This window comes from Fibrobacter sp. UWB7, from assembly GCF_900142945.1.
In the GTDB taxonomy this organism is placed as follows: domain Bacteria; phylum Fibrobacterota; class Fibrobacteria; order Fibrobacterales; family Fibrobacteraceae; genus Fibrobacter.
This window is the reverse complement of sequence record NZ_FRCO01000001.1, coordinates 346,030-807,402: the sequence shown is the minus strand read 5'-3', so window position 1 is coordinate 807,402 and position 461,373 is coordinate 346,030. Positions and strand designations below refer to the sequence as shown.

The 461,373-nt window shown below is 48.2% G+C and carries 394 protein-coding genes and 8 tRNA genes (2 of these 402 cut by a window edge); 222 read left to right on the top strand and 180 right to left on the bottom strand.

All coding sequences use genetic code 11. The annotated features are described in order from the left end of the window. Positions 1-909, bottom strand: the start of a protein-coding gene (locus tag BUC30_RS03390; protein ID WP_073423522.1) for a LamG-like jellyroll fold domain-containing protein. 1,125 nt of this gene lie to the left of the window's left edge; 909 of the gene's 2,034 nt are visible here — the first part of the coding sequence; it begins with the start codon at positions 907-909; the stop codon falls past the left edge of the window. A gap of 14 nt (positions 910-923) precedes the next feature. Next, positions 924-1,781, bottom strand: coding sequence for a TIGR02147 family protein (locus BUC30_RS03385; protein ID WP_073423521.1), 858 nt, complete (start codon positions 1,779-1,781; stop codon positions 924-926). A gap of 216 nt (positions 1,782-1,997) precedes the next feature. Here BUC30_RS03385 and BUC30_RS03380 point away from each other — a divergent pair, with 216 nt between their 5' ends. Continuing rightward, positions 1,998-4,163 carry a rhamnogalacturonan lyase family protein gene (locus BUC30_RS03380; protein WP_073423520.1) on the top strand — a complete coding sequence of 722 codons (2,166 nt, stop codon included), beginning with the start codon at positions 1,998-2,000 and terminating at the stop codon, positions 4,161-4,163. Positions 4,164-4,317: 154 nt separating this feature from the next. Here BUC30_RS03380 and BUC30_RS03375 read toward each other — a convergent pair whose 3' ends face one another. Then, entirely contained in the window at positions 4,318-6,732 is a 2,415-nt protein-coding gene (locus tag BUC30_RS03375; RefSeq protein WP_073423519.1) for a DUF4859 domain-containing protein, read from the bottom strand. A gap of 193 nt (positions 6,733-6,925) precedes the next feature. Between BUC30_RS03375 and BUC30_RS03370 the strand changes: the two genes are divergently transcribed. The 5 genes from BUC30_RS03370 to BUC30_RS03350 all read left to right on the top strand — a co-directional run bounded on the left by BUC30_RS03370 (position 6,926) and on the right by BUC30_RS03350 (position 13,303). Beyond that, on the top strand, positions 6,926-7,777 hold the full coding sequence (locus tag BUC30_RS03370) for a TIGR02147 family protein (RefSeq protein WP_073423518.1): 852 nt from the start codon (positions 6,926-6,928) through the stop codon (positions 7,775-7,777). Further along, positions 7,767-9,227 (top strand): LamG domain-containing protein, encoded by a 1,461-nt coding sequence (locus BUC30_RS03365; protein WP_073423517.1) that lies wholly within the window; start codon positions 7,767-7,769, stop codon positions 9,225-9,227. The genes BUC30_RS03370 and BUC30_RS03365 overlap by 11 nt, the downstream gene beginning before the upstream one ends. A 117-nt stretch (positions 9,228-9,344) precedes the next feature. Next, complete coding sequence (locus BUC30_RS03360) at positions 9,345-10,154, top strand: TIGR02147 family protein (protein ID WP_244536463.1); 810 nt, start codon at positions 9,345-9,347, stop codon at positions 10,152-10,154. Next, entirely contained in the window at positions 10,154-11,380 is a 1,227-nt protein-coding gene (locus BUC30_RS03355; RefSeq protein WP_073423515.1) for a carboxypeptidase-like regulatory domain-containing protein, read from the top strand. The genes BUC30_RS03360 and BUC30_RS03355 overlap by 1 nt, the downstream gene beginning before the upstream one ends. Before the next feature lie 27 nt (positions 11,381-11,407). Continuing rightward, positions 11,408-13,303 (top strand): glycoside hydrolase family 5 protein, encoded by a 1,896-nt coding sequence (locus BUC30_RS03350; protein WP_073423514.1) that lies wholly within the window; start codon positions 11,408-11,410, stop codon positions 13,301-13,303. Between the two features lie 108 nt (positions 13,304-13,411). Here BUC30_RS03350 and BUC30_RS03345 read toward each other — a convergent pair whose 3' ends face one another. Beyond that, on the bottom strand, positions 13,412-15,169 hold the full coding sequence (locus BUC30_RS03345; protein WP_073423513.1) for an Ig-like domain-containing protein: 1,758 nt from the start codon (positions 15,167-15,169) through the stop codon (positions 13,412-13,414). A 189-nt stretch (positions 15,170-15,358) separates the two neighbouring features. On the opposite strand from BUC30_RS03345, the gene BUC30_RS03340 reads away from it, so the two are divergent. The 7 genes from BUC30_RS03340 to BUC30_RS03310 all read left to right on the top strand — a co-directional run bounded on the left by BUC30_RS03340 (position 15,359) and on the right by BUC30_RS03310 (position 21,371). Continuing rightward, on the top strand, positions 15,359-15,886 hold the full coding sequence (locus BUC30_RS03340; protein ID WP_014546668.1) for a YceD family protein: 528 nt from the start codon (positions 15,359-15,361) through the stop codon (positions 15,884-15,886). 2 nt (positions 15,887-15,888) lie between these two features. Further along, complete coding sequence (rpmF, locus tag BUC30_RS03335; protein ID WP_014546669.1) at positions 15,889-16,077, top strand: 50S ribosomal protein L32; 189 nt, start codon at positions 15,889-15,891, stop codon at positions 16,075-16,077. A 14-nt stretch (positions 16,078-16,091) separates the two neighbouring features. Then, positions 16,092-17,075, top strand: a complete 984-nt coding sequence (gene plsX / locus BUC30_RS03330) for a phosphate acyltransferase PlsX (protein ID WP_073423512.1) — start codon at positions 16,092-16,094, stop codon at positions 17,073-17,075. A gap of 328 nt (positions 17,076-17,403) precedes the next feature. Next, positions 17,404-18,132, top strand: a complete 729-nt coding sequence (gene fabG, locus BUC30_RS03325; RefSeq protein ID WP_073423511.1) for a 3-oxoacyl-[acyl-carrier-protein] reductase — start codon at positions 17,404-17,406, stop codon at positions 18,130-18,132. Positions 18,133-18,179: 47 nt separating this feature from the next. After that, positions 18,180-18,419: an acyl carrier protein gene (gene acpP, locus BUC30_RS03320; protein WP_014546672.1), complete on the top strand. Its 240-nt coding sequence runs from the start codon at positions 18,180-18,182 to the stop codon at positions 18,417-18,419. 211 nt (positions 18,420-18,630) lie between these two features. Next, complete coding sequence (rnc, locus tag BUC30_RS03315) at positions 18,631-19,443, top strand: ribonuclease III (protein ID WP_014546673.1); 813 nt, start codon at positions 18,631-18,633, stop codon at positions 19,441-19,443. Between the two features lie 107 nt (positions 19,444-19,550). Further along, positions 19,551-21,371: an extracellular solute-binding protein gene (locus BUC30_RS03310; protein ID WP_073423510.1), complete on the top strand. Its 1,821-nt coding sequence runs from the start codon at positions 19,551-19,553 to the stop codon at positions 21,369-21,371. A gap of 132 nt (positions 21,372-21,503) precedes the next feature. Here BUC30_RS03310 and BUC30_RS03305 read toward each other — a convergent pair whose 3' ends face one another. Together BUC30_RS03305 and BUC30_RS03300 are read right to left on the bottom strand one after the other, a co-directional pair. Continuing rightward, positions 21,504-22,274 (bottom strand): hypothetical protein, encoded by a 771-nt coding sequence (locus BUC30_RS03305; protein WP_073423509.1) that lies wholly within the window; start codon positions 22,272-22,274, stop codon positions 21,504-21,506. A 156-nt stretch (positions 22,275-22,430) separates the two neighbouring features. Beyond that, positions 22,431-23,288: a hypothetical protein gene (locus BUC30_RS03300; protein ID WP_073423508.1), complete on the bottom strand. Its 858-nt coding sequence runs from the start codon at positions 23,286-23,288 to the stop codon at positions 22,431-22,433. A gap of 211 nt (positions 23,289-23,499) precedes the next feature. On the opposite strand from BUC30_RS03300, the gene BUC30_RS15740 reads away from it, so the two are divergent. The 3 genes from BUC30_RS15740 (at position 23,500) to BUC30_RS03285 (ending at position 31,247) form a co-directional block, all read left to right on the top strand. Then, positions 23,500-28,284: a T9SS type A sorting domain-containing protein gene (locus BUC30_RS15740; protein WP_139260773.1), complete on the top strand. Its 4,785-nt coding sequence runs from the start codon at positions 23,500-23,502 to the stop codon at positions 28,282-28,284. A 46-nt stretch (positions 28,285-28,330) separates the two neighbouring features. Then, complete coding sequence (locus BUC30_RS03290) at positions 28,331-29,959, top strand: SLC13 family permease (RefSeq protein WP_073423507.1); 1,629 nt, start codon at positions 28,331-28,333, stop codon at positions 29,957-29,959. A gap of 250 nt (positions 29,960-30,209) precedes the next feature. Continuing rightward, positions 30,210-31,247, top strand: coding sequence for a hypothetical protein (locus BUC30_RS03285; RefSeq protein WP_073423506.1), 1,038 nt, complete (start codon positions 30,210-30,212; stop codon positions 31,245-31,247). A gap of 87 nt (positions 31,248-31,334) precedes the next feature. Here BUC30_RS03285 and BUC30_RS03280 read toward each other — a convergent pair. The 3 genes from BUC30_RS03280 to BUC30_RS03270 form a co-directional block, all read right to left on the bottom strand. Further along, a tRNA-Val gene (locus BUC30_RS03280) sits at positions 31,335-31,408 on the bottom strand. Positions 31,409-31,507: 99 nt separating this feature from the next. Further along, positions 31,508-32,068, bottom strand: a complete 561-nt coding sequence (locus BUC30_RS03275; RefSeq protein WP_073423505.1) for a hypothetical protein — start codon at positions 32,066-32,068, stop codon at positions 31,508-31,510. A 92-nt stretch (positions 32,069-32,160) separates the two neighbouring features. Continuing rightward, the gene (locus BUC30_RS03270; RefSeq protein WP_073423504.1) at positions 32,161-32,619 is read right to left on the bottom strand and encodes a DUF6941 family protein; all 459 of its coding nucleotides are present in this window, start codon (positions 32,617-32,619) and stop codon (positions 32,161-32,163) included. Between the two features lie 71 nt (positions 32,620-32,690). Between BUC30_RS03270 and BUC30_RS03265 the strand changes: the two genes are divergently transcribed. After that, positions 32,691-33,542: a prepilin peptidase gene (locus BUC30_RS03265; RefSeq protein WP_073423503.1), complete on the top strand. Its 852-nt coding sequence runs from the start codon at positions 32,691-32,693 to the stop codon at positions 33,540-33,542. Positions 33,543-33,545: 3 nt separating this feature from the next. On the opposite strand, the gene BUC30_RS03260 is transcribed toward BUC30_RS03265, so the two are convergent. Beyond that, positions 33,546-34,838 (bottom strand): efflux RND transporter periplasmic adaptor subunit, encoded by a 1,293-nt coding sequence (locus BUC30_RS03260; protein ID WP_073423918.1) that lies wholly within the window; start codon positions 34,836-34,838, stop codon positions 33,546-33,548. A gap of 93 nt (positions 34,839-34,931) precedes the next feature. Here BUC30_RS03260 and BUC30_RS03255 point away from each other — a divergent pair, with 93 nt between their 5' ends. Both BUC30_RS03255 and BUC30_RS03250 read left to right on the top strand, forming a co-directional pair. Next, positions 34,932-35,861 carry a cation diffusion facilitator family transporter gene (locus BUC30_RS03255; protein WP_014546683.1) on the top strand — a complete coding sequence of 310 codons (930 nt, stop codon included), beginning with the start codon at positions 34,932-34,934 and terminating at the stop codon, positions 35,859-35,861. A 113-nt stretch (positions 35,862-35,974) separates the two neighbouring features. Further along, a complete protein-coding gene (locus BUC30_RS03250) occupies positions 35,975-36,808 on the top strand; it encodes an aldo/keto reductase (RefSeq protein ID WP_073423502.1) in 834 nt (277 codons plus the stop codon). A gap of 99 nt (positions 36,809-36,907) precedes the next feature. Here the strand turns inward: BUC30_RS03250 and BUC30_RS03245 are convergent, their stop codons facing one another. Continuing rightward, entirely contained in the window at positions 36,908-37,849 is a 942-nt protein-coding gene (locus tag BUC30_RS03245; RefSeq protein WP_014546686.1) for an aldolase catalytic domain-containing protein, read from the bottom strand. A 435-nt stretch (positions 37,850-38,284) separates the two neighbouring features. On the opposite strand from BUC30_RS03245, the gene BUC30_RS03240 reads away from it, so the two are divergent. Next, a complete protein-coding gene (locus BUC30_RS03240) occupies positions 38,285-40,432 on the top strand; it encodes a glycoside hydrolase family 9 protein (RefSeq protein WP_073423501.1) in 2,148 nt (715 codons plus the stop codon). Between the two features lie 4 nt (positions 40,433-40,436). On the opposite strand, the gene BUC30_RS03235 is transcribed toward BUC30_RS03240, so the two are convergent. The 3 genes from BUC30_RS03235 to BUC30_RS03225 all read right to left on the bottom strand — a co-directional run bounded on the left by BUC30_RS03235 (position 40,437) and on the right by BUC30_RS03225 (position 44,060). After that, positions 40,437-41,921, bottom strand: a complete 1,485-nt coding sequence (locus tag BUC30_RS03235) for a hypothetical protein (protein ID WP_073423500.1) — start codon at positions 41,919-41,921, stop codon at positions 40,437-40,439. 71 nt (positions 41,922-41,992) lie between these two features. Then, positions 41,993-43,099 carry a protein kinase domain-containing protein gene (locus BUC30_RS03230; RefSeq protein ID WP_073423499.1) on the bottom strand — a complete coding sequence of 369 codons (1,107 nt, stop codon included), beginning with the start codon at positions 43,097-43,099 and terminating at the stop codon, positions 41,993-41,995. Between the two features lie 118 nt (positions 43,100-43,217). Next, the gene (locus BUC30_RS03225) at positions 43,218-44,060 is read right to left on the bottom strand and encodes an LOG family protein (protein WP_073423498.1); all 843 of its coding nucleotides are present in this window, start codon (positions 44,058-44,060) and stop codon (positions 43,218-43,220) included. A gap of 111 nt (positions 44,061-44,171) precedes the next feature. Between BUC30_RS03225 and BUC30_RS03220 the strand changes: the two genes are divergently transcribed. Then, complete coding sequence (locus BUC30_RS03220) at positions 44,172-44,384, top strand: DUF6812 domain-containing protein (RefSeq protein WP_015732184.1); 213 nt, start codon at positions 44,172-44,174, stop codon at positions 44,382-44,384. A gap of 35 nt (positions 44,385-44,419) precedes the next feature. On the opposite strand, the gene BUC30_RS03215 is transcribed toward BUC30_RS03220, so the two are convergent. Beyond that, complete coding sequence (locus tag BUC30_RS03215) at positions 44,420-46,993, bottom strand: TIGR03960 family B12-binding radical SAM protein (RefSeq protein ID WP_073423497.1); 2,574 nt, start codon at positions 46,991-46,993, stop codon at positions 44,420-44,422. 59 nt (positions 46,994-47,052) lie between these two features. On the opposite strand from BUC30_RS03215, the gene BUC30_RS03210 reads away from it, so the two are divergent. The 4 genes from BUC30_RS03210 to BUC30_RS16420 all read left to right on the top strand — a co-directional run bounded on the left by BUC30_RS03210 (position 47,053) and on the right by BUC30_RS16420 (position 50,946). After that, on the top strand, positions 47,053-48,408 hold the full coding sequence (locus BUC30_RS03210) for a GGDEF domain-containing protein (RefSeq protein WP_073423496.1): 1,356 nt from the start codon (positions 47,053-47,055) through the stop codon (positions 48,406-48,408). A gap of 109 nt (positions 48,409-48,517) precedes the next feature. Beyond that, complete coding sequence (locus BUC30_RS16425; protein ID WP_280168646.1) at positions 48,518-48,643, top strand: hypothetical protein; 126 nt, start codon at positions 48,518-48,520, stop codon at positions 48,641-48,643. Positions 48,644-48,736: 93 nt separating this feature from the next. Next, entirely contained in the window at positions 48,737-50,071 is a 1,335-nt protein-coding gene (locus BUC30_RS03205) for an ATP-binding protein (RefSeq protein ID WP_073423495.1), read from the top strand. A gap of 356 nt (positions 50,072-50,427) precedes the next feature. Beyond that, a complete protein-coding gene (locus tag BUC30_RS16420) occupies positions 50,428-50,946 on the top strand; it encodes a type IV pilin protein (RefSeq protein ID WP_073423494.1) in 519 nt (172 codons plus the stop codon). 269 nt (positions 50,947-51,215) lie between these two features. On the opposite strand, the gene BUC30_RS03195 is transcribed toward BUC30_RS16420, so the two are convergent. From BUC30_RS03195 to BUC30_RS03180, 4 genes are all read right to left on the bottom strand, one after another. After that, a complete protein-coding gene (locus BUC30_RS03195) occupies positions 51,216-52,430 on the bottom strand; it encodes a HipA domain-containing protein (protein ID WP_139260772.1) in 1,215 nt (404 codons plus the stop codon). 429 nt (positions 52,431-52,859) lie between these two features. Beyond that, positions 52,860-53,228, bottom strand: coding sequence for a hypothetical protein (locus BUC30_RS03190; protein ID WP_073423492.1), 369 nt, complete (start codon positions 53,226-53,228; stop codon positions 52,860-52,862). A 28-nt stretch (positions 53,229-53,256) separates the two neighbouring features. After that, complete coding sequence (locus BUC30_RS03185; protein WP_073423491.1) at positions 53,257-54,456, bottom strand: alkaline phosphatase family protein; 1,200 nt, start codon at positions 54,454-54,456, stop codon at positions 53,257-53,259. Further along, positions 54,456-56,153, bottom strand: a complete 1,698-nt coding sequence (locus BUC30_RS03180; RefSeq protein ID WP_073423490.1) for a hypothetical protein — start codon at positions 56,151-56,153, stop codon at positions 54,456-54,458. Before BUC30_RS03180 ends, BUC30_RS03185 begins: the two co-directional genes overlap by 1 nt. 25 nt (positions 56,154-56,178) lie before the next feature. Between BUC30_RS03180 and BUC30_RS03175 the strand changes: the two genes are divergently transcribed. Continuing rightward, entirely contained in the window at positions 56,179-57,324 is a 1,146-nt protein-coding gene (locus BUC30_RS03175; RefSeq protein ID WP_073423489.1) for a glycosyltransferase, read from the top strand. Here the strand turns inward: BUC30_RS03175 and BUC30_RS03170 are convergent. Genes BUC30_RS03170 through BUC30_RS03130 form a run of 9 tightly spaced genes read right to left on the bottom strand, consistent with a single transcriptional unit; the run spans position 57,304 to position 65,360 of the window. After that, a complete protein-coding gene (locus BUC30_RS03170; protein WP_073423488.1) occupies positions 57,304-58,017 on the bottom strand; it encodes a glycosyltransferase family 32 protein in 714 nt (237 codons plus the stop codon). The genes BUC30_RS03175 and BUC30_RS03170 overlap by 21 nt on opposite strands. A gap of 8 nt (positions 58,018-58,025) precedes the next feature. After that, complete coding sequence (locus tag BUC30_RS03165) at positions 58,026-58,901, bottom strand: glycosyltransferase family 2 protein (protein WP_073423487.1); 876 nt, start codon at positions 58,899-58,901, stop codon at positions 58,026-58,028. Then, the gene (locus tag BUC30_RS03160; protein WP_073423486.1) at positions 58,901-59,866 is read right to left on the bottom strand and encodes a hypothetical protein; all 966 of its coding nucleotides are present in this window, start codon (positions 59,864-59,866) and stop codon (positions 58,901-58,903) included. The genes BUC30_RS03165 and BUC30_RS03160 overlap by 1 nt, the downstream gene beginning before the upstream one ends. Next, entirely contained in the window at positions 59,857-60,783 is a 927-nt protein-coding gene (locus BUC30_RS03155; protein ID WP_073423485.1) for a glycosyltransferase family 2 protein, read from the bottom strand. Before BUC30_RS03155 ends, BUC30_RS03160 begins: the two co-directional genes overlap by 10 nt. Then, positions 60,771-61,688: a glycosyltransferase family 2 protein gene (locus BUC30_RS03150; protein ID WP_073423484.1), complete on the bottom strand. Its 918-nt coding sequence runs from the start codon at positions 61,686-61,688 to the stop codon at positions 60,771-60,773. The genes BUC30_RS03155 and BUC30_RS03150 overlap by 13 nt, the downstream gene beginning before the upstream one ends. A 3-nt stretch (positions 61,689-61,691) precedes the next feature. Continuing rightward, on the bottom strand, positions 61,692-62,657 hold the full coding sequence (locus BUC30_RS03145) for a glycosyltransferase family 2 protein (protein WP_073423483.1): 966 nt from the start codon (positions 62,655-62,657) through the stop codon (positions 61,692-61,694). After that, positions 62,657-63,055: a helix-turn-helix domain-containing protein gene (locus BUC30_RS03140; RefSeq protein ID WP_073423482.1), complete on the bottom strand. Its 399-nt coding sequence runs from the start codon at positions 63,053-63,055 to the stop codon at positions 62,657-62,659. The genes BUC30_RS03145 and BUC30_RS03140 overlap by 1 nt, the downstream gene beginning before the upstream one ends. 32 nt (positions 63,056-63,087) lie before the next feature. Next, positions 63,088-64,053, bottom strand: a complete 966-nt coding sequence (locus tag BUC30_RS03135) for a polysaccharide pyruvyl transferase family protein (protein WP_073423481.1) — start codon at positions 64,051-64,053, stop codon at positions 63,088-63,090. Next, complete coding sequence (locus tag BUC30_RS03130) at positions 64,050-65,360, bottom strand: ABC transporter ATP-binding protein (RefSeq protein WP_073423480.1); 1,311 nt, start codon at positions 65,358-65,360, stop codon at positions 64,050-64,052. Before BUC30_RS03130 ends, BUC30_RS03135 begins: the two co-directional genes overlap by 4 nt. Before the next feature lie 199 nt (positions 65,361-65,559). On the opposite strand from BUC30_RS03130, the gene BUC30_RS03125 reads away from it, so the two are divergent. Together BUC30_RS03125 and BUC30_RS03120 are read left to right on the top strand one after the other, a co-directional pair. Further along, the gene (locus BUC30_RS03125) at positions 65,560-66,459 is read left to right on the top strand and encodes a type IV toxin-antitoxin system AbiEi family antitoxin domain-containing protein (RefSeq protein WP_083555472.1); all 900 of its coding nucleotides are present in this window, start codon (positions 65,560-65,562) and stop codon (positions 66,457-66,459) included. Continuing rightward, the gene (locus BUC30_RS03120; protein WP_073423479.1) at positions 66,456-67,262 is read left to right on the top strand and encodes a nucleotidyl transferase AbiEii/AbiGii toxin family protein; all 807 of its coding nucleotides are present in this window, start codon (positions 66,456-66,458) and stop codon (positions 67,260-67,262) included. The genes BUC30_RS03125 and BUC30_RS03120 overlap by 4 nt, the downstream gene beginning before the upstream one ends. 35 nt (positions 67,263-67,297) lie before the next feature. Here BUC30_RS03120 and BUC30_RS03115 read toward each other — a convergent pair whose 3' ends face one another. Continuing rightward, positions 67,298-68,167 carry an ABC transporter permease gene (locus tag BUC30_RS03115; protein ID WP_073423478.1) on the bottom strand — a complete coding sequence of 290 codons (870 nt, stop codon included), beginning with the start codon at positions 68,165-68,167 and terminating at the stop codon, positions 67,298-67,300. A gap of 413 nt (positions 68,168-68,580) precedes the next feature. On the opposite strand from BUC30_RS03115, the gene BUC30_RS03110 reads away from it, so the two are divergent. Continuing rightward, complete coding sequence (locus tag BUC30_RS03110) at positions 68,581-69,240, top strand: type IV toxin-antitoxin system AbiEi family antitoxin domain-containing protein (RefSeq protein ID WP_083555470.1); 660 nt, start codon at positions 68,581-68,583, stop codon at positions 69,238-69,240. Beyond that, positions 69,237-70,097: a nucleotidyl transferase AbiEii/AbiGii toxin family protein gene (locus tag BUC30_RS03105; RefSeq protein ID WP_083555468.1), complete on the top strand. Its 861-nt coding sequence runs from the start codon at positions 69,237-69,239 to the stop codon at positions 70,095-70,097. The genes BUC30_RS03110 and BUC30_RS03105 overlap by 4 nt, the downstream gene beginning before the upstream one ends. Before the next feature lie 114 nt (positions 70,098-70,211). Here BUC30_RS03105 and BUC30_RS03100 read toward each other — a convergent pair whose 3' ends face one another. The 5 genes from BUC30_RS03100 to BUC30_RS03080 all read right to left on the bottom strand — a co-directional run bounded on the left by BUC30_RS03100 (position 70,212) and on the right by BUC30_RS03080 (position 76,288). Then, on the bottom strand, positions 70,212-71,132 hold the full coding sequence (locus tag BUC30_RS03100) for a glycosyltransferase family 2 protein (RefSeq protein ID WP_073423477.1): 921 nt from the start codon (positions 71,130-71,132) through the stop codon (positions 70,212-70,214). Next, on the bottom strand, positions 71,133-72,272 hold the full coding sequence (locus BUC30_RS03095) for a Gfo/Idh/MocA family protein (protein ID WP_073423476.1): 1,140 nt from the start codon (positions 72,270-72,272) through the stop codon (positions 71,133-71,135). 58 nt (positions 72,273-72,330) lie between these two features. Further along, complete coding sequence (locus tag BUC30_RS03090) at positions 72,331-73,554, bottom strand: ATP-grasp domain-containing protein (RefSeq protein ID WP_073423475.1); 1,224 nt, start codon at positions 73,552-73,554, stop codon at positions 72,331-72,333. 6 nt (positions 73,555-73,560) lie between these two features. After that, positions 73,561-74,706 carry a dTDP-4-amino-4,6-dideoxygalactose transaminase gene (gene rffA, locus BUC30_RS03085; protein WP_073423474.1) on the bottom strand — a complete coding sequence of 382 codons (1,146 nt, stop codon included), beginning with the start codon at positions 74,704-74,706 and terminating at the stop codon, positions 73,561-73,563. A 118-nt stretch (positions 74,707-74,824) separates the two neighbouring features. Next, positions 74,825-76,288 carry an ATP-binding protein gene (locus tag BUC30_RS03080; RefSeq protein ID WP_073423473.1) on the bottom strand — a complete coding sequence of 488 codons (1,464 nt, stop codon included), beginning with the start codon at positions 76,286-76,288 and terminating at the stop codon, positions 74,825-74,827. A gap of 181 nt (positions 76,289-76,469) precedes the next feature. Between BUC30_RS03080 and BUC30_RS03075 the strand changes: the two genes are divergently transcribed. Then, positions 76,470-77,468 carry a HigA family addiction module antitoxin gene (locus tag BUC30_RS03075; RefSeq protein ID WP_073423472.1) on the top strand — a complete coding sequence of 333 codons (999 nt, stop codon included), beginning with the start codon at positions 76,470-76,472 and terminating at the stop codon, positions 77,466-77,468. Here the strand turns inward: BUC30_RS03075 and BUC30_RS03070 are convergent. From BUC30_RS03070 to BUC30_RS03055, 4 genes are all read right to left on the bottom strand, one after another. Next, positions 77,465-79,501 (bottom strand): glycoside hydrolase family 3 N-terminal domain-containing protein, encoded by a 2,037-nt coding sequence (locus tag BUC30_RS03070; RefSeq protein WP_073423471.1) that lies wholly within the window; start codon positions 79,499-79,501, stop codon positions 77,465-77,467. The genes BUC30_RS03075 and BUC30_RS03070 overlap by 4 nt on opposite strands. Positions 79,502-79,593: 92 nt before the next feature. Beyond that, a complete protein-coding gene (locus BUC30_RS03065; RefSeq protein WP_073423470.1) occupies positions 79,594-80,097 on the bottom strand; it encodes a type IV pilin protein in 504 nt (167 codons plus the stop codon). Between the two features lie 100 nt (positions 80,098-80,197). Further along, a tRNA-Ile gene (locus tag BUC30_RS03060) sits at positions 80,198-80,271 on the bottom strand. Beyond that, positions 80,262-81,695, bottom strand: coding sequence for a glycogen synthase (locus BUC30_RS03055; protein ID WP_073423469.1), 1,434 nt, complete (start codon positions 81,693-81,695; stop codon positions 80,262-80,264). The genes BUC30_RS03060 and BUC30_RS03055 overlap by 10 nt, the downstream gene beginning before the upstream one ends. A 157-nt stretch (positions 81,696-81,852) precedes the next feature. Between BUC30_RS03055 and BUC30_RS03050 the strand changes: the two genes are divergently transcribed. Further along, positions 81,853-82,908: a hypothetical protein gene (locus tag BUC30_RS03050; RefSeq protein ID WP_073423468.1), complete on the top strand. Its 1,056-nt coding sequence runs from the start codon at positions 81,853-81,855 to the stop codon at positions 82,906-82,908. A gap of 286 nt (positions 82,909-83,194) precedes the next feature. Here BUC30_RS03050 and BUC30_RS03045 read toward each other — a convergent pair whose 3' ends face one another. After that, positions 83,195-84,328 (bottom strand): hypothetical protein, encoded by a 1,134-nt coding sequence (locus BUC30_RS03045; protein ID WP_073423467.1) that lies wholly within the window; start codon positions 84,326-84,328, stop codon positions 83,195-83,197. Positions 84,329-84,491: 163 nt separating this feature from the next. Between BUC30_RS03045 and BUC30_RS03040 the strand changes: the two genes are divergently transcribed. From BUC30_RS03040 to recF, 4 genes are read left to right on the top strand one after another with little or no spacing between them, the layout of a single operon-like run. Then, positions 84,492-85,124, top strand: a complete 633-nt coding sequence (locus BUC30_RS03040) for a LolA family protein (protein ID WP_073423466.1) — start codon at positions 84,492-84,494, stop codon at positions 85,122-85,124. 18 nt (positions 85,125-85,142) lie between these two features. Further along, entirely contained in the window at positions 85,143-86,756 is a 1,614-nt protein-coding gene (locus tag BUC30_RS03035) for a hypothetical protein (protein WP_244536460.1), read from the top strand. Then, the gene (locus tag BUC30_RS03030; RefSeq protein ID WP_073423464.1) at positions 86,753-87,802 is read left to right on the top strand and encodes a PorV/PorQ family protein; all 1,050 of its coding nucleotides are present in this window, start codon (positions 86,753-86,755) and stop codon (positions 87,800-87,802) included. The genes BUC30_RS03035 and BUC30_RS03030 overlap by 4 nt, the downstream gene beginning before the upstream one ends. 8 nt (positions 87,803-87,810) lie before the next feature. Beyond that, positions 87,811-89,034, top strand: a complete 1,224-nt coding sequence (gene recF / locus BUC30_RS03025) for a DNA replication/repair protein RecF (protein ID WP_244536459.1) — start codon at positions 87,811-87,813, stop codon at positions 89,032-89,034. A gap of 275 nt (positions 89,035-89,309) precedes the next feature. Here recF and mscL read toward each other — a convergent pair whose 3' ends face one another. After that, a complete protein-coding gene (gene mscL / locus BUC30_RS03020; protein WP_073423462.1) occupies positions 89,310-89,759 on the bottom strand; it encodes a large-conductance mechanosensitive channel protein MscL in 450 nt (149 codons plus the stop codon). A gap of 86 nt (positions 89,760-89,845) precedes the next feature. Between mscL and BUC30_RS03015 the strand changes: the two genes are divergently transcribed. Genes BUC30_RS03015 through BUC30_RS03005 form a run of 3 tightly spaced genes read left to right on the top strand, consistent with a single transcriptional unit; the run spans position 89,846 to position 91,712 of the window. Beyond that, entirely contained in the window at positions 89,846-90,715 is an 870-nt protein-coding gene (locus tag BUC30_RS03015) for a DMT family transporter (RefSeq protein WP_073423461.1), read from the top strand. Between the two features lie 28 nt (positions 90,716-90,743). Continuing rightward, the gene (gene coaE, locus BUC30_RS03010; RefSeq protein ID WP_073423460.1) at positions 90,744-91,376 is read left to right on the top strand and encodes a dephospho-CoA kinase; all 633 of its coding nucleotides are present in this window, start codon (positions 90,744-90,746) and stop codon (positions 91,374-91,376) included. 12 nt (positions 91,377-91,388) lie between these two features. Further along, on the top strand, positions 91,389-91,712 hold the full coding sequence (locus tag BUC30_RS03005; protein WP_073423459.1) for a DUF3392 family protein: 324 nt from the start codon (positions 91,389-91,391) through the stop codon (positions 91,710-91,712). A gap of 76 nt (positions 91,713-91,788) precedes the next feature. Here the strand turns inward: BUC30_RS03005 and BUC30_RS03000 are convergent, their stop codons facing one another. After that, entirely contained in the window at positions 91,789-93,357 is a 1,569-nt protein-coding gene (locus BUC30_RS03000) for a carboxypeptidase-like regulatory domain-containing protein (protein WP_073423458.1), read from the bottom strand. Further along, complete coding sequence (locus BUC30_RS02995) at positions 93,354-94,205, bottom strand: DUF4423 domain-containing protein (RefSeq protein ID WP_244536458.1); 852 nt, start codon at positions 94,203-94,205, stop codon at positions 93,354-93,356. The genes BUC30_RS03000 and BUC30_RS02995 overlap by 4 nt, the downstream gene beginning before the upstream one ends. Positions 94,206-94,603: 398 nt before the next feature. Between BUC30_RS02995 and BUC30_RS02990 the strand changes: the two genes are divergently transcribed. Further along, complete coding sequence (locus BUC30_RS02990) at positions 94,604-95,614, top strand: hypothetical protein (RefSeq protein ID WP_244536457.1); 1,011 nt, start codon at positions 94,604-94,606, stop codon at positions 95,612-95,614. A 138-nt stretch (positions 95,615-95,752) separates the two neighbouring features. Here BUC30_RS02990 and BUC30_RS02985 read toward each other — a convergent pair whose 3' ends face one another. Genes BUC30_RS02985 through BUC30_RS02975 form a run of 3 tightly spaced genes read right to left on the bottom strand, consistent with a single transcriptional unit; the run spans position 95,753 to position 100,353 of the window. Further along, positions 95,753-98,674 carry a glycoside hydrolase family 44 protein gene (locus BUC30_RS02985; protein ID WP_073423455.1) on the bottom strand — a complete coding sequence of 974 codons (2,922 nt, stop codon included), beginning with the start codon at positions 98,672-98,674 and terminating at the stop codon, positions 95,753-95,755. Between the two features lie 41 nt (positions 98,675-98,715). Further along, positions 98,716-99,312, bottom strand: a complete 597-nt coding sequence (locus tag BUC30_RS02980) for a ribonuclease domain-containing protein (protein ID WP_073423454.1) — start codon at positions 99,310-99,312, stop codon at positions 98,716-98,718. A gap of 57 nt (positions 99,313-99,369) precedes the next feature. Continuing rightward, the gene (locus tag BUC30_RS02975; RefSeq protein ID WP_073423453.1) at positions 99,370-100,353 is read right to left on the bottom strand and encodes an acyltransferase family protein; all 984 of its coding nucleotides are present in this window, start codon (positions 100,351-100,353) and stop codon (positions 99,370-99,372) included. A gap of 168 nt (positions 100,354-100,521) precedes the next feature. Here BUC30_RS02975 and BUC30_RS02970 point away from each other — a divergent pair, with 168 nt between their 5' ends. Next, positions 100,522-101,457 carry a bile acid:sodium symporter family protein gene (locus BUC30_RS02970; protein ID WP_073423914.1) on the top strand — a complete coding sequence of 312 codons (936 nt, stop codon included), beginning with the start codon at positions 100,522-100,524 and terminating at the stop codon, positions 101,455-101,457. 55 nt (positions 101,458-101,512) lie between these two features. Here the strand turns inward: BUC30_RS02970 and BUC30_RS02965 are convergent, their stop codons facing one another. Together BUC30_RS02965 and BUC30_RS02960 are read right to left on the bottom strand one after the other, a co-directional pair. After that, positions 101,513-102,247, bottom strand: coding sequence for an acid phosphatase (locus tag BUC30_RS02965; RefSeq protein WP_073423452.1), 735 nt, complete (start codon positions 102,245-102,247; stop codon positions 101,513-101,515). A 59-nt stretch (positions 102,248-102,306) separates the two neighbouring features. After that, positions 102,307-102,798, bottom strand: a complete 492-nt coding sequence (locus tag BUC30_RS02960) for a hypothetical protein (protein ID WP_073423451.1) — start codon at positions 102,796-102,798, stop codon at positions 102,307-102,309. 194 nt (positions 102,799-102,992) lie between these two features. On the opposite strand from BUC30_RS02960, the gene BUC30_RS02955 reads away from it, so the two are divergent. The 3 genes from BUC30_RS02955 to BUC30_RS02945 all read left to right on the top strand — a co-directional run bounded on the left by BUC30_RS02955 (position 102,993) and on the right by BUC30_RS02945 (position 107,267). Beyond that, positions 102,993-103,937, top strand: a complete 945-nt coding sequence (locus BUC30_RS02955) for a hypothetical protein (RefSeq protein ID WP_139260771.1) — start codon at positions 102,993-102,995, stop codon at positions 103,935-103,937. Between the two features lie 125 nt (positions 103,938-104,062). Continuing rightward, the gene (gene thrS / locus BUC30_RS02950) at positions 104,063-106,000 is read left to right on the top strand and encodes a threonine--tRNA ligase (protein ID WP_073423449.1); all 1,938 of its coding nucleotides are present in this window, start codon (positions 104,063-104,065) and stop codon (positions 105,998-106,000) included. A 121-nt stretch (positions 106,001-106,121) separates the two neighbouring features. Then, positions 106,122-107,267 carry a GGDEF domain-containing protein gene (locus BUC30_RS02945; RefSeq protein WP_073423448.1) on the top strand — a complete coding sequence of 382 codons (1,146 nt, stop codon included), beginning with the start codon at positions 106,122-106,124 and terminating at the stop codon, positions 107,265-107,267. Between the two features lie 53 nt (positions 107,268-107,320). On the opposite strand, the gene rd is transcribed toward BUC30_RS02945, so the two are convergent. Next, entirely contained in the window at positions 107,321-107,482 is a 162-nt protein-coding gene (gene rd / locus BUC30_RS02940) for a rubredoxin (protein WP_073423447.1), read from the bottom strand. A gap of 188 nt (positions 107,483-107,670) precedes the next feature. Between rd and BUC30_RS02935 the strand changes: the two genes are divergently transcribed. Beyond that, complete coding sequence (locus tag BUC30_RS02935; RefSeq protein WP_073423913.1) at positions 107,671-108,249, top strand: 4'-phosphopantetheinyl transferase family protein; 579 nt, start codon at positions 107,671-107,673, stop codon at positions 108,247-108,249. Here BUC30_RS02935 and BUC30_RS02930 read toward each other — a convergent pair. Continuing rightward, entirely contained in the window at positions 108,239-109,327 is a 1,089-nt protein-coding gene (locus BUC30_RS02930; protein ID WP_073423446.1) for a glycoside hydrolase family 16 protein, read from the bottom strand. The two genes, BUC30_RS02935 and BUC30_RS02930, sit on opposite strands and share 11 nt — an antisense overlap. Before the next feature lie 24 nt (positions 109,328-109,351). Beyond that, positions 109,352-109,855, bottom strand: a complete 504-nt coding sequence (gene ybaK / locus BUC30_RS02925; protein ID WP_014546744.1) for a Cys-tRNA(Pro) deacylase — start codon at positions 109,853-109,855, stop codon at positions 109,352-109,354. 144 nt (positions 109,856-109,999) lie between these two features. Here ybaK and BUC30_RS02920 point away from each other — a divergent pair, with 144 nt between their 5' ends. Both BUC30_RS02920 and BUC30_RS02915 read left to right on the top strand, forming a co-directional pair. Next, complete coding sequence (locus BUC30_RS02920; protein WP_073423445.1) at positions 110,000-110,869, top strand: sensor domain-containing diguanylate cyclase; 870 nt, start codon at positions 110,000-110,002, stop codon at positions 110,867-110,869. A 25-nt stretch (positions 110,870-110,894) separates the two neighbouring features. Further along, a complete protein-coding gene (locus tag BUC30_RS02915; protein WP_073423444.1) occupies positions 110,895-111,824 on the top strand; it encodes a Gfo/Idh/MocA family protein in 930 nt (309 codons plus the stop codon). A gap of 51 nt (positions 111,825-111,875) precedes the next feature. Here BUC30_RS02915 and BUC30_RS02910 read toward each other — a convergent pair whose 3' ends face one another. The 5 genes from BUC30_RS02910 to BUC30_RS02890 form a co-directional block, all read right to left on the bottom strand. Continuing rightward, positions 111,876-112,814, bottom strand: a complete 939-nt coding sequence (locus BUC30_RS02910) for an N-acetylmuramoyl-L-alanine amidase (RefSeq protein ID WP_073423443.1) — start codon at positions 112,812-112,814, stop codon at positions 111,876-111,878. 116 nt (positions 112,815-112,930) lie between these two features. Then, entirely contained in the window at positions 112,931-115,405 is a 2,475-nt protein-coding gene (locus BUC30_RS02905; protein ID WP_073423442.1) for a glycogen/starch/alpha-glucan phosphorylase, read from the bottom strand. A gap of 127 nt (positions 115,406-115,532) precedes the next feature. Beyond that, positions 115,533-116,552 (bottom strand): helix-turn-helix transcriptional regulator, encoded by a 1,020-nt coding sequence (locus tag BUC30_RS02900; protein WP_073423441.1) that lies wholly within the window; start codon positions 116,550-116,552, stop codon positions 115,533-115,535. A 57-nt stretch (positions 116,553-116,609) separates the two neighbouring features. After that, positions 116,610-117,209, bottom strand: a complete 600-nt coding sequence (locus BUC30_RS02895; protein ID WP_073423440.1) for a GNAT family N-acetyltransferase — start codon at positions 117,207-117,209, stop codon at positions 116,610-116,612. Next, on the bottom strand, positions 117,184-117,378 hold the full coding sequence (locus BUC30_RS02890) for a hypothetical protein (RefSeq protein WP_073423439.1): 195 nt from the start codon (positions 117,376-117,378) through the stop codon (positions 117,184-117,186). The genes BUC30_RS02895 and BUC30_RS02890 overlap by 26 nt, the downstream gene beginning before the upstream one ends. A 262-nt stretch (positions 117,379-117,640) precedes the next feature. Between BUC30_RS02890 and BUC30_RS02885 the strand changes: the two genes are divergently transcribed. The 6 genes from BUC30_RS02885 (at position 117,641) to BUC30_RS02860 (ending at position 123,988) form a co-directional block, all read left to right on the top strand. Beyond that, positions 117,641-118,300, top strand: a complete 660-nt coding sequence (locus BUC30_RS02885; protein WP_073423438.1) for a hypothetical protein — start codon at positions 117,641-117,643, stop codon at positions 118,298-118,300. Then, positions 118,297-118,971 (top strand): hypothetical protein, encoded by a 675-nt coding sequence (locus tag BUC30_RS02880; protein ID WP_073423437.1) that lies wholly within the window; start codon positions 118,297-118,299, stop codon positions 118,969-118,971. Before BUC30_RS02885 ends, BUC30_RS02880 begins: the two co-directional genes overlap by 4 nt. Positions 118,972-118,995: 24 nt before the next feature. Next, entirely contained in the window at positions 118,996-120,051 is a 1,056-nt protein-coding gene (locus BUC30_RS02875; RefSeq protein WP_073423436.1) for an HNH endonuclease, read from the top strand. A gap of 89 nt (positions 120,052-120,140) precedes the next feature. Beyond that, a complete protein-coding gene (locus BUC30_RS02870; protein WP_073423435.1) occupies positions 120,141-122,114 on the top strand; it encodes a phospholipase D-like domain-containing protein in 1,974 nt (657 codons plus the stop codon). A 49-nt stretch (positions 122,115-122,163) separates the two neighbouring features. Further along, positions 122,164-122,895, top strand: a complete 732-nt coding sequence (locus BUC30_RS02865) for a hypothetical protein (RefSeq protein WP_073423434.1) — start codon at positions 122,164-122,166, stop codon at positions 122,893-122,895. A gap of 64 nt (positions 122,896-122,959) precedes the next feature. Further along, on the top strand, positions 122,960-123,988 hold the full coding sequence (locus BUC30_RS02860) for an ORF6N domain-containing protein (RefSeq protein ID WP_073423433.1): 1,029 nt from the start codon (positions 122,960-122,962) through the stop codon (positions 123,986-123,988). A 2-nt stretch (positions 123,989-123,990) separates the two neighbouring features. On the opposite strand, the gene BUC30_RS02855 is transcribed toward BUC30_RS02860, so the two are convergent. The 4 genes from BUC30_RS02855 to BUC30_RS02840 all read right to left on the bottom strand — a co-directional run bounded on the left by BUC30_RS02855 (position 123,991) and on the right by BUC30_RS02840 (position 126,965). Next, positions 123,991-124,398 (bottom strand): hypothetical protein, encoded by a 408-nt coding sequence (locus BUC30_RS02855; protein ID WP_073423432.1) that lies wholly within the window; start codon positions 124,396-124,398, stop codon positions 123,991-123,993. 29 nt (positions 124,399-124,427) lie between these two features. Then, positions 124,428-125,498: a hypothetical protein gene (locus BUC30_RS02850; protein ID WP_073423431.1), complete on the bottom strand. Its 1,071-nt coding sequence runs from the start codon at positions 125,496-125,498 to the stop codon at positions 124,428-124,430. 29 nt (positions 125,499-125,527) lie between these two features. Then, positions 125,528-126,136, bottom strand: a complete 609-nt coding sequence (locus tag BUC30_RS02845) for a hypothetical protein (protein ID WP_073423430.1) — start codon at positions 126,134-126,136, stop codon at positions 125,528-125,530. A 205-nt stretch (positions 126,137-126,341) separates the two neighbouring features. Next, positions 126,342-126,965, bottom strand: coding sequence for a GNAT family N-acetyltransferase (locus BUC30_RS02840; protein ID WP_073423429.1), 624 nt, complete (start codon positions 126,963-126,965; stop codon positions 126,342-126,344). 234 nt (positions 126,966-127,199) lie between these two features. Here BUC30_RS02840 and BUC30_RS02835 point away from each other — a divergent pair, with 234 nt between their 5' ends. The 4 genes from BUC30_RS02835 to BUC30_RS02820 all read left to right on the top strand — a co-directional run bounded on the left by BUC30_RS02835 (position 127,200) and on the right by BUC30_RS02820 (position 131,658). Further along, positions 127,200-128,267, top strand: a complete 1,068-nt coding sequence (locus BUC30_RS02835) for a histidine phosphatase family protein (RefSeq protein ID WP_073423912.1) — start codon at positions 127,200-127,202, stop codon at positions 128,265-128,267. Further along, positions 128,264-128,983, top strand: coding sequence for an NAD(P)H-binding protein (locus tag BUC30_RS02830; protein ID WP_073423428.1), 720 nt, complete (start codon positions 128,264-128,266; stop codon positions 128,981-128,983). The genes BUC30_RS02835 and BUC30_RS02830 overlap by 4 nt, the downstream gene beginning before the upstream one ends. A 42-nt stretch (positions 128,984-129,025) precedes the next feature. Next, a complete protein-coding gene (gene putP, locus BUC30_RS02825) occupies positions 129,026-130,567 on the top strand; it encodes a sodium/proline symporter PutP (RefSeq protein ID WP_073423427.1) in 1,542 nt (513 codons plus the stop codon). Between the two features lie 302 nt (positions 130,568-130,869). Then, on the top strand, positions 130,870-131,658 hold the full coding sequence (locus tag BUC30_RS02820; protein WP_073423426.1) for a hypothetical protein: 789 nt from the start codon (positions 130,870-130,872) through the stop codon (positions 131,656-131,658). 150 nt (positions 131,659-131,808) lie between these two features. On the opposite strand, the gene BUC30_RS02815 is transcribed toward BUC30_RS02820, so the two are convergent. The 3 genes from BUC30_RS02815 to BUC30_RS02805 all read right to left on the bottom strand — a co-directional run bounded on the left by BUC30_RS02815 (position 131,809) and on the right by BUC30_RS02805 (position 132,761). Further along, a tRNA-Gly gene (locus tag BUC30_RS02815) sits at positions 131,809-131,881 on the bottom strand. A 400-nt stretch (positions 131,882-132,281) separates the two neighbouring features. Then, positions 132,282-132,354: transfer RNA gene (locus tag BUC30_RS02810), tRNA-Gly, on the bottom strand. Positions 132,355-132,688: 334 nt separating this feature from the next. After that, positions 132,689-132,761 (bottom strand) — tRNA-Gly (locus BUC30_RS02805). 98 nt (positions 132,762-132,859) lie between these two features. Between BUC30_RS02805 and BUC30_RS02800 the strand changes: the two genes are divergently transcribed. Beyond that, positions 132,860-134,020, top strand: a complete 1,161-nt coding sequence (locus BUC30_RS02800) for a coproporphyrinogen-III oxidase family protein (protein ID WP_073423425.1) — start codon at positions 132,860-132,862, stop codon at positions 134,018-134,020. Positions 134,021-134,100: 80 nt separating this feature from the next. Here BUC30_RS02800 and BUC30_RS02795 read toward each other — a convergent pair whose 3' ends face one another. Next, the gene (locus BUC30_RS02795) at positions 134,101-134,913 is read right to left on the bottom strand and encodes a sigma-70 family RNA polymerase sigma factor (protein ID WP_014545470.1); all 813 of its coding nucleotides are present in this window, start codon (positions 134,911-134,913) and stop codon (positions 134,101-134,103) included. Between the two features lie 351 nt (positions 134,914-135,264). Here BUC30_RS02795 and BUC30_RS02790 point away from each other — a divergent pair, with 351 nt between their 5' ends. The 6 genes from BUC30_RS02790 to BUC30_RS02765 all read left to right on the top strand — a co-directional run bounded on the left by BUC30_RS02790 (position 135,265) and on the right by BUC30_RS02765 (position 142,059). Continuing rightward, positions 135,265-136,041 carry a class I SAM-dependent methyltransferase gene (locus tag BUC30_RS02790; RefSeq protein ID WP_073423424.1) on the top strand — a complete coding sequence of 259 codons (777 nt, stop codon included), beginning with the start codon at positions 135,265-135,267 and terminating at the stop codon, positions 136,039-136,041. A gap of 8 nt (positions 136,042-136,049) precedes the next feature. Next, positions 136,050-137,216, top strand: a complete 1,167-nt coding sequence (locus BUC30_RS02785) for a glycosyltransferase family 4 protein (protein ID WP_073423423.1) — start codon at positions 136,050-136,052, stop codon at positions 137,214-137,216. Continuing rightward, on the top strand, positions 137,213-138,229 hold the full coding sequence (locus BUC30_RS02780) for a lysylphosphatidylglycerol synthase transmembrane domain-containing protein (RefSeq protein ID WP_073423422.1): 1,017 nt from the start codon (positions 137,213-137,215) through the stop codon (positions 138,227-138,229). Before BUC30_RS02785 ends, BUC30_RS02780 begins: the two co-directional genes overlap by 4 nt. A gap of 82 nt (positions 138,230-138,311) precedes the next feature. Next, positions 138,312-140,525, top strand: coding sequence for a UvrD-helicase domain-containing protein (locus BUC30_RS02775; RefSeq protein ID WP_073423421.1), 2,214 nt, complete (start codon positions 138,312-138,314; stop codon positions 140,523-140,525). Then, positions 140,509-141,318, top strand: a complete 810-nt coding sequence (gene murI, locus BUC30_RS02770; RefSeq protein WP_073423420.1) for a glutamate racemase — start codon at positions 140,509-140,511, stop codon at positions 141,316-141,318. The genes BUC30_RS02775 and murI overlap by 17 nt, the downstream gene beginning before the upstream one ends. 102 nt (positions 141,319-141,420) lie before the next feature. Beyond that, positions 141,421-142,059 (top strand): hypothetical protein, encoded by a 639-nt coding sequence (locus BUC30_RS02765; RefSeq protein WP_073423419.1) that lies wholly within the window; start codon positions 141,421-141,423, stop codon positions 142,057-142,059. Positions 142,060-142,105: 46 nt separating this feature from the next. Here the strand turns inward: BUC30_RS02765 and BUC30_RS02760 are convergent, their stop codons facing one another. After that, entirely contained in the window at positions 142,106-143,047 is a 942-nt protein-coding gene (locus BUC30_RS02760) for a lysylphosphatidylglycerol synthase transmembrane domain-containing protein (protein WP_073423418.1), read from the bottom strand. Between the two features lie 59 nt (positions 143,048-143,106). Between BUC30_RS02760 and BUC30_RS02755 the strand changes: the two genes are divergently transcribed. Next, entirely contained in the window at positions 143,107-143,730 is a 624-nt protein-coding gene (locus BUC30_RS02755) for a class I SAM-dependent methyltransferase (protein ID WP_073423417.1), read from the top strand. Between the two features lie 19 nt (positions 143,731-143,749). Here the strand turns inward: BUC30_RS02755 and BUC30_RS02750 are convergent, their stop codons facing one another. Next, entirely contained in the window at positions 143,750-144,859 is a 1,110-nt protein-coding gene (locus BUC30_RS02750) for a glycosyltransferase family 4 protein (protein ID WP_073423416.1), read from the bottom strand. 215 nt (positions 144,860-145,074) lie between these two features. Here BUC30_RS02750 and BUC30_RS02745 point away from each other — a divergent pair, with 215 nt between their 5' ends. The 3 genes from BUC30_RS02745 (at position 145,075) to BUC30_RS02735 (ending at position 151,774) form a co-directional block, all read left to right on the top strand. Beyond that, entirely contained in the window at positions 145,075-146,691 is a 1,617-nt protein-coding gene (locus tag BUC30_RS02745; RefSeq protein ID WP_073423415.1) for a LamG-like jellyroll fold domain-containing protein, read from the top strand. Positions 146,692-146,763: 72 nt separating this feature from the next. After that, positions 146,764-150,621 carry a DNA polymerase III subunit alpha gene (gene dnaE / locus BUC30_RS02740; RefSeq protein ID WP_073423414.1) on the top strand — a complete coding sequence of 1,286 codons (3,858 nt, stop codon included), beginning with the start codon at positions 146,764-146,766 and terminating at the stop codon, positions 150,619-150,621. Next, positions 150,608-151,774, top strand: a complete 1,167-nt coding sequence (locus tag BUC30_RS02735) for a glycosyltransferase family protein (protein WP_073423413.1) — start codon at positions 150,608-150,610, stop codon at positions 151,772-151,774. The genes dnaE and BUC30_RS02735 overlap by 14 nt, the downstream gene beginning before the upstream one ends. Here BUC30_RS02735 and mutL read toward each other — a convergent pair. After that, positions 151,736-153,670 carry a DNA mismatch repair endonuclease MutL gene (gene mutL / locus BUC30_RS02730; protein WP_073423412.1) on the bottom strand — a complete coding sequence of 645 codons (1,935 nt, stop codon included), beginning with the start codon at positions 153,668-153,670 and terminating at the stop codon, positions 151,736-151,738. The genes BUC30_RS02735 and mutL overlap by 39 nt on opposite strands. 101 nt (positions 153,671-153,771) lie before the next feature. Between mutL and BUC30_RS02725 the strand changes: the two genes are divergently transcribed. Further along, positions 153,772-155,070 carry a hypothetical protein gene (locus BUC30_RS02725; protein ID WP_073423411.1) on the top strand — a complete coding sequence of 433 codons (1,299 nt, stop codon included), beginning with the start codon at positions 153,772-153,774 and terminating at the stop codon, positions 155,068-155,070. Between the two features lie 552 nt (positions 155,071-155,622). On the opposite strand, the gene thrC is transcribed toward BUC30_RS02725, so the two are convergent. Next, complete coding sequence (gene thrC, locus BUC30_RS02720) at positions 155,623-156,963, bottom strand: threonine synthase (protein ID WP_073423410.1); 1,341 nt, start codon at positions 156,961-156,963, stop codon at positions 155,623-155,625. A gap of 210 nt (positions 156,964-157,173) precedes the next feature. On the opposite strand from thrC, the gene BUC30_RS02715 reads away from it, so the two are divergent. From BUC30_RS02715 to BUC30_RS02700, 4 genes are read left to right on the top strand one after another with little or no spacing between them, the layout of a single operon-like run. Then, positions 157,174-158,580 carry a hypothetical protein gene (locus BUC30_RS02715; RefSeq protein ID WP_073423409.1) on the top strand — a complete coding sequence of 469 codons (1,407 nt, stop codon included), beginning with the start codon at positions 157,174-157,176 and terminating at the stop codon, positions 158,578-158,580. Next, a complete protein-coding gene (locus BUC30_RS02710) occupies positions 158,580-159,824 on the top strand; it encodes a hypothetical protein (protein WP_073423408.1) in 1,245 nt (414 codons plus the stop codon). Before BUC30_RS02715 ends, BUC30_RS02710 begins: the two co-directional genes overlap by 1 nt. Before the next feature lie 22 nt (positions 159,825-159,846). After that, positions 159,847-161,040, top strand: a complete 1,194-nt coding sequence (locus BUC30_RS02705; RefSeq protein ID WP_073423407.1) for a DUF4912 domain-containing protein — start codon at positions 159,847-159,849, stop codon at positions 161,038-161,040. Continuing rightward, entirely contained in the window at positions 161,040-162,647 is a 1,608-nt protein-coding gene (locus tag BUC30_RS02700; protein ID WP_073423406.1) for a glycoside hydrolase family 57 protein, read from the top strand. Before BUC30_RS02705 ends, BUC30_RS02700 begins: the two co-directional genes overlap by 1 nt. Before the next feature lie 87 nt (positions 162,648-162,734). Here BUC30_RS02700 and BUC30_RS02695 read toward each other — a convergent pair whose 3' ends face one another. Genes BUC30_RS02695 through BUC30_RS02685 form a run of 3 tightly spaced genes read right to left on the bottom strand, consistent with a single transcriptional unit; the run spans position 162,735 to position 166,842 of the window. Then, complete coding sequence (locus BUC30_RS02695; protein ID WP_073423405.1) at positions 162,735-164,399, bottom strand: hypothetical protein; 1,665 nt, start codon at positions 164,397-164,399, stop codon at positions 162,735-162,737. A gap of 3 nt (positions 164,400-164,402) precedes the next feature. Further along, the gene (locus tag BUC30_RS02690) at positions 164,403-166,325 is read right to left on the bottom strand and encodes a UbiD family decarboxylase (protein ID WP_073423404.1); all 1,923 of its coding nucleotides are present in this window, start codon (positions 166,323-166,325) and stop codon (positions 164,403-164,405) included. A 4-nt stretch (positions 166,326-166,329) separates the two neighbouring features. Continuing rightward, complete coding sequence (locus BUC30_RS02685; protein WP_139260770.1) at positions 166,330-166,842, bottom strand: hypothetical protein; 513 nt, start codon at positions 166,840-166,842, stop codon at positions 166,330-166,332. 106 nt (positions 166,843-166,948) lie between these two features. Here BUC30_RS02685 and BUC30_RS02680 point away from each other — a divergent pair, with 106 nt between their 5' ends. Genes BUC30_RS02680 through BUC30_RS02660 form a run of 5 tightly spaced genes read left to right on the top strand, consistent with a single transcriptional unit; the run spans position 166,949 to position 172,121 of the window. Further along, on the top strand, positions 166,949-167,824 hold the full coding sequence (locus tag BUC30_RS02680; RefSeq protein ID WP_073423402.1) for a glycosyltransferase: 876 nt from the start codon (positions 166,949-166,951) through the stop codon (positions 167,822-167,824). Next, positions 167,824-169,281 (top strand): oligosaccharide flippase family protein, encoded by a 1,458-nt coding sequence (locus BUC30_RS02675; RefSeq protein ID WP_073423401.1) that lies wholly within the window; start codon positions 167,824-167,826, stop codon positions 169,279-169,281. The genes BUC30_RS02680 and BUC30_RS02675 overlap by 1 nt, the downstream gene beginning before the upstream one ends. A gap of 33 nt (positions 169,282-169,314) precedes the next feature. Continuing rightward, a complete protein-coding gene (locus BUC30_RS02670; protein WP_244536455.1) occupies positions 169,315-170,136 on the top strand; it encodes a glycosyltransferase family 32 protein in 822 nt (273 codons plus the stop codon). A 2-nt stretch (positions 170,137-170,138) separates the two neighbouring features. Then, on the top strand, positions 170,139-171,155 hold the full coding sequence (locus BUC30_RS02665; protein ID WP_073423400.1) for a glycosyltransferase family protein: 1,017 nt from the start codon (positions 170,139-170,141) through the stop codon (positions 171,153-171,155). 21 nt (positions 171,156-171,176) lie between these two features. Then, positions 171,177-172,121, top strand: coding sequence for a glycosyltransferase family 8 protein (locus BUC30_RS02660; protein ID WP_073423399.1), 945 nt, complete (start codon positions 171,177-171,179; stop codon positions 172,119-172,121). A 4-nt stretch (positions 172,122-172,125) separates the two neighbouring features. Here BUC30_RS02660 and BUC30_RS02655 read toward each other — a convergent pair whose 3' ends face one another. Further along, positions 172,126-172,875, bottom strand: a complete 750-nt coding sequence (locus BUC30_RS02655; RefSeq protein ID WP_073423398.1) for an MBL fold metallo-hydrolase — start codon at positions 172,873-172,875, stop codon at positions 172,126-172,128. A gap of 28 nt (positions 172,876-172,903) precedes the next feature. After that, positions 172,904-173,260, bottom strand: a complete 357-nt coding sequence (locus tag BUC30_RS16265) for a hypothetical protein (RefSeq protein WP_244536454.1) — start codon at positions 173,258-173,260, stop codon at positions 172,904-172,906. Here BUC30_RS16265 and BUC30_RS02650 point away from each other — a divergent pair. The 9 genes from BUC30_RS02650 to BUC30_RS02610 all read left to right on the top strand — a co-directional run bounded on the left by BUC30_RS02650 (position 173,228) and on the right by BUC30_RS02610 (position 181,298). After that, positions 173,228-174,604, top strand: coding sequence for an amidophosphoribosyltransferase (locus BUC30_RS02650; protein ID WP_244536453.1), 1,377 nt, complete (start codon positions 173,228-173,230; stop codon positions 174,602-174,604). The two genes, BUC30_RS16265 and BUC30_RS02650, sit on opposite strands and share 33 nt — an antisense overlap. 116 nt (positions 174,605-174,720) lie before the next feature. Beyond that, the gene (locus tag BUC30_RS02645) at positions 174,721-175,017 is read left to right on the top strand and encodes a helix-turn-helix domain-containing protein (protein WP_073423396.1); all 297 of its coding nucleotides are present in this window, start codon (positions 174,721-174,723) and stop codon (positions 175,015-175,017) included. Between the two features lie 20 nt (positions 175,018-175,037). After that, a complete protein-coding gene (locus BUC30_RS02640) occupies positions 175,038-175,355 on the top strand; it encodes a DUF7724 family protein (protein WP_073423910.1) in 318 nt (105 codons plus the stop codon). Then, complete coding sequence (locus BUC30_RS02635) at positions 175,310-175,543, top strand: DUF7723 family protein (protein ID WP_139260769.1); 234 nt, start codon at positions 175,310-175,312, stop codon at positions 175,541-175,543. Before BUC30_RS02640 ends, BUC30_RS02635 begins: the two co-directional genes overlap by 46 nt. Next, positions 175,543-175,827 (top strand): DUF4160 domain-containing protein, encoded by a 285-nt coding sequence (locus tag BUC30_RS02630; RefSeq protein WP_073423394.1) that lies wholly within the window; start codon positions 175,543-175,545, stop codon positions 175,825-175,827. Before BUC30_RS02635 ends, BUC30_RS02630 begins: the two co-directional genes overlap by 1 nt. 430 nt (positions 175,828-176,257) lie before the next feature. Continuing rightward, on the top strand, positions 176,258-176,869 hold the full coding sequence (locus tag BUC30_RS02625; RefSeq protein WP_073423393.1) for a hypothetical protein: 612 nt from the start codon (positions 176,258-176,260) through the stop codon (positions 176,867-176,869). 14 nt (positions 176,870-176,883) lie between these two features. Further along, positions 176,884-177,696: a hypothetical protein gene (locus BUC30_RS02620; RefSeq protein WP_073423392.1), complete on the top strand. Its 813-nt coding sequence runs from the start codon at positions 176,884-176,886 to the stop codon at positions 177,694-177,696. Continuing rightward, the gene (locus BUC30_RS02615) at positions 177,693-179,687 is read left to right on the top strand and encodes a hypothetical protein (RefSeq protein ID WP_073423391.1); all 1,995 of its coding nucleotides are present in this window, start codon (positions 177,693-177,695) and stop codon (positions 179,685-179,687) included. The genes BUC30_RS02620 and BUC30_RS02615 overlap by 4 nt, the downstream gene beginning before the upstream one ends. A gap of 12 nt (positions 179,688-179,699) precedes the next feature. Further along, positions 179,700-181,298 carry an FISUMP domain-containing protein gene (locus BUC30_RS02610; protein ID WP_073423390.1) on the top strand — a complete coding sequence of 533 codons (1,599 nt, stop codon included), beginning with the start codon at positions 179,700-179,702 and terminating at the stop codon, positions 181,296-181,298. Positions 181,299-181,564: 266 nt separating this feature from the next. On the opposite strand, the gene BUC30_RS02605 is transcribed toward BUC30_RS02610, so the two are convergent. Continuing rightward, positions 181,565-183,037 carry a carboxypeptidase-like regulatory domain-containing protein gene (locus BUC30_RS02605; protein WP_073423389.1) on the bottom strand — a complete coding sequence of 491 codons (1,473 nt, stop codon included), beginning with the start codon at positions 183,035-183,037 and terminating at the stop codon, positions 181,565-181,567. Further along, positions 183,034-183,873: a TIGR02147 family protein gene (locus BUC30_RS02600; protein ID WP_073423909.1), complete on the bottom strand. Its 840-nt coding sequence runs from the start codon at positions 183,871-183,873 to the stop codon at positions 183,034-183,036. The genes BUC30_RS02605 and BUC30_RS02600 overlap by 4 nt, the downstream gene beginning before the upstream one ends. A 228-nt stretch (positions 183,874-184,101) precedes the next feature. Here BUC30_RS02600 and nuoB point away from each other — a divergent pair, with 228 nt between their 5' ends. The 21 genes from nuoB to BUC30_RS02495 all read left to right on the top strand — a co-directional run bounded on the left by nuoB (position 184,102) and on the right by BUC30_RS02495 (position 211,592). Beyond that, positions 184,102-184,737 (top strand): NADH-quinone oxidoreductase subunit B, encoded by a 636-nt coding sequence (gene nuoB / locus BUC30_RS02595; protein ID WP_073423908.1) that lies wholly within the window; start codon positions 184,102-184,104, stop codon positions 184,735-184,737. Between the two features lie 4 nt (positions 184,738-184,741). Continuing rightward, positions 184,742-185,344: an NADH-quinone oxidoreductase subunit C gene (locus tag BUC30_RS02590; protein WP_073423388.1), complete on the top strand. Its 603-nt coding sequence runs from the start codon at positions 184,742-184,744 to the stop codon at positions 185,342-185,344. After that, positions 185,341-186,534 carry an NADH-quinone oxidoreductase subunit D gene (locus BUC30_RS02585; RefSeq protein WP_073423387.1) on the top strand — a complete coding sequence of 398 codons (1,194 nt, stop codon included), beginning with the start codon at positions 185,341-185,343 and terminating at the stop codon, positions 186,532-186,534. The genes BUC30_RS02590 and BUC30_RS02585 overlap by 4 nt, the downstream gene beginning before the upstream one ends. Then, positions 186,531-187,592: an NADH-quinone oxidoreductase subunit NuoE family protein gene (locus BUC30_RS02580; protein ID WP_014546777.1), complete on the top strand. Its 1,062-nt coding sequence runs from the start codon at positions 186,531-186,533 to the stop codon at positions 187,590-187,592. The genes BUC30_RS02585 and BUC30_RS02580 overlap by 4 nt, the downstream gene beginning before the upstream one ends. A gap of 2 nt (positions 187,593-187,594) precedes the next feature. Further along, positions 187,595-188,902 carry an NADH-quinone oxidoreductase subunit NuoF gene (gene nuoF, locus BUC30_RS02575; RefSeq protein ID WP_073423386.1) on the top strand — a complete coding sequence of 436 codons (1,308 nt, stop codon included), beginning with the start codon at positions 187,595-187,597 and terminating at the stop codon, positions 188,900-188,902. After that, the gene (locus BUC30_RS02570) at positions 188,826-190,496 is read left to right on the top strand and encodes an NADH-quinone oxidoreductase subunit G (RefSeq protein WP_244536452.1); all 1,671 of its coding nucleotides are present in this window, start codon (positions 188,826-188,828) and stop codon (positions 190,494-190,496) included. Before nuoF ends, BUC30_RS02570 begins: the two co-directional genes overlap by 77 nt. Then, on the top strand, positions 190,496-191,851 hold the full coding sequence (locus BUC30_RS02565; protein WP_073423384.1) for a complex I subunit 1/NuoH family protein: 1,356 nt from the start codon (positions 190,496-190,498) through the stop codon (positions 191,849-191,851). The genes BUC30_RS02570 and BUC30_RS02565 overlap by 1 nt, the downstream gene beginning before the upstream one ends. Then, entirely contained in the window at positions 191,851-192,417 is a 567-nt protein-coding gene (locus BUC30_RS02560) for a NuoI/complex I 23 kDa subunit family protein (protein WP_015732213.1), read from the top strand. Before BUC30_RS02565 ends, BUC30_RS02560 begins: the two co-directional genes overlap by 1 nt. Further along, a complete protein-coding gene (locus BUC30_RS02555) occupies positions 192,417-192,959 on the top strand; it encodes an NADH-quinone oxidoreductase subunit J family protein (protein WP_014546782.1) in 543 nt (180 codons plus the stop codon). The genes BUC30_RS02560 and BUC30_RS02555 overlap by 1 nt, the downstream gene beginning before the upstream one ends. Continuing rightward, positions 192,959-193,273: an NADH-quinone oxidoreductase subunit NuoK gene (gene nuoK / locus BUC30_RS02550; protein WP_073423383.1), complete on the top strand. Its 315-nt coding sequence runs from the start codon at positions 192,959-192,961 to the stop codon at positions 193,271-193,273. The genes BUC30_RS02555 and nuoK overlap by 1 nt, the downstream gene beginning before the upstream one ends. A gap of 6 nt (positions 193,274-193,279) precedes the next feature. Further along, positions 193,280-195,223, top strand: a complete 1,944-nt coding sequence (nuoL, locus tag BUC30_RS02545; protein WP_073423382.1) for an NADH-quinone oxidoreductase subunit L — start codon at positions 193,280-193,282, stop codon at positions 195,221-195,223. Next, the gene (locus BUC30_RS02540) at positions 195,223-196,863 is read left to right on the top strand and encodes a complex I subunit 4 family protein (protein ID WP_073423381.1); all 1,641 of its coding nucleotides are present in this window, start codon (positions 195,223-195,225) and stop codon (positions 196,861-196,863) included. Before nuoL ends, BUC30_RS02540 begins: the two co-directional genes overlap by 1 nt. Then, positions 196,853-198,337: an NADH-quinone oxidoreductase subunit N gene (locus tag BUC30_RS02535; protein ID WP_073423380.1), complete on the top strand. Its 1,485-nt coding sequence runs from the start codon at positions 196,853-196,855 to the stop codon at positions 198,335-198,337. The genes BUC30_RS02540 and BUC30_RS02535 overlap by 11 nt, the downstream gene beginning before the upstream one ends. Before the next feature lie 28 nt (positions 198,338-198,365). Continuing rightward, the gene (locus BUC30_RS02530) at positions 198,366-199,037 is read left to right on the top strand and encodes a hypothetical protein (RefSeq protein ID WP_073423379.1); all 672 of its coding nucleotides are present in this window, start codon (positions 198,366-198,368) and stop codon (positions 199,035-199,037) included. Positions 199,038-199,089: 52 nt separating this feature from the next. Continuing rightward, positions 199,090-199,575 carry a 2-C-methyl-D-erythritol 2,4-cyclodiphosphate synthase gene (gene ispF / locus BUC30_RS02525; RefSeq protein WP_073423378.1) on the top strand — a complete coding sequence of 162 codons (486 nt, stop codon included), beginning with the start codon at positions 199,090-199,092 and terminating at the stop codon, positions 199,573-199,575. Between the two features lie 134 nt (positions 199,576-199,709). After that, entirely contained in the window at positions 199,710-203,423 is a 3,714-nt protein-coding gene (locus BUC30_RS02520) for a peptidase A26 (RefSeq protein ID WP_073423377.1), read from the top strand. A gap of 297 nt (positions 203,424-203,720) precedes the next feature. After that, on the top strand, positions 203,721-205,427 hold the full coding sequence (locus BUC30_RS02515) for a Na/Pi cotransporter family protein (protein ID WP_073423376.1): 1,707 nt from the start codon (positions 203,721-203,723) through the stop codon (positions 205,425-205,427). Between the two features lie 220 nt (positions 205,428-205,647). Beyond that, positions 205,648-206,322 carry a winged helix-turn-helix domain-containing protein gene (locus BUC30_RS02510; RefSeq protein WP_072827532.1) on the top strand — a complete coding sequence of 225 codons (675 nt, stop codon included), beginning with the start codon at positions 205,648-205,650 and terminating at the stop codon, positions 206,320-206,322. Continuing rightward, positions 206,319-207,707: a sensor histidine kinase gene (locus BUC30_RS02505; protein ID WP_073423375.1), complete on the top strand. Its 1,389-nt coding sequence runs from the start codon at positions 206,319-206,321 to the stop codon at positions 207,705-207,707. Before BUC30_RS02510 ends, BUC30_RS02505 begins: the two co-directional genes overlap by 4 nt. Further along, a complete protein-coding gene (locus BUC30_RS02500) occupies positions 207,704-209,413 on the top strand; it encodes a Na/Pi cotransporter family protein (RefSeq protein WP_073423374.1) in 1,710 nt (569 codons plus the stop codon). Before BUC30_RS02505 ends, BUC30_RS02500 begins: the two co-directional genes overlap by 4 nt. A 100-nt stretch (positions 209,414-209,513) precedes the next feature. Beyond that, on the top strand, positions 209,514-211,592 hold the full coding sequence (locus tag BUC30_RS02495) for a T9SS type A sorting domain-containing protein (protein WP_244536451.1): 2,079 nt from the start codon (positions 209,514-209,516) through the stop codon (positions 211,590-211,592). 192 nt (positions 211,593-211,784) lie between these two features. On the opposite strand, the gene BUC30_RS02490 is transcribed toward BUC30_RS02495, so the two are convergent. Continuing rightward, positions 211,785-213,560: a DNA repair helicase XPB gene (locus tag BUC30_RS02490; RefSeq protein WP_073423373.1), complete on the bottom strand. Its 1,776-nt coding sequence runs from the start codon at positions 213,558-213,560 to the stop codon at positions 211,785-211,787. Between the two features lie 210 nt (positions 213,561-213,770). Continuing rightward, positions 213,771-213,843 (bottom strand) — tRNA-Thr (locus BUC30_RS02485). Between the two features lie 113 nt (positions 213,844-213,956). On the opposite strand from BUC30_RS02485, the gene BUC30_RS02480 reads away from it, so the two are divergent. Both BUC30_RS02480 and BUC30_RS02475 read left to right on the top strand, forming a co-directional pair. Beyond that, on the top strand, positions 213,957-214,643 hold the full coding sequence (locus BUC30_RS02480; RefSeq protein WP_073423372.1) for a tetratricopeptide repeat protein: 687 nt from the start codon (positions 213,957-213,959) through the stop codon (positions 214,641-214,643). Positions 214,644-214,792: 149 nt separating this feature from the next. After that, a complete protein-coding gene (locus BUC30_RS02475; protein WP_073423371.1) occupies positions 214,793-215,077 on the top strand; it encodes a hypothetical protein in 285 nt (94 codons plus the stop codon). An 8-nt stretch (positions 215,078-215,085) separates the two neighbouring features. On the opposite strand, the gene BUC30_RS02470 is transcribed toward BUC30_RS02475, so the two are convergent. The 4 genes from BUC30_RS02470 to bamD form a co-directional block, all read right to left on the bottom strand. Beyond that, positions 215,086-216,129 (bottom strand): rhomboid family intramembrane serine protease, encoded by a 1,044-nt coding sequence (locus BUC30_RS02470; protein ID WP_073423370.1) that lies wholly within the window; start codon positions 216,127-216,129, stop codon positions 215,086-215,088. A gap of 178 nt (positions 216,130-216,307) precedes the next feature. Then, the gene (locus BUC30_RS02465) at positions 216,308-217,936 is read right to left on the bottom strand and encodes a CehA/McbA family metallohydrolase domain-containing protein (RefSeq protein ID WP_073423369.1); all 1,629 of its coding nucleotides are present in this window, start codon (positions 217,934-217,936) and stop codon (positions 216,308-216,310) included. Continuing rightward, a complete protein-coding gene (locus BUC30_RS02460; RefSeq protein ID WP_073423368.1) occupies positions 217,936-219,114 on the bottom strand; it encodes a hypothetical protein in 1,179 nt (392 codons plus the stop codon). The genes BUC30_RS02465 and BUC30_RS02460 overlap by 1 nt, the downstream gene beginning before the upstream one ends. Before the next feature lie 9 nt (positions 219,115-219,123). Continuing rightward, positions 219,124-219,975: an outer membrane protein assembly factor BamD gene (bamD, locus tag BUC30_RS02455; RefSeq protein ID WP_073423367.1), complete on the bottom strand. Its 852-nt coding sequence runs from the start codon at positions 219,973-219,975 to the stop codon at positions 219,124-219,126. Positions 219,976-220,039: 64 nt separating this feature from the next. On the opposite strand from bamD, the gene BUC30_RS02450 reads away from it, so the two are divergent. The 6 genes from BUC30_RS02450 (at position 220,040) to BUC30_RS02425 (ending at position 227,823) form a co-directional block, all read left to right on the top strand. Continuing rightward, positions 220,040-221,440, top strand: a complete 1,401-nt coding sequence (locus BUC30_RS02450; RefSeq protein ID WP_073423366.1) for an LptF/LptG family permease — start codon at positions 220,040-220,042, stop codon at positions 221,438-221,440. Then, complete coding sequence (locus tag BUC30_RS02445) at positions 221,437-222,537, top strand: LptF/LptG family permease (RefSeq protein ID WP_073423365.1); 1,101 nt, start codon at positions 221,437-221,439, stop codon at positions 222,535-222,537. Before BUC30_RS02450 ends, BUC30_RS02445 begins: the two co-directional genes overlap by 4 nt. An 8-nt stretch (positions 222,538-222,545) precedes the next feature. Next, a complete protein-coding gene (locus tag BUC30_RS02440; protein WP_073423364.1) occupies positions 222,546-224,357 on the top strand; it encodes a sensor domain-containing diguanylate cyclase in 1,812 nt (603 codons plus the stop codon). Between the two features lie 3 nt (positions 224,358-224,360). Continuing rightward, positions 224,361-225,860, top strand: a complete 1,500-nt coding sequence (locus BUC30_RS02435) for a sodium:solute symporter (RefSeq protein WP_073423363.1) — start codon at positions 224,361-224,363, stop codon at positions 225,858-225,860. 181 nt (positions 225,861-226,041) lie between these two features. After that, complete coding sequence (locus BUC30_RS02430; RefSeq protein WP_073423362.1) at positions 226,042-226,884, top strand: FISUMP domain-containing protein; 843 nt, start codon at positions 226,042-226,044, stop codon at positions 226,882-226,884. A gap of 153 nt (positions 226,885-227,037) precedes the next feature. Next, positions 227,038-227,823, top strand: coding sequence for an SIMPL domain-containing protein (locus BUC30_RS02425; protein WP_073423907.1), 786 nt, complete (start codon positions 227,038-227,040; stop codon positions 227,821-227,823). On the opposite strand, the gene BUC30_RS02420 is transcribed toward BUC30_RS02425, so the two are convergent. Next, a complete protein-coding gene (locus tag BUC30_RS02420; protein WP_073423361.1) occupies positions 227,815-228,342 on the bottom strand; it encodes an NAD(P)H-dependent oxidoreductase in 528 nt (175 codons plus the stop codon). The genes BUC30_RS02425 and BUC30_RS02420 overlap by 9 nt on opposite strands. Positions 228,343-228,551: 209 nt before the next feature. Between BUC30_RS02420 and BUC30_RS02415 the strand changes: the two genes are divergently transcribed. From BUC30_RS02415 to nrdG, 3 genes are read left to right on the top strand one after another with little or no spacing between them, the layout of a single operon-like run. Beyond that, complete coding sequence (locus BUC30_RS02415) at positions 228,552-230,882, top strand: anaerobic ribonucleoside triphosphate reductase (protein WP_073423360.1); 2,331 nt, start codon at positions 228,552-228,554, stop codon at positions 230,880-230,882. A 20-nt stretch (positions 230,883-230,902) separates the two neighbouring features. Further along, positions 230,903-231,049, top strand: coding sequence for an anaerobic ribonucleoside-triphosphate reductase (gene nrdD / locus BUC30_RS16415; RefSeq protein ID WP_109573654.1), 147 nt, complete (start codon positions 230,903-230,905; stop codon positions 231,047-231,049). Position 231,050: 1 nt separating this feature from the next. Beyond that, entirely contained in the window at positions 231,051-231,611 is a 561-nt protein-coding gene (gene nrdG / locus BUC30_RS02405) for an anaerobic ribonucleoside-triphosphate reductase activating protein (RefSeq protein ID WP_073423358.1), read from the top strand. A 197-nt stretch (positions 231,612-231,808) separates the two neighbouring features. Here the strand turns inward: nrdG and BUC30_RS16025 are convergent, their stop codons facing one another. After that, positions 231,809-232,006, bottom strand: coding sequence for a hypothetical protein (locus tag BUC30_RS16025; protein WP_170861490.1), 198 nt, complete (start codon positions 232,004-232,006; stop codon positions 231,809-231,811). A 55-nt stretch (positions 232,007-232,061) separates the two neighbouring features. Here BUC30_RS16025 and BUC30_RS02400 point away from each other — a divergent pair, with 55 nt between their 5' ends. The 6 genes from BUC30_RS02400 to BUC30_RS02375 all read left to right on the top strand — a co-directional run bounded on the left by BUC30_RS02400 (position 232,062) and on the right by BUC30_RS02375 (position 240,428). Continuing rightward, positions 232,062-235,301 (top strand): fibrobacter succinogenes major paralogous domain-containing protein, encoded by a 3,240-nt coding sequence (locus BUC30_RS02400; protein ID WP_073423357.1) that lies wholly within the window; start codon positions 232,062-232,064, stop codon positions 235,299-235,301. 370 nt (positions 235,302-235,671) lie between these two features. Next, positions 235,672-236,229: a hypothetical protein gene (locus BUC30_RS02395; RefSeq protein WP_073423356.1), complete on the top strand. Its 558-nt coding sequence runs from the start codon at positions 235,672-235,674 to the stop codon at positions 236,227-236,229. Positions 236,230-236,254: 25 nt separating this feature from the next. Continuing rightward, positions 236,255-236,401, top strand: coding sequence for a hypothetical protein (locus tag BUC30_RS02390; RefSeq protein WP_244536449.1), 147 nt, complete (start codon positions 236,255-236,257; stop codon positions 236,399-236,401). Positions 236,402-236,446: 45 nt separating this feature from the next. Next, complete coding sequence (locus BUC30_RS02385) at positions 236,447-237,490, top strand: GDSL-type esterase/lipase family protein (RefSeq protein ID WP_244536448.1); 1,044 nt, start codon at positions 236,447-236,449, stop codon at positions 237,488-237,490. A gap of 273 nt (positions 237,491-237,763) precedes the next feature. Then, complete coding sequence (locus BUC30_RS02380) at positions 237,764-238,651, top strand: TIGR02147 family protein (RefSeq protein WP_083555464.1); 888 nt, start codon at positions 237,764-237,766, stop codon at positions 238,649-238,651. A gap of 7 nt (positions 238,652-238,658) precedes the next feature. Next, a complete protein-coding gene (locus tag BUC30_RS02375) occupies positions 238,659-240,428 on the top strand; it encodes a LamG-like jellyroll fold domain-containing protein (protein ID WP_073423354.1) in 1,770 nt (589 codons plus the stop codon). Between the two features lie 99 nt (positions 240,429-240,527). On the opposite strand, the gene BUC30_RS02370 is transcribed toward BUC30_RS02375, so the two are convergent. The 12 genes from BUC30_RS02370 to BUC30_RS02315 form a co-directional block, all read right to left on the bottom strand. Continuing rightward, complete coding sequence (locus BUC30_RS02370) at positions 240,528-242,666, bottom strand: SF1B family DNA helicase RecD2 (RefSeq protein WP_073423353.1); 2,139 nt, start codon at positions 242,664-242,666, stop codon at positions 240,528-240,530. 38 nt (positions 242,667-242,704) lie between these two features. Beyond that, positions 242,705-244,240, bottom strand: a complete 1,536-nt coding sequence (locus tag BUC30_RS02365; RefSeq protein WP_073423352.1) for a carbon starvation CstA family protein — start codon at positions 244,238-244,240, stop codon at positions 242,705-242,707. A 25-nt stretch (positions 244,241-244,265) separates the two neighbouring features. Then, on the bottom strand, positions 244,266-244,952 hold the full coding sequence (locus tag BUC30_RS02360) for a TonB-dependent receptor (protein ID WP_073423351.1): 687 nt from the start codon (positions 244,950-244,952) through the stop codon (positions 244,266-244,268). Positions 244,953-245,050: 98 nt separating this feature from the next. After that, positions 245,051-246,064 carry a quinolinate synthase NadA gene (gene nadA, locus BUC30_RS02355; RefSeq protein WP_015732223.1) on the bottom strand — a complete coding sequence of 338 codons (1,014 nt, stop codon included), beginning with the start codon at positions 246,062-246,064 and terminating at the stop codon, positions 245,051-245,053. 39 nt (positions 246,065-246,103) lie between these two features. Beyond that, positions 246,104-246,931, bottom strand: coding sequence for a metallophosphoesterase (locus BUC30_RS02350; protein ID WP_073423350.1), 828 nt, complete (start codon positions 246,929-246,931; stop codon positions 246,104-246,106). Between the two features lie 33 nt (positions 246,932-246,964). Continuing rightward, positions 246,965-247,696 carry a pseudouridine synthase gene (locus tag BUC30_RS02345; RefSeq protein WP_073423349.1) on the bottom strand — a complete coding sequence of 244 codons (732 nt, stop codon included), beginning with the start codon at positions 247,694-247,696 and terminating at the stop codon, positions 246,965-246,967. 159 nt (positions 247,697-247,855) lie between these two features. After that, positions 247,856-248,854: a Ppx/GppA phosphatase family protein gene (locus BUC30_RS02340; RefSeq protein ID WP_073423348.1), complete on the bottom strand. Its 999-nt coding sequence runs from the start codon at positions 248,852-248,854 to the stop codon at positions 247,856-247,858. Continuing rightward, the gene (locus tag BUC30_RS02335; protein ID WP_015732225.1) at positions 248,844-249,200 is read right to left on the bottom strand and encodes a hypothetical protein; all 357 of its coding nucleotides are present in this window, start codon (positions 249,198-249,200) and stop codon (positions 248,844-248,846) included. Before BUC30_RS02335 ends, BUC30_RS02340 begins: the two co-directional genes overlap by 11 nt. A gap of 91 nt (positions 249,201-249,291) precedes the next feature. Beyond that, on the bottom strand, positions 249,292-249,645 hold the full coding sequence (locus tag BUC30_RS02330) for a histone H1 (RefSeq protein ID WP_073423347.1): 354 nt from the start codon (positions 249,643-249,645) through the stop codon (positions 249,292-249,294). A gap of 234 nt (positions 249,646-249,879) precedes the next feature. Continuing rightward, entirely contained in the window at positions 249,880-250,623 is a 744-nt protein-coding gene (gene panB / locus BUC30_RS02325; protein ID WP_014546826.1) for a 3-methyl-2-oxobutanoate hydroxymethyltransferase, read from the bottom strand. A gap of 126 nt (positions 250,624-250,749) precedes the next feature. Then, complete coding sequence (recO, locus tag BUC30_RS02320; protein ID WP_073423346.1) at positions 250,750-251,538, bottom strand: DNA repair protein RecO; 789 nt, start codon at positions 251,536-251,538, stop codon at positions 250,750-250,752. A 24-nt stretch (positions 251,539-251,562) separates the two neighbouring features. After that, positions 251,563-251,922 (bottom strand): HIT domain-containing protein, encoded by a 360-nt coding sequence (locus tag BUC30_RS02315; RefSeq protein WP_170861505.1) that lies wholly within the window; start codon positions 251,920-251,922, stop codon positions 251,563-251,565. Positions 251,923-252,098: 176 nt separating this feature from the next. Here BUC30_RS02315 and BUC30_RS02310 point away from each other — a divergent pair, with 176 nt between their 5' ends. The 3 genes from BUC30_RS02310 (at position 252,099) to BUC30_RS02300 (ending at position 255,304) form a co-directional block, all read left to right on the top strand. Then, the gene (locus BUC30_RS02310; protein WP_244536447.1) at positions 252,099-252,935 is read left to right on the top strand and encodes a lysophospholipid acyltransferase family protein; all 837 of its coding nucleotides are present in this window, start codon (positions 252,099-252,101) and stop codon (positions 252,933-252,935) included. Positions 252,936-252,980: 45 nt separating this feature from the next. Further along, positions 252,981-253,658 (top strand): hypothetical protein, encoded by a 678-nt coding sequence (locus tag BUC30_RS02305; protein WP_073423344.1) that lies wholly within the window; start codon positions 252,981-252,983, stop codon positions 253,656-253,658. 149 nt (positions 253,659-253,807) lie between these two features. Beyond that, the gene (locus tag BUC30_RS02300) at positions 253,808-255,304 is read left to right on the top strand and encodes a PP2C family protein-serine/threonine phosphatase (protein WP_073423343.1); all 1,497 of its coding nucleotides are present in this window, start codon (positions 253,808-253,810) and stop codon (positions 255,302-255,304) included. A 77-nt stretch (positions 255,305-255,381) separates the two neighbouring features. Here the strand turns inward: BUC30_RS02300 and BUC30_RS02295 are convergent, their stop codons facing one another. From BUC30_RS02295 to BUC30_RS02270, 7 genes are all read right to left on the bottom strand, one after another. Beyond that, positions 255,382-256,326, bottom strand: coding sequence for a viperin family antiviral radical SAM protein (locus tag BUC30_RS02295; RefSeq protein ID WP_073423342.1), 945 nt, complete (start codon positions 256,324-256,326; stop codon positions 255,382-255,384). A 10-nt stretch (positions 256,327-256,336) separates the two neighbouring features. Next, positions 256,337-256,639 (bottom strand): hypothetical protein, encoded by a 303-nt coding sequence (locus BUC30_RS02290; RefSeq protein ID WP_244536446.1) that lies wholly within the window; start codon positions 256,637-256,639, stop codon positions 256,337-256,339. Between the two features lie 165 nt (positions 256,640-256,804). Then, positions 256,805-256,951, bottom strand: a complete 147-nt coding sequence (locus BUC30_RS16020) for a hypothetical protein (RefSeq protein WP_170861489.1) — start codon at positions 256,949-256,951, stop codon at positions 256,805-256,807. A gap of 123 nt (positions 256,952-257,074) precedes the next feature. Continuing rightward, a complete protein-coding gene (locus BUC30_RS02285) occupies positions 257,075-259,444 on the bottom strand; it encodes a hypothetical protein (protein ID WP_073423340.1) in 2,370 nt (789 codons plus the stop codon). Between the two features lie 206 nt (positions 259,445-259,650). Continuing rightward, positions 259,651-260,946: an ATP-binding protein gene (locus tag BUC30_RS02280; protein ID WP_073423339.1), complete on the bottom strand. Its 1,296-nt coding sequence runs from the start codon at positions 260,944-260,946 to the stop codon at positions 259,651-259,653. Positions 260,947-261,028: 82 nt separating this feature from the next. Next, positions 261,029-262,714: a hypothetical protein gene (locus tag BUC30_RS02275; protein WP_073423338.1), complete on the bottom strand. Its 1,686-nt coding sequence runs from the start codon at positions 262,712-262,714 to the stop codon at positions 261,029-261,031. 163 nt (positions 262,715-262,877) lie between these two features. After that, positions 262,878-264,545 carry a vWA domain-containing protein gene (locus BUC30_RS02270; protein WP_073423337.1) on the bottom strand — a complete coding sequence of 556 codons (1,668 nt, stop codon included), beginning with the start codon at positions 264,543-264,545 and terminating at the stop codon, positions 262,878-262,880. Between the two features lie 178 nt (positions 264,546-264,723). Between BUC30_RS02270 and BUC30_RS02265 the strand changes: the two genes are divergently transcribed. Next, positions 264,724-265,755, top strand: a complete 1,032-nt coding sequence (locus BUC30_RS02265) for a DUF4434 domain-containing protein (protein WP_170861488.1) — start codon at positions 264,724-264,726, stop codon at positions 265,753-265,755. A gap of 31 nt (positions 265,756-265,786) precedes the next feature. Continuing rightward, on the top strand, positions 265,787-266,344 hold the full coding sequence (locus tag BUC30_RS02260) for a flavin reductase family protein (RefSeq protein ID WP_073423335.1): 558 nt from the start codon (positions 265,787-265,789) through the stop codon (positions 266,342-266,344). Between the two features lie 81 nt (positions 266,345-266,425). Here the strand turns inward: BUC30_RS02260 and BUC30_RS02255 are convergent, their stop codons facing one another. From BUC30_RS02255 to BUC30_RS02230, 6 genes are all read right to left on the bottom strand, one after another. After that, positions 266,426-267,802 carry a transglutaminase-like domain-containing protein gene (locus tag BUC30_RS02255; protein ID WP_073423334.1) on the bottom strand — a complete coding sequence of 459 codons (1,377 nt, stop codon included), beginning with the start codon at positions 267,800-267,802 and terminating at the stop codon, positions 266,426-266,428. Positions 267,803-267,830: 28 nt separating this feature from the next. Continuing rightward, positions 267,831-268,589, bottom strand: coding sequence for a hypothetical protein (locus tag BUC30_RS02250; RefSeq protein WP_073423333.1), 759 nt, complete (start codon positions 268,587-268,589; stop codon positions 267,831-267,833). A 12-nt stretch (positions 268,590-268,601) separates the two neighbouring features. Beyond that, the gene (locus BUC30_RS02245) at positions 268,602-269,564 is read right to left on the bottom strand and encodes a hypothetical protein (protein WP_073423332.1); all 963 of its coding nucleotides are present in this window, start codon (positions 269,562-269,564) and stop codon (positions 268,602-268,604) included. Between the two features lie 112 nt (positions 269,565-269,676). Beyond that, complete coding sequence (locus BUC30_RS02240) at positions 269,677-270,327, bottom strand: HAD family hydrolase (protein ID WP_073423331.1); 651 nt, start codon at positions 270,325-270,327, stop codon at positions 269,677-269,679. A gap of 17 nt (positions 270,328-270,344) precedes the next feature. Then, positions 270,345-271,121, bottom strand: coding sequence for an EI24 domain-containing protein (locus tag BUC30_RS02235; RefSeq protein WP_073423330.1), 777 nt, complete (start codon positions 271,119-271,121; stop codon positions 270,345-270,347). A 78-nt stretch (positions 271,122-271,199) separates the two neighbouring features. Continuing rightward, positions 271,200-272,183, bottom strand: coding sequence for a glycoside hydrolase family 11 protein (locus tag BUC30_RS02230; protein ID WP_073423329.1), 984 nt, complete (start codon positions 272,181-272,183; stop codon positions 271,200-271,202). Positions 272,184-272,517: 334 nt separating this feature from the next. Here BUC30_RS02230 and BUC30_RS02225 point away from each other — a divergent pair, with 334 nt between their 5' ends. Beyond that, entirely contained in the window at positions 272,518-274,908 is a 2,391-nt protein-coding gene (locus BUC30_RS02225; protein WP_073423328.1) for a Tex family protein, read from the top strand. Between the two features lie 157 nt (positions 274,909-275,065). Here BUC30_RS02225 and BUC30_RS02220 read toward each other — a convergent pair whose 3' ends face one another. Beyond that, positions 275,066-275,263, bottom strand: a complete 198-nt coding sequence (locus BUC30_RS02220; RefSeq protein ID WP_014546849.1) for a ferredoxin — start codon at positions 275,261-275,263, stop codon at positions 275,066-275,068. A gap of 243 nt (positions 275,264-275,506) precedes the next feature. Between BUC30_RS02220 and argB the strand changes: the two genes are divergently transcribed. The 3 genes from argB to BUC30_RS02205 all read left to right on the top strand — a co-directional run bounded on the left by argB (position 275,507) and on the right by BUC30_RS02205 (position 278,693). After that, the gene (gene argB, locus BUC30_RS02215; RefSeq protein WP_014546850.1) at positions 275,507-276,298 is read left to right on the top strand and encodes an acetylglutamate kinase; all 792 of its coding nucleotides are present in this window, start codon (positions 275,507-275,509) and stop codon (positions 276,296-276,298) included. Continuing rightward, positions 276,279-277,490, top strand: coding sequence for an aspartate aminotransferase family protein (locus BUC30_RS02210; protein WP_073423327.1), 1,212 nt, complete (start codon positions 276,279-276,281; stop codon positions 277,488-277,490). The genes argB and BUC30_RS02210 overlap by 20 nt, the downstream gene beginning before the upstream one ends. A 210-nt stretch (positions 277,491-277,700) precedes the next feature. Then, on the top strand, positions 277,701-278,693 hold the full coding sequence (locus BUC30_RS02205; RefSeq protein WP_073423326.1) for an Rpn family recombination-promoting nuclease/putative transposase: 993 nt from the start codon (positions 277,701-277,703) through the stop codon (positions 278,691-278,693). A gap of 144 nt (positions 278,694-278,837) precedes the next feature. Here BUC30_RS02205 and BUC30_RS02200 read toward each other — a convergent pair whose 3' ends face one another. Continuing rightward, positions 278,838-279,968 (bottom strand): GGDEF domain-containing protein, encoded by a 1,131-nt coding sequence (locus BUC30_RS02200; protein ID WP_073423325.1) that lies wholly within the window; start codon positions 279,966-279,968, stop codon positions 278,838-278,840. Between the two features lie 136 nt (positions 279,969-280,104). On the opposite strand from BUC30_RS02200, the gene BUC30_RS02195 reads away from it, so the two are divergent. Then, positions 280,105-280,941 (top strand): site-specific integrase, encoded by an 837-nt coding sequence (locus BUC30_RS02195; RefSeq protein WP_073423324.1) that lies wholly within the window; start codon positions 280,105-280,107, stop codon positions 280,939-280,941. 203 nt (positions 280,942-281,144) lie between these two features. On the opposite strand, the gene BUC30_RS02190 is transcribed toward BUC30_RS02195, so the two are convergent. Next, complete coding sequence (locus BUC30_RS02190; RefSeq protein ID WP_280168709.1) at positions 281,145-282,614, bottom strand: B12-binding domain-containing radical SAM protein; 1,470 nt, start codon at positions 282,612-282,614, stop codon at positions 281,145-281,147. 173 nt (positions 282,615-282,787) lie between these two features. Here BUC30_RS02190 and BUC30_RS02185 point away from each other — a divergent pair, with 173 nt between their 5' ends. After that, entirely contained in the window at positions 282,788-283,321 is a 534-nt protein-coding gene (locus BUC30_RS02185) for a toxin-antitoxin system YwqK family antitoxin (RefSeq protein WP_244536444.1), read from the top strand. A gap of 138 nt (positions 283,322-283,459) precedes the next feature. Here BUC30_RS02185 and BUC30_RS02180 read toward each other — a convergent pair whose 3' ends face one another. The 6 genes from BUC30_RS02180 to BUC30_RS02155 form a co-directional block, all read right to left on the bottom strand. Continuing rightward, the gene (locus BUC30_RS02180; RefSeq protein ID WP_073423322.1) at positions 283,460-284,212 is read right to left on the bottom strand and encodes a DedA family protein; all 753 of its coding nucleotides are present in this window, start codon (positions 284,210-284,212) and stop codon (positions 283,460-283,462) included. Between the two features lie 190 nt (positions 284,213-284,402). Further along, the gene (locus BUC30_RS02175; protein ID WP_073423321.1) at positions 284,403-285,989 is read right to left on the bottom strand and encodes a hypothetical protein; all 1,587 of its coding nucleotides are present in this window, start codon (positions 285,987-285,989) and stop codon (positions 284,403-284,405) included. A gap of 7 nt (positions 285,990-285,996) precedes the next feature. Then, positions 285,997-286,647, bottom strand: coding sequence for a hypothetical protein (locus BUC30_RS02170; protein WP_244536443.1), 651 nt, complete (start codon positions 286,645-286,647; stop codon positions 285,997-285,999). Further along, positions 286,647-288,035 (bottom strand): hypothetical protein, encoded by a 1,389-nt coding sequence (locus BUC30_RS02165; RefSeq protein WP_073423320.1) that lies wholly within the window; start codon positions 288,033-288,035, stop codon positions 286,647-286,649. Before BUC30_RS02165 ends, BUC30_RS02170 begins: the two co-directional genes overlap by 1 nt. Next, a complete protein-coding gene (locus BUC30_RS02160) occupies positions 288,035-289,606 on the bottom strand; it encodes a hypothetical protein (protein WP_073423319.1) in 1,572 nt (523 codons plus the stop codon). Before BUC30_RS02160 ends, BUC30_RS02165 begins: the two co-directional genes overlap by 1 nt. Continuing rightward, on the bottom strand, positions 289,603-290,310 hold the full coding sequence (locus BUC30_RS02155) for a hypothetical protein (RefSeq protein ID WP_073423318.1): 708 nt from the start codon (positions 290,308-290,310) through the stop codon (positions 289,603-289,605). Before BUC30_RS02155 ends, BUC30_RS02160 begins: the two co-directional genes overlap by 4 nt. Before the next feature lie 62 nt (positions 290,311-290,372). Between BUC30_RS02155 and xseB the strand changes: the two genes are divergently transcribed. Together xseB and BUC30_RS02145 are read left to right on the top strand one after the other, a co-directional pair. Beyond that, the gene (gene xseB, locus BUC30_RS02150; protein ID WP_244263647.1) at positions 290,373-290,540 is read left to right on the top strand and encodes an exodeoxyribonuclease VII small subunit; all 168 of its coding nucleotides are present in this window, start codon (positions 290,373-290,375) and stop codon (positions 290,538-290,540) included. Next, entirely contained in the window at positions 290,540-291,364 is an 825-nt protein-coding gene (locus tag BUC30_RS02145) for an ABC transporter ATP-binding protein (protein WP_073423317.1), read from the top strand. Before xseB ends, BUC30_RS02145 begins: the two co-directional genes overlap by 1 nt. Positions 291,365-291,666: 302 nt before the next feature. Here BUC30_RS02145 and BUC30_RS02140 read toward each other — a convergent pair whose 3' ends face one another. From BUC30_RS02140 to BUC30_RS02125, 4 genes are read right to left on the bottom strand one after another with little or no spacing between them, the layout of a single operon-like run. Next, on the bottom strand, positions 291,667-292,263 hold the full coding sequence (locus tag BUC30_RS02140; RefSeq protein ID WP_073423316.1) for an ABC-type transport auxiliary lipoprotein family protein: 597 nt from the start codon (positions 292,261-292,263) through the stop codon (positions 291,667-291,669). Positions 292,264-292,278: 15 nt separating this feature from the next. Continuing rightward, the gene (locus tag BUC30_RS02135) at positions 292,279-293,202 is read right to left on the bottom strand and encodes an MlaD family protein (protein ID WP_073423315.1); all 924 of its coding nucleotides are present in this window, start codon (positions 293,200-293,202) and stop codon (positions 292,279-292,281) included. 12 nt (positions 293,203-293,214) lie between these two features. After that, positions 293,215-293,997 (bottom strand): ABC transporter ATP-binding protein, encoded by a 783-nt coding sequence (locus BUC30_RS02130; protein ID WP_073423314.1) that lies wholly within the window; start codon positions 293,995-293,997, stop codon positions 293,215-293,217. 8 nt (positions 293,998-294,005) lie between these two features. Continuing rightward, on the bottom strand, positions 294,006-295,070 hold the full coding sequence (locus BUC30_RS02125; RefSeq protein WP_073423313.1) for an ABC transporter permease: 1,065 nt from the start codon (positions 295,068-295,070) through the stop codon (positions 294,006-294,008). Between the two features lie 180 nt (positions 295,071-295,250). Here BUC30_RS02125 and BUC30_RS02120 point away from each other — a divergent pair, with 180 nt between their 5' ends. From BUC30_RS02120 to BUC30_RS02105, 4 genes are read left to right on the top strand one after another with little or no spacing between them, the layout of a single operon-like run. After that, entirely contained in the window at positions 295,251-296,684 is a 1,434-nt protein-coding gene (locus BUC30_RS02120) for a class I SAM-dependent RNA methyltransferase (protein ID WP_073423312.1), read from the top strand. A gap of 49 nt (positions 296,685-296,733) precedes the next feature. Beyond that, a complete protein-coding gene (locus BUC30_RS02115) occupies positions 296,734-297,177 on the top strand; it encodes a hypothetical protein (protein WP_073423311.1) in 444 nt (147 codons plus the stop codon). A 12-nt stretch (positions 297,178-297,189) separates the two neighbouring features. Further along, positions 297,190-298,116 (top strand): hypothetical protein, encoded by a 927-nt coding sequence (locus BUC30_RS02110; protein ID WP_073423310.1) that lies wholly within the window; start codon positions 297,190-297,192, stop codon positions 298,114-298,116. A gap of 20 nt (positions 298,117-298,136) precedes the next feature. After that, positions 298,137-298,577 carry a hypothetical protein gene (locus BUC30_RS02105; protein ID WP_139260767.1) on the top strand — a complete coding sequence of 147 codons (441 nt, stop codon included), beginning with the start codon at positions 298,137-298,139 and terminating at the stop codon, positions 298,575-298,577. 210 nt (positions 298,578-298,787) lie between these two features. Here BUC30_RS02105 and BUC30_RS02100 read toward each other — a convergent pair whose 3' ends face one another. Then, entirely contained in the window at positions 298,788-302,309 is a 3,522-nt protein-coding gene (locus tag BUC30_RS02100) for a PD40 domain-containing protein (RefSeq protein WP_073423308.1), read from the bottom strand. 285 nt (positions 302,310-302,594) lie between these two features. Next, the gene (locus BUC30_RS02095; protein WP_073423307.1) at positions 302,595-304,568 is read right to left on the bottom strand and encodes a cellulase family glycosylhydrolase; all 1,974 of its coding nucleotides are present in this window, start codon (positions 304,566-304,568) and stop codon (positions 302,595-302,597) included. A 279-nt stretch (positions 304,569-304,847) separates the two neighbouring features. Between BUC30_RS02095 and BUC30_RS02090 the strand changes: the two genes are divergently transcribed. Beyond that, a complete protein-coding gene (locus tag BUC30_RS02090) occupies positions 304,848-306,158 on the top strand; it encodes a nitroreductase family protein (RefSeq protein WP_244536442.1) in 1,311 nt (436 codons plus the stop codon). 55 nt (positions 306,159-306,213) lie between these two features. Here the strand turns inward: BUC30_RS02090 and BUC30_RS02085 are convergent, their stop codons facing one another. Both BUC30_RS02085 and BUC30_RS02080 read right to left on the bottom strand, forming a co-directional pair. After that, a complete protein-coding gene (locus BUC30_RS02085) occupies positions 306,214-306,882 on the bottom strand; it encodes an LrgB family protein (RefSeq protein ID WP_073423305.1) in 669 nt (222 codons plus the stop codon). A 12-nt stretch (positions 306,883-306,894) separates the two neighbouring features. Next, the gene (locus BUC30_RS02080; protein WP_073423304.1) at positions 306,895-307,251 is read right to left on the bottom strand and encodes a CidA/LrgA family protein; all 357 of its coding nucleotides are present in this window, start codon (positions 307,249-307,251) and stop codon (positions 306,895-306,897) included. Positions 307,252-307,303: 52 nt separating this feature from the next. Between BUC30_RS02080 and fmt the strand changes: the two genes are divergently transcribed. From fmt to BUC30_RS02060, 4 genes are read left to right on the top strand one after another with little or no spacing between them, the layout of a single operon-like run. Beyond that, positions 307,304-308,227, top strand: coding sequence for a methionyl-tRNA formyltransferase (gene fmt, locus BUC30_RS02075; protein ID WP_073423904.1), 924 nt, complete (start codon positions 307,304-307,306; stop codon positions 308,225-308,227). Then, positions 308,221-309,498 (top strand): transcription antitermination factor NusB, encoded by a 1,278-nt coding sequence (locus tag BUC30_RS02070; protein WP_073423303.1) that lies wholly within the window; start codon positions 308,221-308,223, stop codon positions 309,496-309,498. The genes fmt and BUC30_RS02070 overlap by 7 nt, the downstream gene beginning before the upstream one ends. Then, entirely contained in the window at positions 309,495-310,097 is a 603-nt protein-coding gene (locus BUC30_RS02065) for a hypothetical protein (protein ID WP_073423302.1), read from the top strand. The genes BUC30_RS02070 and BUC30_RS02065 overlap by 4 nt, the downstream gene beginning before the upstream one ends. Continuing rightward, positions 310,097-311,806 (top strand): hypothetical protein, encoded by a 1,710-nt coding sequence (locus BUC30_RS02060; protein ID WP_073423301.1) that lies wholly within the window; start codon positions 310,097-310,099, stop codon positions 311,804-311,806. The genes BUC30_RS02065 and BUC30_RS02060 overlap by 1 nt, the downstream gene beginning before the upstream one ends. 74 nt (positions 311,807-311,880) lie before the next feature. Here BUC30_RS02060 and BUC30_RS02055 read toward each other — a convergent pair whose 3' ends face one another. From BUC30_RS02055 to aroE, 7 genes are all read right to left on the bottom strand, one after another. After that, positions 311,881-313,050 (bottom strand): A/G-specific adenine glycosylase, encoded by a 1,170-nt coding sequence (locus tag BUC30_RS02055; RefSeq protein WP_073423300.1) that lies wholly within the window; start codon positions 313,048-313,050, stop codon positions 311,881-311,883. Positions 313,051-313,192: 142 nt separating this feature from the next. Beyond that, the gene (locus BUC30_RS02050) at positions 313,193-314,623 is read right to left on the bottom strand and encodes a glycosyltransferase (RefSeq protein WP_073423299.1); all 1,431 of its coding nucleotides are present in this window, start codon (positions 314,621-314,623) and stop codon (positions 313,193-313,195) included. Continuing rightward, positions 314,586-315,368: a phosphoribosylformimino-5-aminoimidazole carboxamide ribotide isomerase gene (hisA, locus tag BUC30_RS02045; RefSeq protein WP_073423298.1), complete on the bottom strand. Its 783-nt coding sequence runs from the start codon at positions 315,366-315,368 to the stop codon at positions 314,586-314,588. The genes BUC30_RS02050 and hisA overlap by 38 nt, the downstream gene beginning before the upstream one ends. Beyond that, positions 315,368-316,417: a hypothetical protein gene (locus BUC30_RS02040; RefSeq protein WP_073423297.1), complete on the bottom strand. Its 1,050-nt coding sequence runs from the start codon at positions 316,415-316,417 to the stop codon at positions 315,368-315,370. The genes hisA and BUC30_RS02040 overlap by 1 nt, the downstream gene beginning before the upstream one ends. 102 nt (positions 316,418-316,519) lie before the next feature. Further along, positions 316,520-317,503 (bottom strand): GDP-mannose 4,6-dehydratase, encoded by a 984-nt coding sequence (locus tag BUC30_RS02035; protein ID WP_014546883.1) that lies wholly within the window; start codon positions 317,501-317,503, stop codon positions 316,520-316,522. Next, a complete protein-coding gene (gene aroB, locus BUC30_RS02030; protein ID WP_073423296.1) occupies positions 317,504-319,126 on the bottom strand; it encodes a 3-dehydroquinate synthase in 1,623 nt (540 codons plus the stop codon). Position 319,127: 1 nt separating this feature from the next. Further along, a complete protein-coding gene (gene aroE / locus BUC30_RS02025; RefSeq protein WP_073423295.1) occupies positions 319,128-320,045 on the bottom strand; it encodes a shikimate dehydrogenase in 918 nt (305 codons plus the stop codon). Between the two features lie 181 nt (positions 320,046-320,226). On the opposite strand from aroE, the gene der reads away from it, so the two are divergent. From der to BUC30_RS16410, 4 genes are all read left to right on the top strand, one after another. Beyond that, positions 320,227-321,654, top strand: coding sequence for a ribosome biogenesis GTPase Der (gene der, locus BUC30_RS02020; protein ID WP_014546886.1), 1,428 nt, complete (start codon positions 320,227-320,229; stop codon positions 321,652-321,654). Continuing rightward, positions 321,602-322,228 (top strand): glycerol-3-phosphate 1-O-acyltransferase PlsY, encoded by a 627-nt coding sequence (gene plsY / locus BUC30_RS02015; RefSeq protein ID WP_049858427.1) that lies wholly within the window; start codon positions 321,602-321,604, stop codon positions 322,226-322,228. The genes der and plsY overlap by 53 nt, the downstream gene beginning before the upstream one ends. A gap of 236 nt (positions 322,229-322,464) precedes the next feature. After that, positions 322,465-323,496, top strand: coding sequence for an NAD(P)H-dependent glycerol-3-phosphate dehydrogenase (locus tag BUC30_RS02010; RefSeq protein WP_073423294.1), 1,032 nt, complete (start codon positions 322,465-322,467; stop codon positions 323,494-323,496). A gap of 421 nt (positions 323,497-323,917) precedes the next feature. Next, positions 323,918-325,951: an FISUMP domain-containing protein gene (locus tag BUC30_RS16410; RefSeq protein WP_073423293.1), complete on the top strand. Its 2,034-nt coding sequence runs from the start codon at positions 323,918-323,920 to the stop codon at positions 325,949-325,951. A gap of 195 nt (positions 325,952-326,146) precedes the next feature. On the opposite strand, the gene BUC30_RS02000 is transcribed toward BUC30_RS16410, so the two are convergent. Further along, on the bottom strand, positions 326,147-328,291 hold the full coding sequence (locus BUC30_RS02000; protein ID WP_073423292.1) for a glycoside hydrolase: 2,145 nt from the start codon (positions 328,289-328,291) through the stop codon (positions 326,147-326,149). Positions 328,292-328,510: 219 nt separating this feature from the next. Further along, positions 328,511-329,683 carry a sugar transferase gene (locus tag BUC30_RS01995; RefSeq protein ID WP_073423291.1) on the bottom strand — a complete coding sequence of 391 codons (1,173 nt, stop codon included), beginning with the start codon at positions 329,681-329,683 and terminating at the stop codon, positions 328,511-328,513. Between the two features lie 18 nt (positions 329,684-329,701). Here BUC30_RS01995 and BUC30_RS01990 point away from each other — a divergent pair, with 18 nt between their 5' ends. The 7 genes from BUC30_RS01990 to BUC30_RS01960 all read left to right on the top strand — a co-directional run bounded on the left by BUC30_RS01990 (position 329,702) and on the right by BUC30_RS01960 (position 339,950). Then, complete coding sequence (locus tag BUC30_RS01990) at positions 329,702-332,617, top strand: TIGR02171 family lipoprotein (RefSeq protein ID WP_348536601.1); 2,916 nt, start codon at positions 329,702-329,704, stop codon at positions 332,615-332,617. 46 nt (positions 332,618-332,663) lie between these two features. Beyond that, on the top strand, positions 332,664-333,953 hold the full coding sequence (locus tag BUC30_RS01985) for a homoserine dehydrogenase (RefSeq protein WP_073423289.1): 1,290 nt from the start codon (positions 332,664-332,666) through the stop codon (positions 333,951-333,953). A gap of 13 nt (positions 333,954-333,966) precedes the next feature. After that, positions 333,967-335,418, top strand: a complete 1,452-nt coding sequence (locus BUC30_RS01980; protein ID WP_073423288.1) for a sugar transferase — start codon at positions 333,967-333,969, stop codon at positions 335,416-335,418. Beyond that, on the top strand, positions 335,418-336,281 hold the full coding sequence (gene nadC / locus BUC30_RS01975) for a carboxylating nicotinate-nucleotide diphosphorylase (protein ID WP_073423287.1): 864 nt from the start codon (positions 335,418-335,420) through the stop codon (positions 336,279-336,281). The genes BUC30_RS01980 and nadC overlap by 1 nt, the downstream gene beginning before the upstream one ends. Before the next feature lie 109 nt (positions 336,282-336,390). After that, on the top strand, positions 336,391-337,326 hold the full coding sequence (locus BUC30_RS01970; RefSeq protein ID WP_073423286.1) for a UDP-glucuronic acid decarboxylase family protein: 936 nt from the start codon (positions 336,391-336,393) through the stop codon (positions 337,324-337,326). 110 nt (positions 337,327-337,436) lie between these two features. Beyond that, complete coding sequence (locus BUC30_RS01965; protein ID WP_073423285.1) at positions 337,437-338,945, top strand: DUF3943 domain-containing protein; 1,509 nt, start codon at positions 337,437-337,439, stop codon at positions 338,943-338,945. Positions 338,946-339,104: 159 nt separating this feature from the next. Continuing rightward, positions 339,105-339,950: a helix-turn-helix domain-containing protein gene (locus BUC30_RS01960; RefSeq protein ID WP_244536441.1), complete on the top strand. Its 846-nt coding sequence runs from the start codon at positions 339,105-339,107 to the stop codon at positions 339,948-339,950. On the opposite strand, the gene BUC30_RS01955 is transcribed toward BUC30_RS01960, so the two are convergent. Genes BUC30_RS01955 through BUC30_RS01940 form a run of 4 tightly spaced genes read right to left on the bottom strand, consistent with a single transcriptional unit; the run spans position 339,947 to position 343,800 of the window. After that, the gene (locus tag BUC30_RS01955; RefSeq protein ID WP_073423283.1) at positions 339,947-340,633 is read right to left on the bottom strand and encodes a hypothetical protein; all 687 of its coding nucleotides are present in this window, start codon (positions 340,631-340,633) and stop codon (positions 339,947-339,949) included. The two genes, BUC30_RS01960 and BUC30_RS01955, sit on opposite strands and share 4 nt — an antisense overlap. Before the next feature lie 15 nt (positions 340,634-340,648). After that, positions 340,649-341,449 carry a TPM domain-containing protein gene (locus BUC30_RS01950; RefSeq protein ID WP_073423282.1) on the bottom strand — a complete coding sequence of 267 codons (801 nt, stop codon included), beginning with the start codon at positions 341,447-341,449 and terminating at the stop codon, positions 340,649-340,651. A 60-nt stretch (positions 341,450-341,509) separates the two neighbouring features. Beyond that, on the bottom strand, positions 341,510-342,727 hold the full coding sequence (locus BUC30_RS01945) for a hypothetical protein (RefSeq protein ID WP_073423281.1): 1,218 nt from the start codon (positions 342,725-342,727) through the stop codon (positions 341,510-341,512). Positions 342,728-342,729: 2 nt separating this feature from the next. Beyond that, entirely contained in the window at positions 342,730-343,800 is a 1,071-nt protein-coding gene (locus BUC30_RS01940; protein ID WP_073423280.1) for a hypothetical protein, read from the bottom strand. 211 nt (positions 343,801-344,011) lie between these two features. On the opposite strand from BUC30_RS01940, the gene BUC30_RS01935 reads away from it, so the two are divergent. Continuing rightward, positions 344,012-344,650, top strand: coding sequence for an alpha/beta fold hydrolase (locus BUC30_RS01935; protein WP_073423279.1), 639 nt, complete (start codon positions 344,012-344,014; stop codon positions 344,648-344,650). A gap of 59 nt (positions 344,651-344,709) precedes the next feature. Here BUC30_RS01935 and lnt read toward each other — a convergent pair whose 3' ends face one another. From lnt to BUC30_RS01920, 3 genes are all read right to left on the bottom strand, one after another. Continuing rightward, the gene (gene lnt, locus BUC30_RS01930; protein WP_244536440.1) at positions 344,710-346,641 is read right to left on the bottom strand and encodes an apolipoprotein N-acyltransferase; all 1,932 of its coding nucleotides are present in this window, start codon (positions 346,639-346,641) and stop codon (positions 344,710-344,712) included. Between the two features lie 20 nt (positions 346,642-346,661). After that, positions 346,662-347,348 carry a 16S rRNA (cytidine(1402)-2'-O)-methyltransferase gene (gene rsmI / locus BUC30_RS01925; protein ID WP_073423278.1) on the bottom strand — a complete coding sequence of 229 codons (687 nt, stop codon included), beginning with the start codon at positions 347,346-347,348 and terminating at the stop codon, positions 346,662-346,664. 171 nt (positions 347,349-347,519) lie between these two features. Then, complete coding sequence (locus BUC30_RS01920) at positions 347,520-348,020, bottom strand: hypothetical protein (RefSeq protein WP_244536439.1); 501 nt, start codon at positions 348,018-348,020, stop codon at positions 347,520-347,522. 118 nt (positions 348,021-348,138) lie between these two features. Between BUC30_RS01920 and BUC30_RS01915 the strand changes: the two genes are divergently transcribed. Further along, the gene (locus tag BUC30_RS01915; RefSeq protein ID WP_073423902.1) at positions 348,139-348,858 is read left to right on the top strand and encodes a UDP-2,3-diacylglucosamine diphosphatase; all 720 of its coding nucleotides are present in this window, start codon (positions 348,139-348,141) and stop codon (positions 348,856-348,858) included. 20 nt (positions 348,859-348,878) lie between these two features. Here BUC30_RS01915 and BUC30_RS01910 read toward each other — a convergent pair whose 3' ends face one another. The 3 genes from BUC30_RS01910 to BUC30_RS01900 form a co-directional block, all read right to left on the bottom strand. Beyond that, positions 348,879-349,310: a hypothetical protein gene (locus tag BUC30_RS01910; protein ID WP_073423276.1), complete on the bottom strand. Its 432-nt coding sequence runs from the start codon at positions 349,308-349,310 to the stop codon at positions 348,879-348,881. A gap of 25 nt (positions 349,311-349,335) precedes the next feature. Then, on the bottom strand, positions 349,336-350,073 hold the full coding sequence (locus BUC30_RS01905; protein WP_073423275.1) for a hypothetical protein: 738 nt from the start codon (positions 350,071-350,073) through the stop codon (positions 349,336-349,338). A gap of 185 nt (positions 350,074-350,258) precedes the next feature. Then, positions 350,259-351,035 carry an alpha/beta hydrolase gene (locus BUC30_RS01900; RefSeq protein ID WP_073423274.1) on the bottom strand — a complete coding sequence of 259 codons (777 nt, stop codon included), beginning with the start codon at positions 351,033-351,035 and terminating at the stop codon, positions 350,259-350,261. 667 nt (positions 351,036-351,702) lie between these two features. On the opposite strand from BUC30_RS01900, the gene BUC30_RS01895 reads away from it, so the two are divergent. The 15 genes from BUC30_RS01895 (at position 351,703) to BUC30_RS01825 (ending at position 367,222) form a co-directional block, all read left to right on the top strand. Beyond that, positions 351,703-352,572, top strand: a complete 870-nt coding sequence (locus BUC30_RS01895) for a TIGR02147 family protein (RefSeq protein ID WP_073423273.1) — start codon at positions 351,703-351,705, stop codon at positions 352,570-352,572. Next, on the top strand, positions 352,559-353,962 hold the full coding sequence (locus tag BUC30_RS01890) for a hypothetical protein (RefSeq protein WP_073423272.1): 1,404 nt from the start codon (positions 352,559-352,561) through the stop codon (positions 353,960-353,962). Before BUC30_RS01895 ends, BUC30_RS01890 begins: the two co-directional genes overlap by 14 nt. 56 nt (positions 353,963-354,018) lie before the next feature. Next, a tRNA-Gln gene (locus BUC30_RS01885) sits at positions 354,019-354,089 on the top strand. 470 nt (positions 354,090-354,559) lie between these two features. Next, complete coding sequence (locus BUC30_RS01880; RefSeq protein ID WP_073423271.1) at positions 354,560-355,321, top strand: RsmB/NOP family class I SAM-dependent RNA methyltransferase; 762 nt, start codon at positions 354,560-354,562, stop codon at positions 355,319-355,321. 40 nt (positions 355,322-355,361) lie between these two features. Beyond that, positions 355,362-355,685, top strand: coding sequence for a thioredoxin (gene trxA, locus BUC30_RS01875; protein WP_073423270.1), 324 nt, complete (start codon positions 355,362-355,364; stop codon positions 355,683-355,685). 92 nt (positions 355,686-355,777) lie between these two features. Continuing rightward, positions 355,778-356,569 (top strand): imidazole glycerol phosphate synthase subunit HisF, encoded by a 792-nt coding sequence (hisF, locus tag BUC30_RS01870; protein WP_073423269.1) that lies wholly within the window; start codon positions 355,778-355,780, stop codon positions 356,567-356,569. A gap of 1 nt (position 356,570) precedes the next feature. Beyond that, entirely contained in the window at positions 356,571-357,971 is a 1,401-nt protein-coding gene (locus BUC30_RS01865) for a TldD/PmbA family protein (RefSeq protein WP_073423268.1), read from the top strand. 391 nt (positions 357,972-358,362) lie between these two features. Beyond that, a complete protein-coding gene (locus BUC30_RS01860; protein WP_073423267.1) occupies positions 358,363-359,463 on the top strand; it encodes a nucleotidyltransferase domain-containing protein in 1,101 nt (366 codons plus the stop codon). A 51-nt stretch (positions 359,464-359,514) separates the two neighbouring features. Next, the gene (locus BUC30_RS01855; protein WP_170861487.1) at positions 359,515-360,618 is read left to right on the top strand and encodes a nucleotidyltransferase domain-containing protein; all 1,104 of its coding nucleotides are present in this window, start codon (positions 359,515-359,517) and stop codon (positions 360,616-360,618) included. Positions 360,619-360,632: 14 nt separating this feature from the next. Further along, positions 360,633-361,529, top strand: a complete 897-nt coding sequence (locus BUC30_RS01850; RefSeq protein ID WP_073423265.1) for a hypothetical protein — start codon at positions 360,633-360,635, stop codon at positions 361,527-361,529. Beyond that, positions 361,526-362,005, top strand: coding sequence for a hypothetical protein (locus BUC30_RS01845; RefSeq protein ID WP_073423264.1), 480 nt, complete (start codon positions 361,526-361,528; stop codon positions 362,003-362,005). Before BUC30_RS01850 ends, BUC30_RS01845 begins: the two co-directional genes overlap by 4 nt. Next, positions 362,002-362,271, top strand: coding sequence for a PqqD family protein (locus BUC30_RS01840; RefSeq protein WP_073423263.1), 270 nt, complete (start codon positions 362,002-362,004; stop codon positions 362,269-362,271). Before BUC30_RS01845 ends, BUC30_RS01840 begins: the two co-directional genes overlap by 4 nt. Beyond that, positions 362,244-363,977, top strand: a complete 1,734-nt coding sequence (locus tag BUC30_RS01835; protein ID WP_083555460.1) for an ABC transporter ATP-binding protein — start codon at positions 362,244-362,246, stop codon at positions 363,975-363,977. Before BUC30_RS01840 ends, BUC30_RS01835 begins: the two co-directional genes overlap by 28 nt. Before the next feature lie 113 nt (positions 363,978-364,090). After that, positions 364,091-364,504: a hypothetical protein gene (locus BUC30_RS01830; protein ID WP_073423261.1), complete on the top strand. Its 414-nt coding sequence runs from the start codon at positions 364,091-364,093 to the stop codon at positions 364,502-364,504. Between the two features lie 150 nt (positions 364,505-364,654). Then, positions 364,655-367,222: an ATP-dependent Clp protease ATP-binding subunit gene (locus tag BUC30_RS01825; RefSeq protein WP_073423260.1), complete on the top strand. Its 2,568-nt coding sequence runs from the start codon at positions 364,655-364,657 to the stop codon at positions 367,220-367,222. Positions 367,223-367,229: 7 nt separating this feature from the next. Here BUC30_RS01825 and BUC30_RS01820 read toward each other — a convergent pair whose 3' ends face one another. After that, positions 367,230-367,928: a hypothetical protein gene (locus BUC30_RS01820; RefSeq protein ID WP_139260766.1), complete on the bottom strand. Its 699-nt coding sequence runs from the start codon at positions 367,926-367,928 to the stop codon at positions 367,230-367,232. Positions 367,929-367,994: 66 nt separating this feature from the next. On the opposite strand from BUC30_RS01820, the gene hisC reads away from it, so the two are divergent. The 3 genes from hisC to BUC30_RS01805 are packed head-to-tail and all read left to right on the top strand — an operon-like array spanning position 367,995 to position 370,605. Further along, positions 367,995-369,080, top strand: a complete 1,086-nt coding sequence (gene hisC / locus BUC30_RS01815) for a histidinol-phosphate transaminase (RefSeq protein WP_073423258.1) — start codon at positions 367,995-367,997, stop codon at positions 369,078-369,080. 9 nt (positions 369,081-369,089) lie between these two features. Beyond that, on the top strand, positions 369,090-369,926 hold the full coding sequence (hisN, locus tag BUC30_RS01810) for a histidinol-phosphatase (RefSeq protein WP_073423257.1): 837 nt from the start codon (positions 369,090-369,092) through the stop codon (positions 369,924-369,926). Between the two features lie 34 nt (positions 369,927-369,960). Further along, positions 369,961-370,605, top strand: coding sequence for a hypothetical protein (locus BUC30_RS01805; protein WP_073423256.1), 645 nt, complete (start codon positions 369,961-369,963; stop codon positions 370,603-370,605). Positions 370,606-370,612: 7 nt separating this feature from the next. Here the strand turns inward: BUC30_RS01805 and BUC30_RS01800 are convergent, their stop codons facing one another. Next, entirely contained in the window at positions 370,613-372,793 is a 2,181-nt protein-coding gene (locus BUC30_RS01800; protein ID WP_244536438.1) for a DNA internalization-related competence protein ComEC/Rec2, read from the bottom strand. A gap of 441 nt (positions 372,794-373,234) precedes the next feature. On the opposite strand from BUC30_RS01800, the gene BUC30_RS01795 reads away from it, so the two are divergent. The 4 genes from BUC30_RS01795 to BUC30_RS01780 all read left to right on the top strand — a co-directional run bounded on the left by BUC30_RS01795 (position 373,235) and on the right by BUC30_RS01780 (position 377,419). Next, positions 373,235-374,407 (top strand): M12 family metallo-peptidase, encoded by a 1,173-nt coding sequence (locus BUC30_RS01795; RefSeq protein ID WP_244536437.1) that lies wholly within the window; start codon positions 373,235-373,237, stop codon positions 374,405-374,407. 3 nt (positions 374,408-374,410) lie between these two features. Next, positions 374,411-374,947, top strand: a complete 537-nt coding sequence (locus BUC30_RS01790) for a DUF4416 family protein (protein ID WP_073423253.1) — start codon at positions 374,411-374,413, stop codon at positions 374,945-374,947. 151 nt (positions 374,948-375,098) lie between these two features. After that, a complete protein-coding gene (locus tag BUC30_RS01785; protein ID WP_244536436.1) occupies positions 375,099-376,289 on the top strand; it encodes a hypothetical protein in 1,191 nt (396 codons plus the stop codon). Positions 376,290-376,297: 8 nt separating this feature from the next. Further along, the gene (locus BUC30_RS01780; RefSeq protein ID WP_073423252.1) at positions 376,298-377,419 is read left to right on the top strand and encodes a hypothetical protein; all 1,122 of its coding nucleotides are present in this window, start codon (positions 376,298-376,300) and stop codon (positions 377,417-377,419) included. Between the two features lie 8 nt (positions 377,420-377,427). Here the strand turns inward: BUC30_RS01780 and BUC30_RS01775 are convergent, their stop codons facing one another. Further along, complete coding sequence (locus tag BUC30_RS01775; protein ID WP_073423251.1) at positions 377,428-378,372, bottom strand: tyrosine-type recombinase/integrase; 945 nt, start codon at positions 378,370-378,372, stop codon at positions 377,428-377,430. Between the two features lie 50 nt (positions 378,373-378,422). Between BUC30_RS01775 and BUC30_RS01770 the strand changes: the two genes are divergently transcribed. From BUC30_RS01770 to BUC30_RS01750, 5 genes are all read left to right on the top strand, one after another. Further along, positions 378,423-379,742, top strand: coding sequence for a PorV/PorQ family protein (locus BUC30_RS01770; protein WP_139260765.1), 1,320 nt, complete (start codon positions 378,423-378,425; stop codon positions 379,740-379,742). A gap of 8 nt (positions 379,743-379,750) precedes the next feature. Then, positions 379,751-380,341: an STAS domain-containing protein gene (locus BUC30_RS01765; RefSeq protein WP_244536435.1), complete on the top strand. Its 591-nt coding sequence runs from the start codon at positions 379,751-379,753 to the stop codon at positions 380,339-380,341. A 132-nt stretch (positions 380,342-380,473) separates the two neighbouring features. Continuing rightward, on the top strand, positions 380,474-381,259 hold the full coding sequence (locus BUC30_RS01760) for a M23 family metallopeptidase (protein WP_244536434.1): 786 nt from the start codon (positions 380,474-380,476) through the stop codon (positions 381,257-381,259). Positions 381,260-381,269: 10 nt separating this feature from the next. Further along, positions 381,270-382,388, top strand: a complete 1,119-nt coding sequence (locus tag BUC30_RS01755; protein WP_073423248.1) for a hypothetical protein — start codon at positions 381,270-381,272, stop codon at positions 382,386-382,388. Continuing rightward, positions 382,385-383,107 carry an NUDIX domain-containing protein gene (locus tag BUC30_RS01750; RefSeq protein WP_014546929.1) on the top strand — a complete coding sequence of 241 codons (723 nt, stop codon included), beginning with the start codon at positions 382,385-382,387 and terminating at the stop codon, positions 383,105-383,107. Before BUC30_RS01755 ends, BUC30_RS01750 begins: the two co-directional genes overlap by 4 nt. A gap of 97 nt (positions 383,108-383,204) precedes the next feature. Here the strand turns inward: BUC30_RS01750 and BUC30_RS01745 are convergent, their stop codons facing one another. Continuing rightward, positions 383,205-383,414, bottom strand: a complete 210-nt coding sequence (locus BUC30_RS01745) for a hypothetical protein (RefSeq protein WP_073423247.1) — start codon at positions 383,412-383,414, stop codon at positions 383,205-383,207. A gap of 186 nt (positions 383,415-383,600) precedes the next feature. Between BUC30_RS01745 and BUC30_RS01740 the strand changes: the two genes are divergently transcribed. The 8 genes from BUC30_RS01740 to BUC30_RS01705 all read left to right on the top strand — a co-directional run bounded on the left by BUC30_RS01740 (position 383,601) and on the right by BUC30_RS01705 (position 393,293). Next, positions 383,601-385,208 carry a fibro-slime domain-containing protein gene (locus tag BUC30_RS01740; protein WP_244536433.1) on the top strand — a complete coding sequence of 536 codons (1,608 nt, stop codon included), beginning with the start codon at positions 383,601-383,603 and terminating at the stop codon, positions 385,206-385,208. 141 nt (positions 385,209-385,349) lie between these two features. Next, the gene (gene rimP, locus BUC30_RS01735; protein WP_014546932.1) at positions 385,350-385,802 is read left to right on the top strand and encodes a ribosome maturation factor RimP; all 453 of its coding nucleotides are present in this window, start codon (positions 385,350-385,352) and stop codon (positions 385,800-385,802) included. A 13-nt stretch (positions 385,803-385,815) separates the two neighbouring features. After that, positions 385,816-387,039: a transcription termination factor NusA gene (gene nusA, locus BUC30_RS01730; protein WP_073423246.1), complete on the top strand. Its 1,224-nt coding sequence runs from the start codon at positions 385,816-385,818 to the stop codon at positions 387,037-387,039. An 81-nt stretch (positions 387,040-387,120) separates the two neighbouring features. Beyond that, the gene (infB, locus tag BUC30_RS01725) at positions 387,121-390,216 is read left to right on the top strand and encodes a translation initiation factor IF-2 (protein WP_244536432.1); all 3,096 of its coding nucleotides are present in this window, start codon (positions 387,121-387,123) and stop codon (positions 390,214-390,216) included. Next, positions 390,216-390,569, top strand: coding sequence for a 30S ribosome-binding factor RbfA (gene rbfA, locus BUC30_RS01720; RefSeq protein WP_014546935.1), 354 nt, complete (start codon positions 390,216-390,218; stop codon positions 390,567-390,569). Before infB ends, rbfA begins: the two co-directional genes overlap by 1 nt. After that, on the top strand, positions 390,570-391,514 hold the full coding sequence (gene truB, locus BUC30_RS01715) for a tRNA pseudouridine(55) synthase TruB (RefSeq protein ID WP_073423244.1): 945 nt from the start codon (positions 390,570-390,572) through the stop codon (positions 391,512-391,514). Then, positions 391,515-392,408: a riboflavin biosynthesis protein RibF gene (ribF, locus tag BUC30_RS01710; RefSeq protein WP_073423243.1), complete on the top strand. Its 894-nt coding sequence runs from the start codon at positions 391,515-391,517 to the stop codon at positions 392,406-392,408. A gap of 168 nt (positions 392,409-392,576) precedes the next feature. Continuing rightward, positions 392,577-393,293 carry a fibrobacter succinogenes major paralogous domain-containing protein gene (locus tag BUC30_RS01705; protein ID WP_015732252.1) on the top strand — a complete coding sequence of 239 codons (717 nt, stop codon included), beginning with the start codon at positions 392,577-392,579 and terminating at the stop codon, positions 393,291-393,293. A gap of 23 nt (positions 393,294-393,316) precedes the next feature. On the opposite strand, the gene BUC30_RS01700 is transcribed toward BUC30_RS01705, so the two are convergent. Both BUC30_RS01700 and BUC30_RS01695 read right to left on the bottom strand, forming a co-directional pair. Next, positions 393,317-393,865 carry a pyridoxamine 5'-phosphate oxidase family protein gene (locus BUC30_RS01700; RefSeq protein WP_073423242.1) on the bottom strand — a complete coding sequence of 183 codons (549 nt, stop codon included), beginning with the start codon at positions 393,863-393,865 and terminating at the stop codon, positions 393,317-393,319. 58 nt (positions 393,866-393,923) lie between these two features. Further along, complete coding sequence (locus BUC30_RS01695) at positions 393,924-397,886, bottom strand: SNF2-related protein (RefSeq protein ID WP_073423241.1); 3,963 nt, start codon at positions 397,884-397,886, stop codon at positions 393,924-393,926. 87 nt (positions 397,887-397,973) lie between these two features. On the opposite strand from BUC30_RS01695, the gene BUC30_RS01690 reads away from it, so the two are divergent. The 5 genes from BUC30_RS01690 to BUC30_RS01670 all read left to right on the top strand — a co-directional run bounded on the left by BUC30_RS01690 (position 397,974) and on the right by BUC30_RS01670 (position 405,437). Further along, positions 397,974-399,908: an LTA synthase family protein gene (locus tag BUC30_RS01690; RefSeq protein ID WP_244536431.1), complete on the top strand. Its 1,935-nt coding sequence runs from the start codon at positions 397,974-397,976 to the stop codon at positions 399,906-399,908. A 78-nt stretch (positions 399,909-399,986) separates the two neighbouring features. After that, on the top strand, positions 399,987-402,620 hold the full coding sequence (locus BUC30_RS01685) for an efflux RND transporter permease subunit (protein WP_073423240.1): 2,634 nt from the start codon (positions 399,987-399,989) through the stop codon (positions 402,618-402,620). Between the two features lie 9 nt (positions 402,621-402,629). Beyond that, entirely contained in the window at positions 402,630-403,538 is a 909-nt protein-coding gene (locus BUC30_RS01680; protein ID WP_073423239.1) for an aspartoacylase, read from the top strand. Between the two features lie 160 nt (positions 403,539-403,698). Continuing rightward, on the top strand, positions 403,699-404,343 hold the full coding sequence (locus BUC30_RS01675; RefSeq protein ID WP_073423238.1) for a hypothetical protein: 645 nt from the start codon (positions 403,699-403,701) through the stop codon (positions 404,341-404,343). Positions 404,344-404,348: 5 nt separating this feature from the next. Next, entirely contained in the window at positions 404,349-405,437 is a 1,089-nt protein-coding gene (locus BUC30_RS01670; RefSeq protein WP_073423237.1) for an HAD-IIA family hydrolase, read from the top strand. A 25-nt stretch (positions 405,438-405,462) separates the two neighbouring features. Here the strand turns inward: BUC30_RS01670 and BUC30_RS01665 are convergent, their stop codons facing one another. The 5 genes from BUC30_RS01665 to BUC30_RS01645 form a co-directional block, all read right to left on the bottom strand. Beyond that, positions 405,463-407,610 (bottom strand): C13 family peptidase, encoded by a 2,148-nt coding sequence (locus tag BUC30_RS01665; RefSeq protein WP_073423236.1) that lies wholly within the window; start codon positions 407,608-407,610, stop codon positions 405,463-405,465. Further along, the gene (locus BUC30_RS16015) at positions 407,597-408,643 is read right to left on the bottom strand and encodes a type 1 periplasmic-binding domain-containing protein (protein ID WP_073423235.1); all 1,047 of its coding nucleotides are present in this window, start codon (positions 408,641-408,643) and stop codon (positions 407,597-407,599) included. The genes BUC30_RS01665 and BUC30_RS16015 overlap by 14 nt, the downstream gene beginning before the upstream one ends. Positions 408,644-408,701: 58 nt before the next feature. Continuing rightward, positions 408,702-409,739 (bottom strand): FISUMP domain-containing protein, encoded by a 1,038-nt coding sequence (locus BUC30_RS15735; protein ID WP_083555456.1) that lies wholly within the window; start codon positions 409,737-409,739, stop codon positions 408,702-408,704. Between the two features lie 167 nt (positions 409,740-409,906). After that, on the bottom strand, positions 409,907-412,207 hold the full coding sequence (locus BUC30_RS01650; protein ID WP_073423234.1) for an MAC/perforin domain-containing protein: 2,301 nt from the start codon (positions 412,205-412,207) through the stop codon (positions 409,907-409,909). A 293-nt stretch (positions 412,208-412,500) separates the two neighbouring features. After that, positions 412,501-412,573 (bottom strand) — tRNA-Gly (locus BUC30_RS01645). Between the two features lie 71 nt (positions 412,574-412,644). Between BUC30_RS01645 and BUC30_RS01640 the strand changes: the two genes are divergently transcribed. Next, positions 412,645-413,271, top strand: coding sequence for a hypothetical protein (locus BUC30_RS01640; protein WP_073423233.1), 627 nt, complete (start codon positions 412,645-412,647; stop codon positions 413,269-413,271). 44 nt (positions 413,272-413,315) lie between these two features. Here BUC30_RS01640 and nudC read toward each other — a convergent pair whose 3' ends face one another. The 6 genes from nudC to BUC30_RS01610 all read right to left on the bottom strand — a co-directional run bounded on the left by nudC (position 413,316) and on the right by BUC30_RS01610 (position 419,980). Further along, complete coding sequence (nudC, locus tag BUC30_RS01635; protein WP_073423232.1) at positions 413,316-414,146, bottom strand: NAD(+) diphosphatase; 831 nt, start codon at positions 414,144-414,146, stop codon at positions 413,316-413,318. A gap of 7 nt (positions 414,147-414,153) precedes the next feature. Continuing rightward, complete coding sequence (locus tag BUC30_RS01630) at positions 414,154-415,095, bottom strand: glycosyltransferase (protein ID WP_073423231.1); 942 nt, start codon at positions 415,093-415,095, stop codon at positions 414,154-414,156. A 9-nt stretch (positions 415,096-415,104) separates the two neighbouring features. After that, entirely contained in the window at positions 415,105-415,806 is a 702-nt protein-coding gene (locus tag BUC30_RS01625; RefSeq protein ID WP_073423230.1) for a glycosyltransferase family 2 protein, read from the bottom strand. A gap of 2 nt (positions 415,807-415,808) precedes the next feature. Then, positions 415,809-416,627, bottom strand: coding sequence for a glycosyltransferase family 2 protein (locus tag BUC30_RS01620; RefSeq protein ID WP_073423229.1), 819 nt, complete (start codon positions 416,625-416,627; stop codon positions 415,809-415,811). A 47-nt stretch (positions 416,628-416,674) separates the two neighbouring features. Then, positions 416,675-418,573, bottom strand: a complete 1,899-nt coding sequence (gene speA, locus BUC30_RS01615) for a biosynthetic arginine decarboxylase (RefSeq protein ID WP_073423228.1) — start codon at positions 418,571-418,573, stop codon at positions 416,675-416,677. 132 nt (positions 418,574-418,705) lie between these two features. Beyond that, the gene (locus tag BUC30_RS01610; protein ID WP_073423227.1) at positions 418,706-419,980 is read right to left on the bottom strand and encodes a saccharopine dehydrogenase family protein; all 1,275 of its coding nucleotides are present in this window, start codon (positions 419,978-419,980) and stop codon (positions 418,706-418,708) included. Positions 419,981-420,474: 494 nt separating this feature from the next. Between BUC30_RS01610 and BUC30_RS01605 the strand changes: the two genes are divergently transcribed. From BUC30_RS01605 to BUC30_RS16010, 3 genes are all read left to right on the top strand, one after another. Further along, positions 420,475-421,638: a hypothetical protein gene (locus BUC30_RS01605; RefSeq protein WP_170861486.1), complete on the top strand. Its 1,164-nt coding sequence runs from the start codon at positions 420,475-420,477 to the stop codon at positions 421,636-421,638. A 206-nt stretch (positions 421,639-421,844) separates the two neighbouring features. Beyond that, positions 421,845-422,687, top strand: coding sequence for a metallophosphoesterase (locus BUC30_RS01600; RefSeq protein ID WP_073423225.1), 843 nt, complete (start codon positions 421,845-421,847; stop codon positions 422,685-422,687). Between the two features lie 3 nt (positions 422,688-422,690). Beyond that, a complete protein-coding gene (locus tag BUC30_RS16010) occupies positions 422,691-422,861 on the top strand; it encodes a hypothetical protein (protein ID WP_170861485.1) in 171 nt (56 codons plus the stop codon). Between the two features lie 226 nt (positions 422,862-423,087). Here the strand turns inward: BUC30_RS16010 and BUC30_RS01595 are convergent, their stop codons facing one another. Continuing rightward, positions 423,088-423,990 carry an Rpn family recombination-promoting nuclease/putative transposase gene (locus tag BUC30_RS01595; RefSeq protein ID WP_073423224.1) on the bottom strand — a complete coding sequence of 301 codons (903 nt, stop codon included), beginning with the start codon at positions 423,988-423,990 and terminating at the stop codon, positions 423,088-423,090. Between the two features lie 227 nt (positions 423,991-424,217). Between BUC30_RS01595 and BUC30_RS01590 the strand changes: the two genes are divergently transcribed. From BUC30_RS01590 to BUC30_RS01580, 3 genes are all read left to right on the top strand, one after another. Beyond that, positions 424,218-424,406 carry a hypothetical protein gene (locus BUC30_RS01590; RefSeq protein WP_073423223.1) on the top strand — a complete coding sequence of 63 codons (189 nt, stop codon included), beginning with the start codon at positions 424,218-424,220 and terminating at the stop codon, positions 424,404-424,406. Positions 424,407-424,422: 16 nt separating this feature from the next. Continuing rightward, positions 424,423-425,475 carry a polysaccharide lyase gene (locus BUC30_RS01585; protein WP_073423222.1) on the top strand — a complete coding sequence of 351 codons (1,053 nt, stop codon included), beginning with the start codon at positions 424,423-424,425 and terminating at the stop codon, positions 425,473-425,475. 153 nt (positions 425,476-425,628) lie between these two features. Next, entirely contained in the window at positions 425,629-426,039 is a 411-nt protein-coding gene (locus BUC30_RS01580; RefSeq protein WP_139260763.1) for a hypothetical protein, read from the top strand. Here BUC30_RS01580 and BUC30_RS16005 read toward each other — a convergent pair. Together BUC30_RS16005 and rbr are read right to left on the bottom strand one after the other, a co-directional pair. Continuing rightward, a complete protein-coding gene (locus BUC30_RS16005) occupies positions 426,036-426,179 on the bottom strand; it encodes a hypothetical protein (RefSeq protein ID WP_170861484.1) in 144 nt (47 codons plus the stop codon). The two genes, BUC30_RS01580 and BUC30_RS16005, sit on opposite strands and share 4 nt — an antisense overlap. Before the next feature lie 36 nt (positions 426,180-426,215). Next, a complete protein-coding gene (gene rbr / locus BUC30_RS01575) occupies positions 426,216-426,755 on the bottom strand; it encodes a rubrerythrin (RefSeq protein ID WP_073423220.1) in 540 nt (179 codons plus the stop codon). Between the two features lie 368 nt (positions 426,756-427,123). Between rbr and BUC30_RS01570 the strand changes: the two genes are divergently transcribed. The 3 genes from BUC30_RS01570 (at position 427,124) to cysK (ending at position 430,230) form a co-directional block, all read left to right on the top strand. Next, positions 427,124-427,957 carry a TIGR02147 family protein gene (locus BUC30_RS01570; protein ID WP_073423219.1) on the top strand — a complete coding sequence of 278 codons (834 nt, stop codon included), beginning with the start codon at positions 427,124-427,126 and terminating at the stop codon, positions 427,955-427,957. After that, positions 427,950-429,239 (top strand): hypothetical protein, encoded by a 1,290-nt coding sequence (locus tag BUC30_RS01565; RefSeq protein WP_073423218.1) that lies wholly within the window; start codon positions 427,950-427,952, stop codon positions 429,237-429,239. The genes BUC30_RS01570 and BUC30_RS01565 overlap by 8 nt, the downstream gene beginning before the upstream one ends. A 70-nt stretch (positions 429,240-429,309) precedes the next feature. Further along, the gene (gene cysK, locus BUC30_RS01560) at positions 429,310-430,230 is read left to right on the top strand and encodes a cysteine synthase A (RefSeq protein ID WP_073423217.1); all 921 of its coding nucleotides are present in this window, start codon (positions 429,310-429,312) and stop codon (positions 430,228-430,230) included. 84 nt (positions 430,231-430,314) lie between these two features. On the opposite strand, the gene BUC30_RS01555 is transcribed toward cysK, so the two are convergent. The 4 genes from BUC30_RS01555 to BUC30_RS01540 form a co-directional block, all read right to left on the bottom strand. Beyond that, entirely contained in the window at positions 430,315-432,111 is a 1,797-nt protein-coding gene (locus BUC30_RS01555; protein ID WP_073423216.1) for a CotH kinase family protein, read from the bottom strand. Between the two features lie 174 nt (positions 432,112-432,285). Beyond that, positions 432,286-433,386 (bottom strand): TrmH family RNA methyltransferase, encoded by a 1,101-nt coding sequence (locus tag BUC30_RS01550; RefSeq protein WP_073423215.1) that lies wholly within the window; start codon positions 433,384-433,386, stop codon positions 432,286-432,288. An 85-nt stretch (positions 433,387-433,471) separates the two neighbouring features. Next, entirely contained in the window at positions 433,472-434,056 is a 585-nt protein-coding gene (locus BUC30_RS01545; protein ID WP_073423214.1) for a 5-formyltetrahydrofolate cyclo-ligase, read from the bottom strand. Positions 434,057-434,079: 23 nt separating this feature from the next. Then, positions 434,080-435,240 carry a ribonuclease D gene (locus BUC30_RS01540; RefSeq protein ID WP_073423213.1) on the bottom strand — a complete coding sequence of 387 codons (1,161 nt, stop codon included), beginning with the start codon at positions 435,238-435,240 and terminating at the stop codon, positions 434,080-434,082. 126 nt (positions 435,241-435,366) lie between these two features. On the opposite strand from BUC30_RS01540, the gene BUC30_RS01535 reads away from it, so the two are divergent. The 10 genes from BUC30_RS01535 to BUC30_RS01490 all read left to right on the top strand — a co-directional run bounded on the left by BUC30_RS01535 (position 435,367) and on the right by BUC30_RS01490 (position 448,473). Next, a complete protein-coding gene (locus tag BUC30_RS01535; RefSeq protein WP_073423212.1) occupies positions 435,367-436,362 on the top strand; it encodes a tryptophan--tRNA ligase in 996 nt (331 codons plus the stop codon). A gap of 110 nt (positions 436,363-436,472) precedes the next feature. Continuing rightward, on the top strand, positions 436,473-437,573 hold the full coding sequence (locus tag BUC30_RS01530; protein ID WP_244536430.1) for a hypothetical protein: 1,101 nt from the start codon (positions 436,473-436,475) through the stop codon (positions 437,571-437,573). A 123-nt stretch (positions 437,574-437,696) separates the two neighbouring features. Next, the gene (gene rpsF, locus BUC30_RS01525) at positions 437,697-438,068 is read left to right on the top strand and encodes a 30S ribosomal protein S6 (protein ID WP_073423210.1); all 372 of its coding nucleotides are present in this window, start codon (positions 437,697-437,699) and stop codon (positions 438,066-438,068) included. Continuing rightward, positions 438,068-438,319, top strand: a complete 252-nt coding sequence (gene rpsR, locus BUC30_RS01520; RefSeq protein WP_012820327.1) for a 30S ribosomal protein S18 — start codon at positions 438,068-438,070, stop codon at positions 438,317-438,319. Before rpsF ends, rpsR begins: the two co-directional genes overlap by 1 nt. A 16-nt stretch (positions 438,320-438,335) precedes the next feature. Further along, positions 438,336-438,782, top strand: a complete 447-nt coding sequence (rplI, locus tag BUC30_RS01515) for a 50S ribosomal protein L9 (protein ID WP_012820326.1) — start codon at positions 438,336-438,338, stop codon at positions 438,780-438,782. 193 nt (positions 438,783-438,975) lie between these two features. Further along, on the top strand, positions 438,976-441,828 hold the full coding sequence (locus tag BUC30_RS01510) for an MBG domain-containing protein (RefSeq protein WP_073423209.1): 2,853 nt from the start codon (positions 438,976-438,978) through the stop codon (positions 441,826-441,828). 89 nt (positions 441,829-441,917) lie between these two features. Continuing rightward, a complete protein-coding gene (locus tag BUC30_RS01505) occupies positions 441,918-443,444 on the top strand; it encodes a hypothetical protein (RefSeq protein ID WP_073423208.1) in 1,527 nt (508 codons plus the stop codon). After that, positions 443,444-444,151, top strand: coding sequence for a hypothetical protein (locus BUC30_RS01500; RefSeq protein ID WP_073423207.1), 708 nt, complete (start codon positions 443,444-443,446; stop codon positions 444,149-444,151). The genes BUC30_RS01505 and BUC30_RS01500 overlap by 1 nt, the downstream gene beginning before the upstream one ends. Positions 444,152-444,325: 174 nt before the next feature. Continuing rightward, positions 444,326-445,417: an efflux RND transporter periplasmic adaptor subunit gene (locus BUC30_RS01495; protein ID WP_073423206.1), complete on the top strand. Its 1,092-nt coding sequence runs from the start codon at positions 444,326-444,328 to the stop codon at positions 445,415-445,417. Next, positions 445,417-448,473 (top strand): efflux RND transporter permease subunit, encoded by a 3,057-nt coding sequence (locus tag BUC30_RS01490; protein WP_073423205.1) that lies wholly within the window; start codon positions 445,417-445,419, stop codon positions 448,471-448,473. Before BUC30_RS01495 ends, BUC30_RS01490 begins: the two co-directional genes overlap by 1 nt. A gap of 11 nt (positions 448,474-448,484) precedes the next feature. Here BUC30_RS01490 and BUC30_RS01485 read toward each other — a convergent pair whose 3' ends face one another. Together BUC30_RS01485 and BUC30_RS01480 are read right to left on the bottom strand one after the other, a co-directional pair. Then, positions 448,485-448,730 (bottom strand): FtsB family cell division protein, encoded by a 246-nt coding sequence (locus tag BUC30_RS01485; protein WP_244536429.1) that lies wholly within the window; start codon positions 448,728-448,730, stop codon positions 448,485-448,487. A 36-nt stretch (positions 448,731-448,766) separates the two neighbouring features. Continuing rightward, positions 448,767-449,639 carry a DNA-processing protein DprA gene (locus BUC30_RS01480; protein ID WP_073423203.1) on the bottom strand — a complete coding sequence of 291 codons (873 nt, stop codon included), beginning with the start codon at positions 449,637-449,639 and terminating at the stop codon, positions 448,767-448,769. Between the two features lie 172 nt (positions 449,640-449,811). Here BUC30_RS01480 and mazG point away from each other — a divergent pair, with 172 nt between their 5' ends. Next, positions 449,812-450,609 (top strand): nucleoside triphosphate pyrophosphohydrolase, encoded by a 798-nt coding sequence (gene mazG, locus BUC30_RS01475; protein WP_073423202.1) that lies wholly within the window; start codon positions 449,812-449,814, stop codon positions 450,607-450,609. Positions 450,610-450,930: 321 nt separating this feature from the next. Here the strand turns inward: mazG and fusA are convergent, their stop codons facing one another. From fusA to purU, 11 genes are all read right to left on the bottom strand, one after another. Then, positions 450,931-453,060, bottom strand: a complete 2,130-nt coding sequence (gene fusA, locus BUC30_RS01470; RefSeq protein WP_073423201.1) for an elongation factor G — start codon at positions 453,058-453,060, stop codon at positions 450,931-450,933. Between the two features lie 192 nt (positions 453,061-453,252). Further along, on the bottom strand, positions 453,253-453,969 hold the full coding sequence (locus BUC30_RS01465; RefSeq protein ID WP_073423200.1) for an EcsC family protein: 717 nt from the start codon (positions 453,967-453,969) through the stop codon (positions 453,253-453,255). 17 nt (positions 453,970-453,986) lie between these two features. Next, a complete protein-coding gene (locus BUC30_RS01460) occupies positions 453,987-454,274 on the bottom strand; it encodes a hypothetical protein (protein WP_073423199.1) in 288 nt (95 codons plus the stop codon). A 20-nt stretch (positions 454,275-454,294) separates the two neighbouring features. Next, entirely contained in the window at positions 454,295-454,630 is a 336-nt protein-coding gene (locus BUC30_RS01455) for a hypothetical protein (RefSeq protein ID WP_073423198.1), read from the bottom strand. A gap of 128 nt (positions 454,631-454,758) precedes the next feature. Then, the gene (map, locus tag BUC30_RS01450) at positions 454,759-455,520 is read right to left on the bottom strand and encodes a type I methionyl aminopeptidase (protein WP_012820312.1); all 762 of its coding nucleotides are present in this window, start codon (positions 455,518-455,520) and stop codon (positions 454,759-454,761) included. A gap of 40 nt (positions 455,521-455,560) precedes the next feature. After that, positions 455,561-456,952, bottom strand: a complete 1,392-nt coding sequence (locus BUC30_RS01445) for a DEAD/DEAH box helicase (RefSeq protein ID WP_073423197.1) — start codon at positions 456,950-456,952, stop codon at positions 455,561-455,563. A 147-nt stretch (positions 456,953-457,099) separates the two neighbouring features. Then, positions 457,100-458,356 carry a hypothetical protein gene (locus tag BUC30_RS01440; RefSeq protein WP_073423196.1) on the bottom strand — a complete coding sequence of 419 codons (1,257 nt, stop codon included), beginning with the start codon at positions 458,354-458,356 and terminating at the stop codon, positions 457,100-457,102. Continuing rightward, positions 458,353-459,048, bottom strand: a complete 696-nt coding sequence (locus BUC30_RS01435; RefSeq protein WP_073423195.1) for a hypothetical protein — start codon at positions 459,046-459,048, stop codon at positions 458,353-458,355. Before BUC30_RS01435 ends, BUC30_RS01440 begins: the two co-directional genes overlap by 4 nt. Positions 459,049-459,075: 27 nt before the next feature. Then, positions 459,076-459,747, bottom strand: a complete 672-nt coding sequence (gene pyrE, locus BUC30_RS01430) for an orotate phosphoribosyltransferase (protein WP_073423194.1) — start codon at positions 459,745-459,747, stop codon at positions 459,076-459,078. 9 nt (positions 459,748-459,756) lie between these two features. Beyond that, positions 459,757-460,380, bottom strand: a complete 624-nt coding sequence (locus tag BUC30_RS01425) for a hypothetical protein (RefSeq protein WP_073423193.1) — start codon at positions 460,378-460,380, stop codon at positions 459,757-459,759. 9 nt (positions 460,381-460,389) lie between these two features. Further along, positions 460,390-461,229, bottom strand: a complete 840-nt coding sequence (gene purU / locus BUC30_RS01420) for a formyltetrahydrofolate deformylase (protein ID WP_233138457.1) — start codon at positions 461,227-461,229, stop codon at positions 460,390-460,392. A gap of 106 nt (positions 461,230-461,335) precedes the next feature. Between purU and BUC30_RS01415 the strand changes: the two genes are divergently transcribed. Next, on the top strand, positions 461,336-461,373 hold the beginning of the coding sequence (locus BUC30_RS01415; protein ID WP_073423192.1) for a fibrobacter succinogenes major paralogous domain-containing protein. The gene runs 1,084 nt beyond the window's last position; only the first 38 of its 1,122 coding nucleotides appear in the window; the start codon lies at positions 461,336-461,338; its stop codon lies beyond the right edge, outside the window.

The window sequence follows — 461,373 nt, the reverse complement described above, 5'->3', positions numbered from 1 at the left end:
CCTTTCGGAACGCATCATCGAAAGGGTATCACCTTCGGCCATTTCGAAAGATTCTATAAAGAAGTAAAATTGGGCATCGCCTTCACGCACAGGAGTAATGTCAATGGCAATGGGCCTCGCACCGTCAGAATCGATATAGTAGGATTTTCCCTCTTCGATATAGAACGAAAGTTTATGTTTCTTGGTTTCGCCGTTCGGCGACGTAACCAGCAAGGAATCATAGTGGCCGTAAGGTATAAACGCAAGCAAGGCGCTCCCGGAAGCCACGGTTACCGAATCCATCACCAAATTGGTCCAGTCATAATACTCAAAATGCGACACCACCAGCGTATCTTCAAACACGCCCCAATTTTCCGTCCCATACAGTTTCAGGGAATCACCCGTCTTTATATTGAAATCAGAAATAGACATATATACAAAGTCGGACAAGCCCGTCCAAGCCGACATTTTAACTACCGAAATTTCTTTCACGCCATCCACGTCGACCATATACGTTTCGCCGTCCTCGACATCAACGTCCACAACATACGAGCGCTCACCATCCAGTCCGTAAATAGTCACGGAATCGTATTTCCCTACGGGAACGCTATCCATGTCAAACATTCCCGAAAGTACCGCAGAAGAATCCACCACCTTACGGTAGTCACTTTCGTACACAAAGACCGTATCGCCCACGGTATCGCGATTAGCAAAGGCAAGCGAAACGGTATCTCCAGCAGAGAGATCCCACAGTTCCGGAGCAACACATATGCGCGCAACGCCCTTGTTGCCCGTATTCGTCTCAATCAAAATTCCCGCGGAATCCGTAGAAGACGTATTGCTGCAGCCCGCAAAGAAGGCAAGCGCACACACCGCGGCAAAAGCGAACGCGAGTCGCCCCGAACCAAAGATATTCTTAAAGCATCCCATAAACACCTTCCTCCCTACGCCTCGCCCGTTCCGGACGGTTTATTGTTTTCGCGGATGTTACTGAACACGTGCAGGTTCACATGCTCCACGACGGTTGGCGTCTCGTTGTCGGCCATCACGATCTGGCGCACCTGCGCCTTGAATTTTTCGGCGGCCTTCTCGACCTTCGCCTGCGCGGATTTCGACACCGCGAACGTGAACGTGGTCATGTCGCGGGACTCGCTCCCTTCGGATTCCAGCGCCTGCTTCGAGAGTTCTAGGCACTGCTTCTGGAACTGGAGCACCATCTGGCTCTTGCTCTGCTGCACCGTGGCAAGGCTATCCTTCGTCGGCTTCCAGAACCCGCGTTCGTCCTTGCGCACGAGCGACATCTTTTTCATAAGCTCAAGGCTTGCCTTCAGGCGCTTCTCGGATACGGGCGGAAAAATCTTCGCCGCGAGTTCCGACACGTCGTCGCCAACATCCATCACCTCGAGAATCGCGTAGACCGTACTGTTGTACCAGTTGCCAAAGAACTCGTAGCTGTCCGGGTCCACAATCGCCTGCGGGTTCTTGTTCAGGCGCATCATGACATCAAACGCCGCTTCGCGCACCTGGGCAGTCTTCCCCTGATCGAAATCGACCATCGCCTCGAAATACCTCGCCTCGTTCCCCTTGAGCCCGATAACGTTTATAAAGCGCTCGCGCATGTTGTCGGTCACGCGCTTGCCCTGCACCACGTCGTTGAAATAGCTGCGGGTATTGGGGAGCCCCAGCAAGTTGCAGAACTCAGTACGCGAAAACGAAGGCTCCGCCGCCTGACGGCGCTCCTGGTATTCTGCCAGGAACTTGCGGAACTTGGTAAACTCGAAAATGTTTACAAAGGCATTCATGATATTAAATATACATAAAAATATAGTACATAGTATAGTAAAAGCAAAGATATATGCTATTTACCCATTTTTTGCTAAAATTTAAGAATTATTCAATTTCTTTTCTTGCGTTTTATAAATTTTTATAGTACATTTTGTAGTACATTAACGATAAAAATGTAGTACACTACGTAGTTTCGTCATCAGGGATGTTAAAAAATCAAAAAGGAGTAACCCATGTTACGCAAGACCCTTCTCGCCACATGCATTGCCGGGGCAGGCATTGCAAGCGAATCTCTCGCCGCAGGCGAGGCTCTCGTCAAAAGGCAATTTGAATACCTGGACAGGGGCGTTGTCGCCGTACGGCAGAACAATTCCAGCGCACTTGTCAGCTGGCGAAGCCTCGCCACCGACGAAAGCGGCCTCGGATTCAACGTTTACCGAACAACCGATGGAAAAACCGTCAAGTTGAACCAGACCGTACTTACCAAGGGTACAAACTTCACCGACGGTACCGCCGACTTTTCGAAGGCCAACACCTACTCCGTCAAGAAGGTACTGAACGGCGTAGAAGTCGGAACAAACGGCAGCTACACCATGCCCGCGAACAAGGGAATCGGAGCGTATGTCACCGTTCCCGTCCCAAATATCACATCCACCGTCCATTTCGTGTGGGTGGGCGACTTTGATGGGGATGGCGCATACGACTACCTGCTCGACCAGCCCGCACTCGACCACCAGCAACTGCAGGCATACTCGAGCCAGGGAAAGCACCTGTGGACTCTTGATCTTGGCCCGAACAGCGAGAACAAGAACAACATTACACCGGGCGCATCAACGCTCGACGTGGGCATGTGGGACGGGGCAACCGTCTATGATATCGATTCCGACGGCTTTGCCGACGTTATCGTGCGAATAGCCGACGGTGTCACCTTCGGTGATGGCAAAAAATTCACGCTCAGTGGAACGAACGCCCAGGCCATAGCCGTCCTGGACGGGCGTACCGGCGCATTGAAAACATACGCTCCTGTCCCCGATGACTACATCTCGATCGGTCCGATGGCCTGCATGATGGAAATCGCCTATCTCGACGGAAAAACCCCGAGCGTCGTCACGTGGATAAAGAACAGGAATGCGGACAAGAGCTTCAACAGCATGACCGTCGCTTACCGCGTCGAGAAGGGAAAGCTCACGCAGCAGTGGAAGCACGATGCGCGCAAAAGCGGCGGCGGAGCCGAAGCGCACCAGATTAGAATCGCCGATGTGGATTACGACGGCAAGGACGAAGTGTTGCACATGGGCTACGCACTGAACGGCGACGGAAGCCTGCGTTACCAGATTCCCGAAGTCGTTCACGGTGACCGCTGGTACGTAGGGGCATTCAACAAGGGCGACAAGGTGATGATGGGCTACGGAATACAGCAGGACCATCCGAAAAACCTGCTCGAATACTACTACAACGCCTCCACCGGCAAGGTCATCTGGACCCACTACGGCGACGAGTCCTGCGCAGGCCAGTGCGACGTCGCACGCGGGAACATCGGTGACATCGACCCCGATTACGACGGATTCGAAGTCTGGAGTTTCCAAGGAACCTACAACGGCGCCACCAACAAACTTATCGCCAGCAACTACCTGTACCCCGTACTCCGCTACTGGTGGGACGGGGATCTCGCGGCAGAAAGCTACAATGACGGAAAAATCGAAAAGTGGGATTACAAGAACAAGTCGGTTGGCCGCGTGGCAACCACATGGAAAATCTACGGCAGCAGCGGGAGCGAGAGGGGCGTGGGAATGTTCCACGGGGATATCTTCGGTGACTGGCGCGAAGAATCAATTCTCGTGAACTATGACACGAAGGAACTCGTGATATTCACGACAGACATCGCAAGCGAACACCGCTTCTACTCGCTGATGCAGAACCCCTGCTACCGCATGGGGACTACTGCGAAGGGCTATGTGCAGGCAAGCATGCTCGACTACTTCCTCGGCTACGGCATGGACATGCCCCCGAAACCGGATATCGAGATTGTCGGAGGACTACGCGAAGAATCCTTCGCCGACGTCAACTCCTCAAGCGCAGAAATCGTCGGGCCACAGTCTTCCAGCGCAGCAGAAGGCATATCTTCCAGTGCGGAAGGAACCGAGGGCACCACCGCCGTCGAATCCTTGACACCGCGCAACGCAATTAGCGGCCATATCGACGGTAACACGCTCCTTCTTGAGGGCATCGACGGCGGCGCGCACAACATCAGCTTCTTCGACATGCAAGGCCACCGCATCGCGGAATTCCGCGCAGTGCAGGGGAGCGAACTCCACGTAACCCTACGGCAAGGCGCCTATCTTGTCAAGGTCGCGCAAGGCAACAGAACCCTCGGGATATTCAAGGCCGTAAGGCGATAACTCTCTCGAAGCAACACACCTCCAAAAAAAGCTACCAAGCCGAGAGTCACGGGCAAATAAATTTGCCCGTGACTGAGGCGCAGAACTTTGCATTGACCTCGTCAATGTAAAAGCACCCCGGCGCTTTCGCCGAGGTGCTGTGCTTTTTGCTCGTTTATTTTGTGATGTTAATCGGTCTTGCTTCGCGGTAGCTGCCCGTCGTGATTTTTACGATGTAGGTGCCGCGCGGCATTTGACTCATGTTGAGCGAGCGCGTGTGCGTGCCTGCGTTTTGCATTCCCGTGATTTCTTGTGCAAGTAATGCTCCGAATCCATTGAATAGGCTTATCTTCACATTGTCGCGCTGAGGGAGCGTGTAACGGATTTCGAGATTTCCATTACGGAGGACGAGGTTCATGTGTGTCGAAACTTTATCAAGTCCGTACATCAGAGCTGTGGTCTTTCCACCTTCGTCGCTTCCAGATTCGTTGGTGATGTTGGTCGTGATATTGAAGAGGACTGTTTTCCCGTTGTAAGCAAGTCCCTGCGTAAAGCTGTATTTTTCTCCGTTGCTGACGCGGTTGGGGTAGTGGCCTATCGCGAGAGTCCCGTTTGCCAAATCAGCTTCGCTGAATACATAGGCGGTTTCGCCCCATTCAACGACTTTGCCATCTTTGCTGAACCAATGGCCCGGTGTGTTTGCCGTGCTGTTGGTGACGATGTTCCCGTCGTTTTCAAGTGCAAAGAATTGTGCCTGTGTGAGCGTTGTTGCGGTAAGACCGAGCTTCTTCGCGACTTCGCTAGCGTTGAATTTTGCAGAAACCGTCGCATAATTGTCGTCAATCGGGAGTGTCGCTGTGATGTTGTATGTGGTTGCGCCGTCCGTGATGATTTTTGCGGAACTGCTAGAGCTCGTGGGCATCTCGCTGCTGCTCGAAGATCCCGGCGATACGGAACTGCTCGAATTTTGCGTAATGCTGCTGCTCGAACTAATTGGCGCGTCTCCGATTTCAGGCCACTTGTAATCTAGCTTGAAGTCGTTGTAATACTTGACGTTTGCCGCCCCTGCGCCGCTTACGCCAGCTTCGGGCTTCAACTTATAATCGTAATGCAGCTTGCGAATTCCCGTGTTGCCAGTGTACTGGTAATCGGTATTCACGATGACCGCAAAAACCACCGGCGTGCCGTTCGTCGAAGAAGGCGTCTTGTCCAGGTGAAGCGTCGCGGAACCTTCGCCTGTAATGGGTTCGCTGTACACAGGTGTACCGTCGGTCGCGCGGTAGCACAGCAAAAAATTCATGTTCTTGTTATTGGAGTTGGCACCGTTCGGGTAGAAGCTCACGGTTACTTCCTTTGCTCCGTTTTGCACCTTCAGCGGAACCACGTTCGAGCCAGACCAACCCGGAGTCGTTTCCTGATCCGGAACCAGGTAACCACCGTTTTCAGAAACCGTCTGGTACGGAGTCATTTTCCAGGTGTAGCTTTTCCTGTTGTTGTCCCACATGTCCTGTTCCCAGTAGGTGTCGCTTCCGAAATGCTGATTCAGCAGGTTCCTGATTTCGCCGGACCATTTTTTCATGTCAAGCATCGCAAGCCTTGCGCGGAATTCGGTAATGAGCCTGCGCACGCCCGCATCGCCAAGGCCCTTGTCGAGGCCGTAGGTTTCGAGCAGGTATTTGGTCTTGCCGTAAGCATTTCCGTAAATCCAGCGCACCGCGCCCGTACCGATCCACGTTCCGATAAACGTCGGGAAAATGTTGCTGTACTGCGAACCACCCAGCAGGTAACGCTGATTTTTACCGGTCACGCCACCGCCATCGGCGCCGCCACCAGGGCCACCGAAGGTACCGTCAATCAGCCAGCCCGAATAAGTTTCAATTGGCATAAACGGCGCAATGACCGTCGCCGCGTTCAAGAATCCCATACCGCTGTAAACACCGTCGCGGTGGCTGAACATATCCTGCTGAATCCAGGTGTTGCCCGCTTCCTGGAACCAGTGCGCATCCTTTGCGCCGGGGTAACCGTTCGTCATCGAGTGTATTCCCTCGTGAATCATCGCATCCATCTGCGCCACGCGATCACGGTAAGGGCAACTCGTATTAAAACTGTACAGCGGATAAAACGAGGCCGCCACGGCCGTGTAGCCTGCTACCCATGTCTGCCAACCGCCCGTAGTATCCGTCTTTGCGCCACCGGCACATGTCCCTGAACCGTAGTAATAAATGGCGCTGTACTGGCCTTCTTGCGCTTGGGCGTCCGGCGCCCATCCCATCTCATTGTACAAATACTCAAAATCGGTATCGTACTTCTTAAGAATCGAATCAATCGTCACATCGGTAATGCGGCTGTCGCGATCCTTGCCCCAATAAAACGCCCACCACTTACCGGCCTTCTTTCCGGTAACGCCCGAACAATTGTTATTGAACTTGGTCGGCGGCTGGATATCGCCTAGATTCGATTTCGTATCGTAATCCAGGTCGCTGCGGTAGCCGGGCCATGTGTAAGCATCACCCGACGCCGCATATACGTGAACACCTAGGGCAGCCGACAAAACGGCGCCCGGAATCCATCCCAAACAACTTTTTTGCATAACACACTCCATTTTTATGCTATTTAGAGAAATAATTTTTGGTGTGCCCTAGTGCAAGTTTTTAAGAAAAATGGAATGATTTTCTGTGTTAGAAGTGTGTAAGTGTGTAAGAATAATTAATGAAATATATTGATTTAATTGTAATTTTGTGTATTTTATTGATTTTTGTGTAAAAATATTCTAGTTTAAAACCATGTGCATTGCGCTTGAACACCTGTTTGACTATGATGACTTCCGCAAGTTCCTGCAAGACTATTTTGAGGAACAGAAGAAAATGCGGTCGGTGTTTTCTCATCGATTTTTTGCAGCAAAGGCTGGCTTCAGTAGTTCTTCTTATTGCCTGAATGTTATCCGTGGGCGCTTCAATTTGACCCCGAAATCTATCGAAAAAATTTCAAAAGCGATGGAATTCGAACCGTTGCAAAAGACGTATTTTGAGGCGCTGGTGCAGTACAACCAGGCTCAACAAGTTGCTGAACGCGAACACGCTTGGAATCAGATTGTCCAAATTCGCAAGCAGATAGAATTTACGCATGTCACGACGCGTGAACAGGGGTATTTTGAAAAGTGGTATTACCCGATTGTGCGCGAATTGGCGGTATCGTCGGATTGGGATGGGGACTACCGTGTGTTGGCGCGTTCGGTTGTGCCGCAGATAACGACGGATGAGGCTCGCGATGCGGTGAAAATGCTGCTGGAATGGGGACTCTTGAAAAAAGAGGGTGAACGCTATGTTGAAACATCGCAAATGCTCGATGCTTCGGAAATTCCGCCAATGGCGTTGCGACGCATCCGTCATGAATATATGCAGCATGCGATGGGCGCCGTGGAATCTATGCCCAAAAACGAGCGCTTTGCGGCGTTCACGACTCTTGCGATGAGCGAAAAATCCTACAATTATGCGGTAGAGGTGCTGGAAGAAGCCCGCAAAAAAATTATTGCCCGTGCGGCAAATGATTCGGAAGTGGAACGCGTTTACGAAATGATGCTTGTGGCGTTCCCGATGAGCAAGAAAATAGGGAAGGAGGCGGAAAATGAAAAATAGACAAGTTTATCTAAAGTTGTCGCGTAATTGCGTTGCGTGCGTGATGTCGCTTGCGTTTTCTTTGACGTTCTTAGCGTGCTCAAGTAGCGAGGATGTCGCCGGTGGAGTGACCGATATCGGGAATTCCGTTGTAAAACCGCCTGAATACGAATTGATTGCTGGCGAAGTTATTGACGTGCAGGGCAATGGTGTCGCCCATGCCCGTGTGGTGCTTTATACAGATGGCTTTTATTCGAATAATAAGGAGGACTTCCGAGATTCTGTCGAAACGGTTTCCGATTCTGTAGGTCATTTCAGTTTTGAGTTGGAACGCGAATGTGTGATAATGCATGATTCCGCTTACATAAACCGCAGGAAGACGTATAGCGGCTTCGAGAATGCTGGCTCGAACATGTTCCTTTATGCAGAACACGAAGGCCTTTCCTTGCTTGTCGGTGGCATGGGGCTAGAAGGGTACTACATGATGCAAATTGAGAAGCCTAGAACGCTGAAGGGTAGCCTTGACGGAAAGTCTTCGGGCTATGTGCGGTTGGCTGCTACGGATATTGTTTCAGAACTTGACGAAAATGGTCACTTTACGCTTGAAAAAGTGCCTTCCGGTAGGCGTATGGAATTGTTTTATGTGGAAGGCGATACGGCGAAGGGACGCCTTCACTTTGCTACGACTGATTCCCGTGATACGATATCGCTCCCGCCGCTCGAAATTTTGGAAGGTAATGACGGTTACATGACTAGCCGGGATTTGGGCTATGACTATGGAATTGTGACTTATGCGCCGAATTTTGTTTCAGAAGATAAGCGAAGGGAAATCCCGTTACAGTTGCATTACGTGGAACAAAACGCTGTTGTTTACGACAACGATTCTACGCTTGCTGATAGTGTGGTGCGTGTGGAAGGAATTCGCGGGTACGAAAAGGCTATTTTACTTTTACCTGGCCAATTTATCGACCTCGATACGCTTGACCCTACAGATGGCGACTTTACGCTGTCGTTATGGACGAAGTGGAATGGTCCCAATGGCGAACACCAAGTGCTGTTTAGCCAGCGTGATTATTGGAGCGATTCAACTTCGCGATTCCAGTGGCATTACGAGGTGAATAGCGGAACGTTTGCCGTGATGAAAAGTATGCCGGGCAGCCCCGAGGCGGTGTATTTCGGGGATTCAACATCCGTGCCTGTCGGGGAGTGGGCTTTCCTTGTGCTCGTTTCCAAGAATCACAAGGTGAGCATGTATGTGAATGGCGAACCTATAGCAATTGCGGGTTCCGATGGAACTGAATTTGCAGGGGAATTTGTGCCGAACGAGCTGAATCGTAACGTCCCCTTCCGCATCGGTGGCGATGAAATCGAGACTGAAACCTGGAACGGCGCACTCGATGAAATTTGGGTGGAATCAATCGCCCGCAGTCCCGAGTGGATTGAGGTCATGTACGAGCAACTGAAGCCTTAAAATGTGTTTCCAAAAATTATGTATTTTGTAAATTATATATAAAAATTTACATTGAAAAATTGATGATAATTACTTATATTTGGAAATATGATAGATGTTTCCAAAATTAGTGTATTTATGTATTTTGATTACCGCGATTTTATTCGCGCTGTTTTGGAAACAATGCAGTCAAAGGGCCTTTCGCTCCGAGCGATTCAAGAAAATGCGGGTGTTTCCGGTTCTGCGTTTTTCAGCCGAATCCTAGATGGCTCGCGCCCGCTGTCCGTTGCGAATGCGAAAAATATCGCCAAGTCGTGGGGACTTCCCGATGATGAATCGGATTACTTTCTCGATTTGGTGCGCTTCGGTAACGAAAAGAATGTAGATGTACGCGAAGAATTGTTGCGAAAGCTCCTTGCGGTCCGTGCGAACAATCAGGAATTTGCTCTGCAGGATTCTTCGCTCAAGTTTTTCTCGAAATGGTACTATCCCGTGTTGCGCGACTTGCTCCCTCTGCTTCCGCCCAATATGCCGGCGGAAAAAATTGGACGCATGTTTACGCCAGTGCTTCGCGCTCCTCAGGTGGAAAGTGGTATTCGCTATTTGATGGAATCGGGATTCGTTACGTTAGATGAAAATGGTGTATATCGTGTGGAACAGCCTATTGTTTCAACTCCGCCTCGCGTGCGTTCTACGATTTTACGCAAATACCATCTGAAAAATCTTGAAGTGAATAGTGAAGTTTATGATCTGTTCACAAGTGATGACCGCAGCGTTACGAGTGTTACGTGCAGTTTGTCTAAAGAAAGCTTTGAAAAAGTCCGCGAAGAAATTGCAAAACTTCGCGAAAAAATTCTTGCGTTATCTCGTGAAGAAAAAAATCCAGACCGTGTTTGCCATGTAGGGTTTCAGTTGGTGAACCGCGCCAAAGTCAAGGAGGTAAAGTAATGTACCTCCGTAATGTTTTACGAAAACTGGCTTGGGTATTCCCTTTGGGTGTTGTGGCTTTTGTCGCAATCCTTTGTATTTCGCTTGTTGGCTGTAGCGGAAATTCTGACATCGCAAACGGCACGGGTAGTAATGCTGGTGAAACTGAAATTGCAGGGATTATCACGGCGACAAATCATGGGAAACCTTTGGTGAATGCGCTTGCCCGTGTGTGGATTTTGGACGAAGACTCCATGCATGTGGCGTATGAAGATTCTTTGGATAACAATGGTGTTCTTGAAATTAGGTCCGCTGTTCTTGGTGAAAAAGCGCCTGTCCAGCTTTTGGAAACGCGTTCGGGCGACTCGTTATCTACAATGCGCTGGGTCAATCTCGAACGTAGTCCCGAACAAACCCTTTCTATTGCGGCAAGTGAGACTCTTAAGGGTTCGATAACGAATAACGGTGTTGCTGTAGAAGGTGCAACTGTTTCCATTTTGGACAAGTCCGTCGTTACAGATGTAAACGGAAACTTTGAATTTAATGATTTGCCTGCGGGCGTGCATTATGCTTTTGTCGAAGGCTATTTTGGAAAGTTCTCGTACCAGATGGAAACCGGATTGAATGAAGGTGCGACAACGAACAACATTAATCTCGCAGATAGCATTTTTACGGTTGTCGAAGATTTTGAAAACTGGAAAAAACAGACATTTATCGGAAAAAGTTTTGGACAGGGCTGGTGGTTTATTTGCACAGACTCGTTGCAGGGTGGCGGAAGCCGTGCAAGCGCGGGTGTCGATAGTGAAAATCTTTTTGTTTCTGGTGATAGCGCTAAAAGCGGAAAAAGCTTGCACGTCTCATTTGATATAGATGAGGAAACTCCGGGGCATTATGGAGTTATCGGTTTTACGATTGGTGACGATTTTGATAAGGCTGAAATGTTTGCGTTCTATGATTTGCGTAAGGCGACTGCAATTTCGTTTGATGCCAGAGGTTCTGGAAAAATCTCGTTGCAGATAGCCAAACGCAGTGATAAAGGCGAACGTGAATATCACGAATCGTACTTTGTGACGCTTACGGAAAAATGGGAACATTTCACGTTTACGGCAGATGATTTCGATACAGAACTTATTGCAGTCAATGCAATCAACATTCTCGTTATTGACGATACCGAAATTTACCTTGACAATATCCGCTTTGACGGTATTTCGCCCAGTATGTGGCCGAGTCTTGGGATGCGTTTTTAAAATTCTTTTTCACGTATAGGAGAGAGTATGAAAAAGTCAAAAATGGCGATTGTCGCCTTGTGTGCGTTTGCCTTTGTGGGTAGCGCATTTGCAACAATTCAGCCCACGCGCGTAGGTCCCGTAAGTCAATACGGTGCTTTGCAAGCCGGCAAGAATTCCGCTGGTGAAGGCCGCATTTATGGAAGCGTGCAAGGCGTCAAAGATGGAGCCGAAGTTCAGGTGCGCGGAATGAGCCTTACCTGGAGTATCTTTTGGCCAAACGGAATGTCGTTCTACGGCAATTCCTTTATTGATTCGCTTGTAGGCGAGTGGAATGTTGAACTTGTTCGCTCTGCAATGGGTTCCGTTGGAAATTGGGGACAAGGGAATTACAAGACTCGTCCTGAATATTATTCCGCACAAATGGACACGGTCGTACAGGCGGCTATCAGAAACGATGTTTATGTTTTGGTGGACTGGCACAGTGAAGGTGGCTATTATAATTGCATTCACAAGGGTGTAAAACCGAAGTACGAATTTAACGATAATAAGGCTTGCTTTACGGCAAGTGATGCCGCGAAATTCTTTGGGACCATGGCTCAGCGTTATGGCAAATACCCGCATGTGATTTTTGAAATTTACAATGAACCGGTAAGTGAAAGTTGGAATGACCTCAAGGCTTATGCTGATACAGTCGTTCAGGAAATTCGTAAATATTCGGATAACTTAATTGTTGTAGGGACACCGATGTGGTCTTCTGCGGCTGGCGATGCTGTTGCAAATCCCGTCGTTGACAAGAATGTTGCTTACACGCATCATTTTTATGCCAATATGCATAACATCAATGAAACGTCGACTAGCCAGAATGCAAGCCCGAACAAGGCTATTGCTGCGGGTCTCAGTGTTTTCGTGACCGAATGGGGTTGGGTCGAAAAAGATATCAACGATGCCAAGACCAAGGCGAATGCCGATGCGTTCCTGAAATGGGTTGACGAAAAGAAACTTTCTACCGCCAAATGGGATGTCGAAAAACCGTATCTTGAAGATAATGATGACGACAACTATATCAAGGCGAACGTTCTTCCGCAAAAGACGACTTACACAAAGAACCTTGATTGGGCTTCGCAAATTAACGATGATCTCCCGTTTGCTCTCAAGACGACATCGACAGATGCTACTGGAGAATGGAGCTTTATTACGGATGTGAGCGGTAGCGATGAACAGGGTGACCACGGTAATTCTAGTTTCGAAGATAACTCCGAAAACGGAATGGTCAAGATGGATAAAATCAAGCTTGATACGGTCGGCACGGCTTTTGACTATGCACCTTATGTGAATGCCGATTTTACTTTCAATTTTGATATTTCCAAGTGCAAAATGTTCAGCTACCGCTATAAAGGTACGAACCATCAATTTGTAGCCTATAGCGATTGGAATACGTCTACCGAAATTCTCGGTCAGGGACTTTGGGATTATCCGTTTGTCGGCATGCCTTATTCTCCGGAATGGACAACCGCTTATGTGGATTTTGGCTGGATGGTCAATAATGGCTGGCAGGCTGATGTACCGACAATTTTCTCTACAAAGTTGACGACGGCGCTCCGCTTTAGCGTTACCAACGTTGCGTTTGGCGATTATCTCTGGATTGATAGTCTCAAGTGCGTCGAAGATGTGTCCAATTACACGGTTATGGAAATCCCGGACGTTTTAAGTATCCCGACGGCGAGAATGGCTGCTCGCAATTTTGTTCGCGTGAATACTGACGGCTTGAGTATCGTTGCGACGGGCGTTAAGAATGGAAGCCATTATTCGCTCTCCAATGTTCTTGGACAAACTTTGCGTGTGGGCGTGGCGAAAGCGGGCAATTTCTCGATGACTGCGCCGCGTGCTGGTCGCTACATTCTCCGCATTGGAAATTCTGTCTATCCGGTAACGGTAAAGTAATATTCATCTTTCTATTAAATCTTAGAATTGACTTTGTCAATAAAAAGCACCCCGGTATTTCCCGAGGTGCTTTGTGTTTTAGGTCGAAGAGAATGATTAGAATATGAATTAGAACATTACTCTGTATGGAATTTGCTTTTCAAAGCGGCGGCCTTTGAGGTCGTGGAACGTGTTCTTGCGCATTTGAGGCGCGTTGCGGATTGTGCGAGCTTCTCGGAAAGCATCTCGAATTGCCGTTGTGGAATCTTGCGCAGTCCCACTAGAGTCTTGTGCCGTTTCGCTGGAGTCTCGCGGCTGTTCCGGTGGCTCGCTTGCGTTTGCGGACTTTTCGACGAGCACTTCTATGCGGCCTGTGTATTCGGTGTTGTCGTTCCCTTTGACCGTGTACTTGAACGAGGCAAGTCCCTTGAAATCTTTGTCGGGGGTGAATCTTGCGGTGTAGCCGTCTTTCTGTAATTCAACCGAGCCGTTTTCTGCAGCCGATACGGTGTAAGACGGTTTTACTTCCTGGAACCCACGCGTGATTGTATGCAAGTCAAAATCGAGCGTCCCGTTGCCTGCGACTTGTGCATGCATGGCGCCGAGCCAGTTGATGTATTTTTCAATGCGCACGTAGCCGTCGTCTTCCTTGGTCATGGCGTCGTCTTTGGCGGTGTCGTAGCCCATCGCATTTTCGAAGTAGTCGGGCATTCCGTCCTTGTCGCTATCTGTGGCTGCTTTCCCGGCGATGACTTCACCCCAGCCGTTGTTTGTTTTGAGGCCCATAGCGCCTACGGATTTTACGAGCGCGCCTTCCTTGCCGAGCGTGCCGACCTGGTGCCAGATAAGCGAATCAATGTCGTCGTAGGGGAAAACGCCACTTTGCGAGGTCACGTAGCGCCAGGCGCTTGCCGCACTCAGCATCGGTCCTTTTGTCGTAAGCTCGTTCCACGGATTTTTCAGCTCTTCGCCAGGTCCCTGGTAGTAATAAATGCTTGTTGGCCCGCCATTGAGCACTCCGTCGCGGTTCTTGTCGATTAGGTTTCCGTTTGCGTAAATGCTCTGGTTTTTATCGACCTGAAACCACTCGTTTTTGCCTTCTGGGCCATAGACAAAGTAGTTGTTCACGATATCGTGCTTGAATTTTGCGCTAGTGTGTGTCGTGTAGCCCGCTTCGAAGTTGTAAAGGATGTTGTTGACGAAAATGTCGTTAATCTTGTCGAGCGGGTTTCTGTTGTGCGTATTCACGAAGGCGTTGTAGTACCACGCCCAAGTACCGTCAATGGATTCGATGTGGGCGCCGAACTGCTGGCCAATCGGGTTTGCAATGAGCGAATTCTGCACAGTGATGCCGGTGACACGGTAATCTGCGTTGTCCGAAGAGCCTCCGAAGTTATTCCACGGAGCAAGTTCTACCGAGCAATGGTCCACAATGACGTTTTTGGCATCGTAGAGGTTGAGCGCGTCGTCTTTGGTGCTTGCCGTATTTTCTCCAGGTCGGATGCGCAAGTAACGGATGATGATATTGCTCTGCTTGCCTGTCGAAAGTTTTCCGCCGTGAATGGCGATCCCCTCGCCTGGGGCTGTCTGCCCGGCAATAGTGATGTTCGACTTGATCGAAACGGCAGTTTTGATGTTGATGATTCCACCCACGTCAAAAACGACAATGCGGTTCCCTTGGCTAACCGCATCGCGGAATGAGCCTGCGCCGTCATCGTTCAAGTTTGTCACGTGGTAAACGGTACCCGCGCGGCCACCCGTAACGTTTGCGCCAAATCCCAGCGCTTCAGGAAACGCGAGCGGCTCGGCGCTTGCTTCTATACACCAAAACGAAAAACAGAGCGCCGAAACCGCGAATTTTCGCTCAAAACCAAAATAATATCCCATAAACAACCCCTATATCAATATACTGCAAAAATAGTTTTGTTTTGGTGAAATCAGCCTGCCATTATTATAAATAGTTGTCTATAGACAACGGCTAATGTTTTTCAGTTTTCTTCTTCCTACTGTCTACCGCCTACTAACTACTAATCCCCACTTGACCCCTTTTATGCGTTTTACTACATTTGTGCCACTTTGAGAATAAATATCGCACAAAAACTTACTGATTCCGAAGACCAACGAGTGGTCTGGTCCCATGCCGACGCTCCTGAAATCTTCGACGAACTGCACCTCAAGGGCGATCTGGTAGCCGAGGTGCTGGTTAGCCCCGAAGGCAACGGCAAGTGCCTTGTGACCGGTACTATCTCTGGAGTGCAAACACTCACTTGTGTCCGCAGCCTGGATCTTTTTGACCGTCCGTTCGAAACCGAGATTGTTGTCGAGGTGGAGCGCGGAGCATGCGCTGCACAGGAACTTCATGACGACGACGATGATGTTTTCGCCTACACGATTCCGCAGACACAGGACTTCGTTGATGTTTCCGAGTGCGTCCGACAGCTGGTGACCCTACAGGAACCCATTGCGCCCGTGAAAAATCCTGACGAAGATTTTATCTTTGTAACAAACAATCAAGCTGGCGATGGTGCCGATGCTGAAAAGCCGCTCGACCCCCGCTGGGAAAAACTCAAAGCTCTTAAGAGCAAAATGGAAAACAGGAGTTAAAAATGGCAGTACCTAAGAGAAAAACTTCGACCGCTCGTCGTGACAAGCGCCGCACCCACTGGAAGATGGAAGTGCCGGCTATGGCTACCTGCGATCATTGCGGTTCCGTGAAGCGTCCGCATCGCGTGTGCCCGGTTTGCGGCTTCTACAACGGTGTGGAAGTTGTTGACATGAAGGGTGCCGAAGCTTAATCTAGGAGGAATCCGTGATCAAAGTTGCACTGGATGCCATGGGTGGCGATTACGCCCCGAGTGTTTGCATTGAAGGCGCCGTTAGCGCAGTCAAGAAAAACCCCAATATTCATGTGGTTCTCTGCGGACCGGAGGCCGAGGTCAAGGCTTCTCTCGAGAAGCTTGGTTACACCGGCAATCAGATTTCCGTAGTTGATGCTCCGGATCCTGTGGCTATGGATGAACATCCTGTCATGGTGGTCAAGAAGAAGCAACATTCTGGCTTGGTGACTTGCGTTGCTTTGCAGAAGAAAGGTCTTGTGGACGCTTCCGTCAGTGCCGGTAACTCTGGCGCTATGATGGCTAGCTGCCTCATGATCCTCGGTAAGACTTGCGACGAGTTCTCTCGTCCGCCTATCGGGGTTGCACTTCCGACAAAGGATCGCCGCATTGTGTTGGTCGATGGCGGTGCAAACGTTGATGAACGTGCTTCCACTCTCGTTGACTTTGCCATTGCAGGTTCTGCATTCGCCGAAGCTTTCCTCGGAATCGAAAATCCGAAGGTTGGCCTCTTGAACATGGGCGAAGAAGAACACAAGGGCCCGGCTGTTCTTCAGGAAACATACCAGCTCCTCAAGTCCGCTCCGGTTAACTTTATGGGTAACATCGAAGGCCGCGACCTCATCGCAGGTAAGGCCGACGTTGTCGCGACTTCTGGCTATACGGGTAACGTTGTGCTCAAGCTCCTGGAAGGCTTCTTCGAAATGCACCAGGAAATGTTCGGCACAATCGACACTCCGGCTGGCAAGCGCTTTGCCGAAATGTGGGACTACCGCGCTACGGGTGGCGCCTTGTTGCTTGGCCTCAATGGCATTGGCATCATCGCTCACGGCCGTTCCGATGCTCTCGCTATCGAAAAGGCTGTTGAAGTGGCTGCCAAGTATGCCGAAGCCGACGTTGCCAATAAGGTCAACGCTCGCCTCGCTGCAATCAAGTCCGAGGAAGCTCCTAAAGCATAGCTTTTGTCTGCATTAAGACTTTAGTTGCAATTAGACGGATCTAGTGAACGCTAGGTCCGTTTTTTTTATTTGGTTCTTGGTCAATGGTCAATAGTTGTTAGTTTGAAACGCAGGTTTGTTTTTTTGCATTCTATTCAAAGAGCATAGACTAATGACCAATGACTATTGATTGTACTCTAAACATCCTTCTGAAACTTTTTTTATCTTGAATAACAAATAAATATGCTTTGGACGAACCGTCTGGCACCGGTGGTGTGACGGGTATTCTAAGCTTAAATCATTTGTATTCATCCATGACACTTAATGTCATACAGGAGGTCAATTTATAATGCCTACGAAGTCTATTGTGACTGGCGCATCTCGCGGTATCGGTCTTGCCATTGCAAGAGAACTTGCTGCTCGCGGCTCTGACGTTGTTCTTATTTCCCGTAGTGGCTGCCCGGAACAGGCCGAAGCTATCGCCAAGGAGTTCGGCGTCAAGACGTTCACGTTCGCATGCGACGTGAGCAACTCCGAATCCGTGAAGGACGCTTTCAAACAAGCTATCGACGCACTGGGTGGCGTGGACTGCCTCGTGAACAACGCTGGCATCACCCGTGACGGTCTCGTACTTCGCATGAAGGACGAAGATTTCGATAACGTTATCGCAACGGACCTCCGCTCGACGTTCCTTTGCACCAGAGCCGTCCTCAGGACGATGATGGGCGCCCGCAAAGGCAGCATCGTGAATATCGCAAGCTTGAACGGTATCAGAACTCAGGCAGGTCAGGCTAACTACGCCGCTGCTAAGGCTGGCGTGATCGGCATGACCAAGTCCAACTCCATGGAATTCGGTTCCCGCGGCATTACGGTGAACGCTGTCGCTCCGGGATTCATCGATACGGACATGACCGCCGCCATGAGTGAAGAAACTCGTGCAAAATATGCCGCCCAGATTCCGCTTGGCCGCCTCGGTCAGCCGGAAGATGTAGCCAAGGCAGTCGCATTTTTGGCCTCCGACGATGCCAAATACATTACCGGACAGGTAATTGGTGTCGATGGGGGCTTGAACGCTTAAAAACATTTTATTAAATTTGGACAAAACTTTTTCCCATGGAGAAAAAAATGAACGAAGAAATTTTCAAGAAGGTCACGGACGTGATCGTTGCTAAGTTGGAAGTCAAGGCTGAAGATGTCAAGCCCGAATCTGAATTCGGTAATGACCTCGGTGCAGACTCCCTTGACCGTGTTGAACTCGTTATGGCTCTCGAAGACGAATTCGATGTCGAAATCCTCGATTCTGACGCTGAAAAGTTCCAGAAGGTTTCTGACGTTGTTGCTTTCCTCGAAGCACACAAGAAGTAATCTAGTTTTACTTTAGCCCGCATCCGTTGGGCAAAGAAAGAGCTTTGGGTCCCCGGTTCCGCCGGGGATTCTTTTTTTAGTCATTAGTAGTTAGTCAGTAGTTGTTGCTAATAACCAATGACCATTGACTAATGACCAATAACCATTGACTAATGACCAATAACCAAATACTACATTTCATCTTGCATTTTAAACTATTAAGGAGATTCTGTTGGAAGAACAAAACTTGCTCCACAAGATTCTTAAACTCTGGTTTCGCCAGAAGTCCGGTGACGGGCTTGAGGCTAAGCTTGGGTACAGATTCCGCGATCCAGAACTGCTGGCTCATGCACTCGTCCACCGCTCGTTCCTCGTCGGGAAAGATGTCCCGTACGCAAGCAACAACGAGCGCCTAGAGTTCCTCGGCGATTCCGTCCTCAACATGCTCACGACGGAATTCCTGTACAGGACTTATCCGAGCGATCCGGAGGGCGAACTCTCCAAGCGCAAGAGCGCGATTGTCTCGGGACACGCCTGCGCCCAGTCGTCCAAGGAATGGGACCTGAGCGAATATGTGAAAATCGGAAAGTCCGAAGCCAAGATGGGCGGTCGCGGCAAGGAAAGCATTCTCGCTGATGCCTATGAAGCTGTGCTTGGCGCCGTCTATCTCGATGGCGGTCTCGAAGAAGTCCGTGCCATTTTGAATAAGTTCCACTTCCCGCGTGTGCAAGAAATCATCAGTGCGACCGACTTCGTGAACTACAAAAGCGAACTCTTGGAATTCTGTCAGGGCAAATTGCGCTGCTCTCCGGAATACGTGATTGTCGGCGAAGAAGGTCCGGAACACCAGAAAGTGTTTACGGTCGAAGTGGTTGTGAACGGCAAATCGTATGCCCGCGGTCAAGGCCCGAACAAGAAGAAGGCGGAACAGGAAGCCTCCCGCCTGTCGCTTGAAACGCTCAAAGCTGAAGCTGCCGAAGCCGATGCTAAAAAAGCCGCCGCACCCAAAGTCAAACAACCCGCACACCATATCGGATTGCCGTAATTTTAGTAGACGGTAGGAAGTAGACTGTAGGAAGTGGCTCGTATGTAGAGCCTGCGCTGTCACCCCGGCCACCGTGCCGGGGTCGCCTTTTTATTATCTTGTCTCTCATGAAAACTTTCTCCCTCCGCTCTTTACTTGCCGTCCCGATGGCGGCAGCTCTCGCTTTTGCTCTTGTCGCCTGCAATGAATCCGGCGATTCCAAATCCGGCCAATCTTCGAAAAAAAGCACCGCCGTTTCCGAAGCCGATTGCCCGATTCTCCCGCTTGATTCTACGGCGACCGGCGAATTCGACCCGATTGCCTCCAAGGACGCCCGCGCTTGCGGCTCCATCACGCTTTGGGGCTCCGCCATGCCGAAGTCTTTCAACATGTGGGAAGACTACAACAGCTTCTCCGCCGAACTCATGAACATGATGTTCGAACCGCTCGTGAGCCTGCATACCACCGAAGACCGTGAAGTCGGCATCCTCGCGGACAAGTGGGAAGTCTCCGAAGACGGCAGAACGTTCACATTCCATGTGGACCCGCGCGCGAAGTGGAGCGATGGCAAGTCCATCACCGCTGAAGATGTGCAGTTCTACTATGACGTCATCATGGACGAAAAGAACCTCACGCCGATTTTCAAGGTGGGGCTCAGCCGCTTTGAACGCCCGGAAGTCGTCGATAGCTTGACTGTCCGCATGACTGCCAAGGAATCTCATTGGGGCAACTTCTGGGAAGCCGCCGGCATGCTCGCATTCCCGAAGCACGTGTGGGGAGGCAAGGACTTCAACAAGATTCGTTACGAATTCCCGGTCGTCTCTGGTCCGTACATTATCAAGACGTTCCGCGAAGACCGCTTTGTCGAACTTCAGCGACGCGCTGACTGGTGGGGCTTCAAAAAGAACTGGAACCATGGCAAGTACAACTTCCAGAAAATCCGTTACCGCTTCATGAACGATCAGACCAAGGCGCTCGAAGCTTTCAAGAAGCAGGACTTCAACGCCTACGCCATTTACACGAGCAGCATCTGGATGAAACAGACCGACTTTGATGCTGTCAAGAAGGGCTGGGCTGTCAAGCAGCGCATCTACAACAAGGAACCGATTGGCTTCCAGGGCATGGCGATCAACCTCCGCAAGCCGCAGTTCCAGGATGTCCGCGTCCGTCGCGCACTTTCGTACCTCTTGAACCGCGAGGCGATGAACGAGAAGTACATGTACGGCCAGTACTTCCTCCTCAACAGCTACTATCCGGATCTTTGGGCGAATAATCAGAACCCAACGGCGCCTGTTTACAGCTACAATCCCGAAAAGGCCCGTGCGCTTTTTGCCGAAGCGGGCTACAAGGTGAATGGGGAAGGCGTTCTTGAAAAGGACGGCAAGCCGTTTGCGATTAACTTCATCACGAGCCAGGAAGACTTGCGCCACCTCACGCTTTTCCAGGAAGACCTTAAGAAGGTGGGCGTGGTGGCGACCATCGAACAGATGAGCCAGAGCACGCTCCGCAAGCGCTTGGACGATGCTGACTTTGACCTTTACTGGGTGAACTGGGGCGCAGGCCGCCTCCGCGACCCGGAAGCTAGCTGGATTTCTACGACTGCCATGCAGAAGGGCACGAACAACCTCGCTGGTGTTCAAGACCCCGTTGTCGATAGTCTCATCAACTTGCAGAAGACGGAATTCGACCTTGCGAAGCGCAATGAAATCTTGAAGGCGCTCGACAACCGCCTTGCTGAAATCGTCCCGTACGTGCTCATGTGGCAATGCGACCACCACCGCATCCTCTACTGGAACCGCTACGGCACGCCGGAAAAGATTCTCGACCAGTTCAACCGCGAAGACGCCATCCCGGTCTATTGGTGGGTCGATCCGGTCAAGTCTGCTGCGCTCGACAAGGCGATGAAATCCGGCGAAAGCCTGCCCATCCCGCCGTTCGATATCCGCTAACCCGCGCGCATCTCGTCGTCCTGAGCAACGCGAAGGACCCAGTCAAGTCTTGTAATTGCGCGAAACATTTCTCGAAACGCAAAAAGTCCCGGCATTGCCGGGACTTTTCATAGATGGATAAAAAATCTTTGATTAGAAGGAGAAGTTGACAGAGCCTTCCCACGTAACGGTCATTTTCTTGTTGCCGCTCGTGTAGATGAGGTAGTCGTCATCGCCGAGACCGAATGTTACGCAAGCATCAAAGGAAAGCAACTGGTTGACCTTGAAATTTGCACCTACGTACGGGGCAACGCCGACATCGCCACTCGTTTCGGCAGATTTTTTGCCTCTTGTCTTTTCGTCATTAAGCAAAATGTCAAAGGTGATGCCGAAGTACGGGGAAACGACCTGGGAAACGTTCGGATCCAATTCTGCATTGAGAATCAAGCTCATCGGTCCTTTCTTACGGTCATCGCCTTCCGTTGTAATGGAGAGACCTGCTTCAGTGCCGAGGCCCACAGCGCCAAAGTCCTTAGAGAACTGTCCACCGAAATAGAAGTTGAATCCGTCGTCAGAGACCTTTTCCTTGCCGGTCGGGAATGTCACATCGAGGAATGCGGCGAACATCGGAGCCACCTGGTAACGTACGCCGGTGGTCAAGTTTTCCATACCGGTCTTATGGTCGTTCTTGCCATCGTAGCGGCTAATCGGTCTGAACGGGAGCTTCAAGTAAAGTTCCAGGTTCTGGACCGGAACGAAACGAGCCTTTGCGCTCAGGTCGAGACCTTTCCATTTGTCATGAACGATGAAGTCTGCAACAATCTTGGCGTCGCCACTCATGGCGGCCGGAACCGGGAAGTTGCTGAAGGTTGCGAAGCTGGCGGATGCGAGAAGTGCAGCGCCTACGATTACTTTTTTTAACATAGTTACTCCATAGAAAGAAAATTTCTTCGAAATATAGGTAAAAACTATGGAATTTAAACGGATTCTGTAAATAAAAATAAACCAGTCGGAATAATCGACTGGTTTTTAAGAAATTTAGACGTTTATTTTTTTATGTCTTTTGCCTAGATTTGATGACTAGAACTTGAATTCCATTTCCAAGGTCACGCCGAGGGCATCGCCTTCCATCACGATTTCCGGTTCGTAGCTCTTGTTTTTCAAATCCTGACTGCGGGCCATAATTGTACCCTTGATGGATATGTCGTCACTTAGCGGGACGCTTGCACCGACCCAGAATTTCCACTGGTGAGACCAGTCGTCATGCATTTCCTTGTCTTTCTTGGTACCGTTGTTGTATTCCGATGCAAAAAGACGGAACCAGAACTGACCGCCAACCAAGAGAGTTACAGGTGCTGAAGGAAGTGTAAAGTCGAATTCACCGCCCAAGCGGAGTTCGAGACCTCTTTCTCTATCGTGATGCTTGAATCCCCAGAAAAGACCGGCTTCTGCACCGTAAGATGCGCCCTTGATGGATGCGATGTCTCTGTGGTGCTGTGCACCGGCGTAGATGTACATTTCATGGTGGCTTGGAGGAGTCCTGCCCTTGTCCGTCGGTTTGTCCTTGCCGATGGGAAGGTTAAAGTCGAGGAAGAGGTAAAGTTCCGGATCCAAGGCGTAACGTGCGCCGATGACCAGGTCGCGGAGACCTTTGCCGCCTTCTTCATAGGTTTTGCATTCAGGCTTTTCATCATCGTCATCGCATTCCTTTTCGCCCCAGAACTGGTAGCCAAAACTCTGGAAAGAAAGTTCAAATTGCGGAACGATATTCACGCGTGCACCGACTTTCAGACCCATTTGGGACCAGTCTCCGTCCCAGTCGTAGTAAAGTCCCGTTTTGACAGAACCAGAATTGTTCTGAAGCAGGCCGAAATAATCCCATGTTGCAAAGCTGGAGGTAACAATCGCAGCCGTGAGAAGAAGAATCTTTTTGAACATTTTAACTCCTATGAAACACCATAATGGTGACTTCAATTTAGTAAACCTATGGCACTAAAGCAATTAAATATTTGTAAGCAAATTTTCATCTCCGTGCTGACTGTCACAATTGGCGCTTTTACTTTTATTGACGGTTGCCAAAGTAGCCTTAAAAATTATTTTTACAAGAGATGTGGCGTGCTATAGACGCACGAAAAAATAGAGGGCTTGAATGGATTACTTAACTCGTCTGCTGCTTGGTCTAGGTTTGGCCATCCCGATGTCTACTTGGGCTGGGGATAATACCCAAGATCCTGTCGCCTTAGTGACTCAATATATAAATCTTGGCTATAATGCAACAGCAAAATCGCTTTACTTGGAGCAGGCGGGCGAGGGGTGTACGGTTAATGAATCCACGGAGATGGCGGGTGCCTCTGTTATATGCCTTGCTTCTAAAAATTTGAGTGAGAGCGGCAACTCTTACGCCAAAATCCTTAATCAGATGCTGTCTAGCGTTTGGGCTACTACTCAGAACGAGTCTAAAAATAAGTATACCAACTTGACCCTAGCCTCTGATTTGAATTTTGGGGAAACGTATAGTCATAATGAAGACGATGATACGGAGTCCTGCTCGACGGAACATACTCCTATCAAGTTCGGCGGAAAAGTTTTCGATGGAAACGGTCATACCATAAAGAACCTTTGCTATATCCAAAGGAAAGATGGTGATCGTTATATAGGCCTTTTTGGAAAAATTGGATACGATATCCCTCCGATTGGAGCCAATGGACTTGATATTTCGGTCAAGAACCTGACGATATCGGGTGTGAATTTTGTAGTCGGGAAAAAGTGGTATAGCGCAACTGATGAAACTTTAGAGGCTGACCCTTCAACTAACGGAGTCGACTATTATCCGATGGGGGCCCTTGCGGGGCAGATTTCTTATACGAACGTCGATAATATCACTCTTGATAAAGTTGTTATCCGTTCTCCGTTTGCTGGTGGGCTTGCAGGGCTTATCCGGAATTCCAAAGTTTCCCAGATTTATTCGGACAAAACTACTGCAGCAACTTCTCTCATCGCTTTGTCTAACAGCGTCCAGCTTGTTGAAACTCCTAATGTTGTGGACCTTACGAATTTTATCGGCGCAAGTATCGGTGAAACCTCCACAGATGGGTATATGGCGGTCATGGGCGGTATTGCCGCTATTTCCAAGTTTACCACTTACGAAAATATCGAGATCAATGTTGATATAAATAACTCCGCTAGCGTTGATAAGTCCGTTTTAGGCGGTGTTGCGGGCATGTATGTCTATGCGCAGTCTGGCAGTGATAATAACAAGCCGTATTTAAATCAGGACATCAAGGTGTCTGTGCCGAGTGGTAAAAAAGTGACAGGCGGAACCTCTATTGGTGGTGTGTTTGGTGAAACAAAGAAAGATGGCTCAAATAATCAGACAAAATCTGATTTGTTAATCAGCAATGTAAATGTGAAAAGATTAGAAGCTGCTGGGACTGGAGCTGCAGGCAACGAAACCGTAAATATCTATTGGGGTGGGGTCATCGGAAAGAGTAATCTTTGTAACGGCAGTGTCTTGAAAATTGTAAATGCAACCGCAAGTGTTGTGTTGGTTGATCTTAATGCAAAGGCAGGAACCTACAATTATTTTGTTGGAGGTATTGCTGGGTATGCCGGTTGCGATAATACCACTAATGTGGGCAATGGGGATGATTTGTTCTTGACTCTCAAAAATTCCAATACAAGTGGAAACATAAAAATCTGGGGTAAATCATTTTCAGAGCAGTTGATTTCGGCCTCTATTGGTGGTCTTGTTGGAACGGCCATGCTTGCTACCAAAGAAAACGCAATTGCGGGTAATACATCGTCGATTAGAATAAACTATGATATTGATAGCCAGAATTCTACGGCAACTAAAGTGACGGGTACGGTTTCTATAGGAGGTGCTTTTGGCGCCGCTAGTATGTACAATACTTCTGGTGTTGTCTTGAAATTGTCAGGGTTAAATTACAATGGCTCTTTAGCTGTAAAGGATTATGGGATTAACACTTATGTTGGTGGCATTGTTGGTAGGTTCCCTCTGATTGATAATTCTGGGAATTCTCAAATAGCATTCAATGATGTTCGTGTGAAGCCGAGTGGAAACATAACGACTCTTTTGCAATATACTTATATGAATGCGGGATTCGCTTCCACAGCTTATATTGGTGGCGTTTGCGGCAACTGTAAGTCTGTTACCGAGTTGAGTGTTGTATCTGTTGAAGGCGATATTAAAGAAAAGCAGGTTGCTGCCGCAAATAAGGCTTTCTATGTTGGTGGTCTTGTCGGTCGTTCTTCTATTGGAGCCCCGATTATCGTTAAAAATACCTACTCGAATGGCTCTTTGACCAAAGAATTTCCCTCGAATTCTGATATAGGTTACTTGTTTGGTGTTCTTTATGGCAATACCGGTAGGGCTTCTCAATTTATCTCTAACTATCACTATAGCGAAGAACCTGAAAAAATACCTGCCATTTCTATTGGGGATGGTAAAAAATATACGGTGCCGACTTATCAAGGAAGTACCGCAAAAAATAATGTCCGAAACTGCACGGCTAATGAAACTCAGTCTGTGGATCAAACAGGAAACGGCTGCATGCTTTCTGCAAATATGAAATCGGCTGAATTTGCGGATGCATTGAACCAAGTGTTGGATGACGAATCGGATCAAGTTTGGATGTATGATGAAAATGCTGCTGATGCGGCTCCGTTGCCGACGTTAAAACCGGCTCTTGCTCCAAATCTTACGACTCATAGCGTTAAATTCGTAGATGGCGATGATGTCATCAAGGAATACGAAGTCGTTCATGGCTGGCCTTCTCCAGTCCCGAATCCTCCAAGCGTAAATTCTGTGGGTTGTCCTTTTGACAAGTGGAATTCTACGGATTACCTCAGTGTGGATAGGGATCTGACGATTAAAGCACTTTACGAGGAGTGCGCTGAAAGCAGCTCTAGTGTGGAAATGAGTTCTAGCAGCGGTGTGGAAGAGTCTTCTTCTTCGATTTTTGTGGAATCTAGTAGTTCTGAGGAAGAGTCTTCGTCAAGCGAAATGTATTTGTCTTCTAGCAATGTTACTGAATCTAGCAGTTCTTTTGCAGAGTCTAGTTCTAGCGGTACATCGTCTAGCTCTTCTGTGAATTCTAGTTCGAGTGTCGACATTTCTTCGAGTTCTTCAAGTGCTGGCAACGATAACTATTCTTCAAGCTCCAGCGCATGGAATATCGAGGTTTCGTCTAGTTCTTCGAGCGTGGGTAACGGCTATGAATACAGCAGCTCTAGCCGCGCCCAGTCGAGCAGTTCTTCTGTAAAGTCCAGTTCTAGCAGAGCCTCTCACAAGACGTATCTGCTCGAAATTGCCGAGCCGACTGCAACGCAGGACGGCAATGCGCTCCGCATGGAATTCGACAACAAGCTTGCAAGTACGTCCGAAAAGGTGGATTACCATATCAAGGTTGTTTCCGATGTGGGAGTCTACCTCGATACCGTTGTCGATGCAAAATCTGTTGAAAGTGTCAAGAATGGATTGTGGCGCCTTGACCCGGCGCCTGTCGGGGAATACACGGTAACCTTTACGCTTACGGACGGCGATGATTCTATCAGCTATGATAAAAAGTTCATCATGGAAAAACAAAAGACGTATACGCCGCGTGCTTGGCAGACCCTTTCTCTGAATGCGTTCTGCTACAACAAGGGCGATGGATGCTTGTCTGATCTCGAAACTCGTTTTGGCCTTACGCAAAGCGACTGGGCAAAAGAAGAATGCAAATACATGCAGGATGAAGTCAAGCGTGGCATGAATGACGCTCAGTTCTACCAAAGAATGAAGAATGTTTGTGCTCAGGCGAGTGGCTCAGGTGCTGTGACTTCTGTTTACTGGTGGGACGAATCGAATCCGGTGGGCGAATTCTGGCAGTATCGCAAGTTTAGCGTGAAGGACAAGTTCGATTCTACTCGCGGTTACTGGTATGGTCCTGTTAATCATGAACCATTTGCGATGAGCTTGCAGACTCCCAATATGAATGATGCAATCGAATGGCATCTCGAGAATAAGTATTCCGGTTGGAATCTCGTGGCAAATCCCTATGGCTGGTATGTGAAACTCCCTAAGGATGAAAATATCAACTTCTGCCAGTGGGATCCGGATTCAAGCGGATATGTGGAACCTGATGTACTTGGACCGTATGAAGCCCTTTGGGTGCATACGGAAAAATCTATGACGTATCGCATTCCGCTGAAGGCGGCGATCGTTCTCGAAGACGAGAAAAAGTCCTTGAACAAGAGTGCAGAGTCTGAAAACTGGAATCTCCGCGTTGTGCTGTCTGATAATAACGGTAAGCGGGATTCCTGGAACGAAATTGCGGTAGGTCGTACGGCAAAAACCTTGGGTGAACCGCCGGCAGGCATGGGTGACCGTGTGAACCTCTCCATTGTCGAGGGCAAAAAGCGCCTTGCCAAGAGCGTGAAAAAGAACGCAGACGACCTCGAATGGGATCTTGAAGTGAGTGCGACGACTTCCCGTGATGGCAAGTTGAGCTTTGAAGGGCTCGAAAGCGTCTGGGAGAAGGGTATGCGAGTCTATGCGACGGTCGATAATGAAACGGTCGAAGTCGTAAAGGATAGCCCGGTGGATGTCAAACTCTCGTCGAATGCAAAAAATGTCTCTGTTCGAGTGACTAAGAGTGCAGTAGTTGCTAACGTCGCGAAGAATCTCCTCAAGGGGCTCCGCGTGAACCAAGCTCCGAACGTCTTGAATGTCGGTTTCGATGCTGCCTCTAGACTTGCTGGAACTAATGTAAAGGTGAGAGTAGTGGGTATTGATGGTCGAATCGTTGCGACGGGCAAGTCTATTGCTAATGCAGGCACTAACGCCATTTCCATGAAAAAGCCTAAGCAGGGTGTTTACTTTGTGAAGGTCAAAGTCGGAAGCCTTAGTGCTGTCACCCGCGTTATGGTCCGATAAATCAGTCTAGCCGAACGCAAGTTTAATTACTAAATTTGCGCTCGTTATGACAAAAGCAAAACTCATCAAACTCATTATTGCATCGGTGCTCGCCATCGCTGCCCTCTTCGTCCCGTACGAAGCCCTCGGCTTCGTTGGTGACCACGCGTTGAACACTCTCGAAATTCGCGTCATCGCAATCTTTGTGATGGCTGCCCTTTTCTGGATCCTCCAACCGTTCCCAATCTGGTCTACGTCCATGTTCGTCATCGTGTTGATGATCCTTACGCTTTCGAACTCGGCTCTTATCCCGTTCCGCGTGGAAGGTGTTGAACCGCTCAAATTCAAGGACATCATGGCAACGTTTGCCAACCCGATCATCATGCTCTTCTTGGGTGGCTTCTTCCTTGCTTCTGCCGCTTGCAAGTACAACATGGACAAGAACCTTGCCCGCGTGCTCCTCAAGCCGTTTGGTAAGGATCCGAAGTGGGTGCTCCTTGGCCTCATGATTATTACTGCAGTGTTCTCCATGTTCATGAGCAACACCGCTACTGCTGCTATGATGCTCGCCATCCTCGGCCCGGTGCTCAAGCTCTTTGATGCCAACGACCGCGGTAAAGCTGCTTTTGCCCTTGCCATCCCGCTCGGTGCTAACATCGGTGGTATGGGTACTCCGATCGGTACGCCTCCTAACGCCATCGCTCTTGGTGCTCTCCAGTCCAGCGGCTTCAACATTTCCTTTGGCCAGTGGATGGAATTCGGTGTTCCGTATGTGATTGTTATGATGATTCTTGCTTGGTTCTTGCTCCTCAAGCTCTATCCGATCAAGATGAAGGAAATGAACCTCGATATCGAAGGTGCCGAAGGTTTTGACAAGAGCCCGCGCGCTATCATCGTTTACATTACCTTTGCTGTGTGCGTACTTTTGTGGGTGACCGGTAAGAATGTTCATGGCCTCAACGACAACGTGATTGCTATGATCCCGATGGCTGTGTTTGCTTTGACGGGCGTGATTAATAAGAAGGACCTCAACGAAATGAGCTGGGACGTTCTCTGGCTTGTGGCTGGTGGTTTTGCTCTTGGTCTCGGTTTGCAGCAGACAGGTCTTGCCAAGGACCTCATCAACGCTATTCCGTTCAATACCTGGTCTCCGGTCGTTCTCATGGTCGGTTGCGGCTTCATCTGCCTCTTCATGGCAAACTTCATGAGCCACACCTCTACGGCTAGCTTGCTCGTCCCGATCTTCATCGTCGTGGCTGTGAGCTGCAAGGACAACCTCGCTCCGCTCGGTGGCGTGACCTCCTTGATGGTTGCTGTTGCATTCGCAAGCTCCCTCGGTATGTGCCTCCCGATTTCTACGCCTCCTAACGCACTTGCCCACGCTACGGGTTACACGGATACGCGTGGCATGGCTATCACGGGTATCGTGATGGGTATCGGCGGTCTCGTGCTCTCCTGGATCATGATGTTCGGTCTTTCTAAGGTGAACTTCTTCGAAGATCCGGCTGAAGCTGCCGCTGCTCCGGCTGCTGCTGTTGCCGCTCCGGCACCTGCCGCACCTGTTTATGCAAAGCCTGCCGAAGTTGCTGCTCCGGCTGAAACGATCGCTGAACCGGCTGCTGATAGCGCTGCCGTCGCCATTCCGGCTGACTCTGCTGCTAAGGTTGTTGTTACGGACTCCGCTGCTGCTAAGTAATTTTTACGATAAGCGGCGCATGACTGCGTTCTCGGACTCTCGCTGTACGACTTGTACAGCTTCGGTCCTGCGGCCTTGTCCTGCTTGCTTCTCCTAAAAATTGAAGTTAATATGCTCGGGTAACCCCCGGGCTTTTTTTGTACCCACTTTATAATCCTGAGGGTGGGGGCAATATAGCCCAAATGGGTTATTGCAATGTAATGCGGTTGTGTGTAAATTATTGTACAACCTAAACAAAAGGAAATGTAAAATGGCAACAAAATTGAAAAAAGCTGGAAAAATTTCTGTGAACGACCTGCTCCCGGGCGATATTTTGGCGTTTAAGGGCGACATCAATGATGATATTAGTAAACTTATCATGAAATTTACGGGTTCTGATGTGTCGCATGGCGCAATCTTTGTTCAGAATAAGGATAATGTCCTTGCTGAAGCCGGTAGCGAGGGTATTCATGCACGCCGAATGAAAGACAATGCGGATGCTCGTGAAGCTTATGTAATGCGCCATAACAAGGCGGGTAAAAATGGCGTTGAACCTGTTGTGCCGATTGCCAAGGATTATGTGCTTCAGGATCTTCCGTATCCGTATTCTGATTTGATTCTTTTGGGCTTGATTCTTATTTTCAAGCATAAGGTGACTAGACCGCTTATGTCTCGAGTTGTTGTTGAATTCCTGTGCTTGGTTGCCGCAGAACTCAAAAAGATCATCGAAGACAAGAATACCCCGGGCAAGCATACGATGGTGTGCTCTTCTTATGTTTACCAATGCTATCTGGATGCTTCCAAGAAGAATCCGGCTCTCAAGCTGAAAATCAAGGACGGTGACGTTGGCTTTAAGGAACATGCCCTTTTAGGCCGCAAGTCAAAATCCTTCACTCTCTTCGATATGTATGCCGATTACGTGGCATCGCATGAAGAAGAATGCAAGAAGAATTTCAAGGCTAAAAAGCTCCAGACTGCGACAAAGCTTCGCTCCCAAAAGGAAATCCTGGCTGATTTGGAAAAGCTTCTTTCGAAGAAGAGTGCCGATAAGGTTCCTGCAATGAATGCAGATGAGTTTTCCGTTGTCTTGGACATCGTCAATGCCATTAAGGATGTTATCCAAGCCTTGGTGACGTTCTTGAAGGGCGACCGAGTTTCGTTCTCGGAAATGATGAAAATTGCAAGAGAACAACAGTCCATGTTTATAACGCCGAATGATTTGGTCAATAACGTAACGAACGCTAAATGTGTTGGTATGTTGAAAGCAGAACGTTACGGCGATAAGTACGACGATAACTGGAAAGAATAAGATTTGGCCCGCATCCGACGGGCTTTTTCTTTGCAACAAAATTCTATGCAATAAAAAAATCCTCGCTTTTCAGCGAGGATTTTTCAGTGGTCGATACAGAACTCGAATCTGTGACCTCTACCATGTCAAGGTAGCGCTCTAACCAACTGAGCTAATCGACCATTAAGGTAGCCCAATATTAGAAAATGATTGAGCGCTTGTCAAGGGTGGTTGGCGATAAAATTCAAAAAAATTTTATTTATCACCCAAAAAGTTCTTTTTTAACGATCGTCCTCGGCAATCCAGTAGTGCAGACGACCTTTAAATAGTATTGGAGGGAGTGTGTCATTGCATTTTCCCGACCTGCAGTCCTCAAAATGTAGGTTGATGAACGCCGTCCATTTTGTATCGTCTTTTTGGTCGATGGTAACGTAGTTGCTGTCGCCTTTGATGAGCGCTTTGGGGGAACCTTCGACTTGAATCCAGGTATAGCCTGCAACGATGTTATTTTTGCTAAGCTTGGGCTCATTGACCATGACGCTTAATCGATCGTTGCGTTCACTGCGACCTGTCGGGATTTGAACCAGTAGGTAGTGGTGGCGGTTGCGTATGAATGGGATTTCGACATCGTTTCGGTCGAGTTCCTGCGTGATTTCTTCGCCGTCATTGATGCTATACTTGATGAATCCGCCGCCTTTGACTTCCCAACTGTCGTTGATGCCGCTACAGGCGGTAAGGCTTGCGGCAATTCCTGCAATCCCGACGAATCTTGCTGCGAGTTGTGCCGACCTTGCATGGCTTGTAATCTTTGCGCAATAACGTGTCAAAAAGGCGAACTTCATGTTTTTAAAATAGAAAAAACGCCGGGCTTAGATACCCGGCGCTCTCTAGTCTTTGGGCTAGTAGCCCGCTGTAGCGGGCGTTCTCTCGTCAACTATGCTCGACCGTCAACGCCGTTTTCTTCGGCCTGAGGCGGCTGCTTCTGCTGGGCGAGACGCGGGTCTTCGAGCACGTACAGCGGGAGTGCGGCAAGTTCTTCGTTGTCGGCGACGAGGCGCACAATGTACTTGTCCGGGCGCACGAACTGCAAACGCTGCATGTTCAAAATCATGTTGACGGCGGCTGTATCAAAGCCCTGTGCAACCGGCTGGAGTTCAATTTCAGACTGCATCGGCGGAACAATCGGGTGTCCAACAACGTCTTCGATAGAAAGGCTCAACTGGTGCGTGCCTGCTTCGGCGCGCTGGTAGCGCAAGCGGAAAGCGGCGGAGCACTGCGGAATCACAAGCGGAAACTTTGCGAAAATGCGGTCAAAGGCACCAAGAATGTTCATGCGGCCGCCCACATCGTTAGCGGTAGCGGCGTCACAAATAGCAGCAATTTCAATATTCATTTAGGGGTCTCCCAGTATTTGATAAATGTTTAACTAAATTATAATTATATTCCGAAAAAGACGAGGATTTTATGCAAGAAATTCCACTTTGGTACTGGTTAATCGTATTTTTTGGCCTCGGCGCTTGCGTCGGGAGCTTCTATAACGTCATTGTTTACCGTATGCCGCGTGGAATTTCCTTGATTAATCCGCCTTCGCACTGCCCGCTTTGCAAAAAGAGGATCCCTATCCGCTACAATTTGCCTATTGTGGGCTGGCTTTGGCTGCGAGGCAAGAGCGCTTGCTGCAAACAGCCGATTAGCGTGATTTACCCGATTGGCGAGAGCCTTTGCGGATTGCTCGGGGCGCTTGCTCTTTATGCGGCGGCAGGCTTCGGGACTGATTTTTCTCGACCGGTCTTGTCGCCTGAAGTTTGGGCGGATGCTGCTGCGATGTTCTGGCTTTTGCTTGGCGCTTACCCTGTTTGTGCGGTCGATTGCAAGTACAAGCTGATTCCCGATTCCATCTCGGTCGGCGGGATTGTCGCTGGTCTTTTGATTTCACTCGTGCCGGGTGGCGTGACGCCTCTCCAGAGCTTGATTGGGGCTGTTGTTGCGGGCGGCGGGCTTTATCTGCTCGGCTGGATTGCCACTAAGGTGCTCAAGAAAGACGCAATGGGTTTTGGCGATGTCAAACTTTTGGCTGGCTATGGGGCGCTTATGGGGCTCACTGGCGCTGTCGAAACGCTCTTGGTTGCGGCTTTGCTTGGCATTGTGATTATGGTCCCGTATGGGATGCTCGCCGCGAAAAAGGCTGCACAAAACAAAAATAGCGAGGAAGCCGGGCAAATTCCTTTCGGACCGTTCCTCGCCATTGCTGCCCCGATTATTTATCTCTGGGGCTCAGCGCTTTTGGACGCTTATTTTAAGTACGTTTTAAATTAATCGTTATTTCTTTTTCTTTCCGGGTCTCTGCGGCATGAAGGGGCTTTTGGCGTTTGGTTCGCTTGAACCCTTTGCCGAAACCGTTTCTTGACTCGTAACCACGGAATCTCCGACGCTCAGTCCCTTGAGAATCTGGACGTTCACGCCATCGCTAAGACCAATCTTCACGCGACGCGGAGCTGCCTTGCCGTTGATGTTAATCCATACGTGGTCGCCTTCAAGCTTGGGCTTCTTGTGTTTTTTCTTGGCGCCTGTGCTTGGAGCACCACCCGGTCCCATGCCAGGAGGCGGGGGTGGGAAGTTGTCGCCAGCTTCGGCGGTCTTCGGACGTTCCGGGCGCGGCATGTCTTTCGGATCCATCATCGGTGTTCCTGCGGCAGGCGTAAACTTGAGCGCCTTGACCGGAATCGTAATAGCGTCCGTAATTTCTTGAGTGACAATTGTGCAGGTGGCGGTCATGCCCGGCAATAGCTTCTGTTCTGGATTCTCGGCGGTAATCACGACGGTGTAAGTCACCACATTGCTCGTGGTCGTCGGGTTTAGGCGGACTTCTTGCACGGTGCCATGGAACGTGTCGTTCTGGAAGGCGTCAACCGTAAACGTCACGCGTTGGCCTTGTTTAACTTGTCCGATGTCCGCTTCGTCTACTGCCGCCATGACTTTCATCTGGCTCAAATCCTTTGCGATGACGAACAATGTCGGCGTGCTCATGGAGGCTGCAACGGTTTGGCCGACATCCACCGCTCGTTTCAGCACAACGCCGTCAATCGGGCTCTTGATGGTGGCGTAGCTCAAATTCAGTTTTGCCTGGGCGACTTCGTTCTTGCGCTGTTCCACGGCGAGCTTTGCTGCGTTTAGGTTGTACTCAGCCTGTTCCAGTTCGACCGCACTTGCGCTCTTGCTTTCGGCGAGCTTCTTGACGCGGTCGTATGTGCTTTGTTTGTAATTCAAGTCGTTTTCGGCGCTCTTGTAAGAGATTGTCGTCTGCTTTAAAGTCGACTGCAACTTGGATTTGTCAAGTTCGGCAATGACTTGGCCTTTCTTGACCTTGGAATTGAAATCAACGTTAATCTTGGCGATATCGCCAGAAACCTGCGTACCGACTTCCACCTGGTCCACCGGCTCTAACGAACCCGTTGCCGAAATTGTAGTCTTGATGGTGTCTGTCACCACCTTGGTACTGATGAGGGCTCCAGCCTGGCTTGTGGCATCTCCGTTAAAGAAGAATGACTTGACGCCGAGGGCAACCCCTGCCAAAACGGCGATAGCGATGATGATTTTCAAGATTTTTTTCATAAGCATTAGAAAAATAGTAACATTGTTTTTTTATTACAGCAATTTTGATGATTTGAGAGCACGTAAGGTTGCAAATTTTCTAGCTTAAAGGTCATGACTCGCGTACGCAAAAAAGACGATAGTTCAGAAGTCCGCAAAGTGACTTGGGTGGGGCTTGGCTGGAACGCCGCACTCTCCGTGGCCAAGTTTGTTGTTGGCGTGGTGGGGAACTCCCAGGCGCTCGTTGCCGATGCTATCCACAGTGCGTCTGATTTTGTGACCGATGTCGCCGTGATTGTCGGCAGCCACTTTTGGAATTCGCCACCGGATGCGGAACACCCTTACGGGCATAGGCGATTCGAAACTCTCATTACGATTGGCATTGGCCTTGCCGTTGCCGCCGTGGGTATTGGCATTGGATATAAGGCCGTCCTTGCGCTGTTGGCGGGTGAAGCTTCGCACCCGGAAACGTCCGTTGCCGTGATGGCGCTTGCCTCCATTATCGTAAAAGAGATCCTTTTCCGCTACACGCGAAATGCGGGGCGTAAAATCCGCAGTCAGGTGCTCGAGGCGAACGCTTGGCACCACCGTAGCGACTCTTTTAGCTCGATTCCCGTGCTTGTGGCGGTCGTTTTTGCCATTTTGCTCCCACAGCTTTGGTTCGCGGATTCCGTCGGTGCACTTGTCGTTGCTTTTTTCGTGATTCATTCTGCGATTGAAATTGCGGCTCCGGGGCTTAGGCAGCTTGTGGACCGTGGCGCAAATCCCGATGTCCTGGGCAAGTTGCGGAGTGTGGCGCTTTCGCACCCGAAAGTCATCAGTTTGCATGGGCTCCGTTCCCGCTACGTTGGGAGTGACCTGCATGTGGACGTGCATATTGTGGTCGATGACCAGATGACGCTGAAAGATGCTCATGATGTTGCCGAAGAGGTGGAACAGTTGCTCATCGATTCGAACGAAAACGTTGTCGATGCGCTCGTGCACATTGACCCCTACAACGCCAATCGCGCCGCCCAGGGCGAAATCAAGACGATTGAGAAGTAGCCTCTTTTCACACCAGTAAATATTCCAATGTGGTATTAGGACTTTGGCGATTCTGCCTCGCTGGAATCGCGTTTCTAGTTATATTAATTTGGTGCAAGTAGCGAGGTTTGATTATGGTACTCGACGAATTTTACAAGTTGAATAATGGGCAGCGAATCCCGAAAATTGCTTTGGGTACATGGCAAACCCCAAATGACGTGGCGGCAACCGCTGTTGCGACCGCTATTGATGCGGGCTATCGCCATATTGATACCGCAATCGCCTACGAAAATGAGGCGGGAGTCGGTGCTGGGCTCAAGGCGGCGCTAAAATCGACTGGAATTCACCGTGAAAGCATTTTTATCACGACGAAAATCCCTGCCGAAGTCAAGAATTATGCTGATACGGTACGCTGTATCCAGGAATCGATGGATCGCTTGGATGCATGCCATATCGACATGATGCTCATTCATGCTCCGCGTCCGTGGGCCGAAATGGGCGTCCCTAACGGAAACCATTATTACCGTGAAAATGTGGATGTCTGGAATGCGCTAGAAGAAGCTTACGAAGCGGGTAAAATCCGTGCAATTGGCGTTTCGAATTTTGAAATTGACGACCTGAATAATTTGCTGGCGGAAGCTCGCGTGGTGCCTGCAGTAAACCAGATTCGCGTTCACATCGGTCATGTGCCGACGGAACTGATTGACTTCTGCGAACAGGTCGGAATTCTGGTGGAAGCGTATTCGCCGAATGCGACAGGGCGCCTTTTGAAGGTGCCAGAAGTCTGTGTGATGGCGGAAAAATACCATGTCTCGGTACCGCAACTTGCAAGCCGTTTTGTGTTGCAGCTCGGGCTTTTACCGCTCCCGAAATCCGTACACGAAGAGCGCATCCGGCAGAACGCTAAGCTCGATTTCGAAATCAATTCGAACGATATGGCCGCGCTGCTTGAACTCGACGGACTGTAACCCCACCCAGTTAAATCCTGAAATGCAAAAAAATCCCGTTCGTTTGAACGGGATTTTTGACTCTTGTCACCGAATTAAGTTTGGTAAACTTGTCGAACTTTAGTCGTTGATCATGTGTTCGTAGAACTTACGGTACATGTCCTTTTCTTCGGTCTTGCGGACGGCAATAGCGTCTTGCGGATGGCGGTTGAGCATACCCGTGATCATCTGCGGGATGATGTAACCCCATTCGTACTTGCTCTGCAACGGCAAGAAGAGTTCCTGGATGGCGTCGAGAACCGGACGGAGATCATACTTCGGATTCTTGAGGAAACCGAGGAGGAGTTCCGTGGTGCAGTTGCCTGCGCCGCGGCCCATGCCGGACACGGAGCCGTCGAGGTAGTCGACGTGGTTGATGATGGCTTGGATCGTGTTGGAGAAGGCGAGCTGCTGGTTGTTGTGACCGTGGAAGCCGAACTTCTTGTTTTTCACGATGCCTTTGTAGCGGGCAAGTTCCTTGTCGATGTCTTCCTGGTAGAAAGCGCCGAAGCTGTCGACGAGGTAAAGCACGTCGGCCTTGCATTCTTCGTTGACCTGGTGGAGGGCTTCGTCGAGTTCCGGACCGCGGTCGCGGCTCACGGCCATGATGTTGAGCGTTGTTTCGTAGCCCATGTCATGGAAGGCGTTCACCATGCTGATACCCTTGTCGATGTTCTTGACGTAGCTTGCCACGCGGAACATCTGGTACGGGCTTTCGGAAGCGGGCTTCACGGCATCCATGTTGACGCGGCCCACGTCGGCCATCACAGCCATCTTCATCTTGGAATCGATACCGTCCTTGACCTTCCAAAGCAAATCGTCGTCGCAGAACTTCCACGGACCGTATTCCTTCGGATCGAAGAGTTCTGGGGAGTTCTTGTAACCCATTTCCATGTAGTCTACGCCGGCTGCAGTGAGAAGGGTGTACAATCTACGCACGAATTCAAGAGAAAAATCGTGCTTGTTGACGAGGCCGCCATCGCGGATCGTGCAGTCGAGAACTTTAATGGTTTCGTAGTACATGGTTAGATCTTTGGTTTTAGGTTTAAAGTTACTTGTGACGTCATTCAGAGCGATGAAATCGCGAAGAATCCAGTCGTTTTTTATTACGTTGCAAACATAGGTTTTGAAATTTGAATGGTCAATAAATTTTTTGATGCTTCTGAAAAATATTTAATATTTAACGTAAAATTTGCGTTGAAATGACTGGATGAGGCTTGTTTGCTTTAGTTCTGAGGTCTTTAAACCTTCGAAAGATGTCTCCGTTTGGACTCGGTTGCCGTAAAGCCCTTATAATAAATTGCTGTTTCGAGTTGCTCTGAATGGCTTACCGTTTAAGCTTTAACTGGTTGACTTTATAATTTACGCTAAATATGCGTTGAAAATAACGGTGTTTCCCTATCTCGTATGAGGTTTATTTTACTTTTTTCCAAAGCCTCGTGTATCTATATTTAGCGCATGCATATATATAAGCTTTCCCCGATTTTCTCTGCCGCGTTTTTTTTGAGCGCGGGCGCAGCCTCTGCTGAGACCAAGTTTTTCTACAACCAGGTCGGTTATGATGTCGGTCAGCCGATTTCCGTGATTGTCAAGAGCGACAATCTTTCGGATGGCGCTGAATTTAGCGTGATGTCCGGTGGCTCGGCGGTCAAGACGGGGAAGCTTTCGGCGGGTACGAATCCGGATAACTGGCTTTCCAATGGCAAGTTTTATGTTGCAGATTTGAGTGGACTAACGGCCGGCAAGTATACGTTGCAGGTTTCTGAAAATGGGCAACCGCAGAAATCGGGCGAATTTACGGTGGGCGAAAACGCTTTGGCGTCAAACACGCTTGCATCAGTGCTCAATTACTTCTATGATGATCGTGCAGATGACCCTACTGTTGAAGGCTGGGACAAAAGCATGGGTGTTTATAATTCCAGCAAAAAGGTGGATGTTCATGGCGGCTGGTACGATGCCAGTGGCGATGTGAGTAAATACTTGAGCCATCTTTCTTATGCCAATTATTTGAACCCGCAGCAGATTCCGCTAACAGTCTGGTCGCTTGCTTTTGCTTCGGAACGCATCCCGAAGTTGCTTAGTTCGACTGCGACAAAGGCGAAAACGGCTGATGAAGCGGCGTACGGTGCTGACTTTTTGGTGCGCATGCTTGCCGAAGAAGGCTTCTTTTATATGACCGTGTTTGATAACTGGGGCTCGCCTCTGGGCAAACGTGAAATTTGCGCGTTCTCCGGTTCCGATGGCATCAAGAGTGCTGATTACCAGACGGCGTTCCGTGAAGGCGGTGGTATGGCAATTGCGGGTCTCGCAAGCGCTGCAAGGCTCAAGCTGAAGGGCGATTTTACGAGCGAACAGTATTTGGCTGCTGCGGAGAAGGCTTATAAGCATTTGTCCGAAAAGCAGAGTATTGGTGGCAATTGCACTTATTGCGATGACCACAAGGAAAACATCATTGACGATTATACGGCGCTTTTGGCAGCAACGGAACTTTATGCGGCTACAAAAGATAGTGTGTATCTGAAGGATGCTCGCAAACGTGCAATTCATCTTGAAGGTCGTTTGAGTGAAGATGGCTATTTCTGGAGTGATGATGCAAAGACGCGTCCGTTCTGGCATGCAAGTGATGCTGGCCTCCCGCTGATTGCGCTTATCCGCTATGCCGAAATTGAAGCTACTACTGAGGAATCTGTTGATGAGGTTGTTGACGGAAGTCCAGTTTGGGTTTGTCCGCTTTGTATGGGGTGTAGCTGCAACAATCAGCTCTTGGTTGGCGCCCGCCAGACCATTGAAAAGCATTCCAAATGGCTAATTTCTGTTACGAATAAGGTAGACAATCCGTTCGGTTATGCCCGCCAGACCTACAAGACTCAGGACAAAATAAAGGATGGCTTCTTTATCCCGCACGATAATGAAAGTAATTATTGGTGGCAGGGTGAAGATGCCCGCATTGCAAGCCTTGCAGCTGCATCAATGTTTGCGGCTCGTGCTTTGAACGAAAGTGTTGCCGATAGTGTACAGAAATATGCAACTGATCAGCTCGACTGGATTTTAGGCAAGAACCCGTATGCAACTTGCATGATGTACGGCAAGGGTACGAAGAATCCGAAAAAGTATGATGGTCAGTCCGATTATGATGCGACACTTGAAGGTGGTATTGCTAATGGCATTACCGGCAAGAATCAGGATGGTTCGGGCATTGCTTGGACTGATGACGGTGTTGCTGCCGTGGGCTTTGATTCTATGAAGGAATCTTGGCAGGTGTGGCGCTGGGATGAACAGTGGCTTCCGCATAGCACATGGTATTTGATGGCTATCGTGGAACGTTACGATGAAGTTTCGAAGAAGGTGGAACCGCCGCGTTCCGCATTGCCGAAGTCTGTAGCTGCGGCGAAGTTTGGCATGTCGCTAGTGGGCAACACGCTTTCGCTCAATTTGCCGCGTTCTGTGGTGGGCAAGTCCATCAATATTCTTGATGTGCAAGGCAATGTACAAATGCAAAAGACCGCCCAGAGCATGAACGAATCCCTCAACGTAAACACGCTCAAGAGCGGACTTTACCTCGTACAAGTTCAAGGCTTCTCCGCCAAGAAATTTGTTGTAAAGTAATCTGCTAATTCGACACTTTAAACTGCTTGGGAGCGGCGTAGGCCATCTGCACTAGGATGTCCTTGCCGGTTTCCATGAGCTTTTTGGCTTGCTCGGCGAGCGTGTCGCTATCGTTTTCCTTGATGACTTTGCTCAAGTGTTCCATGGCGGCGTTCACATCGGACTTTGTCTGGATGCGGAGCTCGCCAATGTCAAAGTGAGCACGGCGGATAATGGCGGCATCCGTTTCTTTTGCAAGTCCCTTCTCGAGCAACGTAATCGCCGCTTCCGGGATTTTCTTCTGCTTGGCGGTGGCTCCCCACTCAATCCATTGTGTGCTTGGAATTTCAACAAAGCTCGTGGCAATCTTATTTACGGCATCCTTGACTTCCATAAACTTGACTGGTTCTTCTTGCAGTAGCGCTGTCAGCCCATATTGCAGTAAGCGAGAGGCGTTTTCCGTTTCACCATTGTTTGCCGCTTCAAGCCCATTGCTAATCATCTTGCGAGTGCGTTCGCCAGGCGTGACCGCATCTTCGTTCTTTTGTTCGGTAACGGCTTGTTTTGTGCCTCCATCGGCTCGGTGCGGCATCGCATAGCCCGCAAGCCCGCCTAAAGCAAAGAAGAACGGCGATTCCACTGCGACCGCATTGAATATTCCTGGGTTCAGGAACCAGTCAATCGCCATGCTCCCGACAAGGGCTAATTGCGAAATCTTGCTGACGTAAGACGGAATGGCGTCTTTCTCTTTGTCGAATACATTTGCACCAAGCAAAAAGCAAATCATCAGGCTTACGCCCATGTAGCGCTGCGTGGCGAACTGCCCAAAGAACGATGTGTCTACTAGCAAATCCACAAAGAAACCGCTAATAATAGCGATTACCACTGCGTAAACGTAAACAAAGAACGCGTGCCAACGCTTTTCGAGCTGCATCAGCGCGAACATGAAAAATACGGCGAAGAAAATAAACGACCATGCGCTCGGGAACAGTAAACTACAGGTAAGCCAACTTTCAGAGTTGCCTCGGCTAGGCTGGTATGCCCAACGGTAACGGATGAATTTGTCCGTGTAATTGTAAATCCACTTCTTGAGCTCCGCCTCGTATTGTTTGTCTGTAGGGTAGCTGCCGTGCTCCGCGGCGTATTGCTCCTTGCCCCCCTGATTTTCCCACCATTCGAGGAATTCCACTTTTATTTGCTCGACGCGTTCTTCGATAATCGGCGTCGGATGCTCGACTTGGTAACGTTCCTTGTAGAGCTCAAATTCCTGCATCTTGATGGTGTCATTTGGCGTGAGACCCACGTTCCTAAATTCTTGAGCGCGCTCCTCTTCCCACCATTTGTCAAAGGATTCGTGAATATCCTTTTCTTGGCGTATTTGTTGGATTGTCGGGTTTAGGGTCGTCTGGAAGTTGAAAACCCCGAGGGCCGCGATCGCTATAAGCGTCACGTAATGATGGAATTTGAAAAACCGGAACGGTTTTAGGAGGATGCTCAATATTTTCTTCATACTAATGAATATAAACAAATCATTAGTGATGTGTAATTGGGCTAGGGGGCGAAATGTAGTCTAAAAGCGTGTTAGAACGTGCGTTTGCCGTATTCGTTCAGCTGATTCCACAGAAAATCGGTATTTACGTCCCGGAATCCCTGGGCATTTACCTCTTCGCGGAGCTTGTGGGCGAGGGCGAACAGGTTCGGGCTCTTTTTCATGCGTTCGTTGGCGTCAAACGTGGTCAGGGCGTCAATCCATTCGTGAATTTCCGGGAAACGGTCGTCGTTGAACACGTTTTCGCGACCGTTCTCGATGTATTCCATGTAGCGCTTGGTGATCAGGCGGCCTTCTTCAGTGTAGATTTCCTTCGCCTTGGGGTAGAGCTTTACGCCGGTCAGGTATTCGTGCATCACGGCACCGAAACTAAAGTAGTCCACGGCGTACGTGATGTTTTCGCTAGACTGGGCAAGTTCGGGGGCGCTGTAGCTTGGCGATGAAAGCCCGCCGCCTTCGGTGACGGTTTCGCGCATCTTGGCCTGTGCGTAGCCAAAGTCGCAGAGCAAAATCTTATGGTTGTTCTTGTGCGCCGGATTCTGGCACAGGAGCAAGTTCTTGGGCTTGATGTCCTTATGCACAATTTGGTAGTAATGGAGCTGGCTGATGGTGTTTGCAAGGTAGGCGATTTGTGCCACGCGCTGCAAAAGTTCTTCGTCAGTGAGCTTTGGCTTGATGACTCTATCGAGCGAGCAACCTTTGATAAACTCTAGCTTGAGGTAGGGGTGGCGACCCGCGATGCCTCCGCCAAAAGTCTGCACCACGCCTTCGATGTTTGTGGCGCGGATGAGGTTGTTGATGCGGATTTCGTCTTGGAACGCGCTCAGGAGCATGTTCAAACGGTGCAAACGGTTTTTGCCTGGGGGTGCCCAGTACTTGCAGATTTTCACGACGATTTCTTTTTCGTCGTAGCGCTTTTCATCGCGCGGGTGTTCAATCCAGAGCTTGGCGCGGTAAAGCTGGTTTGTGCCTACGAGCGAAAGCGGCTCGATAAGCTCGATGCGTTCTGCATTGCCGTTGTGCTTAAAGTCAGGGTTGTGGTCGAACCACCGCTGGTATTCTTCCATGGTGTAGTTCGGACGGAGCGCCAAATTGCGCGAGACCCTGTCCATCGTTTCTGCCAAATTGTTCCAGAACATGAAAAAAAATTAGCAAAAAAGGTGACCCCGGCACGGAGGCCGGGGTGACAGGGGCGACAAAAAAGATGCCCGCTTACTTCGACTGCGCTCAGCACAGGCTCCGGCGGGCATGACTTTGTTACTTCTTCTTTTCTTCGTCTTCGGCGTGGGAGCGCGCGAACGTGACCTTTTCTTCGCTCTGTTCTTCGAGCTTGGATGTGATGAAGTCGTAAGCCTCATCGACGGTGTCGCAGAACTTGAAGAGCTTGAGGTCTTCGGGATTGATCATGCCCGTTTCGGCGAAAAATTCCCAGTTCAGAGCCTTCTTCCAGAAGTTCGAATCAAAAATCACGACCGGCATCTGCTGCGCATACTTATCGGTCTGGATAAGCGTGAGCATTTCGAAGGCTTCGTCGAGCGTGCCGAAGCCTCCAGGGAAAATCACGAGCGCACGAGCCATGCGCAGGAACCAGTACTTACGGACAAAGAAATAACGGAACTGCAAGTTCAGTTCGTCATCAATGTACGGGTTGCAGTGTTGTTCGAAAGGCAGCTTGATGTTCAAACCGACAGAAGGCGTACCCACGTCAGATGCACCGCGGTTGCCGGCTTCCATAATGCCCGGACCACCGCCTGTCATGATGGCGTAGCCGTGGTGGCGCTTGTTTATCCACTTGCCGAGCTTGGCAGCGAGTTCACGAGCTGCATTGTAAGAATCAGCGACTTTGGAGAGTCGGTCAAGCCTTGCAAGTTCCTTTTTATCCTTGCAGCCCTTGCGGCGTTTTTTGATTTCGTCGGGCGGAAGTGTGCGTGCCGAACCAAAGAACACGATAGAATTCTTGATGTCTTCTTGTGCAAAAACTTGTGCAGGCTGGAAAAATTCAGAAAGGAATCGAATGGGGCGTGCGGCATCGCTTTCCATAAATTCGGCGTTGTTGTATGCCATCTGCCCTGGAATCGTGCGTACTTTTTTCGGTGCCATAATAAACCTCTTTTTCGTTATATATGGAATAATATACGTTAAAATGGCTTTAGGGGCGAAAAAATAAGGTTTTTATCTTCTTACTTGGACTAACATTTATATATTAGTGGTATGCTAGTAAAAATGTGGACAGATAATTTTGTCATTACGGGCGAAATCGACACTTTGCGTGACGAACGCCTCACGGACTATATCCGTGAAAACAAGGACTTTATTGCGGTGACGCAGGTGCGCGTTTGCGATAGGAATGAAAAGGACCTGTTCCGTACGCACTTCCTCAACGTCAGCACCAGTCACATCGAGATTATTCTCCCAGCGGAATAGAACTTGTCATGCCCGCCCCCGAGCGGGCACCTCCGTTACCACTCGATTGCAATCTTTGCGACGAGGAAGCGGCGGGAGACTTCATCGAGCTTGGCCGGGTCAATCTCAATGCCAAGCAGTCCTGCAAAAATGACAAACGGACTAGGGGTTGTCCCCTGGTTGTTGCACTTGACGCGCACGACCATTGTGCCGTTCTGAATATCAATCCCTAAAATCTGCTCGTTTAAGTCCATCTGCTGACCGCGGTGGTTCGTGACAATAGGCAATTGCTTTTGTTCGAACTTTTGCATAAGGTCGGCGGGGATGCTTTCGGGCGTGTGGCGGTAGACCATCGCCTTCGGGAAATGCTTCGAGAGCTTTTCCTTTAATGGTTCGATGTCCACGATTTCCATGCCGCGCGGGAACGGAGCGCTGAGCTTTGCGATAATGGCGGGTTTACCTTCGGCGGAGAGGTCGAGCTTTTGCAATAAATCAACGCTGATGACTTCGCAGTAAGTCTCAAGTCCGAGCGGCAAGGCACCCATGTTTACAATGCGGGGCTTCGGGCTGAAGCCTTCGCTGAACTTGATCGGGATGCCTGCGCAAATGAACGTGCGTTCGAAGAAACTGAGCATGTTGTGGTGCGGCAGGAATCGGCTGATGCCGGACTTCTTGAATGTAATCTTGTAGCTGTAGCTCACCTTCTGGCTCGGGCGGCGTTCTGCCACGAGCTTCTTGATTTCTTCAGGGGTACGGCTCGGCGCCTTGTGGCGCACAGGATCGTCGGCGAGGACAATTTCTTTGCCGAATCCCGGAATGCCGCATGCTTGGCAGTCGCCCCATTTGCAGTTCGGCACGGGTGCGGAATTCGGGTCGAATGCCTTTTCCCATTCGCGGCGCAAGTATTGCTTTGTCGTGCCCGCATGGATAAAGTCCCACGGGAAGACTTCGTCTTTATCGCGTTCGCGGTAGACCCAGTTCGTGTCGTAGCCGCATTCTTGCCAGACTTCGAGCCACTTGTTAAAGTCAAAACGGTAGCTGTCGCTTTCAAAGATGATGCCCTTCTTGTAGGCGGCGTAAATGACTGGACCGAGGCTGCGGTCGCCACGGCTGTAGACTGCTTCCAAGAAACTTGTTTCCCAGGCCGCCCAGTTGATTTTCACGTTCGGGTGCTTGAAGAACTTTTCGCGCACGTAGCGGATGTGCCCGAGTGCCGTTTCTTTGTCCATAAACGGAGCCCATTGCAGGCCCGTAAATGATTTCGGAATGAGAATGCCGATGCTCACCGCAATTTGAATGCCGCGGTTATACTTGCGCCCGATTTTCACGAGATTGAAGATGAGCTCGCAGAATGCCTGCATATCATCCAAGTTCTCGGTCGGGAAACCGATCATCGTGTAAAGCTTGATCTTGTTGAACCCGCTGGAGAATGCGTGTTCGGCGGCGTCGTACATGTCTTGGTCGCTGATGGTCTTGTTGATCATCTTGCGGATGCGTTCGGAACCAGTTTCTGGCGCAAACGTAGCGCTGCGACCACCTTTAAGTGCTGCAACTTTTTCAGCGAGACTTTGTCCAAAACTGTTGACGCGGATACTCGGGAGGCTTACGTCTACGTTATCGTAAAACGGGTCATCGATAATGGAATCCGTGAGCGCTTCGACCGGCTTGTAGTCAGCGGTCGAAAGTGACAAAAGTCCGAGTTCGCGTTCGCCTGTCGCCTGAATGCCTGCCTTTGCAATGTCCAGAACATCGTCCGGATTGAGCTCGCGGCACGGCCTGTACCAAATACCCGCCTGGCAGAAACGGCAACCCTGCGCGCAACCACGCATCACTTCCACACTAAAACGGTTGTGGACAAGTTGCATATTGGCAATCAAGTTCTTGATGGGGTAGTCTTTCGGGTCCAAAACCGGGATGAACTGGCGGCGTACACCGTTCGTTTTTTCGTAAGAGCCCTTTGCGGGTTCTGCCGGGACGATTACGCCGTATTCGTTCTTGACAACCTTCGTCAAGCTCGGCACGTAAACGCCATCAATTTTAGACAAGTTTTCCAGAATCTGGGCGCGCTTGAGTCCCGCCTTGCGTCCTTCGCCAACGCAACGCACAAATTTGACAATCAGCTTTTCGCCATCGCCAATCATGAACGCGTCAAAGAAATCGGCGACCGGTTCCGGGTTGCCCATCGAAGGTCCACCCGAAACGACAATCGGGTCGCTCTCGGCACGGTCTTTTTGCCATGCCGGAATCCCTGCAAGTTCAAGCACGTACGGCACGTTTGTAAAGTTGAGCTCGGTCTGGAGCGTGAGCCCCACGACTTCGTAATCCTTGACCGCCGTATAGCTCGCGTGCGTATAAAGCGGAATATCGTACTTCTTCATCTCGGCGGCCATGTCGTCCCACGGCGCAAAAGCCACTTCGCAAAGCAAATCCGGTTCGCGGTTCAGCACATGGTACAAAATTCTGAGCCCGTTGTTGCTCATGCCGATTTCGTAAGTGTCCGGGAACACAAACGCCATGCGTGCAAGCATTTTGCTGTGGTCTTTGATGACGCTGTTCGCTTCGCCACCCATGTAACGGGCGGGGGATTCTACTGCGGGGAGTGCAAGTGCGATTTTCTCAAGGATTGTCATATCCCCAAAAATAGATAATCTTGTTGCCTGCCCTGTAATATTTTAATATTATTTATGGTATGAATATCGTTAAATATATCTTTTGGTTGGTCGCCTTTTTGATGGGCGTTATTGCTGCATATGTAGTCCCCGAAGAAACCATGTCCATCGGGGCGAAGTTCATATTTGTCGGAGCTTGGGGCGCAGTGCTCGGCTTCGTTTTTTATACCGTCTGCAGCAGGCAGATTGAAGCCATCGAAAACGATTTTAACGAGGTGCTGAACAAGCCGCAGCCCAAGGACACACAGTTCGTGTCGGTCCGCCTCCAAGAAGAAAAGAAGAACCCGCTTCCGCCGGGTGCAATCCCCGCCGCCGAGGCGCTCAAACAGCAGCCCGTGCCCGCCTCGATCAAGAAACTCGATGCCGCAGCCCTCAAGGTCGGGTTCCCGCTCGAAGCCTGGAACGGCTTTAAGATCGGTATTCTGCGCAACCGTCCGTTCACCGAAGTCATCGATGCCATGCAAAAGCTCTTGCCGGAACTCTTCCCCGAAGCTTCTGGCGTACTTTATATGTACGGCGGCGTGCAGACTGAACTCTCTCAGATTTTCCGCTTTGGTCCAAACGTCATCAGCGACGAAACCGTGCTCCCGGCTGAATGCGCAAGCTTCAATACCGGCGACATCGTCGTGACTGACTATAGCTCTCCTGAAGTCTCTAGCGGTTGTACACATTTGCACCACCGCCCGAAGGGCATTGCCATTTGCGCCCCGATCGAAGGCCTCGAAGAACACTTCGGCATTCTGACACTCCAGGTCGATAAGCTCCCGGAAACCGAAACCAAGGAATACTGGCAGGCCAAGGTGAGCATTGTCGCCGCCGCATTTGGACTTTACGTGGCGAACCAGGACCTCAGCATGCGCTTTGAACAGCATAGCATCCGCGACGTGCTGACCGGTCTTTTTAACAAACGTTATATGGAAGAATCGCTCAGCCGCGAAATCACTGCTGCTGTGCGCCACAAGTCGCCTATTGGCATCGTGATGCTTTACCCCGATGCCATCCCTGCTGTGCAGAACGCTCAAGGCCGCCACGCCGTGGAACAGCTCTTCTGGGAACTTGGACAGCGCTTGCCGAGCTACATCCGTGGCGAAGACATCCCGTGCCGCTATTCCGATGACGTGTTCTGCGTGATTATGCCGGGCGCTGACCTCAACATCACGAGAAACCGTGCCGAACGCATCCGCAACGAAATCTCGCAGCTCCAGATTGCATACGGCGAAGGAATCCTCGCGACCACGCTTAGCATGGGCGTTGCCGTGATGCCGACCCACGCAAACGATGCCGGCTCGCTCATCTACACCGCAGAAGCCTCCCTCCAGATGGCTATGCAGGCCGGTGGCAATCGCGTCGTCGTCGCAAATTCCGTGATGAAGTAAGCGTCATTCTGACGCCGACTATTACGTCATCCTGAGCGCAGCGAAGGATCTAGTAAAGTCTTGTAAAGCCTCCTTCGGGAGGCTTTTTTATATGTATGGCCGTGCTAAAATGGAAGTCGACTTCCTGTTTTGCACGAATTTGCTTGATTTTAGCCCGGAAAAAGTGTGTGATTTGGGCGATTTTAGCCCGGAAAAAGTGCTGAAAAGTGTGGAAAATGCCTTTATGTTGAAATAATGGAATTTTCAGCTATTTTCTATATTGAAATTTTGTAACTTTTGGTGTATTTTTATATTGAATTTTTGGAATATTTCTTAAAGAGGCGAATAAGTGTTGTTCAAACGTAAGGTTTACGATAAGTTGCTGGAATGGAAAAAGTCTTATTCGGGACGGTACGCTTGCTTGTTGGAAGGAGCCCGTCGTGTGGGAAAAAGTACCATTGCTGAGGAATTTGCGAAAAATGAGTATGACTCCTATATTGTAGTGAATTTTGCAAATATAACGGAGGAAATGCTTGATGTTTTCAAAGATATAGCGAAGTTGGATGTTTTTTTCTTGCGACTTCAGGCTGAATCGGGAATATCCCTCAAGGAACGAAAATCTGTCATTATTTTTGATGAAATCCAGCTGCAACCCAAAGTTCGGCAGGCTATCAAGTTCTTGGTAAAGGATGGTCGTTACGATTATATTGAAACTGGATCACTCATTTCTATAAAGAAAAATGTTCAGGGGATTGTAATCCCCTCAGAAGAACATCGGATAAGTGTGTATCCCATGGATTATGAGGAATTCATGTGGGCTATAGGGAAGGACCCGAATACCATCCGAGAGATTTATAAGGCGAATACGGCTATTGGAAACTCGACAAACAGAAGTTTAATGCGAGATTTTAGGCTTTATATGGCTGTAGGCGGTATGCCCCAGGCCGTAGAAGCGTATATTCAAAAAGAAAATTTTGAATATATCGATAATGTAAAAAGAAAAATATTAAATCTGTATTTTGAGGATTTGAAAAAAATTGATCCGACAGGTCGATTGTCTAATATTTATAAGGCAATTCCTAGCCAATTAGCCTTAAAAAAGAAACATTTTGTCCTATCTTCTGCGATTGGAAAACGGCAAACCACAAAAGATGAAAGTCGTTTCTTTGAATTGTTGGATTCAAAGACTGTTCTTTGTTGTTATCATGTTGCTAATCCCGATTCGGCCCTTGCTCAAACAAAAGATTTGGACCGATTTAAACTGTACGCGTCTGATACCGGGTTGTTTATTTCTTTGATGTTCGACGATTCGAAACAAGCTAATGAAATATATGCAAAACTTTTAAGCGACAAATTGGATGCTGATCTTGGTTATCTGTATGAAAATGTTGCAGCCCAAATTATTACCGCTAGTGGCAAAGAACTTTATTACCATACCTGGTTGAAAGAAAACAGTTCCCATTATTTTGAAATAGATTTTTTGCTTTCTAAAGGAAACAAAATTATTCCTCTGGAAATTAAGTCTTCTGCTACACGAAACCACGAATCTATTGAAAACTTTGTAAACAAATATTCTAAAAAAATATACAAGGAATATCTGTTTTCTCAAAAGGATGTTGCTCATGAGGGACAATTGCTGTTAAAACCGCTGTATTTGCTGCCTTTTATGTTGGAAGAATTTTAGTTTTTAGTGATAATCATCTTTGAAAGTAAAGAATCTTAAACAAACGGGACCGAAATCGGTGTGACGGGCGTCACATTTCCGGTATTTATATTCCAAATTGGAATATAAAAAACAGATGAAAATCCCTTTTTCGTAAAAAATTATCTATATATAGTTCATCGGAAAGTTTGGTTAATATTTGCGAAATTTTGCGAAAAACGGCACTTTTAAGTTGGAATATACTGAGTCATGACAAAAACGTGACAAAAGTTTGACAAAAGTATTGCTTTTCGGAAAAAAAGTGGATATATTACTGAATGTAAACGAGCAATAACGCTCAAAACAAGAATGTGTCACAAAAACAAGGAGAACACACTATGAAGAAGCAAGGTTTTACCCTTATTGAATTGATGGTCGTTATCGTGATCATGGGCATTCTCGCCGCCGTCGCAGTGCCGAAACTGTTCGGTATGATCGCTAAGTCCAAGGCCTCTGAAGTCGGTCCGGCTGCCGGAACCTACGTGAAGTTGCAGGATGCATTCGCTGCTGAAGCAGGCGCTCTTGGTAACTGGGAAAAGATTGGCTACATTGGACCGGGAACTAAGGTTGGCACAACAAAGTCCAACACTACTGTTTTTGATTACGAAGACCTGTTTAATAGTGCATCTGGTATTAATGCCGGTTCTATCATGATTGGCAAAGTCACTGCAGCAACGGATGGCTGGAGTGCAAAGGCTAAAACGGCTTTGAATGACTGTGCTATTCAGAGTGAATGGAAAATTACAGTCAAGGGTGGTAGTGCATCAAACGGTTCTACCGTTGAATATGCCGCAAGCAATCCTTCTGGAACTGGTTGCTCTGCTTTGACTCCTAATTTCGAAAACATCGGTAAGTAGTCAACTTTTAGTACAAAACTTTGAGACCATCCCAAAATTGGGATGGTCTTTTTTCATTACTTGACACTTGAAATAAATATTTTAGAAAAAAATCAAAAATAAGCGAACCAAAATCTCTCGAAAAGCGTGCTATCTATACGGGCGAAAAACATATATCGAGATGAAGTAGATCTTTGCAATCGGTCTAGCATAGGCAAGGATAATTGCGTTTCAATTCCTATAAAATTATATTATTGAAGACCTTAAAAGCACTCCCAACAGGAGGGCGTTTAGAATTTCCACTTCGTGTCAAAACCGAGAATTCGTTCGCATTGGACGTTTTTTATCATGTTCATCTGCGAAAGGCGTTTTTCAGTGAATTTGTCGTCACATGTCACTGTTAGCGTGGTTTCGCGTATTTCCTCTACGCATTTTTTGATTTCAGGCGTGAGAATAGCTCGTGCCGGAGCGACGTAATCGCTACCGATTACAGGGCCTCGCTTTGACAGGTATTCGTCAAAGTTTGGTTTTGATCCATCCAAGCGTACGCCAAAATCAAAGCCATCTTCGGCAAGAGGGACAAAAGCCATATTAAAGTCAAAACACGGATTCATTGCAGTGCGTTCAAAGGTTTCATTGTTCACTAAGAAACCGAAATTTCCAAAATGCCTATCAGAATTCAACGTAATGCAATCCGCCACGACCATACGGCGGAATTCGTCTTCGCAATTAAATTCGCGATAAATTTCAAGAGTTTCGGGAAGTCCGTATTTCACACCATTCTTCAAGAAAAGGCTGACAGGTTTATAACCATATTCCTGACTTGTGAAAATTTTGCAATCAGACACAATTCGACCATCGTATTTTTTCAAATCATATTTTACCGAACTGCAAATCTTTTCAAAAACCTGGCTCGCAAGAACTTCACCATAGGGCTCTAATCCAGCATTCCTTGCTCCTGCACTCCCTGTTTTTATAAGATGGATTCCGTCTTTTTCGTTCAACCAACATTTGTCGTAGGCGCCGTCGGTAGTGAGTTCAGGAGACGTTGTGGACATCTGAATTCCAAACAACCCATTTCCATCAAAAGATAGCTTCGAAATTACTTCATCAAAGCGATTTTCATACAGATTTACATCTTTCCAAGAAATATTTTCACGTTCGCTTTTTACCCAAAGCGTGTCGGTTAAAGAGAGGCAATGCGTAAGAGCAATAAAACCGCTTTTTGTTTTACCACCGCATAATTCCAGTATTTTATTCACGTGGCTACGGTGTTTTGCCGCACTTCTGTTCGCAACCCATGTAGAAAGCGGATCACACCAGAATGGTAAGGCTGCATATGTTTTAACGATTTTGCAAAATTCAAGTTCTCCTTCACCTTCGATGATGAAGTCACAAAGGGGAGTTTCCTTATTTATAAGAGTGTAGGTTAAATTTTGCATAGCCATATATGATATAGAATATTTCGGAAAAGAAGTCAATAGAGTTAATTTTTCTAGACTCATCCATTTCAATAGTACGCAAAGTATTTTTCTAAAGATGAATCAAAAATGTTCGAGGTGACACATTTTTTTTGCCACATCTATGTGAAGTTGCAGGATGCTTATGTTGCAGAATGCTTTACCATTGTTGCTTGCAGGAAGAATATTACAATAAGAAAGGGGGCTGGCAGCAAATAATGCAAAATTGAACGACAAGCCAGCTTATTGCGTTTGAACGATTTCTCTTAGCAAAGCAATTTCTACCTTGCCGCACAAGGTTACCCGGTGGCTTATACAGTCGCTGTTCCTGCTGCAGCATCTGGATCATCCGCTGATTGCGGCGCTTTGACTCCGAATTTCACAAGCGTTGGTAGATAATACTTTTTAGATTCAGTTTTAAACACAAAAATCCCTCTCAAAGAGAGGGATTTTTGTGTTAAGTTATATTTCGAATTACTTGATGTTGCTGAAGCTCGGGGTAAGAGCAGTGCAGCCAGCCGTTTTTGCAGAAGATGCAAATGAAACATCAGCAGTCGTTCCGGTATTCACAGAAACCTTAACAATCCAGTTTGCAGCATTGCTTACACCAGTTGCTTTAGACTGTGTAATCGTAGTACCTGCAACACAATCGTTCAATGTGATTTTGTTGTCTGCTGCCCAACCAATCACGTCTGTTGCATTTTGGGAAGCACTTCCAGAGTGAGCAATACCTTCACCATAGTAGAAGTTAGTTGTTTCACCACCATTCGGAGCGATGTAACCAACCATGTCCCAACCACCAATCTGGTTGTTTTCAGCGAAGTAAGTCTGCTGCAACTTCACGTAGGTTGTGGTTGTTTTTGGTAAAAAATTAGTTTAATATCACGAACGGGACCCATCGTTTATAGAATCGCTCCTGAAATTTTATAGGAGATAGGATGGGGTTATGGTCGCCTTGAATGATGAATCTTGTTTTAATGTGCTTGCGGGCTAGATTCGCGATTTGCATGAGTGTGTTGTTAAGTCGTTCTGAGTAGACAGAGTCAACATTATCTGCATTGCTGTTATAGATATTTGTGAATCCTGACAATGGAAATTTTGTATCAGCGGTTGTCCATGCGATAAGATGCTTTTGTGCTGTATCGGCAAGCATACTATCGATTTTGCTGATTATTTGTGCGTCGTTTAAAATGCTACTGTTTGTGTCTATGCCGTAAATGGCTTCGTTAAATCCTATGTTTTTGATGTACTTGTTTCGTTGATGTTCTAGAGAGTCTCCACCGAAAAGGAATGTTGTTTTATAGCCAATGTTGTTAAATATTTTGGGTAAAAATGTTGTGTCGCGTTTTCCGGTAATAGAATCTCGTGTAATGGATTGAATTAAATCTTCGCGTTCTGCGGTGCGGGTTCGACTATACATGCGGTTATGTATGCCGACAACAGTTGGTGTGTTGAAAGTTTTTAGTTGCTCTTCGAAACGTTGGATGTCTAGTGGAACACCCCAGCTTTCGGCAAGGATAATGACGTTGTTGCGGGTTGTGTCTATGTAATTCCGAGTAATAGTCACTGAATCTGTAACAGTGAATTTATCATAAAATTTGTTACCGATTTTGGTGCGTTGGACGGGCTTGGGTGCGGATCTCTCTAAATAGTCGATTGTCGGAAATTGTGCGAGAGGTTGTGCCGCATATTGGTTGTATGCTTCTAGATGCAGAATGAGTGCTACGAAGAGGATGAAACAGATTGTGTTGAATTTGAATGGCTTGATTTGCCAAACCATTGCGATTGCGATTCCACAAGTGGCGAAGGGGATTAATCCGTACCAATCGGTATTCCAACCTTTTATAGTAAGGATATTTTTCAAATCAATCCAGGCAATCATGAAAAGTAGAACGACCAATGGTATTAGGATCCATCGCGTTTTTTTAAAAAAAACAATAAACAGCAGGATTGCAAAATATTCGAAGCCGAATAATCCGCGAACGATATCTTGCCCTTTTTCAAATGTAAGCAAAAATGGAACAATTGTGATGAGAGCGCTAGCGATTAGTGGGTATAGTAATTTTTTCATTATTTACCCTCCGCTTGCTGAACGTCTGGATTGACAAGTCTGTATTTAAAGAATGTCATTTCGCCGATAGACTTGAGTGTATCAACAGCTACGCTATCATAATAGTGACGTTGCAAAAAATCTACAAGATTTGGCTCGTTTAGAATAATGACATTATCTTTAATGACATCTTTGATTGGATTGGTGATTCCGAATAAATTGAGGGCTTCAGTTATTTCGGGGAGATAAGGTGTCCAATAGCCGAAAGATACAGTGCGCTTAAATGAACCTGTTGGTGTTGCTAAGTAGGGCGGATTTCTATGGTGACTGAATCGCATGAATGCGTTCATTGAAAGTAAGAATATCTTATCGGGCTGATTGTCGATGTAATTGAAAACTTGTGTATAATCGGTTGAATCTTTGACAACAAGGGTGCGCATGCTGCCATGACTAGGATCGCGAACCTTTTCACCAGATGTTGCGTAGGTAAATGTGTTTGCTATTGCGATGATTCCAAGTGTTGTAAAAAGTATTTTTTTAGGAATTGTAGATGAAAATCTGCCGATTAGCGGAATTGCTAAGACTGATGCGTAAAGCCAAAATCCGCTTTCAACGCGGTACACAAGGCGTCCCATAGCGAGTAAATATGCCATCAGTATTAATACTAGAGCTAGTGATGCCCAGAGATATAAAAATTTCTTAGGGCTGGTTGTGTAGATTACTATGCAGAGGATAAACCACGTCCAAAATAGGGGCGCATGCAAAGAATTTGATAGTGCGTTTAGGATGAGTTGCGGTGTTCTTTCGGTTGAAATTGAATCTCGATATGGTGGAATTAAGTCAGTGTATCGTTTGATACTGTCTACTGAAAATACATCTGTATCGTATAGCACCCATTCTGTGAGCATGTGATAATCTTTTCCTGAAAGTCCTAATTCTTCGGCGTCTTCGTAAACGGCGTTTTGATTGTAATTACTATTGTCTCCCAAGGCGACTCGTGGCCCTTGAAATTTATTGAAGGCTTCGTAAACGGGGGACTGGTAAATCTTTTGATCAAATACGTGCATGCCGAATGCACCTGCGAAAAGAATTATAAGTCCGGCAATGACGTGCCACTTGGCTGACCAACATCCGCGTAGAATAAATAACAACCCAAGACAAAAGAATGGCAAACCCATCAAGAATGCTTGCCACCGCATTACAGAACCCCAGAGCATGAGGAATATGGCGATAATGAATGGAATTGTGGCTTGCAATTTTGATTCGTTATTGCGAGAACGAACAATGCCATATGCAAATAACAACATTCCTGCAGCACTCAAAATAGAGGCGCATTGCGTAAATTGAACCACCAAATAAAAATCGCTTGCGAAAAGGGCTGTAAATAGAGCTGCTAAAATTGTGCCCCAACGTTCTCCGCATTTCTGTAATAATACGTACCCAATGACAGTGAAGGAGAGAAAAACCGAGAACATTTCGCCTATGTAATACCAGCCAATTGCGGGAAACAAATGGTATAGCGGCAAAAGAGCGTATCCGTAAATAGCGTTGACGAAAATCAAGTGAGGGTTGTAATCTGTGCCGAGCGCGCCTGTGAGACGTGCCGCCATAAAGTAGTCATCGATGGCACCAAATTTGAGATCACCGAAGATGAGACATAGTGCTAAAAAGAAAAGATTAATAACTAAAGAGATTGTGAGAGCACGTTTAAAAGGCATGTGAAAAATATATATTTTTTTTGATATGATTCGCGTTTGTCAGGTGTTGCATGGAATTGTTGGTGGCGGTTCGGAACAAGTCGTTTTGAACTACTGTTCGCGTATGCAGAACATTCATTTTGATTTGCTATATCAGTACGAGCCGAATACGCAAATTTTGGAACGGTTCCGCGAAACTGGAATAAATTGCATCCAAATACCAGACAAGGTGCATCATCCGTTGAAACATTTATGGACGATGTTTAAGATCTTTCGTAATGGTAATTATGATGTGGTCCACTGCCACTTGGATTGGTTTATGAATAGCTATGTGTGCTTCTTGGCAATGCTTGCTGGCATTAAGAGACGCTTTGCACATCACCATCAAGCTTATACAGTTTCGCAACCTTCTCGTTCTGGCTGTAATGTCACCCCGGAATTGTTTCGGGGCGGAATCGCCTATTTCATAAAAATGACATTATGTTCTATAATGCGCATCCCTTGCAAACTTTTCGCCACTCACTGGCTTGCCTGTGGGGAGGCGGCCGCCATTAATGGCTGGGGTAAACGGGCGGTAAAGAAAGGCAAGGTGACGATTTTACCCAACGCAATTGATCCGGAACGATTTACGTTTAGCGAATCCGCTCGGCGAAACGTCCGTGCAAAATATGGAATTACTGATGATGATTTTGTAATCGGGCATGTGGGGCGATTTTTTCCTGAAAAGAATCACAAGTTTATTATTGAACTTTTTTCAGAGTATTTGCAAAAATATAGTAATTGCAAATTGTTACTGGTAGGGAATGGCCCGCTACAAGTTGCAATTCAGGACTTGGTAAAACAAAAAGGTATTGAAGATAAAGTTGTTTTTGCGGGATTAAAAAAAAATGTCGTTGGATTCTATAGTGCAATGGATGTACTTTTGTTGCCTTCAACACGTGAAGCGTTCCCAATGACATTGGTGGAAGCTCAATATAATGGATTGCCCTGCATAGTAAGTTCTGCTGTGCCAAAGGAAACTGCAATAACGGATTATGTGTACCCATTGCCGATTGATGAAGTTAAGCCTTGGTGTGAAAAGCTAAGCTCACTGAACGTGGCTATTGACCGCGAGAATCCACAGATAAAAAGCGAACGATTTGATATTAGAAAATGCTATGGAATGCTGGAATCAGTTTATCAGGTTGTATAATCTCATTACCAGCTTTTTCCCGAAAATTCGAATCATAAGATTTGCAAATCGTTGTTTAGGGCCAATCCATGATGCCGCGTAGTGGTGGATTGTGCGTGTATTTTCTGTAATTTGAATTTTTCCAAATTCTGAAGGCTTGGGACAGAAATATTCGGCTGGATAAAAGTTTGCTCCTTCGAAATCAATAATATCGGACGTTGGTTGTATGCCTTTTGAAATCAGCATTTCAGAAAAGTGCTCAACAATCGTTTTTTTATTGAGCTTGCCAGATGCCGTTTCGAACTGCATGTTGGCATATTTGTCTAGCATTTCTTTTAATAAATGAAATTTTTGTTCGCATGCAAAACCAAGGCCAGGATTACATGCGAAAAAGTTTTCGTTTTCGAGACCGAAAAATGATCCTTTTGCGAGAATGTATTCTAGAGATTTAATGACCTCAACGTCTGTGTCAAAATAAATTCCGCCGTGTTCATAGAGAATTTTGAAACGTGCGTAGTCGCTGACGAATGCGTATTTCTTATGTTTATAGGCTTGCGCTGTATAGGGAATGCTGTTGACATCGAAGTTGCTTTCGTTCCATTCCTTTATCTCGTAATCGGGGAAAAACTTGTGCCAAGATGCAATGCATTTCTTTGCAAGAGGTGGCAACTCATTATGGCCGAACCAACAGTAATGTATGACTTTGGGAATCATAGAAATTTTCACTTAGAAAAAAAATTATATAAAGATAAAAGGAGTGTGGCTATAAGAACGGATATCTTTGATGTTCCTAGTTTTGTCGCTGTTTCGCTAATAGATTCAGTATCGTTGACTGCATGACGATATATTCCTATGGCTAGGAATCGTTCTCGCCATGAATTAGGGAATGTTTCTAGTTGCCCTTTCGCCCAAAGCAACCGGCCTTGCGGATTATTCCGATCTTTGGAGTTATCTTTTGTTAATCCGCCATCTAGGTAATCGCAAATGTAGATGATTTCGTTAAACCATCTTAAATAGTAACCATCACGGGCGATGGCGTTCCACACAATTTCTTCTGATATGAAATTTTCACCAGGAATTTCTGGAAATGGATGATTTTTTAAAACCTCGGTGAAATAAACTTCGGCTTTATCACCTAATAAATTGTATTTGCGTCGTTCGCTGTTTTTTGCATCAATGTAAGTGGCTTCGCTACGCTGACCAACGACAGAATCTTTTGAATAGCCCTTCAATCCCGAAATGCCTGCCCATTCGCGAGAGTCGTCGAGCGTTGCTACCCATTGATTGGTTTTATCAATAGCATTTTCGGTTAAATAATCGTCAGAATCAACAATGAAAAATAATTCACCTGTAGCTTTCTTAACTCCGTTATTTATTGCTCGATGTTTGCCACCATTTTTCTGCTTAATATAACGAATATGAAATGGCTGATGCTTGGATAAAAGTTGCGTGAAATATTTTTCAGTGTCATCGGTGCTGCCGTCATCAACTACCAACCATTCAAAATTTTTTTCAGTTTGTGACAAAAGCGATTGATAGAGTTTTTCTATCAATTTTCTTCGATTGTAGGTGGGTGTGAAGATGGTAATTAATGCCATTAGGATTGATTCGCTCTTAAAACTATTTGTCCGAAATCAATATAAGAAAAATATTTAGTTATTTTTTGTTGTTGAATGTCATTTTGGTTCTGTAGACTGTTAATTTTGTAAAGAGCGTTCTCTTGAGCCTTTGAAATAACAATAGGATCCTTATATTTTGCTGCGCACACAACTGGTATACCCCCTATAAATTCCATATATTTCAACCAAAGATCGTCTGCAAGAGGGGCGCATTTTTTTATCATATCAATGTTAAAAGCTTCTTTTGGCAATATGGCGGGTGGATATAAAGCACCTGCAAAACCTTCTGCCGATAAATCGTGTCTTGGAGAAAGAATTTTAGTGTCATAACAAGGTATGCATTGGCTGTAAGGAAGAATTTTGTTGTTTTTTACGATGAGTCTGCATGTGCATAATGCAGAAATTGCATTTGGAAATTTTTTATAGCTCTCAATTAGTTTCTTTGTTGTTTTTCTTGGGTATAAGATGTCATCGTCGATAGTAATTATCGCTGCCTTAGGATATTTTTGCATTACATAGAAATACTTGTTGTGTGGTTTTAGGTTCCTGTCAACCCAAAGAATTTCAAGTCCCTTTTCTTTTAATGCAAGAACCTTTTTGGGAAGGGTTCTTTCTAAGTTTGGAAATTCTTCTTGCGTTAAAGTCAATATAATTTTATTGACCGGTATTTTTTGTGCTAGAATAGAACATATTGCAAAATATGAATCATTTATTCTTGCTGGGTAAGATGTTAATGAAACGTATATCGGCGTAAAGGAGTCTGTTCCTATAGCAACTCTTTTCTTTTTTGCGAGAAAGGCGTAGTAAGGACAAAGAATTCTAGATAGGAGCCTGTTTCGCCATTCTAGTTTTTTTCGATATAAATTTGCTAATAGGGAAATGAGAAAAAAATGTCTGCATTTCTTCCAAAAAGATGATTGCCAAAATTCTTGCTTTATAAGCATAAAATTCTTCCGATAAATGCTGATATTTTTGCTCTATACCAGCAATAGAAAAAAATGAATTTAGAATTACAAATATTGTTTAAAAAGAAATCTTTTAGGAGTCCAATCCCTTTGGAGGATGTGCCTGAATTGATGTAAGCAACCATTCCCATGCGGGTAAGAATGCGGTCAAGATGATGAATATCTTTTGCTGAAAATTCAGGCGATTTAGCTAATATGTTATGGAGAAGTTTCGCAGCCTTGAGTTGCTGAATTGCGTGTTCATGCGTGTGTTTTGATTTGCAAACACTTGAATTATGCTGACGGTAGAAATAAATGATTTCATTTGAATAAGCGATTTGTTTGCAGTATAAATAATATTCAAAGAAAAAAACTCGGTCTTCTGAGAGCTTTAGACCTTCTTGAAAGCGAATTTGATTTTTTTGTATGATTTCGTTTTTTAAAACGAATCCACAAACACCGACATTTGGAATGCGCTTTAGTAAAGCGTCTTCTATGTGGTTGTGAAATTTGAATAGAGTTTGTTTTTTCCCGTTATCCCATATTTTTTGGGTGTTTGCAATTCCGATTTCAGTTTGGTTTTGTTCCATTAAATCGGAGAGAGCTTGGAGTGCGTTGTCAGAAAACCAATCATCGCAGTCAAGAAATGTTATGTATTTCCCTTGTGCGTGTTCTAAGCCAATGTTTCTTGCTGTGGAGACATCAGCAACATTCGTTTGGAATAACTTGAATCTTGAATTTTCTGTGCAAAACTTCTCTGAAAGTTCTTTCTCTCCATTTGTCGAATCGTTTAATATAAGAATAGCTTCAAATTCTTTGAGAGTCTGTTTGCGTAAAGAACTTAAACATTGGTTTAAGTACGATGCTTCAACTCGGTGAATGGGAATGATGACGGATATTTTAATCATTTTTCCCATAGATTTCCGATTTTTTGAACAAGTATAAATAGAAACCATTTTCTTGGAAATCCGCCTTTAAGTAAAATGCGGAAAATGTCTAGGAATGAAGAAAAAGTGCAGAGCCCGATAATTTCGCAGTACATACAATAGTAAAGAGAATTGTTTAGCATATTTATCTGGTTTTTATCTGGGATTTTTTTTATGTAATCCTTTATTTCTTTTTGAAAAATGATAAGTGCATCTCTTTTTTTTAACGAGTCTGAATGAATAGATGAAATATTTCTTTTGGATTCTTTGAAGTTTACTAAAAATTTTGGTGTTGATGCAATCCCGTTTTCCCAAGCAAATTTATATATGGATAGTGAGTCTGCAGTCCATGCTCGGGGTGTGTTTACATAACCATTATGAGCTTTGATGTATTTTGTAACATAAAGAAATTCAGAAATTGTTTGTCTTCTAAAACCTGACATTTTTTGGTACATATAGTCAATGCATGTTTCATATGTTGGCGAAGTTGGATACCAATTGATTAAATTGTTGTTTTCGTCAATGGTTCTAGCTCTTGCTCGGAATACTTTTACATCTGGAAATTCTTGTGATAGTTCAAGCATTTCTTCCACAAAAGTAGGCTCGTAAGTGTCATCGTCACATAGTAGAGCGAAGAAATCACCATTGGCGTATTCGAGACATTTGTTCCAATTTTTTGATGGATCCTCTTTCCCGAGATTAACTGTGTTTCGGTAGTAATGAATTCTGGAGTCGTTGAATTCGTTTATGATTTTTTCGATATTTTCAGGAGAACAATCATCAACGATGATTAGTTCTATATTGGAATATGTTTGATTTAGTACGGAAAAAATGGCGTCTTTTAGGAACGCAGCTTTATAGGCTGGAATTGCTATGGAGACAAGAGTGTTGATCATATCTTACCTTCGAATTTTAATCGGAGAGAAACGCTTGTATGAAAGATAGATGAAAGGCATTTTACTGCATGCCCAAAAGAACATTTTAAGTGCTTTGGAAATACCGCTTTCTTTAATAGCTAGATTTGTAAAGTGTTGGAATTGTTTAAGATTATTTTGTGCTGTAGAATCCTTTTTTAATGCGGAATTACCGTATTCCCATAGATATTCCCAACAAAGAGATGGAAGTATCCATTGGAACGGCAAATGTATTCCTTTTGCTGCAAAAAAGGTATATTGTTGATTTAATATGTCTATTTTGTTATATTTTGACATTTTCCCGGTGATTGAATTTGGATGAAGAAAATAGAAATATACTGAACTGGGTTCATAAACTATTTTTTTTGCCTTATAGAACCACTTGTAATTAAGGTATTCGTCCTCATGTATTACGCCTTTGGGGAATCTAAATTGGGATATTAGTCTGTTTTTAAATATTTTTCCCCATGCAGCAACAAAAGAAGGATTTTGTTTGCCGAATATTTCTATTAAAATGTCCTTATAATCAATTTCTCCAGAAGGCGTTGGAAATATTTTTTCTGTATATTGTGGGCTATTGGATTTATACTTGCATGAGGCTACCGCAATATCTGCGTCGTTTTTTTTGATTGAAGAATAAAGATTTTGTATGAATGTTTCGCTTATCCAGTCATCGCTATCCACAAAAGAGATATACTCTCCTTTGCATATATCCAGTCCGGCATTCCTTGCGTCCGATAATCCGCCATTTTCTTTGTGAATTACCACGATGCTGTTGTCTTTGGCTGCGTATTCATCACAAATTTGCGGACAGCCGTCAGGCGAACCATCATCCACCAAGATGATTTCCAAATTGGTATAGGTCTGATTAACAATGCTGTCTAAGCAACGTCGAAGGTATGGCTCGACTTTGTAGATGGGAACTATGATGGAAACGAGAGGGGTATGCATTAGTTTTGTTCTCTAGAAAAATATCCGCCAGTTTTTTTACTGCCTCTATGTTCTATTAATTCTTTTTGAGATAGTGCTGTTAAAACCTTTCTTACATAGCTGTTGGAAAAGTTAGTCTTTTGCATAATGTCTCTAACGCTACAGCCTGATTTGGTTTTTACAAATTTTAATATTTGGTTTTCTGCATTGGTTAGAAATTCTTTATCCGCTACTTTATCCGCTACTTTAATCGCTACTTTATCCGCTGCTTTATCCGCTACTTTTGGAGTGGCGAATATTGTAATCAGAAAACTGCCTGAAATTTCTTCATTTTGGGGTGTGGGTTGCTTTGCTTCGTGTAGCAAATTTATGAAGTGGGTTATGCCTGATCCGTATTCGATTGCTTTTATAAAATACATGATTTTAATATAAACAATGTGTGTTCGTCATGTCAATATGTCTTAGTTTCCGTATTGTCCAAATCCTTTAGCCATGTATCGTAAAAGCTAAAGTTTTTGCCGTAGGAATTGTCCATGAAATATACTTTTTTGCCCATCATTGCCGATGCGATGGCTATATGTAGGCGGGTGGAGTAAATGGTGTCGTATTGGTTTATGAATTTGACGCAGTCTTTAATGTATTGTGGTCGATAAAAATGAGCTCGCATCAGGTCGATAAGACGATTTATTGGCTTGATGCCTTTTATGTTTGCGAAAAAGTTTAGCCATTCGACAATGTAATCTGCTCTTGCGTATTTGGGTGCTTTGCTTTCGAATGTTGGCCAGTCGTGAATTTCGGCATTTTGGGGGATAAAGCTAGGCCAAATGTCGTTCTTAAGCTCTTTATCGATTCTTTTGGCGTATAACGTTCGTTTTGTCTTGTTCGTGTTGATTTTCCCAAATTTATTAAATTCAATGAAAAACGCCATGTCGGGGACGAGTAACGTTTTATTCTTTGGAAAATGTTCCTGCATAAATTTGAATGAAACTTTATCGCGAGCGCACATTGTCACATTTGGGTGATTTGCGAAAAAGATTTCGTCAGCTTTAATGTTTTCTTGGTTCTCGTACCAGACTGTTTGTGGGAAAATAATGATTTTGTTGTTAGGGTATAGCTCAATAATCTTTTTGCGGAACGGATGGGGACCATCCCAGAGGTCTCCGAAATTGCCTCCGCCTTGCAAAAGTATAGTGGTGCTTTCAGGTATTTTATGGCTGTAAAAAGTAGAGCTGCTTGCGCTATACAAACATTTGTATTTAGTCTGTTTTAGGAATATCCGAGTTCCTTCCCAAATCAGTGTGTCGCCAATGTTTTCGTAATAAGGCAATTCAAGGTATGCGTAATCGGAATCAATCAACGGTTGCAGTTGTTGATTGATAATGTTACGAAGTTGCTGAATTTTATTGATGTGATTCATTCAATATTTATTAGTTGTGTTCTTATAAATGGTTCTTGTCGATATATTGTTTTAAACCATTCTGTGTTGACACTATATTCGTTTTTTATTTTTTTATTGAGGTATCTAACTTCAAAACTGAGGACATCACTGGTTGCATCAAAATTTGTAACAGCAGTAGAAAAATCCCTAAGTCCCGTAATGAATCTTAATTTGTAAAATCCCTTGTATAAATCATGGTTACTTAAAGATAAATGTATTTTGAATTCTTTTTTTGATTTTGGAATTTCTTGAGGGCTTGTATAAAACGCTTCAACACGGTTGTCGAGATCGTCATAAATGTAGACTGTATATTGACAATATTTGTGGTTGCAGCTGTTATTTTTTAGCCAAAGATCTAATTCCAATGGCTCGTCGGATGCTATTATTGATGAGTCGTTGCTCAAAGAAACTTTTGTAATTTCAATTTCTCTAGAAAAATTATCTCTAAGTAAATGATGCTTGGGTAATAGGATACATTCCTTATTTTGATTATTAGTGTTGGATTTTAGGTAATAATTTACAGCCTCTTCCACATTTCCATCAAATGCCACTTGCCCTTGATTCAGCACGATTCCACGCTTACACAGATTCTTCACTGCGCCCATGTTGTGGCTCACGAACAGCACGGTCCTGCCTTCGCCGCGGCTTACATCCTGCATTTTGCCGATGGCCTTCTTCTGGAATTCGGCGTCGCCCACGGCGAGCACTTCGTCCACCACCAATATTTCGGGTTCCAGGTGTGCCGCGATGGCGAACCCGAGACGTACGGTCATGCCACTGCTGTAGCGCTTCACGGGTGTGTCTAGGTAGCGTTCGCAGCCGCTGAAGTCCACGATTTCGTCGAGTTTGCGGGTAATCTCGGCGCGGCTCATGCCCATGATGGCGCCGTTCATGTAGATGTTCTCGCGACCGGTCATTTCGGGGTGGAATCCGGTGCCTACTTCGAGGAGGCTCGCGATGCGGCCCCGTGCGCGGATGGTGCCGGTGGTGGGGGCGGTCACTCGGCTGAGGAGTTTGAGGAGCGTACTTTTGCCAGCTCCGTTCCTGCCGATGATGCCTACGACGTCACCTTGTTCCACCTTGAAGTTGATGTCCTTGAGAGCCCACACGTATTCGCTGTCGCCCTTGTGCGCGCGATCGTTGACTTCGCCTACTTTGAGATAGGGGTCTTCGCGGCGCAACACTTTTGTCTGCCAAAATCTGTTCAAATCGTGGCTGAGCGTCCCGGTGCTCACTAGCCCCAGTCGATATTGCTTGCTGATGTTCTCAAATTCAATCGCGGTCATGATATGGTTGTAATATAGATTAAAAGTCCTGTGATGGCGATTTTATATGGGGAATATGGCCAAATTTGGGCTTTTTTCGCTAGTTTCTGCCTAGAATCTTGACAATGATATTTTTCGGTGTTATATTTAATAGTGAACAAATGTTCTAGTGTTCAAAATTTTAGATCGCTGCGGTTTTACGCTTGTTCGCAGGGAGGGTATGATGAAAAATAGTTACGTGGAAGGATGCGTTATTCCCCAAAAGAATATATTTTTGTTTAAAAAGTTGTTAAACTTAACAAAAAGTGATGACTTTGACGATAAAATGAATATATCAGAATGGATACATGGTAGGGAAATCCGTGGCAAGGTAACGTTCTCAATTGCCGATGTAAAGGATGCGTTCGCCGAGCGTCCTGTTAAAAGCATAAATACGGAACTATCGCGCCAAGTGTCCCGAGGGCGAGTTCAGTCTGTTTATCGGGGGTTTTATGTCGTTGTTCCGGTTCAGTATCAGCTGAAGGGGGAAATTCCGCCCGTCTATTATGTTGATAGTCTTATGGATTATGTCGGCAAGCCTTATTATGTGGGGTTGCTGTCTGCGGCTACTATACACGGTGCCTCACATCAACGAGCTATGAAGACGCAGGTAGTGACCATTGAACCGCGAATTAAGGCTTCTGGTAAGAATCCTTTTATTGATTGGAATTATCGAAAAGAAATCCCAAATGCGTTTGTTTTGAAGAAAAATGCCGAGATTGGAACGCTACGTTATTCGGGACCGGAGTTGACTGCGATAGATCTTGTACAATTCTCGGCGCATGTTGGCGGTTACCAGCGTGCGGCCACAGTGTTGGCGGAGCTGATGGATTCTGTGAATTTGGAGAAGGTGGTGGACCTATTGCCGTTTACAACTGTTGCTACTCTTCAGCGCTTTGGCTATCTACTTGAGTTTGTACTTTTGAGGCAGAAACAGGCCGATATGCTTTTCCAAATCTTGAAAAAGCAAGGTTCTTGGAACAGCGTTTTATTGTGCAACGAACATGATAGACGGGAAGGTGTTCCGGCAAATCGCTGGCATGTAAATGGCAATATCGACATCGAGGTGGATGACTTATGATCGATCGCACTTCGATTATGGCTTGGGCTGAACATGCACCGTGGACAGATTTTACGATGGTTGAGCAGGATCTAATTATCTGTCGTGCTCTTGTGGATATTTTCAGCGATGATTTTTTGAAGAATGAGTTAGCGTTTCGTGGGGGAACGGCTTTGCATAAACTTTATTTGCACCCCCAGCCTCGCTATAGTGAGGATATTGATTTGGTGCAGATAAATCCGGGACCGATAAAGCCGATCCTATTCCGCTTAGGTGAAGTTCTTGACTGGATGCCGGATCGAGTTACGAAACCTAAACGCTATAACAATACAGTGCTTTTCCGGATGGAATCCGAGTTTCCTCCGGTTCAGCCGATTCGTTTGAAGATAGAGATCAACTGCTTTGAACATTTTAATGTGTTAGGCTTATGCAAAATTCCGTTTAGTGTTGATAGTATTTGGTTTAGGGGTGATTGCGAAATAACGACTTATGCGCTAGATGAACTGCTCGGTACAAAGCTTCGTGCTCTGTATCAGCGCAAGAAAGGGCGTGATTTGTTTGATTTGCAAGTTGCGTTAGATAAAGGTCCTGTAGATGCTGGGAAAGTCATTGAATGCTATAGTCGATATATGGATTTTTCGGTTGAAAAACCGCCAAGCTACAAGCAATTTATGCAGAATATGGAATTGAAAATGCGTGATTCCGAATTTCTAGGCGATACCGAACTACTGTTACGACCCGATGCCGACAAATTTGATCCGGAACGGGCTTTCCAAATGGTTCGTGAATCTTTTATAGAAAGGCTTTCTGGCCGAAGAAAGTGATGTTTTTTAGAAAAGGGATCGAATTCGACCCCTTTTTACACCGTATCCATAAACGTTCTTTGGATCTTGTTGAACACGATAATTCCGAGCGCAAGGATGAATGCGGCAAAGCCTGCTGTGTAGCCGAGCGCAGCCCAGCTGAATTCTCCGACACCGAGCATGCCGAACTTGAATGTTTCCATGATGCTGGTGAGCGGGTTTGCCTGCATGAGCATTTTGAGGCGAGGGTCTTCGATGGTGCTGAGCGGGTAAATCACTGGGGTGGCGTACATCCAAAGCTGAACGATAAACGTGAGCAAAAATGTGAGGTCGCGGTATTTGGTGGTGAGACTGCTGAATAGTACGCCGAAGCCGAGCGAGAGGGCGGCAATAAGGAGGATGAGCACGGGCGTGAGCAACAGATAGATGTTCGGGTGTACGGGAGCGCTGGTAAAGATAAGGTAATATGCAAAGACAATCAGGAATAGCCCCATTTGAATGCTGAGGCGTACGAGGTTGCTTGTGACGGTTGCAAGAGGTACGACAAGTCGCGGAAAGTACACTTTGCCGAACATGTTCGCATTTTCGATGAATGTTTTGCTCGTCTGGTTCAAACATTCCGAAAAGTAGGTCCAGAGGCAAATTCCCGCGAGATAGAATAACGGTTGCGGGAGTCCGTCTGTGCTGATTTTGGCGATGCCGCCGAACACGACCATGAACATGATTGTGGTCATGATGGGCTGGATAAAGAACCACAGCGGTCCGAGAATGGTCTGTTTGTACCAGGTAACGATATCGCGTTTCACGAACATGCGGTAAAGGTCACGATACTGCCAAAGTTCCTTGAAGTCTACTTCGAGAAGGCTTGCCTTAGGCTTGATGACTGTAGTCCATTCGCTAGATTGTGTTGCTTGTTCTTGGGGCATTCTGCTATTTTGGTTTCTCGGTAGGTATGCGTGCAATATAGATTATTCTGCCATATGCTTAAGGCTAAAGATGGCGAATTCGCCATAATTAAAAATCAGCTAAGTCCTTTTTCCTGATTTAAACCCCTCGAAATCGAGGGGTTTGGTTGAATCCTTCTGTTAGGGGGCGCTTTAGACATCGTATTCAAAACCGACTCGGTCGCCATTTTTGTTGCCCCATCCTGACTGCATTGCCTGAGCCATCAACTCGAGTGCGACCGCTATTGATGGAATTCTTGCTTGTCCACGAGCGGGTTGTTTCTGCTGAGAGTATTGACAATGGCCTTTCTCGGTATTATATTTTATAGTGAACAGATGTTCTAGTGCTCAAAATTTTAGATTGCTGTGGTTTTACGCTTGTCCGCAGGGAGGGGATGATGATTGAATTGATTGTATTGACTAATATACTAACATCTTGTATATTTATTAGTATGATTGTCAATGGTAATGAGAAAAGACTGATGGCCCTTCTTTCAGAAAAGGGTGGGCGGATTACAGCGAAAGAGGCTTCTCTTGCTGGTATTCACAGAATGTTCCTGAAACAGCTAGCTGATACCGGGCAAATTGTAAGAGTTGCGCGAGGGGTGTATCAGTTGGTAACGGCCCAGGAAGATGAACTCCTAAATTTACAACATCGCTGCCCAACGGGCGTTTTTTCGTGCGAAACGGCGTTGTTCCTACATTCTTTGATGGAACGAGCCCCGTTTGAGTGGACAATGACATTTAAAGGGTTCTATCATTCGCCTTCTCTAGCGAAAAATGGAATTGTGGTAAAGCATTCTTCGAAGAATCTTTATCCTCTTGAAATAGTAGAGGTCAAGACGCCTTTGGGCAATATTGTTCGAGCCTATTCTGCCGAAAGAACCTTGTGCGAAATCATGACGGCCAAAGTTGCGGCCGATATCCAGACAATAACTTATGCAATTAAAACGTACGTCGGCCGTAAAGAAAAGAATATTCCGAAACTGATGCAGCTTGCAAAGACTTTTCATGTAGAAAAAAAACTCAGAGCGTATTTAGAGGTGTTGTTGTGATTACTAATAACGAAATGCAACTAAAGGCGTTACTGAAGGATTTATCTACAAAGTATGGAATTACGCCTCAGGCTACTTTGCAAATGTATTGTCTTGAACGTTTGCTGGATAGAATTGCTGTTTCTCAATTCCGCGATTATTTTATCGTTAAAGGTGGATTTTTGATTGCGTCTATTCTTGGAATTGGAATTCGCTCTACGATGGATATTGATGCAACGGTCAAGGGATTTGGCGTCAGTCATGGAAATATTGAATCTGCTTTTAAGGAAATTTGTGACATTGCTATTGCCGATCAGTTGGTGTTTTCTTTTGAACGAATCGAAGAAATAAGAGAAAAAGATGATTATTTAGGGCTTAGGGTGTTTATTGAATGCCGTTATGGGAAAATGAATGTTCTATTGACTGTTGATCTTACAACAGGAGATACAATTATTCCACGTGAAATAGAATATAAGTATAAATGCGTATTTGACGACAAGATGATTCCAATTTTGGCTTATCCTCTAGAAAATGTTTTTGCTGAAAAACTTGATACGATTATTTCGAGGGGTGTGGCTAATACGCGAACTAGAGATTTCTACGATGTATATATGCTTTATGCGTTGAAGAAGAAGGATGTGAATTTTGAAACGCTAAGGATTGCTCTTGAAGCGACTTCTCGCCGACGGAATACTTTTAAGATTTTAGAAGATTATCCGCAGATTCTAGAATCGATTAAAGTGGATTTGGGACAATATGACTTTTGGAGAAGATTTGTTGCCAAAAATCCGTATGCTAGAGGGATAACTTTGTCGCAGGCTGTTGATTGTGTTCAGGAAATGTTGGATTTGGCGGGTATTTCTCGGCTTTTTCGCTAGTTTCAGTCATGGGTATAACCTGTTTTTAATCTTACGAAATTCAATAACATTAGGTTCAATGTCGGCAGCAATGGCAATTGTTCACAGAAAAGGGGTCGAATTCAACCCCTTTCCCTAAAACGTCCGTTCGCGCACAACGTATTGCGGTGACTGATTGATGCTGATGTAGATGCGGCCGATGTATTCGCCGATGAGCCCTAGCAAAAGCATGATCATGCCGCCGGTAAAGAGTATGGTGGCGAGCATGCTGGTGTAGCCAACGGGGACTTCGGGGAACATGAGTTTTTTGTAAATGACAAAGAGGCCTGCTCCGAAGCCTACGAGGGCGCAGAGAATGCCGATGAAGGTGGCGGCGCGGAGGGGCTTCACGGAAAATGCGGTAAAGCCGTTAATCCAGAGTCGAATGAGGCCTGTGAGGGTGTAGCCGGATTCACCTTCTATGCGGTGGCGGTGTTCAACTTCTACGTTGCCGAGGCTCTTGGTGGCGCGGAAAACGAGGCCACTGATGTAGGCGAAGGGGTGGGGATAGCGCACGATTTCATCGGCGATGAACTTGCGCATGATAAAGAAACTCGTGGTGTGGAGCGTCTTGGGTTGGCCTATGATGGCTTCTGCCATTTTCTTGTTGACCCAGCTGCCAAAGCGGCGGAACAGGTGCTGCGCGGAGTGTCTGTAGTAGCCGTAAACGACGTCGTAGCCTTCTTCGATTTTGTCGACGAGCTTAAAACTTTCGCTGGCGGGCGTTTGTCCGTCGTCATCGAGGCTAATGATGTAGTCACCGGTAGCTTGTCCGTAACCGGCCATGAGCGCGCTGTGCTGCCCGAAATTTTTGGCGAGGCAGATTCCCTTGATATGCGTGTCTTCGGCGGCAAGCTTCTTGATGACTTGCCATACGTTGTCTGGGCTGCAGTCGTTGACGAGTACGATTTCGTATTCGGTGCTCGGGCGGGTGGCGATTGTTTCGCGGATTTCTTGGACGACTGCCGAGATTGTGTTTTCGCTACGATAACAGGGAATTACAAAAGAGAGTTTCATCTAGAACCTTTGCTGAACGGATTCCCACTTGTTGCTTTGGGCGGACTTGGCGGCGGCTTGCATCATGGCGAGGCCTTCGAGCGATGTGCGGATGCCACATACGTACTGGCTTTTGAAACTGCCTGTGGCAAAATACTGGTTGAGGCAATCGGCGATGTCTTTATAGTAGTTCGCGAATGCTTCGATGAATCCGGCGGGGTGGCCTGCCTTGAAGCGATTGTAACGCTGCTGGTTGGCGATTTTGACGTCGCCGGTGCGGTCGCGGAGGCTAACGTTGCCGCGCAGGTCGCACGTCTTGAGCGTTTCGGGTTCTAGCTGGAACCATTCAGCGCTGCCTTCGCTGCCGTAAACGCGGATGCGCAGCCCATTGCGGTTGCCGAGTGCAGTCTTGCTGAACCAGATTTGTGCGCGGACGTTGTTCGTGTATTGCACGAGTGCGCCCACGTTATCGACGATTTGCGGGAAGAGTCCGAAGGTTGTCTGGTCGGCGACGATGTGTTCCGGGCGTTCGCCGGTCAAAAAGTAAATCATGTTGTGCAGGTGACTGCCGAGGTCGAGTGAAATCTTCGGAATCACGGTGTCCTTGAGTCGCCAACTTTGCGGCTTGGGCGGTTCGCCACCTGCGCCTAGGCGCATAAAGCCTTCTTGCGGCATTTCGACTTGCACTTGCTGGATTTTTCCGAGCTTGCCATCGGCGATGAACTGCTTGAGTTCGCGGATCATCGGGTAACCGGTGTAGTTGTATGTGGTGCAGAAAAATCCTTTTGTCTCGGCAACAACTTTTGCTATGGCTTCGCCTTCGGCAACGCTTGTGGCGAGCGACTTTTCACAAATGACGGGGTAACCTGCTCTGAGGGCTTCGATGACGATGTCTTTGTGGTAGTCCGTCGGTGCGAGCACTACGACGGCGTCGAGTTTGCCTTTTTCGGCTTGCAATAAATCTTGATATTTTGCGTACGTGCGTTCTTCGGAAACGCCCCAGGTGCGGGCGGTTTCGCGGTTTGTTTCTTCGTGCGTGCTGAATGCGCCGGCCACGAGTTCAAAATGGCCGTCCATTTGGCTTGCTGCCTTATGGACTTCGCCTATGGCTGAATTGATTCCGCCTCCGATAAACGCAATTTGGTAAGGTTCTTTTTTCATCGTTTTTGAATATAGGATAATTAATCCTTGTCATTCCGGACTTGATCCGGAATCTCCTTTATTCTACTATGATTTTGGCTAGTTCCGTCATTCTTGCGGTTTTGTCTTGTATTTCGGCGAGGGTGTCGAACTTGAAAAATACGATGCCTGCTTTGTATAAAAGCTTATCTGTAATTTGTTCGCCCGGCTTGTACCACAGAAATTTTTCGACAATGTTCTTTTGAATTTCTGGAGCAAAGGTGACATCGCGGACAATTCCTTCTCGATCCGCCATAATGCAGTGCCTGAGCCAGAATCCTTGCGTGGGAATATCGGCGATACCTGAAATATCCATTCCTGTTTCAGCCATCACGATGAATTTTGGGTAGTCGATTCCGGTGGCGTATTTGACGAATTTGATGTATAAATCTCCTGGCGGGCGGCGGCAAATTTCAATGATGACTGGTGTGCCGTCTGCACGCTCGATGTACTGGATGTGCAAAATACCATCGACAAGGTGCAAGTCGCGGGCGATGCGTTCGCTGTAGTCGCGGAGCTTGGCGAGGCCCGCTGCACTTGTGGTGCTTGGCGTGTTTGCTCCCGAGACCATGTACTTGTTGAGGTAATACTGTTCGTTGTCGGAAAATGCAAATGCGACTTTGCCTTTCACGAGCATGGCGGAGAATCCGTGGTTTGTGCCTTGTACGAATTCTTCGACCACAATGTGGTCTTGGCGGGTTCGGCTGCAGGCGTCTTTGTAGGCCGCGCGAGCTTCTTCGATGTTGGCTGCACGGTGGATGCCTTTGCCTCCGGTCAAATCAACGGGTTTGACGATGATGGGGAAGGTAAGTTGCGCAATCGCTGTATCAAAATCTGTGGAGTTTTCCCTTGCGGAATCAGTGCCAGCAACTTTGACGGTAATCGCGCGCGGTGTCGGGATGCCGAGTCGGGCGGCGAGTGCGCGGTACTTGTCCTTATGATGTAACTCAAGGCTTGTCGCGTAGGAATCATGCCCTGGCAATCCCAATTTTTCGCAAACGTAAACTGTCGAAAGCAAGGCGAAATCGTTGCATCCAGAACAAACGGCTTGCACGCCTTCATTGCGGGCTAGTTCTAGCATGGCGTCTTTGTCGCTAAAGTCTGCAAAAACGGTCTTGTCGGCGTAAGGGTGGCCGAGTCCATCGCGGTTGTTACCCGTGGTGATTACGTACCAGCCGAGTTCATGTGCCGCTTGAATGAGCGGAATTTCAGCATGGCTGCCGCCTAATAGCAAGAGTTTCTTTTGAGGATTGCTTTGCTCCATTTCTTTTTACTTCCCGAAAAATTCCTTTACTTTATCACACACGAATTCCAAATCGTCTTGTTTTAATCCGTAGAACATGGGGAGTCGTAACAGACGGTCGCTTTCGTGGGTGGTGTAACGGTCTTCGCCATTGAAACGTCCGAAACGTTTGCCGGCAGGGGCGTTGTGGAGCGGTACGTAGTGGAATACCGCGAGAATTCCGTTCTTGACGAGGTGAGCGATGAGGGCTGTTCGTGTTTTGAGATTGGCGACCTTCAAGTAGAACATGTGCGCGTTGTGGCTGCATTCTGCCGGAATGTATGGGAGCTGCAAATCGCCTGCATCGGCGAGAGGTTGTAAACGTTCTCGGTAGGCCTTCCAGCTTGCCATGCGATTGTCGAATATCTTTTGAGCGTTTTCGAGTTCTGCGTAGAGGTAGGCTGCGTTGAGTTCGCTCGGCAAGTAGCTCGAGCCGAGTTCAACCCATGTGTACTTATCGACTTCACCGCGGTGGAATTGCACGCGGTTTGTTCCTTTTTCGCGGATGATTTCGGCGTGGTCGGAATACTTTTTGTCGGCGATGAGAATGGCTCCGCCTTCGCCCATGCTGTAGTTCTTTGTCTCGTGAAAACTATAGCAACCGAAATCTCCGAGCGCCCCAAGCGAACGACCTTTGTAGGTGGCCATCATGCCTTGCGCGGCGTCTTCGATGACGAATAAATTGTGCTTTTTAGCGATGGCGTTGATGGTGTCCATTTCGCAGCCGACGCCTGCATAATGCACGGGAACGATAGCCTTCGTCTTTTCTGTGATGGCATCTTCAATCAGTTTCTCGTCAATGTTCATCGTGTCCGGACGAATGTCAACAAACACGCATTTTGCGCCTCGCATGGCGAATGCATCGGCTGTCGAGACGAATGTGAACGACGGCATGATGACTTCGTCACCGGGCTGGATGTTGCACAAGAGAGCGGACATTTCAAGAGCGTGGGTACAACTTGTGGTGAGTAACGCGCGGGCAACGCCCGTTTTTTGTTCCAGCCATGCGTGGCATTTCTGGTTGAATTGCCCATCGCCGCAGATTCGGCCGCTTTCAACGGCCTTCCGTACATAATCAATTTCAGGTCCCACGAAGGGAGGCTGGTTAAAAGGAATTTTCATTGCTCTACACATCCCTAATTGTTTACAAAGCGTAATATATAATTTCTTTGGGAGTGTTGTGCAATTCTATTGTGGTTTATTACAATACCAATATGTTTTTTATTGGAAGCTCTGATTTTGGATGTAGTGCTCATTTTACCTCCCAATGGCCGCCTTTGTCGGGGCCTATACGTTTAATGATTCCTTTTTGTTCCATTTTTTTCATATTCTTATTTACATGAATGCGGCTGATTCCTACGATAGTTGCAATTTCGTCTTGAGACACTGACGGATCTTGCTTAATTATCAATAAAATTTTTCTTTGGTTTTCTGTAACCTTTTCTGTAACCTTTTCTGTAACCTTTGGTGAGTTTTCGGATTCGTTTCTGGAAATTTCTTGTGTCTCTTTTCTCCAGATGATGGTTTTAAAGTCGTCGTCATCTTGGAATAGAGGCTTTTTTAAACCGTATTGTAGGCATTGCTTTACAATGTCTCCTGTCCCGGTTCCCGTCTTTTCTATGTATCCACAACGTTGCATGGCTTCTGCGATAAGAGGATTATGAGGAAGAGATTTGTGAGGCTTGTAGAGCTTATCTATTGTTAGTCCATGTGGTAATTGTCCTGGATTCCAAATTTCTAGACGATTTCTGAAAAGCATTACTTGAACGCTTGCTTTACTTGTGTAGTCGCGATGACAGACTGCGTTGACAATGGCTTCTTTTACGGCCTCCATAGGAAGTTCTGGATGTGTGGGGACTGCTGCGGTTAGGCCTTGTGCTCTTGTTCCTATCCAATTGTCAACGCGGCTCAGTACGAAACTCGTTGCTTGGTCAATTAGTTGAAAAACATCGCCTTTGTAGATTTGTAATGAAGGAATTGGTTTTTCAACTTTGTTTCCATAAAATTGGGCGCATTTTACTTCTGAGGTGATAAAGAATTTTTGAGGCTTTTTGCCGAAAAGGAGAATGGATGCGTTGGCTAATTTGCCTTTTTCATCAATCATATCTAAATGTCGTAAGAAGTTCTCAACGGGGGTGTCGGAACTTAGTTTAAAATTACGTCTTTGTTTTGAAAGCTGGATGAAATTTCGAACTTTCTCTTCGTCAATATCGTCTATGGTAGCCTCGTTATTTTTGGCTTGATCAAAAGGACCTGTTCGAATGAGTTCTTTCTCTTCCATGTAAAGAACAAGGGCTTTATATACAGCATTTTTCAATTCATCATAGTCGGTAAATGATCGCCTCACGTTGTTCTTTTCAACTTTTTGAATGAATTTTATCTCTTTGGGGTGTCTTTGTGAATTGTCTTTTTTGATGAATATAAGGCATGTTTTATGTAGCTTGTTTGCAAGATTGTATTCCTGTTCTGTGGGGGATATGCTGTTTTTCGATGCCGTGCCATATTCGTTACCCAAAAGTCCTAGATATATATCGCTTTTCTCGACTTCTTTAAGATAAATGTCATAGGTTTTGCTGTTGCTTGCTGGATGATTTTCAAAGATGAATGGCTTGAAAAATAACGACAATATTGGGTCGTTCGTTAAGTATGAGAATAGCTGTTTGCGTTCTTCGGCAAATTCCCTTTGTACGCTTGAAATAAATATTTGAAATTTCATAAATCCTTCCGTTGTTACTCCTTTAACTTTTTAAAATGTTGGTGCCCCTAAATTTATACTCCTCGCAATTTCGCTGTCAAGGGGGCGGACTTTTGTTGGTGTGTTTATTGAAATGATGCACCTATTGCTTCTATTAAAATTTTGAATTATATTATAGGTGTATTAAAATTATGAGGATTAAATGCAGGTTTATAGATGTGATGAATTAGCTGTAGTGACGCCACCTGGGCGGCATCTTGCTGAAAAAATCGAAGAAATGGGCCTTGATGCCAATGATTTGGCTGCACGCATGGGCTACACGCCCAAGGCTGTGAATGACATTTTGCAGGGAAATTGCCGAATCACGCCCGAATCGGCCATTTCTCTTGAAATGGTTACGGAAATACCTGCTGGGTTTTGGCTGCGTAGTCAGATGGCTTACGACGAATTTTTGTCGCGTGAGAAAATTAAGGCTTCGCTTATGGATCAGTCCCTTTGGAAAAAGTCTTTCCCCGTGGAACTTGATGTCCGCGAATGGGTTCGACAAAAAAAGGATGAAAGCAAATCTTTAATGCCTCTGCTGAAATTCTTTGCAGTGGCGTCCCCACAGGCGTGGGATGGTTATTACAAAAAGGCTCAGCTGAAGGTGGCGTTCCGTATTTCGCTTGCGGAGGTCAAGGATCCGTATGCGACTTCGGCGTGGATTCGTCGTGGCGAGATTTTGTCGGATCAGGATCCGATGGAAAAGCTAGGGCAGCCTGCGGTTCGTAAAAAGCTTAAGGCGGCGCTTCCTGAAATTATTGCGTTTGCTGCAGCAAACAAGAAGTTGCCGAAGCGCGAAAAGCGAATCACTTATTGGACGCCTGAGGCGGAAGTGGTGGATGATTGCATGACGGGCTTGCAGGCGCTATGCCGCAAGATTGGAATTCGCGTGCTTTTTGTACAGAATTTCAAGAGCTCGCCGATTCACGGCATGTATCGCTGGTACAAGGATGTTCCGCTAATTCAGTTGCATGACCGCTTTAAAAAGCGTGAAACGATGTGGTTCACATTCTTTCATGAGCTTGCGCATGTGCTTTATCATGGCAAGAAGGGAATCTGCTTGCAGAACATCGAAATCACGCACAACTATCCCGAAAAAGAGGACGAGGCCAACTGCTTTGCGCAGAAGTGCATGCTGGAGGCGGGTTTCGACGCTTAGTACCTCAATCCGAATCCGTACGGGAAGAGTCCCTTTTTCCCGTCGCCAACGTTAATCGGGATTTGCTTGGCGTCCTTGGGCCAGGTGTGGGGGAGTTTGCCTGTGGGCTTGACTTTGCCAAAGAGTACGTCTGCAACACCTGCACCTTCGCTACCGGGGAGCCATGCGACTACAAATGCATCGGCGGCGTTGATGAGCGAGGTAATGGGGAGCGGGCGACCGGTGATGAGCACGACGACCACTTTGTGGCCTGTTTTTTGCCATTCCTTAATTTGTGCGATGTCGCTATCGGTGCTGTTGAATGACATATCGGTTTTGGCTTTTTTGGTGATGATCTTGTTGTTGAAATCGTCACCGCGGTAGTCGCCGAACCATTCGGCATACGGAACTTCACCGATAACATAGACGATTGTCTTTGCTTCTTCGGCGGTGGAGACGCGTGCGCCATTTGCAACTTCGTCAAAGCCAGCCTGAATAGATGTTGCGCCGGGGACGTTTTCCATGGTGCCTTGCCAGCCTTGCGTCCATGCGCCGCATTGTAAGCCGGTGTTGTTGGCGTGGCTACCGGTGACGAAAATCTTGTCTGTAGTCTTGAGCGGGAGAACCTTTTTATTCTTGAGAATGACGAGGCTTTTTTGCACAGCTTCGCGGGCAAGTTGGCGGTGCTCTGCACTGCCGATGTTTTTTGTGACGCCAACGTAAGCTGCGGGGCCGCTAGGATTGTCTATTCTGCCCGCGCGGATTTTTGCACGCAAGATTCTACGGCAAGCGTCCTTGACGCGATCTTCGCTAATCGCGCCCGATGCGACGAGCTCCTTCATGCTCTTGACAAAGCTTTCGGCAGATTGCGGAACCATTGCCATGTCGAGGCCTGCGTTGATGGCGTTCTTGATGGCGTCCTTCGAAGAAATTCCGGTGACGAGTCCGGGCGAGTAATCGCCTGCGGCGCCCGGTGTTGTGGAACTTTCGATGCCTTCCCAGTCGGCGATGACGTAGCCGTCGAATGCAAGTTCGGTTTTGAGAATGCCTGTAATTTTTGCGGAGTCTACGTGCTGGTGGATTCCGTTCACCTGGTTGAAACTTGCCATGACGCTGAGTGCGCCTTGTTCAACGCCTGCTTCGTAAGGCGGCAAATACTTTTGGCGGAGAACTTTGTCTGTCATGGTGGCGTTGCCGCGGTCGTAACCGTTGTCGGTAGCGCCGTCGCCAATGAAGTGCTTGAGCGTGGTGATGACGCGCCATTCGGCATCATTGTTGTCGCCTTGCTGACCGCGTACAAATGCGGCTCCGAGGTCAACGGCAAGTTCCGTTGTTTCACCAAAGCCTTCGTACACGCGGCCCCAACGTTCGTCCTGCGGAACGGTGATGGCGGGGGCGAAGTTCAAGTCGATGTGTGCTGCCCACATTTCTTCGGCGACGGCTTGCCCGATTTTACGGACGAGTGCGGAATCTCGCGTGGCGCCGAGCCCGATGTTATGCGGGAAAATTGTCGCGTTGTTCACGTCGGCGACGCCGTGGACGTTGTCTTTGCCGTAGGTGACTGGAATTTTCTGTTTCCAAGCATTGGTGTAGAAGTCTGCTGTGTAAGCGCCGCCGCCTTCGAGTGCGGAACCGCAGATGCTGTTGCCGCATTTTACGGTCGGAGCTTTGGCTTGCGTCATTTGTGCAATCATGTCGTCGAGTGTCATCTTCGCCATGATGCTGTCGATGCGAGTTTCAATCGGGTTGCGCTTTAGCGTGATGCTGCCGTAATTCTTTTTGCCGGGAATGACGCTGAGTGTTTCGGGTAAAAATTCCGTTTTGCGTACGACGATGCTTTGACCTTTCTTGGCATTATTCAAGCTGAATGCGCCTTTGTCGTTCGAGAGCGTTCGCGCGTTGGCGATGAGCTTCGGGAGTGTCCTGATGGTAACTGCTGCGTTCTGGACGGGAGAGCCAGATTCATCAACGATTGAACCGCTGATTCCTGCCTGTGCTGCGGAGATAGCGGCGAGAGTTGCAAATGCAAAAATGCCAATTTTAGGAAATGCCATATTTATACCTTCTTCTGTAAGGTAAATCTATATTCAAAAAAGCGGGCGTGAAAACACGAACCCGCTTTTTACTGTGACGTCTGGAAACAATTTTATTCTTTCCCGCTGGACTTTGTGGGCGTTGTAATTGGGGTTGTCGTGTTGCTCAATCGTTTGAAGCTTGGAGTTAATTCGTCGATGCAACCAACGATGTTGTCGCTGGATGTCCAAAACTTGACGTTGTGCGCCCCTTCGCTAAGGGAATAATTGAGAAACCATTTGCTGCCTTTCGGACAATTGTTTAGGCTGACGGTTGATTCTGCTAACCAGTTGTAATAGGCTTCTGTGGCGTCGTATTTAAAGTTTGTGGAGCTTGCTATTCCTAGACTGTTGCCTGCTGGAGACCTATAGCCGATGTTGTGCCAACTGCCGCCATTCCCATGTTCGAATGCGTATGTCTCTTGCAATTTCATGTAGGTGCCTGCGGCGACGCTAATTTCGGAAGCTTTGGATTTGTCAATAAAGCCGAACAGCTTAGGAACGGCTACGGCGGCCAGGACGCCCATGATGACGATCGTGACCATTAATTCTATAAGGGAAAACCCTTTTTTCTCCATATTGCTCCCTTGGACTTGTTTTTATAAAAATAAGTTATTTACCGATGAAATGGATTGGAAAAGAAAAAAAAAGCACTACCTTGTTAGGTAATGCTTTTCGTGGGGCCTCCCGGACTTGAACCGGGAACCAACGGGTTATGAGTCCGTGGCTCTAACCGATTGAGCTAAAGCCCCAGTTCACCCAAAGTTAGTAAATATTTTGAAATTGTCTTTGCCCACTCGTAGTGGAATCCGCTGTAAGCATTTACGACGCATTTGTCCCAATCGGCGACTTCCGTGTTGTACACACTGATGGCATCCTTAATGCGACGAAGCATCTGGTGCGGAGCGTTTGCGTCATCGACGAGGAATGCGTTGGCTTCGCCTGCGGTCTCGAGGGTGTAGTCGGTGAGCATGCTTGCGATGCCGACGTTGCGACCCGTGAGCGGGAGCGTGCCTGCAGCCATTGCCTTGAGGATAATCGAGGCGGACGGCTCTTGCAGGTTTGCCGCAAATAGAAGGTCCGAGGCGGCAAGCGTGTTGCGTAATTTTTCTCTGTTGTTCGCTTCTTCGGAATCGAACTGGAGGATGCGGATGAAGTTGCCGTACTGGTGAGAAACTTCCTGGTAGTAGTTCCATTCGGGGTGTTCTGGCGAAATGCCCACGATGATAAGGACGTTCTCTTTGGCGATGTCCGAAAGGATGGTCGCAAGCGTTTCGGAAGCGTTGCCCGACTCCATGTCCATGTGGCTGTAAATGATAAGCTTGTTCGAAAGATCCATGTCGAACTGGCGGCCGAGGCTCGCCTTGGCGATACGCTTCGCTTCTTTGATGGGACGCTTCGCTTCGTCGTTGAAGTCCCAGAACTTGTAGTTCACGCCGAACTGGATGCCGAGGAGCTTGCTGCTGTTGCGGTTCAAGAATCCGCTGAGACCGCCGGGGAGGTTCGTGTTGAGCATGGCGTCGCGGTAGCCCGACGACGGGAACAGCACCTTGTTGGCGTACAAAATGCCCGCCTTGAGGAGACTGACCTTGCCCCAGAACTCGTAGCCGTCCATGTTGAAGTCCTTGCGCGGGAGACCAATTTTTTCGATTTCGCTTGGCTGCACGTGGAAGTCGTAAGTGATGTTATGGACGTTGAAGAAAAACGGGATGTTGTGGAAAGCTTCTTGGTAGACGGTGTGGCAGAGTGCGCCGACGAGGGCTCCGCCCCATTCATGACCGAGGATCGCTTGGAACTGGATGCCGCTTTGAGCGCTGTAGGAGAGCACTGCCGAGGCGAACATGGCGAATCTCAGGTGGTTGTCGCTGTAAGGGAGGGCGTGCGGTGGTCCGTAAACATAGGGCCTACCGAAATATTCTTCATTATATATATAAGTGTGGAGGGGGTCGTCTTCAGAACGCCAGACCTCGAACGGCTTGTTCTGCAGCGCTTCGACGCCTTGATAAACGCAATGATACTTGTCGGGATCGATAATATGGTCTTTATAGAATGGCGAACAAGTAATAACCTGAGAACCGGCGTTGGCAAATGCCTGCGTCATGCAGTTTACTGCGGTCGCGAGGGGGCTCGGTACCTTCCAGTTCCCCGCTTCTGGAGTTACGACGAGTATATTCATTGGTTTTTATACACTCCAAATAAAAATTTACCTACAAAAGTAAGTATGTATAAATTTATTTATTTAAATTTCAACTGAAAGGGTGTATTTTACTTTTTAACCTGATAAATAGTCCTTTTCAATATTTTTTATTAAAACTTCATCTGAAGGATACAAAATGAAGAAGATTTTCATTGCTGCTTTGGCTACTGCCGTCGCCTTGACGATGACTGGCTGTAAGGGTACTAACGAAAAGCGCGGCGACGAACACCTTAAGGAAGGCCGTTTCCGCAATGCTATCAACTCTTATCTTGAGGCAAAGAAGAAGGGCAAAATGTCCGATGAATTCTTTGACAACTTCACACTCGCTCTCGTGCGTGCAGGTGATATGGAATCCAAGAAGGACTTGAGCAGCGATCTTATCAGCAACTACTTTGAAAAGGCTGCATCCAACATCGGTAAGGTCAAGGAAGACGCAACCGTTGAAGAATATGTCAAGACGCTCGGTGAAATCGGTAAGCGCCAGGCTGCACAGGAAGGTGTTGACTACGCTACGATTATCAACGCTTTTGCAAAGATTGACTCTGCTGAATCTGTCGCAAAGACCCGCCACGTTGCAGAATCTGCTATCAAGAGCATCCGTGAAGAAACCGAAAAGCTCTATGTCGCTCGCAACTTGCAGGAAGCTTTGGGCGAAGACGATCCGGTCGTGAAGGAATACTTGCTCCTCCGCATGGCTGAAATGGCTCCGACGAATCAGGAAATCCAGAATGCTTTGAACAAGAGCCGCAAGGTCACTCGCGGTTACTTCCTCATCTTCGGCGAAAACGTTCCGGACTTGAGTGGCAAGCAGCGCGTGGACAAGTGGGGCTACGTGATGGCTCTCCCGACTATGAAGCAGTCCAAGAATGGTTTCTCTTGCGAACTCCAGTTCTGGGCTTCTACGGGTAACAACACTGAACTCGACCCGTCTCAGATCAAGCTTGTTTCTACCGAAGGCAAGGAAGTCTATGCCAAGGGTAACACGGGTTGGTGCGAAGCCGAAGTTCTCGTAGGCAAGAAGGGTGACGAAAAGATTGAAAAGAAGCAGAAGAAGTTCAAGGGCAAGGGCAAGTTGATGAACGAATTCCAGTGCTCTGTGAACGTCAGCTTCTCTTACCCGAGTGGCTTTGTTCCGGACTACATCGAATACAAGGACCAGTACGGCATTGGTCGTAAGTACCTCGGTCACTAATTCGTAACGGAATTTAAAGACTATTTTGGGGCTCGCCGCGGATGCGCGGCGGGTCTTTTTTTGTTGTCACCTTTTACGACGTGGTGATGCCGGCACCCCGGAACATGTCCGGGGCTGGCTCCGGCCGGCATGACAGTTGCAAAAAGCTGTTATGTCTTTCTTTCATCCTCGACCGAAGGGAGGGAATCCATACAATAAAAAAATCCCCGGCCGCATTGCCGGGGGACTAATTACAATCGTCTAATAGCTATTGACCAATAACCAATGACTATTGACTAACCACTGATTAGAAATCTGCGTGGGCGCTCATGCCGAGGGAGAACTTGGTAGCTTCGCCGACGACCGGGTTCTTGTCCTTGCTGAAGTTGTAGCCGAACCAGAACGTGACATTCGTGTTGAGCGTCGGGTAGAGGTAGAAGTTCATGCCGAGGAACTTGAATTCGTCCTTGCTGACTTCGGCATCCGGATCATGGTATTCGAAGCTAACGCCGAGAGCGAACTTCTTTGTGATGTTGAAGCTCGGTTCAATAGCGAAGAGCATCTGGTCATCCGTGAAGATCTGGTCTGCTGCCTTGTAGCCGTCATCCTTGTTGACGATTGCATAGAAGTAGCTGAAGCCCAAGTTGAAGATGTTGTAGTTCAAGCTCGGTTCAACGAGGAAGGAGTGGACGGCGTCGCCTTTGTACGGGTGGAGACCGTAGACGGCATAGATGCTGTAGTTGAGGATGTCGAGACTCTTGGAGTAGTCGAGTTCAGTACCGAAGAAGTAGGTGTAACCACGACCGACTTCAGAACCGAAGACCCAGTCCACGCTCGGGGTAATGGTCAGGTGTTCGTCCGGGCGGTTCAAGAGCTTGAGGGCGTAAGTACCGAACACAGCGATTGCTGCCTTGCTGTCGTCGGTTGCGCCGATGTAGAACTTACCGTCGCCAAACTTGTTGTTGCCAACTTCGACACCGAAACCACGAACGGTCTGGTCGCGAGAAATCACGGCATAGCGGCTCGGGTCACGCCAGAAGTAATAGTTAAATGTACCTGCGTTGTAGGTCAAGTCACCGAATACGAAGCTTACGTCCTGGAACGGCTTCCAGCGGAGTTCCACGCCGTCGAAGTTGAAGGCGGTGTAGCGGTCTTTGTCGCTAGTAATGGAGGTCGAACGCGGGAGACCATGGCGGATTTCTGATGCCTGGTCGGAGTTCGTGATGTTGCTCTTGGTGTTTGTGAAAACGGTTACAGAAACGTTTTCGTCGAGGTTTGCCGTCACGGACAAGTCGATGTCCTGGTTTGCGGCGTTTGTCGGGTCAAAATCTCTGTCGAAGTAGCTACCGAAGTCAAAATCGACATTTCCATGAATTTCGATGTCTGCAGCCATGGCAAAACCGGTAGCGGCAAGGGCAATCGGCAAAATGAGTTTACGCATACAATCCTTCCAAAAAAGAAAATTTGGTTTTTACGTGCAAAAGATAGAAATATCTTTATCGCAAGACCAATGTTTGGCTCCATCTTCCCTTAAAAATACGAATTTGTTACGCCTTGATGGATTGAGTTTTGTAAATTTGATAGAGTCTTTAATATAGGTGGATATGAAATTCTCCTCCCGTTTTTTTGTTTTTTTATCGCTTGCCTTGGTGCAAGGTGTTTTTGCGTTGACGGCGGATCAGGTTTTGGACAAGTCCAAGGCTTGGTTCAAGTCGGGGCGTGCCTGGAGCCTCAGTTTTAGGGCTCAACTTTATCAGGCGGATTCTCCGGATATCAGAACCCAGTCGGGTAGTCTCGTTGTTGCCGAGGGCGACAAGTTCAAGTTGGATCTTTCGGGAATAAAGTTTTATAGTGATGGCGAGAGCCTTTGGCAGTGGAATGTGGACCAGAAGCAGGTGCTCATCAAGGCGGTGGAAGACCTGTCGAGTTCACTCCATCCATCGGAACTTTTGTTCAAATATTTGAACTGCAAGGCGCTCGAAATGGGCGAGGGCGAATTTGCTGGTAAAAAGCTTTGGATTTTGAAGCTCGACCCGTCGAAATATGCGGGGCAGTTTACCAAGATGGAAGTTTGGCTTTCCAAGAGTGATTATTCCCCGGTGCGCCTCTTTACGGAAGACCCCGCAGGGAATGCGACTTGGTACGGCATTATCGACATGAAAGTGGTCAAGAATGTTTCTAACGATGATTTCAAGTACAAGCCTGTTGCGGGCGTTGACGAAATCGATATGAGGTAGCTTGTGAAAAAGGGCTTGATGAAAAAATTTATGGCGGGCCTCCTTATGGGAGGTGCGTTGTGTACAAATGCTCTTGCGGGCGAAACGCTATTTAGCAACTATGTGCACGCGGTGGCGCCTTCGGGTGAAACCGGAGCTTTGTGGGCTTTTTCGTGGGACTATTCTTATAGCGGCTTGACATTGCTGAAGTTTAAGGTGACGAGCAATGGGACTGTGATGACCGAATCTACGGATAAGGCTCAAGTCGAATCGGATACGTTGACGGCTGTGTCGGATGCCATCCTTGAAGACGACCTTGCTGAACGTAGGCGCTTACCCGCTGTTTATGCGGATTCAAAGCTTGGGCTTGTGCTCCCGATGTTTGGAATGGACAAGAATAACCGCTACTTGATACCGGCGGGCTTTTATTCTGTTCGTGACTTGAAGAACATTGTTGAAACTCCGGTTGATGTCCCGTCTGCGGCAGATGACTTGGATAAGCCGATGCAGTATGCTATCAGCGGTTTTGCTTATGATGCTTCGGCAAAACGCCTTTGGGCTGCCCGTGGCGCTTTGGGCTTGATGGTGTACGATGTGTCTGGCAAGACTGGCGCCAAGGATACGACGTTTGTTCTGAACCTAAAGACGAATAAGCTTGAAAGGCTCAAGGATAATGCCGAACTGGATTTGAAGAATAATCCTGAAATTTTCGATGTGCGTGTGCACCCGGAAACTGGTGACCTTTGGCTTGCAACGGCTAAGGGCATTTGGGTCAAGTCTTCGGACGGACTCAAGAATGTTTCGAAGAACCTCAAGGATTCCCGTGTGACGGGGCTTTGGATGGGTGGTGAACCGCTCCAGATTATTGCAGAAACGGCTTACAAAAAAGACGATAATGTGGTGGGCGGACTTTGGCGCATGTATGGTGAAAAGGCTACTGACTTTTCCAAGGTAAATTTCCTCGATACGGCAGGCAAGGTGCAAAAGAAGGATATCTATGACGAAGCCGATTATACGGTTGGCGATGTCGCTTTCTTGGGCAAGAATGCTTTTGTACTGGTACGTGCCGTAGGTGGTTCGATTAGCGGTTACCTCAAGCTGGATTCGCTTGGTGTGCATGCTTGGGAACAGGACGACGATGGAAAGCTCCAGTGGCTTTATGGCTATGAAACGGGAGCTACGGACCGCAAGGCGATTATCATGTCGATGTGTACTTTCCCGCTTACGAAGGATCGTATGGGACTTGCCATTGCGACTCGCGGAAACGGTGTGTCTGTGTCGGCGGACTCCGGTGCAACATGGAGTGTGGTGCTGAACCGTGCAAAGCTGAACAATAATCTCGGAAGCATCCGTATGGTGCCTTCTGTGATTACGCCGGGCAGCGAAGCGCTTGTTTCGTACAAAGTGGGTCGTGAATCAAAAATTACGATTGAAGTGTTCAGCTACGATATGCGCAAGGTGCGTACGATTGTGAAGGATGCGGTGCGCAATGCCGATGCTTCGCGCAGCACGAATCCGAAAGAAGACGTTTGGGATGGTCGAGATGACCATGGCAAGGATTGCACGATGGGCGTTTACTACATCAGGGTGAAGGATAATCACGGTCACATTGGCTGGGGCAAGGCTATGACGCTCGGAGGTAACTTCAGATGATTAAGTTTAAGAATCTTGTAGTTACAGCTTTGGCTGTGGGTGCGTTTGCCTCTTCGGCGATGGCGCTTGGCTTTACGAAAAAGTCTGAGCTTGGCGGTTTTGATGGCTTTGTCGAACGTATGGGTGGCGGTGTCCGTGAACTGGGCCGTGGCAATACGGGTTCTGCGGATACGGCTTCTATGCCGGGCGCTTTCTGGAACCCTGCTTTGCTTGGTTTCCGCGAGGATATTGGATACACGTTGAACGTTGAAAAGCGTGACTTGGACCGTCTGGGTGGCGCCTTTGGCGTTGAAGGTAAGGTCGGTAAGCGCATGGGTGTCGGTTTTGCCATGCTTTACCGCGGTGACCGCGATTTTAAAGTGATTGACGATGACGACGAAACGATGGGTACGGCGAAACCGTTCTTCTCGATGTTCTACTTAGGCTTTGCCTACCGTGCCACACGACAGGATGCTTTCGGTCTTTCGCTTTCGATGAGCTATGATAATTTGGATGTGGCTCAATATTTCGAAGGCATCGAGATGGAAGATTCCTTCCGCAGCCCGGTGACGATTAACTTGGCTTGGTTCCGCCAGTGGAACGAAAAGTGGTCTTCTTCTGTGGTTATTCGCAACTTGAGCTTTAGTAAGAACTTGTCTGCAAAATGGACGAAAAACCCGAGCCGTGATAATACATTGAGCTCGACGGAAGGCGTGCGCCCGAAGGTGTTGCAGATAGGTCTTGGCTACCGTTCTAAGATTATGGGCAAGCCTGTTTATGCTTGGATGGAAGCGATTGACTACCAGGTTGCCGATACGCTTTTGGCTTTTGACCCGCAGCTTCATGTTTGGACTGGTCGCGTCGGTTTTGAATGCGAGGCTATTCCTAATGCGACGTTCCGCGTGGGTATGGACGATTTGAACTGGATGCTCGGTGCTGGCTACAAGTTTGAAATTCGCGTGGGTAGGAGAAGGTTCCCGATTGAAGTGAACTATGCGTTCCTTTACGAAACGAGTGCGGGAATTTGGTCTCCGTTCAGTCTTGGCTTGCGGGGATACATTCCTTGATCTCTAAAGTGTTCATTTCGAAGGTGCGCAGTCTAGAATCGATGGACTGCAACTTCGATGCTCACATCAATGTGATTTGCGGACCGAATGGCTGCGGCAAGACGACGATTTTGGAGTCGATTTATTTGCTTGCGCAGGGATTCTCGTTTCGGTCGCGTGATTTGCGTGAACTGATTACATGGAAGCAGAACGAACTGATTCTGCGCGGTGAATTTGAAGATGAGGGGCGCGAGCGGAAGCGAGCGCTTCGCGTGTTTTCTCGCGGGAGCGAGGTTCGTGAAAACGGTGAAACGCTTAAGTCACCGACAGCGTTTTTCGGGACGTGCCCGGCGGTGATTATGCAGCCTTCGGATATTGAGCTTTTGCGTGGCGGGCCTGATGTGCGCAGGCGTTGGCTCGATGAAATTCTCTGTTTCCGTTCGTCAGCAAATTCTTTGGTGTTGCGCAATTACAAGCGCGTGCTGCAACAGCGTAACAAGTGGCTCAAGGAATTTAAGCAGAAGGGCTCTGCGGTCGGTGGCGAAGACTTGTTCCGGGTACTGACGCAACAGCTTATAGATCTTGGTGCCAAACTTTGGGCGGCGCGAATGGCGCTCTCGAAAGAAGTCTCGGAAATTATTACGCGGTACTATCGCAAGCTTTCGGGCGGGGTGGATGAAATCACTTGCGCTTACAAGAGCTCGATTCTCAAGACGCTGGATGCGCTCGATGCGGCGGACCCGCTATCCGATGAGATGATGGACGAATTTCCGGCGGGTGCGATGAATGCTAGCGGGGAGTGCGCGGAATGTTTTGCGGATGGTTCTGGGAATGTCGCCGGGAGTGCGGCGGACGGCTCGGATCTCGTGAGCGAGGAAATGCTGCGGAATGCGTTTGCGCGAAAACTAGCGGATTTGGAATTTGTGGAACGCTTGCAGGGAATGACAATGGCGGGGCCGCACCGTGACGACTTGGCTCTGTGTGCGTCAGGTTACGAGATGCGTTCTGTCGGGTCGCAGGGGCAATGCCGTTCGGCTGCTGTTGCGATGCGATTTGCGGCGGTTGATGTGGCGTCGCGCTACTTGACAAAGCCGATTTTGCTTTTGGACGATATTTTCGCCGAGCTTGATGTGAACCGCCGTGATGCAGTCGCTTCGCTCATTCGCGAGAAAGAATGTCAGGTGGTGATTGCGACGCCGCAGGCGGAAGATTTGCCGTTTAAAGCGGACTCAATGATTGAATTGAAGATTTAGTTAATGGTTGGTAGTCATTAGAATTTTTTTCGTATTACGAGATGGCGACCCCGCAACAAGTGCGGGGTGACAATAAAAAAAACGCGCAACTGGGTTGCGCGTCTTTTGCATCGGGGCGTTGCGGGGTGGGGACAAAGTCCCAACTGCTAGGCTCAAAAGTAGGTCTGCAAGCAGCCCTGTTTTGTTCGCCTTACGCAGTTGTCCCCGCTAGAGAGGGTGATGGAAGACTCGGATTCAGCCGAGGCTGCAATCAGGGGGAGGCTTCCCCCTTTATATTATTTATTCTTGAGCAAGTCCCGAATTTCGGTGAGGAGCTTTTCTTCGGCGCTCGGTGCCGGAGGTGCTGCCGGAGCTGCGGCTGCTTCAGCTTCTTTCTTCTTGCGCATGTTCTGCATGAAACCGAGGAATTTCTTCATCATGAGGAAGACGGCGAATGCGACGATGAGGAAGTTCAGGATTTCGCCAACGAAGTTGCCGTACGGAATGGTCACGCCTTCAGCGGTCTTGTAGGCGAGAGTCTTGAGGCCTTCACCTGCATCCTGGCCACCGCACTTGGTGATGATGGCGGTGACGAGCGGCATCACGATGTCGTTCACGAAGGAGTTAACGATTTTACCGAAGGCGGCACCGATGATGATACCGATGGCCATGTCGACGATGTTACCCTTGAAGGCAAATGCCTTGAATTCTTCAATGAGTGAAGCTGCTTTATTTTTAATGCTCATTTTTGAGTCCCCTTTATGATTGGTTTCTTATTAAATAATAGCAAAGTCTTTAAAGATTGGGCGGTATTTTTTAAATTTGGCGCGTTATGTCATGGTTAATATTGGCTTTTGCTTCGGCGGTTTTTCTTGGCTTTTACGACTTGGCTAAGAAGAAATCGGTTCAGGATAACGCTGTCCGTCCGGTACTTTTGCTCTGCAGCGTTTTTTATGCGCTTTTGATGTTGCCGGTACTTTTGTCCGGGCATTGCGAGCCGCTGACTTTGCATGACCACCTGTTTTTGATGGTCAAGTCGGTGATTGTCGGCGGGAGCTGGCTTTTCACGTACAGCGCGATTGCGCATATGCCGCTCAGCATCTCGACGACGATTCGTGCACTTGCTCCTTTGTTTACAATCATGATTGCAGTCGGATTCCTGGGTGAGCGTCCGCAGGTGATGCAGTGGATCGGTATTGCGGTTTGCGTTTGTTCGTACATCGGGCTCTCGCTTGCGGGTCGCAAGGAAATGGGGCATTTCTTTAGCAACGGCTGGGTCGTGGCGATGCTCCTCGGGACGATTTTGGCGGCTTGCAGCGGCATTTACGATAAGCTGATTTTGCAGCGCATGAATTTTGAACCGTTGACGGTTCAGGTCTGGTTCAGCATTTACATGTGCGTGGTGCAGTTCTTGACGACGATGTTCACGTGGTACCCGACGCGTAAAAAGACGACTCCGTTTCAGTTCCGTTGGTCGTTCTTGGCGGTGGCGGCGCTGTTGATTGTTGCAGACCGTTGCTATTTTTTGGCGGTGAGCGATTCGGATGCGTTGATTTCGATCATTACGGTGCTGCGTCGTTCGAGTGTGTTCATCAGCTTCTTGGCGGGAATTCTTATATTCAAGGAACGCAAGAGCAAGACGAAGTTTTTTGCGATGTTGGGCGTGGTCATTGGCTTGTGCCTGATTTCGCTCGGACGTTGATTTTTAATGGTCGCGGAGTAGTGGCGTTATGCTGAAGATTGGAATTACGGGTTCGATAGGTGCAGGCAAGTCCTTTGTCGGGGCCTTGCTGCGTGCACGTAATTTCCAGGTGCTTGATGCTGACCGCAAAGTGCATGAACTTTACCGCGATTCGGCGGGGCTGCGCGCTGAAATGGCGGCGTACTTTGGCGAAGAATGCTTGACGCCGACGGGCGTGAATAGCGCGCTGATTGCAGACCGAGTTTTTGCGGATGCTAATGCACGCGTGAAGTTGGAGCAGATTGTTTACCCGTACTTGAACCGTGCCGTGGCGGAATTTTTTACAGGGGAGGCCGCGGACTCTTCTAGTGAAAGTGCCACGCAGTTGACGAGAGTCGCGGACAAGTGCCGGTTCGTGGAGGCTGCGCTTTTCTCGCGTGCGCCAGAGCTCGTGAAAATGCTTGACGAAATCTGGATTGTCGATGCGCCTGAATGCGTTCGCTTGGAACGCCTGGTGCTGCGTGGACTCAGCGAAAGCGATGCTAAACGCCGTATTGAAAATCAGCGTGGCGCCTGCGCACCAGAACTTTTCCCGGGCAAGCGGATTCGCACGGTTATGAACGATGGCGATAAATTGCACGTGGAACAGCAGCTTGATGAACTGCTAAGAGACTTACACTAATTTATTGGAATTATGCAACCTTATATTCACCAGTTCGCGAATTTTTTGAGAGCCCATTTGAATTCAATTTCGGTCGGGCTGATTGCAACGCTTTTGATGCTCTATGGCGCCTGCATCAATAACTATTTCAAGCGCATCACGAAAAGCATCCCGTTCATTGGGCGCTTTGTGCTGTTCGTGGTGCTGTGCAGTGTCGGGTATGCGTTTGCAAGCTCACAGATGGTGCGCCTTTTGCGCATGGTATTGCGCGAACTTTCGGACTTGCCTTTGATTGGGGTGGTCGCAGGCTGTTTTATTTTGCTTGCGTTCCTCGCCAAAAGCGGGAAAGATATCTGATACTTAGTCAATAGTCAATGGTCAATAGTCGTTAGATTCAATCAATAACTATTAACTAATGACTGATGACTAATAGCTAATTAAAATTATCGCGGTTTACTCCGTATAAAATAACGTCGTCAATCCACATTTCGCTTTCGTCTACAATCCAGATGGTGAATGTCGTGACGCGCGGCTTGACGAAATCCCATCCCATATTCCCGAACTCGCCATCGCCTTCGACAAAATCGCTTGGCGTAAAGCTGAAGCGTTTCCAGGTGGAATCGAGATAGTCCACATACTTTGTTTTTCCGGTCGGCTCGTTGAGAACTTCTACCGCAAAACCGAGCTCGCCCTTGCCTTTGGCGTAGAATGCGATGGAATCGATGCCCTCGAGACTTGATGGATTGCGGTTGATGCGTGAGCCGATCATCGACCATTTGCCTCTTGTCTTGGAGGTGCTCTTCCAATGGAAAACGTAGCCGCCACGTTCCTTGCTGGATTCAAAGGCGTCCTGGATGTTTTCGCTTGAGGGCGTTGTCGTGACGTTTGTGTCTTGTGGATGGAAGTACCATTCGCGCGGACCGTCGCCGTAGTCAAATGCGGATTCGAGTTTTTGATTTTCGAAGTCAATCAGCGTGATGGAATGGATGGCTTTTACGAGCGAGTCGGGGAGGCTTGCCCAGATATCGTTGTTTGCACTTGCGTCGAGTGCGGCGGTCTTGCCCCAGTACATTTCGAGGTTTTCAACGCTTGATGAGCCGTCGATGCGGATTTGGAATTCTGCGGACTGCGGAGTGTCTGGAGTGGTGCTGTTCCAGAAAGCTCGCTTGAATGCGAGTCGGTTCCCGCTTTGGTCGGTGAATCGGATGTCGTTTCCGTTGTCCATGGCTTCGCTAAAGTCGAAGTTTGTTTCGTTTAATCGCACAAAGACAACGGTAGTTTCTGCGATGGGTTTCATCCAATCTGAGATTGTTTCATCAAGCGGAATAGTGCGGACATGCGCCCATTGTTCCAATTGCTCATTTTCGAGAGTTGGCTTTGCGAGTGTTTGGACATCGCTTTTTTCTCCGGCTGAAATTGTAATGGAGGCTTCGCCAATTGTCGCTTGTTCATCGGGCAGAATAGCGCGAATCTGGTAGCTTGCGGGCGGGAGTGAATCGAGTGTAAATTCGCCGTCTTTGTTGGTCTTTACGATTTTATCGGTGCCGTAAATTTGGACCCAGGCGTAGTCGGTTCCTTCGGGGAGTTCTGCCTTGCCGGTGACGGAACCGAGTTCTTCCATTTGCATGGTTGTTAATTTATTCTTCTTTAAGTCGCTAGAGGCAATAGCTTGGAAAACGCCGGAATTGCCATCAATGATTTCGATGTAGCCTTTATCGAAGTTGATGGAATCCATGACGATGTTGCCGAGTGAATCTGCGGCGATTTCTAATGTAGCGTCTTGTATATTATTTTGTGTGACGGCGGAATCCGAGGAAACTCCTTCCACGTACCAAAGCGGACGGATCCTTGCGACGACGTTGGCAGCCGGTTTAGAATCGATGTTTACAACGTTGATGATGCAAGCGTTTTCTGTTTCAACGGTGCTTGCGCCTGCAAGATTTTTATCCGAGGAGCAGGCGAATAGCAAAATGCAGGATAGAGATGCTAATAATCTTTTCATGCTATCCTCGCTTTTTCTTTAGATGTTTCTTTGTCAGAAATGTCGGCGACGGGGTACAGCGAGAAAATGAACTGCATGACTTTCTTTGGCTCTGCAACTTCGGCAACGCGTTTTTGAACTTGTCTGCGAAATTCACAAGTCATCTCGACGAGGTCTTCAAGACATTCGTCATCGACGCAGGCGAGAACTGATGAAATGTTGCGCTCGCTCGGAGGAATGTTGACGAGCGCATTTTGCGCAAGCGTAAGCAGTTGATTCTGGTAACTGCGAATAGCGGTAACCTTGGTTGCCCCTGCCGATGTAAAATTGACGGTCGAAACGGCGTAACGCTCGGAAGCAAGCTGCGTAATCATCTTGAGCTCTTTCAAGACGCGTATTGCTTCTTTGACTTGGTCTTCGGAAACGGCGGGGGTAATCTGCTTAACCAAGGTGTGGACATCGGCCTTGCCGCCATTGATTTCGATAATCGAACGGACAACGGGTATCCACCAGCGGCTGAGGAATAAAATTTCGTTGGAATTCAGTTTGCGGAGGCTCACGTCTTGCAATGCGAGTGCCATCTTGTAAAGCTTATCTTTTTTTGCTTTGGATTTTGTGCGCGATGCCGCTACCAAAATTTCAAAAAGTTCTCCATCGCGGCCTTTGAGCCCGAGCAATTTTTTGGAGAGCGGGATACTCTGCGCGGGGAGGTGGGATTCCTTATTCAATACACGGAAAACCTGGCTCGTTTCGAGTCCAAGTTTTTGTCCCATCATCTTATAGGAAAATAGCGGAAATTCCAATTTCTTCTGCACGAAGAAATTTTTCAGTAGATCTCTGTAATCGCCAATTTCGTCTATGTTTAGCATGGTGAACCCTCTATTAAGAAATAGATTTTTTACAAAGGACATGGATAGTCTTTTTTTAAGTTTTATTGACGAATTGACAATATGATTATTGTCACGTTGTAATTCTATAAAAATGATGTTTTTCTTACATCGGTACGGTTCGCTCTCTAAAAATTTAATTTAGGGAACAGAAAAACAGAGAGGTAGCTATGCAGAAAGAAGACATCGTTGTTTTAAGGCAAGTTGTGATTTTTTCACTGGTTGCTATTGTTCTTGGCTTTGTTTACGGCTAAGCTTTAAGTAAAATTTGGTGTATAGGCGTAAAAGCTGGTGCGGTTAAGAGCTGCACTGGCTTTTTTTGTTTATAAAAGATGTTATATTGTTCTAGCCTTAAAAAGATTAAAAAGGGATTGTTAAAAATGCCAGCAGAAATTAAGATTCTTGAACGTGCTGAAATGTATTTGCGAAAGCTTTCGGAAGGTGTGAACCCTCTGACCGAGGAAGCTTTGCCGGAAACGGATGTTTGTAAACAGGAACGTATTAGCAAATGCCTTACCTATGTGGCTGATTATTTAAAGCAAAAGGTTATGCCGGTGATGGAACGCCGCGAAAAGGTGGTGGCTCCGAAGCCGCAAAAGGTTGTAAAGCCGCGCCCTGTCCGCGAAGTAGCGACGCAAGAACTTGTCTTTACTCCTGAAATGTTGTCCAAGTTCGAAATTTCTGTTGAACCTGTTTCTGTATCGGGTGTTGTACGCCGCTTGAATTACTTGATCCCGCAAGAAAGTGGAATGATGCCGCTTGTGTATGCAGACGTGGCTGAAGTGCTTTCGAGAGAAGGCGTCCTTTTGAAGGAAGAAGGCGATAAGGGCAAGGACTTGAATTTGCCGACTCCGCGTGGTGAAGAACTTGGTTTTGCAAAGGTCGAAGCCGATATTCGTGGTCACCATTCGATTTACACGAAGTGCAATGCCGATGCCCAGAAGTTTATCTTGGATAATATTGATAAATGTGTTGCCCAGGCGAATGAACGCTTGGCTAGGCGCAAATCGCGTGCAGAATTGGGCGAGACAGGCCGCATTGGTAAAGAAAAATTCCATGTGACCGAAGAACAGCTCAAGAATTATCCGACAGATGAATCTCCGGTGCCGGTCAGCGAAATCGCAAGACGTTTGAACGACTTGCTCCCGCAGGATTCGAATGTCGAAAAGATTTATTTCAAGGCAATTCGCGACTGGTTTGTGGCTCAGAACATGCTTGAAGAAAAGAAGACTGCTCTTGGCAAGATTTTCTTTGAACCGACGGAATCGGGTGCTCAGAACGGTATTGTGACGGAATCGCGCGTGGGCAAGAATGGCGAAAACTATGATGCTGTCTTGTACAATGGTGCTGCTCAAAAGCTCGTGCTTCAGCACGTGAACGAACTCGCGTAATTAGTCATCCTGGAGCCGAAGGCGATAGGATCCATAATATGAAAATCGCCGTCCCTGCTTATTGCAAGGACGGCGTTTTTTTTCATGTCATGCCGGCCTTTGTGCCGGCATCACCATACACGTCTCGAATCGCTGATGCTATCGGAGTCTGCGCAGGCCTCTTGGCATCGGGACTTCCTTGCCGTTTTCTCCAAGCAAGTAGATGTTGTCGAGGTTGATGAATCCCTTGCCGCTGTAGCGAGCGCGGAAGGCAAAGTTCTTGATTTTGGTCGGGTCGAGTTGCGGAATCGTCTTGCCCCAGCCTTCCTGCTTCATGTTTTCCCAGATGAGCGTATCGCGAACCCAGTTGCCGCGCGTATTCTTGAGGCGAACCATGAATTCGTCGTAGTCTTCGACCTGGCTCGACATGATTTGCAGTTCGATGTAGCCCTGCGGATTGTTGTGCGATGTGGCGTAATCGAAAACGATACCGACGGAATTCTTGATTTCTTCCGGCACGTTGTAGTAGGCGCCAGAGTAGTTCGGCCAACCGAGATTAGGCGGTTGTTCAACGATGAAATCGTGGCGGATGTAGCCGCCGAGAGGCGGATTGCCGTTAAAGACCTTGGCGTCCATCGAGGTGGCGTTGTCGCCATTCACGACCGGGAACCACGATACGTTGTCTAAACCGTTGTCGAAGTTCTGCATCACGCTTGTGGTGCGGTAAGCGCCACGGACGCGGAATGGAATGTTGAACGATGTCTGTTTTTTGTTCTTGCCTGTGATGGTGACTTTAATTTCCTTATTACCGATCGAGACTTTTTCGGTGAGCGGAATTTGCAAGTGGAAACTTTCGATGGAAGAATTCCATTTGCCGTCATCCGGTTTTGCCTGAACTGTGAGCGGACCGTTCTTGTCCCATTTCTTGATTTGAATTTCTGCGCCGGCGAGTTCACCGCCTTCTTGCACAGCGGTCACGAAGAGGTCAAGCGTATCGCCTACGACAAGGACTTTCTTTTCGAGCGCAGCGGCGAGAATTTCTGGAGCGTTGGATTGCTGTGCCGGATTCATGCGGACAACGACTGTGCCAAATGGCGGTACTTCGATATCGCGGTTCTTGCCTTCGATGCGACGACCGCTCGGCCCCATTTTCGGGTACGGGTAAGCGTCGCGCTGGTCGCCAATCCACTTGAATTGTTCTGCACCAAACACGTCAACTTCTACGCGTGCGTTGTTCGGCTTTTTCTTTTCGCTCTTGCGGTCAACCTGCACAATTTGCTTAGTATCGGTGAGGTTCACGAGAAGCACGTTGCAGCTGTTGCCTTTGCAAATGGCGTATGGCACGATGGCTTCTGTAGTGCTCTTGACGGGAACGACGGCGTAACCGCTTTCGAGGAATCGCTTGAACGTCATGTAGACACCGTAATATTCGGCGGTGGGTTCAAGGCTTGCCCAGCGGTTCCAGGAACCTTCCTTGACGAGAGCGGTCATGCTGATAGTACCCCAAGTGTGGTCTGGACCTTCAAACACGTTGCCAAAGGCATCCCACGGGAGAGCCTGGAAACGGTCGCCAAAGCGGACGGCGTACTGTGCAAAAATGTTCGCCATGCCGGCCGCCTGCGGGTAGTCCATCCAGATTTGGCTTCCTTGTACGGACGTGCTGAATTCCGAGAGGAATACGCGACGCTTGCCTTCGAGATACTTGTTCATCCAGGCGTTGAGCGTGTCGGCGTTGTGAGCGACATCGAGGCTTGCCTTGAGCATGTCTGCGGCATTCAAGTTGTTCGGAGCCCAGTACGGATACGTGTGCAGGTCAACGACATCGAGATAGCGCTTGCCATCGGCCTTTTCGGCTTCGCCGATGATGCGCAGGAATTCTGCCATCCAGTATTTGCCATCCATGAGACCTGCGCCTTTTTGCTGCATCTTGTGCGTGCTGAGAAGCGGGCCGTGCAAGATGATGCTCGGGTCAACAGCTTTCATGGCGCGGGCGTATTCGATAAAGCGTGCGGCATATTGCCTTGCCGAGAGCGGACCGGATTCTTCCCATTCGCCATCGAGTTCGTTGCCGATTTGCCATTGCTTGATGTTGTACTTTTTGACTTTGTTTGCGTAGCGCACCCAGGCCGCGGCTTCCTTAGAGGTTCCAGTGCCTGCGTTGACGCAAATGACGGCTTGAGCTTTTTGACCATTGACAAGTTTTGGGAGCTTGTTGATGTAGGTCATGAATTCTTCGAAATGCCATTTGATGTTGGTCCAGTCGGTGCGCGGCTTGTCGCCGTTGCGCGTGGACATCGCGAAGAACTTGTAATCGTTCCCGGCGAGTAAATCGTCAGAACCGCTATAGAGCTTCATTTCTCGAATTTGCACGCCTTTAGACGGCAAGTCGGTCGTCTTGAAGCGGAGCGCTACATAGCGAGCGCGCGTTGTGGCGAACTTGTACTTTGTTTCGCCGCTAGTGACCTTGACGGTACCCCATCTCTTTAACTTATTTTCGAGATTCTGGTGAACGCCCGGGTATTCGGCGTATTCGTCCGTCCAATATGAAAGTTCAAAAGACTTCGGGCGGAGATTGCCCCATTCGACGATGATGGAATCGAGGTCTTTCTTTTCAGGGAATTCAATAACGATCCAAGGCGGGTCTTTTGGATCGAGAATTTCGCCCCACCACATAGTGCTCTTGTCGCCATCGGCAAGGTGGCTGCGACGGATGAAACCGTAGTTGTCTTTTGTCGTGCCGCGGTAAATTGTTTCGCCGAGGAATCCCGGAGCCCAGCTTTCTTCGCTTGGTGTCCAGAGGCCGGTGCTATCGTATTTGCCTGCGCCGTTCCAGTGGTAGTCATTGCTCAAGCTCCCGTTCGGGAAACGGAAAATCGTGTAGCCGCCATCGACGAGGGCGGGCGTCATGTCGTAATAGCGCGTAGGCGGATTCCAGATGGCGAGATCTGCGCCCATCATGTTTTGCTTGTTGATGACAACGCCCGGGTGTGCATCGTCAATCTCGATGATGTTCTGTGCGGCAAGCGCAGATGTCGCTGAAATCGCGAATGCCGTGCTGCACAAAAACTGTTTGAATTTCATTTATCCTCCTCAAGAATGGGGTAGGGCTTGTTTTGTATAATTTAATGAATTTTAATTTCGCTATAAGATTCGTAATGGTTTGCGGTGTAGTAAATTGTACAGCCGCCTTGATACATAAGTCGCTTTGTTCCACGATTGTTTGCGGAGTAATCGACATCGGCTTCGTGATAGGAACCTTGGGGTAACATGGATTTGTCGTTGCTGAACGAGTCTCCGCCAATCATCACACCGATTGTTGTCCACGGGTTGAAATTCCACTTTTCGAAGGTCTTGCCGGTCTTGGATTCGTAAAGCTTTTGGCCTTCGGCTTTACTGACGTAATTAGAGGGCAACTTGTCGAACTTGCACAAGTAGGCGGCTACGGAATCTTTAGTGGTGTATTTGCCGGATTCTTGGATTGCTTCGTAGATGCTTGCGTAATAGATGCTGTCTTGAACGCGGAAAATGCTATCTTCGACATCTTGTGGAGCACATGTTGGGTTGCCGCATTCATCATTGGGACCGTATGCATAGCACATAACGGAAATGCGATAATCAGGGCATTTATCGTTATCATCGGTGCTGGATACCGTGCAGGCGACTGCGAAAATAGAGATCGCTGCTGTGAGGTATAGCTTAAAAATTTTCTTTAGATTCATACTTTAAATTTAATAAAACGATTTCACAACATGAACTTTGTTTGTCAGCGGACTATGCTAAGGCCTGATTCTAATGTTTGTTCTTCTTGACAGGATTTTTTTATTGACGATGTACAAGAGGTATGCCGCAAAAAATGAAATGAGCATGGTGAGAATGTTCGAAGAATCTTTATCCAAAAAGTCTATGAAATCAAAAAATAATTTGTAAATAAATATGTGGCACAAATACAACTCTAATGACATTAATCCAAAGACGGTAAATATTTTATCGATTGTTTTGAATTTTTCAAAAAATTTTGCAAGAAGTAAGCACAAAACGGGAGTTATGATAATGTAGGGGAGATAGGCTAGAGAACAAGTTTGCAAGGCGTAGAAAAAATAGGTCTGGAATATGAATAAAATAATCGTTGCGATAAACGCGGCTGCCAATCCGATTGCTTTTAGCTTTTTGGTGAGTCTGATATTGCATCCGTCTTTTGCCCAATGGCCAAAAATTGCACCTATGAAAAATATCGGGAGCCTTGCGTAAGTTAATATGATGAATCCCCCGTAGTTCTTGTTGTTGTAGCAAAGAATACAAGTTAATGCGTAGATTAACATTAAAGAAAATCCAGCTCCGATAAAATAGAAGGATGCTTTATATCCGTATTTTTTGAATAGCTTAAAGTAAACAGGGAATATTGCGTATAAAAATACAATGCAAGAAATAAACCACGATTCGTCACGGTATCCGATCCAGTAGCCCAGTGTTGTCGCCTTGCATATCAATTGGTAAAAAGCCTTAGTGCTAAAATCCATTTGCGCCAAAAAGGCAAAGCCTATTACAACCCAAAATTCAGGAAGAATGCGGAAAAAACGGCTCTTATAATATTTCTTTAAATCAAAATTTTTTCTGGATAGAGAATAGTAAAGGCCGAAACCGGACAAGAATAAGAAAATGTCTACGCCGCCATAACCGACGGACCTGAAGAAATCTATGAAGTCTATATCTGTAGGGACTCGCAAATGAAACAGCATAATCCATAATATGGCAAAGCCCATTATGGCACTTCTGTGTTTTGACAATAATTGAAGTACGCTGTTCACATTATTAATATACTTGATTTTTTAAAATAGCGATATCAATTTTTCCAGTGAAAACTGTAAATATTCTATATTCATTGGAGTTCTTGGATGGCTCGGACTTTTGCTTTGACAAGGTGTTTTACAATGCGAATTTTTGAAAAAATCAGTGAATTTATTGGCAAGTGGATGGCGGTGGTGGTGCTTGCTGTTGCGGCACTCTCTTTATTTGCTCCAAGCACGACTCTTTGGGTTCAACTTTCGTGGGTGAATTACCTTTTGATGGTCGTGATGTTTGGCATGGGGCTTACGCTCAAGTTGAGCGATTTTGCGCTGGTGTTCATGCGACCGAAAGAAATTACGATTGGATGCGCGGCGCAATTTATCGTGATGCCCGGACTCGCATTTTTGCTTTCGAAAGCGTTTGGACTCGATGCTGCTTTAATGGCGGGCGTGGTTCTCGTGGGCACTTGCCCGGGAGGCACTGCGAGTAACGTCATCACTTACCTCTCGAAGGGCGATGTCGCGCTTTCGGTCGGCATGACGAGCGTGAATACGCTTCTTGCGCCTGTGCTGACTCCGGCGATTACGTACTTGCTGCTCCGAACGACGGTGAATGTCGATGTGATGGCGATGTTCCTCTCCATCGTGAAGGTGGTGCTTGTGCCGATTGCGTTAGGATTTGTTATCAACAAATTCTTTGGCAAATGGACTGCGCGGGCGATTAAAGTTCTGCCGCTCGTTTCTGTGGTTGCTATTGCGATGATTGTTGCGGCTGTCGTTTCGCACAATGCAGCGAAGATTCTCTCTACGGGCACTATCGTGTTTGCCGTGGTGATTCTCCACAACTTGCTCGGTTACGGCTGCGGCTTTGGTCTTGGCAAAATGCTCAAGTTCTCTACGCCCAAAACTAAAGCGCTTTCCATCGAAATTGGCATGCAGAATTCTGGGCTTGCCACAAGCCTTGCGGCTACGGCGTTCTCGGGCCTTGCCATGGCGACAGTCCCCGGTGCCATATTCTCTGTATGGCATAACATTTCCGGTGCGATTCTCGCGAATGTTTATCGCCGCTGGGATAAATAGCGCTGTCTAGTACTGCAGCTAGTTCCATGTAATGCCTGTGGATAATTTCCGCAGGCTATTTCTTCTTTGCAGATAACTTCTTGAACTCGGCGCGAGCCTTTTTCATGTCGGCAAGGAAAGTCTCGTCATTGTGCAAGCTTGCAAATGCGGCTGACACAAGAACCTTGGAGGCATCAACATCGCTTTGCCAATGGAACCCTGCAATCACGCGACTTTGTCCCCATTCATAGGCGTACTTCAACAATGCGTCTTGCGCAGCGGGGTTCACCTCGACCAAGAGCAATGCCATTGACCAGGCGCGAACGGTATGTCCCGACGGGTAGGAGCCATTCGTTCTCAGCCGCTCTTCTTCGGCAGGGACAAGAGTCGATTCGTTGAAGCGGTCATAGGGGCGGCGCCTCATGTAATGCCTCTTGGGCAGGCTCCCCACCTGCTTAAGCGTCCGGATTCCGCGTTCGAGCATGTTCATGATGGCGGGCGTCTTCTTTGCCGAAATTTCCATGCCAAAAGGTTCGCTGAACATCTTGGCCATGTCCTCGATCGTTTCTACCGCCTGCGCCACGGCCAGGGCGGCACGGGCAGAATCCGCTCGCATCGCTTTGCCCCACATGTACTGCGAAATATCGTACATGAACTGCACCGAAGTGGTTTCCGGCGGCGCAGGGTAGAAGTTGAGCGCATTCGGGAGAGCGTCTGCGTTCATGTAAGGTTTGGCATTTGCTGCGAAACTGCAGAGAGTCGCTCCGCAAATGGCAAGAGCGAAAACAGATTTTTGGAGAAGTGTAATCATATTTTAAAGATATATTTTTAGAAAACGCGTGAACGTTTATTACAGTAATGAAATGCGCACTAATCGTGTCCGTAAAAAAGCTGCGTGTTGCGATGCCATGCTACTTTACGATAAGCAGGCTCCAACAGCGAATCGTTTTCGTTCATAAAGAACGTGTGCTTTTTCGTGCACATGGACACCAATTGTACGCAATAACGCGCAGTCGCTTCTGTGTGGTGCTTTCTGTGGAAGCACGAAAGCGTAAGCAAGTGGTCGTTTTCCATCGCTTTTTCCACGGCTCCACGATAAATGTGGGGGAGGCTGCACCCGCGAATCCAGACCGCAAACGCACCGTTCGCAAGCGCTATGTCTAAAATACGACGTTCCGCATCCGAATGGAACGTGCCCACGAGACATTGGTGGAACCGTCCCGCTTCTGCGGCCCATTGCTCCAGTCGATAATCATCTGCGTCAAAGTCTCTCGACGCGAAAACACCGATTTTCGTTTCTGGCCCAAACCACAATCGCATGGATCCCTCTGTGTTGATTCCGATAAGTTTGATTTTGTTCATATTTTTGCTCCCTTAAAAAATAAAGACCGCCCCGCTTGCGCGGATTGCGATCTAATAACATCACCCTTTCTGGTGTTGAACGTAATATACAATTAAAATTTGAGAAAAACAAGGTCCGCAAATTTTGGGTAAAACGGCGAGCGTATTTGCGAAGCCTCTTACTATAGCCTTGTAACTTTTATATGTTATGCAATATGAAGTTTAAGTTTTTTATTTGTCTATTCGTTTTACTTTTGCCGTTCTATGCGGCTGCAAAAGAACTTACCGCAATTGGGTTTGTGGAAGTAGATTCCTATCAAAAACTAATTAAGGATGAAATCAGATTGGCGTTTGTACGGAAGGATTCCGGCTGGACAAGGTCCTGTTTCTTTGAAAAATTCCATTCGCTAGTGAAGGGGCGTCGTTTTAGTGATGTCTTATCTGAATCAAGCTCCTGTTCTCATCAAATTATGAAAAATCCGTGGCAAATCATTAATGCTGATGGAAAGTATATCAATGTAGGAACTCTAAAACCTTCAAAAGCTACATACGGTGGCGAATTTGGTTTCGTTTCGATAGCAAAGCCCCTAAAAACCAAACTTAAATTTGATTCCACACTTCAATCTCGATATACTTGGGATGGTCCTACCTATCCTCCGCTGTTGGCAGTTCCTAAAGGGACGCGTGTCGAAATAATTCTCCCGAAATTGACAGCCGATTCAGTTTCAAAAGAAATTAAGGATGAAATTATCCAACGGTATCTTAAGAAAAAGAGAATGATGGATTTAGATAGTGGAATGCGAGCAGCTACGCCTAAAGATGTTGTTGTAAAACCTGTATACACATTTCAGGATGGCATGACATTTTGCGAAGTCTCAACGACTCTGCTCATTGATTCGGCATATTGTGATATGACGAGTACGGCTAATGAATTGTTTGTTGTAAAGAATGGGCTTGTCAAAAATGTATCGGAAGAAACGGGTGTTCGGGGTTATATGTGTATTCCGTCGCTAGCTTTGTTTCATCGTTATGAGGTTTCAACAAAGAATACTAAGGATTCCGTTTTTGTCCTGTTTGCACAAGGATATAACAATGATGGTTATGTCTTGCTGGATTCTGAATTGAACGTTCGAGCCATAAGCACATGGATTTATCATTGATTTATTGGTTCCTTGCGGACTAGCTCCACTAGCCACACTTATAGTCTTTTTCTATCTTACGCCTCACCGCCAGATGTCGTATTTCTGGGGAACCGGGCGAGAACCGCCCACAAAAAGGATTATTTATGTCTCAAATCGAACTTACCTTCCCCGATGGCTCCGTACGTTCCGTAGCATCGGGCACCACCGGCCTCGAAATTGCAAAGAGCATTTCTGAAGGCCTCGCACGCAAGGCTCTTGGCGTTAAACTCGGCGAAAAGGTTTTGGACCTTACCCGTCCGCTCACCGAAAGCGGTTCCATCCGCATCATCACCCCGAGCAACGACGATCCGGATGCATTGATGCTCCTCCGTCACAGCTGCAGCCACGTGCTCGCCGAAGCCATCTGCGACTTGTTCCCGGGCACAAAGCTCGCTTACGGTCCGGCAATCGACAAGGGTTTCTACTACGATTTGATGACACCGACTCCGCTCAAGGAAGAAGACTTCCCGAAGATTGAAAAGCGGATGAAGGAAATCATCAAGGAAGACCGTCCGTTCACTCGTTGCGAAGTTAGCGCCGAAGAAGGCCTCGCTCGCACGGAAGGCGACAAGTACAAGCACGATAACGCTGAACGTGCCCTCGCTCGCGAAGGTTCGGATGGCAAGTTGAGTTTTTATGTAACGGGCGAACCGGGCAAGAACTGGGAAGACCTCTGTGCCGGTCCTCACGTGCCTTCTACGGGCAAGCTTAAGGCTTTCAAGGTGCTTTCGATTTCCGGTGCTTACTGGCACGGCGACCAGAAGAGCGACCAGCTCACTCGTGTTTACGGTACCTGCTTTGCTGACAAGGAAGGTCTCGAAACTTACGTGAAGTTGCTCGAAGAAGCCGCCAAGCGCGACCACCGCAAGATCGGCAAGGAAATGGACCTCTACCACATCGAAGACCATTCTCCTGGCATGGTGTTCTGGCACCCGAAGGGCACCAAGATGGTGAACGCCCTCAAGGATTACATCCGTGGCAAGATCGACCATCGCGGCTACCTCGAAGTGATCACTCCGGAAATTGTGAACAAGGTTCTTTGGCTCAAGTCCGGACACGCTGACAAGTACAACGAAAACATGTTCAAGACGATGGCTGGCGATGTCGAAATGGCTGTGAAGCCGATGAACTGCCCGTGCCACATTTTGATTTTCAATTCTCAGCTCCGTAGCTGGCGTGACCTCCCGATGCGCCTTGCCGAATTCGGTAAGTGCCATCGTTACGAACCTGCCGGTACGATGCACGGCCTTATGCGCGTGCGTGGCTTTGTGCAGGACGATGCTCATATTTTCTGCACCGAAGACCAGATTGCAAGCGAAGTGGCTGACTTCTGCCACTTGGTCAAGGAAATCTACCACGACTTCGGATTTGACGATGTGAAGGTGAAGTTCTCTACCCGCCCGGCAAAGCGTGTGGGTTCTGACGAAATCTGGGACAAGGCTGAAGCCGCTCTCGCCGAAGCTACGAAGCTCGCTGGTCTTGACTACGTGCTGAACCCGGGCGAAGGTGCCTTCTACGGCCCGAAGCTCGAATTCACGCTGAAGGACTCCCTCGGTCGTGATTGGCAGTGTGGTACGATTCAGGTGGACTTCAACTTGCCGCAGCGCCTCGGTGCTGAATATGTCGGCAAGGACAACCAGAAGCACATTCCGGTGATGTTGCACCGTGCTGCTGTCGGTTCCATCGAACGCTTCCTCGGCATTTTGATTGAAGAATTCATGGGCGATTTCCCGCTGTGGCTCGCTCCGGTGCAGGCTCGCGTGCTCCCGATTTCTGAAAAGTTCGTGGACTACGCCAAGAAGGTGCAGGACGAACTCGTGGCTGCCGGCGTGCGTACTGAAATCGACGAATCCAACGAAAAGCTGGGTTACAAGATCCGCCAGTGCGAACTCCAGAAGGTTCCGTATCTCCTCATTGTAGGCGAAAAGGAAGCTGCAGAAGGGCTTGTTTCTGTCCGTAAGCGTAAGGATGGCGACAAGGGCCAGATGAGTGTCCAGGCATTCATCGACATGACTGCCGATGACCGCAAGGTTGTGCGCTAGTCGATTACCGAATACTATTCGCTAACGCAGGTTCCTCGTGAGCCTGCGTTTTTTTGTTTATTGCAATACTATCACGCCAAAAATATTGTAAGTTTTTTATAGCTGTCTGGTGGGGTGTCCAATGCACGAAGTTTGTCTCTCTCAAGTCTACATTTCGGATATGCTGGGGATCTTCCTGATTCTCGGCATTGTGCTGAGCAGTTCCTGGAAGTTGCAAAACAAAAACAATGAAAATAGGATTTTGTTTGCAATTATGGTTCTCATCGTGACTGCTTGTATTGTGGATGCGCTTACTTTTACAGTGGATGGCCATACTGGTGATGGTTTAAGGATCGTAAGTTACATTTCCAATTTTGTTCTGTTTCTTGCGGATTTATTTATCGGGCCGCTTTGGGTGATGATTGTCTCGCTGCATTTAAACGGGAGACTCTCGAAACCACAAAGGGTGTTCCTGACAACTGTTGTCTCAATTATTTTAGTGTTGCTGATTTACAATTTCTATGACCCGCTTGTATTTGATATCAGTGAAAACAATCAATACTCGCGAGGTCCGTTGTTTGCTCTTGTGAATTTTTGGGAGGCGGTGTTCATCGCGGATGGTGTTCTTGTTTACTTGATTGCAAAAGCGCGCAGTGGCGGTTCCCGCTTTTTCCCCGTGATCCACTTTATGTGGCCAATATTTGTTTGTGTTTGTCTGCAATATTATTTCTATGGTATTTCAACCATCTGGGTAGGGATTGCGGTCGGCTTTACGAGTATGGTTCTTGCCTTGCAAAATGAAAATATTTTTCTGGATAAACTTACAGGCCTGTTCAATCGTTACTATTTGGATCGAATTTCGCGCGAACTGATGGTGCGCCCGAAACTTGCAATAATGATGATTGATATGAATGGATTCAAGGGGATTAATGATAGCTTTGGTCATTCAGAAGGTGATGATGCCTTGGTCTCGATGGCCGATGTCTTGAACGAAACGATTGGCGCACGGGGAACTGTTATCCGTTATGCGGGCGATGAATTTGTGGTTGTCTTGAATACGGATCGCGAAAATGAATGTGATGAATGCCGGATTCAGATTAAGGAAAACTTGAATAAATTTAATAGCAAAAATAAAAAGAAGTATAAGTTGTCTGCATCAATTGGGCTCGGTATTTTCAACATGCGGAAAAATAGCGTTGATGAAATTATGGAAATTATTGACGCCCGCATGTACGAAGACAAAAAATCGTATTACGAATCCACGGGACACGACCGACGTAGACGTTGACGATAAAATTGCTTAGAAAAATGCCAGGATGCGTATTGCTCCTGGCGATAATTTTATTCTTCCTTGACGAACATGTCCTTGCCGACACCGCAAATGGGGCAGGTCCAATCATCCGGAAGGTCTTCAAAAGCTGTACCCGGCGCAATGCCGTTGTCCGGATCGCCTACAGCGGGGTCGTAGATATAGCCACAGGCTTCGCATTTGTATTTTGCCATAAAATTTCTCCTTGCTTAATAGTGCTTTTTTTAAACTATATAAATAAATGGTAGAAAGTCAGATTTTTATATTTTTTTTTGTGATTGTGACGACCCGAGTATATATTGCCGATATTTCTGCGTTGAAAGAAACGTCCGTTTTTGAGCGTTTTTTGGGGCAAGTTCCCGAATATCGTCAAAAAAAGGCAATGTCGTTTAAGTTCCCTAAGGGCAAAATGCAATCGCTTGGCGTTGGGCTTTTGCTCCAGATGGCATGTCGCGATGCTGGGTTTGATGGGGCGGACTATCATATTGCGTATGGCGAAAATGGCAAGCCATATTTGGTGGATTTCCCGGAAGTGCATTTTAACTTGTCACATTCGGGCGAACGCGTGATGTGCGTGATTTCGCCATTCGAGGTTGGCTGCGATGTGGAAATCATCAAGGGCGACCGTGGCAGACTTGCTGAGCGATTTTTCAAGCCCGAAGAATCCGCATGGATCAAACATTTCGAAACGCTCGAAGCGCAGTCCGAGGCGTTTTACAGACTGTGGACGCTCAAGGAATGTTATATGAAAGTGACAGGCCGAGGCCTGTCGCTTATGCCGGACATGTTTGCACTGCACATGGACGAACTCGAGAATGTGACTCTATTTCACGACGGCAAGCGCCCGGAATATTCATTCCGAGAAATCAACTTGCACGACGGATACCGCTATGCTTATTGCATCAAAAACGATGGCTTTATTGCACCGTCCGAAATAAAGCAAGTGCAATTTACTTGCTAACTCTAATGTAATCGACGAGCATTTCGTTCGGGAACTGTGAATCGTCTACTTCAAAGCCGGGCCAGTTACCTGCCACAGCGACGTTCAGCAAGAAGAAGAACGGCTTGTGGAATTCCTCGGTATCGCCTTCGTTGCCTTCGATTAGAATTTCGTGGTACATGAAGTCATCGACGAACATGCGGATGTATTTCTCGTCCCACGTGAATTTGTACGTGTGGAACTTCGTGATGTCAAGTTCAAATTTCTGATTGCGGTAATCGCCGGTGTTATTGCCGTAGGTCGCGTATTCGGCGCCGTTTGCCCAGTGGTTTGTGCCGTAGATTTTGTTTTCGCTATTGACTGCTTCGATGATGTCTATTTCGCCGCAGGCGGGCCATCCGACTGTGTCGAAGTTTTCGCCGAGCATCCAGAATGCAGGCCAGATTCCCTTGCCGGTCGGGAGTGCAATGCGCGCTTCTACCGTGCCGTACTTGAACGCAAATTTGCCCTTGGTAAGCATGCGCGCGGACGTGTACTTTTGGCCTTCGTAGTCCTCTTTTTGGGCGCGGATGTGCAAGACGCCGTCCTTGACATAGGCGTTTTCCTTGCGGTCTGTGTAGTATTCCCATTCGTTATTGCCCCAGCCGCCTGCGCCCGTTCCGATTTCGAAAGTCCATTTGTTTAAGTCTATGGATTCCCCGTCGAATTCGTCGTTCCAGAAGTATTCTGCGGCGGGTTCTTCGCTGCTTGAAGATGCTGTTTCCGAGCTGCTTGAGGAAACCGTTTCGGAACTGCTCGAAGATTGACCTGCCGCGCTGCTTGAGGAATTCCTAGAGTCACTGGATTTGGTTGATGAGCCAGCCGAATCATCGCGGCTGTCGCCACTCAGAATGACGGATGAGGAGGATGCCGCGGAGCTTTCAATGACGCTTTCGCTAGAGCTCGAAAGGAGATTCCCGCTCGAGGCGGGAATGACAGAAGAGGAGGACTCCGCGGAACTTTCGGCGGGTCCCGCGAAACTGGGTGACGCATCATCGGAACATGCTGCTAAACAAGCGATTAAGGCGGCACATCCCATTGCAACAAACTTATAAACCATAAAACCAACCCCTTACTTTTCTAATTACTTTGCGTCCGGATCTTCCGGGTGGACACGTGCAATTACGCCAACCGTTGCTCGCGTAGCCTTAACCAAGTCCGCCGGCGCCACTTTCAACTGCAAACCACGTTCGCCTGCGCTCACGTAAATGTATGGGAACTGCATTGCTGTCTCGTGAATGAAAATGGGGTAGTTCTTTTTGAGTCCGAGTGGGCTGCAACCGCCACGAATGTAACCCGTCAGCGGAGTCAAATCCTTGAGCGGGACGGTGTCGATTTTCTTGTTGCCGCTTACTTTGGCGGCGCCCTTCAAGTCCACTTCGAGATTGCCTGGAACAACGCAAATAAGGTAACCAATCTTGTCTCCATGCACGAGAATCGTCTTGAAAACCTGGTTGATATCTTCGCCCAGGCTGTCGGCCACGTGCTGTGCGCCAAGGTCGTTTTCATCAACCTTGTATGGGATTAGTTCGTATTGAATCTTCTGCCTGTCCAAAATGCGGGCGGCATTAGTCTTTTTGATGTCCATAAATTCCTCAAAAGCGGGTTTAAACCCCTTGAATATTCCAATTTCAAATATAAATCTTTGAGGGTACCGGTTGCAATAGTTGTAAGTGAAAGCTAAATTAAAAAAGTGTAGTTGTATGGTGCTTTGGTGGAGAAGGAGTATTCTATGGACGTAATGAAGATTGACTATGACTTGTTCAAGAAAATCTTGAAAGAGATTCCATCGAATATTTTCTTCAAGGACACCGAATGCCGCTACGTTTTTTCGACGCATTACTGGCGCCACCTTCAAGGTGCCGAGGACCCGACGTGGGATATTGCTGGCAAGACCGACCTGGATATCCGCAAGGATAAGGAAAATGCAAAACTCGCGATGGAACAGGATCGCGAAATTCTCCGTACAGGCAAGGGAACGCAGTACGTCATTGAAATCAATCAGGATGGCGTGACTGAATTTTTGGAACTCATCAAGAATCCGGTTCGCGATGACGATGGCAATATTATTGGTATTGTCGGTCTTATCAACAATGTGACCGAAAAAGTCTTGCTCGAAAAGAAACTCGAAAAGTATGCCCACACCGACATGCTCACGGGCTTGTACAACCGTAATTATTTCGAAGAGTGGGTTTCGAGTCCTGTAAAGCCAGAGATGTGCCCGATGTGCGTGATTTCTGCGGACTGCGACGGTTTAAAGAAAATGAACGATACGTACGGACATGCCATCGGTGATGAACTGATTCGCCTGACGGCATCGCTGTTCCGCGTGGTGCTCCCGGAAAAAGCAATGATGTTTCGCGTGGGTGGTGACGAGTTCTTCCTTGTGCTCCCGAATACGACGCAAGATGAATGCAAAAAATATATCGATAACATGAATGAAGTTTCGCGTGCGTTGCTTTTGAAGGGCAAGCCGATTTGCGTTTCTTTGGGTTCTTGCGAAATTCCGTCGCCATCGCTCAGCTTTATGCAGGCTATGGAAATTGCGGATAAGCGAATGTACATGGAAAAGAGTACAAAGTACTCTGAACCGAAAGAGTAATTGAAGTTTGAATGATAGATTTCCCATGAAGCGAAATTATAAGGCGGTGCTGTTTGGCAATGGCACTATGGGCGAACGTCATCGCAAGTTTTTTGAGTATTCCGACGTACAGTTTTTAAAAATTTTTGATTTAGAAGATTTAGATAGCGTAGGGAATGTGTGTGCTTCGCTTGTTGATGAATTTGTATCGAACGAGAAGATTGATTTTGCCGTGATTGCGTCTCCGGCGACAACACATTACGAGTATGCAAAGCTTTGCTTGGAACGTGGAATCTCCGTATTTGTAGAAAAACCGCTTGCAACGCTTGGTGCGCAAGCGCAAGAATTGGTGGATTTGGCTATCCGCAATAATGTGATTTTATTTGTGGCGCAGTCGGAATGTTTTAATTCGGTGTTCTTGAATTTCCGCAAACATTTTATGAATGAAATCGGAGCCGCTGGAAAAACCGCGCGCATGAGTGAATGTGCGAATTCGTCGTTCCGTCTGGAATTCCGTCGCGAACACAAGTATTCTGCGCGTTGCCGCGATGTGAACGTGGCGCTCGATTTGCTGGTGCATGACTTGAGCCTTTGCCTTTCGATGTTCCGCTATGGCGACTTGAAAGTGGAAAAATTCACGATTTCGAAAAACGAAGACCGTGCGCAAATGCAAATAAGCATTGTAAAAGGTGCGCTTGCTGGGGCTGAACTCGACTTTATTGTAGACCGCAATAGCGATATCGATGTGCGGACAATTTCTGTGGAGTTCGGGGGCGATGGTGGCCCGGCTTGCGATTACTCGGTGAGTCTTGCACCGCATAATGAGAATGGCGAAGTTATCCACATCTCGGATTCGCTTGAGAATGAACACAAATTCTTTCTGAAGCTGATGGTGGGCGCCTGTTCTGAATGGGGTAGGCGAGCAGCGCAAAGCGCCGCAAACGCCGTTAAACTTGCAACAATCAAGACTGTATAAAAAATCTGCGACGATTGCCGCAGATTTTTCAAACTGTAAAAAGGCAGTAGGCTATTTCTTTTTACGGAACAGACCTGAGATGCTGTCTATAATCGATTGGAAGACGGGCTTAGCTTCTGGTTGCGGCGCCGGCTGCACTTCGGGTTGTGGCGCCGTTTGTTCTTGAGGTGGAATTTCAATTTTCGTTTCGGGCTTGGAGTCTGCATTGACGGAAGCCGTCTTGGTTGCATCGGGCTTGCTTTCGACTTTGTTCGGCAATTCGTTGTTGCATGCTGCAATAACAGCCTTCAATGCCGGGCCGAACGGCCAGTCGAATTTGTCTTTTCTCACGTTGGTGTGGTAGAAGACTCCGTTGAAAGAAACTGCTTCTGTGGCGCTTGCAAAAGGCTCGTCATTGCTCTTGAAGTTCATCGGAATGTTGTGCTTTCGTCCGAGGTACTTGACTAGGGCAGCGACCGCTTCGGTCTGGATGTCCGTCATAGTGGCATAGTAGTCGTATCCCCTGTAATTGTGCTTGTAATAGTATTCGGTTTCGGACAACTTGCAATAGACTTTGTTGTAAGCGTCCATCAGATTTTCGCCAGATAACTTCAAAGGACCGTAGTTACTGATTTCGATGCCGATGGATTGCTTTGACATGACCTCGTTTTTGCCAACGGCATTGGCGCCAAGGTGATAACTCCAGTATGTGTCGGGGAAAAGTTCGTAGATTCTGCCGGAACGATCGACTACGTAAGAAACGGAAACGTGGTTGTCCTTTGCCGAAAGTGAACTGACGTCAGATTTGATATGCCCAACCGTAAAGTGCAGACAGATGCTTTTCTTCGTTGTCTTGGTTTTGTAATAGTAAGTGTCGTAACTCGGACGGATGGAATAGATTTTTATGTTGTTTCCGATATCAAGTGTTTCTTTTAATGTATACTTGACTCCGTTCGCTGTCAGTTTTGATATAAAATCGTCTTCTGTTTTTTTGATCTCGGTGGGTGTCATATTTTTTCCTGGTTTTTTAACATAAAATATATACTTTTTTAGAATAAAATTTTTAAGAACAAAAAAAGTCCGCGACTTTCATCGCGGACTCTCTTATATCCTGATTTGGATGCTTATTACAGCTTAATGCTGCACGGCTTGGCGTTCCAGATTTCTTCGGCGTACTGCTTGATGGTACGGTCGGAGCTGAACTTGCCCATGCGAGCGACGTTGAGGATTGCCATTTCTGCCCAGTGCTTCTTGTCCTGGTAAGCATCGGCAACCTTCTTCTGCATATCCACATAGCTGCGGAAGTCTGCGCAGAGCATGTACGGGTCATGCGACAAGAGCTTTTCTGCAATGTGTTTGAAGGTTTCCGGATGATCCGGGCTGAAGAAGCCAGAAGCGATGAGGTCAATCACGCGGCGGAGATCGTCGTCATGCTCGTAGAAGTCGCGTGGACGGTAACCCTTAGCGAGGAGGTCCGTCACTTCTTCAACGGTGAGACCGAAGATGAAGATGTTGTCGTCACCGACTTCTTCCTTCATTTCCACGTTAGCGCCGTCGAGCGTACCAATCGTGAGTGCGCCGTTCAAGGCAAACTTCATGTTACCCGTACCCGAAGCTTCGGTACCGGCGGTAGAAATCTGTTCGGAAAGGTCTGCAGCCGGAATGATCTTTTCGGCGAAGGACACGCGGTAGTTTTCGAGGAACACCATCTTGAGCTTGCCCTTGCAATCCGGATCAGCGTCGATGATAGAAGCCACAGCGTTAGCAAGACGGATAATCTGCTTAGCCATCCAGTAACCCGGAGCGGACTTACCACCGATCATGATGGTGCGCGGCATAATTTCCTTGCCGTCCTTCACCTGGATGTAAAGGTGGATGGCATGGAGAATGTTCAAGAGCTGGCGCTTGTATTCGTGAATACGCTTGACTTGCACGTCGAAGAACGTGTTCGTGTCGACATCGACATTCTGCGTTGCCTTGAGGTACTTGGCGAGGCGTTCCTTGTTCTGCTTCTTGACTTCCATGAATTTCTTCTGGAAATCGGCGTCCTTGGCGAACTTTTCGAGCTTCTTCAAATCGTCCAAATCCTTGACCCAGGATTCGCCAATCTTAGAAGTGATGAGTTCGGACATAGCCGGGTTAGCCTTGCGGACCCAGCGACGCGGCGTCACGCCGTTTGTCTTGTTGTTGAACTTTTCAGGCCACAGTTCGTAGAAGTCCTTGAAGAGCGTCGTCTTGAGGAGGTCGGAGTGGAGAGCTGCCACGCCGTTCACAGCAAATGAACCCACGATGGAGAGGTATGCCATGCGGACCATCTTGCAACCGCCTTCTTCGATGAGGCTCATGCGGGCGAGACGAGCGTTGTCGCCAGGCCACTTCATGGAAACCATGCGGAGGAAGCGAGCGTTGATTTCGTAAATGATCTGGAGGTGACGCGGCAAGAGCTTTTCGAACAAGCTGACCGGCCACTTTTCAAGAGCTTCCGGCATGAGCGTGTGGTTCGTATAAGCGAACGTGTGTGTCACGATGTCCCAAGCTTCGTCCCATTCGAGGTTTTCAATGTCGAGGAGGATGCGCATCATTTCGGCGATAGAGATTGCCGGGTGCGTATCGTTCAACTGGATGGCGACCTTTTCCGGGAAGAGCTTCCAGTCGTTGTTGTGGAGCTTCTTGAAGCGCTTGATGATGTCCTGCAGGGAGGCCGAGCAGAGGAAGTACTGCTGCTTGAGGCGGAGTTCCTTACCGTTCATGGAAGCGTCGTTCGGGTACAAGACCTTGGAAATCGTTTCGGAAAGTTCCATGTCCTGCACAGCGGCGATGTAGTCACCGTTGTTGAAGTAGCTAAGACCGAAGTCGTCAGCAGACTTGGCGCTCCAGAGGCGGAGGTTGTTCACAGTGTTGTTCTTGTAACCCGGGATCGGCGTATCGTACGGGAGGGCCATCACGTAGTCCTTCGTTTCCCAGCGGTTGCGGAGGCGACCGTTTTCGTCCATCCAGCTTACCACGTAGCCGTAGAACGGCACCTTGATAGCGTTAGCCGGGCGTGCGATTTCCCACGGGTTCGGGAGGCGCAGCCAGTTATCCGGCTGTTCTTCCTGTTCGCCATTCACAATCTTCTGGCTGAACATACCGTATTCGTAACGGATGCCCATACCCGTTGCCGGAAGTTCGAGCGTTGCCATGGAGTCGAGGAAGCAAGCTGCCAAACGGCCAAGACCGCCGTTGCCAAGCCCTGCGTCCACTTCCTGTTCGCGGAGTTCTTCGAGCGTCATGCCGATTTCGTCAAGAGCTTCTGTGACGGCGCTTTCGACGTCGAGGTTCAACACGGAGTTGCCGAGCGTACGGCCAATCAAAAATTCGAGAGAGAGGTAGTAGACGCGCTTGACGTCTTTTTCGTAATAGGTGTTCTGCGTCTTGATCCAACGGTCAACAAGACGGTCACGCACGGCGTAAGCCACAGCGAGGAACTTTTCGTGGTCCGTCACCGTGTATTTGCTGCGGGCGAGCGTGTGGTGGATGTGGTCGGTAAATGCCTTGCGGAAAGCTTCCGCATCGGTACCGAGCACTGTAATGTCACTTGCATTCTTGGTAGTTTTAGCCATAAATCTAACCTGCCTGGTATTGTTTATTCAATCCAAGGAAAAGTTTAGAAATTTTTACGAGATTTGCAATACGTTAATTCTGTAAACTACAGTTGTAAGCCTTTTCATGATATGTAAAGGAATAGGGCTATCTATGGTAATATGTGCTGTGGAGGAAGTATGAAAATTCGTTTAGACGATTGCGGAGCGAAATTGGCTTGATGACTGTAGCGCTGTCTGCGTACGAAAGTACCCAGCGGTATAGTAGTTCGTTCGCTTCGACCTTCATCGTGACGCGTAATTGACCGTTCTTCAGCTCCTCGACTTTCATGGAGCGGTGGAACGGCTTTTCATCAAGGTAGAATTTGGCGCTTGGGTCGAAAATGATTTCGACATCTTCGGCTTTCGGGTCTTGCGTGCCTAAAATGGCGGAACCGAGCATGACTCGCTTGCGTAGTGTTTCAATAACTTTTGGATTTTCCTGGAATGTTTCTTTGGTGAGTTCGATGCTCTTGATGCGACGGAACTTGAGAACGTACGTCTTACCCGGATTGCTTTGCGATTCGCAGCCGATGTAAATCTCGTTTTGGTAAATGATGACCATCAGCGGAATGCGCACTTTCTTTTCCACTTTTTCAGGGGTGGCATATTCCACTAGAATTTTACGGTGGTCGTGGATGCCTCGCAAAATAGTCTTGAGTTTATCGCTTGCGTCTTCCTCGAAATTTGGTGGTGTTCCCATAAAGAGAATTTTTGTATTCAAGGCGTCGGATACTTGCTTGAGAGCCTTTCGCTCGCTATCTGGCAAAGTATCGTTGATTTTTTTGAGCAACGTAGAAATCAGTTCGCTTGTCGCGGGGTAGATGTTTGCGATGCGCTGCAAGAATACAAAGTGCAACATCGTGTTTTCAAATTCTGGAAACAGCAGGCGGTCTGCCGTCTTGATGGCGGACTGATAGACAAATGAACGCCCCTTGCCATGCGTCTGTATGTACGCCCCGTTGTTCATGGACACGAGAAAGCTCATATCGCGCTGCACGTTGCGGCGTTCGCTATTTGGAATCTGCAAAACCTCCATCAAGTCGCTGATGGAATAGCTCTTGTCCGGATTCGAAATCAGGTGTGCAAAAAGTTGAACGGTACGTTCCCCGCGAGTTTTCTCTGCCATAATAAACCTCTACGGATTAATATAAATATTTATCGTGACAAATGGTGACACGATATGCTATGCTACAAAATCAATTAAATCTAAATACATCATTCTAGTCTTAAGTAATTGACTTTTATCAATGTGGAAAGCTTCTTTTTCGAACATTTCATCTGAGTATAAAAAGCGAAAGCCATTTTTTTGATAGAAACTTAATGTATCGGGTTTGTTGTATGCGTCGACCACAATAAAACGACAACCAGTTTTATTGTCTGGATGAATGAACCATGATATTAGGTAATCAATAACTTGACTGCCTAGATGTAAACCGCTTCTTTGAAATTCTCCGTTGACGCCAAGTCGCCCAATTAGCAGTGCTGGATATGTTCGTGTATGCTTTGCGTTGGGAAATTTTCGTTCTAGGCGATTCCTTGATGATTTGGAAATCATCGTTGACTTGATACTATCATTCGCTAGTGTGAATGCGCATACGATTTTTGGTGATCCTGAATTCGTTACTGCGATGTAGCTTTTTCCCAAAAGTTGCTTGGAATAGAGATAGGCGTCATTCTTGAAAAATTCGTCTAAATCGCTATCGCCACATTGGAACGAAGAAAGGTCTGTTTTACTATCGATGGGGTAGATTGTGCAATCAGATGCTAAAAGGATTCTTTCCATTATGAGCCTCTTGATAAGAATGGGTACGAGCGACCATTTCGTCGATTTGGGCGAAAGAAACTTTAAGTTTCAAATGGCGCGGATTCTTTTCGCGTTCTTCGGCAGCACGAATGAACGACTCTGCCGTAGAGCCTGTAAGAACCGGAATATTTCTTATTTCAAGAGCCATAACTCCTCCACAATTTAGATTTATTTAGAGTTATAGTCAACATCGGTTATTTCTCCTTCCCCCGCGGACAAGCAAAAACAGCGAGGCTTTAAAAAACTACAAAATGCTCGTATGAGCACTAAAAATATAAATCCGTAAATAGCGATTGTCAAGAAAAGCCTTGAGAAAATTTTCATCATACTTAAATTACGACATTATTTGTCGCAGTAAAATAATATTTTTAGTGAATAACAATTTTACGAGAAAACATAAAAGAGGCTTTATGAGAGGACGTTATATCTATCAATTGGCGGCGACTATCCTGCCGATCGGCTTGGGGCACGATACCGTCGTGCACGACTTGGGTGTTTTCACATCGCTTCGCGCCGCCGAAAAAATCATGCGCATGTATGTCAATGATGGCAAATTCTATTGTCCCGTCTATAGTTATTCCATCATGTTCCTACCGGTGAACGATGATTTGGAATATCAGTCTGAACGCCAAATCAATATCTATTCGCCTGCGGGTGAATTGCAAATTTCGGAATTCAACATGAATTCTTGCAATGGTGCTTGGAATAAACATTTGAATATTGACATTCGAGCCATCATTGATACGGGTCCATTTAAAAAGCCGTATTTCGTCTTGTACAATCATTGGCGACGAGGGCTTGCGACCAAGTGCGCACGCATCTCTTTTTTGGAGCCTAAATACGAACTGGGCGCGTCGTACAACAAATCGGTTTGGTTCCTGGATGAAAACGAAAAAAAGATGCTCGTCAAGTTTTTGAAAGCGGGGAAACATTCTCCGCATGAAGCAGAACCCTCAAATAATTGGCGGTGCGCCATTGGAGCTTTCAACAACGAAGTCCGAAACGATGACGATAGTCGCATTTTGCCTTATGACCTCCCGATTCCCGACTACACAAAACTGGAGCCATGATGACTAGAATTTTATCACGTGCACCGCGGTGGGATATCCTCGAAAATTTCTATCGCGTTTTTGATAAAGGTCGCAAACGCGGCTGCGTTGAACAGTGGCAAAAAGAAATGCCCAAAAGTCTGTTGGAACGGGAAATGTTCGAAACTAAAATTCACATCGAGTTCTTAAACGACCGTCGTGAAAAACTGAACAAGGAATTCCGCTGGACATTTGCAAACATGAAAAAGCTAATCACGATTGATCAGCGCATCCGTGAACTCAACAACGAAATCAGTCGCACATTCAACGCCACGAAAAAGGACATCGCCGGGCTCGTCGCGCAAAAACACGAGTGGTATAAAGAATACGAACTCGAAGCCGAAATTTGTCTCGCAAACGATTGGAGCATTGCCGGCGAACACGAATACATCAGTGATTTGCTCTTATGGTATGCCAATTGGGATTCCATCAACATCTTAGCAAATACAAACGAAGATCATCACGAACGCCACAAGACCTACAATGTTCCTGCCTGGAAGCAAATGATGCTTATAGACAAATTTGTTGAAGGCGGCGTCACTTGGGAACTCGATGCGTTGCTTTACGATACCGATGCAAGTCTATACAGTTTTAAGGATATCGTTCGATTCCGCCCGGAACAATTTGAAGTGCGATATAAGTTGAGTTTTTAACATTAAAATGGAGGCTACTTCGTTATGAAAAAGGCTAGAAGATTGCTTGATGAATTCTTGGAGAATAACAAGAATTTATTTAAACAGCATGATTTGGAAATTGATGCTGATGAAATACACGATGGTCAGCCTCAAAATGCTTATGCATTTGTTGATGTCTATGAAAGGCACGATGAGGATAAAAATGGGTGGAAGGTGCGCCCTTTCTCAGAACCTATAGGTTTAAGATTAGGCTGTTATGCGGCTGCAAATAATGGCGAAGGTTGCTTTTTCCTTTCGTTCTTTATCCCGATGGCGCTTGTTGGGCGGATTTCTGAGAAAATGGTTGATTTGATAATCCCGCACAATCCAAACAAATGGACTGAGAAAAAATGGAATGGAACTGATTCTATTTTGATTAAACCTGAGCATTTTCGACAATTGACTCTTGAAACGATTGGAGTTCGTTTTGAAGGATTGAACTATGATGAAAGTCAAGAAATTGAATCAGATGATGTTCAAAAAATGATAGTTGAAAAGACGGCTCAGTTGGAAAATGGAGCATCGTGGCTTTATTCCTATTTCTTTGACAAGAACGATGCAGAATGTGTTTTCGAAGAGTTCTTTGATGACATTATGCCGATATTAGAAAGTAAAAATTCAGATTGGTATGAATGCGTTGCTGAAATCCAAGCTCGTCGCGGTCAAGGGCGTTTTCGGCGTCAGATGATGAAATATTGGGAAAATAAATGTGCGTTTACAGGATGCGATAATCCTGAATTGTTGGTAGCTTGTCACGCAAAGCCTTGTGCTGCGTGTGAGAATGTCGAGCAACGAATGAGTCCATATAACGGATTTTTGTTAAGGACTGATATTGCTTATTTGTTTAATAAAGGGCTCATTACTTTTCTTGATTGCGGTCTTATAGTTATTTCTAAAAAGCTAAGCGATGAAGACCAGAAAGCCTTTGGACTTTATGGCGATATGTCTATTCGGAAACTCGACGAAAAACATCGTGAGTTTTTGCATTACCATCAAAAGTATGTTTGGCAAGATCGCGATAGGGGCGAGCTGATTTTGAAGATGAAAGGGTATCTGTGATTCTATGTTGGAATAAGAATTGCTGAATTTTGGATGAAAATGAGTATAGATTTAGAAGAGGTGTATAATTTAAAGAAGGGGAACTTTGTATGACTAAAGAAGAACTAAAAGATAATTTGAAAAAAATGGTAAAAACCTTAAATAAATGTAGTTCTTTGTTTGAAAGTTTTGATTTTGAACAATCAAGTCAAGGTGATAAATGGGCTTGTTGTGTAAAAAGCAGGTCAAAGCCTATTATATCATTTTGGATAGATATTGTGGATGAAGAAAATTCACGAAAGCGCTTTGGCATTACATATGAGATTCCTGAATCATTATGTAATGATGATATCGTTGATTGTCTTCCTTCAATATGGTGGATTGGAAATTCAGGAAACCTTGACAAGAGTTTTTACAATCAGATGATTTTTGAATATGATGGCATTGATTTAGATGAATTTAAAGATTTTAAGGAATATGAATTTGGTAAAGACAAGAAAAATGACACGCTTGTAAAACAATATTTAGTAAATAAAATTGACCATCCTAAGGAATATGGATCTCGCTACATTGCGTATTATTTGGAAAGAGGTAAAGAAAAAGATAGCATAAAGGCATTTGAAAAAATATATAAGCAGTTTAAAAATTGCATTGAATCCATCGAACAGAAACATAAACAATATATTGACAAGGTCTTTTTTAAACAGCATGAAAAAGAATTGTTTCTTGTACCACCTCAAAAATGCATATGTGAAGAGATTGTTATTGTGGGACCATATCCAACATTGGGTTTTGTTGAAAGAGTTGTTTCTGAATTAAATGTATCTCCATCAAATATTACGATAGTTGTTGATTCGTCTTGGCGGCAGGATGTAATAGAATCAATTAGAAAAATAAGCGAAAAAGGACAAGGACCCAAAATTGTATACGCTCAAACAGAAAATGGTAATGGAATAGTTCATGCCAAAATGTATTATGTCAAATATGCCCAAGAAACACAGTTGTTTTTGGGTTCTGTTAATGCATCGGAAAATTCAGTCAATAACAATGCAGAATTTATTTCTAGTTATAACTTAGATTTTTTTGATGACGATTCTCGAAATGAAATCCATAATTATTTTCAAAATTTAAAGGAAGGAAAAGGTGTTCCAGAGACACGGATAAATCTTAAAAAGGAAAATAATATTTTATCTTATTTGCAATTCCCGAAAATAAAAATTGTAGAAAAGGATCTTTGGGGAAGTTTTAAAAATTGGATACGAAAGGGTTTTTTCTTTATAAAATATGATCCTGATCCAAATTTGGGATTCTTAAGTGTAGAATTAAAAGGAAAAGGCGAAAAAACTGAGTTGGATAAAACTTTAGAAAAATCACATTCAATATTCGAAAGGTCTAAAAAGAAAAACTCTCTTAGGTACCAATATGCCACCAACGCAAAAGATAAAGAAGATAAAAAAGGTCAAGACAAATGGAAATCGAAATATGGTGTTGAAACGGAAATGGGATGTTGGGTAAGTCGAGAATGTTTGGAAGAATTAAAAAATAATAACATAGCAATTCCTCCCAAAAACAAATATCGTTATAATATTGTTAATTCCATAAAAAATATGCAAAATTTCGAAATAGAAAAGAAAAAGTATGTTGTACTAAATGAAGTGAGAAAATTGAAAAAGGCTAAGAAGGGTCTTTTTAAAAATTTAATTGATGATCCCAGTAAAGATAAAATTGAGGAAAAAATAAAATCAGATAAATTGCTTGTTGCCGATGAAGTATATCAAAAGAGATATGAAGATGGCTATGCAGTAATTCCTGCATCGGAATTAAATCTTGATTTCATTGATTGCATTATGACGGATTTTATTGATTCTTGTATAATAAATAGCAACAAAACAAAGAAAAGTTCTCTAACAAAACGAATTGATGAAATTAAAAAGAAGTATGAAAATCAACAACCACAAATAATAAAGAACATAATAAAAAAAGAATTAGAAATTAAATGGTCTGATTATAAAGAGGATATTTGCAATTACTATGAAGATGCGTTAAAAAAAGAACTACAGAATAGAAACAAGCCGAAGAAATAACAATCTTTTCACTTTCAAGGTCTATCCTTAGACTTCGTTAATCGGTTTTATGCAAGAAAATTTCGTCACGTCCAAATCCGATGCTTGCTGTAACTTCTGGCAGCCGCTTGTCAAAAAGATTTATGCCCAAAATGCTGATGTGATTTTTCTGCGTAAAAGGGATGTTCTTGCTGCTTTTAAACGCTTGCAAAATGCGAAGCCAAATTACGGGTTTGAAATTTCTTATAAGCAAGAATCAAAGGGGTATCGAGATTGTGATAAGTCGCAAGTTATTTGCTTGCGCAAGTCTTTGGGTGGTGCAGCTTTAATTGAGTTTTTGGTAGATTGTGATGCTAAATATTTGAGCATCCGATTTTCTCATATTGACGTAGGGAATTTTAATGTTCCGTGTGAACGCTGCTGGTGTAATCTTGATGCGACTCTTGAAAACCTCGTAAAATTCGTTGATGAATTTCCGAACTATAACGAGCAATCGTCAAGAATCATAATGGAAATCGAAAAAGAGCAGAAGCTGAAAGAAATCGTCCAGAACACAATCCGGGCAACAGTTTCGCACATTATGAATTCAACAAAACATCAATGGAAATTATTCGAATCAGAAAACTCTTTTTTGTTGGAAGTCGCTTTCGATAAGGGTTATACCATTCAAATGTCTTTTGATATTCAAAACTATCTTGAGCGAATCTCGGCATTGCAAAATGTTCTGAAGCAAACGGAAAACTTCTTAAAAGAAATTCCGTTCCCAATATCTATTAAGGCTCTTGACAATCGTCGTTTATGAATTTATATTGTTAGTGAACGAATGTGTAATCCTGTCTTTTTTGCTTGTAGATGGGAAGGAGTAAATGATGAAAAATGATGTCCCGGCAGTTGCCAAATCCGATTTTTCCCTAATTGATGAAAATATGCTTAAATCGCGAATCTACACGATTCGTGGGCTCAAAGTCATGCTTGACGCTGATTTGGCGGAGATTTATGGGTATAGTACCAAAAGATTCAATGAACAAGTCAAAAACAACATCGAGAAATTCGATGAGGATTTTCGATTTCAGTTGAATTCTGAGGAAATTGAAGGACTTTCAAGGCGCAAAATTTGCACATTGAACATCGAGCCTGAAAATGACGGACCATCAAGGTCGAAATTTTCGACCATGAACAAGGGCTCTCGTGGTTCTAACATTAAGTATGCGCCTTACGCTTTTACCGAGCAAGGCATTTATATGCTTATGACTGTTCTCAAGGGCGAACGGGCTACGGCACAAAGCAAGGCTCTTATCCGCCTTTTCAAGCAGATGAAAGACTATATCATTGCTGAAAATCGGAATTTGTTGAGTAACGAAGGCTTTGTTCAAATAGCCGTACAAACGGAGCGGAATACTAAGGATATTGCAATCATTCAGTCTGACCTTCAGAAGGTCATGGAAAATTTCGTTGATCCTTCTACCTACAAGCATTTCTTGATTTTGAATGGAAAAAAGTTGGAAGCGGATGTTGCTTATACGCAAATTTATGGCATGGCAAAGAAATCCATCGCCATTATTGACGATTATGTTGGTGTGAAAACGCTCGATCTTTTGCGAGGAATTACCAAGGGTGTTTCTGTGGCAATTTATAGCGATGAACAAGGATTTGAATCGCTGACAGATCAAATTAAGAATGATTTCTCGGCGGCTCGCCCTGATGTGAAACTCTTCACGGATCGGACAAGAGGTAAAATCCATGACCGTTATATTTTTCTGGATTACGGTTTAAAAGGTGAAAAGCTTTTTCACTGCGGAGCATCTTCTAAGGATGCTGGTAACAAAATTACTACCATCATGCAGATTGAGAATACCGAAATATACCACATATTGATGGATAAATTAAAAAGATAACATCACCCTCTTATCACTACAAAAGGTTTACCCATTTCCTTTATACGCTTGAGGTTTTCGGCAGTGCCTTTGCTTTTCCCGTCCCAAATCATAAGAGCTTGGTCACAATCTTTTGCCATTTGAACGTCTTTCACATAGTGAAAGGCGCGGCCGGTAAGGCCTTTGGCCGCTTCGGCGCATGAGTGGATTTTTGCGGATGATGTAAAATTGTTTCTCGGGTTGACTCCGCTACAATAAACGGTTATATTGCTGAAACCCTTGGATTCAAGGTGCTTTTGTACGACGGCATCAACCCCGTAGCAATCACCGATAAGAATTTCATCGTTGTTTTCGATGAATTGGTCGATGAATATTTTTGCCAATTCAGGCAACTTTGAAATGGATTTTGATCCGGATATAAATATTTTCATAGCGCCTCTTTATAGAATTGTTGATTTTGCTATTTTACTTTGATAAATGATTTGTGTAAAACAGATTCTTTGAATTCCTTTTCAACTTTCATTTTCGTATTCAGTTTTTTTTCAAGTTTTTTTAACTTACGGTGACTGCAATTGACTTTGGACAACATGAACATTTTTCGTGCAGCCATTTCTGGGGAGGGCAAATCAAAATGAAAATCCCGAGTAGGATATATTTTATAATCTTTGTCAAGGTAGTTCGACTTAATCATGGCGAATTCTCCTTTTTTGGCTTCGACGTGTTTCCATAAAAAGTCATCAAAATCAAGCGGACTTGACGCATCTACTGCATATATTCGTTTGATGCTTATTACTTCTATTTCGTCGTATTCGTATAATTCGCAGTGAATGATGTATTTGGTCTCTTTAGGTATATCTAATCCCATAATGTACGGAAATGAGACTGTTTTATCTTCTTGAAGAAAAGAAAAATTGCCTTTTATTTGAGAACAAAAAACACCATGAAAACTGCTAATCTCTTCTTTACTTGAAAGAAGTAAATATGTTCCTGCGGGAATGCTGTCTTCTATTAATGAAAAATATGGTGCTTTTCGAACAAGATTCATAAACATCTCTAATTTCTGCACTGTAATGGTTTCTGACCAATCCCATAGTTCCTCGAACATGTGAAACAATCGGTAGCGATTTATGCTATCAAATGCATCGCTCTCAAACAGGACGATTTCATCTTCGTCGTAACCAATTGAAAAATTTTCATTATACTCTTTTACGAGTGTTATGCTGTAGTCTTTCTGCGGAAGAAGAAATAAAGTCATATCTATGTATTTGCAATGACGAATCTCGGCATTTTTGGTGGAAACTAGTTTTTGTAACAATTCCCACTCAACTTTATTAGTGATGTCCGTCAATATCCGCAATTTCCCATCACCTACAGTAAGCGACATTTCTTCTGTATCAAATGAGTAATCGTTAGTTGGCAAAGAGAGTGAACGTCGATTTAGGCTTGGGAAACAAATCCATCGATCCATGGCATCATTTTTGAAGAATTTAGCCAATCGATTAGTTGCTTCGCTATTTATACAAATATTCATACGAATTCCTTGAAAAATGTTTATAACAATTATGGGGTAAAAAATTTCACCAAATCAAGTAGTTCAAACCCGTCTTTTGAAAATTGGTGGTCTTGTCCGGGGATGATGGCCACGCGGACATTTTCGCGTTCGTGCAATTTGAGGAGGTCCGTTAAGTGTGCCGATGGATCGAGGCTTCCGAAAACGAATGTCATCATTTCGCCTGTAAATTTTTGTGCGCATCGGCATAATTTTATTGTGTTGATTATGAGTGGGGGATTGATTAGTAAAAAACGGCTGATTTGCGGAAAAGAAGCATGCTCTAAGCATCCGATTGACGCCCCTTTCGACATTCCCATGAAATAAATTTTGGTTGTATCGGTAATCTCAAATTCAGATTGGACGATTTCTGTGAATTGAGCCATTTGGTCAATGTCAGCCGAGGGCGTGGATGCGCAAACGACAGAGAATCCGTACAAGTCTCGTAATTCGTAGGCGAGTTTCAAGTACTTGTTTTGGTAACCATAAATAGAGCCGTTTTGCCCTGCTTTAATCAGGAATATTTTTTGATGGTCGCGACCAAAAACGAAACCGTAATCGATCTCGCAACCGCATTGGTATGTTTTGATTAAGTCGAAAGTTAATGTAGTGCCATCCATAAAGAATCCTTTTTATATCTCTAAAAATAGACTTTAACTGCGACAAATAATGTCGTAATTTAAAGATGGTAAAAAAAGGCAGCCCGCCTCTTGCGAGCTGCCTTTGCTGTTTTCCGTGCATTCCCGGGAACATCGCGACGCATTCCAATTGTGTTGCCGCACATCTCGTCGCCGCGCATCTCGTTATTGCGGGAAAAGCGTTTGATTATAACTGTCCGGGGAGTACTAGCTTTTCCTTAGGTGGGAAGTTTGCTTCGTACTTCTCGAATTCTTCGGGCTTTCGCTCGGTTACGAAATAGCCTTCGGGGTCTTTGTACGAGCCAGTCACTCCGTTCAAGAATCCCTCATCGAGTTCCTTGCACAAGAAGTATGGCGTGTCGCTGTTCGGGTCGTCGGCGTAGCGGATGCCTTTGGTGTAAGCTGGGACGAATCCGCTCTTGCCATAGAATTCGATGTTTCCGACGATGAGCAGGCAACCTGCGCCCATTTGGTGGGCGAGTTCCATGGAATAGTCGAGGAGTGCCTTGCCGTAGCCCTGCCGTTTGTAGTCGGGGTGGATGCTGATGGGCCCGAAGGTCATCATGCGGATTTTGCGTCCGTCGTCGGCGTCGATTTTCGACCACGCGTACATTACGTGTCCGATAATTTGTCCGTCAACTTCCATGACGAGCGAGAGTTCCGGGATAAAGCTTGGATCGTTCCTGTAATGGTGGAGGACAAAATGCTCCACGCAGCCGGGACGGTAAACGTTCCAGAATGCTTCTCGGGTGAGATTTTCGACGATTTTAAAGTCGCGCGGTTGTTCCGTGCGGATATTGTATTTTTTCATTGTTTATCTCCAAAATTTTTGTGTGAATCGGCACAATCACCTTGGAAGACCGCCTTGAAAACATTTGTCTTCCAAGGCACTAAACAATGAACCAATATTTACTAGATAACATCCAGCCTCTGATAAAAGTGATACCCTAAATATACATAGTTTTGCCGTGTTTAGGAATTTTTTACGAGGAAATTTTTCGGAAAAATCTAAATTTCAATGTTAGTATATAAGGATTTTTTGAAAATGAAAAATATTTCCGCAAAGTATCTTGTGAGTGCCCTTTTTGTCGGGCTTTGCATGTTTGCCGGTTGTGGCGACGATTCGTCTAGCGCGCTTCCTGTAGCGCCGAATACGGGGGCTGTTTCTTCGTCTAGTGCAGATCTGCCGCAAAGTGAGCCTGTCGAATCTTCTTCTAGCGAAAATATTGCTTCTAGTCCGGCATCGAGTTCCTCGGTTGTGAATTCTGGTGTTCCGGCAAGTTCGTCTGATGTTGCTGTCCAGTCTAGTTCCGGCGCGACCCCTGTTGTAAATGGTCCGTTTACCTTTGCAACGACTCCGGGTGCACTCGCTGTTGCTGCCGATGCTGATGGCTTCTATGACATGGGCGATATCTACAAGGCTGCCCCCAAGACGAGCAAGATTGCTTTTGTGATTCGCCATTCTAAGCGCCAAAAGAGCACGGGCACGGAATCGCAGTTGACTCCGATTGGCATCCAGATGGCGCAGACGCTTGGTACAAAGCTTGTGGGTGATGATGCTTTCTACTATGCTTCAACGGACTTTATCCGCACGCGTGAAACTTGCAAGAACATTGCAGCTGGTCGTGGCGAAACTGATGTCGAAGTTGTGACGTGGGATGGCATTAACGGTGGTTATTTCTTGACGGTTCCGTCCGATACGTTGGATGCGGTTGTCTCTAAATATGGTGGAAACCCGAAGTATATTGCACAGTATTCTTATGGTGTTCCTTTCTCTAACGCTGTCGTTGCTGCAACCATTCCGTCTTATTTCTACGATTTATTCGAACGCGGAAACCAGTTCGTGAACGAAGTTATTGTGGCGAACATGCCGAGCTGGAAGCGCGTGAGCGTGCTTGTAAGCCATGACATGCTTGTTGAACCGCTTATTGCATTTGTCTCTAACAGAACCATCAACTTGAAGGTGTTTGAAAATCCGTTCCGCTGGGTCAATTACCTGTCGGGTATCGCTGTGATTGTTGACGAAGCTGGTGCTGTAACGGCTCTCCCGGTTCGTGGCGATGAAGTCGGTTGGATGGTGCCGAGAGACGAAGTGGACGAATCTGCTCAATGAGAATAGCGCTCCTCGGTTCTACAGGTCTTGTTGGAAAAAATGTCGCTCAGCTGTTAGCCCGGTTGGACGAGGTTGATAGTGTTTATTGCCCGGTGCGTTCGGTCCCAGACTTGAATGCGCTGGGCATTTTTAATGGCGTATCGAAGTTCAATTTTGAGACGGTGGATTTTGATGCCCTTTTGAGTGCAAAGCCCGAAGAGCAATGGGTATCTAACGTTTGCAAAAACTTTGCCGGTTGCGATGCCGTGATTTGCTGCCTGGGAACGACGCTAAAGCAGGCGGGGAGTAAACCTGCCCAAGAAAAGGTCGATTTGCGTTTGCCGCTCACGCTTGCGGCTCTTGCAAGGCGTCAGGGCGTCAAGCATTTCCTGTGTGTGAGTGCTATGGGGGCAAATTCGCATTCGCCGTTCTTCTATAATCGCCTGAAGGGGCAACTCGAAGAAGGTCTCACGATGATGGGTTTTGAATCGCTCACGCTCGTGCGTCCGTCGTTGCTTTTGGGCAAACACAAGGATAAACGTTTTGGCGAAGGGCTGTTGCAAAAACTTTTTGGGGCGCATCCGGAATGGGTGCCGGCGCATTTCCGTCCGGTGCGTGCGGAGACTGTTGCCGCGCATCTCGTGGCAAACATGCTCAAGCCTCCCGTGGACCACATTTGCGCAACCGATGGTGTAAAAGGCAAACGCATCGTCTATAACCGCCAACTCCGCGTATAGAAGAAAATTTTTAATTTTTATAAAAATTCTAACGGAGGTCTTATGACGATTGTCGTCTTTATCCTTTATTTGCTGATGATGCTTGGCATCGGAGCATATTTCTCTCGCAAGGCGAACAGCCTGAACGCCTATTACCTCGGTAACCGCGGCATGAACAAGTGGGTGGTCGCCATGTCCGCCCAGGCGTCCGACATGAGCGGCTGGATGCTGATGGGCCTTCCGGGCGCCGTGTTCGTGAGCGGTTTTTCCGAAGCTTGGATCGGTATCGGCCTTGTGGTCGGTACGTACTTCAACTGGAAAATCGTCGGTCGCAGACTCCGCAAGTACAGCCATTTCTGCGGCGACTCGATTACTCTCCCGGACTTTTTCTCGAACCGTTTCCGCGATAACAAGGGCATCATCCGCGTCATCGCCTCGATTTTCATTTTGGCCTTCTTCCTTTTCTATACGGTCTCGGGCTTTGTCGCTAGCGCAAAACTCTTCAGCACCATCTTTGGTATGGATTACACCACGGGCCTCATTCTCGGTGCTATCGTGGTCGTGAGCTACACATTCATGGGTGGCTTTTTTGCCGTTTGCTGGACTGACTTTATCCAGGCTTCGATGATGCTTATCGCCGTCCTCGTGATTCCGCTGATGATCATGAGCGGCTCGGGCGGTTTTGCCTCGACGATGGATGCGGTGAATGCCCAGAATCCGTACTTGATGAGCCTTTTCACGAACGCAACGACGGGCAAGTCCATTGGCCTTATCGCGTTGATTTCTAGCCTCTCGTGGGGCCTTGGCTATTTTGGCATGCCGCACATTCTCGTGCGCTTTATGTCCATCAAGAACGCTGAAGAAATCAAGGATTCTCGCCGTATCGCTATGACTTGGGTGATTATCTGCCTTGCTGCAGTCGTGATGATTGCACTCCTCGGCCGCTATTACGTGACGGCTCACGGCATCACCGTTGATGACCCGGAACGCATTTTCATGGTCCTCTGCCAGGCTCTTTGCCATCCGGCGATTGCCGCCATCCTCATGGCAGCCATCCTCGCTGCCATTATGAGTACTGCCGACTCCCAGCTTCTCGTGTCTGCTTCTGCTTTCAGTAACGACCTTTACAAGCACTTGTTCCGCAAGAACGCAAGCAACAAGGAAGTGATGTGGGTGAGCCGTGGCGTGGTCGTAGTGATTACGCTTATTGCTGTGCTTGTCGCTATGCAGGGCGCTCCGAGTGCCGATGGAGTGAAGCACGGTAAGAGCTTCCTTGACGTGGTGATGAGCCTCGTGAGCTTTGCTTGGGGAGGTTTTGGTGCGACGTTTGGACCGATTATGTTGCTCGCCCTCTTCTGGAAGCGCACGACTCTCGCTGGCGCTGTCAGCGGTATGCTCGTGGGCGGACTTACGACGTTTATCTGGAAATTCTACCTCTCCGGATTCTCCGCTGAAATCTTCCAGATTTACGAACTCGTACCGGGCTTTATCCTCTCCTTCGTGACAATCGTCGTCGTGAGCCTCTTGACCAAGGAACCCTCTGCCGAAATCCAGCTGGAATTTGACCGCGTGGAAAGCACGAGACTTTCTGACATTAAACTATAAGTTGACAAATGCGTCAGGCGAGCGAAGCGTCAATGCTTGCATTGACATTTCCGAGCCTAGCATTTGGTACTTGAGCGTAGCGAAAGTACAAAGCACTCGCTTGAGCGATATGAAGCTGTAATAAGTCAATTGTCATTGTTTTGTACAGAGCCAGTCACAAATGTGACTGGTTTTTGTGTTTTGTTAGATTGTTTGTGATTTTGAACAAAAAAACTTTTCCGCAGGTTGTCTGCTTTTGTAATTTCGCCATCAAATGATGATCAATCGATTTTCATTGCGAACAATTTCTACGGAGGTATTGTATGTTCAAAAAATTAGTTCTCGCGGCTGCGTTTTGTGCAACTGCAAGTTTTGCGACTTGGGATAAATTCCCTGTCCTTGAAGATCACAAGGGCGAAACTGTGGTTGGAATAGGCTTTGACTATGAGGGCTCTAGTGAACTCATGCTGCTCAAGCCTTATTTAGGCTCCCGTTTTACGGTTGCACCGAATTTGGAATTGGCAGTGTTGCTCCCGTACTATGTGAATTTGAGCGAAATTTTGTGCACGCGCTATGTGAATTTGGATAAGAATAACGGACTTGGAAATCCAGAACTTATGGCGCGATACCAGATTACGCCTTTTTTGAACGTGTTCTTGGATGTCCTGGTTCCTGTAAACCAAAGCTACGAATATTACGATGTGTGGGTTTTGAGTTTTGGTGCTCAATTTTCTAAAAATTTTGGAATTGTTGATTTCGGCTCGGAATTGGGCCTCTCTGTAAACGTGGAGACCGATGATGATTTTTCTGTTCCGTTGAGATTGAATTTTGGTGCTGAGGCTGATTTTAAGTTGAACATTCCTTTGACTCCGTTTGTCGGCGCTGATGCTCTGGTGCTAATGGGGCATGTTACTGGGAAAAACGAGGCTGGAGAAAAATACGACGACAATCTTACGGGTGAATTTGCTGTTTACCCCTATGTCGGTTTAAAGTATGCGATTACCCCGAATGTCGTTTTGCAGGCATCCGCAAAGACAGCGGTGGGCAAAAGCGTTGTAATCGGAGAAGATACTCCGTTTATGGCTGATCTAAAACTTAAAATGGCGATTTAATAAATTGGATGGGGGAGGTTTCCCCCTGATTGCAGCCCCGGCTCGCCGGGTCTTCCATCACCCCTTCTAACGGGCTTCAGACGCCAGCCCGTAACGCCTGGCTCCTGATAACAAAACAAAAGAAGACGCTTTGCAGCGTCTTTTTTTTAGAGCGGGAAAAGGGACTCGGACCCTCGACCCCGACCTTGGCAAGGTCGTGCTCTACCAACTGAGCTATTCCCGCGAGGACAGCCCATATATAGAAATAAAATTTGTAATTATAAAGGGGTGAGAGCCGAAAAAAGTGAAATTTTTTTGTTAAAGAGAGGGGCGTGCATCTTGTTGATTCGTCGCACCCCTCTTCTCGGGTCCTCGTCCAAATTACGATATAAAAAAAGAAAACCACCTTTGTAGGTGGTTTATCTTTTTTAGAGCGGGAAAAGGGAATGATTCGTCGTCAGTCACCCGTGCTAAGGCACGGGCTGACTCCTCACCCTTACGGGCTTATCGCTACGCGATAATTCCTAAACAACTCGTACGCACTTCGTGCATCTCGTTGTTTAGTCGGCCCCTCTTCTCGGGTCCTCGTCCAGATTACGATACAAAAAAGAAAACCACCTTTGTAGGTGGTTTTTCTTTTTTAGAGCGGGAAAAGGGACTCGGACCCTCGACCCCGACCTTGGCAAGGTCGTGCTCTACCAACTGAGCTATTCCCGCGAGGACAGCCCATATATAGAAATAAAATTTGTAATTATAAAGGGGTGAGAGCCGAAAAAAGTGAAATTTTTTTTGTTACGATAAAAAAAAGAAAACCACCTTTGCAGGTGGTTTTTCTAGAGCGGGAAAGGGAATGATTCGTCGTCAGTCACCCGTGCTAAGGCACGGGCTGACTCCTCACCCTTACGGGCTTATCGCTACGCGATAATTCCTAAACAACTCGTACGCACTTCGTGCATCTCGTTGTTTAGTCGGCCCCTCTTCTCGGGTCCTCGTCCAAATTACGATATAAAAAAAGAGAAACCACCTTTGTAGGTGGTTTTTTCTTTTTTAGAGCGGGAAAAGGGACTCGGACCCTCGACCCCGACCTTGGCAAGGTCGTGCTCTACCAACTGAGCTATTCCCGCGAGGGTGACCCAATTATAAAAATAAAAATTCCGATTGTAAAGGGGGTAGGACGAAAAAAGTTATATTTTTGCGGAAAAATTTCGTTTATTGTAGTTCTATGTTCGGTATTTATATTCACGTTCCGTTTTGCGCGAAGATTTGCGATTATTGCGACTTCCGCGTGATGCCTGCGAATGCTCGACTGTTCGAGGAGTATGTTGGCTTGTTGGAGCGTGAAATCCGTGCTTTTGCGGCGGCACATCCTGTATTACATTCGGGATCTCCTCAAAACGTTCTTTCGCAAGCACGAACGCTTTATCTTGGCGGCGGGACGCCGTCGATTTTGCCGAGCGCGTGTCTGGAGCGAATTTTCGCTGTACTTGGTGAATGTGGCGTTCGCGTAGATGCTCTCGATGAAGTCTCGATGGAATTCAATCCAGAATCGTGTACCGAAGAATCTGTGCGGACGGCGCTCTTGTGCGGTGTGCGGCGCTTTAGTCTTGGACTCCAGACGTTTTCGCAGTCGCTGCTGGACCGCATTGGCCGCAGGCACACTGTAGAACGCGGCTTTGAAGCGCTTCGCTTGTTGACATCGCTTCCTCAGGCAAAAGTCTCGGCAGACTTGATGTTTGATTTGCCTGGGCAATCGCTAGATTCTTTCTTGAAAGATGTGGACCGCTTGTCGAATTTTCCGCTTGGGCATTTGAGCTTTTACGGATTGAATGTGGGCGAGAGGACGCTTTTGGGCAGTCGTGTATCGCGTGGCGAAGAAAAAATTGACGAGAGTTTGTACGAGCCGATGTATCTTGGTGGTGTCGAGATTCTTGAGGAAAAAGGCTTCTCGCGTTACGAGGTCTCGAATTTTGCAAAGCCTGGCGATGAAAGCTTGCACAACATGAACTACTGGAATCGTGGCGAGTACATTGGCTTTGGTCCGGGTGCGCACAGCTACTTTGACGGTCGCCGTTTCTGCGCTCCAGAGATGTATCCGCGTTGGCGCGATTACGTGAATGCGGGTTCGCCTGATGCATCCCTGACTTACGACGATCTAGATGAAGATGACATCCTGACGGAGCGCGTATGGCTCTCGCTGCGCCAACGCTCTGGTCTCGACCTGAACGCGCTTGCTGCTGATGGAATTTCTGTTTCGCCGGAAGGCTATGAGCAATGGGTCAAGAAAGGTTTTGCGACGCTCGATGGCGGAATCCTCAAACTTGTTGGCCGTGGCTGGATTTTCATGGACGGCGTCGTGACTGACGTGCTGAACGCCTGCCGATAGCTCTTTCCCCTAAAAAGAGAAGCCCGCTTGCGCAAGCGGGCTTGAAAAAGTTTTGTGTTTTGAGCGAGGCTCTTGGCTTGTTACTTATTAATCGCAGCCAAGAATGCGTCCTTCTTTTCTTGCAAGAAGTCCTTGCTGTTGTACTTGCGGATACGGCGGAGAGCCTGGTCGCGCAACTGACGCACACGTTCGTGGGAGATGTTCATGGATTCGCCCACTTCGCGGAGAGTCTGCGGAGCTTCCTGGTTGATGCCGAAAATGCCGGTGATGACTCGGGCTTCGCGTTCCGGGAGCTGTTCCATGAGGTCACGAGCCAAAGCTTCGACGCTCTGGATTTCGGAATCGGCTTCCGGGTTCGATGCTCCACTGTCCGGGAGGACTTCGGCGTAAGTAGCCTTGGAGTCAGCCTTGAGCGGGCTATCGAACGAAACACCGCGCTGACCGATCTGGATCAATTCACGGATTTCTTCGTTGATTTCTTTACCGCGGGATTGTTCGTGCAAAGCCTTACGCACGCGGAGGTGCTGGTTTGCCGGCAAGCGGATGAGGTTGCCCTGTTCGTTAATGGCACGGGTAATATATGCCTTGATCCACCAAACGCCGTAACTGATGAATTTAAGACCACGGGTGTGTTCGAAGGATTCGATTGCGCGGACGAGACCCATAGCGCCTTCGCTGACCAAGTCCGGAAGCGGAATCGGGCAGCCACGGTACTGGATGGCGACTTTGAGCACAAAACGCATGTTTGCAGAAATCAGTTTTTTACGGGCGATTTTGTCGCCTTCTTTAGCTTTCTGGAAAAGAATCTGTTCTTCTTCGCGTGATAGGGGTGCGGTACGACGGATGTCTTCTAGGTATCTTTTGAGAGTGGTATCGGTAGAATCAATATGCATTTTAAAAACCTTGCCCTTATAATATCGCTTTTTTAAAGCAAGTTGCGTGCCAATTGTGTAAAATTTTCCAAATTTTTTACAAAAAGTCCTTTAAATGTCGGTTTCGCGGTTTTCGGAGCCGTGGATGTCCAATATTTTTGTCGTAATTTTGTAAAATTGTCGTAAAAATATAACAAATTTTTCAAAACGTGACAATTTGAACGTGGCAATCTGCTCTAGCCGAATAGAAAATGTAAAGTCGTGTGTTTCATTTTGGAATACACCATTGACCAATGACTACTGACTAATAACCCACTTCTAACTTCCTATTTCCTACTTCCTACTCTCATTTTTTCATATATTATCCCCGTTATGTCAATAAAAGAGCCCGATCAATCCGTATGGAACCGTTTTTGGCAGCGCAAGAACGACATGGACAAAGTCTATCCGTCTTCGCCGTCTATTATAGAAGCTATTAAGAAGAATTTTAAGCTCGAGGGCCTGAAGGTGCTTGAGGTCGGTGCAGGTACCGGTCGCGACAGTGCCGAACTCGCTCGTTTGGGCGCCGATGTCTATGTTCTCGATTTTGCCGACAATAGCTTGAAAATTGTCAATTCGCTCCGCGAGAGTGAAGGTCTCAAGAATTTGCACTTGGTTCGTGGCGACGCTTTCAAGTCCCCGTTCCCGGATAATACTTTTGACCTGGTGTTTCATCAGGGCTTGGCCGAACATTTCAAGGATTCGCTCCCGCTCTTGCAAGAGAACTTCCGCATCGTCAAGCACGGTGGTTGCTGCCTTTGCGATGTCCCGCAGACGGTCCACCCGTACACGATTATCAAGCATATCCTGATTGCGCTCGACAAGTGGTTTGCCGGTTGGGAAAAGCAGTTCACGATGGGTCAGCTCAAGACGCTTATGCGTGACGCTGGTTTTGAATGTGTCTATGCCTATGGCGACTGGATGCGCCCGAATCTTTACTATCGCATTCTGCGCGAACTCTGCTTCAAGTTCGGTATTGAACTCCCGAAGTATCCGCTCGATGGAACGGCCTACCAGAAGATTAAGGACAAGATTTTGGATAGCCTCCAGTCCGTGCCGGTGATGCACTACACGCAGCTTTGCATTGGCGTGATCGGTCGTAAGCCTTAGGTGATTGCTTGAAAATTCTCGTCGTAAATTACCGGGATCGCATGCATCCGGCTGCCGGCGGCGCCGAAAAGCATTTGCATCGCATTTTCGGAAAGATTGTAGAAATGGGCCACACGGTGGTCCTGTTTACGACGTCGTTTCCGGGCGCGAAGGAACGCGAAGTTGTCGATGGAATTCAGGTCATCCGCAAGGGTGGCGATTTGATGTTCCTGCTCACGGTGGCATTGAATCTGAAAAAGCTTGACCGCGAATTCAACTTTGACGTTGTTGTTGAAGATTTGAACAAGTTACCGGTCTTTGCCCACTGGTTCGTCCGCAAACCGCTCCTGGTGCAGATGCATCACTTGTGGCGCAAGTCGATTTTTGCCGAAGCGATTTTCCCGATTGCGTTTATGGTTTGGTTCTTTGAGCGGATTATCCCGTTCTTTTACCGTACACAGCCGTTTGTCGTGGTGAGCCCGAGTACAAAAAAAGAACTCGCTGAAATTGGCGTGGATGAAAGCAGAATTTCCGTGATATATAACGGTTCTGAAAAGCCGAATTTCCCGGGATGCGCGGACCTCGCGACAGGTACTGCAGAATCTAGTGAGATTGCGGCGAATCCCGCAACGAGTGCGGTGAATCCGTATTTCATTTGGCTTTCGCGTGTGCACCGTTATAAGGGGATTTGGACGGCGCTTGAAGCGTTTGAGAAATTCTCGAAGTCACACCCTGAAGTCAAGCTGTATGTCGTGGGCGGTGGTCCGCTTTTGAAAAAGCTTCCGGCCTGGATTAAATCGCACGGCCTGGATGGCAAGGTGGAACTGACTGGTTTTGTTCTTGCCGCTCGCAAGTACGAATTGCTTTCGTCTTCGCTTGCACTGTTGCAGACGAGCTACAAGGAAGGCTGGGGCCTTACTGTGATGGAAGCGGCGCAGCTCTGCAAGACGACGATTGCGTCGGATGTGCCGGGACTCTGCGATAGCGTCCGTGACGGCGAGACGGGAATCCTGTTCCCGTCGGGAGATGCTGCCGCGTGCGCTTCTGCCATGGAAAAAATTTATAGCGATGCTGAACTGCGCGCAAGTCTTGGCAAGAATGCCAAGCGTTATGCCGAATCGTTCAGCTGGGAAAATTCTGCCCGCGAAACGTTGGAATTGTTGGAACGTACGGTTGATTGGAGCGTACGAAAATGATGTTGAATCCGAAGCTCAAATCGGTAATTGTTTTTTGCTTAAAGCTGGTGGTAACGCTCGTTCCTGCTTACTTTGTCTATCGTAACATTGTGAGCGACCCGGAATGGGATGTTGGCGACCTCTATAACTTGTTCAAGAAAAACAGCGTTTTCCCGCTTGTGCTTGCGCTCCTTTGCCTCGCGGTTTCGAATTTTACTGCTTGCCTCCAGTGGAAGCTCTTGCTCGAAAAGCAGGGCGTTCGCCTCAAGTACGCTAGGCTCCTCAAGCTTTATCACGTGGGACTGTTCTTCAACAATTTTATGCCGGGGAACGTCGGCGGTGACGTCAAGAAGGTTTACGACATCCGCGTGCAGGGCGGGCAAGATACGGTTGGCGCGGGCTTTACGGCGACGGTGTTTGACCGCTTGTTTGGACTTTTCTTTATCACGTTGTTTGCTCTTGGCGTGGGCGCCTTGTTCTTTATACACGATCCGGAACAGCGTGCGTTCATGTGGCCGTCCGTCTGGATTTTCCTTGGCTTCTGTGTGATGTTTGCAGGACTTTTGAGCCGTCGCATAGGCAAGTTCTTCTGCCGCATGGCAGGGAAGGTGCTGCCCGAGAAATTTGAGACGCGACTCCTCCGCATGTTTGACCGTTTCCAAAAGTTCCGTTCAAAAAAACTCTGGATTAACATCATTTGCCTTTCGATGGTCACGCAGTCGCTCCGCATCTTTGTGCACTTTTTCTGCGGAATTGCGGTGGGCGTGAACCTCTCGATGTCTTGGTACTTCTATTACATTCCGCTTGTCGCTATTGTGAGTGCGCTCCCGATTTCGATTGGCGGTTTTGGTCCACGTGAATTTTTGGCACAGTCGCTTTTTGCGCGTGCAGGCGTGCCTGGACTTGAATCGGTTGTGATACAGTTGCTCGCTTATTTTGTAAGTTTGATTTTGAGCTTGTTCGGGGCGGTTGCGTTTTTGGTGGGGCAGAAGCCTATGCCGGTAGACTCCGCGAAAGGTCATCCTGGAGCGTAGCGACGGGATCAATAGTTTGCTATATCCGTTACTTATATCCTTTGCTATATGAACTTCGCGCTTAAGGGGCGCAAAATAAAAAATGGATGTAGAAAGTCTTTTGGTCGGGCTGAACTCCGACCAACGTGTAGCGGTACTCCACGATCATGAAAAGAACGGACAACTTTTAATTCTAGCAGGGGCAGGCTCGGGAAAGACTTCGGTCTTGACCAAGCGAATCCAGTACCGGATTATGTCGGGCATTGAGCCGGAGAAAATCTTGGCGCTCACGTTCACGGCGAAGGCGGCTGCTGAAATGCGGGACCGTGTGCAAAAGCTCTTCCCGAATGCGGGGGTGCGGCTCTGCACGTTCCACTCGCTCGCACTGTTTATCCTCAAGTCGAAAGTGCCGGCAGCGGACTCTTGTGGTTTTTGCCCAGCGTACGAACTTGTCGGATTCAAGAAAATGCCGGTCCCGACGGAATCGGCGGACAAGACTTTTATGCAGGAACTCGCGAAAGTCGGCGGTCGAAAATTCCGCTTTTCTCGCGAAGAGCTTTTCTCGGATGCACATCCCGCGAAGCTCCTCAAAAAACTTGAGCCATTGCGCAATCGCATTTTGGAATCGGGGCAAGTTGTCTTCGAAGACCTCATCTACCAGGCAATTAATCTGCTCGAAAATCATGAGTCGGCGCGCGCATATTTCCAAAATCAATGGACGGAAATCCTTGTCGATGAATACCAGGACATCAACCCGTCGCAGTATCGGCTTGTCAAGGCTCTGCTGGGTGAGCGCAAGTCGCTGTTTGTTGTGGGCGATGATGACCAGGCTATTTATGGATTCCGTGGGGCCGATATCGGGAATATCAACCGTTTCCGCGATGACTTCAAGGAGAGCTCTCTGATTCGCTTGGAATGGAATTATCGTTCGGTCGCGAACATTTTACATTTTTCGAATAGGATTTTTGAAAACAAGCCTATCCACTTGCGGAAGGTCTTGCGTGCGGGTAATATGAATGGTTCGGGTGGCTCGCCGATTTTTAAGGAAAACCGTGAACCCGAAATCTGGGTGAGTGAAGACCCTGTCGAAGAAATGCAAAAAATCATCACGAGCATCAAGTTGCTCCGTGAAAGTTATGACCTCCAATGGAAAAACTTTGCAATCCTCGTGCGCTATAATAGGCAACGCCTATATTACGAAGAAGCGCTCCGCGATGCGCATCTCCCGATCGCAGGGACGGTCGTGTCGGAGTCGGGTAACGTAGAGGGGGAGGGCGAAGTCCTTGAAAATGGAATCCATGTGGAAACGGTCCATGCGTCCAAGGGGCTCCAGTATGCGGTGGTCTATTATGCGGGGATGTCCGAGGGGCTTACGCCGGGTTCGTGCTTGGGCACGCGTAAGGAACGTCAAAAACAGCTCGATGAGGAACGCCGATTGTTTTACGTCGGGGTCACGCGGGCTGAATCTTTTTTGGTTTTGCTATATTGCAAACGTAGATATTGGAAAGGGCGCCTGACGAAACTCAAACGGTCTCGTTTTTTGCCCAGGGAAAATTCAAAAACAGAGTGTAATATGCCAGTTATGTTATTTAGGATATATGGAGCGGCAAGAATTTTTGCGTTTATGCTCGAATATATTTTCAAGATTGCATTCATGTACATTTTCCGTCGTAAAGACTTGGATCCTTGGCTTGAAGAAAAGGTGCAGGTCTTCTCCCGCTTCTGCATGAAGGTCTTGCGTGTGGATTTGACGATTGAAGACCAGGCGCAACTTGCGAAAGTGGACTGGACTCGCCCGGTGTTCGTGATGGGCAACCACCGTTCGTACCTGGATATCCCGCTCGCGTTCCTTGCCTTGCAGCGTACTGTGGGCTTTATCGCGAAGACTCAGTTGCGGCGCATCCCGATTCTGAACTTCTGGATGCACAAGCTCGGTTGCGTCTTTATCGACCGTGAAAAGGGCGGCGGCGCCGCGATTATCCAAAAGGCTATCCAGTCGGGCAAGATGCCGAGACTCTTCATTTTCCCGGAAGGCACCCGCAGCAAGCGCGATGGCATGGTCGCTTTCAAGAGCGGTTGCTTTAGACTTGCCGTCGAGGCAAACGCAATTATATTGCCGATGGTCACTCGTGGTTCCGACTTGCTTTGGGAACACCGCAAGGATTCCAAGCATCATCCGGTCAACATCAAGATTCTCGAACCGATAGATACGGTCGAATTCAAGAAAACTCACGGCGGCGATGCGATGGACCCGCGCCATGAACTGCTCCCGTACGTCCGTGGCAAGATGGAAGAAGCTTATGATCGGCGTCTTTGATTCTGGTTTTGGCGGACTTACCATTCTGCAGAAGCTTCGCCACACGCTCCCGCAGTACGATTACCTGTATTTGGGGGATAACGCTCGTGCACCGTATGGCTCCCGCAGTTTCGAGACGATTTACCGCTACACGCTCCAGTCCGTGCGTGAACTTTTCCACCGCGGATGCCCGCTGGTGATTCTCGCTTGCAACACGGCATCGGCAAAAGCGCTCCGCAGCATCCAGCAGCAGGTGCTTCCGGTAGAATTCCCGGACCGTCGCGTCTTGGGCATTGTCCGCCCGACCGCCGAAGAGATTGGGAACTTCTCGAAGACGGGGCATATTGGCATTTTTGCCACCGCAGGGACGGTCTCTTCGAACAGCTACGTCCTTGAAATCAGCCACTTTTTCCCGAACTTGAAGGTGACGCAGCACGCCTGCCCGATGTGGGTGCCGCTTGTGGAATACGGCGAACGCGGGACCGAGGGCGCCCGATTCTTCGTGAAAAAAGACGTGGACCAGCTGCTTGCGGCTGACCCTGAAATCGATACCGTTTTACTGGCATGCACGCATTACCCGCTCCTCGAAGAAGAAATTCGGGCCGCACTTCCACCGCACGTCCGCTTGGTGGTCCAGGGCGATATCGTCGCCGACAAGACTTTGGACTACCTCAAACGCCATGTGGACATGGAAAATCGGCTTTCGAAGGGCGGTTCCGTGCATTATTTGACGACCGATACCGCAGAATTCTTCAAAAAAGGCGCTTTTCGCTTTGGAATGGAAAATATTTCGGCGGAGTCGTTGACTTTTTAAGTTGTAAATTGTATTTTGATAATTGTTACTGACGAACCGTACTCGGTCCGCTTGTACTCGTTTTAATTTTCGAACTTTAAACTATTTGAGTGGATTTATAAAATGCCGAAAACACAGATCAATCTCGAAGGTTGGCAAGACTACCGTGGCAACATGGCGGGTAGCCTGCTTTATGTCGAAACTAGCCATCAGTCCGAAATGCCTGTCCGTGACCAGCTGAATGAAAATGAAAAGGGTTTTCTTTACGAACCGAACTATGAAACCAGCACCTATGGTCTGATGAGCTGCTACAATGTGAAGGCTATCAACACGATTGTGAAGAGCAAGAGCCGTTACATTCTTTTCGGTACCCGCTACGAAGGCTTGAGCGATTCCGAAATGCGCAACAAGTACCTCATCATGGGTTACATGCGTATCGATAAGATCAAGGATGTGCGTACCCGTCACGTGCAGCGCTACATGGCAAACCCGGAAATGGAAGAACCGGAATGCATGCAGATGGAACACAACTGGGCTGTCTACGGTCCGATGCGTTTTGTCTCCCTCGATGATTCCTTCGTTGTGACCGACGAAATTCTCAAGGAATGGGGCTACAAGGGCCATGCTTCCCGCCAGCTCAAGACCGTGTTCTCCAAGGAACACCTCGAAAAGATTCTCGCTCACTTGGATTCCAAGCAGGATATGATTGACGAGTATATCGCTACCGTCGATGAATACAAGGAAGCCCTCGCCGAAGAATAATTCTTCGAAAAGCGAAGTCTAAAGGTCCCGCCTCGGCGGGGCTTTTTTATTTCTTTTTAGCGAGGAGCACGACCGCGCCTTGGGCGGCCTGGAACAGTAGCGGGATGTAGCCTAGCAACCCGGCGGACAGCACGACCGATGCCGGAATTCCAAGAATGCCCGTGAACAGGGCCACTTGAGTCCCTTCGCGGACACCGATGCCGTTGAGTGAAATCGGAACCATCGAAATAACGGTAGTGATGCTAGTGAATACGACTAGAATGCTGATGTCGATATCGACTCCGACCGCCCGGAAATAGGCATAGGCTATAAACAACGTCAATAACTGTAACCACAGCGAATCGAGTGACGAGAGCAAAATTTGCTTTTTATGCTTCCTATATATAGAGAGGCTGTTTTGCAATTTGGGAATAAAGGCGAGTCGGTCGGTTAAAAAATGGGGAATCGGGATTTTGTCCGAAAACAGGCAGAGCACGACAATGACCATGCAGGCGAGCAACGCAACTGTCATCGTGATGGTGTAGGCGATGGGAATTTCGGCTTGGTTCAGTGCAAAGGGGAGCGCTATGAAAAAGCAGAGGAACATAGCAAGTAGCCCTTGGATGCGGGCGAGCAATACAGCCGAAACGGATTGACTGGTCTGGTTAAATTTTTTTCCAAAAGCAAGGGACTTCACGGCGTCGCCACCAAAACCGGTCGGGAGCAGGTTGTTGAAAAAGTATCCCATGGCGGTGTAGGCGTAGTATGTCTTGAACGGAATTTTTGGACCTTGTACCGAAAGCCCTTTCCAGCGGTTTGCCTGGATTGCCATGACGAGCGTTGCCGCCACAAGCATTGCCAAAATCCACGGTGTCATACCGATATTCCAGTTGTCAATGACTTCGCTGAGCGGGATTTTGTAGAATATGTAGGCAAAACCACCAATGCTTACGAGAAGCTGGATAATTCGCTTGACAAAGAGCTTTGTGCCTGTCTTATCGGTTGCCATTGACTGCAAAAATAGCATTTTTGATTTTGAAAAATTTATATTTAAGAAAAAAGGTTTTTATGTATCGCAATAAGATTCGTTATGATGTTGCTACGCTTGTCCCGAAGGATGCCAAAAGTGTTCTTGAAATTGGGGCTGGCGCCGGAATGAATTACGTTATTTACCCCAAGGATTCATACAAGGTCGCTATCGAACCCGAAGAACGTACCGATGCGCAGACGATTGACAAGGTTCCGGGGGGCTTCAACGAATACCATCATGGATTTTATGAGCAATATACCGAAGACCGCAAGTTTGACTTGGTGGTCATGTGCGATGTCTTGGAACATGTGAACGATCCGGTGGATTTAATCAATTTCTGTAAGAAACATTTGAATCCCGATGGTCATATTCTCGTTTCTTTGCCGAACTTTATTTGCATCGAGAACCTTCTCAAGATTATCATCACGAGAGATTTCCGCTATTTTAAGCCGGATGAAGGTGAACATGCGCTTGGCGTTTTGGATATTAACCACAAGACGTTCTGGACAAAGAAGAGCTTTGTGCGCTTTGCGAAGGAAAACGGTCTCGAAGTGGAACGCATCGTGGGCATCCGCAAACAGCTCAAGTTCATGCCGAACTTGTTGAGCCATTCGTACTTTATCCCGTTCCAGTACGGATTCTTGACGAAACTCAAAAAGTAAAATCTTTAATCTTTAATCTTTATTCTTTATATAAGGCGCCTAGTTGCGCCTTTATTTTTTGCGCACAAGTTTCCCAAGTGAAATGGCTGACCCATTCCGCAATTTCATCATCGTGCTTGCCCTTGTCATCAATGGAATTCTCGAGAGCGCGGGCGATATTGGAGGCGTCTTGCGGGTCGAAATACTTGGCGACTTTGCCGCCCACTTCTGGGAGTGATGAGGTGTTGGAACAGACCACGGGCGTACCGCAAGCGAGCGATTCGAGCACGGGTAGCCCAAAGCCCTCGTACAGCGAAGGCAATACAAAGAGGTCGGCGAGGTTGTAAAAATTCACGAGGTCTTCTTGCGAGACCATTCCCGCATGGATTGTGAATTCTTCAATGCCGAGTTCTTTTTCGCAAGTCTCTTTGGAGCGACCGTCAAAGGCTTTTCCGACAAGCACGAGACGGCAGTTTTCACGCCCCTGCATTTGGGCAAAGCCCTCTAAAAGCATGTTCAAGTTCTTGTGAGGGAGCAAGTTACCGACATAGAGCAAAATCTTCTTGTCGCGCGGAATGTTGAATTTGTCGTATAGATAATCGATTTCGGCGGGTGATTTCTTGACAAATTCCTTGCCTACGCCGAGCGGGATGACCGTAATTTTGGATTCGTCCATCTTGTAGAATCGCAAAAGGTCGCGCTTGGTGCTTTCGGAAACGGTAATAATCTTGTCGGCGCGCTTGCTGACAAACCAGAAAATGAACTTGAAATAATAGTGGACGAGCTTGAACGGCAAAAATTCGGGATAGACGAGGTGGGTGAGGTCGTGAATGGTCACGAGCATCTTGCCACGGTAGAATAGCGGTACATTGCAGTGCGGAACATGCAAAATATCGGGCTTTTCACGATAAAGTGCCCGGTACGGGAATTTGAGCTGTTCCTTGTAGCCGTAAATGCTACTGATAAAGCGGATGTGCTTGGGAATGTTATCGTAAGGTTTCAGTTCCTTGGGGTCGCCGAGGGCGATGGAATAGCCGACATCCTTGAGCCAGTGCTGGATACAGGTGCCAATACCGGACTTGTTCACCATGCGTGCATCGATGGCAATTTTTGGTGCTTTTTCAAGGTCTTTTTTGTCGGTATTGCTCATCTTTTGAGGGTCCTTTTCATGATACAAATAATTTGTACGATGTCAAAATACATTATTTTTAGCGTGTTTTACTAGGTAAGTGTATCATGATGATTAAAAAACGCCTTTGTAAACTGAAATATACAAAAATAGGTTGGATGAAAAATTGCCAAGAAAGGAATTAATAGATAATTTACAAATAGTCAAATCGTTAAACCGCCTTGTAGGAGAAAATAATGAGTGGTAAGATGACAAAATGGCTGGCTGGATCCCTAGTGGCAATGGGAGCGTTCGTTGCAGGATGCTCCGATACCAACTCTTCAGATCCGTTTGCCTCTACAGTAAACGATGGCGTCTATTTGAAAAATGACGCTAAGGGCATGTGGGCTCGAATTGATGCAAGCGGCAGTATTGCAAGCTACTTCGATTCCCTTTCAAAGGAGGAAGGTGCTCCTGTTATTGGAACTTCGACTCGTTCCAATATCCGTTGCGCAGCTCCGGCTCTTAAAATGGATGAGAACACCCGCTATCTCGACGAACTGGAATCCCTCTTTGACGAAGGTGAACAGGTCGAAGGTGTCTGCGGAAAGGCTATCAAGCTGAGCGACGGTCAGGTGGCTCCGCTTGGCGTGAATTTGATTGATTCTATGAGTGTTGGAACAGTCGAATTCTGGTTCCGCCCGAACGATGACTTCTTTGACAAGCAAGCAAGAACGCTTCTTGGCAATGACGGTGCTCGAATCCATTTCTTCTACAAGAAGGGCGAACTCTTCTTCCAGAAGAATCATCATAACCAACATTACTACGTGCAGGGCAAAGCCGTGCTTAAGGAAGATGACTGGAACTTGATCGCTGGCCAATGGGGAAATGGCTACATGAGCTTGTGGCTCAATGGCGAACTTGTCGGTTATTGGGAGCATGACAAGGGCTATGTGCCTGCTCAGCGTGATATTCCGTTCGAAAATCTCGTCGTGATTGGTTATAAGTCTAGTTGCTGCATGGAGGGGCCAGGGCAGTACGAGGCTATGACCACGTCGGGTTCTTTCGACCAGTTCCGTATCTCGAACATCAATCGTTATACCTTGCCGGATTCTGTGACGGCTAAGGATATTCCGGTTGATGAAAAGGATACAGTCGTCAAGGAAGATGTCACTAAGGATGAAGAAGTCAAGGAAGATACCGTTGCAACGGATACCGTAAAGAAGGACGATATCACTTGCAAGACTTCTTCTCTTATTATGGACGAGAAGACCCTTTATTTCGACGAACTGGAAGCGGAATATGACGAAGGTACGCTGGTGGATGGCGTCTGCGGTAAGGCTATTTCCCTCAAGGATGGCGAAAGCATCCAGACTGGGATTAACCTGATTGACGAAATGCCTGCCGGCACAGTGGAATTCTGGTTCCGTCCGGGTGAAGATTTCGATGAAAAGTTTTCACACACTCTTCTTGGTAATGACGGTGCCAGAATTCACTTCTTCGTAAGATTTGATACCCTTTTCTTCCAGAAAAATCATTCCGATACGCATTACTTTACTTATGGCAAGATGACTCTCAAGAAGGATTGGAACCTGATTGCCGGTCAGTGGGGCGATGGCTTCATGAGCCTTTGGGTCAATGGCGAAATGATTGCAAGCGAGGCTCATGAGAAAGGTTATGAACCTGCTGCACGTGGTCGTGAAAGTGAAAACCTCATTGTGATTGGCCGTAAGTCCGGTTGCTGCATGGAACGTCTTGCTCAGAGTGATCCTTTGACGACTTCTGGTGATTTCGACCAGCTCAGAATATCTTCTGTGGCGCGCTACGAAGTCAAGGTTGATGTCGCTCCGGCTGATACGACACAGGCTGAGTAAGCTATCATCAAATCTCTAAAAGGTCCCGGACTCGTCCGGGATTTTTTGTTTTCAAAATGCTAAATTGCAAGCATGGCGTTCGTTCATTTACAGACTCATTCTGAATTTTCGATTTTGCAGGCTTCGGCCCGACTTGATGATATTTTGGCGGCTGCCGCAGCAGAAAATGCACCTGCTGTTGCTTTGACGGACCATGGTGCCATGTTTGGTATTCTTGAAATCCAGACGCGTGGCAAGGAACTGAACAAAAAGCGCAAGGAGCAGGGGCTCCCGCCAGTCAAGACGGTTTATGGCTGTCACATTTACGTGGACACACCGAGTGCTAGCCAGAAAGATCCGACTACATTTGAACGATTGACGCTCCTCGTCGAGAACGAAAAGGGCTATTACAACCTGCTCCGCATTGTGAGTTACCGCTACGAAGACGGGGAGCGCTGGGCAGAAATTCCGTCCGTTCCGCTCGAGACGATTAATGAATTTAAGGAAGGCATTATCGCCATTGCAGGCGATTATTTTAGCCGTTACGGCCAGAATGTAGCTTCGGGCAGGGATTCTCTTGCGCTCGAATACATGGACCGCCTGAACGAGATTTTTGACCACGACCACCTCTACATCTCGGTTTGCGATAACGGGATTCCGCAGCAAAAGCGCGTGAACGATTTTAACGTGGAACTTGCGAAAAAGTACGGTCGTGAAGTCGTTGCCGTGGGCGATGTCCATTACATCAAGCCCGAAGACGCTACATCGCACAAGATTCTGCGCTGCATCTCGCTCAAGGTCACGCTGAACGGTTTTGAAGACAAGCGCTTCCCGACGGAAAAGTTCTATTTCCGTACCGAAAAGGAAATGGTGGAGCTGTTTGGGCATATCCCGGGCGCCATCGAGAATACGGTCAAGATTGCCGAACGCTGTAACTTTACCGTGAAAACCGGTATCGGTGATGAGTTCTGGCCGCGTTTCAAGATTCCTGATGAATTCCTCGCTTCTGAGGAATACCAGAACATCAAGGCCATCATGAAGGCGGAATACGATGCGGAATATCCGGTCGTCCGTGAACGTGAACTCAAGGGCGTCATCAAGGACCGCAAAAAGAAGGTCAAGGCAAATTACTGTGCCGAAAAAGGCATTACCGAAGATGCGTTGACCGATGCGGACAATGCAGAAATCGATCGCCTCTCGCAGCCGGAATTCTTTGACGAAGACGACAACAAGGCTTGGAAAAAGAACATCCACCGTTGGTGTAAAGAGGGTGGCGATGCCGATATCTATATCATCCACCTTTGCAATGAACGCTTAAAGTGGCGATTCCCGGACGAAGATTTTAAGTTCCCGGCTCACGAAACAGACGTGGGCAAGCGCATGTACAAGGAGCTTAACTGTATCCGTAACATGAACGTTGCGGGCTACTTGCTCATTGTGTGGGACTTCATCAACTGGTCTCGTGAACACGGCATTCCCGTGGGCCCGGGGCGTGGATCTGCTGCTGGTTCCCTGGTCACTTACATCATCGGTATTACCGACATTGACCCCTTGACGTTCGACCTCCTTTTTGAACGATTCCTGAACCCGGAACGTGTGTCCATGCCGGATATCGATACGGACTTTGCGGACCGTGACCGCGGCCGCGTGATCCAGTACGTGACGGATAAGTACGGCAAGGAGTGCGTGGGCCAGATTATTACCTACGGCATGCTCAAGTCGAAGGCGGTGATTACGGACGTGGCCCGCGTGCTCGGAATTCCGCCTGCCGAAGCGAAGGCCATTACGAAGCTCTTCCCGCAGCGCACGTTGAACTTTAGCTTAAAGCAGGCCTGGACGGGTAAAGACAAGAAGGGCAACAACCTCGAAGATGGTTACAGCCCGGAACCGTTGCAGGCGATGATTGGCAGCCGCGCGAGCTACCAGAACCTTTGGGATGTCGCAAAGCGACTTGAAGATTTGCCGCGCCAGACGGGCGTGCATGCTTGCGGCGTGGTGATTACGCCGACTCCGATTTACAACCTTGCTCCTCTGTACCGTGCCGCTCCGGAAGATACGCCGGTGGTGATGTACGATAAGCACTATGCTGAAGACATCGGACTTTTGAAGATGGACTTCCTTGGACTTATCAACTTGTCCATCATTCAGGATACGGTGCGAATGGTCGAACAGAACCGTAACATCAAGCTTGTGATGAACAAGATTCCGATTGATGATAAGGCAACGTTCGAACTTTTGGGCAAGGGCCTTACGACGACAGTGTTCCAGTTCGAATCTCCGGGTATGCAGAAGTACCTGCGCGAACTGAAGCCGACCCGAATCTTTGACCTTATCGCTATGAACGCCCTGTACCGACCGGGGCCGATTGACCAGATTCCGCACTTCATTGCCCGTAAAAACGGCAAGGAAGAGATTGACTGCTACCATCCGGACTTGGAACAGGTGCTAGGCGAAACGTACGGCGTTATCGTGTACCAGGAACAGGTGATGAAGCTTGCCCAGATTTTGGGTGGCTACACGCTGGGCGGCGCTGACAACATTCGCCGTATCATGGCGAAGAAGATGCCCGATAAGATGGCAAAACTCGAGCCGGAGTTCTTTGAAAAGTGCGAAGCGAGAGGTTACGATCATGCGGTCATAGACAAGATTTGGAAGGCCGTGCTCCCGTTCTGCGGATACGCATTTAACAAGAGCCATGCCGCTGCTTACGCTTACGTGGCTTACCAGACGGCGTACCTCAAGACGCATTACGGTCCGGAATACATGGCGGCCTCCATGACCTCCAAGATGGGTAAGACCGAAGATACGGTGACCATCATTTTGGAATGTAAGCGTCTCGGCATTGAAGTTTTGTCTCCGAATATCAACTCGTCGTTGGGTGTTTTCTCTGCAAATAAAAAGGGTCAGATTCTTTATGGTCTTGCAGGTATCCGCAACGTGGGTATCGCGGTTGTCGAAGACGTGGTCGCGGAACGTGAACGCCGTGGCATCTACAAGGACATCTTTGATTTCTGCAAGCGCGTGACGGAATACCAGGCGGCACAGCCTGAAAAACGCCCGCCGCTCAATAAGAAAGTCTTGGAATGCTTGATCATGGCGGGCGCCTTGGACGATTTGCCGGGTAGCCGTGCTGTGCAGTGTGCAACGGTGGACCGTGCTTTGGAAGTCGCCATGCGCAGCCAGGAAGACAAGGCCAAGGGCCAGGTCTCGTTGTTTGACCTGGGTGGCCCTGCCGCCATTCCGAATACAGCCGAAGTTCTGGAAGAAGCCGAAGAATGGACGGCGATGGAAATGCTCAACAAGGAACGCAGCGTGCTTGGCTTGTTCCTTTCCGGGCATCCACTTGATGAATTCCGTCCGGAACTCACGGGCTTTACGAGCTGCTCGCTTTCGGAAGACGAAATCACCCGTTATGTGGGCGATACGGTCGTCGTGGGCGGTGTCGTTATCCGCATGCGCTCCATCGAAACAAAGCGTGGCGATACGATTGGCTCTGGCGCAATCCAGGATTTCCAGGGCGAAGTTGAAATGTTCTTCAAGAAGGACGTCTGGGAACGCTTGCGCGATACGGTTTCTATTGATGACCGCGTGCTTGTGAAGGGCGTCCTAGAACAGCAGCGCGACCGCGATGGCTACCAGATTATCGTTGAAGAAGTCATCCAGCTTGACCGCGTGCGTTGCGACATGGTGGATTACATACATGCGAACTTCACTGTCGGCATGCTTACAGACGAGTTCTTGGACAAGCTTGAAGTTGAAATGAAGTCGAATTTGGCAGATGAATACTGCCATGGTTGCCAAATGGTGTTCCATTTGGAGGCAGATTCCGGATTTGAGCATGTCGTTGTCCTGAAAAAATATAAAGTTGTATATACTCAGGAATTGTTGCAGTGGCTTAAAACAGATTTGGGCGCTCTGAAGGTTTGGGTATCGAATCGTGCAAAACGTTAACGAAGAAAATTCTCCTTATATCCTCTTCTGTGCAGGGGAGGATTCCGGCGATATGATTGGCGCCGAGATGGTGTCGACTGCCGTGCAGCAGGGCTTCAAGGTCATTGGCTTGGGCGGTCCGTTGATGCAGGAGAAAGGGCTCCAGCCCTTGTGGGACTACAATGATCTCCCGGTTTCGGGGGTGGGCGATGTAGTGCCGAAGTATTTCTCGTTAAAGAACGTTTTTGAAGTCTTGAGCGATGCCGCAGAATCCAAGAAATGCCTTGGCATTGTGGCGATTGACTATCCCGGATTTAACATGAAGCTGGCACGCCTTGCCAAAAAGTGGGGAAAGCCCATGCTTTATGTGGCGCCTCCGCAAGTCTGGGCATGGAAATCCAAGCGGGCGAGCCTCTTTAAGCAAGCTAATAATATCCGTTTGGCGGTATTCTTTGATATTGAAGCAAAGGCTTACCAGCAGATGGGCGTTGAAACGGTTCGTATCAAACATCCGATTGCGGGCTGGGTTTACGACCAGGTTGAACCGCGGTCTGACATGTTGCTTTTGCCGGGAAGCCGCCGTGATAGCGCCTTGCGCAATTTGCCGTCTTTTGTAAAGGTCGCCGAAAGGTATCGCAACACGTGGGCAGAACGCAATTCGGGACCGCTCCCGGACGTGATTGTCGTTGCATCGCGTGAGCATTTGGAAGTGCCGCTTCTGGTGGCGCTCGAAAAACTTTATGACGGGCGATTGCCGAGCTGGCTAAAAGTTGTTGTGGCGCCTAAGCTTATTAGCGAACGTTTGAATTTCTACTCGGCGTATTCGGCGGCGCTGACCTCGTTTGGAACGAGTACGCTTGAAATGGCTTGTGTCGGGATTCCGTTTGCCGCTTGTACGATGCCGGATTTCCTCACGTACGCCATGGGCAAGTTTATGGTCAAGTCCGAATTCCTGTCGCTTCCGAATGCAATTTTTGGCTGTGGCGTGACTCCGGAATTCATCATTCGCCATAAGCTGAACGACCGCATGGCCGATGCGATTGTTGAAGCGCTTTTCCAACAAGATATTGGATCCGCAGACGAAATAGCCTTGCGTCTCCGCAAGGCTCTGGATGTCGGTAAGACTTCTAGCGAACTAGTGTCTGAATTTCTTGCTCAGTTCCTCAAGCGTTAAGCGCATGAGCGTTGGGCTCCCGAACGGGGACTTGAGCGGATCCTGCGTGATCATCAACTGGCCGACGAGTGCCGTGATTTCTTCGGGCTTGAGCTTGTCGCCTGCCTGGTAAGCATTCGTCTTTGCCCAGGATTTCGCAATCGCTTCCTGGAACTTGACCATGTCATTCTTGGTGTCGTTTTCGTCGACATCGTTCAAGAAGTCGTGAACCGCTTTGGCGGCACGCGAAAGCGGGAGTGCGCTTGGAATCGAGCGAATTTGGTAGGTATCTCCGCCAAACGGCTCGACAAAGAATCCGAGCTTGCGCAGTTGCTCATCGACGTTTCGGAAGATTTCTTTTTCTTGCTTGGAAAGATCGATGAGTTCCGGGAACAGGAGTTCCTGGCTATCTTGCATGATGTTATTCTGGAGCGATTCCATTGCCTGTTCAAAGAGCACTCGCGTGTGGGCGGCGTGCTGGTCGATGATCAAAAGACCGTTGGAATCTTCGCCGGCGATGTATGTGTTTGCAATCTGGAAGAACGAGGGCGGCGCCCACGGCGTCTCGGGAGGCGGTGCTGGCTTGCTGTGGTCGGGTTCCAGCGAAATAATCTTGCCGTATTCAGGGAGCGAAAAGAGGTCCTGAACGTCGTCGCTTACGTCGTATTTAGACTTTTTGTCCGAAAGCGAGTTTGCTGGTTTTGCCGGTTGAGCGTAAGGCTTGCTTGCGAAACTCGGCTGAGCTTGCTGTTGTATTGGCTGTTGGGATGCTGCGGCGTATGGCTTTGCCTGCTGGAACGGGTTTTCCCACGGCAAGTCGTTTTGCGGCTGTGCGGGCGTTTCAGGCATCGCGGGTTGCGCTGGCGTCGTCTGAGAAACCTGTGTCGGACCTCCCATAAACTCATCGCTCAAGTCGATGATGGGGGAGTGCGCTTCCAAATCCTTTGTAAACGTATCACGGATGGCATGTGTGACGACTAGGAACACCAAGTTCCCATTGGCGAAACGGACTTCGCGCTTTGCCGGGTGCACGTTGATGTCGAATTCCATGTCCGGCATGTCCAAAAACAGTACCGTGACAGGCTTGCACTGCGCTCCATACGGCTCGTACGCTTGCGAAACAGCCTTGCTTACCATCTTGTTTTCAATGGGGCGGTTCCTCATGAAAAGGAACTGGTGGTTGCGCTTGCCGTTTGTCTCGGTCGTGGGCGAAATGTAGCCTGTCACATGGACGCCTGCTTCGGTGTAATCGACGGGGAGCAAACCCTTCGCGACCTTGGAGCCAATGGCTTCGGCGATGCGGCTGCGGAGTTCTCCGGGAACGCCTGTAAAGACGGTTCTATCGCCAACTTTATAGTCAAAGCGGATTTCCGGGTGCGAAATGGCTGTCTTCAATACAATGTCTAAAATGCGAGAACATTCGGACGTTTCGCTGCCGAGGAATGTGCGGCGCACGGGCGTGTTGTAGAACAGGTCTTCGACGAGGAATGTGGTGCCACGGCTTGCTTGGATGTCCTCTTTTTCGATAACTTCGCCACCCTTCACGACGATCCGGCCACTTTCGCCTTCTTGCGTGGCGCTAGTGATGGTCAACTTCGAAACGGCGGCGATAGAGGCGACTGCTTCACCACGGAAACCATTTGTATGGAGGTGAAATAAGTCGTCTGCATTTGTTAGTTTAGATGTAGTATGACGGAGGTAGCACAGGTCCAAATCGGCGGCACCCATGCCTTTACCGTTGTCTGTGACCTGGATTTTTTTCTTTCCTCCTTGTTCAATCTGGACTTGAATTCGGGTTGCTCCGGCGTCGATTGCGTTCTCTATAAGTTCCTTGACAGCCGATGCAGGGCGTTCAATGACCTCGCCAGCAGCAATTTTATTGATGATTTCATCGGATAAAAGGTGAATTTCAGCCATTTTCGCTTTTATATGTAGCTCTTTGTATATACTTTTTAATATTTGATTGCTATATTATAAATATAGCTAATGAATTTTTATGAACAAGTGAGGTGAGTGAAATGGTTTCAAATCTATTCCTTCAGCTAGCACACATTGAATTACTGATGTCTTACCCGGTCAAGGACATTTTGACCTTGGTCAAACGAGATTCGCGATTCAACGTGAAACTCCTAAATGATTTGTACTTCGAAGATTCATACGTAGATGAAAGCGCTTACCGTTTCATAATGGACAACATCGTCGCGTGGTTGTACGAACGCGGTGAAAATCCTGATGAATTCATCGAACGCATCGTGAAGCGTTGCGCTGCATTTGAAGCAGTTCCCGCTCGTAGCGTTCTCCGCTCCTACTTGCCGTTCGTCTCTTCGTTCTACTCTGCTGAAGATGCTCGCGAACTCTGCTTGGAAATCATCCCGAAACGTTACCCGTTCCTTACGAAGGCAAACATCCTCCGTAACGACGTTATTGATGGCAATCGCAGGGTGGACTTCACGTTCCAGTTCGAGACTCCGGGTGTCCTCGCTGCGAACCCGATGCGTTGGATCCGCAGCATGATCAACATCGGACCTCTCCTCTTGAACACGCCTGCATACGAACACATTAGCTACCTCGCCACGCAGACCTCGTTTATAGAAGCTCTTGAAAATCGTGTCCCCGCCGAAATGAAGGAAGACGGTGGTGTCTATATCAAGGGTGAACTTGTTGGCCGCCATGCAACATTTGAAGATTGCATCAAGGAACACAACCTCGAATGGAAGAACGATGTTGAAAAGAGCATTGGTTGCGTCCGCTCTTTGACCGACATCCGCGACCCGAAGACCGGCGCTCTCCTCATCGAAAAGGATTGCTACTACGGCGCTCCGGCTTACGTTCTCGAGTTCAACTTCAAGGCAAACGTGAATGCTTCCGAACCGTTCCTCAAGCTCATGAGCTCTGTTGTGAAACAGGAATTTGCTGCCTGGGCTCCGATCCAGAAGGCTCACGAACAGCTCCTCGATGCCATGAACGATTCCGTCACAATCGTGTACTACAAGAGCGATGACTCCATCTCCGTGAACAGCAAACACCTCATGCGTAACGTTCCGGCTCGAATCCTCCGCAACTTGCTCCGCGAATACACTGTGACTGGTCGTGAAGAATATGAAAACCGCGAATTCAAACGCGATCCGGCTATCTGCATGGACCCGCTCCGTCCGAACTTCGAGAGCAGGTTGAACCGCGTCATTGCCCATATCAATGGCTCTGACGATCCGGAACATCCGAGTGAAGGTGTCAAGAAGTACTTCGAAATCGAACGTCATCGTCGCGGTGGTTTCCGTTTCGTTCCGAAGTGCAAAATCATCTTCAGAGAAGAGTAGAATTACTTTGTTCTTATCGTTTTGTTGGTGATTGTAAAGTGAAATTTATGATTGGTAGTAAAAGGTAAGAACGGTAAATTTTATTAAGTGAAGAAATAAGAAAAACGAAAGAATCGGACCCCTATCAATTTGGTATATTTAGAGTGTTGAGAATGGTTGGAAAGGTAAATCCTGAAACGACTTTATCATTGCTCCCCTCCTGATAGGTTCAAGGTTCTGGAAACCGCTCAATATTTTCTCCTTCTTAGGAAAGGGCTCTTCTAGAGCCCTTTCTCTTTTTTTAAGCACTTTCATCCTGGCGCAAGCGCCAACCTTACGGCTCAGCCATGACCATACAAGTATGGTCGCGGCACTCGCCTTTTAAGGTTGTGGCCGACGCTCTATTCTCACAACGTACTGCTTTTAAATTATTGATTGTATATCAGTCACGCTATTTATGAAATAAAAAAGCCCGCATCATGTGATGCGGACCTCTCTAATAACTAATGACTATTGACTAGTGACTAACCAGTAATTAGCGGCGGCTTAGGGCCATTGACTAATGCTTGCGCATTAGCGGCGGCGGGCAGCCATTTCCTTCGTGAGGATGTCCATGACAGCACCGATTTCGGCAGGAGCCTTGAACACCGGGTTTGCGTACTTGCTGGCGATGTTTTCGAGCTTCTGTTCGTGGTAGCCGACCTTGAATTCCGTGAACTTGAGGCCGTGTGCCGTGCTGATGACGACGACGTTTTCATCCTTAGCAATCTTGCCTGCTGCAACGAGCTTTTCGAGAGCGCCGAGAGCGACACCCGTGTGCGGGCAGCAGTAGAGACCGATGCGGTCGCCGCGGTGGGCTGCGTTGGCGAGTTCTTCTTCAGAGACGCTTACGACCATGCCGTTTGTCTTCTGGATAGCGCGGACTGCCTTCGGGTAGCTGACCGGGTTACCGATCTGGATAGCAGATGCAAGAGTCTTCTTGGCCTGAACCGGAACGAGCTTGTCGAAGCCGCGTTCGTATGCTTGGTAGAACGGGTTTGCGTTTTCGGCCTGAGCGACGATGATGCGCGGGATGCGGTCGATGAGGCCCATAGCCTTGCAGTCTTCGAAGCCCTTGGCAAGAGCACTCACGTTACCGAGGTTACCGCCCGGGATAATCACGGTGTCAGGCACCGTCCAGCCGAGTTCCTGGCAGATTTCCGGAGAAATCGTCTTCTGGCCTTCGACGCGGAGGCTGTTCATGGAGTTGGCGAGGTAAATGCGGTTGTCCTTCGTGACTTCCTGAACGATTTTCATGCAACCGTCAAAGTCGGTGTCGAGAGCGAGCACGATGCTGCCGTTAGAAATCGGCTGGATGAGCTGTGCGGTGCTGGTCTTGCCAGCCGGGAGGAACACGATGGAAGGAATGCCAGCCTTGGCGCAGTAGGCGCTGAGGGCTGCAGAAGTATCACCGGTAGAAGCGCAAGCGACGGCGTCAATCGGGTGGATGCCCTTCTTGATGATGTGATTCACTTGGCTCACGAGAACTGTCATGCCGAGGTCCTTGAAAGAGCCCGTGTGGGAGTTGCCGCAGAGTTTTACCTTGAGGCTTCCGATGCCGAGTTCCTTGGCGAGCGGGGCTGCGTCAAAGAGCGGGCTCCAGCCTTCGCGCATGGTGACGATGTCTTCGACCGGAATATCCGGGAGCACCATTTCGCGCTTGCTCCAAATACCACTCATGTCTTCGGGCTTAAAGCTCATGCGGCGTTCGGCAAAGAGCTTCTTCCATTCTTCCGGGCTGCGGCTGGCGAGTGCTGCGCGGTCGTGTTCGACTTCGAGCAGGCTACCGTCCACCTTGCTGCGGTAAATGACGTCGGTCAGCGGGTAGGTATCGTCGCCGTTGATGTTTCTAAAATGAGCGTTAAACTGAGACATAATTTCCTCTTTGTTTTTCGACCGCAAATATAGCATTTTGGATTAGAGTTCCAAGTTTTGAGTTGTTAGTTACTAGAATATCTTAATATGAAATTCTCTATTACGATTAACTAGTATCTAGTAACTACTAACTAGTAACTTTAATTTCTCAATTGCGTTTTTGCTATATTATGGGCGAATTTTATTTATAAGCAATACTCGGAGTTCTGAGTGAAAAAGAAAACATTTATTCTATTCCCGCTTTTAGCGATGTTCTTGTCATCCTGCCTGTTTGATACGGATGACGATGGCTTGTCCAGCTGGCTTTCTGACCAGGGAATGCCTAGCAGTTATAAAGTCCAGATGGTGACCGTAAATGACTTGAAACCGACGTCCGCTGAATTGTACAAAGATTCGCTCCCTCGTTCTGCCGGTGTTTTCGGAACGTTCGGTGCTTCTGCGGGCATGGTGCACGATGCTGTTTTTGACTTTGCTGTGGACAGTGCCTTCTTGGCAGATTTGAAGGCGGCTGATTCTGCAAAATCTTATTTGTCGCTTTACCTTTTTGATGCTGTTTATTGGTCTAAGGTTTTGCCATCGACGGTATTGCCTATTGAAGATGAAGTCAATGTCAACATCAGCTGGACCCTTTCTGAAAAGCTGACGGATGCCGAACTAAATGCCTTGGAAACGGTTGTTGATTCGGAATGGATTGATGGTCTTAAGTCTTGGAAGACGAAGAAAACTGCAGACACGACGGTTTCTGTTTCCATTACCAAGAAAGATTCTGTCCTGGTTTTGGATTTGCCGAGCGCATTTATTGACGACGTTCGCAAGAACTCAGGCAATCGCCGTTTGCAGTTGCGTGTATCTGCTCCTGAAGCTCCGCATGCCTATCGTTTCTACGGTCCGTCTGTAGGCCTCTTGGTTTCTCCGATTTTGTACATGGTGGAAATGGAAAAGGATTCCTATAGGGGTTATCGTTCTTTGCGTGCTGCAACGCTCATTTCGAATCGTGAAGAATGTTCAGATTGCCTTGTCTTGCATGGTGGCGTCAAAGACTCTCTCTTGGTGGAATTCCCGTCTAAGCCGATCATGAAGGCGCTGTCTGATTTTTACGGTGATGAATTCCCTTATGATGCAGAAGATGTTCGCCAGTCCGTTGTCATGGCTCAGGTGACGTTCTACAGGGATGATTCTAAAGGTAGTAATGAGCTTGACATGCCTATAGCTGTTGAAGCTTACACTTATACTGGCGATAAAGATAGTCTTGTTTGCAGTAGGGATAACTATTCCAAGTACAACGATTCTTTAATCGCAGAAAAAGGACATCCGAATCTTGTGTTCCATGACGGGGACTCGCTTACTCTGCAGGTCACTACGGGTATGCGCGACTTTATCAATAGGGCTAGCGACGGACGTTCCTTCAAGATGAAGATGGTTTTGGATCGCTCGCTTGTTTTGGACAAGGACGAGTATTTCTACGGCTCCAACTCCTACTACGTGAATAGTAAGGGAGACTCCGTTCGCGTATTCTTCCCTTATCCGGATTACGCTCGCTATGATTTTTCGTCGATCAAAAATACATCGACAACGCTTAAGCTGTGGCTTGCCTCGAAGCGCGGGGAGGAAGAATAATGAAAAAGTTTATTAGTGCTTTACTTTGTGTTTCGAGTTTTTCCTTTGCGTCGATGATTGGCCTTGAAGCTATGGGTCAGGAACAGATTGCGGGTGGCTCTGCCGCCATGGCAGGTCGTGGCTTTGCGGGTAATGCAAAGACCGGTGATGCCGAAGGCGTTTCTGTGGTGAACCCGGCTCGCCAGGCTTTTGATACCAAGGTCGTGTTGAACTTGAACTTCTTGCTTGATGTCTCGACCGCAGATCGTTCGAATTCCCATTTTACGAAGACGAATCTTTCGATGCCGTCCATGAACCTTTCGTTCCCGATGGGTGATTTTGGTGCGTTCGGTGTTTCGCTGTGGCAGCATTATGCCGCTTCGATGCGTGAAGATTTTGAAAATCAGGAAGAAAACCAAAAAGCGAAAATTGAATACCAGAGCAGTATTTATGAACTGGTGCCGACTTATGCAATTCGACTCCCATTCTACCGCGCGATTTCGTTGGGCGCCTCGGCTCATTTTGTGATGGGCAGCTATACTCGTGAACTTACGCTTGGTCCGGACAACTCTGAAATTGATGAGGCGGATGCCTGGGCTACGAACAACACCGATGTTTCGGATTACGTGAATGGGGACTGGGAAATCAAGAACCATCCGGCGTACTACACTTTTGCTGCCCAGTACCGCGGTCGTATGGCTTCGTATTTCTTCTCGTTTACGACGCCTTACACGCTCCAAAATGAATTGGAATACAACTTCAGGTACAGTGAAACCGATACGCTTGTTCCGGCTAAGCATACTCGTGAAATCCGCGTTCCGGCGATGCTTGCAACGGGTGTCAACTACCGCTTCAACAAGCGCCACAACGTGATGGCTGATATTGCATGGCGTGCCTGGGATAAGGATATCGAAAATGCTGCTGGTAGCTGGAATTTGTCCAAGGTGACCAAGACGCAGAATGATTTCAATATCTCTCTTGGTTACCAGCGCGATGGTAGCGATATTTTCTATGAATCATACTGGAATCGCATTACGTATAGAGCCGGTGTCTGGTTCAAGAACTGGTATGTTCAAGATGTTTCTGAAATTGGTGGATCCATTGGTGCTGGTTTCCCGCTCGGTCGAAAGGGAACGATGCTGGATTTGTCCATTCAGGGGGGCGTTCGCCTGACTGACGATGACCGCAACTGGAGTGAATCCTATATTGGTATACGTCTCGGTTTGCTCGGTGTCGGAAGTTGGGGTAAAACCCGTGGTCAATAAGATTCAACAGAAGGAGATCGAAATGGCTACTAAGAAGAATGAAGAGGAAGTAAAGAAGACCGTTACTAAGAAGACGGCTTCTACAAAAGTTTCTGAAACGAAGACTGTAGCGAAGAAGGCTACAGCTGAAAAGAAGCAGGCTGCTACGAAGAAAGCTCCTGCCGAAAAGAAGGTTGTCGCCAAAAAGCCGAGCGCAACCGTTGAAAAGGTTGCTGCTAAGACGGCTCCGGCAAAGAAGTCCACTAAGGCTAAGGCAGAAAAGGCTGAAAAGCCGGCTACAAAGACTGCAACGAAGACTGCCAAGGTTTCTACAAAGACGGAAAAGTCTGTTGCTGCTGCAAAGAAGGTCGTGAAGGCTGCTACGAAGGCAAAGAAGGTCGACGTTGAAGTTGTTGAAACTCCGAAGGCTAAGGTCGCTAAGTCCGCTGCTCCGGAAGCATTGCCGCAATCCTTCGATGCAGAATACCTCGTGCTTATGCAGAAGGATCCGAACTGGATGCAGGCCTTCTGGGAAGTTTCTGAAGAACGCATCAAGGCTGCCAAGAAGGGCAAGGGCAAGCTCGTGCTTCGCTTGTTCGACATCTCGAACGACTTGACCGTGAAGCGCAACAAGAAGCTCAAGTTCCACGATATCGAAGTTCCGGCAGACGCCCGTAGTTGGTACGTGGAAAACAAGGCAACGCAGAACTGCGCTGCAGCGCTTGGCGTTGTTGCCGCTGGCAAATTCGAACCGCTGGTCGAAGCTGGTCCGATGCAGACGTTCACGCTCGAAGGTTCCGAAGTGAATACAGATAACGTATTTGTTCGCGCTTCCCTCGGCGGTGCTACTCTCGGTGGTTTTGGCAGCTCGGGACTTTCTTCGATGTCTGCAAAGACTTGGCTTGAATCGCTTTCGAGCTCTTCGGGCTCCATGTTCTCTGGCGCACTTTCCAGTGCCGCTCTCAAGAGCAACAAGCTTGAACTCCCGAAGGATTCCGTGAACTACGGCAAGGACTTCTTCTTGTGGGTGAAGACCCGCTTGATCGTCTACGGTGGTACGCGTCCGGATGCACACTTGCAGGTGCGTGGCGAACCGTTCCCGCTCAACCCGGATGGCACCTTCAGCTTTGAAGAAGACCTCCCGGACGTGACGAAGATTATCCCTGTCTTTGCAACCGATAAGGATGGTGATTTCCCGACGACAATCGTCCCGATCGTGGTGAAGCGCACGGAATAATGGCAAAGCCTGGTCGCTTACATCTTTTGCTTCACGCACATTTGCCTTTTGTGCGTGAACCCTCTTTTGACCGGTTCTTGGAAGAGAACTGGTTTTTTGAGGCTATGGCGGAGACTTATTTGCCCGTCATACAGATGCTCAACCGTCTGGAAGAAAAGGGCGTGCCGGGCACTCTCAATTTGAGCGTTTCTTCGGCGCTGCTCTCGATGCTTACGGATAAGCTATTGCTTACCCGTTTTTCGGTGCATTTGCACAAACAGCTTGAACTGATTGAACGCGAAAAAGTCCGCTTCCAGGGCAATTCCGAGCTTATGGAAGTGGTGGATTTTTATTACCGCAGGCAGCTTGCGCTCATCAATACGTGGGAGCGCGATTGCGGTTGCGAAATTGTCCCTGCATTAAAGCGATTGGAGCAGATTGGAAAAATCAACTTGCTCACTTGCGTGGGGACGCATCCGTTTTTGCCCGCGTACCAGAACGATGTCGAAGCGATCCGCTTGCAGCTGAAGATTACAGTCCGCGCATTCGAAGACGCTTTTGGCAAAAAGCCTCGCGGGCTGTGGCTCCCGGAATGTGGCTATTTTGAAGGTCTGGACGCGATCCTTGCAGAATTCGGATTCAAGTATTTCTTCTTGGAAACGCATGGCGTGCTCTTGGCAAAGCCTGCACCGAAGTATGGCGTGTTCTCGCCAATCAAGACTCCGGCAGGGCTTTATTGCATGGGGCGTGAACAGAGCAGTTCCATGGAAGTATGGAGCCGCAAAACGGGCTACCCGGGGCATCCTGAATATCGCGAGTTCTTTAGGGATATTGCGCACGAACGTGAAAGCGAATATCTAGGCGATTATTTCTTGTCGGCGGGCACGCCTATTGAAACGGGTCTCAAGTACTACCGCATCACGGGAAGCGAAAATAAGGAGATTTATCGCCCGTGGAATGCGCTCCGCTTGGTGGAAGACCATGCGCGACTTTTTGTCGCCAATCGCGAAGCGACTGTGTCGAATTTGCTTCCGAACATGGATGGCAATAAGGTTTCGATCCTTTGTCCGTACGATGCGGAACTTTTTGGACACTGGTGGTTTGAAGGTCCGCTGTTCATCGAGAAAATGTTTGAACGCGCGGCAAGCTCGAGCGTGGTCGAGATGGCATCTTTTGAAGAATCGATGCGCGAACCTGCGGATACAGATGTTCACAATCCGATTTTCTCGTCTTGGGGCGAGGGCGGCTTTGGTGACGTTTGGATGAACGATGAAGTTGCTTTCCAGTACCCGATGTTTTTTAGAATGCGTAAGATGATGGACGATTTGAAGTCGCGCATTTCTAATGCAGGGAATGCTGTTGGGACTGCGCGCGGTTCAAAGGCTACGATGGTGAAGCGTTTCTTGGCGCAGATGGCGCGCGAACTCGTGCTGTTCCAGGCTTCGGACTGGGCTTTCATGATTCATAACAATTCGGCGGCGGATTACGCACGTGCCCGATTGAATGGTCATTACGAAAATCTCAGTGCACTTTATAAAGAAGCGGTCAAGGCAAATCCCGATACCAAGTTGCTCAAGAAGCTGGAGCAGAAGAACAATTTGTTCCCATTCATAGGCGAGTGCCTGTAGTTTTTAAAAAGGAGATGCCCGCTGGAGTTTATCCCGGCCTCTGAGCCGGGACGGGCATGACATCTTCTAATAACTAATGACTATTGACTAGTAAATCACAATAAAACTTTCCGTTTTGCTTTTGTTCCCGACGCGGAAGCGGTAAATGCCTGGAGCCATAATCGCTTTGACTTGGTCTTCTTGCAGGCAGAATGTTGTTCCTTCATACTTTTGCTGAGTGACTAAATCACCGCGCCTGTTACGGATTTCAAAGAATTTCTTGTCGCTGGGGAGTGGACCGAAGCAGAGTGCGCCATGTTTCCAGGGAACGGGGAATGCATGCGGATCTGAAGTGCTAGTGGTGATGGGGATGCTTTCGGATTTTCCGAAACGACTGAAAACCCAAGTGGTTGAATCGCATGTAGAAAAGAATGATGCTAAGCTATCCAGTGTTTTGTTGCTACTGATTCTATGGATCGTTGCCTCTGAATCGTGGTAAGCAATGACTGTGGCTTTACCGACAAAATTAGAAAGTTCTACATCTTGGGTGTTTTGCTGTTTGCTGAAAAAATCAAAAGCGAGACTTTCTAGTTCAGGCTTTATTAAGTCGTCTAAACGGTATCTGGCGGAAGCCCATTGCGATTGATCTTCGTTAATCCATTCCTTCTTTTGCAGTTTCTTGCTGCGTGCTCCAGAAAACGAAAGTCGAACTGCATAGTCATGGAAAACGCTGTCGGCGTCAAGCTCGTGTGCTTTTAAAGAAGCTTCGAGCTGCGATTCAAAATTTTTATTGGGGTTCTTGGAGAAGTTTTCCCAGATGGACTTGTCAAGATTTTTTGAAACTTTGTAGTATAGATAAAGGAACAAAGTAGATGCTCCGTAATTCCGGAATGTTGCGGAGAGCGGGTTCCCTGTTTTGTCGAAAAAGGATGGCAAATATCTGAGATAATCGTCTACTTCGGGGTTGGTAATTTCTTCAAAGCCCGTGGCTGAAGCTTCGAACCAGAATGTAGAATTGGAATACATGTTGAGGTAGGTTAGCTGTACAGCATGGTAAAATTCGTGGAATGCTGTAAGACGGATCCCTTTTGCCCATTCATTTGTGTAGTAATAATCGTGGGTGCTGTTATACAGAGGAATATCAGCCTTGGAATAATAACAAGTGTCTTTATCGACGATTATAGACTCTTTTGAAATGTTGTAAGTCGCGCCGTAATTGAAATCGTTGTCTAAGAAAATTTGTGAGGTTGCACCGTTGTTCATGGGAACAGTCACTGCAAAGCAGGCACCGCATGAGCTTGAACCTCCAAAGAAAATTTGTCCGTCTCGGACTTGGTCGACATCGATGATTTCGACGGGGTATAGACCGGCTTTAACATCTTGCTGAAAATGGTGGCTCTTGCTTGGACCTTTGGGCGCTTGCATCTTGATGTTGTTGACGTAAAGCTCCCATGCATCTTCAAAACTTGCTGCGGTAGAATCGGCAAACGCTTTGGTGGTGGCATGTGGACCCGTCAAGACGTACATCACCTGAAAATGTGGCGTTTCGATTGTGTAGATGGAATCGTAATAACTTTCGGGACTACATTTTTCGCTGCTGTAAAGCGAGGCGGCATAATGCGGGTCTTTTTGATATTTTATCAGATTCTCGATGACTTTTGCGGTTCCGCAGCCATTTTCATAAGCATAGGCGATGCCTGACACACAAATTAATGTGATGGCGAGAGAAAAAAGAGGTGCCTGTAAGATGTTGTGAAATGGAATTAAACGCATTGCTTATACAACTCCTGCGTTTTTGAGAATTTGCTTTGCCTTGGCGGTGATTTCGGCGGGAACCGTCAGCTGTTTTTGATGGTGTGGCTTGATGCGGGCGTCGATAATCAAGGGCGCCTTGCATTTCCAATGCTTGTTTTCGACAACTTCGTCGAGACCGTAAATGTCTTGTGCGGGGTCGGAGCGCGTGAACGTGAGCCAGAGAAAATCGCTCAAAATGTTGTTTGCACCATTGCATGCGTTACGGGCGTCTTCGTCGATGATGGAAATCCAGGGATAGTTCTCGCGGAATTCCCAGTGGGCGAGGGCGTTTTTGAGCTCGCAGAAAGTCTCGGCTTTGTTGAGAGTCGCGGGCGTCTCGTTGAACGCCGGACCTTCGATCATGAGCACGCCGGGCATCACGATGGTCGCTTTCTTGAAACCTTGCGGGAGTGCAAGAGTTTTTAAATCGCTCGGATTGTTGCGGAGCTCGCGAATTTTGGCGCCTGCTGCTGCAATCACGACTTTGGAACCGTGGTTGAGGCTTGTGCCGGTGTAGTCGAGCGTGTCGATGGTCGTCGCCGTCTGGAAATGTAAATCGCGGTCGAAGTGGACACGTTCAAGAACGTGTCCGAAGAACGCTGGAATGTTGTTTACATCGAGGCTCGCGGCGGTTTCTTTTGCTATGGCATTCGCGTCAGTAGAAATGCCCGCGGCATTCCCGTCAGCAGAGTCTTCTTTTGCCGCGATAAGCAAATATTTGGTAAGGCTCGCCTGGTTGAATCCGAGCAGCGCGTTCGCCGTCTTTAAAAGTTCCATCGGCTCGCGTTCTTCGGGGCTGGCGTAGGGTCGGAACGCCTCTGAACCGAGCGCTAAGCAAAGCGGGTGTACGCCAGCATCATCGACCGCGTGAATCCCGTAAACGCCCGGGAGCGAAGCGGGAACCATTGGCTTTGTGATCGCGTGAATGTATTTCCCGAACAGCGTATCTTCTTGAGGCGGGCGTCCAACGACCGTGAATGGGAAAATGGCGTTCTTTTTGCAAAGCACTTTTGTGACTTTCATACAAGGGAAATCGTGTTTGCCGGAATAATAGCCGATGTGGTCCCCAAATGGACCTTCGGGTTTTAAACCGGGTTCGAGTTCTCCTAAAATACAAAAATCGGCATCGCTAGAGACAAGGTAACCGTCATGTTCAAAGTAACGGAAACGGCGGTTGCCGAGCATGCCTGCAAACAAGAGCTCCGAGAGGTTCTCGGGCATGGGCATCACGGCTGCAAATGTGTGCGATGGAGGTCCGCCAATGAAAACGCTTACCTTGAGCGGGCGACCTTCTTCGAGAGCCTTTTGGTGGTGCCTTGCAATGTCTCGTTTGATTTGGTAATGCAATCCGCATTCTTCGTTCGGGACGTACTCATTGCCTGAAATCTGGATACGGTACATGCCCACGTTCGTTTGCATGATGCTTGCATTTTCACTCGGGCGTGTGGCGACTTGCGGGAGCGTGATAAACGCTCCGCCGTCTAGCGGCCAGCTGACCAGCTGTGGCAAGTCGCTAAGGCTGCATTCTTCGAAGTCCTTGATGCTGCCGGAGCGTCTCGGCAAAGAATTTATTCCGGCGAATCCCGCCTTGAACAGTTGTAGCGGGTGCTTGAAAGCGTTTTTGAAAAATTCGACCGGATTTGATTTGAATTGGACTGCGATTTTTGTCTGCTCAAAGCCATCTCGGAACAGAAAATTGAATCGTTCGTCGCTTCCGAAAATGTTGCAGGCGGCGCGAAACTTGCTCCCTTTGACATGTTCAAAAAGAAGTGCTGGGCCACCTTGCCTAAAATTTTCCCTCGCGATTTCGGCCATTTCCAAGTGTGGATCGACTTCGGCGTGAATACGTTTGAGCATTCCTGCTTTTTCCAAATCCAGCAGGGCCTGTTCGAGGGACTTGTACATGATGTTATCCGGCGGTTGCGGACTGGTCTAACGCTTCAAAAGCCTGCGTTTTCTTCTTTGCTTCAATAAATGCGATTTGTTCGCGAGCCATTTCTCTAGCCTTCATGGCGTAAACCAAGCTTGCGCTGTTCATGACAATTGCGAACGTATCTTCAGCAAAATCCTTGCATCCCTGGAACGAGAGGTCGTCAAAGCAGGTCGTCATTCCCTTGACGGAATCAAACTTGTGCGTGGCGGTAAAACCACGGAATGGGCCTTCACCAAGGCGTACTGCGATTTCGATGACGTTGTTCGTCTTGCCCGGTGTGACCGCTCCAATGATGCCAGTCCAACTTAATTTTCTGAAACCCGCCATAATGGTGTAGCGGATAAACTCGCCAGATTCAATGTTCTTGGGCAACGTGTAGTATAAAACGGCGTTCGTTCCGACGGACAAGGACATTGGCGCATAACGCAAAATATCAAGCGTGTCCGAAAGAGTGCCGTATTGCCAAGAAGTTTGACTGAATTTTACCATGCCGTATAATGTAGTAAAAGATGAAACGGAAAAACGGGAATATTATGTTTTTATACCGAAATTTTTTTAATTTTGCATAAAATTATGTTTTCTAAAAAGGACAGAGATGCGTCTAGGCTTTGTTGTACTTCACTATAATGTTGTCGCTGAAACAGAAAAGTGCGTCGCATCGATCCTGGAACGGATTGATACCGATGATTTTGAGATTGTCGTTGTCGATAATTGCTCTCCGAATAAGTCTGGGCCTCAAGTAAAGGCGTTGTTTGAAGGCAAAGCTCATGTGTCCGTCATTTTGAACGAAGAAAATCTAGGCTTTGCACGCGGAAACAATGTGGGTTTCCGCTTTTTGAAGAACGAAAAGAAGTGCGATTTTATCGTGATGTTGAATAACGATACGTACTTGATTCAGGATGATTTTTACAAGGTCATTCTGGATGAATATGAGCGAAGCCATTTTGCCGTTTTAGGTCCTGAAATCCACTGCCCGAACGGGATTAACGCAAACCCTGTCAAAGACAAGCTGATGACGGTTGCAGAACTCGAGCGCAAAAGGGCGCGCTGGCGTAGAATCCGCGTGAGAAACATTTTGCATTTGGGCTTTTTAGACACTTGGTACTCGTTCATTGCTGATCGCCTGGGACCTGGGCCGAACAGCTACCAACCCGCTAATGACCGCCGCCAAGTCAATGTGGAATTGCACGGCTGTTGCCTTGTGTTTTCGCCCGACTATGTTGCCCGTTACGACGGCTTGAATTCGGGAACGTTCATGTACCAGGAAGAAGATATCCTTTACGCAGAAATGCTCCGTGACAAGATGCTCATGGTTTACAATCCGGCGTTGAAGATTTACCACATGGAAAACGCATCGACGAATTCGGTCTGCAAGGGATCCCGTAAAAAGAAAATATTTGTCTATACAAATTATCTAGCTTCGTCTGAAGTCTTGCTGAACGTTCTGAAAGATATTGAAAAGGTGCATTAATGTCTTCTGCTGAGAATGATCAGAAATTTTTGCTGAAAAGTTCCATCCTCAACATTATCGGCGCTGTGCTTAAGGTTTCTGGCCCGGCGTTGAATTTTGTGGTGGCGCGTTATTTTGGGAAAGAGGCTTTTGGTATTTATATATCCACCCAGCTTTGGGTGTCGATGATGAGCCGTGCAGCTGTGCTTGGCTTGGACAAGGGCTTGACTTGGTACGTTCCGCAGAACAAGCTTTATAACCGAGTGGCTCATGAAGGGATTGCTCAGTCGCTTCGCCTTGGTTTTTATTATGCGCTCCTTGTGTTTGCGGTGATTGTCGTGATGGCTTTGACGGGCTCTTACACGATATTCTCGGGGCTTGAATCGCTTTCTTCGACGGAAATAATCCTGTACATCATGTCCATTGTCCCGTGGGTGTTTAACTTGATTTTTGCGGGGGCGTCGGAAGGAAATCGTAAACCGCAGTATCGCATATTCATTAACGATTTTGCCGTTTTTACCTTTGCTCCGCTTTTTGCCTTGATTATTTACTTTATTACGGGTGACAAGGTCTATTCGCTTCCGATCGGCTTGCTGTGCGCCAATTGCATTGCGGTCTTGATTTATATGCGCTTGATGCCGCGCCAGTTCCCTGGAATGAAGTGGCTCTCGTCCGAAAAAATTCCCAAGGCGCTGCTCTCGTTTTCTCTGCCGATTGGCTTTTCTGAATTTGTCGTCGCGTTCTTGTTGAGAGCTGACCTTTGGATGGTCCTCGTGTTGCTTGGTCCTGAATACGCTGGTGTCTATGCCATCATGGTGACGATTTCCAATGCGATTAAGACGGTGCGCCAGAATTTCAATTCCATCCTCTTCCCGGTTGTGGCGGGAATGGAACCGGAACGAATGAAGCAGGGACTTCCGCATGTGTATTCTTATTGCGTGTCGTTGATTTCGACGATTCAGATTGGCATTGGATTCTTTATTGTGCTTTTCCCGGAAGAGACCTTGATGCTCGCCGGTAAATCTTTTGTTCAAAACCCGGAAGTTCTTGGAATTCTCCTTTTTGCAGGACTCTTTGATGGGTCGTTCTGCTTTACAGGTATGGTGCTCAATGGAATGGGCAAGAGCAAGTTCTTGCTGAAGTTGAATGTCTATTCGCTTATTTTGGCGGTGTCCATGAACTTGTTGCTAATCCCGAAATTTGGCTTGGTTGGTGCTGCGATTTCGACACTCAGTTTCCAAATTTTCCAAGGCATTTGGATGAACGCCGAGCTTTTGAAAAACGGAATTTGGCCTTATCGCCGTGGATTGTGGGTGCAGTTTGCGTGGGCGATTGCTCTGCTTATCCTGTTTGTGCTCCTGAATACTGGATTTGAACCTGAAATGTGGCAGAAAATCGCCATTTTTGTGGTGACTACCGCATCTCTCGTTTATCTGGTCATCAAGCGAGCTGCCGAAAAACCGCCAAAAAATGTATAGCCTTGCACATTGCGGAGCGTAATTTCGTAAATTATGGCAATGATTCCTAAAAAATTACATCTGATTTGGTTTTCTAAGAATAACGCCCCGCTTTCCCCGCTTTCGGAACTTTGCGTTTCTAGCTGGAAAAGGCATTGCCCCGACTACGAAATCGTAAAGTGGGATATTGATAAGTGCAAGGATATTATTGAAAGTATTCCGTACCTCCGTGAAGCGGAAAGCGTTTCCAAATGGGCTTTTATTAGCGATTACATCCGTCTTTATGCGGTTTACCACGAGGGTGGAATTTACTGCGATACAGACGTTTTCATGTACCAGAGTTTTGATCCGTTCCTGAACAACCGCTATTTTTCGAGCATTGAATTTACTTCGCACTATAAGAAAAACAGGTCCTGGAGATTCTTGAACGAAGACGGAACCAAGAAAGACCCGAACCAGATGGTAATTCCGGGGATTGCTTTGCAGGCAGCAATTTTCGGTGGCGAGGCGGGGCACCCGTTCCTTAAAAAGTGCATGGAATATTACGAGACGGAAAAGTTCATTTTGCCGAATGGCGAATTGAATATCAAGAATATTTCGCCGTGCGTTTATGCCCATGCCGCCCAGCAGTTTGGCTTTGTGTACAAGAACGAAATGCAGAAACTTTCCGAAGGGATTACGATTTACCCAGGCGATGTGTTCTTGCCGAGCATTAATGAATCCAAGGTCAAGCCTTTTGCAATTCACGTGACGAACGGCAGCTGGCGCCCGCTGTGGCAGCGTATCAAGGGCTTTCTCAGGAACGCCCCGCGAGGCTCTGTCGAAAGTCGACTCGCTGCTTACGAAAACAAGGAACCTCTTAAGCTTCAAGGGTAATTATGCCTTCTGTGAAATATCTTTTTGTGTTGACGAGTTCCCCGAAGGACTTTTTCTGCGAGCAGACGCTTGTGGCGATTGCTTCGCTGCGCGTCCATAACCCGAATGCGTTCGTGACGCTTTTGACCGATGACAAGACGGCTGAAACTCTGACGGGACCGCGTGCGGTCTTGAAGGACGCTGTCGATGAACTCAAGGTCTTGACGCTTGATGAAAAGTTCACGCCGATGCTTCGTTCTCGTTACCTCAAGACGGTGATGCGCAATGTGGTCGATGGCGACTTCTTGTACATGGATTCGGACATCGCGATTGTTGATGACCTCTCGATTCCGGACGAATGGCGCGGTGGCATTTATGCGGTGCTTGACTTCCACACGAATCTCTCGAAGGCGATTAACCGTAAGAAGGTCTTGAACAACGCGAAGATGATGGGCTTCTCGCCGATTTTGAACGACGAAATTTTCAACGGGGGCGTGATGTTTGCCGCCGATACGCCGGAAGCCCGCGAGTTCTTCAAGACTTGGCACGAACTTTGGCTTTACTGCGTTTCCAAGAACTTCCCGTACGATATGGCTTCGCTTGCTGAAACTAATTTCAAGTTCGGCTACGTGACAAAGAAGATGGATGGCGGCTGGAACTGCCAGCTTGCTTATGGCAATCGCTTCTTGCCGACGGCGAAGGTGTTGCACTTCTTCGGTTCGCGCATTATCGATACGCGTGGCCGCAAGGTGCCGGAATCGATGAACATCTTTTTGCCGAAGATTTTGCGCAAGGATTTTTACACGAACTTGAAGACCCTCCCCGTGACGGTAAACGCGGACAAGTCCATTCACATCAACGAGTATTACGATGACGTGATTGCGCACGCAAAGGATGCGTTCATGTACCAGACGAACAAGGTCGGTGCTGCTGGCGCTTACATCATCCGCTCTTACGCGTTTGCAAAATCGCTCGCCTGGCTGTACAAGAAAATGCCTTTCCTCGTGAAGCCTTTGGAAATCCTGGGCAAGCTTTTCTAAAGATTCTTGGAGTAAAACGACATGGAAAACGTTCACATTCCGATTATCCTTTCGAGCGATAACAATCAGATCAATGCCATGGCTGTTGTTATGACGTCTGCTATTGAGACGGCGGGCGAGGGGACGTACTACGATTTTTACTGTTTCCTTTCGGATAATGTGACCGAAGAAAATCGAAATCGTTTATCGCAATGTGCGGATACCCCGCGAAAGAATTGTTCCGTGACGCTTGTGGACATGTCGCCTTATTTCAAGGATAATGCAATCCAGTACAGTGGAAAGGTCGGGATGGTGCATTCCGTGACGACGCCTGCACTTTACCGCTTAAAAGCGCCGTCGGTATTGCCGCTTTTGGATAAGGTTCTGTACCTCGATACCGATACGATGGTGCGCACGGATTTGCGAGAACTTTTTGAAACGCCGATGGACGGAATTTACATGGCGGGCGTGCCTGTCGTTTGGGCGCAAATTAAAAAGAGCGATCGCAATCGCTGGCTCAAACAGAGTGGAATTCCGGGCATGGACTTTTACGTGAACAGCGGTGTGCTTTTAATGAACCTTAAGGCCATGCGCGAAGATGGTATTGAAAGCAAGTGCTTGGCGCTTGTGGGCAAAAAGGAATTTGCGCCGCTTGATCCTGCCGACCAGCTGATTTTGAATTACGTGTGCTATGGCAAAATCGGCTTTATCCCGTGCCGCTACAACGTGACGATGAGCAACATCAAACATGCAAAGCGAATGACGGCGCTCTATTCAGCCAAAGAAGTTCGCGAAGCGTTTGACGACCCGTCCGTGATCCATTGGACGGGTGCTGGCAAGCCCTGGAAATACTACGATGTGCTCTTGGCTCACGAATGGTGGCGCCGCTATATGCAGTCGCCGTTCAAGGATGTCCCGCTGAATCGCGGGACAAAACCGGGAACGCTTGGCAACTGGTGGCGCCTCCTGAAGAAAGTTTTTAAGTAACTCTCTACAGTTTCATCACGCGCTTCATCTCGAGATTTTCGTAGCCTTCGGGGCAATGTGTCGAAAGGTAGACGGTCGGGTTGTTGGCAACAAATTCGCGGACACGGTCGAGCGTTTCGCGGGCGGCTGCAATGTCTTCAAAGACGATGCTTAATTTGTTTGCCTTAAGGGCGGCATCGCAGTAGGTTACGTCGCCATGCATCATGTAGAAGAGTCCGTCGTTTTCGGCGACGATGATGCTGTTGCCTTTGGTGTGTCCCTTCGCTTCAATGAAATAGATTCCGTCTGCGATTTTTTCGCATTTCGGGAAGTTGTGGTAAGGTCCGTCCTTGTAAGTGCAACGCACGATGTTTGCGCCTTCGAGTTTCATGGCGTCGGCATCTTCGGGCGAGACAAAAACCTTTGCATTCGGGAAATACTGGATGGCTGCGGAATGGTCCGGATGCTTGTGCGTGATGAGAATTTTAGTGACCTGCTCGGGCTTGTAACCGAGTTCCGCAAAAGCCTGGGTGTAGTCCTTTAGCTTTTCGCCCATGTAAAGCGGAGCGCCGAGCTTCTTTTCGGGTGCTGCGAAGTCGTTGACAAATCCCGTATCGACAAGGATGACTTCGCTCCCGGTGTCGATGAGAAAGTTTTGCAGACTGCTGCGGTAGATGATCTGTTCGTCGAACTTGTCCTTGCCTTCTTCACCGCCAAAGGCAAACGCCTGGTTCATGAAACCATGGTCAAACATGCGTACGGCTTTAATTTCCATATGCTTCCCCTTCTGAAAATGTATGCTTTTATACCAATATATACTCAAAAGGTCCCAAATCAAAATAAGGCAATATTCCAAATCGGATTTTTTGCGGAATGTGGCGGACTTGAGGGCTGGTAAGCAAAAAATATGGGCGTTTACGGGGGTTGCCCGGCGGTTGAAAGAAAAATTTTTCAGGTTTAGTCTTTGCAGATGGCGCAAGATTTCTATTTTTGTACGTGGAAAATCCTTTTCTATCCAGGAGTCTTATATGGGCGGCTTTTGTGGTGTTATTTCCAAAGAAGATTGCGTTTGCGATCTCTTTTACGGAACCGACTACCATTCTCACCTTGGCACTCACCGCGGCGGTATGGCTGTTTTGAAATCGGATGGTGTTTTCCATCGCTCGATTCACAACATCCAGAACACTCCGTTCCGCAGTAAGTTTGAACACGATTTAACCCATTTTTCCGGCAAGGTTGGCTTAGGCGTCATCTCTGACACGGACCCGCAGCCGCTCGTCATGACCTCCAAGCTGGGAACGTTCGCGATTGTGACTGTTGGCCTCATCACGAACATCGAAGATATTAAGAACGAACTTTTCCGCAACAACTGCATGCAGCTCCAGTTCTCTACAACGAGTGGCATGGTCGGTCCGACCGAAGTTGTTTCAGCGCTTATCGCTACGCAGGATTCAATTATTGACGGTCTCAAGTACGTTCAGGACAAGGTGAAGGGAAGTTGCTCCGTGCTGATTATGGATAGCGCGGGGCGTTTTTATGCCTGCCGCGACAAGTGGGGCCGTACGGCTGTAATCCTCGGTAAGAAGGATGGCGCTATGATTGCCTTGCAAGAAAGCTGTGCACTCCCGAACCTCGGTTACGAATACGTCCGTGATCTTGGTCCGGGTGAAGTGGTAGAGCTCACGCCGGATGGCGAAACAACGCTCGTTCCGCCACGCAAGAAGATGGCAATTTGTTCGTTCCTCTGGGTGTATTACGGTTACCCGGCATCGAGCTACGAAGGACGTAATGTTGAAATGACTCGCTATCGTTGCGGTTCCGCTCTTGCGAAGCGCACCCCGACCGAAGCCGATGCCGCTTGCGGTATTCCGGACTCCGGTACGTCTCACGCTTTGGGCTACGCTCACGAAGCAGGCATCAAGTTTGCCCGCCCGTTCGTGAAGTACACGCCGACTTGGGCACGTTCGTTTATGCCGCAGGACCAGCGCCAGCGCGAACACGTCGCCTCGATGAAGCTCATCCCGATTCCGGGACTCATCAAGGACCGTCGCCTCGTCTTCTGCGACGACTCCATCGTTCGCGGAACTCAGCTCGGTAAGCAGGCTGCAAAGCTTTATTCGATGGGCTGCAAGGAAACGCACATGCGTATCGCTTGCCCGCCGCTCGTTTATCCGTGCAAGTTCATCAACTTCTCCCGCTCCAAGAATGAATACGACCTCATCACGCGCCGTTACATTCGCGACCAGGAAGGTGAAAACGCCGATCTCGACAAGTACACCGATCCGAATGGCCAGCCGTACAAGGACATGGTCGAATACATCCGCAAGAAGCTGAACCTCACGTCGCTTGCGTTCCAGCGCATTGACGACTTGATCCAGGCTATCGGCCTCCCGGAAGAAGACCTTTGCACTTACTGCTGGACTGGCAAGGACTACGCCGAAACGGGTGACTGCTATCATTGCCCGTGCCATTGCCACGACAAGGAAAAGGAAGAAGACAAGTAGTGTCATTCCCGCCTCCGAGCGTGAATCTCCTATTAGAGTCTCTTGTAATTAAAAAATCCGACCTCATGCGAGGTCGGATTTTTTTGTTGCTAGTTTTTAGAAAAAGCGTATTATTCATGCCGAAAACAGGCAAAATTCTTGAAGAGATGGGTGTGCAAATCCGTCTTGCTCGTATGCGTCGTAAAATCCCGGCTGCGCTAGTTGCGGAACGTGCGGGAGTCAGCCGTGCATCTGTTTGGGCTGTAGAAAAAGGCTCTGCGGCGGTCGCTATCGGCATTTACGCTGCTGTTCTCCATGCCATTAACGGCTTGGATAAAGACTTGCTTAAGATTGCTGCTGACGACGAACTCGGTCAAAAGCTTCGTGACATCGAACTCCTGAATAAATACCGCAAGGCGAAAGCTTTGGGTTGAAAATAATGTATATTACGAGTATGGTCAATTCAAAGGCGCTCCTGTCGAACGATGGAGAATACATATCGTTTTCGTTTAATGGGCGGACAATCCGTTTCAAGGGGCCATATAGTCTCGTCAAAATTGCGAAAGTCAAGGAATGGGACAATGGCTACTTGGTGATTGATGCCATCTATAAGCATAGCCAGAACGAACTTGTCGAGGACTACATTGACTTGGTCCCGATACTAGAGGACCTTTACATTGACCCGAAAATTTTCTTGCAACCGATAAAATCAGTCGAGGTAGGGGAATGTCCGAGCTGCAGCTTAAAGAAATCGCCGACAAAGCTGACATGATTATCGCTAATTATTCGTTCACTGTTACGGAAAATGGTGACGTGAAGATTCTTTACCTGAGCAATCCCGATCAAGCTTGTGTGCTTAACAAGGATGGCGATATGATTAAATCCTCGATGGATGATGCGCGCCTTGCTCTTGTTCAGGCGTATTATTTGAAAAACAAGGATTTAATTGGTAACGATTAATGCCAAAGTATTTTCCATTCAAGATTGCGGGCTATTACCTCTATTTCACGATGGCATGTGTCGTCGAATGTATCCACGCCCACGCAAGCGATACTAAATTGACTGAAGCGGGATCCGCAAAGTTGTTCATAAAGTCGGATGGTGATACGATTGTTCAAAAGCGCGGGACACTTTCCGACAAGGAACTTGCGACTATCCAGAAATACATCAAGAACAACTATTTGACGATGTTCGAAATGTGGTCGCAATATTCGGAACATGGTTTTTATGGCGAAAATAAGTAAATGTCAAAAATTAAGTTGATATAAAAAGAGGAGCTCCGTTAGGAATTCCTCTTTTAAAATGGATTTGTACGGTTCCATTAAAGCTTCGCACTACCCATTCAAGTCGGGTTGTGTTTGTTGCCTACTTCGAAGGAACATTTTTAACGAAAATTTGCTTTGCTGCTCGCTTTGTAAATTTTTTGATATATATTTGTATTATATGAATATTATGGGTAACAAAAAGATATGTGGAGCGAATCTGAAAAATGATTCGTTAAATGTCGTTACCCCCCCCCAGGTAACTGTAGTTTACAAAATTCGTGCGTTAGAGGACAAGGCGATTTCCGAGAAGGGAACCGCCCTTTGGACGTTTGTTCAGTTTTGAAATGGATAAATAAAAAAACATCAAGCTGTATAGCGAAGGCAATGAGGTAATATTATGAGCATATCAATGGAAAAATACCAACTTTTGAAAGAGAAATTTGGGAGTCTTGCTAGTTGGGCTCTTTGGGATAAAGCAAGCGGAAATCCAAAATCAAGAGAAAATGTTGGCTCTATGGAATGGGCTAGTGATGAAGCAGCCTTGATAAAGAAAATAAAAACGAAATTTGTTTTTGTTGCATTTAATGGGTCTTCACAACATAATGGAAAAAATGGTCATGAACAGAAAATTTCTTGGTCAAATTTTCATAGTGGTTATAAATATGGCAGGGATCATAAACTCCGCTATGCAGTTCTAGGAAGTGCTGCAGAAGGTGCTTACATTACGGATTTAATTAAGAATGACAAATCGAAGACGGCAAAGGAAAGGGTTAATAAATACAAGGAAAATAGAGCCTTGCTTGAAAAACATATTGATACACTAAAAAGGGAGATAGAACTTCTTTGTGGTAAGAAAAAGCCGTGCTTGATAGCTCTTGGTCGTGATACGGAAAATTTCTTAAGACAGTCTCTTGAAAAAGAGGGCTACAAAATTTTTTTCTTGTCCCATTACTCGGCGACAACTCCCAAATTTGACGAATATAGAGAACAACTAAAAGAAATATTGGATAGCGTAGGATAAAAAGGCTAGAAAAAATGGTTAGAAAAATTATTCCGTTATTAGTGTTTCTAGGAATGACTGCACCTTCTATGTCGCAACTGGTTGAATGCATATGGACTCAATACTGTGATCATGAAGATGGATGCTTCTATATATGCAGTGATGGTTATTATCGAAATGGCTCAACGAGGTTTTTCAAATATTCGTGCGAAAATGTGAATGACTTGTATAACGAAATGCCAAATTGTAACGCTATATATGAAAAAATAAGACGAGAGAATAATGAAAGAAAAAAAAGGCAATCGGAAAATTATGAAACGTACGCTCGAGAAGAGGGAAAAAGGTGTGATTTAGGTCAAGCTTATCAAATGTCTGTATGCTTGAAACTGATAGGTCAATTTTACATAGACAAAGTAAATGAATTTCTTGTGAATGGTCAAAATACACCTTTGATTGATAAGATTGATTTTTATAGCGGACGGGATTCTATTAATGCATATAAGTATTCGTCCGGCAATTGCTTTGATTTTTTTTCTTATAAGGATATTGGTAAAGGGAAAGGATTAGAAATTTCTTTGACAGATGCAGGAACTAGAAGTTGCTTTGTATTTGAAAAAAATCGATCTTCTTGCAAAAAGGGAATGAAAATTTTATTGAAAACATCATTTAAAAACGGCAAACAGGACAAAGTTGCTGACGAGTGTGATTTTTGGAATGATTGTGAGAAGGTTGATGGAATGGTCCTAGATGGAGTTTCATGGAATATTCCTGGCAAGACCAATTGCGATGCTGCGTTGAAAGAAAGAATGAAGGACAAAACTCTTGATATAAGGAAGAAATTCAAATGAGAATGTTGTTTGTTTCATTTTTGTTGACTTCGCTGGCTGTATCGCTTGCATTTGGAGAGGTAAATCCGAATTCGGTTCATCCTGGTTATAAAAAGGCTATTGACAATGGTGATATTACCACAGCAGTGAATTTAAGACGTAATGGAGTCAGTGACATCTACTGTCCCGCATCACTTTCTTCAGGAGACGCGGTAAAGCTTTATCGCAATGAACTAAGAAATGCTCCTGAGACGATAATGGAAAATTGCAGTCCAGAATTTATTGAAAAAATTGCTGTGAAATCATGTGCAAATCCAAAAAATATCAAGCTGTGTAAAGCCATATTGGGTAAAACGAACATCTGGCAATGGAACCCAATGCTGGAGAAAATTATTGAAAACGAAGTGTATAATGAAAGTCCGTATTTTAACGAGGAAATGGAGAAAGCGTTTTCTTTTCTTATAGACGGTTATGAATTTTATAATCCTTTTTCATGGCCCTCCTCAATTCTGTCTTTGATGGAAAAGGCAAAAACTATTTCTTCAAGCGAACATGGAAAAGGAGTATCGTCTTGTTTTGCCAACATGCCTTGTTATGCGCAACTGATTACGAATCTTTATGTAGAAAAAGGCTTTATTTATGATGAAACAGCTCGGTTTGCTTGTCGCGTCCATCCTGGGATAGACAAGAAAATTAGCGAAGAAAAAGGATTGAATATTTTAAATTGTGATGACATATTCGCTTTATATTCTGATAAATGTGGTACGACACCGCAGATTGTTGCGAAAAACCGCCTTGACGGTCAAGGTGGCGTATCGTATTATAAATGTGATGGAGATGCAAATGGGTGGCATAAGATCGATTCCGTTGAAGCGGGGAAGGGAGCTGACCCCTGTACTGATGATAGGATTGGAGAGCTAAAGCGAAGCGAACTAGATTCTAGTAGAATATTTAGATGTGGAGAAAACCATCAGTGGGATACCTATGCATTCAGGATAGGAAATGTTGAAGTCGCTCCTCATAATTTAGATGTGGGTGGAAAAACGTTTACATATGAAAATATGTATTTTGAAGAAGAAAATCAAATAGAAGCTTGGAATAGATATTCTCAAAATTGGGGACATATATATGGAAAGTCAGATCTTCATAATGTTTGCCCTGATGGTTGGAGACTTCCGAATGAATCTGATTTAAAAGAAATTAAGCGACAGATCGATTCCAAGCAAGCGGTATTTCCTTATGTTAATTATTCATATGAAGACCCTACTGGTAATGATGAGCGTGGATGCATAGATATGTATGGGAATAGCGTTCAGAGGGATACTTCTTTGTGCGTAATTACAACATCCATAACATCCTTTAGTGATATTACATATATTCTTTCAGATGATGGTAAACGGGTGAAATATTATGATGTTCATCCTAATCGTTATTGGGGTATGGGGACAAATGGAGAAGCCTTCGTTTATGGAGCTGATAGCTTTACAAAAATAAAAGAGGTTCATATTGAAGGTTTGAATTTTAACCGTTGCCATTGCCGTGATGATTTGAATTTTGTTCGTTGTGTCAAGTCTGTCAGCAATCTTGGAAAGGTTTCTGTTCCTGCAAAGAAAAATCCATCTGTTGTTGCAACGGCTTCCACTGCTGATGATGAAAAAGACCAACGTTCGACTAGCCTAAAAAGTCAAGATCAGGGACAGATTGATGCAGAAGATAATCAAAAGCAGGAATCTGCAAATGCTGCCGTTGAATCCGCAAAGCAAGATGAATCTACAATAAATACGACAAAACTACTCCGTATTATTGTTTCTTCTGCGGCTGTTCTTGGAGGTGGTGTAGCTGCATTGGTGTTCGATAAAAAGGCGAAAGACGCAACGGCGACTCCGCCGACCAACGAACAGGAATTCAAAAAAGGGCATGACGAAGGCAAGCAAAATCAGAATGTTCGAAACTTTTCACTGGGTCTTTTCGCCGCAGGGGTTGTGGCGCTAGGCTTCTCTATCTTGTTCTAGGAGAATTGCTGTATGAAAAAGATTCTTTTGTTGCTGTCTGCCGCCGCTTTGTGGAACTGCACTGACTACGTCGCCGATTGGGATAGTAAGTATGAAAACTCCTTTGCTGCAAATGGTGAAATCCGAATTTGTAATGAAGGTGAAGCGACTATCATCAATCAGAATGGCTGCTCTACCAGTTTTGTTTGTGCCAATAATAGTTGGGTTATTAAAGGAACTCCACAATGTCAAAGTGAAACTAAAAAAATTTGCGTTGAGGGGTCTACGACGGCTATTATCGCTAATAATTGTGCAATAAACTATATCTGCTCTGGAAATGCTTGGATTCAGTATGGCAAAATGCAATGCTTGGAGGTGGCTCCGCGAGTATGTGAAGAAGGTGTGACAATTCCCGTAACGGAAAATGGTTGTGTTGCAAACTATATTTGTTCAGGGAATGCTTGGGTTTTGAATGGTGAAATTCAATGCGAGAATGTTTTACCTTCAGATGTCTTTGTTGATGCGCGCGATGGACAGACTTATCGATTTGTGACTATTGGATCGCAGGTGTGGATGGCTGAGAATTTGAAGTATAATTCTAATGGAAGTTCCTGCTATAATGACAATGTTTCGAATTGTGCAAATTATGGTCGTCTTTACACGCAAAGTGCTGCAAAATCGGCGTGCCCGAGTGGTTGGCATTTGCCAAGCGAATCGGAATGGAATAAGATGCTTTCTTTTACCGGGGATTGCAGAGCGTTGATGATAAACGGAATTGATGAAGGAACTGATGAATATGGTTTTTCCGCGAATCTTTCTGGTTCCAGCCTGAATGCTCCGGGAACTTATCCTATATTCTGGACTTCGACTTCTAATAAAGATGTCAATTTAAAAAAAGATATGTGTGGGGTTTCTGAATCGCAAAAAAATGAAAAAGTTCCTGTTCGTTGTCTAAAGGATGTTGTGTCAGGACAAAATGAAACATCTTCTAGCAGTGCTCCAAAGTCATCGTCATCATCAGTCAAGGTTGTTAAACCTGCTGATGTAGTTGTAGGCTCTATAACGGACTCTCGTGATGGTCAAAAATACAAGACTGTCAAAATTGGCTCACAGATATGGATGGCTAAAAACTTAAACTACAAAACAGAAAATAGCTATTGCTACAACGACAATTCGGCAAATTGCACTAAGTATGGACGGCTTTATACTTGGGCTGCTGCTGTTGGTAAGTCAGAGAAGAAATGTGGTTATGGCAATTTATGTTCTCTTCCATCAGGAAATATACAGGGGGTATGCCCCAGTGGATGGCACTTGCCGACTGAAACAGAATGGAACACCCTGTTCGCTGCTGTTGGCGGAGAATCAATTGCGGGCAAGGTTCTCAAGTCTACATCTGGTTGGACTGGTGGTGGCAATGGCACGGATGCTTTCGGGTTCTCGGCTCTCCCTGCTGGCTTCAAGGACTACAAAGGAAAATACAACGACGAGGAGAATGATGCGTATTTCTGGAGTTCTACGGAGACCTATAGCGACTTCGCGTACTACATTGACTTGTTTTACAACGACAACAATGTGATACTGGTCGACTATGACAAAAACGACTGCTTTTCTGTTCGTTGTCTCAAGGACTAACGGGGAGACGAAAGTAGATTGTCCTTGAAATCAGCTTCGCTGATTTAACACACCACCTCAGATTTTTTGGGGGTGGTGTTTTTTTTATATCCTTCGACAAGTGACTTTCCAGAAATAATGGTTTCCCTCCCTTCGGTCGAGAATGACTGTTTTGAGGATGACTGCTCGGGATGACAATAAAAAGGAGATGCCCGCGCGGAGGCGGGCATGACATAATGAATATTGTAACTGGATCCTTCACTTCGTTCAGGATGACGAAGTTTTGATTACTTCTGCATTGTGTAGTATGCGTTGAGCCAGGCTTGGAGGCGTTCCCAGCCGTTGTCGTTGCTTTGGGCAATCGCGGATTGCTTGAGCGAGAATACGGTCAGGTTCTTGAGCTTGTGGTTTCCTGTGACGAAGCCCGGGAATATGATGAAGGCGTTTTTCATCTTGGTGTCTTCGACGGTCTTTCCGTCAATGGCGATAACGACATGGTTTGCCTTGATGTACAAGGCGTAGTGATGGCGTTCCCCGTCCAAGACATCGTGGCAGTAAGAGTTACCGAGTTCAGGAAACGAATCCGTATACGTCGTGTCTTTTGAGACTCTTCTGTAGAAGTTGGCGCAGAGCTGTTCCGGCTTTTCACCTGTTCTCAGTCGGTACGTGACGTCGTTTTCCTTGGAATCGAGGAACAAGGAATCGCTTTCTGCGATTTTGCTGCCGTCTTCTTCAATCCAGAAGCTGATGCCGAGGCTGTTGCTTGACGTGTCCGTGATGAACGCATTCATGAAATCACCTTCGGTGACGGACAAGCCTGATTTGGATTCGGCAAACACTCTGGAAATTTCCGAAGTCTTGTAAACGGATTCGCTTGATGTGACTGTGAATTTGTATGTACCTGCGTCAATGCTTGGAATTGCCGTGAAGTAAAGCGACGAGTCCGCATCGTTTTCGGCTTTAAAGACTGCGAGCGAGTCTCCGTTGTTGTCAATGAGAACTGGGTTCTTGACCTTCGTGGGGATCGTTACCGGAACAATCATGGATTCGAGCGTCTTGTTGCCGTTCAACTTCTTTGCGGCATTCAATGCTTCTTCAGCAACGTTGACTGTTACGAATTCTGAAGAGACTTCGAGTTTTTCGCCAGGGACAAAGTCCCACTTGACGTGCTTTGACGTGGTGTCGCGACCGGAGCCTCTGATGAGAATGATGTTCGTGAATTCAGCGGGCGGAATCTCGTCGATGGTAAGGGTTCCAGACTTGATGTCGCTTTCGCTCACGCCTGTGCAGCTGAGTGTACCCGTGATGCAGAGCGTGTCACCTTTGACGAGGTCATACGTGCTGAGGTCGAGTTCAAGGCTTGCGTTCTCTTCGAGCTTTGCTTCGGGGACGTTTATGGTCTGCAAGTCGGTCTTGTTTTCTTCGACTGTGATCGTCTGGTAGGCGGACTGCGTGTTTTCGGTGTTGCTAATCTGCAAGGCGTATTCGCCAGCAGAGACGCTGTCGATGGTGTATTTGCCATCTTTGTCCGTCGTGGCTGTCTTGATGGGGGCCATGCGCGTGGCGACGTGGTTTGCCGAGAGGAGGCTAACTCTTGCGCTTACGACAGGGGAGCCATTTCCGTCGATGACGATACTTGCGATGGTCGTGCCGGATTCAGTTTCCGTGAGCACGCCGGCGTGGTTTTCGTCGGTACAGGCGGAGAAAATCGATGCGAGGGCAAAAATCCCTGCTGTATTTATAATCTTAAAATTCATCATGCCTTAACCTCCGGATCGAGGTTAGAGAACAAGTGCAGGTTCATCTGGTAAACGCCATTTGCCTTTTCGTTATCTTCGCTGATGATGCGTCTTGCCTTTGCCTTGAATTCCTGGAGTTCGGATTCAAGCTTCTTGTAGGCGTTGTTCGAGATGCTGAACGTGAGCGTGCTCATGACGGTCGGCATCTTGGGGCGCGTGATGAGCGCCTGCTTTGAAAGTTCAAAACATTGCAGCTGGTACTGCTTGATGAGTTCCGCATTGTTGTACGGACCGCTGGAGATGGATTCCTTGGTCGGCTTCCAAAAACCGGATTCGTTCTTGCGGGCGAGTCCAAGCTTTTCGAGAAGGGCGAGCGAGTCCTTGAGCTTCCCTAGTGGAATTTTCGGGAAGATTCTCTTTTGTACGGGGTTTAAGTCATCTGTAACGTCCATAGCATCAAGAATAGCAAACATTGCGCTATGGTACCAATGGTTATAGTATTCGTAGGTGTTCGAATCAAGGATATGCTGCGGATTCGGGTGCAGGTGCAGGAGTTCTTCCATGGCAGCGCTACGAGCTGTCTCGGTTTTTGCCTGGTCGAGCTTCACCATCGTTTCGAAGTACTTTGCGGCTTTCTTGTTGAGGCCGAGGACTTCGATAAACTTGGCTGTCATGCGGGGGCTGACCTTTTTCCCTCTGAGAACATCGGCAAAGTAGCTACGTGTCTTGGGGAGGCCGAGCATATTGCAGATTCCGGTACGGGTAAATTCCGGGTCGGACTGGACTCTAGCCGCCTGGTATTCTTCCAAGTACTTGCGGAAGTGCGTAAATTGGTAAATGTCGATATAGTTTTCCACGTGCTTAATATAATATTTATGAGAACTAAGATGAGAACATTTTTTGAGAAATAACATTAAAATGTGATTTTCCTCCTTTCTCTTGCCTTCCGTCCGTTTCTTACATTTTTGTTGCATTTGAAGATTGGGCGGGGAATGGTGCTTTTCCTGTGTGTTGGCTTTACGTTTTTTGTGCGCTCGGTCACGAAAGTTTCTATCTTTAGGCGCGAATTTTATGAGGTAACTCCTATGGGTAATGAGGCAGAAAAGCCGAATATCATTACGTCCTCGCTTGACTTTTTGGTCAACTGGGGGCGCTCCAATTCCTTGTGGCCGTTCCCTTACGGTACGGCTTGTTGTGCAATCGAATTCATGAGTACGGAAGTGGGTCGTTACGACCTTTCACGTATCGGTTCTGAATACGTGCGTTTTACGCCGCGTCAGTCCGATGTGCTGCTTGTTTCCGGTACGATCACTTACAAACAGGCTCCGATCTTGAAGCGCATCTACGAACAGATGGCTGAACCCCGTTGGGTGATTGCCATGGGCGCTTGCGCTTGCTCTGGCGGTTTCTACGACTGCTATTGCACGGTTCCTGGTATCGACCACATTATCCCGGTGGATGTGTATATCGGTGGTTGCCCTCCGCGTCCGGAAGCCTTCTTCGATGCCATGTTTGACTTGCAGAAGAAGGTCAAAGACGAATCCTTCATGAAGCAGCGTGCCGAAAGCGTCAAGGAACAGCTTGAATTGATCAAGGTGAAGACTGCCGAAGCAAAGCGTGAAGCGGCCGCCTGCGCCCGCGAAAAGGTCGTGGACATCAAGGACTTCATGAAAGAAAAACAAGAAAATCTTGTAAAGAAAGCCCAGTTCTGGAAGGAGTAGAAGAATGACTGTTGAAGAAATCTTCGCCGCCCTTGAAGGAAAGTTTGACGTCAAGCGTGAACCGCTCGACAAGTGGGGCATCACGGCTGTCGTTGCTGCTCCCTATCTGCATAACGCAGTCCAGTTCCTCAAGGAAGAATCCGGCATCAAGTTCGATATGCTCGTGGACATTGCCGGTATCGACTACTTGACTTACCCGAATCACGAAGGCCCGCGCTTTGCTGTTTCTTATGCTTTCAAGAGCATGAAGAATCCGGGTGCCCGCATCCGTCTTAAGGTGCTGGTGTCCGAAGAAAGCCTCAAGGTCCCGACGATTAGCGACCTCTACGCCAATGCGAACTGGTACGAACGCGAAGTCTATGACCAGTTCGGTGTGATTTTTGAAGGTCATCCGGACCTCCGCCGCTTGTTGAACCACGTTGAATTTGTTGGCCATCCGCTCCGCAAGGATTACCCTGCCCAGAAGCGCCAGTGGCTCTCGACAAACGACTACCTGCTTCCGGAACTCGAAAAGCGTCTCGAAGAACTTGGCTACAAGGTCATCCAGCGCTCTAAGGAAGTGGAAACGAACGACAATGAATTTTTGGAAGGGAGTATCAAGGCATGATCGTATTAGATCCGAATGGCGAAAAGCTGAATTTGATGCCCTTGAACGTTGGGCCTAGCCACCCGGCAACTCATGGTTGCTTGCGATTCTTGACCGCTATGGATGGTGAAACCATCGTGGCATCAGTCGAAGAAATCGGCTACCTGCACCGCGGGTTCGAAAAGATGGTCGAACGCGGCACTTGGCAGCAAGTTGTCCCGTACACGGACCGCTTGAACTACTGCTCTGCTATCATGAACAACATTGCGTTCTGCCGTGCAGTCGAAAACATGTTCGGTGTTGAAATCCCGGAACGCTGCAAGGTGCTCCGCGTGATTGTGAACGAACTTTCCCGTATCAACGACCACTTTGTGTGCGTTGCTGCTGCGTTCCAGGACTTGGGCGGTACGACTCCGTTCATGTACGCCTTCAACCCGCGTGAAGAAATCATGTGCATCTGGGAAAAGCTCACAGGTGCACGCCTTACGAACAGCTTTGCTCGCATTGGCGGTCTCTACCGCGATAGCTACGAAGGTTTTGAACAGGACGTTCTCGCAGCCCTCAATTCTACCGAAAAGGCATTGAAGGACTTGCACGCCTGCTTGGATAGAAACCGCATCTTCCTCGACCGTACGGTGGGCATCGGCAAGATCTCTGCTGAAAAGGCTATCAGCTATGGCTGGACGGGCCCCTGCCTCCGTGCATCCGGTGTCGCTTCTGACCTCCGCAAGGACGAACCGTATTACGATTACGAAACCTACGACTGGGAAGTCGTGGTCGGCACTCAGGGCGACTGCAATGACCGTCTGCAGGTTCGTTTGGCTGAAATTGAAGAATCCGTGAAGATTGTGCGCCAGGCTTTGAAGCGCCTCGCTCCGGGCCCGGTCGATATCGTCGATCCGCGTATCCGCGTGCCGGCTCACAAGCTTGCTTACCAGGATATGGAAGGCCTTATCGGTCGCTTCAAGAGCGTTTACGAAGGCATCCGCGTTCCGGAAGGCGAATACTACTGCGGTTCCGAATGCGCTAACGGTGAACTTGGCTTCACGATTATTTCTGACGGCTCTGGCCATCCGTACCGCATCAAGGTGCGTCCGCCTTGCCTCACGCAGTTTGCTGCATTCCATGAACTCGTCGAAGGCGGTCTCTTGGCTGACTCCATGGCCGTGCTTTCGGGTCTCAACATTATTGCTGGAGAACTTGACCGATGAGAGAACATATTACTGGCGCTGTCCAATTTGTCTCGAACAATCATTTGAAGTTCGACCGTCCGGCGCAGCCGATTGATGCTTTGCCGGATCCGGGCCAGAAGTTTGGCTATGTGAACAAGCCTGTGCCGCAGCCGCCTACGGCTGAAGTGCTCGCTAAGCTCAATACGCCTGAAATCAAGGAACGCTGCGCTGATTTGCTCAGCCGCTATCCGGTCGGTCAGGCAGCACTTCTCGAAGTGCTCTGGCTTGTGCAGGGCGTGTTTGGCTGGGTGCCGCGTGAAGGTATCCGCTGGGCTGCAAACGTCTGCGGTTGCGCTCCGGCTCATGCTCTTGGCGTTGCTACGTTCTACACAATGTACAACCACGCTCCGAAGGGCAAGTTCCTCTTGCAGTTCTGCCGTAACATCAGCTGCACGATCAAGGGCGCTCCGAGCCTTATCGCTTATGTGGAACATGCTTTGAACATCAAGACGGGCGAAACGACTCCGGATGGTCTCTTTACGATCCTCCAGGTGGAATGCCTCGGTTCTTGCGGTAACGGCCCGATGATGCTCGTGAACGACGACTTCGCTACAGACGCTGATGGCGACGTGCTCACGATGAAGCCGGGTACAAAGCTTACGACCGACAGCATCGACCGCATCCTCAAGTGGTGCTATGCTCATGAAGACAACATCCCGAAGCACGATGTGCTCGGCGGTACGGTGAAGGGTCACTGCGGTCATCCGGGCGCTCCGGGTGCTATTGCAAAGCCGCAGGTTGCTGACTACGCTCCTCCTTCTCCGGTTTTGAATGTCAAGTCCGAAGCTGACGAAACGGGCGCTACCCTCACTTGGAAGGGCGCTCCGGAATTCACGAAGATTGTCGTTGAAAAGAAGAACGGCAATGACTGGGTTGCCGTGGGCGAGCCGGGTGTGAAGGACAAGGCTTTTGTGGACCCGAACGGAAAGGTCGGCGACGAATACCGTATGATTGCGACCTCCGGTGAACGTGTTGCTAAACCCTCGGCTGTTGCTGTGACTAAGCAGAAGCCCGCACCGGAACAAAAGGCGGTTTAATTATGGCTGAATGTGTAAAAGTTTGTACGCAGAACTTTGGCAAGGGCGCCCAGGACATCGAAGTCTATAAGAAGCTGGGTGGCTACTCCAACATTTCTGAACGCTTGTTCAACATGAGCCAGTTTGAGCTCATCGATTACGTGCAACGTTCTAACCTCCGCGGACGCGGTGGTGCAGGCTTCCCGACTGGCATGAAGTGGAGCTTTGTGCCGCGTGGTACGGGCAAGCCGGTTTACATTGTCGTAAACGCTGACGAAGGCGAAGGCGGTACCTTTAAGGACCACTTCCTCATGCTCGAAGATCCGCACCGCTTGATTGAAGGCCTTATCATTGCCGCTTGGGCTCTTGGCTCTCGCGCAGCCTACATCTACTGCCGTGGCGAATTCCTCCCGTGCATCGAAGCCTTGAACAAGGCTTTGAACCAGGCTTATGCTGCTGGCTACCTCGGCGAGAACATTTGCGGCACGAAGTTCAGCTTTGATATCTTTGTGCATCGCGGTGCTGGCGCCTACATTTGCGGTGAAGAAACTGCTCTTATTAACTCTCTTGAAGGCCAGAAGGGTCAACCGCGCTTGAAGCCGCCGTTCCCGGCAGTTTGCGGTGCCTGGAAGTCCCCGACTTGCGTGAACAACGTCGAAACCATCATGTCGCTTCCGTGGATTTTGAGCCACGACCCGAGCGACTACGCCAAGATGGGTACGCCGCGCGCCGGTGGTACGAAGGTGTTCTGCATTTCCGGTGACGTGAAGAACCCGGGCGTGTACGAAGCTCCTCTCGGCACTCCGATGATGACTATGATTAACGATTACGCCGGTGGCGTTGTGGGTGGCAAGCTCAAGGCTGTGCTCCCGGGCGGTTCCTCGTGCGCTCCGCTCACTGCAGAAGAAGCAGCTGTCGCCACGATGGACTACGAATGCCTCGCCTCGATGAAGACGATGTTTGGTTCTGGCGCTATGATTGTGATTAACGATACGCACAACATGGCAGACCTCTTGAATTGCCTCGGCAACTTCTACAGCCATGAATCTTGCGGCCAGTGCACACCGTGCCGTGAAGGTACAGGCCTCTTGCACCGCATCTTGAACCAGATGGTGGCCGGCAACGGTCACGATGGCGATGTGGAACTGATGCAGAGCCTTTCTAGCGGATTTGGTGGCGTGACGATTTGCCCGCTCTCCATTTCTTTGGGTGGCCCGGTTTCGAGCTACACTGCAAAGTTCCGTGCGGACTTTGATGAATATATCGCTAAGAACCCCGAACACGCAAAACCGCGTATTCAAGAAACAAGTCGTCCTGGAATTTTCTGGTAATAATATGAGTAACTACTACAATATGCCGAAACTCCCGACCGAAGCAAGCCCGAAGGTGGAAATCTTCGTGGATGACAAGGCCGTGATGGTTCCTGGCGATACCAACCTCCTCGAAGCCTTGAAGGCTGTCGGGATTGAAACTCCTCACGTATGTTATCATCCGTATTTGCCGGTGTCGGGTAACTGCCGTCAGTGCCTGGTAGAGCAGGAAGGCCCGCGTGGTCGCATGCTCGTGATTTCGTGCTATACTCCTGTGACTCCGGGTATGAAGATTTATACGCCGGCATCTAGCGCCCGCGTGAAGAACGCCCGCAAGGCCACACAGGAATTCATGCTGGTGAACCACCCGCTCGATTGCCCGATTTGCGACAAGGCCGGTGAATGCACCTTGCAGGAAAACTACATGGAAGCAGGCCAGAACGAAGGCCGCCTCCGTCCGGAATACGGCAAGAATTACCACGGCAATCCGGAACATCAGTTCATTGATGCGAAGGGTCAGCTCCGTGGCGGTAAGCATGTGGACATCGGTCCGCGCATTTTGCTCGACGAAGAACGTTGCGTGCAGTGCGACCGTTGCGTACGCTTTATGCGTAGCATCGCGAAGGACGAACAGCTCCAGCTTGCTGGCCGTGCCGACCATACTTACATTACTACCTTCCCGGGCGAAAAGCTCGACCATGAATACGACCTCTGCGTTACGGATGTATGCCCGACGGGCGCCATGACGGCAAAGTACTTCCGCTTCCAGAAGCGCGTTTGGCTCCTTGCCCACACGCCGACGATTTCGATGGACGATTCCCTCGGTGCAAACATCTGGCTTGACCACGCCGATGGCCGCATCTACCGCGTGATGCCGCGTTGCAACCCGGAAGTGAACCGCAGCTGGCTCTCTAACACGAGCCGTCTTGCGTTCCAGCAGTTCGACAAGAACCGCTTGCCGGCAATCGACGCTTCTGCACTCCAGCTGGTTGGCGGTAAGGTCGCTCTCGTTGCTGGTGGCGCTTGCACGAACGAAGACCTCGCCGCTCTCAAGATGCTCAAGGAAGCTCTCGGTGACCGTGCCGAACTCTTCGGTGGTTCCCTCCTCAAGGTGAACGCTCCGGACGGTATCGCAAAAAGCGGTGACCCGGTGGCAAACCGTGCCGGCATGCAGCTCATGGGTTTTGCAGATGTTGCAGAACTCCTCAAGCGCGCAGGCGAATTCAGCAACCTCATCACGGTGAACGCTGACCTCTACGGCGAAGACGCTGCTGCAGCGAAGGCTCTCGACAAGATTTCGAACCGCATCGCTCTTTCCGCTTTCGATGACGCTACCGCCAAGAAGGCGAAGGTCGCTTTCGGTATCTGCCACTGGAGCGAAGTCCAGGGTACGATGGTCAACAGCCTCAACATCTTGCAGAAGCTCTCTGCTGCTCCGACTTGCCCGGACGAAAAGCTTGCCCCGGCTTACGAAGTGATTTCCGCTTTGGCTGGCAACAAGTTCAATTCGGCTTGCGAAGCTTTCAAGAAGGCTCGTGAATACGTGCCGGCTTTCGCCGACATTACCTATGATGCCATCAAGAGCACAGGAAAGCTCCTGGGAGGTAACGCATAATGGATATTATTGAATCCAAAACCTGGATTGAATGGGCAATTACGATTGCGAAGTTCGCTTTCTGCTTCGTACCTGTCCTTTACATCCTCCTTTTAATCCCGATGGAACGTCGTGGCGCTGGCTTCATGCAAGACCGTCAGGGCCCGAACCGCTCCTACATCAAGATCCCGTACTTCGGCAAGATCCGCTTGCTCGGTTACGTGCAGAACATGTGCGACGGTACGAAGCTCTTCTTCAAGGAAATGTTTGCACCTGCTGGCGTGAACAAGCTCCTTTACTATGTAGCTCCGGCAATCCCGTTCGCTATAGTGTTCCTCTCTCCGTGCGTGATCCCGTGGTTTGGACCGATGATCTTTGACTGGGGTGGCGAAACGGTTCGCATTGCAGGTTCCATCATCGATTCCGATGTGGGCGTGCTCTTGCTCTTCGGTTTCTCCTCGATCTCGGCTTACGGTGCCATGCTCGCTGGTTGGGCTTCCAAGTCCAAGTACAGCTTCTTGGGCGCTCTCCGTACGAGCTCCATGACCATCAGCTACGAAGTCTGCCTCGGACTTTCGCTCATGGGCATTTTGCTCCTCGCCGGTTCTTTCAACCTCACGGACATTGTGCAGTGGCAGGAAAATCACGTGTGGGGCATTGTCGCCCAGCCGGTCGCATTCTTCTGCTTCCTCATTGCAAGCATTGCTGAAACGGGCCGTGCTCCGTTCGACGTTGCCGAAGGTGAACCTGAACTCGTCGCCGGTTACCATACGGAATATGGCGCTATGCAGTTTGGTCTCTTCTACATGGGCGAATACTCGCATATCTGCATCAACAGCTTCCTCATTGCAACGCTGTTCCTTGGCGGTTATGCAGTTCCGTTCGTGACGACCGAAACGATGCAGGAACACATGGGCGGCTCCCTTGCCATTCTCTGTGGCGTGCTCGCTTTCATCGCTCTCGCTTTCCTCCACATGATTTACCGCTATTCCAGAAAGCTCAAGGCAACGAATCTTACAAACCGCTTTGAAATTCTCAAGGAATACAAGCTTTACAAGATTGTGGCTTGGGTTGCAACCGCAGCATTCATAGCTCTCGGTGTTGCCGCCTGGTTCTTCTACAATCCTGAAAACTTCGTGGTGAACGGCCTCGCTGTCGGTAGCTTTGCAACCGCAGTCGGTACGGCACTCATCCACTTGCTCGTTCTTGTGGCAAAGAGCCTCATCTTCTGCTGGGTCTGGATTTGGGTCCGCTGGACGCTCCCGCGCTTCCGCTATGACCACGTGATGCACCTCGGCTGGAAGATTATCTTGAATATCGCCCTCATCAACCTCGTGGTGACTGCGGTCATTGCAAAACTTTTAGGGGGTAACTAATGCGCGTTATTAAGCAAAAACCGATGACCGTCATCGAACGCCTTTACATTTTCGAGGCGATTCGCGGTCTGTGGACAACCCTTAAGCATGCGGCTCGTGGCTTGTTCCGCTATGAAGAACTTCCGACGATTTCTTATCCGGAAGGTCAGCCCGAAATCCGCAATACCTACCGTGCCAAGCACCGCTTGATGCTTCGCCCGGATGGTACGCCTCGCTGCGTGGCCTGCGGCATGTGCGCTGCGGCTTGCCCTGCCCACTGCATCTTCATCGAGGCAACGCAGAGCGATGACCCGCGTATCGAAAAGCGCGTGATGCGCTTTGACATCGATCACTTGACTTGCGTGTTCTGCGGCCTTTGCGCCGAAGCCTGCCCGGTCGATGCCCTCCGCATGGATACGAAGCAAATCATTTTCGAACACCGTTCCCGCGAAGACTTCGTGGCACACCTTTACGATCTCACCAACTGGGATCCGAAGGATTACCCGAATGACGAACAGAGCCAGATGGCTCCGGGCGGTACAAAGAATGCCGAGGCCCGCAAGGTCTGGGGCATGGAGGTCAAATAATGCTTGCATTGATTTATTTCATTGTCCTCGCAGTAATCGCAGTCGGCAGTGCCGTTTGCGTGCTCCTCTCTAGACACCCGCTTTATGGCGCCCTCTCGCTGGTCGCCTCGATGGTGTCCCTTGCCGGTATCTACGGCCTTCTCGGAAGCCCGTTCCTCGGCGTCGTGCAGATCATGGTCTACGCAGGAGCAATCATGATGCTCCTCACGTTCGTGATCATGGTCTTGAATGGCGCCCGTGACTCCCACACGCCGATGTTTGACAAGGTTTCGCTCTTTGTGATTCCTGCCGTCATCGTGCTTGCCGGTCTCGTGGGCTTTGCCCTCGTCCGCGCCCCGATCGCCTTTGATGCTGCAACGGTTCGCGGTTCTGTGGCAATCACTTCCAAGACTCTCTTTGATGTAGCTCAGAGCGGCCCTGGTTACTTCGTGCTTTTCGAAGTCCTCGGTGTGCTTCTGCTTTCTGCCATGGGTGCCGCAGTGCTTCTCGCCAAGAAGCGCCTTGGTTCTGTGGAATCCGAAAAAACGGAGGATAAACACTAATGGAACTCCAAGCTATATATGTTCAGATTTTGGCCCTGGTCATTTTCGCCATCGGCCTCATGGTCGCGGTCTCTCGCCGCAATGTGTTCTTTGTGCTGATGGGCGTTGAACTTGCCCTGAACGCCGTGAACCTCTCCTTCGTGGGCTTTGCAAAGACTCTGCCTGCGGATGCAAGCATTGTGGGCCAGGTGGTTCCGCTGTTCTCCATCGCAGTCGCTGCAGCTGAAGCTTGCGTCGGTCTTGCCATGGTCATCCTCATTTTCCGCAACCGTGAAAGCGTTGACGCCGACACGTATTCTAACATGAAGGGGTAATAAGCAATGATTTCTCTTGGTTTGATACCTCTCTTCCCGTTGTTGGGATGCATTATCCTCGGTGCTATCGCCGTCATTTCTTCGGGTAGCAAGAAGGGACCTGCTGAAGGTTTCGTTGGAACGCTCGCAGTCCTCTTCCCGGCACTCTCCTTTGCGGGTGTTGCTCTCCTTTCGCTCAACATGCCGGAAGGCGGCGTCCGTGAAATGCTCTGCAACTGGATCGACATCCCGATGTTCCGCGTGGATATCGGATTCCTGTTCGATGGTCTTTCCCGCATCATGCTCCTGTTCGTGACAGGCATCGGCTCCCTCATCGCTCTCTACTCGATCGGTTACATGCACGGCGACCGCGGCTTTGCCCGTTACTTCGCCTACATCAACCTCTTCTTGTTCAGTATGATCGTGCTCGTGCTCTCGGACAACTTGCTCCTCACGTTCCTCGGTTGGGAAGGCGTGGGCCTCTGCTCCTACCTCCTCATCGGTTTCTGGAACAAGGATATCAAGAACTGCCATGCCGCTAACAAGGCTTTCATCGTGAACCGCGTGGGCGATATCGGCTTCTTGCTCGGTATGCTCTGCCTCGTGACAATCGGTGGCTCTGCTATCCTCAACTACGATGTGCTTACGAACTTCATCAGCATGGTCATCAGCGGTAACCACGTTGACCTGGTTATCCCGGTTCTCTCTATCGCTGGTATCCTCTTCTTCATCGGTTGCACGGGTAAGTCTGCTCAGATTCCGCTCCTTACCTGGCTTCCGGATGCTATGGCGGGTCCGACTCCGGTTTCTGCCTTGATCCATGCCGCAACGATGGTGACTTCTGGTGTCTACTTGCTCGCCCGTCTCGGCAGCATGTTTGCCCTCCTCCCGGTGGTGCTCGACATTATCGTGGTGGTCGGTATGCTCACTGCTTTCTGGGCTGCTGTTGCAGGTCTTTTCCAGAACGACATCAAGAAGGTGCTTGCTTACTCTACCATTAGCCAGCTCGGTTACATGTTCATGGCTTCTGGTGTTTGCGCCTTTGACGCTTCTATCTTCCACGTGTTTACGCACGCCTTCTTCAAGGCTGCACTCTTCCTAGGCGCTGGTGCCGTGATTCACGCTCTCTCGGGCGAACAGGACATGCGCAAGATGGGTGGCCTTTTGAAGAAGACTCCGGTGACTGCCTGCGTGATGATCTTTGCGTTCCTCGCGATTGTCGGCTTCCCGGGCTTCTCCGGTTTCTGGTCTAAGGACCTGATTCTCGAAAAGATTTTCATGAGTGGCACGATGGGCCAGGCTGTTTACGTCGTGGGCCTCATTACGGCTGTGATTACCGCTGTCTACATGGGTCGCCTCATTATCCTTACGTTCTTCGGTAGCTACCGCGGTTCCAAGGAAAGTGAAGAACACATCCACGAAGCTCCGGCTGTCATGCTCATCCCGATGGTGATTCTCGCTTTCGGTGCCGTGTTTGCCGGTTACCTTTGGGCTGATTCCATCGGCATCAAGTTCTTTGCTGAAACGCTCGCTCCGGTCGTTGGCGCCGCCCAGGCTTACAACACTCCGGCTGTGGTTACTCACGTGAATCCGGTGGTCTTTGCCGCTCTCGGTACGGTGGCAGCACTTCTCGGTATGTTCATCGCTTACAAGATTTACGCTAACGCCCGTATCCCGGCTGCTAAGGGTAGCTCCGCTCCTGAAGGTGGCAAGGCTACATGGACGTTCCTGTTCGATTCCATCCACAAGTACGTAGGCATCATCCCGGTCAACGTGCTTGCATGGATCTGCGATGTCGTTGTCGACAAGATTCTCGCGGCAGCCCAGTGGACGATTGGTGCAATCGCAACGATTCTCGGTGACGGCGCCGCCTCGTTCCAGGTGCGCAAGGTTCGCCTCCAGATTGCCCTTAGCATTCTTGGGCTGGTGGCGTTGTTGGCTATTGTTATTTTGACTGGAGGTACTCTCTAATGCTGTTACATCTCCTTGTCCTCGCTCCGTTCGTTGCCGCCATCCTCATGGTGATGACGTCCAAGGAAGACTCCAAGTCTTCTTCCCGCCTTGCCATTTTGATGGGCATCGGCTTTACCGCCATGTCTGTCGCCTTGATCGCAGGCGGTAGCGTTTCGACGGATGCTATTGAATGGTTCCAGATTCCTGGTTGCAAGGGACCTGTCTACTACTACCTCACGAGTCACGGACTTGCCTCCTGGATGGTGTTCCTCTCCAGCGGTCTTTCTCTCGTGTCCTTGATTTCTGCTCGTGGAATTACTAGCAGAAGCTATCGCAACTTCGCTATCGGCATCTTCTCCTTGATGGGCGCCATGAACGGCACCTTCCTTGCGGCTGATGCAGTGCTCTTCTTCTTCTTCTTCGAAGCTATGGTGATTCCGGCTGCGGTTCTCATCGCTGGTTTCGGTGGCAAGGACAGAATGAAGGCTGCGATGACGTTTGCGATTTACACGTTGATCGGTTCTGCTCCGATGATGGTCGCTCTCTGGTACATCTTGACGATTGCCGATAACTCGACGCTCATCTCGCTCGCTGTTGCTGTCCAGGGCCTCCCGGAAGGAACCCAGAACGTGCTTCTCGTGTGCTTCCTCTTGGCATTCCTCGTGAAGACTCCGATTTTCCCGTTCCACGGCTGGCAGGCGATCACTTACGCCGAAGCTCCGGCTCCGCTCTCTGCAATCCTCACGGGTGCAATGAGTAAGGCTGGCGTGTTTGGCTTTATCGTCTGGATCCTCCCGATTTTCCCGCTTTCGATGAACGCTGTCTCTGGCTTGATGTGGCTTGGCCTCTTCACTGCTGTTTATGGCGCTCTCATGGCTCTCCGCGCAACGGATGGCAAGAAGCTCCTCGCATTCAGCTCCATGGGCCATTTGGGTCTCGCTGTGGCTGGCGTGTTCAGCCTCTCCGAAGCTATGCTTCCGGCTGTGCTCGTGTTGCTCGTCGCTCACGGCATTTCGGCTGGCGCTCAGTTCTACCTCATGGGTATTGCAGAACGCATGGCGGGTACGCGCGAACTTGATCAGCTTGGCGGTCTTTCTTCCAAGAATCCGGTGTTCTCGACGCTCTTTGGCTTTGCCGGCGTGATGGCTCTCGCTGTTCCTGGTACGGCAGGCTTTGTCGGTGAATTCTCCGTGCTCCTCGCTTTGTGGGACATGGGCCCGCTCCCGGCTCTCGTGGCAGGTTTCACCTTGATTCTCTCCGCTGCATATATGCTCCGCTTCATCCAGAAGGTTATTTTCGGTAAGCAGGCTCGTGATTACGAAGAAGGCCGTCGCACGATGCCGCTCGAAGGCGTTAGCATCGCCGTGATGCTCTTGCTCCTCCTCGTGTTCGGTTTCCACCCGGCATACGTGACGGATACCCTCAACGAAGCTGACGTGAACGAAGATCCGGCTGCAGTCCAGGTGCTGAACAGCGCTGCTCTCAATAACGGCGAAGCTCCGATGACAGCCGAAGAAATCCACCAGCTGGATTCGACGCTTGCCGCAGCCGGCTTCAAGGATGACGAACGCGCTTCGATCATCGCTCAGATGAAGGGCGACGCTTCCGCTGATGCAAAATCTGAAAAATCTGTGAAGGAGGCTTCCGATGCTAAGTAATCTTGTTTATCTCTTGCCGGTGATCTTCGTGGTCTTGGGCGGCATGGTGGCTCTCGCTGCTGAACCGTTCTTGCGCGACGAAAACAAGCACAAGGTTCTTCCTTGGGTGGCTGCTTTCTTCATTGCTCTTAGCGTTGCCGCTTTGTACTACGCAAAGACAGAAGCTCTCTTGAACCTTTACGCGATGGACCCAGTTCGCCGCGTGCTTTGCGCTGCAATCCTCCTTTGCGGTTTCCTCGGTATTTCGGGCCTCCAGTGGACTCTTGGTCGTGAACAGTTCAAGGGCGGTGAAGCTTATGGCCTCATGATGCTTGCTACTAGCGGTGCCATGCTCATGACTCAGGCTATCGACTTTGTGGCCTTGTTCATTGCTATGGAACTCACGAGCTTCCCGATTTACGCTCTCGTGGGCATCCGTCGTAAGGATGTGAATGCAAACGAAGGTGTGTTCAAGTACTTCGTTTCGGGTGCTGTTTTCAGTGCCATCTTCCTCTACGGTGTTTCGCTGATTTACGGTGCAACGGGCTCGACGCATTTCTGCGGTCACGTGCTCGAAGGCCGTATGGCAATCTACAGCGTTGGTATGCTCTTTGTGATAGCAGGCCTCCTCTTCAAGGCTGGCGCTGCTCCGCTCCACTTCTGGGTGGCTGATGTCTATACGGGCGCCTCTGTCGCCGTGACGGGCTTTATGGCCGCTGTCGTGAAGGTCGGTGCTCTTGCCGCTCTCGGTACGGTCTGGGTAAGCGTTCTCGTGACGCGCTCCGGTGCCGAAGCGGTATGGAACCTCGCCGAAAAGGTGACTATCGCAAATCCGTCCAAGCCGCTCTTCTACGTGGTCTTGGTTGTTGCAATCCTCTCCATGGTGATTGGTGCATTTAGCGGCCTTGCTCAGAAGTCTGTGCGTCGCATCTTGGCATTCTCTGCCGTGATGAACGCTGGCTTTATCGTGATTGGTCTCTTGGTCCCGAATTACCTCGGCAAGGGCGAAATCCAGATGGGCCCGATGTTCTACTTCCTCATCACTTATGCGATTGCCTCTGCGGGAGCCTTGACGGGCATTGCCTACATGTCGGGCAAGGATGATTGCAAGGAAAATCTCGAAGACCTCCAGGGTGCAGGCCGTCGCCGTCCGTTTGTGGCTCTTGGCGTTGCCGTGTGCCTTGCTTCGCTTGCTGGCCTCCCGCCGGTTGCAGGTTTCCTTGCCAAGTTCACGCTGTTCACCGAAGCTTTCAATGCTGACCTCGGCTGGCTTGCCGCTATCGGCTTTGGCCTCTCCTTGGTGGCTGCAGTTTACTACCTCCGCATTGCCTACGTGCTCTTTGCCCCGGCAAAGGACGACAAGTGCTGCGGTGGTGATCATATCTGCTGCAAGGCAAACTACGCATACGTTTACTTGCTCCGCTTTGCTGTTGCCGTGTCCGCAATCGCACTCCTCGTGATTAGCGCTCGCCCGGCACTTGCTTTGATTGGCTAGTAAAACTTGTCATCCTGAGCGAAGCGCAATGCGCGGAGTCGAAGGATCTAACGAATTAAAAAACGTCCCGGCTGAAAAAGTCGGGATGTTTTTTTTGTATTTTGTTCTTGAAGAGGAACTAAATATGATTTGTCCGAAATGTGGTGAAAAGTACGAAGATGATATGCCTCGTTGCCTTTGGTGCGATGCTCCGAATCCGGATCATGCTGCTGTTATGGAACGTTTGAGGGCTGAAGAAAAAGCGGAACAGTTTACTTTACATGATAATTGGGAGGAACTAAAAGAAACTTCGGTAACGGCTTTTCATGAAATAAAAAATGCTTTGAATGAGAAGCCGTCAATAGTCCTTACAGAAGATTTTAAAGAAAAGTCAATGGAAGCAATGCCGAAAAAAAGAATTTCATTGACATTAGTGCTTAAGGAAATTCCGAAAATTTTGGTGTATGTCCTTATTGTTTTGCCTAATGTTGTCTTTTTGAATTTTTGGCTTGCAAAATTTTTTCAAACAGCATTCCCGTCCAATCCAATGCTTGGCTTTTTTGGAGCGGCATTACTATCTATTGCTCTTTGGTTAATTATAGTATTGCTATTTGTGAAAAAAAGATCTGATTTATATATCCGCATTTTAGTGTGGGTTAGCGAGTTTATGGTTGGTTTTACTGCTTTTGAAATAGTTAGGAAAATTTCAAATATGGTTTAAATGGTTTTGCTTGTATTTTTTTATTTTTCCAAGCGCAAAAAAAGGAATTATTATGGATAAGATTTATCGTTCTGGTATTGGTTTTGACGTTCACAAGCTGGTGGAAGGTCGTAAGTGCATTATCGGTGGTGTTGATATCCCGTACGAAAAGGGCTTGCTCGGCCACAGCGATGCGGATGTGCTTTTGCATGCGATTAGCGATGCTTTGCTCGGGGCTGCGGGTCTTGGCGACATCGGCACGTACTTCCCGGATACGGATCCGGCGTTCAAGGGCGCTGACAGCCTGGAACTTTTGCGCAAGGTCGGCGAAGAAGTCAAGAAGGCGGGCTACGAAATCATCAACATCGATAGCATCGTGATGTGCGAACGCCCGAAGGTAAACCCGCACAAGGAACAGATGAAGGCAAATATCGCTCGCGTGCTCGGTCTGGATGTGAAGCAGATTGGCATCAAGGGGACGACGACGGAAAAACTCGGCTTTACGGGTCGCGGCGAAGGCATTGCCAGCCAAGCTGTTGCGATGGTGCGCAGTCTGTAATTTTACTCAAGCCCTCGATTCCGCTCAGGATGACACGAGTGTATTCCCGACTAGGTTTTATTCCTGGTCGGGCTTTTTTTGTCCGTAATATATTTTGTATATTATAGCTTATAGGTAATTTGGCAGGAGTGTTTATGCACCAAAAGTTTTATACTGCGGTAGCCATGGGGGTTGCTGTTCTGGCTCAAGTTTCGTTCGCGGCGTGGAATGGCTCGGCGAAGGTGCCGAAAGTTGTGACCGAGAATGGTCAAAAATTTTATGAAATCACATCCCCTGAAGAATTGATTGGCTTCCTGGATTCTGTGACTACTGCGAATACGGGCAAAGAGAATATCAAGGCTTATTTGAAAAATGATATTGTTTTTGGTGCCGATACATCCAAGCTTAGTGATAAAAGATGGAAAAATCGCGATCGAGAAGAATATTTTGTAGGCGATTTCGATGGCCGTGGGCATACGGTCTATGGCGTAAATGCAGAACATGCTTTGTTTGGCTTGGTCGGCACGAGTGCGGGTTCTGTTCACGATTTTAATGTGGCGAATAGCTCGTTCGGTAGTGATTCGGCGGTGTCTGCAGCTGCGATTGCGGAACATTTGCATGCCCGCATCTGGAACGTGAATGTTTATAATACGGATGTCCGGGCGCTTTATTATGCGGGTGGCATTGCGGCCTACATGTCGAGCGTTTCTGAAGATGACGGACGTTATGCCATGATTCTCAATAGCAATGTTGTTGGCGGTTCTGTTAGTGCAAATGGTTACGTGGGCGGTATTGCAGGTTTTGCTGCAGGGCGAATCTTGGGCAGTACTAATTCAGCTCGTGTTTACTTTGCGAATGATTCGCTGAAAGAGAATGACCCTAATAGCGATGTCTACATTGGCGGTATTGCAGGTTACTCTAAAACGGGTCGTGGTACGGCTATCGCAAGTTGCGTCAACCATGGCGATGTTGAAATTGAATCTCCGTATATGCAGACATATGCGGGTGGCATTGCGGGCTCTGTTCTTGGAAACATGGAAAATCTCCAGAACTATGGAAAAGTTACGGCTAAGGTGCTCTTTGCATCAGATACTGCAAAATCTTTTTGGTCTTCGATTGCTGTTGTCGGTGGCATTGCGGGGGCGCACTTGCTGCATGTGGATCAGTCTAGCGACAATCGCGATTTCTTGAATGCAGGGAATGTGCTTGGTGTTCTTGACAACAGGATTGAAAAGGGCAAACTCATGGTCGGCGGTATTGTGGGCGAGTCCGATAAGGCGAGCCTGACGAATGCGCTTAATCGTGGCTCTGTTACGGCTTATGGCTTTGGCAAGTTGACCGAAACGTATGTTGGCGGTAATATCGGTTGGACCGAATTGCATGTTTACTCGAATGGCTTGACTAAACTCAGAAATCGCGGTGACGTCTATGGTAGTGGAACGTTCCGTACGCATGTGGGCGGTGTCGTCGGTTCGATGGAAGGCCCCTTCTTGAAAGAACCGGGATTGCGTCAGTCGTTTAACTATGGTGATGTAACGGGTGTTGTTGCCGATACGTCGAGTGAATCCGAAGCTTTGAACGTGGGCGGTATTACCGGATACTGCAATGCTGTCGTGATTAGCGATGTCTACAACCGTGGAAAACTTTTGGCGGAGGGCAAGCTTTCTTATGGCGATAGCTATGTTGGCGGAATCTTAGGACTCAGCCGTTATCCGTCTGCTTATGTGGCAAATGCGTATAGCGCATCTCCGAGTCTTAAGGGCGATTCTGTGGGCGGTGTCGTTGGTTATGCTCTTGATATCGATGCTCCGCGTAATACTTATTTCGACAAGACTCTTGTTGGCGTTAAGGCGGCGGGCAAAAATTACAATGAAAAACTAGATTATCCGGAGAGCGAAAAGAAAACTTCTGAATTGCAAAGCGATGAGATGCTTGTGCTTTTGAATACGGAAGCGGGCGCCGTTGCGGACCGCAAATTGTGGGTGCGCCGTGGCGGGTATCCGGTGCTTTCGTTTGATAGCTTGTACAAAAATGATTCGATTTACTTTGATGTACAACAATATGCGTTCCCGACATCGAAGGTTGTAGATGATACTGTCGTTTACACGATTTCAACGGCGGAAGAACTCACGACATTGCTTGAGGCGGGTACGTCTTTTGGCTACAAGAAGTTCAAGGTCCAGTTATCAAACGATATTGTGATGGGGGCGGATTCTGTGCACCTTTCGATGCGCAAGACCTCTATCGATACGAGCGGTCGTTGCTTTAAGATGAATTTTGATGGTCAGAATCACACGATTTATGGACTCAACATGACGCGTGCGATGTTCTTCTGCGTGGATACGAATTCGATTGTTGAAAACTTGACGATTGCGAATAGCCGTTTTGAAAACGATTATGGAACATCTGCGGCTGCGGTTGCAATTAAGAATGGCGGTTGCATTAGGAACGTGACGGTCCGCAATAGCCTTGTGCGTGGCGGAGAATCTGTCGGTGGAATCGTGGCTTACAATCAGGGCATGTCGTATGGAGTTCTGATGAATTCCAAGAACGAGAACACGACAGTCATGTCTACGAATATTGCAGGTGGTATCGCAGGCGAATCTTATGGCGTGCTACAGAATTTGAACAATTCGGGTAGAGTTTACGGACGCGTTGCTGGCGGTATTGTGGGCTATGCTTATAAGGTCTTAAATAGCGATCCGGCGTATGTTGGTAAAAATACCAATACGGGCATGGTTCTTGTTTCCGGGGAAAGTTCTGTTTCGGGTGGCGGCATTGCAGGTTACTCGCATAAGGCGACGGTAAGCAGCGTGTTCAATACGGGCTTGGTGGAAGGAGCTTCTGTGGCGGGGATCCTCTCTGTGGGTGGTATTATCGGTAGCCATGATTCGACGAGGGTTACGGATAGCGGTAACTGGGGACGCGTGCATGCGCTTTCTGGAAAGACGGTTTACGCCGGTGGTATAGAAGGTCGTGCTTACGGGTATATCTATTACGTTCCGGCTCAGAAGATATATTCTGTGACGACTTCAGTGTCCAATTTGTTTAACTACGGTCCGGTAACGGTGAAGGCGGCTGCTGAGGAGGCTTATGCTGGCGGTATTGTCGGTAAGAGCAAGGGTGTTGTCTTGCAGACCGTTTATAATAGGGGCGGAGTTAAGAACGAGTCTCCGAAATCGGTAACGGGCGGGTTTATTGCTACAATGGATACTTCGATTATTTCGAATGCGTATTCGTATGTGGATGTTTTGTCGGGGGATAAAGTTGCCAATGTGGCTTATGAAGTGACGGGCTCCAACGACTTGTCTGATATTTTCTATGGCGCAAATTTTGCGGATTATCAGGCTTTGGGGGCTGTGGCAGAAAATGCAATTCGTCGTGACACTTTGATTAAGGCGCTGAACTTTGAAAAGATGAAGTTTGCGTCAATTTCGCAGGAATCCTCGAGATACTTGTCGGCCCCGTGGGTGGATAACGGATGTTTGCCGGTATTTGCTTACGATACGACTTCGGCTTGTGCAGAATCGGTGGTGAAGGATTCTTTTGGCGATTCGGATGTGCCGTATGTTGTGGGCTATAAGGAAACGGTTGTGCTTGCTGAGGCGGGCTCGGGTAGTGGCGAAGGTCCCGTGGCGATTCCGACTCCGGTGATGGCGAAGGTTGCTCCGTTGAATGTCCAGGTGGTTGCCCGTGACATTGCGGTTTCTGGTCTTTCTGAAAATCGACCGGTGCTCGTGATGGATATGCAGGGGCGCTTGGTGAAGTCCGTCCGTGCGCATGGTCCGTCGGTGAATGTTGCAGTCCCGAGGGCAGGCCGATACATCGTCCGCTGCGGCTCGCTTGTGCATGTTGTGAGCGTGCATTAGTAGAGGAAAAAGACTTTGTCGCTCTGGAGGGTGTTTTACACCTTCTATGCTCTAAGTTCTACCAACTAACAACTAATAACTGCGGTTCCGCCGCTCATTGCTCGTTGTCCCCGGTTCAACACGACCGGGGCTCTCTTGTTTTTTGACCGCGAATTTTACATTGCTTTTTCTATATTTTACATCGTCTTTATATACTTTACATTTGTTTTACAAATAACAATTCACCGCCATGAGTCCGAACTAGCTGAACGGCAGCGACGATGATCCGGTAGTGGCGCAACATAGGAATAAAACTATATGGCCTGGATGGCTCTTAAAATGTTGGGTTGCTTGGCTCTCCTCATGTTCGGCATGAAGTCGATGAGCGAAGCCTTGCAGAAAATGGCTGGTCCGCAGCTGAGACATGTTCTCGGCACGATGACCACGAACCGTTTTACGGGTATGCTCACCGGTATGTTTGTGACTGCCTCTGTGCAGAGTTCGACCGCCACCACGTTGATGACGGTCTCTTTTGTAAATGCGGGGCTTTTAACGCTCATGCAGGCGATTTCGATTATTCTCGGTGCCCACATCGGTACGACCGTGACTGCATGGATCATGAGCCTTGGATTCTCGTTCAACATCGCAAACTTTGTCTACCCGGCGTTTTTCATCGGCATTATCCTTGTGTACATGAACAAGAAACGCGTTGTGGGCGATTTCCTGTTCGGTGTTGGATTCCTCTTTTTGGGCCTTACGACACTTAAGGAAACTGGCTTTGCTGTGGTGCAGGACCCGGCGGCAAGCGCTTCGATCAGTGCTTTCTTTGCCCGCTTTAGCGATCCGAACTTCTTCAATTCGTTGTTCTTCCTTGTGATGGGTACGGTGCTTACGCTTTGCGTGCAGTCTTCCGCTGCTATCATGGCCATTACGATGATTCTTTGCTCAACCGGCGTTTTGCATATTGACCAGGGCATTATGCTTGTGCTTGGCGAAAACATCGGTACGACGATTACGGCAAACATTGTGGCACTCTCGGCCAATACGCAGGCCCGCCGTGCCGCTCTCGCTCACTTCACGATTAACGTTATCGGTGTGATTTGGGTGGTGATTGTGCTCAAGTGGTTCCTCGGCGCCGTTTGCCATGTGGTCGGCTTTGATCTTGGCATCCGTCCGGGCGACGAAGGCTATGCCGCTAACCTCGCGAAGATTTCCGTGGTGCTCGCCACGTTCCACTCCGCATTCAACGTCTCTAACACGTTCCTCCAGATTTGGTTCATCAAGTACATCGAAAAGTTCGTGTGCCGCGTGATCAAACCGAAGAATTCCGATGAAGAAGAAGACTCCCGCTTGCACTTCATTAGCTCTGGCTTGATGGGTACGCCTGAACTTTCGCTCCTCGAAGCCCGCAAGGAAATCAGCTTGTTTGCCGTGCGTACGCAGAAGATGTTCCACTTTGTGCCGGACCTTTTGGCCATGAAGAACGAGAACGATTTTGTGAAGCTCTTCGCCCGCATCGAAAAGTACGAAGGCATCAGCGACAACATGGAAATCGAAATTGGCGATTACCTGAACAAGGTGGGCGAGGGCCGCTTGAGCCCGGAAAGTAAGACCGCTTTGCAGTGCATGCTTAAGGAAATTTCTGAAATCGAGAGCATGGGCGACGCTTGCTACAACATGGCTCGTGCTATCAATCGCAAGTTCAGGTGCAAGGGCGAATTTACGCAAGACCAGCTCGAACACATCAAGCATTTGATGCAACTCTGCGACAACGCTATGACGCACATGATCGGCGTTTTGAACGATGTCCCGCAAATCGATGTGAACCGCACGCTGAATTTCGAGAACGAAATCAACGATTACCGCAAGCTCCTCAAGGAAAAGAACGTGGCGGATATTGAATCGCAGAAGTACAGCTACCAGATTGGAGTTCATTACATGGATATCGTGAACGACTGCGAAAAGCTGGGCGACTACATTGTGAACGTGGTCGAAGCCCACGCCAACAGAAGACTCTCTGTGTAATTGCGCTAGGTCCTCACCTTCGTGAGGATGACGAAGATGATTATCATGCCGGCCTTAGTGCCGGCTTTTTCGTTGTCATGTCCGGCCTCGACTGGGCGTCTTCCGTTTGTAAAATCTGTGTAAAGTGTAAATAAAACCTTTGCGAAGTCTTTGCTTTTGCCATTGCATTCCTTCGATGGACTTTTTATCTTGATATTTGCTAAAATCGTATATTTTAGGTATGATATACATTGTAGAAGACGATCTTGAAATCCGCGAAATGGAAGCCTATGCACTTAGGAGCAGTGGCTTTGAAGTTAGTGCATTCGATTGTGCTAAAAAGCTGGATGAAGAGGTCAAAGTCTGCGTTCCGGATTTGTTCATTTTGGACATTATGCTCCCCGGCGAAGACGGTCTTAGCATTTTAAAGCGTCTCCGTGCTCAGGAAAGCACTAGGAACGTCCCGGTCATCATGCTGACGGCCAAGGGCTCCGAGCTGGACAAGGTCAAGGGCCTTGATTTGGGGGCCGATGACTATATTGCAAAACCCTTTGGCATTTTGGAGTTTGTTTCGCGTGTCAAGGCGTTGCTCCGTCGATCGAGTATAAATCTTGAAGCCGAAGAATCGAAAGTTATTTCGCTGGATGGCGTTACGCTCGATGAGGCAAAACACACCGTGGTGGCTGGCGGCGACAATGTGGAATTGACGTACAAGGAATACGAACTTCTGAAATTGCTCTTGTCGCACCCGGGGGTTGTCTATTCAAGGCAACAGATTTTGGAAAAAATCTGGGGTATCGATTTCAAGATGGACACGCGGACCGTCGATATGCACATTAAGACGCTCCGACAAAAACTGGGCGAGCAAGGGTCAATCATTCAAACTATACGTAACGTCGGGTATAAAGCGCAATGAAAGACCGTATACGATACAGCTTGATTTATATGGGTGTCATTGCCGCCCTCTTGGCTGTATTTTTTACGGTGCGAGTCTTCGAAGACGAAATGGCGGACCAGCTCAAGGTCCACTTGCGTGAAAACCTGCGGTTGATCGAAACTGCCTACATTGACGAATCGCTCGAAAGCAAACCGCAAAATTTGGCACGGTTTGCTAGTGCCGACTTGCGAATCACGTTGATCGATTCGACCGGTAAAATCATTTACGATAGCGATGCGAAAGCCGCCGAAATGGAAAACCATTACAATCGCGAAGAAGTATTCGATGCGATGGAAAAGGGCTTTGGCGAAGACCTCCGCTATTCTTCTACCTTGCAGGCCAAGGCGTTTTATTTTGCAAAGCGACTGAAAGACGGCAATGTCTTGCGCTTGGGGATGCGTCAGGCGAATTTGCAGCAAGCCTATTCAAAGACGATGCCTTACCTGATTGCCTTGTTTGCGGCGGTTGTCGCGGCGGCGATTCTGATTGCGATTGGGCTTAGCCGTGCGTTTATCAGCCCGCTTCGGAAGCTCGTGGACCAGTTAGGCACTCCCGAATGGATGAATATCGAGAACGTGTACAAGGAAATTGAGCCGCTCGTCAATACTATCCGCAAGCAGGATCTCGAATTGCAATTGACGATTGAGCAGCTTTCGAACGAAAAGCAGAAAATCTCGCACTTGAAGGATGAGTTTACTGCGAACGCTTCGCACGAACTGAAGACTCCGCTGACCTCCATTTCGGGCTATGCGGAACTGATTGAAAGCGGCATGGCGAAACCCGAAGACGTCAAGATTTTTGCAGGCAAGATTCACAAGGAAGCGAAACGCCTCCAGTCGATTGCCAACGATATCATTACACTTTCCAAGCTCAATGACCGTGAAAGCGAACCTTTGGACCTCAACGAAGAAATCAACCTTTGGAATCTGGCTCAGAGCTGTATCGAAGGCTTGATGCTGAATGCGAACAAGAAAAATATCCAGCTTTCGCTTGACGGCAACCGCAATTCCGAAATTACAGGAAATTCGAAATTGCTTTTCGAAATGATTTTCAACTTGGTGGACAACTCCATCCGCTACACGGAACAAGGCGGAAAGGTCGTTGTCGTCGTTGAAGAAAACGCCATTGTCGTGAAAGATACGGGCATTGGAATTCCTGAAGAATGCCAGTCCCGCATATTCGAACGGTTCTACCGCGTGGACAAGAGCCGTTCCAAGGAAACTGGCGGCACGGGCCTTGGACTCTCCATTGTCAAGCACATTGCCGAAGTCCATCATGCTGCAATACATCTGAAATCGACTGTCGGATTCGGCACCGAAGTCAGAATTGATTTTAAATCTTCTAAAACAACTAAGGTCGTATGATACTCGCTATTTTAAAAATGATAGGTTGCCTTGCTCTCCTCATGTTCGGCATGAAGACGATGAGTGAAGGCTTGCAGAAACTTACCGGTGGACACCTCCGTACTGTTCTTGGGACTATGACAAAGCATCGCGTGGGCGGACTTTTGACCGGTACGTTCGTGACCGCCGCCGTGCAGTCTTCGACGGCAACGACTGTGATGACCGTGAGCTTTGTGAACGCGGGACTCTTGACGCTGAAACAGGCTATCCCCGTGATTATGGGCGCAAACATCGGTACGACAGCGACCGCGTGGATCATGTCGATTTTCGGATTCCAGTTCAACATGAGCAGCGTTGTTTGGCCGTTCTTTGGGCTTGGAATCGTGCTCACGTATGTCCGCAAAAATAGCGTGAAGAGCTTTGGTGAATTTGTTTTCGGTTTTGCCTTTATGTTCCTCGGCCTTACGACGCTCCGCGAAAACGCCGTGGCGATGGATTTGTCGCACAACCAGGCGATTATCGACTTCTTTGCCTCGACGGGTGGCTGGGGCATTTTCAGTACGCTTTTGTTCCTCTTGCTCGGCGGCATCCTCACGATGTGCGTGCAGTCTTCGGCAGCCATCATGGCCATTACGCTTATCCTTTGCAGTAGCGGCGTGCTCCCGATTTACCAGGGCATTGCACTTGTGATGGGTGAAAACATCGGTACGACGGTGACTTCGAACTTGGCGGCTCTTTCGGCAAGTACGCAGGCTAGGCGCGCGGCTTTGGCTCACATGCTCTTTAACGTGTTCGGCGTGGTGTGGATTCTCATTGTATTTAACCCGTTCGTGAATATGGTTTGCCATGTGGTTGGCTTCGATCCGACATTTGTGCCGCAAACTCAAGAAGAAATCGCCCAGGCGAGCGTTCGTGTGACGTATGCGCTTTCCGGATTCCATACGGCATTCAACCTTTGCAACGTGCTCCTTTTGATTTGGTTCATCAAGCCGATGGAAAAGCTCATCTGCAAGATTATCAAGGACAAGGAAGACGGCGAAGATTTCCGCATCAAGTTTATCAGCGGTGGCCTCATGAGTACGGCCGAACTTTCGCTCTTTGAAGCTCGCAAGGAAATTAATGTTTTTGCAGAACGCACCCTTGAAATGTTCCGATTCTTGCCGGACCTCCTCAAGATGAAAAATGAAGAGGACTTTGTAAAGCTGTTTGCCCGCATCGAAAAGTACGAAGGTATCAGCGACAGATTTGAAATTGAAATTGGTGAATACTTGAACAAGGTCAGCGGCGGTCGCTTGAGTATCGAAAGTAAGACGATGTTGCAGTGCATGCAGAAGGAAATATCTGAAATCGAAAGTATCGGCGATGCTTGCTACAACATGGCTCGCGCCATCAACCGCAAGTTCCATCTTGAGGAAGATTTTACCGAGGAACAGTACAGCCGCATAGAAAACATGATGAAACTTTGCGACCAGGCGCTGGTGCAGATGGTGGATGTTATCGAGGACAAGCCGCATACGAAGGCTTCGAATACGATGACGCTTGAATTTGAAATCAACGATTACCGCAAGATGCTCAAGGACTTGAATATCGAAGATATCAATGCGCAGCGCTACAGCTACCAGATTGGCGTGCATTACATGGATGTGGTGAACGACTGCGAAAAGCTGGGGGACTACGTGGTGAATGTCGTCGAAGCGCACGTGAACCACAGATTGCTCGGAAAGTAATCGGAATGGAGCCGCAGGGAATGCGGCTCTTTCAATATTTTTATATTTGCAATTTAGTAGGTGACCTTGGCCCTTTTAGGGGCGAAAAATGGAGGGCTATATGAAAAAAATCATGGCGTTGGCTTTTGCCTTGTTCTTTGCGGTAGCAAATGCCGCTGAAACTTACGTAGCTTCGGAAAAGATCACGCAACAGGTTCTGTCAGGGGAACTTACCCAGACCGTGTATGCTGGCGATGAAATTAAGCCGATTACGATTCTATATGAAAATACTGGCCTTGCCGAAGATGCTGTACCAGAATATTCATCGACGAACTTTTTGGAAAATTTTGGCTTGTCGAAAAGGTGGATTAAGGGGCCCGCTTGTGAAATTGCGGGAGAGATGAGGGATGATATTTCCGCTGGTACGTACACTGCTTTTATCGTCGTCAAAGACGCTGATGGCAAGTTCGCCAAGACTGAGTTCAAGTTCACTGTGCTGGAAAAAGAAGAAACGTTATCTTTAAAATGGAATAAAAGTAGCGGTGACGTGAATCAGGAAGTCACTGCGGGTAAGTCTATTACACCTATCGTTTTCGATTACGAGGGATTAACAAGTTATAGCGTGAGTGGACTCCCGTCTGGACTTGTAAAGAATATTGATGAAAAAAAACATAAAATCATGATTGTCGGCTCTGTAAATAGCGATGTAATGTCTGGTGATTATGAATACAAAGTCACTGTTAAGAACGACCAAGGCGATGAAAAGAGCTTGTCGGGAACGATTGTTGTGAAAAGTGGCAAGGCTCGCACATCAATAAAACTTGTTAGTGAAAAAGCAAGACAGGAAGTCCTGGCGGGCAATGAGATTGAGCCTGTCGTGTTCGAGTTTGCAAATGTTCATGTCGATGAAAGTTTATCTTCATTTAAGTTCGAAGGATCGTTAAAAGGATCGTTTGCGCGTAGTGTAGAAGAAAATAAGCTCACGTACAGTGGAACTGTCGATGAGAATTTGAAGGGTGGATTATACACGATAAGAGTTATTGCAATTGGTGAAAATAACAATGATACCGCTTTTGCAAACGTTGATGTGATTCATAAGTCTGTCGTGACGAGTGTATCTGTTGTTGAAAATGAAACGCAGACGGTGACCGCCGGCGATTCGATCGAGCCGATTGTTTTCAAGGTAGAACATGGCTCTAATCTTGAGCTTACGAATTTCCCGGGTGGTTACGGGCTTAAAAAAGATGGTAATACGGTGACTATTACAGGGCTGGTTGAAGAAAATGCTAAGGGTCCGTATGAAGTTGTGCTTACAGTCACTGGTGCCGACAACAATGCGAGTGCAAAGGCGACAATTAATGTCACTCCTGTGGAACTGAAGTTTGAACTTGTCGAAGGTAGTGATGACCAAACGGTTGTTGCCGGTGAAGCGATTACCCCGATTGTTTATCAATATGACCACATGCTTTCTGCGAAAGGGAGCGGCATTCCCGAAGATTTGAAAGTGGAACAAGATAAAGAAAAAAAGCAAGTTAAGATTTATGGAACTGTGAAATCTGGAATGGCTGCCAAAGAATATGTTTATACGTTTGAAATAACGGATGTCCATTCAGAAAAAACGACTGTAAGCGGTAAAATTAACGTTTTGGCATCGACCGATAATTCCTCGAGCTCTGTGGTTTCCTCTTCAAGTTCTGCAAAGTCTAGCAGCTCTGTCGAAGAATCTAGTTCCAGTGTGAAGTCTTCAAGCTCTAGCAAAAAGGATGATAAATCGTCCTCCAGCTCGGTTAAGTCTAGCGATTCGATGTCTTCGTCTAGTTCAGCAAAGACTCAGTCTTCTAGCTCCGGCAAGAATGACAAGTCCTCTTCGAGTTCCGCGAAGTCTTCGTCTAGCTCTGCAAAGTCCAGCTCTAGCGAAAAGGCCGAATCCTCTTCGAGCGAAAAGACTACTAAGATTGTGACTGTGGCGATGAACAGCGTGAAGTTTGGCTATGCAAACAATGCGCTGACGATTGCGGTGCCCACATCTTCGATGGTGCGTGTGCAAGTGTTCGACTTGACCGGTCATCTGGTCGAAACGTTTGCAGAATCTGTGAATGGCGCAAAGAGCATTAGTCTCGCTCATTTGAACAAGGGTAATTACCTTGTACGAGTCGAAAGCAACAGCATGGTTCGTATCGCAAGAATCGCTGTGAAGTAAAGACTTGGCAATGCAAAAAAGGCTCCGCAGTGGCGGAGCCTTTTTACATGCGAGACTTGGACTGGATTCTTCGCGGCTATTCGCTGCTCAGAATGACGTAGAAGCCGAGAGTAGCGAGAATGCTTGCATTCTCATTACCGAGGCGCCCCAGTCAAGCCTTGAAAAGGAATGACGCCGAAGCTTCAAACGAGACTACGGGCGTGCGGCGAGCTCTTCGGGAGATCTCATAAGAATATCCCAGTCGCCACGCTTGATGATTTTATAGGCATAGCCCTGTTCCGTGAGGAACAGCTGGCGGTTCATGGCGAATTCCTGTTCCTTGGAATCCTGCGTCACGATGCTGTAGAAGTGGGCGGCGCCGCCGTCGCTCTTCGGGCGCAATACACGGCCGAGGCGCTGGGCTTCTTCCTGACGGCTACCGAACGTACCCGAAATTTGGATAAGTACGTTGGCGTCCGGCAAGTCGATAGCGAAGTTACCGACCTTCGAGACCATGAGGTTCTTCTGCGCGCCCGAACGGAAGGCTCCGTAAAGCTTTTCGCGTTCCTTGTTCGGCGTCTTGCCGGTAATCAGCGGAATCTGCAAGTCTTCGGAGAGCGCTTCGAGCTGGTCGATGTACTGGCCGATGATGAGTACGCGGTCATCCGGCTTGCTGAAGTACTTGAGCAAGCGTTCGACAATGTCCGTCTTTTCGGGGTTCGTGCTCGCGAGCGTGATCTTGTCGCGCACCGGAGCAAGAGCGTACTTCATCTTGAGTTCCGGATCCATCGGGATGCGGATTTCGTTACAGTCAGCGGTGGCAATCCAGCCTTGGGCTTCCAAAATGCGCCAAGGAATGTCGAACTTTTTCGGTCCGATTAAGCTAAACACTTCAGTTTCCTTGTGGTCTTCACGGACGAGCGTTGCCGTAAGGCCCAAGCGGCGAGTGGCCTGCATTTCGGTACTCAAGCGGAACACCGGAGCCGGGAGCAAGTGGACTTCGTCGTAAATCATGAGGCCCCACTTTTCCTGGCTAAAGAGCGGGAAGTTGGCGAGTTCCTTCTTGACCTCTTCTTCGGTCATTTCCGGTTCCTTGCCTTCCTTGTTTTCGTCGCCCTTCTTGGCGCGCTTGCGTTGCGTCAAAATCTGGTAAGTGGCAACCGTCACTGGACCGATTTCCTTGACTTCACCGGAGTATTCCTTGACCTGGTCGAGCGTGAGGTTTGTCTTGTCGCAGATTTCGCGGATCCACTGGCGGGAAGACGAAATGTTCGGAGTCAAAATCAAAGTTTTAGTTTGTACCAAAGCCATCGTGGCAAGGCCAATCACAGTCTTACCGGAACCGCAGGGGAGAACGATCACACCGGAACCGCCCTTTTCGCTACCGCTTGCGTAGAACACCTGTGCGGCGTCCTTCTGGTAATCGCGGAGCTTGAACGGCTTGCCGGAAACGGTTGTTTCGCGGAGCTGGATGGGGAGCGGGTCGCCAACGGTATAACCAGCCAAGTCTTCGACCGGGAAACCTGCGTTGGTAAGGACCATCTTCAAGTGACCACGGCGTTCCGGGTCAACAACGACGTGCGTGTCGTCAATGTGCTCGATAATAAAAGGTTCAACGTCCTTGAGCTTGCAAATTTCAAGGAACATTAATTTATCATCAGATTCCATCAACAAGCGGTCGTCTTCTTTTTTCAAACGAAGTAAACCGTAACGAGCCATGTAGTCTTCGATTTCGGTCACGACGGTCGGCGGCACGGGGTAACGGCTCTGGCTGTCCAAGCGTTCGAGGACTTCGGGAGCGCGCAGGCCTGTTGCGGCGGCGTTCCACAAGCTCAAATGAGAAATCTTATAAGTGTGCAGATGCTCCGGGCTTTTGACAAGCTCCGTAAAAGGGGCGATTGCATCACGTGCGGTGGTGTAGTTAGGATTATCGACCTCGACCATAATTTCGAGGTTACTTTGTACAATGATTGCGCCATTCGGATTCATAGAGCGACAAATTTAGTTATTTAGGGCGCATTTCGCAAGACTCGCATTTTTGCTGAAAATCTTACAAAAAGGCTCTGGTATATAAAAGGAGATTCCCTCCCCATACGCGGATCATGACTACTAAGCAGCAGAGCTGCAAGTAGTCAAAGAGCTCGGAGGAGGGAATGACATGAAAAAAACTCCCCGGACTTGTGTCCGAGGAGTCTTTCGAGCCGCCCAGCAGATTTGAACTGCCGACCTGCTGATTACGAATCAGCTGCTCTACCAGCTGAGCTAGAGCGGCGAGCGAAGACAAAGATAGTAAAACAATGATTTCTTGTCAAGATTTACTGACAACCTTTATTTTTTTTTCTATGATTGGTCTACGAGAAAATTTTAAACATGGAAGCTTAACATATGGCTAACGAATCTAATAACAATAATTCTGAACTTAAAGCGTTCTTTGTCAACCATGGCACCAAGATCGCTGTAGCGTTTGTCGTCCTCTTCGCAATTATTGCTGGCATTGTCCAGTATAAGGAAGCTCGCAAGGTCGCTGCTGCCGAACAGAGCGAACTTATCGGCGTGGGTCTTACCTATCTCTATGCGAACGAAAAGGATAGCGCTCTCGTGGAATTCGAAGGCAAGATTGCTTCTGGCAAGCTTGAAGGTCTTGCTCTCGCTAAGGCATCCCTCCTCGCTGGTAACATCAAGTTTGAAAAGAAGGACTTTGATGGTGCTGCTCTCCTCTTCCAGAATGCTCTTGACAACGCTGGTTCCGTGGCTCTCGTCCGTTCGGCTGCCATGCACGGTCTTGCCGCTGTGAAGATGGAAAAGGGTGACTTCTCCGCTGCTGCAAACTTCCTCGAAAAGTACATTGCTGAATACGGCAAGCGCACCGGCGACAAGGAAGACCGCTATCAGAAGGACGAACCGGCTGACGAGGTCCCGATGGTTGCAGATGCCATGTGGAAGCTCACTCTCGTGTACCAGCAGCTTGGTGCAAGCGACAAGGCTAAGGCTACTGCCGAACGTCTCCTCCAGATTTATGGCGACAACCGCGCTTTTGCTGACAAGGCTCGCAAGTTCCTCGCCGCTCTCTAATCGCTGATTTTTGAAAAATTTAAGTCCGTCTCCTTATTGGGGACGGATTTTTTTTATGGTTTTAGATTCCTTAAAAATCAATTTACAAACGGGCGCGCTTTTAAAGAGTATATTGATATTATACACAACCTAAAAAGGGAGGGTGCGCCATGAAATTCTTTTTATGGGCTTTAACCGTTGCTGCTGTGTCATTCACTGCATGTGGAGATTCCCCGGAAAAGTTTGTGAACGATGTGGTTGATAGCGGAATCAAGTGCGAAACGCACGAGTACGACGAGGCGAAGTGCGATCAGCTCGCTGTAGAATTTCGTACGCGCAATCACAATTTTACTGAAGAAGAACAGAAACGCATCCAGAAACAGGTCGTTGAAAAGTTCTTTATTGAATTGAAAAAGCTAAACGACAAGAATGCAAAAGCTGTGCCTACACTGTAGGTCTGTTGTTAAATGGCGAGTGCCCAGCCTACGGCGAACAATGCGTAGTAGGCGAGGACTCCAAAGATGTCGGCGGCTGTAGTAGGCGCTCCCCAGCGGAGCGTCTTTTTTGTGGGGATGAATCCGCAAAGCAGGCCCGCTATAAAACCGTAAAAGTGACCGAGGATGTCTGCGTTTTCGCCAAGACCGAGGAATACGGCAAGCGAGGCGGCGCCGCAGAGCGGCGCAAAGCGACGGAGCATGCCGTGCGTTTCGCGCGGCATGAGACGGAACTCGATGACGGCGAGGCAACCGATGGTTGCAAAAACGAAGCCGGAAAAGCCGAGCGAACGGAAGCTTGTTTGCACGGTAAGCGCTACGAAGAAGTTGGCAACGGCACTGGCGACCGCTAGGAAAGGCACGAGCTTTGCAAGTGGGATGCGGTAGTGCAATAGGCTCAAAGCGAGAAATCCCGATACGAGGTTACTCCCGAGATGGCGGCTGTCGGCATGGAGCGTCATGGCAGTAATCGTGCGCCACCATTCTCCGCGTAGAATTTTGGAGGCATCGGCAATGCCTGAATTGTGCATTTGAACGGAGATGTCAGAAAAATCTAAGAGCGTGCAAATGATGGGAATGGCAAGCACCCAAAGCGGGTGTAGCGTAAGCTTTAGCGGGAGGGGCGGATTCTCGTCGCGCGGTGGATTTTCGTGGTGGTAAAGACGAATTTGGAATTGTGCCATGCGGCGTTTTTCGGGCTCCACAAAAATCTGGAACGGACCTTCTTCGGAGCGTTCGATGCGGTGCGTAATGCCTTGCGACAAAAGCACGAGACTCTCGTCGCGGATTTGCCTGAAACCGCCTTCGCTCACGCGGACATCGGGCGGAATCTGTTGCTGTTCTTTGGACGGCGCGGATTGCTCGGCGCTTTGTTCAGTCGAAGGCTGTGTTGGCTGTGAAAAATCGATGCTTTGTACAATTGAAGGTTGCGCGGACTCTTGATTTGCAGAGGCTGAGCGCGATTCTTCGGCGGATGGCCTGCGGCGAATCATGGGCGACATAAAGTGTGGCATGGCAACCTTCCTGATTTTTGGAAACTTTTCCTTAAATGCAAACTCCGTGCCAAAAAAGGAAATTTACCTCAAACAAACCCAGAGAGCTAAAATTAGCTCAAATAGATTCGCTATCTATTCAAAAGATAACATACAAACGTTTCAAAAACAAATACTTAAGGAATTTTTTGAAACGCTGTTAGAGCAACTTTGCTGCCGAGGTGAGCGCAAATTTGCCGGTTGCCGTTTCACATTCGGCGCGGACGTAGGCAAAGCCGAGTGTCGCGACCGTAATGTCGGCGTGGTCGGGAGTTGCGACTTGGCTCCCGATCATGACTTCTTCTTCGGGGGCGAGCTTGCCGTTTGGCTGTATGCGGCGACCGTAAATGCGGACGTAGCGGAAGCCACCGCCGGTCTCTTTGTTGCTGCGGGCGTGGAACGTGATTCCGTTGTTGTCGCGTTCCCACCAGAGGGCAGGACCGTCCGTGATGTAGCAGTTGTCTGCGGCGAACGCTGCGTTAATGTCTGCAAGCGAGAGCACGTCTCTCGTCTGTAGGGCTTCGCCCGTTCTCTCGTCTAACTTTATAACAGTGCGGACATTTCCGAAGGTATGCGCACGGGTGTGCTTGAGCGAAATGAGCGGTAAGTCAACGGCGGTCATGCTGTTCAAGTCGCCGTGGGCATCGTTTCCGCCGATGGGGAGCAGATAATTGCCTTTGCCTAACTCATTTATCCAAAATTCTCGACCGAGCTTGAAACCTTCATCGCGGATGCCGTTCCAGAATTGCAGTCCGCGAATAGAGTGCTTGTTTTTCAACTGCAAATCTTCGGGCTTCCAGTAACCGCGACGGAACACGAACTTTTCCAACATTCCCATTTGCTGGAACGGGTGCGCTGCGAAGCAGTGCGCTTCGGTCATGTTCAGGATTTGCTTGATGCTACGCGTTGGTCTGTTTTCAAGCCAATAGCGGCCGCAGTCGCCGAGCCCCGGGAGGTAACCTTCGGGGGCGAGGACAGTCATGTGTACATTCTCTCCTTTGCTGTTCCCGGCAGATACTTCTTCGCCTGCGAGCATGAGCGGCATGTCGTTGCCGTTTTCATCTTTCACTGGGAGCGCTGCAATCTCTTCGCGCAATTTCTGGAATCTAGGCACTGGCGAGTCCGCTTCCTTGGTGTAATCTTCTTGCGTGAAGGCGAAATCGTAGGCGTGGTCGGTGCAGCTTACAAAATCGAGTCCGACTGCTTTGGCGGCGAGCTGCAAGACTTCGGGCGTGGCGCCGTATTCCACATGGTCTGCGGAGTAATGCGTGTGGCAGTGCATTTCGCCCGCGGCGTAGCCGGGGGCGATGGGTGGCATCTCGTTCAAGACTTTAAAGCGGAGCGGAACATGCTTGAGTCTTGGCAAGTTCCAACGTTCAAACGTTTGCGATTTGCCTTCGCGTTCGACGGTCAATTTGCAATGGGCTTCGTACAAGCCTGCTGGGATTTTTCCGAGCGCAAGCGGAATGAATTTCATCTGCTCGCGGACTTCGATATTCAATTCTTTGCAAATGATGATGTCCGGCTGTGGCACGTCTTGTAATTGCAACGCATCTTGTTGCGCATCTTGTGCTCGCGTTTTTAAAACGATTTCCGCACTTTTAATGGTTGTCGGGAAATGGTCTGCATCGCGCACGACAATCCAGAGGTAAGGTTCGATGCCTGGCACAAACTGGAACGGCGCATCGAAAATAATTTCGGGCCACGGCTTGTAAAGGAGCGACCAGGGTAGCTTGAACTTAAAATGCGTTTCTGCATAACGCAATTTTTCCCCCGGCCAAAAACTCATCAGTCACCTTTTGATTTTACGTTTGCAGGATCCGCGCTCTTTTTAGGCGCGTCTTGAGGTGCGGGCGTATTTTTCGGCGCATTTCCCAGCGCAGTTCCAACAGAATCCTGCACAACGCTTGTGTCGATTTTTGCGGAATCTTGAGCAGCAGATGAAGAATCTTGTGCAGCAGTTGAATCTTGCACTGCAGTTTTCCGTGAATCTGCAATTCCAATGGAATCTTTCGTTGCGGATGTATCACGAACTACGCTCGTATCAATCTTTGCGCTATCCTGTGCGGCGACATTCACTGAATCGACCTTCACAGAATCTTTTTTCGTATCGTCGATAAATTTGATTTTGGGTTTCTTGTCTCCATCGTCATCGTCGTCATCATCTTCATCGTCTTTGGGTTCCGGCTTGTTCCAGAAACCAAAGGAACCTCTGATTTGCAACTGAATCCCACCCAAGTTCCACTTAGCTTTTTCTTCCGGACCGTTCGGGACGATGTCCGAGAACTTCTTGTCTGACTTCACCGAAATGGAATTGAACCCAATATCGCCATAAAGCTTGAAGTTTTTCCAGCTTGCAAAAAGGTAACCCACGCTTACGCCAAAGCCTGCTCCAAGGAGTGGAGTTTCTGCACCGAGGTAGCCCCAGGTCGTGTAGATTTCTGTACCCGGCAGCACCCAGTACCAACGGACGGCTATGCTAAAGAGCCCGCCCGTGCTGAGCGTGATGAAGTTCTTTGGGAGTGCCAAGCGGTATTCGAGGAACAGCGGAATGCCCTGCAGCGTGTATTCGTAACTGTGGGTGCCGCTCCGGCGGTCGGTCAAGACGACTGATTCATTGTCGTAGATAAATCCGATGCCCGCGCTTAAAAACTGGTCTTCCATGAATTGCCACTGGATACCTGCCGTAATCGGGAAGCAGAAGTTCACTTTTTGGAAATCCTGCTTAGCGACGTTTAGAGTTTCGGCGCTGGTAACGGCTTCTGCCCTAAATCCGTAATAAATGGTATCGATGGCTTCCTGGAAGTATTTTCGTTCTTCAAAGCTGATGAACGAAATCGACGGCTGTACAAATACAGAAAGGATGGAATTGTCGTGATCCAGTTTTTCTTCACTTGCAGCAAAGGCATTTGCAGAGAACAGCAAAGATGCCAAAAGTGAAAATATCTTTCCGGATTTCGATTTCATCCTGTTGCCTTATTCAGCCAGTTTCTTTTCTTCTTTCTGGAGGCGCTTCTTTTCAGATTCTTTCTTCAGGCGCTTTTCGTAGGATTCTTCGGCGCTAGCGATTTTGGCTTCAGCCTTTTTCACGCGCTTTTGAATGTCCTGATCATCGCTGGCTTCGTTCTGGGCGATGGCGAGGTACTGCCTTGCCGGTTCAAACTGGTCGAGGTCCGTGTAAGCGTCGGAGATGAGGAAGAGTACTTCCTGGCGGCGTTTTGCCTTGGGGTACGTTTCCAAAAATTCCTTGAAGTAGATGACGGCTGCCTGCGGCTTTTCCATGCGCAAGTAGAGGCGGCCCGTCTGGAATTCCTTTTCGGCAACGCGGTCGACGAGGAGGTTGTAATAGTAGTTGACGGAGTCGCGGAGCGGGGTTTCCGGGTGGTTTGCCAAGTAGCGTTCGAAATCCTTCATGGCGGTTGTCGTGTTGGATTCGTCGCGGTCAATCTTGTATTCCATGTTGAACGAAGAGACTGCCTTGCGGAATTCGGCGGTTTCAGCAAACGGGGAACCCGGGAAGTTTACGATAAAGCTTCCGTATTCGCCACGGGCTTCAATCCACTGCTCCAGGTTGAAACGGCTTTCGGCAAGCAAGAACTGGGCTTGTTCCATGTATCCGGAACCGGCGCAGGTAGAAAGGATTTCTTCGAGTTTTTCGGTGGCTCTGCCGTATTTTTTTGCCTTGTAGAGTTCTTCGGCGGCTTCGTAGCGCGTTTTGCACCATTCCGTGTGGGTCATTTTTTTGTTGGAGGTCGAAGAACAACCCATCACAGTTGCCATATAAAGGAAAAAAGGAACGAACAGGGTATACTTGAAAACTTTTTTCATTTTTTTTCTTTGGTTAATTCTAACTTTCACGCTGTAAAGTAGAAAAAAACGACTCTAGAGAAAAATGATTTTAGTCCGCTATGTCTTGAAAGAGCTAATTGCCCCTTTTTTGGCGTCGCTCTTTGGCATTACTTTTTTGTTTGTAGTTGACTTTTTGGTCAAAATCTTGGACAATGTGTTGTCCAAGGGATTGCCTACATCTACAGTTCTTGAAATTTTTGTGCTCAACTTGGCGTGGATGCTTTCGCTGTCGATCCCGATGGCGGTGCTTGTCGCAAGCCTCATGACGTTTGGCAGAATGTCTGGCGACCAGGAAATTACGGCGGTCAAGGCAGCAGGCATATCGCCTTTGTCGCTGATGCGCCCGGTGTTGCTTGTGGCGCTGCTTCTCTCTGTCTTGATGGTCGTGTTCAATAACTGGGTGCTCCCGGAGGCAAACCATAGGTCTGTGGAACTCATGAATGCGGTGTCGCGCAAGAAACCGCACGTGTTTATTGATGCCGGGCGCCTGATTACGCAGTTCCCCGGCGTGCAACTTTGGGTAAACCGAATTGACCCCGTGTCGGGAACCTTGTACGGGATCCAGATTTTCGAAATGGAAAAGAAGGGCGCTCCGCGTATTGTCTATGCCGATAGCGCCTCGATGGACTATGTGGACAACGGTGCGACTCTCATGCTCCGCCTCCGCAGTGGCGAAACGCATCTCGTCGATCCGGATGATGCCGATAACTACTTCCGCATCCGATTCTTCTCGCAGGATCTTGCGATGCAGAATGTGGATGACCGCTTGGAACGCCGCAGCCGCAGTTACCGCAGTGACCGCGAAATGCCTGTCGAAATGATGTGGGACGTGGTGACGGAAGCCCGTAAGAACTACGATACGGCAGCAGTGCAAGCCAAGACCCGCCGCTTGCCGACTCTCCTTCGCATCCGTGATTTTGTCGATGGCGATAGCGTTCTCTCGGCTGACGTCAAGGGACTTCCTTTGGGCGATTCGATGCAGATTGTGCAGAGCCTCCGTAAAGTTCGCGTGCAGGAAACGGCTTCGCTCCGTGCCACAGAACGTGCCTGGGGGCGCATGGAAGGCGAACTCAAGCGTGCCGCCCAGTACATGGTTGAAATCCACAAAAAGTTCAGCACCGCTTTTGCATGCTTTGTGTTCGTGCTGATCGGCGCTCCGCTTGGAATCATGGCGCGCAAGGGTGGCATTGGCACAGGCATTCTCTATAGCCTTGCGTTCTTTGTCATCTACTGGATTTGCCTTATCGGTGGCGAAAACCTTGCCGACCGCCTGGTGGTCTCTCCGGAACTTGCCATGTGGATTTCGAATATCATTATCGGCATATTCGGCATATTCCTGACGCGTGCGATGATTCGCGACCGCTTCTCGGGCGATTCCAAAATTTCCCGCTTCTTTAGGAAGATTGGTCGATTCTTTGGTAAAATCACGAAGAGGTTCGGATGAAATTTTCAAGATACCTTATCTGGAATTTTTTGAAGATGTTCCTCATCGTGGTCTGCGGTGCAGTCCTTATCTTTGTGGTAATTGACTTTGTCGGTAATATCAAGACCTGGTCTGCCCGAGAGATGAAGGCGGTGACCGATTACTACTTGAGCTACCTTCCGTATATTTTGTACTTGATCACCCCGGTCGCTCTGTTTATTGCGGTCCTAGCATCGGTGGGCAATATGGCGCGCCACCTCGAAATGTGTGCGATGCAGAGCTCGGGCCAAAGTCCGTTCAAGACGCTAATGCCGATATTCTTCTTGGGCATCCTCATGTCGATTGGCTCGTACGAAATGAGTGAACATTGGCTCCCGGATGCAAACCACAAGCGCTTTGAAATCATGGAAACCAACGCGCAAAAGCGTAAGAACCCGCGCATCAAGGAAAAACAGGACTTTACGTTTATTGATAGTGAAAAGAATAGCTGGTTCTTCAAGCATTACTCGGGCAAAAGTAAAGTCGGGCGAGATGTGGTTCTCCTGATCCGCGAGCAAGGGCGTCTGGTCGAACGTTACGATGTTCGTGCCATCCGCTGGATCGTAAAAGATTCTGTGACTGGTGATGGATTCTGGAGGTTCGAAAACGGGTTCCACCGCAAGTTCAAAAAGGATGGTTCCGTTCAGGTTTTCCCGGTCCGTTTTGCAAACATGAAGGGCAAGGTCAGTACGCACCCGAATGACTTGATTAACGAAAGGCAGCTTGCCGACGAAATGGACTCCAAGATGGTCATTGCCCGTATCAATGTGCTTCGCCGTTCAGGTGAAGATACCCGTGCGATGGAGACGGCGCTCCAGTTTAAGTATTCTGCACACTGGATGAACCTGATTGTCCTTTTGATAGGGGCTGCGCTTTGCCACCGGTATAGCCGTTCTGGGGGCCTCTCCCAGAAATTTGGTGTTGGCTTGTTGCTTGTTTTTAGCTATTATATTCTAGAGAGGATTGGACTTAAAATGGGTGAAAACGGGGCTCTGTCGCCGTTCTGGGCGGCGTGGAACAGTCACTTTATTTATGCCAGTCTCGCATTTGTCATGTTATATAGATCATTCCGCTTGTAGAGGGTTGTATGTCCGTATCTGAGATATTGTTTGTCGTCGCTGGTGCGTTAATAGGTCTTGCTTTTCAGGGGGGCATGTTCCTTTTCCTTACCCCCTTTGCTGTCGTTGCGTTTTCACTTGCCATCATGAACCGTCCAAGTCTCCCGAATGGCACGACTGTTATTCCTGTGATCAAGAACAAGCGTTCGACGGCGCTTACTCCGGTTGTGTCTCCGGATATTCGTAACGAGTTTACGAACGATGTCAAGATGGATACCAATGAACCGAATTCCTCGCTCCGTGTGAACCAGATCTGGTCCCGTGCTAATGCGGATGTCGACAAGGCGTTTGGCGATATGTTGCGTTGCCTCAAGGTGTTGATGCCGCAGGCTAACACGATTACGATTTTTACGAATGGCGGTAGTGCAACCGAGTTCCGTTTGAGAACGTTCCAGAGCGATATCCCGAACTGCATCGATACGGGAGCTAAGATTACCGAGAACATGGGCATCTTGAGCCAGCTTTTGCGCCCGGAAGTCTCTCGCATTTTGGAAGGCGATTTGCTTGTCGGCAAGCGCCTCCCGTACTACATTGAAAATCGAATGATCCGCTCCTTGGTCGGTGTGCCGCTCTTGGATCGCGAAGAACGCCGCCTGGGAATCATCTTGGTGGACTCCTTGCACCCGAATGCGTTTACTGCTGCAGAAGCCCAAGCTCTTACGTTCATTTCGCATGCGATGTACATGGTCAGTTTCAAGAGCTATGCCTCGGCGCAGAACTACATCGAACAGCAACAGTTCAGTACGCTTTACCGCTACCAGCGTAAGTTCTTCCAGACGATGACGGTCAAGGACATTTACAAGCAGATGTTCGAATACGTCAAGGAAAACATTCCGTTTGACCGCTTGACGATTCTCGCTATGGATAGGCTGGATGAAGGTGTCGGTCGTGTGGTCTACTGCGTGGGTGTGGATTCCGAGCAGTTTGCCAATAAGAAATTTACGTTGTCCGATAAGGGCATCTTTGTTCTTGCTCTCATGAGGAACCGTCCGGTGTTCCGTTCGTTTACGTCGGGATATACCGATTACGTGCCTCGTTTGAACGATTCTGAAAAGCGCAATATGGAATTGCGTCAGTTGTTTGTAATGCCGGTGGCTTCGGAACCCGAAGCGAAAACGGCTGAACTTGCCATTTGCCTTGAAAGCCGTTACACGAACCGCTATCAGGATCACGAAAAGAAACTCCTCAAGGCATTTGCGGGTGTCGCAGGCTTTGCTTACGCCCGTGCCCGTCAGGTTGAAAAGGACAAGGACCTTGCCACGCGCGACGGCCTTACCGGGCTCATGAACCATCGCTCTCTGCAAGAAACGCTCCGCACCGAAAAGATTCGCGCTGACCGCAAGAAGTATAATATTGGCGTCTTGATGATGGACATTGACCACTTCAAGAACGTGAACGATACGTATGGACACCCGGTTGGTGACGAAGTCATCAAGGGAATAGCTACGGCGATTAGCGGTGAAATCCGCAAGGAAATTGATGTCGTGGCTCGCTATGGCGGCGAAGAATTTGTGGTGGCGCTTATCGATACGACTCCGGAAGGCATGATTGAAACGGCAGAACGCATCCGCAAGGCGGTGGGCAAGCTCGAATTCAACGTGCACTTGACGGACCCGCTCCGCGTGACGGTTAGCATTGGCGCCTTCCTTGTGGAACCGGAATTTACGGACATGAAGAAGGCTGTGAACAATGCTGACCAGGCGCTCTACAAGGCGAAGGATGGCGGTCGCAATCAGGTCGTGCGTTTTGAAACCGTAGAATCTGAAGCCGTAACGGCGTAGCTTATGTTTACTGCTCTCGATTGGATCGTTTTAGTCGCTTACTTGCTCTTGTCCTTGGCGATTGGGCTCTGGGTTTCTCGTGGCAACAAGAACCTCAAAGAATATATGTTCGGCGGCGGCTCGATGCCGTGGGTGGCTGTGGGTATTAGCCTCATTGCGACTTCCGTGAGTGCAACGACGTTTCTTGGCGCACCTGCCGATGTCTTCGGCGATGACATGACTTTTTTGATGTTCCAGATCGGTGCGCTCCTTAGCATTTTTGTGGTGGGCTTTGTGTTTATCCCGAGGCTCCGCTCGTCGGGCATTTCGAGCGCTTATGAACTTTTCGAAGTGCGTTTTGGGAGTCGTTCGGTGCGCCGTTTGGCGGCTATCTTTTACTGCTTGCATCTGCTCCTCCGCACGGGCATCTTGCTTTATGCGCCCTCGCTTGTGCTTGCTCAGATTTTGCACATCGACTTGAAACTCGCGATTATCGTCTCGGCGGCGATTGCCATTTTCTACACGTGGTTTGGCGGTATCAAGGCGGTCATCTGGACGGACGTGATGCAGTTCTGCGTGTTCTTTGGCGGTGGCGTGCTTGTGCTCTTGATTATCGCAAGTCAGGTGGGTGGCTTTGGCGAAATGGCGACACTCGCTAGCGAAGCGGGCAAAACGCGCTGGTGGAATCCGTCGATGGACATTTCTGATGCACGCACGCTCATCTCGGCGGGCTTTGCGTATGCGATTCTTGAAATTGCCATTCGTGGTTGCGACCAGCAGTTTGTTCAGCGCTACCTCAGCTGCAAGGATGTGAAGGCGGCGAACCGTTCAAGTGTACTTTCTATGGTGCTCGGTTGCGCTGTTTCGATTCTCTTTTACTGGGTCGGAGCCGCGCTCTTTGTCTTTTACAAAAAGGCTCAGGTCGCTACGCTTCCGGAAAACCTTGGTCAAAATGACGTGTTCCCGTATTTCATCGTGAACGGCCTTCCGTCTGGTGTGACGGGCTTGATTGTCGCCGCCATTTGCGCGGCTGCGATGAGTAGCCTTTCTAGTGCCATCAATTCTCTCAGCAATACGTCCGAGCGCGACTTCCTTGGTTGGGGCGAATCGACGGGAATGGGCGGGCTCAAGCGCGCGAAAATCTGGACGGTTGTCTGGGGTGTGCTCGGCGTGTTCTTTGCGCTCTTTGCAGCAACGCAGCAGGGAAGCCTTCTCAAGAACGCCATCTTCTTTACGGGACTTTTCACGGGACCGCTTCTTGGCATGTTCCTCCTTGCGTTCTTTGCCGACAAAATTTTTGGAACTGCTGAAAAAGCGTTACGCGCGTGGGTTGTGATTGTCGCCGTGCTTTGCGGCATGGCTAGCCTCGTTTTGTTCCAGGGAATCCCTGCGTTTGGCGTGAACGCCGTATTCGACGGCGTCTTTAGCTGGCCGTGGTTGCCCTTTATCAGCATGACCACCACCATTGTCGTAGCGCTTGTCGTGAACTTCGTGGCGAATGCTGTTTGCGCAAAACGCAAATAAGAATGGATTAGTCGCGTCATCCTGAGCTGAGTCGATATATGAAACTTGGCACTTTAGTGCCTTAGTTGAATTAGGTTCGTAGGAGCAGGATCCAGTAATTTTATTGGTTTTCTGCGGCGAAGAATTATTTTGCCTTTAGTTTTTGTTATATTCGAAGTGTAACAAAATAAAAGGATTTTATATGAAGTGCAAATACTTGCTTTTGGGGGCTGCTGTTCTTTTTGCGGCTTGTGGTGATGATAGTTCTTCGGGACCTGCTACCGAAAATACTCCGAATTCTTCTGCGGTTGCCCCGCTTTCAAGTTCTGATAATGGCTCTGCTTCTGTAGCTTCTAGTTCGTCCATTGCTGATAATGGACAGTCAAGCTCTGCCGAAAATAATGTTGCCAGCAGCTCTTCGGTTGCGTCCAGCCACTCGAAAACAATGGCATCCAACTACGATCCTGCAACGGGATTGCTGACCGATGAACGCGATGGCAATGTCTATAAGACCGCCAAGGTTGGAAACCAGATTTGGATGGCTCAGAATCTGCGTTTGGAAAATCCCAATACTTTAGATGATTGCTCTAGCAACTATTACGATTACACTATAAAAGATGAAGCTGTTTTGCAAAAGTACGGTCATCACTATGGCTGGATGACCGCGATGCAGATCTCATGCAAGTACGAAGAACAGTTGGCTAAATCGGAAATTCAACAGCCCCATCAAGGACTTTGCCCAACAGGGTGGCATATTCCTTCAATTGATGAATGGCAAGAACTTTTTAATGCCGCTCCGTTAACAGAGCTCCTTTCGACTGACTGGAAAATGCGTTATTTTGTTGGCACGGATGATTATGGCTTATCGTTGAACGCCGCTAATGAAGATGAAGAAAATATCCCAGAGTTCCTGGCGCTTGATGAAGCTAATTCAACAAAAAATTATGCGGTTGTGCTTTATTGTGAAGAACCGTCTAAACCGATAAAGGTCGAAGCGGAGAGCAAAACATCAATATTTACATATCTCCGTTGTGTAATGGACTAACTATCATACTTTCTGAATTATTGTTATCGTCAAGATAGGGCAATTCCAAATGGATTTGCCTTTTGTTGTTTTGGTGTAAAACTTTTTTCTGTGTTGGTCTCTCGCTGCAAAAAATTTTAATTTAAAAGCAGATTTTTTATGGAGGGTCATTTGATGATCTCAAAATTGCTCAATATCATCTATCTCGTACTGCTAATCGTCTGCGTGTGCGTTCTCATTCGCGTCGTTAAAAGTGAACCGGCTGCTGTTCCTGTGGCTACGTCCAATGGCTCGGTTGCGCTCGAGGTCCCGCGCATCGAAGTTTCAGCTTCTGAAACCAAGAAATTTGCCGCCGACAAGTTTGAAATGGGCTTTAGCCTCGAAATCCGCGGCAAGGACAAGGAGACTGTTTCAAAGCGCCTGGCAGAACGCCGTTCCGTGATTTTCGAAAACGTGAAATCGCTTGAGATTCCGCAGTCCAACGTGGAACAGAACAGCGTCGAAATGCACAAGGAGTGGTCTTATCGCAATAGCAAGCGCGAACTCGTCGGTTATGTGGCGACACAGAGCTTTGTGATTACGGTAAATCGTAAGATTGATGCCGCCGCTCTCGTGCAGGCGCTTTCTTCGGAACCGGATGTTGAAATCCAGCGCACATCCGCCCAGCTTAAGGATGTCGATGCCGTGCAGTCTACGGTCATCAAGGCTGCGGGCAAAAAGGCAACCGCCAAGGCTAACGATTATGCCGAAGGCGTTGGAGCCAAGCTTGGCCGCGTTCTTCAAATCAATGGCGAAGGTGGCGGAATCATCTACAACCAGTACAATCGCGTCTATCGAGCCAAGGGTGTTATGCTTGCGGCAAATGCCATGATGGACGGTGCCGCCGCTCCCGACGAAACGGCGATTGCCGACTCCGTCGAGGTAAGCGCTTCGGTCCGCGTCGTTTATGAACTAAAGTAGTTCTAACAGGCTTTTTTCGTATTCCTGAGCCGCCTTTTCGAGGGCGGCTTTTGTCATATCCGGGCTGCAACCGTAGAATCCGAGAGGCTTAAACCACTTCATCCCGGCGGCGTTTGCCGTCATTTCGAATGGAATGAGCATTTCGTCTGCGGTGTAGCGGTTCAGTCCTTCGTGGGTGTAATGTTCTGCGGCGGCGCCTGCTGTAAATACAACGCGCACGGGCATGCCCTTCAAGAAGTTGTCGGCGCTGTACACAATCGGACTCATGACCTGATCTTGCCAGTCACGCAAACTTGCGGGGGAGTTATACCAATATATAGGGAACTGCCACACAATCGCCTTGGATTCCCTCAACAAATTTTTTTCGGCTTCGAGATCGAAATAACCATTAACCCTGATTTTGTCAAGGTGGTGGAACACAAAATTGGGATTTTTTCTGTTGATATCCACTAAGTGTTTGTTAAACATTGAGTTAGAAATGTTCGGATGCGATAGAAGAATTGTGATTTGATTGTTCATTATTTTTTCTTGTTGATAAGTTGATGATATATTATAAAAAAATTACATCTAACATGCAAAAAGTCTTTCAAAAAAGGCTAAGATTTATTATACTTGTATTGATGTCGACCTACATCTTGTGGGTGTGGTTCGACCTCGGACACAAGATATAGTAAAATCGGAGAAATTTGACTATATTTGAGGAAACGGGAATTGAAGGTTTTTTTTAGATGATTTTTACTGTGAAAAAGCGCGACGGCCGCGAGATGCCGTTCAACATTGAGAAGATTGCTGATGCCGTAATCAAGGCTTTTAGAGCCTCTGGCGAGTTGGATGAACAGATTAAGGCCGCCCAAGCTCAAATGAATTTGCTTGGAAACGACGACCTTCTGACAAACGTTGCTCTTAAGGTTGCTGCCGAAGCTGTGGGTCATCTCGAAGCCGAGAATAAGACCAAGCCGGACATCGAAGAAATCCAGGATGCTGTTGAAAAAGCTTTGACCGAAGGCGGTTACGCTGATACCGCCAAGAGCTATATCTTGTATCGTGCCGAACGTACCCGCGTACGTGAAGTTAACACCCGCCTCATGCAGACGCTTCACGACATTACGTTCAGCTCTGCCAAGGAATCCGACCTCAAGCGCGAAAACGCCAATATCGATGGCGATACCGCTATGGGCACCATGCTCAAGTACGGGAGCGAATCCGCTAAGCACTTCTACACGATGATGATGCTCAAGCCGGAACACAGCCGCGCCCACATGGATGGCGACATTCACATCCATGACCTTGACTTCTATTCTCTTACGATGACCTGCTGCCAGATTGACCTCATTAAGTTGTTCAAGAACGGCTTCAACACAGGTCACGGTCATTTGCGCGAACCGAAGGATATCCGCAGCTACGCCGCTTTGGCCGCTATTGCTATTCAGAGTAACCAGAACGACCAGCACGGTGGACAGTCCGTGCCGAACTTCGATTACGCCATGGCTAACGGCGTGCGCATCACGTATCGTAAGGCTTACCTTTCGAACATGGTCAAGGCTCTCATGCTCTTGACGGGCAAGACCGAAGAAGAAGTCCTGCCGGTGGTGAAAAAGCTCCACGGCGAAATGGCTGAAATGGGCATGGTCGCAACGCTCGTGCCGAATGAAAAGTTCCAGACAACTGAAGTCCACGAACTTTCCAAAACTTATGACGCCGAAACGGTAAAGAACGCCCAAAAGTTTGCCGAAAAGATGGCTTATGAAGAAACCGACAAGGCAACGTTCCAGGCCATGGAAGCTTTTGTCCACAACTTGAACTCCATGCACAGCCGCGCTGGTGCCCAGACTCCGTTCTCTAGCATCAACTATGGTATGTGCACGGAACCGGAAGCCCGCATGGTCATGAAGAACTTGCTCCTCACGACCGAAGAAGGCCTCGGCGGTGGCGAAACGGCTATCTTCCCGATCCAGATTTTCCGCGTCAAGGACGGTATCAACCTCAATCCGGGCGAACCGAACTACGACTTGTTCAAGCTCGCCTGCCGCGTGAGTGCCAAGCGCCTGTTCCCGAACTTCAGCTTCCAGGACGCTCCGTACAACTTGCAGTACTACAAGCCGGGCCATCCGGAAACCGAAATTTCGTACATGGGCTGCCGTACCCGCGTGATTGGCAACCATTACGACCCGAGCCGCGAAATCTCTTATGGCCGTGGCAACTTGAGCTTTACCTCGATTAACCTCCCGCGTATCGCTATCAAGATGAAGTCCGTGGACCTGTTCTTCAAGGAACTCGACCGCATGATGCAACTCGTGAGCGATCAGCTCATGGAACGTTTTGCCGTGCAGAGCCGCCGCAAGGTCAAGAACTTCCCGTTCCTCATGGGACAGGGCGTGTGGATTGATTCCGACAAGCTCGGCTGGGAAGATACCGTGGGCGAAGTCATCAAGCATGGTACGCTCTCGATTGGCTTTATCGGCCTTGCCGAAACGTTGGTGATGCTTACGGGCAAGCACCACGGTGAATCCGAAGCTTCTCAGGAACTCGGCCTCAAGATTATCGGCCACATGCGCGAATTCTGCGACAAGGAATCCGAACGCCTTGGCCTCAATTTCAGCTTGCTTGCAACGCCGGCTGAAGGCCTCTCGGGCCGTTTTGTGCGCATGGACAAGAAGAAGTTTGGCATAATCCCGGGCGTTACCGACCGCGATTACTACACCAACTCTTTCCACGTGCCGGTCTACTACAAGATTTCTGCTTTCAAGAAGCTCTCGCTCGAAGCTCCGTACCACGCGCTCACGAACGCAGGTCACATCAGCTACATCGAACTCGATGGCGACCCGACGCAGAACCTGGACGCTTTCGAAAAGATCGTGAAGTACATGGCAAAGGTCGGTATCGGTTACGGCTCCATCAACCATCCGGTGGACCGCGACCCGGTTTGCGGATTTGTGGGTGTGATTGGCGATGTTTGCCCGCGCTGCGGACGTAGCGAAGGCCATGCCATCTCTTGCGAAAAGATCGAAGAACTTAGAAAGAAATTCCCTGGAATGCCCGCATTCAGAGGGATCAGATGATTTTACAAGGAGTGCAAAAAATGTCTGAAAAAGAAATGTCTCAGTATGGTGAAGGTGTCGGATTCGAACGCATCCGCCGCATTACGGGTTACCTCGTCGGTACAGTCGACCGCTTCAACAACGCCAAGCGCGCTGAAGTCAACGATCGCGTGAAGCACGGCGTATAAGATGGATGAATATCCTCCACTGCGGATTGCAGGGATTGAGCCCGAATCATTCGTGGACGGTCCCGGAATCCGCTTGACTGTGTTTACCCAGGGCTGTCACCACAACTGCCCGGGTTGCCAGAATCCGCAGACTCATGATTTTGAGGGCGGACACTTTATCGAGCGCGAAGCGATTATCACGATGATCAAGGATAATCCGCTGCTCGATGGCGTGACGTTTAGCGGAGGCGATCCGATGGACCAGGCGGCGGCACTTATTCCGCTTGCCCGCGGAATTAAGGAACGCGGTCTCAATCTCGTGATTTTCACGGGATACACGTACGAACAGCTGATGAAGCTCACGCCCGAAAAGCCGGAGCTCTTTGAACTGCTTTCGTTCGCGGACATCCTCATCGACGGCCCGTTTGTCATGGCGAAAAAGTCCCTGGATATCAAGTTCAGAGGTTCTTGGAACCAGCGCATTATCGATGTGCAAAAAAGCCTTGTCGAAGGCCATGTGGTCATCCACCAGATTCAACTGGACGAGATGGCGGAACACCCCGACAGGGAATACAATACGTAAGTGTTGAATTGTCATGCCCGCCTCCGAGCGGGCATCGCCATTTTTAGGGGGGTAAATTCCCTCAATTAAGCAAATTTTTAGCTTGAAATAGAGCAATTTCATCAATTATAAGTTATCTTTTTAGTATAGAAGAGTTTAGCTCTTGTTCTCAAAGCGAAATCTCGAAAATTTCATTTACACGAGGACAAGGTGAACGCTCACGCAGGCATGCCGTATTTATGGTATGTTTCAGTTTGCTGTACCGGCTTTGGAGTCGGTCTTTGGTCGTATGGCCAATGGGCAACAGCCCTTTTGGGGCGTGGGTCGTTTGCGTTTATCGTGTAAAGGCATTCGAGAGCCTCGCTTTGGTAAATGCAACGATCTACGCCTTTCTTGTATCCATACAAAATTGGCAAAATTATTGCTAGGCAGGGGAGAAACTCCATAAGTGTATAAACAATTGAGGTCACTATGGTATTGTTCAAAAATAAGCTTTCGTTTACAGGTTTCGCAGGACTCTTTGCAAACCTTTTAAAGACTGGTGCTGCAATTTCGGTCAGTACGCTTTTATCGTGTTCTGGCGACAGTTCGTCAGGAAATCCGATTGATGAACAAAATGCAGACGATGTATCTGTTGCGGAAACTGAGATTACTGGTGTCACTCAGAAGGGACCTTTCCTAATGGGTTCCAAAGTTCAAATGTTTGAAATTTCCAATGGACATTCCCTCAATCAAACAGGTAAATCTTTTAATGGAAAGATTTCGAATGACAAGGGTGAATTTAAAATAAATGGTAGTAAGCTTGTTAGCCAGTATGTTGTTCTTGAGGCAAGCGGGTACTATCGCAATGAAATTACCGGGAAAAATTCTAATTCAGAATTGACTTTGCTTGCAATTTCAGATGTAAAAGACCGTAATACGATAAACATTAATTTGCTTACTCATTTGGAATATGAACGCGTTAATTATTTGGTGACTGAAGAAAATGCTAAAGTCGATGAGGCTAAAAAACAGGCACAAAAAGAGATTCTTAAGATTTTTGATATTGACAACAAAAATTTCAGTAACTCCGAAGATTTGAACATTGCCGGATCAAGTGATGAAGATGGTGCTTTGCTTGCGATCTCTATTATGTTGCAAGGTGATAGAAGCGAAAGTCAGCTCAGCGAACTCCTGACAAAGATTGCTATTGATATGGAAAAAGACGGCGAATGGAATGATGATTCTAAGCGGAATGAAATTGCTGATTGGGCTGCTGAAATTGTTCAAAGTGGACGTATCGAATCTATTCGAGAAAATATTGAAAAATGGAAACTGTCGAATGTCGTGCCGAATTTTGAAAAATACATCAATAATTTTTGGTGGAATAATTATGGATTCGCTGCTTGTGACAAAGACCATAATGGCAAAATTTTGCAAAATGCAAATAAACAGAGCGAAAAGTACCAAACATATTATATCTGTAAAGATGGTTTGTGGAAAGAGGCTTCTGCCTTGGAGTTTGATACCTATCAATGGGCTTCTGGTAAGGATGGAGATGATAAATACGGTTCTGTAAATTCAAAGAACTGTTACGTATTTGAAGATAAAGTGTGGCGTAGCGGAAATGCTTCGGATTGCTCGCTTGGACTGCGCGGTTGTACTGCTTTGCGTCAAGATACAGTGGGCAAGGGGAACGATAAGATTTACCATATTTGTGACAAAAAGAGTTGGCGAAATGCGACCACCTACGAAAAGGATACCTTCGGCTGGAAAGATTCTACCGGTGGCGCAATTAAGAAAGGTAATGTTACTGATACGGTTTATGTATTTGACAAGAACATTTGGCGTGCGTCAAGCAACGTTGAATCGAAACTCGGTGGCTGCGTAAGTGCAATTGCGGATTCTGTTGGGAAGGTTGGTTCGGCTTACTACATCTGTAAGTCAAATAAGTGGGTTGAAGCATCGGCGATTGAATATGACACCTATCGATGGAATGCTGGTAAGGATGGAGATAGTAAGTGGGGTAGTGTAAATACGAAGAACTGCTATGTGTATGAAAATAAAGTTTGGCGCAGAGGAAATACAAGTGATTGTTCGCTGAAATTACGCGGCTGTACTGCGTTAAGGCAAGATACTGTTGGTAAAGGTAGCGATAATGTTTGGCATAAATGTGATACAAAATCTTGGCGAAACGCGACGACTTACGAAAAGGATACCTTCGGTTGGAAGGATTCAACCGATGGTGCGATTAAGAAAGGCTATGTGACCGATAGCATCTATGTATTTGATAAAACCGTTTGGCGAGCAACGAGCATTGTAGAGGCAAAACTTGGTGGCTGCGTAAGTGCAATTGCGGATTCTGTTGGAAAGGTTGGTTCGACTTACTACATCTGCAAATCGAACAAGTGGGTTGAAGCTTCTGCGATTGAATACGATACTTATCGCTGGAATGCTGGTAAGAATGGTGAAGTTCGTTCTGGGCAAATTAACAAGGCTATCTACTACATTTATGAAACTAACAAGAACGCATGGCGAAATGCAACCACATTAGAAAAAGATACCTATGACCATAAGAACAATAAAGGTTGGGCTGATGGTGTTGATGGCGAAATAAAGAAGGGCTCATTAACAGACTCTATTTACGTATTTGATGCGACTGCGTGGCGTACTGCTGATGATATTGAAAAAGTGCTAGGCGGATGCGTGAGTGCAATACAGGATTCCGTTGGTAAGGTTGGTGATGTGTATTATATCTGCAATCCACGCAAGTGGAATGTTGCGACAACTTTGCAGTATGATACTTATAAAAGAGAGTGTTTTCAAGATGGAAAAATGTTTAATGGCAACGTGAACGCGACAACAAAATACGTATGTGATAATAGCGTGTTTAGGGCCGCGACCGAAATTGAAGTTGAGGCGGATTCTACTTGTACGAGCTATAACAGAAATGAATATTACATTTTGTCAAAATATGATGGTAAGAACAATTACTCCTATTACAAATGTACTGAAAATGGTTGGATTTTTACAACTGATAAACTAAATCAAGGCTCTATGATAGACGAACGTGATGGACACGAATACAAAACTATTGGAATTAAATCGCAAATGTGGATGGCTGAAAATCTGAATTATGCTTATTTGCAACCTACAAAAAGCTTAGATTCTAGTAGTTTTTGTTATAATAATTCTATTGATTTTTGTGAGACGTATGGACGATTGTATTTATGGAGTGCTGCTATAGATTCTGTATATTGGGCTAATCAAGGGCTAGTATGTGGGTATGCAAAGCTTTGTTCTTTCACAAATAGAGTGAAGGGGGTGTGCCCTGATGGATGGCATTTGCCAACTCAGAATGAATGGATTGAATTAGCAAATAATGTAGATCCGAATCAAAGCTCTATATGGAATACTCAGAGAGATTTTGAAAATTCCGCCAGTGAGGAACTTAGGTCTACTTCAGGTTGGTTCAATAATGGGTATACACCTGAGCCAAATGGTAAGGATACCTATGGTTTTTCGGCTATGCCTGCGGGAGGACGGGTTGAGAATTGTGGTGGTAATGGATTTTGTTATGAAAAAGAGTTAGCTTATTTTTGGAGTGTAGACAATGAAGATTATTTTGCTTATGATATGAGACTGAGTTCTGGTTTTAAATATGCTAGTATTTTGGGTGGTCAGTACAAAAAAGACGCTTACTCTGTTCGTTGCGTCAAAGATGACGAATAAGGCGAAAGAAGATTAGTTGTTGAGCGAATTTTCGTTGGACGAAGGGAGCATTGCTTGACAAAAGTTAATTAGCTATATTTGTTAATAACAATTCCCACCGCGCCTCTTAACAATGCGTACCACGGTGGGACTTCGCATTTTTAGGCGTTGTCTTTGGTTTTGCGGTCGAAATTTTCGATTGCAAATTCTCTACCATGCTGGTGGAGTTTTTCGGTATGGTGCGAATGTAAAATTGCTCGGCAAAAATGTACAACCCTCTTGACGATAGTTTTCCGATAGTCTATATTTAGTGTACGGATGAGCAAGTGTGTTGCTCTATAAACAATAAAAGCCCCGCTGTTTTCAGCATGTCTGCGGGGAGGAGTTAAAAATGAAGAATGATGTGAAGAATGGTGGCGTCAGCATTTGGCTTGATGAAATTGTTCCTTGTCTCAGGGATACCGAAACTGGCGAAATCAAGGAAACGGTTGTATTTAAAATCGAAAGTCGTTCATTCCTGAAAAAATTCAACGAAAAGAACGGTTGGGGAATCAATTGGATTGAAATTCCCGATAATGTTGAGGTCTTTGCTTTAGCGCTAAAGGAAAATAACGAAATTCAGGGTCTTATCGGAGTAAAAAATGACAAGAATTCCGTGGCTGCATTTATCCATTGGGCTTGTACTGCTCCTCGTAATAATAAGCGATTGTGTGGATCGCAAAAATACATTGGGGTAGGAGGACATCTATTTGCTATTGCTGCTGATAAATCAATTCAGTGGGGATATCAAGGCGCAATTCACGGCTTTGCCCTTAACAGAGAGCTACTTAATCACTATATTGAAGTATTAGGAGCCATATTTTTAGGGGCTTTGCACGAATACCAATTTTTCGTGAACGAAAACGCGGCTAAACATCTTTTGGAGACTTACACCTATGAATGGAACTAAAGGGCCTGTCATTCTGGCGGAATCCATGGAGGCGTATAGGGCCACTCCTGATCCGTACAAAGATGCTCCTTCAATGCATGTGAACTTGTTGGAGTTGTCTCGTTATGCAGAAAAAATCGGAAAGCCGATGTTCGAACTGACTAAGGAAGAAATAGACCAATTCCGGTTGTAATTGATCTCGTCTGCCCTCTTTCTTGATTATATTTATCACATGGTTATGAATATGTTTGGGAAGATTGTTTTGGCTGCGGCTGCTGTGTCGTCAGCAATGGTGGCGTCGGCGTTTGCGGCGGGCAAGGTCGCTTGCGTTGGCAATAGCATCACGTATGGTTACGGGATTGAGTCCTGGCCGGACCAAACGAGCTACCCGCATCATTTGCAGGGGATGCTTCGCGAAAATGCGCCGAGCGATACGGTCGAAAATTTTGGTGTGAGCGGGCTTACGGTCCGCAAGGACGATCAGGCTTCTTACTGGAAAGGTTACCGCTTTGCGCCGGCGATAGAATTCGCTGCAGATACGGTTATCATTGAGCTGGGAACGAACGATTCGAAATCGTACACGACTTGGAATACTCCGGAGCAGGATGCTGCGGTGGATTCTGCAATCACGGCAGATTTTGAAGCGTTGATTGATACGTTCCAGGTGAAGTCGAAACCGCATGTCTTTATTTGCTTGGCGCCTTATGTGAACAACGTTGAATGGAATATCCTTGATACGGCTGTCGTAAAGCGCGTGAATCCGGCTATTTTGCGGGCTGGGCTTGAAAAGGGTGTGAACGTGATTGACTTGCATTCACGTTTTAGCGCCCTTGAAAATCCGAGCTGGTATTTGGAAGATATGGTGCATCCGTCTGTCGAGGGCGCAAAGCACTTGGCAGAAATTGTGTATGCGCATTTGCAGATGGATACGTTGCTTGTAACGCAGGATGGCTCGACGCTCAGAGCTCCGAAGGGCTTTGGTTACCAGTGGTACAAAGACGGGAAACTGCTTGATGGCGAAACGCTTGAAACACTTGAGGTTTCGGAAGTAGGCGAGTACAAGGTTTCTGTGAAGGTGGACGAAAAGACGCTTTCGCGGATTGTGACGGCTCCGTTGAAAGTCGAAAAGACGACTGCCTTGAAGCCAGGTGCTCGTGAAATCGCTCGCGAAAATTCGGCGGGTGTTGCGAATATGGCTAAATCGGTGCAACGCTTTGACGCTCAAGGTCGTGTTTTGAATGCTCGCGGACCATCGCACCAGAAGGTCTATAGAAAACGCTAAAACTGAAAAGGGAACGACCGGAGTCGTTCCCTATGTGTTTGAGAGATGGACCTGTTCTCGTAGCACCGCTAGAGCTTGTTTTGGTGTGGGGCTTTTATAGCTCAATCCGATGCCAGAGCAAAATTCCTTTTTCTATAAAGATAGATGTGTGTGCCCTAAATGTCGAGGGAAAACTGGTGTCGTGGGAACAAAGCGTCCTCGGCAGACAACGATTTAGGGGATGTTTTTAGGGCTTTTTTACCGAATATCGGCTTTACAATATATTTTTAGAGTATGAAATCCAGTGCAGAAAAATTGCAGCCTGAAGAGCGTCTCGGTTCTATCCCTCCGAAGCGCATGTCGGTTTTTGAATTTGATGATTACCGCGCTTATTTGCGGCACTATTTTGAGTGTGCGCAAGCCTTGAACCGCCGTTATTCGCTGCGGAGTTTTTCGGACAAGCTTGGATTTTCGTCCAAGGATTTTATTTCGCGTGTGATGAAGGGCGAAAAGAGCCTCACACCGGCGAGCATTGCAAAAATTGTCGGTGGATTGCAATTCGATGAAAGCGAGGCTGCGTATTTTGAGGCGATGGTGCTGTTCTGCCAGGCGTCCAACGACGACGAGCGTGAAAATTACAAGAAGCGCATGGAAGAAATTACGGCGACTTACCGTTTCACGCAGCAGATGCTTTTGACTCGCGCATACCAGTATGAAGTTTATTCGCATTGGTACTATTCCGCGATCCGCTCGATTATCGGGATGATTGGTTTTGATGGCGATTACGATGCTCTCGGGGCGCGCTTGATGCCGCCGATTTCTGGAGAGCAGGCGCGGCAGGCGGTGGATTTGCTGGAACGCGTTGGGCTGATCAAGAAGGACGCCAAGGGCAACTGGATTTTGAACAATCCGGCGATTAGCACAGGCGACAAGGTCATCCAGCAGGCGTTTATCAATTACCACAAGGAATTTATTGATTTGGCGAAGGAGTCCATTACCAATGTCCCTTCGACAGAAAGGAACGTGAGCAGTGTGACTCTCGGCATTTCGGAGGCTTCTTACAAGAAAATTGTCAAGTGCATCAATGAGTTCCGCAAAAAAATTTCTATGATTGCTAATGAGGACGAGGACGGTGGCCGCGTTTTCCAGATGAATATCCAGATTTTCCCGTTGTCCAAGTGAGGATGCAATGAAACGAAATACTCGATTGGCTAAATCGGCGGTTTCTGCATTGTTCGCGTTGCAGGCGTTGCTTGCAATGGTTTTCCTCGTATCTTGCTCCGACAATAAGGTGGCGGGCGGGAACAGTTCCGAAGTTGGTTCCCCGGAATTGATGGGTACGCTTGCGTTTATGGACGGTTCGCAAGTTTCTGCGAAAGTTGCGTCTTACGCCCGAGTTTACTGCGTCCCGGCGGATTTCGATCCTGCAAAAGAAGATAGCACGTCGTACTACACAACGACTGCGGATTCGATGGGACATTTTGCATTTGATAACTTGCCTGAGGGCGTTTACAACTTGGAAGCGTTTTATGAAGTGCCGGATGGAAAGTCTTTTGCACTTCGTGAGTCGGGGCTGAAAATTGCGACAGATTCTGTGCAATCTGTTGATTTGGAAATGAATCAAAGCCGCGATATTAAGGTTTATTTGCCTGAATCCAAGGACTCGCTGGCGAGTGTTTCTATCGTGGGTTCAACGTACAAGGCGACTGCAAAAATTGCTGAGGATGACGTTGGGGCGTATGCGATTTTTACCAATGTGCCGGCATCGTACTATGATTCGGTACAAGTGAGTACTTCGGAGGGCTCTAATAGCATCAAGGCTGTTTATGTTGGTGGTCCGGATGCTGTTCCGACGCTTTTCTATGATGAGTCGGTTCGCACTTTGGAAATCCCGCTCAACACGGCGGCGATGGGCATTGACTTACACGATACCATCGAAGGATTCCCGCTGTATGTCCGCTTGAGTGACTTGAATGCAGATGACCGCAAGTCGCTTGTCAAGAATCTTTATTCGCTAAAAGTTTATTTGGAGCCTGCTTCGGACTGGACAACATTCAAGGTCGTTTATGACAAGGATTCTGTCCCGACGGGGCTGTGGGTTCGCTTGTCGACGCTTTACCCGCAACGCGAAACGCAGAAGCTCGTTTTCGCGTGGAATGCTGGGGCGGCGGAACTCTCGGATAATGTCGCCGGTTCAAGTGATGCTGGTACTGCCGGAAATGCGCAGGCCTTGATTCGCGCCGCAGATCCGTTCTCTTTCACAGATGGCTTTGTGGCGGCGTGGAACTTTGATGAATCTGAATTCCCGGATTCATCAGTCTTGACTTCTGGCGATAATCCGTTCAAGGGACGCGTCACTGATGTTGTTACTGGCGATGGAATTGTTGGCGGAGCATTTGTATTTAACGGAAAATCTTCCATTATTGAAATTCAGGAATCCGCAGATTATTGGGGCTTTGCGTTGAAGGATACGTCTAGCTTTACATCGTCATTCTGGGTGAATGTTGAGGATACTTCGACATCTCGATTCATTTGGGGCAAGTTCGAAGCGGAATACCACTTCAAGTATCAGGCTGGTGATAGCGATAGGTCGAGTTGGATGTTCAAGGAACTCGATGAATCGGATTTGGATCATTGGTATGAGGCTAGCATCGCGACTGCGCCGGAAGTGGATTACAAGCAGTGGGTTCATTTTACGGTCGTCAAGTCGGGCGATTCAACGGCGATATACAGGAACGGTGAACTTGAAGAAACTATGGTTAGCCGCAACCATACGGATGATAAGCGTACATCGGATGGCTCGTTTATCATTGGCGCCCGTAAGCAGTCCAGTGGGAAGGTGGACCGTGTTTTCAAGGGTTCGCTTGATGAACTTTACTTTATGAATAAGGCGAAAGGTTCTGAATGGGCGAGGCTCGTGTACCTGAACCAAAAGCCAACCGGCTACTGGCCGAAATAGATTTGGTCGTTAGTCATTAGTTATTAGTCAATAATGATGAAAATCGTCGCATGCCTGTGCTGAAATGCTCGCGCATTTTGCGACTCGTCATCCTCGGAGCTAACCCAGCTTTTCAGTAAGTCTTGTATATCGTCTTGTGCTGCGGTTGTTGCGCACGGCTTGGTAAAACGCTCCCGGTGCAGATAAAATCCACACATGGCCTTTAGCACGTGTGATGGCTGTGTAGATGAGGTTACGCTGTAGCATGATGCTGTGGCTCGAATCAAGCACCACGATGACGGCGGGGTATTCGCTGCCCTGGCTTTTGTGGATGGTGCAGGCATAGGCGAGTATGAGTTCATCGACTTCGTCGGGTTCGTAATCGACGGTCTTGTCGTCGTAAAAGACGGTAATTTTTTTCGTGTCTTTCCCGATTTTGTAGATGATACCGACGTCTCCGTTAAACACGTTCTTGTCGTAGTTGTTGCGGATTTGCATCACGCGGTCGCCGGTACTCCAGTTGCCGCTTGCAATCTTGATGCGTTCCTTGCCGGGGTTCAGGAGGTCTTGCAAGAAGTTGTTCAGCTCGTAAATGCCGAGCGGTCCTTTGCGCATCGGCGTGAGGAGCTGCATCTCTTGCGTATCGATGTCAATTTTTTCCTTGATGCCGCGCGTGACGAGGCGGGCGATGATGTCTTTAGCTTCATCGGCCGACTCGTAGGGCAAAAAGTGGAAGTTCGTTCCTTCGATGGGCGAGGGGCTAATGCCCTGATTTATTTTAGATGCTTTGTCGGCGATATCGTTTCCGCCGGCCTGGCGGAAAATGTGCTGAAGGCGGGTGCTCGGAATCTTGGGGCAACGCAACAAGTCGTTCAGCACATTGCCAGCTCCCACGCTGGGGAGCTGGTCGGCATCGCCTACGAGAACGATTCTCGCATTGAGTGGCGTCGCTTCGAGGAGCGAGGCGGCAAGCCACGTATCGACCATACTGAATTCATCGACGATGAGCAAATTGCATTGGAGCTTGTTGTCTCCATCGCGGTGGAACTTGCCCGAAATCGGGTCCACTTCAAGCAGACGGTGGATCGTGCGGGCTTTCTCGCCACAGCATTCGCCCATGCGTTTGGCGGCGCGCCCTGTCGGGGCGGTGAGGCTTACGCATTCTTCCATTTGGCGGGCGAGGTACAAAATTCCCTTGAGGATTGTTGTCTTACCGGTGCCGGGGCCACCTGTGATGATGGAAATCTTTCGCGAGAGCGCCATCTGGATAGCGCGTTTCTGGATGGGGTCAAAGCTGAACTTATGTTCGCGTTCCCACTGCGCCAGGGCGTCTTCGAAGCCTTCCGTTGAAAGCTCGTTGTATCGCAAACGGAGCTTGATGTTGTCTGCGATGCGCTGCTCGGCTTTGTAGAGAGGCGGAAAATAGCAGTCGTCACCTTCGCGCGTGATACGCCCGCTTTCGCTTGCCTTTTCGAATTCGTCGAGGAGCGTGTTGATGGCGCCTTCGTCGTCCTGCATTAAACGCAAGTTGCGGAACGTGCGTTCCAGGAGCACGTTCTTCGGCAAAAACACATGTCCATCGCTAACCGACGCTTCTTGCAATGTGTAAAGCAATGCTGCTTGGAATCGCTCGGGACTGTCTTTCGGGAATCCGACTTTCTGCGCGATTTCGTCAGCTTTCAAGAATCCGATACCCCAAACTTCTTCGCAGAGCATGTATGGGTTCTGCGTGATCCGTTCAATTGTCGCTTGCCCGAACTTGTTCCAAAGACGCTTAGCTACACTGCCGACAATTTCGTGCTTGTACAAGAACAGCATCGTTTCGCGGCTGTGACGCGCTTCTTGCCAACGTGCCAAAAAAGCTTCCACCTTGCGGGCGGGGAAACCTTTGATTTTTACTTCGCGGAATTTGTCCGGATCGTTGTCGAGAATGTCAGCGGTTGCATCGCCAAAAGCTTCCACAATGCGTTCGGCAATCTTTTGCCCCACACCCGGGAATTGACCGCTTGCCAAGTATTCAAGGATATCGTTGTCTTCGGTGGCGAGGTATTCAAAAGAAGTCGCCTGGAACTGCTTACCGTATTTCGGATGCGAACCCCAGTCGCCTTCTACAGAGATGGTTTCGCCAGGCTGCAAAGCGGGGAAAGTACCCGTGACGACAACGACTTTCTTGCTTTCGATATCGTTCAGGCGCATCACGGTAAAGCCATTTTGCTGGCTATGGAACGTGATGCTTTTGATTGAACCTTTAACTTGCACGAATTTTGCGGCGCTTGTAAAGCTTACGAATCTCTAGTTTACTGAGCCTTCGGAATTTTACCTTCGTCCAGTTCCGGTCTCCAAACATCGGCATCGAAACCAGGCATCTTGGTAAGCTCCTTGCCGCGAACGCAGAGGAAGAATCCGAGAATAGCGGCATCGTGGAGTGCAATCACGAGTGCAGTCTTGTAGTCGAGACCAAAGCCGAGCGGAGCGCCCTTGAGGTTTTCCGGGCTCACCCAGAGGATGTAATCAGCCGTAATGAACGTCATGAACATGCACGGGATAAGCGCAATCCAGAAGTTCTTCTTTTTACTGCGGAGATAAACGGTTGCCACGCAGAGGCTGCAAACGGCCATGAGCTGGTTGCTCCAGCTGAAGTAGTTCCACAAGATATTGAAACCTTCGGGGTTCAAGTTGCTCCAGAAGATAATCACAGCGCAGAGAGCGAACATCGGAATCGTGAGAATCAAACGGTTACGCACGGAGGTCTGTTCAAGGCCCGTAAGTTCAGCAATCGTAAGGCGGAGGCTGCGGAGGCTTGTGTCGCCACTTGTAATAGCAAGGATAATTACGCCCACGACCACGAGGATCGAAATCGGAGCCCAAGGAATCACGGTCGAAACGAGAACGCTCAAAACCTTCACGCCCGAAGCGCCTGTCAAAAGTTCCGGCATCTGGTGATAAATGAACATGCCACCTGCGGCCCAAATCATACCAATCAAACCTTCAATAATCATCATGCCGTAGAACGTCTGGCGACCGGTCTTTTCGGTCACTTCCGTACGGGCAACGAGCGGGCTTTGTGTGCTGTGGAATCCGCTGATGATGCCGCAAGCAATCGTCACGAAGAGCATCGGGATGATCGGCTGGCCAGCCGGATGCTTGTGGAAGTTGCTCATGATGTCTGCAAAGCAGAATTCATCGAGGACGTTCAAGTTCGGGATGATGCCCACGAAAATAGCGAGGGAGGCGAGAATCAGGAGGGCGCCAAAAACCGGGTAGATGCGGCCGATAATCTTGTCAATCGGGAAGAAGGTGCTGATGAAGTAGTAGGCAAAAATGACGGCGACGGCAATCCAGAAAAGAGTCGGCGAAACGTGGCTGCCTGCGAGAATCGGCGTATTCACGAGTGCTGCCGGAGTGTTGGTGAACACGGCGCCAACGAGAATGAGCGCGACCGAGATAAGTGTCATCACAAGCTTTGCCGGACCCTTGCCTAAGAACTTACGGGAGAGTGCCGGGACGTTGTAACCGTTGTTGCGCATGCTGATCATGCCGCTGAAGTAGTCGTGCACTGCGCCGCCGAGGACGTTTCCGAGCGGGAGCAAGATGAACACGATGGCGCCAAACTTGATGCCGAGAATCACGCCAATCACAGGGCCAATGCCTGCAATGTTCAAAAGCTGAATGAGAACGTTTTTCCAGTGCGGCATCGGGACGCGGTCAACGCCATCCGGGTTTGCGAGCGCGGGAGTCTTGCGGTCATCAGGTCCGAACACGCGTTCGACGAACTTGCCGTAGGTGAAATATCCAAGGATGAGGATTGCAACACCAATTAGGAATGTTATCATTTTTTGTGCCTTCTTTAGTTTTTAATTAAAACTGAACCATGGCTCCGATGGAAACGGCTATGTAGGTTTGCCAATAGTAGCTGATATCGAGTTCGTGGAAATCGACAGTTCCACTATTCTTTGTATGGACTGATTTATACCAGTTTTCGTAAATGCGTAAAGCAGAAGTGAGCCCAAAGTTATCTGTGATGAAATAACGTATTTGAGTCACAAATGCAATTGCAGAACCGTTCAGCTCGGAATCGAAAAATCCTTTGGCATTGGAAACGTTATCTTTTATAGTCAATTTTGAGAAAGAATACCCGAGACCGACACCTACCTGGAAAAAGTCAGGATAGAAAAAGTTGTATGTCCCTTCAAGTCCGAATCTCCAAAAGCGCATGTCCTGTTCGTTTTGGGGGGCGGGCAAAGTCGGGATGGAGCCTTGCATGGTCCAGTATTGGAAAGAGGCGGCAAGGGTGAATTCGCGAATGTTTACACCGATATTGTAGTCCGGAGAAACGATAACTTTGGTATTGGGCAAATGGACGGTTTCATCGATACCGTCGTCTTTCAAGACCATGGCGCGGTCAAAAAGGTCACCGCGATTGGCTATAACATTAAAACCGATGCTGGCGAAATAAGTGCGTGGCCAGTAGGTAAAATCACTGTCTTCGGGTTGTGCAAAAATAGCGGAACACAACAAGGTTAAAGCTAATAAAAATTTCTTCATCTTTTATCCTCCAAGAGTTTTTGACATCCCACAATCCGAGTGTCGCAAAGATAGAAATTTTGAAGTCGCTTGTTGTGAACCGCTGTGGCTTATGCGAATTATTCAGCGTATTTGAACATGGCGTCGATGCACTTCTTTGCCTTCACGCGCACGCCTTCGTCGAGCGAGATGTGTTCTGCCTTTTCGGGGTGGCGGAGAGCTTCCAAGATGTTTTCGAGCGAGTTCGACTTCATGTACTTGCACATGCAGCAACTACCGATAAAGTTCATATCGGGGTGTTCGTAGTGCATACGGGCGTTGAGACCGCATTCCGTGAGGAGCAAGATGCAGCTGTCTTTGGGCTGTTGATTGATGTAGCTCACCATCTGACCTGTGCTTCCGACGTAGTCACTGAGCATGGCGACGGACGGGTTGCATTCCGGGTGGCTAATCACCTTGAGATTCGGGTTTTGGCTACGGAAGAATTGGATCAAATCCGGGTCGTAGTTTTCGTGAACGTAGCAGCAGCCGTTATAGAGCTTGATATCCTTCTTGACACCGCGACGCTTCATTTCGTCGATGATGTTCTGACCCATGAGGGCATCCGGTACAAAGAAAATCTTGTCGGACGGAATCGTTTCGACGATGTGCATCACGTTACCGCTAGTCACGCAGACGTCGCAGGCTGCCTTCACGTCGGCAGTCGTGTTGATGTAGCAGACAAACGTGTAGTCCGGATTCTGCTTGCGGAGTTCTTCGACGTCCTTGCCGGTAATGGAATCGGCGAGGCTGCAACCCGTGAGCGGGCCCGGGATAATCACGTCCTTCTGCGGGTTCAAAATCTTGGCGGTTTCGCCCATGAAACGCACGGCAGAGAAGAGGATCGTCTTTTGCTGGACGGTGGTAGCGTCCTTGCTGAGCTTAAAGCTATCGCCAGTGAAGTCGGCAACGCCCAAAAGAATTTCAGGAGCGCAGTAGCTGTGGGCGAGGATAACGGTATCCTGCTGCTTTTTGAGCTCGTTGATTTCGTTGATGAGCGGGAGCATCTTTTCCACCTTTTCCATGGTGTAAGTGCAAAGGGCTGCGCCCGGCTTGACGGACTTGAGACGATTGTAAAGTTCTTCTGCTGTCATTGTGTTACCTAGATTATTGCCTAGTTAAAAGATAGTAAATTAATACCCGGCCCATTCAGCGCTGATGGAGGGGCTTGCCTTGCGGATGTTCGATTCTTCGGGTGTCTCTTCCTTGCAGGCGATGTCGCCACTTGCAATCCGTTCCTTGATTTCGTCGAACGTCTTGGGTGGCACGGAATCGGGGGAGTTGTCGCCGAGCACTTTGCAGGGGGCGGCTTCGGATTCTTTTGCCTTGTCCTTGACGGGCGTGTATTCGCGGAGTGCGGGGACGCTGTAGAACTTGTCTTCTTCGGGACACCAGGCGGTGAGAGCCTTGCCGTAGACGCATCCGGAATCGAGACCGATAAATCCGGGAATGTTCACGAAGCCCATCTTGGCCCAATGTCCAAAGATGACGAGCTTGTTCCACTGGACCTGTTCAAACCAGGGCTTGTCATTCCAGTAGCGGATGGAAAGGAGCACTTCGGGGCTCATGTCTTCGAGACGCGTCTTGCCCGGTTCTAGGCCTGCGTGCACGAGGAGGGCGTGCGGCGTGTCGCGCCAGAGCGGCCAGTTCTTCACGGTATCGCGGATGTAAACCCATTCGTCAAGCGAGAGTGCCTTGAAGCGTTTCTTCTGCTTCTCGGTCCAGTTGCTCTTGGGCGTTTCCATCATGCGGATGAGATGTTCTTCGTGATTCCCGCGGACGGTCAGAATGCCAAGTTCCTCGACAATGCGCATGGCGCGCATCATATCGGGACCTTTGTTGATGATATCGCCGGTCTGGTAAATGGTATCGCTACCGCGCACAAAGCCGAATTGGTCGATAATCGCAGAGAGTTCGTCTGCGCAACCATGAACATCACCGATATATAAAGTACGTTTCATTATTAGTAGACTGTAGGAAGTGCGGCGATGCCGTTATAAGTGTACAGCTTGTCTTAACTTGTTGAGCTCGTTGGGCGTGAGTTCGCGGAATTCGCCTGCGGGCAAGTCGCCGAGCTGAATCTGGCAGTAGCTTACGCGCTTGAGGTCGCGGATTTCGTAACCGATGGCACGCATCATGCGGCGGATTTCACGGTTCTTGCCTTCGATAAGCACAAGTTCTGCAAATCCGTTTTCGAGATAGACGTCTGTTGCAAATGCGATTTCTTCTCGTGCGTCCGGATCTTCCGGGTCGCGGATGTCCACGCCATCGACCAAGCGCTGGGCGGCAGATTCGCTGAGCGGACGCGTTGTCCACACGTAGTAGCTGCGCGGCACTTCAAAACTCGGGTGCGTGAGGCGGTAAAGCAATTCGCCGTCGTCGGTGAAAAGCAAGAGACCGCGGCTTTGCAAGTCGAGTCGTCCAACGTACTTGAAATTATGGTATCCCGGTGGCAAGTAATCGTAAACTGTGCGGCGGCCCTGCGGGTCGTCCTTGGTGCAAACACAACCAGCCGGCTTGTGGAGCATGATGACTTTTGTTTTCTTGTTTGTCGGGAGCTTCAGCAACTTTCCGTCAACCGTCACCTGGTCCTTGGTTTCGTCCACTTGATGGCCGAGGTCGGAAATCGTTTCTCCGTTCACCTGTACGCGACCGTCGGCGACGAGTTCGTCTGCGGCACGGCGGCTAGCAAAACCACTGAGAGAAATGTACTTGTTTATACGCATAATCTTTTTGCTCTGTCATCCTGGAGCCTCGTAGAGGCGATAGGATCCATCAAGCATCTCCTTTATTTGTCAATGGTCATTAGTCATTGGTCTATGGTCAATAGCTATCGCAAACAACAAACAACTAATAACTAATGACTAACTACTAATAACTATCAACTAACTTTTCAAAAATGCCGGGCGCTTCTTTGGTTTGGGTTCCGGTTCTTTTTCAGGCGGGTAGAGCAAACCGAAGCGGAGTCCTGCCGTACTGATCTTGAACGTTTCTACACGGAGCTTTTCGAGGAGCGAACGCAACCAGAAAAGTCCGCAAATGATAACTTCGTGACGACCGTTTCCAAGTCCCGGGAGCATCGCGCGGAGTTCTTTCGAAAGGTTCGTGATGCGCGTGGTGACCGCTTCAAGGTCGGCAAGGCTCATTTCGAGACCTTCAATCGCCTTGTAGTCAAACGTTTGGCTGTTCAAGAAGACCATTGCAAGTGCGGTGCCTGTACCACCGATAAGGTAGACTGGCTTTTTCGTCATACCCTTGAAAGACAAGTCCTTGAACGTTTCCTTGATAAACTTCTTGTATTCCGGACCGGGAATCGGGCCCATCGCCTTGAACATCTTGAGAGCGCCAACGGGAATCGAGAAAGTCGTTTCGCCGTTGCTGAGTTCTGTGGAACCACCACCGATGTCAATCGTGACGTTTCCTTCGCCGTGCCATTCCTTGACGGAACGGTAGGTGAGCTTGCCTTCTTCTTCGCCGGTGATGACGCGTGGCTTGACCCATACTGCTTTTTCGACAGCTTCAATCACTTCGTCCGGATTTGTGGCCTTGCGCATGGCTTCGGTCATGGCGACTGCCTTGAGGTCTGCGCCGAGAGCGTGTAAGTCCATGCGGAACTTGGTCATGATGTTGACGAGTTCCTGGATGCGTTCGGGCGTGATTTTCCCGTGTTCGTAAATGTCTTCGCCGAGGCGGCAGACTTCGACCTTCTGGAGTTTTGGCACGAGAATCTTGCGTGGGGCTGCAGGCGCTTCGCTTGATGCGGCGGGTGTTTCAGTCGTTTCGGGTGCAACCGCTGCTGCGGCGGGTACGTCTTCGAACGCTGCGATTAGCAAAATGCAGCTGTGACTCCCGATGTCGATGGTTGCCTGTAGTTTATTTTCCACTTTCGGCCTCGTCCGTTTTTTCTTCTTGCTGATTCATCTTTTTCAGCATGATGTTCTTCATCTTTTCAGCGAGGGCGCCTGGATTTGTGAGGAACTGCTTGGCGTGAGCGATTGCTTCTTCGACGACGGATTCCGGGTACTTGGAACTCCATGCGGCGACGATGTCGCCAGTCGTGCTGCCGAGCGGTTTCTTTTCGCGGATTTCCTGGCCCATCTTGAGAGCGAGCAAAAGTCCGAGTTCAAATGCTTTCGGTTCTGCTTCGGCTTCGATCATCTTTTCGATGCGGGCGATGCGTTCTTCAAAGGGAATGTTCTGCGAATTGGTCAAATCATTTTCTGAAATCATGCCACAAAAATAGTAAACGTGGGGCGTGGCGCCAATATAAAAAAAGACCCGCAGAGGTCTGCGGGTCAAAATCGTTGGGTCAAAAAGAAGATTACTTCTTTGCCGGAGCTTTCTTTGCTGCAGTAGCCGGCTTCTTTGTAGCAGTAGCGGGCTTCTTAGCAGCAGTCGGCTTCTTGGCAGCGGCCGGCTTCTTAGCGGCAGCGGGCTTCTTAGCAGCGGCCGGCTTCTTAGCGGCAGCCGGCTTCTTAGCAGCGGCCGGCTTCTTAGCAGCGGCCGGCTTCTTAGCAGCAGCAGGCTTCTTAGCAGCGGCCGGCTTCTTAGCAGCAGCCGGCTTCTTAGCAGCGGCCGGCTTCTTAGCGGCAGCGGGTTTCTTGGCAGCGGCCGGCTTCTTAGCAGCAGCGGGTTTCTTTGTTGCCTTTTTAGTAGCGGTTGTTTCGGTAGCCATTTTTTTTCTTCCTTTTTTGTTATTTATTTGTTGATACCTGAAAAATAACTTCTTTTTCACAAATAATCAACAATTATTTTATAAAAATTCAATTTTTTCTTGAAAAAATTTGTTATGGAAAATCGGTCGGATTGAAATTGTATGTAAAGAAAAAATCGACCTCTTCTGAGATCGATTCTGCCAGTAATAAAATTAATTATGTTGTTTGAATTTTAGGTTTTAGTTCGTTCGAAATTAAGCTCTTGCCTTGACACTTTCGATGTATTTCTTAACTCCTTGAACACCAACAGAATACATGTCTACGAACTTTGTGGCAAATGGCGGAATTTTGTTCGGGTGCATGCCGAGAGCGTCGTGCATCACGAGAACATGACCGTCTGTGAACTTGCCGCCACCGATGCCAATGGTGGGAATGCTGATTTCGTCGGTGATTTTTTTGCCGAGTTCTTCGGGAATGTGCTCGAGAACGGTTTCGAAGCAAAGCCCTTCCACAAACTTGGCGGCTTCTTCAATGGCGCGAGCTTCTTCTTCGGTGCGGCCTTTCTGCTTGAAGTTTTCTGCGGTCTGCGGTAAAAGTCCAAGATGCCCGCAGACGGGAATTCCTTTTTCGTGCAAGAACTCGAGAACGCCAGCGGGTGTGCCTTCAATTTTTACGCTAGAGGCTCCCACATCCATGAGACGGCGGGCGTTGTCGTAAGCGGTTTGCGGATCTTTGTCGCTCAAGTAGGGCATGTCGGCGACTACGTGAGTGTTTGGGGCGCCACGGCAGACGGCTGCTGTGAAGATGAGCATTTCGGTCATGCCGATTTCACGCGTGCTCTTGTAACCGAGCATTGTGTTTGCAAGGCTATCGCCTACGAGAATCTGGTCAATTCCGGCGGCTTCAGCAATATTTGCGAAAGCGAAGTCGTAGGCGGTGATCATGGAAATCATTTCGTGCTTGGATTTTTTTGCTTTGATATCTTCTGGTGTTAACATGATGACCTCTTCACTTAAACTTTTTCAACTATGGGCAAATATACAAATAGTGTAAAGTTATGGCTATTTAGTAGCTAGTTGTTGGTTGTTAGTCATTGGTTATGGTTAATCGCTAATGACCATTGGCTACTGACCAAACAGCTTTCGTGTCTCGTTCAGGAATTTTATGGAGTGGATTTCTTTTAAAAATCCGATGTGGTGGCGCAGGTAGGTGAGGAGCGCGTTTTCGGTGAATTCGGGATGCTCGATTTTGTCGCCTGTTTGCAGCGCCCAAAGCCCATTGAGCGTTTCTAATCGTGCACGCGGATGCTCGACACCGAGGCATGCTTGGCATACGAATCCGCCTGTTTCTGGGAAAAAGTCTGCGGCTGGCTTTTCGAGAGTGCGACCGCAGCGGCTGCAAATGGTAAGGTCAAGATTGTAGCCCCACATGTCGCAAGTGTCCAGTAGCCACTGCGCAAAGATGCGCGACTTGTCAGGAACACTCGATGTTGACGAGTGCGCGGAACCTTCTGGAGTTGGCGAATCTTGCCGTGAATCGGAATCGAATTCGCTGATGGCTTGCTCTAGGCGTTCAAATTCTTCTTGCAGGGGCACCCCTTGCGGGGCGTAGCGCAAAATCATTTCGGTCATGACCTGCGCTTTTGCAAGGCTGAGTAAATCGTTGCGCAAGTTCTTCCGCCAGTCCAAAAGTGTTGCTTCCTTGATGAACTGCAAATCGGTATTCGGATTCTGGCGAAAAACGACTTCGCTTAACGCAAGCGGATCAAGGGCTCCCCGGAACGGAGATTCCTTTTTCTTTCCGCCCTTCACGATAAACGAGACAATCCCGCTTTCTTCCGTAAGCGCCTTGACGATAAAGCTAGAATCGCTGTACGGAAAGCGGTGCAGAACTATAGCGCGAGTTTTGATCATAAGTTCGCGGCTTTTATGCCGTGATTACTTCGCTGGGAACGGAGGCCAACCCATTTCCTGTCCGCCAACGACGTGCAGGTGGATGTGGAACACGGTCTGACCGGCATCAGCCTTGCAGTTGAACACAAAGCGTGCACCGCCTTCTTCAAGACCGAGGTCTTTCGCGATGAGCTGTGCGCGGTAAAGCATCTTACCCACGAGTTCGCAATCTTCCGGCTTCATGTCCATGATGGTTGCAATGTGGCGCTTCGGCACGACCAAAAAGTGTACCGGAGCCTGCGGGGCAATGTCGTAGAAGGCGAACACATCGTCGTCTTCATAAATCTTCTTGGACGGGATTTCACCCTTGATGATTTTACAGAAAAGGCAATTTTCACTCATAATCGAGATGTCTCCATTTTTTATTCCAAAATAGTAAAATGTGTGCGGACGGGAATTGCGAGTGATTTTTTTCGTATTTTTAAACCGTTATGTTTTTTAAGGGTAAAATAATCGCTCCGGTTTTTGCACGCGTAGCCTATGCAGTGCTAAAACTTGTGGGGTGGAAGCGGGGAACGGTTTTGGCGAATGCAAAACACGTGGCGGGCGCAGTTCCGTCGGACGCAGTTTCTGGTGCGGATTCTAAAATCTCGCCTGACTATAATACCCTCTTGAAAAACTTGACACGCCATGCGAGCGAACTCTTGTTCCGCTTCGGGACTTTCAAAAAGTTACCGCACGATTTTACTGCATACCCGTGTCGTGTGGATGGCTGGAATTTTTCGCTTGACGAGGCTGCCATTCCGGTGCTTGAAAAAATGCGGAGTGGCGGAATCTTCTTGACAGCGCATTATGGCAATTACGAAGCGATGGGACCGTGGCTTTGCCGACTTGGAATTCCGCTTGTCGCAAGTTATATACCCGTGAAGCCCAAGTGGCTCAACAACATTCTTGAACGCAAAATCCGTGCGGTCGATGGCCGGAGTTATTCCGTGGATGCCCGGACACCTCGTGACTTTATACGCATTTTGAACGATGGCAAGCTTTTCTGCTTGCTCTCCGATCAGGATTCCCGTATCCCGAGTGCAATAGACGGAACATTGCTCGGGCAACCGGCGAATGTGAATCCGCTGCCGGACTTTTTGCTCAAGCATCGTCCGCAAACGCCGGTGTTTATCTGTTGGATGGAGGAGCGCGGCGCATCTCCGGAAGATGCGTCTTCGAAAAAAGTTCGTGTGCTCCATGCTATTGAGGTAGGTGGCGCGCAGTCCGAAATCGCGTCTTCGACGGATTCGTGCGTGGTCAACTCGCAATTCAACAAGTGGCTCGAAGAACGAATTCGCGAAAATCCAAATCTCTGGTATAGCTTCACGCATCGTCGATTCTACAGCCAGTCGCCAGAAATTTATAATAAATAAGGGTCCTCGGCGCATCTTGTTACAAAGATTACTATCGTTACTTTTATGACCTTTGTCCCACACGAAAAGAAACCGTTACTTGCCCGAATCCTGGATTGGCTGAACGAGCCGGATGAATGGCCTGTCTGGGTACAGTTCTTCTTGTTGCCGCGACCGCTCGGGCGCAATAATTTTTTCGCGGTTCGCGTCGTTCTGTTGTTTGCGATGGCGTTCTTTACTTTGCAGGCGTTTTTCGGCGGTTATCAGTCGTGGATAGTCCAGTTTTTGCACAACCTAAACCTTCCCGTTCACGAGACTGGCCACATTGTTTTTAGAATTTTCGGGAGCGAGGTGATTATATCGTTGGGCGGCTCGCTGTTCCAGACCGTCATGCCGCTCGTATTCTGCTTGGCGCTGTGGGTTAAGCCCCGCGATTTGTTCGGAGCCTCCATTGCTCTTTGGTGGGCGTTCGAAAACTTGATTGATGTTGCACCTTACATCGAAGATGCTCTCCCCATGAAGCTTATGCTTATTAGCGGTGGCACCGGCGCCGAAGCCCCTTACGGATTTCACGACTGGAATTTTATCCTCTCAGAAACGGGCTTGCTTTTGAAATGCGATGAAATTGCCTCCGCTGTTTATGCGGTGGGTTATATTGGTATGGCGCTTTGCGTCGTGTGGGGCGCCTGGAGTTTGATATATTATTTTGTGTTCCAACGTCAAAATAGTGGGCTTTTGGACTAGCTTAAAAAATCGTAAAAATGGCGTTTTGGGGCCAAAAAGTGTGTTCTAAATCAGCATTTATAATAAAAATTGGGACCCAAATTACAATTTTTCCCTAAATAAGATATATTATAAAACTACAAGAATTGCATGTTGAGGGGCGCAGTATTATGAACACATCCCGCCATACAAAAATCCGGAGCGTAACGGTCCTCGTCGTTGCTGCATTGTTGCTCGAACTGACGACCGCTGTGCAGTACATTTCTACACGCCGTGCCATTACCGCACAAATTAAGGAAATGGCTCAGCAAGATCTCACTTCTGCAAATCGAACTTTTGAAGTCAAGGAAATTGCCGAAGCAGCCATTGCCGCAGTTCTACCTGAGGTCGAACGCTTTGTCGATACGCAACAGCAAGATTCTTTGCACTTGGCGTTGCAACGAGTTGTGGCGAACCATCCTGAAATTGTTGGCGTCGATTTTGCCTACCGTGTGGGGAGTGATGGTCTTCGCGATGGATACTTTACTTTTAGGGATGATGCGACCAACGAAATTAAGGACACCGTTATTGGGTTTGATTATACGGAACGCACTTGGTATCGCGAGGGCTTACATGGCAACGGTTCTTGGAGTGAACCGTACATGAGCCGCTATTACGTGGCGCTGATGTCTACATTCTCGCGGCCAGTCCACGATCCTCAAGGACGTGTCGTTGCAGTTATTGGCGCCGATGTCCCGATGCGCGAACTCTCTTCGATGGCAGTGCAACTCTACGATAACCAGCAACGCTCGCTTATTCCGGTCATAATCTTCCAGCTGATTGGACTTGTGGTGCTTGGCTTTATCATGTATCGTAGCATTCTCAGCGTTCGTAAGCTGAGCAAAGTCAGTGCCGAAAAAGATTTGATGAATAGGGAACTCGGCATTGCAAACGCTATCCAGACGGCGATGCTTCCGCCACCGCTGCCCGAAAGCGAATTCCTGAATATCGTTGGTAGTCAGGTCCCGGCAAAACAAGTGGGTGGCGATTTTTATGATTATTTTGTGCGTGATGGAAAGCTGTTCTTCAATATCGGTGACGTCTGCGGCAAGGGAATCCCGGCGGCACTTGTCATGTCGATGACGCAGGCCGTGTTCCGCACGATTGCAACTAAAGTCGATGATCCATCTCACATTGTGATGGGAATGAACACGATGGCCAGTCGTGGAAATACGACGGGAATGTTTGCAACGCTTTTTGTTGGTGTGCTAGACCTTGCAACGGGGCGCCTGAGCTACTGCAATGCCGGCCATGAAAAGCCCATTATCATTACTGGACGTAATATGCGATATCTCGATGTTACCGCAAATATCCCTATCGGGGTCATGGAAGAAAAAAAATACAATATCCAGGAAACGGTCATCGCTGCGGGCGATATGATTTTGCTTTATACGGATGGCCTAACCGAAGCGATGAACGCAAATGGAAAGCTGTTTGGATTGAAGCGAGTCGAAAGCGCAATTTGTGGCGACGGTGGAATGAATGCTGATGACAAAAATCGCGAGTTACCTGCGTTTGCGGGACCGCAGCAATTGCTGGATACCATGTCGCATGCAGTGTCCGAGTTTGTGAATGGCGCAGAGCAGAGCGACGACCTTACCATGCTTGTGATAAAGTATAAAGGGTAGGGTTAAGGTAAAATTGAAAAAATGCCTAAAATAGGTTACCTATTTTAGGCAATTTTTTGTTGTGAACGTAGTTGTTGTTAGAGATAATCGAACATCGATTCGAAACAAGATTCAGGAGCTAATTTGAAAAATTTCTCCATAGAATTGGAAGCCTGCTGAGTGAAAGAACCATCGTAGCGTCCATCGAATTTGCTCTCGTCAAATTTGATGTCGCTCAAGGCTTCTGTAAACGAGACTTCTGTCAGCGGGCGACTGTAGCTGTAGCTCGTATTTCCGTTTTGAAAAAGGCGCCCATCCGGAGAAATCATCAAGTAACTTTCCGTCATGGCGTTGTTGTCTTCGATGGTAATTTCGCAACTTTCGTTAGCGCGGTCGGATTCCCTGTAGTTGTTACGGATGAAAGAATAAAACATGAAGTCAGATATTCCTTTGTTGTCTCCGAACGGCATTTGACGCAGAATTTTCCATTTGTTATGGTTGAGAGTCATAATCGAAGGCAACATTCTTTCCGAAAAATTGTACTTGTTGACGACCGTATTAATTTTAATCTTAAGTTTAGGATTGGTTTCCTGAACGAACTTTATTTTCTCGTTGATTTCTTGGAATGACAAGGTCTTTCCGTTGCAAACACGACCAATTTTTAGATTTGTTTCGTGTTTGAAAGAATCTATGGAAATCCCGACTTGTGAAATCATATGTGCGAACGGACGGATGACTTCGAGCTGACTACCATTAGTTATCATCGAAACATCTACACTGTAGTCATTTGCTGTTTTCACGACATTCCACAGATTGTCAGGTGACATGATAGGCTCGCCACCAACAATGTTGAGGCGAAAATGTTTGGGACTCATATTGGTTGTTTCTACATGGTGGGTGATTCCTTTGATAATATGCTCGATCTGATTGACATCATTCCAAATTTCGTGCTGCCTGCCCCATTTGGCAAAGCAATGCTTGCAATCATAGTTGCATATTTCGGTAACATGCCAGTTGATGACAATGCTCTTGTTTAAGTTCATGGTGTTCCTCCTAGTTGATTGTTTCCGGTTGTGGATAGATGACGCCGGTTTGAATGAGAAATGCGCGAATATAGCGGTTGTAATCGCGTCGGAAGTTTGCAAAGGCACGCGGGTCGCTTGGAGTGCAGGGAACGATGAAAAACTTGCTCGCTCCTTTAGTTTGGTGTCGTAGAATAGGGTGCTTTGAATGACGGGTAAGTGTCCAGCGACCGCTTTTCAGCATTGCATCGCACATTTCGTTGATTTTGGTGTCGTTTGAGAGGTTAGACATTGATTTTGCTCCTTTTGAAGGTTGTAAAGGTACACCGCCCATTCTATTGAAATGGACTCCAATGCCTATACTTTGTATAGCTAATAGGAAAAGGGCTTTGCTATAGAAAAAATTTTATATTTCTATGGGAATGGTGTACTCCGTTTGAAAGATGATTCTTTAGATAACAGACTTGCGCAATTGCTATTATCTAAGTGAATTTAGATACTACTTTTTCCCTCCTTGGTAAAGCTTGTGGTTGGGATTCAATTGGTTGGCATGGTTATCCATGCGGGCCTGATACTGGTTGTTGTTCGGGTTCATCTGATTTGCGTGATGATTCAGGTTAGCCTGAGATTGGGATTTGTTTACCATATAGATTTCCTTATGTAAAATGTTAAAAAGCGCATCCCATCAGGGATACGCTACAAATATTGTTAAAAATCAATTGGATTCCTATGGGAGAAATTTTGAAAAAATTTCTCGTCATAAAAACAATCAATTAGTTGGATTCAGTGCTTGCAAATAATCAACAACTTCATGACATTTTTGAGCATATTGTTCACTATAAGGAACATCTTTCCACAATCGTAACCATTGGTCCTCCCAACCAACCGCCACCTTCAGCCATTCGTCAATCATTTCTTGTGTCATGAAATGTGTCTTTTTGACATGCTCGCACATGAGTTTTACGCCCTGTAACCATCCGATTTCGGTCGCAAATTTAAGAGCGTTATATGATTTAGGCCCATTGTCCTCATGTTCCATATTTATTTCGATAAGAGGATCAGCTCCGTTTTCAAGTAAAAGCTGCAAAATTTTTAAGCATTCTGCTTCATGTACATATTTCTGTATTATGATATAATGATTTCTTGCTATCACTGGCATGATTCTTGTGTTGTTCGTGATATTCCATTGCTGTTCTATTTCGCGTATTTTTTCGGGCATGCTAGTGGCTAAAGTTGGATAAAGAATTTGTTGATATTCTGCATTTACACCATTGTCAACGAGCCTATTATAATGAAAAAGAGGTTCTTCTAAATGAAGGTCAACATGTTGCTTGTTGGAAAAAATTCTTACGATATGGTATATAGCCGGTGCTGGGGCAAAACCAGCTTTTTCGTTAATCCATTTTTTAACAAGATCTTTGTTGGGTACGAAATGCTTGTAAAGCTCAATGATATTTTTGACAATATCAAAATTTGCTGTATACATAGCGTTTTGAAGAATGGACTCATTTCCAATCTTGGTTATGCTAAAGCTAGTTTCAAAATCATCTAAGGATTTATTTCGCAAAGGGGCGTTTTTGCAGCGGTTTACGAGCTTGTAGAAAATGTGCGTTGCAATGTCAATTTGTTGTGCGTATGCTTCTTTATATTCTTGTTCATTAAAATGTTTTGTCGTATAGGGCGCTAGAAGTTTTAAAACATCCTTTCTTTTGAAGTATTTTGCAGTAGGAGGAAAAATTGTCTGAAGTTTAAAACCATATGGGTTCATTAGACTCATGTTTACTAAAGACCAAAAAATAGCAGAATCGTTTTGTTCACCTATTTTTGTAACTTGAATCGTTTTGTTTTTTAGTAATTTGTTTACTGCATCCAAATCATTTAATCTGGCAAAGAAGGATATTTGTGGTGAATTAATACATTCACCAAAATTTATGTAAAAACTATCCGCTTTTTTAGGATTCGGCTTTGGTAATGTTAATGAATCGTCAATTTTATGTTGCATACCATAAAAATTTTCTCTTGGGAAGAGTTCTTCAAAACGCCTAGACCATCTATGTATATTTGCATCTATATTCTCTTTGGGATTCTTTGATAAAGGGCTTGAATCCAGTAATCCAAAATAGATCCCCGTTTCGTATAATCTTTTAAATATTGCGACTAGTTTCTTTTTCTCATGTTTGTCAATGCAATCACTTTGATGAAGATAGGCTATGCAAGACATGAGTCTGCTATAGAATGGTTCATGTAAAAAATGGGGCAGAACAAAAAATATTTTTGACATGCAGTCAATATATGGTAGTAGTTCTTTGTATTTTCTTTGATATATTAAGTGGAATATGTTAAATAATAGAAAATAGGGATATAGGCCCGGAATATTTTCCTTTTTTAGCTCACATAGAAGTATCTCTACTTTTTCAAGAGAGTCTATTTTTTTTCGTTCTGTTAATAGAATTATTATTTCGTGAATTTTATTACTAAATGCGTCTTCATCAAAATCTTTTTCCTTATAGTTAAGATTGAAATCGTCTTGGAATTTTTGCCAAAACCAATATGCAAATAGGATTTCTCGTTGTGGAATAACATCGTCTTTTATAGATTCTGCAATGGAGTTCCAGAAATCAATAAATGATTCGATAGAAGGGGTTGATTCATTTTCAATCCATTTTCGGTAGTTGTCTTTTACCCGATTGCTTGCGTTTTGTATTTTTGGAGCCAGCTCACTTTTTAAATAGTGGGTAAACGGTTTTGCTTCTTTTGGAGGATCCTTTAACCAGTGAATGCCGTTTTCTAAATTCCATCTTTTCAGGAAAACATTCATCATGATTGTGCATATAAATACATTTTTGTATGTGCTTTGCTGTGAGTATTTTTCATGTACATCTAGATAAGTCCACCAAATGTATGGATTTTCAAGATTGCCCAAATCAAAACATGAAATAAAATCAGGTAAGTCATACCAGTCTAAATTTCTTTTACCATCCTTTGCATCTTCTATTTTATCTTTTAATGCTTTGAATAATTCAACATTGGTCTTAATAAAGAAATGCCCCGTTGCAAGGAGGACTTCTTCTATGGTCGGAAATCGTTCGTCCAACTTCAATGGATTCTCAAGAAATTCTTCATAGCTATTTACGGACATTTTATTGCTCCTGCAGCAAGGCTGCTCTATAAATATTGTTAGTTCTTTATCCAGTGTCAAAAAAAGAAAAAATCTATGAGGATTTCTAGGGGAGAATGTTCAAAAAAATTTTTCAAGCTATTAAACTGCTGAAATTTTAACAAAAATGGCATTTTATCCATGAAAAAGGACGCCGATTGTATAAGGCGTCCTTCGATCTTTCCCTATCACCTAATCAAAAATACTGCATAAAGCGGGACGGACTTGATTCCGTTCTCAACGCCGAAATTCTTTGCGGATATCCGGATGCTGTAGGGCGACTCGTATTTTGAAACGAAACTTTTGAGACTTTGCGACTTGTTGTGTGTAGAGGACTTGACCTCGATGGGGATGATTTTATTGTCCAGTCGAGTGATAAAGTCAATTTCGTTTTGATTGTTCTCATTCCAATAATATGTTTCTAGATGGTTGGTCTTTAATTGTGTGTAAACATAATTCTCGACAAGGCCACCTTTGAAATCGTTGAATAGCGGATTTTCGTAGACAACGTCTTCGTATGTGGCGTTTTGCGATGCACAGCATAGTCCGGTATCGCTCATGTACAGCTTAAAATCGGAGTCGGATACGTTTGCCTTGAACGGTAATGCTATATGTTCGAGGCGAGAAACTTTTGATGCGATTCCGGCGAGGGTTATCCATTCCAGTGCGTTTTCAAATTCGCTAGCTCGTGCACCGGGCTTTAATCCTCTGTATTGGAATTTTTTGTTTTCCTTGGCGAGCTGTTTTCCGATGCTAGCGTAAACGAGTCGAGTTTTGGCAATCTCGCTTTGCTTGTTGTATTTGCTCATGTCGTTTTGATAAGCGGTGAGAATGTCGTTTTTGATGATGTCCGTTTGGAGAGGATTGTGGTTTTGTACAAAGTTACTGACTGCGGCGGGCATGCCTCCGATAAAAAGGTATTCTCTGTAGGCGTCCAGTGCTTTTTTGTGCAATGCTTCTTCTAGCGGCTTGTTTTCTGTATAGCACTCCTTGATTTGTTCAAGGAGAAAATTGTCTTCGCGTGCGGTTAAAAATTCTTCGAAATCGAGCGGGTACATGTTCATGATTTCGACTTTACCGACAGGGAAGGAGTACTGGTTTCGGTTGACGGCGACTCCGAGAAGTGAGCCTAATGCAATGATGTGGACATCCGGGGCTTCTTCGCAAAAATATTTGAGTGAAGTGAGTGCTTCGGGGCATGCCTGCACTTCATCGAAAATGACGAGTGTTTCGCGTGGGAATACTTTTTTTTGTTTGATGGCAGACAGCCTTGGCAAAATATGGCTTGGTGCCAAGTTCGAAAAAATGGAGGAAAGATCGGGGTCTCTTTCGAAGTTGCAATAGACAACATCGGAGTAATATTTTGCTCCGAATTCAGTAACGGTGTATGTTTTTCCTGTCTGACGGGCCCCTTGAAGAATTAGTGGCTTGCGTGACGGAGAATTCTTCCATTCGACCAATTTTTCAATGATTTTGCGCTTCATGTTTAAAATATACACAAAAAAGTGTGAATTTTGATGTAAAAATTACACTTTTTATGCGTTTTGCGCGATTTTGGCTCCCTGCTTACCACAGTAAGGCTTTGGTAACGTCGCTTGCCTCATTTTTTCCGCCGCGGACGCTGTCACTGCCTGAAGACGCTTCGGTTCCTAGGAATCGTTCTTGCGAATCATCCTTGAATCGGATTTTTCCGTGGTTGTTCCCCTTGGTGATGATTTCCATGTTGAACGGTTGCATTGCTTTTGCGCCGGTTCTGCTTTGGAGTCCTTCCTGAATAGCAATTTTTTCGAGTTCGCGTTTCTTTTGGTCGTAATTGCTGTATATACTCATTGCTTCGGCATTGGCAGCGAGGATGTCTTCTATAAATTGTTTTGTTCGTGTTTTTGGGGAACGCTTTGTCTCTGGAACATTAGCTTGTGCGAGCTTTAGCACACGAATTAATTGGCAAATGTATTCGTTGGGGTACATTTCGCTTTCTATAGGCTGTAAAAGCGGCAAGAAGCGAGCGTCTTTATCTTTTTTTAAGCTCAGATTCTGCTTGAGTGCGCTAGATTTGGTGGATATTTCGTGTAATTCCTCTTTTGCCAATTTCAGATTATCTTCTGCAATTTCGCGATCTTTGTCTGCTTTTAGGGCTAGATTTTCCCATGTGTCTCGTTCGTCTTTGCAGCTGATGTATTTTCTGTTGAGCGAATCGTATTTTGCATGTTCGTCCTTATACTGGTCGCGCTCTTTGGTGACTCGGTCGAGGTCGTTCATCAGTTTTTCGACAAGAGCGGACATGTCGCGGCTTTGTTGCTTTGCCTCAAGCCATTCCTTGCGCATTTCTGCTAGTGTATTGATTTTCTTAATGCGCTCTTGCTCGATGAGGTCTTTCTCGTAATCTTCTTGCGCAGAGAGTAAATCGTCCCACGTAAAGTTGAATTTTAGTGAGAGGTTGGTTTTTAGAATTTTGAGGAAAATGTCTTGAACGAGACTTTCTGGATTTTTAACCCAGTTGGCGGCATCGTGTCGGTTGAATATGGTAATAGGCTTGTCTGCGTAACAGATGCCGATTTCACCGCCTTGAGGAAAGCGCTTGTCCTTAAATTCTTGGGCTAGGCGGTCTTTTAGAGAAGAATCCTGTTCTGCAAAGACGTGTGCAATGCCAAAAAGGTTTTCGGCAAGGATGCTTGGTTTTAGCGAATGAGTTCGTTCTGAACAGCTTAAATAAACGATAGGGAGGATGTTGCGCAGTTTCCCTGTCAGGGCGTTTTTCGCCTTGTTGATTTCGTGGGGCTCAAGAATGTGCGCTTTTTCCTTGATTTCAATAGAACCGTCTCCATCTTGAAGGTGGGTGAGGAGGTCTATGATGTAGGGGCGCTCGATTTTAGGCACTAGTTTGTCTCGTCCAAGTTCGCAGTCTTGGGATACAAAACATAAAACATGTAAATTTGTTCGCTTCAGTGCAATTAGCGTTTTCCAGATACGGCTTGTGAACGCATTTCTTGTGGTAAAGGTAAATCCGATGTAATCGGAGTGGTCCCAGGTGAAAGAGTTGTATTCTAGCTTGTCGCCTGCGAATTCGAATTTATCGTTGGCGTTGACTTTGAAATCTATGCTTAGTGGTAGCTTGCGGAGGAGCTTGTCATAGAGTCTTTTATTTGTGCGAGGCTCTTTGTAACTAGCTATCCAGGGGTAAATGCAGTTGCGGTAAACTTCATTCCAAGGTATGTCACTTCGTAAATTGAAAGACGTTCTTATTAATTGCATAAATTCTCCCCTAATTTTTTTCATTAAAATAAATGCGGAATGGCATTTTGTCAAGAAGTCTTGGTGAATGTCTTTCTTGAAATGCGAATTGTATATAAAAAGCCTCGGCAATTGCCGGGGCTTGAGATGTAATCGTGAGGTGTTTTTGTCGTGTCTAAAATTGTTATTCCACGTATTTCTTGATGAGCCTGATCATCAGTTCGGCGAGGCTTTCCACTTGGTAATTGCCAACGGTTGCCTTGATGTGTGAATTGCCGATGCCGCTATCGTCGGTGAGGAATACGTATGTGCCGCCTGTTGCCAAGTCGAAGAATCTTAACATAAATTCAGTTTCTTTGTCTACACCGCTTGCCGCTACAGGGATAAGCTTGATGCCTTTTTTGGCGAAGAGGCGGATAGACTTTTGGAGACTTTTGATGATGTCTTCTTCGTAGTGGGCGGGGGCGTCAAGGATGAGGAATGCAATGCGTGCACGAGCACCTTCGTCCCAAGAGAGGTTTTGCAACGAGGCTTCAAGCGCCGTGTGTACAGCTTCAGGATAGTCGCCACCGCCGTTTGCGCTTTGGCGTGATACAAATTCCTGGGTCTTTGCGACGTCATCGGTAAAGTCATCGTGGCGAGTGAGGTAATTGTCGCCTACGTCGCGATAGAAGAGAGCTGCAGTGCGTAAGCCAACATTGCTTTCCGAACTCGCATGGTCGATAATGTAATTGAGGTCGGATTTGAGGAACCTGATTTCGTCGCTCATAGAACCTGTGGCGTCAACGATGAATGCGATGTCAGCTGTTGTTTTGGCGGGTTGGGCATCTTTGTCTACAACGGTATTGATGTTGAGCTTGCGGTTATTCCTAGATGAAATTTTAAGTTGCCCATTGATTACAACTCCGTCAACAATTAGCCAAAAATCATTTTTTTGGTTTTGGTATTTATTGAATAAATTAATCCAGCAATAAGCGTAACCCGCATTATCTGTTTTGGTCGTGAATTCTACTTGTCTGCCGTTGAGGAGCGTCACGGGAACGTTCGCAATGGCAACGTCGTTTCCATCTACGACTTTTACCGCAACGAGTTGCTGGGGGTAGAATTTCCAGTAGCTCATCTTTCCGTTGTAATCATTGTCGTTGATGATGTTGGTCCAGAATTTCCAATGTTCCAAATCGTTCCATTCACCGGCGGTGAGCAATCCCGATGCTTGTTCATCGGAATGTCTTGCTCTTCTTTTGCGCCTTGTTACTGGTTCATCATCGTCCCAAGAACTGCTTTCGTCGCTGTCAGAAGCGAGGTATACAGTTTTTGATGAAACTGAACGTTCTGAACTTTTTCTAGGAGCAGCTTTGGCTACGACTGATGATTTCTTGGCGTACGTTTTGGAACCTGATGTGGATAGCATGGATGCGGAACCTCCGAGCAGTCCTGCCAAACCGTCGCTAACTCCTGCTGAACCAGCGGCCCCTTCGGAAAAGCCCGCAGATTTCCCACGTCTTCCCCCAAGAACTGTTTTCCCGGTTGTGTGTAAGCCATCTACGGTTTTTAAGACTTTACTGATGTCTTTTGAAAATTTGGCATCCGCCATTGAATAAGATGGCGACGTCTTTGGCGATGCTGCCAAATATTTTACCGATCCTTTATCGAGGAGTGAAGATGCTTTTGCTTTGGGCTCTCCTTTGGTTTTATGTTCGTGTGATATTGATGGAGAAACGGTCATAACCGTTTCGACTCTGGTTTCATCATCTTCTGAGATTTCTGTGGTTTCTTTATTGGTGTTGTCGCTGCAGTTGATGAACATGAAAGCGCATGCGATTACTGTTGATAAAAAGAATATGTTTTTCATGATGTACTCCTTTTTTTTATTAAACTAGCACATTCCATGTGGCTAAAACCAACGAACAAAAGCCTAATATGGATAAATGTTTTTTACGAATAAAAGGAAACGATGTTATATTTCAAGTATGTCTAGGTTGTGTCATATTTTGCACTATACTTCTGTCACGTTTTTGTGCTGTATTTCTTTGTTTACAAATAAAGGCGTTTGTGCGGCGGAACTTAATGGTGTATTTGATGCGGGGTGGACAACGGCGTACCAGTCGCTGGATTCCTTGACGCACATGCATCAGCGTTTGCAATCACTCGGAATGGAATATGTCGTGTTGCAATATGCTGCTGTTGAAGCGACTCATTTGTATTATCCATCGCAACTCGATTTTTTGCAGAATACGCAGTATAAGAACAATCAGCTTTTCCCAAAGAGTATAGAGGCTGCAAAAATTGCAGGAACCAAAATTTGGCTTGGGCTTTATTACAATGGAAATGATTGGTTTGCTCCACCGACGATTACACAACTTGATACTTTGTCTGCGAGAAGCGTTCACGTTTTAAATGAGCTTTATGAATTGTATGGGCATGAGACTGTAATTGAGGGTGTATATATCCCGCAAGAAATTGCGCGCTATTATTGGGATGGACTTCGCGATGATGCGACCGTAGAATCGCTAGTGACTCATTTTTTGAAACCGCTTGTGGATGCAGCGAAGGTAATAGGCTGGAAGGTTATGACTGCTCCGTTCTACAACCAGAATTTGGAATCTCCCGAAAAATTGCAATTGTTTTTCGAAAAACTTTTTGCAGCGGGATTCAAGCCTGATGTGATTGCGGTTCAAGATGGCATTGGGGCAAGTGATGCTGGGAAGGCTCATGCAGATATTGCGACAGTCGGAAATTACGAACGTGCGGTAGCACAGGCTTGTGCAAAATACGGAATTGAATTTTGGGTCGATGCGGAATTGTTCCGCACGGATGATTCTAAAGCACTTGCGGATAGTGCGCGAATTTCGGCTCAACTGGATACGGCGCGTGTAGCGGGCGCTGTGAATGTCATCGGTTATGATTTGGCTGTCCTCGGGAATGCCGGGCTAGATTCGCTTGAAAAGTGGAAATCGCAGATGGTCGGGCTTAAAAAGTCGCGCAATCTAAACAAGAATTCGCGAAAATTGCGGAAATTTTATAAGCTGAATGGCGCGCGAGTCTATCTTGACCGTCATTAAAATTTTATAATTCAATAAAAAAGGAGCGTCTATGCGCAAAAATCTCGGAGTAAAAACTTATCTGTATCCGCAGCCGACTTTGGTCATCGCCACCTATAACGAGGATGGCTCGACGAACGCCATGGTGGCCGCTTGGGGGTCTATCAGCGACAACAACCAGGTTGCAATTTACGTGGCTAAAACCCACAAGACCATCCCGAACATTCTTGCTCGCAAGGCTTTTACCGTGAGCATGGCGACGGCAGATCATATTAAGGCTATCGACTATTTGGGCATTACCAGTGGTAATCGCGTGGCTGATAAATTTGCGAAGGCTGGCTTTACATCCGTCAAGAGCGAAAATGTCGATGCCCCGCTTGTTGCTGAATTGCCGCTTACGCTTGAATGCAAGCTCGTGAGCTACGACGAGGACTCTGAACTTTTGCTCGGCGAAATCGTGAACGTCACTGCCGACGAATCCGTGCTTGATCAAGACGGAAAACTTTCCGTCGAAAAGCTTGCTCCGGTGTGCTACGATTCCGCGGGTCACGGCTACTACGTGATGGAACGCCGCGTGGGCAATGCCTTTAGCGACGGGAAGAGCATCTAAGAGTTGCTTGCAATAAAATTGCTTATACAAAAAAAGGTGACCACAAATGGCCCCCTTTTTTGATAATAAAGTAAGAATCCGTTACGGAACGTCGTTTGGCAAAATGCCGTACTTACGTACAGTTGCCAGGTCGACGATTTCAGATTTTCCTGTGGAGAAGTTCTTGGCTTCGACTTCTGCGTTATAGGTCTTTATGGCTGAGTTGATTGCGTCTGCTGCCGTTGCCTTGCTGTTCGAAATCATGGTTGTTTCAATGAAGTCGTAGACTTTTGAATCTTTTTCAGAGTGCCAACCGACAAAAGAGTGTCCAGGAATGATAACCAATACAGCCTGGAATCCCATAGCTTCAAGAATTGAGGCGAATAATGTACTTGTTTCGATACAGATGCCTTGCTTTTTGCGGAGCGTTTCGACGGGGTATTGAATTTTTTGTCCGACGCTACCGAGGCTTTCGTTTTGCACGTATTTAATCTTTCTCTTCTGCAAAACGCTGAATAGAGCAGAAACGACTCGTCTTGAGCTTTGGGCAATGCTTGTGTCTGCTGTGTATTTCTGATAAACTTTAAGTGTGGTGTCTGGCAATGTGCGAGAAATTTCAGTCAAAATATGAGAGATGGAATCTGCATTGGGAGTTACCCAGACGGAGTACCACCAGTTGATGTTTTTTACGCCTTCAAGTTCAGTACCAAAAACTTGCATCGGGTGGATGGTCACTGGCGAAGAACCGTTGAAGAAGAGTATCTGGTGGTCGTTTTCGAGTGCGTAAGCGCGAATTTCGTATTGAGCCTTTTCAGAGCTTGTTAATTTAGCAAGCGCCTTGTTGTCAAATTTGAATTTCGGAGAGAACTTGGCTGATGTATCGGGGTTGACAAAGCTAGTGACGCTAGCGGTGTCGGTAAATCCTGGAATCCATGCCTGCACCATGATTTTTTTGTAGTTGCAGGGGGCGGCATTCTTGGTGGATTTGAGACATTGATTTCGAACGCTAACAGAAAGGGGGACGAAATTGCTGTCCTTGCCGCTTTTGAATGTCTTATACATCAAGGGGTATTGATTGGCGAAGGAACCATAGATATTTTCTTTGGCGTAATAGATAAATCCGTCAAGGGAACGGATGGTTGTCTGTGAATAAATGTCGCTGTAGACGCTGTCGTAGAGTTTGGTATAGAGATCTTCGTAGTCGGCATCTCTGAGGCTGTCCAACAAAGCGTTGCGAACAGAATCCATCCATTTGGATGCGAACGTGTTATCGAAAAGGGCGTTATAAACCGTATCGATGTAGGGCTTGGCATAAAGTGTATCCCAAAGAGATCCTGTGATTTCTTCACGGATGACGTTTGCAAGAGAGTCTATGTTGACTTCTGCGTCTTTTCCGTTTTTGCCGTCTACGCCATTTTCTCCCGAGCAGGCGCACAGCACGATAGCAAAAGCTATGATGCCTTTAAATAGTTTATTCATGACTTCTCCTTATATTGAATTTAAATTTTTAGTACAAATACCATTCCCATTCGAGATCGTACTTGGTTGCGTTATAATCGCTTTGTTCGACTTTGGAATTATTGGCGAGTTTTCCAATATTGGTTTTTGTATAGCATTTCCCTGATGACATGTCGTCATTACTAAATGCGTCTTTATCTATAACCTTTGGGCAAACCTTTATATCCTGAGTTCCATTAGGGACGAAAATTGTGGTTATTGCTGTTCCGCTCCAAGAACCCTGATCTTGCAGAGAAAGTAAAGTCCCTGTTGATTCTGAATCAGATTGTCCGCCTGAAGCGATAAAATAGATGGTAAAACTGATAGTTGGATCGCCGTCGGAGTATGCACCTCCTGCTGAAATTCCATCCCAAGCAGAAGTTAATTGCTTATAGTATGTAAGCGTAAACTTCATCGTTTTATATTGGGTGAGGTAATTGTACGAAGTTGAGCCTGAATTGCTGCTCTTGTAACTGGAACTAGAGTAATAGTAGTTGTAATAACTAGACGAACTTTTGGCGGTGTTGCACTGGTAGCCATAATTGGAGCAGCACCAGGATGCAGATTTGGTGCTGGTTCCGTAATAGCAATCGTCTTGTTGTTGTTGTTGTTGCTGTTTTTTTTGTTTTTCTCTTTGATATTCTTGGTCTTCTGCGTATTGTCTTTCTGCTGCGCTGACATCTCTGTATACGGACTCCATGGGGCTTTCGTCGGCACAAGCAATCAAAAGGAGCAATGTAATGTAAAGTAAATTGAATTTATGTGTCATTTTGAACTCCTTTTAGAATGCTGCTTCCATTTTGAGACGCCAACTATCACCGTTTGTATAGCCCTGTTCTACACTACTCCAGTAACCATCTTTGAAGACGCGGAAGTTCCCTGCGAACCATTGGACTTCAAATGAAAAATGGCGTGTTATTTCTATGCCAAATCCCAAAAGATGGATGAATTCCCAATCAGAAGATGCAGCGACATCATCATAACTACCGTCATACCACCAATAGTCGAGGACATCAAGCTCAAGCCATTGATAGATGGGCTTGCGAATATGGAAATTGGCGCTGATGAAAAGTGAAATTGGGGATGAACCCAATGGAATGCCAAAGCGGAAACCGAGAGGGATTTCTGCCATTATTGTATTGAATTCGAGAGATGCGATAGAAATGTCGTGGTAATAATCATTTAAAGAAAAAATACCGTAATCACCGGTATGATATACAACATTAATCCCGGAATTAAATGATATAAAACGATTAAAGTAATGCCTAAATACAAAGCCTGCGTCTAGACCGAATTCGCTATCGCTATAATAGTCGTATAATGGTCTTCCGTAATAATCGCGACTTTTGGGCGATTCATATGCAAGTGTAAATCCTAAGTAGTTGCTTGATTTCTTTTTGGAACGTATTTCTAGGTTGTTTGGGGTGACTTCGTTGGAAATTGACCCAAAATTATTGTTTTGCGCGGAGACGATTCTTGTGTCTTGGGACTTGTCGACGGGGGCTTCTTCGATTGATTTTTCTTCAGCAGGCTTTTCTTCAGCAATCGCTTCATCTTTGTTTGCTTGGACTGCGTTGATGCTGTCGAGGAGGGCTGTGCAATGGCAACTATTTTCAACTTTTTGGCAAGTTTGATCTGTATTATTTTGACAAGTTGTGCAAAGTTCAATGCACATGTTTTGTGCAAAAAGCGAAACCGTTAGTAAAAGAACTAACGCGAAAATCGCTTGAATGTTGTTTCTCATTTTAACTCCTTGAGACGAGGCTGCTATACAGAATTCAAGGTGCCAAATGCCCCAAAAATCGGTTGCAGGTACTCGTTATGTAGCGTAAAAATAAGAAAATGTTTACGTTAGTTCAAGGTTTTTGCGAAAAAAGCGTTGCCACCCAGTCAACGTCTGCTGTTACGGTAAGAGTCTGTAATCCGCATGCTGCTGCGGCGGCGGTGTTGACAGGGCTATCGTCGAGGAATATCGTCTCGGCGGGGGAGGCTCCGAGTTCGCGAATGGCGGTCTTGAAAATCTCGGGGTCGGGCTTTTGCAAATGGAGCTCCTGGCTCAAGAAAATCTTGTCGAAAAAGTCTTCGAGCTTGTTGCCGTTCGCATTGAACCAGTTTTTGCAACTACATTCCCAATGAAGCTCGTTTGTATTGCTTAAAAGCGAAACGCTTGCGACGCCTTTTGTTTTGCGTAAGCGACGGAGAGCTTGCAATTTGCGGTCTGCAACGCCCAGGCAAATGGAATTCCATGCTTCCTCGATATCGCGCGGCGTTGTCAGGCTTGCTGCGCATTTGGTGTTAGAATCGGCAACGCACTTGCTTGCGACTTGCTGGCAGAATTCTGCGGTCGTCACAAACCCAAGCTGGTAATCTTCCATCAGTTTGTAGACAAAACTGCCCGGCTCAAGTTCGGTGGGCGGCAAGCCGAGTGCGACAAATCGTTCGTAAGCGTTTTTCATGCGGATGTCCAAAAGAACTCCGCCTAAATCAAAAATGTAGTTCTTGAGCATGTCGCAAAGATAGAAATTTAAGATGGCGATTTTTCGCTCAATTCTAATTGCGATAGCGTGGCGGCAACTGTCGAAACGCCTCCGATAAATGCGGCAATGAACGAGCCACAGATGAGGTATAGCGGTAACGAATAAACCGCCCCGTTTGCGAATGCGACGAATTTTAGTTTGTGTGTTTCGTTGCGGCTGTCTTTAGGCGATAAACGCCAGCGCTCGTAAGTGTAGTCCATGAATCCAAAGCCAAAGTAATATGCGTTGATGATGAAAATTAGGACAAGCGATGCGATGCTCCCCGCGACAGGAATAAAATTCAAAAGCAGGCAAAGGGCGGTCAAGACGAGTTGCTTTGCAGTATTGCGGAGGGCAATCACGATGGCGCGCCAAATGTCTTTGAGCATTTGCTTCATGTCAAACGGAAATTCTTTCCCGGTGAGGATTGTTTCGGTCTTTTCGGAGAGGAACGTGTAAATGGGCGACATCAAAATGTTGACAATCGTTCCGCCAATGAAAACGAACAGCGCAAAGAATACGATGGGGAGAATGATCTTGATGGCGACCATGCCGGCGTGAATCCAGCCGTTCATGTTTTCGGTGCTGCGCTCGATGATGCCGTTGATCCAGTCGCTAATGCCGACGCCCGAGAATATAAAAGCGACCACGACGATGATGTTCAAAATGGCGGGAATGAGCAAATATTTAGTGAGCTTGTTTGCACGTATGAGACGGAATGCCTTAATGTATGCGGCCAACCCGGTCTTGAATTGCTTTGCGACTGATAAGTTTTGTTGTTCCATTATTTTAAATATAAGAAAGCCTGCGATTGGGGAAATCGCAAGCTTGATGATTAGAGTGTGGTTTTTTAGAAAAGAAACTTATTTTACGGAGACGCTCTTCATTGCAGAACCGAGCTTTACCATATAAATACCTGCGCTATGGAACTTGTTCTTGATGGCGCTCTGGATATCGCTTGTGGCATTCACGCTTCCGAGGAATTTACCCTGCATATCGAAAACCTGTGCGCTAGTGATTGTGTTTGTTTTCGGTGCAAATTGGGGAAGGACCGTGGAGCTTGCTTCGCCTGTGTAGACCTTGGCGTAGGCAAAATCGATTGTGCCGGAGGCGTTCCCGTTTTCGGGGTATTGGCCCGCTTCGCCGAGAACCTTTGCTTCGTACATGGAATTGCCGAGTTCAAGACCTAGGCTCTTCCAACCGTCAAAGTGGGCTGTAATATCGATGGTGCCGCAGGCGCGTTTGGTCTTGCGCACGCTGAAGTACTGCGTGAAGGGAGTGTTGTCGCCTTCGATGGAACCGCGTTGGACTTTGTCAACGTAGACTTCGTATGTGGCGCCGTCAACGGTGATTGTGCCACGCAAGCCGCATTCGTCACAGTTTGCAGTAGATTTGCCAATCCAGTTCGGGCGATACGGGCTCCAGGTGTCGACGATGTACCATTCGATGAGCGGGTCCTGCGACCAGCCGTAAACACCGATGTACGAGTAAGTCACGTTGGAATAGCTTTTGAAGGACGGGTCGGTCAGCTTGAAGTCGGCGTAAAGGTGTCCGAGGTCAGTGTACTTGAGCCCGCTGTTCATGCCGTAGCGGATGCCTTCGCGGCAGAGGTAATCGTTCACGTTGTTGAATTCGCAAGAGAACGAACCATCGGTGTAGAATGTGGCGGAGTTGTTGCCGATGTCGGCCCAGAGTTCGTAACTGTAGTTGCCGATATCGTTAATGTCGTTGGAGGTGACGACCGTGCTTTCGCCGCTGTGAGTTGCTGTGTTGCAAAAATCCTGGGAATAGGCTTCTGTGGCAAACGCAACGGCAAGACTCAAAACGAAAAATTTCGAATTTCTCATAAAACATCCCTTTTTTTATACTCCAAAGGTAACTTTTAATGGGGTGGTTGGGGTACCATTGGTGAACTAAAATTTTAAAAGTGTTGCAGGTGTTTTGATGCGTCACGGCCGCTTTTCTGCGGTTTCCTGACGGCTTTTTTGAGCCTTGCCCCCATGTGTCGAAAATTTGACACTTTCTTTTGCTATATTCACTAGACCCCCGAACGGGGTGTCTGGCAGCGGTGGTTGCCAGGCTTGTGTCACCGAGGGCCGTGCGGGCTGTGCTATCCAATGAGGGGTGTATGGCTCGGTGGACCCCAAATCCGGAAACGGAATCTACAAGTAGGAATCTCAAATGGATTTTTCTGCGATTATTGCCGAAGAGCTGAATCTTGAAGTGTGGCGCGTTAGTAAGGCGCTCGAACTTATGGACCAGGGGGGCACGATCCCCTTTATCGCCCGTTACCGTAAGGACCAGACGGGTACATTGAACGAAATTGAACTTCGCGACATTAGCCACCGTCGCGACTACCTCCAGGAACTTGTGGACCGCAAGGAAACGATCCTCAAGAGCATCGAGGAACAGGGCAAGCTCACGCCGGAACTCAAGGCTCAGATTGAAGTTTGCAAGGACAAGACTCTTCTCGAAGATATTTACGCTCCGTTCAAGCCGAAGAAGCGTACTCGCGCAACGATTGCAAAGGAACTTGGTCTGGAACCGCTCGCCCGCCTGATGTGGGCTCAGGAAAATACCGGAAACACGGCAGAAGAAATTGCACGCATTTATTTGTCCGAAGAAAAGGGTCTTGCCGACCCGCGTGCCGCCCTCAAGGGTGCTGCTGACATCCTCGCCGAAGAAGTTGCAGACAACGCAGAATTCCGCCAGTACCTCCGCAACAAGGTCGAAAAGACTGGCGTCATGGTTTCCAAGGTTAAGAAGGATTTCGAAAAGCAAGAAACCAAGTTCAAGGACTACTACGACTTTAGCGAACCGGTCTCCAAGATCCCGAGCCACCGTATGCTCGCTCTCCGCCGTGGCGAAAAGGAAAAGGTGCTCCGCCTCTCCATCGAAGTCCCGAACGAAGAAATGGTCGGTTACCTCCAGAATCAGGTTATCAAGCACGACTCTGTCTGGAAGCCGTATCTCGAAGATATGTGCAAGGATGCTTGGGAACGCTTGCTCCAGCCGAGCATGGAAAGCGAAGTGCGCCTCCTCCTCAAGGATGCCGCCGAAGAAGAAGCTTTCAAGGTGTTCTCCAAGAACCTCCAGGACGTTTTGCTCGCCGCTCCGGCAGGCCACAAGGCTGTGCTCGCCCTTGACCCGGGTTTCCGTACGGGTTGCAAGGTCGCTGTGCTCGACAAGAACGGCAAGTTCATGGATCACGGCATCATCAAGCCGCATGAACCGTGGAACGACAAGGCCGGTGCCGCAGTTTATCTGATGAGCCTCATCGACAAGTATCAGATTGACCTCATCGCTATCGGTAATGGTACGGCAAGCCGCGAAACGGACGCTTTCTGTGGCGAAATGGCTCTCAAGTTCAAGGGCAAGGTTCCGCCGCGCGTTATCGTCTCCGAAGCTGGTGCATCTGTCTATAGCGCAAGCATGATCGCTATCGCCGAATTCCCGAAGGAAGACGTGACGACCCGTGGCGCTATTTCTATTGGCCGCCGCTTGCAGGACCCGCTCGCTGAACTTGTGAAGGTCGATCCGCAGTCCATTGGCGTGGGCCAGTACCAGCACGACGTGAACCAGCGCGAACTCAAGAAGCGTTTGGACGAAGTTGTGGAAAGCTGCGTGAACATGGTCGGTGTCGACGTGAACAGCGCTTCTGCTCCGCTCCTCTCTCACGTGGCAGGCCTCAGCAACACGCTCTCTGAAGCGATTGTGAAGTACCGCGAAGAAAACGGCGCTTATGCAAGCCGTGAAGATTTGAAGAAGGTCAAGGGCTTTGGCCCGAAGGCTTTTGAACAGGCCGCAGGCTTTATGCGTATCCCGGGTGCCGAAAACCCGCTCGACGATTCCGCCGTGCATCCTGAAAACTACGCCCTCGTCGAAAAGATGGCTGAAAAGGTCGGCGTTCCGGTCAAGGAAATGGTCGGCAATGCAGACGCTGTGAAGGGCATCAAGCTCGACGAATTCCTCTCCGACGAAGTCGGTCGTGCTACTTTGGAAGATATCCTCAAGGAACTCCAGAAGCCGAGCCGCGACCCGCGTAAGGAATTCCGTTATGCTAAGTTCGATGACCGCATCAAGACCATCAACGACCTCGTGACGGGTAGCTGGATGGAAGGTGTCGTGACGAACGTTGCTAACTTCGGTGCTTTCGTGGACATCGGCGTGCATCAGGACGGTCTCGTTCACATTTCTGAAATCAGCGACAAGTATGTGACGGACGCTAAGGACGTGCTTACGGTCGGTGACGTGGTGAAGGTCCGCGTGGTTGCAGTCGATGCTAACCAGAAGCGCATCAGTCTTTCCATGAAGCAGGAACAGACGGACGGTGTTGCCGGCGCTGGTGTGAGCGGTCCTCGCGGTCAGCGCGTGGGTGGTCCGCGTGGTAACTTCGGTCATCGCGACGGTGGTGCTCGCCCGCAGGGTGGCATTCAGGGACATGCAACGATTGCCGACCTCAAGAACAAGATTGCCGGTAAGGAACGCCCGGGCTTTGCTCAGAAGAAGCCGCAGGCCGCCCAACCCGCCAAGCTGAACGCTCTTCTTAAATCTATGAAGAAGGGATTTTAATGGTGTCATGCCCGCCGCCGAGCGGGCATCCCCCTTTCAAAACAAACAAAAACAGCACTCGATAGAATCGAGTGCTGTTTTTGTGTTCAATCTTACAAGATAAGCAAAGCTTCGTACCATCGCGGGGTTCCGCGATAACTTTGCCTAAATGCTCGAATTACGAGAACTTGATCACGCCGGCCGGGCAGCTGTCAGCAGCGTCCTTGATTTCGTTTTCGTAAGCGCTGAAGTCAACGCCTTCCTTAACGACCATCTTTTCCGGAACGGAGAAGACTGCATCGCAAGTTGCTTCGCAAGCGCCGCAGGAGACGCATTCGTCGCTAGATTCATCGAGCCAAACTTTCGTAATTGCCATAAAATACCTCTTATATTGGTTAGGTTTTCCCAAAAGATATAAAAAAATTACGCTTGAAGAGTGAAAAAGTGAAAGAAATTGGGAAAAAAAGGTTTAACCAATAAGTCGTGCTTTTTTCTTTTAAAAATTAATCCTTAGCGGTAAGCCTAGAGTTCCTTTTTCTACATTTGCGGTAAATTTTTCGGGCTAATCCGGGCAATGGTGCTCGCTTTTCGCCTGAGAATTATGAGGACATCGTAAGCGATGAAAAAAGTGGTTGTAAAAATTGGTGGCAGCTTGGCAATCGACGAAGCCAAGTTGGCCGATTTTGTGGCGGCAGTCAGCAAGCTTCCGGCTATGGGCTGCCAAGTAGCCGTGGTGCACGGCGGTGGCAAGGACATCAACGAAAACATCTCCTTGCTCCGAGAACAACCCACCTTTATCGACGGTCTCCGAGTCACGACGCCTTCTATCATGAAGATGGTCGAAATGACGCTCTCGGGACACGTCAACAAGAAGCTCGTGCGAATGCTCCTCGAAAACAATTGCAACGCTGTCGGCCTCAGTGGCGTCGATGGCAAGTTGTTTGAAGTGGTCAAGAAGCAGGGCAAGGTGGATCTTGGCCTCGTGGGCGAAGTCAAGAAGGTCAATCCGCAGATTGTGGAAACACTTTGGTCTGCAGGCTTTGTTCCGGTCGTAAGCCCGATCTCTATCGGTCCGGACGAAAACGGCAAGGCTGTGAGCTGGAACGTGAATGCCGATACTGCCGCAAGCGAACTGGCTGTGGCACTCCACGCTGACCAGTTCGTGCTGGTGAGCGATGTCCCGGGCGTGATGGACGATACCAAGACCGTCATTCCGGAACTCACGGAAGATGCAAGCGAAGCCCTCATCGCTTCTGGCGTCATCAACGGCGGCATGATCCCGAAGGTCCGCGAAAGCTTCAAGAGCATTGAACGCGGCCTCAAGAGCATTCACATTGTCGGCTGGAAGGATGCCGACCACTTTGTAAAACAAATTAATGGAGAACTGAACTATGGCACAATCCTTGGCTAATTCCGTTTTTGAAGAAGACAAGCAGTTTATCGCCCCGCTTTATGGCAAGGCCAATATTGAATTTGTCCGTGGCGAAGGTTCTTACTTGTTCGACAAGAACGGCAAGAAGTATCTTGACTTTGTCGCTGGCATTGCCGTGAACGCTCTCGGCCACCAGAACGCCGCAATCAAGAAGGCTGTCGAAGAACAGATGGACAGCTTCTTCCACATTTCGAACCTTTATCCGAACTTCCCGCAGGTGAACCTCGCTAAGGCTCTCCTCGCTGCAACGGGTTTCGACAAGGCATTTTTCTGCAACTCCGGTACCGAAGCTAACGAAGGCTGCATCAAGTTTGCACGTAAGTATTTCGATCGCAAGGGCGAAAAGAACCGCCAGAAGATCGTGACGTTCATCAACAGCTTCCACGGTCGTACGTTTGCAGCCCTTTCTGCAACGGGTCAGCCGGCCATTCGCGAAGGCTTTGGCTCCATGCCGGGTGACTTTGTTCACGTTCCTTGGAACGATGTTGCTGCCCTCAAGGCCGAAGTCAACAACGACACTTGCGCTATCATGCTCGAATCTCTCGCTGCCGAAGGTGGCGTGATGACCGTTTCCGATGAAATGGTCGCTGCAATCAACAGCCTCAAGAAAGAATTCGGCTGCCTCGTGATTGTCGACGAAGTCCAGGCAGGTATGGGCCGTCTCGGCACATTCCTTGGCCTCCAGAAGCATGGCATTGATGCTGACCTCGTGTCGCTTGCCAAGGCTCTTGGCGGCGGTCTCCCGCTCGGTGCAGTGCTCCTCCGCCAGAAGGTTGCTGACCAGCTCAAGGCTGGCGATCATGGCACGACGTTTGGCGGTAACCCGGTTGCTTGCGCAGTGGGTCTCGCTGTCGTGAACCAGATTGCAAAGCCGGAATTCCTCGCCAATGTCGAAGCTCGCTCCGCTCAGCTCAAGGCTGGCCTTGAAGCTATCGCCGCTAAGTTCCCGGCAGTGAAGGGCGTGCGTGGTGAAGGCCTTATTCTCGGCCTCGCTCTCGACGAATCGCTCCCGGTCGGTAACGTGATTGCTGCCGCTCGCGACGAAGGCATGATGGTTCTCAGCGCTAAGGGCAACGTGCTTCGTTTGCTCCCGCCGCTGAACGTCTCCGCCGCCGAATGCGACGAAGCTCTTGCTAAGCTTGACGCGGCATTCGCTACGGCAACGAAGTAATCCGCGCGGCCTTCTCGAAAAAATTGAAAAAAGACCTGGATTTAGTTCCAGGTCTTTTTGTATGCTTTGTGTATTACTAATTGTAAAAATTCATTTTAATTCAAAAAAATGTGAAATAAATCGCTCAAAAAAGCGTGTTAATATAATGGACGGGGAGCGGTTTTCTGTCTATGATCCCGACATTATCGGGTGTTTTAACACTGGAAAAATATGGGAAATAATATTGAGACCGAAACAAAAAATGGCCATGGTGAAATGATTGGCGAGGCAAAGACTTTCGAAGAATACAAAGGGGCTGGCGTCTTTGCGGATCTTCTTCTCGACAGAACTTTCAAGAAGGCTTTCAATCCTGACTCGCAGAACAAAGTATGTTTGATTGCGCTTTTGAACGCTGTACTTGAAGGAGAAATTGCATCGCCGATTGTGGATGTGCAGTCTCGTAACAAGGAATACAGCGACGGTTCGAATGAAAATCGGACTTCCATCTTCGACTTGCACTGCATCGATTCGGCTCAGCGGAGATTCATCATCGAAGTGCAGATTCTTTTTCAGGAAAACATAGTCAATCGTTCGATTTATTACGCTTCGCAGACGATCATAGCTCAGGGGCAACGCGGCAAAAAGTACAATTACGAATTGAACCCTGTTGTTACAGTCGTATTCATGGAATTTAATGTGTTTGCCGATGACCGCTACATCCGTCGGGCAAAACTTCGCGAAATCAATGGATCTTGCATCAGCGATGCTCTCAATTTTGTGTTTGTAGAACTCCCGAAGTTCAACAAGCCTTTGGACGAACTAGAAACGACGCTCGACAAGGCGCTTTATGCTCTTAAGAATATGAAAAACATGACGCAGATGCCCAAGCAGTATGTGAATACGGTGTTCGAACTCTTGTTTTCGACAGCGAAATTGGCTAAATTATCGAAAGAGGAACAGAAAATGATCGACGAAGCTCAGAAAGCCAAGTGGGATAAATATGCAATCCATAAAGCGGCTATTGATAGCGGCTTGCAGCAAGGTCTCGAACAAGGTCTCGAACAGGGTCTCGAACAAGGTCTTGCAAAAGGCGCCGATCAAAAAGCTCGCGAAATTGCGAAAAAAATGCTGTTGAAAAAGAAGCCCGTCGAAGAAATTATTGAATTCACGGAGCTTTCTGAAGTTGATGTTTTAGCAATTCAGGCTGATTTAGATAAAACCTGAAATGCTTACTCGCCATCTCGAAAAATTGCAAAAAGACCTGGACTTAGTTCCAGGTCTTTTTGTATGCTCGGCGCGTCGCTGCTTTCCGCGCGCATTCCTATAGCAAATCCTTCTTACCGCCTACTGTCTACTTCTAACTACCTACTATCTCCCTTCCCGTGACGCTTTCTTTTGTAGGTACATCTGCTTGTCTGCAGCGGCAATGACTTCGTCTTCGGTCTGTACGCCCGTTGTGCGGACTGCAAAGCCGTAGGCCGCGCTTTCCGTAATTCCCTGAACCTGAGTTTGCCTAGACTCCTCAACGAAACGGTTCAAGAAAGCTTCGCATTTGGTGCGGTTGAACTTGGGGATAATCACCAAAAATTCATCCCCTCCGGTGCGGATGGCTTCGGCGTTTTCGGGGAGAATCTTCTTTAGAATCTCGGCAAAGTTTCGTATGTATTCATCACCATTGCTGTGTCCGTAGTTGTCGTTAATTTCCTTGAGGTGGTTTAGGTCAAACATCACGTAACTGCATGGGAGCTTGCGCTTCACATCGTCGGGGTGCATCACAAGGTAGTTTCTGTTGAAAAGTCCCGTCATGGCGTCGTTGAAACTCAGCTTTTCGAACATTTTATGCGATGTGTTTTCGCTGACCTGAACACCGACAAAAAGGCAGACAATTACGAAGACCACGCTGACGATATCCACGCGGATCCCTTCGACAAACGGAGCTGCCGAGCCTGCAATAAAGGGCAGAATAAAGTAGATGATAAAGAAGATAAAAGTCCGTAGTCCAAACTGCTTGCGGTAATAAATGATGATTCCCGTCATGAGAATGCCCCAAACGCCTGTGGCAAGCCAAGAAACGATTGTCTCGTTTGAAGTCCAGTCGCGGGTAATGTCGCCTGTAGAGATGTCTACGCCGACGTTCAGCAAAAAGTCAAGGACGCAAAGCACATAAATCATGTAGTGTATGTTTTTGTGCAGTTCGCATTTCTTGTTTTCGAGTAATGCAATGACGTATTGAGATAAATAGTATATGCACAGCGCGCTTGAAACAAAGCTGACTAAATCGACAATGGTATAAACTGGGGCCGAAAGTTCACCGTCGCAAAAGTGGATGATGGCGTACGTGATAATCACGCCGTGGTAGGCGATTATCATGCCTGTAAAGTTGTACTGAAGCCTGTCGTTACGCCAATGCCCGACCCAGAGGAGAACCAAAATGAGGAACAATATGGAAAGGCTGAACAAGTCTATACAGATGTTTACCGCCTGGATAATATCGTTCATGGCTCCCTCCATTAAAAAATGTGTAATAAATCGCTAGTATAAATATAATCTATGAATATGGGATGTTTTAAACAGAAGTCGAAATAATTGAAAAACGTGATTAAATTCAGCCTTCATTTAAACTATTGGAGGCTTTATGCGTTTTTTGGACTGTGCGCTAGACTATTTAAAGAAGGATGCTGATGAACTCGCGCCTTTGACGGTACGCACGTATTATTGGAATTTGAAAAAAATAGCGCTTTTTGAGCCGGGGCTCGAATGCAAAGATGTGACTTCCGAGACGGTGCGGAATTACAAGCGTCATTTGGAAACGCTCCATCATAAGGAGGCGACTGTGGTCAAGGCGCTCTCGGTGTTCCGTATTTTTTGCAACAAGATGAAGGCTGATGGAGTGATTCAGGGTGACCCATTTGAAAATGTGAAAGTGGGGCGGGCTTACTCGCGCCGTGGATTTTTGACGGTGCGTGAACTGAAACAACTTTATTTGAATTACATGGATTCGCGTTATGCTTTGACTCGGGCAGAAGATGATGTGATGCGTGTTTTCCTGTTCAGCTGTTTTACGGGACTCCGTTACGGAGACTTGCGCTCGCTGGATGCCTCAGAAATTTTTGACTGGAAAATCCGTAAGCAAATGCACAAGACGGGCGAGGCTGTGTACATTCCGATTCCTGTGCAGGCACGACTGTTGCTCCCGAACCCGCTTACGTCTGGACGCGTGTTTCATGTCGTGGATAATTCGACGTTCAACCGCACACTACGCAAGGGGGCGAAAAAGCTAGGACATTACAAGCATATCCATTGCCACCTGGCGCGGCATACATTTGCAACAACATGCATCACGATAGGAATCCCGCTACCAGCAACGAGCAAACTTCTCGGCCACCGTAACTTGGACACGACGCTCATTTATGCAAAATACGTTGATACGTTTTTGGACAAAGAAATGAAAAAATTCGACCGACTGAAATGATGGCTGCAAAAAAACGGCCCGCTTATTTGCGGGTCGCTTTTGAAATTTAACTGGATTCTTCGAGGCTATTCGCCTCTCAGAATGACGTATGATTCCAAGGAAAGTAGTCTAGAGGGAAACCTCGGGTTTCCCTTTACGACTTATCAAAACATTCCTAGCCGCAGTAAAGGATAGGAGTCTAGGGGAAAAACTTAGGTTTTCCCCTACGTCTTATTAGTCGGAGCCTGTCTTGCGACCGGGGCGAGTTCACCATGCTTACGGAACAGGTGCTTCACCAGCGTGCCGAATCCACGGAGAACGCGGTAACGTTCACGCGGGTTCTTGAGCGCCATGATGCCCTGACGGAAGATGTAGCTCGGACGCAGGTAGAATTCACGGCGGGCCTTGTCGCAGAAGTCCACGAGAGCCTGGCTTGTGAGTTCGCCGCGCTGGATTGTGGTACGGTGGAAGCCGTCCTTGTCGAGCCACTGGCTGTAATCCTTCGACTTCAAAGCGCCACTGGCGAGAGCTTCCTTGTAAGCTTCGGTGCCAGGGTATGCCATGATGGGGTAGAACTGGGCTGTGTTCGGGTTCAGCTTCTTGGCGTAGTCGAGCGTCATGCGGAGAGTTTCCGGCGTGTCGCCCGGGTTACCGACCATGAAGCATCCGTGAACGAGGAGTCCTGCCTTGCGGGCATTCTTCGTAAATTCAATAGCCTTGTCCGTGTTCTTCACGCCCTTGTGGATTTTTTCGAGAACCTCGGGGGAGGCGCTTTCGAAGCCCACGCACATTTCGCGGCCACCGGCCTTCTTCATGAGCTTGAGCAAATCGAGCGGCACATCAGCACGGGCGTTGCAGCTCCACGTAATCTTGAGACCTCGTTCGAGAATCAAGTTGCAAATCTGGCGCACGTGTTCGTGGCTTGCCGTAAACGTATCGTCTTCAAAGAACACTTCGCCTAAATCTTCGAAGTTTTCCTTGATGTACTGGAGTTCGTCGACAACGTCCTTCGGATCGCGGCGGCGGAACTTGTGACCGTTGAGCGTCTGCGGAATCACGCAGTAGCTGCAGTGGTTCGGGCAACCACGACCAGACAAAATCACGATAAGCGGGTTCAGGTTTGCACCGTAGAAATACTTCTTGTAGCAGCTGTAGAGGTGCTTGCGGTAGACTTTGGAAACCCACGGGATTTCGTTCAGGTTCTCAATCTTCGGGCCTTCGGGCTGGAAGTCCACCTTACCTTCGGCGGTGCGGTAAGCAAGACCTGCGAACTGACCGACAGGAGCGCCATCGCCACGGAGAGCGCGGACAAGGTTCCTACAGGTGTAGTCGGCTTCGCCAATCACCACGTAGTCCAAAGACGGTTCCATTTCCATGGATTCGAGCGGCTCTGCAGTCGCGTGCGTACCCATGATGGCGACCTTCACGTTAGGCATTTCTTGCTTGATCGCATGGACGACCTTGAGGTCATTCAAAATACTCGGGGTGCTAGTGCTGCAAATAACGAGTTCCGGACCGAACTTCTTGATGCCTTCGAGCGTTTGCGGAAGATCGAGTTCCATGGCGGGGCTGTCAATCAGCTGGATTTCGTTACCGTCGGCTTCACAAACGCCGGCAGCATAGCTCAAAAACATGGGCCAGTAAAGCGTACTGGACTTTGTAACACACGGGGATCTAGATTCCCGACTGAACATCGGGTGGAAGGGGGGATTTAAAAAAGTAACGTTCATGACGCTCACAAAATACATAATCTCAATGGATTATGCTACATTATAATGCAATGAAAAAGCGTTTTTTTACAATTTTTGCGTGTATAGTGATGGGGGGCACGGTAATATCGGCCTCTGCAGCGCCTAAGTCTAACAATGTGGCGCTAGATACGGTCCGCACGACGTTTGATGACGGGCGTGTGGCTCGAATTTACACGGTCAAAAAGGGGACTGACATTCGCGAAGGGGTGGCGCTTTCTTACCACCCGAACGGGAAGTTGGCAGTCGAAGCTCCGTACAGAAACGGCAAGTTGGATGGCGTATTCCGCTCGTTTGATGAAAACGGAAAACTGCACGAAACCATTGGCTATCTGGATGGAGAAGAAGAAGGCTTTAGCATTATCTATTACGAAAACGGCAAAAAGAAAAGCCGCGAATCTTATCGTCGCGGCGTGCTCAATGGCGTGTCCGAAGAGTGGTTTGAAAATGGTAAGCTCCGTCGCCAAATCCCTTACGAAAATGGACAGATTCACGGTGTCGTCAAGTTCTACGATGAGATGGGACTTTTAGCCGAAGATATGAATTTTGTCCGTGGCATCCGCAATGGAATTTACCACCGCTACACCTTTGGCAAGGTTACTCTAGAAGCGGAATTTCAGAATAACCGTTGCGTCAAGAATTGTGATTTTTAGTCATTGGTCAATGGTCGTTGGTCATTAGTTATATAAGTGCGCTGAAAGCGCCAAACTTAAAACTGATTACTAACGACTAACAACTAACGACTAACAACTAACGACTAACAACTAACGACTAACAACTAATGACTGCCCTCACTTTTTCTTTGGCTTCATGGCGTTCCAAACCATGTAACCGATGAAGAGCACGCCGAAGCCAAGCAATGCGATGGCGAGTTCGGAGTTGTACTTTTCGATGATGTCTTTTTGTCCGTGGGCAAAGTAGCCGAGCAGCGCTAAGACGCAGTTCCAGATGGCGGCACCGAGGAACGTGTAAAGCGTGAACGGAGCGAGCTTCATCTTGGCAAGACCTGCCGGGATAGAAATGAGCTGGCGGATCACCGTGATGAGGCGACCGACGAATGTTGAGATGGCGCCGTGTTCACGGAAGTAGTTTTCTGCTTTTTCGACCTTTTCGACATCGAGCAGCAAGAAGTGACCGAGACGGCTATCGGCGAACTTGTAGATAATCGGGCGACCGAGAATCTTCGCGAGGTAGTAGTTGATGTAAGCGCCGATGAGTGCGCCTAATGTCGCGAACAAGACGATGAGTGCGATGTTGAGGCCGGAACCCGGTTGCAAAGCCTTGTAAGCGGCGGGCGGCACGACAAGTTCAGACGGGAACGGAATGAATGAGCTTTCAATGGCCATCAAAAGTGTGATGGTTCCGTAGTTCAAGTTTTCATTGTACCAATCGATAATCTGGTTATAAATCCCTGTCGATTTTGCGGTATCGGCGGCAGTGCTTGCGACTGCGCCAGCGTCTACAGAAAGCGTATCGGCTGCAAAGGTAAATGCGGTAAGGAGGAGAGCTAAAGCAATGGTTGTTTTAAGGATAGATTTTTTCATTGGGACAAATTTAGAAATTTAAAAAAATAAATTTTTTGATTTTATTATAAAAGTCGTTTTTTTTTATATGAAAAAGTATGTCATGCGGGCGGGGCCCCAGCTCGGAGTTGCGAAGGCCGCACGGGCCCCTCCCTGCACCCTCCCCATCCTTGGCCGACGCTTTTTTTAATAATAATTGCTGTTATTGATGTTAGAAATAGAAGTAAAGTCCAACGCCGAGGAGGGCAGCGCCTGTACCTAACAAAATGCCTCCAGCAATGGCTTTGTTATCGCCTTGGTCCACGAGTTTCTTGTTCTTTTTGACTTTGTCCTGATAGTTCTTGCCTTTGGACGCTCCTGGAATCTTGAGTTCTTTCTTGATGTCTTCGGCATCGCTATAATCTAAATGGGCAAAGTACATCAGTAATGAACCGATGAGAACTGTTCCTGCGGCGCCTCCAATCATAGCTTCGCCAAGCGTTTGCATTTTTTTGTCGTGCAGCCACTTTTTTTGTATTTCGATTTCATCGAAGTTCGTCAGCTTTTCGAGATTGATGCTCAAGTCAATTTGCGGAACGGGTGCTGCAAAGAAGTTGATGAGCGTGTCGCGGTAGCCTGCTTTGCGAATGATGAGGCTGTCTGTGCCCATGTTATATAACGGAAATTTGTCGGGCGTTTGGGCTATGGCTTTGGAGCGCTTGGTAATCGGAGTGCTTGCCTTGTAAATGCTTGCGCCTTCGGGGTATGTTAAAATTCGAATTTCGGGCGTGACGCGTTTGAGCTTTAGTGAAACGTGGACCGTATCGCCTGGGAGCGGAACAATGTTTGTACTTGCACCCCACAAATGCCTATCGACATTCCAATATGCATAAACTGTGAATTTTGCCGTGTCCGCTGTGACAAATGTGCACGGGGATTTACAAATCGCGTCTTTCTCGGAACGTGAAATTGTAGCACCATCAGGGTCTGTTTCAATGTGGATGTAAGTTCTATTTCTTTTGGTCTTGATGACGTCTTTGCCCTGAGCATCCAAAAGTTGATTCTCTAATTTGTTGTTCGTGATGGCATCGCTAAAAGAGGCTTTTCTTGAAAGGTTTATGCTCGCCCGATGCAACATCGGGAGCGAATCTTCGTAGAAAGCGTGGGTGAGGTTTAATGTTAAACTATCGGTTTTTATGTCTGGAACGATTTCGCCAAAGTAGATGGACTTGTAGCCGTATGAGGCAAGTTCGCTTTGAATGCAGATGTTGTCATCGCATTTTTTGATATCGCTTTTGCGAATGATTTGCGGGTTCTCTCCAGCTTCCATCAAAAGACGTGTTGTAAGTGCAGTGAACTGGTCTGCGACGCTTTGTTCGATGCCATCGGCATTGTAAGCGATAAGGACCGTCTTGACGGGTTGTTTTTCGCTAGAGGAGCTTGGTGCTGTAGCGTGTTCAATAGAGGAACTTGAAATAGAAGAGCTTGAGGAACTCTTAACGGTGTGGCTGGAGCTAGACTTTGGTTCTGGTGCTGACGTTTGGGATGAGCTTGTTGGTTTGACTACGACTTTTGTTTTAACCTTCATCAAGTCGTTGCCTTTCTCGTCTATAATTTTTTTGAATTGCTTTTTGGCAATTTTGACAATAGTAAACTTGTTCTGGATGTATCCGCCAAGGCTTACGGTATCGTTTTCAATGCCCATGAGTTGGGCGCGCTGCTTTGTTCCGGAAAGGAGCTCGACGTCAACGAAAATCCCTTCGGGGTTTGCGAAGGCTGCGGTCAATGCGATTGCAATTAGTAAGAAAATCTTTTTCATATTCTACCTAAAATGAAAGGACGAATCCTGCGGTTAATATGGCTAAACCTGTTCCGAGAAAAACTTTTGAAACTGTTTTGGCGGTCTTTGCGCTTTCGCGATGGTCCGTAAAGTCTCGGGCGTGGGCTTCGTATTTTTCAGTCGAAAAGCGCGTGTTTTCTATGGCTTTTTTGTGGTCTTCTGCTTTGCCGATGTTGTAAAGCGAAACGATGGCTGAAATTCCGCTGATGGCAAAGGGCGCGATGGATGCCCATTTGAGGTAGCCACCGAGAATGCGTCTGTTTCTGTGTTTTATTAAATCCTGTTTTCGGGCGATTTCGTCATCGTCATAAGTTTGTCGGAGTGCAACGATGATGAATGAGGTGTCTTTTTTCGATAGCGCAATATTGACGGTCGTGTCCGCGTAATCCGGGTGGAAAAATGAAACGGTAATGGTATCTTTCCCATCGGGGACGGGGATAAAAGCGGGCGAAACATAATGGGGCTTGCTTGCAAAGTCGGGCAATGCTTTGCCAATGAACAAGTCTACTGTTGACGGATTTGTCGAAATCTGCAAATAGCGTGTTTTGGGGGAACTTTGTGTCGAGTCTTGCTTTGCAAAAGCATTCCCACAAAATGCAAATAGTAAAATGATAAAGGCTATGGAGGTCTTAAACATTATAGATCCTCCTCTGAACTTGCAAATGGCCCATAAATTTTTGTCTCGGAACCATTGACTTTGATTTTCCAATAAACATCGGGGACGCGGTTGTGTGCGTAATCTTCGGCGGTTATGATGAGGTTACATTCTTTTTTGCAAGTGTTTGCAAATGATAGTACGTTGTCTTCAAATTTAGTTTCAAGAGTGTCGTTGTTGATGATTGCCTGATTTTTTGAAACGTTGACTCCAGAACCGTTGTCGAGAATAAAGAACTGTATTTTTGAAGCGGTTGGGAGTTCTGTTTTGGCGGGTTGCATGTTGGGCTTGACTTTATCGAGCAGGAATAAAGTGTCCAATACGTTTTTGGTGCTCGCAGCCAAATCGAACGTAGTTGATTCGCAACCGTATTCCTTTCGAATGGTATCGCAAATGACAAACTTTATATTAGACCCCGGATCTAGGGTGCTGCGGATAACCGTATTGGAGTTTACACCTCGAATTTTAAAAAGTGTATCTCCTGTGGATGAAATGAAAGCCCCTGTCAAAATGGATTTTTCAGGATACTGGTTGAATTTGCACGAAACTGGAATTTCGACGACGGAATATCCGTTGTTCTTTAGCTTTGTGGAAAAACTGAATATTTCACTAAATGCATGTTCTGTGACTTTATTTTCATTTTTAATGTCCGCTTGAACACTCCAATATATAGTGGAGTTGTCAATGCTATGGTTGATAGGGTCTCCTTGGTCATTGATTTCTGCATCCAGTTCGCCCATCAAATTGACAGAACCTGCGCAATCTAGTTCTCCTAGGGGCGAGTTCCAAACCGCTAGTCGATCGTAACTGGCGTAAACGATGCATCTTGAAGTTTCCCAAGGGTCAATTCCCGAAATGCTCCATGAAAGTTCAATTCCGTTTTCATTTTTCCCATCGACTTGGTTGTAATTGTTGGCGGGAGACTGTAGTGTTATTGTAGTTGGTGTGTTTACGTAAATTTGAGCATGGGATACGAGTGTGTCGCCCAGGTGGTCGACTGTTTCGAACGAAATTTCGTGAATCCCCGCTTTGTCAAAGCTATAATAGACAGATGATGAGGTGTTGACTTCGTTGTTGTCGATGGTCCATCTGTGGGAGTTGTAGTATGGTGTTGCGTCGTCTGTTGATATAAATGCTCCGTTAATTGAGTAGACTCCGCTAATGCGAATCTTTTCATTGATTTTAACGAAGAATTTATCCGAAGACGTGTACTGCGACTTGTAAGGTTCTCCCCGCAAATTTTCAGGGACAACGAAAATGGATTGCGAAATTTCAGGAATATCCGATGAATTGATTTCGGAATCAGAACAAGAAACAATCGCTAGTAAAAATGCAGGAATCGCTAGGAGTCGGAGAATTTTGCTATTCATTATTCTTCCTCCTTTGTTTCGGCGGGCTTAACACGGAGTGTCCATGTCTTGCTCTGTTTCAGACCGTTTTTGTAAATGACAGTTGATTCGATTGTCTGTTCGGCGTCAAAAAAACTGGCTTCTAGTTCTGCGGTAAATGTGTTGCTTTTGTATTCTGAAACGGAGACGATGACTTCGCCTTTGGTCACGTTGTAGAATTGTAAAAAGTCCAGTTCAAAGTCATACGGGTTGTTGTCGTGAATGAACAACTTGATGATTTCATTGCTTGCAATGGTTGTATCGCTATTTGTTGTAAACCATAGGATGCTTGGGACTATGTAGAACGATTTCTTTATTGTGTTTTGGCTCCCGTCGGTTGCTTCGATCGTGAGAATCCTATAAGCCCAGCTCCTGTCCGTTTCCTTGAGGATAACGGTCAAAATGCTGTCGTTGTAGAATCTCTCTAGAATTTGTTCGTTCTCAAGTGAAACTTTCGTTTTCGATGTTACGATTTGTCTGCCGCCATCGTTTATGATAAACTGGAGTGTGTCGGCAAAGGAGAGTGTGTCGTGTGCAGAAACGGAAACGATTGTTGGGGGAATGGTGTCTGTCAGCTTGGAATTTTTCATGATGGTAACGAAACCATCGTGAATGTCTACATTTTTTTGGAAAGTCCCGAAATCAGGATGGTCTGAATGAAACTCTAGCTGGTAGTTCCCTGCTGGGATGGCTCCGAGCGAAATTTCATTTTTCGATGTTGAAATATTGAAATTGTAACTGAATTGTTTGTCGTTATTGTTGTTGTCTAAAAGCGTAAGTTGAACCGGTACGATACTTGCGTTTCCTATATCGATTGTTGCTTGCAGGGAGCCTTCTCCCGGAAGCCCTTTGGTGAAAAAGAAGGACTCGATTTTTTCGTCGGATGTGAGACCGTATTCGTTAATCGCCTGTACGGTCCAGTTGTATTTCTTGAAGGGGTTGAGCTTGTTGTGGTATATAAAGTGCGGCTCGTTTAAAATGGTATCGATGCTATTGAATTTCGATTCTGTATTCGCGTAATTTTGTTCGCTCAACGTGAAATGGTAGCGATGTGCAAGTTTGATCTTTTCTGTCTTTGCACTCCATGTAAAGTAAATAGACTCATAGGGATCGATGGCTTGAGTGCCTTCTGCCGGTGTGAATTCTGTGTCGTTCAAAATCGGCTTGTCTGCAATCCAGACATTTAAGGTGTCATAGTGCATGTCACCATAATAATCTTTCAAGACGAACGTGAATTCATGATGACCGGGTTCGTTGATTTGCTTTTTGAAATTGTATTCTGAAGAACAGTATTTGCCATCCATGAGCCAGTGGAAGTCCTGGACTTTGATAGACTTGCTGGGGCTAACGGTTGTTAAAAAATAGATGGTATCGCTAATGTGGAATGTGTCTGCTTTGGTAATGTTCGAAAAGTCGCCCATGGATTTGGCGAGAGTTGCTTCGACTATGATGTCTGTCGTTTCAGCTTCGTCAAAGATGTAGTCTTCGGAATTGAAACAGGCTTGGAGTAAGCAGGCGAGCGATGCTACGATGAAACTTTTTATGAATTTCATTTAGCCTCCAGCGTATCGACAATGTAAAAATTCCTGTAGGTGGATGTATCCGCATCGCCATAGATATCGTTTACAATAATGCGGAATTTATGTTCGCCAGCCTTGAAACCGGATTGCTTGACTTGCAGGAGTGTTCCGACATCGTATTTTTTATCATCAATTTCTAAAATGTGGAATAGCGTGTCGCCAGAACTAAAGTCGCGGTCAAAGCTGTACCATTCAAAAAGAAATGCCGAGAATTCTGAACCGTAAAGCGTGTCGCCATCTGCTGGAATTGTGGACTCTGAAAGCTCGGGCGGCGTGTTGATGGCTATTGTAAAATCATAAATCTGCTGGTTGCCGTCATTGTCCATCGCGATGAGCTTATTGGGAATTGCGCCTTCATTTTTGCTCGGGTAAAAAGAGTAAACGGGTTCGCGACTTAACAGACTGTCTTTCCCGTCGTTGGTGTAAAACCATTCGAATGAAATATCGTCCTGGAATTTTTCAGGGGTAACGCTAGCCTTGATTGTCGCTGTATCGGACGGGTTCACTTTGAGTTGGGTGGAGTACGAATCCGTTTTTTGTTGGACCATGATGCTGATGGATTCTACGGGTTGCAGTGCGTGCGGGTAGCCGGGGGCATCAAGGCATCCGGTAAAAATTACGCCTAAAAAGGTGGCGATAACAAAAAAAGGCAAATTGGAGCGATTGAACAAATTCATTTGGTTTAAATCTAACTATATTCGTGAACATGAGTGCGCAAAATTTTGAATATAAAAACGCAATGACGCGTTTGGAAGAAATTCTCTCGAAAATCGACAATTCCGAGATGGAAATTGATGAACTTGCTGTTGAGGTTCAAGAGGCTACGCAGCTTTTGCGCAAGTGCCGCCAGATTTTGATTGCGACTGAAAAGAATGTTCAGGACGCCCTTGCTGAATTGGATGGTTGATGAATACCGAAAATTTTGATAAAACGGTGCCGGCTATCGAGGTAAACGGGCTTACGGTCAAGTTCCCGATTCGCGGGGGCGTTTTTAGCAAGGTCAAGGATTATTTCACTGCCGTAGATAACGTTTCGTTCACGCTCCCGCAAGGGAAGATTCTTTCGATTGTGGGGGAGTCTGGCTGCGGAAAGTCGACTCTTGTGAAGTCTTTAGTCGGGCTGGTGCCGATTTCTAGCGGTAAAGTTAATTTGTTTGGATTGCCGGTGAATAGCGGCAAGGCGGGGACCGGGAAGGATTCTGTGCGTGTCTCGGACCTAGTGCAGATGATTTTTCAGGATCCGTTCAGCAGCTTGAACCCGCGACAGACGGTGACGGAAATCTTGACGGCGCCTGTGATTGCCCGTGGCGTTCCGTATGACGAGGCTTGCGCCCGTGCGGTAGAACTTTTGAAACGCGTATCGCTCCCGGCGGGGGCTATGGACAAGTTCCCGCATGAATTCTCGGGCGGTCAGCGCCAGCGCTTGTGCATTGCGCGCAGTTTGATGGTGCGCCCGAAGGTGTTGCTCTGTGACGAAGTGACGAGTGCCTTGGATGTGTCCGTGCAGGCGCAGATTTTGCATCTGCTCGATGATTTGCGTAATGAGCTTGGGCTCAGCATCCTCTTTATCAGCCACGATATGCAAGTGGTTCGCGCGTTAAGCGATGAAGTCCTGGTCATGTACTTTGGGCATGCCATAGAGCATGGCCCCGCCGATATAGTCCTCACGAATCCGCAAAACGATTACACGAAAAAATTGCTCGCAAGCGTCCCGACTATTAGACGAGAATAATCTGTTGTGCTAAAATGGAAGTGTACTAGGTTATTTTTGCAAAAATGTGCTACTAAAATTCAGAATTGTTGCTTTTTATAGCATGAATTTTAAATAAACGAATCTGATTTGAGCGAAAATTCGGTTTTGCCGAGGTGTAATATGCTACAAAAAGCAGTAAATGACTTGTTTAGTAGCATAAGATCTTGAAATTTTAACAAATTTGATGTAGATAAAGTAAAAATTGTGCTACTAAAGCCATAAAAATTGAAATTTAGTAGTATAAAATTGCAAAAAAAAGCGGGTTCAAGGCCCGCGATTTATTATTTCACTTTCGAGATGTTCTCGAGTGCGTCTTGCATGTACTTGGCGTAGAGCTTCGAGAGCGCTTCGGCTGCGGAATGTGCATCGCGCTTGCTCATGCTCTGGCGCTCGTCGTAGCGCTTTTCCCACAGCGGAGCATCTTCACCGACCTTGCGGAACGTGAGCTGCACAGCGAGGTGAGCTTCTTGCGAGCTGCCTTCGTCGATTTCTTCAATGGCATCGACATTGCCAAGCAATTCAAAGTCCGGCTTGCCCATCGGCTTTAAGTCCACGGACTTGAACATGTTGCTCTTGACCAGGTATTCGCCTGCGACTTGCGTGAGCATCTGTTCCGGGCGCGTTGCCCAGAGGTCCAGACTGTAGAAGCTGAAGTCGTAAGGGGATTCTCTATAGACGATGTTCGTACGCTGGTATGACGGGTCAATCGTAAATTTTTTGACGTGCACGCGGGCATCGCTAGTAGCGCCTGCAACAGAGATGGATTCAGCCGAAACGGTGTAATAGCGGGAAGGTTCGGTCGAACCGCCAACGCAACCCGTGAGCGTGAAAACAGAAAGGAGTGCGGCGACTGCCAAAAAACGATTTGCTTTAAACATTTTGGTTTCTCCTTTTTAGCGACCGCTCTTGCCTTCGGAACGGATAAGTACAGACGGGTTGTTCTTGATTTTCTGTGAAAATTCTTCGAGGTTTTCAAGAATCGTGTTGAGTTCATCCATGGCGTTTCCGACCTGGTCTTCGTTCTTGTAAACGATGGCGTCCACGCGCTGGGCGAGCTTGTTCATCGATTCGGCGGTCTGCATCAGGTTCTCGTTCAAGCCCTTGGTGTCGATCGCTTCGAGCTTTTCCTTGAGCACTGTGAGATTCTGTTCTGTCTTGGCGGCGAGCTTTGCTTCTTCGATTTCTGCAAGAATCTTCTGCAGCGAAGCGGCGGACTTGCTCATATTGCTGAGCGGCTTTCCGAGGTTTGATGTCACGTAGCTCAAGTTTGCGGTTGTCTTTTCGAGATTCTGGAGTGTGCGAGAAATGCTTTCTGCATTATCTGGATTCAGCACACGGACGAGCCCGTCAACAATCGGATTGACTTTGCCAAAGAGGTCGCCCATCTGGCCTGTAATCTGGTCGAACATCGAGGCCGCTGCCGGGACGAGACCTCCTTCGGGGACGTTCGGTTCATTGAAACTTCCGCCGGAGAGGATAACCTGCTTTTCGCCGGTGAGGTTCATGCCTGCGGTAAGTCCTGCACGAGTGCCAATCTTGATCGGTGTTCCTTGCGTCACCTTGAACGCAACGACGACCTGGTTTAGGTCCTGTTCGTTGATTGTGATGCTTGTGACACTACCGACGGCGATACCGTTCAACTTCACCTTGGCATCGACAAAAAGTCCGTTCACGTCCGTGTCGAAAATGGTGTAGTAGTTGTCGTATTGCTCGCTCAGGTAACGCTTGAGCACGTAACCCAGGAACACGCAAATAAGTACTCCGCAAAAGAGCATAAATGCGCCAAGTTTTATTCTTTCGGATCGGGTGGTTTCCATTATTTCTCCAACTCAATCAATAAAATCAAAGTGGTAAAAGTCTTCGGCATTGTATTCTTTGGGGCACTGCCTATTGAAGAAATGCCTGAGGATGGGATCGTCAGATTCCATGCCTTCTTTCAAAGTCGCATCTTTCAGGACGTAGCCGTCCTTGAGGTACACAAATCGGTCGCAGACAATCTTGATGCTCTCAAGTTCGTGGCTCACAATCACCATTGAGACGCCGAGCGTGTCGCGCAGTTCGAGGAGCAGTTCGTCGAGCGAACGGGCGGTCACCGGGTCAAGGCCTGTGGACGGTTCATCGCAGAACAGAAGTTCTGGCTTGAGCGCAATCGCGCGAGCAAGGGCTGCACGCTTTTTCATACCGCCAGAAATCTCGCCGGGGAACTTGTGGAATGCGTGGAGCAGGTGTACCTTTTCGAGGCGGTCTGCGACAATCGCTTCCATCTGGCTCTTGGGCATGTAGGGCATGCTACGCTTGAGCGGGAGCATCGCGTTTTCGGCGACGGTCAAGTCCGCAAGCAGAGCTCCACTTTGGAAGAGCACTCCGGTGCGCATCCGCGTTTCGCTGTCGAGACCTTCTTGCGGACCGAACGACTTTCCGAAGTACGTAATTGTACCTTCGTCGGACTTGATGAACTTGAGCACGTTGTTCAGGAGCGTCGACTTACCGCAACCGGAGCTGCCGAGCACCATGCGGATTTCTCCCTTGCGTACACCGAACGAAATATCCTTGAGGATAGTCTCGTTGCCGTAGCTCGCTTTCAGATGGTCAACTTTTAGAATTTCGTCCATATTGACCTCTAATAGAAAATGAAGGCGAAAAGGGTATCCGAAATCACGATCGTGCAAATAGCTGCAACGACGCTGGACGTGGTCGCCTTACCGACCGCTTCTGCACCGCCGTGGGCATTGAGTCCCTTGTTGCAGGCGATAAGCGTTACAATCCAGCCAAATACAAGCGCCTTGATAGTGCTCTTGAGGAACGTCATCGGGTCGATGCCGTCGCGAAGCCCCATCATGTAGTTCGAGAACGAAATATCGCAGAAGAAATACGCAATGAGGAAGCCGGCGAAACTGCCGACGATGGACGCGCTAAACGAGAGGATCGGCGTCGTGATGCTTAACGCGATGAAACGCGGGACCACGAGGTACTGCACCGGCGGGATAGCCATGGACTTCAAAGCCTTGACTTCTTCGCAGACGCTCATGTTTGCAATTTCTGCCGCCATGGCGCTGCCGGAACGCCCGGCCAAAATAATTGTCGTGAGGAGCGGGCCAATTTCTGCAAAAATGAGGAACCCAAGCCCCGAAGCGAGGTAAGATCCGCCGCCGACCGCATTCAGCATCACGGAACTCTGGAGAGCCATCGTAAGGCAGATAAGTCCCACGAACAAGAAGCAAATGCCCATGGCTTCACTGCCCGACTTGAACATCTGCTTGGTGATACCGCCAAAGTGGATTTTACCCTTGTCGAACGGTCCGACGATGGTCCAGTAAATCGCTGTAAAGAGCAAGACGAGGACTTCGAAGACTTCTTTGAGCAGCGAAAATCCGGCACCACCCATCATTTCGAGGATGTTGTTGGTCTCGCGCTGCGGCTTCTCGGGCGGAACCATCTTGCGGAGGTTCTGCAAATGCTGCTTGATTTCGGGCGGAAAATGCTCAAGAACGAGCTTGTTGCTTGTTTTTTCGGAAAGTTCCGCTAAAAGTGCAAAAAAGGCATCGGCGCTATAGTCCATCGAGGTAAGGCTTGATCCGTCCAGATGAAGCTCCCCTTTGGTGAGGGCACTCCTGCAACTCGAAAGCAGCTTTTTGCTGTTCGCGGCAGTGAGAGCACTAGGCAAAACTATCGATGTCGTTTCCATTGGGCGACAATTTAGAAAAAATATGCAATTTGAATATGGTAATAATGACAGACTATTAGATATACGTGATGAAATGCAAAAATACGGTAAAGTCATCAGTATGTCTTTGCTTTGTCATGCCCGACGTGAACGGGCATCTCCCTCTCGTGAGAGCCTCGTAAAAATTCTATTTTTGCAATTATGGTAGAATTCCGCAGAAACAACCGCTCGAAACAAGACCGCTTTAACCGCGGCAATTCTCGTCCGAATCGCAATAATGACCGCCGCGACTCTAGTCGTGAACCGCGTGGAGAATGCTTGACGCTCCGCATCGAAAAAATGGTGCAGGGGGGCGAGGGCATGGCTCGTTTGGAGGATGGTCGCGTGTGTTTTGTGGCGGGGGCGCTGCCGGGTGAACTTTGCAAGGTTCGCTTGACGTTCCAGAAAAAGGACTTTACCAAGGGCCGCGTTGTTGAAATTTTGGAAGCAAGCCCCGATCGCGTAAAGCCGCTTTGCCCGCTGTACGGCAAGTGTGGCGGTTGCAGCTTGCAACATCTTGCCTCTGAAAAGCAAGCGGAATATCTCGAAAAAGTCGAACGCGAAAATTTCAAGCGCCTTGCTCATGCGGAACTGCCTGAAGATTTTGTCATCCACACAGGGAATGCCTGGGGTTATCGAAACCGCGCTCGTGTCGTGCTCCGTGGCAATTCCGCTTTCGGTGCGGCAAATCGTGAAGGTTCGGCAAAACACGCAGTCTTTGGTTTCCGTGGCGAAGAAAGCAATAACATCGTCCCGTTTGAAAAATGCCCCGTGCTTACGGACGGCTTGAACGATTTTTTGAGTGGACCTGCCGCGACGCTTCTCGCGGGCGATTCTAATCGTAATTCGAGCGGTCGCGACGACTTTCACAGGTATTCTCGCGATATCGATGTGAACATTTTCGATAACGGCAAAGGCGAAATCTCGTTCTATTACCCGGGAATGCACAAGTCTGAATTCGATGCTCATGCCGTGAGCCATGTCGAAATTGCAGGCCGCAAAATCGAAGCGGATGCGTCCGTATTTTTCCAGAGCAATTTGGGGCTTTTGCCAGAACTTGTCGAATCGGTCCGCAAGGCTGTAGATGAAGGATTGGCGAGTGGCAAGTCCTCTGACGCTTGGCTGATTGACTTGTTCAGCGGAGTCGGTTTCTTTGCCTGTATTTTGCAGGACAAGTTCAAGAAGATTACGACTGTCGAACGCGAAGAAGGTTGCCTTAAACATGCGAAAGTTAATTTGTCTGTCCCTGCGGCGTTCCCCGAAGATTCCGCGGCATTTCGAGATTGCGTGGCTTCTCGCACCTCGGAAATCGAAAACGTCTCGGCCCCTGCCGAAGATTGGCTCGTCGAAAACGTCGTTGATGTCCCCGCCACCCTCATCGTTGACCCTCCGCGAACAGGCCTCCCCAAAGAAGCTTTGACCGCCATCGTGAAAAGCTCTGTTAAACGCCTGATTTACGTTTCTTGCGACCCGGTAACGCTTGCACGCGACTTTGCCAAGTTCTCCGAGGCCGGATTTACCCTTTCTCACGCCGAAGGCTTCGCTTTTTACCCTCAAACGCCCCATCTTGAGATGATGTTTGTACTTGACAGATAGTTTTTTGCTATTTTGGAAAGTGCTGTTGGGCAAAAAAGAGAGGGATACAATGAACAAAAAACAGAAAGTCGTTATGCTTGCAACTTTAGCCTTGGGTGGGCTTTTTGCAGGTTGCTCAAAATCCGAACCCATTATCGCCTGTGGTCGTGAATGGAATCCGGCTGTGGGTTATGTTGCCGATACGGGTAGCGTATTCAGAATGGCTGATGAACTCATCATCCAGTTGCGTTATGGAACGGGTTTCGACTTTAATACATTGAAGTTTGCCTTTTACGAAGGAACGCTCACTAAAAAGGGTGAAAAACTTTGGGAACACGATTTCCATGTTTCTAATAAAATGGAAGCATTTACGCTTGAAGCCCGCTCGCGTCGCGGTGGCTATGCAACCGCCCGTGAAATGACGAAGCTCAAGGCGCCGGGAACTGTCGTTGTCGAAGTCTCTTCTGAAAGGGGCTTGATCGCTGAAAAACAGTTGTCTATTGTCAATCAATAATTGGTTATCTTGATGAATAAAATAAAATTCTTGAGTGGAATGTTTGTCGCTGCAATGCTTACCGCTTGTGGCGAATCTGAAGTATCCGTTGACTATAAATTAAACGCTCCCGTCACGCTCGAAATGTACACCGAAAGCTTTTATGCGACGCTGGACTTGAAGGGCGAAGAAAAGATGGGGACGATTACGGCGACGTATGCCGATTTGAACTATTCTTCAAAAGGCGATACGACGTTTGTCAAGCGCAATTACGTGATTGACAAGTCTCGCGGATACCTCAAGAATTTTATGCCGACGGAACTCGCTTGGCGCATCAAGGAAGTGAACCTTGCCGCAGTAGACCGCAATGTGACGAGCCTTACCGGCATTGACGATGGCTATGATACGCTGCTGGCTCATGTCCCGATGCCGAGCCGCTGGCGTGATCAGCTCTTGAATCCTGAATTCAAACCGCACCTCAAGCGCTTGGAAAAGCACCGCTGGGAAATGGACCACTTGCTCAAGGGTGTTGTGCCGGTCAAGGGCAATGTGACTGAACTCCTCAAGCAGCAGGGACGCTTGAACTTTGCGCTTATCAAGGTGGATTCTGTGGTGACGAAGGGCTTTACGAATCGCGACCACCGCAAGTGCTTGGACTACGTCGTCTATCTGCATGAAACTGAAAGTTTCCCGTATTTCATCTGGGAACAGCACGTGGGCAGCAAAATCGTGCCGGACAAGTTTAAGGCTTATACCTCTGGACTCAAAGGCGAATACCGCACCGAGTTCGAAGTCATGATTGAACCGGAAACAGGTCTCCCGTGCCAGGAACGCGAAGTCAAGGTCGGAACGCATACGATGATTCACCCCGAAACAAAGGACACCGTCACGTTCACGAGCCACGTCTCGTACGAAAGACTTTACAACACCAAGCGTGATATCCCCGAAGCCGCCGAGTAAATTTTTGTACTTTGAATAGCATGCGAATTTTACCTTTCTTCCTTCTCCCTGTCGCGATGAACTTCATCGGTTGCGCGACTCATGTCTCGTCTCAGCAGACCATGGCTGAAGACCGCAATCTCGTTTACGAAGATACGTACAAAGCGTACCGTGAAGCCGAAGAAAAGTATTTGAATTTGCTGTTCAATATCGAACGCATGCCCGAAGAAGAAGAACTCTGGGTGATGAAGCGCGAACGCATGCTTGAACTCATGCAGCTCAAGGAACTCATGTTGAACGCTCGCGTGGAACTCGATGGCGCCATTCAGGAATGGGAACGCCACTTGATTGATGTCCAGGCAGAAGTGAAATCCCGCGAAATCAAGAAATACAATCCGAATTTTAAGGGTCGCGAAGCCGAACGCACCAGCCCCGGTCAGCTCCTCCCCGGCGAAAAAAATACCAAAAGCTTTAATTACTAAACCATAAAAAAAAACGGCGGCTCTAAGCCGCCTTTCGTTTATGCTAATCTAGAACTGCATACACAATTATAGTTGCAGATACGTTTTATAATGCAATAAGCGTCGGCCAAGGATGGGGAGGGTGCAGGGAGGGGCCCGTGCGGCCTTCGCAACTCTGAGCTGGGGCCCCGCCCGCGTGAAGTACTATTTTGATTTATAATTGGCAATTTTTTATTGCCAACTATTTTGGAACCCCATCCCAATGGAAAACTTGATTCTCGTGGGACAGATGTTCTTGTGCAACAGCGGCAAGTCAATTGGCTTCAGCTTCGTTCCGCCGCGCAAATCCTTGTCCTCACCGATGCGGCTTAAACCACGTGCCAGCGTGAGCGAAATGTCGAACGGAATGTTATCCCAAATTTTGTTGCTCATGCGGAAGCTTAAGCCAACAGAACGGTCCCAGAACTCATGCTTTGTGAGCTTGCTTGTCCAGAACTTGCCATCCCAAGCGGCACCAATCTGAGCAAACAGGTCTACATACAAACTGCGAGTCGAGAAAATCCAAAGGTTGTTTCGCCAGTCGTCGTAAATCGGGTAGAGGTAATGGAGTTCCGCCATTGCTGTTTTTATACCTGCAAGCGTATAGTCTTCATTGCTGCGCAAGTACGGGTAACCATCGAGGAACACTGGAGTCAGGTAGTATGAATCGAGTGTATCGCTTACGTCGTCGGTGTTCCAGAAGAACGTTGTGAGTTTACCGCCTGCGGCAAGTCTTGCATGGAGAAGCGGAGTTTGCACACTTCCGTAAAGGTTCAAGCCAAACTGGTGCAACGTGAAGTTTCTGTAATGGCTTTCGATTCTGCCGTTTTCGGTGACGTAAAGTGAACCGGGGCGGCTAAGGTCGCTGTTGGCGTACTGGTAATAGGCAAAGAGGCCGTTCCCCTGTCCTGAGATTCCCGAGCCGCTTTCGCCTTCGTGGTCACCGTAAAGTCCAAGCCCAATTGTTGTGCTAAAGCGTTTCTGGTAGGTCCATTCGATTCTCTCGTCGTAGAAGTTGACATTTGCCCAGTCGTAACTGATGGCCGCTTGCAATGTATCGATGCTCTTGAAAATGCTATAGCCTGCGGTACCTGTAATGGCTTGTGTGGCATAGGCATAATGTGTGGTTCCGATACTATCGCCGCCGTGGGCTCCAACGTCTTCGTAACGGACGGTGTCCTTGTTGGTGTAGTTCGCGTAGCTGTACGAAACTCCAAGATCGAGTGGTGTGCTATGGTTATCCCACGCGATAAAGAATTCCTTTTCTTGCTTGGGATTGAGACCGTCGCCGTTGATGTAGTTGATGCCCTTGCCGAGTTCAAGTAACAGCCCTAGCTGCACTGTGTTTTTCTTGAGCGGGTCGCTGATGACAACGGCAACTCCGAGTTTTGCTTTCATTTCTCCTTCGCCAAAAACCGTCAAGCTCGGGGCGTTTTCAGAAATGCTTAAAATCGGGACGAACAGCGGTGTGTTCGGAATAGGCTTGTAGTTGCGTTCGGCACCTGCAAATTCACGGTCAATGAGTTCGAGTTCTTTATGCGGCTTTTGCGGGAGTGTCCCATGCAAGACGATTTCACGCTGTGTCGTATCCTTGACGGCAACTTTGATGGTGTCGCGGTGTTCCACCTGAATCACGTCTTTGTGCAAAACGACTTGCGTGCATTTCGTGGAATCGTTGGTGTTGGCGACTTTAATTGCGGCTGCAGCCTTTGTCGAATCTGTGGCTTGGGTCGTGTCGGCACATGCGACTTGGATGGTATCGGCTTTTTGCAAAACGCTATCACGGACGGTCACGACAACGCTATCGCGGAATATGGGTTCTGCTTCTTTTGCGTAAGGCAATTTGTAAAGCGAGAAACCGTCCTTGTCATACTGCGTAAAGAAAATCGTATCGCCAGCGAGTGTCGGCGTGAATGCGCCACCGACCACGTTTGTGAGCGCGCGTTCCTTGCCGGTGTTCAGGTCCTTTTCGATCAAGTTGAAAATGTTGTTGCGGTTGCTGGCGAAAATAATTTTGTCGTTGTCAATCCAGTTGACATCGCGTTCGTCATAACCTGTGGTGCTTACAATCTTGAAGTTTGCTCCGTTCGTGTCGATTACGGCAATCCCGCGTTGCACATCGTCAAAGAAGCTAAATGCAATGCGCTTGCCGTCTGGGCTGAACTTCGGACTGTAAATATTATAGTAGAGGAGCGAAGAATCTGGAATGAAAACGTCAATGGGCTCTTCGGAGGAAGCGTTTTTCAAATTGCTCGAGAAAGGAATTTTGCTCAATCTGAAACGAGTGCTAAATGCGTCGCGTCTTGCAAAGACGATGAAAGTCCCTTGCTTGTTGAATGACGGGTAAACGGCATCAACAAGGTACGTGAGGGCGACTTCGTTCTTGTTCGTATCGCTCACGGCTACGTCAAAGTGGGCGTGACCATCCTTGTCGCGATTCTGGTAGCTGATGTAAGTGAGGATTGGACCGTGCGTGCTGTCGTCGAAAATGTCGATGCCCTTGTCGAACCAGGGCTTTTTTGCCTTGAAGCCGGACTTTGCAAAATCAGCGATGTTGATAAGGGTGCTGTCGGCGCCTTCAACTTCGATATCGCCAACTTCAACTTTTGTAGAATCGGTGCTTTTAGATTCTGCGACTTTCGCGGAATCCGCCGTACTACTGTCACTCGTCTTTAATGTATCTTCTAGCGAAATCTTGAACACGCTTCCGTCAAACCACGGACCGCCAAAATTCGAAACGCCGTAGAGGTTCTTGCCGCTCACGACAGGGAAGTCGTTCCAGAACGCGTCCTTGGTAATCTTGGTGCCTTCGACGAGTGTGCCGAGAGAATCTTTTTGCGCCTGGTAATGCTCGGTAATTTCTTTTTTCCAGTTGTCGTAAAGCTGCTGTTCGTTGATACCTAGTACGCTCTTGATGGCTCCATTGAGCGTGGCGCGATAGGGTTTACCAAGTTCATGCCAAATTTTGGGGATTGCATCTTCTCCGTAATGCTTCGCGATGTAGAGGACGAGTGAAAAACCTTGCGTGTAGGGGCCAAGTTCTGCAAACAGCGAATTGTCCGAAAAGTCGTGCATGTATGGGAGCGTCATGAGGCTGTCGTTCAAGGCGGCTGTGCGGAGAAGCATGTCGCGGTGCGTGTCCCAGGCATCAAATCCCATGCGTGAAGATTCGTATTGAGCAGTACCTTCAGCAAGCCAAAGCGGCTGCAACGTAAACGGAATCATCGTGAGAAAATCGCTTCTCGTGCGTTCGTTATAATAGTCCGTATAGCTGAACTGGAAACCGTAAAGGTTTGGAACAATTTTGGCACCGCTTTCGATGCTCACAAGATGGCTAAATTCATGCGTTACGACGTCTGAAATCCAGCCGTGACTGCTACGGATTTTAAAATCCCAGTTGGTGAGCCAGAGGTTCAGTGCATTTTCGCTCGGGATGGCGCTGCCGTTGCTATAAAGGGCATTGTTCAAAACCGCATTGATGCGTGGGAGCGGCTTGTTGTAGCGGCTTGTGACGGAATCGTAAACGGCTTCGGCGTAAGCGGAAACTTTAGCGGCGTGAGTTGAATATTCAACAGGGTAGATGAACTGGAAATGTTCCGTGCCTGCGGTTTTCCACTTGATATCGCTCTGGTTGCCGTAAAAGCCGGCGGCGCATGCTGTTCCCGCTAACAATGCGGAACAGACTGCAAAAATGCTCTTTATCTTAATCTTCATGGTTGTAATTTAGAATTTTGTATGTGCTTAGAAAAATAAAAATATACAGAAAAACCGCATGATTGCTCATGCGGTTGCTTGGAGGAGATGAGGATTTATTATTACGATAATAAAGATACGTAATAAGCCTATCACAAAAATGTTGGAATGCTGGATTCTGTGATAAGTCTGTATCAACTGTACTTGTTGCGCTATTCTTCCTACTGTCTATTTCCTACCGCCTACTAAGAAAAAAGCTACGCATTTCTGCGTAGCCTTTTTTTGAGGGGGTTTTAAGGAAAGAAACTATTTTCCGACGCCGAGAGCCTTGTCGAGGCCTTCGATCAACTTGCCGTTTTCAATCACGGAGAAGTTGCCGGTGTAGCCCCAGTGCGTCCAAGGAATCTGGAGCGTGTCGCAGATTTCGCGCATAGCCGTGAGGTAGTTGATGCGGGATTCAGCGGTAGAGCGGAGGTTCAATGCGCCGAATTCGTTGATGATCACCGGCACGTTGTTGGTGGCGGCCCACTTCTTGGCCTTGAGAATCTGTTCCAAGATGGCTTCCTTGCTGCCGGTCTTGTAGTAGTTCTTGATGTTGGTTTTCACGTAGGACTTTGTGCTCTTGTTGACACCGAAGTCGCCAGAAACCGTAGACCACTTAGCCGGATCGTAGGGGAACGGAATATCGTGGATGGTGGCGTAGTCCGTCCAGGAACCGCCCTGATGCGTGAAGGCGAACGGTTCGTAGGTGTGGATTACGTAGATGATGTTGTCATCGGTGAACGGAGTGCGCTTGGCGAGGAGCGTGATGGAGTACCACTGGGCATCACCGAAGAGGATGGTGTGCTTGGTATTGACCGAGCGGATGGCGTCAATCATGGCCTGGGCTGCGGTTGTCCATGTTGCTGCAGTGACCTTTCCATCGCTCATGTCCGGTTCATTCAGGAGTTCGAAGAATAAGTCTTCGCGTGGGCTTTCGGCGTAGTGGGCTGCAACGTGCTTCCACACTTCTGCCATCATCTTGATGTAGTTGGCGTTCTTGGCGCTGGTGGCGTTGTAGCTGTTGTCATATTCGTGATAGTCGATGACGAGAGACATGTTATACTTGGCTGTCCATTCTACAAAGGAGTCGAGAACCAGGAACAAGGTGTCGTCATCGAACTTGAGCTCGGTATCGGTGCCGGCGATAAATGCATCGCGGTTTGTGGCATAGAGGTCAAGGTCAATCGGCAAACGGAGGCTCTTGAAACCATTTTCTGCGAGAATCTGGACATCCTTTTCGCCCAATTCAAAGGACTTGAACTTGCCATCGGCATTTTCGAGCCAGTTGGTAAAGTTGACGCCTTTGTTGAGGAACTTCATTGCCTTTTCTTGCAACGGGTTTGTCACGGTAATTTCGGCTGCGGTAAATTCGACCGTCGGAATCACCGGATCCATGATTTCCATATCCGGCTGGTCCTTTTCAACTTCAGAGGAGTCCTGCAAATAGATGTTGTCGATGAAGAGGGAATCGGTCATGACTTTGCTCTTGCTTCCCTTTGCTTGGAAGCTGATTGCATTAATGTGCTTGGCGTCGAACGGGACTTCCTTGCCCCAGCCGCCCTGTACGAGGTCCTTGAAGCGGACAACTGCCTGCTTCCAAGTGCGAGATGCCGGGAACTTGGCGAGATGCACGTCATAGTCTTCGACGTCAGTAATTTCGACATGCACTTCGTGGGCGCCGCCCTTGTACCAGTAGGTAAGGCCGCCAAAACGTCCGTTGGCTTCGTCCGGTGCGACTTGAACGCCCCAGCCCACGTACGGATCGTATTCGTATTCGCCTCTGTCAAGTGTGTAGTTGACTTGCAAAGCGTAGTTGGAACCGTTGTTGACGCGACCCGGGATGATGTTTTCTTCTTCGTTCAGCGGAGTTGTGATGATGGATGCGCCACCGTTGTCGTTATCGTTGTAGGTGTACCAGTAATCGTTGATTTTGCTCAAGTTGTCACCGTCTTCGAAGTCGTCGACCAAAATGCCGAGACCTGCCGGCAGGGTAATCGGACCTTCTGCAGGGAGGGTGGACGGGTCTACAACTACTGCGGAGCTGGACGTCGGATCAATGACGGCATCGCTAGAGGTCGGAGTCATGTCGCTACTGGAACCCGGCGCCGGATTGAAAATTCCTCCGTTCGGGTCGGTTACCTGCGGTAGTGTGGGATTTTCGTCGCTACAGGCGGTCAGAGCGATCACGGTTGCGATTCCGAGAATGCTCATTTTGGGATAGAAATTCTTGAGTTGCATAAAACCCTCTTAAAGTAATTTTTCTTTTTTACCAAAGATATATTTGGGGCTTTGATTTATGCTATGTAAAATGATATATCGGGATAAAAAGTGTAATAAGTGTTTTGGTCGAAAACTCCACTTTCTATACGAAAAACGTTAAAAAATATTTTATTTAACTGACATGGTGCTTTTGACAAACGTTAATCTTTTTATCTTTGGTTTTGGATGCGCTATTTTTCGGAAATTTACCACGAATCGACCCAGTATATTCCCCATGGAAGTGGGGATCCCGTCATTATGCACTGGGAAAAGCAAGCGTATGCCGATAAGCGCTACGAGGGGTGCAATCGTTACCCTCTGACGGCCGCTTTCATGCCTCTTTTGGAGCCGGTTTCGGCGGATTACCTGAATCCGGTTTGCGTCTATGCCGTGGTGCATGGGGGCGAGGTTCCCGATGGCGTTTACTACGTGGACCGCGAAGAATCGAAGCTCGTCAAGCTCGGTGGTGCTGATGCTCGCAAGGCGATTCTTGCATCGTTTCCGGAACAGGAATTTATAACCGAAGCGCAGACGATTTTCATTTACACAGGGCTCTTGGAACGTGCTGTTTGGCGATTCCGCGAGGCGGCGTATCGACAGGTGCAAATGGATGTGGGCTCAGCTTGCGCAAACACGATTCTTTTGGCAAAGTCGCGTGGGCAAAAAGTCTTTGCGCTTGGCGGGTTTGTCGATGATTCTATTGCGGTTGCGCTTAAGCTTGGGGCGACCGAAATGCCGATGGCGGCGATTGCTGTGTTTCCGGAAAAGAGCATGGTCGCGTTCAATTCCGTCGATGATGGCGTCGGTGAACTTGCGTATTCGAACCATGCGGAGATGAGTGCGTATGTGGGCGAGGCGGAGAGCAATTTTGAAATTTCGCGTTACCCGTCACGATTCATGCTGCAGAATCATCTCGAAAATATTGATGACTTGAACCTTTGCATGAAGGTGCGCCGTTTGAATGTGCAGGCGCTCCCGGGCGATGAATTTCCGCTGACGCCGTCGAAGTTTACGAACGAGTATTATTTGCGTGAACTGTGGTATTTGCGCACGGATAAAAAAGTCGCTGCGCCTTTTGTTCACGGAACGCTAGACTTGGATGATTTCTCGTCGTTGTTGCGCTGGCTGGAACTCGCGCAGTTGAACGCTTTTGGCGCCGGGCTTATAAAAATTTGGGTGGTGGTTTTTGATGTGATGTTCGTGTATGCGGGCGTGTACCGCTACATCCCTGTTCGCAAGTCCATCTACATGCAAAGCGGTTCTGCCAATCCGAAAAAGTTTAACAAGTGCTTTGCCGTTCCCGAACAAGTTCAAAATTCCATGTTCGCAGTGGTGCTGACTTCGAACTTGAATGAATCTTGCCAGGTGCTTGGAAACCGCGGCTACCGCTACATGAACCTGAATGCGGGCGTGCTCGCTGAATCGCTTTACGTCTCCGCGCGCTTGCTCAACAAGACCGCCCGCGAAGAACATTTCTTCTACCACGACGAACTCAAAAAGCTTCTCGACATTCCCGAAACCGAAAGCATCATCTCGACCGTGCTCATCGGGAAAAGCCTGGTAAAGTGATTGGAACTCTTTCTCTGTCATGCCGGACTCCGTTCCGGCATCGCCATTCTTGTTTTTAAGCGAATATATTGAGCATCACTGGTGTCACGAACACAGTCATCACGCCTGCGACGCCAATGGACAAGCTGCTCATGGCGCCCTGAACTTCACCAATTTCCATCGCCTTTGTCGTTCCAAGCGCATGGCTTGCAGTTCCAATGGCAACACCTTGTGCAACAGGATTCCCGATGCGGAAAAATCTGCAAACGAGCGGTGCTGTCACGGCGCCTGTAATTCCCGTAATGACTATTGCCACAATCGTGATTGACGGAATACCGCCAATTTGCTCGGATACCACAGAACCCATCGGAATAGTGATGGACTTAGGAATGAGCGAAAGCATCAGAGTCTTGCTGATGTTGAAAATCTTGGCGCAAGCGATTACGCAGGCAATGCTTGTGATGCAGCCCACGAGAATCCCTGTTAAAATTGGGAGCCAGTTGTTTTTGAGTGCCTGGATGTGTCTGTACAAAGGAACGGCAAGCAGAACTGTTACAGGTCCAAGGAAGAACGAAATGTAATCACCACCTACTTTGTATGTTTCGTATTTGATTCCCGTGACGGTCAAAAATCCGATGATGAGAATGGTGGCGATGAGGATTGGATTGAGGAGCGGATTACGCCACTTGTTGCGGATGGTGACGCCAAGCTCAAAAGCGATGATTGTAAGAATAATTCCAAACATAGCGCGTTAAAATCAATTTTTGTTTTTGTTCTTTTTGCTTAAAAGTTGAACGGTCCAGCCGGTCGTTACCATGGTCACGATTGTAATCACGATGCAGAGGAACAGTAACAGTGGCCACTGGCTTTTAACGTCATCGCCGACGAGCATAAGTCCAATTGCAGGTGGCAAGAAGAAGAATGAAAGGCGTTTCAAAAAGAAATCGCTCACTTCGCGAATCTGGTCGAGTTTCACGATTTTTAGGCAAAGTAACAAGAGCAGGATGAGCATTCCGAGAATGTTGCCGGGGACGGGAATGCCCGTGTAATCATGAATGAGGTCGCCTGCGTAGCAAATCCCCAAAATCAGGGCTAGTTGTAAAAATACTCGCATGCGCCCAAAGATAGAAAACGCCTTCACGTTTGCAATAGCTATATTTTGCGGTATGAAAATTGTATTTATGGGAACGCCCGCGTTTGCGGCTCAATTCTTGGAGCACCTCGTTGCTTCCGATAACGAAGTTTTAGCTGTTGTCACACAGCCCGATCGCCCGGCAGGCCGTGGCCGCGTACTTACGCCTCCGCCCGTGAAAGAGGCTGCGCTCAAGCACAATTTGCCGGTCTTGCAGCCGACGGACTTGAAGTCTCCTGAATTCGAAGCAGACCTCCGCAAGTACGATGCCGACCTCTATGTCGTCGTGGCGTATTCCATCTTGCCCAAGAACATTTTGGGCATCACGAAGTTTGGTGCCGTGAACGTTCACGGCAGTTTGCTCCCGAAGTACCGCGGAGCCGCTCCGGTGCAGCGTGCCATTGCCGATGGCCTCAAGGAAACGGGCGTGACTGTTTTCCGCCTGGACGAAAAGATGGACCATGGTCCGATTCTTGCACAGCGCACGGTCGTGATTGACCATCAGGACACAACCGCAAGCTTGCTCGACAAGATGGTCGCTCCGGGTTGCGATGCCTTGGACGATGCTTTGAACCAGCTCAAGAACGGTTGCGAAAAGGATTTGACGCAAGACCACGCTCAGGCAAGTGGTGCTCCGAAAATCAAGAAAGAAGAAGGCTTGATCGATTTCAATTTGCCGGCACGCACGATTCACGATCGCATCCGCGCCTTCAATCCGTGGCCGGGTGGCTATGGAAAGCTCGGTGGTCGCATGGTGTACTTGCGCCAGACGGATACTCCCGAAAACGGTCCGAAGCTTGCTCCGGGCGTTGTTGAATTTAAGGACAACCGACTCTTTGTTGGCACTGGTGAAGGCGTTCTCGAAGTGATTGAAATTCAGGCTGAAGGCAAAAAGCCGATGCCTGTAGCAGACTTTATGCGTGGCATTCAAAAGCGCGAGGGACTTCAATTTTGCTAACGGAACGTGAAGAAGCCTATCGAGTCCTTTTGCTTTGGCTAAAAGATGGCTCGTTCATCAAGGAAAGTGGACTTTCTCCATTTGCGATGGAACTTGCTTTGGGCGTTTGTCGCAGGCACTTGTACCTTGAATATTTCGTCAAGTCGCTCACGAAGAAATTGCCATCGCTCGAAGCCCGCGTGATTCTTGAAATGGGCCTCTTCCAGATGTTCTTTATGGACGTGCCGGATTACGCTGCAATCAATGATAGCGTGGAACTTGCAAAGTCTGCAAATCTTGGCGAGAGTACTGCGCGTCTTGTGAACGCGGTGCTTCGCACTGCTCGCCGTCAAGGCGAGCCTGCGCTTCCACCGCAGCGCGTTTGCCGCGTGAGTGTCGAGAATTCCGTTCCCGAATGGCTTGTGCGTCGTTGGTTCGATGTGTACGGAGGCGACCGCGCCGAAGCCTTGGCGAAGGCGACGCTGGAGCGCCCAACTGAATGGATTCGCGTGAACTTGCAAAAGACGAGCGCTCCGGTGCTTGCCGAAAAAATCGGCATTACGGGCGCCTCGATTCTTTACGACCGCTTTATTGAAATCCCGCGTGACGTGGGCGTGAAGCTCTTGCTTGCGCTTCCGGAATTTGTGAAGGGGGAATTCTCGTTCCAGAATCCGTCTGCATTCGAAGTCGTGAAACTCCTCGACTTGAAGCCCGGCTTGAAAGTCTGGGACGCTTGCGCCGCCCCCGGCGGCAAAACTGCACTCATGGCAGAAATGGATAGTTCGCTCGAATTTCTCGCGAGCGATTCGTCCGCCTCGCGCCTCGAAAAAATGCAAGACCTGATGAACCGCCTCGGCCTTACAAACATCAAGACCGAAGTCATCGACCTTGCCCCAGCCCAAGCTCCCACGACCTCCCCGCAGCATTCCTCTCTCGTCTCTCGTCTCTCGTCTGAAGCAAAATTCGACAGAATTCTCCTCGACGTCCCGTGTAGCAACATGGGTGTGATCGCTCGCCGTCCGGAATCCGTCTACCGCATGACTCCAGAATCCATCAACGAAGTTGCTGAACTCCAGTTCAAGATTCTCGAAAACGCATCTGCCGCACTCGCTCCTGGCGGGCGCCTCGTGTATGCCACATGCAGCCCCGATCCGACGGAAACAACGCGAGTCATCGCACGCTTCGTCAAGGCTCATCCTGAATTTGTGAAAGTTGGCGAACCCGTTTTGCCAGGCCTCAAGGATTCCCGCCTCGACGGCTTTTTCGCACAAGCTTTGGAATACAAAAAATGAAAAAACTCATTACGATTCTAGCTTTAAGTTTGGTATCGCTTTTACATGCTGAAGATCCATTCCCATTTTCGAATGACTCTGCCGCAGTAGAAAACGATATCTCGTTCTCGCATTTGTCCGTGTTCATCGAAGGTGGCGAAATTTACCCGATGGGGCGCTTGATGGATGCTGTGAAAAATGCCTTGTATGGCGGTGTCGGTGTCCGCTACACTTATTGGGAAAATGTTGATGGAATCGTGATGTTCCAATACACGTATTTCAAGCCGAATACCGATATTTACTATGATGGCGTTCACCAGTTTATGGGACGTGTCGGTGTGGATTGGAAATGGAATGTTATCAGTCCCGTTATTCTTGGGGGTGGTTTCGCTTGTAACTGGACTCGTGCCGATACCGAAAAAATGGATTATAAAAAACGCGGTGGAACCTTGACCGATAACGAAACTGAATTTGGCTGGTATGCAAGGATTAGTTTGCCTGTGTTTAAGTTTAAAGAATACAGTGCGGGTTTCCACATATCATGGGAACAGCTGTGGACTCTTCCCAAACGCTCTAATATGTTATCTGCTGGACTCACTCTTGAAAGGAGCATCTGGTAATGAACTCCTTTGTAAATAAGATATTTTCTGTTTTGGCAATATCCGCTTGTTCCGCTTTCGCATCCGTTGATGCCGAAATGGAAGGCATGGAAGTTGTTTCTCGCGATGACGGTACGTTCTTAATTGCGGGTCCGACATATTATTTTGACCGCACTCTTGGCGCAGGCGGAATTCATTCCGAAAGTGAATTGTGGACTCCGCGTAAGTTGCGCTATCGTCTGCTTTTTAATCGCATGTCCGTTTTGCCGAGCTGGACTCCAATCGCTACGCCATCCTTCTGGATGAAGACGGGTAATGAATTGGGTGATTTAATTTATCATGACTTCCTCACGGATGCTGAAGATCGCCCCATTAATAGAACTCCGATTTTGGAAGGCGGTTTCCGTACGCCGTTGTTCCATGGCTTATGGGCGACGTTCCGTCTATTCCAGGATGACCATTATGCCTTCTATACGGCACGCAAATATCGTATGGATCAAGTTGACGGATCGTTCTCGTTCTTTGGCGAAAACTGGCCGTTTTTCAGTTCGGCTTATGGTGGAATCGGTTATACGAATGACTTTATAGATGCATCCATTCTCGCCGGCAAGGAATACTTGTGGATCTTTACCGAAAGCTCCAGATGGATCCCTGTGGAGTACAAGCCGAGAATTGAAGCACGTGCAGAAATCGGTAATTTCTCGACCACGCTTGTTTATGAAAATGCGGAATATCAGGACAAACGAAAGAAGGAAACTGGTGAACGCAAAGAAGTGAACGGCTCTGTTGTCTACAGCTGTAGCGAAACGTGTAAACGTGGTATGTTGCAGCTTTCTGCAGGTCTTGCATTCCGTTTTGTTAATGATGAGGGTACTGTTTATACAGGTCTTGCTGACGATCGAGTCTTGTGGCCATTCCTTGAAATGGGCGTTCGCCCGATGGACAACCTCAAGTTCGATGTGATGTTTGGCGTGAATGATAGAGATTGGCTTGTTCAAGATAGCGTTGAATATTTGATACCTGCTCTCGAAAAAATGAATATTACAGTCGGTGCCAAGAATATTGCCGGAACGCGCTTGAATCCGATTGCCGATACGCATGAATATTTCGACGGCGATACCATTTCACTGACTGCAGCGGGTCGAATGAACTTGTTGCAAGGCTACGTCCGTTTTGAAGATTCTCTGACGAATTTCTTCGGCTTTGGTCTTCGTGGAAGTTTTTGGGCTGAATATGGTGCTGAAACTTTTGACGCAGAATCATTTGTCAAAGACAAAATCTTTACGTACCGTCATGGCGATGTCTCTCGCATAAATTCATGGATTAAAGGCGTAACGGGTGAATTTTGGTTAAAGCTCTGGCTTAAAGATTTCTTCAACTTTACAGCGCTTACGGGCTTTGAACGTATTGACGGCGATGAAAAACGTTTTGAGGTCAATCCTGCGGAATTTTATGTTTCGTTCAATGCGGATTGGCTTATTAACAAGACGTTCCGTATTTCACATTCATTGCGTTATAGAAGTGATGCTGAGTGGAATCTCCGTACCAGGAATCCGTATGTCGTAAAGGGAGACTGGTTCTGGGACGCTACGTTTGAACAGCGTTTCCCGAAATGGGGAATGTCTTTAGCAGGCTCGATTATCCAAGCTTTAGGTGAAGAAGTTATAGAAGCACCGAATGGCGGGCATAGCCGCATCCGATTCTTCTGCACTGCAAAGAAGAACTTTTAACTAGCACTAATTATTCCGACCTGTCATGCCTGCCGGAGCCTGTCCTGAGCAAAGTCGAAGGATGCAGGCATCTCCTAAAGACATTTCTTTAGTGCTTTTAAGCTGAATGAATTAGCGAAAGTCTCCAAGGCTTTCGCTTTTTCAATCCATTCAAATGCGGTCGGCTTGTCACTATTGGCTGTTGGCTTTGGCAAGTGTGTTGCTTTTGCTGTTGTTGAAAGTTGCACGTGCAATACATCGCATTCGATTTTATGCACCGTGATGCTATGGCGGAATGTTCCGCAATGCTTTAACGATTCGACATCGTCGGCGTTGATGTAATCTTCTGCTTTGGCGGGGAGTGCAACGGTTGCATGGCGAGCACTTTCAAAATGCGGTAGCGCCAGTTGCTTGTCCAAGAATTTTTGCCCGCCGTTTACGGCTAAAATTTTTTCGTCCGCACTCTCGATAATGAGTACGGTTCCATGCCAGCTTTTTTCAGTGCGTTTTTTAGCGGGAGGAAATTCAGCCGTGCGGCCATCCAAGAATGCGCGGCATTCTTTATGGAGCGGGCATGTTTCGCAGAGCGGTGATTTCGTTTTGCAGACCGTTCGCCCGAGCTCCATCAGCGCTTCGTTGTGCATATACGCCTTTGGCGAATCCGCAACCTCCCGCGCATATTCCCAATAAATCTCGGAGGCTGATTTTTCTGTCATGCCCGTTCTATCATCCCGGACCCTGTTCCGGGACGTCGGCAAAAAATCAAGCTCGTACAATCGGCTAAAAATCCTGACGAGATTCCCGTCCAGAATCGCTTCTCTCTGGTGGTAGGCGAGGCTTAAAATGGCGCCCGCCGTGTACGCTCCAATTCCCGGCAACGCTTCCAATTCCTTGCGCGTCTCGGGCATCTTGCGCATTCCCGTCATCCTCGAAGCGGAGCGTAGGGAATCCAGTAAATTTTCCCCGCAAACCATTTTCGCCGTCTTCAATATATTCCTAGCGCGGCTATAATACCCAAGCCCCTGCCAGTACTTAAACACCTCGGCTTCTTCTGCCTGGGCTAGCGTTTCCACATCCGGAAACCGCTTCATCCATCGCGTAAAATAATCCCTGACCGTCGAAACCTGCGTTTGCTGCAACATCGTTTCGCTAATCCATACCGCATACGGATCACGGGGCGCATCCAAGTCCGCAGGTCTCCACGGCAATTCTGCCGCGTTCGCCCTAAACCATTCGCGCAAACGTTTCAAAGAATCAGGAGTCATTTGTTGTTAGTCAATGGTCTTTAGTCAATAGTGGGTTTGTGCATTTCAAAAAATGAGTTAAGAGCTCTGAGTTATTAGAGAATTTTATATTAGGATATTCTAATAACTACTGACTATTAACTAGTAACTGCGCCTCCGGCGCTCAAATCCCGTACACTTCCCGCTTGAGCTTTCTAAAGAACTCGAACTGCGTCTTGGTCGAGCTTGCAAGCGTGTAGCGTTCGCTGCGCTTGTGGCTGTCGATGCGCATCTGTTCGTAGAGTTCCGGCTTCTCAAGCTTGATGGTTCGGCATTCTTCGAGCGTTTCCAACCACTTTGCTTCATCAATCGGCAAAATGCGTCCGCAGCTGTCGTCCTGCACAATGTCGTGCGGACCGCCGTAATTGCTTACAATTGCGGGTGTGCCTGTAGACATCGCTTCTACGACAACGTTTCCGAACGTGTCCGTTGTGCTTGGGAACAAGAAAAAGTCCGCATCCGCATAAAGGCTTGCGAGCATCTCGCCGCCCTGTTCGCCTGCAAAGCAAACACTCGGATTGTCTTTGAACTGCTTCTTGATTTCATCGAGATACCAACCGTAGCCCACGTACATGAGTTCCACGTCGTCGTGCTTGGCTGAGAACTTGCTCCACACGGAGTTCAAAAATTCCAGATTCTTTTCTTTGGAAATTCTACCGATAAATGCAAATCGCACGGGCCTCTTGGTGCGGTCGCTGCCGAACTTTTCCCAAGCGCCTTTACCGCGCAATGTTGGCGAGAAACGATCGAGCGGGAGTCCGCGGGGGAGAATCTGCACCTGGTTTGCAGGGACCTTCAAGTCCTTTTGCAGAATGTCTGCATAGTCATCGCAAGGGCTAATGACCGGGCGTGCCATCCAGTAGAAAATGCGCATGAGCCAGAGCACGTACGTGTGCATCCACTTCGCTTTTACAAGCGTTTTGGCGTAAGTCGGCACGTCGGTGCGGTAGTGGCTAAAGACCTTGATGCCTGCAATCCATGCACATAGGCAAACGACCCAAGCGCCAGGGCTCGGAGTCTCAAGTTCAATCATGTCAATGGGGTAGCGCTTGAGCAATCGCAATGCCGGTGAAATGCGCGGAATGGCAAGTTCGCTGTTCGCGTACCCGAGCTGTTCCATGCTGAACAAACGCGGTAACAAAATGCAGTAGCTGTTTTCAATCACACCGCATGGGCGCGTGTTGAATGCGCTACCGGCGAGGTAAGCCTTCATGCCGTGTGCACGCATGTACGGAATCACGTTTCTCAAGTTGTTCGCGATGCCGTTTGTCTCGTCCAGATTGTCCGAGTAAAACAAAATGCGCACATCGTCCGGGTCTCTCTTTTGGCGTTCTTTCTTCAAATAAAAACGCAACTTTAAGAGCTTCGGCAAGTTTATAATCGGCGTAAAAAACACCAGAGGCGGGATCCAACAAGTGCGGATGTTTCCGGGTGGTCTGTGGTCAAATGAGAAAATCTTGCGGAAGGTGCTCGTGACCTTTCGACCAAAGATGGCCGGGCGAGAATCGAGCTTGTCGCTAGCCTTGAGCTTTGTTGAACTTGACGCAGTCGTCATACTTCACTCCTTTGCCACCGAACAAGTCTAAAGCACTACCAATGGTAAGGTCAATCTTGCCATTCGAAATTTCTTTGCAATGAATCAGGTCTTCAAGCGATTTTGCACCACCTGCATACGTCACAGGAATCGGGCTATTCTCGGCGAGGAACTTGATGAGTTCGTCGTCCATGCCTTGCTGCTTGCCTTCGACATCGGCTGCGTGAACCAAGAATTCATCACAGCTCTTGGCGAGGTCTTCGAGCGTTTCCTTGTTGATTTCGATATCGATAATCGTCTGCCAGCGGTTAGTGGCAATCTTCCACTGCGGTTTGCCATCGACCATGCCAGTGCGCTTGCAGCTCAAGTCCAAAATCAGGTGTTCCTTGCCGACAGTCTTTACAAGCTCGTCAAGGCGTGTACGGTCGAGCTTTCCATCCGGAAAAATCCAGCTCGTCACAATCACGTGCGAAGCGCCTGCCTGGATGTACTCCAAAGCGTTCTGGGCGTTGATGCCACCGCCAACTTGCATGCCCCCTGGATACGCCGAAAGCGCGTCCTTTGCCGCGCTCTCGTTTCCCTTGCCAAGCATAATCACGTGTCCGCCCTTGATGCCGTCTTTCTTGTAGAGTTCGGCAAACCATGCGGATGATCTGTCTGTTTCAAAATTTGTCTTGAGTCCCGCTCCGCTGTCGGAGAGTGAACTGCCGACGATCTGCTTTACCTTGCCATCGTGCAAGTCAATGCACGGTCTAAACTTCGTCATTAGTCCTTGACCCCTGTAATAGCCCAGTCAATTTTCTTGCCCAGTCCGTTCTGGCTTCTACCGCGGTAGAACAAAACTTCGCCACCTGCGGCAATCTTCATAGCCTTCTTTGCAAACCAGCCGTCAATCTTATCCAAAAGCGATGCCTTTTGCAAAACCTTGTTCACGGGGAACACCATAGCCGGGACGCCGTTCTTCCATTCAAATGAGAGCGTTGTTGTCGGGAATTTTTTGCCGTTGTATTCGGAGCCACCTTCCTTGACTTTTGTCGGGATGGCTACCTTCATGCCCTGCGGTCCGTTGTATAAGGCGTAACCCATCAACTTACCATCTTTTGTGAGGGTGATGCGGCCTGCGTGCATCGGGGATTTGTCGCTTGTGCTAAAATTGATGGTGCGGGCTGCCATATCTGTTGCCTGTGCGGTTTGCCAGATCTGGTCCATGTAGGCGTAACCCTTGACTGTCAAAGTGTCTTCGTTGTAGGCGATTTTACCCGTAACGCGTCCGTAAGGAATGTGGATGAACTGCCCCATCTTTTCCTTGCCGTAAGTCCAGACTCCATTTCCCGGGACCATGCCCTGGACTGCGCTTTCGAATGTCACGTCGAGGAGGAATTTTCCGCCCTTGTCGGCGCTATAAAGAACGCGATGGCCTTTACCCGGCTTGTTCTCGAGCTTGTATTCGCCCTTGATATCGATGGTTGCCTTTTCCTTGCTTGCAACGAGACGTTCTGGCGGGTATTGGCGGCCAACAGAGTAGGTCTTTCCCTTGAAATTCCAGAAGTTCAAGTCGCAGCCGATTTTACGACCGGAACCGGGCACGTTAAGGAGGGAGTAGTTTACAAAAGCTCGTGTGCCGTTGTCGAATACGAACTGGTAACTCCAGGTTTCGTTAAATTCCTTGGAAATGGGATTGTGAGGCATAAAGTCGCTAACAGTGAGGGCTCTATCGCCACCCTGCGGGCCAACAACTTCTGCGGCGTGTGTTGTCGCAGACAAAGCAAACAGGGCACAAATCCCCAAAGCAATATTTTTTATTTGTAATCTCATACTCGAAAAAATAAAAAAAAGCTGTTCATGTGGAACAGCTTTGTTGTAGAAATTCGCTAAACGGCGGTTATTGCGGAATGAATTGCCGATAAATGGAACAAGTTACAGACGCAAGTCGCGACCCATGCCCATCTTGAGTTCTACGCGGCGGCGGACCACCATTTCGTTGAACAAATCCGAGAGGCAATCTTCCATGCAAATCATGGGTTTCCAGCCGAGATTCATGATCTTGGTGGGGTCGCCAATCAAGAGTGGAATGTCATTGCAACGGTCGTAACCCGGGTCAAAACGGAAGTCCACGCTCACGCCGGAGATGTCCACGAGCATTTCCACGAGTTCACGGAACGTGTAGGACTTTCCACAGCAAATGTTGAACGCTTCGCCGGATTCGGCGGTGTTCAAAATCTGGATGGCAGCGCGGGCAACGTCACGCACGTCAACCACGTCACGGCTTACGTCGAGGCTTCCCGAATAAATGACCGGTTCTGCTCCGTAATACTTTATCTTCACCAACTGGTAGGCGATGGAAGGGATTACAAAGCGGCGGCTGTGATGCGGACCCGTAAAATGGAACGGACGTGCAAACACGATGTGGAGCCCATTTGCATTGCGGAACTGGTTTCCCAAAATTTCCATGCATGCCTTGGATGTGGCATACGGAGTGAGCGGGTTAGGAGGGTCAGTTTCCTTGTGCAGGTAAGTCAGTTGCTGTTCCGTCCTGCCATAGATTTCGCTACTGCTGAGGAGCAAGACTTTTGCCTTCGGCACAACCTGTCGCACCGCTTCGAGGAGCGTTTGTGTACCCAACAAGTTGATGTTGAGCGTTTCGTAAGGCTTCTTGTAGCTGAGCCCCACAGAGGATTGGCTTGCCAGATGGTAAATGTGCGTCGGGGAAACTTTCTGAATCATTTCCAGCACATTCCTGAAGTCCAGCAAATCACCGGTCAGGTACTGTACTCCTTCGACCTTTTGCCACGGCTGCGGAAGTTCATCACTGAAGCTGTACAGCTCGTGATTGGTGCCGCTTAAGTTAGATAGAATACTGTACCCAAGTGATCCCGTTCCCCCGGTAACCAATATACTCATCTAAACCTCACTTGCCTGGATGGCTTTCCAGGCATCTGCAATAATACCCTTATCAATATTACAAACTTTTTCGACCTTTCCGATCTTTGTAGGCAAAATATAAACTCTTGTGCCTTTTTCAGCCTTCTTGTCGACAGCCATTGCAGCCCAAGCCGCTTCGACATCCGTGTTGTATGTCTTCGGGAATCCGAGATCGTCGAGCAACTTGTTTTGACGTTGTTCATCTTCTTTCGAGAGCTTTCCGAGGAGCACGGCAGCGCGTGCAGCTACTCGCATGCCCAAGGAAACGGCGATACCATGGCTGTAAAGCTCGTAATGCGTAAGTTTTTCAATCGCGTGTCCGAACGTGTGGCCGTAATTGAGAATGGCGCGGAGACCTGCTTCCTTTTCGTCGATACCGACCACTTCGGCCTTGATTTGGCAACTGCGGAAAATCATGTGCTTCAACACGTCAAAGTCGTGAGCCTTGATCTTTTCGACGTTATTTTCAAGGTAGGTGAAGAATTCTTCATCGTAAATCACGCCATACTTGACGATTTCGGCAAGACCTGCTAAGTATTCGGTTGGGGGGAGCGTGTTCAGCACAGAAATGTCGCAGACAACCGCTTTCGGCTGGTAGAATGCGCCAATCATGTTCTTGCCTTCGGCATGGTTCACGGCGACCTTCCCACCCACGGAACTGTCGACCATGGACAAAAGCGTTGTCGGGAACTGCACAAACGGAATGCCGCGCTGGTACGTGGCGGCACCAAAGCCAGCCATGTCACCTACGACACCGCCGCTGAACTGCAAAAGGCAGCTCTTGCGGGTGTAACCGCGGTGCAACATGAAACTGTAAAGCTGGTTCAAGTTGTGGAGCGTCTTGTGGCCTTCGCCGGCCTGGAACTTGAAAATCGGGCAACGGCCTGCCTGGCCGCGGAGTTCCGAAAGCTTCGTGTTCTGTTCCTTGGCAATCGTTGTGTCCGTGCAAATCAAGAATTCATAAGTCGGAGCAAGGCGTAAGCCTTCAAGCATAATTGCTGCATCCGGCACAATGTTTTTGCCGATGAAAATCGGGTAGCGGCCACCTTCACTCGGGTGCACGTCAAGTGCATGGCTTTCCCAGAACTTGAGCATGTGCATGATGCGTTCCGTGACGTGCGTTTCGGAATAGTCGTTGGAACTTTCGACGCTAAAGTCCGCATTGGCGTAATTCTTTTCGCGGTCTTTCAGCATCTGCTTGATCTTTTCGAGGCGTTCTTCGTCCGAGAGGTTCGCGAGGAGCGGTCGCGTGTTCTTGCGGCCAATGCGTTCCGAAAGCACTTCGGGCTTTGCCCACAAGCGGATAATCGTTCCGTTTTCGCGGATGACTTTCAAGTTTTCTGCCTGCGTGAGAGCGCCACCGCCAAGAGAAACGACGAGAGGCTTTTCGCTCTGTGCAATTTCGGCAATCACGTCGCGTTCCATCTTGCGGAATGCGGCTTCGCCTTCTTGTTCAAAAATTTCGCTAATGGACTTGCCTGCTCGTTCTACAATGACGTTATCTGTATCGACAAACGGGCGTCCGAGGCGGTCTGCGAGGGCGCGACCTGTACGGCTCTTGCCGCTGGCCATGAATCCGGTAAAGTAGAGATGCTTCTTCATTTTAGCCCTGCATTCCTTTGCGCATAATCGCAGTAAGTTCTTCGTTTGTTTTGTTTTCGGTTTCCTTCGGGAACCACTTTTTAAAGCTTTCGAGGCCTTGGTGTACGAGCATGCCTTCGCCAGTTACAATCTTGCAACCTTTAGCTTCTGCCATCTGCAAAAGCTTGGTGTGAGGCGGCGTGTAGACAATGTCGCAGACAACCTGACCATTGTGCAGGCATTCGTCTGTAATGGGGGAAGCATCGATGTTTGGGCTCATGCCGACCGAGGTCGCATTGATGATGATGTCAAAGTTTGCGGAAATATTTGCAAATTCACCAAATGTCGTGACTTGAACGGTCTTGAAATTCTTATCGCCAGCATTGCCGGACTGGAAAAACTTGTTCAAAGAACCCGCAAGTGCTTCGCCTTTTTCCTTGGTGCGGCAAACAATAGTAAGCTCGTTTCCTTGTTCCACAAGCGTAAACGCAATCGACTGGGCGGCGCCACCGTTTCCGAGGAGCGCAATCTTCTTGTTAGACGGATTTACGCCATTCTCCTCGAGATTTCGCACGCAGCCGTATGGGTCCGTCGTCGTCCCGCAGAGCGTCCCACCGACAATGCCGTCCTTCCAGTACAGCGTGTTCACGCTGCCGGTGAATTTCGAAATTTCCGAAAGTTCATCGACCAGGCGGGCTGTTCCGTCTGCATTGAAAAATTCCGTCTTGTAGGGAATGGTGACATTTGCTCCGCGAAACTTCATCGCCTTGAAGCCTTCAATAGCTTTGGCAAAATTTTCGGGTTCGGGTGCGTAGGGGAGATAAGCCGCATTGATGCCAAGGGCGTCAAAAAGGGCGTTGTGCATGGCGGGCGATTTGCTGTGTGCAACCGGATGCCCGAATATGCAAAGAGTTTCCGTCTTTCCGTTTATGGAAGCCAAAGTAACCTCGTATGTCCTTCCCACCTGTGGGGAAAAACTCTAAATAATACACTACAAAGATATATTATTCTTGCGAGAAAGAATGAAAAAAGATGTTTGTTATTGGTTGTTAGTCATTGGTCATTAGTCGCTGGTCTTTAGTCTAAACGCCCCCTAGACACAATTTCTATATTTGTGCCCGATGAAATTACCTATTGTTTGCATAATTGGACGTCCGAACGTCGGAAAGTCCTCCCTCTTCAACCGCATTCTTGGCCGTCGTGCCGCCGTGGTGAGCGACCGCGATGGTGTTACCCGCGACCGTCATTACCAGAATGCGATTTACAAGGGTCACGAATTTACAGTCGTCGATACGGGTGGATTCTTGCCCGATGATTCTATTGACGTCTTGGCGGACAGCGTCCGCGCCCAGATTTTTAACGCCGTGAACGAAGCCGACCTCGTGCTTTTCATGGTCGATATCCGCGTGGGCATCACCAAGCTCGACCAGCAGTTTGCGCGTCTCATCCGCAAGCTCGACAAGAAGGTTATCCTCGTCGCAAACAAGAGCGAATTGCAGGGCGACCGCCAGGAAAGCTACGAATTCCTCAAACTCGGCTTTGGTCAGCCGCGTACCGTCAGTGCCTTGACCGGCTACGCTTGCCTCTCGCTCTTGGACGAAGTGGTCTCCGTGCTCCCGACTCCGGTGCGTGGCGAACGCCGCGAAGAACGCCCGGTGCGTTTTGCCATTCTCGGCCGCCCGAACGCAGGCAAGAGTACGCTCCTCAACCGCCTGTTGAACGAAGACCGCGCTGTGGTCTCCGACATCCCGGGTACAACCCGCGACTCTATCGACTGTGACTTTGTCGTTGACGGACAAAAGTTTGTCGTTACCGATACCGCAGGCCTCCGCAAAAAGGCTCGCGTCGAAGACGAAGTGGAAGTCTTCAGCAACATGCGTACGCTCGAAAGCATCCGCCGTTCTGACTTGTCTGTGCTCGTCGTCGATTGCACGCGCGGCATGGAAATCCAGGACTACCGCATCATCACGGAAATCCGCAAGGCGGGCAAGGGCCTCGTCGTCGTGTTGAACAAGTGGGATATCCTCCCGAACAAGAACGACAAGTCTTTTGATCACATGGTCAAGGAACTCCTCGAACGCGAACCGATGCTTGAATTTGTACCGATTCTTTCGATCAGTGCCAAGGAAGGCCAGCGCGTAGGTCGCGTGATTCAGGCTATCCAGACCGTCTATGCCAACTGCCGCCGTGTGCTTGGCCGTGACCGCGTTGCCGAAAGCTTTGCGAATTTCTTGCAGGAAAAAGCTCCTCCGAGCCACAACGGCCGTGTCGTCATGCTTACCCGTGCCTGCCAGATCATGGTGGAACCGCCGGTCATCGACATCGAAACCCGCACGCCGGAACTTGTCGACGAATCGTACAAGCGCTACTTGCTCAAAAAGTTTTATGACGAATTCCAGTTGCAGGGCGCTCCGCTCCGCCTGAATTTCGATAGAAAGTTAACCCTCAGAAAGGATGAAGAACTTGAACAGTTTACTGAGTCTTCCAATAGCGTACTTGCTGGGGTCGATCCCCAGCGCCATATGGATCGCAAAACTCGCGAAAGGTAAGGACTTTGACATTCGTGATTACGGCTCCAAGAATGCGGGCCTCACGAATACATTCCGCGTGCTCGGCTGGAAGCCTGCTCTCCCGGTCGTGTTCATGGATCTTTTGAAGGGCTTCTTTGGACCGTTTATCGCTCAAAAGATGTGCGAAGCTCAGGTCGCTGCTGGCGGCGCTGATTACAGCGCATGGGTCCCGCTTGTTGCAGGTCTCCTCGTGATTCTCGGCCACAGCTTCACCTGCTTTGCAGGCTTCCGCGGTGGTAAGGGCGTGCTTGCTGCACTTGGCGTGTTCCTTGCGATTTCGCCCTTGACGGTTCTTTGCGCATTTGCCCTCTGGATTATCCTCACGGTCACCACGAAGTACGTCTCCGTCGGTAGCATCTTCGGGTGCGGTCTTCTCGGTGCTCTTTCCATCTTTGGCTATGTCTGCCCAGAATACTACTTCGAAAGCATCAACCTTGGCCAGATGATTCTCGCCGTGATTGTCGCCGTGTTCGTCATTGTGAAGCACAAGTCGAACATCAAGCGCCTCCTCAACGGCACCGAGAACGGCTTTGGCTCTAAGCGAAAAAAGTAGGAAGTAGACGGTAGGAAGAATCCTTTTGTTCATGCATGTCACCCCGGAACGGAGTCCGGGGTCACCATTCTAGGATTACCTTTCTGGAATCCAGTAAATTTCTCGATTGAATGTGACTAGACACATTTAAATATTGTAGATTATATGCGGCAATGATTTTTGGCAATGTTGAGCATTGCCTACGAACCATTAACTATTGACCAATGACTAATGACCATTGACTAAGGAACGATATTATGAAAGTTACAGTTTTAGGTACCGGTGGCTGGGGCCTGACCCTCGGTCAAGTTGTTTACGAAAACAAGAACGAACTCACTTTTTGGACCAATTCCCAAGCAGAAGTTGACCTTCTCTCCACCGAACACCAGTACAAGGATAAGCTTCCTGGCGTTATTTTCCCGGCTGATTTTAAGTACACGACCGACATGCACGCTGCTCTTGAAGGCTGTGACATGGTCCTTATCGTTGTTCCGTCTCAGTTTATGGCTGGTGTTGCCGCAAATCTTGGCTCTTGGACCCCTGCAAAGGGCAAGGAACCGATTGTCGTTTGCGCCACAAAGGGTATTCTCGAAGGCACTGACCAGCTCATGAGCGAAGTCATCCTCGAAAAGGTGCCTTGGCTGACCGAAGACAAGATGGTTGCCTTTAGCGGTCCGTCTCATGCCGAAGAAGTGAGCCGCCACGTGCTCACCGCTATTGTCGCTGCTTGCGTGAACGAAGACTCTGCAAAGGTTGTACAGCAGGCAATGAGCTGCTCTTACCTCCGCGTCTATACTTCGACTGATATTGTCGGTGTGGAACTCTGCGGTTCCGTGAAGAACGTGATTGCAATTGCTTCCGGCGTGCTCTATGGCCTCGAAGCTAGTGGCAAGTTCAAGATTGGTGACAATACCCGCGCTGCCATCCTTACGCGTGGTCAGGCTGAAATGTGCCGCTTGGGCAAGGCTCTCGGTGCAAAGCCCGAAACGTTTGCAGGTCTCGCCGGCATGGGCGACCTCATCGTGACTTGCCTTTCCCAGCACAGCCGTAACCGCTACGTGGGCGAACACATTGGTAAGGGCGAAACGCTCGAACAGGTGCTTGCTGGCATGAAGATGATTGCCGAAGGTGTCCCGACTTGCCGTAGTACGCGCGCTCTTGCGAAGAAGCTTGGCGTTGAAATGCCGATTGTCGAAGCCGTTTATCAGATGTTGTTCGAAAACCGCAAGGTCGAAGACGTGGTCAAGGAAATCTGGGGCCGCGAACTCAAGGCTGAAAACTGGGCTTAGTTAATACAAAATAATTTAAAGTCAAACCCGCGATCGTTCGACCGCGGGCTTTTTATTATTTATCATCCCGCCTACGAGCGGAAAAAACCTTCTCAAAACAGAAAAACGTAAAATCCCGCAAAAAATGTAAATTGTAAATAAAATTTTACTTTATAAAATCAAGCTCTAATTTCGTTCTCTTGTATTCAATCTCTAAAATTCCCAAAATGCCCAATTTACTCAAATTTTGGCAAATATTGCTAAAAGTTTACTTATTTGCTGTGTGATATTTTTATAAGAAAACGAACGTAAAATTGCAAACTTATTCCAACTTGAAATAATTTTTTGTAAGCAAAACTTAACTTTCTCGAAAAATTAATGTAAACTTTGTTTTGTGAAAGTTTTTCACAAAGATTGGAGAAAATTAACAAGGGAGCATATTATGCAATACAAGAACCTCAGTGTTGCGGGTTGTGCCGCACTCATGTTTGGTCTCATCGCATGTTCTGGCGAAGATGGAACAGACGGTGTTAATGGAACTAACGGCTTGAATGGTACAAGCTGCGAAGTCAAGTCATTGAAAGATGACAGTGGCTATAAGGTGCTTTGCGGAGGGGATTCTGTAGGCGTCTTGTTACACGGTAAGAATGGTGCAACGGGTAAGCAGGGTGTTACTGGTGCTACCGGTGCAACGGGTAAAACTGGTAAAACAGGTGCTACCGGTGCTACAGGTAAGGACGGCGCTAGCTGTACTGTAGAAGCTATTACCGATGGCTATTCTGTGCTTTGCGGTGGCAAGCAAGTTGGTGTCTTGAAAAACGGTGTTGCCGGTGAATCTTGCACGACTTCTGAAGCAACTGACGGCATTAAGATTACTTGCGGATCTACCGAAACCATTCTTAGAAATAAGAAGTGCTCTGTCACGGAAACCGCAGCCAAGGATGGCACAAAGGGCCTTCAGATGGAGTGCGATGACGGAACCTCCGGTGTCGTGTGGGACGGTAAGAATGGTGCCGATGGTACCAATGGTACCGACGGTATCAACGGTGAAGATGGTACCAGCTGTACTGCTCAGACCATCAAGGACGAAAAGAACGGTAAGGAAGGTATCCAAATGTTCTGCGGTGAAACGCTTGTTGGTACCGTATGGAATGGCGAAGACGGTAACGATGGTGTAAGCTGCACAAGTGTGGACAAAGGAACCGGAATGGTGGAAGTGACTTGCGGTGACGCGGATCCGATCACCATCTTCAAGGCTATGTGCGGTGAAGATTTCTACGATCCTGCCAATAAGTTCTGCGTCTTTGGCAAGCTTTATGACAAGTGCGATGGAAAGGCATATGTCCTTAATGAAGAAACCTGTATCGATAATAAGATCGTTCCGCTCTGCTTGGAATACCAGCTGCTGAAAAATGGTAACTATAAGTTTGTTACCAAGCGTGGCATTCAGGATGGTGAATTCTGCTGGAATGGCATCATTACTCCGAAGTGCGGTGGCAAGGAATTCGGTCAGCATGAATACTGCGGTAAGGACAAGGACGGAAAGACTGACGTTGTCTTGTCGTACTGCGATAATTCTTATGCTGAAGGCGGAATTACTGTTGCTGATGCTTACAGTACCCTCGGTGTAGAGTTGTCTCCTCGCCCAGTTGAAGGTGACGAACCGGCTCCTGCCGAAGAAAAGGAAAGCCTCTATGGCAACTTGGTCGGTAAAGCTCTTGACGCTTATGATGCTGCAAAGCTGAAAACGTTCTATGAAAAGCTTGAAGCCGCAAAGAACCGTTGTGAAGGTATCGAGTATGCTAAGTGGTGCGGTGACGAAATGTACGACAAGACTAAGCAGTTCTGCGATATTCGTGACAACCGTATCTATAAGTATGCTCAGCTCAAGGGCGTAGACGGTATCTGGTGGATGAATGAAAACCTCGCGTTCGAATACAAGCTGCCTAAGGTTGTTACGACGGATGATGTTGAATCTATCGACCAGGTTATGGGTGAAGTTAATTTCGAAGAAAAGGTCTTTGAAAACTTCGAAGCTACTGAAGGCCGTTACTATACTTGGAAATCTGCAAAGGGTGAAGGTGACTTCAGAAATAACATGACAGAAGGCGAAATCAAGAAACTTAACGTTGAGGATCAGACTTCTGGTGCATGCCCGGCTGGTTGGAGATTGCCGACTAAGGACGAACTTGATCTGCTCCAGGCTGCTGGTGCCAATGTTGAGAACGAATATGGTTTCGATGACGTTGGTTTCGATTTCACGGCGGTAGGCTACTACGACGCTAACAACAATAAGGTCATGAAGGATGATTACGCTTACTTCTGGTCTGATACTGAAGATGAGGATGAAGTGAAGCAGGCTTATGGCTTGGTTGTCATGGACAAGGCAAGTAGTGAAGTCAACACGACTAACAAGGTCTACGCCTTCACGGTCCGCTGCGTCTCTGACACTGACCCTGCAGTTGATGCTAAATAATCAGCTAGAGAATCTTAGCTAATAGAAATTCTCACATAATACAGCTCCAAGGCACCTGGTTTCGCCACCAGGTGCCTTTTGCGTATCTTGTTCAAGCTCAATACATATAATGCTCGGGTATAAATTCGAGCTAAAGCATGAATGAAAAACGGCCCGCATTCGCGGACCGTTCTTAAGTTTTAATAGCGTTTGTCGTTACTTCTTGAAGACGCGCTGAACATTAGATTTTGTTTTCAAAATGTAGGCGCCTTGACGGATGCTCGGCTTGAGCGTTCCGTTTTCGTTGAGAGCTTCGCTCTTGAGACCCTTCCAAACGAGGTTGCCGTTCATGTCAAAAATCATTGCCAATGTCTTGCTGTCGTTCAGGACCGGCTGACGGAACGATTTGATGGCGCTTGCGCTCTTGCAGCCCGTGGCGACAATCTTTGCAATGTAGATGCCTGCAGATTCGCTGTTGAACGTGAGTGCGGTAGAACCGTTTTCACCTTCCTTCTTGAGGGAAACTTTTGTTTCGCTCCACTTGCTTGCCGAAGCCGGCTTGCCGTATTCGTAATCGACCCAGCTACCGCCTGCGGCGCCGCCCACGTTCACGTAAGCGTCAGAAGTGCCCTGGCTGCGCATCGTGATTACGAGGCTTGCGCAAGAGGCGAGTGCCTTGGCGCCTTCGGCGCTGATGTTCAAAAGTTGGTTCTGGTAGCCGCAGGTTTCTTCGGACTGGTCGCAGCCAGCGAGCGGAACGCTTGCATAACCGGCGATGCCGTCAATAGCGGTTGTGCCGTAGGTGACTGCGGAGAGTTTGTCATCCATGGCCTGCCAGCTGGAAACGTCGGTCGTTGTCGTATAGTCGACAATCACAACGTCATCCGTCGGAACGATAACCGGTTCGGTATAGCTGGAATCGCTTGTTTCGTCCTTGCAGTTGGCGACTAAATCGACTGTGGCGCCTTTCTTATAAACGAGCGTTGTAATGGAGCGTGCCGGCAAGACAGTGCAGTTTGAAATTGTCACGTTCTTGCTCTTGAGGCCGTTTTCCTTGGATTGCACTGCGGTGATGAGTCCGTAGCCTGCGATGGCCGGATTGTCAAGCTGGATGGCCGTGCTACCTGTATTGATGAGAACGGTAGTGATGGAGTCGCTGTTTGCGCTCAAGAAAGCAACAGTCTTGAGGTTTGCTTCGGCGGTGGATGTTGCAATAACGCTTGCACCCGGATTCACGAACTTGGAGAAGTGGCGCATGGCGTGGTATTCCGGGTGAATCTTGTAGCCTGCTTCATCGCAAACAAATTTGCCGCTGCCGTCCAGGTCCCAGCCTGCACCCGGGCAGACGCTGATCATCTGGGAGTGGTAACCCCAGAAAAGCTGCCAGGCGATGTAACCGGAGAGGCGACCGTCGGTAAAGCCGATTTGCATAATCTGGGCGAGGCCGAGCATGTCCTTTTCGCGCGGTTCGTCGAGCATCGGGCAGAATTCCGTCATGATGATGGGCTTGTCGCCCTTGCCATACACGTCGGCGATGGCCTTCATGGGCTTGCGGAAGTTTTCCGGGTCCAGGTAGTTGTTACCGGAGTTGTCGTTACCATCACCGGCGTTGTAAAGATGGTAGGAGTAGCCGTCCAGCTTGTTGGCATCGAGTTCCTTGGCGTACTTTTCGAAGTTGCTGTAGCCAATGCCGAGCGGTTCCGGTCCAAGGAGTTTTGTCTGTCCCTTCACGGCGTCATAGACGGCGTTCAAGGCTTCCTTGTAACCGGCGATTTCATTTGTTTCTGTCGGTTCGAAGAGGGTTTCTTCGTAATCGGCTTCCATGTCCGGTTCGTTTTGGAGAGAAATGTAGTCCGGAGAGATGCCTGCGGCCTTGTAGGCTTCGAGGCTCTTCTTCCACCAGTTGGCGAAATCGCTGTAGACATACTTGCCATACGGGTCGCTGTTCGAGGTCTTGAGCGTGTTCTGACTCTTGACCTTTTGGCCGTTTATCTTACCGTTCAGGCTGTTGCTCGGCTTGAGCTTTGCCGGGGCAGACCAACTGGACATCTGGATTTTCATGTGGTCGCCGAGACGCTTTTTGGCTGCCTTGACGATGTCGATATCGTCTTGCAATTTCGTGGCGTCTTCGTCTTGATACCAGTTGCCCACACGGAGCAAGGAAATGTTAAGACCCGTGAATGCGGTATCGAAAAGTGCTTCTTGGTCTGCTGCGGGGAGGTTCTTGATCCAGCTTTGGTAGTAAACGCTTGCGCCACCGAAACCCGTAACTTTCTGGGCTGTTGCGCTTGGATCGACTGTTACGCTTGCGGCATAGGCGCTAGCTGCGAGTAACGCCGTCGAAATCAAATATTTTTTCATATTCGCTCCTTATATCACACCGGATAATTAACCATACACCGAGAGCGAAAGATACTAAAAGTAACAAGGAGTTTCAAGAATGTTTTATCCCTGCGTCATCCTGACCCTGCAAGGGAAAGGACCCAGTCAATTTATGACTAGAATTAACTGGATGCTTCGTTCTTCGAACTCAGCATGACGAATCAGAATTCTTAACTCCTACTTCCTAATCCCTATTGCCTAGTACGCGCCGTCGCCTTTGAACACGACCTTGAACGTCTTCAAAATGAGCTTGAAGTCGTCCCCGAGCTTGCCGTCGCGACGAATATAGTCGTTGTCGAGGCGCATCTGACCTTCGAACGGGATGTTGCTGCGACCGCTGACCTGCCAAATACAGGTAAGTCCCGGAGTCACGGAAAGGCGCATGCGGTGCCACGGTTCGTATTCAGCCACTTCAGACGGAATTGGCGGACGCGGACCGACGATGGACATATCGCCTTTAAGGATGTTGATGAGCTGGGGCAGTTCGTCGAGGCTGAACTTGCGGAGAACATGTCCGAACGGGTAAATACGCGGGTCGTTCTTCATCTTGAAGGTCTTGCCGCCAGTCTCGTTCTGTGCCATGAGTTCCTTTTTGCGCTCTTCGGCATCCACATACATGCTACGGAACTTGTACATGGTGAACAAAGCTCCGTTCTTGCCCACGCGGGTCTGCTTGAATATAATCGGTCCCTTCGGATCGCTAATCTTGACGGCGAGCGCGCAGAATAAAAGGAGCGGAGAAAGGACAATCAATGCTGCGGAAGTGCAGGTGATGTCTACGATCCTCTTGATGATGTGCCTGAAGCGGATCTTGTGCGGGTGGACCCAGATGTCAGAAAGGTTCAACCTGTTCAGCGTGAAGAAACTTCCGTTTGTGCTGTTGAATTCCTTCAGCTTATCGTCCATTTCGAGGTTGTCCTTTTCCTGATAGCCTGTGTAAAGGTATGCCTGGAAAATCGGACTCTTGGGCTTGTGGCGGAGTGCCTGGATAAGACCTGCATCGTTGAGCTTGTGGAGAATTTCCTTGCGGATACTCTCGAGTGTGCTCATGTCAGAATTCAAAAGGATGATGCCGATACCGCTATTGTCGCTCAGGTAACCAAGTACATCGATAAAGCGCAAGTGCGAAAACATCGTGAGGACGCTGATTTTCCAAGTATTTTCGACAATCTTAGAAGGACGTCCCCAACCAAGCACGTCATATTGGTGCGAATAGATCTTGATGAAGAGGAAGGGCTTGCGGGTGCGGTTCGCGCGCAAAAACTCTTCGTTCAACCTAGCTTTGAAGAGCTTGGCTGGATACACAATATTCTTCAATTTCTGTTCGTTAAGAATCGAACCAATTGCGGGATTGACGGTTTCCTGTTCCATGCGCCTAAATATAAAAAAATGGGGATTGCTTTCAATAAGTGCCAATTTTTTAGGTGTTGTAAATCAATGTTTGCAATACGATGTTTTTTTATTAGATTTTTCATAGAAGGATTGAAAATGACCGTTAGACTTTTTTGGGTGCTTATTTTTGCTGGATTTTTTTGGGGGTGTTTTTCGGATGGAGGGAGTTATCCAGCCGAGGGTATTCCGTCTTCGGACGTTCATAGGCAAATGTTGCTTGTCGAAGGGTCAAAAGATACCGTTACACTAGGAACAAATAAGAGTGGTGCCAAAATAGACGAATCTCCGGAAATGAAGGTCTTGCTGGACTATGATTTTTGGATGGATGTCCATAAGGTAACTTGTGGTGAATTTAAGTCGGTTGCTGAAAAACGCATCGATTGTGGCTCGGATAGCGTGCCTGTAGTCAATGTGACTTTTTTTGATGCTGTTCTCTTTGCTAATGAAAAAAGCAAAATGGATGATTTGGATACGGTCTATGAATATTCAAGTGTGGAATTTGATAGAGATGGACATTGTGTGAATCTTGCAGGTTTTTCGTTCCATCTCGATAGGATGGGCTATAGGCTCCCGACCGAAGCTGAATGGGTGAAGGTAGCTTCTGAAGATGATAAATGTTCGGATTGTTTTGAAGAAGAGAAGGAGTTTGTCAACGACTACAAAGGTCTTTTCAAAAATGAGATCGTGACAAATTTTGCGGGTGCGTCCAGTGCAAATGGCGCCGATGAACGTATTATCAAGGGTGGATCTTCGTCAAACCTTTATTCAAGAGGGGGGACGTATCCTGTAAGTCCGTCTACTTATGATGACCATGTTGGGTTCCGTTTGGCGCTTGGCGCAATCCCTAATGCGACTTTTTTAGACCAAGACGGAAAGGAAGTAAGTTCTCCGATTAGAATTGTTTTATCAGCGCTGAAACTGTGGGATTACACAAAGACTTCTAAAGTAAAGCTTGTCTTTAAAAACGAGGTTACGGGCAACCTCAACTATATAGATTATACAAATGAAAAAGATATAGTGGAAATTGTGGATACGATTCCTGCTTATCATCCCGATATTTCTCCGGATGGGAAAAAAGTGGCGTTCTGTACGGGTATAGAAGGTATCGACCAAGCTTCCCGGCTTTACGTCCGAAATTTGGATCCAAAGGGTTCCGGTCTTGTAAAACTTGATGTCAAGAGTGCTGCTATCCCTCGCTGGAGCGTGCTCGCTAATGGAGATACTGTTATTACCTACGTGACCAAAGCAGGGGATAATTCTAACGAGAGTACCTTCAAAAGTGCAAGTACTTGGCAAGTGCCGTTTATGAATGGAAAGTTCGGAACGCCGGTAAAGTTGTTCGACGGTTCGTTCCATGGCGGTATCAGTGAAGACGAGTCGCTTGCGGTTACAGGGTCGAAAATTCTCCGTGCTCGTGTCCATAAAAAAGAGAAAATCTGGTATAATAAGGAACAGGCGTGTAATGTATCGCTTGCGAAGGATTATAGTAAGCGTACGGCTTTTCTTGATTTTGGTGGTAGCACTGGCAAAAATTTTGTGGGCGAAAAATACAGAGTCCACGAGTATTTGTTTATTGCGGACAGCTCTGGAAATCTTGTTCAAAGCGTGAGGGCACCTTCGGGTTTTGTATTTGATCATTCCGAATGGGCAACGGGTCGTGTGAACCAAAATCTTGTGGCGACTCTTACAAATGCAGATGGAGCTCACACGAAGATTGTTCTTGTCCACTTGGCGGATAGTTCTGTTACAAATCTTGTTGAAGGCGAAGAATTATGGCACCCGAGCCTCTGGATTCAGGGGAAAACGAAGGCTATCTCCAGTTCTAGTAAGGCTGTTAGCAGTTCTAGTGTATCAAGCAGTTCCAGGAAAATGAGTTCTAGCGGCGCAGAATCAAGCAGCAGTAAAAACTCCAGTAGCTCCGGGGAATCGAGCTCTTCAAGCGATGATTCTAGCAGCTCAGGAGAATCGAGTAGTTCAAGTGATTTCTTCAGCAGTTCTTCGGAAGAACTAGTGGAATTCTTTGAACTTGATGAGGATAGCGCAGGTTTTTATGCCAAAAACAATGAGTTCCAGGAAGCGCATTGGAGCTACAAGATGGAGCTTGTTTGGACTTATTGGGATACTGCGGATGTCGTCGTTTTCGGATCGTCCAGATCGCATCATGGGGTTATTCCCAAATTGTTTAGCGATCAGTTCTACGTGGTAAATTTAGCTAGTGCGCATGGCAATCTTCACAGTACGCATTATATTGCGGTCAATTACGTATTGCCTCACTTTAAGAAGTTGAAGTATATAATCGTTGGCATAAGCTTGGATAGGCTCTGGCTTGGCAAAGTCAACAGTTTCTTTTACCTTTATAGTCCAGAAATCAAAGGGTATGTCTACGATGCCAATCACGATTTCTGGAAGTCTGGCGTTCCTGAAGGTCTTAAGGATATGACGCATGATGTGCCCAAGGTTTCCTCGTATGCAGCTAACTTGACCGAACGGGGGTATATGCCTTTGAACAGTTGTAGCGACTGGAGGTCGAGTGCACATGCCGAAAAGGATATTGGATGGCTTGATACGGGGCTTGTCCGTCTTGAAGAAACTCTGGGTTACTTGACCGATATTATCGAATTGGCTGCTGAAAGAAATATCAAGGTTATCGGTGTGGAGTTCCCGCAGAATCCCAATTACAAGGAATCGAATGCTTACGGAAAATATGGGCTCCGTAACAGCGATGCTCCGCAAATTCTAGAACGACTCGATGCTTTGACCCAGAAATACAGCAATTTTACCTTCTTTGACCAGCATAAAATGGGGGAACATGATTACCTGGAAGGGATGAGTTATGACGATGATCACCTCTGCCGTGCTGGTGCCATGCAAATGACCCATCGTCTGGACTCTCTGTTAAAAACTCTGGAGTGACTTTTTACTACATTATAGCGCGTAAAATTTAAAATGGAGACGCTATATGTTGCGTATTGGTTTAATTGGCACGGGTACCGTTGGTGGTGGTGTCATTCAGATTCTTGAACAGAAGATTGCCGAATATAAGGAAAAGCTTGGCGTTGAACTGCAGCTCGCTTGCATCTGCGCTAAGTCCGAAGAAGAAGTTGCCCCGTACAAGGCTAAGGGCTACAAGGTCTCGACCAATGCCGACGAAATGATTGCTGGCGACGATATCGACGTGCTCGTGGAACTCGCCGGTGGCTACAACATGCCGCGCAAGTGGATCCTCGCTGCTCTCGAAAGCGGTAAGCATGTGGTGACGGCCAACAAGGCTCTCCTCGCCAAGTACGGTCACGAAATTTTCCCGCTCGCCGCAAAGAAGGGCTTGCATGTCCTGTTCGAAGCTGCTGTTGGCGGTGGCATTCCTATCATCCGCAGCGTCCAGGAAGGCTTCGTTGGCTCTACGGTCGAAAGCCTCAGCTGCATTATCAATGGTACTTGCAACTACATCCTCAGCCGCATGGCCGAAGAAGGTCTCGACTTCGACGTCGTCTTGAAGGACGCCCAGAAGCTCGGCTTTGCTGAAGCTGACCCGACTTTTGATATCGAAGGTATCGACTCCGCCCACAAGACCGCCCTCCTTGCCAGCCTTTGCAGCGGCAAGCGCGTGGACTTCGAAAAGATTCACGTTACCGGTATTTCCAAGATTACCGCCCAGGATATCGCATTCGCTAAGGAACTTGGCTGCTGCGTGAAACTCCTCGGCATCTACCACCGCGATGGCGACCGCGTGGACGCCCGTGTCCATCCGTGCTTCGTTCCGAACACGAACTTGCTCTCTAACGTGAACGGCGTCATCAATGCTGTTTACCTCAAGTGCGACAACCTCGGCGAAACGGTTCAGACCGGTGCCGGTGCTGGCCGCCTCCCGACCGCATCTGCAGTCGTGGCCGACCTCGTGTCCCTCGCTCGTTCTACCGACCAGGGCAGCCGCAAGGCACTCCCGATGGGCTGGTTCAACGTCGAAAACTCTGCAACGCTCGTTCCTATCTCCGAAACTAGCGCCCGCTACTACCTCCGCTTCACGTCCCGTGATGCTTGCGGTGTGCTCGCCAAGATCACGAAGATCCTTGCAGACAACAACATCTCTATCGAAACGATTATCCAGAAGAACGTGAACGACCCGGGCAAGGTGTCCATCGTCGTCATTACGGAAAAGACTCTCGATAGCAAGCTCTCCAAGGCTGTCGATGCAGTGAACTCTCTCTCCGAAATCGTTGAGAAGAGCCAGGTCATCCGCTTTCTCGCTTAATTAAAGGTCGTATATGATTCGCGCAACTACTTTGGAACGAATTCTTTTAATCCTCTCGGATTTTGCCGCTTTGTCGATTTGTTTCGCCTTGGCGTTTTGGGTTCAGTTCCATAGTGGTTGGATTGTAGATAAGTTTGACCCGACCAAGACGTTCGAAAGCTATTGGCAGTACGGACTAGTCTTGAATATCGGGTGGCTTACTCTATTTACCTTTGCCGGATTGTATCGCTCCTGGTTGTTGCTTTCAAGAACGCACCAAGTCTTGCGCGTCCTCAGGGCTGTCGTGATTGGTGTGGTCTTGGTGATTGTCTGTCTTTTTGGTGCTGAATTCATGGGGAAGGTCTTCACGAACCAACCGCTCAGCGAGGGCTATCTCTATGGATCTCGGTTCCCGTGGATATTTATATATGGCGGCCTTGCTATTTTGCTTGTTGGCCTGTTCCGTATGCTCATCTACATCTTCTTGCGGGCTTTGCTCCGTAAGGGTTATGGGGCGAACAACATCCTCGTGCTTGGCGCTACAGAAGCGGGCCGAAAGATTGCTGAAGATTTGGCAAAGACTCCGGCTCGTGGTCAGCGTGTTGTGGGCTTTGTCGATGAACGCTATCAAGTCTTGCCGAAAAAGTTTGCGAAGGTTCCGGTTCTCGGCAAGTATTCCGATTTGCCTGCTCTTGTCAAGAAGTACAAGGTCAGCGGCATTATCATTGCGCACGAAAGTACGTCTCCGCAAGAGATTATGCGTGTGCTCGTCTGGATTTGTGAACTCCCGCTCCACATTTATATTGTTCCTGAATTGTATAGCGTTGTGAATGGACGTTTCAAGGCAAACCTTGTTTACGGTTTCGAACTGCAGGAACTTTTTGCGTTTACGATGCCGCTTTGGCAGGTGCGTGTCAAGCGCATTATCGATATTGCTTTTGGCTTGTTCCTCGGGCTTTTGTCGCTCCCAGTCTGCTTGTTTGCTGCTATTGCGATTAAGCTCGATGACCATGGTCCTGTTTTCTATTCGCAGGAACGTATTGGTCTTTATGGCAAGCCGTTTACGGTCTACAAGTTCCGCACGATGCGTACCGATGCTGAAAAGTTCGGTGCCCAGTGGGCCACCAAGAAGGACCCGCGCATCACGCGAATTGGTCGCTTCTTGCGCAAGACCCGCATTGATGAACTTCCGCAGATTCTTTGTGTTTTGAAAGGCGACATGAGCATGGTGGGTCCGCGTCCGGAACGCGCTGTGTTTATCGGCAAGCTCCGTGAACAGATCCCGTTCTACATCAGCCGCCTCAAGATGAAACCGGGCCTCACAGGCTGGGCTCAGGTTTGCCACCATTATGATACGAGCATCGAAGATGTGCAGATCAAGCTCCAGTACGATATGTACTACTACGAGAATATGAGCTTGCTTTTGGACTTCCAGATTCTTGTACGAACAGTTTACGTTGTTTTAACCGGAAAAGGCGCACAGTAATGTACGGCGATAATTCTACTCCAGTATTCCCAACCGAAGATGCTTTGACCATGATCCGCCTCGCTTTGGCGGAAGACGTTCGCACGGGTGACGTGACCAGTGAATGGACCATCCCCGCGGACCAGAAACAGCATGCCCGTCTCATCGCTAAAGAAGATGGCGTGCTCGCCGGCCTTCCGATTATCGAACTCGTGTTCCAGGAACTCAAGGCAAACGCCAAGGTGACGCTCCACAAGAAAGATGGTGACGTCGTGAAGAAGGGCGACTTGATTGCTGAACTCGATGGCACAACGCACGAACTTTTGACGGGTGAACGCACGCTTCTGAACTTCATCCAGCAGCTCTCCGGTGTGGCAACGGTTGCTCACACGTTCCAGGAAGCCTTGAAGGGCGGTAAGACCAAGGTGCTCGATACCCGCAAGACGATTCCGGGTTTCCGCACTTTGCAGAAGTACGCCGTTCGCGTCGGTGGTGGTTCCAACCATCGCATGGGCCTTTTTGACATGGTGCTCGTGAAGGACAACCACATTGCAGCCGCCGGTGGCGTGCTTGAAGCTCTTGAAGTTGTCAAGAAGAACAACAAGCAGGGCTTGATGGTTGAAATGGAAGTCGAAAACTTCGACCAGCTCCGTGCTCTCCTCAACAAGGGTGTCGATGTCATCATGCTCGACAACATGAGCAACGAAATGATGGCCGAAGCCTTGAAGATTATCAAGGAAAGTGGCGACAAGGTGCTTGTGGAAGGTTCTGGCAACATGACGCTCGAACGTGCGAAGCAGATTGCAACGCTCGGTCTCGACTTCATCTCTGTCGGTGCCCTCACGCATAGCGTCAAGGCTCTCGACATTTCGATGAGAATTTAATTCGAATTTGTCATGGCGGGATTGCCCCGCCATCTAGCTGTCATGCCCGCCTTGAGCGGGCATCTCCTTTACTATATTTTTTACATCTAGACGCTTTATGGGAGTTTTTATGCGTTGTTTAGTTACTGGTGGTGCTGGATTCTTAGGAAGTCACCTTTGCGAAAGACTTTTGAATGACGGTCACGAAGTCATTTGCCTGGATAATTACTTCACAGGCCGTATGGCTAACGTTGCCCACCTGCGCGACAACCGCAATTTTGAACTCATCCGTCACGATGTGACCGAGCCAATCCTTTTGGAAGTGGACCGCATTTTCAACTTGGCATGCCCGGCAAGCCCGATCCATTACCAGTTCAACCCGGTAAAGACCATCAAGACAAGCGTCATGGGCGCAATCAACATGCTCGGTCTCGCAAAGCGCGTGAAAGCCCGCATCTTGCAGGCTTCTACAAGTGAAGTTTACGGTGACCCGGCTGTACACCCGCAGACCGAAGACTACTGGGGAAACGTGAATCCCATCGGCATCCGCAGCTGCTATGACGAAGGCAAGCGCGTCGCCGAAACGCTCTTTATGGATTACCACCGCCAGAACAAGGTCGACATCCGCATCGTTCGCATTTTCAATACGTACGGTCCGCGCATGCTCCCGAACGACGGTCGCGTGGTTTCGAACTTCATTGTCCAAGCGCTCAATGGCGAAGACATTACCATTTACGGTGATGGTAGCCAGACGCGTAGCTTCTGCTACGTGGACGACCTCATCGAAGGCTTTGTCCGCATGATGAATCAGGACAAGATTATCGGACCGGTGAACATCGGTAATCCAGGCGAATTTACGATGCTCGAACTTGCGAAGGAAGTGCTTGAGCTTACGGGTTCCAAGAGCAAGATTGTCTACAAGCCGCTCCCGGGGGACGATCCGAAGATGCGCCGTCCGGACATTTCGCTTGCTAAGAGTGCCCTCAAGTGGGAACCGACCATTCCGCTTCGCCAGGGCCTCGAAAAGACAATCGTCTACTTCGATAATTTGCTCAAGTCGAAGTAACCATTTATCTTAAATATTTGTCGTTCATTCTCTACTTTAGGGGAGTCGTCGAGACTCCTCTTTAAATTTTTTGACAAAGTTTTAGCTTTTGCGAAAAAAGAGGGAGTGATATGTTTCGCAAACTGTTGTCATCGCTATTGTTTTTGTCTGTAACCGCATTGAGCATGGATATCTCGCAGGGCGTGATTCCTTTGTTTTCTGTCCCGTCTCAAACGCTTCCCGAAGATTCCATTAACGTCATGTATTCGATAACGAACACGACGTTCGAAGACACGCTAGAAATCGATGCGTTGGACAAGCCTAATGAAGTTTCCCCGTTTATCGTCTTGGGCGAGGTATTTGGTTTTAACGGCTTTATTTGGGCATGGGACCGCTATGTGCTAGATAAAAATTATGCACGCACAGGACCGAGCTATTGGAAACGCAATTTTAAAGAAGGGTGGGAATGGGACCACAACCATTGGGCGATTAACTTTTACGGACATCCTTACCAAGGGGCAACTTATTACAACTTTGCACGTGGCGCAGGCTACGGATTTTATGGAAGTTTGTTGTTTACGGCGCTAGGAAGCTACACATGGGAAATGTTTGCTGAAACGGAATACCCGTCCATTAATGACTTGCTTGCTACATCAATTGGTGGTGCCGTGTATGGTGAAGTTCTTTACAGGCTTTCGCGAAAATTCTACGGCGTTGATGAATCTTCTTGGTACAAGCAAGTTGCCGCATTTGGCTTTGCTCACTCGGCTTACTTACAAAGAAAAGTTTTTGGCAATCGAGATGGTATTACGGGGAATACGCCGGTGGACATGTCCATTTTTTTAGGAACAGGTTCGCACTTTGGTAACATCTACCGCTATGGTGGCCGCAACGAAGATGACTTGGACCAACGCTGGGATGATAAGCATATCATGTACGGCGCGGAGATTGAATACGGCAAGCCGTTCCGGAAAGTCAAGCGTCCGTTCGATTATTTTAATTTGTACACTCGAGGTGAAGTTGGTCCAGACGGAACGCTTTTCCAGCTTGACGTGACGGGCAAACTCACGAATGCAGGTGTTCATGGCCGTGGTCACTGGGTCGACTTTGCGACATATCTCGATTACAGCACGTTCTACGGCGACTTCGCGACGGTTGGGACGATTTCTCTTGGAACAGGTATCGATTTTTCGCTTTGGCTTTTGCCGTCATTGAGATTCCGCATGTATCACCAGATTTATTTCATATTGCTTGGTACAACGGACATGGGCTATGATGACCTGATCCGGGCGGTGCATCCAGAATATGAGTCGGATATGGACAATTACCAGTACAACATGGGTGCGAAATATGTGTTGGGCTTGGAACTTTTGGTTGGAAACCGTTTCCGTGTAAAGACGAAAACCGTGGTTGATGCTCTGCATACCATTCCGGGCTCGCTACCGCACTATGGTGCTGACGGCTGGGACATGTTGTTGAAGAACTATATTACGATGGAATACGATTTGACGGATAAGATTTCTATTGGTGGGCGCCTGGATACTTATGCCAAGGTCGCCGCTTACTCCTCCGAATTTTTTGAACCGATGAGCCGAGGCGTCTTCGCGTACACCCTGTACTTCAGCTATAAACTGTTTTAATGGAGTTATTAGTCCTTAGTTACTAGTTATTAGAAATGTCATCCTCGACCGTTAGGGAGGGGATCCATTGACATTCATTCTACTTTTTGCTATGATGTTTATATAATGAATGACCTTCCTTTTCATAGAAATGCGAATATCCGCACTGCGGATTTTTCGATGTTGAATTTTCTGCGTCAAGCAAACGTGTTGCCCGATAAGATTGCCATGTTTACCAGTCTTAAGGAATTCGGGCTTGAAAATTATGTAAAAGTTCAGGCGGCGGTGCTTCTCTTGGTGAAACGCGGCTCTGTGGATGTTGAACTCGATCTTAAGACTTATCACCTTGAAGCGGGAGCCTTGTTTGTCGTGTTCCCGGAACAGGTGTTACGGGCCAAGATGGCTTCTGCCGATTTTGACCCGGTGTGCATTGCTTGCTCCAAGAACATGATTGATGAACTGATCATTCGTTTTGACGATAATACGCGGCTTATTTTGCGCTATCGTGAAAATCCTTTACAGCAGCTGGATAAAGTTAAGTTTGATCAATTGAATGCAAGCTTTGAATTCTTGAAGAAAAAGTTTGAAACGACGGAAACGAACGCTTGCCGTTTGCAGGTTCTCAAGAATCATTTGATTGCGCTTTTGTATGAGTGCATTGGAATTGTAGACGAGCCTATTGCTACGGATGTGGTCAAAAGTCGTGGTCAGGTGCTATTCGCGCAGTTTATTGACCTCGTTGTCGAACATCATCGCGAACAGCATTCCGTGAAGTTTTACGCCGATGAACTTGGGATTACCCCGAAGTATCTCTCAGCCGTTGCCGAAGAGCAGACTGGCAAGAATGCCAAGCGCTGGATTGACGAACACATCGCTCTCGATGCAAAGGTGCTGTTGCGCTCGTCGTCCCGAGACATCCAGAAAGTCTCCAAGATTTTAAATTTCCCTGACGTCTCGTTCTTTGGAAAATTCTTCAAGCGCCTCGTCGGAGTCTCGCCCAAAGCCTACCGCAAAACGACGGATTAAACCTTCATCGCATCGACTTGATTGACGATTGTCATCACAGCTTCGATGTGCTTGTTGATGTTTGATATAATCACGTTTTTGTCATCGGTCATGTTTGGAATGCGCACGCCCGGAAACATCTCGTAAACTTGTTCGTGATTTTCGGGATATTTGCCTGTCGAAAGGTAATAGACTCCGTAAAGCAAGGGGAGGAGCGTTATTGTTGAACGCACATAAATCTCGTGCGGATTGCGGTATTCCTTGAGGTAAAGAAAAAATTGGCGTAAATGCACGAGCAACCCGCGTAGTTCGCGTTCACATTCCATACGCAGTTCTGCGAGGTTCGGGTAAAAGTCTGCAAGCGGCGCCTCGCCACAAATCGTTACATTTCGGCTCTTGATGTGCAAAAATTCCAGTGGGAACACGTCTTGTGAAGTCTTGATTTCGTAACGGGTAAACACATGGTTGAACTCGATGTTTTCACGCTTTGCTTTTGCTGTGAGCTTCTGCAACGGGAGCAAGTCCTCGACGGAATTGGACTTTAGAATAAAGCTGACGGTCCACGTGGATTCCAGCGAGGAGAATCCTTCCATAAGGCAATCGCCGTGAATGAATGCTGAAACGAGGTTGTCGCCGAGCGCTTCTTCAAAAAGCTTCGGCCATTCTGAATTCTGAAATTCTGCAACGCTTAAAATCTTTCTCATAATGGAACCTCTAAATTACCAGCTTCCGCCGGAGCCGCCTCCGCCAAAACTGCCGCCACCAAATCCACCGCCGAAACCGCCACCAAAGCCGCCTCCGCCAAATCCTCCAAAGCCTCCGCCAAAACCACCGCGGTGGTGGCCACGACTGCTGTTGCTGAGGGCGTTTCCAAGCAAGAACCAGAGGCAACCGTTTCCGCGTCCTCCGCCGTTCTTCGAAACAAGCAGGAACAGAATCACGAAAATAATGAGTGCGAGTCCGAATGGGCTGTTTTCTTCTTCTTGCGGGAGCTGGTCGGTATTGACTTCAAGCGTGATACCTTTTTCTTTGGCGACGACTTGCGCAATTTCCCAAGCGAGCGATATGACTCCTTGACCGTATTTTTCAACTCTAAATGCAGGGACAATTGTCTTTTGCTGGAGCCGTTCCACGAGTACGTCGGGCAAGTAACCTTCGGCGCCGTAACCGACTTCGACACTGCGCTTGTGCTGCTTCATCGCCGCAAAAATCAGGACACCTTCGTTCGATTTGCCGCCAACGCCCCAGCTTTCGGCAATGTTCAAAGCGTAATCTCTAAAGTCCGCAAAGCCGATATCATGGATGAGTGCTACCGCAAGCCCAAAGCCTGCCTTCTTGTAAAGCTCTTCAGAAAGTGTATTGATGAATAGCACTTCTTGCTTTGTGAGCAAACGGTCTTCATCGTACACGTAACTGTTCTGCGGGCGCTTTGGGAGCCCCGCCTTGTTTACTTTAAAACTTGCCGCAACAGGTATTGCGAGCAACAGAATGAACAGTATCGATAAAATTCTTTTTGACATAGAAAAAGCCGCTAACCAGCGGCTTTGTAAAGATACATTTTTAGTTTGGTGTCATACCGACTACTTTCCGCAAATCGGCATCAGCTGCTTCTGGAGCGGCGTGAAATCCGTCTTTCGGAGAGCGCTGACTGTTGCATCGACTTCGTTTCTGCCGACACCCTTTGCTGTTGTGAAGAAGTTGACTTTGTCGCCCTTGATGGAAATGGTAAAGTCAAAGGACGAAATGAATCCGAGTCTGCCTCTAAAGGTGTTTTCGATATCCACTTTGAGTTCTGGGGCATTAGAGTCTTCTTCTGTCGTCACAAAAATGGACTTCTTGGAAAGGGCGTTTTCCAGAGCGTTGCAGGCATTTGCAATCATTTCGCAATCAATCTTGACGTAGCAGCGAGACTGGCGCACGCGGTAAGGAACTTCGAGAGTGTTTCTTAAACCGGTCTTTTTCAGAAGTTCAAGCGGGAGGTTCGGTTCTACCACAATCACGTACGGACCTTTTTCAAAGTTCACGTTGCGGAGGTTGAATGTGGCGGTACCGTTCTTCTGTGTGCGGCGTTCGGAGAGTGTTTTGCTCTGGCGGGCAATGAGCGGGAAACTTGGCACTGGACCAATAGAGTCCTTGACGATTACGCTCCAAGTCGGCATTTCTGCACGGGTCAGTTCAAAATCCTGTTCAGAAGTCATTGTAATCGTAATGCTCGAAAGCCTTGCTTCGAGAAGCTTTTCGATTTCTGGGAGCCCATGTTGCAAGCGATGGCTGTCGTTGAGAGGGTAGATATCTGCGAGCTGGAGCAAGTAGAAATTGTATTCGTTGACCTTGTCTTCGGCTGTTTCCAAATCCGTCGCTGCATTGACATAAATGCGGGTGTCGATTGCCTTGCGTGCAGACTTTTCGAGTTGTGCAATTTCTTGCTGGAGAGTCTTTAAACGGAACTGGAGGCTTGCCGTATATTCGTCCATGTCGAGAGTTGCGATTGCCTTAAATCCCTTATCCACTTTTATAGGAGTTACCGTGACGCCTTTGAGGACAACGTTGCTCTTGACATTGCTCTTGGACCTGTATGTTTCGCCAAGGACGCTCTTTCCATCGTTGATGTCTTCGTACTTGGTAAGAGTCTGAGTGGCGTTAACCTGCGACTTGATTTGCTTTGCGACACCTGCCATGGCAGAATTGTTCGCGTCTTCCTGAGAAACTGTCGAGGTGGCGGTATAAGTGACGATTTTCCCTGCCAAAGCCGGGACTACCGCGAGACAAGCGCAAAGGATAAGGCTTTTAATATTCATTACTAGTTCAGCTCCATCAAAATCAGCTTACGAGTGATGTTGTTTTTCTTGGTTTCCGTAATAGGCTTCAGGATCTGTCTAATCTTGGTATAGACTTCCTGGGAATCCTTGTATTTTAAGGGATTGGCGTAGATGACGAAATCAAGTGTCTTGGCGGTCATCACGTTGACCTTTACGGAACTGAAATTGCTCTTGAGGCCTTTCATGATGGCATCGTGAAGGTCTTCGGTCTGGCTATCGGAGTATTCGCCTTTGATGTTGGCTACGACCTTGTACTGAGTGCCTTTGGCGAGGTCCATCTTCCAGTAGCCGAGAATTTTCTGTTCAAGTCCGGGCATTGCCTTGCGGACTGCGGCACCGATATTTGAATTGATGTTGATTTTAGACGTATGCCCGTTGTTGCGTACGACTGATGTTTGCGAGCCGAGGAGACGGGCGGTCGATGTCTCGTATGCAGATACTTCGACAGAAACTTCGTCGTTTGTGACTTCCGGAGAGTACTTGATATAGATATCTGCATCAAGAGCGATACTGGCGAGGTAAGACAAGTCATCTTCGGTGTTGGCGATGTCGCTTTGCATTTGGAGAATGCTGCTCAGTTCTGCCTGACCGTTAACGGACTTGACTTCGTAGTTCTTCTTGGTGAGGTAGCCGTTAATGGCTTCTGCTGTGGTGCGGGAGTAAGGGCTTTCGCTAGAGAGATCAGGAACACCGTCTTTCAGAGTCAGGTTGGGCGAGACCATAATTACCGGCGTACCGATATCCTGAATGGCGCTTGCGTTGGCATAAGTTTCCGTGGTAGCTTCAGAGACTGCCGCTGACTTGTTGCTTACTGCCTGTGACGGTGCACTGGCATTGAATGCAGTAGGTGCAGAGACTGTGGTTGATTTTGCGGTAGACGCCGTCGTGGAACCGAAACCGTCTAATTCATTGTAGGCGCTTTCTGCTCTTTGGCGTGTGGCTGCATTCTTCTGACGAGTGTTGGAATCGTTGCGTTTTACCGCATTGGGTGCGGAACAGGCCGTTTCCGCCAGAAGGAGTGCTAAGCAGAGAGAAGGAATCAAATGTCTCATAGTTCTAAAATCTCTTTAAAGGTTTCCTACATTTTGTATACGGATAATATACAATGTTTTGTCTTCAGAAGTAAACAAATAATACGAATTGTAAAATACTTTTTTTAGGAGTTGCTATCAAAGCGAAAATTGGATATATATACCTATAGAGCTACGTTTATTTGTAGTTTCGAGTGTGTTTAGTAGGCTCTTCACATAAGTGAGGTTGAATATGAGCGAAAAATGGATCTGGCTGCCTGATTGGGCCTCGAATCTCGGTATTTGGGAAGATGATCTGATGGACGTAGCTCCTTCAGCGAACCATAATTATGTGCAATATAGCCAGTTGGCTGAATTTTTGGAAAAGCCTGAGGATATTCCGGAGTTTAAGAAGGCGTCTACGGTTGTGGCATGGGGGCTCGGTGCTTTGTCGTTAATGTGTTCTACGGCGGGTCCGCAAAAGGGACAAAAGTGGATTTTACTTTCGCCATATGCTGATTTTTGCGATGAAATAGGCAACTGGACGGTGCCGAATCTGCATTTTATGGCGCACCAGCTCGAAACGACTACGGAGCCTGCGCTCAAGGCTTTTATGGAACTGTTCGAGGAAGATTTTGGCGATTGGCAGGACGACTGGTTCGATGAAGCCAAAAAGTATGATGCTCCGTCTTTAGCTAAAGGACTTATGTATTTGGCATCGCACAAGGTGGAATCTGTTATTCCGAACAGCGAGAATATCCAGGTTCTTTATGGGAGACTGGATGCGACAGTCCAGCCGGAATGGACGTTAAAACTCAAGGAATTCTTGCCTAATGCGGAATTCAAGGAACGTCCCAAAGCGGGCCACTGGCCCCCAATGCTGTTGCTTTGAGTAGTCGCACCAACGGTGCCAAGCTTTAAACTATTGACTGATGACCAACTACTAATAACTCATTTAAATTTTTTCTGAATTCTTGATAATGCAAACAGCGCGACAAGATAAATCGCAAAGAACCAGAGCAAAGCTTTTTCGACAAATTCGCCTACAGATGTATAGAAGGTGCTTCTCGTCTTGAGAGGCATTTTTCTTTGGATGACGCGCGTTTCAAAAATGTTGGTGTTCTGGTCGTAGTGCCCGTACTGGTCTATGAATGCTGAAACGCCGCTGTTTGCAAGGCGTGCGACTGGGTAACCGTAAGTCACGGCGAGATGGCGGACGATGTTCAGGTGCTGGAAGGGGGCTGTGCTCCGTCCAAACCAGCCGTCGTTGGTGATGTTTACCATCAGGCGGGAACCTGCTTGAATCGCTTCTCGGATAAGGTCTCCGAAGATGGCGTCGTAGCAGATGTAGGGCGTCCAGTTGTAAGGTCCGTAAACAGGCGTTTCTTTTCCGGGGACAAAGTCGCCTTCCCCGAGATCCACGTAGTTTAAGATGGGGAATATATCATCAAAGGGGATGCGTTCGCTAAAGGGCACGAGATGCTTTTTGATATAGCGTTTCGGGAAATAGGGATCGTTAGGTGTAAAGAGGAATGACGCGTTGTATATATCGAATCGGCGAGGGTTGTTGATGTCGGCTGAAACGCGCTTGTAGTCTAGCGCTCCGGTAAGGATGCTTGCATTCTTGCTGTCTGCCATCTCATGCAAGCGTCGGATAACTTGCGGCTGCCTGCGGAGGTGGTCCGGAATAGCGGTTTCGGCAAGGAGTATCAGGTTGGTTCCGCTGGGGGTGCTGTCCATTGCCATGCCGAACGTCTTGGTGATGATGGAATCAAAACGGGCTTTGCTCCACTTGGCACCTTGCGCAATGCTTGGCTGCACCATTGCAATGGATGGGTTTTCGGGGGCGTTTGCGTTGTAGTACGGGGCTGCTTCTTGTGCCGAAAGTACGCTACTTCCGTATGTCAGTAGCACCATGAAAATCGCGAACGGGATTGCAAATAGTGCGAGCTTTTTGCGACCCTTCTGCAAGAAGGCGTAAGCGACAATCTGGTTCGAGGCGACAATGAGAATTGTGTAGCCGAATACGCCGATGATGGAAAGTGCCTGGATCAGTTCGAGGTGGTTACCGAATGTGTAACCGAGGTGGTTCCATGGGAAGGCGAAGTCACCTGTTGTGCGCACCATTTCGATTCCCGCAAAGAAAAACGGGAAGAGGGCTAACAAGCAAGCCTTGCCCTTGATCTTTAAATTTTTTGCAGTAGAGTAAGCGAATGCGGCGAGGACGTTGAACAAGCTCAAGTAGGCGATGAGGAGGATAAGCCCAAGGAAGATAAGTCCCGAAGGCGCAGTTTCCACGTTCATCACATTGCGGATCCAATAGTAATTGACGGTGTTGTAGACCATGCTTGCCCAGAATGTCGCAAAGACTGCAGTCTCGCGATTGTACTTGTTGAGCATGATGAACCACGGAACAAGTAGCACGAGCATGGCGGGACCAAGCGGCAAAGGCGGGAAGGCGAATGCGACAAATCCCCAGGAAATCGTAGCGAGTGCAAGTGCGATGCGTGCCTCTTTTTGCTTAAAGAGCTTCACGTTCCAGCGTGCAAAAAGCGCGAACCAGTAAAGCATCATCGGGATAAATGTCGTTACAATCTGGTAAAGCCCCGCATGGCTGCGCGTGAGGTAATCCAAGGCTAGGAACGCAAAGACGATGATGCCGTACGTGTTCATGTACCGCGCAAAAGGACGGCGGACGTTCTTTATGAACAAGAACGGGAGGGCGGCAATGATTGGCAACAGCTGCGGAATCTGCGTGTAAAGCCCGGGCGTGTCCGGACGCAACAGGAACAACACAAATTCTATTGCAACAAGAACTGCAATGTAAATCTTGTAAGCCCGCGGAAGAGCTTTAAGCTTGTTTAGGAACTGGTCGATAATCATTAGTCGTTAGTCGGTAGAACTTAAAGACCGCTTTTGTCTTGGGGATTGAACACGAGTACGAATTCGCCTTTGGGCGGGTGCGATTTGAAGTGCGCAGAAATTTCCGTCGGCGTTCCGATGAGGTGTTCCTCGAACTTCTTGGTCAGTTCACGCATGAGTGCAATCTTGATATCGCCAAAGACAAGCTTGATTTCTTCGACGAACTTGTCGATGTTGTGCGGGCTGGCGTAGAAAATTTGAGTAGCTTCTTCGTCTTTCAACTTCTCGAGCAAGTGGATGCGCTGGGCGCTCTTCTTGGGAGAGAAATACTGGAACGTAAAGTGGTCGGTCGGCATGCCGCAAGAGACGAGTGCGGTAATCATCGCACATGGTCCTGGGATGGCGCGAACGTCAATGCCTTCGCGGACGCATTCGCGTACGAGATTGAATGCCGGGTCTGCAACGCCGGGCGTTCCTGCATCGCTTACGAGGGCGATGTCGCCGGTGTTCTTCAAAAAGTCGACGTACTTGGGCGTGACCTTTTCTTTGTTGAAGTCATGGTAGGCTTCCATGGGCGTCGTGATGCCGTAATTGTCAAAGAGAATTCTCGAATGGCGGGTGTCTTCGGCAAGGACGAGGGGAACTTCCTTAAGGATGCGCACAGCGCGGTAGGTGATGTCTTCCATGTTCCCGATGGGAGTCGCTACGATGTATAAAGTGTATGACATACTAGATTAAGACGAAAGAACGGGCTTTGCCCTATTGACTATAGACGAAAGATAGTAATTAGAATTTGTCAATGGTCGTTAGTCATTAGTTATTAGTTTTATAATTGCATATGGGCTTCATTTTTTAAACTAGAGATTTATAACCAAAGACCAATGACTAATAACTAAGTGCTAATAGTCGCTCACGCTGTTTAAATCGGTAAGTCTGTTTGCGTTGAGTTCAAACGCCAAGCGCTGTACGAGCTTGCGGTGCATTTCGTCGGAAGCCTTGTTCACGAGATCGGTGCGGAGACGCCCATATAAAATGGCGTTAACGTCTTGTTGCTCAATGAATTCCACGTGGCGTACGAGTGTCCCATTGCAAAAGACGCGTGCCGAAAGTTCATAAGTCCAGGATTCGTTGACGGGGAGGATGGGCCAAAGCGGAATGAGTACGCCAATATTCCAAGCGGAGTTTGGCTCGTTCTGTTTTACTGTCGCCTTGATTGTTGCTTCTCCGCGGCAGGAGTTTCTTGGAAAATCCGTTTCACTGGCAGCTTTTGTGTAGGCTCGTAGCAGGTCGTGGGATAGTTCTAGTGAATCGCCTCCATAAATAAATGGGATGTTCCCGAAAAAGCTGAATTTTTCGTCTGTTAGCGGGATCCCCTCTAGGTCGCCCTGTGTGAGTTTCATGGAGCAACCGGAAAAAATGGCTGCCAGAACAGTTGTGAAACACAAAATTTTGACGATGGAGCGCATGTCTCAAAGATATAAAAAAACGAAAGCTCTTGATTTTATTAAGATTGGAGCTATGGAATTACCTGCTTATTTTATAAGTGACGCACACTTGGGAATTGACCCTCCTGGAGCGGTCCCCGACAGGGAACAAAAACTAATCCAGTTGCTTTCCTCATGGAAAGGCAAGGCGAGCCATGTCGTTGTCATTGGCGACCTTTTTGAGTTTTGGTACGAGTATAGTTATTATGTTGCTTCTGCCCATTTGGATTTGTACCGTGCCTTCGCGGAACTTGTAGAATCTGGTGTCGAAGTCCACGTCTTGCAAGGGAATCACGACTTTGCGTATGGAGAATTTTTCCCGAAGCGTCTTGGCGTGGCTGTACATAAATCCCTGATCCTTGAAATTCAGGGCAAGCGTGTTTATTTGACCCATGGCGATGGAGTTCCGAAGTCTGATTACGGTTACCGCTTTATGCGAAAAGTCCTTGACTTGCCGTTAAACCGTTTCCTTTTCAAGCAAATCCACCCTGATTGGGGAATGGGGCTTGCGCGTTTTGTGGGGCGTAACAGCCGCAAATATGGTCAAACTAGGGTCATTAAGGTTGATGAATACCTGGAATGGGGAAACCGCATGTTGGAAAAGGAACACTGCGATTACTGTATCCATGGACATCATCATATTTCGGGAATCTGGAATATGCCCAATGGAATCGTTGCTTCTCCGGGCGAGTTTATAAAAAAGCCCACCATTCTCTCTATGGAAAATGGTGGGTTAAAGTTGATCTCTCTTTAAGCGGTTTTTGTAAGTAGAAGCTACTCTTTGATATCGCTTGCTCGACCTTCGGTGGATTTGACCATCTTTTTGCTCGAGTTTTCACCCCAGAGCTTTGCGACAAGGTCGATGCTTGCAAATTCTTGCCAGTATTCTTCTACCCAGCACCAGTGGTGGACTTCGCCTTTTTCGTCGGTTATCGTCCAGTCCTTATGTACCGAGAAGGTCATTTTCTTTGCCTGCGGGGTATAATAAGGATCGGAGGATGCTTCCGGTTCAATGGTGATCGTCCAAGTCCTGTCTGCAGTGCGCTTGTAAATAGCGAGATTGAACGCCACAAGCAGGACTAAGGTTATGATGCTCCACTTGAAGTTCTTCTTCGTCAGCAGATATATTAAAAGCAGAACTAATAATATAGTGAGCGCGGCGAAGTTGTAATGAGTCGGATAAAATACTTTGAATACTTCAATCATTTTATCTCCCCTCTAGCTCGAAGAATTACTTCTTCTTTGCTGCCTTCTGCTGTGCGACAAGGGCGGCGACGCTGAACGTGAGGACGTTCTTGTCTACCTGGCTTTCAGTACGGAAGCTCTTGAGCGGAAGAGCGATGCCGTGAGAAGAAAGCGTACCCATGAAGGAAGCATTGGCATGGCTAGCGATTGTACGGACGTTAATGAAACCCTTGTTCTTGCTGAATGTGAGCTTGAAGGTCTTCTTGGCTGCATCGTATTCAGCAACCATCGTCTTGTTTTCCTTGGTGTTCAATGCATTTTTGGTGTTGTGGTCAAAAATGATTGTACCGCGGGTATCGATGGAAAGCATAGTCTTGTTGCCCACTGCGTTACGGCAAGCGAGAGTCGTCCATTCGCCTTTCTTCTTTGCGCCCTTTGCTGTGAAGACATACTTGTTGCCTTCCTTGACCAATGTGTAAGCGCCAGTGGCGACCTGGAGACCGATGGCGTTGAATGCGCCCTTGAAATAGAGGAATTTGGACTTGGAGCCGATAATGCCGTTGATGAAACGGAAAGAAGTGGACTTCGGAGTTTTGATAGGAGTGATTGCGACGCGCTTGCCGACCGGGTCGACTTCGACATCTACATAAGGACCAACATCAACTGTGCGACCGTCTTCAGTTTTTGTTTGAGTGGCGAGCTTGTCGAGCTTAAGAGCCTTGACAGCTTCTTCCGGGAATCTGATGAATCCACGAACATCCATTTTAACGATTACGTTTTCCATTTACACCTCTTTTGTTTGTTTTTGATTGACGATAAAATAAAAATTTAAAGTCCAAATGTCAAAGAATTTCACGAAAAAAGCATGTACAAATGATAAAAATAGCTTTTTCGTAACCAATAACATTTGTTGTATAAAAAATAATAATAAAAAAGTAAAATGTTGCAACAAATGAAAAAATTTTTTCTTTATTTGCGCGTAATCACGTCTAATATGGCTTCAGAAAGGGATTTTGAGTCTCGCTTTGACAAGTTAACACCCACTATAGTTTGCGAAATTGCTTGTGTTCGGTCATTAAAACGGGCTCTATCTGAAAGGATTACTATGTTATTTGAGGTCGAAATATCCTTTTTTTCGATCTTTACGTCTGCACGAACAAGAAATTTGGGGTAAAGGAAACGGTATTTGTCAGAAATCGCATCGGCAATGCTCCAAACTGGGTCAATCAAGATTGTAATATTCTCCTTTTTGACCATTTTTGTTGCTAAAATGGCGCCTGTGCCGCGACCTGCAATAACTTTTGGAGCGTTTCCGTTTATCTGTGATGCGCATTCGTAAATCATTTTTGCGTCGGATTCAAAAGTTTCCTGTGATGGCGTGCCTTTGTTCTCGCCGCTTCCGCGGTAGTTGAATGTGGCTGCGGCAAAGCCTGGAAGACTGTCTAGCTCGGCGAGGAACTGTGCTGCATCTTCGTCTGCATCGGGGTAGTAGAGAAGAACGTTATTCTGTTCGTTTCCGACAACAAAACCTTCGAGCTTTGTTCCGTCATCGAGTGTGCAGTTGATGGCTCTTGCCTTGTCTGTGATGGCGGTGCGTGCTTCGTTGTGTGTGATGGCACGAGGGAAGGCGTTGCGGCGTTCAGTTAAAGCAAGGTAAAAGACCATGCTGATATATATAAGGAGAAGAATTCCTGCGTAACGTAAAATGCGGCTCAGTGTTCCCAGGGCGAGTTCTTTTATCTTCATGGATTAGTTAATGGTTGTTGGTTATTGGTCTTTAGTCAATAGTTACTAGTCAATGTTTTTAGTTAGTAGTGAATTTAGAAAAGATTGTGGGGAATGGTTGAACGTTAGGAGTTAGGAAGTCGGAATTAGGAATTGTCATCCTGAACGAACGTGAAGTTTGTTTGATGATGAAAAGTAACTGGATGCTTCGTTACACTCAGCATGACGAAATGCGAATAAACACAAACGCCTAAGGCGAGAGATGCTAGAAAGGGGGCTGCGCCAAAATACACAAATGCGTAGGCCGAGAGTCGCTGATTTATAACGCACAAACACGTAAGGCGAGAGTCGCGAAAGAGGATGGTGTGGGCAAAAAACACAAATGCGTAAGGCGAGCGAAGCGGGACCGCTTGCGGGCCCATTTCCGAGCCGAAGCATTTGGCGTTATAGGCCTTCGGCCGTATAACGCAAAAGGACTTCCGGTGGAGTACAACCGGAAGTCCGAGGGATGGGATTGGGTGTTCCTTTAAATTAAGCAATTTTTTTTGAAAGCGTATCACTTCAAAAATAAAAAGTGTTCCCAAGGTGTTCTTTTTTGTCGATTTCAGAATGGAATAGGGCTTTTTTACGGGATGTTTTCAAAAATAGGTGTTCCCAAAAAACTCAAAAAAAATTAGATTTCCTTCCGATGAACGTTTATGCCTACTACAATTATCGAAAGTACCTCCAGGACTACTACGAGTATCGTAAGTCCGTGCAGAGGTATTTCTCGTACCGGTCTTTTGCAAAGAAGGCTGGGTATTCCTCGTCCGGTCTTTACTTGGATTTGATTCGCGGCCGCAAGTCGCTCACACAACAGATGATCCCGAAGTTTATCGAAGCTCTCGGGCTCAACGAAAGGGAAGGTCGATATTTCGCCTTGATGGTGGACTTCACGCATGCGACTACGGCGTCTTCGAAGCAGCAGATCTTTGACCAGATGTCTGCGCTCCTTCCGCGAACCATCAAGAACTTGACCAAGAACCAACAGGAATACTACAGCAAGTGGTATTACGTTGTGGCTCGTGAAGCTCTTGCCGTCTTGAAGATTAACGATAAGAACATTCAGGAACTCGCGCTCTTCTTGAATCCGAAAATTTCACTCCCGCAGGCTAAACAGACTATCCAGCTCCTTCTCAACTTGGGACTTATAGAGCTCGGCGAAGATGGATTCTACCATTCCGTAAACAAGGCAATTACGAATGGCAGTGAAATCGCCCCGCTTTTCGTTCATCAGTTCCAAAAGCAGATGATTGATTTGGGTAAAGATGCGTTGGATCACTACAGTACGGAACGCAGAAATGTATCTTGTATGACGATGAGTGTGTCGGCGCAGGGTTTGGAACGTATCATTAGCAAAATTGATTTGTTCCGCAAGGAAATCGTGGATATCGTGCGCTCGGACGAGGGTGAATCCATGGTTTGTGAATTGAACATCCAGTTCTTCCCGCTGAGCAAGGAAAAGATGAATCTTCCACCTGAGACGGACGTCGAGGAGGATGAACATGAAATTTGCTAAGTCGTATGTTGGACTGCTGGTTGCAGTTTGTGCTTGCATGTATGCTTGCACAAGTGAAAATGGTGGTGTTGCAGGTACTGTTACGGATACGGGTAATACGATTGCGCTTGGTGGCGTGGTGACTCGTACCGATGGTTCTCGTGCTGTTGCGGCGATGGTCCGTGTTGCCCGTGAACCTTCTGCAAGTGATACTCTTACTGAATCTGAATATATCGAGACTGTGACGGACTCGCAGGGTGTGTTCTCGTTTGACTCTGTATTTGCAGATACTTTCCAGCTTGCTGTTGTCGATGCAGAGTACAAGGAAATCTCGTACCAGCCGCGTGCAACAAAGAGTGCAGGCTCTTTGGATAGCATCAAGCTTGAAAAGGCTGCCGTGTTCAGTAGCGTGCTTTATTACGAAGACGTCGTCGAACCGTCGATGGCAGTTGGCTCTCACTTTAAGGTCTACGTGCCGGGTACGCCGTTCTCGCAGAGCGTGTTTGCTGGGGATTCGTTCTCGATACTGATTCCTGCCGGTGAATGGTGGCTTGGGTTCTGCCCGGGCGATCCGCAGATTGTGGCTCGACTTGCCGATTCCGGTGTTGCCGATACGTTAATTTATCGTACATGGAACATGGATGGTGAGGTTAAGTCTGGTGATACGATTTCGAAGGGACCGTTTATCTGGAGCCCGACGATGCAGGTGGATTCCTTGATCAAGCTTGAAGAAAAGAAGAGGGCTAAGCCGTATTTGTCTGGTACTGTGAAGTGCGGCGATAGCGCTTGCTCGAATGTTCAGGTGCAGATGATTACGGATTTGTACGGCTTTGACTTTGTTGAAGGCGATTCCGTAGGCTTTATGATGCAGACGGTGACAGATGATTCTGGCCGCTGGGTCTTGCCTGCTCCGGAAAAAGTTCCGTATGATAGCCTTCGCATGGAATACCGCTTGCTGGGAGAAGATGGAAAGGTTGAACTCGCAGGTGTGAGCCGTTACATTCGTGCTTCGAAGCTTAAAGGTTTGAAGGATACGCTTGATGTGGGCGATACGACCCTTGTAAAGCCGTCTGTGCTTGTCAGTGGTGTTATGCTTGCCATTGACGATACGGATACCACGAAGACGACTAATTGCATGTCTATGGTGAATAGCGTTGTTGTGGGGCTGAAGGGTACGAGCCATTTTGTGAGAGAAGTGACTTGCAATATGCTGCGTATTGGTGACCTTCCGGCTGGTGGTCATGATATTGTGCTTTACTCGGGTGACCCGAAAGTGGTCAAGACGCTCCAGGAAGCTGACGTTCCTTTTGAGGATTATGTGAGAATTGCACACGTCCAGTTGCCGAAAAATGATACTCTTGACCAGCAATGGATGACTTTTGAACCGCCAACTTTACAAAACGAAAAATAATTTTCAATTATCCCTTGCCAAGCTGAAAATTATTTTCTAAAATTGGTGCGCACCGATGAGCTATGGTGTAACGGTAGCACAACAGATTCTGACTCTGTTTGTCTAGGTTCGAATCCTGGTAGCTCAACTAAGAACTCTTTGCTCTTACTCCTGAGCAGAGAGTTTTTTTTTTTGTGCGGCGGCAGAATGCCTCGAGATGCCGCCGGATGTGCGAAATTTGGAAAAAGTGCGTTTTTTACGTGAAAAATTAGGGAAAAATGCGGGAATTTACGTAATTTTGTATATAAATTAAGCGAAATTGAATAAAGAGGGTGCTTTTTGCGGGTGTTTTGTAATGTTTTTACTGAAGAAAACACTTGAGTATGGGCTAAATTTGGGAAAAATCAAAAAATATTACAGATAAAGTTGAAAAATTACGTGAAAATTTGATGATATGGATTTAGTTTCACGTAAATTGGGGCATTTTTCAAAAATTTGGATTTTTATAGATGATTTAGTTTGTTTATACTGGCTGATTTGTCGGTTTTTAAAGGGCATTTTTATTGAGTTTGGAGAGTCAATGACTAAGAACTATTGACTAATGACTAAATTTGTGTCATGGAATTTTTCGATTACTTTGAAGAGGTTTATGGCGAGCGCTGGCCTACGTTGCTGGAATCGCTGAAGGGCGAAGGCTGCGCAACGAAGCTCCAGTTTGATGATGCTCTGGAACCGTACTTTTTGGACGAAGCTTCGGTGTTTGCGGCTAAGGCTCTTGCTGTAGAACCGGGAATGGATGTGCTTGACATGTGTGCCGCTCCGGGTGGTAAATCGCTCGTGATTGCCTCGATGCTCAAGGGCGAAGGTTCGCTCCAGTGCAACGACCGCTCGCCGGATAGGCGTCTCCGCTTGCAGCATGTGCTCGAAAATTCCTTGCCGGAGTCCTGGCGCTCGATTATCAACGTTACGGGCTATGATGGCGTGAAATTCGGCATGCACAAGAAGGAATGCTACGATCGCATTTTGCTCGATGCACCGTGCTCTTCGGATAGGCATGTGCTGAATTCTCCTTCGCATTTGGAAGTGTGGTCGGTAAAGCGTGTGAAGCGCTTGTCGGTGGAACAGGGCTCGCTCCTTGCGTCGGCGGTGGATGCGCTTAGACCGGGCGGCGAATTGATTTACGGAACTTGTGCGCTTTCGCCTCTCGAAAACGATGCCGTGGTCGCTAAAATCCTGAAGAAACGCAAGATGATGGAATTTGTTCGAATTGAGGACTTGCCGGAGGGGGCGGATCGCACGGAACTCGGCGTTCACATTCTGCCGGACAAAGCTCATGGTTGTGGCCCCATCTATTGTGCGAAGATGAGAAAAATGGTTTAATAATTGCTATATTATCTATCGGTAAATAGGAGAAATTTTTATGGCAGCATTGAATCTTACTGCAGAATCCTTTGACAAAGTTATTTCTTCGGGTCAGCTTGTGCTCGTTGATTTTTGGGCAACCTGGTGCCGTCCGTGCATGATGATGGGTCCGGTGGTTGAAGAACTTTCCAACGAATTTGACGGTCGCGCAATCATTGCAAAGATCAACGTCGATGACAAAGGTGTTTCGGACATTTGCGCTCGTTTTGGCATCACGAACATCCCGAACATGAAGTTGTTCAAAAACGGTGTCGAAGTGGGTAACGTCGTCGGTGCCGTGCCAAAGAACACGCTCAAGAACGCTATCGAAAAGAATCTCTAATCGCTTGGAAAAAGGCGTTTGAAAGAGCTCGGGCGGAATGTGCCGGGCTCTTTGTTTGTTGACGGCTTTAGCCAGTTTTCTACATTTGGAATATGCTCACGAAACGTTTAATTGTCTGCTTGGATGTCCGTAACCGCAAGGTCACGAAGGGTGTAAAGTTTAAAGGTAATATCGACATTGGCGATCCCGTAGAAATGGGCGCACGCTATAGCGATGAAGGTGTCGATGAACTTGTTTTTTATGATATCACGGCGAGTGCCGAGAACCGCCCATGCGACATGGAAATGATTCGCCAGATTGCAAAGCGCGTGTTTATCCCGTTTGCAGTGGGTGGCGGTATCCGTAACTTGGACGACATGCACGAAGCGCTCCTCGCGGGTGCAGAAAAGGTGAGCGTGAACAGCCTTGCTGTGCTCCATCCTGAAATCATTGCCGAAGGTGCTAAGGCGTTTGGTCGCCAGTGCGTCGTGCTTGGCATGGATGCGAAGTTCGTGGGCGTTTCGGACAAGATTCCGAGCGGTTACGAAGTGTTTATCCGCGGTGGTCGCCAGGCGATGGGCATCGACGCTTTGCAGTGGGCAAAACGCGCCGAGGAACTCGGCGTTGGCGAAATCTGCTTGAACTCCATTGACACTGATGGCGTCAAGAACGGCTACGAACTCACGATTACCGACATGATTGCAAAGGCGGTTCAGGTGCCTGTGATTGCAAGTGGTGGTGCTGGAACTCCGGCGCATATCGTGGACTTGTTCCGCAAGACGAGCGCCGATGCGGCACTCGTCGCGTCGATGGTGCATTTTGGCGATTATACGGTCCCTGGTATCAAGGGCGAAATGCTTGCTGCGGGAATCCCGGTACGCAAGAAAATGAACGGCGAGGTGTAAGATGAATCCGGAAGTTGCCGTCAAGATTTTTGAAGCCGGCAAGAGTGCCGGGGCTGACTTTGTTGAAATTTTCGAAGAAGAGACCCGCAGTTCAAGCCTCGGCTTGAAGGACCGCCAGATTGAAACGGCGACCGCGGGTACCGAGTACGGTATCGGCGTTCGCCTTTTGTACGGGACGGAAGTCCTGTACGGATTCACGAGCGACGACAGCGAAGAAGCTCTCGTGAAGCTTGTGAAGACGCTTGCGTTCGGGCGCATCGCCGCCGCAGCGGGGGCGGAAGGCTCGGCTGCAAGGCCGTTTGAATTTGCACCGGAAAAGCGCATTTGCGATTATAATTTTGGCGCTTACAAGGATCCGCGTGTGCTCGGTCAGGCTATAAAGCAGGACTTCTTGTTCCGTGCGGACAAGACGGCTCGTGCGCTCTCGCCGAAGATCGCTCAAGTGGGCGCTAGCGTGACGGACAGCTGCACTTCGATTTCGCTTATGAATAGCGAAGGCTTGCATCTGGAAATGACGCGCGGTCGTTTGCGTGTAAACGTGAACGTGACGGCAACAGACGGCACGGAACGTTTGACGACGCACGAAGCACCGGGTGCGCTCGGTGGCTATGAACTTTTAGCAAATTATTCTCCGGAAGCGCTTGCAACGGAATGTGGCGAGCGCGTGCTGCGCATGCTCGATGCCGGCTACATCACTGGCGGTCAGATGCCGGTCGTGATGGGCAATGGCTTTGGCGGCGTGATTTTCCATGAAGCTTGCGGCCATCCGCTTGAAACGGAATCTATCCGTCGCAATGCAAGCCCGTTCTGCGGAAAGCTTGGTGAAGCGATTGGTCAGCCTTGCTTGACTGCCATTGACGATGGCACGATGGACGGTGTCTGGGGTAGTCTCAAGTACGATGACGAAGGAACGCCGACGCAGCGCACAACGCTGATTGAAAACGGCATCTTGAAAACGTACATGAGCGACCGTGTGGGCGCTATGGAAGTGGGTGTGGAACGCACCGGAAGTGCCCGCCGTGAAAGCTACAAGTACGCGCCTGTAAGCCGTATGCGCAATACGTTTATCGCTCCGGGCAAGGATACGCTCGATTCCATGATTGCAAGCGTGGACAACGGTCTCTATGCGGCTCGCATGGCAGGCGGTTCTGTGAACCCGGCAACGGGTGAATTCAACTTTGCCGTCGATGAAGGATACGTCATTCGTAATGGCAAGATTTGTGAACCGGTTCGTGGCGCAACGCTTATCGGTAAAGGTCACGAGATTATGCCACGCATTAGCATGGTCGGCTCAGACTTTGAGCAGGCCGCAGGTGTTTGCGGAGCCTCTTCGGGACATGTGCCGGTGACTGTTGGTCAGCCCTCCATTAAGGTCGATCAAATCCTCGTCGGCGGACGGTAGTCGCGCTCCCAACGAAATTGGAACATTCCCATGAAAATGGAAAAGCCCTCGCAAGAGGGCTTTGGAGTATTATGGGTTGTCAATACAAGTAAAGTACAAAACCATTTCGAATAAAACAAGAAAAGCATGTAAAAAAGAAACAACGGCATCTCGTGAGAGGTGCCGTTGTTTTGGTGTATGGGATGTTTGGTTTTGTATCCATAAAATAGTTTAAATTGGAGTATTAGTGGTTCTTTTTAGAACATTTCTGATGTAAAGGTTTACAACACTTACAACAGGCTTTTTATGAAAAATTGGCGAAATTTGATGAAAAACGGCGATTTTTGTATTCCGTATATTGTAATAATGCCCCAATAATTGATCTGAATTATATTTTCTAACTTTCACAACAATGAATCACGCTGAAAAAAATGATTTTTTTGAACTTTTGCGAATCGCTTTTGGAGTGCCTGCGCAAGAGTTTGATTATGCTCAATGGCAATATTTGCATTCGGAAAGCCTTAAACAGCAGATTGCGGGAATCATCTATCGTGGAATTTGTCGTTTGCCTTGCGGTAAACAACCTCCGAAAATGTTGATGTTCCAGTGGGCTAGTGAAGTGGAAGCTATCAAGGGGCATAATAAGCTGTTGAATGCCGAAGCTGCCCGGCTTACAGAGCTGTTTATGGCTCAAGGGCGGAAAACGGCGGTGCTCAAGGGTCCGGCAAATGCTAGGCTGTATCCTGACCCTTATATGCGAAACGCTGGTGATATAGACTTGTGGGTTGATGGCGGGCGTGATAGTGTGCTTGAATTGCTGAAAAAAATGGGCTATGAAATTTCTGCAGAACATCTCAAAGTGGATCATCATGTCCATTTGGATGGAAAATCGGGGATTGTTGTTGAAATACATTATAAGCCATCTTCAGGGAATTGGAATCCGTTCTCGAATGCACGGCTGATGCGTTACCTGGAAAAAGAAATCCAGAACGTGGAGCGTGTGCCCGAGGGATTTTGTGTTCCTTCGATGAAGTTTGCCCTTGTGATGCAGCTATCGCATATCCAGCATCATTTTTTGTGGGAAGGGATTGGCTTAAAGCAAGTTGTCGATTATTTTGTTCTGTTGAAACAAGCTTCTGAGGAGGATAGGCGCGATGTGTCTGCTCTACTTTCGAGTTTGGGACTTTCGAAAATGGGCGGTGCGCTGATGTGGATTATGGAATATATTTGGGGACTTGCTCCGTCTCAAATGATTTGCAAACCCGATGCGAAAAATGGTCAAAAGGTGCTTTCCATGATTCAGTCCGAAGGTAATTTTGGCAGGCATTGTGAATCCAATAAGGGTAATCATTTTTTTATTTTCTGGTTAAAGCGCCGTTGGCGTATGATTCGGATGTTCTGGTTTGCTCCTGTTGATGTTGTCTGTTGTGAATTGGCGTATTGGAAAACATTTTTCAAATTTATTCCTCTACGCATCAAGATGAGGCGCGTCTCATTGAGAGGTGTCATTTAAAACACATTTTTTCTAGTTTGCAAGCTGATGAAATTTTCTCAAGATGAAGCTTTGTTCGATCTTTTGCGAATGGCGGTCGATGACGACTGTTCTCCGCGTTTTTTTACGCGCAAGCTGAATGATGAAGAATGGCGGTCATTGCGGTCGATGTGCCACAAGCAGCAGATTAGTGCTGTTGTCTATCGAGCCGTTTCCCATTTGCCGGCGGAACAGCAACCTCCCTCGAAATTAATGTTCCAGTGGGCAGTCGAGGCTGAAATTGTTAAAGGACATAATGGTCTTTTGAACGCAGAAGCATCTCGTCTTACGCAACTTTTTGAAGCTCAGGGGCGCAAAACGGCGGTGCTTAAGGGACCTGCCAATGCGAGGCTTTATCCCGACCCCAATATGCGGCAAGCAGGAGATATCGACTTGTGGGTTGAAGGTGGTCGAGATAGTGTGATTGCCTTGCTTAAGCAAATGGGCTATCAATTGTTCGAAAAGGACTTGCTCTCGGCGCATCATGTTCAATTGCGACCGGAGGGAGACGTTTCTGTTGAAATCCATTATAAGCCCTCTTCCAAGAACTGGAGTCCATTTTCGAGTGCGCGACTGATGCGTTATCTGGAAGAAAAAATTCAGAATGTGGAGCGTTTGCCTGAAGGATTCAATATTCCTTCGATGACATTTGCCCTTGCGATGCAGCTTTCGCATATCCAGCATCATTTTTTGATGGATGGTATCGGTTTAAAGCAAATTATCGATTATTTTATTTTGCTGAAGCATGCTACCGAGGAAAATCGTCGAGAAATAAATGCCAAGTTGTCTTCTTTAGGACTTTTAAGGTTTGCGGGAGCCTTGATGTGGATCTTGGAGCGTATCTTTGGACTTGATGCATCTAAGATGATTTGTTCGCCGAATCAAAAACTTGGAAAAAAGATGCTTGACGAAATATTTGTTGGCGGAAATTTTGGCATGTATTGTAAGTCCAGTAAAAGTAAACATTGGGCTGTTCTTTGGCTTTGGCGCCGGTATCATATTATACGCAAGTTTTGGTTTTCTCCCGTTGAAATCTTGGGCTGCGAATTGAATTATTGGTTCGGTTTTATCAAGTCGATTTGGATTCGAATCAAGTTTAGACGGTTGTCGCTATGGTATTTGAAAAATACGAAATGAATTGGGGCGTTTAAATGTTCTATAAAGTTGCCGAGCATATTTTTGAGGTCAATGCCTGCGATGAAATCTTGTCGCAAATGAGTAATTATGCGCCTTTTGCGGTTGACTCGGGTGCTGAATCGTCTTGCAAAAATTCTGTGTTCTCGCTTGATGTGCAGAACGAGGTCGCTCCTGAATATACCGAGGATATTCGACAGGATGAAGAAGGGCAGGTGATTATATGCGGGCGAACGTCTGATGGTTTGCCTGCGTTTGATTTTTGGCTTTTTGGAAAGCCTATGGGCGTGCTTGTTTGTGAAAAGGATTTTAAGCATGCGGTGTTGTTATTGGGTAAGGAAAAAATCCCTGCTGAATCGAGCAATTTTGCGGTAAACAATGCATTGATGGTCTTGTATGCACTTGCTACGGCGGGCTTTGAAACGGCTTTATTCCATGCGGCAGGAATTCAATACAAGGGCTTGGGCTACTTGTTCTTGGGAAAAAGTGGTACTGGCAAAAGCACGCACGCACGGTTGTGGCTCAAGTACAATGAGGGCTCGGAGTTGTTCAATGACGATAATCCTGTCGTGCGTTTGTTCAAAACGCCCGATGGCAAGTCTTTTGCAAAAGTCTATGGATCGCCGTGGAGTGGAAAGACCCCTTGCTACAAGAATGTTGAAATGGAATTGGGCGGTTTTGTACTTTTGTCGCAAGCTCCGTTTAACAAGATTTCTCCGCTTAGGGGCGTTTCTGCCTATGCGGCGATAATGCCGAGTATCTCGGGAATGCGCTGGAACAAGAATCTTGCCGATGGATTGCACCAAACTGAAAATGGACTTGCTTCGTGTGTCCCTGTGTGGTTCTTGGAATGCTTGCCGGACGAAGACGCGGCAAGGCTGTGTTGCCAAACGGTGGTACGTGAGATTCAATGATGGATTCCGCAAAAAAAAGTGATGCGCTGATTATGGCGGAAGCCATTCGTCTGGTAAACGAGGGCGTGAGTGTAACGTTCCCCGTGAACGGGTGTAGCATGTTGCCTTTTATTGTGGGCGGTCGCGATAGCGTGATTCTAGAAAAGCCTGTGGACTTGTGCGTAGGCGATGTGGTATTGGCGCTTACAATCCCGGATAAAGTTCTTCATCTGGAAAATGTCGAAAAGCATTATGTTATCCATAGAATCGTTACGTTCTCGGGCGAAAATGTGGTCCTCATGGGGGATGGAAACCTAGTGCAGCGAGAATACTGCAAACGAACTGATGTTTATGCCAAGGTAATTGGCGTGGTCAGACCCAATGGGAAAAAAAGCCTGCAAGGGACTTTTGCCGAAAGGTGCGCAGCGAAAATTTGGTATATTCTGTTACCCTTTAGGCGTTATTTACTTTGGATATACAAGAAGGTAAAAAAATGAAAATCAAGAAAGGCTTTGTATTGCGCGAAGTGTGTGGCGAACAGGTCATTATGGGCGAAGGTATTGGCGCTCTGGATTTTGGCCGCCTTTTGTGCCTGAACGAAACGGCCGCGTGGCTCTGGAAAAAGGCTGAGGAAATGGGCGAGTTTACTGTGGAAGCGCTTGCTGTTGCTCTTTGCGAAGAGTATGAAGTGAGCGAAGAACAGGCTCGGATCGATGTTGCTGCAATTGTCGGCGAATGGCTAAAGGTGAACGTGCTCGAATGAAGTATGTCGCTTGGCTGTGGCGCGGGACGAAAGGCTTTCGCGTAAATATCGTCACCCGCATTTTGGCGGGGTCTGCACGCGTGGTGTGCGGCCTTTTGATGATATGGCTCAGCAAGCGATTTATTGACGAAACGATTCGCACCGGGTCGCAAGACGATGTTGTGCGGATGATCCTACTTTTGGTGCTCACAGTGGTGGGGTCGATTGTTCTTAGGCTTTTGTATTACTACATGACTGCCTCTGCCACAGTGAAAATGACGAATGCACTTAGGCTGTTCTATTTTGGAACGTTGTTCAAGCGTAGTCTTTTTGACGGTCATGAGTTACATTCGGGCGATGTGTCTTCGAGACTTTCGAAGGATATCGAAACGGTATCGACGTCTGTGATTGATACGCTCCCGCAGATGGCGGTAACTGGAATTCAGCTTGTTGGGGCGTTTTTGCTGATGCGCTGGTTCGATGCGCGATTGGCATGGGCGTTGTTGCTACTTACTCCTGTGATGGTTGTGGTAGGGAAGCTGATTTCTCGTAAGCTCCGCAATATGACTCTGGAAATTCGTGAATGCGAAAGCCGCATCCAGATGCAGGTGCAGGAAGGCGTGGAATACAATGCCGTATTGCGCTCGCTAGAAAGCGAAAAATGGGTGGTGGAGAGGCTTGGGTTAAAACAGGATAAACTCGTAAATGATGTGATGAGGCGGACCCGCTTTACGACGGTGGCGCGTTTTGCGATTGGTTCTGCGTTTGGACTTGGTTACTTGTTGGCTTTTGTTTGGGGCGGGCTTGGGCTTCGTGACGGTACGATTACGTTTGGCGTGATGACGTCTTTTTTGCAGTTGGTGGGGCAAATCCAGCACCCGATTCTGACTTTGCTTGGCTTGGTGCCGCAGCTAGTGCATTCTACGGCGAGCATAGACCGCTTGGATGAACTGGAAAAGGACGCTAATGGGACTTTGGGCGAATCGCGCTCGGGAATGCTTTCTGAAATATGTGCGGAAAAGCTTTCGGGAATGCTTTCTGAAATATGTGCGGAAAAGCTTTCGGGAATGCGCGGGCGGCTCGGATTGCGGTTGGACAACGTAAGTTTTGGCTATTCGGGTGGAGACCGCGAAGTCATTTGTGGGTTCTCGCACGATTTTAAGCCCGGTAGCAAGAATGCCGTCATGGGCGAGACGGGCAAGGGCAAGACGACTTTGTTCCGGCTTTTGCTCGGCTTTATAAAGCCTGACATGGGTCGAATGGTTCTTTATTCGGAAGGCGAAAATGTCGCAGGAATGGAGTCTGTTTCGGAGGCGACCCGATCGAATTTTGTGTATGTTCCGCAGGGCAATACCTTGATGAACGGCTCCGTACGCTATAATTTACAGCTTGCAAAACCGGATGCGACTGAAGATGAAATGCAGCGGGTTTTGCAAATCGCTTGTGCTGAATTTGTGAACGAACTGCCGAAGGGCTTGGATTGTGAAATTGGAGAACGCGGACACGGTCTCAGCGAAGGTCAGGCTCAGCGTATTGCGATTGCCCGAGGACTTTTGCGACCGGGAAATATCTTGCTTTTGGATGAAATCAGTTCGTCGTTGGATGAGGCGACCGAGTCGGAACTTTATCACCGTTTGTTTGAAGCATTCCCGGAAAAAACGATGATTTTCGTGACGCACAGGACTGCTGTGTGTGAAATGTGCGATGAAACGGTGCGACTCGTTTAGTTGTAATTTGCTCTTTTATTTGGTATTTGCTTAATTTTTCAGTAAAAAAAGTATTTATTTGAACTAGAATACTCTTTTGTTATTATATTTCGTGAAAATTCAAGGAGTATTTTATGCAAATAAAGAAAATTTGTTTTTTGGCGCTTGCTGCTGTAGCTTTGCAGGCTTGTTCTAACTACCAGGCTCGTGTTTATAACGAAGTCCCGCTGGTTGAAGGTGAAGAAGTCGTGCCTTTTGAAGAATTCTGCTATTTTGAAACCGAACCGAATGGCGCTGCATTTAAGGTCATGGGCAAGGTTCAGGTTGGTGGTGGTACTTATGGTTCCGCTGCTGGTCTTTTGCCGAAGTTGGAAGCGAAGGCTAAGGCTCGTGGTGGTAACGCTGTCGCGAACTATAGAGGTTCTCAGAGATTTGGTTTCTGGCCGTGGCGCTTTATTCGTCCGGTGGTGAGTGGCGATGCTGTCCAGATTCTGAATGCTCATGGCAAGTCTTGCCAGGAATTGGGCGGAACGACGTTGCCGCAGTAAACACTTGAGTGTATTATTTTGAAAAGAATGTCGCAGTAAAATGCGACATTCTTTTTGTTTTTTTGCGTTTTTAGCTCAAAAACGGAAAATTCTTCTTTTTGGCACGCCATTTGCATAGGGTAAGGCGTAAAAAAAGAAAGAAGGTCTATTATGTCAGATTTTACTAACGATGCAGAAAAGGTCTTGGCCAAGGCGCAGAGCTTGCGCGACCGCTGTTCGCACTCTTATCTGGGTGCGGCTCATTTGGCCGTTGGTCTTGTTGAAGGCCCCGATGCAACCCTGAAGAAACTTTATAAGTCCAAGGGCGTCAAGACGAACGAACTCCGAGGCCGTTTGGAACCGTTTGTGCAGAAAATCCCGCGCATGGAAGGCGTAAACCCGGATGTGGAACCGGATAGCGACTTGAACCGTATTTTGCGTGCCGCTGTGCAGGCGGCTCGTCAGGTCAGCCGTATGGTAACGCCGGGCGATTTGCTCGTGGCGTTGATGAAGTTCTCGGGCGACCGTGGACTTGCCAAGGTTTTTGAAGATGCCCTTGGTTCGACCGAAGTGGTGGAAACTTGGCTTTCGGACCCATTTGCGGGTGCTGCGAATGCCGAGGAACAGTCCCCGCTGAAACTCTACGGTCGTGAACTCGTGGAAATGGCGGCAGACGGAAAGCTCTCTCCGGTGATTGGCCGTGAAGAAGAAATCCGCCGTGTGATTTTGATTTTGAGCCGTAAGACAAAGAACAACCCTTGCTTGGTCGGTGAACCGGGCGTGGGTAAGACCGCTATTGTCGAAGGCCTTGCCGAACGTATTTACCGCGGTGACGTGCCTGATGCGTTGAAGGGCAAGAAGGTCTTTGCGCTTGATTTGTCTGCCTTGATGGCGGGTGCAAAATACCGTGGCGACTTTGAAGAACGTCTCAAATCTGTGATTGATGCTATCGAAGAAGATGGCAACACGCTTATGTTCATCGACGAACTCCACAACATTGTGGGGGCGGGCAAGACCGAAGGCTCGATGGACTTGGGCAATATGCTTAAGCCGAAGCTTGCTCGTGGCGAACTCCATTGCATTGGTGCAACGACGACTCAGGAATACCGCAAGTACATTGAAAAGGATTCTGCTTTGGAACGTCGTTTCCAGCCGGTGCAGGTTTCGGAACCGAGCGAAGACGAAGCAATTTCCATCTTGCGTGGCATTAAGGATGGCTTTGATGCGCACCATGGCGTGCGTTTGCACGATAACGCGCTCGTCGCTGCAGTGAAACTTTCGAACCGTTACATCAGTGATAGGTTCCTCCCGGATAAGGCTATTGACTTGATTGACGAGGCGGCAAGCCTTGTGAAAACGCAGATGGACACAGTCCCGGAAGCGCTCGATACGTTGCAGCGTAAGGAACTCCAGATGAAAATCGAGGAGCAGGCGCTATCGAAGGAAACGGACGAAGCAAGCGTCAAGCGCTTGAAAGAACTCCGTGAAGACCTTGCTGTGACTGATGCTGCCGTCAAGCAGATGCAGGAACGTTGGCAGGACCGCCGTGCCGCATTTGCCGAAGTTCAGGACTTGAAGAAATCCTTGAAGGCTGCAAAGGACGAGATGGAACAGGCCGAAGCCCGTTACGACTTGAACCGTGCTGCGGAACTCAAGTACAACAAGATTGTGAACATCGAAAAGGAATTGGCTCAAAAGACCGAAGCGCTCCGCAAGAGTGCCGAAGAAGGCGGCTTGAGCGAAGAAGTGACCGAAGAGACGATTGCGCTTGTGGTGAGCCGTTGGACGGGCATTCCAGTGACAAAGCTCTGCGAAGGCGAAAAGGCAAAGTTGTTGCACTTGGACGAACGTTTGCATGCTCGCGTGATTGGCCAGGACGAAGCTGTTGAAGCCGTGTCCGAAGCGATTTTGCGTAACCGTAGCGGCCTCTCCCGTGAAAATGCGCCGATTGGAAGCTTCCTCTTCTTGGGCCCGACGGGCGTGGGTAAGACGGAACTTGCAAAGGCTTTGGCTGTGGAACTTTTCGATAGCGAAAATGCTCTTGTCCGTATCGACATGAGCGAATACATGGAAAAGCATAGCGTTAGCCGTTTGATCGGTGCTCCTCCGGGATACGTGGGCTACGAAGAAGGCGGTCAGCTGACCGAAGCTGTGCGTACGCATCCGTACTGCGTGATTTTGCTCGACGAAATCGAAAAGGCGCACCCGGACGTGTTCAATACGCTGTTGCAGGTTCTCGATGACGGTCGTTTGACGGACGGCAAGGGCCGTACGGTGAACTTCAAGAACACCTTGATTTTGATGACCTCGAACTTGGGTGCCGAGAAGTTCCGCTTGAGTGCGGCTAACGCCAAGAACGGTGAACCGCCGCAGGTTGCGCTTGCGGATGTCGAAGCCGACTTGCATGCATTCTTCCGCCCGGAATTCTTGAACCGTTTGGACGAAGTGCTTGTGTTCCAGAGCCTCTCGAAGAAGCAAATTCGCGAAATCGTGAAACTCAAATTTGCGGATTTGGCGAACCGCGCTGCTCGTCAGGACTTGGTGCTTACGCTTTCGGATGCGGCACTTGATGCAATTGCGGAAGGTGCTTACCAGCCGGAATTCGGTGCTCGCCCGATTCAGCGTTACATCGAACGCAACATAGAACGTCCGTTGAGCCACGCAATTCTCTCGGGAACCGTGAGTGCGGCAAAGCCCGCTGTCGTGGACTACAAGGACGGAATGTTTGTGGTGAAGTAATTCCTACTTATAAAGCTGTCATAACGTAAAGAGCAATGGTCTTGCGATCATTGTTCTTTTCTTGCATAACGCCCACGTCGAAGTCAATACGGACGTGCGTACCGCCAAAGGTAAGTTCAATCTTCGGGATAATGTCGACCATGAAATCTTCCTTCAGGTTACCCACGCTAGCCGATGATGTGACTTCAAGGAACATGCGGAGGACTTGTCCAAAAACAAGTGTCGGAATCATGGATGCCGAGAACTTTACGTAGCCGTCTTTGCCGGTTGCACCGTCAAGGAAACCTGCGCGGAGTTCGTAGTAGTTTGCGAAGCACTTCGCGATAAACTGTTGTGTGCCGATGGTGAATGCCAATGCGCTCTGGCTTGTTTCGCTCAAGTCGAGGTAGCCGTCAAATGCGATGAATGAACTTGGTCTGTAGCGGTAACGGACACCGATGTCCAAGGCAGTGTTGATTTCTTCGAGCTGACCGTAAGTGTTGATGTCGAGCTTTGCACCGACGTCGAATTGTTTGTTGAGTCTAGTGGTGAAGTTGATGGGAAAAAGCACATCGGAATTGAACGGCGAGCGGATGCCGAGACCGACGCCAATCTTTGGAGAGGGGCGGCTTTCGGGACCAAAGTTGTAGCGCATGTCCCAGAAATGGTCCACTGCAAAAGCATTTGTTACTAAAATCGCAAATAGCAGGCAAAGAATGTGTTTCATGTCCATCAAAGTTAGATAAATCGCTCGGTAAAAGCTAAATTTACACGCGTTAAAATGGAGGTATTTGTGGTCGAACCGCGTCCAGAACTTTCAAAACTTTCCGATTACGTCCCAGGCAAGTCCATCGACGAAATTCGTGAACGTTATGGTCTTAAGAATGTTGTAAAGCTTGCGTCTAACGAAAATCCGTTGGGTGCTTCTCCGAAGGCGGTGGAAGCGTTCCACGAAATTGCAAATTCGTTGCACTTGTACCCGCGCGGCGATGCTCCGAAGCTCATTGATGCCATTGCAAAGATGTATGGCGTTTCTACCAACCAGATTGTGATTGGTAACGGTTCCGATGAAATCATCGACATGGTGGGCAAGGCTTTTATCCGCCAGGGCGACAATTGCGTGGGCATTACGCCGACGTTCTCCGTGTACAAGTTTACGACGCTTTCGAACGGTGCCGATTTTATTGGCGTTGGCGAAGGCGATGAAAAGGCAACGCTTGATAAGCTCGCTGCTGCTGTTAACGAAAAGACTCGCGTGGCTTTCATTTGCAACCCGAACAACCCGACCGGTCACTATTACACCGAAGCTGAAATTCGCAGTTTCCTTGCAAAAGTGCCATCGAATGTTCTCGTGTTCTTGGATGAAGCTTACGCTGAATTTGCAACGGCTGCCGATTATCCGAAGATGGCTCCGCTGCTTTCGGAATACCCGAACTTGTTCCTCAACCGTACTTTCAGTAAGATTTACGGTTTAGCTGGGCTCCGCGTGGGTTATGCGATGGCAAGTGTTGAAGTTGTCCGCGCCATGTGGAAAATTAAGCCGCCGTTTGACGTGAACCAGGCTGCCCAGGTGGCTGCTGTGGCTGCTCTTTCTGATACGGCTCACGTCGAAACGACCCGCAAGAACAACGCTATTGGCTTTGAATACCTGAACCGCGAACTTGGTGCGCTTGGCTTCAAGGTTCTCCCGACGCAGGCAAACTTTATTTGCGTCCGCATCGGTGAGCGCGCCAAGGAACTCGTTTCGTTCTTGGAACAGAATGGCATGATCGTTCGAGGTCTTACGAGCTTTGGCATGCCGGAACATATCCGCATCACGGTCGGCAAGCCCGAAGAAAACGAACTCCTCGTTTCGCTTGTCAAGAAGTGGGTTGGCTAGGAGCTTGTTATGGAAAATCGCGAAATTGCAAAGGCTGGTGTCGCTCCCGAGAATTTGGAACTTTTGAAGATTGCGCTCAAGACGGCTGAACTTGCCGAAGAGAACATCCTCAAGTTCTATCAGAACGATGTTGGCGTCGAATGGAAGGCGGATAAGACTCCCGTGACGATTGCGGACAAGGGAACGGAAGAACTCGCTCGCAAATTCTGGGCAAAGGAAACTCCCGGCTTTGGCGTCATTGGCGAAGAATTTGGCATTGAAAGCCCGGATGCGGAATACCAGTGGGTGATTGACCCGATTGACGGCACCAAGTCGTTTATCCACGGTGTGCCTTTGTTCGGAACGCTCATTGGGCTGTGGCATAAGAACGTTCCGATTGCAAGTGTGATCCGCTTGCCGGCAATGAAGAGCGCTGTGTGGGCGGTGAATGGTGGCGGCGCCTTTTTGGACGGTCGCGAAGTTCGCGCTTCGAAGGTATCGCAGTTGAGCGATGCGCTCGTGCTTTCGGGTACGGTCAACACGATGGAAGACAAGGGTTTTGGCGAAGGCTTTACGAAGCTCCGCCGCAGCGCTCGCTTGCACCGTGGCTGGGGCGATTGCTACGGCTATTACCTCGTGGCTGCTGGTCGTGCCGAAATCATGGTGGATCCGGTTGTGTCGATGTGGGACATTGCCCCGTTCCCGCTTTTGATGAAGGAAACGGGAGGCAAGTTCAGTACCATCGATGGCAAGACGGAACTCTTCGACGCAAACGGCAAGCCGACGGCTCCGATTTACGAAGGCTTCACGAGCATCGCAACGAACGGCCTGTTGCACAATGTTGCACTCGATTGCTTGAAAAAGTAAGGTTTATCGCATATAAAGTTGTTTTTGTAGGTGTATGAGAAAAATTCTTGCAGTCTTGCTAGTTCTTGTTCTTTGCTGTAATGGCATGGGCGAAGAACCGGTCAAAGAAAGCTATTTGCCCTATGGAATGACTTTTCATGCTTCTTATGTGTATCCGACTACTGCGGAAGTATCTCTATTTGATATTCGATCTGGGACTGAAGCGGACGCTTTCCATATAGGCAATTTATTTGATGTCTATTTTGGATTTGATCCGCTTCATGTTAGCATTGACCCAAATAAAGTTTCTGACGAGGCTCTATTTTCTTTGGGTGGAGCCTTAGTGGTGGGCTTGATTGTAGGGGCGTTTGATGGATATACTCCTTCAAGTGAGGTTCTAGAAGTGTTGGGCTATATACTTCTAGGAGTCCCTGTATATGCCTGGTGCGGAAACCTTTATATCCCTTTAGTTCCTAAATCATGGTTGGGATTGACGGATCAAAGTCATATTATCACTCATGTTATTTATGAGCGAGGATTTCATTTGCGCAGTTTTACATATGTGAATGATATTGGTTTGCGGTGGTCCCCAATGCGAACAACTTATTTTGAAGCCGGCGTTCGTTTGGAGAAAAATTTTGCAGATGATTTTAAGTGCAAATTTTTCTTCCAGATAGGGGGAGCTGGAACAAGTAAATAGCTGGTCTTTACCACATCGTTGTATAGCTTACTGAATCTGGGACGAACGTGAATGTTATCGTCCCTTTTTTTGCGGTGTTGATGTAGGGAATGTGGAGCGAATCGAGGCGGTCAGTCACTTGCTTGTGCGGGTGGCGGAACCTGTTCTTGCGGCCACTCGGGATGATGGCGTACGTGGGGGAAACTGCTGTCACGAACGGCACGCTGCTGGATGTTTTGGAACCGTGGTGCCCGAGCTTTAGCACATCGCTTTTCAGATAAGCGTCTGTCTTCATAATTTCTTTTTCGCCTTTGACGGTGAGGTCTCCGGTAAGTACCGCAGAATGCCCGAGTCCTTTGAGCCGAAGCGTGATGCTCCCTTCGTTCGCTTCGACGCAGATGTCGTTTCGCGGGTGGAGCGTTCGCATTTCGAAGAAGTTTTCTTTCCACAGAAAGCCGCGATGGATGTTGCGGATAGGTATGTTCCTTTTGCGGGCTTCGCTGAGGACTTGTTGCCAATCGGTTTTACGTTCTTTCATTGAACAATCGCTTGCCCAAAGTTCCTTGACGGGGAACATTTTCAAAAGCGAAAGCGCTCCGCCGAAATGGTCCTTGTCGGGGTGCGTGATGATGAGCGCATCGAGCTTGCTCACACCAATGTGATGCAAGAACGGAACGATGATGTCTTTGCCGGAATCTTGGCGGCTGTTGTCGCCAGCGTCCACGAGAAAATATCTGCCGGATGGCGCCTTGATGAGATGGCTGTCGCCTTGCCCGACATCGATGGTCGTGAGCGTCCACGACGGGTGCAGAACTTCGCAGTAACTTTCAAACGCGAATAAAGCGGCGGCGACTAAAACGCATAAAAATGCATACTTGCGGGCGATGTAGTTCTTGTAGCAAACCGGCAAAAGTAAAATCAAGATTCCGAGTGCTAGCAGAACCGCAGGCGAGAATGGTCCGACGGTCATCGAGGCGGCCGCAGAATCCGAAAGAATTCGCGTCAAAAGCGATGCCAAACGCAAAAAGAATCTCGCGGCGGCGCAGAATGTTCCGCAGATAAAGTCTACAGGCGAGAGCTGTGCGAAAAGCCCAGCCTGCATGCCTAGCGAAATGGCTGGCACGATGATGATGTTCCCGAACCATGCGAACGGCGATAGTGTCTTGAAATGGTATATGAGGAATGGTGCTGTGGCGAGTGTTGCACAAAGCGTCACATATGTGGGGTCAATGGCGAACGATTGAATCTTTTGCCAAAGCTTGTTTTGCTTGATACTGTCGGGCAAAAGCTTTGTCGGGTTGTGCGGTGTGCCGATGATAATTCCTGCGGTGGCGGCAAAAGAAAGTTGGAATCCCGGATTCCAGATGACGCTTGGCTCTGGCAAGATGATTAGGAGCAATGCGACACCCAAGCTGTTGAGCGTATTGGCAGGTTTTCCGAATAAAGTGCCGATTTGCGGAATGGCGAACATCATGACCGCACGGCGCACGGCTGGCGAGCCTCCCGTGACGGGAACGTAAATCGCGAGAAGCGTCACGGCGATGATGATGACGATTTTATGCGGAAGGCCCGTCGCTTTCAAGAAAATCATGAGCATGCCTGCAAGCAAAACGACGTGAAAACCGCTAATTGCAAGCACGTGCACAAGCCCCGACCGTTGAAAATCGCTACGTAACACCTCTGGAATCCCCGAGCGGTCACCCGCCAATAGCCCCATCAAGAGTCCCGTTTCAGCAGGGTCGAGGAACTTTGCGAATCTCGCCTGCATAAATTGCCTAAACTTAAAAAAGCTCCGTTCGAAAGTCCAGTCGCCGGGGTAAGCCGTCCACTGTTTGAACTTGCCGTAAGCGGCGAGTCCTTGCGATTTTAGCCAGTTTTGTGTGTCAAAAGCGCCAGGCACGCTTGGTGGCGTCTCGGGGTACCATGTGGCCTCAAAACAGATGGAATCCCCTGGCAAGGGGAGGTCCGGCAAATTCCGCTTCTCAGTCAGACGTACTTTATACCCCTCGCGCGCACTCTCATGAGTATTTCCAATAGCCGTCTCCTCGGCATTTCCCGAAACATTGATGATAAAAGCCGTCCCTTTAGGCCGTGGGAGCCTGGATTCGACTTTCCCGCAGTCGGTATTGCTGATGGCATCATTTTTGCGAACAGTTTCGGCTATTTCGACCACCCCTTCATGGGCGATAATTCCTGCCGCTAAAGACACAAAAATCACCCATTGGATGTGCCTTCTGAAGAAATGTGTGAGTAAAATCAGCGATCCAAGCATAAAAAAGGCAAATTTGGGCTCATCTAGGGAGGCTATCGTTGTTGCAACGACTATTGCACTCACCAAGGCGGGTTTACCGTCAAGGGGAGCAATAAGGTCCTTAAATGCGTTAAATATTTTTTCTTTGCTATTTTTTTTCATTTTCTTTTTTCTTTTGTATTTTATATGTGGTGTTTACTTTCTATACACGCATTTGAGGAGTGTTTGTTTCGGGTATTTATGAAAAATTTTTGTAAAAAAGTGTGGATTTTAGGTTTTTTGGCTCTGTTGTTGTCGTTTTTTATTACTGCATGCACGACATCAGTTGAGGCTGATGGTGAAATAATCCTAAAACCCGATACAAGTCGATATATTGTCCATAAACTTTATCCGAATGACTTGGCTAGAAACGATTCGGCAGCCGCAAATATTGCGCACGGAATCATGCTCGCTGTGCATCCTGGGGCTTCGTACAAGCTTTCTTTTGATATCGATTCTACTGTTCCGGCTCCGGAATTGCAGTTGTTCCGCCCCTATAGCATCGATGCGGGGCTTTTCGGGTTGAGTAAGGTCCGTACTTTGACGCCTACAGTTGTCGGAAAGCGATATGTCTATTCTTTTATCTGCGAAGAAAATGAAATGACGGTGTGGTATACATCGCTCGGTAACAATGGTAAGTATTACGAAGGCGAAGTTAAGAATATTAGCTTTACCGGGACTGGAACTTATAAAGATCATTTTGCTTTGAATCTGATTGTTGTTGGTGCTGTCGGGAAAACGAAAGATGGCATGGATATCGATGAACTGTCGCATTATATGCTAGAAGCGTTTCGTGAAAAGTATTATGGTGTAACGATTGATACTCTATATGTCCTCTATGCCCACGAGCATCCTACATTAGGGCGTAAGTATACGGCTGATTATCCTTGGGAGGCTGGGACGAGTTCCGAAGATATCTTTTTGGGGGACCTTGCTAGTTCGATTGACGAAAAGCATAGCAATACCTTGAATGTGTTTTTCATGCATAGTATTGCGGGAAACAATGTCATGGGGCTCTCGCGTCTCTTTGCCGGGGAACTTGGTGCGGGCGAGGAAAATGCTGTTGTTATTGGAGAATATGTCCATAACCAAGATGGCGAACTTGAATTGCAGTCGTCGTACAACATTGTGATGACGATGATTCACGAAACTGGGCATTCTTTTGGGCTCAGGCATACATCGGCGACGAAGCTCGATATGAAGCAATATCTCGGTGGTGATGAAAAGACTGGCGTTTTGGTCGGCGACTGGTCCAATATTGATGATGGATTAACGGATACGCCGTTTTGTGAAGAAATTTTAAGGAGTAATTTATACAAGCAGGCTGAAGAACCCGCCTTTGAAACCTCAGGTTTTGTTTATAGGGCGATTCACGAAAGCTGTTCAGACCGCAAACGTTATTCGTCTATTTATATTTGTCCTGATTTAAATAACATTATGTTCCCGGTAACGGTAGAATGTGCTCAGGATCTCTCGTTCTCGGAACAGCAGATGGAAATAATCCGATCGACATTGTCGATTATCCCGCACTAAAAAATGAAAGCTTCTCAATTCTCTGAAAATGCGCAGTTGATTGCGTTTGTGTTGCAAAAAGGGTCTGAATGGGACCCAAACGTCATTGAGCTTTTGGAAAAAACTTGGGGCCCTATCCGCCATAAGGGGCGCCTTTTTGCATTTGATAAGACGGATTATTACAAGCCTGAAATGGGTGATGACTTGTATCGTGGGGTGGTCTCTTTTGAAAAGGAAATCCCGCCAGAGACGATTGCCGAAGAAAAGGAACGCAGTAACGCATTAGAACTCACGACCGCATCGGCGGAAACCCCGGAACTGCGCCATGTGAACATTGACATTGGCTACATGGATATGGACAAGGTGGTGCTCCCGAGCTACAAGCGTGGACCGTTCAAGCTTTATGCGGGCAAGGGCGTATGGCTCGATATGCTTTTGACGTATGCGAAGGGCGTATTCCACCCGACCGCCTGGGCGTTTGATGACTTTGTGCGAAATCCCTATCAGCACGATTTACAGCTTATCCGTGAAAAGTTCAAGAAAGCGCGCAAGGGTGGTTAGTTGTTAGTCGTTGGTCATTGGTCATTAGTCAATGGTCATTAGAAAATCTTGATATAAAATTCTCTAGTAACTCAGAACTAGTAACTCAAAACTAGCTTTTCAGCTCTCTGCTCAAACTTCTGAGTTCTAATTCTTTTTATATTGCATGCTGATGAATAAGAAGCTTTTACTCCTTGGTCTTTCGACCCTTACGTTTTTGGCGTGCTATAGCCCCAAACCATTCGAGGCTGAATCTTTGGATGATGATTCCAAAAAGCAGAGTAGTTCTGAAATGGGGACGATATACTCTGTCAATGGAAGTGAGCAAATCTGCAACCCGTCCATCTCGCAGGATACGGTCAATTTCCCGGCTTCGATGCTTTGGTTGAACTTTAGCAAGATTAAAGTCAATAAACATGATGACGAATTCCCCGTTACAGATGTTAAGCAGCATGATCGTTTGACCGTTTCGGATACCGCGAATAACGTGAAGTGGTATTTGATGATTGATAAGGATAAGGGCGAATGCCAGTTCCAGGACCCGGAATGGAGTACTCATCCTGATTTCATCGTCTCGTTGCGCGGTCAGGGACTCAATGGTGGTTCATGTGGTGACGTCTTGGATTACGGCATTTTTGCGGTCCGTACGTCGGACAAGAAAAAGTTCTGGTTCTTTGACAAAGGCATTATTGAACAGGCGACTCCGCATGTGTGGGTAGATCCTACGGCTAAAGCGGAAGCCGATGGGGATGAATCGACCGTCGAAGGCTTCTTTGGTACGAAAAATGTGCGTCTGACTTATGCGGACGGAACGGATGGAGATCCGCAAAATATCGTATTTATCGATTATGCCAATGGCGGAAAGTCGAAGGCGATTAAGCTTAAGAAGCCTACGGATCGTAGCAACTGGAAAGTTGAAAGCCCGATGATTTCGCCGGATGGTAATTTTGTCGTGTATAACTTGATGACGAAATCGGAAGATAACTGGGAAGCCTATATCCAGGAACTTTCCAAAGATGCCGAAGGTGTTAAAATCCCTCTTACGAAGGACATGAAGTCTGAACCGGCTCAGCCGCACTGGTTTGAATCGGATGGGCGTCTGTTTGTGGTTTGGACGGAATTTACTCAAACGTCATACTACAACAAGATCCATTTAGATAATGCTTCGGCTCAGGACGGTTCTGCCGGGCGTACGGTAATGCGTGAGGTTCGCTTGAAAACGGGTGCTTCTAAGAGTGAACTAGTGGAATGGGTAGACGATAATGTGGAACTTGCGCCGATCCCGATGATTGGCGGGCGTTCTCCCGATGGCAAGTTCTTGTCGACTGGCTATAAGTACGCTTATTTGCTTAAGCTTCCGTGAGGTGCGGTATGAAGAAGAATTTTTTGATTGAAGGCTGTTCTCTTGTCGCACTTGTTGCGGTTGCTTTTTATGCTGGCTTTAATTCCCCTGTGACGCCTGCGACTCCGTGGGAGTCCATTGGCGGTTGCGGTGCTGGCGGTTCCGGTGGCGGTTCCGGCGATGGCATCAAGTGGATTGGTCAGGGCGTTTCGGGCGGTTATCTCGAAGCTGAAGTCTTTACGAAGTACAACGTGGGGCAGAATTTCTCCGCTCTTACGGTGAATCCGCATTTCTCGATCAAGCCAACGTGGGATACGAAGGTTGGTGTGACGATCCCGTTCATGAGCCATCAGGGCGAAGTGCAGTATCGCAGCAACCAGACTCCGACTGACCGCACTACGGGCGGTCTTGGCGATATCTCGTTTGATTTTTCGAAAACGATTGGCAGTGGCGGTGCAGCATCGCTTTCGGCATCGCTCTCGATTCCGACGGGGCAGTACGATATCAAGCGCGGTAAGGATGGCGGTAAGGAAATCTTGCCGAGTAGTTTCCAGAAGGGGAGCGGTCTTTATTCACTGACGCTTGGATGGGACTACAGCCGCGATACGGACAAGGGCATCTGGCTCTATAGCTTGAGCTACACGCACCCGTTTGCGATGCACTTGTTCTCGGGCGAAAATGAGTTTAACGACAGCTATTGGAAGAATATCAAGAAGCATGGAGACCGCTTCAAGTACCGCTTCAAGCCATATGGCGAAAATGACCTTGGTGCATTTACTCCGCCTTCGATTGGTGGTTCTGTCGCTTATGGTTATCGTGGTCGTACGGGCATTGTCCAGTCGTTTGGCTTGAATTTCTCGATCCCGCTTGGCGTGGCTTGGATTTCTTCTGAATCCGAAGGAACTTACGACCCAAGGCCGGATCCGGATCACCAGGCTTGGTCTGTTTCGCTTGTGTATGGCTTGGAATTCTCGAACCCGGACTTCCCGGTGTTCCTTGCGTTCTCGCTCCCGATCCATGACAAGGCGGGTGGCGCTGATGCAATGAATGAATACAGCGAAAAGCCGATGAAGAAGTGGAACGCTCCGGACTGGAGTGATATCGGTCAGCAGTGGACTATCGCCGTTGGCGTTAAGGGAAGCTTCTTTTAGTTAGAGGGCTACGCGCGCGGGTGCGTCTTCTTGAAGGCTTGTTTTAGTCGTTCTGCATTCACGTGCGTGTAGATTTGTGTGGTGGAAATGTTTGAGTGCCCGAGCATTTCTTTGACGCTCATGATTTCGGCGCCGTTTTCTAGCAGGTGCGTGGCAAAGCTGTGGCGCAGCACGTGCGGGCTTGCTTTCCCTTCCCAGCCGATTTCTCGGAGCAGGTCGTGAATGTCGTTTCGCAATGTGCGGATGTCATAGGGCTTTCCGTTTTCGCTTAGGAAAACGTAGCTTGTAATTGTTGGGGCGTGTCCGGCTTCAATCTCAGCAGCCCTGAATTTTTCGAGCCAAGAAATGAGCACGTCAGTAATTGGAACGATGCGTTCCTTGTTGCCTTTACCGATGACTCGGACAAGTTTTTCTTTTGTCTGTAATTGGTTCCAGCAGAGGCTTTGACATTCCGAAATTCGCAGTCCCGAGCCGTAAATGAGTTCGAGCAAAAGTCGTGCGCGGACTTGCGGGAGAGTCGGATTTTCAGGTAATTCAGGGAATTTTTCTTCGGCGAGGTCCTTTTGCCCGAGGAATTGCACAAGGCGCTTGGGGCGCTTGGGCATGGGGACTGCTTCGGCGGGGTTCTTTTGCAAAATCTTCGAACGCACGAGGTATTTGCCAAAGCTTTTCAGTGCGGCGAGGTGCTCGCAGATGCTTGTGGGTGCAAGTTTCTGCTTGATTTTCATGTCCCACACGAAATTCTTGACGTTTGTTTCAGAGAACGATTCAAGAGGCGCAGCCGTCTTGGTTGCGGTTGCTTGCTGTGCATTGGGGCTGCGCTGTGCATTCCCGGCTAGCATCGCGAGGTATTTTTCGAGCGATTTGCGGTATGTAATGACTGTTCTTTCGGAATACCTGCGCTGGGTTTGCAGGTATATCAAGAAATTTTGGATGTAATCGTCTAAAAGCATTTTTTTAAAGTGTTTTCAAAAAGAAAAATATCTATTTTAGTTGTCACCAAATGTCTTTTTTGAAAAAATTTATATCTCTGCGGACTTGTTTCCTTGCCTGTGCGTTTGCGTCATCGGCTTTTGCTGCTGACCGCGTTGTGGGTGCGAATGCGACTCTTGATATGGAACCGGGTGCACGCTCTGCGGCTTTGGGTTCTGCAACTCTGGCTGTTGAGGGCGATTACCTTGGACTTTTGACCAATGCGTACCAATTATCTCAAGCCAAATACATGTGGGCATCGTTTTCGCATACGGCTTATTACGAAGATACCAAGTACGATTATGCATCCATGGTCATCCCTCTCCCTAAAAACCAGGGGTTAGGTGTTTCTTTCTCAAGGTTTGGTGCCGATGATATCCCGTACATTAGGGAAGGGGAACCGGTGCCTGAAGGCTCGGACTACAACACGCTCTCCTATGCGGACTGGGTATTTTCTGTCGCCTGGGGGCGTCGCATTATAGACCGCTTGGACTTGGGAATTGCGTTCCATGTGCTTTATCGCGATATGGACCAGACCGGTTGGGGCTTCCGCGGCGATGCTAGCGCTCGTTATCAAATCATGGATGATTTTTACGTAGCGGGTCTTTTGAAAGGCTGGACTTCTTCGGCGACTTCTTGGGAATCTGGCGAATTTGAATATTCCGCTCCTGAATTTTACTTGGCTTTAAGCTATGGGCTGCCCGTCCAGTACTTGTATGGCAAGTTCAATTTTTACTGGCAGAGTGCTGGGCTTTTCCATCATGATGCAAGAGACTTGGACTTTGACGAAGATACCCATGGTGGCGATCGCATTTGGGAAGATCCGCTGGATTGGTTATCTGGCGGTCGTGGTGGCGTCGAATTTGCGTTTGATTTTGGACTCAAGTTGCGAGTCGGCCTCAGCAGCTTTACGACATTCAAGAGCGTGACGGCTGGTGCCGGTCTTACGATTGCAAATTTCCTTGTGGTGGATTACGCGTTTGAATCGCATCCGGTGTTCTCTCCGGTGCATCGCGTGAGTGTAAGCTTTAGCCCGTACCTCTTTGGCCACAAGCCGAAGAAAGAAGGACACTTGAGCAAGACTGATGCCGCAAAGAAGCTTGTGACGGAAGAAGAATTCCCAGCGGATGAATTTGTGGAAGAACGCGTGGAGAAAACTCCTGTCGCTCCGGTAAAGCCTGCTTTGAATGAAGCTCCAGAAAAAGAGGAATCTCCAAAGGTTGAAACGGCTCCTGCAACAGCTCCGGCTTCAGCTCCGACAGCTACTACTCCGGTAACGCCTGCTGCACCGATTGCACCTACGGCGCCAGCAACTCCGATTATTGAAACTGATGATGAAATCTTGGAATAGAGGGCTACATGATGACTGAAACAAAAAATGTGGGTTTATTCCTTGTGCTTCCCGCTCCACTCAATCCGATTGGAGCTTTCGATGCCGAAACGTTCAAGGCGAATTTCCGTTCTTTGATGACGGAAAAAGCTGACGCCAAGTTTATAGGCGTAGATTTGTCCGGACTCGATTTTGTCTATAGCGATGCGTATAATGCCTTTATGCAGTTCCATCAGGAACTTTCCAAACGTAATGGTACGTTTGCGGTTCTTGCCGATAGGGAATCGCTAGCCAGGAGCTTAAAAAAGGTGGGGCTTGAACGCTTTATCCGTATATTCATGAGTGAAGCGGATATGGCTGCGTATCCTCGGGTCGAACAGGGGGTGGCTCCTGCTGAGGAACCTGCTAAAGCTGCTGTTGAGCCTGCAAAAACTGCTGCGGTCGAGAAACCCGCAGATGCTATTCTTCAGGCAAGCCCTGCTCCGCAAGCTCCGGTCGCTCCGAAAATCATGGATACAAATCCGCTAGTGGACGAGACTTCTTCTTCGAAGGGAACTCTTGTTGCGGTTTTGGTGCTTTTGCTGATTCTCATAGCGGTTGTATCTTATTTGGTCTTGTAACCGATGGCTGTTGAATTTTCAGAGTATCACGGTAAACGGAAAAGAAAACGGGAAGCTCGTAAATTTCCGCTAATTAGGATTATTATAGTCTTTTCATTGACTATTGCCGCCTATACCAATGGGTGGTTCCGTATGTTGGTGGATAAACTCCCGCTGCCTGGGAACGAAGAACCTGCACCTCCTGTTGTTGAGGATTGGATTGCGGGGTGTACTTCGTATGACGGGACTCCGTTTGAACTCAAGAATGACTATGCCCAGTGTTCGTGGATTGTAACCGACTCCTTGGCGCTTCCGAACACGTTCTTGCGCTATGTGAAAAATTTGGCGTCGGACGGGTCGAAAATTCATTGGGTGGCATCCAAGAAAGATTTTGGCGATGCTCTCCTGGTGGTCCTTGAAGATTCAACGCGCAATGTCTTTTTACACATGATGCGAGAGGATTCTTCGAAAGTCTGGATTTCGAGCAAGACGGGTTGCCTTTTCCCGGGGCCGTGCCCGCACGTGCCGCTCGGATGGTCTGCTCTTGCGATTGTAGACAACTTTGACTTTGAAGGCTTGGAACAGCTCTTGTCGGCGGACTTGTTTAAAGGTCTTGGGGAAGCTCCTGTTTACCCTGTGCTTCCGGGTATTGTGCTTGAGGCAGGGCGCGATTCTCTTGGCATGTTTGTGGAACTCAATCACGGAAACGGGATTACTTCGCGCATGTTTGGCATCGGGTCCTGGAAGATGGCACCTACGGTGGGTAAAATGCTGAATGTTAGTGATGCCGTGGGGCGCCTCTCTCCGCAGGACAGTTCCTCGTTTTTCTTGACGGTGCGACAGAACGGCTTGTTTGTGCGTTGGAAAGATTTCTACAAGTTGACGCATCCGGTGGACTCCGCCCAAATTGCTAGTTTCAAAAAGAAGTTGCCTTTTTGAGTGAGTTTGTATGAACCTTAAGTCTGTCAAGTTTTCTCTTGTTTGTCTATTTTCCCTGCTGGTAGCTTTTTTCGCGTCTTGTGCTCAGGATGGCGATGGCCCGCTGGATGTGATGCCTAATGGACAATCTGTAGAAGGCAAGGGATTTTTTGAGGCGGCATCACTTGATTCTGGCAAGACGATTCATCTGATTTCGGATACGCTTTATATTACGCTTTCGAAGATTTGGTCTTTTTCGAATTGCTCGCTTACATCGATTGACTTGAATTATTCCTTTGAAGATTCGGTTGTCGTTTTTGCGCCGACTGTGAATATCAAGGTTAATACGGACGATTGCCCATCGCCGATGTACCGCCCGGATTCGACGTTCAAGATGCTCACGAATAGTGTGTCTTCGAATATCACGAAGATCGTTGTGAAAAATGATGTGGATTCGCTTTTGGATTCCATTATGCTGCGTCGTGGAAAAATTGAACTCGATACGTTCCGCATCTTTGTGGATTCTGCATTTGCTGAACCTGCTTCACTTCCGTTACGCACGAAGGAATCTCCTTCGATTTTGCGAGTCTTGGATTCTCTGACTCCGCAGAAATTCCATTGGAGGACGCTCCGTGCAAACTGCACCATGCGTGTGGATATGTGCGATGAGGTTGTTGCAGATACGATTTATCCGTCGAGTTGGAGCGAAAATGATACGGCGCTTGTGCCGGTACGTTATGCTTGCGCATCTTCGGATTCCACGTACTGCTTGAGTTCTAAATGGGAATACGATTCGACATCTTTGGGTAAGATCATGGAACGCTTGGATACGGTTTGGCATACGAGCACGTATTACGTCGAAGAAATTCCCAAGTGCGCGATGATGAATGGCTTTTTGTATTCAGGTTTTACTTATGGTGCTAAAACTACGTTTGTACGGCAGCTTTTTGTGCCTGATGAAAGCGAACGTTCTTGTGGACCTTCGACAAAAGAAGACTGGGTGGCTTATCGCTTAGATAAAAATGCACTCGTACTCGAAAGCGAAGATGACGAAGAATCGCCTATAGATATAGATAGTTTGTATAATATTTGGAAGTCGGCGACGGTTGCAAACGATACGCTCCGCACCGATTCGACGGAGTCAAAATGATTGAATATACCTTTGCCGCTGAAATTGCCGAAGAAGACAAGCCTGTAATTCTTGAAAGCAAGATTTATAAGCAGTGGCTTGAAGCTTCTGAAAAAAAATTCAATATCACGAAGGTGCATTTTGCTTCGGTCGACTATTTTAGCAAGCGCCACGAACCGCTGTTCATCAAGCTGAATGCGACCGCTTTTTTGCCGGACGGCAAGCCGGTGCATGGGATTGTGCTTGTGCGTGGCCATGCCGTGGGTGTGCTTGTCGTGCTCCATTGCGAAGGCAAACGCTATTTGCTCTTGGTGCGCCAACCGCGATTTGCAATCTCGGAAACGGCGTCGCTTGAAATCCCGGCGGGGATTCTCGACTGGTCGGGCGATTTCCGCAAGGTGGCGCTCTCGGAACTTGAAGAAGAAGCGCAAATCAAGGCTAAGGATTCTGAACTGATTGACTTGATGGACTTCTGGTACAAGGGCTCAAGCGAAGGCTTTGCTGGAAGCTGCGGACTTTTGGACGAGCGCATCCGCCTTTATGCGATTGAACGTAGCGTGACGCGCGAAGAACTTGAAGCGATGGATGGCAAGAACCAGACCTACACCGACGAGAACGAATGGATCCGTACGGAAGTTTTGCCGTACGAAGAAGCTGCTCACAAGTTCATTGATGGAAAGAACCTGATTGCGTTGTTCTTGTACGAACGCTGGCTCGAAGCCCAGAAAGTGTATTATTAGCTATTAGTTGTTAGTTTCTAGTTATTAGTTTGAAGTTAGGCGGCTATGCCGCAGTTACTATGCTAATGACCAATGACTAGTGACTATTGACTAATGACTAGAAAATCGTATTGTTGATTGTAAGTCCTGCGAAGAATAGGATCAAGTAGCCATACCAAAGTCCGGTCGGGACGTAGTTCAGTATGCGCTTGTATTTTTTCGGTTCATCCTTATTCTTATCCTTGATTCGGATAATGTTCTTTTTGAGATAAAAACCGCAGAGCGCAAGCCCGCCGATGCTGATAAGGATGAGTAATACGTAAGCCATATACTAAATATAGCATAAAGCGAGCGTCGCGACAACAAGTTTACTTGTTGGCATGACCGAGCTGAGCTATATGCACTCCAACGTAGTGCCATATAGCATATTGGCAAAAAATAATATATTTTAAGAACAAACTTTTATTCGGTGCTAGTGCGATTTTTGTCGCTATAGCTATAGTAAGGAGGAAAAATGAATAGGAATAAAAGAAAGATGGCACTAATTGTGCCTATGATGATGTTTTGCGCCGCTTGCTCAGAAGTTGACCCGGCGCCAGATGATCCCGTTAGTGGATCTCCAGAAAAAACGACCTGCCCTACGGATGGGGCTAGACATCTTGCGAAAGAGGGGAGTAGTGCTGAAATTTCTTCGCTTAATTTAGATGTCGTTATTCGCGATTTTCAGCAGAATCATTCAGATTTTGAAAACTTCTCGGAAGAAACGGTTGAACATCTGGATGATATCTATAGCTATGAGAGTACAACCGGCGCTGCCATGAAAGCTTTTGGTTTTGGTGAAGATTGGTATGCAGCTTCGGTTTATCATAGTTCATGTGGCAATATGTATTCTTTTGAAAAGAATGGTACTGGAATCCAAATTGGCGTAGATGGCTTACCGATGCAGAAAAATCCTGCTTTGCCAGAGTATTTGCAGCAGGTTTCTGCGGGTCCGGTCTTGGAATATGGGGAGTGCTTTCAGGTTGTGAATGTACAATCTGGGATTAAGTTTTTACGCGGCTACATAAATGCTCTTGGTAACGTGAATGGCGATAAGTGCTCTGATGAAAAAAATAATTGGGCAAAACCGGTTGTTTATACACCGGGCATGGTGAATCCTTATTTGCTGTTTAAGAATACAAGCAATGATGGGACCATTGATATGTATGATGTTGCCGTTCAAAAGCTGAATGAACGCTGTGACAATAAGAACTTTGACCAGTGGTTTGTGGATGACCCTACTGTAAACAAGCGCGTCAATATGGTTCTTGAACTTCCGAAGTCCACAGACGAAAGTAATGACTTTGTTTACAATTTTAATTCCAATAATGGAGGGTTCTTCCCGCTAGATAGCGTGAATCCGGTGAATCATGAATGGGTAAGTGCAAAATCTTGTATTGAATTTATCCAGCCGACGGGTTCTTGTGAAGTCTTTGAACCTCAGTCGCTTTCCATTTTCTGTCCGCCTTATGATTATCAGTATGCAAGAACTCAGGAAGATCTGTCTGGTCAGAACACCTATAAGCTTTGTGCAGACTGGTTGAATGCGGGTGGTCCGCGTGCTGTAAATTCTAATGGTACTGGGCATAGCGCCGCCTTGCAGGCCGCAATAGCAAATGGAAAACTTGGTTTGCAACACTTGCGCAATTATGGTTTTACCATGATGGGGTACATGAGTTTCCAGTATAAGGCGTCAAACCAGTTGCCGGAACCAGAAGAACTGAAGTTTGTTAGTAGTGGAGACTTGTGGGTGTTTGTCGATGGTGTTTTGGTGATTGACTTGGGCGGTACGCACATGCCTGCTCCGGGTAGTGTAAAAATACAGACTCTAGCCCAAAATAATCATGGTTGCCATATCGGAGAACCGTTAGCGCAGCATTCGAATTGTGAGGGGGCTTCTGATGTGACGGGCTGGGCGGATGGATCCTTGCACCATTTGCATTTCTTTGTCGCTAACCGTCAGACCGAAATCTCTGATTTCTCGATGTCGCTACCTTCGTCTTTTGCTGTTGATCCTGGAGAAATTGCAGGTTCTGGTGAATCGGGTAAGAAGGGCGATGATGACGAAAATTGCGTTAATTGACGCTAAAGTCATTTAGGAGAGTTGCCTAAGGGCAAAAAAATTTCTCTATTTGGTATGTACTGACGTTCGTGGGTTCAAATTTGGCTTGAACGAGCCGGATTCGGACCCGAATACGAACGCCGTTTATTGTAAGAGGTTTATTTGGTCGCCCAAGAAAAACTGAATTCTCTCATTGCCGATGCATGCAAGTCCGCATCTGTTACGCTTGTGGAAGCTGATGTGTTCCGTGCTGGCAAACGCAAGACATTGCGAATCTTTATCGACAAGCCCGAAGGAGTTACTATCGATGACTGCACGAACGTGAGTCATTTCCTTTCGGATGCGCTGGACCTGGATCCCGAGTTGATCGAGGGCGCTTATACGCTTGAAGTTTCTTCTCCGGGAATAGACCGCCCCCTCAAGTCTATGGCGGATTTTGAACGCAACAAGGGGCGCCTGCTCCGTGTGACACGCTCGACGGGCAAGCCAGTGACTGGTGAACTTTTGAATGCCGACGAAGAAAATCTGACGCTCAAGCTCAAGGGCAATGCCGGCGAAATCGTCATACCGCGGTCCGAAGTGCTTTCGGCCAAGGTCGAAGTAGAAATTAAATAGGAAGGTCAACTATATGAAGAACGAACCGAAAGTAAACTTGCTCGACGTACTCAAGGAAGTCGTTGAAGACAAGAGTGTCGATGATTCCGTGATTTTGGACGCCCTCAAGAAGGCTCTTATTTCTGCGGCCCGCAAGTATCTGCACATCGAAAAGAAGATTAACGTCGATATCGACATGGAAACCAACGAAGTCCATGTGTTCTTGAACGTCGAAGTTGTTGATGACTATCCGGACTACGACCCGAACATGACTGCTGACGAAGTGGCTGAAATGGACGAAGGCTACATGCTCGTCGATGAAGCTCGCGACTTCAACGAAGACGCTCAGGCAGGCGACAGCCTTTATATGGAACTCCCGACCTCCTCCTTTGGTCGTCAGGCAATCCAGACTGCAAAGCAGCTCTTGACCCAGCACATCCGCAGTGCCGAATGCCAGCGCATCATGGACATCTACCGCAGCCGCATCGGTACGATCATCAATGGTACGGTGCTTCGTTTGGAACAACGTAACGTTATCGTCGATCTCGGCAACAAGATTGAAGCTGAACTCCCGGCTCGCGAACAGATCCCGCACGAACGCTTGACTCAGGGCGCTTCTGTGAAGGCTGTGATTGCTCGCGTGGAAGAATCTACGAAGAGCGGTGCTCAGGTTATTTTGTCTAGATCCAACGCTGACTTCCTCAAGGCGCTTCTCCGTCAGGAAGTTCCGGAAATCTACGAAGGCACTGTCGAAATCAAGGCTGTTGCCCGTGACTCCAAGAATCGCCGTGCAAAGATTGCCGTCTATTCTCGTGACGAAAAGATTGACCCGGTTGGCGCTTGCGTCGGTATGAAGGGTGCTCGCGTGCAGACGATTGTCCGCGAACTCGGCAACGAACGTATCGATATCGTTCACTGGGACGAAAACTTCGACGTGTTCGTTCAGCGTTCCTTGGCTCCGGCATCTGTCCTCAAGATGTTCCCGGTTCCGGATACGGACCGTATCGTGATCATCGTGGATGACGAAAACCTCGCACAGGCTATCGGTAAGGGTGGCCAGAACGTGGAACTCGCCGGTCGCTTGGTGGATCGCAAACTTGACGTTCATGGAGAACAGGAATGGTCTCAGATGGACGAAGAAGCCAAGAACAACATCCTCGCTCCGAACTATGAGGATGAAAGAAGAATGAGAGCGAAGCGTTTGGACGAAGACAGAAAGGCAAAGGCCGCAGCTGTCAAGAAGGACGTGAACGCTTAAAAACTTTTGCGCAGGGCAAATAGTTTAACGGAAGAATAAGAAAAGGAATTGAATAGGCTATTCATGACGAATGAATCTCAAATGAAACCTAAGGATTGGGCAGATGCTCATGGATTGAAGGTTGATGTGGTGATGAAGCTGCTCCGCGATGCAGGCGTTGCAGTTCGTACCCATATGTCCAAATTGGATATGGCAGACTTTGCTAAAATCGAGGATGCTGCCGCTGCCGAAAAACAGAAGCAGGATGCCCGCAACAAGAATCTCAAGAGGCCTACCGCTTCTGAATCTGATTCTTCCGCTTCCGCTCCTGCAAAGAAGAAGGAAACGTCGGTTGCGACGAACAGACTTGGCTTGAAGGTGAGCCTCAAGAAAGGCCCGGGTCCCCGCAAGGAGGCTCCGAAGCCTACTGCTAAACCGGAATTGAAATCCACGATTGCAAAGCCCGCTGCTCCGGCTGCTGTAAAACCGGCTGCTCCGGCACCTGCACAAGTTGCACCGAAGCCTGCCGCACCTGCTCCGGCTGCAAAGCCTGCCGCTCCGGCACCGAAGCCGGCTGCCCCGGCTCCAGCACCTGCAGCAGCACCCGCAGCACCTGCTGTTCCGGCTGTTAAGCCCGCCGCTCCCGCACCGGCCCCGGCCCCTCAGGCAAAGCCTGCCGCCCCGGCGCCTGCACAAGCCGCTCCGAAGCCCGCTGCTCCTGCTCCGGCTGCAAAGCCTGCCGCTCCGGCCGTCGCAAAGCCCGCTGCTCCGCAGCCGACTATGATGTCTGCTACGACGGAACTCAAGCAGCCGCCGATGAAGGCTCAGGTCTTCAAGCCCGATGCAGCAATCCTTGCCCGTATCGAAAAGTCTCGCCAGCAGGCTCAGGCCGCTCGCAACAACCATCGCCCGAATGGTGGAAACCGCAATGGCGGCAATGGCCAGGGTTACACGGGTACGTTTGGCCGTCTCTCGAACAACGGCAATGGCGGTAACGATAACCGCAACAATAACAACAATAATCGTCGCCCGAACGGCGGTAACGCTAGCAGCAGTAGCCGCGGCTATACCGGTCGTAACGGTGGTTTCTCCAGCGGTTCCATGCAGGAAGCTTTCAATGCTTCCAACAACAATAACCAGTCTCTCGGTCAGAACAACCAGAACGGTAAGGGCAATGGCAAGGGTCAGAACGGCCGTCATGGCAACGACAAGAACCGCCGTAGCAATACTAAGGACCGTCAGGAAATGCAGAGGGAACAGCAGCAGGAAGCCGTTCGTCAGAACGTTTCCCGCGTGATGGCATCTCTCTCCAAGAACCCGGTCAAGAAAGTTTATCACAAGGAACATTCCGAAAACAACTCGGGTGAAGAAAAGAAGATTCTCAAGACTTCTGACTTCATTACCGTGGGCGAACTCGCAGGTCTCATGGACCAGATGCCGGCACGCGTCATTGCAAAGTGCATGGAAATGGGCATGATGGTGACCATTAATGCTCGCCTTGATTTCGAAACGATCCAGATTTTGGCTGATGAATTCGGTTACGAAGCTCAGCTGATGGAAGAATACGAAGAAGAAGCTCTCGGCATTGAGGAAGAATCTCAGGAAAATCTCCAGCCGCGTCATCCGGTGGTTACCGTCATGGGCCACGTTGACCACGGTAAGACTTCTCTCCTCGACTGGATTCGTAAGACCCACGTGGTGTCCGGCGAATCGGGTGGCATTACGCAGCACATCGGTGCATACGAAGTCACCACCAAGCAGGGCAAGGTTACCTTCCTCGATACTCCGGGTCACGAAGCCTTCAGTGCTATGCGTGCTCGCGGTTCCCAGGTGACCGACGTTATCGTTCTCGTCGTGGCAGCAGACTCCATGGTGATGCCGCAGACGGTTGAATGTATTGAACTTGCAAAGCGCGAAAATGTCCCGATGGTCGTTGCCATTACAAAGATGGACCTCCCGACCGCAAACCCGGACAAGATTCGCGCCCAGCTCGCAGAACGCGGTGTGGAAGTCGAACAGTGGGGCGGTCAGACCAGCTGTATCGAAGTTTCTGCACGTACAGGTCAGGGCATGGATGTCCTCCTCGAAACGCTCGCTCTCGAAGCTGAAATTCTTGAACTTAAGGCCAATCCGGATACGCACGCCCGTGGCGCTGTCGTTGAATCCAAGCTCGACGTGGGTAAGGGTTCCATGGCTACGATTCTCGTGCAGAACGGTACGCTCCATGTGGGTGACCCGTTTGTTTGCGGTATCTACGCTGGCCGTGTCCGTGCCATGTTTAACGAACGCGGTGAACAGATGAAGGAAGCTCCTCCGTCTGCTCCGTGTCAGGTGCTCGGCTTTGACGGTACTCCGCAGGCCGGTGACGAACTTGTCGTGGTGGAAGACGAAAAGACCGCACGTGAAATTGCTTCCAAGCGCCGTATGGCCGCTCGTGAACGCGATCTTCGCGCCCGTAAGACGGTCTCTCTCGAAAACTCCTTCAACGCAAAGAAGGAAGGTACGCTCTCCGAACTCAACCTCATCGTCAAGGCCGACGTGGGTGGTTCTGCAGAAGCTCTTGCCGCTTCCCTCGAAAAGCTTACCAACAAGGAAGTCCGTGTCAACATCATCCGCAAGGGTGTGGGTACGATTACGGAATCCGATATCCTGTTTGCAACGACCGCACAGGCAATCATTATTTCCTTCCACCTTATGCCGTCTCTCGCTGTCCGCGAAATGGCCCAGAAGGAAGGCATCGAAATCCGCAACTACCGCGTGATTTACGACTGCATTGAAGATATTAAGAACGCTGTGGAAGGCCTCCTCAAGCCGATCATGCGCGAAGAACTCGTTGGCGAAGCCGAAATCCGCCAGGTGTTCAAGGTCCCGAAGGTTGGTCTCATCGCTGGCTGTATGGTTACCGATGGCGAAGTCGACCGCACGAGCCATGTCCGCGTTTACCGCAATGGTATCGAACTCGGTACGACCGTGGTTCAGTCCTTGAAGCGTATGAAGGACGACGTCAAGTCTGTCGCTCGTGGCTTCGAGTGCGGTATCGGCCTCAAGGGTTACGACGATATCAAGGAAGGCGACAGCCTCATCTTCTTCAAGGAAGTCAAGGTTGCCCGTACGTTGGAAGACGTTGCCCGCGAAGAAGCTGAAGAAAAGGCAAAGAAGGCTGCTGAAGAAGCTGCCGCAGCGAAGGAAAACGCTTAATGACTCGTAGAACCGATAGATTAGGCGAGCAGTTCCGCGAAGAGATCTCCAAGCTCATCCAGAAGGGCTTGAAGGATCCGCGCGTGAGCACTCTCGCGAGCATTACCCGTGTGGACATTACCGAAGACCTGAGTTATGCAAAGGCCCTCGTCTCGGTGATGGGTTCCGATAAAGAAAAGCGCGATACGCTTGTCGGACTCAACAATTCCGCCGGCTTTATCCGTGGCGTCTTGGGCAAGGCCTTGAAGATTTTCAAGGTTCCGGAGCTCAAGTTCGTTCTTGACGAAAATCTCGAACATGCCATGCACATTGAAGAAATCCTTGCAGAACTGAAGCAGAAAGGGGAACTTTAATTGTCCTCTTCCGGCTTCGTCCTCTTGGACAAAATTGCAGGTGAAACATCTTTTAAGGCCCTTTTCCCTCTGAAAAGGGTCTTTTGTACTAAACGCGTGGGCCACGCGGGTACGCTCGATTTGCGTGCAAGCGGGCTCATTATTGCTGCCACTGGTCGTGCAACGCGCCTTTTGCCCTACATTGAGGCGAAGGACAAGTGCTATACGTTCAGGCTCCACCTTGGCTACGAAACCGACACCCTGGAATGGGACGGGGAAGTCGTGGAACAGGATAAGATGGGTTGTCATCCTGGAGCCGAAGGCGATAGGATCCATACAGTAAACCGTGCGGACCTCGAAGCGGTTTTGCCGCAGTTCATTGGCGACATTGACCAGGTTCCGCCGAATTACTGTGCAGTGAAAATTAACGGCCATCGCGCAAGCGACTTGGCGAATCGTGGTCGTGAGATTGAACTCAAGCCTCGCCGCATTCATATCGAATCGCTCAAAGTCGTGGGCGAGGGGCTTGTGACGGAAGGCTGCACGGGCAAGAGCTTTGCTACGTTTGATTTGGAATGCAACTGCAGCAAGGGAACGTACATCCGTTCGCTCGGGCGTGATTTGGCTCGTGCGCTCGGAACGTGCGGCTGCGTCTCGATGATCCGTCGTCATCGCATTGGTGATGTGACTGTGGATCGTGCTGTTCGCGGGGACGCTCTCACGCCGGAACATTTGCTCCCTGTGGACCAGGTGCTTGATTTCCCGGTTGTCCGCTTGAATGACGACCAGGTGAAAGCAATTCGTTTAGGAAATTGGGTGCCGTGGCGCACTCCTGTTGAAAATTTAAGCACGACGCCAGGGGCGGAAAAGTTTGTCTTTACCGCCGATAAAGATGGCGCTGTGATTGGGCTTGGCGTTTATGACCCGGGCCGCATTTGCCCCAAGTTCTTTTTAGGTGATGATTAAATGAAACGCGCTGTGACAATGGGTAATTTTGATGGATGCCATTTGGGGCATCAGGCGCTTTTTCGCACGCTCAAGGCGGTTGCGGAAGTGAACCATTTGCAGCCGACAGTCATCAGCTTTGAACCCCATTCCAATTATGTTTTGCGTGGGCCGGGCGATCCGCTGCTCCTCACGACGACCGAAGAAAAGCGTGAATTTATCGAAAGCTTTGGCCTCGAATTTTTGGTGCTGCCGTTCACGAGTGAATTGGCTAAACTCCCGTTTGATAAATTTGTCCGCACGGAACTGATTGAAAAGCGTGAAGTCGTTTCGATGTTCTTTGGTCATGACCATTGCTTTGGCGCTGGCGGCAAGGGCAATTACGAGACGATTACCGCTGCGTTCCCGGAACTTTCGACGCAGATGCTTTCGATGGTGTTGCACAAGGGCGAACGCGTGAGCTCTTCTGCGGTGCGCAATGCGCTCTTGAACGGCGATGTGGACCGCGCACAGACATATTTGGGACGCCCGTATCGCTTGTCAGGAACGGTTGTGGTCGGCAAACGCCTTGGACATACGATCGGATTCCCGACGGCTAATGTGCAGATGGAACAGTTCAAGTTCTTGCCGAAAGGCGGCGTGTATGTTGCAAGCGCTAGACTTTCGGATGGTCGCATTTACCGCTCTGTCGTGAACATCGGAACGCAACCGACAACGCCCGGAACGCATAACCTTGCGGTCGAAGCGTATCTGCTTGACTTTAACGAAGACATTTACGGCCAGCATTTAGCGCTGGACTTGCTCGCCTTCTTGCGCCCCGAAAAAAAATTCGCAAGCATCGAAGATTTGGTGCGCCAAATTGGAATGGATGCGGACACCGCCAAGAATTACAACGGAAACCATTGGGCGGAGTAGAGAGTTTTCCATCATGAGCAACTTGTAAATAATCTTTACGAGTTGCCTTTTTTTCACATGTTCCAAAACGGAACATGTGCTATCGTAAAACACATGAGCGAAAATAAAAACTTGACAATGTATCGCTCTTTTTTACATTTAGTAGTGCTTTGGCTAAGGTGTAGTGTTATGACCAAACAAATTTTGTTATTTGCTCCTGTTCTGTTGCTGTGGGCGTGTGGGGATTCTTCGTCAGATTCTGTGGGCACGTCTCCAATTCAGGCTGCGGAAATAATCCCATTCACTGATTCTCGCGATGGGCAGGTCTATAAAACGGTTGTCATCGGTTCGCAGACATGGATGGCCGAAAATCTGAACTACGAAACAAAAGGCAGCTGCTGCGTTAGATGCGCCGAGATGAAGACCGTAAATGTGAACTACGCACCAGGTGGCTACTTCACCCAGAGCTACTGCGCAAAATGCGCCGAGTACGGTGGTCGCCTGTACACGTGGGATGTGGCGACAACGGCTTGCCCTAGTGGTTGGCACCTGCCAAGCCAAGACGAGTGGAGTACCCTATTCAATGCAGTCAAACTCGGCGACCCACTGGCACACATCGATACAAGACTCAAGTCCACAACCGATTGGAATAATTACGGCAATACGGATGATTTCTCGTTTTCGGCGTTGCCTGTTGGCTACAGCGGTATCAGTGTTGGTCCCTATGGCTCGGGCGACTGTTATAATCACGAGGGCACGGGCGACTATGCGTACTTCTGGAGTTCTACAGAGGTCGATAACTTGACTGCGTACTACATGTACTTGTCCAAATACGGTAACGCGGCAATAAGCACATTCGACTTCGGCAAGAGCAGTGGCTTTTCTGTTCGTTGTGTCAAGGACTAAATGTGTAGCGTGCTAGGATTTTTCTAGCACTTTTGTGCCTTGTCGTTTTTCGCTTTTCCGGTAAAGTTAGTGCTCGTTATCTTGAAAACGGTCACGGTGGCGGCTTGTTCGGGTGTGAATTCGAATTGGTGTGGTGAGGCGGATTGCATGGAATGCGTGAAACTTGCGGATTGCGGCGCTTTGGCGGCTTGTCGTTTCATTAGGAGCGAGAGTCCACGGCATTTTTCGGCGATGTCTTCGACGATTTCAGCTTTGCCTTGCCCGACAACGCTTGCATAAAAGCGCCCGCTTTTGCAATAAACGTCTTCGTGAATTTCGATGCGGTTTTCAACGCACATGCTGAATGCGACATTCGGATTTTTGCGGATGCAGTCGAGCTTTTTGCCGACATGTGCACAATGGAAATACAGTTCCAGAACACCGCTGTTAAGGCTGTATCCGAATGACAATGGAATCACGTAGGGCATGCTTGCATTGTCATCGTCCATCAATGCAACATGGCAAGTTGTGCATTGTTCGATAATCTTTGCGATGTTTTCGTCGCCTAAAACTTCTCTGTCCTTGCGCCGCATTTTTCCTCAACTTTTTGCTGTTTGGATTTAAATATAATATAGGCTTCGATTGAAATTTCTACACAATCGTATTGTCCAGGCAGAAGACTTCGGCGAGTTGCTTGTCGTCCATGTCGGCGAGCCATGTTTCGCCGGCGTTCACGGTCAAGTTGGCGATGGCTTTTTTGGTTTCGAGGAGAGAGTTGATTTTCTCTTCGAAGGTGCCTTTGGTAATAAATCGGTGGACTTGGACGTTGCGCTTTTGCCCGATACGGAAGGCGCGGTCGGTGGCTTGCGCTTCGATGGCGGGGTTCCACCACAAATCATAATGGATGACTTGCGAGGCTGCGACGAGGTTGAGTCCGGTGCCACCAGCCTTGAGCGAGAGAATGAGCACTTTGCAGTCTGGATTTTCTTGGAAATCCTGGATCATTTCGGAGCGCTGCGTTTGTGTGCAACCGCCGTGGTAGAAATGCGTGCGGAGGCCGAGTTCGCTTTCGATGGTTGATTTCAGCAGGTTGCCCATTTCGGCGAATTGTGTGAAAATGAGCGTCTTTTCGCCTTGCTCTTGGATGGAGGTGAGAAGGTCCAAGAGCATTTGCATCTTGCCGGATTCGAGCTTATTGGACTTTTGGGGCGCGGCGCTTTCTGTAGGGACTGCCGCGGCGTCTTGTGCTGAGGTTGCGGCGAGGCCTTTCAGGAATGTGGCGGGGTGGTTGCAGATTTGCTTGAGGGCAAGAATCATCTGCAAAATAATGCCCTTGCGCTTGAATAGTGCGTGGGCATCGTTTGCCTTTTCGCTGAGGGCTTGCTCCATCTCAAGCTCTTGCATAAAGTGTTCGAGCGTTTTTTGATAAAGGGCAGCTTGTGAGCGCGTGAGTTCGGCGTATTCGTCCTGGATGATTTTGTCGGGCAAGTCGCTGATGATGCTCTTGTCGGTCTTGAGGCGGCGCAGCATGAACGGTGCTGTGATTTTGCGGAACGTTTCGGCAACGATTTGGTTGCCGTTCTTTTGAATCGGCGTTTCGAACTTTTCTCGGAATTCGCTTGCACTCGGGAAGAACCCGTGGTTCGCAAAATCCATGATGGTCCAGAATTCCATGAGGCGGTTTTCGACCGGGGTGCCGCTCATCGCGATTTTCATCGGGGCGCGCATGCGACGGAGCAATTTACTCTGTTCGCTATCGGCATTTTTGATGTTTTGTGCTTCGTCGATGATAATCGTTTGCCATTCGTGCTTGTCGAGTTCGGCAAAGTCCTTGCGGAACGTGGCATATGTCGTGAGCAATACGTCGGCGCTGAACTTTTGTAGGTCGCGGCGGCCTCCATGGTATGCAAAGAACGTGAGCTCCGGTGCGAACTTCTTGATTTCGACTTGCCAGTTGCAAAGGAGGCCAGCGGGCATTACGACAATGGCTTTTTTCTCCGCAAATTTACCCTCTTGTTTCATCTTGAGGAGGAACGTAATGACTTGTAGCGTCTTGCCAAGGCCCATGTCATCGGCGAGAATGCAACCGAATCCGATTTCCAGATTCTTGTACATCCAGGAGTAGCCGCGCATTTGGTAGGGGCGGAGTGTCGCGTTCAAATTTTCGGGCAACGGAATTTCTGTTTCGGCGCGCCAGGCGTCGAACTGTTGCTTGAAATCGCTCGCCATTTCGACCGGGATGTTGTCGCATTCGCCGGTGAAGCACGCTTGTACGAGTTTGGCTTGCGTGATTTCCGGAGCGGAATCTTCTTCGAGGATTTCGTCTGTGGAGGTCGCGGCGTTTTCCGCGGCATTTTCAGAAGACGTTCCCGCATCATCCCTAGCTGCTTTTTTGCCTTTGCTGTTTTTCGCGGAATCGCTGGACTTTCCTTCAATTTTATCGCGGATGGATTGCAAATCCTGTTCGGTAATTTGCACGTAACTGGACTTGTATTTTAAAAGTCCGTCCGCTTGTTCGGCGAGTTCCAAGAATTCCTTTGCCGAAATGTTTTCATCGCCGATGGCGATTTCCCAATCAAAGTCGAGCAGGTCGCCGGCAGTAAAAGCTCCAAAGCTCATGCTGCCTTGCAAGCGCATCTTGGGCTTTGGCTTACCGATGTTCAACAAATTCTTTGGAATTTCCGTCTGGATGCCGAACAGTTGGAGTTTTTTGAGGCAATCCTGTAAAAAGTCGAGAAGTTCAGCGCCTCGCATCAAAATTGGTTCGCTCGCACGGCGTTCCAAGTATGCATCAAGCGGCTTGAAACCATCGGCAATGCCGTTCAGAACGCTCATAATTGAGAGCAAACGCGAGTCGTTGTTTTCAAAAAGTTCCGAAAGCGGCGTGCGTCTTGCGATATTTCCGGCAGCACTCGCAGCGTCTTCGTCTAGCACAAAAACGTCCAGCGCCACATCTTCATCCATTTCGCTACAGACAAAGAGAATCTGCGTGCGGCAACCAAGGCAAGAATACACCGAGAGCCATTGCTGGATTTTTCCTGGAATGGCATGTGCGTTGTTTGCGAGCTTTCCTGAAACGCTATCGAAAAAGAACGAGAGCAAGTTGCCGTGATTCGTCTTGAGCGGTGTCTTGTATTTGCGCGCGAATTTTAAAAGCTGCGAGATGAACAGCGAAAGAATGTGCTCGGCGGGCTCCGCAATTTCAAAGAAGGCTTCTTCTTTGCTTGTCCACGCGAGTTCTCTCGGGGCGGTGACTTCAAGGTCTGCGACAATGTACAGAATCTCGGGGAGCATTTCGGCGGGGAGCCAGCGCATCTGTGCTACGTCTTTCCCGATCCAGAAAACTTGCGGATAAATCGCTCCGGTGCGCACAAGATAAAATGCCACTTGCAACATCAAGTGTAAATAACGCACGGAGTAATGGTGCCACGAAAAATTCCCGGCGCTGAGACAGCAAAGTGCGCCCATCACGTTTGTGACGGTGAGGTTGCTATTGATGACCTTGTCTGCCATGGACTGCTCAAAATTCCAATGCCATCCGGGCTTGTGGAACAGTCGCAGTTGTTCGTTTTCCATCAGGAACGTCTTTGCGTTATTCACGCGGAACTGTTCCGAGAATGCGTCAAAATTTTCGAAGTCGGTAAAGAACTTATGGCACGATTCTAGTTCGTCGGTAAAACTCTTGCGGAAATTTCCGGCGGGGCAGAACTTCGGGAAGTTCTGTAACATCGCGGGCAGAATGTGCGAGTAGTCTTTCCAGCTCTTGAAATCGAATGTTGGCAGTTGCTTGGGCGGAATGCTGTTTTGCGATTCGCGGCCCGAGCCTTTATATCCACCAAATAGACTTGCGCTCGCGTCTTCTGCGTGAGAAAGTTCGGCGGCGTTTTGGGCCTCGCGTTCATCGCTTTCTCCGGCGCTTCTCGCAACAGCACTATCTGCGCTTTCCCCATTACTTCCTGCGACATTCCCGTTTGCGGATGCATTCCCGACGGCATTTCCCGAAGCTCCCGCAGCATCCGTACTTGCAGCATTCCCAACGAGTCTAGTGGCCTTGCTGAACGACCTCACGAGATTTACTTCGCTGGGCGCTTCCATTTCCATCGCGTCCGGCTTGTAGTCCTTGATAAATTCCAGGTCGAGTCCGTGAATCTTGAAAAGGACGTTAGGCTCTTTGTCTGCCTGTTCTGCGATTTTCAAAAACGTGGCAATGAGGTATTTGCATGGGCGTTCATCGCGGCAGTCGCAACCCATGTTGACTTTGGCGGGGTCATCGAAAAGTTGGAGACCGCTTTTGCTCATCAGGAGTTCAAGCGAAGGGCTAAGCGCCTTGTTGTTCAACGCCAAAAGTTCCGCAGGCTGCTGCTTCAAAAAGTTCACGAAAATTTCGGAAGATTCTTTAGAAAATTTCGGGAAGACGATGTAGTTGTTGTGGAGCCCGCCATTCGGACCCTTTACCACAGAAATCACGCGGTTGTCAACGATATCGATGCTTGTGACTTGACCACGGGTGGCGAACTTGATTCCCTGCAAAATAGCTTGCTCGCTTGCCGTTGCAAGAATCGAGTTTAGCCACTTGTTTGCCCACCATGTCTTACCATAACTTCCAAAATCCATGCGCCCAAATATAGTAAAAACTGCACAAATGAACAAATGAAGTGCGGTGGTTTTTGTTATTATTTATGTGAATTTTTCTGCGTTGGTATGATGATTAAACAGCTTTTCAAAAATCCGTTTATCTTGATTACGTCTGTGGCTTTTTTGTTGCAGACGGTTATGCTTGTCCTGTTCTATGCGTTGCCGGATCCGCTTGGGCTTTCGATGTCCGAAATGTTTGCGGGCAAGACGATTTGGCAGATTTTCATGGCGTACGGCGCTATTCTCGTGATGTCTTCCATCTTCACGTTCCTGAAGAGTCCGCGTGCGCTTGCCGTATTTTACGTATTTTACTTTTTCTTTGCAATCGCCGATTACGAGGTCTTCCGCTTTAATCACCAACGCCTTTCGTATTCGTTTATCCGTACCTATTTCCATATTTCCAATATCACCGATGCTACGACGGTCTCGACGCTTGGTGGCGATGGTTTTGGAACGGTTTTGTGGGTTGGACTTATTTTCCTCATTTTGGCGGGTGGCATCGCATTTTGTGTGACGTATTCCATGCGTCAAAAGCGCATGACGATGGCTCAAATTGCGATTGCACAAAAGCCGAACAAGAGAATTGCAGTCACGATGCTCTCTTCGGGATTGACGCTTTCGCTGATTCCGTTGCTTTTGTTCATTATTGGCGCTCGTGGCGTTACGAATTTCCCGTTTCAAATCGATTGGCGTTTTACGCTCGGAAAGTACACGCTTACGGCTCCGGTGTTGCACATTGCAGGCCTTGAAACTTTTGAATTTTTCCGAGATGGCTATTCCATTACAGATGAACTTATCCAAGATTTGGATGCTTTTTTGCCTGCCGATTTTGCTAGTGCTCGCTCGGACAAAAATTACCCGGGATATCGTGATGCTTCGCAGCACGAATTCAAGGCGACAAGGCCGTATAACATCGTCTTTATTTTCGGTGAATCTTACAAGGGTCGCGTGCTGAACCAGATGCTCGAAGGCGATACTACGATAGCGCCTGCTTTGTGGAAAATGGCGAATGTGGGTGGGCTTTGGTTCAAGAATGCGTTCAGCGGGAGCTACCCGACGGTGCGTGGGACAACTTCGACTTATCTCGGATTCCCGTCACACCCGAACCGCGATGTGCCTGCTTTCTATGCCTCGAATCATTTCAAGGGATTCCAGGAATATCTGACAAATTATCATCGCGCGTATATGACCGTTTCGAATCCGGTGTTTGACCATACGTTGCCTTTTGTGGAACGCTTTTACGGCGATAATTGGCGTGTCGCCGAAGAACCGAAAATTCTGGGAACTTCGGACAGCTTGGGCATGGATTTGGCGATTGAAATGCTTAAGACAATGCCGACGGATAGCGCTTGGTTCTTGGCGGCGAATACGATAGCAACCCACATTCCGTTCTACGGCTACCCGGATAGTTACGCTGCCAAGCCCGAAGACGCGATGGTGCGTTTCAAGAATGCGCTCCGCTATACGGACGAACAGATGGGCAGATTCTTTGAAGCGCTTTACGAACGCCCCGATTTTGACCGCACTGTGGTTGTGGTTCTTGGCGACCACGATACACCTGTCGATTCCATTGATTACAAGGTCCCGCAGCCGCTTGGCGTTGCAGCTGCGCAGATTTTCATGGGCATTTTCTCTGCCGATACGAACTTGTTTAAAGGTCTTGAAATCCGCGAAGATGTGGCATCGCAGCTCGATATAGGCCCTACGATTCTCGATTTGGCGCAAGTCCGCGCTCCGAATCATTTCTGGGGTTACGATTTGCTGACCGAAAAACGCCCGGCAGAACAGCCTGCGCTATTTTACACGCAGAACGCCTATTATCTCGGTTTCCGCGATTCCGTGCTCACGGGCGGTCTCGAATCCGATGAAGTCTATAAAGGCAAGAATGGCAATTTCGAGCTTGTTTCCGATTCGCTTTCGCTTTATTGGAAATCTCGTGCTGTGGGTACGAGCAAAGTTGTGCGTTCGCTTTTGCGTAACGACAACATGTTGCCCCACTAGTCCTGTTTTTAGGCAGTTCGTCGGAATTTGCCGATGGCGATGTGCGTGTGTTGTAAGATTATTAATATATTTCTACGCATGAATACAAAAAAATCGTTTGCGGAAAAATTTTCGCAGTGGTACATTCCACTCATTTGCAAAAATAAGTATAAGGCTCTTACCTTCTATTTCTTCTTAGCGCTCCTCCTCGCGTTTCCGATTCTCGTGAAGCCGGGGTTGAAACTCGACGCTGACCTTTCGCACCTCTTGCCCGAAGATACGCCGAGTGTGAAGGCTCTCGAAGAATCTTATGAGCGTTTCGGCAGTACCGACCGATTCATGATTGCCATCCAGAGCGAAAGCGTGGAACTTGCCGCCGCTTTGCAGGATTCCATTCAGGATTACATCCACAAAAACTGGCAGGGCGATTTTGTCTCGACGCAGGTGGATAACGATAACCAGTTCTTCAAGGACAATGCGCTTTTGTACCTCCCGGTCAAGCACCTTGAAAACATCCGCGATAATCTTGAAGATTTGCAGCTTGAAATCGGTCGAAAGAATGGCCCGCTTGTTGTGGACCTGCTTGGCGATGGTTCGGCGGATTCTGCAAGCTCTGCAAACGGCGAAGCTACTTCGAAAAAGGAACGCGTCTGGTTCGATGCAAATTTGCCGATGGAACTCGGTCTCCCCGAAGAAGCGGTAAGTGCATTCGATGCGTTCTTCAAGAAAAATGCTCCTGCTGAAACCGAAACGGGTAAAAAGGAATGGAACCCGAAGGCTTACCTTCCGGATAGTTTGAAGAATCGTTTGATCGGTAGTCCGGAACCCGATAGCACAGGCAAAATTCTCTTTAACGCTGTCGTGAACGCGAAGTTGATTAAGCCTTCGACGGACTATGAATTTGTGACGAAAATTTTGGCAAAGACGGATGAACTTTTGGCGTTTTTCCGTAGCAAGCAATACCCGGTGCCGACCCGCTTTACGGTGGAAGGCACTTACGAAGGCTTGAAGGAAGTTGATGAAGTTGCAAACGACAGTATTTTCTCATTCGGCATTAGCCTTGTCTTGATTTTCCTCTTGACCGCATTCTTCTTCAGGAGTGTGAAGGGCCCGATTCTAGTGACCGGCTCTGTGCTTTACGCTTGCCTCCCGACGCTTGCTTTTACCGCACTTTTCTACGGCAAGTTGAATCCGTTTACGGTGTTTGTCGCATCGATTATTTTGGGTATCGGCATTGACTATTCTATTCACATTTTGGGCAATGCGCAGAAACTTTTGAACAAGTACAGTTCTCTCGAAGAAGTTCTCGAAGAAACGCAGCGCAAGATGCTCAAGCCGTTCATTTTGGCGAGCTTCACGACGATTGCCGCGTTCCTCACGCTCTTGGTCGCACACTTCCGTGGCTTCTATGAATTCGGCATTGTGGCATCGATGGGTGTGCTCTTCAGTATGATGACGTCTGTCCTCGTTTTGCCGGTCTTTGTCGCTTGCATGGGCGGTATTCCTGCGGCTCCGCAGAAGTCTCTGTTGCCGGATTCCTGGAGCGAACAGCGCATTTTCAGTTTCTTCAAGCATGCCGCTTTGATTGGTTTTGTGCTCGGTGCCGTAGCGCTCTGGTTTGCACCGAATGTGGACTTTGAACACAACTTGAAGAACCTCCGTCGTGTGCATAAGGACAAGGTGATTCCGGCTGCTGAACAGAAAATTTCGACCAAGGTTACTCGTGCGACAAACCGTGCCGTGACTTCGACGCCTGCGGCGGTGATGGGCTCTAAGCCAGAACAGCTTGACAAACTTTATGACACGTTGATGATTCGACTCCATGACGAAAAGGATCCTCTGCTTGGTAGCTTCCTCACGCTCAAGAGCTTTGTGCCGCCTGCAGATTCTCAGGAAAAGCGCCTTGAAGTCATCGAAGAAATCCGTGACTTGGTCGAAGCGAGAGTCTTTGACAAGGCCGAAGGCGATGATTCCGTAAACGTCTCGACGCTCCGCAAACTTGCTCAAGTTGAAAAGCCGTTTGCCGCCGAAGATGTTCCGGCATGGACGCTCGACTTGCTCCGTGAAAAGGATGGCTCTTACGGTAAGATTGGCTTTATTTACGGTGACTTCCCGAGCTGGGATGCCCATGCTTTGCACCGCTTCCAGGAACGCTATGGCAACTGGAACTTTGATGGCGAACGCTTGCGCACGTTCTCGTCGCAGTTCATCCTTTCGGACGTGATTGAATCGGTGAAGGCGGATAGCTTTAACCTGGCATCGGTCATTGTGCTTGTCATTTTCCTCACGTTGATTGTTTCGTTCCGCAAACCTTCGATGTTCTTGGCGGGAGGTGTTTCGTTTGGCATGGGGGCGCTTCTCACGCTTGGACTTTTGGGTGCGCTCACGTACTTCTTTGAATTCGGAAAAATCAGCATCTACAACGTGATTGTGATTCCGATGACGCTGGGTATTGGCATTGATGCGACAATCCACTTTATTACGTCTTGGTGTTCGAAATCCAATGAAGGGATGACCCTTCGTCAGCTCTTTGACACGACGGGTCGTAACGTGATGGCTAGCTCCATGACGACGATTGCAGGCTTTGTCGGCTTCCTCTTTACGACGCACCGTGGCTTGCAGGGCATTGGGCACCTCGCTTGCATGGGAATCTTCATGTTCCTCGTGACAAGTGTCATCTTCTCGATGTATCTTTGTGGCTCCTGGCTCAAGAAAAAAGGTGAAAAGAAATAAGGATGATTTATGAGTAAAATCAACACAATTGTCGTTGCTGGTGGAACGCATGGCAACGAACGCACGGGCGTGAGCCTGGTCGAAAAGTGGAAGGCTCATCCTGAATGTTATAATACGCTTTGTACATCGGCAACGGTTGATGTTGTGCTTGCAAATCCGGAAGCGGTTCGCCTGAACCGCCGTTACCGTGACCATGACTTGAATCGCGCATTTGCTCAGACTTGCTTGGATATGTCTGTGGAGCCTGCGCAGTACGAATTCCGCCGCGCTCGTGAACTCAATAAGATTTATGGTCCCAAGGGTGCGAACACGCGCACGGACTTGATTCTGGATGTGCACAATACGGGTTCGAACATGGGCTATTGCCTGATTCTTTCGACTCGCGATCCGTTTACGATGAAGGCTTCGGCTGTGCTCACGCAAGAATTTGAGGATGCCTGGATTTATTACCAGCCCGAAGAACGTAGCGCCTCGCCGTACTTTGGAACGGTTGCCAAGGCGGACGTGTGCATTGAAATTGGTCCGCAGCAGCATGGAACGCTGAATGCCGCCATTTTTGAACGCTCCGAAAAGCTCGTGAAACGTTATTTGGAACTCGCAGAGGAATGGAATCGTGGCGAGTTGCAAAAGCGTGCTCCGATTAAGGTCGATGTTTATACGCAATTGCGTGACTTGGGCTACCCGAAGCCGCAGGGTGGTGGCGCCATACTGGCGATGATCCACCCGGAATTGGACGGTCACGATTACCGCGAACTCAGACAAGGCGACAAGCTTTTCCGCACGTTTGATGGCAAGGACATCTTGTTCGAGGGCGAACCGGACGGCCGCTCGGTCTACCCGATATTCATCAACGAACCCGCGTACTACGAAAAAGACATTGCCATGAGCCTCACCGTGAAAACCGTGGAAGAGTGGTAAGTTCGCATTGTCATGCCGGCCACTGAGCGGGCACCTCCCTCCACATCCTGAATTGCAGATACTTTTCTACATTTGTAGTGTTAGTGTGACGTCATTCTGAAGCCCTTGCAAAGGGCTGAAGAATCCAGTGATTTTTTATTGAGCAAAAAGAAGGTCTGATATGGCAGAAAACGAAGAAGAATTGAAGTCTATCACGGGCGAAGAAAGCCTGAGCAGTTTTATGGAACTCGTGCAGAAGTTGAAGGACGAACCCTGGACTTCCCGTTTGAACGATATTCTGGATGCCTTCGAAGACTTCTTGACAATCCGCCCGGAACCGCCGCAGTCATGGCAGGACAACTATGCATCTAGCGGTAAAAAGTTTGATTACTATCAGATTGTCTTGCCCGAAGATTTTCAGGACCCGTACGAAGACGACCTCGGAAACATTAATCGCTTGCGTGGTGAGTTTGCTCGCGTTCCGAGTACGATGGCTCTTGAACACGAACTCATTGGCCGCAATTACTTTATTTTTGAAAATGGACATGCGGAACCGATTCCTGCACCGCGTCCGATTCTGATGCTTGAAAGCAAAGACCGCGCCGATGACGAAGAACCGCAGGAAGGCGACATCACGTGGGATTGCTGCATATCGATTTTTGCGGATGGCAGCTACGTTGCTTACAATCTCGATCACGATGACGAAGAAGAACTTGGCGAAGATTTCAAGGTCGTCTTTGAAAAGCATATCGATACGCTTTCGAAGTTACAGCTCGTGATTCCCGTGGAAGGTCGCGATTACGGCATCCTCCGTAGCGACGCATAATCGCTATGGATAAATTCGAAACAGAAATCTACCTGCGTTACAAGCAAATTATTGAATCGCAAAAGGCATGCTCCTTTAAATGTCATCCCGGACTAGTTCCGGGATCTCCATTTCTTTGCAAAACTGAATTGCCATCCTGGAGGGCTCTGCCCGATAGGATCCAGAGCTATTCCTGTGCAGTCCCTCGCCATGTTCACATGGCGGATTTGTTGGACCACTACGATGCGTTTTGTTTTGACGGCTACGGCACCCTCTACAATCGTGATAGATTTGTTTACCCCGGTGCGATGGATTGGTTTCAGTCGCTCCGCCATGCGGGTAAAATCCTTCGCCTAGTGACAAATGCCGCTTCCGATGTGGACGGCGTTTTGGCTCGTGCTGCGGAAAAGCGTGGCTTTGACTTTTCGACGGAAGAAACGATTTCGTCGGGAAGCTTGCTACCGAAACTCGTGGAACAGTTGCGTTCGGGTGTCGCGACAAATGCGGCTGCCGGAATTGTGAACGAAACCGCGGGTGGAACTTCCTCGAAACCGCTTGAATTGCGCGAAGTCTATTACATCGGCCGTGAATCGGGCAGGAATGTTTTGAAAGCTTGTGGAATTACCGCAGTTGCAATGGATGCAGAACCTGCCGAGCCGATTGTGGCAATTTCGTCTGCGAAAGACACGCCAGAAACTTATGTGCGCGCGGTCAAGATTTTGCAGAAACCGGGTGCAATCCTTCTCGTGCTGAATTCGGATGCTTGGGCTCCGAAAGCCCCTGATGAAAATGGCGAGACTGAACGCGAGCCTGTTTCGGGCGCACTCTCGGAACGTTTGCGCCGTGATTCCATGTGCGACGCTAATGGGGGCGTGGGTTGTGAAACCTATTACTTGGGCAAGCCTTTCCCGCAGATTTGGGAGCGTGTCAAAGCTTCGCTTCCGGTGGGCTCTCGCGTGCTGATGATTGGCGATACGCTTGGAACAGACGTGTATGGTGCGAAAATTGCGGGCTTTGATTCGGCGCTCGTTGTCGGTCGAAATGTTCCTGCCGCAGAATTAGAAGCTGACGAAAAGGCTCTCGGTATTCGCCCGGATTATTATTTGGAACCGTAAAATAAAAAGAACCAAGCTTGCGTTTTTATTTTATTACAAAAAATTCACCTATCGTTTCTTTGTAGATATTTCCATAATGGTTCACGTTGTACAACTGCACGTGCGAACCCGAAATCTTACTTGCGATTTCGACATACATGTCCCTCAGCGTTGCGTCGGGTGTTTCATCAAGCAGCTTCGTAAAACCTCGGGTAAAACTATTCGTCAAGTATACGCCCATTTCTTCGTTTCGTTCATCCGCCTTACTCGTTTCATAAGGCGACGCCGCTGTTAGAAAAACGATACCAGGAATATCCGCCTTTTCCGCCGTTTCACCAAGTCCACCACTATAGCAGGCCTCCACGGCAACCAACACCTTGCGGTGCGGAATTTCTTTTATCAGCGCAACAATCTGCTCATAACTAACCTTGTCTTTACCATATTCCAAATACCCCGGCATTCCGTGTCCACTCCAAAAGACAAAAACATTGTCGGTCGACTTTGCACGGAGAACCTTTGACAACTTATCACTTGAATTTCCCCTTAATATATTTCCTAGGTCAGACGCCGTTACGGAACTTAATTTGTAATCAACTACACCCTTTTCATAGACATTGTCTCCATCCAAACGGATAAACAGCTCCCCCGGATACAGGTTGCGACGATGATTTGCAATGTCATCTTCTGCAATCACGATAATGTGGTCATCGTCGTACCCCATCTTCTTGAGTTTCTGGTAAATGGCAAAGATGTCCGCCTGAAACCGGTAATTTGCCCAGCCCGATGAGGCTGCAACCAAAAGAGCCCAATGTTTTGAAACGTCATTGTAAGAAATATTCGTATCTGCGTTATCGAAAAAGCTCGTATCTACGTCGGCCTTAAAAAAATCCAACCAATTATCCTGCGGATTCACCGAATGTTTCGAATTATCGTTGCTGGTATAATCATTCGTCACATATTTGTGGTCGGCAATATTCCATCCGCGATACACCGAGCCGCTCACGCTGTTGTCCCGATTCCGGAAAGTCCACGAGCTTGATACACCCGTTAAATCAGGCAAGCGGCCATTCTGCAACGCCTTGAAGTTTTCCTGCATTCCGGCAATCATCCAATCGCCACCGACGCCATCTCTACCTTCGAGCACCGCTCTAATGGATTCGTTCAACTCCAATCCTGACGAAATGGAATAAGACGCGGCATACGCCAAGATATACAGGGCATCAAAGAAATGTGCCTCGCCATTGAGAATATCGTCGTTAAAGTGTTCACGATAAGCCTGCGCGAAACCGGACTCCGGCCTTGCGTACAAATCAAAGCCTCGGTAGAAATCATAGTGAAGATATTTCACGATAGAATCCGAAACAAAATTGCTGGAGCAAATGATATGAGCACCACCGCGAGAAGCCACCCCCTGTTGATACAGTTCATCATCAAGAGCTAGCGCCATCTTGTCGTCATAAGGTTCAAACAACAAAACGCTATACGGTTTCTTACGTTCCAAATAAGTCTGCGTAAGCATCCGCAGTTCGGCTTCGTCATTGTACAAAAAGATTCTGTCAATTTTAAGTCCGAATTCTTCGGCCATAAAGCCGATCCAGTCGACATAAGAACTTACGAGTCCGCCATTCAATTCACTCGACGGAGCCAAAAGAGTAAGTTCCAGTTCATTCTTAAAAATAGCCGCAAAAGAACTAGCCAAATGCGAGAAAGCTGATTCTATCAGCATAAAGTCGTTTTCAACCAAGTTCCACAAATTCGGCATATTGGCAAAGAACCGTTGGTATTCTACATTCGATGCCTTGGGCGAAAGAATCGGCTTCGTACTTTTTTTCAAAAGTTCCGCCATGCGGTACGCCTTGTCCGATCGCGTGGGCCCCACAATGGCCGCATAGTCCGTATCGTGAGCCACCTTTTCCATATACACGTCGATATCGGCGTCATCCTGGTTTTTAAATTCCAGTTGCAGTTTTACCTTTTGGTCTAGCCCGTCCTGAGCTTTTTCCATATTTTCCAAAGCCCATTCGGCGCTGCGTTTCCAACGGGCCATTTCAGAAGATTTCGCCATGACGGCGACCCTGATTTTACGCGTTTTCGCATCGGCCTTGGCAGAAGCGGAATTATCAGAACAGCCGCAAAGGCAAAGTATTGCTACCGTCATCCATATCAAAAGCAGAGCAGGCTTACTTCTTTGCATGGCGAGCCTCCTCGCGAACCGCTTCGTCATAATACTTTTCATAGCGGGCTTCGAACTCTTTCGTATCGTCAAAATTCTTGTTAAACACAATCGACGCGGCACCGTCACCCAAGCCAAAAGAGCGGAACCGAGGCCAATCCTTACCCAAAGCCCATTCTTCCAGGTAGCGAATAACAATCCCCTTAATGTCAATGACCAAAGTAAACGGCACCTTTGGCAACACGCCGCTTTGGTCAACATCCATCCCAATCATAAAGTGTCCCGTATTCGGATAATCGATCAAGGCCCGACGCACGCCCTTGATAGCGCCCCCCAACAAAGGAAAAATAGCCGAAGGTCTATCCGCATCTAGAATATAATTCGTTATCGAAAAAGTAGCCACGTAGGCAAATTCAATGTTGTTAAAAGCCGTTTCATCATTTTCATTGTAAGTAAGATAATCCACCCCCAAAGTATCTGCTATCGTCTTATGCGCATCGTAGCCCTTCCTAAAGCCATCAATCGATGTTTCAAGGCTCGCAAAACCAGGTGCCGCCGCCAAAATCATGCAGGGATTTATGCCCAGAATTGCCCCCGACAAGTAACTTGCGCCATAGCGGTCAATCGAGAATGAATAAACGTCTTGCGGAAAGCCCGCCGAGTCGGCCTCAAACAACAGGACCTTGTTCCCGTCACCCGAAAAACGGATGTCAAGTTTTTGCGCCAACCCGGCATACGCCGAAGACGCCAGGATAAGCAACGAGGAATCCGTGTCGGCATTTTCCTTGAGCCACGCCTGCACAAGTGAATCGGCCTCGTCCATAGATTCCGGCTGCAGCAGACGGAAGGGCACTCCACTATCTTCATTAAACCGGAATAGTCCTGCCAATATCTGGTCATTATAGCTATTATCGCCAATGCCGTTGACGCTTGCCACAAGCGTAATGTTCGCTATGCCCGGGCGATTTTGCACAGCATCAAAAACAGATTCGCTGTTGGAACAGGCATACAGCGAAAATAGTAGAAAGAATCCAAAAAACAGCCTTAACATCATTACCTTAATGATAAAAAAATTCCCTCAAACGAGGGAATATTTTTGTTGTTCTGAAAAACTAATCCTTTAGACAACGAACACTGTTTGCGTTGTACTTTACCTCTTCGTTCAGATAGGCATCGTCTTTAAGCGCTTCTATACGTACCAAGAACGCAGTATAGCCGTGATCATCTGTCGAAGTCCAGAACCGTGCTATATCACCTAAGGAACGATACTCGCTATCCTTGTAACCTGCAGGCAAAACGTTAAGGCCGTAGTCATCACTTCCGTTTCCATCGCGCAGCCAGTCTGAAGTAGATTTGAGAGCCTTGCCCTTATTTTTTACAATTCCATAAAATAATTCATTCCATTCGTACTTACTCGGCAAGTGCCACCCTTTGGGGCACGCCTCCATAGCCGCATCCCATTCGTAAAGTCGACCATATTTTTTACAATTATCCGCATTGTCGTCATAGCAATAGCTATTCGGTGTTTCATACAGAAGATTCTCTGCCATCCAAAGTTGCGAGCCGATTTTTTCCAATTTATACATTTTACCATCACGGGGATCAACCCTATAATTTTCACTCTTCTCAAACGCATCCGTCAGGCACTGTAACGCAGCCTCCTTGCTAAACAGTCCCATAAAACTACAAGCGAAAATCGCACCCATTTCAAGAGAATCAAAAGAAGCGTCATTATCTTCATAATCTCCGCTATACATCTGCCTCAAATCAATGACTGTATTCAGACTAGTGTCCTTGGGAAAAACGACACGTAATTCCCCCTTACGCTGCCCCTCTGAATCATTCTTTTTCACATGGATTTTCACATCCGCATTACCCAAACCCGATTCCGGCAAGACCGAATCGATAAAAGTGGAATTATTTTCGATACGCCACTCACCGTTGGATTCCAGATTTAGTTCATAGAAGCTCTCCCCCTTGCCAAGCAACAGCACGCCACCGTTGACAGGCGTCTCACCCAATTTGATAGAGAGCACGTTGTCTTCACCGTTTGCGTCACTAGAACTGTCCGAATCCGAGCAGGCAATGAAACCGACCGCACACAAAGCAAGTGCGATCATCGTGAATTTATAACTTTTTGCAAAGCTCATGATTTTCTCCTTCTTTGACGGATACTTTATTTTAAAATAATTCTTTTCAACATGAATTCAATAAAAAAAACTCGAACAACGCTCCAACTTAGAATAGTCTATATGCAGAAATATTCCCCCAAGCGGGGGAACTTTTTGTTATACGTGAAATTTATTGATAAATCATTTTATTCCTGATAGAATATAAGCGCGTCATATGCGGCCGCCTCCAAAATATTAAAGGTGCTAGCACCATCTTCCACACCGATCTGGCCATTATTTATTGCATAATAACTCGTATAGCCATTCTTATCTTTCCGTAATCCTAACCCAACAAGTCCGCAAATATTTCCTTTAACATCCTTCGAGTCGCATTCGCTCTTTCTCGTCATGGCTGCACCTAAGTTAGTAATCTTATTGTTTTTAAAAACTTTTTCAATTTCTTGGAATGCTTCCTTAGTAGGAATACTCCATCCTGATGGAACAAATTTATCCTTCTCTTTGACTTTGTAAATGAGAATGGGCTTGTTATCTAAACCGTGGCCAACATTAAAAGTTCCTTCACCGACAGCTACATATTGATATTCTTTTCCTGTTTTATCAATGGTGCTAGCATAATTATCGCGGAGCCAAATACGATTGAAAACCTTAACCAAGGGATAATTATGATTCTGAACTTTGCCATCTCTTAAATCATTTTCACTATTGGGAGGATACTTTTTAGGAACGTAAATCTTCGAAGCTAAATAAGCGTCTTCAACCGTGCCTGCATGATGTTCCGTGCCTTCAGGCGCTACACTCGTCACAGAAGCTCCTCGAATATAGAGTTTCTTCGCCGCGCCGAAGTTCATGTTTTCATATTCGACTATGGCGGCATCGGTTCCATCCCAGCTGACACGGGCCGGCTTGTGGTCCTTGTCGCCAATGTAGAAGCCCAAGTTAAAGCGGACCTTGTTGTTGATGACGGGGTAAATAACCATCACTTTTTCTTTGAGGTTCAGGAGCGGCACAAATTCCAACATGGCCTTCGCCACCAGTTGTCCGCCCAAGTAAATATCCTTAATCAAGGTGTTGGTGTCCAGGTCTTCTATCTTCGGTACATCGATTTCGGTCACGGTCCCACAGTCATAGCCATACTCAAAATCAGAAGCGACCTGTTTACCGTTCAAATAATCTTTGAGTTTTTGCTTACGTTCCTTGGCCTTTTCGCCAAGGCTTTCGTCAATCAATTCATAAAGTGGAATTAAGCCTCCATCCGAAAAACCGATAAGAGTTGCTGCGCCGGTATTTTTTGAAACAGACTGTTTCCACTTGTTCACATCTTCATTATTCAGAATTTTGGAATCCGACAATTTAAGCGCTAAACCATCATCCCCCCCAAGAACATCTATATCGATATTCACATTCGAAAGGTTTTGTTCCAAGCTCGATTTCATTTCCGTACTCACTTCGGCACTCGCGTCAACAACGCCCTTGTACGCAGCCTTGGCGAAAGCACTGATATCGTATTTGGATGTAATCTTGGATACATCTGCCGTCATCGATTGACGAATGCGCCCGCCAAGCCTCGAACCCCATACCACATGGGTTCCAAAATCACGAACCAGCTTTTTGAACCCTTCATTAGTACTTGGGTAACTTGTATTCAATCCATTAATGGAATTGTAGGCGAATTTTTTCATATATTCTTCAGACTTGAGCAATTCCAAAGGAAGATCAAAACCCGCAGTCTTTACAGCAAGGTCCAGATAGGTCAATGCATATTCATAATTACTCTTATTCGATGTGTTCATATCAAATGCGGCTCCGATTTCTCCCGAAAAGCCTGCTATTCCGCCCTCAACATTAACTTTGGAACTCAACTGGAAACTTATATCGGAAATTGTCGACCCCGTAATACTTGTAGTCTTGAGGCTTGCCTTCGTCGGCCCGATAGAAACGCCTCCATCCTCATTCAATTTTTTGACATCAAAAATTTCACACTTGATAGCTTCATAGTCGGGATAGCCCCCAGTAATGGCATTATAGCCATAGCCAATAGCATAAACCTTGTTACTCTGCGTCAGCTCAGTCACCGCATTATCATCGTAGTCGCCGCTATACTTCTGCACTACGGTAATGGTCTTGTTCAGGGAGGTGTCTTCAGGGAACACAATGTGCAGATCGCCCACAAAACGTTCGTCCAAATCGTTTGTGGTTAAACGAATTTTAACGGTCGCATCGCTGCTACCGGATTTTTTGCTAATCGACTGAATAAATCCTGTTTCATCCTCGATGCGCCATTTTCCGTCAGCCACGATCTTGAAATCGTAGGTGCTGTCCATCATGTCCAACATCAACGTGTCGCCGACAGTCTTGCCAGACACTTCGACTGCAATGGAGTTTTCGTTCCCCCCACTAGGAGAGTCTGAACACGCGACTAGACCTGCGGTTAAGGCGCATATGAGAGTTAATTCCACAGAAGATTTGTGGGTATTTGAGTAATTCATGATTACCCCTCCTTCTTAGGAAATGTTTAGGCACTTGAGTGCATTATGATTGAAAAATCATTTTTTTTGGGTGAGAAGGTCAATAATGAGTGTAAGAAAATTGTATCGAAACTTGAATATTCCAAGTTGGAATGTTTTGAAGAAAAAGAACCAAACTTGCGCGATAAGTCCAAAATTCGCTCTTCGGACTTCGTCCATGACCGAATTTTGTCGAACCCTCTTCTCGGGTTCTCAACCTCCATTTACCATATAAAAAAAGAAAAACCACCTGATAGGTGGTTTCTCTTTTTTCGAGCGGGAAAAGGGTTTCGAACCCTCGACATCGACCTTGGGAAGGTCGCGCTCTACCAACTGAGCTACTCCCGCATGGGTAGTCTTAATTTAGTAAAATTAGGGGGCTTGTAAAGGTATGCCTTCTTTTTTTCTATTATTGAAATATGCAAAATTTCAAGTTTAAATCTGTTTGTGGCGTAGTGGCGCTCGTTTGTCTTGTTTCGACGAACATTGCGTGGAGCGAGGGCGGTTCAAAACGTGGCTTTTTTGATAGTTTCGTAAACTTCTTTACGCCGAGTGGTTCTGTGCAAGGCGAAGGTCCTATATTTGATGAACTTAAGGGCGTCGAAACGCAAATCGATAAGATTGAAGTTCAGTATTCTAGAGAACGCCGTCCGGGCAATAAGACGCGCTACCGCAAGCAGTTGGATAGCCTCCGCAATGTCCGTGATTCGCTGATTACGGTGATTGAGAAAATGCCGTCTGGGGTGAACGTCGCGCAATCAAGTGCCGCTCTTTCGAGCGCTGCGCAGTCTAGCTCTAGTGTTTTGCTGAATACGGCAGGCTCGAGTGCGTCGAAGCCGATTTCTTCTTCTGCGGTTCCCACAAGCAGTGCTGCAAATGTTGTTTGCGCTCGCGATACGGTCTTTGTGCACGATACACTTGTCGTGCGTGATACCGTCGTGATTCACGATACGTTATACGTCGTGCTCGCGAGTAAGCCCGAAGCAACGCCCAAAGCATCTCCGAGCAAATCGAAAAAGAAAGCCGATAAAGCTTCGGAAAAGTAACTGAAAAAAATGCGCGGCTTCTCAGCCGCACTTCTCGTTAATCCTTATTCCTTAATCGTATATCCCGAGCGGAAGTTTTCGATCAAGCAACTGCTGATGCTCACGCTCGTGTCGTATTCGGGAATGTCCTCGCGTTTGACCCAAGTGGCGCAGGCGAGTTCCGCCTCTTGCATGTGAATGGTTGAATCGCCATCAAGTTCGGCTGTGTAGCCCGAAATGAGCGATTCCGAGAACGGCCACGGCTGGCTGCCAAAGTACTTGATGTTTTTGACGCGGACGCCCGCTTCTTCAAGGACTTCGCGCTTGACTGCCTGTTCGAGCGATTCTCCGATTTCAACGAATCCAGAAATGAGGAACATGCGCGTCTTGTCCGGATTGTCCAAATTGCGAGCCATTAAAAGCTCGTTGCCATTGTGAACAGCGACAATCACGACCGGTGAAATCTTGGGATAGACGGTGTTCTTGCAGCTAGGGCAAATCATGGAGCGTTCTTTGAGGCCACGCTTCATGAGACATCCGCATTTGCCGCAGAACTTGTTCAAACTTTCCCACTTGGCAATGTGTGCAGAAGTTGCACCGCCGAGGCGTTCCAAATGGCTTTCGAGTGTGCGGAATGTGCGATTGCCACGAAATTCGTAGCCTTCCGGAATTTCCGGCAAGTTAGAATTGCACAAGAAATAAGCGTCACCGTCGATGCTAATCAAGTAATGGCATTCGCATTGCGGGAATTCGCTCACACGCGGAATGGCGAAGTTGTCGCCAGCCTTTTTGAAAAGCGTTTGTTCGCCATTGAAAAAAATCAAGTAATCGGTGGGCTTCGGTGCAATGTCTTTAAATTCGTTATATAACTTGTGCGGAGTAATTTCGTGAATCATAGGATTTTTATTTCTTATTGAAAAATTTTTTGGCGGTCGAGACGCCCACGAACGAGAACAGAATTCGTGCAATCATTTTGGGGGCGCTGTGAACCTGCGGATAAATGTTGCGTGCGTTCTTCAAAACCCAAGGGAACCATAGCGGCGATAAAAATGCATGGCTAAAGCGTAATTCCAAGAACAGAATGAACTTGTCCAAGAATCGGCGGCTTTCGTCTGGCAGTTTCTCGAAAAGGTTCGAGCCTTTGACTGCCTTTGCCCATTGCAAATTCGTCTGGAGCTTTTCACTCCAAGTCTTGTTGCCTTCGCCGATGGCGTTGTTGCCATGAATGCGGTACTGAATAACTTTATCTGCGATAGCGCGGTAACCGTTTTCTACGGTTGCGCAAAGCGTAATCCATTGATCGTGAACAGGCACGTCTTGCGGAATCGGGAGCACTGTCTTCAAAAGCCTAGCCTTGAAAGCAACCATGCAACCGGTTACATTCGTGTAGCCTGTAAGAAGCGCTTGCTGGCTCAAGTGCTCAACAATTTTGGCTTTTTTTCGCCAAGACGAATCCGTGACTTTGCCTTCTCCATCAATAATTTCGGCATCGCCAAAAATCATGGAGTGCTCGCCAATCTTTTGACTCATCACTTCCAATTTATTCGGGAGCCAAATGTCATCTTGGTCGGCAAGGAAAATCAAATCATCGTCAGCGAGTAATTCGCTTGCATTTTCCAATGCCGTTGAAAATGATGCGCGGTGCCCTCTGTTCTTTTCAAACTTGGTGATTTCTAGCGGGAGCTTGTCTTTATAACGTTCCAAAATTTCGCATGTAGAATCTTTGGAACCGTCATCCACTGCAATTATAACATCGGCAGGTTTTGTCTGCGCGACCAAAGAATCGAGCATCTGCGCAAGATACTTTTCGCCGTTATAAGTTGCAAGTGTGATGCCGATTTTCATGCTTAATGCCTAACGCCAAAGGATATGCCACGCGAGGTAGGCGCGGTATGCGATTCTAAAGTAAAGGCTGTTCGTGCTCTTGCCGCCCGTGAACGAGACTGTGTTTTCGTGACGGCGGTAAAGCTGCAAAACTTCGTCTTGGTAGCCGCACTTGAAATGCTTTTGGGCGTAATACGAGACCCACAAATCATGTGCGACGACTTTTGGCGGGAACGGCATGCAAGCGTCTTTCACTTGTTTGGTAAAGCACATGCAAGCGCCAAGCCAGCAATTGTTGATGATGTTTCGCAAGAGCGATTTTTTCATCGGCCATTTTTCGTCGTAATGACGTTCCTTGATCACGTTCAAGTTGGCATCGACGAGCGAGCAATTGCAAAGAATCGTGTCGTAGCCGCCTTCCGTGAGGAACTTTTCCATCTTGTCGAGCTTGCCCGGCAGCCATACATCGTCTTGGTCGGCAAAGTAAATCAGGTCACCCGTGGCCTCGCGCATGGCATTTTCGAAATTGTGTGCAACGCCGTGGTTCTCGTTGTGGAAAATCTTGATTCTAGGATCGTTGTAGCTCTGGACGATTTTCAACGTATCGTCTTTCGAAGCGTCGTCAGAGACGATGAGCTCGTCATCTTCTCTAAGTTGCGGAATAATGCTATCCAGCTGTTCCTTGATGTATTTGGCGCCGTTGTAGGTCGCCATGCAAATGCTTCTTCTCATACCTAGAACCAACTATACAAAATTTTGTACATCAAGAACTTTAAGTACGATAATCCGAAATCCTTGTGGAGCAATTTTGCGACTTGGAAGAACTGTTTTTGCCCTGTGCGGGCGATGGCTCGTGCAAAAAATCCTTTGCGGGCCTGTTCTGCGCCAAGCGTATTGCTGGTATGCTGACGGTAAAGAATCGTCGCGTCGTCAAGAATCGAGATGACTCCACCTTTAAAGTGGACGCAAAGGGCAACCCATTCGTCGTGCATGGTCGCGCGAAGAGACATCGGGAGTGCTGCCAATTTTGCGGCGTGGTTGAACATCATTGTGCAACCGGTGACCACGTGACGCACACAAATTAATTCCGGGTGCTTGCGGAAAACGTCAATTTTCAAATCTTCGTTGAACGATTCTTTGATGGGGGAGAGCTGTTCATCGACCACACGTAAATCCGTCGCAACGAGAACCGGCGCTGTCCCCTCGGCTTCCTTCATCCGAGCAAACGTCTTTTCGATTTTCTCCGGCAACCAAATATCGTCCTGGTCGCAGAACATGAAATACTCGGAATCCACATTTTCGAGCAAATACATAAAAGACTTCGCTGCACCTCTGTGCTTTTGCGAGTCTTCTAAAATCGTAATTTTTTCTGGATATTTTTGACGAAATTCCTCGACGATTTTCATCGTATCGTCCGAGGAGCCGTCATCACGAACATACAAATGGAACTGTTTACAAGATTGCTGGAACAGCGATTCAAGCTGTTCCCAGATGTACTTGCCGCCATTGTAAGTGGCTAGCAAAACCGCAATATCGTAGTTGTTGTGTTCCATTGACTTCCGCAAATCTACTAGTAACTATTAACTAGTATCTAGTAACTTTATTCCAGATACGTGTACCCGTAAAGTCCGGAACGATAGATGTTCAAGAATTCCTTGCCTTCCTGAAGCGTAATCTTTCCTTCCTTCACAGAGCGCGTGACCCAGTTTTCCATGTTGCGGACAAGAGCCTTGTCGCTGAAGTTCACGTAGTCGAGCACGTCTTCCACGGATTCGCCGTCAATCACCTTGTCGATGTCGTAGCCGCCGTTGTCGTTGCAGACAATGTGCACAGCGTTTGTATCGCCAAAGAGGTTGTGGAGGTCACCGAGAATTTCCTGGTATGCACCGACGAGGTAAACCGCGATAAAGTACGGCTCGTCCTTCTTGATCGGGTGGAGCGGAATGGTGCGAGCCACTTCGCCACCGCGAACGAACATGTCAATCTTGCCATCGCTATCGCAAGTCACGTCCTGAATCGTCGTCTCAATCGTCGGCTCTTCGTCCAAACGCTGAATCGGCATAATCGGGAACACCTGATCCACGCCCCAGCTGTCCGGGAGGCTCTGGAAAAGGCTGAAGTTGCAGAAGTACTTTTCGGCAAGCAAGCGCGGGAGTTCGCTCAATTCATAAGGCGGATGGCGCAAGTCGCGTGCTAGCAAATCCACTTTGCGGGCAATGCTCCAGAACAAACGTTCGCTCATAGCACGCGTCTGCAAATCCACGTCGCCCATCTTGAAACCGCTCAAGGTGTCATCGTTAATCTGCATGGCATCATGCCAGCTTTCGAGCAAGTTCTTCGGAGAAAGACTCTTGTAAATGCCGTACAAGTCCTTCAGTGCTTCCGGAGCGTCTTCGCTAATTTCATGAACGCTCTCGTCAAAGAATGCCTGGCCAGCCGTTTCAAGCACGTTGAACACCAAGATGGAATGGTGTGCCGAAAGTGCACGGCCCGATTCCGCAATGATATTCGGGTGAGGAACATCGGCGTTTTCGCAAGCTTCGAACATCGCGTACACAACGTCGTTTGCGTATTCCTGGATGGAATAGTTCACGGAACTTGCGTTAGAACTGCGCGTGCCATCGTAATCGACGCCGAGGCCGCCGCCCACGTCCACGAATTCAAGGCCCATGCCCATCTTTCTAATTTGGACATAGAACTGCGACACTTCGCGGAGTCCATTCTTGATATGGCGAATGTTCGTAATCTGGCTACCCAAGTGGAAGTGGATGAGCTTCATGCAGTCTTCCATCTTCTCTTCCTTGATGTAGTCGAGAGCTTCCAAAAGTTCAGAACTGTTGAGACCGAACTTGCTGTGGTATCCGCCGGACTCTTCCCACTTGCCGCTGCCAGAGCTTGCAAGCTTGATACGGATGCCGATGTTCGGGCGCACGCCGATTCGACGAGACAAGTCAACAACCAAGTGAAGCTCGTTCATCTTTTCGACGACAATGAAAATCTTCTTGCCCATCTTCTGTGCGAGGAGAGCAAGCTCGATAAAGTCTTCGTCCTTGTAGCCGTTGCAGATAATCAACGCGTCCGGGTTCTGCATGTTTGCAAGAACCGCATGGAGTTCCGGCTTGGAACCTGCCTCGAGGCCGATGTTGAACTTGGAACCGTGACTCACCACTTCTTCCAAGACTGCACGCTGCTGGTTCACCTTGATCGGGAAGATGCTGTAATGGCCACCCTTGTAGCCATATTCAGTCGTTGCCTTCGTGAAGCACTCGTGAATCTTTTCGATGCGGCTGTCCAGAATATCCGGGAAGCGCAACAACACAGGAGTCGAAACATCGCGCAAGGAAAGTTCCTGCACGAGCTCGTAAAGGTCGATGCTCGGACCGCCATTCTTGATCGGCGAAACCGTCGCGTGACCCTTGTCGTTAATGTCAAAGTAACTTACGCCCCAACCCTTTACGTTGTAAAGATCTCGGGAATCGTCAATGCGCCATTTTTTCATTGTTTAGTCTCAAGAATCAGGTGTCAATTTTAGTTATTAGTCAATAGTCATTAGTCTGTAGTTTATACTAGGCGACTTTGTCGCTTTTATAACAACTAATAACCAATGACTAACTACTAATGACCGACTTTTTTAGTCGACTAATACAGGATTAAAGTCTTCGTTCCACGGGAGACCGTACTTAGTGAGGGCTTCCATGAACGGATCCGGATCGAACTCTTCGACCGTATGCACACCCGGCTTGTTCCACTTGCCCGTGAGCACCATCATGGCACCGCACATAGCCGGAACGCCAGTCGTGTAGGCGATAGCCTGGCTGCCGAGTTCCTTGTAGCATTCCTGGTGGTCGCAAACGTTGTACAGATAGTAAGTCTTCGGCTTGCCATCCTTAGTACCCTTGAAAATGCAACCGATGTTCGTCTTGCCCACTGTGCGAGGACCGAGGCTTGCCGGGTCCGGGAGGAGAGCCTTGAGGAACTGGATAGGCACAATGTCCTGACCCTGGAACTTGATGGGCTGAGTGCTGAGCATGCCCACATCTTCGAGGCAACGCATGTGGTCGAGGTAGCTCTGGCCAAACGTCATGAAGAAGCGGATGCGCTTGATGCCCGGAATGTTCTGGGCGAGGGATTCAATTTCTTCGTGGTGGAGGAGGTACATGTCCTTCTTGCCGACCTGTGCGAAGTTGTATTCACGCTTGATGCTCATGGCCGGGATTTCAACCCAGTGGCCCTTGCCGTTTTCGTCCGTGTCCCAGTAGCTGCCTGGAGCAGAAACTTCGCGGAGGTTGATTTCCGGGTTGAAGTTCGTTGCAAACTTGTAACCGTGATCGCCGCCATTGCAGTCGAGAATGTCGATTTCTTCGATCGTGTCGAACTGGTGCTTCAAGGCGTAGGCGCAGTATGCCTGAGAAACACCCGGGTCAAAGCCGGAACCGAGCAAAGCCGTGAGACCAGCCTTTTCAAACTTTTCTTTGTAAGCCCACTGCCAGCTGTAATCGAAGTAGGCGCTAAAGCCCTTTTCCTTGCAGCGCTTATCGTAAACCTTGCGCCATTCCGGATCGTCGATATTTTCCGGCTCGTAGTTAGCCGTGTCCATGTAGTTCACGCCACATTCAAGGCATGCATCCATGATGGTGAGGTCCTGGTAGGGGAGAGCGATATTCATCACCAGGTCCGGCTTGTATTGCTTAATGAGAGCAGAGACGTTCTCGGCCTTGTCAGCGTCCACAGCGGCAGTCGTGATGACCGTCTTCGTATTCGGGCGGAGTTCCTGAGCCAACTTCTCGCAATTTTCGCGATGACGGCTGGCGATGCAGATTTCGCTAAAAACTTCGCTGCAGGTGCAGCACTTCTTGATAGCAACTGTGGCAACGGCGCCACAACCGATAATCAATGCTCTTGCCATTTTTTGTTTGTTCCTCATTTGTTGAGAGTTAATCCATCGGGATGGCGATCCCGGTAGAGAATGTTACTGAGTATAATGTAGAAAATGGGGTGTAAAATGTTCGGACGGGTGCGAAAAATATGGGTGAAAAGCGACGTGTCATCCTGAGCGAAACGAAGTGAAGTCGAAGGATCTAGTGATTCTGTAAAAATGCGTTGCGAGCGAATGCTTGTTTTTGGGCGTTCCCTTGCCTTGGGCAAGGTCGGGCTATATTCTAGGGGCAACCGTCTTCGCTACGCTCGCCGCTAACCTCCTAGAACGGAGCCTTGCTTGCGCAAGTCTCCGCCACACAGTGGTCACTATCCCTAACGCAACTCAAAAAAACGCTGCAAAACAAATTTGTATATTATCGCTGTAGAGTGGTTTGTATCAAAATGAAATTGAATTGCGTTTGTTTTGCACTGCTTTTTGTCCTCCTTGGAATCCGTTCTTCGCAAGCGATGAACGTTTGCGATATGGACGAACGACTGCTAGATGGCTTTGTCAAAATTTATCCGCAAAACGATAGCGCCGTGCATTCGCTCCTTGAAGTTATTCAAAACGAAGAATTGCAAGTCGATTCTGGTGATTGCTTGGGAGACCGCCTTAAAAAACGTCAAGTTGAAGCATCATCATTTCTTACTTACAACGGACGTCTTGTAAAGAATATTGATTTCAATTCAATGAACTTAGAAGATGAAGATGTCGCTGTCTTGAACTTGCTCTTTGAATATGCCCTAGCCAAATACAATTCGGGATATGCCTTTGAAAAAAATAAGGAAACGAAATCCAAGAATGATTCTGATAAATTAATTCAATTGCTTTCGGAACTCGCTGATATAAGCTCTTCTGTTGTTTCCGCTGCATTCAAAAATCCAACACCTATTGGGGTAGTCTCTAATTTAGCTGCAGACGCACTTCCTTCATGGCTATATCTGTGGATTCGTCAAGATAATCCGTTTGAACACGATAGCGACTACGATTTTGGATACTCATGGCTGATTGTGATGCGCGATGTGTTTTTAAAGTCATTTCCCGAAGGCAAGTATAATACACTTGTGAATACTTTGATTAATGAATCATCTGTTGACAAAATGCTACAAAGCGACCGCAAACGTTTGAATTTTCATTTTGGCATGACTTACATGATTGGTCGAAGCCTTTTCAATTCGACAATGAGTTCTGTCGATGAAAGCTTCTCGTGCATGGCTCAGGCGAGGCTCCAAATCTATTCAGCGCTGATTATGATACATATAAACGCTCTCTTTGGAGATAATTGGGTGTGGGGTGGATTTGGCCTTATGGGAGGCTACGCCTTGATGGACTTGGAATCGTACGGTCTCGATGTTTTTGGTGGTTTATCCTTAGCCGAAGAGACAATAAAGTATAAGAACGACAACCTTGATAAAGAAGAGGAAATGAAAAATACCTTTGTGTATTTTTCTGCCGGAGTCCAATTTTTTAAGAGGTTCCCGATTGGGGACATGTTTGACATTATACCAAAAGTTCAGTGGCAAATCGAAGTGGTCCCCTCCTATACCGATCATATGAAAAACCGGGATGGAGTTGGGGTGATGAATCGCTTTTATATTGGTATCGGTTTTGATGGCAAGTTGCCTATGGGAAAACCGAAAAAGTAGGTTAATCCTAAATTTTTTTCGTCGAGGGGCATGCGGAGCGCATAACGCGCCTGTTCTTTCATGTCATTCCTCACTTGATGGGGAATCTCCTTGCGCAAGACTTGTGTTGGGCGTTCCCTTGCCTTGGGCAAGGTCGGGCTATATCGCAAGGCCGCCCGAAGTCCGCCCCCTTGACCGCCAAAATTGGCGTGTGTAGATTATAGGGCATGACCTACTATTTTATCAGCGACTTGCACGTCGATTTCTATGCACCGATGACACGCACTGTAGCCGTGTTGCACAAACATTTTGAACCATTCTTCGAGCGAAACTTTCTGCCGGCTGACGCTTGCTGCATTGCAGGCGATATCGCGAACGACTACTTCACCTACGTGGAATTCTTGAAATTCATTGCCGAAAAATATCGCACAGTCTATGTGTGCCTTGGAAACCACGACATCATTACCGAATACATGGGGCGTTTCGGCTCTGACCGCGATTTCACCACATCCGAAAGCAAAATTGCCTATTTCATCAAAGAAGCCGACAAAATCCTGCACATCCAGCTGCTCGAAAATTGCATCGTAGGCGATGTTGCCGGTTGTATGGGCATGTGCGATTTCAAGTACAAGCACACTCCCGCCGCCTCCGAAATAGAGAATAAAATTCTATGGGCTACACGCTGGTTCGATGGTCGCCATTGGAATTACATGCGGAACAACACGGACAAACTCTGGCAACATTACGACCGTGCGTTCCGCGAACTTACTGCACAACGCCCGAAAATCATGATGTCACATTTTCTGCCACTGGAATTCGAAATGGTGGAGCGTTACAAGCACGATCCTTACTCAAATTTTTTCTACTTCCACGGAGCCAAATACCTCGAAAACTTAGATGATGGGAGCATTTGGCAAGCGGGCCACACCCACACCGCCATCAAGCGCGAGTACACCGACAGGTTCGGCAAAAAGCACCTACTGCTCTGCAATCCAGTCGGCTACCCTGACGAAAACCCCTATGCGGAATACGGGCTAAAACGGGAAGATTTTGTAGTGGAGGTGGAGTGAAGCATGGATGTTCCCAAAATTAGTAACCGCTTTGATGCAGAAGACATCCGCAAACTGCGCGAGTACAATTCCCTGAAGCATTCTAAGATGTCCCACAAGGAGATTTTAGATGACATTCGACAGGGCGCAGAATCCTTTATGTCTGAATTCAGTCGTTTTGTTGCTGACAAGTAAGCCATTTACGATGCTGGTAAAAAAATAGCGAATCAAATAATTTTGCTATGTCGCAAAGTTTCTATACAAAACGACTACAAATATTCAAATTTGTAGTTGTTCTCTAAAAACTTTTCAACCAAATTCGGAATATCTAAACATTTTCCGCATTTCGTTGAAATTTTACCATAGATGAACTAAATAAAAATCCACGGCTTTATCACCGTGGACTTTTCAAATGAATTGTTTAGTGTTGTGCTCTACGCTTTTGGATTTCGTCTACCGGAAAACCTGAAATAACGGAAATTTTTTCTATGGGAATGTCATTTGCCAGCATGGCGTCGACCATTTCGAGCTTGGTATCTTTTATTTTGGCTTCAAGTTCTTCCTCCTCGACTTCGGCAATGGATTTGTATCCATAAACTTCGCTGCATTTCTTGAAATCCATTTTGAACTGCTCCTTGGCTTCGCCTTTAAACCAGTGCCTTAAATATATAAAAGTTTGAGTGAGAAAGTCTTCCGCTTCTTCTCGGGGAAGTGACTTGAGACCCGCCATGGCTGGCTTCAGATATTTTTTTAGTTTTTCTCCGTTAAAAACGTACTTCAACGCAACTAACGCAAGCGCAATCTTAGGCGAAATCAGCGGAATTTCAAAGTCTTCAAAGATCTCACTTACGTCAACGATTTCCAACAAGAACGGCAATCCAATCTTGTGATAGTATTCAGGATAATTGGGGTACATCACCTCTTTTTCTATGCGAAATGGATCTTTTCCATTATACAATACGATGGCAACAGTCGGAATATTTTTCTGATTGCGAAACATAATCTGGAACCAGTATTTGACCAACTGCGGGATAATTCCTGTTTCTGGATAACTCTTGTGTTCTTCAATAATCCCGACGAGGAGTTCGGCTTGCTTGGGTTCGTCGCTTTCTAGTTTCACGGTAAATGCCAGGTCGCCATCGCCATGAGTTGCGGTATCGCTGAACGCTTCAGAAATCTCTTGTAGTGTATCTAAATTTACCGTCGCAAGGAATTGGGCGAGATTACTGTTTTTTCGAGACGCAAGGCGAAGAAGTTCTGCTGTTCGAGCGGGGTCCTTCAGCACCGAGCGAACATAAGAGTCATGAGAGAATTTTTGAGTCATAGAATAGCCTCCTGATAAGTTTAGAGGCTCTAATCTACAACGGCGAATTTCAAAAAAGTGAAACTTTGCAAATTTTGCAATCAACCGTTTGCAAAAACGTTCATTTTGTCAACTATAGGTGGTGCGCCCTTTCCCAAAAATTGTGATTCCCGTTACTCCCATTCCTAACAAAAAATGGTATTTTAAAAAGACTTCTCGTTCACCTTCAACGATTAAGGAATTTGGCTATGCTTCAGAAATTGTGGAACAAATGCAAAAAATGCGGCTGCGATAAAGCCGCGGATTCTGAAAAATTTTGCGAATCTTGTAGCGAAAAACGTCGCGAATTTTGGAGCGATATCAAGAAAATTGTGGGTGTAGGCGGTGCCGCCTTTTTAGTGCTTATCGCCGGTGGCAAAATGACGAAAAAATCCTAAATTCATTCTTAGGAATATGAATAAGTACGCGTTCTTCTTGCTTTGCGCTTCTGCCGCTTTTGCTGAAACCGTTTCCGACACGGTCTCATTTGTCAACTTCGAAAATCGCGAAGTTGGCGTTTACGGCAATGCAGAGGCTAAGGAAGATTTCAAGCGCAACACCACGGATAAAAGCTGGTGGTATGCGATGGACAAGAATGGTGGCCAAAATTCTAAAATCGTCTATGATGGCGAAGAACACGGCAATGTGCTGCAGCTTAAGTATCCCAAGGGTTGCGTTGGTCCGAATGACAATGATACTCCCGCATGTGCGGCGCAAATCATACAGCCGCTTGTAAAAACTGCCGATACGATGTGGAGTGCGTACGATATTTTCTTCGAGGAAGGTTTTGAATTCCAGTTGGGAGGCAAGCTTCCGGGGCTATGTGGCGGTAAGTGCTACACGGGGAACGCGATGCCCGAAACGGGGGATGGCTGGAGTGCGCGAATTATGTGGCGCAAGGGCGGGAACGCTGTTCAGCTGATTTACTTCATGGGGCAACATTCTGAATACGGCGATGATTTCAAGTGGGATCTCGGCGGTAAAAATCCGCAAGCGCAATTCACGATTGGCAAATGGCATCGCATAGTCAATAAAGTCTCGATGAATACGGTCAAGACTCCTGGCGCGGGCGACAAGAACGGTCGTGTGCAGGCGTGGCTTGATGGCGAGCTCGTGCTTGATGTCGATACGCTCAGGCTCCGCGATTACGATACTTTGCATGTGGACAAGTTCTATCTTTCCACGTTCCATGGCGGGAGTAGTGCTGAATGGGCTCCGACACACGACAATTTTATCCGATTTGACAACTTTACGGTTTCGACCGATTCTATAGCGGTGACTCTCGATAACGGGGGCGAAGTTGGCTTGGGTAAAAATTTGAGGAGAGAAAATCGCCGTTCAGTCTCAAAGCCTATTGAAATTTATCGCGTTAACGGCTCGCTAGTAGGTCGCCAAAACACAAGCTCCGATGTAAATATGCAAAGACTCCGGAACGGTAAAATTATCCAGTTGCAAATAGAACGGTAAAAAATAGACAAAAAAAATTAAAATTTTCGAACTGTCATAATTTGACGTTCTGTGATTGTATATTTGCAATATGGATGAAAAAACTAAGTCCGAGGTATAAATATGACAGCGCAAATTCCAGAACAGCTCATTCTCAATGCCAAAAGGGAATGCATGCATGCTTGCCCGCCGATTCCAAATGATCCAGCTCTTGTCGCTGAATTGTCTGAGGAAGAGGCTTACGAGGCCGCGAAGGGGCAAGAATTTGGAATGTATCTCTTCACTTCCGCTTGCTGGCGAAAGTATGTTGGTACATGGGAAATCAAGGATGGTAAGTTCTACTTGATTAAGCTTGAAGGAAAATACAAGCTGCTAAAAGATGAGCCTGTTCATGCTACATGGGTTACTGGGACCATCGTTGTTCCGCAAGGGGAAATGGTTCACTATATTCACATGGGTTTCTCATCCATCTATGAAAAGGAGCTTCATATCAAGATTGAGGCGGGGATGGTTGTGGAACAGAAGGTCATTGATAACGCGGATAAGATTAAGGAATACTCTGAAAGTGGGGGATTCTGGTTTTAGCCGCCTTGACTTGTTTGGGGCGATACTAAAAAAGCACCGGATTTCTCCGGTGCCAATTTTGCTTTTTTGAGTTCGCGCATCTTGTTGATGCTTTCGGCTCTTAGTAATGGCGCAAGCGCCTTACTCTTCGCCTCGGTCATGTCGGCGTGTGAACACGCCGCCGCGACTCTCGGCTCTTAGTAATTTTCTTCGTGGACTTCGAAGTAGGCTTGCGGGTGAGCGCAGACGGGGCAGACTTCCGGGGCCTTCGTTCCGACCACGATGTGGCCGCAGTTACGACATTCCCAAACCTTGACTTCGCATTTTTCGAAGACCTTGGCCGTTTCCACATTCTTGAGGAGGGCGCGGTAGCGTTCTTCGTGCATCTTTTCGATGGCGGCGACCATGCGGAACTTCTTGGCGAGTGCGGTGAATCCTTCTTCTTCAGCGGTCTTCGCGAAGCCTTCGTACATGTCCGTCCATTCGTAGTTTTCGCCTTCGGCTGCAGCCTTCAGATTCTGGGCGGTGTCGCCGATGCCTTCGAGTTCCTTGAACCAAAGCTTGGCGTGTTCCTTTTCGTTGTCAGCGGTTTTCTGGAACAATGCAGCGATCTGTTCAAAACCGTCCTTTTTGGCGCGGCTTGCAAAGTAGGTGTATTTGTTGCGGGCTTGGGATTCGCCTGCGAATGCTGCTTCAAGGTTCTTTTCGGTTTGGGTTCCTGCGTATTTGTTTGCCATAAAAAACTCCCTTATTTGATAGGTTTTGTTTCTAATATACCTCATTTTGTTGCTGTGTGGAAATTTTTATGACGCATTTTTGTAATAAGTTGGAGTAATTGTATTATTGATGATATTGCTCCGTTTTGTCATCCTGAGCGGAGTGTAACGGAGTCGAAGGATCCAGTGACTTTTTTTATTAATGATACATTGTGTATCTTTTAGATTTTAAAATTGAAAAATATTTATAAAAATCATTAAAAATTTGCAATTTTCTTTTATTTTGTATCATTTTGAATATTGCGTGCAGTTCGCTAAAAACTTAAATTTATACATGTAAGAACGAATGTTATAACCAATGACTATTGACTAATAACTAAAGACTGCTTATGAAACCGATAACAGAATATAAGGATTACCGCCTGTACATGCAGGACTTTTACGAAGAGCGTAAAAGGACGAGCGCATTTTCGTGGCGTGAGTTTTCCAAGCTGGCGGGGTTCAAGTCGCCGGTTTACCTAAAGCTTGTTTGCGAAGGCAAGAGCAGCTTGAGTCTCGTCAAGATGGAACAGGTCGCCCATGCGATGGGGCTTGTGGGGCACGAGTTTGCTTACTTCACGCAAATGGTCAAGTTCGGCAATGCAACGAAGGACTCCGTGAAAAAAGAGGCGCTTCTTGAAATGCAGAAGATTGCTCGCGAGCATCAAGTGCGCGTTGTCGATGCGGAATCTTTTGAATTCTATGAATCGTGGAAAAATCCGACGATTCGTGAACTTGCTCCGATGATGCCCGGAAAGCGCCCGCTCGAAATGGCGAAAACTTGCCATCAGGTGATTTCGGCAGAACAGGTGCGTGACTCGCTTGCGTTCCTTGTGCAGACAGGTTTTCTCAAACGTGAGGCCGAGCATACTTACGTGCAGACGGAAAAGACTGTCATCGGCACAAAAGAGTCGCTCCCCATTGCGGTTCGCGGCATGCACAAAGAAATGGCATCGCTTGCGAGAACGGCTATCGACAAGTTCCCGATTGAAGAACGTCATTTCACGGGTGCAACGCTTGGGCTTTGCGAAGAAGCCTACGCCCGCATTTCGCAGGAGCTGGACGCGTTTGTACGCAAGGTGGCAAACATCGCTGCCGAATATGAAAACATCAACCAAGTTTATCGACTGAACCTTCAGTTGTTCCCTTTAACAAAAAAAGTTCAGGAGGAATCTCATGAATAACATCATTAAATTCACTATGGCTGCGGGAGTTCTCGCTTTAATGGGTTGCACCGACAACAATGTCAGTGGTGCTGCGATTGAGGGTAATGCTGTTGCTCAAAACAGCAGTTCGTCGAAAGCAAACGGCAGTAGCAATTCGATGAATGGACCTTCTCAGATTGTCTTTTCCACCAAAGCGACAAAGGTGATGAATGTCGACAATGTCGATATTTCTGTCTATGGTGAAGAAAATGGTGCTGAGGCCGCTTGTACGGCAGATGAAAAATCTTATGAGGCAAAACTCAAGGTGAATGATGGCCTTGTTGAAAACTCCATAGAAATGAAAAACTTTGGAAGCTCTTGTGATAGCGTGCTTGCGGAATTTGTCGCATCGTGCCAATCCAGGGCGCTTGTTTTCAATGGTAGTAATAACAAAGAATCCTGTGATGAAAATGGCGATGTGACGGCCTATTGTTTTGATGATAGAGCTGTTGCTATGACTGTGTGTACAGAGACTGTTCCTGGAACTTGCACAACAAAGCCTGCGAAAACCACCATTGATTTCAACGAATTATTTAAGGATTTCTCGAAGTTCTCGGGTGAAGTGTGCAACGCTATTTCCAAAGGTGCGAGCTCAACGACGGGGCGTTTTACAACTCCGTCTTCGACATCTCGCGATATGTCTAGTTCGAGCACTGAACCGCCGGATCCGGATACATTGAACGTAATTGCCATACCTAGGGACACTACCCCCATCGACACAGCTGCATTCACACTAGACAAATATACGGTGCAATTTACAGATGATCCGAGCGAGCTTTCGTTCGACGAACATGTACTAGCCTACAACGGAGGTCTTCCCTCAACGGCATATTTAGACGAAGACATTGAACAGAATCATTCCAGCATCAATCCATTTTTGAAAGAAATCAACGTTTCTGATATCGGCAACTATTTCCCAATGACGGCAGCCATTGTCGGAAACAGAACTCCAAAGGAAAACTGCAAAACATTCCTTGTTTTGAGTCACGATGGAGCGCAACCCACAGGACACGTGTTGAGCAAAATTTCCAAAGGGAGCATCGAAATATCATCTGTTAATCCGGGAGGACCATGCATGCAGACGGCAATGTACTTCCCGATTGCATTCCTTGTCGAAGATTGCGACGGCCTCCTTGACGAAAACACAGAACTTTCGTACAATCGATTTACAAGTAAAACTTGGGCCTGCGAAACATTGGGTAGCCCAACCAAGAAAGCAGTTACCTACGGCGAATGGTACCGCGCAGACTTGATAAAATAATTCTGTGGTCAAGTTGCGCTTTCGCAAATAATTCTAGATTGTTCTCCGTACAGTACGGAGAACTTTTTTTATGGCTATTTATAACAACATTCTCGAAACGATAGGCAATACGCCGCTCGTCCGCATCAATAAGCTCAACAAGGGTGATGCCGAAGTCTATGTGAAGCTCGAAATGTTCAACCCGCTCGGTAGCGCAAAAGACCGCGTGGCGCTGAACATGATTAATCGTGCCGAACAAGAAGGCAAACTCAAACCGGGTGCGCTTATCATCGAACCGACGAGCGGTAACACAGGCGTTGGTCTTGCTTATGTCGGTGCAGTCAAGGGCTACAAGGTGGTGCTCACGATGCCGGATTCTATGAGTATGGAACGCCGTATGCTTTTGAAATCGCTTGGCGCCGAAGTGGTGCTGACCGAGGGCGCTAAGGGCATGGCTGGCTGCATCGCGAAGGCAAATGAAATCGCTGCTGCCAATCCGGGTAGCTTCATTCCGCAGCAGTTCGACAATCCTGCAAATCCCGAAGCGCATTACCGCACGACAGGTCCTGAAATCTGGCGCGATACGGACGGCAAGGTCGATGTGTTCATCGCAACTGCAGGCACGGGCGGAACCGTTTCTGGCACGGCGAAGTTCCTCAAGGAAAAGAACCCGAACATCTACGTGATTGCTATTGAACCGGACGATTCTCCAATGATTTCTAAGGGTGTTGCTGGTCCGCATAAAATTCAGGGTATTGGCGCAAACTTTGTTCCGAAGAATTACGACCCGAAGGTGATTGACGAAGTTTATTTGACGAGCACGCAAAAAGCGGGTGATGCCGCTCGCGCTGCCGCTGCCGAAGAAGGAATTTTCGTCGGGATTTCGTCGGGTGCCGCTCTCGAATGTGCGCTCACGGTCGCGAAGCGCCCGGAATTCAAGGGCAAGCGCATTGTCGCAGTGCTCCCGGATACTGGCGAACGTTACCTCAGCACCTGGCTCTGGAACACGTAATCGCCACTGCGCGAGACATTAAAAAGGAAAATGCCGACTCCCGTGAGCCGGCATTTCTATTAAGTGAGGAATTCATTAAGAAGTTTATTTAGAAAGCATTTTGCCGTTAAGCGTTGCTATCCAGTGCCTGTCTCTTGCCCTGGCTGGGATTTCGATATTGGTCGTTCCCGCCTTGATCTGGGTCTTGTACAAAACAGCACCGTTCAAATCGACTAGAGCAAACTTGCCTCCCATATCCGTGTGGATTTCGAGGTAGTTACCGATGACCACGAAGAAGTTTGTCGGCGAGAGCCTGCTGAGATCGTCGTAGTTGATGTTCAGCGGAATCGAGTCTTTCTTCTTGTCGTCATTTTGCCAATCGGGTTCATGGATTGACGGATCTACAGGAGCCATGGCAATGGGGGAGGCCGGTTCCTTGAATCCAAGCTGTTCGTCCATCCACTGCATTCTTTCTTTCATCTTCTTGCGGAGATGTTCAAATTCTCCATCCCACGTGGTTGCGTTGTAGCCACCCATAGGCATGCCAAAGCCACCGCCACTGCTGCTATTGCAGTATTTCATTGGCTGCGGGTCCGCATCGTTCTGACCGCTTGATTTGCCCAAGTTCGGCCAGCGCTTGAAGTTTCTGTCAGCTGCGTTCTTGAGGTACGTCTTCATGGAATCGAGGTAGAGATCCAAAGTCTTGGTGTGCCAAACGCCACTGCGGAGTTCTGCCCAGCGTTTCTTCAATTCACTTTGGTAGTGACTGTCCTTCCACATGCCAAGGAGCCAGTTTGGGGCCTTGAGGGAGCTACCCATGCCCCACATGCCGCCATTGCCTGACTTTTGGCTGTTTTCGATTTGCCAGCCGCTTGTGCCGGAACTTCCGAAGCCGTTTCCGCCACCACCGAAACCACCACCGAAGCCGCCGCCCCACATGCCACCGCCGTTATTGCCTCCGCCATTTTCGGGCTGGCTGCCATTACTCATGGCGAGGTTAAAGTCCCAAGCCGGGCCAAGTGTTACCTTGCCTTCCGTCTTGACTCCGTTCTTGTCGGTTTTGTCCTTTGGCTTGTGCAAGAAGAAACTGCACCAGTAGGAGTCCGCGTTGTTTGTCACTTCTTCGTGCAAGACATAGTCCAGAGCCGATGTCATATCTACGTAGTTTTCATAGCCTTGACCGTTCTTGCCGTTCTTGAACAAGCCTTCAAGATTGTTCAGGTATTTTTTTAGGTAATCTTCCTGTTGCTTTTGGATGTTTTCCTTTTTGGGGTAGTGCAAAATGACGTTTAAACCGTCAGAAGTGTTAAAGCCTTCCTTTTCGATGGGGCCACTGCCTGCGCCACCGGTGTTGGTGCCCGTTTTGTCAAAAGCCCAAATGTAGCCGCCGGTGAGGCTATCGCCTGCGATGTCGGTTTCTTTAAGCTTGCTCACGTTCACGCGATACTTGCCGCGTTTGATTTTTTCAATAAGCACGTACACGCCGCGGTAAACGCCGTTGATGTACAAGTCAAAATGCTTAGTGCGTGGGCTGTAGTGGCCTGCTTGTCTAAAGAGCCAGTGGGCGAGAGCGTTTCGCATCATGCTCTTGTCTACATAAGGACCATGGAAAACCCAGTCGTCAGCAGGCGGGAGCCCGAACAGGCTGACGTCAAGACCTTCACCTTTTTCGTCACGGACTTCTACGCCATAGCCTGGCTTCGGGAACAAGGCGGATGATTGCCCTCTTACCTTGATGCCAATGTCATAAAGCGTACCTTTGGCACTGTCTGCAACGGAATTTGTTTTCCCGTCGAGCACGCGCATTGTTGCAGGAATCTTTTCAGTGACATTTTTGTCAAGGCATTCGCCTTTGGTGTCAACGAAAACAATCGGTAAGTCGTACGTTTGCGCAAGGGACATCCCTGCCGCAAAGCAACACGATAATAGGGCTTTTTTTAGCATAATGTATCCACACTCCTTATCCATCTCTTCTAAAAATAAATGCACCCTCGTTGAAAGGGTGCGTTTATTTCTGTTTACACGTTGTTTGTGTTTACAACTTTACAACGGCTAATTTCGCGCGTTTTGTGCAAATTATGCTTTGATGCGCAAGCGAGCGTATTCGTAAAGGCCGAGCGAAAGGGCTACAGATGCGTTGTACGAATGAGCTTCGGGCTTCATCGGGATGCGGAGTACGGCGTCGCATTGCTTCTTGATGAACGGGGGGAGGCCTACGTCTTCGCCACCGACGGCGAGCACCACGTGGTCTGCAAAGTCGAATCCGGCGAGGTTTGTTTCGGTATCGGCATCGAGCCCGAGAATCTGATAGCCAGCCATCTTGAGTTCGCCGATAGCGCCTTCAAGGTTGTCCGGACGGCAGATGCGGAGTTTTTCGAGTGCGCCTGCAGAAGTGCGGGCGACGCTCGGGGTAATGCCGCACATGCCCTTTGCGGGGAGGAGCAAAATGTCAACGCCCAAGGCGAGCGAGCTACGGATGCAAGCTCCGAGGTTACGCGGGTCTTCGATGTTTGTGGCAACGGCGATGAGCTTCTTTTCGCCCGTGTCACGGGCTTTGAAGAATTCTTCGCGGACGTCCATCCAGTTCAGGAGTTCCTTCTCGTTCATGAGTGCAACGACGCCGTGGTTCGGGCGGGCGTAGCTGTCGAGAATCTTGGAATCAACCTGCTGCACGTGTACATGGGCGCGCTTGGCGAGCTTCTGGAGTTCATAGAGCTTCGGGTTGCCGGACTTGTGCATGAAGAGTACGCGGTGGACCTGGAGCGGGTTCTTGTTCAGGAGTTCTTCAACTTCCTTGATGCCACCGACGGCAACCTGCGGGGCTGCATCGGCATCACCGACTGCAGGCACAAAGTTTTCTTGGTTAGCACGGCTCTTGTCAAATTCGCGGCGTTCGCCTTCAAAGCGCTTCGGGCGGTCGCCAAAGCTCGGACGGTCACTGTCGAAACGGCTCGGGCGGTTTGCAAAGTTGTCGCGGTCGCGACGGAGGTGTGCCTGGCTACCGATGCCACCACGGCGTTCCTGTGAAAATTCGCGACGTTCGGGTGCGCGTTCAGGTTCGTCCGGGTGTTCGCGGTTGAACTTCGCCTCATCGAAAGTGGGGCGTGCTGTGCGCCCAAAGTGGCGCTTGCGATCGTTACCAAAACCGCGACGGCTGTCGTCATTATTGAAACTCATTTTGTGAATCTCCGTGATTTGTTAAAGACTTTTTCTTTTGCGTTGTCATCCCGGATTTATTCCGGGATCGCCAATGTTGAGTCGGTTAATACTTTTCTCGGCAGGCGATGACCGTGTGCATTTTCACATCGGTTTCTTTCTGCTCTAGCGGTTCCTTGGAAAGTTGCGCCGGAGTCATGATTCCTGCCTTAAATGCGTTCGGGTATTTGGCGAGGAACCTGTCGTAGTATCCTTTGCCGTGTCCTTGTCTGCTCCCGTCCCAGTTGAACTTTACGCCTGGGACCAGGAACACAGGAATGTCGCCTTCAAACTTCTCGATGCCTTCGCGGGGCTCCATGATTCCATAGTGTCCCTTGACCAGGTCCTTCTTAAGGTTTGCAATCTTGTAGAAGTGCATGATGCCTTCGCCCTCGCACTTTGGGAGCAAAAGGCGTCCTTCGGTGGCGAGTTCCTCAAGAATCGGCATGATATTCGGCTCGCCCTTCATGGGGTAAAAAGCCGCGATGTTCCTTGCATCGTGGTAGCCCGGAATGTCGTGGATTTCCTGCCACGGTTCTTTGATGATGTCATCGCCCTTTTTCATGCGACGCATCTTCAATATCATCTCGACGATGGGGCTGCTGCCGAAAATCAGCAACACTAAGATTACAATAACGATGGACGCGGCCATTTAAAAACCTTTATTTTGAGGCTCTATTCTTCGTCGCCAATGCGCTTTGCCGTTGGCAACTTGTCACGCAGAATTTCGTTCCAGAGGCACTGCTGCCAGTGCATCAAGTGTGCTTCTTCGTAGCGCTTTTCCCACGGAATGTTTCCCGGAGCGGCAAGCCAAATCAACTGAGACTTGTTTGCGAGGAGCGCAGCGTCAATTTTCAGCTCTTCGGCCTTTTCGTCACGCCACGTCTTGAGTGCGTTGAGCAAGTCCGAATGCGGGATGACTGGCGGTGGTGGAGCCTTCGGGAGGCGCATCGGCCAATCGCATTCCGGGACGGCCACAGCTGTGCGCAACATGTTCAGGAACGAATCCAGACGGTCTCCCTTGAAATTGCGGGGGAGCTTTGGCAGGAACGTTTCGCTGACTTCCGGAAAATGTGAATTCTGGGCATTCACAATCGCAAGCATCAGCTCGGACTGCATCACCTTATAAGGCGGACGGTCGAGTTCTTCGGCCTGCTTTTCGCGCCATTCCCACAAGTGCTTGAGGATGTTCAATGCGCAGGGGCCGTAAATGCTGGAACCCGTAATGCGCCACGGATCTTTTTTCGGGACGTTCGGGTTCCTTGCGTGTTCGATAAGCGTGTTGCACTGCTCCGTGAGCCAGTTCATGCGACCGGCCTGTTGCAGCTTTTCTGCTAAAATGGCACAAAGTTCGTGAAGGTAGAACGTATCGTGGATGGCGTATTCGCACATGTCCAGCGAAAGTGGTCGAATCGTCCAGTCGGCTCTCTGGTTTTCTTTCTTGAGCTCGTCGCCAAAATATTCCTTGACCAAATCGGCAAGCCCGAGGTGCTGTTCGCCCAGAATCTTTGCGGCAAGCATCGTGTCGAAAATGCTCTTCGGCGAAAAGCCGTAAGTCTGCCACAAAAGTCTGAGGTCGTAATCTGCACCGTGGAAAATCAGCGTCTGCATTGCACGTGCCTTGAACAGCGGTGCAAGGTCCAGCCCACAAAGCGGGTCCACAATATAATGGTGCTCGCCAATGGTAATCTGGATAAGACAGAGACGAGCCGTGTAATGGTACATGGAATCCGCCTCGGTGTCGACAGCGGCCATGTCATAAAGCTCCAAATCAGCAAGCAAGTTTGCGAGCGATTCTTCACTATCTACCAATATGTATTTCTCGTCTTTAATCATTTGACAAGGAAATGTAATAAAAGAAATTGATAGCGCGCTCTTTTTCCCCCGAATTTACCCCAACACAGCACTTTCCCCGCGCAAGTGTGCTGTAACGCACAGTGAAATTTTCCTAAATTGCACGCCATGAGAAAGATTTCACTTACCGGTATCAAGCCGACGGGTACCCCCCATCTCGGCAACTATGTGGGCGCAATCCGCCCGGCTCTTGAACTTACGAAGACTTACGACACGGTCTATTTCATTGCGGACTATCACGCTTTGACGACTGTGCAGAACGGCGCCGAAATGCGTGCGAACATCTACAAGGTCGCCGCAACTTGGCTCGCTCTCGGTCTCAACCCGGAAGAATCCCTGTTCTACAAGCAGAGCGATATTCCTGAAATCTTTGAACTTAGCTGGGCTCTCAGCTGCTTCACGCCGAAGGGCTTCATGAACCGCGCCCACGCTTACAAGGCTAAGGTCGAAGCCAACACCGCTGCTGGTGTTGATGTGGACTCCAACGTGAACATGGGCCTTTACTGCTACCCGTGCCTTATGGATGCCGACATTCTCATGTTCAGCGCTGACATCGTGCCGGTGGGCAAGGACCAGAAGCAGCACGTTGAATTTGCTCGTGATATCGCCATCAAGTTCAACAAGCACTTTGGCGAAGACGTGTTCACCGTCCCGGAACCGGTTTTCCAGGAATCCACCGGTGTTATCCCGGGTCTTGACGGCCGCAAGATGAGCAAGTCCTACGACAACTACATCGACATCTTCCTTGAACCGAAGGCTCTCAAGAAGCGTCTCGGCAAGATTGTGACGAACTCCCAGGGCATTGAAGAACCGAAGGATCCGGATACTTGCAATGTGTTTAAGTTGTACAAACTCTTTGCAACGCCGGAACAGACCGAAGCTCTCGCAGCACGCTACCGTGCAGGTGGCATGGGCTGGGGCCACGCCAAGCAGGAACTCCAGAACGTTCTCGAAGAACATCTCGGTGCCGCTCGCGAAAAGTATTTCTACTTGCTCGACCATACCGACGAAATCGAAAAGATTCTCGCTTATGGTAAGGAACGCGCTCGCGCTAAGGCCAAGGTCATGATGGATAAAGTTCGCCACTTGCTTGGTACATACTAAACCTTTCTAAAAATCATTTTACAAGGCTCTCGGAATTTCCTCCGGGAGCTTTTGCGTTTTTCAATTGATTTTATTAAATTACAAGCGTGCGAATTCTTTTTTTAGTCCTATTGCTGATTTTGAACGTCTATGCCGAAGCCAAAGGCTCCGGTGCAACTCGTTCTAGCTCCAAGACAAAAAAAGCAAAGTCCGAGGTGGTCGCTAAAAAGTCCACAACGTCCAAATCGGCGAAGTCTCGCAAAACAGCCTCTCGCAAATCATCGAAAAAATCCGCAAATCTCGAAACCGCAGCTCAAGAATCCGCTTCGCAATCCGACTCAACTGATGTTTCTACGAATTTTGCGAACCCTGCGATTTCGGCATCTTCTGTGGCGGACTCCGCAAATGATTACATCGTGGTGCGAGATACAGTTGTCGATACTGTTTACGTTGTCATGCCTGATACTGCAGCTTCAAAACAAAGTAAAAAATGCTATAACATCCCGCTTCCGCACCAGGCTGCATTCCTAGGTCAGGGCATTTCCGTGGGCGTCGGTGCTGGGCTTTTCAATGCGTCCAAGGATTGCGATTGTCTTGGCATCTGGCAGGGGCAACTGGAATATCATTATAGAGATAACATTACAGGCGGTTTTGATGTCCGCTTCTTTGGTGGAACTCTTGACAAAGAAATGATGCTCATGTATCAGCGTTATCGTTTGAATGTCAAGATCCACAAGACCTTTTCGGGGGCTGACTTTTATGCGGGCGCTGTGCTTGGACTCGAAACGACCGACCTTTCGGAATTCCGCAAAGAACTGAAGGATGGCGTTTACAGGGATCGTTCAACAGGAGTGGATACGAGTAAAGTTGCAGAATCGGACAGCCTGTCTAGCGACAGTGAAAGTTCTCAAAATGCGATAGCCGAGAAAAATTGCGAAAAGATGTTCTCGCTGGATGGCTTTACTCTAGGTGTCGAAGTCGGCATGGGTGTCGCCCTGTTCCGCTATTTGGGCATTTTGGGTAGTGCCAGTTACGAATTCAACTTCTCGTGGGCGCAGCTAGTCACGTTCAGTCCGGGAATCGCGTTCAATGTACAAGAAATCTGGCCGTGGGGAATGAAAAACCTCCGTTCGACGTGGGTGTCTTTCGAAATGATCTTCCAGCGATACTTCAATCGCGGTGTAGGGGAGTGGGCTGTTGGCGGTTTTATCGGTCTTCAGTTCGGAATTTAGCCTCGACTGCCCCCTGCGGATTGACAACGCAAATCATTTTTTTCTATATTAGGCGCACCGATTTGTTCGGAACCCTCCCGGAGCCAATGTCGGTTTCCGGGCGATAGACCAAAGGGACTCATTATGAGACAATACGAAACGATGGTGATCATCGACGCTATGATCTCTGACGACGCTATCAAGGCTGAAGTCGAGACCATCGGCAAGAACATCACCAGCGGCAACGGCGAAATTCTCCGCCGTGACGACTGGGGCAAGCGCAAGCTCGCATATACTATCAACAAGCGCCAGCACGGCTACTATGTCATCTTCTACTACAAGGCAGAAGCTGCAACGGTCGCTGCTATGGAAGCCGCTCTCAAGCTGAACGAAAACGTTCTCCGTTGGATGACCCTCGCTGATTATCCGATGAGCGAAATCGTCTACGATCAGACTCAGACACAGTCCACCGAAGAAATTGTTCCGGTTGACGCAGAAGAAGGGGAGGCTGAATAATGGCTTTTGAAGATAAGAAGCAGGCTACTCGCATCCGCCGCAAGAAGACTTGCTGGTTCACCGAGAACAACGTCAAGTTCATTGACTACAAGGACGAAAAGACTCTTCGTCGCTTTATCTCTGAACGTGGCAAGATCATCCCGCGCCGCATTTCTGGCACTTCCGCTAAGTATCAGCGTATGCTGAACGAAGCTATCAAGCGTGCCCGTCAGATGGCTATTCTCCCGTTCGTTTCGGACAGCATGCGTTAATAGGAGGAACTAGACTATGGAAATTATTCTTAAGGCTAACGTCCCCCACTTGGGCAAGATGCTCGACGTCGTGAAGGTTAAGGATGGTTACGCTCGTAACTACCTCTTCCCGCGTAAGCTCGCTGTTCGCGCAACTAAGGAAGCCAAGCTTGAAATCGAAAACAACCGCGCTGCTGTTGAAGCTCAGTTCCAGAAGGAACTCGCTGCTGCCGGCGATGTTGCTGCAAAGCTCGCTCAGGTTTCTGTCAACCTCGAACGCCGCGTTGTTGAAGGCGAACGTCTCTACGGTTCTGTGACCGCAGGTGACATCGCTGAAGCAATCACCAAGGCTGGTGTCAAGGTTTCTCGTGCTCAGATCGACCTTGCTGAACCGATCAAACAGCTCGGTGTCTACACCGTGACTGTCAAGGTCTTCAGCGACGTTGAAGCACAGGTCAAGGTTTGGGTGGTCGCTGAGAAGTAACTTCTAACGAAGTAATTTTCTTCAGTTCCACTGAAAATCTTACGGACCGCTCCCAATCGGGGGCGGTTCTTGCTTTTTATGCCCTATTTTACAACGTTTTGACGGCTTGCGTAGTTGAAATCGTAAGCAAAAAAATATATTTTTCATTGGGTTTGAATAATTGGGTCTGATTAATTTAAAAAGAGAGTGGTTTATGATTAAAAAGATTGCAATGTTTGCTCTTGCCGTTTCGGCGGCGTTTTCGAATGCTGTTGCTGCTGATGAATGCTCAGTTTTGATTTCGGATGATGATTTGACCTTTACCGGTAATCAGATAAAACCGTCCGTCACAAAAGTCGTTTGTGGCGATGATGAATATGCCGAATCCGATTTGGCTAGTGTTGTTTATGGTAAGAACATCAATGCAGGTACTGATGCAGGCTCTGTGACTGTAACTTTACCCAATGATGTTGTTGTTACAAAAACATTTCGAATTTATCCAAAGGGTGTCCGCATACTAGTTGATGATACTGAAAAGGAATTAGGAGCTGAAAATCCTGAATTTACTTGGACTATCGATGAAAATAGTGCTTTAGATGAATTGCAAGCCGATACTTTGGTAAAATTTCAAAAGGATCTTAAAAAGAATATAAAGTTGGTTTTAAGTGATGGTGATGAACAAGTGGGATCCACTTTTGATATTATCAAGGATCCGTCAGTCAATTTTCTTGAACTTTTCCCCAATTACAATATCATTGTGAAAACAGGAAAGTTGACCATTACAAAGACTAAGGTTGTTGTCGCTGCCGTGGATGCAAACAAGGTTTATGGCGAAACAGATCCTAAGCTTGAATATGTCATTACAGGTAACATCAAAAAAGCCGATTACGACAAGCTTGGTGAAATTTTGCCGTCTCGAGTTGATGGCGAAAAGGTTGGTTCTTATGATATTGAAGTTTCTGTAGAAAACATGGAAACGGAAGATTATATCGTTTCTACTTCTCCGGGTAAATTCACCATTTCTCAGGCCCCGGTTTCGCTTACTGTAGACGATGTCTCTAAAATTTATGGCGAGGCAACACCTGAATTTACTTATAAGGTCACTGGACTTATCGGCGAGGATGTCCTTTCGGGTGTGACTCTGTCTTGTGCAAAGTGCTCCTCGACTGGGCTTGAAAATGTTGGCGAATATGACATCACGGCAAGCGTGAAGGCAGCTTCCAACCCGAACTACGCGGTGACGACCACCGGTGGTACTTTGACGGTTACTCCGAAGGCTGCTAAGGTAACTGTAAATAAAGCGGAAAAGACTTATGGCGATAAGGACCCGGATTTTACTTTTGATGTAGACGGTCTTGTGAGCGAAGGTGAAGAACTTGAACTCCCGATAATTACTCGTGCCGAAGGTGAAAATGTCGGTACTTACAAGGTCTCTGTTTCGTTTGCCGAAGGCTCCAATTCCAATTATACGTTGACTGTAACGCCTTCTACTTTGACGATTAAACAGAAAGAAGTTACTTTGACTGTAACTGATGTCTTTAAGAAGTTTGGCGAAAAAGATCCGGAACTGGAATACACAGTTGAAGGACTTGCTACTTTTGATGGCGTTGAAGATGTCCTGAAGGATGTAGCTCTGTCTCGTGAACCGGGTGAAGATGCTGGTCTGTACACAATTACGGCTACGGTGGATGAAGAATCTAACCCCAATTACATCGTTACCACCATTGATGGTTCGTTTGGAATTACCGCAAATGAAGATAAGATTGTCGTTACGATTAAGGGACATACTGATACGGTGGAATACAATGGCAAGGAACGAATCGTCCAGGGCTTTGACATTACCTCCAATAGCGAAGTGTACTCCCTCTCGTATGTCAAGTATACCGGTGATTCTGTTGTTTCTGGAACCGATGCTGGCAAATACTTGATGGGTCTTTCTGCCTCGAACTTCAAGAATACTTCCGTTAACTATCCTAATGTGACGTTCAACATCACGGATGGTGTCTTGCTTGTGAAGCCGAGATCCTTGGTGGTTACGGCTTTGGCAGATACGATTACTTATGGCGATGCAACGCCGACGGAGTTCAAGTGGGTTGCCGATAGCCTTTTGGAAGGTGACGAACTGGACAACATCCATGTTTCGCTTGATAAGACCGGACTCCTCGATGCTGGTGATTATCCGCTTACATTTGATGCCCAGAGCCCGACAAATGGAAATTATGTTGTAAGTAGCTATGAAACGAATTCTCTTACGGTGCAACAAAAGGTTGTGACGGTTAAGATTGCCGATGCCCAGAAGGTTTATGGTGATCCGGATCCGGCTTCGTTCTTGTACGAAGTTACGGGCCTTATCGAAGGTGACGAATTGCCTGTGCTGACTCTTGCTCGTGAAGCGGGTGAAAACGTGCTTAAGGATGTCGATGGTGAAGATTCCACGTACCGTATTTCTGCAACGTTTGCTTCTGAACCGAGTGCAAATTACAAGGTAAAGATTAGACAGGGCAACTTCACGATTTTGCCGTACCCGAATAAGATTACGGTTGCCATTTTCGGTGAAGATGTCGTCATGAAGTATACGGGTGAAGAAATTACCGTAGACAAGAAGTTTGATGTCGCCCTTATTCCGTCTCTTGATTGTACGCTGTCTGCAGAATATACGTATTCTAAGGACTTTGTCGCTTACAAGGGCGAACCGACAGTATCTGGAACAGAAATGAGCATTTACCCCATGGGACTTGACGTTGCTGACTTTGTCAATGTTTCGCCAAACTTCCAGTATGTGAGCTTTGTTCTTTCTATTGACGGTAACCTCGTTATCGACGATAAGGGACCGGAAATCTCATTGGCTGCTGTAAAGGGCGTCAAAACGTTTAGGCTTTCTTCCATGAATCGCCGTATTCAGGTAAGCGGTTCCAAGGTGGGCGAACGTTATTCTGTCCACGATATGAAGGGTAGAGTTGTTCGCTCGGGCGTTGTCGATGCTGCTAATTTTGAAATCCCTGTGACGAATGCTGGTGTTTACATGGTGCGAGTTGGCTCTTCTGCTGCGCGAATTCGTGTCAAGTAGCCTTTAACTCGAAATTTTGACAAATAAAGCCTCGGATTTATGTCCGAGGCTTTTTGTTTTGACAACATTTTTTGCTATTTTAGAGATATATGCGCAAGTTTGCTCTTTTACCCTTGTTTCTTGGTCTCTCTCTAGCCCAGGTTTCTTTTGCCCAGGTACGAGACCTTTTCGCTGAATTCGAAGAAGAAGCTGCCGCCCCGGCAACGCAGGCGACACCCGAAGTGAAGACCCCGGCAACCCCCGCAAGCTCTGCTGCGGTTGCTCCGGTAAGTTCTTCTGCTAAGGCTCCGGCGAGTTCTGCTTCTAAAAAGTCCAAGGCGAAGTCCTCCAGCAGTAAGGCTGTGTCTAGCTCGTCGGCTGTACCGCTTTCGAGCTCCTCGGTGGTGGTAAGCTCTTCTTCTGTGGCTGTTAGCGAGCCTGCAAGTTCCGCAGCAATCAGTTCGCCATCGGTTGCTCCTATAGAATCGAGTTCTTCAGCTGCAGATATTGCTCCTGCAGTGGCGATTACGGATACGTCGGTGTTGGATTCTGCCGCTCGTGACTCGCTGATGCGCGAAGCCGCTATTGCAGAAGCCGAAAGGATTCGTGCCCAAGCCGATTCTTCGAGACGTGCTGATTCTCTTGCGCAGGCTCAGGCTGCAGGCCTTACGAATGTCAGTAGCAGTTCTGTTGCCGCATCTTCCAATAGCATAAGCCGTCGTGACCTTTTGGGACCGGTCAAAGTTTCCAAGGTCAATGGCATTGATGAAATGAAGGGCCGTTACAAGAATCCGCGCAAGGCTTTGTTCCTCTCGCTTTTGCTTCCTGGTGCAGGCCAGTTGTATGTTGGCGGTACGACGGCGACTTATGTCCGCGGTGGCGCTTACATGGCTTTGGAAGTGATTTTGTGGAGCAGCTGGGGTTACTTCTCAGTCTACAAGTATAACAAGCAGGTGGACAAGTACAAGAAATTTGCTAAGGAACATTATTCTATAGGCTTGTACGAAAGCGTCATGCATGATCTTTACAATGCGGATGCTGACCTTTATGGTGATGAATTTAATAGGCGTTATATGGGTTCCCGCAAATCGTTCTGCGAAGCGATTTATGGAAACGCAAATTATGGCGGTTGCTATCAGGATGACGCTCTGTTTAAGGATGATGCTCAGCACTTGAGCAAATTCCCGAAACCGGATAACAAGAAGGTGACGAATCTGGGCGTTGAAATGGCTAACTTTGGACGTTCCTTCAATAATGAATCCGAAGTGTTCCAGTTGATTTCGGAAGGGGCGTATGTCCGTGGCTGGGATGATGTTCAAAAAGAAGCTCAGGCAATCAATCTCAATCTCGAAGACCCGAACTCCGAGACTGTAGTTCTTGGCGAATCCGAGAATTTGAATACGTATCGTTCTATGCGTAACAAGGCCAATGACTTTGCCGACACGCAGGCGTGGTTTATCGGCGGCTTGATTCTGAACCATATCATTTCTGCTGTGGATGCCGCATTTACCGCTAATGCCCATAACAAAGTCCTCTACGAAGAAGACCTTTCCTGGTACGATCATCTGCGCTTCGATAGCGGTCTTTCGTTGACTGATTCCTTTGGCTGGTCTGTTCGTGCAAATTGGGGATTCTAATGCGTATAATTCTTGCCATACTGCTTGCGTCAGTCGCCGCTTTTTCGCAGACTGTGGTAAGCGTCGATGCCGACGTCTATAAGAATCGTGATAAGAACGTATTCCTTGCTGTCGGCGCTTCGGCACTTTTACCGGGTATGGGCGAGCTATACCTAAACGAAAAAAAGATGGTTCGCCCGTTTGTGTGGACTGACCTTGCTTTGTGGGTGGCTGCAATTGGTTCCTATGTCGTGGGCGACCGCTATGTGACGTCTGCGCATAATTATGCCGTTCGCCATGCCGGATTTACGGGCAACAAGAGTGTCTCTCTCTTGAATACGGTGGGTTCTTATCGCAGCCGTTCTGGTGTTTTTGGACAGAACTCCTCTCCGGATATGGACGAAGATTACAACCAGGCGATGATCCGTTCGGGCAAAAAAGTCGATGAAGAATTTTCAAGCGATGTCCAGTGGGACTGGGGCAGTTCTGACAATCCGGAAACTACGGAGCATATCGATGAATTCAAGAGTCGCATGCGCCATTACCGCGTGAGCCGCATTGTGTTCCAGGTTTCCGTGGGTGCACTGATTTTGAACCGCGTCGTTTCCATGCTTGATGCTATACGAGTTTACCGCGCAACGTCGAGCAAGTCTTTTTCGGAACGAGTGCAGTTTGAACCGGAATTTTATCAAGACGGCGGCGCGCTTTTGATGAACGTAAAATTTTAAATTTGTCATTCCCGCCTCAGTGCGGGAATGTCCTTTTTTATGCAACTTTTTAACTGTATCACGCATCTAAAAATTCGAAATTGAAAAGCCCTGGATTCTTCCACCTTCGGTGTCAGAATGACGGAATAAAATCAAACTACTTCTTATTGTTTACTTCCTACTTCTAACTAAAATATGAAACACCTTCTTTTAATAGCACTCTCTTCTCTTCTTCTTGTGGCTTGTGGTAGTAAAGACGATTCCGCCAAGGGCGCTCCTGCTGGCAAAGGCAATGGCGGCAAAAAGGGTGGTGCTCAGAGAGTGCTGAATGTCGAAGGTTATGTGGCAGAGCTTGGGTCACAGGGCAAGAACTTCCAGACGATGGCGACTCTCGTGCCGAAGAACAGCGTTTCGCTTTCGGCGGCAACTTCTGGCCGGCTGGTAAGCCTCAAGGCTAAAGATGGTGCAATAGTCAAGAAGGGTACACTCCTTGCAAAGATTGACGATTCTGAACTCCGTGCGCAGCTCAAGCAGGCGCAGTCGAACAAGATGCTTGCCGAGCAAAAGGAACAGCGTGTACGCGGTCTTTTTGAAAAGAACGGGGCGACCAAGCAGGATTTGGAATCGGCAGAAGCTTCTCTCAAGTCTGCTCAGGCTAGCGTAGAACTCATCCAGGCGCAACTTGCAAAGACAGAAGTCCGTGCGCCGTTTAGCGGCAAGCTGGGTTTTGTCGATGTGTCCGTGGGCGCCTGGCTCAACTCCGGTACGCCAATTGCAGAACTCAGCGAAGTGGACCGCCTCAAGGCAAAGTTCTCGCTCCCGCAGCGCTATGCGTCTGTCATCAAGGTGGGCGACAAGATTTCTCTCAAGGACTCTGAACGCAACGTTGAAAAGTTCGGTGTTGTCTCTGCGCTCGATGCCGTGATTTCTGAAAGCAGTCGCACTCGCCGCGTGATGGTCGATGTCGATAATGCGAAGGGCGAACTTATTGCAGGTAGCTTCGTAAGCGTGAATGTCGCTATGGAAGCTAGCAACGTGCAGAGCTTTACGATCCCGTCCGAAGCGATGATTCTCGACAGGGAAGGCGCTTACGTGTTTGTGAGCCAGGGCGGCAAGGCTAAGATCAAGCATATCACGACAGGACTTCGCACGCCGATGTCTGTGCAGGTGCTTTCGGGCCTTGATGTTGGCGATACGGTGATTGTTTCTGGCATTGTGAGCCTCCGCCCGGGTGCCGATGTCAAGATTAAGGGACTCCGCCATTCGATTAATTACGAGGTAGAGTAATGAGCGTAAGCCAGCTCTCCGTCCGTCGCCCAGTCCTCATGACTGTGATGGCGCTTGTCATCCTGTTGCTCGGTTTTTTTGGGCTCAGCTCTCTTGGCATTCGTGAATACCCGAACGTCGACTATCCGTTGATTCAGGTGCGTACCTCTTACCCGGGCGCAAACGCGGCCGTGGTCGAAGCGGAAGTCACTGAAATCTTGGAAGCCTCCATTAACAGCGCGTCTGGTATCAAGGCTTTGACGTCGACGAGCCGTGATGGTTTCTCTTACATCAGCATTGAATTTGAAACGGGTATGGACTTGGAAGCGGCTGCGAACGAAATTCGCGACCGCGTGAGCCGTGTGCGTCGCCGTTTGCCGGATGATGTTGATGAACCGACGGTCTACAAGTCCGATAGCGATAGCGACCCGATTTTGATGGTGAGCCTTGTGAGCGACAAATTCGACCCGATGGAAGTTTCAGAAATTGCGAACAACCACGTGAAGGAACGCTTGCAGACGATTAACGGTGTTTCGGAAGTGGCAATCTGGGGTGAAAAACGCCCGGTTGTGCGTTTGTGGATTGACCCGGTGCGTATGCAGGCGCTTGGCGTCTCGGGAGCGCAGATGGCTGCTGCCTTGAAACAAGGTAACTTGGAACTCCCGTCTGGTTCTATTGAAGGTACTGAAACGACTCTTTCAATCCGTACGCTTGGCCGAGTTATCGATCCGAAATCGTTTGGCAACATTGCGGTGAGAACGGCTGAGGATGGAACTGTAATCCGCATTTCTGATGTCGCGGATATCCATTACGAACCGAAAGATACGCGTACCGGTTTTAGACGTAACGGCAAGAATTCCATTACGCTTGCACTCATGGCGCAGCCGGGCAGTAACCATGTCGAAATTGCAAACGAATTCTACAAACGCGTCGAAGACATCCGTCGTGAAATCCCGGAAGGCGTGGAACTGCTTTATGGTCGCGATACTTCGATTAACATTCGCGCGTCCATCAAGGAAGTGGTGGAAACCATCTTTATTGCGTTTATTCTCGTGATTGCGATTATCTTTGCGTTCCTCCGCGAAGGCCGTACAACGTTTATCCCGATGGTCGTAGTGCCTGTATCTGTGATTGGTAGCTTCTTTGTGCTTTACCTTTGCGGGTTCAGTATCAACGTGCTTACGCTTTTGGCGATGGTCCTCGCGATTGGACTTGTCGTGGACGATGCTATTGTGATTGTGGAAAACATTTATCACAAGATTGAAAGTGGCATGACGCCGAAACAGGCGGCAATTGCAGGAACAAATGAAATCTTTTTTGCGGTGATTGCAACGTCAGTCGTGTTGATGGCTGTGTTTATCCCGGTGCTTGCCTTGGGCGGTACGACGGGTCTTTTGTTCCGCGAATTTGTGGCGGTGATGATTGGAACCGTGTTCCTCTCGACGCTTTGCGCTTTGACGCTTTCGCCGATGCTTTGTTCTAAATTCTTGAAACGCCAGAAAAAAGGTGCCTTTTATAAGTGGACGGAACCGTTCTTTGATGGATTGAACACTTTGTATTCCCGTTTGCTGGGCGGATTCCTCAAGTGGCGTTTGCTGTTGTTCCCGATTGTAGCGGTTCTCTTGTTTGGGGCGTACTTCTGCTTCAATAACATGAGTAGCGAAATGGCGCCGACCGAAGACTCCAACGCCGTTATGGTGAATATGAGCATGCCCGAAGGCGTGAACCTCTCGCGCACCAAGCGCATGGCTGATGAATTTGTCGATGAAGTGACTTCGATTCTCGATTCCAATGAATACACGGAATTCCAGGCGGGTGCTTGGAATGCGGGTAACTCGAGAATGCGTTTGTTCTTGAATGACGATAAGAAGGCTCGTCGTCCGCAGAGTGAAATTGCACGTGTGATTCAGGTGCTCGGTAACGAATACCCGGATTTGCGCGTGATGGTGTTTGAACCGCAGAGCATCAGTACGCAGCGCGGTGGTCTCCCGGTGCAGTTCGTTTTGCAGGCTCCGAACATCGAAGTGTTGCGAGACCTTGTTCCGAAATTTGAAGAAGCGGCTAGCAAGAGCCCTGTGTTTAGCGTGGTGAACAGCAACTTGCGCTTCACGAAGCCGGAACTCCACATCGAAATTTTGCGCGACAAGGCAAATGAAGAAGGTGTGTCGGTGAACGATATTGCACAGGCGGTGCAACTTGCGATTAGCGACCAGACTTATGGCGATTACTACAAAGATGGACGTCAGTACGATATCATTGGCGCTGTCGGTTACCAGTACCGCGATACGCCAGAAAACCTCTCGATGCTCACGGTCAAGAATGGCAAGGGCGAGCTGGTGAGCTTGGACAACTTTATTACGTACAAGGAACAGTCCGCTTCTCCATCACTCCCGCGTTACAACCGCTTTAGCGCGGCAACCATCCAGGCGGGTCTTGTTCCGGGCAAGACGATTGGCGATGGCGTCGAAGAAATGCGCCGCATTGCAAAGACGTTGTTGAAGGATTATCCAAGCGTGAGCACGACCTTGAGCGGTTCGTCTAAGGAATTCGAAGAAAGCTCTTCGGGACTCTACGTGGTGTTCTTGCTTGCGCTTGCGCTTGTGTTCTTGGTGCTCGCGGGGCAGTTCGAAAGCTTCCGTGCGCCGTTCGTGATTTTCTTTACGGTGCCGCTTGCACTTTCGGGCGCTTTGGTAAGCCTGTTTGTTACAGGTCAGACGCTCAACATCTTTAGCGAAATTGCCTTGATCTTGTTGATTGCTCTCGTGACGAAGAACGGTATCTTGATTGTGGAATTTGCAAACCAGATTGCCGAGAATACGGGCTGCAGCAAGCTCGAGGCGGCTCGGATGGCGGCGGAACGCCGCTTCCGCCCAATCCTCATGACGAGCCTTTCTACGGTATTGGGCGCAGTGCCGCTCATCCTGACCGGCACCCCGAGCCGCATTGCAATGGGTGTTGCGATTGTTGGCGGTCTCACGTTTGCGACGTTCATGACGCTCTTTATTGTGCCTGCCGCCTATAGCTTCTTCGCCGGAAAGGTCGAAGGTACCCGCACTGACGCAAGCAAGATGGCGTAGCGGCAACGCCGCTACTTCACCAGCTGAAACACTTTCTCGCCTTCACGGCTCATGCCGTAGCGGGTGCGGAGAATTTCTTCTTTGTAGAGGGAATCGGTCTTTAGTTTTTGGATGAGTTCGTCGCGCTGTTCGATAACTTTGCTTAGCGAATCAATTTGCATCTGGTAAAGCTGGATTTCTTTCGCAATTCTACGCTGCTCCGGAATACTGTTCTTGCCGAACAGCAAATGAAACACCAAGAACGCGAACGTAATCACGGTGGCAATTCCAATAATAAGCCGAATGTGCAACTATTATGCTCCGTTAAAATAGAATTGGAAGTTGTCCTTTGATGAAACTAGACCAGATATTTCTAGCTCCGTCAATATAGCTAAAAGTTCAGGCGCCTTAAAGTCAAATTCTTGCTGAAGTTCCGAAAAAGTTTTGCGGAACCCGTTAAACCGTTCAAAGACTTTTTGTGCCCCGCTGGAGAGTTGTACCCCATACGTGGTCAATTGCTCGATTTTAGCCCCTTCGAGGCGTGGAATCCCGGCGACTGCTCGTAGACTTTCGGGGATAAAGACTGCTTTGGCGTGTCCGCTGTCGAGGAGCGCGTTTGTGCCGCTGTAGAGCTCGCAGTCAAAGTTCCCGGGGCAGGCGAGGAGCTGTTTCCCTTCGTCTAGGCAAAATTGTGCGGTGAGGAGGGCGCCTCCTTTTTTACGGCTCTGGACCACGAGTGTCGATTGGCTGAGTCCGCTGATGATGCGGTTCCGTGCGATGAAGTTCCCCTTGTAGGCTGGCGTATCACCTTCGTATTCGCTTAATAGGGCGCCTCCTGCGTCTAAAATTCGTTGGGCGAGTAAGGCTCGTTCCCCCTCGATTTTTGCCTCTAGACCTTGTGCGAGGACTGCTATTGTGGGAATCCCTGCATCGAGGGCGGCGCGGTGGCAAAAGCTGTCTATGCCCTGTGCAAGCCCCGAAATAACAACGGCTTTTGTGGATCGGAGTGAATCGACGAGCCGTATACAGAGCTCTTCGGCTGACGCGGACGGGCGGCGTGTGCCGACCATGGCGATGCCGATTTTATCGTTTGTGGGGAGGGAGCCTTTGCAAAAGAGTTGTTTCGGACAATATTTGGATGCTTGTAATGCGAGTGGATATTTTTCGGGAGTGAGTTTCGTTTCCATACTGTTTCGTACCCCGGATGTATTTGGGGGTGTCGTACTTGGTGAAAATAAAATTAAGGGATATAAGAAACGATATAAGTAAGGATCTAATAAAGGTGTAACTTAATTTACTGAATTTGATGAGTAAAAACAAGAGTGCGCGTTTACTTTTATCTTTTCTATCTTTGGGCGCATGAAATACACGTTTAAGGATCTCGTCGATATTATGGCTCGTCTGCGTTCGGAAAATGGCTGCCCGTGGGACCGCCAGCAAACCACGCATTCGCTGTTGCCATATCTGGTTGAAGAAAGCTGTGAGTTTATCGATGCCGCGCAAGATGGCGACAAGGAGCACATGTGCGAGGAACTCGGCGATGTGCTGTTCCAGGTAATTTTCCATTCGCAGGTGTGCAAGGAACAGGGCAACTTTACGATTGATGACGTGATCCAGGGCTTGTGCGAAAAGATGGTGCGCAGGCATCCGCATGTGTTTGGGGATGCAAAAGTGGATACGGCAAATGACGTGAGCCGCCGCTGGGAACGCATCAAGGCGCAAGAAAAGAACAACTTAAAGCATGCGGGCGAGTCTATTATGGACAAAGTCAGCAAGAGCATGCCCACGCTCGCGCGCTCACAAGATATTATCCGCCGTGTGGCGAAAGTCGGTTTTGACTGGGGCGAGGCTGCTCCCGTGTTCGACAAGGCGCAAGAGGAATTTGCGGAATTCCGTGCCGAGATGGAAAAGATTTCTCCCGAGAATGCAAATGTGGATCGCTTGGAAGATGAATTCGGCGATATCATGTTCAGTCTCGTGAATGTGGCTCGCCATTGCGGATTCAACGCAAACATCGCCTTGCAACGCGCGAACAACAAGTTTGAAAAGCGCTTCCGCGAAGTAGAACGCCGCGTCAAGGAACAGGGCAAGGAAATCAAGGACGTGGGCTTAGAAGGCTTGCAAAAGCTGTGGAAAGAAGCGAAGCTTAGTCATTAGTCAATGGTCATTGGTCAGTAGTCATTGTCCGCTACTCCAAGTTGGAATGTTCCGCGCGGGATTAAAAGAGTGCGCGAAATTTTGTTCGCGCTTTCGATTCGTGTGCTATATTATTCTTGTGGCACAAGTAAATTCTGGTTCTGAGACGGGAAGCCGAATCGAATCGCGGAGTAGAACTTACTAGTGTTACGTTTATACGAGAGTCCCGTGAACGCATTACGGGACTCTTCTTTTGTGCGAATTACTGTGTGTGTGTTAACCCTAAACAAAAGACCTGCAACTTCCGTTGCAGGCCTTTTAAACTTTCGAGAAGTTCTAGGACTAAGCTCTAGCCTTGACCTTGTCGCCGTACTTCTTGATGAGTTCTTCCTGGATGTTCTTCGGAACCGGGAGGTACTTGCAGAATTCCATCGTGAATTCTGCCTTACCCTGGGTCATGGAGCGGAGGTCCGTAGCATAACCGAACATTTCGGAAAGCGGAACTTCTGCATCGATCGTGGTCATGCCCTGTTCTTCGCTAGTGCCAGTGATTGCACCACGACGCTGGGAAACGTTACCCACGACACCGCCCTGGAATTCGGTCGGGGTCTGGATTTCGACCTTCATGATCGGTTCGAGAATCTGAGCGCCAGCCTTAGCGAAAGCTTCGCGGAAGGCCATACGGGCTGCAACCTGGAACGCCATATCAGAGGAGTCGACCGGGTGGAATGCACCATCCTGGACTTCCATTTCGATACCGACAACCGGGAAGCCGATCAAAGAACCTGCTTCCATGCAGCTCTGGAAACCCTTATCGCAAGACGGGATGTATTCCTTCGGAATACGGCCACCGACGACGGAGTTGACGAAGTTGTAGACCTTTTCCTGGTCGCCTTCGACTGGCATCGGACGCATTTCACCGACAACCTTAGCGTACTGACCAGAACCACCGGTCTGCTTCTTGTGGGTGTAGTCGAACTTGGCCGGGCGGGTGATGGTTTCGCGGTAAGCAACCTGCGGAGCACCAGTCGTCACGTCGCACTTGTATTCACGGCGCATACGTTCGATATAAACGTCAAGGTGGAGTTCGCCCATACCCTTGATGATGGTCTGACCAGATTCCTTGTCAACTTCGACCTGGAACGTCGGGTCTTCCTTCGTGAAGCGGTTGAGGGCCTTGGACATGTTGTCGAGGTCGTCACGGTTCTTGGCTTCAATAACAAGTTCGATAACCGGGTTAGGAACGTGCATAGAAGTCATGTTGTAGTGGTTCTTGCCATCCGTGAATGTCGTACCGGATGCGCAGTCGATACCGAACAGAGCAACGATGTCGCCTGCACCGGCTTCGGTGATGTCCACCATTTCGTCAGCGTGCATACGGACGAGACGGCCAACGGAAACCTTCTTGCCGGTTGCCATGTTGGTGATCATGTCGCCCTTCTTGAGGGTACCCTGGTAAACGCGGACGTAGGTGAGCTGGCCATAGCGGTCGTTCACGAGCTTGAATGCGTAGCAGACGAGCGGTGCGTTGTCTTCGGACTTGAGGATAACTTCAGCTTCGTTGTTGTCGAGGTCGAGAGCCTTGTTTTCAACGTCGGTCGGGCACGGGAGGAAGTCGATGACGCCGTCGAGGAGCTTCTGGACACCAATGTTCTTGTGAGCAGAACCCATGAACACCGGAGTGATGTCGAGACGGATGGTAGCTTCGCGGATGACCTTCTTGAGGAGGTTCTTGTCGATCTGATCGACACCGTATTCGCCTTCCATAGCCTTTTCCATGACTTCGTCGCTGTAGTCAGCGCAGCAGTCAACGAGCTTTTCGCGGTATTCGTTAGCCTGGTCGACGAGTTCTTCCGGAATTTCCTTTTCGATCATGTCGTCGCCATTGTCGCCTTCGAAGTAGTATGCCTTCATTTCGAGAAGGTCGACCACGCCCTTAAGATTGGATTCCAAACCTATAGGAATCTGCATGACGCACGGCTTGTGGTTGAGCTTTTCCTTGAGCATGACTGCAACGCGGAGCGGATTTGCACCAGAGCGGTCGCACTTGTTCACGAACACGACGCGCGGCACATGGTAACGGCGCATTTGGCGGTCAACGGTAATAGACTGGGACTGGACGCCTTCAACGCCAGTGAGGACGAGGATAGCACCGTCCAACACGCGGAGAGAACGTTCCACTTCGATCGTGAAGTCCACGTGCCCCGGGGTATCGATGATGTTGATGGAGTCGCGTTCACCGGTCTTGGTGTGAGTCCAGTTTGCAAACGTAGCGGCAGACTGAATCGTAATACCGCGTTCGCGTTCAAGTTCCATGGAGTCCATCGTGGCACCGACGCCGTCTTTACCACGAACTTCGTGGATAGCGTGGATACGCTTTGTGAAGTAGAGGATACGTTCGGTAAGAGTAGTCTTACCGGAGTCGATGTGAGCAGAAATACCAATATTTCTGTGCAGCTGAATGTCTTTCATATTTTTATTCCACTAATGGAGTTGATGTTATTGAATGTTGCGCCCAAAAATAGAAAATTTTGGGGGGAACTCAAGGGCGGTTTTTCATTTGATAGTATAAAAGGGGGGTAAAATGGCTAAAATTGGCCTAAAATGCAAAAAAGCAACCATAAAAATGGCTGCTTCGTTTTGCTTAAATGAGAAAATTTTTGTTTATACGTTTTCGTCGGGAGTTGCTTCGGCGTCTTTTTCTCCAGTCGCGCTTTGTTCTATAGAAGGTTCGTTTGAATCTGGATTTTTGTCTATAGAATTTTCGACAAGCTCCGGCTTTTCGATACCTTCGAGAGCCTTGAAGTAAGCCATGGCGGTCTTTCCGACTTCGGTGGTATCAAAGTATGTGTAGGCTCCGTTACCGATGGCTCCGATTGCCGGGATGGCTCGAAGGGCGATGCGCCCGAGGAAGTTCGCGGATATTTTGACGCCTATTTTCTGGAGCAGTTTCTGGAGGGCTGTTAATGACAGCTTCTGGACGACAATGCGGCTGCCAGTACGGACTGCGACATCTCGTAGGAGCGATGCTGCACTGTGGCGGAACAAACACCAAACCATCGCTTCACGGCTGAGCATGGCAAACTTGCCGTACGTGCAGGCGATGTCGGAGACGAGCTGCGCCTGGATACGCCAAACTGCTGCTATATCAGGAATGGAGGTTAAGACACCGGTGAAACCTGCCGGGATAGAGAGCGAGGTACTTACTGTGGCTGCTTTGAGGGCGGCTTGCTTGATCAGTACGTCGGCGCGTTTGTCGGGGTCGTTGTTCGGGCAAAGGAGCGAGTCCGGGATATCCGTAATCAGGTTGAATATAATCGAGTTGAACATTTCCTGGATGGATTCGTTCTTTTTGTCTTTGAATTCTTTGAAATTTAACATGGGCAAGCTCCTTTCTCCTATTTCAAGAACATTTTAACAATTTCTGCGATGTTTTGGGGAATTTTATATTCAGAATTGTATTTTTCAAGTACTATTTTGAGGATTTCATTCACCCAGATCCTATCTGATGCTGCGTTTTGAACGCTAATTTCGGTTTCTCCGTTTCTTTCAGTAAGTTTGTAGTTTATGTGGAACGAAATCGGGGTGGTCTCGCCATGGGGGATGACTGTAAGGTCAATAGTCTGTTTTTCGGCATTGACGCTGAAGGAGACGTTGTTTAAATTCTTTTGAGGCTGGGTTTCCATGAATACTCCTTCTGGGGTGATTAAAACATCATTTTGGCAAAAAGACCGGTTCCCTTGGGGAGCGCTTGTTTGAATGGGGCGCCCTTGAGCCACAAGGCTGCGATTTCATTAATCAAAACTCTTTCACTTTCTATTTTGTTTATAACAATCAGAGTGTTTTGATCTGTGTCTTCGAAACAGTAGTACGCACAAATTTTGGTTGGCGTCGTTTCGCCTTTCAAAAGCATTGTGATGTTAATCCGGTTTTCTTCTGACTCGATATCGATGTTTAAAATTTCGCCAAATCTTTTTATGATGTCGAGCCGCTGGACGAACATTTCGATGGCTTTATCACGTGCACTACTAAGTAAAGACATTATGAAGTCGTTGGTTTTATGGTTTGCGATTGTGATGGTAATATATATTTTTTTGAAAAAAACGCAAAAAATAACACCTCGTGCATTTTACGGCGCGAGGCGTTTTGAATTGCATTAAATGTAGCGGGTTAGCGCGGGAGCGTGAGGATGTCGATGCCATCCTTGGTCTTCACGACGGTGTGTTCCCACTGGGCGCTGAGAGAGCCGTCGCGGGTCACAGCTGTCCAGCCGTCAGAGAGCGTCTTTGTTCCCGGGCGTCCGACGTTGAGCATCGGTTCGACCGTAAAGACGTTACCGACTTCGATGAACGGGCAACGTTCGTAGTTGCGGAAGTGGTAGACGGTCGGTTCTTCGTGGAAGCCGCGACCGATGCCGTGACCGCAGTAGTCTTCGACAACGCTAAAGCCGTGTTCGTCGGCGATGTCCTGGATGGCGCAGCCGATGTCGTTCCAGTGTGCGCCTCTTTCGCCTGCAGCGCGGATGCCTTCTTCCATGCAGAACTTGGCGGTATCGACAAGTTCGCGGGCAATGTCAGAGACTTTGCCGACGCAGAACATGGCGGAGGTATCGCCGTGGTAGCCGGAGAGGATTGTGGTGATGTCGATGTTCACGATGTCGCCATCCTTGAGGATGGTGTTCGCGTTCGGGATGCCGTGGCAGACAACTTCGTTGATGCTGATGCAGGCGTAGCGCGGGTAACCGTGGTAGCCCATGCAGGCGGAGATGCCCTTGTGCTGGCGAGTGTAGTCGCCGATGAATTCATCGATTTCGAGCGTGGAAACGCCGGGCTTGCACATTTCGCCCGCACGGATCAGCGTTTCGGCAGCGAGAGCGCCGGCATCGCGGATCAGTTCGATTTCTTTTGCGGATTTTACTTTGATCTTAGCCATTTTTAGGTCTTCTTGTTTTTATTTAAGTTCTTTTATGCGCCTACTTTTTCCATGCGAATCTGTCGAGCAGGTAGGCGAGGAGCATCTGGTCGTCGGTGGTACCGTTCGCAAGGTCTTTTACGAGCGGGAGCATGCGGCTGATGCGTTCAGTTGCTTTTTGACCGCCGAAGTGCTTGCGGACTTCTTCGAGGCGGACGCGTGTACGTTCACTTACCTTCTTCGCGATTTCTTCATTTGTGAGCGGATCCATCTTGATGAAGTTGATGCCGAAGTCGACTGCCGTCTGGCGGAGGTCGATTTCTTCGACTGGTGTGATGAGCGAAATGCAGAGACCGCTGCGGCCTGCACGGGCGGTACGTCCGCTGCGGTGCACATAGACTTCGTGGTCAGCGGGGTGGTCATAGACAATCACGTGCGTTACGTGGTCCACGTCGATACCGCGAGCGGCCACGTCTGTGCAGATGAGAATCTTGAGCTTCTTGTCGCGGAAGGCGTTGAGCGTTTTTTCGCGGAGACTCTGGGCGACATCGCCACTGAGTGCACCGACTTCAAAGCCGTAACCGGAGAGCACCTGTTCGAGGTAGCTCACGTCGCGCTTATAGTTGCAGAAAATCATGCAGCTTTCGGGATGGTAGTATTCCAGAACCTTGATGGTCATGGAATCCTTTTCCATCACGTCGCAAGTGTAGTAGCGGTGTTCGAGGTTGTTCGCGATGACCTTGTCGTAGCTGAGCGAAAGGAAATCGGCACCCGGGCGCTGGAATTCGCGGGCAAGGCTCTTGACCGTCTGCGGAATTGTTGCACTGTACATTGTGCAAGAGATGGCCTTCGGCAAGTACTTGCGGATTTTCTGCATGTCGGGGTAGAAACCCATCGAGAGCATTTCGTCTGCTTCGTCGAGGACGAGGTCGCGGATAGAAAGTAAGTCTACATTACCGCGCTGGATGTGGTCCATGAGGCGGCCCGGAGTAGCGACAATCACATGTACGCCAGAACGGAGAGCCTTGATTTGCGGTTCGTAGTTCACGCCGCCAAAGATAGCGACGGACTTGATTCCCGTACCCTTGGAGAGCTTTTCAAATTCTTCTTGCACTTGGATGCAGAGTTCTCGCGTCGGCACGAGGATAAGTGCTTGCGGATACGGATGGTCACGGACGATGACCTGCAAAAGCGGGAGGGCGTATGCGCCAGTCTTGCCCGAACCCGTCTTCGATTGCACGAGCATATCGCGGGCAGCGAGCATATAAGGAATGGATTTGCGCTGGACTGGCATCAGTTCGGTCCAGCCGTGTTCCCGGAGAATAGCTTTCTGTTCTTCGGGGAGCATATCAAACGTATAATCGGGGAGCTTATTCTTGGGCTCGATAATTTTGACAGGCGTTAAAAACGGATTTACTCTTTCTTTCGTTTCTTCTTTAATTTCGTCACTCATAGTGGTGCCAAATTTAGCAAAAGGCGAGCGCCGCGGCAAAACAACTTGTTGTTTTGATATGGTCGAGCCGAGCTAAATGCGCCCAAGGGGCGCAAATTTAGAAAATAGACGAGAGACGAGTGACGAGAGGTGTGAAAAAGCAGGGGGTTATAGAGTCCAGTGGTATTCAAACCCGAGGCTTACAAAGCAATCGATGGTCGATTTTCCGATGGTTGTGGGGGCGGCGCCTGCATCGGGCGAGGGTGCTTCGTAAATATCCCTGCCGCGGCTCGAAATGCCTGCGCGGATGTCTACGCCGTAATGCTTTTTAAAGATGAACTGTCCTCCAAATCCGAGCAATGCGCCTTTGTAGACGTCTTCGAACTTGATGCGGTACTGGTAAGCTCTGGAGGGCGACTTGACTCCGCTTTTTAAGCCGATGTCTTCGGAATAGAATGTGTATTGGAACCCGAGGAAGAATAGCGGGGTAATGTCAAGCCATGGTGTAATGGGGTAGGTCATGGACAAGAGCGCGTTGAGACCAATATCGTGCTGTCCAAAATTCCAATGGTCGAGTTCGCGATAGACTGTGTCTGATTTGTCTGTTTTCATATCGCGGTTGGAATAGCGGTACATGAGTTCGACACCGATGAATCCATGCCAGGTAAGCCCTGCGTAAAGACTCAGGAATGAGTCATCGTCTTCGATAAAGTTCCAGAGGCTTACGGAATCTTTGGTGATGCGGTAATTACGTACGCGGCTCTTGGTGTGGCTGCTTGTCCAGTTGTCCGGCGTGAGCGGGAAATGTGCTTGGGAGTAACCGATTCCAACACCTGCCCAAATCTTAAGGTTCGGGACTTCTTTGTAAAGGTCATCGGGTTCGGTTTGCTGTTTGAGGCGTTCTTCCTTGGTAAGGCGGCGCTTGGTGCGCTTGTCAAAGAATGTGGAGGCTATTTCGTCACTGAGGGCGACTTTATCGCTGTTTGCTTTTACGATTCCTGCGGCTTTAGGTTCTTGCGTTGTCTCGTCAAAGATGGCAACTTGAATGAATTTTCCCTGAGGTGCAAGGAAGAGGACGATGTTGTCTTCGAGAGCCTGGATCTTAGCAGCCATGCCGGGGTGTCTTGCTCTCAAGTAGCTTGACGGTAAACCTTTTTCAAGGTTGTTCGAAAGCCAGGATCCATAACGTGTGGCGATGGTGTCGCGTTCCCATTCGCCGAGTTCGCGGCATTTGGGTTCTCCGATGCCAGTGTTGTTGCGGCGGAGCGAAAGACAAAATTCATTGGCGTTGATGGGGGAATTTCCATCCAATGTCCAAATGTAAATTGTGGCGTCTTTCCAGAGCGTAAAGCGCGAATCAAAGTAAACATCGGCTGCGCTAGCCCATGCGACAAGGACCATTATAATGGCAAGGAGTTTTTTCATTTGACAACTCCTTCGTATAGGTTCTTGCGGATTTGCTGGACGGCGAGCTGGATGAGGTTTGTCAAATTCGAAAGCTTGTACGTCGTAATGGGTTGCTGTAATTCGTCAACGGCGCTGAAAAGCGGACGCTGCTTTAAGTTGTCCCAGAGTGTGTACGAGAATATCGCGCTGACGTTGTCCGGCTTGCGGATGCTGCCACTTTCGTTGTGGATGAGCGCGTAGTCAAAAAAGTTTTCGCGCTTCAAGTCCGTGCCGATGATGAATTCGTGCAGAATAAGGACTACGGGAGGGACATTCCCTGCGGAGTCCTTGAGCGTAACGCCTTGTTCCGGAATATGCCCCTTGATGAAAATGCGTTCATCAAGCTTTAAGCTTTCTTCGGGGAACTTGGTGTTCGCTGTATCGGGGAGGACGATGAGGTTTCCGTAAGCCTTGCGCATCTCGGTTTCGAAAGTATTGCGGCAGTGGAGCGTTCCTTTAATTTGGATGCTGTCTGTGCCGATTTCGAGGCGCTTGGCAAACCAGTTCGAGCGCGTGATGACAAATGCATTTTCGATACCCGTCACTGCAATACCGCCATAAGGAGCCTTATGGTACGAGGGGTGGCTTGCAGTCCAATGATAAGAATCTGCACACCCGGTGAGCATGCAGATTGCAAATCCAATGGAAAGTATCGACTTTCTGATTGTCATTCGCTTTTATGTTTTGCAGGATATGCCTTAGACGGCTCCCCACTTTTCGCGGTAGGCATAGACGCGGTCAAGGATTCCTTCGGGGGCGTTGATTGCCTTGCGGTTTTCTTCGCTTTCGAGGAATGCGATGATGTCATTGATGTTCACGATGGAATGGGCTTCGATGCCGTATTCATCTTGAACAGTCTGGAGCGCGGACTTGCCATTTTCGAGCTTTTCCTTGCGGTCCACAGAAATGAGGAGACCTACGACATTGGCGTTTTCGATTTGGGAAAGAGCCTGCATCGTTTCGTTGACGGATGTACCTGCGGTAATCACGTCTTCGATGATGACGACGTTTGTCTTTTCGGTGTACTTGTAACCGACGAGAGAACCGCCTTCACCGTGGTCCTTGACTTCTTTTCTGTTGTACGTAAAAGTAAGGTTCTGGGCGTACACGTCAGAAAGCTTCATGGCTGTTGCTGCGCAAAGGGGAATGCCCTTGTATGCCGGACCGTAGAGGTTCTGAGCCTTGCCGTCAAAGTGAACCATGAATGCTGCAGCGTAGAATTCAGCAAGCTTGGAAAGGGATGCGCCTGTGCGGAACTCTCCAGTGTTGATAAAGTAAGGAGTCTCGCGACCGCTCTTGGTCACGAAGTTGCCGAACTTGAGGGCGCCCGATTCTACGAGAAAGTGTACAAAAGTATCTGTATTGTTCATTGCAAATTCCTAGGCTTTAGCTCCGACGAGGAGCGCTATAACTTCAGAGATGATGTTGTAGTCGGTTATAAACTGGATCGCAAACATGGCGACCAAGCATATGACGCAAAGTACTAAATAGCTGTGGAAGGATTTTTCAAAACCCTTGATTTTCAGCTTAAATATGAGCCAGACGCCAAAGCTCAAGATAGAACTGAATACCCAAGCGGCGGATGTGTTCAGGTCTACGAGGCGGCTAACGGCGAACGTGATGGTAATGCCCGGCAAGAAAAAGAATGCGAAGCTCAGGACAACAAGAAGAGCAAAGCCAACGTAGTAGGCTAGTCCGCGGTCTTTCTTGACAATGACCTGGGAACCGATTGTGGTCTGTTCTTCTTCACCGGTCATCGGGTTGACGTAGGTTTCCGGTTTGAACTGCTTGTAGGGCGAGTTCGATTTGGGTTCCTTGTTCTTCTTAGGCGAAATGACTTCGCCGGTCAGAGGATTGACGAGTTCTTCGTTGGACGAATTTTCCTCGAAGTTTACCTCGGTGCGGGTCTGGTTGACTTCGGCTGTTGCTTCGGTCTTGACTTCGCTGTCTGCGGAAACTGTTGGCTCTTGAGCGGGGGCTTCATTCTTGATTTCTTCGGACATTGGGAACTCCTAGAGAATAAACGTTCTGCCTGCGTGGACGAAAACGCGGTGTTCAAGCCAAAGCTTGAGTGCCTGCGAAAGCGTACGCTTTTCGATGTCCTTGCCGAGTTCGACGAGTTCATCAATGCTTGCTGTCTCGGGAACGCGCTGGATGTCTTGGCAAATGATTGGCCCCTGGTCGAGGTCTTCTGTGGCAAAGTGGGCTGTTGCACCGATAATCTTCACACCCTTGTGCCATGCCTGGTGGTAGGGCTTTGCTCCCTTGAATGCGGGGAGGAACCCGTGGTGGATGTTGATGATGCGGTACTTGAATTCTTCTGTGAACTGTGCGGTCAAGATCTGCATGTAGCGTGCAAGAACGATTGTATCCGTCTTGGTTTCTTCGATGATTTCACGGAAACGGTTTTCGGGAATCGTCTTGTCCGGGTTGGACGGCACATAGTAGAACGGCACGCCGAAGGAGCCACCGACAGGACCCAAGTCCGGGTGGTTACCCACGATGCAGCTGAATTCGCAGGGAAGGTCGCCATCGCGGCGCTTGAGGAGCAAGTCGTAAAGGCAGTGGTCTGTCTTGGAAACAAAAATGGCAACGCGTTCGGTCTTGGAGGTGTCGAACAATTTCCAGTTCAGCTGGAGATGCGGGGCGATGGTTTCGAGGTGTCTTTTGACTTCGGGAATGCCATCCGCTTCAATATCGAATACGGCACGTAAGAAAAACGTTTCGATGTCCTTGGCGGTGTGTTGCTGGAGGTCGATAATGTTGGCTCCGGCTTTGGCAAGAACTTGCGTAGTGCCGGCAATGAGCCCTTTTTGGTCGGGGCAAAGGATCTGGAGAATATAACGAGTCATAGACATACCATAATATTAAAAAATTTAGGTCATGTTACCAAATATTTTATTTCCAAGTAGATAAAAAATAACTAACATTACAGTAAGAAATAGAAAGGATTGAAAAATGGAGAGAATTAAATTGTTCAAACTTGGACTTTGCTC

Bases quoted from the DNA above. Each gene is read 5' to 3' on its own strand.
- putP (WP_073423427.1), top strand. From the start codon at position 129,026: ATGACGATTGTCGTCTTTATCCTTTATTTGCTGATGATGCTTGGCATC.
- thrC (WP_073423410.1), bottom strand. From the start codon at position 156,963: ATGTCTCAGTTTAACGCTCATTTTAGAAACATCAACGGCGACGATACC.
- rsmI (WP_073423278.1), bottom strand. From the start codon at position 347,348: ATGTCATACACTTTATACATCGTAGCGACTCCCATCGGGAACATGGAA.
- BUC30_RS02465 (WP_073423369.1), bottom strand. From the start codon at position 217,936: ATGAGTTTTTGGCCGGGGGAAAAATTGCGTTATGCAGAAACGCATTTT.
- panB (WP_014546826.1), bottom strand. From the start codon at position 250,623: ATGTTAACACCAGAAGATATCAAAGCAAAAAAATCCAAGCACGAAATG.
- BUC30_RS03175 (WP_073423489.1), top strand. From the start codon at position 56,179: ATGATTCGCGTTTGTCAGGTGTTGCATGGAATTGTTGGTGGCGGTTCG.
- BUC30_RS02850 (WP_073423431.1), bottom strand. From the start codon at position 125,498: ATGAATATTTGTATAAATAGCGAAGCAACTAATCGATTGGCTAAATTC.
- BUC30_RS02675 (WP_073423401.1), top strand. From the start codon at position 167,824: ATGTCTTCTGCTGAGAATGATCAGAAATTTTTGCTGAAAAGTTCCATC.
- BUC30_RS02080 (WP_073423304.1), bottom strand. From the start codon at position 307,251: ATGCGAGTATTTTTACAACTAGCCCTGATTTTGGGGATTTGCTACGCA.
- BUC30_RS02620 (WP_073423392.1), top strand. From the start codon at position 176,884: ATGGTTAGAAAAATTATTCCGTTATTAGTGTTTCTAGGAATGACTGCA.
- BUC30_RS01785 (WP_244536436.1), top strand. From the start codon at position 375,099: ATGAATAAGAAGCTTTTACTCCTTGGTCTTTCGACCCTTACGTTTTTG.
- BUC30_RS02205 (WP_073423326.1), top strand. From the start codon at position 277,701: ATGGGAAATAATATTGAGACCGAAACAAAAAATGGCCATGGTGAAATG.
- BUC30_RS02640 (WP_073423910.1), top strand. From the start codon at position 175,038: ATGGTCAATTCAAAGGCGCTCCTGTCGAACGATGGAGAATACATATCG.
- BUC30_RS02390 (WP_244536449.1), top strand. From the start codon at position 236,255: ATGGAGGCGTATAGGGCCACTCCTGATCCGTACAAAGATGCTCCTTCA.
- BUC30_RS02610 (WP_073423390.1), top strand. From the start codon at position 179,700: ATGAAAAAGATTCTTTTGTTGCTGTCTGCCGCCGCTTTGTGGAACTGC.
- BUC30_RS01425 (WP_073423193.1), bottom strand. From the start codon at position 460,380: ATGTCCGAAGAAATCAAGAATGAAGCCCCCGCTCAAGAGCCAACAGTT.
- BUC30_RS01625 (WP_073423230.1), bottom strand. From the start codon at position 415,806: ATGAGAAGAAGCATTTGCATGGCGACCTACAACGGCGCCAAATACATC.
- BUC30_RS02240 (WP_073423331.1), bottom strand. From the start codon at position 270,327: ATGCTCAAGAACTACATTTTTGATTTAGGCGGAGTTCTTTTGGACATC.
- map (WP_012820312.1), bottom strand. From the start codon at position 455,520: ATGGCTAAGATCAAAGTAAAATCCGCAAAAGAAATCGAACTGATCCGC.
- BUC30_RS01465 (WP_073423200.1), bottom strand. From the start codon at position 453,969: ATGTTAAATTTCAAAGAATTCAAAGACAAAAAGAACGAATCCATCCAG.
- BUC30_RS02385 (WP_244536448.1), top strand. From the start codon at position 236,447: ATGAATATGTTTGGGAAGATTGTTTTGGCTGCGGCTGCTGTGTCGTCA.
- BUC30_RS01775 (WP_073423251.1), bottom strand. From the start codon at position 378,372: ATGCTTTTAGACGATTACATCCAAAATTTCTTGATATACCTGCAAACC.
- rbfA (WP_014546935.1), top strand. From the start codon at position 390,216: ATGACTCGTAGAACCGATAGATTAGGCGAGCAGTTCCGCGAAGAGATC.
- BUC30_RS02885 (WP_073423438.1), top strand. From the start codon at position 117,641: ATGAGAGGACGTTATATCTATCAATTGGCGGCGACTATCCTGCCGATC.
- BUC30_RS01990 (WP_348536601.1), top strand. From the start codon at position 329,702: ATGGGGATTGCTTTCAATAAGTGCCAATTTTTTAGGTGTTGTAAATCA.
- BUC30_RS02555 (WP_014546782.1), top strand. From the start codon at position 192,417: ATGCTTGCATTGATTTATTTCATTGTCCTCGCAGTAATCGCAGTCGGC.
- BUC30_RS03385 (WP_073423521.1), bottom strand. From the start codon at position 1,781: ATGAATGCCTTTGTAAACATTTTCGAGTTTACCAAGTTCCGCAAGTTC.
- BUC30_RS02845 (WP_073423430.1), bottom strand. From the start codon at position 126,136: ATGGATGGCACTACATTAACTTTCGACTTAATCAAAACATACCAATGC.
- BUC30_RS01460 (WP_073423199.1), bottom strand. From the start codon at position 454,274: ATGGAAACCCAGCCTCAAAAGAATTTAAACAACGTCTCCTTCAGCGTC.
- BUC30_RS02895 (WP_073423440.1), bottom strand. From the start codon at position 117,209: ATGGAAAGAATCCTTTTAGCATCTGATTGCACAATCTACCCCATCGAT.
- BUC30_RS01995 (WP_073423291.1), bottom strand. From the start codon at position 329,683: ATGGAACAGGAAACCGTCAATCCCGCAATTGGTTCGATTCTTAACGAA.
- nadA (WP_015732223.1), bottom strand. From the start codon at position 246,064: ATGACAGCAGAAGAACTTTACAATCGTCTCAAGTCCGTCAAGCCGGGC.
- BUC30_RS02725 (WP_073423411.1), top strand. From the start codon at position 153,772: ATGGTTTCAAATCTATTCCTTCAGCTAGCACACATTGAATTACTGATG.
- BUC30_RS01595 (WP_073423224.1), bottom strand. From the start codon at position 423,990: ATGACTCAAAAATTCTCTCATGACTCTTATGTTCGCTCGGTGCTGAAG.
- BUC30_RS01935 (WP_073423279.1), top strand. From the start codon at position 344,012: ATGAGCGAAAAATGGATCTGGCTGCCTGATTGGGCCTCGAATCTCGGT.
- BUC30_RS01790 (WP_073423253.1), top strand. From the start codon at position 374,411: ATGAAAGCTTCTCAATTCTCTGAAAATGCGCAGTTGATTGCGTTTGTG.
- BUC30_RS02365 (WP_073423352.1), bottom strand. From the start codon at position 244,240: ATGATAACATTCCTAATTGGTGTTGCAATCCTCATCCTTGGATATTTC.
- BUC30_RS02660 (WP_073423399.1), top strand. From the start codon at position 171,177: ATGGAAAACGTTCACATTCCGATTATCCTTTCGAGCGATAACAATCAG.
- BUC30_RS02040 (WP_073423297.1), bottom strand. From the start codon at position 316,417: ATGAGATTACAAATAAAAAATATTGCTTTGGGGATTTGTGCCCTGTTT.
- BUC30_RS01620 (WP_073423229.1), bottom strand. From the start codon at position 416,627: ATGGAACACAACAACTACGATATTGCGGTTTTGCTAGCCACTTACAAT.
- nuoL (WP_073423382.1), top strand. From the start codon at position 193,280: ATGATTTCTCTTGGTTTGATACCTCTCTTCCCGTTGTTGGGATGCATT.
- BUC30_RS01685 (WP_073423240.1), top strand. From the start codon at position 399,987: ATGAATACAAAAAAATCGTTTGCGGAAAAATTTTCGCAGTGGTACATT.
- BUC30_RS02085 (WP_073423305.1), bottom strand. From the start codon at position 306,882: ATGTTTGGAATTATTCTTACAATCATCGCTTTTGAGCTTGGCGTCACC.
- BUC30_RS01500 (WP_073423207.1), top strand. From the start codon at position 443,444: ATGCGTATAATTCTTGCCATACTGCTTGCGTCAGTCGCCGCTTTTTCG.
- BUC30_RS02415 (WP_073423360.1), top strand. From the start codon at position 228,552: ATGATTTTTACTGTGAAAAAGCGCGACGGCCGCGAGATGCCGTTCAAC.
- BUC30_RS02775 (WP_073423421.1), top strand. From the start codon at position 138,312: ATGGATGTAGAAAGTCTTTTGGTCGGGCTGAACTCCGACCAACGTGTA.
- BUC30_RS01860 (WP_073423267.1), top strand. From the start codon at position 358,363: ATGAATCACGCTGAAAAAAATGATTTTTTTGAACTTTTGCGAATCGCT.
- argB (WP_014546850.1), top strand. From the start codon at position 275,507: ATGAAAAAAGTGGTTGTAAAAATTGGTGGCAGCTTGGCAATCGACGAA.
- pyrE (WP_073423194.1), bottom strand. From the start codon at position 459,747: ATGAACAATACAGATACTTTTGTACACTTTCTCGTAGAATCGGGCGCC.
- BUC30_RS01765 (WP_244536435.1), top strand. From the start codon at position 379,751: ATGATGACTGAAACAAAAAATGTGGGTTTATTCCTTGTGCTTCCCGCT.
- BUC30_RS01495 (WP_073423206.1), top strand. From the start codon at position 444,326: ATGAAACACCTTCTTTTAATAGCACTCTCTTCTCTTCTTCTTGTGGCT.
- BUC30_RS02540 (WP_073423381.1), top strand. From the start codon at position 195,223: ATGCTGTTACATCTCCTTGTCCTCGCTCCGTTCGTTGCCGCCATCCTC.
- thrS (WP_073423449.1), top strand. From the start codon at position 104,063: ATGTCTCAAATCGAACTTACCTTCCCCGATGGCTCCGTACGTTCCGTA.
- BUC30_RS02035 (WP_014546883.1), bottom strand. From the start codon at position 317,503: ATGAGTATATTGGTTACCGGGGGAACGGGATCACTTGGGTACAGTATT.
- BUC30_RS02745 (WP_073423415.1), top strand. From the start codon at position 145,075: ATGAGTGGTAAGATGACAAAATGGCTGGCTGGATCCCTAGTGGCAATG.
- BUC30_RS02490 (WP_073423373.1), bottom strand. From the start codon at position 213,560: ATGAATCCGAATGGCGCAATCATTGTACAAAGTAACCTCGAAATTATG.
- BUC30_RS02905 (WP_073423442.1), bottom strand. From the start codon at position 115,405: ATGGCTAAAACTACCAAGAATGCAAGTGACATTACAGTGCTCGGTACC.
- rpsF (WP_073423210.1), top strand. From the start codon at position 437,697: ATGAGACAATACGAAACGATGGTGATCATCGACGCTATGATCTCTGAC.
- BUC30_RS03305 (WP_073423509.1), bottom strand. From the start codon at position 22,274: ATGTTAAAAAAAGTAATCGTAGGCGCTGCACTTCTCGCATCCGCCAGC.
- BUC30_RS01650 (WP_073423234.1), bottom strand. From the start codon at position 412,207: ATGAATTACTCAAATACCCACAAATCTTCTGTGGAATTAACTCTCATA.
- BUC30_RS03380 (WP_073423520.1), top strand. From the start codon at position 1,998: ATGTTACGCAAGACCCTTCTCGCCACATGCATTGCCGGGGCAGGCATT.
- BUC30_RS01510 (WP_073423209.1), top strand. From the start codon at position 438,976: ATGATTAAAAAGATTGCAATGTTTGCTCTTGCCGTTTCGGCGGCGTTT.
- BUC30_RS16410 (WP_073423293.1), top strand. From the start codon at position 323,918: ATGCAATACAAGAACCTCAGTGTTGCGGGTTGTGCCGCACTCATGTTT.
- BUC30_RS01670 (WP_073423237.1), top strand. From the start codon at position 404,349: ATGGATAAATTCGAAACAGAAATCTACCTGCGTTACAAGCAAATTATT.
- BUC30_RS01555 (WP_073423216.1), bottom strand. From the start codon at position 432,111: ATGTCCCTTGCGCAAACGTACGACTTACCGATTGTTTTCGTTGACACC.
- BUC30_RS03250 (WP_073423502.1), top strand. From the start codon at position 35,975: ATGGTACTCGACGAATTTTACAAGTTGAATAATGGGCAGCGAATCCCG.
- BUC30_RS01955 (WP_073423283.1), bottom strand. From the start codon at position 340,633: ATGAGAAAGATTTTAAGCGTTGCAGAATTTCAGAATTCAGAATGGCCG.
- BUC30_RS02190 (WP_280168709.1), bottom strand. From the start codon at position 282,614: ATGTTCAGTCGGGAATCTAGATCCCCGTGTGTTACAAAGTCCAGTACG.
- BUC30_RS03100 (WP_073423477.1), bottom strand. From the start codon at position 71,132: ATGAAACTCTCTTTTGTAATTCCCTGTTATCGTAGCGAAAACACAATC.
- BUC30_RS02450 (WP_073423366.1), top strand. From the start codon at position 220,040: ATGATTTTAGTCCGCTATGTCTTGAAAGAGCTAATTGCCCCTTTTTTG.
- BUC30_RS02975 (WP_073423453.1), bottom strand. From the start codon at position 100,353: ATGGGCTTTGCCATATTATGGATTATGCTGTTTCATTTGCGAGTCCCT.
- BUC30_RS02535 (WP_073423380.1), top strand. From the start codon at position 196,853: ATGCTAAGTAATCTTGTTTATCTCTTGCCGGTGATCTTCGTGGTCTTG.
- nuoF (WP_073423386.1), top strand. From the start codon at position 187,595: ATGGCTGAATGTGTAAAAGTTTGTACGCAGAACTTTGGCAAGGGCGCC.
- BUC30_RS02820 (WP_073423426.1), top strand. From the start codon at position 130,870: ATGTTCAAAAAATTAGTTCTCGCGGCTGCGTTTTGTGCAACTGCAAGT.
- BUC30_RS01755 (WP_073423248.1), top strand. From the start codon at position 381,270: ATGAACCTTAAGTCTGTCAAGTTTTCTCTTGTTTGTCTATTTTCCCTG.
- BUC30_RS02865 (WP_073423434.1), top strand. From the start codon at position 122,164: ATGCAAGAAAATTTCGTCACGTCCAAATCCGATGCTTGCTGTAACTTC.
- BUC30_RS02790 (WP_073423424.1), top strand. From the start codon at position 135,265: ATGTCAATAAAAGAGCCCGATCAATCCGTATGGAACCGTTTTTGGCAG.
- BUC30_RS01695 (WP_073423241.1), bottom strand. From the start codon at position 397,886: ATGGATTTTGGAAGTTATGGTAAGACATGGTGGGCAAACAAGTGGCTA.
- BUC30_RS03260 (WP_073423918.1), bottom strand. From the start codon at position 34,838: ATGAAAAAAATCTTGAAAATCATCATCGCTATCGCCGTTTTGGCAGGG.
- BUC30_RS03165 (WP_073423487.1), bottom strand. From the start codon at position 58,901: ATGGCATTAATTACCATCTTCACACCCACCTACAATCGAAGAAAATTG.
- mutL (WP_073423412.1), bottom strand. From the start codon at position 153,670: ATGGCTGAAATTCACCTTTTATCCGATGAAATCATCAATAAAATTGCT.
- coaE (WP_073423460.1), top strand. From the start codon at position 90,744: ATGCTGAAGATTGGAATTACGGGTTCGATAGGTGCAGGCAAGTCCTTT.
- BUC30_RS01545 (WP_073423214.1), bottom strand. From the start codon at position 434,056: ATGGCCGCGTCCATCGTTATTGTAATCTTAGTGTTGCTGATTTTCGGC.
- BUC30_RS03155 (WP_073423485.1), bottom strand. From the start codon at position 60,783: ATGGGAAAAATGATTAAAATATCCGTCATCATTCCCATTCACCGAGTT.
- BUC30_RS02645 (WP_073423396.1), top strand. From the start codon at position 174,721: ATGCCGAAAACAGGCAAAATTCTTGAAGAGATGGGTGTGCAAATCCGT.
- BUC30_RS02750 (WP_073423416.1), bottom strand. From the start codon at position 144,859: ATGAGCAATACCGACAAAAAAGACCTTGAAAAAGCACCAAAAATTGCC.
- BUC30_RS01840 (WP_073423263.1), top strand. From the start codon at position 362,002: ATGAAAATCAAGAAAGGCTTTGTATTGCGCGAAGTGTGTGGCGAACAG.
- BUC30_RS01910 (WP_073423276.1), bottom strand. From the start codon at position 349,310: ATGATTGAAGTATTCAAAGTATTTTATCCGACTCATTACAACTTCGCC.
- nrdD (WP_109573654.1), top strand. From the start codon at position 230,903: ATGTCTGAAAAAGAAATGTCTCAGTATGGTGAAGGTGTCGGATTCGAA.
- BUC30_RS02250 (WP_073423333.1), bottom strand. From the start codon at position 268,589: ATGACACATAAATTCAATTTACTTTACATTACATTGCTCCTTTTGATT.
- BUC30_RS01865 (WP_073423268.1), top strand. From the start codon at position 356,571: ATGAATCCGGAAGTTGCCGTCAAGATTTTTGAAGCCGGCAAGAGTGCC.
- nuoB (WP_073423908.1), top strand. From the start codon at position 184,102: ATGGGTAATGAGGCAGAAAAGCCGAATATCATTACGTCCTCGCTTGAC.
- BUC30_RS03140 (WP_073423482.1), bottom strand. From the start codon at position 63,055: ATGTATTTTATAAAAGCAATCGAATACGGATCAGGCATAACCCACTTC.
- BUC30_RS02670 (WP_244536455.1), top strand. From the start codon at position 169,315: ATGGCAATGATTCCTAAAAAATTACATCTGATTTGGTTTTCTAAGAAT.
- BUC30_RS02520 (WP_073423377.1), top strand. From the start codon at position 199,710: ATGCACCAAAAGTTTTATACTGCGGTAGCCATGGGGGTTGCTGTTCTG.
- BUC30_RS02875 (WP_073423436.1), top strand. From the start codon at position 118,996: ATGAAAAAGGCTAGAAGATTGCTTGATGAATTCTTGGAGAATAACAAG.
- BUC30_RS02910 (WP_073423443.1), bottom strand. From the start codon at position 112,814: ATGACACCCACCGAGATCAAAAAAACAGAAGACGATTTTATATCAAAA.
- BUC30_RS02685 (WP_139260770.1), bottom strand. From the start codon at position 166,842: ATGGTAAAATTCAGTCAAACTTCTTGGCAATACGGCACTCTTTCGGAC.
- BUC30_RS02530 (WP_073423379.1), top strand. From the start codon at position 198,366: ATGCGCGGAGTCGAAGGATCTAACGAATTAAAAAACGTCCCGGCTGAA.
- BUC30_RS01690 (WP_244536431.1), top strand. From the start codon at position 397,974: ATGATGATTAAACAGCTTTTCAAAAATCCGTTTATCTTGATTACGTCT.
- BUC30_RS02330 (WP_073423347.1), bottom strand. From the start codon at position 249,645: ATGGCTACCGAAACAACCGCTACTAAAAAGGCAACAAAGAAACCCGCT.
- BUC30_RS02090 (WP_244536442.1), top strand. From the start codon at position 304,848: ATGCACTGGGAAAAGCAAGCGTATGCCGATAAGCGCTACGAGGGGTGC.
- purU (WP_233138457.1), bottom strand. From the start codon at position 461,229: ATGACTCGTTATATTCTCCAGATCCTTTGCCCCGACCAAAAAGGGCTC.
- BUC30_RS02400 (WP_073423357.1), top strand. From the start codon at position 232,062: ATGGTATTGTTCAAAAATAAGCTTTCGTTTACAGGTTTCGCAGGACTC.
- BUC30_RS01580 (WP_139260763.1), top strand. From the start codon at position 425,629: ATGCATGCTTGCCCGCCGATTCCAAATGATCCAGCTCTTGTCGCTGAA.
- BUC30_RS03050 (WP_073423468.1), top strand. From the start codon at position 81,853: ATGAAGAAGATTTTCATTGCTGCTTTGGCTACTGCCGTCGCCTTGACG.
- BUC30_RS02225 (WP_073423328.1), top strand. From the start codon at position 272,518: ATGGATTTTTCTGCGATTATTGCCGAAGAGCTGAATCTTGAAGTGTGG.
- BUC30_RS02335 (WP_015732225.1), bottom strand. From the start codon at position 249,200: ATGATTTCAGAAAATGATTTGACCAATTCGCAGAACATTCCCTTTGAA.
- BUC30_RS01940 (WP_073423280.1), bottom strand. From the start codon at position 343,800: ATGAGACATTTGATTCCTTCTCTCTGCTTAGCACTCCTTCTGGCGGAA.
- BUC30_RS02580 (WP_014546777.1), top strand. From the start codon at position 186,531: ATGAGAGAACATATTACTGGCGCTGTCCAATTTGTCTCGAACAATCAT.
- nudC (WP_073423232.1), bottom strand. From the start codon at position 414,146: ATGATTCACGAAATTACTCCGCACAAGTTATATAACGAATTTAAAGAC.
- BUC30_RS02630 (WP_073423394.1), top strand. From the start codon at position 175,543: ATGCCAAAGTATTTTCCATTCAAGATTGCGGGCTATTACCTCTATTTC.
- BUC30_RS02930 (WP_073423446.1), bottom strand. From the start codon at position 109,327: ATGGTTTATAAGTTTGTTGCAATGGGATGTGCCGCCTTAATCGCTTGT.
- BUC30_RS03220 (WP_015732184.1), top strand. From the start codon at position 44,172: ATGCTAGTAAAAATGTGGACAGATAATTTTGTCATTACGGGCGAAATC.
- BUC30_RS03095 (WP_073423476.1), bottom strand. From the start codon at position 72,272: ATGAAAAAAGAACCTTACCAAATTGCGTTTATCGGAGGCGGAATCAAT.
- BUC30_RS02560 (WP_015732213.1), top strand. From the start codon at position 191,851: ATGCGCGTTATTAAGCAAAAACCGATGACCGTCATCGAACGCCTTTAC.
- BUC30_RS02050 (WP_073423299.1), bottom strand. From the start codon at position 314,623: ATGACGACTGCGTCAAGTTCAACAAAGCTCAAGGCTAGCGACAAGCTC.
- BUC30_RS02765 (WP_073423419.1), top strand. From the start codon at position 141,421: ATGCCGAAAACACAGATCAATCTCGAAGGTTGGCAAGACTACCGTGGC.
- BUC30_RS01960 (WP_244536441.1), top strand. From the start codon at position 339,105: ATGTTGAATTTTCTGCGTCAAGCAAACGTGTTGCCCGATAAGATTGCC.
- BUC30_RS16420 (WP_073423494.1), top strand. From the start codon at position 50,428: ATGAAGAAGCAAGGTTTTACCCTTATTGAATTGATGGTCGTTATCGTG.
- BUC30_RS02060 (WP_073423301.1), top strand. From the start codon at position 310,097: ATGAACTCCTTTGTAAATAAGATATTTTCTGTTTTGGCAATATCCGCT.
- BUC30_RS03245 (WP_014546686.1), bottom strand. From the start codon at position 37,849: ATGTACTACGAAACCATTAAAGTTCTCGACTGCACGATCCGCGATGGC.
- BUC30_RS01705 (WP_015732252.1), top strand. From the start codon at position 392,577: ATGACCAAACAAATTTTGTTATTTGCTCCTGTTCTGTTGCTGTGGGCG.
- BUC30_RS01665 (WP_073423236.1), bottom strand. From the start codon at position 407,610: ATGCAAAGAAGTAAGCCTGCTCTGCTTTTGATATGGATGACGGTAGCA.
- BUC30_RS03080 (WP_073423473.1), bottom strand. From the start codon at position 76,288: ATGAAATTTCAAATATTTATTTCAAGCGTACAAAGGGAATTTGCCGAA.
- BUC30_RS03040 (WP_073423466.1), top strand. From the start codon at position 84,492: ATGAAATTCTCCTCCCGTTTTTTTGTTTTTTTATCGCTTGCCTTGGTG.
- lnt (WP_244536440.1), bottom strand. From the start codon at position 346,641: ATGATTATCGACCAGTTCCTAAACAAGCTTAAAGCTCTTCCGCGGGCT.
- BUC30_RS02890 (WP_073423439.1), bottom strand. From the start codon at position 117,378: ATGGCTCTTGAAATAAGAAATATTCCGGTTCTTACAGGCTCTACGGCA.
- BUC30_RS03000 (WP_073423458.1), bottom strand. From the start codon at position 93,357: ATGAAAAGATTATTAGCATCTCTATCCTGCATTTTGCTATTCGCCTGC.
- BUC30_RS02350 (WP_073423350.1), bottom strand. From the start codon at position 246,931: ATGAAACGTACTTTATATATCGGTGATGTTCATGGTTGCGCAGACGAA.
- hisF (WP_073423269.1), top strand. From the start codon at position 355,778: ATGCTCACGAAACGTTTAATTGTCTGCTTGGATGTCCGTAACCGCAAG.
- BUC30_RS01965 (WP_073423285.1), top strand. From the start codon at position 337,437: ATGTTTCGCAAACTGTTGTCATCGCTATTGTTTTTGTCTGTAACCGCA.
- BUC30_RS02285 (WP_073423340.1), bottom strand. From the start codon at position 259,444: ATGTCCGTAAATAGCTATGAAGAATTTCTTGAGAATCCATTGAAGTTG.
- BUC30_RS02690 (WP_073423404.1), bottom strand. From the start codon at position 166,325: ATGTACAAGTCCCTCGAACAGGCCCTGCTGGATTTGGAAAAAGCAGGA.
- BUC30_RS02200 (WP_073423325.1), bottom strand. From the start codon at position 279,968: ATGAACGATATTATCCAGGCGGTAAACATCTGTATAGACTTGTTCAGC.
- BUC30_RS01590 (WP_073423223.1), top strand. From the start codon at position 424,218: ATGCTTCAGAAATTGTGGAACAAATGCAAAAAATGCGGCTGCGATAAA.
- BUC30_RS01535 (WP_073423212.1), top strand. From the start codon at position 435,367: ATGAGAAAGATTTCACTTACCGGTATCAAGCCGACGGGTACCCCCCAT.
- BUC30_RS01680 (WP_073423239.1), top strand. From the start codon at position 402,630: ATGAGTAAAATCAACACAATTGTCGTTGCTGGTGGAACGCATGGCAAC.
- BUC30_RS03300 (WP_073423508.1), bottom strand. From the start codon at position 23,288: ATGTTCAAAAAGATTCTTCTTCTCACGGCTGCGATTGTTACCTCCAGC.
- ybaK (WP_014546744.1), bottom strand. From the start codon at position 109,855: ATGGACATCAAAAAGACTAATGCCGCCCGCATTTTGGACAGGCAGAAG.
- xseB (WP_244263647.1), top strand. From the start codon at position 290,373: ATGACGCGTTTGGAAGAAATTCTCTCGAAAATCGACAATTCCGAGATG.
- BUC30_RS03070 (WP_073423471.1), bottom strand. From the start codon at position 79,501: ATGGCATTTCCTAAAATTGGCATTTTTGCATTTGCAACTCTCGCCGCT.
- BUC30_RS02795 (WP_014545470.1), bottom strand. From the start codon at position 134,913: ATGCATATTGATTCTACCGATACCACTCTCAAAAGATACCTAGAAGAC.
- hisN (WP_073423257.1), top strand. From the start codon at position 369,090: ATGGAAAATCGCGAAATTGCAAAGGCTGGTGTCGCTCCCGAGAATTTG.
- BUC30_RS01540 (WP_073423213.1), bottom strand. From the start codon at position 435,240: ATGATTAAAGACGAGAAATACATATTGGTAGATAGTGAAGAATCGCTC.
- BUC30_RS03160 (WP_073423486.1), bottom strand. From the start codon at position 59,866: ATGCTTATAAAGCAAGAATTTTGGCAATCATCTTTTTGGAAGAAATGC.
- BUC30_RS03285 (WP_073423506.1), top strand. From the start codon at position 30,210: ATGGCAACAAAATTGAAAAAAGCTGGAAAAATTTCTGTGAACGACCTG.
- BUC30_RS02935 (WP_073423913.1), top strand. From the start codon at position 107,671: ATGTCGTTTAAGTTCCCTAAGGGCAAAATGCAATCGCTTGGCGTTGGG.
- BUC30_RS02460 (WP_073423368.1), bottom strand. From the start codon at position 219,114: ATGAAATCGAAATCCGGAAAGATATTTTCACTTTTGGCATCTTTGCTG.
- BUC30_RS02210 (WP_073423327.1), top strand. From the start codon at position 276,279: ATGGCACAATCCTTGGCTAATTCCGTTTTTGAAGAAGACAAGCAGTTT.
- BUC30_RS02990 (WP_244536457.1), top strand. From the start codon at position 94,604: ATGCCAGCAGAAATTAAGATTCTTGAACGTGCTGAAATGTATTTGCGA.
- nadC (WP_073423287.1), top strand. From the start codon at position 335,418: ATGTACGGCGATAATTCTACTCCAGTATTCCCAACCGAAGATGCTTTG.
- BUC30_RS02275 (WP_073423338.1), bottom strand. From the start codon at position 262,714: ATGCAATTAATAAGAACGTCTTTCAATTTACGAAGTGACATACCTTGG.
- BUC30_RS01455 (WP_073423198.1), bottom strand. From the start codon at position 454,630: ATGTCTTTACTTAGTAGTGCACGTGATAAAGCCATCGAAATGTTCGTC.
- hisA (WP_073423298.1), bottom strand. From the start codon at position 315,368: ATGACGAAGTTTAGACCGTGCATTGACTTGCACGATGGCAAGGTAAAG.
- BUC30_RS03145 (WP_073423483.1), bottom strand. From the start codon at position 62,657: ATGCATACCCCTCTCGTTTCCATCATAGTTCCCATCTACAAAGTCGAG.
- dnaE (WP_073423414.1), top strand. From the start codon at position 146,764: ATGGCGTTCGTTCATTTACAGACTCATTCTGAATTTTCGATTTTGCAG.
- BUC30_RS03275 (WP_073423505.1), bottom strand. From the start codon at position 32,068: ATGAAGTTCGCCTTTTTGACACGTTATTGCGCAAAGATTACAAGCCAT.
- BUC30_RS01630 (WP_073423231.1), bottom strand. From the start codon at position 415,095: ATGAAAATCGGCATCACACTTGCAACTTATAACGGCGAAAAGTATCTT.
- nrdG (WP_073423358.1), top strand. From the start codon at position 231,051: ATGGATGAATATCCTCCACTGCGGATTGCAGGGATTGAGCCCGAATCA.
- BUC30_RS02840 (WP_073423429.1), bottom strand. From the start codon at position 126,965: ATGAAAAAATACAATATCCGCACGGAACAACCGCGCGACTTTAAAATC.
- BUC30_RS01915 (WP_073423902.1), top strand. From the start codon at position 348,139: ATGGAATTACCTGCTTATTTTATAAGTGACGCACACTTGGGAATTGAC.
- BUC30_RS03015 (WP_073423461.1), top strand. From the start codon at position 89,846: ATGTCATGGTTAATATTGGCTTTTGCTTCGGCGGTTTTTCTTGGCTTT.
- BUC30_RS02345 (WP_073423349.1), bottom strand. From the start codon at position 247,696: ATGCGTATAAACAAGTACATTTCTCTCAGTGGTTTTGCTAGCCGCCGT.
- BUC30_RS03370 (WP_073423518.1), top strand. From the start codon at position 6,926: ATGTGCATTGCGCTTGAACACCTGTTTGACTATGATGACTTCCGCAAG.
- BUC30_RS01985 (WP_073423289.1), top strand. From the start codon at position 332,664: ATGTTGCGTATTGGTTTAATTGGCACGGGTACCGTTGGTGGTGGTGTC.
- BUC30_RS16005 (WP_170861484.1), bottom strand. From the start codon at position 426,179: ATGACCGAGGCGAAGAGTAAGGCGCTTGCGCCATTACTAAGAGCCGAA.
- BUC30_RS02505 (WP_073423375.1), top strand. From the start codon at position 206,319: ATGAAAGACCGTATACGATACAGCTTGATTTATATGGGTGTCATTGCC.
- ispF (WP_073423378.1), top strand. From the start codon at position 199,090: ATGGATAAGATTTATCGTTCTGGTATTGGTTTTGACGTTCACAAGCTG.
- BUC30_RS02755 (WP_073423417.1), top strand. From the start codon at position 143,107: ATGTATCGCAATAAGATTCGTTATGATGTTGCTACGCTTGTCCCGAAG.
- BUC30_RS03150 (WP_073423484.1), bottom strand. From the start codon at position 61,688: ATGATCAACACTCTTGTCTCCATAGCAATTCCAGCCTATAAAGCTGCG.
- BUC30_RS03170 (WP_073423488.1), bottom strand. From the start codon at position 58,017: ATGATTCCCAAAGTCATACATTACTGTTGGTTCGGCCATAATGAGTTG.
- rpmF (WP_014546669.1), top strand. From the start codon at position 15,889: ATGGCAGTACCTAAGAGAAAAACTTCGACCGCTCGTCGTGACAAGCGC.
- BUC30_RS02920 (WP_073423445.1), top strand. From the start codon at position 110,000: ATGGACGTAATGAAGATTGACTATGACTTGTTCAAGAAAATCTTGAAA.
- BUC30_RS01945 (WP_073423281.1), bottom strand. From the start codon at position 342,727: ATGAATATTAAAAGCCTTATCCTTTGCGCTTGTCTCGCGGTAGTCCCG.
- BUC30_RS03355 (WP_073423515.1), top strand. From the start codon at position 10,154: ATGTACCTCCGTAATGTTTTACGAAAACTGGCTTGGGTATTCCCTTTG.
- BUC30_RS03065 (WP_073423470.1), bottom strand. From the start codon at position 80,097: ATGGAGAAAAAAGGGTTTTCCCTTATAGAATTAATGGTCACGATCGTC.
- BUC30_RS02300 (WP_073423343.1), top strand. From the start codon at position 253,808: ATGAACACATCCCGCCATACAAAAATCCGGAGCGTAACGGTCCTCGTC.
- BUC30_RS03225 (WP_073423498.1), bottom strand. From the start codon at position 44,060: ATGGCACCGAAAAAAGTACGCACGATTCCAGGGCAGATGGCATACAAC.
- BUC30_RS02445 (WP_073423365.1), top strand. From the start codon at position 221,437: ATGAAATTTTCAAGATACCTTATCTGGAATTTTTTGAAGATGTTCCTC.
- BUC30_RS01825 (WP_073423260.1), top strand. From the start codon at position 364,655: ATGTCAGATTTTACTAACGATGCAGAAAAGGTCTTGGCCAAGGCGCAG.
- BUC30_RS16010 (WP_170861485.1), top strand. From the start codon at position 422,691: ATGGATGTTCCCAAAATTAGTAACCGCTTTGATGCAGAAGACATCCGC.
- BUC30_RS02780 (WP_073423422.1), top strand. From the start codon at position 137,213: ATGATGTTGAATCCGAAGCTCAAATCGGTAATTGTTTTTTGCTTAAAG.
- BUC30_RS02860 (WP_073423433.1), top strand. From the start codon at position 122,960: ATGATGAAAAATGATGTCCCGGCAGTTGCCAAATCCGATTTTTCCCTA.
- BUC30_RS02165 (WP_073423320.1), bottom strand. From the start codon at position 288,035: ATGAATAGCAAAATTCTCCGACTCCTAGCGATTCCTGCATTTTTACTA.
- BUC30_RS01480 (WP_073423203.1), bottom strand. From the start codon at position 449,639: ATGGAAACGAAACTCACTCCCGAAAAATATCCACTCGCATTACAAGCA.
- BUC30_RS02705 (WP_073423407.1), top strand. From the start codon at position 159,847: ATGGCTACTAAGAAGAATGAAGAGGAAGTAAAGAAGACCGTTACTAAG.
- BUC30_RS01550 (WP_073423215.1), bottom strand. From the start codon at position 433,386: ATGAGTTTCAATAATGACGACAGCCGTCGCGGTTTTGGTAACGATCGC.
- BUC30_RS01610 (WP_073423227.1), bottom strand. From the start codon at position 419,980: ATGGCAAGAGCATTGATTATCGGTTGTGGCGCCGTTGCCACAGTTGCT.
- BUC30_RS03075 (WP_073423472.1), top strand. From the start codon at position 76,470: ATGCAGGTTTATAGATGTGATGAATTAGCTGTAGTGACGCCACCTGGG.
- BUC30_RS16015 (WP_073423235.1), bottom strand. From the start codon at position 408,643: ATGATGTTAAGGCTGTTTTTTGGATTCTTTCTACTATTTTCGCTGTAT.
- nuoK (WP_073423383.1), top strand. From the start codon at position 192,959: ATGGAACTCCAAGCTATATATGTTCAGATTTTGGCCCTGGTCATTTTC.
- rffA (WP_073423474.1), bottom strand. From the start codon at position 74,706: ATGTGTAGAGCAATGAAAATTCCTTTTAACCAGCCTCCCTTCGTGGGA.
- BUC30_RS01440 (WP_073423196.1), bottom strand. From the start codon at position 458,356: ATGAAAAAACTCCTTGCCATTATAATGGTCCTTGTCGCATGGGCTAGC.
- BUC30_RS03135 (WP_073423481.1), bottom strand. From the start codon at position 64,053: ATGAATCACATCAATAAAATTCAGCAACTTCGTAACATTATCAATCAA.
- BUC30_RS02180 (WP_073423322.1), bottom strand. From the start codon at position 284,212: ATGAAAAAATCTATCCTTAAAACAACCATTGCTTTAGCTCTCCTCCTT.
- BUC30_RS02120 (WP_073423312.1), top strand. From the start codon at position 295,251: ATGGTAGAATTCCGCAGAAACAACCGCTCGAAACAAGACCGCTTTAAC.
- BUC30_RS02010 (WP_073423294.1), top strand. From the start codon at position 322,465: ATGAAAGTTACAGTTTTAGGTACCGGTGGCTGGGGCCTGACCCTCGGT.
- BUC30_RS03265 (WP_073423503.1), top strand. From the start codon at position 32,691: ATGCAAGAAATTCCACTTTGGTACTGGTTAATCGTATTTTTTGGCCTC.
- BUC30_RS03035 (WP_244536460.1), top strand. From the start codon at position 85,143: ATGAAAAAATTTATGGCGGGCCTCCTTATGGGAGGTGCGTTGTGTACA.
- BUC30_RS03240 (WP_073423501.1), top strand. From the start codon at position 38,285: ATGCATATATATAAGCTTTCCCCGATTTTCTCTGCCGCGTTTTTTTTG.
- BUC30_RS02855 (WP_073423432.1), bottom strand. From the start codon at position 124,398: ATGAAAATATTTATATCCGGATCAAAATCCATTTCAAAGTTGCCTGAA.
- BUC30_RS01805 (WP_073423256.1), top strand. From the start codon at position 369,961: ATGAGAAAAATTCTTGCAGTCTTGCTAGTTCTTGTTCTTTGCTGTAAT.
- BUC30_RS01565 (WP_073423218.1), top strand. From the start codon at position 427,950: ATGAATAACATCATTAAATTCACTATGGCTGCGGGAGTTCTCGCTTTA.
- BUC30_RS01760 (WP_244536434.1), top strand. From the start codon at position 380,474: ATGTTGGTGGATAAACTCCCGCTGCCTGGGAACGAAGAACCTGCACCT.
- BUC30_RS03090 (WP_073423475.1), bottom strand. From the start codon at position 73,554: ATGGAGCAAAGCAATCCTCAAAAGAAACTCTTGCTATTAGGCGGCAGC.
- BUC30_RS02145 (WP_073423317.1), top strand. From the start codon at position 290,540: ATGAATACCGAAAATTTTGATAAAACGGTGCCGGCTATCGAGGTAAAC.
- BUC30_RS03350 (WP_073423514.1), top strand. From the start codon at position 11,408: ATGAAAAAGTCAAAAATGGCGATTGTCGCCTTGTGTGCGTTTGCCTTT.
- BUC30_RS02625 (WP_073423393.1), top strand. From the start codon at position 176,258: ATGGAAAAATACCAACTTTTGAAAGAGAAATTTGGGAGTCTTGCTAGT.
- BUC30_RS02065 (WP_073423302.1), top strand. From the start codon at position 309,495: ATGAAAAAACTCATTACGATTCTAGCTTTAAGTTTGGTATCGCTTTTA.
- BUC30_RS02945 (WP_073423448.1), top strand. From the start codon at position 106,122: ATGCACGAAGTTTGTCTCTCTCAAGTCTACATTTCGGATATGCTGGGG.
- der (WP_014546886.1), top strand. From the start codon at position 320,227: ATGAAATTACCTATTGTTTGCATAATTGGACGTCCGAACGTCGGAAAG.
- bamD (WP_073423367.1), bottom strand. From the start codon at position 219,975: ATGAAAAAAGTTTTCAAGTATACCCTGTTCGTTCCTTTTTTCCTTTAT.
- BUC30_RS01900 (WP_073423274.1), bottom strand. From the start codon at position 351,035: ATGAAGATAAAAGAACTCGCCCTGGGAACACTGAGCCGCATTTTACGT.
- BUC30_RS02965 (WP_073423452.1), bottom strand. From the start codon at position 102,247: ATGATTACACTTCTCCAAAAATCTGTTTTCGCTCTTGCCATTTGCGGA.
- mscL (WP_073423462.1), bottom strand. From the start codon at position 89,759: ATGAGCATTAAAAATAAAGCAGCTTCACTCATTGAAGAATTCAAGGCA.
- BUC30_RS03130 (WP_073423480.1), bottom strand. From the start codon at position 65,360: ATGACCGCGATTGAATTTGAGAACATCAGCAAGCAATATCGACTGGGG.
- BUC30_RS02835 (WP_073423912.1), top strand. From the start codon at position 127,200: ATGAAAAATATTTCCGCAAAGTATCTTGTGAGTGCCCTTTTTGTCGGG.
- BUC30_RS02480 (WP_073423372.1), top strand. From the start codon at position 213,957: ATGGCTAACGAATCTAATAACAATAATTCTGAACTTAAAGCGTTCTTT.
- BUC30_RS02270 (WP_073423337.1), bottom strand. From the start codon at position 264,545: ATGAAAAACATATTCTTTTTATCAACAGTAATCGCATGCGCTTTCATG.
- BUC30_RS01905 (WP_073423275.1), bottom strand. From the start codon at position 350,073: ATGGAAAACGTAATCGTTAAAATGGATGTTCGTGGATTCATCAGATTC.
- BUC30_RS02515 (WP_073423376.1), top strand. From the start codon at position 203,721: ATGGCCTGGATGGCTCTTAAAATGTTGGGTTGCTTGGCTCTCCTCATG.
- BUC30_RS02135 (WP_073423315.1), bottom strand. From the start codon at position 293,202: ATGGAAACCACCCGATCCGAAAGAATAAAACTTGGCGCATTTATGCTC.
- BUC30_RS01950 (WP_073423282.1), bottom strand. From the start codon at position 341,449: ATGTCAAAAAGAATTTTATCGATACTGTTCATTCTGTTGCTCGCAATA.
- BUC30_RS02985 (WP_073423455.1), bottom strand. From the start codon at position 98,674: ATGAAATTCAAACAGTTTTTGTGCAGCACGGCATTCGCGATTTCAGCG.
- BUC30_RS02970 (WP_073423914.1), top strand. From the start codon at position 100,522: ATGCGAATTTTTGAAAAAATCAGTGAATTTATTGGCAAGTGGATGGCG.
- BUC30_RS02830 (WP_073423428.1), top strand. From the start codon at position 128,264: ATGAGAATAGCGCTCCTCGGTTCTACAGGTCTTGTTGGAAAAAATGTC.
- BUC30_RS03230 (WP_073423499.1), bottom strand. From the start codon at position 43,099: ATGTTCTGGAACAATTTGGCAGAAACGATGGACAGGGTCTCGCGCAAT.
- BUC30_RS01830 (WP_073423261.1), top strand. From the start codon at position 364,091: ATGCAAATAAAGAAAATTTGTTTTTTGGCGCTTGCTGCTGTAGCTTTG.
- BUC30_RS02570 (WP_244536452.1), top strand. From the start codon at position 188,826: ATGAATATATCGCTAAGAACCCCGAACACGCAAAACCGCGTATTCAAG.
- BUC30_RS02470 (WP_073423370.1), bottom strand. From the start codon at position 216,129: ATGCCACACTTTATGTCGCCCATGATTCGCCGCAGGCCATCCGCCGAA.
- BUC30_RS02375 (WP_073423354.1), top strand. From the start codon at position 238,659: ATGAAACGAAATACTCGATTGGCTAAATCGGCGGTTTCTGCATTGTTC.
- BUC30_RS02880 (WP_073423437.1), top strand. From the start codon at position 118,297: ATGATGACTAGAATTTTATCACGTGCACCGCGGTGGGATATCCTCGAA.
- BUC30_RS01505 (WP_073423208.1), top strand. From the start codon at position 441,918: ATGCGCAAGTTTGCTCTTTTACCCTTGTTTCTTGGTCTCTCTCTAGCC.
- BUC30_RS02955 (WP_139260771.1), top strand. From the start codon at position 102,993: ATGAAGTTTAAGTTTTTTATTTGTCTATTCGTTTTACTTTTGCCGTTC.
- BUC30_RS01745 (WP_073423247.1), bottom strand. From the start codon at position 383,414: ATGGCTTACGTATTACTCATCCTTATCAGCATCGGCGGGCTTGCGCTC.
- BUC30_RS01490 (WP_073423205.1), top strand. From the start codon at position 445,417: ATGAGCGTAAGCCAGCTCTCCGTCCGTCGCCCAGTCCTCATGACTGTG.
- BUC30_RS02295 (WP_073423342.1), bottom strand. From the start codon at position 256,326: ATGAACTTAAACAAGAGCATTGTCATCAACTGGCATGTTACCGAAATA.
- BUC30_RS03365 (WP_073423517.1), top strand. From the start codon at position 7,767: ATGAAAAATAGACAAGTTTATCTAAAGTTGTCGCGTAATTGCGTTGCG.
- BUC30_RS02695 (WP_073423405.1), bottom strand. From the start codon at position 164,399: ATGCGTTTAATTCCATTTCACAACATCTTACAGGCACCTCTTTTTTCT.
- cysK (WP_073423217.1), top strand. From the start codon at position 429,310: ATGGCTATTTATAACAACATTCTCGAAACGATAGGCAATACGCCGCTC.
- fabG (WP_073423511.1), top strand. From the start codon at position 17,404: ATGCCTACGAAGTCTATTGTGACTGGCGCATCTCGCGGTATCGGTCTT.
- BUC30_RS02800 (WP_073423425.1), top strand. From the start codon at position 132,860: ATGTTCGGTATTTATATTCACGTTCCGTTTTGCGCGAAGATTTGCGAT.
- BUC30_RS03375 (WP_073423519.1), bottom strand. From the start codon at position 6,732: ATGCAAAAAAGTTGTTTGGGATGGATTCCGGGCGCCGTTTTGTCGGCT.
- BUC30_RS02475 (WP_073423371.1), top strand. From the start codon at position 214,793: ATGAAATTCTTTTTATGGGCTTTAACCGTTGCTGCTGTGTCATTCACT.
- BUC30_RS03270 (WP_073423504.1), bottom strand. From the start codon at position 32,619: ATGAATATTGAAATTGCTGCTATTTGTGACGCCGCTACCGCTAACGAT.
- BUC30_RS01740 (WP_244536433.1), top strand. From the start codon at position 383,601: ATGAATAGGAATAAAAGAAAGATGGCACTAATTGTGCCTATGATGATG.
- BUC30_RS02095 (WP_073423307.1), bottom strand. From the start codon at position 304,568: ATGCAACTCAAGAATTTCTATCCCAAAATGAGCATTCTCGGAATCGCA.
- BUC30_RS01835 (WP_083555460.1), top strand. From the start codon at position 362,244: ATGGCTAAAGGTGAACGTGCTCGAATGAAGTATGTCGCTTGGCTGTGG.
- BUC30_RS02435 (WP_073423363.1), top strand. From the start codon at position 224,361: ATGTTTACTGCTCTCGATTGGATCGTTTTAGTCGCTTACTTGCTCTTG.
- BUC30_RS03290 (WP_073423507.1), top strand. From the start codon at position 28,331: ATGACAAAAGCAAAACTCATCAAACTCATTATTGCATCGGTGCTCGCC.
- fusA (WP_073423201.1), bottom strand. From the start codon at position 453,060: ATGAAAGACATTCAGCTGCACAGAAATATTGGTATTTCTGCTCACATC.
- BUC30_RS01970 (WP_073423286.1), top strand. From the start codon at position 336,391: ATGCGTTGTTTAGTTACTGGTGGTGCTGGATTCTTAGGAAGTCACCTT.
- BUC30_RS02760 (WP_073423418.1), bottom strand. From the start codon at position 143,047: ATGGCAACCGATAAGACAGGCACAAAGCTCTTTGTCAAGCGAATTATC.
- BUC30_RS02260 (WP_073423335.1), top strand. From the start codon at position 265,787: ATGCGCAAAAATCTCGGAGTAAAAACTTATCTGTATCCGCAGCCGACT.
- BUC30_RS01570 (WP_073423219.1), top strand. From the start codon at position 427,124: ATGAAACCGATAACAGAATATAAGGATTACCGCCTGTACATGCAGGAC.
- BUC30_RS03195 (WP_139260772.1), bottom strand. From the start codon at position 52,430: ATGAGTCTAGAAAAATTAACTCTATTGACTTCTTTTCCGAAATATTCT.
- BUC30_RS03185 (WP_073423491.1), bottom strand. From the start codon at position 54,456: ATGAAAAAATTACTATACCCACTAATCGCTAGCGCTCTCATCACAATT.
- trxA (WP_073423270.1), top strand. From the start codon at position 355,362: ATGGCAGCATTGAATCTTACTGCAGAATCCTTTGACAAAGTTATTTCT.
- BUC30_RS02125 (WP_073423313.1), bottom strand. From the start codon at position 295,070: ATGGAAACGACATCGATAGTTTTGCCTAGTGCTCTCACTGCCGCGAAC.
- BUC30_RS03310 (WP_073423510.1), top strand. From the start codon at position 19,551: ATGAAAACTTTCTCCCTCCGCTCTTTACTTGCCGTCCCGATGGCGGCA.
- BUC30_RS02900 (WP_073423441.1), bottom strand. From the start codon at position 116,552: ATGGCAGAGAAAACTCGCGGGGAACGTACCGTTCAACTTTTTGCACAC.
- BUC30_RS02500 (WP_073423374.1), top strand. From the start codon at position 207,704: ATGATACTCGCTATTTTAAAAATGATAGGTTGCCTTGCTCTCCTCATG.
- BUC30_RS01890 (WP_073423272.1), top strand. From the start codon at position 352,559: ATGAAATTTGCTAAGTCGTATGTTGGACTGCTGGTTGCAGTTTGTGCT.
- BUC30_RS01850 (WP_073423265.1), top strand. From the start codon at position 360,633: ATGTTCTATAAAGTTGCCGAGCATATTTTTGAGGTCAATGCCTGCGAT.
- BUC30_RS02000 (WP_073423292.1), bottom strand. From the start codon at position 328,291: ATGAAAAAATATTTGATTTCGACGGCGTTACTCGCAGCTAGCGCCTAT.
- BUC30_RS03115 (WP_073423478.1), bottom strand. From the start codon at position 68,167: ATGCCCCAAGAACAAGCAACACAATCTAGCGAATGGACTACAGTCATC.
- BUC30_RS02395 (WP_073423356.1), top strand. From the start codon at position 235,672: ATGAAGAATGATGTGAAGAATGGTGGCGTCAGCATTTGGCTTGATGAA.
- murI (WP_073423420.1), top strand. From the start codon at position 140,509: ATGATCGGCGTCTTTGATTCTGGTTTTGGCGGACTTACCATTCTGCAG.
- BUC30_RS02155 (WP_073423318.1), bottom strand. From the start codon at position 290,310: ATGAATTTGTTCAATCGCTCCAATTTGCCTTTTTTTGTTATCGCCACC.
- BUC30_RS01700 (WP_073423242.1), bottom strand. From the start codon at position 393,865: ATGCGGCGCAAGGACAGAGAAGTTTTAGGCGACGAAAACATCGCAAAG.
- BUC30_RS02305 (WP_073423344.1), top strand. From the start codon at position 252,981: ATGACCTTTGTCCCACACGAAAAGAAACCGTTACTTGCCCGAATCCTG.
- BUC30_RS03005 (WP_073423459.1), top strand. From the start codon at position 91,389: ATGCAACCTTATATTCACCAGTTCGCGAATTTTTTGAGAGCCCATTTG.
- BUC30_RS01845 (WP_073423264.1), top strand. From the start codon at position 361,526: ATGATGGATTCCGCAAAAAAAAGTGATGCGCTGATTATGGCGGAAGCC.
- BUC30_RS01435 (WP_073423195.1), bottom strand. From the start codon at position 459,048: ATGACAATCAGAAAGTCGATACTTTCCATTGGATTTGCAATCTGCATG.
- BUC30_RS01675 (WP_073423238.1), top strand. From the start codon at position 403,699: ATGGCAGAAAACGAAGAAGAATTGAAGTCTATCACGGGCGAAGAAAGC.
- BUC30_RS02220 (WP_014546849.1), bottom strand. From the start codon at position 275,263: ATGGCAATTACGAAAGTTTGGCTCGATGAATCTAGCGACGAATGCGTC.
- BUC30_RS03055 (WP_073423469.1), bottom strand. From the start codon at position 81,695: ATGAATATACTCGTCGTAACTCCAGAAGCGGGGAACTGGAAGGTACCG.
- BUC30_RS02100 (WP_073423308.1), bottom strand. From the start codon at position 302,309: ATGAAGATTAAGATAAAGAGCATTTTTGCAGTCTGTTCCGCATTGTTA.
- BUC30_RS02870 (WP_073423435.1), top strand. From the start codon at position 120,141: ATGACTAAAGAAGAACTAAAAGATAATTTGAAAAAAATGGTAAAAACC.
- BUC30_RS01750 (WP_014546929.1), top strand. From the start codon at position 382,385: ATGATTGAATATACCTTTGCCGCTGAAATTGCCGAAGAAGACAAGCCT.
- BUC30_RS16265 (WP_244536454.1), bottom strand. From the start codon at position 173,260: ATGGAAAACACCATCCGATTTCAAAACAGCCATACCGCCGCGGTGAGT.
- BUC30_RS02605 (WP_073423389.1), bottom strand. From the start codon at position 183,037: ATGATGAATTTTAAGATTATAAATACAGCAGGGATTTTTGCCCTCGCA.
- BUC30_RS02680 (WP_073423402.1), top strand. From the start codon at position 166,949: ATGCGTCTAGGCTTTGTTGTACTTCACTATAATGTTGTCGCTGAAACA.
- BUC30_RS01780 (WP_073423252.1), top strand. From the start codon at position 376,298: ATGAAGAAGAATTTTTTGATTGAAGGCTGTTCTCTTGTCGCACTTGTT.
- BUC30_RS02585 (WP_073423387.1), top strand. From the start codon at position 185,341: ATGATCGTATTAGATCCGAATGGCGAAAAGCTGAATTTGATGCCCTTG.
- BUC30_RS02495 (WP_244536451.1), top strand. From the start codon at position 209,514: ATGAAAAAAATCATGGCGTTGGCTTTTGCCTTGTTCTTTGCGGTAGCA.
- BUC30_RS01605 (WP_170861486.1), top strand. From the start codon at position 420,475: ATGGACGAACGACTGCTAGATGGCTTTGTCAAAATTTATCCGCAAAAC.
- BUC30_RS02440 (WP_073423364.1), top strand. From the start codon at position 222,546: ATGTCCGTATCTGAGATATTGTTTGTCGTCGCTGGTGCGTTAATAGGT.
- BUC30_RS02980 (WP_073423454.1), bottom strand. From the start codon at position 99,312: ATGAATCTAAAGAAAATTTTTAAGCTATACCTCACAGCAGCGATCTCT.
- BUC30_RS01980 (WP_073423288.1), top strand. From the start codon at position 333,967: ATGATTCGCGCAACTACTTTGGAACGAATTCTTTTAATCCTCTCGGAT.
- BUC30_RS02235 (WP_073423330.1), bottom strand. From the start codon at position 271,121: ATGGAACAACAAAACTTATCAGTCGCAAAGCAATTCAAGACCGGGTTG.
- mazG (WP_073423202.1), top strand. From the start codon at position 449,812: ATGAAATACACGTTTAAGGATCTCGTCGATATTATGGCTCGTCTGCGT.
- BUC30_RS16425 (WP_280168646.1), top strand. From the start codon at position 48,518: ATGGAAGTCGACTTCCTGTTTTGCACGAATTTGCTTGATTTTAGCCCG.
- BUC30_RS02915 (WP_073423444.1), top strand. From the start codon at position 110,895: ATGAAGCGAAATTATAAGGCGGTGCTGTTTGGCAATGGCACTATGGGC.
- BUC30_RS02290 (WP_244536446.1), bottom strand. From the start codon at position 256,639: ATGGGCGGTGTACCTTTACAACCTTCAAAAGGAGCAAAATCAATGTCT.
- rpsR (WP_012820327.1), top strand. From the start codon at position 438,068: ATGGCTTTTGAAGATAAGAAGCAGGCTACTCGCATCCGCCGCAAGAAG.
- BUC30_RS02635 (WP_139260769.1), top strand. From the start codon at position 175,310: ATGTCCGAGCTGCAGCTTAAAGAAATCGCCGACAAAGCTGACATGATT.
- BUC30_RS02280 (WP_073423339.1), bottom strand. From the start codon at position 260,946: ATGAAGCGCAAAATCATTGAAAAATTGGTCGAATGGAAGAATTCTCCG.
- BUC30_RS02425 (WP_073423907.1), top strand. From the start codon at position 227,038: ATGATCTCAAAATTGCTCAATATCATCTATCTCGTACTGCTAATCGTC.
- rbr (WP_073423220.1), bottom strand. From the start codon at position 426,755: ATGGCAAACAAATACGCAGGAACCCAAACCGAAAAGAACCTTGAAGCA.
- BUC30_RS01585 (WP_073423222.1), top strand. From the start codon at position 424,423: ATGAATAAGTACGCGTTCTTCTTGCTTTGCGCTTCTGCCGCTTTTGCT.
- BUC30_RS02130 (WP_073423314.1), bottom strand. From the start codon at position 293,997: ATGGACGAAATTCTAAAAGTTGACCATCTGAAAGCGAGCTACGGCAAC.
- BUC30_RS03180 (WP_073423490.1), bottom strand. From the start codon at position 56,153: ATGCCTTTTAAACGTGCTCTCACAATCTCTTTAGTTATTAATCTTTTC.
- BUC30_RS03030 (WP_073423464.1), top strand. From the start codon at position 86,753: ATGATTAAGTTTAAGAATCTTGTAGTTACAGCTTTGGCTGTGGGTGCG.
- nusA (WP_073423246.1), top strand. From the start codon at position 385,816: ATGAAGAACGAACCGAAAGTAAACTTGCTCGACGTACTCAAGGAAGTC.
- BUC30_RS02960 (WP_073423451.1), bottom strand. From the start codon at position 102,798: ATGAACAAAATCAAACTTATCGGAATCAACACAGAGGGATCCATGCGA.
- BUC30_RS01445 (WP_073423197.1), bottom strand. From the start codon at position 456,952: ATGAGTGACGAAATTAAAGAAGAAACGAAAGAAAGAGTAAATCCGTTT.
- BUC30_RS02055 (WP_073423300.1), bottom strand. From the start codon at position 313,050: ATGACTCCTGATTCTTTGAAACGTTTGCGCGAATGGTTTAGGGCGAAC.
- BUC30_RS02590 (WP_073423388.1), top strand. From the start codon at position 184,742: ATGACTGTTGAAGAAATCTTCGCCGCCCTTGAAGGAAAGTTTGACGTC.
- BUC30_RS02430 (WP_073423362.1), top strand. From the start codon at position 226,042: ATGAAGTGCAAATACTTGCTTTTGGGGGCTGCTGTTCTTTTTGCGGCT.
- BUC30_RS02140 (WP_073423316.1), bottom strand. From the start codon at position 292,263: ATGTTTAAAGCAAATCGTTTTTTGGCAGTCGCCGCACTCCTTTCTGTT.
- BUC30_RS03345 (WP_073423513.1), bottom strand. From the start codon at position 15,169: ATGGGATATTATTTTGGTTTTGAGCGAAAATTCGCGGTTTCGGCGCTC.
- BUC30_RS01640 (WP_073423233.1), top strand. From the start codon at position 412,645: ATGCAAAATTTCAAGTTTAAATCTGTTTGTGGCGTAGTGGCGCTCGTT.
- BUC30_RS02195 (WP_073423324.1), top strand. From the start codon at position 280,105: ATGCGTTTTTTGGACTGTGCGCTAGACTATTTAAAGAAGGATGCTGAT.
- BUC30_RS02230 (WP_073423329.1), bottom strand. From the start codon at position 272,183: ATGAGAAATTCGAAATTTTTCGTTTTGAGTCTTGCCGTTGCGTTTGCC.
- BUC30_RS03120 (WP_073423479.1), top strand. From the start codon at position 66,456: ATGATCGATCGCACTTCGATTATGGCTTGGGCTGAACATGCACCGTGG.
- fmt (WP_073423904.1), top strand. From the start codon at position 307,304: ATGAAAATTGTATTTATGGGAACGCCCGCGTTTGCGGCTCAATTCTTG.
- speA (WP_073423228.1), bottom strand. From the start codon at position 418,573: ATGAAAAAATGGCGCATTGACGATTCCCGAGATCTTTACAACGTAAAG.
- rplI (WP_012820326.1), top strand. From the start codon at position 438,336: ATGGAAATTATTCTTAAGGCTAACGTCCCCCACTTGGGCAAGATGCTC.
- BUC30_RS03255 (WP_014546683.1), top strand. From the start codon at position 34,932: ATGACTCGCGTACGCAAAAAAGACGATAGTTCAGAAGTCCGCAAAGTG.
- BUC30_RS03360 (WP_244536463.1), top strand. From the start codon at position 9,345: ATGTATTTTGATTACCGCGATTTTATTCGCGCTGTTTTGGAAACAATG.
- BUC30_RS03215 (WP_073423497.1), bottom strand. From the start codon at position 46,993: ATGACAATCCTTGAGAAAATCGCACTTGCACTCCCCGCAGTAGAATCC.
- BUC30_RS02105 (WP_139260767.1), top strand. From the start codon at position 298,137: ATGCGAATTTTACCTTTCTTCCTTCTCCCTGTCGCGATGAACTTCATC.
- BUC30_RS02710 (WP_073423408.1), top strand. From the start codon at position 158,580: ATGAAAAAGTTTATTAGTGCTTTACTTTGTGTTTCGAGTTTTTCCTTT.
- BUC30_RS02360 (WP_073423351.1), bottom strand. From the start codon at position 244,952: ATGAAGAAATTTTTATTAGCTTTAACCTTGTTGTGTTCCGCTATTTTT.
- BUC30_RS02510 (WP_072827532.1), top strand. From the start codon at position 205,648: ATGATATACATTGTAGAAGACGATCTTGAAATCCGCGAAATGGAAGCC.
- BUC30_RS02380 (WP_083555464.1), top strand. From the start codon at position 237,764: ATGAAATCCAGTGCAGAAAAATTGCAGCCTGAAGAGCGTCTCGGTTCT.
- rd (WP_073423447.1), bottom strand. From the start codon at position 107,482: ATGGCAAAATACAAATGCGAAGCCTGTGGCTATATCTACGACCCCGCT.
- recO (WP_073423346.1), bottom strand. From the start codon at position 251,538: ATGATCAAAACTCGCGCTATAGTTCTGCACCGCTTTCCGTACAGCGAT.
- BUC30_RS01920 (WP_244536439.1), bottom strand. From the start codon at position 348,020: ATGAAACTCACACAGGGCGACCTAGAGGGGATCCCGCTAACAGACGAA.
- BUC30_RS02255 (WP_073423334.1), bottom strand. From the start codon at position 267,802: ATGAATAAACTATTTAAAGGCATCATAGCTTTTGCTATCGTGCTGTGC.
- BUC30_RS16020 (WP_170861489.1), bottom strand. From the start codon at position 256,951: ATGGTAAACAAATCCCAATCTCAGGCTAACCTGAATCATCACGCAAAT.
- BUC30_RS01880 (WP_073423271.1), top strand. From the start codon at position 354,560: ATGGAATTTTTCGATTACTTTGAAGAGGTTTATGGCGAGCGCTGGCCT.
- BUC30_RS02650 (WP_244536453.1), top strand. From the start codon at position 173,228: ATGGCTGTTTTGAAATCGGATGGTGTTTTCCATCGCTCGATTCACAAC.
- BUC30_RS03045 (WP_073423467.1), bottom strand. From the start codon at position 84,328: ATGCGTAAACTCATTTTGCCGATTGCCCTTGCCGCTACCGGTTTTGCC.
- BUC30_RS02565 (WP_073423384.1), top strand. From the start codon at position 190,496: ATGGATATTATTGAATCCAAAACCTGGATTGAATGGGCAATTACGATT.
- BUC30_RS02110 (WP_073423310.1), top strand. From the start codon at position 297,190: ATGAATAAAATAAAATTCTTGAGTGGAATGTTTGTCGCTGCAATGCTT.
- BUC30_RS02665 (WP_073423400.1), top strand. From the start codon at position 170,139: ATGCCTTCTGTGAAATATCTTTTTGTGTTGACGAGTTCCCCGAAGGAC.
- BUC30_RS02175 (WP_073423321.1), bottom strand. From the start codon at position 285,989: ATGAAAAAGATTTTCTTACTAATTGCAATCGCATTGACCGCAGCCTTC.
- aroB (WP_073423296.1), bottom strand. From the start codon at position 319,126: ATGAAGAAGCATCTCTACTTTACCGGATTCATGGCCAGCGGCAAGAGC.
- BUC30_RS02160 (WP_073423319.1), bottom strand. From the start codon at position 289,606: ATGAAATTCATAAAAAGTTTCATCGTAGCATCGCTCGCCTGCTTACTC.
- BUC30_RS02420 (WP_073423361.1), bottom strand. From the start codon at position 228,342: ATGAACAATCAAATCACAATTCTTCTATCGCATCCGAACATTTCTAAC.
- BUC30_RS01895 (WP_073423273.1), top strand. From the start codon at position 351,703: ATGAACGTTTATGCCTACTACAATTATCGAAAGTACCTCCAGGACTAC.
- BUC30_RS02245 (WP_073423332.1), bottom strand. From the start codon at position 269,564: ATGAGAAACAACATTCAAGCGATTTTCGCGTTAGTTCTTTTACTAACG.
- BUC30_RS01770 (WP_139260765.1), top strand. From the start codon at position 378,423: ATGTCTTTTTTGAAAAAATTTATATCTCTGCGGACTTGTTTCCTTGCC.
- BUC30_RS03110 (WP_083555470.1), top strand. From the start codon at position 68,581: ATGATGATTGAATTGATTGTATTGACTAATATACTAACATCTTGTATA.
- BUC30_RS02995 (WP_244536458.1), bottom strand. From the start codon at position 94,205: ATGCTAAACATAGACGAAATTGGCGATTACAGAGATCTACTGAAAAAT.
- BUC30_RS01820 (WP_139260766.1), bottom strand. From the start codon at position 367,928: ATGAAACACATTCTTTGCCTGCTATTTGCGATTTTAGTAACAAATGCT.
- infB (WP_244536432.1), top strand. From the start codon at position 387,121: ATGAAACCTAAGGATTGGGCAGATGCTCATGGATTGAAGGTTGATGTG.
- BUC30_RS02615 (WP_073423391.1), top strand. From the start codon at position 177,693: ATGAGAATGTTGTTTGTTTCATTTTTGTTGACTTCGCTGGCTGTATCG.
- BUC30_RS02655 (WP_073423398.1), bottom strand. From the start codon at position 172,875: ATGGAAATTAAAGCCGTACGCATGTTTGACCATGGTTTCATGAACCAG.
- ribF (WP_073423243.1), top strand. From the start codon at position 391,515: ATGAAACGCGCTGTGACAATGGGTAATTTTGATGGATGCCATTTGGGG.
- BUC30_RS01600 (WP_073423225.1), top strand. From the start codon at position 421,845: ATGACCTACTATTTTATCAGCGACTTGCACGTCGATTTCTATGCACCG.
- BUC30_RS15735 (WP_083555456.1), bottom strand. From the start codon at position 409,739: ATGAGCTTTGCAAAAAGTTATAAATTCACGATGATCGCACTTGCTTTG.
- BUC30_RS03125 (WP_083555472.1), top strand. From the start codon at position 65,560: ATGATGAAAAATAGTTACGTGGAAGGATGCGTTATTCCCCAAAAGAAT.
- acpP (WP_014546672.1), top strand. From the start codon at position 18,180: ATGAACGAAGAAATTTTCAAGAAGGTCACGGACGTGATCGTTGCTAAG.
- BUC30_RS02170 (WP_244536443.1), bottom strand. From the start codon at position 286,647: ATGTTTAAGACCTCCATAGCCTTTATCATTTTACTATTTGCATTTTGT.
- BUC30_RS15740 (WP_139260773.1), top strand. From the start codon at position 23,500: ATGGATTACTTAACTCGTCTGCTGCTTGGTCTAGGTTTGGCCATCCCG.
- BUC30_RS02700 (WP_073423406.1), top strand. From the start codon at position 161,040: ATGGCAAAGCCTGGTCGCTTACATCTTTTGCTTCACGCACATTTGCCT.
- BUC30_RS02115 (WP_073423311.1), top strand. From the start codon at position 296,734: ATGAACAAAAAACAGAAAGTCGTTATGCTTGCAACTTTAGCCTTGGGT.
- BUC30_RS03210 (WP_073423496.1), top strand. From the start codon at position 47,053: ATGAATATCGTTAAATATATCTTTTGGTTGGTCGCCTTTTTGATGGGC.
- BUC30_RS03235 (WP_073423500.1), bottom strand. From the start codon at position 41,921: ATGAAGAAAATATTGAGCATCCTCCTAAAACCGTTCCGGTTTTTCAAA.